Below are 444,094 nucleotides of genomic sequence, written 5' to 3' on the forward strand. Positions count from 1 at the left end.
CTTTTTCTTTTAAGTACTTTATGTAGTCTTCATCGTTAAGAATCTTTGTTGATAACTCCTTACCTTTACTTTCAATGATCTGTGGGATTTTATCCCGTACTAACTTGTTGTAGGTCGGCATGTAGTGACCTCCTATGGATTGTATTATCTATATTTTAACATTTATATGGAGTCCATAGAGCAAAGAAGGGCACACCAGTTACTTTCTTACCAATTCTCAATCCCTATTAGACACTTGAATGTAGTAATCCCATTGAAATGTCCGGTGACAAAATAAACTTAATTTATTTTACATAATTTGTAATATTTCTATTTGCTATTCGTGGTACATGATTTTCCCCAATTTGATAATGGTTCTAAAAAGGGGAGAATCCTTTGGTAAAAGAAGAAAATAAGCCTTTTTCGGAACTATTGGGGAAGCTACTTAGAAGAAGAAGAATTGAAATGAATATGACCCAGGCTGAGTTTGCCTGGATCACTAAAATGTTTGAAGAAGGCTACGGAAGGATCGAGAGAGGAGAAAGTATTCTAACCTCATTAACACTAAGCAAAATACATAATAATACAGGAATTAGTATTGACCGGATTTTTCAGGAAATAGATAATATAAGCAAAGACAAAAAGCCAAAAGAATGACTTGGTAGTTAATTGGGGGGATTACCATCAAGAAACAAGAATTGATTCTATTAAAAGGGAAACACACGTACAATTTTATGATTGTTGGGTTTTCCCGTGAGCATGATTATGGGGAGATATATTTTACAGATCATAATAGGAGGACTTCTGTTTATAGGGGTTCGGATGTGAAGGAAGTTATAAAGATAGCTAAGAGAGAAAGCCGCAGCTTACTTCGGGAGTAAGCTGCGGCTTTGTTATTTTCTATTTATAAGGTGCTTACTTTCATTCCAAGACGCTCTTTCAATTCCTCTACCGTTAAATACACTCCATCCACTTTCCTATGAAGCATCGCATGACAATTCGGACACACAGGAATCAAATCCTCTCTCGGATTCACCTGATAACCCTTCTGAATTTCATGTAGGGGTTTAATATGGTGTACGTGAATGAACTCTTTCCCCACTTCCCCATATGTATCTTCAAAGTTCATCTTACATACCTGGCATTCGGCACCATAATGATTGATGCATTGCTTACGAGCAAGTGGATTGCGTTCATATGAATTAACCATAATCGTTCTCTGCTCCCCTTCCCACATTTCCGGCACTTCATCAGGGTAGATTTCAGCAGACAAATCCTCATGAAAGAACGACATGATGTAGTCACGGAGCTCACCGGTTAGTTTCATGGATCCCTGGATATTCCCTTTCAACCCATGCTCTCTTAATTGATAAAGCGACAAACCATCCGTATCAACAACATCCACCAAGCGGACACGTGTCTTTTCCCCACCTATGGATTGAACATACTTTTCTTGGTCTACCCAAAGCGACCGATCATAGACAGTATCATCCATTTGAACCAATCCCTCTATTACTTCCACCTTATACCTGACCTTTTTGACACTACCTGAAACATATAAAAATAAGATATCACCATTTTCATAGTTGAAGGAACGTTTCCAGTCAAGGTATTCAAATTGGACGAATGCCCTTTCCAAGTCATATTCGTTTGGATTCGCCGGTACCAACCAGATACGGCGAGCATTCTTATGGTCCCTATCTTCTAACTCCTGCCGACGATTAGCAGCAATCTCTGGTGGAGCTATAAAAAGATATTCGTTTCCTTCGAAATGGTAGGGAATATTATAAACATATCCCCTCTCGATTGGATCATAGCATTTTGACTTCATTATATTGAGATGATCAGCAAGGTAGCCTGCAGCTTCTTGAATATTGGTAGCTTCATATAATAGTTGATTATTTTTGTTGATGGTGATGGGAGTGGGCATTGGTTGCCTCCTTGAAATGAACATATTTAATTACTGTGAATTAGGAAAACTGAACATGAAATTGCATATATATTTACGACTATAGTAATTAAAAGTTATAGAAATTGGAAACTTATTTCAATATGTTAATCCCTCTCTCAGACTGCGCATAAAGGATTCTTGAAACATATCCATACAATTCGTACGGACTTTTGATGCTAACTCTTCTTCTAAAACATCAAGAAAGTTTTCGTATCCAACATTTTCAAAACGTATTTTCAAATGTTGGTAATACGACTCATTTACTTCACCGAAATCGAAAATCCACATGTATTTCATTGCAGCTTCAAAATAAAAATTGTAATAGCCCAGCAAAAACCAAATATAATATTTTATTTTATATTCAAGAGCTAATTTTTCTAACTTTTTCGATTCAACTTTGGTTTCTCTAATATTTATTAAAAATTCTTCGAGGAAAGCCACACAAAGATTGATTTTACAATTATCTTCTACTCCTCCTTTAAAATCTTCATAATACTCATTTCTTTTAAGGCTATGGACAGACGAAATTAATTCTTTCCCTGCGTATTTTATATTACTCTCAATTGTCGTATGAATTTTATGTATGACTTCATCTTCATTGATGTCATCCTTAATATCATGAGCTCTGCGGAAATTTGTACGTATGTCATAGTAAGCAAAAACATCTAAAATGATTGGAGAAAATAACTCCTGATAAACCTCTTTAAGATACTTTTTATTTTCTCTCTGATTGGTATAGCGATTATTTAACCACTGGCCTAATAGAGCACCAGTAAGAGCAAGTGTTCCAGATAAATATGCTGCATTAAATTCCACACTAATTCTCCTAGCATTATTTTCATTTTCTTACTGCATCAGCGACGTCTTTTACATTACAACCTTCATAGAATTGACCTCGTCACATACTATGTAAAACAAATTCTACTAAACTTTTACAATTTTCACCAGAATAAAAAAGAAGCACCCATTTTTCAAAAGCGCTTCCTGGATCATATTTATTTACTTAATTTAATGAATTATTTCTTTTTCACGTTTCCTTGCGTTCATCTTAAACAAACTATCATGGTAAATTCTTTCTAAGCTAAGTCTTTCTTCATCATTATTTGTAATTTTACTCAACTCTTTAAAAACTTCTATTATACTCATTGTATGATTAATATGCTTTTCATCATATAATTCACAAGCTCTTTTTCTCGTTTTAGACGTGAATGCTTTTGTCTTTCTGTTAATTTCACGATATACCATCTCATATAAAGTATTTTCATCTACAGTTGGATTGTTCATTGTGTAATGGATCTGCTCCAATGTCTCTTCCTTTATTTGTTTAATCTTCGTTAAGTTATCTAGTTGAATTTCTGCATTATCGATGGAATTTCTATGATTGATCTTCACTAACTTTTCACTTGAAACAGCTCTAAAACTTTCTCCCTCATTATCGACAAATTTATAGTTTAAATCAATTGAAAAGGACTTTTTACCAACCTCATTATTAGAGATATAAGCCCCAAAATAAAGGTGACCTTTATCCGAAACGATTGTTGAAGTTACCTGCTCTAAATATATTTCTAAATTAGTATCGGACAAATTCGCCTTGATTACTTTAAAATAAAACCCCTGTTGCTTAGCATAGTTGTGTAAAGTAAGAAATGATAAATATATAGCAAGGTGATTGTCAAAGTTTTTATATCCAGTCGAGGTTAGTCCTCGTATTGAATATCTCTCTTCATCCATAATTAATCGATATTGGGCCTTTTTCTTCTTATTTTTATCTAGTAATTCACTCGTACAGTAGCTAAGCAAATCATAATGAGCCTCTTTAAAGCAATATTTTGCAAAGGATTTCATCTTAAAAAAATGTTCATAAAAGTCGTTAGTAAATGTGTATTCCCCTTCTGCAACAACATCCCCTAAATCCTTATCAAGAAACCTTAGGATCAGTTGATTTTTTTTATTAAATCCTTCAAGTCTTATACTATTCAGAGGTATCCCTGATAAATCCAGTTTATTATCATTGACATCACCAAACGCTTTAAATAAAGATTTGGATCCATATATTCTAAGCTTCTCATTTGGTCTCCCGTACTCTTTAAGAGGAAACTTCTTATATACCTTCTCATCAATATCTCGATGTTCTTTAATAAAGAGTTGTAAGTCCTTCATTTTCGCTTGTTCATCAGTGATGTTCAAGGTATCTAATTTTACTTCACTAATAAATTTAGACATAATGTCCCCCTATTTTTCAATGAATTTAATTATTGTATGAACCAGATAGTTCAACAAGTTTACAAGTGAATGAACTAAAGGATTAATGAATTCTTCATTGTTTATAATAAAGAGAAGCCCCAGTGCAATAGATAAGTAGAAGATTAGTAACTCAGCATAACTGGATGTCCTGTATGTAATAAAGAACCTAAATCGATTCTTAGTATATGGATGTAATAACGGAACTCCTGACCGTGAAAAGAAATCACCAAGAATATGAAATAAGTATCCTAAAGCAATACCAATAGTAAAGTAATTATTGTGAAGCGATAGTAACATTAATAAAACAAACCAAAGAATTAAAGAGTGCGTTATTCCTCTATGGCCAAATGTATTGTAAATAACATTTGAAATGCCGAAACTTCTCCTCCCTATAAAAGAATTTGGATGATCAATATCCGGTAATAAACTTCCTATAGCAACACCACCTAAGTAACCAATAGTAAATGGATAAGAAAGAAGCTTTGCAAATACCATACCAGCGGTTATGGAAGTCGCCAAATGAGTCTTATACATCATGATTACACCTACTCGCAGTAGATAAGTCCTAATTGTATAATCATTTGTATGATTCATATCTCCAATTAATACCAGAAATTATGACGTCAAGGGGCAGGTGTCTCCGCACGTTTAAAGAAGAACCATGGTCACCGAGATTCTCTATATACCAAAGAAATTGAATGATGAGTGATTTACGTCTATTGTTGATAGAAGTGTAGAAAATTAATCTCCGTTATCGTGTCGAGCAAGGTGTGACACTGACGTATTGGATGAAGGGAGGTTATTTGGGGAGATTGGAGTAAGATTACAAGAAAAAATCCGTTCCTCTACTTTAGGGCAGGGGACGGATCTTTAGTTTGTGGAATTAGAATACCTTATAAGAGTTATTACCTTGGGATCAAATCAAATAATAAAATGGGGTCAGTCCCACGGTACACTAATGCGTTATTGTGTCGGGGGACTGACCCCAAATTCAGGCTTAATACCTCGATTATCCGTCCTTATATTATTAGTTAAGAAAACAACTTTGAATTTTCCCCTAACCCTTTAGTATTAAGGTGAATGGTTAGATTACTAGATAGTCCTAATTTTAAAAATCAAGCTCATCTAATTCATCCAGTAAACTTGCAGCTGCTTCTATGTTAGATTGACTATATTTTTGTTTTTTATCATAAAAATATTTTCTTAATTGATCATGAGCAACTTTATCAACACTTAGTAAGTATGAAAACCACCCCTCTATGTGTTTCAGAAGTAAACCATACTCTTTCGTATTTTCTTGTAGTAAGCACATGCGATGGATTTTTGCTCTTAATTCTCTTTTTTTCACTCGACCAATTCCTATTTCCTCTTTTTCACTATATACTAAGCCAGTGATTTCCCTCCTCATTCCTGGCCTAAGCAATCTAACCTTATTACCGTTAAGGGTATAACCTTCATCTTTAATAATATATTCAATAAATGACTTTGCTTTTAAAAGTTTTTCAGGATTTTTACATGAGAGTACTATATCATCAGCATACCTACTATAGATGATATTTTTTGATCCAGCATAACCAGCTAATCGTCTATCTAGTTTAATATTTAACAAATTTGACAGACTTGGAGAAGTTACTCCTCCTTGAGGTAATCCACCTTTATAAGTACATATATCTTTTAATAATAGCGAAGCTTTTTTTCCATAGCCTATTCCTCTAAAAAAGTTATAAACTTTTTTACTAGTTATAGACGGGAAGAAATCTTTGATATCTAAACACAAAAAATATTTACTTCCTTTATGCTTATTTGCATTATCTCTTAAGTTAATCCCTTTCCGAAATGCTGTACAACTATTATGGACAGGTAACTGATCTAAAATTGTCCTTAATACCCAGGCTTGAATTGCCTTAAGATTTTGGGAGGGGCACGCTAAAATTCTTATATCCCCGTTCGCTTTTAATTTTTTAATTTCCTTGTAGTGGTATTCTGGAGCGAATGTAATTTTATTTAATGTATATTCACTGATATTTAGTCTAGTTGATAGCTCTGAGGAATCACAGAAATTAGGTAAATCGAGAATGTAAATCATTTTATTACTCATTGTATTTCACCCTTCTCTAGAACAAAGAAAAATATGGGCCTATTCTTACCACATAAGCAATGGTTCAATAAAATTTGACTAGTATATGGGCATATACTAGGCGGATTTTATTGAAATAACAAACAAGAGTTTAAGCACGAATAGCGAAACACTATTCACAATTAAGTCTAAGAATAGCTCAAGCCCATAATTTCCTCAATTTCAAATTTAACATATTTATCCTGAATTTGTCGAGTTTACCATGAATTATATTTGGAGGATATTCAGACTCTAGTCTTAAAATCCCCTTATTTGATAAAGAATAGTAGTCACTATCAAATTTCACTTCTTTATGGTGTAAAAGTGTAGCTAAAGATGCATCAAGAATGGCAATAATTTCTTCTTTATTCTTATTGTTTATTTGTTTTATTATTTCAATTAATATTCTTCTACTAATTTCACCGTGTGTATATAAAATAGCTAATAAAAACCTTTCAGCAAATATTGGATTGGTCAACGAATAATTTCTAACTGTGTTTTCTTTCTTAATGTTTAATAAGGATTTTGATAATTCTTTCATCACACTATCTGAGATTGGTTGTTCATAATCAGTAGTTATAACTTTTGAGTTAGTGTGTGTCTTTAAATATTTTATAGGACCCAAATTAATGAAACTTTTATGTTTCTCATATTTTTTATCTAAAATGATAATTAATTTAGAATTAAGTTTACTATGATTTACAAAGGCACCCAATTCGGTAAATGAGCCTGCACTTTCAATACACATCACAATAGCATCTACACTATCTGCTAAGATATTTTCAAGATCCAACAAATTATAATTAGGTATAAATAATAACTCCTCAAACATAAACTCTGGCATATAAATTCTAACTCTCTTATTTTTTTCACTTTTTTCTATACCTTTATAAAGTTTTGCTCTCATACTGCTGGGATCATTTAGTGCTTTCCCAATTAAAAACAAATTAAATTCCTCTTTTAATAAATCTACAATTTGACTTTCAATCTCTTTAAATACATCTACCCCCAATTTTACTTGGTACCTTTTTAATAGCGCGATTTTCTTTTCAGCTTTCATAAAATCGTCCCTTCTTATAACCCTGCGAAATATTGTTCCCTGTAAATAGTTCTTTCCTTTTTATTTATAAGATTTCTTTTAAAAGAAACATATTAAACTTAAATATTCAAACCGTCTCAATCCATATGCAACATTTAATCCACAACCTCCCGGATTTGTTGGATTATAAGAAAAATAAAGTATCAATCAATATTTCACTAAAGAGTAAATGATATAAATTACCAATACAATAGACTGTGCTTTTTATTTTTCAGCAAATAAATAATAAGTCACATTAATAATATGGAGATTCCAACTAATTATTAAGCAGTTAGCCATCCTCCTAGTACTATGTTCATAAGGAATATTTTAGTATATAATGAAATTATAACAATTTTTTTCGGAAGGTGTTTTAAAAAGTATGAGTCAATATATTCTCCCTCTATTTTTGTTAGCATTAGCATTTATAATAAAATTGTCTGTCAATAGAACTTGTGAGAAAACCCACATTATCTCTGCTTTATCTGAGCTACCTGTTGATATTATGTTTCTTAGTTCTGCATTAATAATTTCATATTCAAAGCTTAGCTCAAATAAAATAATTGAAGCTTTTAATAATAAAGATGAAAATTTAACACTTACACATCTTGACTTAGACAGAGGATTTTATCTATTTGTTTTATATATGATAATAACAATTGTTATTACATTAATTTGGAGAGTTACAGAGAAGCAGTTTCAAAACAACAATTGGAGTGTATTTAGGATTCTATTTGGAATTAATTATGTAATATCTATATTTTGTTTACTATATGCTATAAGTAAACTAAGTGGGGTGATTTAGGAATGGAAATTAATGAAATATTAACATTTACAATAGCTTTTGCTTCAATAAGCTTATTACTTGTAACAATTTTAACTACAAGGGTAAACAAGTCAAAATATAATAACTACGATATGGAAAAAGATATTGCTAGATTAAATGACATGAGACATTATTATGAAGAAAAGATACATGAATTAAATAAAAAACTTATGTATACAGAAGATAGATGGAAAGATGTTAATCATTTATTAGTTACAGAACAAAAAATCAATAATAATAATACAAATAGTGTTAATTCATTATCAAATTTTTTAAAAAAACATGGTTTGACCGAAAAAGATCTTATAATTGACAAAAAAAGTGTTTTTGTTTTGACCCCATTTATTAAATCAGAACTACCATTTTTCCAGCGAGTAAACAATACCTGTAATCAAGTTGGTCTAAATTGTTCCAGAGGTGATGAAGAATACATAAGTGGAGATATTTTACCTCATATTTTAAAAAAAATATGTAAAGCAAGATTAATAATCGTTAACATTGATGGAAGAAACCCAAATGTCTTTTATGAACTAGGCATAGCTCATGCACTTGACAAGCCAGTAATATTAACAACCAAATCAATTAATAATACACCGTTTGACTTACAATCGAAAAACATTATCCAATATAGCACCTTGGAAGATTTAGAAAATGCACTAAAATTAGCTTTAACTAGAACAGTCTTAGAAAATGAATGAGGCTATGAAACTTGCATCCTCATTTTTTAACCTGAATAAAGTAGAAACGCGTTAATCCCCGCGTATCTTATTATAGAAAGCAGCAACTTACGCCGGTAAGCTGCTGCTTTCTTTTACAATATTCTACCGAAGGGTTTACTTCTTAATCCATTATCTTCGAAGGTTTCCCTCCAACTATCCCATCACGACCAATCACAAGAATTCCCTAACATTCGAGACTCGGCACAGTAATGACCAATCTATCCTAATCCCAAGTGTACTATTGATCCCTCATCATCCCTTCTCGTTGTTAGGGGTTGAGCAGATCAGGCAGTTCTTATGCTGTCTGAGAAAGTATGGCGACGGTTATCCTTTTTAGAAATCCTGTGTAAATCTTTACAAAAGTAGGGTCGAAACCTCCCCCAGATAACCCTGTGAAAAGGAAGTAATTATATTAGCTAAGAAGAAAGCAGAATCTTACAATCACAGTAACATCCTAGTTCCTTCATTCCATAGGTAACCAATCACTTATCTGCTCTCCATCGGCTCCACATTCCCCAACCTAAGAACCGGAGAACCCTGTTCAGGACATGCCCACAACACAGCATTCCTAATCACCCGCTGTATATCCTTGTGATAATACGTCGGATACGTCTCATGTCCCGGCCTGAAGTAGAAGATCTTCCCTCTGCCGCGCCGGTATGTACAGCCGCTCCTGAACACTTCTCCTCCTGAGAACCAGCTGATGAAGATGAGTTCGTCAGGTTTCGGTATGCCAAAGCGTTCACCGTACATTTCTTCTTTCTCGAGTTCGATGACTTCAGGGATGCCGTTCACGATGGGATGACCTTCCTCCACGACCCACAGTCTTTCTTTATCATCGGCTTCCCTCCACTTGAGTTCTCCCGTCCTGGTCCCCATCAGTACCTTGAAGACTTTCGAATTATGGGCAGAATGCAGTGGAATGAATCCCATTCCATCGAGGATCCGTTCTTTCACTTTCTCTACAATGTGGTCGCTCACTTCATCATGAGCGATATGCCCCCACCAGATCAGTACATCGGTTTCGTTGAGGATTTCGTCTGTCAATCCGTGCTTCGCTTCATCAAGAGTGGCCGTCTTCACCCTGAACTCTTCCTGCAGGAAGCCGGCAAGTGCATGATGGATTCCCTCAGGGTAGATCTCCTGTACAGCCGGATTCGATTGTTCATGTCGATTTTCATTCCAGATTGTCACGTTGATCATTGTGATTCCTCCATTTTTTCAAGTTCTTTTACGTCTACTTCTTTTCGTAATGTATTGGATAAGAGAACGGAATCAATCACCCGCTGGACGACATAGCCGTCTCTGAATGTCGGCCTGTCCCGCTCTTTCTTATCGAGAATGGTGTCCACCCATTTCCATATTTCATTTTTATCCGATAAACGCCATGGGCGGAAACGTTCTTCGGAAGGCACGGCCTCATCATCCCACGGCACCGTGTTTTCCAATTTGAGATCCTGCCAAGGCCCCTTTAATGGTGCATAGCTGAGTCTTATCCCTAGTTCACTGGAAAGAAGCTGCATCGCTCCTTTCTCGCCTTTGAACGTCAAATCAATTGTCTGGTTCCGATTTCCCTGGATTGAAACCCAGCTGGTATAAAAGGATCCCTGGACTCCTGATGGAAACGAAGCATGGAAGAAGGCAGAATCCGCTGAGCGATCCTTATTTACGGACTCACTCAACCTTTCCATCCTGCCGTCCTCCAAACATGATAGGGAAGCCGAAACTCCTTCGATTTCTTCTCCAAGGATATAGTGGACGGCATCGATGAGATGGGAACCCAGGTCAGTGAGCACACCGCCCCTTCCTCCCGACGAATGCGTGCCACGCCACCCCGGTGGACCTGATAACCCGTAATCACCCGAATACTCGAACCTTCCTTCATATACGTTGCCTATCAATCCATCCTCTATCAGTTCCTTTAACCGGAGGACGGCAGGGTTCTCCCGATACGTGAAATTCACTCTATGGATGATGCCGTTTCGTTCTGCCGTTTCCCACATCGCTTTTGCCTCTCTCGTATCCATAGCTAACGGTTTTTCACACATAACATGGATACATTTTTCCGCAGCCAGCAAGGCAAGATCATGATGACTGGAGTTCGGGGTCACGATGCAGACGCCGTCGATGTCTTCTTCCAGCATTTCCTCGTAGGACCGGTAGCTGGATGGGATACCGTATTTAGCGGCAAGCCTTTCAGCATTTGTTCCATTTTGACTGCAGATCGCCTTCAGGATGACGGAGGGATGACGTTTCAAAATCGGGAGATACCACAAATCCGCAAATGAACCTGAACCGGCGACGGCAATCTTTACTTTTTGATTACTCATAAACGTCTCCTTTCTATTCGTCTATGTTTATGGACTGACCTTTTTCTGCTGATTCGATAATACGCTCCAGCACCTTTTGATTCTGATAGCCATCATGGAAGTCAGGGATTTCTTCGTGCCCCTGGCCGGTCACTATTGCGATGAAATCCTCGAGCTGCTGACGCCTGTAGCCAGGTGGAATCTCCAGGGTCTCTTTCGTTGTTTGAAGCTCATTACCATCAACCAAACTGAGCAGGACTTCATCCGGTTTTTCACAATTGACGTGTATCGTCCCGATATCCCCGTACAACGTCACTTCATGCTGGTTCCCGGAACCAATTGCGTTCCTTGTTGTAAGGAACGCCCCTACCACATCATGCTCCAGTACGGCATGGAAACTGGCATAATCGTCCACTTCCACTTGATGCATATGACCGGTTGCGGGATTCCTGCGTTCCGGGACAAAGGTTCTCATTAACGCAGATACTGATTTGAATTCCCCGACAAGGAACCTGGCGCTGTCGATCATGTGTGCACCGAGATCACCCAACGCCCCCGTCCCGGTAACCGCCTTATTGAATCTCCATAAATACGGGACATCAAAGATCGGTGAGCCGAACGATTGAAGATAGCGGACCTCCAGATGACGGAGGGTACCGATCTTATTTTCCTCCAGCAGCTTCTTGGCATATCTGAAGGCCGGTATATAACGGTATGAAAACCCGACCATGCACGGGATCGGTGTCTTCTCATAGAGTTCCGCCAGATATTCCGCTTCCTTGAAATTCAATGTGAACGGTTTTTCTGCCATGATGGGTTTCTGATGACGGATGCACAACTCCAATACTTTCGCATGCAAGTCATTCGGCACAATCGAAATCACCGCATCCACAGTCGGGTCCTGGATCAGCGATTCCATCTCGTTGAATCGCTTCTCTTCTCCAATCCCCTCTTCCTCTCCCACCTTTTGCAGTAGTTCATCGTTCACATCGCACAACGCGCTTAATTGGAGTTGATCCAGCTCGGAAATCATCCTTCTGTGGGCATCCGCCATTCCTCCGAGTCCGATAAGACCTACCTTGATCACTTTATTCACTGTCATATCTGTTCCCCCTTTGCTTCTACTTTCTATTGTAAAGACAACACCTCTCCAGAAGAATAGATAGAATGAAAGCGCTTAATTTATGACACTCATTCATGTATATAAAACACTTTCTCACAGAAAAAAGCAGCACGCCGGCTGCTTTTTTTCTGCGTTGTTAATTTAATTTATAAACTCTCGCTTCATAAGGCTTTAATTTCCCATTTTCCACGAGATGCTTTTCATCATTTTCATAATTACCAATCAGCAAAGATGAAGATTCAAAGTGAAGACCTTCAGGCAAGGTAAAGGCTGCATCTTCCCCCGTGAAGTTACACAGAATCACAAGCTTTTCTTCCCCGAGCGTCCGGGTGTAAGCGTAGAGTTGCTCATGGTCATCAAGGATGAGGTCATACGTGCCATAAACGATGATGTCATGTTCTTTACGCAGGCGGTTCAATTCCTTGTAGTAATAATAAATGGACATGGGATCTTTCAACGCGTTCTCTGCATTGATTTCCTTATAGTTCGGATTGACCTTCAGCCACGGCGTACCGGTTGTAAACCCGGCATGTTCACTGTCATCCCATTGCACTGGCGTCCTTGCATTATCCCGCCCTTTACGATAGATGGCTTCCATGATCGTGTTGTGATCTTCTCCACCCTCCGTCACTTTTTCACGGTACATATTGTGAATTTCTATATCGTTGTACTCTTCAAGGGAGTCGAATGCAACGTTCGTCATCCCAAGCTCTTCCCCTTGATAGATGTAAGGAGTTCCCTGCAGCATATGAAGGAACGTAGCAAGCATCTTGGCAGATTCAACGCGGTATTCCTGATCGTCCCCGAACCTCGAGACCATCCTAGGCTGATCATGATTATTGAGATAAAGACTGTTCCAGCCCCTGCCTTCAAGGTCTTTCTGCCACTTGGTCATCACCTGCTTCAGATCGGCCAGAGACCAGTCCTTCACGTCCCATTTACCCCCCAGGCCGGAATCCAGGTCCATGTGTTCGAATGTGAAGATCATGTTGAGCTCCGTACCCTCTTCATTGGCATATCGGGCGGCATCCTCAGGGGAGGCCCCTGGACATTCGCCGACTGTCATCATGTCATAGTTCGAGAGTACTTCCCTGTTCATTTCCTGCAGATACTCATGGACACGGGGGCCGTTCATGAAGTAATCCCCGCCCCAGTCGTATTTCTTTCCGCCTGGTGTACTCGGGAGGCCGTCCTCTTTGGAGATGAGGTTGATGACATCCATCCGGAATCCGTCTACCCCTTTATCCAGCCACCATTTCATCATGTCGTAGATTTCAGTTCTCAATACAGGGTTTTCCCAGTTGAGGTCCGGCTGTTTTTTACTGAAAAGGTGCAGGAAATATTCGTCCGTTGTCTCATCATACTGCCAGGCCGATCCACTAAAGAAAGACGTCCAGTTGTTTGGTTCATTTCCGTCCTTGCCGGGACGCCAGATGTAATAATCCCTGTAAGGGTTGTCTTGCGATTTCCGGGATTCCATGAACCATGCATGTTCATCCGAAGAATGATTGACCACAAGATCCATCATCAGCTTCATCCCTCTGCTATGGAGACCTTCCAATAATTCTTCCCAGTCTTCCATCGTCCCGAATTCGTCCATGATGGCTTTGTAATCGCTGATATCATATCCATTATCATCATTGGGAGATTCATAGACGGGGGACAGCCAGATGACACCGACTCCCAGTTCTTTTAAGTAATCCAGCTTGCTGATGATTCCTTGTAAATCACCGATCCCGTCTCCGTTACTGTCTTTGAAGCTTCTCGGATAAATTTGATAGACGACGCTTTCTTTCCACCATTTTTTCTCCATTTTTCTCTTCCTTTCTATGATGAGAGCTGACGGTCTATATCAGCTGCAGCTTTCTTTAGTCCTTCTTCTACACTTACTTCCCCACTGAAAATGTTCCTGAAAGTATTTGTCAGGATGGTGTTGATTTCTTCCCATTGCGGCACCGGCGGCCTTAAGAAGGCTTCATCGATGCTTTCAATATAACTTTTATAGTAAGGATACTCTTCTGCAAAATTCGATATTTCCACCCGTTTATTCGTTGGGAGTAAACCTGCTTTTAACAGTAGGCTTTGAGGCTCTTCGGTGGTCATCCATTTAACGAACGTCCATGATGCTTCCCGATGTTTCGTTCCTTTCGTGATGACCGCATTTTCTCCGCCGAGGATGGAACGCTCTTCTCCATTACTCGGAAACACGCCTGAAACCGTTTCTTGATTGACTAGAGCTAAGTCGTTTTCTGACCTTACACTGTAGAACCATGGCCCTTCATCAATCATGAAATAATCCCCTGAACTGACATTCTGCCAAGTCTCTGCATATCCACTGAGTACCTCGGGGGGAATGAATCCGTTTTGGTACAGCCCCACCAACTCTTTAAGGGCTGAAATGCTCTCTTTGCTATCCAGATAGCCGCTTGCCTTCGTATAATCCCCGTTCATCACCTTTCCGCCCAATCCGTAAAAATAGGGGAGGCTGTTCCAAGGAGAAACGTCACTGATTCCGATTTTCAGATTGTTTTCCTTTACGATTCCAATCAATTCATCCATCGTTTGAGGAAGATGATCCAGGCCGAGTCTTTCAACCGCTTCTTTATTGTAAATGGCTGCTTTTACATTCGTGTTCAGGGGTAATCCGTAATAATTCTTTCCGAATCGATTCGACTCAAGGGGATTTTGAAGGAATCTTGTCTTGACCAAATCAAAATCATCAAATTCACTTATTGGATAGAGTAAGTCCAGGTGGACAAACTTGGGAATCCATGTAATATCCATTCTGACGACATCGGGGGTCCGATTGACAGATGCCCGTGAAATAAGCGCTGACATCAGCTGCTTGCTGTGAGGCTGCCTGACGGATTTGACATCGATCCCCGGATATTTCTCTTCAAATAGTGGAATGATCTCATTCTCAAAGATTCTCGTTTCTTCGTCGCTGTAAGTGTGCCAGATCTCTATTTCTTCAACACTGTTTTCATCCGATAATTTCACTTTCTTTGAATGGTCGATGATATGTTGATTTCCGCAAGCGTTCAATACAAGCAATAGGATAAGTATGATGGTTTTCCGGAATCGAATCATGTGAGCATTCCCTTTCCCTATCTATTTATGATGCTCTGACCTGTAATCCCCCGGGGAGAAGCCGGTGACTTTCTTGAATAATTTACTGAAGTATTTCACATCATTAAAGCCTGATTCACCGGCTACTTCATATACCTTCAATGAAGTGTGGCCGAGAAGTTCTTTCGCCTTGTTGATTCTGAGCCCTATCACGTAATCGATGAAATTGATATCCATGAATCGCTTGAATAAAATGCTAAAGTAATTCCGGCTGATATGGATATGATCTGCGACGTGCTGAAGAGTCATTTCTTGTGTAAAATGGTGATGGATATATGATAGTGCCTTATCCAGCAGCTCATTATCCGTATTTGGGTGCTTACTTTTTGATTCCAGCAAGTGGTCACATTCATTCTTCGCTTCATGGAAAAGCCCTGTCAATTCCTCCAGTGTTTCTGAAGAAGCCAAGTTTGACATATGGTCTATAAATACGCTTACTTCAACCTTATTCCAATATAATGCCTTCAGGATATACCCTGCTTCCTTCTTGACTTTGTCAGGGTGCATGTTCTCTTCCTTCCAGCGTACAAACCTCGACTCGAGGAAGTTCTCAAGTGATTCTTCCCCATGAATTTGAGCTTTTACCTCTTCAAGACTCAGGGGCTCCCGAAGCATTTTCACTCCTCTTTCATAAGGAAAGATCTCAGTGTTACTTTGGAAGAAATATTGTTTGCCTGCCAGAGAGGCATGATGGTATCCCTCGACCAATTTTTCTGGATCTGAAACCATTGCATAGCTGAACACCAGTTTCAGGGACGTTTCCTTTTCAATCCTCTCCTTCAACTTGTTAACGGTATCCCGGGGTTCTTCCGTATTCCCCAAGAAGAAAATCAGTTCATTTTCGCCTATCGGAAAGCAGTACCCGTCTTCGGTCTCTCTATAGAAGCGGTCTTGAATTTCTTCGATGATCAAATTTTTATAAAGGAAACCAAATTCATCTTCGAATCGATCAAGCTCCTTTATACTCCCAAGTAGTAAAAGCTGGGGCATAGGAAGAGATTCAATCCTTTGTTCACAATCCTGGTACGGCATTTTTCGAAGGAGGACCCTCTTGATCGATTGTTCTGTCCTCCGCCTTTCATTGATTTTATTGGTCTGTTCCGCATGATCGAGCTTTTCTGCTACTTTTTCCTCCTCGAGTATCTTGTCTATACATTTATGGATGGTCCTTGAGAATTGATCGGGTTCAAGTGTCTGTTTCAATATATAATCGACCGCGCCGTGTGTAAGGCCTTCCCTGACATATTCGAACTCATTGTAGCTGCTGACCAGGACCACCTTTAGCTTCGGATACATTTGAAGCGCTTTCTTCATTAACGTAATGCCATCCATGACAGGCATCTTTATATCGGTTATGAGAATATCCACATGGCCGGTTCTCTCCATTGCCTCTAACGCTTGTTTTCCATTTGAAAAGTCACCGATCAAGTGAAGATTCTTATCCTCCCAGTCGATGGAGGATTTCAGGCCAAAGCGGATGATCGGTTCATCATCCACAATCATCACGTTATACACCTTGATCACCCCCGGTTTTCGTCATCAATACTAGCTTCACCACTGTCCCTTCCCCGCTGCTGATTTCAAGCTTCGAATCCGGACCGAAATAAAGTCTAATGGAATCGGCTACATGACTTAACCCGATTCCTACGTATGAGTTGTCTCCAACGGACGACCTTTGCACTCGTTGTAACATATCCTGTTCAACACCCACTCCGTCATCCCTGATTTCGATTTGAATTCCTCCGGGGATATTCTTACCCGTGATCCACACTGTCCCTTCCGTTCCTGTTGGTACGATCCCGTGAAAGATGGCATTCTCCACGATCGGCTGCAGAAGCATCCTCGGAATCTCCCAACCTTCAACGCCCTCTTCAAAGTCCGTCACCAAATGGAACTTCTGCTCATACCTGATTTGAAGGATGACCATGAATTGTTCAACCAATTCCACTTCTTCCTTTATGGATATAAAGTTCCCGGTCTTCCCCATATTCCCTTCTAGGAGTTTCGATAATGCAGTAAGGGCGGTGTTCGCTCTCTCCGTCTCTTTGAACTGGACGAGCCAGCGTATCGTACTCAATGTGTTAAAAAGGAAGTGAGGATTGATTCTGTGCTTGATGGCCCGAAGGACGGCTTCCTGCTTCTGATGCTGTTCTTCCTTCACTTGCTCGAGTAAATCTTCCACCCGATTGATCATATGGTTAAATTCTGAGCTCATCATTCCGATCTCATCCTTTGAATTCACACTCGTACGCACCTTTAAGTTCCCCTCACCTACAAGCTTCATTTGCTCCGTCAAGATCTTAACCGGATCGGTCACTTTCTTTGCGATGAAACTCCCGACAAGAATAGCCAATATTCCGAAAATGACGGATGCACCAATGATGATTTTCTGAATCGAAATGAGTTCGCCCGTGATTTCAGAAGTTGGTACCCTTCCGACAATCAACCAGCCGTTTCCGATTGGTTCCGTTACGCCATAATATGGGATATCATCCTCTTCGAATTCGAATTCCCGTTTATCAGAAAGGATATACTTTCGCATTTCCTTATTCTGAACAGGTGCATGCAGCAGAGTATTTAAATCATTATCGATCACCACTTCAGCCTGCTCATTCACTACAAAGAAGTGTCCGGTCTTCCCAAGCTTGATTTGATTGATTTTATCCAATACCGCTTTTCCGTCCAGGCTGACCTGAATATAGGCGATGTTCTCCATCGTATCAAAATCTTTCAATACCCTTGTGATGGGCAGGACAAGATCTGTGTTTTCCCCGGCCCCGCTGAACCGGTCATATTGAAGTCCTCCCCACACCAGCTCTCCATCTCTTCGAACCGCTTCCTTGGCCCAGTCCAATCCATCAATATTCACTTTTGAGAGTTTATAAGGGGAAAATGTCCCACTCCCCCAGCTCATCCCGTCTTCCTTCAATACGTAAATGATCCTCACGAATGAACTCGTATAAATATTTGAATTCAAATAAGATGTCATATACTCTTGATCTTCTTCTGTGGCTGAGGAGCGCTGGTCCAAGTCATCCTTCACGATTTCCTGTATTCTTTCATTACTGTAGATGAGATCTGACATATCACTCCCATTGGAGAAGATAAAGGACAGGGATTCTGCTGCCTGTCTCGCAATCTGCCTTGACGATTCCCTTACATTTTCTTTTACGACGTCCGAGGCAGATTGGTAGAAGAACACACTATTAAAGACCGTAGGGATTAAACAAACGACTAATATGGTGAGAATGACCTTGGCAGCCAGCCGTTTCTTTAGAAGCTGTATCATCTGTTAATCCCTCTTTCCGTTATTCTTGTTATCTATCATATCTCTCCTTCTTAACTGGAGCAATAGGTCCTATTTATAGTCGATCACGACCATGTCCCAATACTTGAGGGAAGGGACGGTGAACGTAATCGAGTCACCTTTTTGCTTGAAATCAATCTCCAGAGGGGAACCCTGATAGTCATCAGGTGTTGCCACCCAGATCTTATCTGCCTTCCCCCCAGCCTTCACTTCCACTTTGATATCCTTTTTTTCCTCAGGATCAGGCTGTAATCCTTGATTATCCCGCCATTCCAGCGAGGAAGCATCAGTGAAATTAATCAGATGAATAAGCTCTTTATCCTCTTTCTTTTTGGCAAATGACCAGATGGAACCGAGCTTCGGCTGATCGGAGATGGTAAGATCGCCTTCTATCTTCACTTCTTTTTCCGTTTCCTCACCACCATCACGGAGAAGATTCTGATAGGCTACCTGGAAGTCATAATATCTTGTCAATTCACTTTTCAGTTCATCACTCATGCTTAATTTCTTATGAGGGAAATATTCTTTCGAAAGCATATTTTCACCAAGCTCCAAGTGAGACCCTCCAGAAGCGAAGATGACCGCATTCGTCATCAAAACACCGGGTGTATTGAATTCTCCCATGGAGTCAGATAAATCATAGTTCATGTACGCAGCCAGGACTGTATTCAGCTTCCCTTTGCTGTATTTACTATTCTGATCAATGACTCCTTTAAGACTCGAATACGTAGTATGACCATCCCAAAGCTCCGAATAGAGGAAGCTCACCGGTGCCTGGGAAGCGATATACCCTTGTGCATACTGCGAAACGGCATTCATGACCAGGTCGACATCCAGTTCCTTTTTCGCTTCATTCAGGAAAGGTACATAAGTAGTCGAAAGGTCGACCGTCTTCCCTTCACCATTCCAAAGTACACCACGGTCACCAAGCTGATCGACGTGCCATCCGTCAAAATCCAGATGATTAAACACTTGTTTTTCTTCGTTTATGATGAAATCCTGCCATCCTTTATTGGAAGGATCCATCAGGTAAATATCACTCGCCCAATTATCAGGAAGGGGATGATGATCCTGCTCTTCCGCATCCGGATCCTTGAATAGGCCCCACTCTTTTTTCACTCCCTCATCCTCAGCATTTTCATAGCTGCCGAACAAGAGATTATAATTCATCGCCTTCATATTTTTTTCATGGGCAAGGGAAATGTAGCGTTCGATTGTATCCCTTGATACTTCCCTGTTGGCGATATCCGGCCAGGTATCCGCAAGTTCACCATCTTGCATCTTCAGGGGCTTCTCATGTTTGTACTGCCAGTCGTAAAATTGCAGCCCATTGATGTGGAATCGATTTAAATTGGCGATCACTTCTTCCTGCTTGTCAGCTTCCATGTCGTAAAAATCGGCAAGATACCCGTACCTCGGAAACTTGGCCCAATCGGAGGATACATCAACACCTATGTTCTGATGATCAATGACCTCATCTCCTTGTTTTACATACACCTCTACCATATAGCCTTTAAAATCAACCTTTTCTGGTTTCCATGACCACGATATGTCTTGCTCTTTCAGATCGATTTCTTCCTCTTTCACTGTTTCTGCCAAGTGTTTATACTGAACCAGTATTTTTCCTTCGTTTACTTTTTCGTTCAGTGATAACGAAAGCTTCACAGATTCCCCCGGCGCATAGGCGGCTTTATCCGTGCTCAGTTCATTCACCCATTTCCCCTGTTGAATCGTCTCCGCTTGAAAGACAGGTTCGGAATTTGAATTCACACAACCGAAAAGCATCGTTGCTGTAAGTGACATGCTTGCCAGCACGGCCAGGCTTTTCTTTTTCCCCATTACTCTCACCCTATTCCTCTATATGAGTTATCCTTTGACCGCTCCTTCTGAATGTCCGCTCTGTACAAACTTCTTCTGGAAGATAATATAAATGATGATCACCGGCAGAATCGCAATCAAGGAAGCCGCAAATATCCAAGACCAGTTACTCGCATATTTACCCTGGAACATCATTAGCGCTATCGGCAATGTTCTCATCGCTTCATCCTTGATGATCGTCAACGCAACGAAATATTCATCCCAAGTCCCCGAAAATGAGAAAATGGCCATTGTACCGAGGGCAGGCTTTGAAAGAGGCAGATAGATTCTTCTGAAAATGGTCCAGTTCCCTCCTCCATCCATCAAAATGGATTCTTCCAATTCCTTCGGTACGGTCTCAAAGAACCCTCTCAGGAAGAAAGTAGAACCGACCACACCACCGCCAATATACAATAACCACAAGCCCCAGTAAGTGTTAACAAGCCCAAGGTTCTTAATGACGGTAAATTGAGGAACGATGGCAAGCACAAGTGGAATCATCATCGTGAATAAAAAGATCCTGAATAACAGTTCCTTGCCTGGAAACGTAAACCGGACAAAGGCATAAGCCGTCAACGCTCCAAGGAAAACACTTCCCACCGTGGCGACACCCGCTACCAGCAAGCTATTTAAGAAATAACGAAAGAAATTATTCTTGTTCCATACAATTTCATAGTTTTCAAAATTGGGGACTGCCGTGAACACTTCCTGTGGCTTCGGAAGTGAGTATGCCCCGTTAATGAATGTCGTCATCACCATATAGATGAAAGGTGTGATAAAGACGACGACCCCCAAAATGAGAAACAAATAAACTACCAATTTACTAAAAAAGTTCCCATTCATACGTTTACCCTCCTCTTCTATCTACATGAATTTCTGATTGCTCAGTTTCTTCTGTTGCGTGAATGTAATCAGGAAGATCGTCAGACCCATCATCACACCCAATGCTGAAGAATACCCAAAGTTGAAGTTACTGAACGCCTGTTTATAGATCATGCTCTGGAGCACTTCCGTCTGCCCCATCGGTCCACCGTTCGTGATGAAATACACCTGTGGGAAAAAGTTAAAGGCGCCCATGATTAAATTGATGATGACAAATGCCGTAATCGGGCGCAGCATCGGAATGGTGACAAACCTGAAAGCCTTTATTCCGCTTGCACCGTCGATTGCTGCCGCTTCATAAAGATTCTTCGAAATCCCCTGGAGGGCTGCTAAATAGATGACCACTGTCCACCCCACTGTTTTCCAGATGTGGAACAGCCAGATGACGACCATCGCTGTCCACTGATTCTGCAGCCAACTGATCGGCTCATCCACGATTCCCAAGTTCACAAGCATAAAGTTAATCAACCCATCCTCGCCATCTGCAAACAGATAACGGAAAAGGAATGCAACGACGATCCATGACGTAATGATCGGAAGATAATACAACGTCCTGAACGTAATCTTGTACTTAACAAATTGAATATTGATCAACACAGCAAAAAACAGTCCTAAAAACCAGTTGATTGGGACCGTCACGACTGTATTGAGAAATGTATTCCTGACGGCGTACGCAAAAGCCGGGTCCGAAAAAGCCTTTTTATAATTCTCTAAACCGACAAAAGGACTTTCCGCACCGGGAATGATGTTATAGTCCTGAAAGCTCATGACAATCCCCTTTATGAGAGGATAGATGACAAATATACTTGCCCCGGCAAGCCCAATGAGAAGAAACGGCGAGACTTCCAGCCACTGCTTTGCCCCTTTTTTGAACCGCTCAGAAAATGGTTTTTTTGTAGAAAGAATAAGATCACTGTCATGATTATTTAGATTCGGTTCCACCTTGCTCCCTCCTTATGTCTTTATTAATGAAAGAAGATACTGCACCAGATCGGTGAGTACCTTCTCTTGTCAACACTACTGTTGAAGAATGGCATCCGCTTTCTTCGCAGCATCATCCAATGCTTCTTTCGGTTTCATCTCTCCGCGCATCACTTTCTCGAAGTTCAAGTTGATGACCGTTTCAATTTCAGACCACTCAGCAACCGGAGTACGAGGTAGCGCTGTTTCAAGCTGTTTGACATATTTCTCGACAATCGGATTCTCAATCACGCTTGGATCATTCGCAGCGTTCTTATTCGTAGGAATCAGTCCCGCTTCCGCCATCAGTTTCTGAGGCTCTTCCGTCAACATCCATTTCGCAAACGTCCATGCTTCCTCAGGATGCTCGGAACCTGCAAATGTGACTAGGTTCTCACCGCCGATAACAGAACGGCTTCCACCAGGACCTTCAGGAATAAGACCACTCACAGTCTCTTCTTCCGGTTTGAACTTACTTCCCTCTTCATTCCCCAGAATACTGTAGAACCAAGGGCCGTCATCCAGCATGAGATACTGATCTTCTTTCATACCATCCCAAGCACCCGGTTCTCCGCCCAGGATCGTAGGTGAAAGAAGCCCGTCCTTCTGCCAATTTGCCATTTCTTCAACCGCTGCAATGCTTTCTTTACTATTTAAATAGCCATCGAATTGTGTATAATCATCATTTGTCATCTTACCGCCAAGACTCCAGAAGTATGGAAGGAATCCCCAAGCGTTGCTGCCTCCGATGCCAATTCCACCTTTCGCTCCTGCATCCACCGCTTTCTTCGCGGCATCCTTCAGTTCATCCATCGTTTTCGGCGCTTCTGTGTACCCAGCTTTTTCAAGTAAGTCTTTATTATAGATGGCTATTTTTGTATTCGTATTTACCGGTACTCCATAGTACTTACCGTCATAGATATTCGTAGCCATAGGAGCTTCAAAGACACTGTTCTTCACTTCCTCGAACCCTTCCATACCGCTTACTTCCTGAAGGGCGCCCATCTTGGCAAACTCAGAAACCCACACAATATCCATACGCATCAAATCAGGTGCTTCCCCACCGGAAACCCCGGCAATCACCTGCTGTTTCAATCCTTCATAAGGCATCCTCGTAAGCTTCAACTCAATATCAGGATGTTCTTTTTCAAACAATGGTTTAATCTTCTCATTAAGAATGACTTCTTCCTGATCACTATACGTATGCCAATAATCCAGAACAACCTTATCACCACTGCTCTCAGATCCAGTCTCACTAGATCCCCCACTGCAGCCCCCAGCAAATAACAACGTGGATATCGCTGCACCTGTCATAAACTTCTTCCAAGCCTTCATATCCTTAACCCCTCCCTTTCTATACCTTCATTTTCCTTGAAAGCGCTTTACTATAAAACCGCTTACATTTTTGTGATGGTGTTATATATTTGATTGTTTAAGGAGGTCGGATTGTTGTGGAAATAAAAAAAGTGTCATATCTCTCTGTTTTAGAGAGATATGACACTTTTTGGGAAGCATGGGGGAAGCAGGAAGCATGGGGACGGTTCTGATGCTTCCTAGAACAGGAGAACCGTCCCCTTGCTCCCCTTTCGTTTTAAAATTTCTTTTTCTATATTCTTGATCTCAAAAATCTTCTTCCCATGCTTCTTTTGCGCTCAGTAACCTTTGTGATAAAAACTCATAAAAATTCTTTGCCGTATTGAAATCATCAAGCCCGCCTGTCCTATTCCACACTATTACCGGGCACTCATTATTTTCCATTTCACTCGTATTAAGACAATAAACATATTCTCCAGCATCTTCAATAACTACTAGTTCCTTTTCCATTCCTAACTCTCTATATCTCTTAGTACTCACAACCACAGGAGTTCTATTTGACTTAGCCACTCCTAAAATATCAACACCAAATAGCCCACCAGAACCATAAGTAGTTAAAAACCACTTGAAACTATTTGGTAATTCCACCCCTAGCTCATTTTCAATAGAATGAATTTGAATTACATCTACTCCGCCTGTAAAGTCATCTGGTTCCTTATGCTCATTAACAAAGTTTGTTAATTCCTCTTTATTCATTCCAGGTTCCTCCTTTACAATTCACTTTAATCTATCTGCTTAGCTCTCCATCTCCAATATTTACTTCTAAAATTGTCGTATTGCTTTCTTAAAATGGGGTCGTTTCTAAAACTACCACCATTCTCTACTAAACCATGCAAAATTTTATTATATTCATCGTGCATACTTGCAGGGATTTCAACCATAGATCCTGGCTCTCTTTGAATTAAATGGTGAAGTTCAATGACCGTTCCATCTTTCCAAATGGGCGCTCTTCCTTTTTTCATTAATTGGAAATTTGTCATACCAGTATCAGGATCGACTCGCTTGTAATCAATATCAACCCTTTGAAAAACCCTTCTGCTAATATCTTTTACCTCTCCATTAACCTTTGTTACTCCTGTATATTCCACAGCATTATAATTTTTACACTCTTTCCTAGAAACTTACCTTTGCCAAATACCACATCTTCATTTTTTTCATAATAATAACCAAAGTTTGTCCAAACCATTGTTTACCTTGACCATAACATAATATTAAGAGTGAACTTACTATCTTTCAGAAAGAATTCTATGAACGAATGGTAATCACCAGTTTACTATTACGTTTCTCACTACTCCATTCTGCCTGTGATTTGCACTCCAAGGATATTTACTAGCTAGATCGTGATGAGTACCTTCTTACATCATCTACTACTATGATTTTTTTCATTAGATTTGTTTTGTTTTGTTTTGAATGATAGACCTCTTAACGAGTTTTCAATCAATTTTATAAAAGGAGAGGAATAACCATGTCAAATGGATGTAATCAAAATCCTATAGGAACTTGTTCGGAAGCAGAAGGAATTGGCACAGTCGCCAGTGGGTCAGCCTCACATGCAGAAGGAATCAATACAAGAGCTGGGGGAAATGCTTCCCATACAGAAGGTTATATTACCGAAACAACAGCGAGTATAGCACATGCCGAAGGTGCCTCTACCACTGCCAATGGAGTGGCTTCCCATGCAGAGGGATACGCCACGACTGCCGGTGGAGCACATTCTCACGCTGAGGGAAACCATACAATCGCTAGTGCTCAGGACTCTCACAGCGAGGGGCGGTTCACATCAGCTATCAATCTAGCTGCCCATGCAGAAGGAAACTTGACTACAGCCTCGGGCATTGCGTCTCATGCCGAGGGAGAAAATACGGTTGCTAGCGGGCTCGTTTCTCATGCAGAAGGACAAGGGACGATGGCTCAAGGAGAATCTTCCCATGCAGAAGGCGACCAGACGGAAGCAAACGGAAGAGCTTCTCACGCTGAAGGAAACTTGACAGTGGCTAGCGGCATTTTTGCCCATGCGGAGGGACAGCGCACCCTCGCTTCTGGCGATCTTTCCCATGCTGAAGGAAATCAGACGCAGGCAATCGGCCAAAACTCTCATGCAGAAGGCGCTCTTACCATTGCGAGCGGTTTCACTTCGCACGCGGAGGGAGTGAACACAATTGCCTCCGGATTCTTCTCCCATACTGAGGGGCAATCGACGGATGCGAATTTTTTAGAGGGCGTTCATATCATGGGACAATTCGGCGCTGCAAACGAACTTCCTTATTCGTGGTACTTGGCAAATGGTACGGATGCTTCGAATCCAGGTTTGGCGGCAAAAATATTAAGCGACGGTAACGTCAAAATTGATGGCGCCGTCACCACCCCGGCAGCAGACTATGCGGAAATGTTTGAAACGATGGATGGAAATCCGATTGATTTCGGCTACTTCGTTACATTGGAAGAGGATAAAGTGCGTATAGCGAATGATCAAGATGATTATGTGCTGGGAATCACAAGCGCAAAGCCGGCTTTCTTGGCCAATAGCGGAGAGCTGCGATGGAAACATAAGTATGTGACTGCTGAATGGGGTGAAATTTTGTATGAAGATGTCTCACTTCCAGCATTATTTGACTCTGGCGGTAATGTCACCGTACCACAACGGAGAGAACGAAGACCGATATTGAACCCTAATTGGGACTCGACTAAGGAATATATTCCACGCTCCAAAAGACCGGAATGGGTGGCGGTTGGTCTAATGGGACAACTTCTAGTTCGTGATGATGGCACATGCCAACCGAATAGTTATTGCAAACCAAACAATGAAGGAATTGCAACAGCCTCAGACCAGGGTTATAGAGTCACGAAACGTATGGGTCAAAATCAAGTCATGATAGTCGTTCCTCAGCATTATAGAAATCCTAATAAACAGACTGTTGATCAACTAGTAAAACTTGCAAATTTAAAAGAACAGGGCTACCTTACTGAAAAGGAATTTCAGATAGAAAAGAACAAGCTATTAAACTCTTAATAATTTTATTTCTTCGAACCTAGAATGGTAGACTCATGTTCTTAACACTCCCCATGATCATTGAATTCATGAAGTATGTATTGATTGCCATTTCACTTACACAACTTGGTTTCGGTTTTTTGATTTTATTATTAGGGAACACCATGGTGAATTTCTACAGAGTCTCCATTTATGAAAACCCGGAAAATTCCATCCAGAAAATGAGTAACTTTTTTCAAAAGACCACCATATGGTTAGGCTATTTCATTTACACCAAACTCTCTAAATTCAATTGGATTCTGAAAAAAAGTCTATTACTCGGATGTTTAGTCATCCAGGGAATCGTACCGATCATACTGTAAGAAATCACACTGAGATTACTGGATTGGTTATTATTCTAATCCGATAAAGTTCGAAATAAATCCCCAAGATAACTATATTAAAAAAGAAGTACGAGAAATCGCCACTGCTTCAGGATTATAAATGAACAGAGTTTCCGTTTATATAATGTAAAGAGAGGAGAATTTTTATGGAGATGAAAAGTATCGGTATTTTAATATCCAGTCTCTCCGTCCTAACCTTTTGCATTGTAAAGGCCATTGAAGAAGCATCAAGATATATCTCCAATGGAACATTTGATTTCATGGGGTGGTACATCTATGGATTGATTGTCATCGTTTTCTTGACTGGAGTATTTTTATTAATCAAAAGGGATGAAAGTGAATCCTAGATTTCCTTATTTCGAAAAGGATATGGGTACGTATTTGATACTTCAACTTATGAAGTTTCAGGTACGTACCGCTCTTTTCCCTTTCACACTCTCAGTTAACTGACGAAGCAGCCGCTTCATCCGCCTTCACACAATCAATCGCAATAACAAGAGCAATCATCATCGTCTCCATCTCTTAATTCATTACTTTCACCCTGTAACTGTCGCCCCAAGTGAACCACTCCTTGCCCACTTCGCCTACAACCTTTCCATGCTGCAATATTTGAAAATCCATATCCCACCAATTACCCTGCACTTCAATGCCTGCCGCATCAATCGTATAGCGTGCTTTCAGAATGGAGAATTCCTTCTTGATCGTCAATACCTCTTGACCATTCACCTCAACAAAAAACTTCGGTAAAAAGCTGAACGTCTTCTTCGTAATAAGGGCCACTTCATCCCTGCTTGTATTCATAATGGAGAAAGTCTTCGGAACCTTCATAAAGCTTCCCTCTACATAATATCGATCCTTCTCCTCTTGATCCTTTACCGTGAATTTCCCGCTAAGGCTAAATACTTTTTGTTTTATATAAAGCTGCCTCATGATTTTGCCTCCCACTCTTGAGTCTTTATTTTATTTACGTTTGAGGTGGGATTTAGTTCCAAAGGGATGCCATCATTTTTTCACTCAACAATCTGCAGCGAATTCTTGAGGGATGCTGCCTCAGAATAGAAGCACGGGGACGGTTCTCCCGCTTCCAATTCATCAAAAAAAGAAGCAAAGGAACCTTCCCCGTGCTTTACTTCCTCCTATCCATCCACTCCTCAAGCGTCATCATCTCAAACTCTTCTTGATGATCCAATCGCAATGGAGCGATGAATTCAAGTGAATTTCCGTCGGGATCATCGAAATACAGACAAGCATGGGCCTGTGGATTGTTGGGAAGGACGATCGGCTGCCGTTCTGCTGAAAACCCGAACGCTTCCCGCACCTCGACTTCTCTTTCTTTTAACCATTCCTTCGCCTTTATGATATCCTCCACTTCGACATGAAAGGCAATATGCCGGATGGAAGCATGATACGGGATGTTCACCTCATCCGCCTCCCACAACCCAAGCCAGCTTCTCCCTTTCTCAATCCAGACAAAGGAAACCTTCCCGCTCTCATAAGCCAGCTCCAAACCAAGCTTCTGATAAAATTCGATGGACTGTCTCATATCACTTACAGGTAAATGAGCTTCATATAATCCTTTAATCATGGTGGTACCTCCTTTTTTTCTTCATTTTAGTATCCTGCCAAAAAGAATGGCTCCGAAATTCGTTTGAAATGTTTCTAAGACTTTTGGTTGAGACCATAGGGACAGGTCCCTTGGCTCCCCATTTTTAACAACCAAGGGACCAATCTTTTCAAAGGGAAAATCGGGAGGAACATGTGGGGCGGTTCTTCTGCCTTCCTTTAATCGAAAAAAGAAGCAAGGGAACCGTTCCCTTGCTTCCAGAGTATTAGCTTTCTAATTCCTTCTTCACTTTTTCCAGCGTCTTATTTTTGTATTTCGTTTTTGCTTTCGGTGCACGTGGATCGGTAGGATTTTGTAGGCCATAGTTTGTTTCGATGAATTTGAAATCGTTCATATCAACTATACCATCAAAGTTGATATCCGCATCACGGTGATCCGTTCCCCAGTATGTTTGCATATAGATGGCGTCCAATATATCAATGACCTGGTCACCGTTGACATCTCCTGCTATCATCTGAGGAAAGCCTTCGGTGTCAAATTCGCCTCGGATCTTATCCCCGATTTGCTTAAAGACCGTGAATGGATTGCTATATTTAAAGTGCCCCGGTACATGGATGGAGTAGGTGAATTCTTCGTCTGTAATCGGCAATTTAACATAAAGTCTTGGATATTCAGCAATCCCGTTATTCTCCATGACAATCGTTCCGTCGTACTGATTGTTGGAATCATCTGTTGCATACCCATCAATCCCTGCTTTGGTAAAATCATTCCCAAACGGAATTCCCTCTGCAAAAACAGGAACTTTCACCTGTGAAAAAGACGGGTCAACATAGGATTCCACAGCTACACTAGGGAGAGAGACTTCAGTGCCTTCCCCATTCGTATAGGTAGACGTTATATTTTGTAATTGTAGGACACCCTCATAGTATTTTTCATCTTTCACTTTCACTTTTACATTCACAGCAGGGGTGGTGCCGGTTAGACTCTCTGGATTGTTTATGTCCAAATGAATCGTTTGTTTTCTCGTTCCCGTTCCATTTGCAGTATCCTCATGATTCATCTGAACGCTTGCCTTTTTCTCCAATTCCGGATGGACGGTTACACTTTCTATCTCAAAATGGTCACTCAAATAATCAAAGGTAAAGGTTTGATCTTTGATTCCTGAGGTATTATTCATTTTGATCGTATAGGTGACAGTTTCTCCCATTGTCGGGTTAATTTTATCCGGTGTCGCATCCACATATGGTGTTCCTTTCTTGACGAAGTAGGTGGCATGTGCGTTTGGATAATTCACCGCACTCGATATTCCGACACCGAAGAATCGAACCGGAAGAATCGGAAGGGAATCATCAAGCGGCAGATTAGCTGCAAATGTTCCATCCGGATTAAGTGGAACGTCTCCATTTGGCGCATATTTAGCAGTAGTGATGTATTGGTTGTACTTTGGAACCTCTTTATTGTAGTATAGTACAACTTCGTTGGAAGCCTGGTTAACGTCGAACCCATACTTCTTCATGTGGTCGATGTTTTCTTCATGGATGCTCCCCTCTACCTGAACGGATTTCTGTCCTTCTTCATATTCATAGACACCATGTGGCAGGGAGGTGATAGAGAATTCAGGGGCAGAATTATCAACAAACACATATTGATCTTTGGTAAATGTGTTCCCCTGATCGTCTGTAGCAACGGCCCTTAGTGTATAATTTCCATGTTTAACGAACTGAGCCACCACATTCGAGAATTGAGATTGCAAGTATTCAGGATCCGTTGAAAACGGCTCTTTCTGATCACCAATGAATGGTAAGTAAAACCCCGTATTCAATACCAAATTACCGTTATTTGGTTTTACATTCAATCCACTGACGAACCCACCATGACCGACTATATCATCTGTTTCAGGATCTACGTACAAGAAATCCACTCGTTTGATATGACCTTTCACCTGATAATTCATCATAAGATAATTCTTCATAAAGGGATTGACATCTGAATACCCCACTGACGCCATCGTTTGGCCGGATACAATGTCAAACTTCTCAAATTTATTTTCTTCATATGTTACACCGAAAGGGATCTGGTACGTTTCAGAAGGATCTTCTATGTTTGTATAAGTTACATAACCTTCGTATGTCCCCTTTTCTGCTGTCTTTGGAATAGAGAGAAAAACAGACGTTTTTTTACTTTTGTTCCCTTTTACAGTGATGGTATCGGTGGTTGTCACGTTTACTCCATTTTTTTCTGCGTCTTTGGATTCACTCAATCCTGTTTGGAATTGTACCGTCACATCAAATGTTTTATCCTTTTTCCCATTGTTGGTAAGCTTTACAGAACGTTTATCCAAAATGTGATCCCCATTGTAAACCACTCGACCGAAACTAAGACCTCCTGTTTCTTCATCGATCGTCTCGGTTTCCCCGTTTTCAATCAGTTGAGTTTCATCTCTGACTGTGATTTCCATTGTTGAATGAATGGCTTCATACGGATCTACACGCCCTGCCCCCTGCTCAAATACGCTATAAGGCTTGCTTAATGGATCTGCTGTGTTCATCAGGATCGTTTTAATATCGGACGGACTCAAATCAGGATTGGATCCAATTAACAGTGCCGATATACCTGCTACTACCGGAGCCGACATGGAGGTACCGGAGAATCGTTGATACGCGTATTGATAATCGTCCCCATTATCCCCGTTCACTACATCTGATGGAACGGTGGACATCATTGAAACCCCAGGTGCTGTCACTTCCGGCTTTATATCGTAATTTGTACGGGATGGTCCCCGCGAACTGAATTCTGCCAGCGTATCACCTTGTGTTTTCTCTTCTTTCATTTCTCCAAATGTAAAGTCATTCTCACCAGACTCAAGCTTTTCTTTTAGAGCCAATCCTTCTTCATTATTTAGTGAAAAAGTGGGAATGTATTCCCGTCCTTCAGCAAAATACGCAGGGATATGCCCTTCTTCCGGATTATCATTGAATAGGAGCACGGCAGCTGCACCAAGTTCCTTTGCAGCCAGGATCTTATTCACTAGTGGAATGCTTTGCCCTCTGCTTATAAGGGCAATCTTGCCTTCCAGATCCTTGCCTGTGAAATCCGCTTCCGTTCCCATCCCTGCATAAACAATTGGAAGGGTCTTTTTCTCTAGTGTTTCAAGATCATCCCCGTATCCTATCGCCATGAGACGCAAGTCTACAGACAATGCATCCAATGATCCTGTTGACGTAGAGAGAGTCACTGGTACATCGTTCGCCCCTACCGTGAGCGCCAGTGCAGCGGCACTCGGAGTACCCAGCGTATACATGGCATTCCCTGAATTCCCGGCAGAAAGCACCATCGTTACCCCGCTTAATACGGCATGGTTCACAGCCATACTCACAGGGTTCATTGGATCATTCAGGGCACCGCTGAGTGACAGGTTCATCACATCCATGCCGTCCTCAATCCCTTGTTCTATCCCTGCCATGACATTTTCAAACGTACCAGATCCATATGGTCCTAAAACACGGTACGCATGCAATTCAGCATCGGGTGCAATCCCTTTTGTGGCGAATTTACTCTGATTCGTCCCTTGACCGGCAACCGTCCCTGACACATGCGTCCCATGACTTGTATAATAGACTCTGCCACCCGAAACTTCCGGCCTTCCTGAATCCTTCCAGTCCTCATAGGTGGTTTCCATTGGATCTTTATCATTATCGACAAAGTCATATCCACCTTTATAAGCGGCTTTCAAATCAGGATGGTTATAGTCGATACCGGTATCAAGCACGCCTACTTTTATGCCTTTCCCTGTGAAGCCTTCTTCATGGAGCTTGTCCACTTGTAAGTAGGAACGTTCATCTGACATGCCGATTCCACTGTGTTCCGCATCGATATCTTTCGATTGAACAAGTGGTTCTACTTGAACTTCAGCATCACTGTACACAGCTTTAACGGTATTGGATTGCAATAAATCTTTCGCTTGATTGGCTGGGAGTTTCATAGATACACCGTTAAAGGCTGTTTTATACGACCGCTTTACTATGTATCCAGCGTTTTTGCCCTTCCCTTTTCCATCCAATATCTTATCTAAGTCTTTATTAAACGCATCATGTTCCTTCTCGACTTGAGCTTTGGCTTGTGCTTCAGACAAGTCTTTTCCTTCTGCTTTGGCTTTTATGACTGCCACTTTGGACGGACTCTGGTTAAACTCAACGATAACAGAAATTTCTTCTGTACTATCCGGATCAATCTCCGGTGCCAGATGCAAACCTGTTTGATTGATTGATTGCAGCTTTACAAGAGCTTCCCTTTGTTCTGGAGACAATTCTTGAAGTGCCTGCTCAGTGGGTGAAGAACCTGATTGAGCCTCTAGTTCCACCGAGTCTTTGATTAAAACGTCCGGTGTCTTAGAAGCAGCCTGTGCTTCTGAAGGCAGACCAGAATACGATACTGGTAGACTTCCAGAAATGAGCCCTGCTCCTAACGCAATGATGGTCGCTTTTTGCAGCTTATTTTTCATTCCGTGTTTTCTCTCCCCTATCAAACTATATTTTTACTAACCATTCATCTTAAATTATTTCCGTTATTCTGTCATAAAGCAATTGGGTTATTGTAGGCACCTTGGATATAGGCACCATCGTTTATATGTGCAAAAAACGACACAAATCAACATAAACTCCATGCCTGATTAACCCAATAATTTTCATTCAAAAGACTTAATAGTATAGAGGATTGCTACTGCCAACGCACAAAAAAAAGAAGCAAGAGGACCGTCCCCTTGCTTCCTTCCATTTTTACTTCAAACTCCCCGAAAGCTCCGTAAAGATAACCCCCAGCGCATATGCACCGGCATCCGGATGACCGAGGCTTCTTTCCCCTACGGTACCGGCACGTCCCATCCGGGCAACGATTTCCTTCGTCTTCTCGGCTCCTTCTACAGCGGCCGCTGCTCCTTTTTCAAAAGCAGTCTTGAAGTCATCACCGTTTGCGGCGCATTCTGACCAGGAATCCGCACAAGGGACGAGTGCATCCACGAGTGTTTTGTCGCCGACCTCTGCCCCTCTGCCGAAGGATCTTTCGCCTGTATCCTGGATTCCCTTCACGGCAGCCTGCAGCATATTAGCGAATTCTTCCACGGTCAGCTCCATTCGATCTTCTGCCGCTTTCCCTGCAGCCCGGAATGCAGATCCCCATATCGGACCGGAAGCACCACCGCAGTATTCCATGATGACCATGGAACTTGCGTCTAAAAAGCTGCCGATTGTGAGATTATCCTGACTCAGGATATCTTTCCACTCCCGTTTCAATTGCTTGAAGCCTTTGGAAACGCTCATCCCGAAATCCCCATCCCCGGCATGTGAATCCAATTCACAGAAAGGTACTTCGTTCTTGATGATGATGTCGCTCATTTTATCCACGAGGTATATGATGTTCTCAAGTGAGGCTATATTATTCTTGATTACAGCGTTCTCTTCCGGTGTTTCCACCTCGAATGATACCGGCTTCGTTTCATCATCCTCCTCGAGGTCGATGTACTCGACACCCGGAACCGGTCCGTCCACTCTGAACGCAGGTGCAGTACTTTCACTGGATAGCAATGTTTTCAACTCTTCGTCGAGCTTCATTACGGTCAGGGAAACGCCTTCCATATCGATGCTTGTCATGTAATTGCCGACAAACGCACGGTTAATCGCAATCTTTTTATCCGATAAGACTCTGGTAACGGCATTGTTGAAAAGGTATAACTCTTGCAACGGCGTACCCCCAAAGCCGTTGACTAGGATCGCGATTTCGGAAGAATCCCCCTCTTCCATTTTCAGATCCTTCAGAAGGTCGTTCACCATACGCTGTGCCAAATCATCAGCGGACGCGATTTTTTCCCGTCTTGTCCCCGGCTCACCGTGAATCCCGACACCATATTCGATTTCATCGTCACCCAATTTGAACGTCGGAGATCCGCTGGCCGGGACGGTACATGATGTTAGTGCGAAGCCAATGCTGCGGACATTTTCAGCAGCCTTCTCCGCCACCGCTTTGACTTCCATCAAGTCCCTGCCCTCTTCCGCAGCCGCTCCGGCAATTTTATGTACCAACACAGTTCCCGCTACACCGCGTCGTCCCACTGTATAAAGGCTGTCTTCCACCGCTATATCATCATCGACTTTGACGTATTCCACCGGGATGCCATCTTCTGAAGCCAAGTGAGCGGCATTTTTAAAATTCATGATATCCCCGCTGTAATTCTTAATGACCAGCAGGGCTCCCTTTTTACCGGCTGTTGCTTTAATCGCCTGATATACCTGGATCTGCGAAGGCGATGCAAACACATCACCGCACACGGCAGCATCAAGCATCCCTTTCCCCACAAGCCCCGCATGTGCAGGCTCATGTCCGCTTCCTCCACCGCTGATCAAGGTTACCTTATTTTCATTCAAATCCTTTTTCTTCATCACCTTATACTTTTTCATAAACTCAAGCTCCGGATGAGCCATGGCCATCCCATTGCACATCTCCACGACCAAATCTTCAGGTTCATTCATGACTTTCTTCATTCATAACTCCTCCTTCAGTTTATCGTTGCTCAAATTATCTCACTGACCACCTTAAAACGAAAGTAAGAAGCATGGGACGGTTCAGATGCTTCTTCTTGATAAAAAAAAGAAGTACGAGCATCGTCCCCGCTTGATCAATTATGATAAGATTATATTATCAGAATTTTACAAATTATTTTAGTTGGATACAAAAAAATTTGAGTGATTTAGGAGAGATGATGATGATATTTTTATGTATGGGCTATTTCAACTCTGAAAAAATGGTGGTAAGGTGCTGATTGATGCAGGTCTGGAGTCAGAGATCAAAAACTTGCGCCGTGTGGATGGGAACGTCATGGTAACAGATGGTCCGTTTACAGAATCGAAAGAGCTGATCGGAAGCATATTCATTTTTGAAGCAGAGGACATGGATGAGGCGATTCGGCTTGCCTCTATTCATCCGACAACGCAATTAAATATAGGAGAAGAGTTTGGGTGGCGGATCGAGATCCGTCCTGTTCATTACTTTAAGAATGATAAGTGAGTTACCATAATAATAGATTCATCCTTTTCACACTACTTTAAGGAGTGGATTAAATGACAAATGGAGCGGGTTTAGTTCAGGACGTTCTTGAAACGTACAAGTGTGCCGTTTATGAAAGCGATGTTGAAAAATTCCTATCTATCTATGCGGCAGACGTACATATTTATGACTGCTGGGGAAACTGGGAGTGCAAGGGTATCTCTTTTTGGAAAGAAAGTGTGACAGAGTGGTTTAATGGTTTGAAGGAAGACAATTATGTGCTAAAAGTGGATGTTAATGATTTAACTATTGAGGAAAATACGAATGTTGCATTCGTGCATTGTGCCGTGACCTACTCTGCTTTCAGGGGGGATTCTGAAGAGAAACATCGTCAAATGACCAACCGTTTTACATTTGGCTTTAAAAAAGTAAATGGGTCTTGGCTTATCACACACGAACATTCATCATTGCCAATCGATATGCAAACTGGAAAGGGAACCTTTAACCTAAAATAATAAGAAGCATCGGGACGGTTCTGATGCTTCCTCTTTATGTAAAAATGAAGCAAGAGAACCACCCCCACGCTTCCAAAAAAAGGCCAGTCACCCGGATCGTTTCCGGTGGACTGGCCTTGATGACAAATGGTAATGAAATCTTCACTGCTCATACTTCCGGATCTTGAGTTGCGTTTCGTTCACTCATGAATCCCTTTCACCACTTTCGCCGGCACTCCTGCAGCCACGACATTTTCCGGAACGTCTTTCGTGACAACCGCTCCTGCAGCAATGACGGAATTGTCCCCGATTGTGACACCAGGCAGGATCGTGGCATTGGATCCGATCCAAACGTTCTTCCCTAACGTCACCGGTGACGCGAATGTGGTGTTCCTCGTCTCCAGAGGCAACCCGTGATTCAGTGTTGCAATCGTGACATTCATGCCGATCAGTGAACCGTCTCCAATATGAATGCCGCCCCTGTCCTGGAACGAACACCCTGTATTGAAGAACACATTTTTCCCGATATTAATGTTTTTCCCGAAGTCCGTATAAAATGGCGGGAAGCACATGAAAGAAGAATCCACTTCGGTGCCGGTCAGCTCGCTGAATATCTCGACGATTTCTTCCTTGGAATGATAAGAAGTATTCAATTCCATCGTGATCCGTTGGGCTTCGTAGCTGCATTGAGTCAGCAGGCCGTGCAGTTCTTTATCCTCACCCGAAATAGGGTTTCCTTCTCTGCAAAACTCGAGGAACTTCTCCATATCCATGATCTTGTCACCTGCCTTGTCTGTAATTAAATCGTGCTTGTATCAATGACAAATCGATACTTCACATCAGAACCCAATACTCGTTCGTACGCTTCATCAATATAATCAGCCGAAATCACTTCAATCTTAGGGACGATTCCATGCTCCCCACAGAAATCGAGCATTTCCTGTGTCTCGCGAATTCCTCCGATCATGGAACCGGCAAATGAACGGCGGTGACCAATCAATGAGAACACATTGACTTCTAATGGCTCTGCAGGTGCTCCCACATTGACCATTGCTCCATCAAGCGTCAAAAGCGATAGGTACGCACTGATATCAATCTTGGCACTTACCGTGTTAATGATCAGATCAAATGTGCCGGCAAGTTTCTCGAACGTATCTGTCTCGGTGGTGGCATAATAGGCTTCTGCCCCGAATTCCAAGCCATCCTCTTTTTTATTTAACGTACGGGAAAGGACGGTCACTTCGGCTCCCATGGCGTGTGCGATCTTGACTGCCATATGACCGAGTCCACCCATGCCGACCACTGCTACTTTCTTTCCTGGGCCTGCATTCCAATGGTTCAATGGAGAATACGTCGTAATCCCGGCACATAATAGAGGTGCCGCAGCGTCAAGCTCGATGTTATCAGGGATGCGGAGTACGAAATCTTCCGTTACCACGATATGGGTGGAATAACCGCCTTGAGTAGGCTCGCCATACTTGTCCACACCTGCGTATGTCGGTACGTTTCCTTTGAGGCAGTATTGCTCTTCCCCTTCACGGCAGTTCTTACATTCGCCGCAGGAATCAACCATACAGCCTACCCCTACCCGGTCGCCGGCTTTGTATTTCGTAACCTCGGAACCTACCTCCGTGACGATTCCCGCGATCTCGTGTCCGGGTACGAGTGGATACTTCACTTCTCCCCATTCACCATGTGCCGTATGAATATCTGAATGGCAGATCCCTGCATACTTGATTTCAATCAGAACATCATGCACATCAAGATCGCGCCGCTCGATTTCAGCCTCTCTGAAAGATTTGTCAGGACCGTCAACAGCTCGTGCTTTAGCAATTACCATGAATAAAAAACCTCCTGTAATAGTAGCTTTCAAGAGACAGGTCAACAAACCTGATGAACTCTTGTTCAATCAATGGTAATACCTATAGTTAACTCTAGGTCAAGAGATAACTCTCATCCAATCTGCGCACTTGGTTTGCTTTGACATCAGGTCATAACCGTGCTACGATTTTTCCACAAACATAGAGTTAACTCGACGTCTAGATTAATAGAAAGGGAGAGCGAATATGAAGACCTATTCAATTGGCGAAGTGGCAAAAGAGTTGAATCTTTCAATATATACCCTGAGATACTACGACAAGGAAGGCCTCATGCCTTTTGTCGAACGGACAGAGAATGGCACACGACGATTTAAAGAATCGGATATCTCCGCATTACACATCATCGAATGCCTTAAATCCACCGGGATGCCGATCAAGGAGATCAAACATTTCATAGACTGGTGCTCAGAAGGCGATGCCACCCTGCAAAATCGATATGATATGTTCTTAGAAAGAAAAGCAACCGTAGAAGCAAAGATCAAAGAACTTCAGCAAACCATGGAAGTCATCGACCATAAATGCAGTTACTACAAGACTGCATTGGAAGCTGGTACGGAAGAGGTTCATAAGGGCAATAAGATAGAGATTATCAATTCATAAAGCTGCACCCGCTGCCATAGAATCCTGGGGAAGGGTTCTATGGTTTTTTTATAAAGGGTCGGAAGCAGAATTCAGTCCCCACCAGTCTGGTCCTTATTTTATATATGGTTACGTAAACAATAAAAAGGTCAGGTCCTTGATAAACAAGAAACCCGACCTTTTTTGTTCTTATTCCTCTATCCCCACAGACCAGCCACCATCTGCCTTCATCACCAGCGCATAATACCCATCCGTCTTCAACATTTGCCGGGTAGAGCCTTCATACGCCCCGATCTCATTCACCATCAGCCCTTGGCCGTTCAGCATAACGATAAAGTTGGATGAACCGTTATGAGAGAAGTTGAATTTGTAATTGCCGCTCTTGATGTTGAAGAATACGACGTCATCGCCGGAGCCTTCCAAGGTGGTCGGTGCATCGGCTATCTCCACCGGCGGCGACTGGTAGATTGTATATTCCCAAGGACCGTCTGCTTTGATGTTCAAGTAGTACGTTCCGTCCACAGGGATCTGTGCAAATGTCTTCCCTTTATAGCTGCCGATTTCATTGACCAGGAGTTCAAGGTCGTTCCCGTTTTCGTCCTGCAGCTGCACAATAAAGTTCGCTCCCCCGGTATGACTTCCATCGAAGATTGCCCAGCCGGATGTTAGCTTAACCCCGTCGGACGCTGTATCCCCATTGCCGCTCACTTTGATCTTCGATTCCTCGAATTCCTTTTCTGCTTTCTCTTTCGCTTCAGCCTCTGCTTTTGCCACCATCTCCGACTCATACTTCCCCACTTCTTCCATCGAAGCAAACGGAATCACTTCCATGATGGACTCCCCATCTGTTGTCGCTACCAGGATTCCGTCAGTGGCCTGCAGGACATAGCCAACATTTCCATTCCCGATTGAGATGCTTTTCGGATGTTCGACGTTCAGATCTTTTTTCACTTTCTTAAAATCCTTATCACTCATCCCCGCAGTAACAGCTGCCTTTACCTCTTCAATCGTGGCCGGCTTTTTTTCTGTCTGCTTTTTCTCTTCTTTATGATCAACTTTCTCTTCTTTTGCCGCCTTCACTTTCCCTTCATCCGCTTTCACATCACTAGTGGCCGTTTCGCTTGTCGGACTGTTCAGCACTCCGACCATAAACAAAACAAAAAGCCCCGCGGCGACCCCAAATCGTTTCTTCGCCTTACCCGACTTTCTCACCAACGCCACCAACCCCAACACGATAAAAACCAGGAACCCCAAGAACCCCATTCCAGCTAACGCATCAAACATGTAAACCCTCTCCTTTTTTATTCATTTCAACAGTAGAAAAACGAATTAGTCATTTACATATTTAGGATATAACAAGACCCTTTTGAAAATTTGCTCAGGTGAAATAAAAAAAGAGGAATAGTCTTGGAGGGGAAATAAGGACTTGGTCAAATATCCAAATTATCGTAAATTGAAATCCTTGCGAAGCGAATGATTGTACTGAAGTCCTCTAACACAAAAAGACTTCCAATCCGCTATCCGAAAATCTAAAAATCCCTTGCAGTTGACGTAAGGAGACGTGTCAGCCACCCCTCACAAAAATAGTGCCAGCCCCCATTGTGTTCACAAAATAACGAACCGGGGGCTGGCACCAATATTTTATTGACATAAACCAACTATCTCGAGATACACATAGTGGTCTTTCCCATTACGTTATGCCGCCAACGCAACATTACTTTAATCCTTCCACAATATCCTCAAGACTTCTACCGGCATCCTTATTCTTCGCCTTATCCTTCACTTCTAGCATCGGGTTCACCATTAAGTAGTTTTTCTGGATATACGTCATGTCTTCCATATCGACTTCCCCGTCAAAGTTGAAGTCTGCCTGGCGTTCAGCAGAACCCCAGTGCGTTTCAAGGTAAAGAGCATCTCGGATATCGACGATTTGGTCGTGGTTGGCATCTCCTGCAATGGCCGGGAAGAATTTGATGGTCTGCTCTTCCCCATACCCACTCTCACGGCCGATCCGGAATTCTTTCACGACTTTCAGATGGCCCGGTGCTTCAAAGGTAAGGGTCATCTGTTCTTGAGTGGAAGGCAATTGGATCTTGAACTTTCCGTCCTCGATGACTTGTCCTTCATATTCATTTCCTTCCTTGTCGGTGGCTTTGATGGTTGCTCCCAGTGCCTTGTAGTCAATATCTGTTGTCAGAAGCTTTCCATAGGCATCCCGGAGGAAGACGGCTTCACCGTTCATATCGCCCGTCAATTCAGAGAAACTTGACCAGACTTTGACAGAAGGAGAAATCCCTTCAAGCGTGACCCTGGTGTCATCCGCTTTTGTCAACTTGATGGCACTTGACGTTAATGGGAGATGGTTACTATAAAACCCGTCTTTTTTAAATGTCACCTGTATGTTCAGTAAAGAGCTGTTTGTCGAAGCCTCAATCGCTTCACCTGTTGCAGACGTTAACGTGACGGTCATCCCTTGAGGTGTTTCTTCTGTTTCAACGGCAACCTTGTCTTTAAACTCCTCTGCGACTTGCACATTATCGATGTCGACCATCTTTTGATCGAAAGCATACGAATAGGAGATTTGCTTCCAAGCATCATGATGATGAGCGGAAACGGAGTAATTCATACTCTCTCCCGTCATTACCTCTTTCTCAGCTGGGACAGTCGCGAGGTATGGTGTCCCTTTCTTCACAAAAAAGTACTCTTGCTGCTGCGCATTAACGCCTGCCCGGTCTCTCCCTTTCACAATATAGGAAGTGACTTTCTTGTAGCTTGGAAGATGGCCGTTAATCTGGAAGTTCCCTTCATCATCCACCGCAACGGGCTGATCATAGTAACTGCCACTTGATCGATAAGACACACCATTATCTCCTTGATTCACCACAATGCCCGTTTCATTTGCAAGGTCGATTTGTTCATCATGGATAGACCCCTTGATGGCAAATGACGTCGCATCCGGCTCCAGTTCGATGATGCTTTTCTCAAGATCTGTCTTTACACTCGGCATTTCGTTATCCAAAACGAACGGTTTTTCGATGATTGTCTCTTTTCCGTCGTCAGCTGTAAACACAAATTTCGCTTTATAAGCACCCTGTTCTGCTTCTACTGTTTCATAGGCAATCGGGTGATCCGGATCATCCGTTAACGGATAATAACTCCCGTCAAAATATCCGTAAAAATAGGCCTGGGTATTTTCGTGGATGAATCGTCCATCCATACTGCCAAGGAACCCGATATCCTGATTCGTTTCAGCATCCATCAGGAAGATGTCTATACTCTTCATATGAGAGTTCAAGGAGAAATTCCCGTTCAATGCAGGCGTTCTAGCGTACCCATTTTCCCTGATGGTCGTGAGTACATCGGTCGTTTGAACATAGTCGACCCCTTCTTTTATTTTTCTTACGGCAAATGGAATCTGATACACTTCTTCTTTGTTCTTACTATTGGTAAACGTTACGTACCCTTCGTAAATGCCCGTTGCTGCCGTCTCAGGGATCAGAAGTTCCACAGAGATTCCCTCTTTTCCTTTGGCCTTTACTGAGACCGTTTCAGGAGTCACAAGCTTCACACCCTGCGCCTCCCCATCTACGGACCCTCTTGCATTTACATTGAAGGTTACATCAACGGCATATTCTTTCTCCGTGTCCGATGTATTCTGAATGGTGATGTCGCGGGAGTCCTCGATATCAGCTCCATTTACAAACTTGGTCCCGAAGCTTAAAGCACCCGTTAACTCTTTGATTTCCTTTTCGTTGTCGTTCTTTACTTGTGGCGTTGTATCTTCTACCTGGATAATCGTAGTCGCCTCTGCGGCTTCCAGGGCATCCACCTTACCGGCACCTAGATCAAATACACTGTAGTTGGCAGTGAGATCGTCGGCTGTATTCATCAGCATGCTCTTGATGTCGGCCGGGTCACTCTTCGGCTTCTCTTCTATGAGAAGGGCGGCAATTCCAGCCACATGAGGGGTGGCCATGGACGTACCCGAGAACTTGGCGTAGGATTGCGTGTAATCCTCCACGTGGTGATAGTGCTTCGGCACGGTGGATAAGATACCGGCTCCTGGTGCAACGACTTCCGGTTTGATATCATACGTCAATCTTGCCGGTCCGCTCGAGCTGAAGAAAGAAACGTAGTCATCCCTTGCCACTTCTCTTTCTTTCACCTCATTGAATGTAAAGGTGACTTCCTCTGTTTGCAGGGCCTGAACGATTTCATTGGCTTTTCTTCCTTCCAGGGTAAAGGCAGGAAGCATATGGGGATCTTCTGGATATGAGTCTGAGATGAATCCCGGAGAGTTCTTGGAGTATCCGAAGGCAACAGCCGCCCCTTTTTCCTTCGCCACCGTATAGGCTTCACTTAAACGACTGTATCCACCGGTTTTGATTAATACGATCTTACCCGCTACATCTTTCCCTTCATATTCCGCTTCCGTTCCTTGACCGACGTCCACGATTTCAAGCGTCTTTCCTTTCAAATCACGTGGATTGACTCCAAGCTCGGAAGTCGAATAGCGCACTTCGATTTCCCCTTGCAGCTGGTCTGATTGCAGAGACCCCATAAAGTTGGCATAGCTCATCTTTGTATCTGTCGAGCCCACGGTAATGCCAAGTGCTGACGTTGCCGGTGATCCCACAGAGTACAGCCCGGGTCCTTCATTCCCTGCAGCGAGGACCGATGTGACACCTGATAAAACTGCGTTGTTAATGGACTGCGATAAAGGGGATCTCGGATCATTCAGGATATTCCCAAGGGAAAGGTTGATCACATCCATCTTCTCTTTCACCGATTGATCGATGGCCTGCATGATGTCTTCTGTCGACCCGAAGCCGTATGGTCCCAGTACCCGGTACGCATATAAATCGACATCCGGTGCGACTCCTTTGACAGAAAGTGGAGTCTTGCCATCGCCTTGACCTGCGAGTATCCCTGCTACATGGGTACCATGTGAGGTGTAATACAAGGTTGGATTGTATAAAGGCATTCCTGATTCCTTCCACTCCTCATAGGTCGCTTCCATCGGATCATGATCTTCATCCACGAAATCATAGCCGCCTTTATATGCATCCTTTAGATCGGGGTGATTGTAATCGATTCCTGAATCCAGCACCGCCACCTTGACACCCTTGCCTGTCAATCCTTTTTCATGCAGCTTGTCCACATTCGTCATTTCATGGGGATGCTTCCCAAGATAGATACTGCTTTGCTCTGCTTCATTGACAACCGGCTCGATCAGCTCTACCTTCCCGTTCTCCCACACATTTTTGACATGTTTCGATTCTATCAGCTTGCTCACCTGAGAGGCAGGCAGCGATAAGGTCACCCCATTATAGGACTCCTTGAAAGAGCTTGTGATCTTCCCTTTGATCTTCAGCTTCTCAAGATCTTCTTTGAAACTCTTATGCTCTTTCTCTACTTTGGACTTTGCTTCTTCAATAGAAAGCGTATTCCCGTTCATCTTTTCGAGTAACACGTCGGTCACAGGAGCATGTCCTTTCAATTCGACGATGACGGAAATGTCTTCCTCACTCGAAAGATCAATGCTCGCAGGCAGCTGAATGCCCCCTTCTGCAGACGTACTCGCGATCTCTTTCACGACACGTCTTTGTTCCGGAGTCAACGCACTCAACACCTCATCCGAAGTGACCATGGACCCGGCCTCTGCCACATCCGTCCCTTGGGAAACAAAAGGAAGTCCACTCACAGCCAAAGATCCAACTAAGGCAGAAACCGTCAATCCCTTTAATAGATTCTTAGAATCGATCTTCTTCAAATAATATTCCTCCATTCCTATTTCAACTGTCTTTACAATAAAAATTTTAAAGGGAAACAATGGAAGAGAGTATGGGGGTTTTCAATTAGGGATTTAGTCGCAAACGAAAGCAATAAGTTCTTTCCAGCGACTTTACAGCGGATTAAATATAATCAGAATGGATCATTTTTCAGTCATCCTATTGGGGGATTTCTGACTATTCATTTCTATTTGCAGGCAGAGTCGGGAACGAACCCATTTACCCATTACTCTTTCAGGATCCGAAGCCCCTCATGGGTCAGTGCATCAAAACGAAATGAAGAGCGGCGACTGGGGGCCAGAACCCGAAAATCTATGAATCTATTTACCATCCGATCAATCTTAATATGTAGTTTTCTTTTCACCCATGTTAAGAAAAACGGGACTGACCGCCCACTATAAATAGGAGAAATCCACTGAATCTTTCCTATTTTATAAAATATTCAAATAATAAACAGCCTTTTATCCCAGGAATGACGACCCTCCTGTTCTATCCTCTGTTTACATTCATTTACAGCAAGTTAAAAATGGTCTCCTATACTATGAACTGTTCGATTCAATAGATTCATGAAGGGAGACATCCGCATGACAAATGATAGATCGATGGAAAATTGGATTCAAAAACTGAATGAAGAGACCTTACATAAAGGGGTCGACCGCCGCAGCTTCCTCCAAGGGGCGGGGAAAGTCGCCGGCATTTCTTTAGGAGTGGTGATTGCTCAATCGATGGGTGGTTTCTCTGTCTCTGCAGAAGAAGCCGGGTTAGAGGATTATCCGTTTTTACTTGGGGTAGCTTCTGGTGACCCTCTCCCGGATAGCGTCGTATTATGGACACGTTTAGCCACCGACCCCCTCAATGGCGGCGGCATGCCTGACCGGAACATTCCAGTGAAGTGGGAAATTGCGAAAGATGAACACTTCCGTCGTATTGTTCAGCGCGGTACGGAAGTGGCAAGTCCTGCCCTCGCACATTCCGTTCATGCAGAAGTTGGGAACCTGGAAGCAGGTACGGTGTACTATTTACTATTACCGGTTCAAAGTAGGGAAGGATTACAGTCCGATCGGGAAAACGAAAACCCTTCCTGCCCTGAATGCAGACGTCGCAAGCCTGACTTTCGCCTTTGCTTCCTGCCAGCAATATGAGCACGGCTATTACACGGCCTATAAGCACATGGCCAAAGAAGACCTTGATCTCGTTTTCCATCTTGGAGACTACATTTATGAATACGGTCCTGATGAGTATATAGCCAAATCAGGAAATGTCCGACACCATAAAGGTCCGGAAATCCGTTCGTTGGAGGATTACCGTAACCGCCATGCCCAGTACCGGACAGATGCGGACCTGCAGGCTGCCCATGCCGCTTTCCCTTGGGTTGTCACATGGGATGACCATGAAGTGGAAAACAACTATGCCGACATGATTCCTGAAAAGGGCCAGTCTGTGGAAGAGTTCGTGCAACGGCGTGTGGCTGCCTACCAAGCCTACTATGAACATATGCCATTAAGACGTTCTTCGATGCCCCATGGAGTGGACATGCAGCTCTACCGTCAGTTCTCATACGGGAACCTAGCTAATTTCATGGTGCTCGATTCCCGTCAGTATCGTTCTGATCAGGCGAATGGAGATAAAAGCTCTCCGCAGACGGCAGAATCCCTGGATCCTTCACGCACATTGCTGGGCGGCGAGCAGGAACAATGGGCCCTTGATCATCTTGGCAAATCGACTGCTTCCTGGAATGTACTTGCCCAACAAATCTTCTTTGCCAAACGAAATTATGGTCCAAGCCCTGATCAACCTCGTTACAGCATGGATGGCTGGGACGGCTACACACCTGCGAGGGAGCGCATCACGGAATTTGCCCGTAAGGAAAATATGGATAACTTGATCGTCCTGACAGGTGATGTACACGCGAACTGGGCTTCCAATATCCTGGCAGACTTTGATGATCCCTCTTCCAACATGCTTGGAGCCGAGTTCGTCGGCACGTCGATCACATCAGGTGGAGACGGGGCGGACAAGCGCGCTGACACAGACCGCATTCTTGCCCAGAACGAACATATTAAATTCTTCAACGATTATCGCGGGTATGTCCGCTGTCATGTCACGCCGAACGAGTGGAGAGCCGATTATCGTGTGGTTCCATTCGTCTCGAGTCCCGGGGCGGATATTTCTACCAGAGCGTCATTTGTTTATGAAAAAGATTCAGAAGGCCTGAAGGAAGTCTCGACGTCAACCGTTCCCCAAGGGAAACAGACGTCTTCTGAGGTGGAAGATGATCGTCATGAAGCGCACAACCGGGCCCATAAAAAGCAGGCCCAAAAAGGTAAACATATGCAAATGAACTAGCACCAAGGAGGCTGAGGCCATGAAAGATCGCAACCAGCAGCTGATCGGACACTTGGAAGAGCTCAGGAGCCGGGCCATTAAAACGGTACTCGCTTTTATTGGTTTCCTTATAGTGGGGATGGCTTTTATGAAACCGATCTACGGGTGGCTGATCAGGGATTTAGACATGAAGCTTGCGATTCTCGGACCGAGTGAGATTCTATGGGTGTACTTGATGATTGCCGCTGTCTTCTCACTGGCTGCAACCATTCCTGTCGCTGCCTACCAAATATGGCGGTTTGTCGCACCAGGCCTGAGCCCGACAGAACGAAAAGTCACCTTACGCTTCATTCCAGCACTGTTCTTTTTGTTTATTTCCGGCATTGGGTTCGGTTACTTTTTACTTTTTCCGATCGTCCTGAATTTTTTGACCACCCTGTCAGCCGGCCAATTTGAAACGATGTTCACGGCGGAAAAATACTTCCGATTTATGCTGCACCTTACTCTACCTTTTGGTTTGTTATTTGAAATGCCTTTAGTAATCGTCTTTCTGACGGTACTTGGCATTTTGGATCCAGCCAAATTGAAAAAATCAAGAAGGATCGCCTATTTTTTGCTGATTGTGATTTCCGTGTTGATTACGCCGCCGGATTTCCTTTCAGATGTACTCGTCATCCTGCCGCTCCTTCTTTTATATGAAATCAGTATTACATGTTCAACGATCGCTTATAAGAAACGTGCTTCTCAATCAGCGGAGTCACATGCAGGACAAGAGAAATTAGTTCTAAGGAGTGAAGAGACTTGAATAAACACGATATGAACAGAAGAGACTTTTTGAAAGCAAGCGGGATCAGCACAGCTGCCCTTGCCCTCGGCAGCACTGGATTGATGTCTTTCGGTGGAAATAAAGCATTTGCCGGCACATCCCAAAACAGGAAAACGACCGGCGGCTATGGTCCCCTTGTCAATGACCCTGGCGGCGTGATGGACCTGCCCCGCGGTTTCCAATACCGGATCATTTCTGAGGAAGGTAAATCATTATCGGATGGCAGACCCGTCCCTGCCAAGTTTGATGGAATGGCCGCCTATAGTGGTCCCCATAACTCCACCATCCTCGTGAGGAACCATGAATTGAGCGGAAATAGTCAATACCCCGTGATCGGGAAAAACCCGTACCGTCGTGAAGAATCAGGCGGGACAACTTCCTTGGTCGTCGGTCCTGACCGCCAAGTCATGAAGGAATATGTCTCTTCTTCCGGTACGATTCGTAACTGCGCAGGCGGAGCGACTCCGTGGGGCACATGGCTCACATGTGAAGAAACGCTGGAAGAAGGTCATGGCTATGTGTTCGAAGTGGATCCACACAATCCAGAAAACAATCTTTCGAAAACCCCGATCCGCGACATGGGTGCCTTTTCCCATGAAGCCACGGCCATTGACCCGGCAACAGGGATCGTCTATTTAACCGAGGATGCCGGTCCCAGTTATTTGTATCGCTACCTTCCGAACGACCGCAGTCAAAAGGTCGGTGCCCTGCAAAAAGGCGGCAAGCTTCAAGCGGCAGCCATCGAAGAAATGAGCAAAGATGAAACCAGCTCTTTCCATACAGGTCAGAAATTCGGGATTGTATGGAAGGATGTAGATCCAGAGAAACCGACCCTTGATGCAGGCAGACAAGGATGCATTGCCTTCAGCCGTCTCGAGGGGGCTTATTTTGAAGGCGGTGTGTTCTGGTTTGATGATACATCCGCCGGGGATAAAGATTTGGGCCGTGTGTACCGCTATATCCCGGCCACCAACACACTGGAGCTATTCTATGAATCTACTGCGCAAAATGATCTGGAAATGCCTGATAATATCTGCATCACTCCATGGGGAGACCTGTGGATCGCGGAAGACGGGGACGGTGTCGATCGTATCATCGGAATGACACCAGAAGGCGAAACATACGTGTTCGCAGAAAATAAAGTGAACAATTCAGAGCTTGCAGGACCAACATTCTCGACAGACGGCCGAACCTTCTTCATCAATATTCAATCACCCGGGATGACCTTTGCGATCTGGGGACCCTTCGCCAGAAAAAATGCATCCCGCAGAAGGCTCATGGGCCATGCTGCACCGCCGGCCGCCTACGCACCGAAAATTTCAGACACACTATCGGCCTTTGCCGAAGTCCAGGGAATGTCAGACCTAGAAGCAGCTGCATTCGCACGCCACGGCATGCCCATTCTATAAACATATCAGGAGGCGGAAATTATGCTAACCAATATCGGAATCCCAGGATTAATCCTTGTCCTAGTCATCGCGTTGATCATCTTCGGACCTTCCAAACTGCCAGAAATCGGACGTGCTTTCGGAAGCACATTAAAAGAATTCAAAAGTGCTACCAGCGATCTTATGAATGGAAACGATCAAGAGAAGACTACTTCTGCAGACGAAGGTCAACGACTGAAAGCCGTGGAAAAAGACAAACAACATACAGGCAGCTGATATTTATCATTAAAAAGCGTCCAGGGTTATTTACTCTGGACGTTTTTTGATAATGGAAATCCATTTCTTTACCTTTGACCGTTCTCCTCTTTTTCTCTCAAATAATCTTTATATACCTCTTTTACTTTATCAGCTCTCGGTAAATCATTTAATAGTCTTCTATGTATGTCATTCAACAGATAGATACCCCTGAACAAACAACCTGCAATGATACCGAAAGCAAGGATGCCGCCTACCCAGGGTCCCGATATAAATAAGACCAAACCTAGTATACTCGCTAAAAAAATGGATAGTATCAAGTACAAACCAGCAAATCCCCTATTCTTCTATCAATTTGTCCCTCATTAAAAGTAACCAGGAACAGATTCAGTTCTACAATTCTGACATGCCTGCCTTATTATGTCAAAAGTTTCACAGCCATTCGAATTTTTCTTATAAGCATGGGGATCGGTTTGATGATTCCTGTAAATGCAAAAAAGGACGGGAACCTCCCCCTTACTCCTAGAAAAAAATACCTATATCTAAATAGAACCCCAAGAATTATACTATTCTAGAATTATAAAGAGAAACCTAGGGGGAAAAGGAATGAAGCAGTTAGTTTCTGTATTTTTGGCTCTTGTTATCGGCTTTGGCGTCTTACCTGTCATGACTTATGCCATTGAGCCGAATGAACCAGAGTTCGATACGTTTTTAAAGGGTATTGGCTGGAATAAGCAAGATTATATCGATTATATAGAAAGTAAAGAATGGTATTTAGAAGATGTTGAGTCCATTGATGATCTTGGTACCCCTCTTTCTGAAGAATCTATCGGGCTTGTATTAGAAGAATTTGACCTAAGCCGTGAAGAGTTAAATGAACTTCTGGTTGAATTTGGTGATATAGAAGAAGGACAAGACGTATTAGAAGGAACGTGGATCATTTTTTCTGAAGATCTTCATGAATACATCGACTTCTATTTAAACGGTTGGGAAGGTACTCCGATTGATAATGAAAATCTTCAGAAGCTTCTGACTGATTATGGATTTGATTCAGAAGAAGCACTGGAGAAGTTATTAAATGAAAACGATGATTCGATCGAAAACTATGAATATATTGAAGATCTTGAGCTTGCCGTTGATTATTATGTTAACGGGGGCGACGATTCAGACGAACTATTTGATCTGTTCGCAGAGATTGGACTGACGGATGAGGAATTTGAGAAACTGTTCACTCATCTTGAAACACTTGATTTCGAAAATCCTGCTTTGATCGATCAGATGATTGAGTTAAGTGAAAGAATGATGGCATTTGAGAATTTTGAAACAGCGGAAGACCTGTCAGTTGAACAAACCGCAGAGCTTTTTGATATATTCAATGACATGCTTGATCTATTTGAATTGAAGACGGATTATTATCTTGTAAAAGACGGTGAAAAACAACCCGTATCAATGGGTTCCTTAATGACGATGGATACGACAAATGGGTATGATCTGTTGATTGAACTATACAACCATCAAGGCACGTTTCTTGCGGATGTCTTATTGACCGCGGACATGTTTGAATCCGGACTTATCCAGGAAACGGGGAAAGATATGATGCAGGCAGAGGAAATCGTGACAGAAAATCCAAAAGCAGTAGAGAGGCAGACAGCAAAACCTCTGACTAAAACCGTCAAAGGCGGAGAGCTTCCAACGACCGCATCCAACTATGCTGGAAAAGCATTCGCCGGGATTGCCTTTGTATTAGCCGGTGTCTTCTTATTCCGTCGCATCGGGGTTAAAGGAATCAACCAATGAGACATCACAACATGAGAAGAAGCAGGCGCTTGCTTCTTCTTTCCTTATCTGTCTTGTTGATCGTATTTGGTCTATGGTTTGGAGGTACGAATGCCTATGCCTATCTGAAAGGGTATTGGCTCTCTCAAACGGGTCAAGTAGACGCGGCAGACTATAAAGCAGAGCCGGATGTAACGGAACAACATAAAGAACAAGAACAAAAACCTCTTTACTCTGAACGTCCCGAAAAGGGTGAAAATATAGGTGAACTCATTATTCCAAAGTTGGAGGCAAAGCTGCCAATCTATCATGGAACAGATGAAAATGAACTGGAAAAAGGAGTGGGCCATTTCGCAGGAAGTGTCTTGCCTGGTGAAAAGGACAATTCCATTCTGTCAGGGCATCGGGATACAGTCTTTCGTAAGCTTGGTGAAGTTAGTGTAGGCGATCTGCTTATCGTACAAACAACTGCGGGGGAATTTACGTATAAAGTAAAGAAAGTACGTATTGTGGACAAGGACGATCCAACCGTCATCGTACCAAAACCCAACGCAACATTGACCGTTTCCACATGTTATCCTTTTCACTTTATCGGGGCGTCGCCTGAGCGTTATATCCTTGTGGCAGATCTAATTGCTACTAAGTAATGTGCAAGGGTATGTGCACGAGGAAGGTTCTACTGCTTCCATAGCATTCAAAAATGAAGAACGAGAACCGTCCCTATTTAACCCTATTGTCAAAATTCAATGTTTAGTCCTTAGATTTCTGTCTGATTTGCAGCTTGAATTTTATGAGGTGTTTGAATGAATTTTAAAGAATTTATGCAAGAAACATTCCCCAATTTAGAGCTGAGACCACCTTTGTTTTACAGTTGGAGTATTGGTATACGGTTTGAACTTGGGGTAGAGTGGAAAAGGGAATACGATTATCCCAACAACCCATATGTATTGGGATGTTATAAAAGAGCGAATACTTTATTTGAAGCACTGCACTCTCCTACGGATGATATATTTGTAGTGATAGATGTAAATGATTTTGATAAAGGTAAAACTATCAAACGTGAATTAAATAACTTTTCACCTTATGTTGAGAAATCGTTTTTGTATAGGTTGAAGCATCAAATGATTCCCTACATTTTCCCAGAAGATGACGAAGAAGGAACATATAGAACACATAGATTTACTCTAAAGTGTAAAACCACTGACTTTAAATTCCAACCTATGATAAAAGCAATATGCAATCAGGATCTAGGATTAAAACCAAGTATTTATCATCGGGTTTATTTTATAAATATTAACAAAAAAACCATCTTTCACGTTTACGATGACAGGGGTTGTGATTTATTGGCAACTTCACCTGAAACAATAAGGGATATGTATGAACTATTTAATGAGTGGATTTTGGATTATGATAGACCTGAAATTGACAAGGTTTTTAATTGAATTTGAAGGGGAAACACCATTTCTGGCGCTTCCCCTTCTAATTTCAACATTAAAGTTTAACAGGAAACATGGGGACGGTTCTTCCTTTTAGCGTTTCCATAAAATGAGGATCATTTTTCACTTCAGTCTTATTTAATAGAATCATAAAATTTTAAGTTAAGAATACACTAATGTCTTCATCGGTAATATCATTTCCCTCTCCATGTTCTAACAGTAGATCTTTAACTTCTTTATTAAACAGATGAAATAGAAATAGTTTCTTAAAAGCAAAGAAAAGGGCTCTTTTCTTACTGACAGGTAAAGTAGAGCTGATTGTCTTTCCATCTTCCCCTCTAACCTTAACTATAAATGTACCATCTTCTTCCTCTACTATTATTCTATTGGTTTTTACGATTGTGCCATTTAATGAAAATAGAGTAGGGAGAATCCCAATTAGATGAATGGCTTCATGAAAATTTCTTTCATTAAATTCCGGACCACCAATGTCAAATCCCTCATGTTTCATCATAAACGGACGGATTCTTTTATCAAAATAGAAGGCAGAGAGCCTATTCATTAAAAAGTACATTGCTACCTTCTCTTCAGTTTTGAACAGTTTAATAACTTTTACATAAGGGACTTCTTGTCTCTCGACTAACATTAAGCGAAATTCCCACTCTCCCCCTACTTTTCTTAAATAATGATAGTTTTCGTAAGGGGGATTTACTTCAACTAACTTGTCAAATTCTATTGTTACCTGCTTCCCTACCTTATTCATGATTTTTGCTGCAATGCAAATGTTCATTTTGTCACCTCACTGACTAATATTACGTAAATAGCCAAGGAGTGCTCCAAGCCAAAGCTGTTTAACCAATTTTAGTTTGCATAGACATCATCAGGGTTCAGAGCACCTTTAAAGAGTCCATGTCACCCATCGTCAGGTAGTTGATAAAGTCAGAGCCGGGGTCAGTTGTTACTTCTGGGCATTCATCGAGAACTAATGGTTTAAAAAAGCACTTAATGCCAATAATGACAATCAAGCGCTTTAAGTTCATGTATTTCTAGGCTTTCATGTTCGGGTTAAAGTTTGTAAGTTTCATTGGGACGTAAAACCTTATAAATCCCTTAATATTTTATCAGCCCTCAATCTATCAATAAAATCATCTAATGCTTCTTCCTCATCTGTATAGGTATCTTGTGAATTTGTAATCTTGCTCGCCCTTTCATCTGTTACATAAACAATCCATTTATCATTTTCATGCCTTAGCACAACTTCATTTTCTCTATTATCCCTTAGTTCATTCATATTATAATCTTGTAATTTCTCATCATGTATAATTCTTATTGCCTCTTTTATATTCATAGTTTGTCCTCCTATTTAATTTCCTTAAGCAATCCTAATCTTTCCAATTGTCCAACCGTAAGGCTAAATTCGTATTGAACGGCTCCTCCTTTTCCCCAGCCTTCTACAGCTGCCGCATTTCCTTTATATGATACAAGCCTACTATAGTCACCCTTATAATATTTTCTTACTGTAGCTTCAATCTCAGTTTTCAACTTTTTATCTGTACATTTATCAACATACTCTTTAATTTTAGTAAAATCCCCTTTGATTTCATATTGATGATAATTTGATAAGTCTTCTACATATGGTAATGAACGTTCTGTATATGAATACGATTCTCCATTAATTACAGGAGATGTATATCTACCATTAGGATTTCCATACCTATCAATTACTTCTCGCATCTCTGGAGTGAACTGTTCTTTTATTGCAATACCATCAACGTCTAATGTATAACCTCCTTCAGCAGCTTTACTCCAATTAATTGAGCCTTCAGGATTTAATACTGATGAATTCTTTGGTATTTGAATACCAGCTGGCCATTTACCTTCTTTTAAGAATTTATTTGCAACATCAATGTTTACACTCTTCAATAAATAATTATATAACTCAGCATTAGTGCATGTAGACTTTTTCCACAGGTTACCAGCTTCTGCCCTACCTTTAGCACCAACCCCATCACTAGAACTTTTCTCTCTTTCCTTAAATGTCCTCTCCACAGAAAACCGACTCCACCCAGGCTCTCCACCAACCAACATCCCATTATCAGCAACCATCATAGGCCGGTTATAAAGATCAATAATTCCTATTCGGATCTGATCCCATCTATGATTCAATGAAACTTTCGGAACGGTCTTAGGTGCAGGAGTTGATATGTTCGTGCCGCCTTTCACGTTGAGCCCTGGTTTAGCACCGCCGACAAGGAGTGCTGCCAGTCCGAAACTGTTCAACCAATGTTCCTTTGAGTAGGAATCATCTGGATTAACTGCTCCATTGAAAAGGTCCATTCCACCCATCGTCAGGTAGTTGATAAAGTCTGAGCCTGACTCGGTTGCTACTTCAGCGCGTTCCTTCAGACCACTCGCGAAGCCCTTGCCTACATCCAGTCCGCCAACCGTAATGTAGTTTCCAAAATCATAGATGGAGTCAAATTTGGTTTCATTTCTTTTCTCCATCCCGGCCCAGAGATCCTGTCCGATTTCTTTGAAACTGTTGAGGGATTCGGTGATGGGGTTTTCGTTGACTTCCTCTTCCGGGATCGGTTTAGGCTCTCTTGCCTGTTCTTGTGCTTCTTTGAATTTCAAGTAAGAGTCGGTCTGGGCAGTGATGTCGTCCGTTAGCTGATAGGCATCATTGGAATAATAGGCTGTCGCGTTGAAATAGAGCGGTGAGATGTGACTCCCTTGACTGGACGATTCCATTAACTGCCTCATTAGCCCTGCGAGTATTTGTTCGCTGACTTCTAAATGTTGATATTCCCTTTTTAATTCTTCATCAAATCGATTGACGGAGTCAAGTGTATCCTCTCGCTGCCTCCTCGCCTCTTCCATATGAGTATCGAATCGATCCCTTGAAAAGACATTCAGTGGATGGATGTCGCTTATGCGATTGAGGATTCTTTGGAGTTCCTGCTGCTGTGCAGCGATCATTTCACCCGAACGTCGCTCGCTTTGATGAAGATCTTCCTCCAGGAATGGAAGTTCCAGCGTTTCCCTGCCAAGGTTTCGCCCTTTTGCGTCACCTTGAATGCCATTGAAGAAAGCGATGTTACTTTCAGCAAGTTGAATCCAAATATCAACGACATTGATTTGAGCGCCGTAGAAGCCTTTAATGGCATCGGCACCCTTTCCCTGGAATTCATCGTCAAGTTCCACAATGGCTTGAAAAGAGCTTTTAAGTGTAAGAAGTTGGTCTCTTAATGTCTCGTATTCATGTCGACGTGATGACATTGCGTCGAGTAAAGTGGGGGCTTCATATACTTTCAATGGTCGCGTCTGCCTTTCTATCAGGATTTTGTTATGGATTCATCCTGTTGTTTTAAAGCTTCTACATTTGCTTTTGTATCTTCAATATTCTTTTCCACTGTGGCGATATATTCCTTCAATAACAGTTGAATGTTCTGTTCGCGCTGAATCCATGCATCCGTATAATTCAGCTTGTTCCGTCCCAACTCCTCCTGTGCAGGTGCTTTCAGCTGAAGCCGTTCCAGTGAGTTGAGCGCTTCATTCAGTTTCGCCATGACCTCACTGTGGTTGAGCTTTATTTGCTGCGTTGATCCGCCGCCAGATCCCGAGCTCACATTCATCTAAAATAACCTCCCTTTCAAGTCACTGAGTTTATGGGAGACCTGCTCATAAAAATCTTCACCTTTGGAAAGTAAATATTCTGCATCATTGGCCAAATTGCCATAGAAGCTAATAACCCCTTGCTGCGCTTCCAAGGAATGAATCTTTGATTCTATGGAACTGACGTATTCGTCATAGTTTTCATGTCCGATTTGCCTCATCGCCTGGAGGGCAGAATCCCGTTCCGCATGATACTCTTCCGACCTCGGACCCATCCAATTATTATGTAATTCCGGCTGCCCGATTTGCTTAATTTCATTTAGTAGTTGACTTTGTTCATTCAGAATGGCGCTTTTTGCTTCCCTCAACCGAGAAATCTTTTCTTGAATATCGCTCGATCGGGAATGGATCACACTCTGAATGTAGTTCAAGTCATTGTAGAGTCCCATATCGGCATCTCCCTTATAGATTGATCCGCTAAAACACCTGTTAAGTCCCAATAGCTACTGATATCGTACCACCCTTTTCTTCCTCATTCTATTTCGAAATGAGCCCATGACAAAAAAAGGAAAATATTCATCGTTCTTTTTTACCACTATTGACAACAAACAAAACCTCTCACCATACTAAATGTGACTTTATGACCAATCCCCTTGGCACACAGGCTCAAAAAGGGAACCACGGTACTTGTTCCCGTGGTCCCCTTTTTTGAAGCAAGAGAACCGTCATGCGTTCCCCTTGCTTCCTCAATCTATTTTCCTAAGGCAGTGAACGCCTCATCAACCAAACTTACCGCACACCACAGCTCCTCCTCCGTCACAACTAGCGGAGGATGCCACGTCAGACAATTCCCGCCTGAAACCTTAAACGACAAACCTCTTTCCAGGCAGTAGTATAAAACGCGCTCGGCTAAATCATCATGTCTTTCTTTTGTTCCCTTGTCTTTCACCAGTTCAATCGAAATCAAGAGTCCCGCGATCCGGATGTCTCCAATGCATTCATGGCGTTCTGCAAGCTTGTTCAGTTCGTCACGCATAAACGCAGAAAGTACCTGACAGCGTTCCCCAAGCTTATGATCATCGATATAGTCGATCGTAGCTAAGATGGCCGCGCTTCCGAGTGCCGGTTTTTCGTGTGTATAGTGTCCGAGGGAGATATCCCCGGCACAATCGTACTCCGTCTTGACAAGGACCGCAGCCTGGGGAATAATTCCTCCTCCCAGGCCTTTTCCCAATACAAGGATGTCCGGTTCGACGCCAAACTGCTGATGGACGTAGAACGTACCGCTCCGGTACAGGGCCGTTGGGATTTCATCAAAGATTAAGAGAATACCATTCTGATCACAGATCCTCCCCAGTCCTTCAAAATAGCTGCTCGGGGGGATATGCGTATCGGTGGCCCGGATTGGCTCCAGTAAGACCGCACCGATGTTCCCTTCGTTTTCGATCATGTATTCCAGATACCGAAGGCAAAAGGACGCGATCTCTTCAGGATCTTGACTGTTGATGAGATTCCGGTATCCATTATACGGAATCCCTTTCAGTACTCCCGGCATGAGGGGACCCATGTCTTTCTTGAACACATACTCGCCTCCGACGGAAATCGTATCAAGCCCTGCCCCGTGGAACGATTCCCACATGGAGATGACCTTGTGCCGTCCGGTTGCCTTACGGGCAATTTTAAGAGCGAGTCCAACAGCCGCACTGCCTGAAGGAGTAAACAGGACCCGATAATCCTTTGACATCGTTTTGTTCACGAGAGCCTGAGCCGCTCGGATCGTAATGTCCGCAGTAAATCGCCTCGGAATGAATGGCAGTTCCTCTACCTGCTTTTTGACAGCCTCCACGACATACGGGTTTTTGTAGCCGACCTGATGAAGGCTATTTCCGTGGAAGTCTAGATACTTCTTTCCATTCACATCCGTAATATAACAGCCTTCCGCATCCGACACCGCCTCGAGGCAGGGAGTCGACATCGATTGCTTTAGAAAAGACCGTTCATCCTCCTGAAGGAGCGTGGTACTTTGCTCGGATAACTGCTTATTCCACTGAGAACGCAAGGAACTCTTGTTTATATCTCCCTCACGCTTCAATTCGTTTAAGCTCATACGGCCTCTTTCCTTGTGCGATCTTTTCGTTGATTCTTTCAATCAGCTCCGGCAGCTCCTTCATCGTCCGGATCGTAAAGTCCGCGCCGTTCGTATAGAAAACCTGCTCCACTTTGGCTCGGATCTGGTCCTTCTCCGTCTCTGAAAGACTATCAAACTCCTCTTGAGTCAGTCCCATTTCTGAACTCCCTTCAATCACACCCACGGTCCAGACTCCTGCATTGACACCTTCTTTCATATCAGATACCGTGTCACCGACTTTGACGACCTTCCACGGTGCCGTCAATTGGAGAGCCTCCATGTTCCGGAAAATCATATAAGGGAACGGTCGGCCGAAGGAATTTGTGTCGTCCGCCGTGATATAGAAATCCGGTCGATACCCTTTCTTCTCTGCATGCGGCACGACGATTTCCATCATGGAACCAGTATAGCCCGTTGTGGAACCAATCTTCAGCCCCAAATTTCTGAGGTTTTCCACTGTGTCAATGACATGTGGAATCGGATCCGTATAGTCCTTGAGAGTCATTAAAAGAGTCGTTTCAAAGGTCGAATGAAGAGCTTCTACATCCTCTTCCCCAAAAGGTCGACCGTACACTTCCTCCCACAGACCGGAAATTCTCGGCATGCTCAGCATCTCCCTGATATGATCGATCTTCAGCATTCCCATCGGTGCACGTGCCTCTTCCATGGTCACTACGATGCCAACCTGTTTGAAGATATCCATAAACACTTTGACAGGGGCAAAACATCCATAGTCTACAGTCGTTCCTGCCCAGTCAAAAATGACAGCTTCTAGTCTATTCATTCCGTCTCATCTCCCATGTATACTGCGATAACGTCGCAAAGATTTTGAATATCGTCTTCATAGATTTCCCCGATGTTGCCGATACGGAAGGTATTTACTTCCGTCAGCTTCCCGGGATAGATCACATAGCCTCTTTCTTTTACGTACGTGTAGAAGTCCTCGAAATTAAATGCGTCCGTCGGGTATATAAACGATGTGATGATCGGCGACTGAAGCTCGTCTGCAATATAGGATTCAAAGCCGATCCCGTTTAGTTTTTCTCTTAAAACTCTATTATTCGTTTGGTACCGATCGAACCTCGCGGAAACACCGCCTTCCTCCAGCAGTTCATCGATCGCTTGTGAAAAGGCTGCAACGACGTGGGTCGGTGATGTGAATCTCCATTTGCCGTCCACGTCCATCCCTTTCCACTGATCGTATAAATCGAGTGACAGACTTTTGCTGTTTCCTGCGCAGGCCATCAGCTTATCCCGTCTCGCAATGATGAAACCGAAGCCGGGAACGCCTTGGATGCATTTATTCGCCGAGCTGATTATGTAGTCAATCTCAAGCTCCGGTACGTTGATTGGAATCCCCCCGAAGCTGCTCATGGCATCAATGATGAGGGTTTTCCCATATTGCTTGGATACATCAGATATCATCTCTAATGGATTCAGGATCCCGGTCGTCGTTTCACAATGGACCATTACGATATGGGTAATGTCACGATCTGACTCTAGTATTCTTCTAATCTCATCTTCCTTCGGGACTTCATCATACTCCACACTGTACTGGCTGAATGTCATGCCAATCGCCTCAGCCATTTTGACAATCCGCTCCCCGTAAGCACCATTGGTGATCAGGAGGGGCTTATCCTCTTTAGAAATGGCGCTCATCATGACGGACTCCACCGCAAATGTGCCGCTTCCCTGCATGAGGACAACCGTGTAGTCCTCGTTTGAACATCCGCCCAGTTCAAGCAGCTGCTGCCGTATTTTTTGAGTGATCGTCTTATAGTCTTGATCCCATGTGCAGCGGTCAACAAGCATTTTTTCTTTGACCGTGCCCGATGTCGTTAAAGGACCCGGTGTTAACAACTTATATGCGTTCATAGGTTCCCCCTCCTTATTTGGCAGATTTAAAGAATTCCTGATGTTCTTTCAATAGATCAACGGTCAACGGCTCAGAAAATGTTTTCGAATGTGCCGGTTTATTACTCTCAGATACGGTCTCACCTTCATAAAGCGCCACCGGGTAGGACTCAATCAACGCTTCCCGTCCGTCTTCAATAATGACCTTTGCCATTTCCTGCGCAAGCTCCGTGGTCGCTTCATCCTTTTTCACGACCGCTACCGATTCAGTTAACGAGAAGTTCCCTTCTGTCGGGTCGACAAAGTCGATCGGCTCTCCATTTTCCTTAGCGGCCACTGCCTGGTGACGGAGTCCGAATCCAACGGCGACCTCGCCTGCCTGCACCTTCTTGATGGGTCCGGAGCCTGAGCTTTCAAGATGCGGCCCGACATTCGAAATCAATTGTTTTAGAATCTCTTTCCCTTCCTCTTCACCATATTCACTCATGATTGATTGAACGAGGAGCCAGCCTGTAGAAGAATCCATAATGTTCGGGATCGATACGAGATCTTGATATTCCGGCTTCACTAAATCCTTGATGGACGTTGGCATCTCTAAGCCCTTTTGTTTCAGGATTTCCGTGTTCACGAAAATGGAACCAGTATTTGATAGAATCGGAGTATAATAGGCTGGATTCTGATCCAATGCCTTCGGTTCGAACGTTAAATCAGCAAACATGTCATACTTTTTCTGAGCACTTTCAATATAGTAGGAACTCATCGTAATCAAATCAGCATCCGTTTTATCTCCCTCTACTAAAAGCTTTCCGCCTAATTCAGATGTTCCGAGGGATTGAAGGACATATCTCCCTTCATAGCCTGCGCCCTTCAATGCGGTTTCCATCGCTTCCACCGCTTCATCATCCCCATTCGTTGCGATCACCACTTTTTCTTCTTCTCCTGATGCTGAACTGCCGCATGCTGCCAGCGTTGCAACACATAATACCACCATTAAATGTAGAAACCCTCTTTTCATTTTGCTTAGCATGTTCATTTCTCCCTTTGAGTAGATTTTTTATTTTCAAGGCTTGCGACCACTATCATGGGCCGCCACCTTTCAAAACGTTTGAAGTGATGCTCTTTTTTGCCAAAAGCCCAAAAGCAGCTTGACGATCAGATTGGTTCCGAAAATAAGCAGGGACAGAACGAAAATCTCGTTAAACTTGGCAAAGTGCTGAAGCTGCTGGATTTTACTCGAGACCAATGACGTTTCGGCCGTAATCAGAAAGATGATTCCGCTGATGGTGACCATCGAGTTGATGAAATAGTAGCCCGCCATCTCAAGAATGGTCGTGGCTGAGTTCGGAATGATGACCCGGCGCACGGTTTTGAACCAGCTGTCCCCGAGGAGCTCCCCCGTCGTTTCCCAGCCTGGATTCATCTTCGACAGAGAATGCTTCGCCATCAAATAAGGGGTCGTGAAAAAATGAATCAAATTACAGAAGATCAATATCGCAAAGGTGCCTTTAAAGCTTGTCCCATTGAATAGAAGCAGATAAGACAGTCCCAGCACCATCCCGGGAACCGTATTCGTCACCATCGCAATCCAGTCCATGACGGATTTCCCCTTCACAGCTGTCCTTCCATTGATCAGGGCCGCTCCATAGGCGACAATGGTTCCTAAGATCGCCGTCAGTACGGAAACGTAAAGAGAATTCTTATAGACTCCCGTCAAATCATTGGAGCTGAACGTATCGATGATATGCTCCAAGGTAAACGTATTATTGAACGGATACTGCTTCAGGAACGGAGCAATGAACATAATCGCAAACGTCGCGACCATTCCTGATAAAATAAGAAAGGACAGTGATCCGAGTACTGTGTCCCTCCACCGGTTTCGCATCAGTTCCGTGTCCGTCACCTTGTCATAATGAAAATTCAATTTCTCCAAATAGTGAAGGAGCAATATCCCCAGGACAGCCGGCAGCAGCATCAGTACGGCGATCACGGCCCCCTGATTGAAATCCGGTATCGCTCCGAGCATCACCTGATACAACAGGGTCGCGACCACCGTATACGTTCCGCCGATGGAGGCGGGAATCCCGAAGTCTGTAAAGCTGAGAATGAACGAAAGGACAAAGGCCCCTCCAAGCGTCCCCCACAGCGGGCGGATAATCGTGTTCATAAAGCTTCGAAGTGTACTGTCCCCCATCAGCTTTGAGACGATGATGAATTTCTTGTCAATGTACTGAAATGAATTATGAATGACGAGAAACGCCGGCGGTAAAGTGTAGATCACATAACCGATAAGCAGCCCGTTAAAGCCATACATATTAAAGAGCGGTGAGCCAAACAGCTTCGAAAACAGCCCCTGATTTCCGAAGGAGTACATAATGGCAAACCCGTATGTAATCGTAGGAAGCAGCATGGGCAGGAGTATACCTGTCTTCAATACACCCTTGAAGGTGGGATGTATTCTCGTTGCATTGATTGAGTAGGCCATTACAAATGCCAGGACCGTTGTGATCAATGCAGTTACAGCCGATACTTTAAAGCTGTTCCGGATCGCGGTTAATATGTCCTTATTTGATAAGGCATCGAGATACGTCGAGAACGTGAAACCCTGACCACTTTCCAGGGACTTCATCAGTAAGACCATGAGAGGCAGCACCAAAAAGATCAGAAACAGTCCTACTGCCGCGTAAAAGATGAACCTCATTTCCGGTTTCACTTTAATCATGGCTATCACCAAACAGGGCATAAATATTGTTTCGCTTAATTTGTAATTGCTTTAAAATGAACTCCCGGACGAACTCATCCTCTGGCTGTTGGATAATTTCCGTGGGCGTTCCAAACTGGGCGACCTTTCCTTCATTAATAATGAGAATTTTATCGGAAAGCGTCAGTGCTTCCTCGGGATCATGGGTGACGATGATCGTCGTGAGCCCCAATTCTTTCGCGATCGACTTGATCCGGTCCTTGATGGACTCCTTGATCACGCCATCCAGTGCACTAAGCGGTTCATCCAGTAACAGCACTTTCGGCCTGGTCACCAATGTCCGTGCAAGTGCGACTCGTTGTTTCTGACCGCCTGACAACTCTCCGATCCGTTTTTCCAGATGTGGCTTCAGCTCCAGGAAGTCAATGTATTCCTCCAATTCTGCCTCTGATATTTTCGTTTTCTGATTTTTAAGGCCGTACACGATATTTTGATACGCGTTCAAATTAGGAAATAACGCATAATCCTGAAAGACGATATTGAATCCGCGCTTTTTCATGGAAACATGTGAAACGTCCTGCCCGCTGAAGAGAATTCGTCCACCATCCATATTGGTCAGTCCGAGGATGATGTTGAGCAGCGTCGTTTTCCCACTCCCGCTCGGACCCAGAAGCGAAACGATTTCCCCTTGTTTAATGTCAATCGTGATATCCTCTAACACGACTTTTTTATCGAATTGTTTGCGAACTCCATGTAATGTAAGCAAACGCGTCACCTCCTTAATCACACCCTCAGTATAAAAACTCTCTGTAAACAGACGTCACTTTTTGTGTAAACGTTATGTAAAAATTGCACATATCTTACCTAACTTTTAATTAACTTTTGCATATATTAACAGAGATGTTTTCATATTTTTACAAGATCATCATTGAAAGATTCCACCAGTACCCTTAGACTACAAGTAACAATAATGAATGGGTGAGGTTATGTTTCCACTTGAAAGACGTCAAAGAATCATTGACTTATTAAAAGAGAAGAAGGTACTAAAGCACGCAGAACTTACGGAAGAGTTAGGCATATCCATTGATACACTTAGGAGAGACTTAAACATCCTTTCTGACAATAATGAGATCGAGAAGATTTATGGAGGGATCAAATTAGTCGAAGCTGACACAGGGGAATCCGCGATGGCTGATCGAATGGTCAGCCACCTGGAAGAAAAGGAAAGCATCGCGCGAATATGCAATGAACAGATTCAAGAGGGAGATTGCATTTACATCGACAGCGGCTCCACGACCTACCAATTGGCAAAAGCCATCAAGAACAGAAAAAATCTGACCGTCGTGACCAATTCTCTGCCTGTCATCACGGAACTCATCAACAGTGAAGTCGAACTTATCATCATCGGGGGCAAAATCAGAAGACACGAAAGCTCGGTGGTCGCCTATGATTATATTTTTAATTTCGATGAGTTGAACATTGTCAAAGCCTTTATTTGTGCGAGCGGAATCACCACTGGGCGAGGCATATCGGATTATAACCTTGAAGAAGCCGTCACAAGGAAAAAAATCATCGAGATCTCGAAAGAAGTCTATGTGGCAGCAGACCACACCAAATTCGGCAAGGAAGTCACCGTCCGGATCGCCCCACTTGAAAAGATCGATTATATTGTCACCGATCAGCATGTCAGCCCTCAGTGGATTGGGGAATTCAGCACTTGTGAGACGAAGTTACTCATTGCTGAGTAATTTAAAAACCGCGACTGGCCAGGCCGTCGCGGTTTTTCATTATGGAAGAAACGTCAGCCCTTAAAAGAAGCGCAATGATCACTTCACATGCTACAATGATGTTGATTACATTAAGGAGGGAATTACCATGTTCACAACAGTAAGTAGTTTCGTACAAGAATGGAAACAAGAAGCCGCCGTTACCCAAAAGGTCCTGGATGCACTGACGGATGAGTCATTGAAACATGAAGTTGCACCTGACTTGTACAGCATCGGAAGCGTCGCCTGGCATATCACGGGATCCGTTTATTACTTCCCGGCCCAGCTTGGTATCACCTTTGAAGTGCCGGATCTTCGAAAAGAAGCACCTGCATCTGCCTCAGAAATCAGTGAAACGTATAGAACGGTAAGTACTCGTCTTGCTGAAGCCGTTTCTGAACAGGTTTCAGATGAGAAAATGAACGAAGTGGTGAACCTGTTCGGGATGGATATGCCGGTGCAAGCCGTATTCCGTCTGCTTATTCAGCACCAGGCTCATCACCGTGGTCAATTGACGACTCTTATGAGACAGGCTGATTTGAATGTTCCCGGCGTGTATGGTCCGAGTAAGGAAGAATGGGAAGCCATGAATGCACAGAAGAGTTAATTTGAGTGAGGACAACCGGCGGTGGCCGGTTGTTTTTTTGTTTAATAGAAAGACATAGCATCTTCCAGCGCAATAACCGTATTCTCCTTGTTTTTAAGTAGCGATAAATGTGTGGAAATCGTCCTTCCATTTTATTGATTAATAAGTGCCGCCGGTGTTCTCTGATCCCGTAAGCCACCGGTTCATCTGTGACTTTAAAGTCGTTTGGAATATAGCGATCCACCTTTTAACAATATTATAAGAGTGTTTTGGTCATGATCAGATCCGTTTGCTCTTCATCCCCCATATAAAAAGAGTGCGCTCCCGTTTGAACAAACCCCATTTTCTTATAAAAGGCAATGGCGTTTTCATTCTTTTCCCAGACGCCAAGCCAGATTTTCTTTAGGTGATGTTCCCTGGCCATTTCAATCGCTTTATGCAGAAGATATTTGCCAAGACCATGTTTTTGAAAAGTATTCTTTATATAAATCCTCTCGATTTCGAGTGATTCATCCCCCATTTCTTCAGTCTGTGCATCATCGGTATTCACTTTTAAATAACCGGCGGCTTCATGATGAACGTACACAAAAAAGAAGTGTGAGGAATGAGTGGATAATTCCTTTTCCACTTGTTTTAAGTTAAAAGCCTTATCCAGATAGCTCTCCATATTTTCCGGTGTATTCTGATGCTTAAAGGTCTCATTAAATGTGTCATAACTAATTTCTTGAAGGGTGCGTGCATCTTCAAGGGTACATTTTTTTAACATGATCGTCATAAGCGGCTCCTCTCTTCAATACTTTCTCTTATTTCCTTTTTTAACATATTCCCAGTCCTTTTCGACATTTGCCCTTACTCTTTGAAGAAGATTTAAAATCATTTCCTCTTCACTATCGGAAAACCCCTCTAATGCCATGAGATCGGAATGATCATTTTCCCTTTTTATAAAGGGATAGACCGTCTCCCCTTTCTCTGTTGGAAAAAGCTTTTTAATTTTTTTGTTCTGATTGTCTTCTTTCTTTTCAATAAAACCATTGATTTCAAGTTTTTTTATGGCACGAGATGCTGTTGTCCGGTCCACTTTTATCATCTCAGCAACCTTTTCTTGAATGATCCCCGGGTTTTCACAAATACGCACAAGGTACAAATACTGCCCTTTTGTCAGGTCATATTCCTTAAATTCTATATTACTGATCGAATCCAGCGCCCTTGCAATCATTCCAATTTCACGAAGAATCCCTTTCATAATGAACTCCTTATTTTTAGTAAATAATATATTTTAAATCTATCCCAACTTTATTGCATTTGCAACAAAAAAATCAAAAACAGTGCTTCCTCATGAAGTTTCCCTGTGCTATAGTATCCTAGTATTCAAATAGAACGGAGTGATGAAATGAATACGACTGTGAAGGAAATTACGTTGATTATTATAGGGTCCCTTTTCTTTGCCCTCGGCGTGAACTTATTCGCGATCCCGAATGAGCTTGGGGAAGGCGGCGTGACAGGTATATCCATGACCCTCTATTATGTATTGGGATGGTCACCGGGTATCACGAACTTCGTCATGAACGGGGTCCTCTTAGCAATCGGTTATAAAGTATTAAATAAACGCGTGACCTGGTACACCATGCTTGCGATTTTCTTTTCCTCTCTCTTCATTCATTTGACTGAAGGCATGGGGAAGTCCGTCGATATCATGCTCGGCACGGTCTTCGCCGGTGTGTTCATCGGATTAGGTCTCGGGATTGTCCTGCGTTCAGGTGGGACGACGGGAGGATCCACCATCATTGCCCGCATGCTGAATCAGCATTTCGGCTGGGCCGTCAGTACAACGATGTTCGTGTTCGATATTGTGGTCGTTCTCGGTTCATCGTTTGTCATCGGGGTAGAGAATACGATGTACACGGGAATTTCCATCTATATCAGTACGAAGATCCTGGATTACTTGATTGATGGTTTCGATACCCGAAAGGCCGTCACGATCATTTCCGCTCATACCGACGCCATCGCTGAAAAAGTGAGCGCTGAAATGGACCGCGGGGTGACCGTCATTAATGCAAGAGGTCATTATTCGAAAGAATCCAAGGATATCTTGTATGTGGTCATCAATAAGCAGGAGCTCTTCCTCTTAAAGAAGATGATCCAGCACATTGATGAGAAAGCGTTTGTGGTGGTCCATGATGTGAGGGATGTGTTCGGGGAAGGATTTACGTTTCCGAAGACATAAGAAATAGAGAATGGCCCGTGGCGGTTGCCGCGGGCCCGTTTACTTGGTCCACCTTGCCCTGTGACTTGTCTCTTATACTCTAATTTTATTTAAAATAGCTCGTTTTCTATTAGATTTTGAGTAAATTTTAGGAAACTGCTCTAGTTTTCATATTAAAAGGACCGTCATATTGACCTATTTATGGGTCTCCAACTTCAATTCTCATCACCTCACCCATTATGTGAGGCTTTTTTTCGCTCTTTACGAGCCATTTCCGGCGAGATATGAGCAGGAATTCTGATATATGAGCCAACAATGCCATTATATGAGCCGTTTGTGAGAAATCTTTTTACATGAGAGCATCGAATTAGTTGGATTCATAATAGGATAACCATCCCCTTCAGTTTCCTTCTCGTTTCCCGTATCACTTTTTAAAGTCAGGACTCCTTGGTCAGCATTCTCACAAACTACGCTGAGAAAGGCAACACACCCATACGATTTTCATCTCCAGTCCTCTTCCTTATCAGATTCCTTTCCCAGTTGGCCACCTACCTATGCTTTGTACAAAACAATCTGTAAGCTTTCAACATCTTGATCATTAATCCGTAATTAAACGACAAATTTTCAGTTCGGTTAGAGGTTGGAGTGAAAGTAAAGCCAGTTTAATGTAAACCTCCTACTAATAATATTCTTCATAAATGTAAAGAATATATCTACTTAACCATTTCCAATGGAGGATAACCATGTCAACAGACAAAATCAAATTAACTTCGGCTGAAATTGCCACCCTTTGGTCTGCTTATATGAATGACACCATGGCTCACTGCATCTTAGAATATTTTTATGTTCATGCAAAGGATAAAGAAATACGTCCGCTTGTTGGATATGCAAGAACCATTACAAAAACACATATTGAGAAAATCACTCTTATTTTTAAGGATGAAGGGTTGCTCTTACCTAATGGATTTGCTATTGAAAAAGATGTTAATTTAAATGCACCTAGGTTATATACGGATGAATTTTTGTTAACTTTTTTAGACCTTATGTCAAAATCAGGGTTAATTGCCTATGGCGGATTTATTTCAATGGTTTCTCGAAAAGACATAAGAACTTATCTAATTGAACGATTACATGCGACAACAAAATTGTTTGACGCATGTACTGATGCCGCTCTTCTTAAAGGGCTATATGTTAAAGCACCTTATATTGCATATCCCACTAGAAACGATTTTGTCGACAATAAATCCTATTTATCTGGTTTTTCCTTTTTTAATAAGGAACGCCCTTTAAATGCTATTGAAATTTCATATTTATTTATGAACATTAAAACCAATGTACTTGGAACAAAGCTCGCAATAAGTTTTGCTCAAACCTCGCCTCGTGAGGATGTCCAAAAATGGATGTTGCGAGGAAGCGATATTGCAAAAAAGCATATTGAGATATTTTCAAAAAAATTATTGGATAATAATATACAATCTCCTATGTCTTCAGACGTATCCATTACAAACGAGACGACTCCACCTTTTTCAGATAAATTAACATTATTTCTTATGACTTTTTTAAGCGCATCTGGGGTGGGTAATTATTCAACTGCAGCAGCTGCAAGTCAGAGAAATGATTTAGTTCTTATCTATGAAAGACTTTCATTGGAAATAGGACAATATGCAAAAGACGGTGCAAATATAATGATTAAGAATAAATGGTTGGAAGAACCACCAGGTACAATAGATAAAGAAAAGTTGTCTAAATCCAAAGATCCTGAGTAGGGAATCGACTAAAATGTCCTCACCTTTTGATTCGAAGAGGCAGGACATTTTTTTTGGCATAAATCGAGGTCATTCAAATAATCTTTCAGAAATTAAACGCCCCTCTCAATCCCGGTCCGTCTCCGTCAACGGAATACGCTACATCCACATTCCCTACCCTCACCCATTTATCCATATAAACCTCCATGAGGCATTATTTTGTTTTACAAACCAAATAAATGTTAAGGTCTATCCCGTCATTCCACCCAAAGGAGAATACGAGTTGACCCCTCTTGGTGAAGGGTTGAGACCATTTGTCCAATACTTGCAGGAATGGGACATGAACTTCGGATCCATTACGACAAAAGAAGGACTGATAGTAGCAGAATGGAAGGTCTGCTTGCACCAATAGTGCAAAACGCCAAAGATCCTTTATTGGAAGGAAACCTTGGCGTTTTTTATCATTATATACGTACCTGGAATACATTGTATTTATTCATTTATATTCATATTCAACGAAGATATTTGGACATCTACTTGATAATCGATGTTTGCTTGACTGAAAGTATTGTCCCAGTCATCTTTGTGACTTTTCCAATAGTCCGGGTGTTGAATTCTAACGTAGTCGTGAAATTCTAACACATCCACTTTCAAGTCCTGTTGGATTTTCTCTAAACTATTTTTTATTTGTTCGTTGATTTTTTCTTCTATTTGTCTCTCTAGATCCTTAATATTTTCTTTCTTTGTGAGTTCATCCGTTTCTGCGAGCAGTTCAGTTATGTGCCCGCTTACTTTAGTATCAACTTGAAAGGAAATTTGTCCATTCTTTAGTAGAGGTTTGACTTTGCTATCGACGGTTTCAAGCTCATACGTAATTGTTTTGTTCCTGCCTTCTTCCTTTATCTTTACGATTCCTCCATCTGTTAAAGCCGTTAACCAATTAATTCCTACCAATTCTTCTTCATTTAGAAATCCTACTTGAGTGAGAGTGTCCCCATTAATCACAGCTGCCCCGGTGAGGATGATTTCATTATTTCTCTTCTCTATATTTTGCAGAAGAAAACTTGATTTCGCCTCCATCGTTGCGTTGATTTTCGAAAGAGTCATGGGTTCGATTAGCTTATTCGATTTTTCGATATGATCTGAGACCTCTTTTATATGCACCGAAGGAATTTCATCCGTTTCCGTATCCATAATGTCCCTGGACAGGCCACCCGTTACCATGATCAAACAACTCATTCTTGCCTCGGGATCACGAATGAAGAAATCCAATAATTCTCTGATATTTCTTTTTTGGGCTACTTTACTGCTTAATACAACCAGTCTTTGATGTTGCCCGTTCAAAGTGTTTTTTCGTTTTAATAAAACTTCCCGTGCGGCCTCAAGTAATGATTCACCTGTTTCATTCACATTAACAAAAGGCTTTGCATTACCTGAATACGTCTTAGGAGATTGGTTGCCGGACACATTCACAAGTTGAAAGGTCACATTCATTACATCCTCTTCTGAATACTCATAACTACTACTGTGCCCCTCATCTATCCCAACACCCAATAGAAGGTCCAATTTTTCAATAAGAAGATGAAAAGATATGTAACATTCTTCAATTGAATTTCCTCCTTAAGAAAGAGACTCCTAATAAAAGGATTGGCAGTACACCAAATAAAAGGATAGCAGCATTTCCAAGCAAATCTCCTAATGCGAATAATTGGTGGATATCATTCGGGACCATGGAGATGATCAATACGATGGGAAGAAAGAGTAGCAGAAACACCTTTATGTCCTTATTAAATAATTGTGAAAGACCAAGAGAGGCAACATAAAGCGTGATGGAGATCGTAGCGAATATTTGTAGTATCCATACGATCAAAAATAGCGAGTCAAAGCGTTCAAAAAAGATGCCTGGAAATTCAAACGAATTGATGAGAGAGATAGTCGGCCAGGCAAGATTCCCTACCCCATCTATTGATAATGCACCTATGACAATAACGACTGTAACCAGGTAAAAAATCATCGGTAGTAATACTCCAATAAAGACAATCTTTTTCCCCTTCTTGGGATCCGTTAAATAGGCCGATAAAATAATCATTAGCTCGATCCCAATATAGGATAGTGACGTTGTCTTAACGCCCTTTAACACGGGGAGGATTCCATTTCCCATAACAGGGCGCAGGTTATTGATTTCAAATAAACCTAAACTCATTGTGGCAATTAAAATGAAAATGATGACGGTAAGGGGGAAAATCACCTGGAACACACGTGCAATGGAATTAATTCCATCCGTATTTAAATAAAAGGCTAGCCAAAGAAATAATACAATTAAAACTGGAATGGGAGTCCCCTCCAGTAAATAGGTTTCGATTACTTCAGCCATAACCCTGACTTCAAAACTGGTGAGTGTAAGAAAATAAATAATCATTGTTACCCCAAGGATGACACTGAGTATTCTCCCGACAATTTCTCTACTATACTGAAAAAAAGTTTTGTCAGGATATCTGTTGTTAAGGATTAAAATGATCATCCCTACTATGATGGGAAAAATACTGCTGATGATAATGGTTATCCAGATATCGGGCGTCCCTACTTCAGCAGCAGCTGTCCTTGGAAGCGTTAATATACCGACTCCAAGAACATAGTTAATGATGAGGATGATCGCTTGAGTAGGACTAATGCGTTCCTGTTGATTCAAATTCATTCAGTACAAGTCCTTTCAATAAGTGAAGTCCATGACTACCCTTTTCTGATTTTGTCGCCAGGCTTCAGAATTTCGGGTCTCCTTTTCATTGATTGGATCGGCAGTCTGATTAAAAAGTCTTTCCAATCGCTGATTTGGTACGGTACTGCAGGACCGAGGAAAGGGACTCCAAAGCTTTTTAAACGGACAAGGTGAATACAGAAAAAAAGGAAAAAGACGATGACACCATAGAGTCCCAGAGTAGCAGCTAAAAACATGGCGATAAACCGTAAGATACGTAATGAAATACTTAACGTATATTGTGGGAGTGAAAACGATGAGATCGCCGTTATGGCCACAACAATGACTGTAACCGGACTAACGATACCTGCTTGCACCGCAGCCTCTCCAATCACAAGACCCCCGACGATCCCAATGGTTTGGCCGATGGGTTTGGGTAAACGCAACCCTGCCTCCCTTAATATTTCAATCGAAACTTCCATTAACATAACCTCAATGAGAACAGGAAATGGGACTCCTTCACGAGAGCCGATAATGGAAATGGCCAGATTTGTTGGAATTAACCCCTGATGGAATGAAACAAAGGAAATATATAAAGCGGGAGTGAAGACCGAGATGAAAGCAGCCGTATATCGTAACAACCGAATCAACGAGCCGGGAATCCATCGATCATAATAGTCTTCTGGTGATTGCAGATACATATTGATGGTCACTGGAGCAATCAAGACAAATGGGGTACCATCCAGCAAGATGCCTACTCTCCCCTCTGACAATGCAGCAATCACCCGATCAGGTCGTTCCGTGCTTTGAATTTGCGGGAAAAGTGAGAAAGTATTCTCTTCAATAAATTCCTCAATATATCCAGATTCCGGTACATTATCGATGTGAATCGATTCAATCTTTTCCTTCACGTTCTGTAGGATTGTTTCATTGGCAATGCCCTCTATATAGGCGATGGTCAGTTCCTTTTTAAATCGTTCTCCAACTTGGACGCTAATGAACCTGAGATCCTTATTCACACCGGCTTTTCTTAGAATGGCTTGATTATCATTAATATTTTCATTAAAACCCGTTCTGGGACCTCTCACTACCTGCTCGGTTACAGGTTCTTCAATACTCCGATCTTTTGATTCACTTGTTTTTAAAATGATTGCTTCAGTAGATTTCTCATGAAGCAATGCTGTTTCCCCTCTTAAAATATAGGAAGTGATTGTATGTATATCCGTTTCCTCATGACATTCACTCACAGGAAGCATTTCTTTAAGCGAATAAGGGATCCTCTCGTCATCTATCGTGTTGAACATAAGGGGGTCCAAAATATTATTATTAATAATGGCTGTATCCACTAACCCTCTCGTGAAGATGATCGAAGCTCTTGAATCATTCATGAAAAATTCCCGGGTTATGATATCATTATTTTCTCCCAGCACTTCATTGATCATCGATACATTTTCAGATAGATCGCTTGTCATCTTAAGGGTTGATTCCTTCTGTTTTGGTGAGCCGGGTTGTTTCATTGCACCAGTAAGTAAGGTCGTTAATTTCATGATGATAATGGGTACGATCAACGTTAATATGGCGTAGATGTATACGTTGAAATCGGGAAGGTATCCAATGACCTTATGAAGAAAATCCACTAAACAAACCTCCTAAATAAGCTTGCTCTCATCTAGTTTCTCTTTAAAGTAAGGATTTATTCCGAGGGTAGATGATATCAGTGTTTTCAACTGCTTCCACGTCTTAATGCGGTTAAATCAAAAAAAATCCCCCGAATTACTTCGGGGGATCATTATTAAAATGAAATTCCTATTAATTTCCGTAAATATTTCCGGTCGTTGACGTCAATACACCATTCTGAGCATTTAATTTATATTTCAGGCCGTTGCTGCTTGTCCAAGTCGGGAAGGAGAATGTATCACCTGTTTCTAACTTCACCATTTCAATGTCTTTCATTGATAATGGTGAGCGTGAGCCGCTTGTTGGTGCACCTGTTGTACGAGCGATGTATACAGCGGCATCCGTACTTCCCGGTTGAGATACAACACGTGCTGAGCCGTCTGCTTCCACTAATAAAGCAGTTTGTTCGTTAACGGCAATCCCTTTTGCCTGTGTCGTCCAACCGTCCATGATATTACGAGCCATAAACCCAACAAATCGCCCCATACGGTCGCGTTGCTCGAAATGCGTGTCCGTGATGGTGCTTGTTAAATAAGGGTTATCTAATAAGTTGCGTGTAAACGTCATGTAGCGATTGCTTGGGTTACTTAATGCTTCATCTGAATAAACCGAACCGTTTCTCGCATCATATACAAATTGTCCTTGAATCGCGAGTCCTGCACTCGTTCCACCTATTGGAACATCGTAGATTGAAATTAAATCATTTAATGTATCTGCAAGTGGTGTATCTATTATATAGTCCACATATAAAGACTGATCACCACCCGCAAAGAAAACGGCCTCTGCTTTAAATACTTTATCAAGTACAAACGAATCGTACGCAGCATTGCGATTATTTAATACAATGGTTTCCACTGAGTCTAAGGGAACACCGTTACTTTCGGCTAAGTCGTACACATATTGATTGTAGCCATCACCACCAGATGCTCGTAGAACAACGAAGTCCCCTCCGTTTGCCTTTTCCGCCATCCATAGCATTGCTTCATCCACATCTGTTGACCCACCCATTAAGTTAAGCCCATAAGTGGTAGATCGGGTAATGTTTGTCGTGTCTCCATAGCCGTAATACGTATAATCCTTACTTGCTGCTTCAGCAGGCCCGTGAGCAGCCAATAATCCCAATGACAAACCAATCGTTGCAGCCATTTTCAAATATTTCTTCATGTTTCTTGCACTCCCCACACTTCATTATTTGTAGGGACGTCTCAGATCTTCCCTACACTTAATCTAAGTGCAAGTTTTATGCCAATTTGAAAATTGTTAATTTTCAGTATTTTAATGTGTTAATCTGCTTTTTTAATGTCTTTTAGGTTATTCTTAAAAAAACCATTTAACCCCAATAACCCATTTAACTATAAATCCTATCAAGTAGAATGCATGACATCTTAACCCCGATTTCCTTAAAATAAAGAAGGAGGTAACCAAGATAATCGTAGCAGAAATGACTAAGTATAAAATCACCCTAGGCATAAACAGGTTAAACAAATAGAAAAATAGAGTTACCCTTGTTTTTTCATAGATGTATAGAAGCTTCCTATCAACCAAATCTAATTTAGAAAGCAGACTTATATACTATTACTGAACCAATCCTGTGATTCAAATACAATAACCATCACTTTCTTAGATTAGCCTTCATCAATGATGAAATCTGTTGCTCATCTGTATATGGAATTTGTTCAAGTTGATTGATCACCAGCTCTTGTCGCTGCAATGAATGATTCTGACTCAACTTCGCTTTTCCTTCTATCTTACTGATCTTTATTTTGAAACCTTGAACTCCCTTGCTCATACCGGCGAGATAGTCAGCACCTGCATCCTGTAATCTGTATGTACTGTCAGGAGCTTCATACTTCATGACCATATCATGGAATGATTCCATTAACTCCTTTTCGTCACTCAGAAGCTCGACTTTTCCATACACATGAACGGTCACGTAATTCCAGGTCGGCACTGCTTTATTCGTCTCATACCAGGATGGGGAGATATAACAATGGGGACCATGGAAAACCGCCAGGACGGTTTGATTTTCAATATCTTTCCACTGAGGATTCGGGCGTGCAAAGTGTCCGTATAAGTACTTCCTGTTTACTATTAACGGTATATGAGTGGCACATGGCAATCCATCGTGTTGAGAAAAAAGAGTCGCAAAACTATGTTCTTTCATGATTTCGTAGGCAACCGATTCATCTGTGATCTTAAAATCTTTTGGAATATACATAATGATCCTCCTTCCAGCTATACATTTGTTCGTTTCTCTACTGCTGCGATCGCTTCGATTTCCACCAATTGATCTGTGTATCCCAGTACAGTCACTCCTGATAACGTACTCGGGACGTCATGATCCCCAAACTCTTTTCTTATCGCGTTCCAAGCCGTCACTAAATCCGACTGATTCAGAGAAGCTACAAGGACCCGGGTATATACCACGTCCTTCAAGGAGGCACCACTCTCTTTCAGTACTTCCTTCATATTCTCCACACACAGTTTGGCTTGAAGTTCGTAATCATTGATATGAGGAACTTCCCCTTCTTTATTAAGAGGACAGGCTCCGGCCAAAAACAGAAGATCCATGTCCGAAGGTACTCTTGAAGCGTATGCATAATCAACATGGGCTAAATGTGCTGATCGAATCAATGATATTTTTCTGTTCATGTTGTTCCCTCCATTTATTTTGACGAATCCGAAGACTCACTCATGTTTAAGAGTTCAATACCCCTAAATATTCCTTCCATGGCCCCACATCTTCCATATAACGATTGGAAAACACCCTTACAATTTGAGTAATATGGGTCAAATCATGGACCACCCAAGTGGAGATTAGTTCACGGGCGCTGACCTTGCCAAAAGCAGGATGCATACCCGTTGCATCAAGGGAATACCGAGCCGCTAACTCTTTTAACTCATTCACATTTGTTGCTCTGAGGGAAGCAAATTCCACGATCTTCTCCTCAAGACTTTTTGATGCGTCTTCTTCCAAATGTGAAAAACGATCAAAAACAGGGAACACCGTACTTTCCCCCTCTTCGAAGATCATCTTCAATCTCGGAATCCAATTATGTTTCTCCCCTTCGATTAAATGCTCCACAACTCCAATGGCATTCCAGGTCCCTTCCCCTTCATCACACTCCAACCATCCTTTCGACAAACCGGAAAGGAAATATTCAAGGGTCTTTGGAGTTCTATCCAAGACCTCGATTCCTTCATTTAATTTAAAGTTCATACGCTTTCCTCCTTTAATGGATTTCTTTAGTGAAAAAGTGACGACTGGCTGTTTCACCCTCCCCTTCTTCGCGGTGCCCATCAGAAGGAGTAAATCCAATTGATCTCTTAAGTTAAGTTCGACGTAGAAGAATGAATCCCTTGTTATATTCGGTACATGCCCAACACACAAAAAAATAGGCTGCCCGCTAGTCACGGGCAGCCTAACTGAACGAATCACACAAAATGTACAACAGTTCCAACCACTAAATATCCGATACAAATATACGTTACGATCGTCTTCACTTTCGAGTCACCTTCCATGTTCATCATCGAATGGTGATGTCCGGATTTCATGAACAGTCGATTCAAATAGATGGACACCATCGCCACGACGGCAAATACGATGTTTAGCCAGAAGGTATAATCGATTTGAAAGGGTGATTCATTCATCACTTGTTTTGCGTTTTCCGGGATTAATCCGACAGCCGTAAACGCATAATGCATTCCTAATGCTGTGAGGATGATCGATAGGTAGAAGATACCTGCAATGTATAATGCCGTTTTTAAACCATAATACTTTTTGTGAACCGCAACAATCGGTGGTACGACCAAATCTGAATAGATGAAGGCCATGATTCCTGCAAAGGCCACTCCGCTCGAAGCGAGAATGGTTGCAATGGGGATATTCCCCATGGACCCGATGAATGTGAGCATGGCAACGATCGGACCGATCAGTGCATTTTCCAGTACCTTTAAAAATGAGTCCGGTTGATCGGCGAGGAAGAACATTTTCCACGTATTCTCTGAAATGAATGTGGCCATGATCCCCGCGATGGTAAATCCGATCGTAATCTCTTTCCACACCATTTGCCAATTCATCACAAATTCATGTCCGACCTGATACCAGCCCTCTTTGGACTTGATTTTCTCTTTCCAATTGAATCCTTCTTCGTCTTCCTTCTCGTCCTCCACATGATCCTTCGCTTCCTCCACCAGCTTCTTAGGATAAGTGATTTTCACAAGAATCCAGGTAATAAAGATCAGAACGATGCCCCCGATTATCTCTGCAACCACAAACTGCCACCCTAGAAAGATATAAATAAGTATGCCTAATTCAATCACCAGGTTGGTAGAAGCAAATAGGAAGGCCAGGGTCGGAATAAAATGGGCCCCTTTTTTGAAAAGATTCCGCCCTGCTGCCAGGGCTGCAAAGGAACAGGAGGAGCTGATCGCCCCGAATAGTGTGGATAACCCAACAGACTTCAAGCTTGGATTCCCCATATACTTCACCATTTTATCCTTCTGTACAAAGGCCTGAATCATGGAACTGATTAAGTATCCAAGTACGAATGCCCAACCTGATTTCCAGAAATACCCCAGTGAGGTCTTCGCAGATTCGCCAATCAATTCTAACAAATGACCATCTCCTTTTCTGTAATTGATATATGCTATAGTTCATTGTTACCCACTAATTATGCAGAAACATTGCATCTTGCATGAAAAAGGGGATCTGATTCCCATCACGGCTGTTGTACTATTACCACTAACTGTTTTATGTAACACTTCAAATTCATAGAAAAGTGCCTGGCCCGTTGCGTTCATACAAACGCAACGGGCCAGGCATCAAAATGGGGCCATGGGACCTGTCACCATGGCTCCCTCACTCCACCACCCGCGGACCAACCACATGCAGCACAATATCCGCTGTGAAATGAGCGATCATGGCGAATTCAAGTCCCACAAAGACGAAGAGTGCCCCGAACACAAGCCCTCCTATCCCATTGATGACGAGCATGCTGATGAATAACCCCAGAGTCATATCGAAATTCGACGCCGCCACACCATAATGCATGATGCCGAAGACCAGGGAAGCAACGATGATGGCCGTCCATTTCTTCGCTTTTGTCGCCGTTCCTTTAAACATCTTCACCTGCAGCCAAATGAGCAGGGTGACCAGGAACAGGCGGAAAATCGATTCTTCATTCACGGCCGCTCCAAATGACCCCAATGTCCCCAGCCACCAAGCGGGTTCATTAAGTGAAGAATTGTCCACTCCGAGTGGCTTCGATACGATCAGGCTGAAGATGCTGATGACCACACCTGCGAGTACCCCATAGAGGGCGGATTTCAGGACGGGTTTTCTAAAAGAATGAAGCGGTTGGGTTTTGTTGAAAAAAGATTCGATGATCGGTGCCTTGAGCTTCACCTTCTTAGCGAGCCATAAGGCGATGAACAGCAGGATTCCCGCTTCCAGCAGAACCTGAATGACATAGAACATGGTGAAGGATAGCTTGCTCAGTCCCATGACTTCATGAAGATTCTCCCGTGCCATGGCATAGGGGGCAATCGCCAAAGCGCCCAATATATTCAGGATGAGAAGCGTAAAATAGACCTTCCAGTTGATGATACTCGGTCTTTTCCCCTCATAAGCAGCAGCGACCAATCGATGATCTTCCGTTTCTTCGCTTTCAACATAGCAATCCACTTTTTCCTGAAGATCCCTAATGAACGGCTCTGGGTTGTCCATCGATATCAAAGCCCTCGTTACTATTTTTTTCTGGCCGAAATATCCTCTGGCGTAAATGGGTTCCTTGAAGATGATTTTATATTTCAGTTCATCCATCATGCCGAATACCCGTGTGAACACTCTTGGAAGCATGCTGACATGGTAGGCATTTTTCTCATGGATGATGCCACCGCTCTTGTTATACTGCGTCCTTGCCGGTTGGATGGTGTCTACATCCCTGATATGAAAGGTCAGTGACCTTCTTACCCCGATGTTCATGACAACTTTGTTCCCTTTCAGAATGATCGGCGAGTTCCTGACTAAGTTGTAGTCCCCCAGCATGTAGAGGATGCTGTAGACATGGAGCACAACGAGGATATTTGCCCTGAGGGGATCGATTTCCTTTAAGTAAATGTGAAAGACAATCCCTTCGATCACCTGCTCATGAAGGAGCGCAATGAACAGCCAGAAGTAATTCGATCCTTTGTGATAATAATAGCTCTGGACTCCTTTGTCATTACCTTTCTTCCATTTGAATAAAGCATAGAAAAGAATGATCCACTCTTTTTTCAGGATGGTCATGAACGGGTTGCTGTCCATGTCCCCCCTTCTGTATTTCACAAACAGGATGACGGCACCGACTTCCGCCAGGGTAATGAGTATGATGATTGAGATGATCAACTGAGTATCCATCTGTTTCCCCCTTTAGCTGAAACGCTTCATCTGGAACCAATAAATGAGATATTGAACGACGCCCATTCCGATTAATAGAATGATAGGAACATAAGGAATGTGGTGTAGATAAGCAGTCAGCGCAATGCCGGTTGGAATCGCGAAAGCAAAGAAGATATACACCTTCCTCGTCGCCTTGAACGTCAGCCACTGCATCCCCTCATCTTCTTCCCGCAGTTCCATTGGAATCACGCTCGGCTTGATCCGATTTTGCGGATGCCGTCTGTTATAAACTGGGATGATCGCCATCATGATGAGGATCGGAATCCCGAGCACCATCGAATCCACCACGAGCCAATCCGGGATATGGGCCGCATAATGATCTCCCAACATGATGATCCCAAGGCCAATGATGAGAACGGCATTGAACAGTGGTGACTGAAATATCTTCTTTAACATGAACCTCTCTCCTCTTCCAATCGAAATATCTCTTCCACCGGGACCTCAAATACGTGTGAGATCTTCAGAGCCAGCGTGATGGACGGTGCATAATCCCCTTTTTCGATCAATCCGACCGTCTGTCTGGTGACGCCAACTAGATCAGCCAGATCCTGCTGGGTAAAACGGAACCTGGCGCGCAGTTCACGAACAGAATTATTCAACATCTACCATATTTCTCCTTTAATGGATTAATTAACTTAAATGTAAGGTATCCATTGCATTATGTATAGGATGATTTACTTTATTTGTTAAATGGACAAGGGATTGTGGAGGAATTGTTAATAATTGTATTTTTAGTTGACAAGGGGATTTTTTTGAAGAAAGGAAATGATGAGAGGCGATAGCTACGCTCGTACTCCATCCATTAGATAGTCAATAAGCGAAAAAGAGAGGTGAGTCAATCTTTCATGACTCACCTCTCTTCTCTAACTCTCTCGCCATCCACTCATAGCTGACCACCCCATGAGCCACTTCGAACCCGGCAGCTCTATATAGATTTATAGCCTGGTGATTCTGCTTGCTGACGCAAAGGGTGATTTCAGCAATTTCATCGTGATTGAAAAGCTGTTGGATAGAAGCTTTGACTAGTTGGGTCCCAATCCCCTGTCTTCGATACAAAGGGGAAACCGCAATAAATTCAATATCTCCTTCTGCGTGCTCAGGTTTAGCCTCGATATAGGAATAGCCTTTTATTTGCTGACATTCATCCTTAATAATGAGAAGTTGATTGTGTTGATCGGAAAGGAAACCAAGAATGTCATCAGCACTGTAATATGCGCCCGGAAAGGCGGAATGATGAAGCTCAGAAAATGCCTCCTTGAAATGAGGAGAAAAGTGTTCAACTTCACAGGAATCTACTAAATGAAAATGATCCCGCTTTACTTTAAGAATGAGATGGTCACCCTTCTCTACGGCTTTTATATCAGATAGAAACCCCTTGGCTTGTTCATTTCTTTCATTAATAAAGTAATAGATTCTCTCTAATGGATTTTCAAATGAAGAAAGCAGCCTTATCATAAGTTCATTTGCTATATCCACCCAATCTTCTTCTTCGTTTACAAAAGGTCCCCAAGCTTCTGCGCTTTGATCTTCTAAGTCGATATCAAACCCCAGAGCACCAATAATATGCTCACCTCTGCAGGCAACCAGGAAGGATTTCGATACATCCAAATCGGAAAAATCCGTCTCTAATGAGTCAAGGATTTCACTTGCTTTCTCTCCACAGTATCCAATATGATGCTGTGATTGATTGTTCTTCTTTTCAATAAACCGCGAGAGCTTTTCAAGGCTGCCAGGCGGTTGAATGGTTATTTGCATGGTATTTCCTACCTTCCTAATAGAGAGCCAAAGGGACAGGTCACTTGGCTTCACCGGGCCAAGGTACCTGTCCCCGTGGACGGATTAACACCTCACATACTTCCGCTTAAACCCAATCTTCCCTTTCTCCACTTGCTTCAGAATATCATCGGCAGCCTTCAGGGTGCTGTTCTTTTTCCCTTCCCGTACCATTTCAACAGGTCCGATTTCTTTTGCCGTCTGAAGAGCCAGTTCATGAAGAGGTACATAAGAAACCCCGACTGTCGTGACAAAATTACTCATCGCCGATTTCGTTCGTTCAGGTGCAATGTGGATGGTTTCTTTGACTTGCTCCAGCATTCCCGCGAGCTTCGATTCCGAGAACTCTTCGTCCTTGCGATTCCCAAGCAGCCAGCAGTAGCAGCTCCACCCCGCGGACATTTTCAGCTCTTCCCCGCTTGCGATCCACTTGTCTGCCACGTCTTTAGCGATATCCGCTTCAGCCAAAGTGACCGCCACCACGTAGTCGGAAAGCATATAAAAATACGCCCCTTCGATCCAGCGGTCAAAGTCTGCCTCCGTCATCGCTTTCGGATCGGCAATGACACCGGCAAAATACATGGCGTCGTAATTCCCCGTTGCATATAACTCCTCGGCCAACGCCTGATCCTTCTTGATTTTCCTGGCGATCGGCTTCATCGCACCTGTCGCGACGCCAAAGACCGGCTCGTGGGCACCATTGGATATGTACATTTTCTTCGATCGTTCCTTGCCCAGTGCCTCCAGTTCTTGCATGACCGTTTGTGAATCCATCCTATCCACTTCCTTTATTTTATGGGTTGTCCATCTCAGCACAACTACACTTTAATCAAATCGTTCTATGATTTTTTTGTAAAAGACAGCCCTTTTTCTTTCAGGGCCTCATTCAGAATTCGCACTGCTTTCGGTCCTACCCCATGAATCTTCAGAATATCGGATTCCGACACGCTGGTAAATTGCTCAAGGCGATAAAACCCGGCGTTATGAAGCTCACGGTTCGCGGGTTTACTCATCTTGGGCAATTCGCTTTCTGGTGTTGGGTTATTGGTCATGCCCCTGTCCCCCTCTCTTTTCATCTGTCTTGCAAACAAAATTGAATGGTCCTGTTTAGTATAAGTATTCTCCCTACATAGTGCTGTTCCTTTATTTCATGACAGAAAAAAGAGCTGCCACAATGACAGCTCTTTTTAAGACTACATTCACTCTAGCGCAGGTGCAGGCTTACCTGCTTCGATCAACACTTGATCGCGGCCCAGCATGACGGAAAGGAGAATGGTCAATACGCCTGTTCCGATGAGGAGCCATTCAATGGCGATGATATCTGCCAAGGGTCCGAATATCAGCATTCCAATCGGCATCATCGAGGTGGAGATCATCCCCATGACCCCGAAGACTCTTCCCAAGTAATTCTCTTCGATTTTCTCCTGAAGCAAAACCATTGTCGGTGTATTGAAAATCGGCATGGCCACTCCGAATAATGCCATGAATACGAGATAGAACCAAAAGACCGGAACGATGCCAAGGGCAAAGGTGCAGAACCCCATAATCAGACTTGCGAAGGTCATCGTGGCAATCTTATTTTTAAATCCGCCCCACGAAGCAATGATGGCTCCACCTGCCATCATCCCGATGGAAAAGGCAATTTCGATGGCCGTCAGTCTCCAAATATCGTCCCCGAAGCTTCTGGCGACCTGCAGCGGAGTCAGAAAGGCCGCAGGTGCCATCAGAACAAAGAAGATGGAGAAGAACAGGAAGAACTTCTTCAGGAACCCATGGCTGTTGACATATTGCAAGCCTTGCTTGAAGTCACTGAAGTAGCTTGTTGTTTGTTTGCCCGCTGCCTTCTCATGCACCGAAATTTTTAAGAAGGCCAGCAGTGTGATGATGGCAATGGCTGCCGTAATGACATCGATGAAGAAGATGATTTCAATTGATGCCATCCCAAGTAATGCCGCACTGACCATGGGGGACACGAACATAATGACAGCCTGAATGCTTCCATTTGCCCCGTTCACCTTCGTCAGCTTATCCTTTGGGACAATCTGCGGCAAAATCGCACCGACAGCCGGTGTCTGAATCCCGGTTCCAAGGGCCCGGACTGCTGCCATGACAAACAGCAGCCAGATCGAATCGTATCCCATTAAGAAGAGAATCGCGAGAACCAACGTTGAAGTCGCAATCAGTCCGTCCGATAACACAATCAGCAGCTTCCGGTTATAGCGATCCGCCCAGACACCCGCAACCGGGGACAGGAGGAAGGTCGGGATAAATCCGCAAATGATGAACAACGTCATCATCAACCCGGACTCCGTCTCTAACGTGATATGCCACATGATCGCGTATTGTACAAGGGACGACCCGAATAACGAGATCGTCTGACTGCTTAGAAAGAGAATGATATTCCTTAACCAATCTTCCTTCAGATTTTGATTTACTTTATTCATTTCCCACCAACTCATTTCTATTATATTTACTATAAAAATAAGCCTTGCCTACTTGATATTTTTAAGACATAAAAAAGAGAGGAGACTCCTCCCCTCTTTAAAAATACCGACAAATACAGGTTTTCTTAAAAATAGACAGATCAATCCCATTGCTCTGAACATAGGCAGAGCCTTCAAACGTATTCAATTAACGAGTGAAAAGCGGGAAACGCAATCTGATTGATGCTGTCAACAGAAAAACCTCCATTTCTTTTATAAGTAAGATAATCATAGCAGAGGAACCCTGCTGGGGCAATCGTTTTTTGGGAAACTTCCTTGTCTTATTCTGTTGGATTTTGGTGTTTCAGTATTTCAAAACAGGTAAAAAATACTTAGTTTATCCATTAGACAAACTATTTATTGTTTGCTATAATTCAGAATAATAAAACAAAAGGTAAGGGGGGAATGACGGCAGTGTCCTTTTTTATGCTCGTTTTTGTAAACGCTTTATCACTCTTAACGTAATAATGTAAGCGTTGTCGCGAGCATCATGAACAAAATGGGATCTGCCTCAACACATGATGACAAAGCAAAAAAGTTCACTTTATATTTTTTCTATTACATTAGTAGCCACGCTCGGAGGTCTCCTGTTCGGGTATGATACGGCTGTCATATCAGGGGCTGAAAAATCGATTCAGGCTTATTTGATCGATGGCCTCGGCTTAAGCTCATTCATTCACGGTGCGACGATTTCCAGTGCCCTGATCGGGTGTATCATCGGGGGAGTGATCTCCGGCTATTTTTCATCACGATTCGGACGTAAGAAGTCGCTGATCATTGCTTCGATCCTCTTCTTATTATCTGCTTTAGGGTCCGCTTATCCGGAGTTCCTCTTCTTCTCTGCAGGGGAACCGACGATGGGATTGCTGATTGCCTTTAACTTTTACCGGATCATCGGCGGAATCGGTGTTGGTCTTGCTTCTGCCATCGTACCGATGTACATCGGGGAAATCGCACCGGCAGGGATTCGTGGACGCCTCGTTTCATTTAATCAGTTTGCGATCATATTCGGGATGCTTGTCGTTTATTTTGTCAACTGGGGAATTGCCAAAGGACAGCCCCTGGATTGGATCAATGATGTCGGCTGGAGATACATGTTTGCTTCAGAAGCTATTCCGGCCATATTGTTCTGCGTTTTCCTTTTCTTTGTACCGGAAACGCCTCGTTACCTCTCCCTGAAGAACAAAGATGAAAGCGCATTGGCGATTCTGACGAAGATCAATGGCTCCGCATCTGCAAAGGCAATCCTCCGGGAGATCAAACAATCGGTGAATGTGTCGACTGAAAAGCTCTCCACCTTCGCTTATGGGAAAACCGTCATCATCATCGGAATCCTGCTTTCTGTGTTCCAGCAGTTTGTCGGGATTAATGTGGCTCTGTATTATGCACCCCGGATCTTTGAAAGTATGGGGGCAGCAAAGGATGCTTCCATGATGCAGACGATCGTCATGGGCTTGGTCAATGTCATCTTTACAGTAGTTGCGATCATGACGGTCGATCGCTGGGGACGCAAACCATTGATGATCATCGGTTCAATCGGGATGGCGATCGGGATGTTCGGTGTCGCGGGGCTTGCGTTCTCGAATATCATCGGCATCAGCACGTTAATCTTTATCATTGTGTACACGGCTTCCTTCATGATGTCCTGGGGTCCGATCTGCTGGGTATTGATCTCAGAAATCTTCCCGAACCGCATCCGCGGGCAGGCAGTCGCCATTGCGGTGGCAGCACAGTGGGCAGCGAATTACCTCGTCTCCTCCACGTACCCGATGATGATGGAATACAGCGGCGGGATGACGTACGGAATATATGGTTTGATGAGTGTGCTTTCCGCCATCTTTGTGTGGAAGTTCGTACCTGAAACCAAAGGAAAATCACTTGAACAAATGGAAGACCTGTGGAAGGTGCCTTCTGCAACAAAATCTAAGGCAATATAGTTTCGTATTACGCGGCATCTGTTAAAAAACAGATGCTTCTTTTACAAGATGAACAGAATACTTTACATATGGGGTGGAAGCATGAAAATCGACATAAAACATCTTCAACGGGATTGGAAAGAGTATACCTTACGGAACGATCATGGAATGTCTGTAATTCTATTAAACTACGGGGGAATCATCACAAGGGTAATGGTGCCTGATCAGGACGGCACGGTTGAAAATGTGATGATCGGATATAAACAGGCTGAGGATTACGAGACGAATCCTCATTTCTTCGGAGCATTGATCGGCCCTGTTGCCGGCAGGATCCAGGGTGCCGCCTTTGAACTGGATGGGAATGTCTATATGCTTGAAGCAAATGATGGAGAAAATCATTTACACGGAGGCTCAAATGGATTTCATCAGGTCCTCTGGGACACGGAACCCTTACAGGATGAGGACCGGGTCGGGGTGGTTCTCTCCTATTCACGTAAGGACGGTGAGGGAGGATATCCCGGCACGATCGATGTGTCTGTCACATACCTTTTAACAAATGAAAATGAACTGATTCTCGAATATGAGGCAGTGACGGATCAGTCCACTCCCCTTACCTTAACAAATCATGCTTACTTTAATTTAAGCGGGAATGGAAAAGAGACGATCCATCATCATCATGTCACGATCGACAGCCACCAATTTCTTGAGCTCGATAAGGAGTTGATCCCGACTGGGACGGTGTTGGATGCTGCCGATACCCCATTTGATTTCCGAAAGGGGCGCAGACTGCAAGACGGTATAACGGCGCAAACGGAGCAGAACGACATTGCCGGTCATGGCTACGATCACTATTTCCTGTTTGATCACAGCAGGTCAGAAAGCGTCATGATGACAGAACAAACGAGCGGTCGTGTGCTGACCATCGAGACGGATCAACCCGGCATGGTCATGTATACGGCGAATAATCTCCAAAACGGACTGGAGCTTCATGGAGGAACGTCGAGAAAGCATTTGGGCGTCTGCTTTGAAACACAATGTCCGCCTGCCTCTCTCCATCATGATGGCCTGCCCCCTGTCATCCTGCAGCCGAATGAACGCTATCAGCAGCGCACTGTATTTACCTTTTCAACTGAGAAATAAAGGAACCTCCAGCCTTTAGCTGGAGGTTCTACTAATATGCTCCCCGAATATGGGTATGGACCTCTTTTTCGTAAAAACTTTTCAATGTCTGCAGTTCCTCAGGACTGAATTCCTTTGCATTCAGCGCCTTAAGATTATCCTCGACCTGCTTGACACTTCTGAAACCTGGAATGACACTCGATACCTCTTCCTGCTGAAGGATCCACTTGATCGCAGCTCTGGTACGGTTGCCTCTCCCTTTTTCGATCCAGTTCAGTTCATCACTCAGTTCGACCCCTTTTTTGAAGTCCAATCCACCAAAGGTTTCCCCGACGTTGAACGCTTCCCCGTTGCGGTTGAAGCTGCGGTGATCATCACTCTCGAATGTCGTGTCTTTTGTAAACTTACCTGTTAATAGCCCGCTTGCCAACGGTACACGGGCAAGAATCCCGACATCCTTTTCCATCGCCATCGGGAACAGCTTTTCCAGCGGTTTTTGTCTTAACAGATTGAAGATGACCTGCAGGGAGCTTGCCTTTGTATGCTCGAGACAGAAGATGCCTTCTTCTACTGTTTCGACACTCACACCGTAGTAGCGGATTTTCCCTTCTTCCTTCAGCTTTTCCAGTACCTCGAATACGCTGCCTTCCTTTAGGATTTCCAACGGTGGACAATGAATCTGGTACAGATCGATTGCTTCCCTGTCCAGCCTTCTTAAGCTGTTCTCGCAAAATGCCCGCACGCTATCCATTGAATAGGTCCGAGGGTCATGGATATCGGCGCTGCGGCAAAATTTCGTCGCGATCTGGATCGATGCTACCTTCCCTTTAGTCGATTTCGCAAGCAGTTCTTCACTATGTCCGTCCCCATACACATCTGCCGTATCAAAGAAGTTCACCCCTGCATCCATCGCCTTGTCCAATGCCTTCAGTGCTTCCTGGTCATCGAGCTTGCCCCAGGCGCCGCCGATGGCCCATGTCCCAAAACTTAATTCACTTATGTTCAGATCCGTGTTACCCAGCTGATTATATTTCAATGCTTCCCTCTCCTCTCTTTCATACGAGAAAGGCTGCCTATAGAAGCAGTGGAACTCTCTTCTGAAGCAGCCTTATCATCTGTCGGTATTATTTTCGATAGTTTACCAGTTTTTCATTTAACGATTTTGTTTGCCCGTATACGTCCTGATAGAGATGGAACAATTCCTTATATATCTCTACGTTGGCGTCATTCGGGATGAACTCTCTCTCTACTTTCAGAAACTCATCGGCACATTCCTTCAGGGAATCGAACCAGCCGCACCCATAGGCTGCTAGCATCGCTGCTCCCATTCCCGGCCCCTGCTCACTCGAGAGCTTCACGATTCTGGCGTTGAAGATGTCCGCCTGCATTTGCAGCCAGTCTTCATTCTTCGTCCCGCCTCCAGTGGAGACAATCGTCTCGATTTGCTTGCCGCTGCCGCGGAAGATCGCCAAGGATTCATTCAATGAAAAGGTGATGCCTTCCATGACTGCCCGTACAAAGTCCTTTCGTTCATGGGAGCTGTCCATGCCGATAAAGCTCGCCCGAATCGCAGCATCTGCATGAGGGGTCCGTTCCCCCGCCACATACGGTGTAAACAGTAAACCATTTGACCCGGGAGGCACGGTCCCTGCCTCCCTCACCAACTCTTCAAAGCTTTCATCCTTGGCAAACACATTCCTGAACCAGCTCAGGCTGTAACCTGCTGCAAGGGTGACACCCATCGTATAATAAGCTTCCGGGGCCCCGTGATTAAAGTAATGGACCTTCCCCTCGAAATCCTTGTCATTGCCGGATTCATAGGATAGCACTACACCAGAGGTCCCGATGCTGCATAGAGTCTTGCCTTCTTCTAATATTCCGGATCCGATTGCGCCGCACGCATTATCCGCTCCCCCGGCAAATACTTGGGTGGAAGTGGATAGACCAGTCGATTCTGCGATTTCAGGGCTTATGCTGCCCGTCTTCTCATAGGAATCGACCAATGGTGGACAAATCGCGGGGTCAATTCCCAGGAGGTCGCAGATTTCTTTGCTCCATGCTTTTTCCCCGATATCCAACAACAGCGTTCCTGCTGCATCGGAATAGTCCATATGCAGCTTCCCCGTCAACTTGTAGCGGAGATAATCCTTCGGAAGCACAAAGGTTTTCGCTTTCTCATAGATTTCCGGCTCATGCTCCTTCACCCAAAGGAGCTTTGGAAGCGTAAAGCCTTCCAATGCAGGATTTTTCGTAATCGAGAGCAAGCGTTCTTCTCCGATGACCTCGTATATCTGACTGCATTGTGCGGTCGTTCTTGTATCGTTCCAGAGGATGGCATTGCGAAGCACTTCGTTGTTCTCCTCAAGGAGTACAAGTCCATGCATTTGGCCTGAAAAGCTGATGCCCTCGATATCTTCCGTATCGCCCTGGAAGTTTTGCAGGAGATCAGACAATCCAGCAACGGTCTGATCCACCCACGCTTTCGGATCCTGTTCACTGAAACCCGTTCTTTCTTGGATTAGTTCGTAATCCTTTGAAACCTCCTGAACGACTTCCCCGGTTTGGTTCACCAGCAGGATTTTCACTGCACTTGTTCCCAGATCAACGCCGATTACGTATTTCATCACTACACCTCTTCTACGTTTAACCTTATTCTCCAGCGTATGCTTTCAGTAAATATTGATTGATGGTTGCCTTGATCTTCTCAAGACGGCCTGATTGGTGCTTCACTTCTGTTAAGCCCAGCGCATGCTCCTCAAGCTTGCGGAAGTCTGAATTTCCTTCCACGATTTCAAGACCGATGCCTTCTGTGTAGCTCTTATAACGATTTTCAACCACACCATCCAGAACGTTATCATCAATCAGCTTCTGAGCAACCTTAAGCCCGACTGCGAAACTGTCCATTCCGGCGATATGCGCATGGAATAAATCCTCCGGCTCGAAAGAACCTCTTCTCACTTTCGCGTCGAAGTTCAGACCGCCGCGGCCAAGTCCTCCATTTTTAAGGATTTCATACATTGCAAGAGTCGTAGAATACAAGTCTGTCGGAAATTCGTCTGTATCCCAGCCAAGTAACGGATCGCCCTGGTTGGCATCCACTGAACCGAGCATGTTGTTCACACGTGCATAGCGCAGTTCATGCTCGAATGTATGTCCTGCCAATGTCGCGTGATTCGCTTCGATATTGAACTTGAAGTGGTCCTGCAGTCCGTAATTCTGAAGGAACGCAAAGCCTGTCGCCACATCGAAATCATACTGATGAGTCGTTGGCTCTTTCGGTTTTGGCTCGATGAGGAATTGCGCATCAAAGCCGATTTCCTTCGCATAATCAACAGCCATATGAAGGAAGCGTCCCAGGTTATCCATCTCAAGCTTCATGTCTGTATTAAGAAGGGTTTCGTAGCCTTCACGTCCGCCCCAGAATACATAGTTTTCTGCACCTAATTCCTTCCCTACTTCCAATCCTTTCTTCACTTTCGCTGCAGAGTAAGCGAAGATGTCTGCGCTATTGGACGTAGCAGCACCATGGATAAAGCGGGGATGCGTGAAATTGTTCGCCGTGTTCCAAAGTAATTTCGTTTTGCTGTCTTTCATGTAGTCCTTTATCATACTTACGATTGTATCAAGATTTTGATTGGTTTCTCTTAAGCTGCTTCCTTCCGGGGCAATATCGACATCATGGAAACAGAAGAATGGTACATCAAGCTTTTCAAAGAATTCGAAAGCCGCTTCTACGCGTGCCTTTGCTAAATCCATTCCCGTATATTGATCCCATGAGCGGATCATTGTGCCGCTTCCGAATGGATCGGAGCCGTCCATCGTGAAGGTATGCCAGTAAGCTACACCAAAACGCAGGATTTCCTCCATTGTTTTGCCACCGATTTCTTCCTTTGGATTATAAAATTTAAACGCAAATGGGTTGGTTGATGTTGAACCTTCGTAGTTAATTTTGTCGATGTTCTTAAAGTAAGCCATTGATCGTTCCTCCTAAAATTTTATAATGAAGTGCTTCAACTTCCGGCTCACCGCCCATCCGGATGAGCGATAATGATTCGGATTTTCCTTACTGCCACTCGAAACGTGATCAGCTTTTATAACAGGTTCTCTATATGCGGACGAACCGATTGGCCGCCTGCACCAATTTATAAATGTAAATGCTTACAACGTCATTATAGCAACATAGCGTTAGTTTGTCTATTGAATAAACTAAGTTTTTATAAACTACTGCCAAACAAGCCCCGATACCGTATAATAGTTCATGATTGCGCATACAACTTACTCATCGATGGAGGTGGCTATGTCCATGAACACGTTAAACAGTGCGATCTACACCATCTTTGAATGGATCACGCGTTTCGCTTTCATAAATATTTTATGGGTACTCTTTACCTTGGCAGGGGGCATCCTGTTCGGCTTCTTTCCTTCTACGGTGGCCATGTTCGCGATTGTACGGAATTGGTTAAGGGGAAATACAGAGGAACCCGTATTCAGCGCCTTCTTGACCTATTTCAAAAGAGAATTCTGGAAGAGCAACCGCCTGGGAATCGTCATCATCGCGGCCTCACTCCTGATCGGCCTCGATATCTGGTATATCCAAATGGATCTCCGTGAGCTGTTCACCTGGACCCATATTCCGCTATTCGCCTTTATGCTGCTCTTTCTATTCTTCTCCTTTTATCTGTTACCGGCCTTTGTACATTTCGATATGAGCGTGAGGCAACTGATCAAACAAGCGTTTCTGATCATGCTGATCCATCCACTCCATACGCTGTTGATGTTACTTTGTCTCGGTTCCCTTTTCTTTATCATGTACAGGGTACCGGCTCTTGCGTTTATCTTCGGCGGCAGCGCTTATGCCTTTATCACGACATGGCTTAGCCTGCATGCATTCAAACGGATTCAGGGGAAACAGGCATAATAAAAAAATCACTTCTCTCTCGAAGTGATTTTTTTTATTGCTTATCCCTTTACCGCACTTGAAGAAATTCCTTCCACAACTTTATTGCTGAAGAAGAGGAATGCAAGCAGGATCGGCAGCACACTGATAATGAGCGTGGCACCTATGGCTCCCCAGTCGGTCATGTATTGCCCGATGAAATTCTGGATCCCGACGGTAAGGGTTTTGTATTCGTCGGAGCTGATAAATGTGTTCACAAAGACAAACTCATTCCAATTGTAAATCATATTGATAATGACTGTCGTCGACATGATCGGGATTGTCATCGGCAGGATGATTTTGAAAAACATCCGATGAACCGAACATCCGTCCATTATAGCCGCCTCTTCTATCTCACGGGGTAACGTATAATAGAATCCAAGCAGAATCATCATCGTAATCGGCAGATTATAGGCCGTATACGTAATGACGATCGACCATGGATTATCAATTAAATTCACATTTAAAAACATGCTGAATAGCGGTATGATGGCTGAATGAATCGGAATCATCAGCCCAACCATGAATAACCCCAATACCAGTTTACTTAGCTTCCACTGCATTCTGGTTATGACGAATGTCGCCATGCTTGCAAACAATACCGTCAAGATGATCGCTACACCTGTAATCCAGATACTGTTCCAGAAGTAAATCCCGATTCCTCCTTCCCATACCTTCGCATAATTCTCCCATCTGAATTCAGAAGGCAGGGAAAATGGAGATTTCGAGAAGATATCCTGGTTATCCTTTAATGAAAACAGGAACAGCCAGATGACTGGAAAGATCTGAAAGACCGCGACGATGGCTAAACAAAGATAGAGAATAAAGTAACCCGCACGCTTCATGGTCTAACCCCCTTCAATATTGAATTTCTTCTTTGGTCGCAGTGACTTTACGGACGATGACGGTCACGATTAATGTGATGATCAACAGCAGGAAGCCGATGGCGCTTCCGTATCCAAAGTCATTACTTGAAAAAGCCAGTTTATACATATAAGAAGCCATTACTTCACTGGCACCGTTCGGCCCGCCGCCGGTCATGACATAAATCAGATCAAAATACTTCAGTGATCCGACAACCGCAAGCACAATGGTCACCTTGACGACTCCCATTATTAAAGGCAGCTTGATTTTATAGGCTATTTGAAGAGGTGTCGCCCCATCGATTCTTGCCGCTTCCACCAGGGATTCCGGGATATTCTTCAAGGCAGCATAGTATATCAAGATGTAGAAACCCGCATATTGCCATAGAATCGGGATGAAGATGGCATACAATACAACGGATGGTTCAGCAAGCCACGCCGGCGGATCATCTACTCCGATCGCCATCAGTATGCTATTGAGCATCCCGTTCGACGGGTTAAACACCTTGATCCATAACTGGGCGATAGCAACGGATGACAACAACATCGGAATCAAATAGATCTTCCTTAAAAGGTCGGCCCCTTTGATTTTTGAAGCCAATATTAACGAGATTGCCAGATAAATAATCAGACTAAGTGTTGAAAATACAGCAAGTAAAAAAGAATGAAGTGCACTATCCCAGAACTTCTCATCAGAAATCGCATGGATATAATTATCAAGCCCTATGAACTCCATCTCCCCGATGCCATCCCAGTCCATCAAACCGTAGTACGCAGTCAGGATTAATGGGATGAAAATGAAGACACCGATCAAAAGGAGTGCAGGGAGAACGTAACAGGCGATAATCCACTTGTTAGACATTACTTTATTCATAACATTCAACCCCATATTTAAAAATAGAAAAGGACAATCCAGCCTACGGGTATGTCCTTTACTTTAATTGACCATCAGAAAATCTATTATTCTTCCGAAAGTGCCTTTTCATGTTCTTTTGCAAATTCCTCCGGTGTAACTTCTTTACCAAAGAGCGATTGGATCATATCCAGGTGAACCTGTGCGACATCTGCGCTCATTTGAACGTCTGCGAATAATGTAATGTTGCTGGCATTGTTTAGATCATCCAATACGTCGACATACATATCCGGAAGATCCAATGACTCAGCATCGACCTTCGTTGCAGGGATGACCCCGGCATCGGTCACCGACTTCTCTCCCCATTCCTGTACGAAGAAGGAGGCAAATTCTTTCGCTTCTTCCTTCACATCCGAGTCTTCCGCAACGAATAGTCCTACCCCTGGACCTCCGACGAAGCTGTTCATATCTCCATTCCCATCAACCGTCGGGAAGTTGAAGTATCCGACAGAATCCCTGAACTCTTGCGGAACATCTTCATTGGTTGTGTAGTTTGGCAGATCCCATGTCGCAATCAAGTACATGGCAGCCTGTTCGTTCATAAACATGCTCTTCGCTTCTTCATCTGAAAGACCATTGAATCCTTTGACAAAAGCGTCCATACCAACTAAATCCTGTACTTTTTCCGCGGCTGAAACAAGTGCAGGGTCTTCGAACGAACCCGTTCGGTTGATCGCATTCGTCAAGACGTCTCCCCCGCCTATCCGGTCCGCCAGGTACATATACCATAACGATCCAGTCCAGCGATCCTTGTTTCCAAGAGCGATTGGCGCCACATCATTTTTCTTCAACGTCTTTACGACATTTTCTAATTCTTCATATGTTTTCGGTGCTTCCAAGTTATATTTATCGAAAATCGCTTTATTGTAGAAAACCGTGGCAATGTTCAATTCAAGGGGCAGTCCGTAAGTGCTTCCATTCACTTCATACGCTTCTGCCGTACCTGAGACGAATTTGTCCTTTAAATCCCCTTCAAGCAAATCATCTAAAGGTGCAAACTTCTCCCCGCTTACATAAGGATCCAAGAATCCTGCAGCCCAAGTCATCCCCACATCCGGTAATTCATTCGAAGTTGATAGTACTTTAAGCTTATCCTTGTACTGCTCATTGCTCAGCACTTCAAGGTCCACTTTCACATCAGGATGATCACTTTCAAAATCCTTGATGATACCGCTTACAATCTCATTGTGCTGCTTCGAGCTTCCTTCGGGCCAAAGATGCATGAACTCGATTGTTTTCTCATCTCCGGACCCATTGGCCTTCTCATCAGATCCAGAACAGCCGGTGATCAGTAACAGAGAGGAAAAAAGAGTGAAGACTGTTGTAACCGCTTTCTTATTTCTCAAACTAAATACCCCCAATATTCGTTTTTTTGAAACCAGATATGTTACTGATTTTAGATTACCACCGAAAACAATGTTTGTCTAGTGGATAAACTAAGTTTATAATAGAATTAGAAAATGGTACACTAAAGGAAAAATTGAGAAAGAATGGAGCTTCCAAATGAAAATGTCACAAACCTACAATCAGCATGTTGTCAAAAAAGGCAACAAGTCATTAGTTTTACAAACCATTCAGGAATTCACCCCTATCTCAAGAGCAGACATTGCCAATCAAACAGGGTTGAACAAAGGAACGGTCTCCTCCCAGGTAAGTGAGCTCCTTAACGAAAACCTGATCCTCGAGTCCGGTCCCGGAGTCTCAAGCGGCGGAAGAAGACCCGTCATGCTGTTATTCAACCATTTAGCTGGATACTCCATCGGGGTGGATATTGGTGTGAACTATATTCTCGGAATCCTGACCGACCTGCAGGGCAACATCAGGAATGAAAAACTGATTAAATTTCAAGATCGAACGTATGAAGAAATAAAGGACGAACTGTTTACCATTGTCGATTCCCTGATTGAGTCAATGCCTGAAAGCCCCTATGGATTGGTAGGTATCGGAATCGGGGTCCCGGGAACCGTCAGCACAGACGGAGAGATTCTCCTCGCTCCAAATTTAAATTGGAAGAATATCAACTTTAGAAAGACAATGGAAGCCAAATATAACGTTCCCGTTCAAATCGAGAATGAAGCAAACGCGGGGGCATACGGCGAGAAGAAATTCGGTGCAGGTAAAGATTCCAGCAATATCATTTATGTCAGTGTCGGGATCGGGATCGGCGTCGGTCTTATTTTAAATGGTCAGCTGTATAAAGGAAATAATGGTTTTTCCGGAGAACTTGGCCACATGACCATTGAAGTCGACGGTCCGGAATGCCGATGCGGGAACCAGGGCTGCTGGGAATTATATGCGTCGGAAAAAGCACTCGTCCAATCTGCCACAGATCATGGCATCAAGCCCGAAAGCGGTCAGGCGCTTTCTCTTGAAAGCTTAAATGAACTTGCCGAAAACGGGGACGCACATGTCATTCGTGTATTCGAAGAAATCGGTGGATATCTGGGTATCGGGATCAATAACATCATCAATATCTTCAATCCTGAACAAGTCATCATCGGAAATCGCCTGGCATCGTGCTCTAAATGGCTGGAAGAACCATTAAAGAAGAAACAAGGTCAGACTCTGTTTACGCATCAGAAAGATTTGAGCATCGATTTTTCACAGTTATCCACTCATGCCACTGCATTGGGCGTGGCTGCTTATGCAAGTGAAAACTTCTTAACCATCGATATCCAGGAAGTGTAAATCTATTTTCTAGTAGGAGAGGTGCAGAACAATGACAACGATTCAAAACCCGATTTTACCAGGCTTCAATCCTGACCCGAGTATTTGCCGTGCAGGAGAGGATTATTACATTGCCGTTTCTACCTTCGAATGGTTCCCGGGAGTCGGGATTTACCATTCAAAGGACTTAAAAAATTGGCGACTCGTATCCCGTCCCCTGAACCGCCTCAGTCAATTGAATATGATGGGCAATCCCGATTCAGGCGGGATCTGGGCCCCTGCCCTCTCTTATCGTGATGGCAGGTTCTGGCTGATCTACACCGATGTGAAAGTCGTCGAAGGACAGTGGAAGGACAGCCATAATTACCTCGTTACTTGTGACACTATTGACGGTGAGTGGTCTGAACCGATCCATTTAAACAGCTCAGGCTTCGACCCGTCACTCTTTCATGATGAAGATGGCAGGAAGTATCTCGTCAATATGCTTTGGGATCACCGTGTCGGCCATCACAACTTCTACGGCATCGTCATGCAGGAATACAGTGTGAGCGAACGAAAGCTGATCGGCAAAAAGGAAATCATCTTCAAAGGAACGGATATCAAGCTGACGGAAGCCCCTCACCTGTACAAAATAAACGGTTATTACTACCTGCTCACAGCAGAAGGCGGAACGAAATACGATCATCAGGCCACCATCGCCCGCTCGAAGGATCTATGGGGACCATATGAAGTGCATCCTGACAATCCATTGATCACGTCGTTCCCGTATCCAAGAAACCCGCTGCAAAAAGCCGGGCACGCTTCCATCGTTCAGACTCATACGGATGAATGGTTCCTTGTTCATTTAACAGGACGCCCGCTGCCGCAGGAAAATAAACCTTTGCTTGACCCACGCGGCTTTTGTCCACTCGGCCGGGAAACCGCCATCCAGCGTCTTGAATGGAAAAATGATTGGCCATATGTCACAGGAGGCAATCAACCGTCCGTAGAAATACAGGGACCTGCTGTTGAAGAAGTTCAATGGGTGAGAGATGTTGAGGTGAAAGACGACTTTAACCATGATTCTCTTAATCTTCACTTCCAATCCCTGCGCATTCCATTAGGTGAAGATATCGTTTCATTAAAGGATAACCCTGGACACCTGCGTCTATATGGCAGAGAATCGTTATCCTCTAAATTCACACAGGCCCATATCGCAAGGCGCTGGCAGCATTTCCACTTCACTGCCGAAACCAAGGTCGCCTTTAACCCGGACACTTTCCAGCAGGCAGCCGGTCTAGTAAACTACTACAATACGCAAAACTGGTCTGCCCTGCAAATCACCTGGCACGAAGAACACGGCCGGATTCTCGATCTGACCGTCTGTGACAACTTCACATTCACTCTGCCGATGAAAGATGACCCGATCGTCATCCCGGAAAACGTCGAATATGTCTGCTTGCGTGTAAATGTAAGCACTGCCATCTATGAATATTCCTACTCCTTCGACGGAGAAAACTGGACAAAGGTCCCTGTTAAGCTCGATTCTTACAAACTATCAGACGATTACATCCAGGGAGGCGGCTTTTTCACAGGAGCTTTCGTAGGAATGCAATGCCAGGACACTTCCGGACAGAAGCTGCATGCTGACTTTGATTACTTTATTTATAAGGAAGGGAATTAATTAAACTCATAATCATTGTTGATCTCAATGCAGGTGAACTGTTCAAAAAGATTGGAACAAAAGGTCCGTCCCTCACCACGGTAAAGCTTTACCGCAATGAGGGACGGACCTCTTTTCTTTTTTATTATTGTACTCGCATTATGATATGGATTTCATTCTGCCTTTCAGTTTTAAATTGCCGAGCACGATTCCACATAGAATGATGACGACCCCTATCCATTGTGAAAAACTGACTACTTCAGCTAGTATTAGAGCGGACATGGTTACAGCCACTGGAAGTTCAGAAGCCGTTAAGATTGTGCCAAGCCCTGGTCCGACATGGGGCATGCCGATTGAAAATAAAAGAGGTGGTAAAGCTACGCCAAAGAAGCCGAGCAATAAACCATATTGTGCGACCCCCGTCAAAGTAGGTAAATCAACTAAAAACGTGGGTGGAAAAATTAAAAATACGACAATTAAACCACCTGTTGAAAGGAAAGCACTTTTCAAGACGGGTGGAGAATCTTTTCCGACAGAACTGCTGAGTGTGATAAAAGTGGTAAACGTCACAGCAGATAGTAATCCCCAAACAGTCCCTTGCAAGGATAGAACAACTTCGCTCTTTGCAACTGCACCAGCAGCTAAAATGGAGCCGATTATTAGTATGGCAATTGAGATGATTTTACCTTTAGTTGGCTTTTCTTTATATAAGATCCACTCGAATAACGTGCCGATCCAAACAAATTGAAATAGAAAAATGATTGCAAGCGAAGCATTCAGTGTCTGCAGCGCCTGATAATAGAACACACCTGTCAGTCCAAATGGAATTCCAGATAATAATAGTTTGAAAGCTTGATTGAAAGGTATCCTTTTCTTTTTTGTAAACAGAACCAGCACCCAGGTAAGCAAAGCTCCGAATAAATATTGGCCACCTGTCACTTCTGTTACTGAAAAACCTGCTGAATAAGCAAGTTTGACAAATGTAGATAAGATCCCATAACAGCATCCACCTAAAAAAACAATCAATGCATATTGCCACGTTTTCATTTTTTTCTCCCCCTTTTTTACACATAAAAAAACCACACAATTGTCAATTGACATTGTGTGGCGAAAATAGAGCTGCCTCTATAAAAATCCACTTCCTAAAAAGGTTTTATCATTATAATAAAATGTAAGAGATCAAAACTAACTGCTATTAGCGCTAACTTTCCTACTAAAAGATTATACCATTTCCGATTGCCACTGTCAGGAGTTCACCACTTTATTTTTTTCCAAATAATCTCTCAAGGAATCCAAATCCTTTGCGCAAGCCTTCCTAAAGACGCCTGCCATTAATTTACCGAACAATTTCGACAGGCCGGTCAGCCCTCTGATTTCCCCAAGTAACGTCACTTCTGTCTGATCACCTGATGAAGTCAGCAAATAGGTAAAGATAAATTCTCCTTTGCCTGTCGTCCCCTTCGTGCCGTCGCATCGCAGCACAATCTTATCAGGTTCTTTAAGCTCCACTACCTCAAAATATTCCGAAGCCTCTTTGCCGAACATCTTTCTCGTTTCCCTCCACTGACTACCTTCACGGATCGGCCCTTCATCCATCCGCTCTATTCCCACCAACCCTTGCATCCACTGTTTGGCAGAAGCAAGATCTAATAGACTCGCATAGGCTTCTTCTTTGGAGACCTGAAAGTTTCTTTTCACTTCGAATGGGATACTCAAATGGAATGACCTCCTAAGATCTATCGTACTATTGAATAAATTTGACAAGTTTGTCTTATTTCCTTCTTTTAATCGTTAAGGTACTATAAGTCTTGGCTACTTTAACTCCCTTCACCCCCGAAAGAATGATCCAAACACCCCAGCTACCCTCTATTCTTCGATCTATTTTTCAAAAACGCAATAAGAAGCAGGAGGATGGGAATGATCACGAAGAGTGGTAGATGTAAGACAAAGATCGCTATCTCTAGTCCTTCTTGGATATGCTCTTGAAAATTGCTCGCAATCGTCATCGACATAAATAAAACGACCAGGCCCAAAGGATAGGACAGCCGTGAAGGCGATTTGACCTTAAATAAGCTGGCTGAGCCTATGACCGCTGCATAAAACAACACGCTTATCTTAAAAAAAATCCCGATCACTAAGGCAAGCATAAAAAATACATCCAGCCGTTCTAAAAAATCGGCTACTTGGATGGTCTGAACTGTACTAAGAAGCGGAAATTGTGACCGTGCAGTCAGACCCACACCGAGCACACTAATATTAATGAGCATCGTAAGTATGAGGTTGATTCCACTTAACCCCGTTGCACATATCATCGTAAGCTTTACCTTCTTGGGATTATTCATGTACGGCAAAATCATCGTAAATACAATGGCTTCTGTAAACGGGAAATATAAGGTTTGAGTAAAAACCACTTTTAGGACAGGTGCAATCCCTTCTTCAAGTACCGGCTGTAGGTGGGTTAAGTCGATCAGACCAGAACTCACGATCAATATAAATCCAACGACCGAAAGCATAAACATAAGCATAAAAAGCAGTTCACCTGATCGCCCGATGACCTCTATTCCTTTATGGACCGTATAAATAATGACGAGCATTAACAGTGCATTGGCGATGAATAAAGGCGTTTCGGGATAGGCAAAGGTTAACAGCATTTCCCCAAAGTCTCGAAGAACCCTCGAAGCATCATACATAAAGAAAAAAAGATAGAGGAAGGCAACCAAGGTTCCCAGCACTTTACCGAGAATCTTTTGCATGTACTCGGTAGGCAACAGATCGGGATAATACCAATAGAGTTTATGATAGACTAATAAAAGAACGAAACTGACGACCATTCCAAGCAGAATGGCCAACCAGGCATCCTGTTTTGCATCTATGGCAAGAGGGACGAGTAAAGCACTCCCCAGTTCAAACAGAACCATTAAGACAAAGAGCTGACTGGCACTAATTTTAGCTTTCTCCACTCTACTGGTACCCCCTTTCCCTCACTATTGATCATCATTTAAACTTGAAAGAAACGATTTATTTCGTAATCCCGCACGGCGGATATAGGCTTCCACTTTAATATCCACCTTTAATTCCGGAAAGTACACCTCGTTCCACATCGGTTTAAGCTTCTTCCACTCACCGGGACTGGAACGTCGGATGGCTTCGCCAAATCCAAAGATATCGGCTTTATTTGTTTGAGCCTGTTCAATCGCATTTTTTATTTCTTCTTTAACCTCTTTCTCCAGCTCTTCTTCCATCTTTGAAATAACCTTTACATCTGTGATATCGACAGGTACATTCATTTCCCCTATGCTTCCTTCCGCGCGTGTATGAATAGAGATATGGGGCTTTCCATTCTTCACTTTCGCAGATACGGTTGTTTTTTGACGGACTGTTTGATAGGCGATGGCTTCCTTTTTTCCTTTCCAATCAATGTTAATGTCTGTTCCCTGGATTTCATCTCTGATCCATACGGTTCCTCTTGCCGCTTTCCCATGATACCAATCCACTAATTTCCCTTCTTTTATGATGCCGATTCCACTTGCTTCAAGGGCAGATTCAGGCTCACTTTCTTGAATGTTTTCTAACTGGCTCGCATGCTTGGGATTTCCCACAAGACGAAATCCTGAAACCACGGTTGCTTCATCAGGGGATTGCAGCCCTTTCATCACGTCTTGGATCGACGTCTTTATGGTCTCTCCCCATACCTTTTGAGAGAATTCCAACGTTTTCAGCACCTTATTCGCCGGAATTTTATCAACGGGTGTTAATGTTTTCACGAGGGCTTCTGCAGATGATTGATTGGCAATCACCATGGTTGTCGTGATTCTAAATTCATGATCTCGATCGACTGCATCGATTAATGTAGCTACACCTTCTTCTCTTGCAAGGTTCTCCCCAACCACCACCAGGTTGGTATGGGCATAATATAATCTTCTGGAAATTTTGCTTGAAGCACGCCTGCTTGCTTCTACTAAATTATTTCCAGTTGCCGAATAGATGGTGACAGGTGGGCTTTGAGTCCCGCCACCTCCCCCACGCATGCCTCCAGCCACGTTCCCGGGATTAATAATTTGAAGGGTGATGGCATATTTTCCGTCTTCCGTCTTATCTACTCCCAGGGCTGCCACGATAGCAAGATCGGTTAGCTCTTTTTTGCTCCAACATCCGGAAAGCAAGACAGTCATTGTCACCCATACTATAAGGAAGATCAACTTATGCTTCATCGTTGCCACCCTCTTTAAAATCCCGATTGACCATTGCACGGGATGCAGGAGGCTCGGGACGCTGATTCTTCCCTTCCCGTACTGTATTGGCACTAATTAAGCGGGGTCTTTGTCTTAGTGACCACCATGGTAACCTTACAAATGTATCTCCATTATTCACAGGTATAAAGGGAGCAAAAGGGGCCATATAGGGCACACCGAAGGAACGTAAGCTGCATAGATGGACGACCAACATCAAGAGGATCAAAATAATTCCGTAGAAGCCAAATGTTGCCGCACCAACCATAAACAAAAACCGGATTAAACGAGCTGAAATAGCCATATCAAAAGAAGGTGTCGCAAAACTGGCAATCGCTGTGATCGATACAATGATGACCATGGCTGGTGACACAATACTCGCTTGAACGGCTGCTTGTCCAATAACAAGTGCACCGACAATGGATACAGCAGAACCAATCGCTTTCGGCAGTCGAATTCCTGCTTCCCGTAAGATTTCAAATGTTATTTCCATCAGAAGAGCTTCCACGAATGCAGGAAAAGGAACAGCTTCCCTCTGTGCTGCAATGGCGACAATGAGCGTTGTCGGCACCATTTCCTGGTGAAAGGTGGTGACAGCGACAAAGGAAGCAGGTGCAATCAGCGAAATCATGAACATCAAAACGCGTAAAAGCCGAATCGATGTCGCAATATCGAAACGGGCGTAATAATCCTCAGCCGATTGGAAAAATTGTATAAACACAGCGGGTGCAATCAGTACAAAAGGTGTTCCATCGACAAAAATGGCAATTCGTCCTTCAATTAAATTCCCTGCCACAACATCCGGTCTTTCAGTGTTGAAAATAGTGGGAAAGGGAGACAGTGTTTGATCTTCAATCAGTTGCTCGATATAGCCTGATTCCAAAATACTATCAATGTCGATCTTGTTTATTCGCTGACGAACTTCTTCAATAACCTTTTCATTGGCAATGCCATGTATATACATAAGCGTCACATCGGTTTTGGTTACACGGCCAACCTTCAAAGACTCCATCCATAAATCAGGGGTCTTAATGATGCGCCTTACCATGGCTGTATTGATTTCAATCGACTCTGTAAACGCCCCTTTTGGACCACGGACCACCATTTGCGTGGTAGATTCCGAAATGGAGCGTTTCTCCCCGCCTCTCGTACACGCACTCAAAGCCTTTGAAATGCCATCTATCAGGATAAGGGTGTCACCTGCCATTAAAGAGGAGAACAGGTCTTCCCAGGTATTGAGCGATAACACGTTCCCAACCGTCATCATGTCCTCAGAAATCCGTTCTAACGCATCATGCTCATTCAATTGTTCTTTATTATCATCTTTCATCATGGTCTGCAATAAGAATTCTTGAATCGTTCGATTGTCTACTATTCCTTCGATATAGACAATTGCTGTTTTAATATCGGAATCTCTCCCCATTTTCAGATGACGAACGACGAGGTCTGAACTGTTTCCTGTTTTCTTTCTAATGATGTCAAGGTTGACTGACAACGAATCTTGTATATGTTCTGCCGAGTGATCAGCAGCTTGATTTTCAGCATTTGACTGGTGGTTCTTTTTTGGTTTTCGACCTTTAAAGAACGAAGGCATAGATTCAGGCACCCTTCTTTTATTTTTTATTACTTTAACCATATGAGGGGTTTTTATGTAATTATTAACAAACGCATGACTGAATGATACAAGTCCAAAGAGAAGAAACTAGTTGGAGGAGTGTGATCGGCATGAAAATCATGGGCATTGCTCTTTTAATGATGGGATGTTTAATGGCTTTTTCTCTAAGTCTCGATATTTTCCAAGGATTCGATGTTTCAGAAGCATTGTACAATGCCGTCAGTCCTTTTCAAGTAATGGAAATAACAGAAATTTTTGTCCTTTTTTTTCTTCTTTCGATTTTTCTGCTTGAAACTGCCTACGTGTTAATTAAGAAGAGAAACGAAGACAAGTAAGAATATGAAATAAAAAAAGAGATGAGCCAGTAATAGCTCATCTCTTCTTTCTTTTTATATATTCTCTTGCTTCAAACCTTCAATGATATTCTGCTTCTTGACCTTTCCGATTGAATAAAGCATGGCGGAGCTTACGATGATAAAAATCGCAGCGATGACAGATAGGATATCAATCCACGGCAGCTCGAATCCGTAATCGAAGGTCTCTCCAACAGATCTGTGGATCAGATACATGACACCGATACTGATCGGCAGTCCAAACAGCAAGGATTTGACGCCGTAAAAGATGCTTTCATAGTTGATCATTTTATTAAATCCTTTTGGCGTCATCCCAACGGATTTCAACATGGCGAATTCCCTTTTTCTCAAAGAAATGCTCGTTGAAATCGTATTGAAGATGTTCGCGATGGATATCAATGAAATCAGTGCGATGAACCCATACGTGAAGACTGACAGTAACAGGATGAGCTGTTCTTCCTGCTGTCTGTCTTGATAGACATTATATATATACAGATTCGATGGCACCACTTCTTCAAGGGCTTTCTGGGTTTCCATCGGGTCGGTACTGTTCATATATAACTGGCTCCGGACTTCCTTTTTCATCTCGTCATCCATCAAGGCATCCATCGTTTTCATCGGTACGATGACATCCAATCCGCCCATCATTGCGGTACGGATCCCCATCGGCACTTGGTCTGTCATGGCCCCGATCGTAAACGATCCCAATGGTTTCGATTTCTCTGTATCATAGTTCGTGAAGATCAAATCGAGTACGTCCCCCGGTTCGGTTACGATCGATTTGGCCTCGATGAACTTGGTCGTCGTCGGATCGTGATAGGAAATCTGATCAATGACGATGGCTGTTGGCTTCCCGGGATCATTGAACATCTCGAGTTCTGCGCCTGCTTTTTTGGCAAAGTCTCTAAAGCTCTGTTCATCCAATCCATGTAAGTTCACATAGTATTGATAACGTCCATTATCAAGGGGAATATTATCCCGTTCAATCATGTCCTTCAATTCCTGAGGAAATTTGTCTTTGTCAATAAGGGCAGTCGGATTCAGACTTTTTTGGACGCTGTATGCTGTGATATTCTCCAGTTGAACCAAGTCTTCCAATTGTTCTGTATCCCCGGTATTGGCCGATACGGAAATATCGAAATTCGTGCCTTCCTGGGACATGACTGCCGATTTCTTCAGGTTATCTGTAAAGAAAGACACCGATAAGAAGAGAACGATACTGATCACCAGGGAAAAAATCGTCGCATGGTAACGCCGTTTATTCCGTTTCAGATTTTTCAATCCGATTTCCGCCTCCAACCCGAACAGCTTCCGGACGAGCTTGGACGTTTTGACCGTCTTACCAGTCAATTTGACATCCTGCGTCTGGCGGATCGCATCGATTGCTGAAATCTTCGAGGCTTTTCGTGCAGGCATATACGTAGAAATGAAAATTGTCGCGCTTGAAATCAGACAGGAAACCAGGACCGTTGACGGCGTGACGACAACCTGAAGTCTCTCCGAAATGCCCAATGCTCCGTCAATATAGGTATTGATAAACCAAAAGGTAGCTCCGATCCCCAACGCCCCTGCCAATAAACCAAGGGGGATGCTGATGATTCCGATGACCATCCCTTCGAAAAAGACGGAATTTCTCTTCTGTTTCTTCGTCGCCCCCACACTAGAAAGCATCCCTAAGTGTCTGGATCGTTCAGATACGCTGATGGCAAATGCATTATAAATAAGCGATACCGAACCGATGATGATGACGGCCATGATGATCCCAAGTAAGGAAAACAGGGTGAAGCGGAGATTGTCATTGTCCGTCACACCGTAGTAGCGCAGTAATTCATCATTGAAAGCTACTTTCCCAATCCCATTCTCTTTTGCCAGTTTCCCGGCATGCTCAAAGACGGAGGAGTTCACTTTGTCCAACACCACAATCGCATCCACCATATCCGACTTATTCAAGGAACCCTTATCGATATAGCCGAGCACTGTATAACCTGGAGACCATGCCGGTTCCCATGATGGGGTTTCGATGATGCCCGTAACAGTGAAGGTCTCCATGGAGTTCACTTCAAGCCTTTCCTTAATACCTTCACCATCCCTTTGGAGCGAGTCATTCTGTCCCAATGGCTCGCTTTCCCCTTCCATCATCCGGCTCCCGATAGCCAGTTTGATCTGGTCCCCGATCTTGTACTGAACACCGGCATCATTCGCGATTTGCTCAGAAATGACCACTTCCTGTTCATCGGAAGGCAGGCGGCCTTTACTCAACTCGATCGGAAACTGCTTAAAGCCTTCTTCATTATATTCTTTTATAAATAAGTAGGGCTTATCTTCCACTTTGGCCCCATCGAGCTTTGCATACCCCAATTCATTGGATAGGAGCAAGCTTCCCGTATCCTCGTCATTCGCTATTGCTTCAATTTGATCGGGGCTGACGTTTTGATATTGAACATGCCACTCGCCATTGTCGGCGATCGATTGCCTTTTCATAATGTCCAGGAATGACACGCCGAGTGTCGCAACGGCCATGATCATCGACACCGAGATGATGACCCCGGTGATGGTTACAAGGGTTCTTCTTTTGTTTTCTTTCAGATGCCGTAACGTCAGTTTGTTGATGATATTCACGGACGGATCACCTCATCCTTAGCGATCTTTCCATCTGCGATCTCGATCACACGATCTGCCTGCAGTGCAATCCGCTCATCATGAGTGATGATGATCAATGTCTGGTTATAGGTTTTGTTGAACATTTTTAACAGTTCGATGATTTCCGTAGAGTTCTTGCTGTCAAGATTTCCTGTCGGCTCGTCAGCGAGAATGATGGCCGGATTACTGATCAGCGCTCTTCCGATGGATACACGCTGCTGCTGTCCGCCGGATAATTGGTTCGGCAGATGGTTCAGCCTTTCATGAAGGCCCAATGTAGACACTAGATTCGTCAACTGCTTTTGGTCCACTTTATGCTGATCCAATAACATGGGGAGGGTGATGTTCTCTTCCACCGTCAAAATAGGGATCAGGTTGTAGAACTGATAGATCAACCCGATCTGCCTTCTTCTGAAAACAGCCAGCTGGGTTTCATCCAATTGATAAATATCGGTTTGATCGATTAGCACTTTCCCGCTTGTCGGACGGTCGACGCCTCCAAGCAGGTGAAGCAAAGTAGATTTCCCCGATCCAGAAGGACCGATGATCGCCACGAATTCCCCTTTTCTTACAGAGAATGAGACATCATCAAGTGCCTTGACCGCCGTTTCCCCTTTGCCATATATCTTAGACAGATTTTCAATTTGTAAAATATTCATTTGGTACCTCCATAATGTTGATGTAGACCCCAGTTTATCTGTCCAATATGACTTTAAAGTGACTATGAAAGTGACAATTTATTCACTTTAGGGGTACGGGGAGCAAGAATAAACACCCACCTATTTATAAAATTTAATCGAAAACACGGTACCATTTCCTTTTTCACTTCGGACCTCAAGATCCCCCTGCTGACTGGTGATTATGCTGTAAGCCATCGCCAGACCGATTCCGACACTGTCGTCGCTTGCATTCTTGCCCTTGTAAAAACGCCTGAATATGTATGGAAGATCCTCTTTTGGAATCCCGTCTCCATTATCCGCAATGGTGATTTCAGTGTAGAGCGGATTCTCGGAAAATGAAATGGAGATCACTCCCCCTTCTCCCGTGTGCTCCACTGCATTTTTCAGAATATTGATGAGGGCCTCGGCCGTCCAGCGAAGATCACCGGTAAACGTGACCGACTCGTCCCCGCTCACGCTCAATGTCTGCTCTTTAATATCCATTGGAATCAAGACAGGCTGCACCGCACTCTGAATCAGATCCCGGACGACCACCTTGTCTTTCTTAAACGAAATGGTTCCTGCATCGATCTTGGATAATTTCAAAAGCGAAGAAACAAGCCACTCGATCCTCTCCAATTGCACCCGGATATGTTGAGTGAACTCGGCACGCTTGGATTCCTCCAATGTGCTGTCACTTAAGAGATCGGCCATCACCATCATCGAAGTCAAAGGTGTCTTCAACTGATGTGAGATGTCAGAAAGGGCGGTGGTCAAAGTGAGTTTGTCCTTCTCTAATAATGAACGATGCTCAGACAGCATCAAGGTCACCTTATAGATGTCATTCTTTAATATGCTGAGCTCCCCTTCTTGGTTATCCCGGACATCAAGGCTGTCATCCCCGCTGCTGATCTTCCTCAAGTAACCCGAAAGCTTTTCAATTTCCCGGTACCGCCACCTTGTAAAGATAAAGCTGCATCCTGCTAGCAAAACGGATGTGACCAGCACAAACAACGCAACCTGAATCGAAAACAGAAAACCTGCCAATATGAATGCCGCAAGACTGATGGATAAAAGACTGATGAAAAACCATTGAACTTCCCGATTCCGCCACATATCAATCGCCTGCCTTATATCCCATACCGCGGACGGTCTTGATGATCGTTGGCCGCTGTGGTTGGTCCTCCAGCTTTTCCCGCAGCCTCTTGATATAAACGGTCAACGTGTTGTCATTGACAAAATCACCGGCCACGTCCCAGATCCGATCAAGAAGCTGGGCCCTCGTCAGCACCTGTCCGACGTGATTGGCAAAGATGAGGAGAAGCCGGTATTCCAAAGCGGTCAACACTACCTCGTCACCATTCTTATACACTTTACCCTCTAACGTGTTAATCCGGATATCCTCAATATCGAGCCACACGTTTGCCTGTGCCGGTTGTTTATGATATCTCCGGAGCACCGACCTGATACGGGATAGCAGCTCACGGACCCGGAACGGCTTCGTGATATAATCATCCGCCCCCATATCCAGCCCCATCACAACGTTCACTTCGTCATCCAGCGCTGTCAAGAAGATCACCGGCTTATCGTCCCGTTTCTTCACCATCTCACACAAATCATAGCCGCTCCCATCTGGAAGCGATAAATCAAACAAACATAAATCGATTTCCTCTAACCTACCATGAATCATCGCTTTGGCAGACTCCGCATCATAACAAAGAATCGTCTCATATCCCTCCTGACGCAGCGAATACTCCAACCCGGCCGCAATCGTCCGATCATCCTCTACCAACAATACTTTCATATACATACACCCTAACCGTCATTCATTTTATCAACATATTTTATCATGGAAGCAGAATCAATGGACAGGTTCCGACCAGCCGTCCCTTCACCTAAGAAGACATATTCGGAATCTGTTTCATTCATGTTTTCCCCCTCGACTTACTCTTATCCTATAAGAAGCCTTCTACTTGATACATTTTCCATAAAAATCCGTCGATTGAACACTTCTCACTTTGAATCCGACTCATCGTCCACTATAATATAAGTATGAATTATCATAATAATCTAACTTTTCACCTCTAGCAAATGGTAATGGTTTATTCGACCCAGTGTCCCATATCTGAAAGGAGAATTGTAAATGGAAAACAACAATCGCCCAGACCAAAAGGATCACTCAGCAGCTGCAGGACAGTGCCCTGTCACACACCACAAGGATAGTGCCATCACGACGACGACGGCTCCAGGGGGTACGACGAATAAAGACTGGTGGCCGAACATGTTGAATTTGAACATCCTTCGCCAGCATGACACGAAATCAAACCCAATGGGGGAAGACTTCAATTATAAGGAAGAATTCTCAAAGCTTGATTACGATGCATTGAAGCAAGATCTTCACAATCTGATGACAGACAGCCAGGACTGGTGGCCTGCCGACTACGGTCACTATGGTCCATTCTTCATCCGGATGTCTTGGCACGCAGCAGGTACATACCGTGAAACGGACGGACGCGGAGGCGGTTCATCAGGTTCACAACGCTTTGCCCCACTTAATAGCTGGCCGGATAATGTCAACCTTGATAAAGCCCGCCGCCTTTTATGGCCGATCAAGCAAAAGTATGGGAATAAGATTTCATGGGCTGACCTGCTTGTATTAACAGGTAATGTTGCCCTAGAATCCATGGGCTTGAAGACATTCGGATTTGGTGCAGGACGCGAAGACATTTGGCATCCTGAGGAAGATGTGTATTGGGGGAATGAGAAGGAATGGCTTGCTGACAACCGTTATTCCGGCGACCGTGAGCTTGAAAATCCACTCGCTGCCGTACAGATGGGGCTGATCTACGTTAATCCTGAAGGACCGAACGGAGAACCCGATCCACTGGGAAGTGCCCGTGATATCCGCGATACATTCGGACGCATGGGGATGAACGACTATGAAACCGTTGCCCTTGTGGCAGGCGGTCACACCTTCGGGAAGGCCCATGGAGCCGGTGACGCCGACCTTGTAGGTGATGATCCGGAAGCGGCGGATCTTGAGACTCAAGGATTCGGCTGGCTGAGCTCACACGGAAGCGGAAAAGGCCGCGATACGATTTCAAGTGGTGTCGATGGTGCCTGGACGACGAATCCGACCAAATGGGATAACGGCTACTTCGACCTCCTATTCGGTTATGAATGGGAGAAAACGAAGAGTGCGGCAGGCGCTTCCCAATGGGCACCGGTCGGCATGACGGAAGAACATATGGCACCTGATGCCGAAGATCCATCGATCAAAGTGAAGACGATGATGACGACCGCTGATATGGCATTGCGTATGGATTCTGACTATGAAAAGATCTCCCGTCGTTTCCATGAGAATCCGGAAGAGTTTGCCGATGCCTTCTCCCGTGCCTGGTTCAAGCTCCTTCATCGCGACATGGGTCCGAAAGCAAGATACTGGGGTCCAGAGGTTCCGGATGAAGAGTTGATCTGGCAGGATCCGGTTCCTGCGGTGGATTATGATCTATCTGATAGTGAAGTGGCCTCGCTGAAGGGGAAAATCCTGGACACAGGCTTAACCGTGAGCGAGCTCGTGAAAACCGCTTGGGCATCCGCAAGCACGTACCGCGGTTCGGATATGCGCGGAGGTGCGAACGGTGCACGCATCCGTCTCGCTCCTCAGAAAGACTGGGAAGTGAACGAACCACAGCAGCTTGAGAAAGTCCTTGGAGTCTACGAAGACCTTCAAAGCAAGCTTGATAAAAAAGTCAGCCTCGCTGATTTGATTGTTTTAGGAGGAAACGCAGCCATCGAGAAAGCCGCTAGTGACGCCGGCTTCGAGGTAACCGTTCCATTCTCTCCTGGACGCGGCGATGCAACGGCCGAGCAGACCGACGCTGAAAACTTCGGCGTACTGGAGCCCGTGTCAGACGGATTCCGTAACTACCAGAAGCAGGAATACACTGTCAGCCCGGAAGAAATGCTCGTGGATAAATCACAATTGTTAGGACTGACTGCTCCTGAAATGACGGTCCTTCTTGGTGGTATGCGTGCTCTTGGCGCCAACCACGGCGGTACGGATCATGGCGTATTCACAGACCGCGTCGGTGCATTGACCAACGATTTCTTCGTGAACCTGCTTGATATGGGCATCGAGTGGAAACCGGCCGGCTTCAATCAATATGAAGGCCGCGACCGGAAGACGGGTGAAGTGGTTCGTAAGGCATCACGCTTTGACCTGGTGTTCGGTTCGAACTCAGTGCTTCGTGCTTTAGCGGAAGTGTATGCGCAGGATGACAATAAAGAGAAATTTGTCCGTGACTTTGTTGCCGCTTGGGTGAAAGTGATGGATGCGGATCGGTTTGATTTGAGATAAAGTGAACACGCCTTTTCCCTGTTGGGTTGAGGCGTGTTTTATTACTCTTTCTCTTGAAATCCGGATATATCTACTAGGTTATTCACTCTGTTTTCCCCACCATATTTCCATTTATGCTTACATCATTTACTGAAACACCACTGGGGGAAAACTCTTGTCTCGGTTTGTTCAGACTCTGCCCCTCTTAAAAAGAATGACAGCAACATTGCTATGATAGCCAGAAAGGACGCAATCCAGAATGCACTATTATACCCGTGAAGCGTGGCCATCTCACCAAAATGTTCGACAAAGATACCTTTTACTTCCTGCGGTTGAGGTGAATATCCTTTGCTGGTGACCGTCATGCCATTGGTAAGAAGAAAGCCCTTGGTCAGCCACTGAACTTTATTTTCACTCAGTTGGAAGTCTTCCATGATTGTCGGTAAAGCCGTTGCCAATAACGTTTCATTTAATATCCCCATAAAGGCTCCAAGCAACATCACCGTGAACATGGGACCGAATCGGACATTTTTTTTGATTTTTCCCGCCTATCTCTCCTTAGGTGTTCAGAAATGAATCAATATAGTGCGCTGTATCCCTTGCCCCGTTTTCTCTTTGTAGCTTCTTCCCTAACTCAAAGGCATTTTCAACGATTTCCATTTCAACATTTTGTTAATTCCTTCTGTCAAGTTATCGACAGTGAGTTTTTTTCTTGGAATGGACGAAGAGCCGACTCCCAGTTCTTCCGTTCGCTTCCCCCATGCAAACTGATCGTTCCCATGTGGTACGACGACACTTGGTACCCCGGCCCGGAAAGCAGCTGCGGTTGTTCCGGCTCCCCCATGGTGGATGACCCCGGCCATTTTCGGAAATAGCCAAGTATGGGGAATGGACTCAATGAAATACATATCCTCGTATTCCTCCATTCCTTCCATGGTGTTCCACCCCATACCGATAATCCCCCTCTGTCCTGCATTTCTCAGGGATTCCAGGACCAACTTGGTGGTTTCCGCTGCATTCTCGTCATAAATGCTTCCGAAGCCAACGTAAACGGGCGGCTTCCCGCTTTCGATAAAGGACACAAGATCCTGTGGCGGTTGCCAACTGGATAGGTCTTCATCCAGAAACCAGTAGCCCAAGCCCATTGTCTGTTCATTGGATTGGGGAAATACATGCTGGCTCATGGACATGACGGAAGTATGGTGTGCAGTCGCTTCCTTCGTATACGGGTTCACGAAGTTCTTTGGAAGCTCCCCGAATTGTTCTTTCCAATACTGGCCGATGGGCGACTTCACCATCATCCAGAAGCCTTTCTCGAACAGATTATGTGTAAGGAGGTTTACCGATTGCCCCCATCTCATATGATAAAAGATGAGCGCAGGATATTCTTTGGACGGAGCCATGGGGAATGGTGTCGCCAGTATCGTTGGTACACTGAAGTGCTCCCCTGCAAACTCACCGATCGCCGCTCCAGGGTGATAAATAATCGCTTCCGCCTCTTTACATGCTTCAAATAAATCCCTCTGCATAGCAATTTGTTTATCCTTGATATACGGTCTCATCTTACGAAAACTTGTAAAAAACTTAATCGGACTATCCGACTCGATCGAACTTTTCGCCATCTCCTTTGAGATCTTTGAGATGTCTCCTTCAATCGGATGAAAGTTCAAGCCATGACCTTCCACAAGCCCCTTATAATTCTCAAAAGCCGCAACCTTCACTTCATGCCCCAATTCTTTTAGCTCTTTACCAAGTGCGATATAAGGTTGTGTGTCTCCTCTTGTACCAGTCGTTAAGATTGAAATTTTCATCATAACCCCCCATTAGATTTAATTTAGTTAGACTAACTTACTATTAGACCGGCATGGGCACTATTTTTAGTGCCCTTTCGCTATAACGAGTTCTTATCATAAAAACCTTTGATCAACTTCTTCAAGGTCTCTTCAAACTGCTGTTCTTCTTCTGCTGTCAACGATTGACTGATGAAGGCCACATACTCTTCCAACGCCTGCTGATTCAACTGAATGAACTTCTGGCTGGCCTCCGTCAAGGTCACGTGATAAATTCTCTTATCTTCTGTTGATTGACTCTTCTTCGCATATCCCAACTGTACTAATTTATTGATCCCTGCCGTAGCTGACGCCTTCGTAATGTTCAATTGATCGGCTATTTCACTGATCGTTGGCCTTCCTAACTTTCCGATGGCTTCGATATACTGGATCTGATTCACACTTAGATTAGGTACACCCGCTGTCTCGATCGTCTCTTTCACTAATTTCTTAAAAGACGTATCCAGCGTAACAATAAATTCCCTAAGTATCTGTTCCAACTTGAAATCACCTCTGTTTGTTTCAATTTAATTAGTTTGACTAACTAATTTTATAAAATAATTCAAGAAAAGTCAATCATACTGCAGCACTTTTTTTACTTGTCACCTTCAAAAGCCTCCTTCATGTTGGATGGGGTGCTTATCAGTATCATCTGTCAAGATTTTTTGACAATGCCCCATATAGTGTGATTGCCACTCGTATATCTGATGGAATCTCACGCCGGACCCGCGTAACCCAATTTTTTACCCGCGTTTGGTAAAGATCGTCAAAATTGTGGACGAATTGGCGGAAATAAAATGGAGATTTTTTCAAAGGAGGTCCATCCTCCTTACCAATGGAGGTAGCAGCACCCCATTCCCCTTGTATTGACAAACATTCGATTCTCTATTATTATCATTATTGATAATAATAACAATAAAAGGATTGAATCAAATGACCAACATAAATACAGACTTAATCCTGCATCCCATCCGAATGCGCATCATACAACATCTTTCCAAGGGCGAGGCTACTGTGCACGAACTGAAAGAATGGATGTCAGATGTCCCCCAGGCTACTCTTTACCGTCATTTAAATCGATTGACGAATAATAAAATCATTTATATTGTAGATGAACGAAAAGTCCGGGGTGCCGTTGAAAAAACCTATGCGATGCAGGAAGACAGCCCCTATATGTCTGCTGAAGAATTGGAGCAGCTGACAGGCGAAGAACATTTAAAATTATTCATGACCTTCCTTTCTTCTGTGACAGGACAGGCTAGAAGCTATCTTCTGAACAATCCGGACCTCTCCGGGGATTCGTTCGGCTATAACCAGTTAGATCTGTACCTGACTAAAGAAGAGTTCAAGGAATTGACTGAAGGAATGAACGAGCTTCTGACTAAATTCAAATCGAACAGACCTACTAAAGATAACGATAAGATTTCTCTCATACAAATGCTCATACCAGACTTTAAGGAAGTGACAACCAATGATCAGAACTAAATTTTATAGAAAAGTATTCGAATTGAATGGCCATCCCATCATCGCAAAAGGATTACGGGTGTTTGCCAAATCAAAGGTAAGCAAACCTTTCATCTGCTCTTTTGCCAAATTGTATAACCTGAACATGGAGGAAGCAACTCGGGGACTCCGTGAATATGGCTCCCTTCATGACATTTTCACAAGGGAACTGAACCCCGGTGCGCGCCCCATCGCTGACTCTGCCGATGCATTCGTCAGTCCGTGCGACGGATATTTATCCATCGTCGACGACTTGTCCCCGGAGAGCACATTCATGGTCAAGGGGCAGAATTACACGGTGGAAGAACTTTTGGGATCATCAGAGAAAGCAGCACCATATGCCGGCGGTCGGGTTCTCATCTTTTACTTAAGTCCCACCGATTACCACCGGGTCCACGTTCCGATCGATGCGACAGTGGAGGAAGTCTACCCGCTTGGAAAAGATGCCGCTCCCGTGAACGAACTGGGACTCAAGCATGGGCTCCGTCCCCTCACCAGGAATTTCCGACTCGTCTCCCGGTTTGATGTGGCAGGATCCCCTATTGCACACGTCATGGTCGGGGCACTGAATGTGAATTCGATTGTACGGACGAATGAAGCTGACGTCGTCCATCGGGGAGATCCGTATGGGTACTTCTCATTTGGTTCTACGGTCGTGGTTTGTGTTCCGAAAGACCGTTTTTCTTTTAATGGAAAAATGGGCCCTGTTAAAATGGGGGAAGAAATTGGAAAGTGGCATTCATAATCGAAAAGGCGCCTGTTCCCTTGGTGGGGAATAGACGCCTTTTATGTTTACCATTTTTCCTTAGGAGCAATGGAGTAATTACGCCCCCACTCTCTCACGTTCACGTCCAACATCCGCTTTCTCATCCGTCCGCTTCTCCAACTTATAAACCAACACCCCGCCGATCAACAACCCAATCCCCAGAACCTTCTCCCAGGAAAGTGCAGACGGTTCAAAGCCGAACCATCCACCTGTGTTGACAATAAAGGCGATGGTAATCTGAGAAATAAGCGCGATCGAGATCGCATACGCCGGTCCGATCAAAGTGACTCCCCTCATCAGGAAGAACACGATCCCGACTCCGAATACCCCGCTGAACAGAAAGACAGGATTGACCCCGCTGAAGTCCAGCAGACTTTTATCTTCCATTGTATAAAAGACCGGCAGAGAACAGACGAGACCGAGGCCAAGGACGAGGCTCGTCGTGGCCCATGGGCCTGTTTTTTCACTGACTCTTGCATTGAATACATTTTGTAAACTGATTAGGATTCCTGCCATGATGGCGAGTCCGATTCCGATCATATGAGTCCCTCCTTATTCATAGATGTTTCCTTTCGCGAGGATGCTGAGTTTTTCAAGATCTTTGATGGTGATGGACCCGTTGACCCGTTCAATAAGGTCGTCCGTTGCCATCTTCTTCAGTACCCGGTTCAGGTGACGGTAGCTCGTGCCTATCCATTCGGCGAGCTCCATGAGATTGGACGTATGCATCTCCTGATGGAACATGGTCCCTTCGCCCGCTTCTGAAATGGATAGTAAGTAGCTTGCCAGGCGCACTTCAACGGGATACAGCATGTGCATGCTCGTGATATGTGATTCCGTGTAAAACTTGTGGGCAACTGTATCAAATAGAAAGCGCAGGATCGCTGGATGCTCCTTCTCAAGCCTTGAGAGATCCGTGAACGGAACCGATAGGAACACCCCGTCCGTGACGGCTTCCACCGAATTGAGTACCGCAGTACCCTTCGCATATTCCACATCCCCGATCAGGGCAAGTGGACGCTTGAACCGATTGATCAACAGCTTCCCTTCCGGTGTATGGGTGAAGATCTTGATTTTCCCCTCCATGAGGAAGTATAGTTCATCGAGCTCTTCCCCTGTCGAAAAAAGATTGTCCCCTTTTTCAAAGGAATACATCTTGATATATTGTCTGAAATCCGCCGGGAGTAACTCATCAAGCTCGAATTGTTTTATATAATGTTCTGGTTCAACACTCTGTATTTCTTTCATCGTATGACTCCTTCTTCTACAATTGGAAAAGGACGACCCCTGCAAGCATCATTGAGAGTCCAACAGCCTGCCTCGGCGTAACCGGGATCTTCTTCTCCCCGAACCGTCCCCGTGACTCGATAAGGAATGCCGTCCCGATCTGTGCCACGAGAAGGATCGCAATGGCCGATGCCGGGCCGATCATGTGAATCGCCGTCAGTTCCGAGAACACCACGATCACACCGAACGATCCCCCGATCAAATACAGGAAAGGCACCTGCCTGAAGCTCTTTCCTTTTCCATCTCTTACTTTCATATATATCGTCATCGCAATCGTAAAGGCAACAAGGTGAACCATCGAAGTCGTATGCCACCCGCCGATCGCGTCACTCATTCTTGCATTGAAAATCCCCTGCATAGTGATGCAAAGTCCACCAAGCAGCGCAAATAAAGCACCTTTCATCGTTCATCCTCCTATTCTTTGTTCTATTAAATAGGAGGACGGATTTTTGTGAAAGGACATATGTCCTAAGGGTTGCCGATTTGGTGTTTTGGTAAACCAGTAGAACCTATTGCCTCCCTTACTTCCTTCTTACCAAGTAAATATTCAGTAAATCAGTCCTGTTAACAACCGATTTTCAGATTATCATATTGCAGTCAACTACTCACCAAGTCAAACAATTGTGAGGAAAGTCCCTCTACGTCCCCAATTCCCTTATTCTGCTGAAGTTTCCCGACCAACTTTAATGTAGTCACGGAGAAGGCCATACATACATATACGGAAAATGGATTCAGGAGAAAACCTTCTATGTTATAGTCATACATATAGATATCACACCTTTTTATCAAAAGGAAAAAGGAGGCCTCGTCATGATTATCAAGTGGATACGCATACGATAATGAGTGGGGCTGCCTATCATGCTCCAAAACGCATTTATTCATCTACTGCTTCCTGACAGCGAATAGATAATAAATCATACGGAGGTAAAAACATGACTGAACGAATACTGAACATAAATAACGTGGAAATCTGTACAGAAAGTTTCGGAAACCCTAAAGACCCCGCTATGCTTCTGATCATGGGTTCGATGTCTTCATTAGATTGGTGGGATGAGGATTTCTGTCTGCGTCTCGCTGATCAAGGGGTGTTTGTCATTCGTTACGATCATCGGGATTTGGGGCAATCAACCATTTATCCTCCTGGAACTTCCCACTATACCGTAACCGACATGGCTGACGATGCAGCGGGTGTTCTCGGTGCTTATTCCATTAAGCAGGCTCATATCGTTGGAATGTCGTTAGGTGGAATGATCGGCCAGGTTCTTACCTTGAAATATCCTGAGCGCGTACTGACCCTTACACTCCTTGCATCAAGTGTATTCGGGACCGCGATGGAAGAACTGCCTCCAATGGATCAGCGCATACTCGATCACCATGCGAAGAGTGCTTCCATCGATTGGTCAAATCGTGAAGTGGCCATTCGATATCTGGCAGAAGGATGGAAGACGTTAGCCGGTTCCAAACCTTATGAACAGGAAAGAATGGTTAAACTGGCGGAAAGGGAGTATGACCGTGCCAAACAGCTGCCGAGCAGGTTTAATCATGCCCTCCTTCAAGGCGGGGAAGCTTATTACAATAGAATGAATGAGATCAGCATTCCGGTTCTCATTATTCACGGCACAGAAGATCCAGCACTGCCATACGAACACGGACTTGCCCTTGCAAAAGCCATACCACATGCTGAATTGATGCCTCTATATGGATCAGGACATGAGATTCATAGCGAAGATTGGGACCAGATAATAGATTCAATTATAAAGTTTCATTCGCGATAAAAGAATAGATGAAGAAGGCAGCCTTTTCGTTTGACGGGCTGCCTTTTTTCATAGGTTATTTGGTTGCCGGGAAAATTCCACTTAAGTAACCGTTCTCGTAGCTTTTTCACGTTCAACCTCTCGTATTGTTGCAACAAGAGATCCCTTGAGCGAAACATATTACGCCTATATTCCCACTCTTTTTTGTTCATGAGGAGAAATGGGTGCGTCACTCTTTACTCGGAGCACCTGGAGGATTATACTCCGGCGGAATCCGGAGCCACCCCCTCGATATCATCAAATTTTTTAACGGAGCAGCGAACTTCATTAAGTTGATTTGAATGGAAAAAAACATGAGTCCTACATCGGTTCGGACTGTCTTTGACATTGCCTGAGCGCAAAAGGTGATAGAAGCTGCTACTTTTGCCGATATGAGGTTGGTGATTTCATCGTCCTTCAGCTTAACCCCCTCTGGCACGGCACTTTGCTCTGATATCGGTTTTTCAGGGTTGACCAAAGGCAATGGAACCCCTTCTTTCAAAAGGAATGCCTCTATTTTTTTTGTATCTGACATGCTCCCTTCCAATGCGCTTTGTAGCACATGTTGCACATCATTATCCGTGGTGGTATTCATTCCTACTTGGTAAAGAGCGTGAGCTTCATGAAACGCAGTGAATGCCGTCCAGAGGTCCATCACTTCTCCCACATGCAGAGGGGGTTTAGGTGCTTCATCTACAAAATTTTTCATTATGGCTGAAATCGCTTCAAAAGCATTTGTCATCATACGACCTCCTAATTACTGGTAGATACTAGTATTCCACATTACCCGTTATACATTCAGAAAAACGTATTTGACAAATACCTTGGGGTCCCTTCCCTTTAAGCCCTCAAAAATTCACCTTTTCCTTAAGAGGCTGTCCCCCCCTACTCATGGCTTCTCCTGAAATTCATCACCATCAACACCATCGTGATCATGACAATGACATAAAATATACTGTCCCGAATCATTCCCGTAGACATTTGAAATCCAGCAAACAGCAGCAAAAACGACGCATTCCAGATTAATTTTATCCTGCTTACCTTTCCATCACGAATACCCTTACTGAATCTGGGGTAATAGATCCCCAACCCTAGCAGGATGAGGATTATCGATAGATTAATGAAAGCTGTAAAATGTCCAAACAGATGCATCCTGCTGATAGAAAAATAGAAAAGAATTGAATACAATACCAGTAGGAAAAGGTTGAATCTGATTATGTTTGTCATGTTTTCCCCTCCTAATATTCCGCTGTAACTACCCCTGTCTACTAACTCTATTTCGAATCAATAACACCCACCAGGCGATCACATATATATAACCGAACAGAAGATAGAAAGCCCATAACTCCCCTATTCTCAGGTGGCTCAGCCATTGCTCCAATTCATTCTGATTTTCCCCTCGATAAATTCCATTCACCATGCCGACAACCGGGATGGAAATGGTCACAAAGATAGTGAGCATCGCCCCCCATATATACCCTTGTTTTTTAATCGAAAGGAAGGCAGAGGCAATCGTTAATATCGTGAGGGAGTAATAGAGAATCCAAAACCATTGGGGCAGGGTTTCTGTAGAATACATGTAATTTCACCTCTTGTTTATGTATTTTTCGACAGGTAGTAACCTATTCCTGCATCACTTCACTAAACCGATTTTTTTGACAAAAGGATCTGAATCTGCCCCACCGCCAGTGCCGACAATTAAGAATCAGTCAAGCTGACGTAATAATATCCCACATCCTCGATCGCTGCCTGCATTCCTATAAATGACGTAATAGCATAATACACCGCACCCAAAGCCAAACAAACTATGATCATCCCACTTACCCGGGGGATATGTTTGGTTTTTTTATAAAAGACCAGTGAGGTTGTGCCGACAATGATAAGGTAGGAAATCGCTAGAATGAGCCCGAATGTGTGACTGCCAAGATCATTCACAGCCGTTCGAAAATGGTCGAGATGAGCTTGATTTTCCTCTTTCTCGTCAATCGTCACCAGGTGATCTTGATAACCGATTTTCCATATGAGCCCATCTTCCCCTTTTAAGACCGTGTACTGATAACCACCCGCTTTCCCTTCCCCCATCACAAATGGTGCCGCCGCATAAATATGGACGGGAAGCATGGTGAATAGCATCGTAAACAGGACAAGCAATCGTTTGTTCAACTCCATCTTCCTTTCTATCAGAACCTCAATCTTTTCCCTTGACAAAGAAACGCATATATATAATAATAAATATCGAATTAGAATTATTATAATCTATTAATGATTCTCAATCACACACAACTACTAGGAGGAATTTACACTATGTCATTAATCGGTTCACAAGTCGTACCATTTAAAGCAGAAGCATTCAAAGATGGTGAGTTCATCACTGTTACAGACGAAAGCCTGAAAGGTCAATGGAGCATTTTCTGCTTCTACCCTGCAGACTTCACATTTGTATGCCCGACAGAACTTGAAGACCTTCAAAATAACTATGAAACTCTTAAAGAGCTTGGCGTAGAAGTATATTCAGTTTCTACGGACACTCACTTTACACATAAAGGCTGGCACGACAGCTCTGAAAAAATCGGTAAAATCAAATATGCAATGATCGGTGATCCGTCACAACGCATCACTCGCGGTTTCGATGTATTAAATGAAGAAGATGGTCTTGCTGACCGTGGAACTTTCATCATCGATCCGGATGGTATCATCCAGGCAGTTGAAATCAATGCAGGCGGAATCGGCCGCGATGCAGATATTCTAGTAAGCAAAATCAAGGCGGCACAATATGTGCGCAACAACCCAGGTGAAGTTTGCCCGGCTAAATGGCAGGAAGGTTCCGAAACACTTAAGCCAAGCCTTGACTTAGTTGGTAAATTATAAGGAGTGCTGAGCATGCTTGAAGCAGATATTAAAGCACAATTAGAACAGTACCTGCAGATGATGGAAGGCGACATCGTCCTGAAAGTCAGTGCAGGGGACGATGTCATTTCGAAGGACATGCTTGCTCTTGTCCAGGAGCTCTCTTCCATGTCATCCCGCATCAGTGTTGAAAAAGCAGAACTGACAAGAACACCAAGCTTCAGCGTGAACCGTCCTGGTGAAGAGACCGGCATCATTTTTGCCGGGATCCCTCTTGGACACGAATTCACATCCCTGGTTCTTGCTCTCCTTCAAGTCAGTGGCAGAGCGCCGAAAGTGGATCAAAGCGTCATTGAACAGATCAAGAGTGTCAAAGGTGAACACCACTTCGAAACGTATGTCAGCCTAAGCTGTCACAACTGTCCTGACGTGGTGCAGGCACTGAACATCATGAGTGTCCTTAACCCGAACATCACACACACGATGATCGACGGAGCTGCCTTCAAGGAAGAAGTGGAACGCAAGAACGTCATGGCTGTTCCTGCTGTCTACCTGAATGTGGAATTCTTCAACGGTGGACGCACGACCCTGGAAGAAGTCCTTTCTAAAATCGTGGAAGGTCCCGGTGCAGATGAGCTATCGGATAAGGACCCTTATGACGTCCTTGTTGTCGGTGGCGGACCTGCAGGAGCAAGTGCGGCGATCTATGCTGCACGTAAAGGCATCCGTACAGGAATCGTCGCTGAACGCTTCGGAGGTCAGGTCCTTGATACAATGAGCATCGAGAACTTCATCAGTGTGAAGCACACGGAAGGACCGAAGCTTGTGGCTAGCCTTGAAGAGCATGTGAAGGACTACGGCATCGATGTCATGAACCTTCAGCGCGCAAGTCGTCTTGAGAAAAAAGACCTTGTCGAGCTTGAGCTTGAAAACGGTGCGGTCCTGAAGAGTAAGAGTCTGATCATCTCGACAGGTGCACGCTGGCGGAACATCGGCGTTCCTGGTGAGCAGGAGTTCAAGAACAAAGGAGTGGCGTACTGCCCTCACTGTGACGGACCACTGTTCGAAGGCAAAGATGTCGCTGTCATCGGTGGAGGAAACTCAGGAATCGAAGCAGCCATCGACCTTGCAGGAATCGTCAAACACGTCACGGTCCTTGAGTTCAATCCTGAACTTAAGGCAGATGACGTGCTGCAGAAACGTCTTTACAGCCTGCCGAATGTCACAGTGCTCACGAACGTGCAAACTCAGGAGATCACCGGTACGGATAAGGTGAATGGCATTACCTACACCGATCGGGATTCCCATGAAGAAAAACACGTCGAGTTGCAGGGAGTATTCGTCCAAATCGGTCTTGTTCCTAACACAGACTGGCTCGGCGACCTTGTAGAACGCACTAAATTCGGTGAAATTGTGGTGGACAAACATGGTGCCACCAACGTTCCTGGCGTATTTGCCGCAGGAGACTGTACAGACAGCCCATACAACCAAATCATCATCTCAATGGGGTCAGGAGCGAACGCCGCACTTGGCGCATTCGACTACCTTATCCGGAATTGATGTACTATAGAGGTCCGTCCCTCCAACTTGAGGGACGGACCTTCATATATTCAGGACAACTTCTTTCTAAACGAAAAACACCATTTCTCATATCCAAGCTTCTCTTCATAGAATCTGTGGGCATCCCGTCTTTCAAGTCCGGACTCCAGGGCCACATATTTCACCCCGATTTCATCAGCCAATCGATGGACATACTCCAACAATTGCTTTCCATATCCCTTGGAGCGATGGTTGGAAGACGTGATAAAATCATAGATGTACATATGATGTTTGTTGTAAAAATTGACCCGTTCCCCAATACCCGTGAGAGACACGATCTCATCGTCCTCATATAAAGCAAACAAGCGATATCCCTCTTTCCTCATTTCCTCAACCAATGCCAGATATGTCTTTTCCGACAAATCGGTACGTAACTCATTCATCACCGGATAGGCTTGAATCATCTCAGTCCGGTTTTGTAGTTCTTTAATGGTTGCCATCTCTCATCCCTCTTTACGTATAATTAGTAGAATCATAATGCCAGCTTGACCTTCTTCCTACACAATTACTTTTCACTAAATTTTAACATATGCTCCTCCAGAGGGACGGACTCTTATGACAGATTTTTCTCATTTGTACACCCTCAATAACCATTTCGAGGTCCGTCCCTCTTTCCTCAAGTGCGTAAATCACCGCCAAATGGAAAGTACCCACCGATTATTATATATCGCCTTTTGCGTCATGTTCATCGCGATTTGGCTGGACAGCATAGGGGTTCAATTGGGCTTATGACATTACAATCTATGAAGTCCTCCCCTTCTTATAAACCGTGGGATATTCCCTTGATTCCTAACCACATGCACATTTCTTTATTAAAGGAATACTTTATGGTTTCTTGATTTCCTTTGTAGCAGAGCCGATATTTGTGTGGAGTGAATATGTGGTTTATACAGGATGGAAATACATCTATTCATTTCCGATTTATACAGTTATGTATTTCGCCTCTCATTATTTATGTACAAGAAATCACTTTAGAATCATCCAAAAGGTCAGAAAGCGGTAAGGGATCAACTCTTTCTGACCTTTATGTAATGATCCCAAGGATTTTGGCTGATGTTTGGACACAATCCAATGATACCTTCCCCTAGTTTTTCTCCCAGTTTCCCTGGTAATCTTCTATATATCGTTCTAATCGAATGGGATCCGTATTGGTTATTTTCTTAAATTCATGCGTGACTCCCCCCGCCAACCCTAACTTGGTTGGAAAATGAATCCCGATGACCACATTTACGAAGTCCTCTTTTTCACCTTTTTTCACCATATAAGATTTAAATTCCTTCACTGAAGGATTCGAGTATTGGATCTTCTCCCCGAGTATCGTCGACATCAATTCGGCTACTTCATAGAAATCGATAGCCCGATCTCCTGTGATGACATGATTCTTATTCGTATGCTCTTGAGGGTGTTGAAAAGCATGTATGGCAATTTCAGCAAGGTCCCTTGTATCGACAAAGCTGGTTTTCCCTTTTCCTGCAGGAATGAATATCCTTCTATTTTCTTTGATTTCACCTGCCAAAAAGTCCTGGAGATTTTGCATGAAATATCCGGCTCTGATGAAAGTATAGGGGATACCCAGTTTTTTAATCATCTTTTCGTTTTTATGATGATGAATGAAAGGAAGATATTGTACATCCTTGACGGATAAGTAAACAATATGCTGGATGCCCCTATTCTTCATCGCTTCTAGAAAAGCTTGAAACTCCAGTTTGTCTCCTGGGGGATACATCAGAAATACTTGATCAACCTGATCCAAGGCCTCATTAAACGTCCCAGGATCGGACAAGTCCAACATTGTAAAGTCATAATCTTCTCCATAGATATTTTTCGCTTTTTCAACATTTCTTACGGCGCATTTCATGCAGACATTCCGTTCTTTTAATTTCTTGGCTACTTCTATCCCTACTTTTCCGTTAAACCCCGTCACAAGTATAGTCATTCCCTCTCACTCCTCGTCAAGCACTGCGATACCCCATGCCCTCTTCAGTCATATTGTAAATCATCTTTCTTATGTTGCTTAATCCCCCGGATTCCATGTAATTGTTTCATGAATGAACACCTATCTTTTCGTTCCATTCACCATCCACGAAATCCGCCCTTATTTCCGAACATAAATAATCCCTTTTCAGGCAAAATAATAACAACCATCAAAAGACGGCAGGTGAATTACGAATGAGTCCTTCTAAAAAGATCGTCGACAGAATCGAACAGAATATAAAGGGAATTCACTCCGCCTTGTATCAGACGGAAGATTTGAAGATAAGGGATCTCATTTTTCTAGAAAAACCATGCAAGCTACTCTACATCGATTCCCTGGTGGATAAAAAGTTGATCGAACGAAACATCATTGAACCTCTTCTTGAATGCAAACAGGAAACTGGCCCGGAATCCGTGATAAAGAATGCGGAGTATAGTAGAACGACCGATCTCGAAGTGACCGTGAATGGTCTTCTCGAGGGGAGCTGTGCCCTGTTAACAGAAGGGGTACATTCCGTCCTTTTGATGCCCGTTGGCGCCGTGGATTCAAAGTCCATTAATGAACCGGAAAATGAACATATCATCAAAGGATCCCATGATGGATTTCTGGAGAACATTGATAAAAACATCTTCCTAATCAGACGAAGAGTGAAAAACCCTTCATTACGAATTAAAAATTATACGTTGGGCTCTAAAACAAATACAAAAGCCTCGATTGTCTATATTGAAGAACTGGTGGATCATGGTCCATTAGACGTGTTAATAAAAAGGATAGAAGCGGTGAATGTCGGGGAGCTTCAATCTGCGGGGGAACTGGAAGAATTAATTGAAGACAACAGCTATTCAGTATTTCCACAAATATTATCAACCGAGAGACCCGACCGGGCGGCATCCTATTTATTAGAAGGGAAATCACTTGTCATCGTGGATGGAACTCCACATGTTCTGGTTTCTCCTATTACCTTTTTCAGCTTTTATCAGTCACCTGATGACTATAATAGCAGATGGATCATCGGGTCGTTTTTCCGGCTCATACGGATATTCAGCTTTTTGGTGGCCATCTGCTTACCCGCCATTTATATTGCAGTCGTTTCCTTTCATTCAGAAGTTCTGCCCATAGGGATTCAATATGCGATCAGAGTTCAAATTGAATACGTCCCGCTGCCACCATTTTTTGAAGCCATTGCGATGCAGCTGGTACTGGAACTGTTGAAGGAGGCTGCGATCCGCCTCCCCTCACCCATTGCACAAACAATCGGGATTGTCGGCGGTTTGGTCATCGGGACGGCAATAGTAGAAGCAGGTTTTGTTTCCAACACGATGATCGTCGTCGTTGCACTTACTGCCATCGCCTCTTTCGTAGCACCTGTCAACCAAATGGGGACAGGTGCCAGGATCATGGCTTTCCCGATTATGCTCGCGGCCACTTTTTTTGGCTTTTTAGGCATTGTCCTTGCTCTTTCCGTATTACTCATACACCTCTGCAGGTTGGAGTCTTTCGGAAAACCTTACTTGGAACCCTTAGCCCCATTACACTTCAAGGGAATGAAAGATTCACTTATCAAAATCAAAAAGAGAAATAACACATTAAAACAAACGTAATCCAGAAACGAAAGTGTGGAATCGTCAATGTCACAGACAGGATCCCTAACGAACTGGCAGATATTTTTTCTAATGACCCAAACTCAAGTCGGATTCGCCATATTAACACTGCCGAATACCTTGCAAAGTACAAGTAAAGGAGACGGCTGGATGTCGGTCCTTTTGGCAGGAGTGGCTCTCCAGCTGTTACTAGTTATTATCTGGCTATTATTGAGGCGTTTCCCCAATTTAAACTATGCCGAAATCACCATATTCTTACTGGGGAAATATGCAGGGAATTTTGTAAATATGATCATGTATCTTTACTTTATCGTCACTGCATCATTTGTATTACTTCGGTTTGCGTCCATCATAAAAGAACACCTGTTGACGATCACTCCTTATTGGGTAATTGGATTGCTGATGATGCTTACCTGTACGTATTTAGCCATCAGTGACATTCGAATTATCGCCAGATTCTTTGGGCTCATATCCATTCTTTTTCTTTTCTTATTCGGAATCTCTTTTTTTTCCTTTCTATTGCCTTTGGACTTACATCATATTCTCCCTTTAGGAAACACCGGTATAAAGGAAATTGCCATCGGCAGCAAAGATTGTCTGTTAGCCATCTTGGGATTTGAGGTGATCCTTTTTTTATATCCCCTCGCATCCAAGAAAGGGACCACATTCTTAAAAGTGATCACATGGGCCAATGTTTTTGTAACAGGTTTAACTACTTATTTTGTCATTCTTTGCATCCTGATTTTCAGTGAATCCGTCCTGAAACAAATTAAATATCCCGTTATCTACTTTTTGCGGCCCCTTCATTTTCAAATGGTAGACCGTATCGATTTACTATTTATATCGATATGGATTGTCCCGCTGGCAGCATCGATTGTCATCTATATATATCTGAGCAGTAAAAGTCTTTCTTTTTTCAAGGGTAAACCCTATAAACTGGTTTTGATGAATAGCACATTGATTTTCGTCCTATTTACGATCGCAAAGAAAGATCCCGACTCCCAAGAACTCTATTCCAACTATGTTGAATATTTGAGCTATGCCGTCGTATTCGCCATTCCATGCATATTGCTATTGTTTTCTTACCTAGTAAAGAAACGGGAAAAGGAGGTTTCCTATTGAGAAAGATTCCGGTTATTTTCATTGCTGTATTCCTTCTGGCAGGGTGCTGGGACCAAAACCAGCTAAACGACAACAGACTGGTTAACGGGATCAGTTTTGACAAAGCTGAAGAGTCCGATCAGATTCTGGGGACAGTCAGGGCGATTAATATACGCAGCGCTGGTGGCGGTAAGTTTGAAGTCATGGATGAATTTTATGAAACGGAGAACGAAACGGTCACCCAGCTTGCGGTGGATCTTCAAGACAAAGTATCCGGGAATATGGATGTAGGAAAAGCATTTGTCATTATTGTCGGGGAAGAATTGGCCCAAACCAAGGGCATCACTTCACTAGTAGAGCCGATCCTTCGATCCACCAGGGGATATATCTCCTCGCGTATCGTGATAAGTGAAGGAAAGGGCCATGAAATCTTGTCCTTGAAGCTTGAAGATAGTCCCATTGTTTTCGAGGTGGATAATCTGCTTACCGGTGGGACAAAAGGGACATCTATTCCTAAAGAAACCACGTTTACGGCTTGGAATGAAATATCAGACAAGACAAATGATATCTTTCTCCCCTATATAAAAAAAGATAACCAAGACAAGGTGATGCTGGCAGGGTCTGCTTTATTTAACGGTGATAAATTCACTGGTGATACACTGACAACAAGCCAGACCTCACTTCTGCTCATATTAAGGAATGAATTAGGAAACAGGGCCCTATTAAGTATAAAATCAGACGAGTTAAGTCAGCCTTTTACCATTGTCATTGATAATGCCAAGACAAAGATGGATGTTAAGAAAGAAAACGGGAAAGTCACCTGCACGGTTACAGCTAATCTTCAAGCAAGGATACAAAGCTATTATGAAGAAAAACCTTCTGAAGATTTCAAAAGCTTAAATACTTTGGCTTCAAAGGAACTCACGAAAAAAGCAAAGGAACTTACCGACCTTCTAATCAAAGCGAATAGTGACGCTTTAGGAATCGCCAAAGATCTCTCCACGAAATATCCTGATTCCTGGAATGCCGAAGCGTGGAAACAGGACTATCAACAAGTGACGATAAAGCCAAAGGTAAACGTTGAAATCCTCGGGTCTAACAATCTTAAGTAAATCTTGCATTCATTGATTAAACAGGATCGTTCATTTTTTAAAAAAGCCGGCCACTTCCCCAATGGCCGGCTTTCCTTATCAAGAACTCTCCATTAGATGATAGTTCAATTACTCACGCAATGCGCATTGCACCGTTAATCTGTTTGGAAAATCAACCTTGATTAGAAAGTTATCTTGGTTTAACTGGTAGTAGATCTATGAATAAGAACCGATCCTTCTTCGTGAGATAATCCGGCGTCACTCTTTCCTTCCCCATCTCATATCGGATCGGGAAAGCAAAGTTCGGCCCGTCAAATACAAACGTATGAAACTCTCCGTTCTCCCCGCAAATATCACGAGTCTCTTCCGGATAATCCCCTATAAACGCCTCATCATATACTCTCCCTGCAAAGGACCGATCCAATTGATCCATATCCACACAAGTGAGCACGGTTTGAAATCCAAGGTCAATGAATTCACGGCCAAGTTCCCCGACAGGCCGACCCCAAAGTGGAAAGACCGGAGTGATCCCCGTTCCCGAAAGCATCTTCTCCCTATATTCCCGCACATCCTTAAGATGAATATCCCCGAAGACCATGTGTGAAACCCCGTCCTCCAGCATATCTGAGACCGCTCTCTCCATCCGCTCCTGATACATCTCATTCGAACACTCCTCCGGGATCCAGACCTCACGAAGCGGAATCCCAAGTGAGTCCGACTGCCTCTTCAACAACTCATACCGGACGCCATGAATCGAAACCCGGTCGAACCCTTCCGTCAGCGTCACGAGCAATGAATCAATTTCGTATTCCGGATTTTGTTGAATTTTATATAATGCCAGGGTGGAATCCTTTCCACCGCTGAATGCTATGACTGTTTTCATTTTGACCTCCATGTTTACGATATTGTACTATTGACCCTTTTTAACACAAAGCAGTGAACTGACTTTACCGCGAGGAATAAGTTTTTCTCTATTATAATAGAAATTTCCCCTTAATGATCTTTGCAACTTCTTGCGCACTCAAGTTTGTATTGCTTATCTTTATATAGTTTGAATACTTTATTTCACCTTCTAATGAATTCAATCTGTATGTCTCCATCGACTTTTTCAAATCACCCTCAGACCATTCAATATCCCTTTTTGATGGCTTATGTTCAAGTCTATTGGGACTTTTATTTCGCTCAAGTCTTTCTTCTACATCTGCCTCAAGCTCGACAAAGTAAACCGTGCCTCCCCTGGACTCGAACAACCGGGAGACTTCATTAACATAATCCCAGTCCTCTTGCATATCAAATGCCCAGACATAAGTAAAAATCATTCCATACAAATTACTCTTTGATACTTCTTCAAATATTTCACGACGAAACAGACTGACTAATTTCTTTCCTTCTTTAGTGCCGTAATCAAAGAAATGACTGACCAAATCAATCGTCATATGATTATGAAAAAGTTTCAAATCCGTTATTTTAGCTAATTCTTGTCCAACTGTCATCTTGCCAACTGCTTGAGGTCCAAATAGAAGAACAAGTTTCATGAGCTCTCTCCTTTATAATCGATATAAAATTCGCCTGAAAATGATCGTCATGCTTTATAGCATTATGTCTCTCCGTTACGGAATCCCTGCGCTTATACTGATTGGGTATTTTCCCCCACGTTGTGTAGTTCTTTTGAAAAGCTTGCGTTATTTTGATCATTTTTTATCGATTTCTCGGTAAAAATGGCCGCTTAGATAAAAAAAACATCCCGGATAGACCAATATACAGGAATCCCCTCATCATTCCACTACATCATAAGCTTACACATCAATTTATCAGCGAAATACGGATTTTATCAGCGAAATTCTGATTTTATCAGCGAAATTCTGATTTTATCAGCGAAATTCTCATTTTATCGGCGAAATCTAAAATATATTAGCGAATCCCCTCAGTCAGGGACGGACCTCCATAGTGGAATTCTTCCAAACTTCTAAACATGCATCAAGAAATGATCTAAACGTATTGTCGTTCATCGTAACCTCCCAAACTATGTCACTACCAATTATTTCAAAAGAGATACGTGAACTCAATCCCATATAAAAAAAGAAGCTAAACTATTCGTAGAGCCCCTGCTGACATTAAAATACTTACTTATTTCCAGACCCTGTGCAGATTTTCCTTCTAAGGAAGTTCCAAATCAGAATAAATCTAGGTGGATAAAAAATAGGGACCATCCAATCAGGATGCCCCTATAAAGCAGCCCGATTTCAAGAGCCAGTTGCTGCTTTTCCATATCTACATCTTTGTCACTTCTATATAGCGGAGCTGGATTCCGTCTTTTTCAATCACTTTGAAGCGGTGCCCTTCTTCCTCAATGAAGCTGCCGACTTTGGCATCAAGGTTTTGCGTCATGTACCAGCCCCCGATGGTGTCGATGTCCAGTTCCCCGATGTCGATGTTTATGTTCAAAAGAGAGTTGACATCATTGATGAGGACCTTTGAATCAAGAATGTAATGTCCATCCTTAAGCTTTCGGATTTCAGCCACTTCATCCTCGTCAAATTCATCCCGAATTTCACCGACAATTTCTTCAAGGATATCCTCAACCGTCACGATGCCGGAAGTACCCCCGTATTCATCAATTAGAACCGCAATATGAACCCGCTCTTTCTGCATTTTCACAAGCAGGTCATGAATCGGAATCGTCTCAATGACTGTAATGATCGGATTGATAAAAGGTCGAAGAGTAAAGTTTTCATCCAGTTCGTTGACCATGGCCTCTGTCAGAAGCTCCTTCATATTGACGAATCCTTTGACGTTATCTTTATCACCGTTTACGACAGGATAACGCGTGAAATTCTCATTTCGAATGGTATCTATCACGTCCGCGAGGGTATCGTCTATGGAAAGGGAGACAATTTCTTTTCGTGGAACCATGATTTCTTTCGCAATCCGCTCATCGAATTCAAAGATGTTGTTCACATACTTTAGTTCGTTCTTATTGATTTCACCGCTTTTAAAACTTTCCGAAAGCAGGATCCGAAGCTCTTCCTCTGTATGAACTTCTTCATGCTCAGAAGCCGACTTCAACCCGAATATTCCCACAAGCACACGCGCAGATCCATTTAAGAACCAGATAAATGGATACATGATCCGGTAGAACCAAATGATCGGGCCCGAGAATAACAACGTAACGGCTTCTGCTTTCTGGATCGCAACCGTTTTTGGCGCAAGTTCCCCTACTACAACGTGAAGGAATGTTACAAGGGCAAAGGCAATACCAAAGGACAGGATATGCGTGATCGCTTCATTTAACTCGAAATAATCAAAAAGTGGATGCAAAATCTTTTCCACAGTCGGCTCGCCAAGCCACCCCAATCCAAGGGCAGTAATCGTAATTCCAAGCTGACAGGCAGATAAATACTCATCCAGATGAGTCACGACCTTCTTAGCGGCAATTGATCCTTTTCGATTCTCCGCAATGAGCTGATCAATCCTGGAACCCCGAACCTTTACAATCGCAAATTCCGTCGCTACAAAAAAAGCAGTTAAAGCAATCAATAAAACGATTAAAATTAAGTTTATAGACGTTGTCAATTAGCAGCCTTATCCTCGGATAAGGCTTACACCTCCATCATGATAAATTTCATCCACTAAGTGAATGGTTGGATTGATGAAAGCATGAAGTTGAACTACTTATCTCTAGAAGGGATTGCATAGAACCCATATTGAGAAGTAGAACGTTCAGCTTCCAGCAACCCGGATCGAACCATTGAACCAAATGTTACACAGCATCGCTTAGCTGACACGTGTCTTAGCTTCTCTGTCCCATTATTATCCCTCCAGCCGTTTTTATAAAATAATATATTAAGATTTTACTTAATTATAAGAATTTAATCAAATATATTACGATAAATACCCTTAAAATGAATGGCGAATTTCAACAATGTCTCCCTAATATAAACTCGACCAATACTTCCCTATTTCTCGACCCTGTGCGGAATATCGTTCATTCCCTTTCAAGGAGAAGTCCTCCCCGCAAGCCGAATTCGTCACCTGGAATTTATCATATACAATCTCTTTTCCATCGGAGCCGGTCACACCCCCGCCTCCACTATGGTAAATGCAATCTTTATCAAGCAGGGTCCGCTTTCCTTCTTCATCCACATAGAAATACTGATTCTGATTGATGCTATAACCCCTGTCCTGCGTAGACGTTTGATAAATTCCATACCGTTCAATATCCGTCCTCATCAACGTGGGCAGACTCTCAATCTTTATAGGAATGACGGTAAACTCTCCATCTTTTTCAAGGGCAGGTCGTTCCGGCATGCCATAGAAGATGACAACCGTACCCTCGTATCCTTCAGGAATCAGGTAACGGTTTTTGATTATTTCTCCTTGATTGTTACCGGATATCCAATTCACAGCTAACATCACAATCGCCACAACGCAGACCACGATAACTAATGTGAGATAAAATCGCTTGTTCTCCCGGTGAGGAGCCGTTGTCTTTTTCCTTTTCAACCATTCATCTACGAAGAAGAAGATTACCGCACAAATGACAGCAAACCACGCAAACCCGTCTATCACAAAATACGTAATAGCTCCAAAGAACGCATGGATGAATGCCGCAACAAACAACCTTCCCTTAACGAGCTTTCTTGTTAACCAATCTGAAAGTAAGGAAACAGGAGCCCCATACGCGAGGTTACCTGCAAAGGAATATGTAAATACAATTGGAAAGAGCCAGATGCCCCCGTCCATTATGCTAAAGATCATCAAAAAAGTAGAAAGAATCAAACTTGTATACAATGCCGGTTTTATTTTATTCATCCTGTGGGCCCTCCCAAAACTTACATTGTGATTAATTTCACAATGTAAGTTTATCATAAAAGGTTGCCTTTTGGGATATTTATACAAAGATAAGATTTTTCTACCTGTGGATCATAAGCGTCAAAAAGTTCAAGATTCATCAAAGCTTTTCACATGTTCACTAATCATACCAAACGCACCCTAACTTTCCTTTCTAAATACCAACTCGACCACCCATCTGATCAAGTACGAAAGAACGATATAGATAACAAAGGACACCCCAATCTTCCAGTGGTAAATCTTATAAATATGTAACCATTGAAATATGGGCTCAGCGATGAACGACGCGCCTGCCGAAAGAACGATATTCGCATAAAGAAATGCTTTTCCTTTGGGAAAGTATTTATACAAGAGCATATACGTGACTGGTATCAACGCATAGTCAAAGACGTATGCTTTAGGAAGGAGGGGGATCAGTTGACCTGGATAGCCCCATAAGCCAAGATCATATCCAAAACCGTCCAGGTTTGCGGCGACCAGGATCCAAGTCAATCCAAGAAACAAAAGCTTCGGCCGTTCCTCTCTTTTCGTTAATCGAAAAAAGATGGCCCAGGATAGGATAAAGAGGACTACTATAAACCACCAGCGTGGGGATAGGAAGCAATGGTCCAGCCAATACTGGATGTATTCTTTGTTAAGAGCTATATCTTTTTCTCTAATTTGATCATATCTCTCCAGCATACGCGTCTCCTGTGCACAGAATTTTTATAAAAAATCCCTCTTCAAGTTAAGAGGGCAATAAAAGCTTATGAAGGGTATTATCTACCAATTAAAGGACCTTCATTCATACATACTTCTAAATAAGATTCATGACTTTTCTCCCTTACAAGCATCTTGCTATTATGTTAAAATTAGCCAAAATAAGACAATTTTCTTCCCTTTTTTCAAGAAAGGAGTTAAAGATAATGTCAAGAAATCGTGAGCTGCTTACCATTTTGCAGACGCTCCAAACTTATTCCGATTGTGATATTACCCAGTCATTTGCTGATGGTGATTCTGAAGTATTGATGGTTTCTTACTCGAAGGAATATAACTCATTCGTCATCACTCAAAATGACTCCGAGATCAGCTATCATGATATCGACTCCGCTTTAGCCTTATTAGAACATATATTGCACACTTAGCTATTAATAAATGAACCATAGATTCAATTCAAAAAGACCCGTCGTCGTCGACAGGTCTTCTTGAATTTAAGGGAACCATCCGTTGGCTATTTATTGCTATTGGAATTGCTTGAACTGTTGGAGTTATTCGAGTTATTGGAGTTTCCGGACTGACTTCCGCCTTTCGCTCCAATTTCCTGATAAAATTTCTTGTCGTGATTTTCTGAAGTTGCTTCTCCACCTTTTTCACCGATCTCTTGGTAGAATTCTTTGTCATGGTTCTTAGCTGTTTGTTCGCCGCCTTTACGACCAGCTTCTTCGTAACTCATTTTGTTGCCATTGTTTTTACTGTTGTTATTGTTGTTACTGTTTGCCATAAATAAAATCCTCCTTAAGTGTAATGGGTGTTGTACGTTTGTACATTGGTTATTTACCTCATGAGATGAACGTTAAACAGACCGTGGGGGTTTTTAACATTTTTGTAATTTAATTTACACTTAAATTGAGGCAGGATGTTTCATGCATCCTTACTACTAGAAGAACTTGCTTCCTAACAGAGGTGTATGATGGAGGTATTAAAGAGGATTAGTATAGAAGGAGTCTTGCTACATGGATTACATCAAACGGGGAACACCAGCCTTCAAACATGCAAACCTGGCCCTTTTTGCAGGCGGATTCAGCACCTTCGCCGTCCTGTGGGGAACGCAGCCCCTGCTTCCGGACATCGCCAAGGAGTTTGCGATATCACCAGCCACCTCAAGTCTCAGCCAATCGTCAACAACGATTGCCTTAGCTATCAGCCTAATAATTGCTGGGTCTCTATCAGATGTGTATGGAAGAAAGTCTGTCATGACCTTCTCGTTACTTGCCTCTTCCCTCCTTGCCATTTGCACAGGATTTGCAACAAGCTTCCCTATGCTTATCATTGGCCGGATCCTGCTGGGGATTACACTCGCTGGGCTTCCTTCTGTCGCCATGGCATACTTGGGTGAGGAAATCGAAGCCAAGAGTCTCGGGATGGCCATGGGGTTATACATCAGCGGAAATTCCATCGGGGGAATGTCGGGTCGGATCATCAGCGGCGTCCTTACTGACCATTTCAACTGGCATGTCGCATTGATGGGAGTCGGGATCATCAGCTTGATTTCAACCGTCATCTTCCTTGTGCTTATCCCGCCATCTGCTCATTTCAAACCGCAGACATTTCAGTTTAAATCATTGGCCGGAACCCTTTTCAGCCAATTCAAAGTGCCTGGGCTTCCCCTTCTCTTCACCATCGGATTTCTATTGATGGGAGGATTCGTATCCCTCTACAACTATATCGGATTCGAGCTGATCGCCCCGCCATACTCACTCAGTCAGACCGTCGTCGGATTCATCTTCATCGTCTATATCGTCGGCACCTTCAGTTCGACCTGGATGGGAATGCTCGCCGATCAGTATGGAAAAAAAAGAATCCTGCCTCTGACGCTAATCATCATGTTATCCGGGGTATCAGCCACCCTGCATCCGAATCTGTGGGTGAAAATCATCGGGATTGCCGTCTTTACCTACGGATTCTTCGCCGGCCACTCCATCGCCAGCAGCTGGGTCGGACGATTGGCCATCCATGATAAAGCGCAGGCTTCGGCCCTCTACTTATCCGCCTATTACGCAGGATCGAGTGTCGGAGGAACCGTCAGCGGAAGCTTCTATCATCAATTTAACTGGCCAGGTGTCGTGTGGATGATCGTTGTCCTTTCCATGATCTCCATTGGGATTTCATTTTGGTTGGGGAGAAGGGCCCTAGCACGATCAACATAAAGAGGACTTGCCACCAAGTCCTCCCTCTAAGGCGTTACCCCTTCACTCCCGCTTTCGGATCCCAAGACCCCTGTAATTTTCGGATATAAAGAATTTGACCTGCATGGTATGTGGTATGGATGGTGAGGTGGGCAATGATTTCAGTCAAGTTAGTCAGATTCACCTCATCCGCCTCTTCAACCTCCTTCTTCCAGTCAGCCATCAACTGATCAATCCGCTCGTACGTTTCACTCCAACTGAGATCTTCCTTATTACTGAACGTGCTCTCACCTGTACTCTCTTCATTCTCAATACCTTTCAATCGATTTAAATGTCGTTGATTATAGTAGATGAGATGATGGACGATTTCAGAAATGGAATTGGTGGCTTCATTCGGCTTCCACGTTGCTTGTTCCTCGGTGAGATCCTTGATGGAATTGATCAACGATACAAACCAGGTATTTTGATCGTGGCAGGCATCCAGTTGAATGAGTAGGACTTGTTTGGCGTTCATTTTTTCCCCTCCTGTATTTTCATATCACTAATACTTTCAAGTTGGAGAGTGACGTTTCCTCTTTACATGTGATTATCTATTTAAAAAGATCCTCTTTTTATTAAAAAGGGATCTCCACAGTTTCAATTAACGTCATTCCAAAGTACTGATACTCGATCATCACCTGACGGACTCTTTCGTCATGAAATACATTTACTGCATAGATGGTATCTTCTTTCGTCGCAGTTCCAGCATCTAAACTTTCCAATTGTTCCGCATTCGTTGGACCTGCCTTGATGAATACATCCTCTATATTTTGTAAGCTCACTTCTATTGGAAGCTGATCACCAATATCATCGATCATGACGTATCCTTTCAGAAGATTACTTACCTGCATCTTCACCATTTCAGGAGCATCGTCGTTATTGACTGTGACACTCACCACTTTCACTTCACGGAAACCGTGATTGGTTACTTCAACCAGGACAGACGTTCCATCTTCGTTTTGACCAATCATGCCAATTTCTATTGGGGGATTCTCTATTACCCAGTAATAAATCCCTCCCACTACGACGGCCACCAAGAGCAGCACAGCTGTGATCAAACGTTTTTTCATCGATCTATCCCCTTTTTCGCCGACACTTTATTACCTTCCGAAAAAATCCGGCAACGGTACACCAAGATCGAATAATGCGCTCGTCACAAGGAGGACCAGCACCGGGATCACACAAAGAATCACGATCACCGTCCAGATTTTATGTGAAGAGGCCTCACGCTTTTTCTTCCGGTAAAGGTCTTGAACCTTCTTTTGCTTTTCTTTTTTAGGTTGAATTATGTTTTCCTCCTTTACATAGCGACTTTCTCAACATCATTGTCACCAAATAAGGGGGCACTTCCCGAGATTAAAACCCGCCCCCCATCAACCCAGTAGCAAATAAAACAATAAAAATGATAAACCCTACCGGAAGCACCACCAAAATCGCCGCAGAAACCTTCCTCCAAAACCCCGGCGAACTAAACCAGGAAGCTAAGGCAGCACAGCCATACCCTATCCCGATGATCCACACCCACAGATGCCCGATTTGTTTCCCAACAAGGGATTGTAAAATCAAGATGGTCACAATCAGGATAAAGATCGATACAAGACCAAAGTATTTTTTCATCTGAATCCCCTTTCGAATATCCTAATTATTTCAAATAATGGAATCTTTCTCAATCTTTTTTTGTGAATTGCAGTCCGGAGATGTTCCTGAATGCTCTACTGTCTAATCTATAATTACAAGCAATTTTCATAACCAATACAAAACAAAAGCCGGAAGACTCCCCTCTTCCGGCTTCACTCTCCATTATTTAATAATCGTCGACCCCTGCAACAGTTCCGGCTTCGCGCCAAGGATCAATAAAAATAATTTCGAATCACTGATTTGTCGGTGCTTTTTCATGATGTCTTTCAGCTGAACGATATTAGGGTTTTCTTTCAGCTTCTGCACTTCCTCCTGATAGAGGGACAGGATCGAGCCTCTTACAAACTTCGGCTCATAGTCCGGCAGCTCCTTGTCACGGAGTAGTGATCCCATGTATCCATATTTCAACTGTAATTGTCTCGTCAGGCTTACGACGTGGACGAGCTGCTCATTCAGCTCAGGATATTCCTGTTTGAGCGATTCCACATCTTTTTTCGCCTCGTGCAGTTCGTTCATTCCAGCCAGCATTGGGGTCATGATGCTTCCCCTCCCAAGTTCCAAGGTTTTTCGAGTCCAATGATGTCATTCAGGATTTTACTCTGCTTGCGGCGGACCCGTCTTCTTTCTGCCCGTTCTTTTCCTGATTCGAACAGAAATTTCTCTTCTTCTGTCTCCGGGACAATTTCCGGTACTTTGACAGGATTTTTATTTTCATCGAGTGCAACGAAGGTCAGGAAAGCTGTCGCCGCCATTCGTCTTTCTCCAGTGATCATGTCTTCGGCGATCACTTTACAGAAGATTTCCATGGATTTATTCCCGACGTATGAGACGAAGGATTCGACGCAAACGGAATCACTTTGATGAATCGGATACAGGAAGTCGATGGAATCCGTTGATGCCGTCACACATTCCTTCACCCGTGCATGACGTCTCGCTGATAACGTCGCATTGTTATCGAGCTTCTTCATCAAGACCCCGCCGAACAAGGTGTTGTAGTTGTTTAAATCATTGATCATCACCTGGTCCGTGCTGACGACCAGACTCTCTTTCGGATGCTTCGTTTTTGCCATGAAGAACAAGTCCCTTCTATTGTAAAATGGTTTCTCAAACGTTTGATACCCAAAGTGTAAGCCCAGCAGCAGGATAAGTGAAATGAATGTTTCTTATCATCATCATAGATACTGTCTATGCAATGGCTTACAACTGAATGGTATCAATCTCCACTTTTCCAAAATAGACAACAAAAAAAGAGCATTCCTTAGTCAGAAATGCTCCCCATCAACCGTTCCTGGGTAAAAGTCAGCCACTCTTTTGTGGCATACGATAAGTATTGATTTTTTCTCCAAATAATGGCGAGGTCCCATTCGATGACAGGCTTTACGACGCGGATAGCGACGAGATCCTCCTTTAGCTGCCTGTACACGCTGTGAGGCAGGATCGAAATCCCGAGTTCCGCTTCGATCATCTTCCCGATGAAGTCCCATTGAGAACTTTCAGACACCACTTTCGGGAGAAAACCTGCTTCTTTGCAAGCCCCGCGGATCCGGTCATTCAACGCAAAGTCCTTATTAAAGAGAATGAACTGTTCATCCTCAAGCTCTACCAATTTAACCTGCTTCCTGCCGGCCAATCGATGTGTCCTTGGCACCACGATCCGAAGTTCTTCTTTCATAAAAGAAAAATGGTGAAAATCCTCCTCTGCAGCAGGCAGGACACCCACCCCCACATCGAGCTGATCGGCGAGGATATCTTCTTCAATCCGCTTCGTCCCATTTTCGATCAACTGGAAAGTGATACCTGGGTAGAGGGCATGGAACTCCCCCAGCACCTTGATGAACAGACCCGCGTCCATGATCGGCGGCAGTCCGATGCGGATATGCCCCCGTTGAAGGCCGATCAGGTCATCGAGTTCATGCTGGACATTCTCGAATGCCTTATCGATTGTCTGAGCCTGCTTCAAAATCGCCCGTCCCGCATCCGTCAGCACGAGCTGCTTCCGGGAACGGTCAAACAGTTCCACCCCAAGCTCATCCTCTAAGTTCCTGATCATCTTACTGATCGTAGGCTGGGTCACAAACAAATGATCCGCTGCACGGGTGAAGCTCTTGAATCTCGTTACTTCTATAAAATATTTTAAGTGCCTGATGTCCACTTGTTCACCTTCTTATGTTGAATCATATGACATTATGGTACCATACCGGCTGCTTCATCACATTTCGTTCCATATAAAAAAGCTGAGAGGGGATGATTCATACTCTGAGCTTTTTTTGGGCGAGCTGCATCTGACTTGAGATCCCCCTTTTTACTAGTACCCCTTCAAAATCCGAATCAACATCATAAACCTCCCAATCCACTTGAGAGGGCAGATTGAAATTCAAATAAAGTGAAATTATGATCAAACTTCGTCCCATATGTTTCGTACTCTTGTTCAAGTTGCGTTCGTATTCGGCCGTAATATTGTATACGATTGTATCGTCTATGTATGATGTTCATGTGCCCTCACCTCTCCCCTTTAAACGACAACCCATTCTCTACAAGCGCCTTCCGAAGCTTCGGTATGGACGACGGGCCCATTCCATGCAAAGCCAGAATCTCTTTCTCGCTGCAGGCAGCCAACTCTTCCAAATTCTTGATTCCGTTATTCTCCAGCGCTCTTCTCGCCGGACCTGCAAGGTTGGAAAGGAATCCGGTTTCAGGTTTTTGTTCTTTTTCACAAACGGGACAGGTCGGGCAATCACTCTTTTTCACATAGGTGTGACCTTTGTCGCAAATCTTCACATTTCCACTCGAAGTCATGATATCACCTCTTTCTTATGAGGAATCAATGTAATGGCATTCAAAAGAATCGTGCCTCCGAGAAGCACGGCGGCAGCGAACGCCACGGCTCCCGATATGTCCATAATCGCGGACCAGTCCCCGATCGTGACCAGATGATAGTGATAAAAGATCTGGAAAGACAGGGATACGGCGCACGCCCCCATGCTCAACATGGTAAAAGCGACGTGATTTTTTCTGTTTCGGAAGAGGTTCACCAAAGGTAGTGTCCATGCCAAAAGTCCGAGTAACAGGCTGCCGATATTAAGCCAAACCATCATATCATTTCCCCCTCTTTTGCCTTGTTCCTGGTCCTCCACATCCAAGATGCCAAAATGAGAACCATACCAACACACGTCGTGATAAGGTTATACACAAGAAAATTTCCCGTTTTACTATAATTAATCGCAAGCGTCCCGCCAAATATCAACATGATGGAGAATGATAAACGGATGAGATACCCATTAGTCTTCATACAATCCCTCCTCACCCTTATTATTCCAAAATATGTTATCCTATTCAATCCTTCCCTCATGATAAAATAGAAAATATAACCAAAGGAGTCTGATAACGTGAAATACATCATGATTGGGACGGCTTGTTTGATGGTCATCGGAATCATCGCAGGCACATTCATTTTTGAAAAAACGCCAAACGTAAACCAACCTGAGATGCCAGAAATAAGTGATCCCGTTCCCCCTCCGCTTCTACCAGTGAACGAAGCTGCCCCAGTTGGATACTCACTTCAGCAGGATCAGCTGCAGATTACATACAACCAAGGAGATGAGTGGGTGAAAGTCCCTATAGAAAAAGAACTTCTTTTCGAAGGGGAATATAGTGGAAATGAGGACGAGCTGATCGAGGCGAGCTATGTTCTGAACCAAAATCGTGCTGCCTTTTTATATACTCATGACTACAGCTCCCCAGATAAAGGCGTCCGATTGATCTACTCCAATAATAAAGGGCAGACATGGGAAGATGCCAAGGTAACAGGCTCCTCTCCGCCCATACGTTTTAGGAAAGTCGACTTTATCAACGATTCTTTCGTCTATGCGATCCTTTCAGCCGACCGGACAATGTCACAGGAATTGACGACCGTCTACTTATCGAAAGACGGCGGGAAATCGTGGAATGAGATGCCACGCCCCGATATCACGCGACTCATATCTGATGGCGGATTTGTTGACGAAAATACCGGCTTCCTGTCATTTGGCATCCTTAATCCGGAACAGCCCGACCTCCAAGTCACACAAGACGGGGGACAATCATGGAACGAGGCTTCGATGGACATCCCTGATCAATATGAAAAAATCTTTGTCATAGCGGAAGTCCCGTTCAAAGAAGAAGATCACCTGGCCGTCTATGTCAATCAAGGTCCGAACGGCGATTATAAAGGCGGGAAGGTCAAAGGAAAATTCATCTCAATAGACCGGGGACGGACCTGGTCATTCCAAGAGGAGGTACAGCCGGATGAAATCGACTAAGAAAATAACCGGGCGTGTGCTATTCATCCTATCCATCACCTTATTCATCTTCCAGATGGGTTACCTGTTCCTGCACGCAACATATAAGGTGGAATACATCGACAATCGGTTGTTTTATCTCTTCAATATCCTGATCATCATTGGCATGGCTGCCTCCATCTTCATCCTCTTCACCTTGCCAAAAACATGGAAAGTCCTATCCTCCGTGGTGGTAGCGATCCTCATTCTTCTTCAAGGAGGATTGATCATCCACCATGGACAGCAAACGACACAGGTTGTAAGCTTTTCACCCGGCATGAAGAACCAATTCGTCCTAAAAGAAGATATAGGTACCAGGAAAGCCGTCTATTACAGAACATACTATCGGATCCTCGCCCGGCCAAAGGAAGTGCTACCTTATCAAACGAAAGGTGAATTCAAGGTGAAATGGCTGGAGAAAGATTTAGCGGTATTGACCTATCCAGCCGCTGACAATAGCATCCATCAGTACATCGGAACATACGGTGCGAGGGATTCCGGCATTTCGTATTCCTATGTCGGACCAACGATTCAGGGTCAGTGGAAAGGAGATGGTGCAAGGATCGACAGCACGACAGAGGGAATCTCCATCGACCACGATGGAAAAATCGAGAAGTACAATTGGGACAATGTCGTTCAATTCGGCACCATTGCCATCGTCCTCGTCCATGACGGGGAAGCGGAGTGGACGATCGGACTGATTGAGAATTTCCAAAGTCACTCCAATGATCCCAATCCTCCTGCGGGTGAGATTACACTGTATCAGGCCAGCCTGGAATCTGTTGAGCCGGTCAGACTTACGTTTGTTGAATAGAAAATAAGCCGGTCTCTATTTTGGTGAGCCCGGCTTTTTATGTACTATCATATCGGATATAAGTTGGGAAACTCCTCTTATTTTTCATGTTTATCCAAACGAGTCCCCTTCGAAGGAGACTCCCCCTCCCTTTAGCTTCGTTAATCATTCTAAAGAAAGAGACCCTCCGTTTGAGAAAGGGCCCATACCAAATCTTATTCCACTACCACTTTTTCAGACGGATCAGATTCCTTATCCTCAATATTCACAGTTGTAATATAATACGAATCTCCCTTTTTACCCTCTCCATCAAAAAAGCTCTTCCGTTCGTGTGCTGAAATGCTCTCGATATGTTCGAACTCTTTCGCGCCTGAGGACTTTTTATACACTCTGTAACCCATCACCGTATCATCATTGACCGAGTGCCAGGAAAGGGATCCGGTATCGTATTCGACTGCCGTCGGTGGTTCAGGAGCTTCAAGCTCATTGACTTTGGTTTCAGATATGAGCTCTGTATACACGACCAGCCGGTCCGGATAAAGGTGTTCGTCATGATTGAACGTACCTGTGCACGTAATGACATTCAGGTTCCGTTTGTCCGAGGGTCCGAAGATTTTCTCGATCGGAGCTTCGTCACTCGGATAGCTTTCCTTCGATTTCACCTCGAATGTTCGTTTCATCCCCTTTTTATCCGTGACGATGATCTTCTCCCCTACCTTGATGTTCTTTAGGTAGAAGAAGATCGCCGGGCCTTTCTTACTGTCGACATGTCCAGCAAGGACGGCATTTCCCTTTGCCCCCACCTTCACCCCGCGGTCGTACCATCCGACCACATCGGTTTCTTCAGGAACTTCCATTTCCCCATTTTCAAGTAATCCCACGGGAATGATGCTGGTATCGATGTCCATGCTCGGAATCTGGACACGGGAAGGCGTAATTCCTTCTTCTTGAACCTTTATCTGCTCTTCAAGCTCTGTTTTTTTCTTCTTTAAAGAGTCAAGAAGAACAAACTCTTCTTCCTTATGGGCGGTACCCACCCCGGTTTTCACTTTTTCTTTTTCCACTGTTTGTTTCTTATCGGATTGAGTTGTCTGATTTTCTTTCTCAGGTCCGTCCTTTGCGATTGCCTGAAAGCTGACAACACCAATCATAAGGACCGCGATCAGTATGATAAGTATTCGTTTCTTCATCATTTTCCCTCCACTTAAGAGAAGAGAGAAGAGCAGATTCCCGCTCTTCCCATGGCTCTATGAATTATTGTTGATCAGCAAATTTTTTCTTGATGATGATTCCACCAGCCATTAATGCTACTGCGACAAATGTGATCCATGCAGCCATTGGTATTTGTTGATCAGCTGCACCGCCCATACCGGTGTTTGGCATTTGTTCCGGCATGTCACTGGATGCGAACTTCTCAGGATTTTGCTTCACAATCGCGTCGCCCAGTGCTTTCCCTACACCGAACATGAACGCATATCCTTCACGGAAGCTATCCATGCTTCCTTTGTAATCTTCCGCTACATACGAGTCGAACGTTTTCACAACTTGATCTTCATGTGTTTTCAGAGAAGAGATGGCCGCGTCTTTCGGAAGATTTCCTTCCGTTGCTGTCGCAAGGAATGTACCGAATTCTTCAGTGAACATACCCAGGCTGTCTTTCGCTGCCTTCACTGCTTCTTCGTCACCTGCTAATGTCGCACTTACAAGGTCTGCCTGTGCATTGATGTGCTCACTCGTCCATAACTTCTTGAATTGTGCCGCTCCTTCTTCACCATAAATGGATCCGATGGCTTTCGTCCAGGCTTCTGTGTTCATGTCTTCAGCCCAAGTCGCCGTGTCATAATCAGGTGCTTCACTTACACCCTTCTGCATACTCATTGCCGCTAAAGCGAAATGCTCTGCTGCCAGATTATTTAATGTAGAGCGTAATTCCGCTGCCGGTGCGTCTGCTTTTGTGTTATTGAATTTATCCGGCATCTGCGTTACGATCGCTCCGGATAACGCTTTAGAGATATCAAACATTCTGTCGTACCCTTCTTTGAAGTTCGTTTGATACGCTTTATAATCTTCTTCTACATAGCTGTCAAATGTTTCGATGACATCCTGCTCATGTGCTGCCAGTACTTCTTTTGCTGCCTCTTCTGGAAGATTTCCTTCTGTTGCTGTTGCAAGGAATGCTGAGAATTCATTGACGAATTCTTTCACTTCGGCTTCTGCAGCTTTTCTCATTTCCGCATCATCGGATTGTGCCGCTTCTACGAAATCCGGAGAGTAGTCATTATGTCCGGCAAAGATCTCTTCGAATTTCTGAGCGCCTTCTTTACCGTAAATCGATTCAATTGCCGGTGTCATGTCCAGTGCATTTTGATTGAGTGCTTCATATGCCTGTTTCTCATCCGGTGCATCTTTATAATCCTTCACCATGGCATTGACCGCTAATACATAATGTTCAGATAGTAATTGGTCCAATGTGGAACGAAGGTCGGAAGCCGGCGTCACCGCTGTCGGCGTTTCTGCCGCGAAACTTACCGTCGGAGCTAATAGAGATAATCCTAACATCGGTGCTGCAATTTTCTTAAGTATCTTTGTTTTTTTCATTTTTTTAACTCTCCTTTTTTGTTTTGTTTTTTGTGTTCTGGTAAGATAACGAAGCGTATTTTGATATGGATCACTTTTTTCAAAAAAAGTTTTATTTTTTGAAATAATAAAAGGACAAAGGTGGTTGTAAGCACCTTTGTCCTTTTATTTCTACTGCAGTTATACCTTTTATTTCTGCTGGTTCCTTCGCTTTCCCTACTCAATCAACGCTAGTCAAGAATATCCTTGAAACCTTTTATGCTATCATTAAAAATATGTAACCATCATAATGATAAAACTGATCAACGTAAATAAAACCGCTCCATAAAACACTGAACCTACATTCGCTTTCAGCTCACTGTCCTTCTGAATCTTCCACCCTGCCTCACTTGCTTCCATAGTAGCCCCTTTCGATAGCGCACCACCGCTACTATTGAAAAAGAAAAGTCCCACTGTGAGTCCGAGACCGATGAAAAAGCTCCATTCCCCGTAAGAAAAAGAGAACAGAAGGCTCCCGATCCAAATGCCAATAGCAAGTGACGCAGCCGTTACTAATGACGTTCTTGTTATGAATTTCTTCATTTTAATTCCCCCTCGTATTATGAATATTTACGAGTTGAGTCGCTAAAAAGTTTCAATTTTCAGTTAATGTCGAATTGTAATACTTTCACTCCACCTGCAACCGAAGCTTATCTTCTGTTGATAAACTCCCTTAAAGCGCTTTTTCTATGTACCAGATCAGTAGTGGGCCTATCGCATAACCGGATATTCCGCTCATGATTCCCAAAATCATGAAAACTATTCCGTACCGTTTTTCTTCGTATTCTTTCTTTAAGACCAGGCCCATGCAAAATGCAATGAGCCCTAGAAGGATAGAGGGAGTAACGACGGCAAAAATCACCGATAACCAACCGACAAAGATCAGTATGTTAGTGCCTTTTTTATCCTTCATAGTATCTCCCCTATCTTAAATAGACTAATTTGTCGGAGCAGTCTTTAAAAATGCCTCTTTCACATAAATCGTATAAATCAAGACGATTATTGAAAAAACAAAATTCCCTATAAAGGGCTGTTGAGGTTCATTCGTTAATAATATGAAACTTATGAATCCAAATAGTACCGAATACGAGATCAATAACCAAAAACCCCATTTTTCCAACCTCATGTACCCATAAGCCATCAACAGTGAAAAGAATGCCACTACTACTCTCATGATACGTTCAGGTACAACCGATACTCCAAACCGTTCTGACATGCCAATGGTGTCAGCACCAGCCTGATAAAAAATAGAGGTGAACAATAATACGATGCTTCCAAAAATATAAAAATAGCCAATGATTGATATACCTAAAGCTCTCTTCACCATTTTACCTCCAGCGGTTTATTTATCATGTTAAAAAACCATAAATAGAACTGCACCTACTATATTTCCTTTTCCACCCAATACTCCTCATCCGAATTCCTCACCACCACATCAAAATTCTCATGCTTCGGGTGCATAAAGACTTCATATTGAATTCTTCGCTCGTCGTGGGTTTTTCGTAAATACTCCACATCCATCCCTCTTTCGGAAACATCGCGGATTCCCCTTCTCATGAGCTCCGTCTCACCATCCGTATAAAAGTATATCTTTAGGTCGTATAGATCGGGATTGCTGAATGCAACAGACATCCCTTCTATAATTGTCAGGTTATTTCGGGACGAGATGAGCTGACTTCGTTCATAGGGGACGTCCAGGGTGTAAAAGTCCATCTCTTCCCTTACCATCTTTACGTCCCGGTCGAGGGCGAATAGATGGTGGGCCGCAGGATGGCAAGCGGTCATTTTGGATTGATGGATTTCATTGTTGTATTCATATCGGATGGAGGTGTGTTTTCTGACGTCGGAATTGACGATATAGGAATCGGTGTTGATATAATTTACCCCTTTTCCTTCCAGTAGCGTAAAAAGCTTTTTGGCAAACGTAGTTTTACCGGAAGCACCATGTCCTGAAATGCCGATGACCATTCTGCCATCCACCTTGTTTAATCGATTGGCTATGTTATGTAAGATCTTGTCCATGAATTCTCTCCTTATTTATAAGCTATTCTCAATCATCCCCGCTGACATCAATTTCTGAATCATCCTCTTCCCCATTTTCATGCCGATCAAGATTCCGATCTGGATGCCCCAGTTCATACATCCGATGCCGCATCCTGAATTGCTTGATGACCATTGTCAGTAAGAATCCGGCCAGGGATAGATAGAGTAAGTAATCGAGATCGAAAAACAGAGAAACACATAATAATAGAATGGAAGGAAGGGCTATCAGCAACTGAATTCTTTTCATTGGGAAGATGCCAATCTTACAAATTCCTCGCTATCCTCTACACACAACCTCATCCCTTTTTCCCAAAAGGCTTCCTCCGTAATGTCTTCCCCCAGATGCTTTATGACGAGTTCTTCTGCCGACATACTTCCTGAATCCCGCAAGAGGTGCATGTACTGTTCCTCGAATCCTTTCCCCGTTTCTTTCGCCCTGGCGAAGAGATTCAGTGCAAGCAAGTACCCAAAAGTGTAAGGAAAGTTATAGAAAGGAGATTCTGTTTTATAGAAGTGGGGCGTCCATACCCATGAATGAACCGGAATCTCATCAAGGGAACCCGCACACCCCTTCTCCATGGCAGTCTCCATCAGTTCGTTCAAGCGTGCTGCGGGGACGAACCCCTTTTTTCGCTCTTCGTGAAAGTCCTTTTCAAAGATGAACCGTGCGTGTAGATTCATAAAATTCATGACGCTTCTTTTCAATTTTTCATCAAGGATAAACAGCTTCTCTTCGTCAGACTCCGCTTTTTCCATGGCCGCCTCCAGGATGATCATCTCTGCGAAGGTCGACGCCGTTTCGGCCAAGCTCATGGGATAGGCTTTGTTCATCCCGTTCACCGATTTCATCGCATGGTTATGAAAGGCATGACCCAGTTCATGCACAAGGGTCAACACCCCTTTGAAGGTGCCGGGAAAGGTGAGGAACACCCTGGACTCCCCTGTTAACGGAAACCCTGCACAAATGGGAACCGCAGACTTTCCAGGACGGTTTTCTGCTTCGACCCAACCTTCACGAAAAGCCTGTTCCGCGAACCGACCCATTTCCGGCCCGAACATACGAAATTGTTCCTCGATCAACGCTGCGGCTTCCCCGTATTCGATCCCTTGGTGATGGTGATTCATCGGGGACCAAAAGTGATAGGACTTCATTTTGGCATCACCATTCATACGGGCTTTCACGTTCAGATAATCGGTAAAGGGTTTTTTATATCTCTCCATGACTGAAAACATGCTATTCAGCGTTTCTTCCTTCATCCGGTTTTGGGCGAGAGGGACTTGGAGGACGTCTTCAATCCCCACGCTCCTATACATGTTCAACCTGAATCCTGCGAGATGATTCAGGATTTGCGCGAACTGTCCCTCATGTTCCGTCCACTTTTCCACCAGTGCCTCATGAGATTCTTTTCGAACCGAAGCATCGTGATGCGAACGCAGATTGATCGCCTGTCCAACCGAGAAATCCTGACCATTCACCCGGACCTTGATACTGCTCATGTACGATTGATAGAACTGCCCCCAGGCGTGGTACCCGTCTGCCATGAGGCCCGACACTTCCTTTACAGGCTCCCGGTCCGCTTCTTCACGCCATTCACCCAGGATGAATCGATACTCCTTTAAGTCCTCTGAATCAAGCAAACGCTTCCATATCGGTTCCTCCGCATGTGCTAATTTCCTTTTCAGATCACTGATAATAGAATCATATTTTGATTGATGAACCGTGGTTTCCCCTCTATAGAATTGTGCGCCCTGGTCTTTCGGATTTTCTGAAAGAAGACATATGGCGTAGGATCTTGCTTGTGATATGGACTGCTTTATTTCTCTAAGCTGATCAAGGAAGCCTGCTAGTTGATCCGAACCGCTAAGTGGAGTCGTCCACTTTTTCATGGTCTCCTCCAGTTTCATGATCTTGGCTTCCGTCTGTTTCATATGGTCATGCAATCCGGGTGATGTGCTTCCACCTTTGAAGATGCTGTCGAGATTCCATATTGGATTATATTTTGTTTGAGTCACCATTATCTCCCCCTATCAAGTTCCGAACGAAACGTATGTTCTTATTTTACCTTTTTTTGAACTATTTTCCAACTCTTACTTGTTTAGAATTCATAAGTTTTAATTTTGAACAAGTAATCAAAGATTGCGAAAGCGGATCATAAACCATATACCTGTTAGAATTTCTCCAGATTACACATACCCAGGATATAGTTGACTTAGTCAACTAATATACATTACACTTATTTTGTAGAAAGATTCACGATCCCAAGGAGGGCTATTCATGGAATCAATTAAAGTTATCGAGAAGATCCGTAAATTCAACAGATTATATGCAAATGTACTTGGTAAGATTGATCAGGAACTATATAACCAGCCTTTTTCGTTAACAGAAGCCCGAGTCATAACAGACATTCATGAAAGGAACGGCTGTACCTCCACAGAGATTAGAGAGAACCTTGGAATTGATAAGGGCTATATGAGCCGGATCATTCAACGGTTTGAAGACGAAAACCTCATTATGAAAAAGCAGTCCAGCCATGACAAACGCCAATATTCCCTTTACCTCACCGACAAGGGTACAGGCATTTATCATGATCTGGTTGAAAATGCTAATTTCGGAGTAGCTAAAATGATTGAAAACCTGACCGAACAAGAACTGTCCCAATTAGTTTCATCTATGGAAACAATCGAAACCATTTATTCGGATGAACCGCAAGCCCGGCCAGTGATTTCCATCCGACCATTTCAACCAGGTGAGCTGGGATACGTCGCATACTTACATGGAAGGTTGTACGACAGGAAATATCAGTTTGGTCCAATGTTCGAATATTATGTCATGAAAGGGTTGACTGAATTCATGATGAATTCAGATGGAGGAGAACTATGGGTCGCTGAAGTAAATAATGAAATCGTCGGTTCAATTGCCATAACGAAGTCAAGTGATACCGTTGCTCAGCTTAGGTGGTTCGTATTAGATGAGAACTATCAAGGAATGGGCATAGGAAAAAAGCTCATGGTGACTGCCCTTCATTTCTGTAAAGAAAACAGCTATGACCATGTATTCTTATGGACTGTGAGCACATTAACAACCGCTCGATACCTCTACCAGAAATATCAATTTAAATTAACGGAAGAAAAGCCAAATGATGAATGGACCGGGACTACATTAATGGAAGAACGATGGGATCTCGATCTTTCTGAATAGCAGGATCAACGGGAGTCTGACCCCAATTTTCGACAAAAGGATAAGTTGAAAATTAGGGGTCATTACTCAAAAAGAAGTTCCAGGGACGGTCACTGACATCCTATAGATTTAACATCACCGAATTTTCCCGGCAGGCTCTTAAATAATTCATAAACACATCCTTCACCATCTCGGTCTTTCCAACCTCGATCAATGTATTTCCCCTCACCGAAGAATATCCACATGCTTCTTCGTACAATAACGGAGACCCTGTCCCTACTCTGTAGACCTTCTCTTCCACCAGGCTTTCCCCATTCACTTTAACATCAGAAATTATTCCGTCATGGTGACTCCACGTAACTCCAGAGAACGCTAAAGCCCCAATCGGGATCCCATGCGGCCTGAATCCATTTCCGTATACCTGTTTGGAGGTAACCTCCCCATTAAAACTATCCTCTATCAATTTCGCAATTTGTTCACCTTTAAGCTCCATCAACACAGGAGAATGCATGCTTTTGCATCTGTTGTACACATCGCCCTTCGTCACATCGCCGGATTCCAAGCCTTGATCCACTGCGGCTCCACCATACATAATGCCAATTTCAGACTTCCAGTAGTCCCGAACGGCATCTGCCATTAATTGAATGATATCAGCATGAGTAAGATCTTCCCTCGTCGTAAACAATACCTCAGACAGAAATTCATTCGTTTCCTCACGCCCCTTTTCTAAAATGGCTTCCATGCTGGCATCGATTTCGGATTCGAGAGTGATTTCGACTAATTTCCCTTCGAAGGATTCAATCTTATGAAGACCATTCTCGATATGTAAATCCAACTGTAACTCACCCACAAATTGCCCGTGAGACCCCGCTTGAACAATCACGACGCCTGATTCAACAACGGGACTTTGAAGCACCGTATGAGAATGAGCCCCTACGATCACGTCGACCAGGCCACTGACTTCTTTCGCCATCTCCACATCTGCACCATAACCCAGATGGGATAGAAAGACGATGACATCTGCACCCTGAGCTTTTAAGTCCGCCACCGCTTTTTTAATGGCTGTAAGGGTTTCCAAATTCCTGAATCCGTGCTTGTTTTCATAAAGATCCTCGAATTGATCGGTCGCTCCAAATAATCCAACCTTCACACCGTTATCCACTGTCACGAGGAGCGTTTCTTTCATCCCGCCGATGGGAGTCCCGTCACCCTCTACAAGATTCGATAACAACCACGGGATACTGGACTCCCGGCTATGCTTTCGTATCAACGCCGGTGTCGATCGCAGCAGCTCATTATTCCCCACAGACATCGCATGATACCCGACATCCGCAAGCATCTCTAAATGCATATGGCCATCTGTCGCCAGGCACTCATTGATGCTCATATCCAAATGATCCCCGCCATCCACCAATAAATAACTTTCTCCTTGCGCCTTAAGCTCCCTGACACGTTTCTTTATGTACCCAGCCTGCCGTACGACCAAATCATAGTTTCCGTGAAGATCGTTGGTGTGAAGAATGGTGATGGTTTTGTTCATGTGTATTTCCCCCTTTTTATAAGTGCTTACTTAACTCGATGACCGTGTAGTGATCAGTACTGTGCTCTTTATGCCCCAATGTAGGACAATATCTTCTCTTTCAACCCACCATTACTAGTGAACAGAATAAACGTTTCTGAACTTGTTTGGATCACGACTCTATCCATGTGTCCATATGGATAACCTATTCTCATTGCTGTTTTCCCTTCACCGCCATATGTATCATCATCTCGCACTTTTTTAATATCAGATAAAGGAATAATGATGTTACTTAATTGCCACTGATATTTAAGTTATCGTCATTCTTTGAGACTTTTACTTCCATATCTTTCACTCCCATCTTTATTCACTAAATGAGTTGCTTCTAGCACTTGAGAAAAAAGCCGTTACGATTGTGTAGCGTCTTCCCAAAATAAACTACTCTCCCACAATCCTCATATCCTTAAGCGGATAAAACACAACATTCGTAGTCCCAACTATCTCCTCCATTGGAATCGCCCCAATATGCCTGCTATCCTTACTATCCCTTCTGTTATCCCCCATCACGAACAGATGGCCTTCCGGAACGGTCGATTGCCCGACAGCCGTATCCTCCAAGGTAAAAGGCCTGGTCAAATCACCCTGAATACCCTCTTTTTGCTCATCAAGGTACGGCTCCTCATACGCTTTTCCATTCACATACAACGTATCATTTTTATACTCGATCTTATCTCCAGGCAGTCCAATCACACGCTTAATATAATCCTGTTCCTCATTTGCGTGAAACACGACGATATCAAATCGCTCTGTATCCCCTAACTTGGACACAATCATCCGCTCCCGATCTTGCAGAGTCGTATTCATCGAAGATCCCTTCACCATAATAGGAGTGACTAAGAACGTACGGACAATAAAGACAACGACTAATGCGATCACCAAAGCTTTAACCCATTCTAAAACCACATTTTCCTGTTCAACCACGATCTCCATCCTCTTTTCTTTCCTTAAAATAAGAAATAGCATCTTTTACACTAATGCCAATTTTACTTTTTCTTACATACGTTTGAAACCGGTGAAAGTTTCAATTAAATGATGATAGGAGAACAGCTTCTTCTTTTTTACTTTAAACCACTTTCTCATTCCTTTATTAAACAAAAATATCAATAAAGCATAACTCGCTAAAAAAAAATATATTTCAACCATAATTAATCGATCATACCGTCTTCCCCCTCCCTGTATGTATTTGATTCTATAATTCTACGGAATCAATGATTTCCCGAGTGTCCTTATGCAACAACTTAACCTGCTGATCATTAAGATTTTTTTCGCTTTCAACATACCAAAGATATAACCCCTCCAATTGATATTCCTTTACTACAGAGGGGGATAACAAGGACAAATTTAAAATTGAAGCTTCTTGATCATCAACGGTCACGACTCTCTCATTACCATTTCTGATCAGGCCATACACCAAGCCCTGTCCATGTCCTTGAATTCCTTGCAGCTTTTCATAATCCCTGTCTGGATAAAACGGCCCCCAGGTAAACATCCCGCTTTTCCAGCCGAATATTCCCTTTCGAACCTTCGTAGCCCCAAGATTGGTCTTATCTTTAATGAAAAAGTACAGGGACTCATCCCCTATCTTATAAGCAAGAATCAACTGAAGGTCCTTATCCACCGCCTGAATGGCTTTGTGCGGTTCTGAATACGAGTCCTGGTCTTCTGCATAAGCCCAAGAAGCAGTAAGGGCTATAACAACTATAAATAAAAATACATATTTTAGAATTGTAGCGTTTTTCACGTTTTCTCCTCTTCTATACATGATGAACGATAACCCCAGGCCAAGTCCCCTTCCAATCCTTCTTCCTAATCCGCTCTTCATAAATGGAAACTCGCTCTTCCGTCTCTCTAAAAAAAGGAGTCGGCTTCACTTCCAGCTTGATCACATCATCCAATCCACAAGGAGCAGTTAGGACCAAATGACCTTCCCTGTCCAACTTCACTCCAAGAGCAGTGACTGTCTCAGGAAATTTTGAAATTGCGTCCTCAGAAGAAGTATAAGGGGGAAGATCGTTTACAACATGCATCCTTGCCTCATTCTTAACAGACCAGGGAATGTGAGGCATGATGGATCGTAATTCTGCTTCTAACCTTTTTTCGATTCCTTCATCACAATTTTCTTTATCAAAATAGATGACATCCACATCTTGAAGATTGGTTCTTTCTTTATATCCATGGAGAGTATCCCATATTATTGAACGTACAAATCCAGCGCATATCCACCAATCGGGTAGATCCAATGAACTTGCAGCCTTAATAATCTCCATCATGCCAGGGTCGTTCTCAATCAACTTGATGACATCTTCTTCATTTTTCAGCATTTGAAAATACTCCTCTACCAATCTATTTCTACTCTAAAGTTACCCCTTGAAATTGGTTATAACCTCTTCAGCAACCAGAACGTCAATCCGGTTTTCTTTTTGAGAGACTAACATCTTAATTTCATTAACGTCCGTTGAATCATCTTGAAAATAAAAACAAGAGGAGTGTAATCAGAAATGCTTGTGCACAAGTAATCGTTAAATCATTTCTCCAATACGTCTTCCCAAACGGACTTAGCAATCTGGCAATCAGAAAACTGCATAACCATATGCTCATAAATGTAATGATAAATCCCATGATTTCCTCCCGTATGTTGGTTCAGGTCCATCACGCTATCTCTCCAGAGTATTCGTCATGCCCAGCGAGTCGGATTAAAGTATTACTCCTGAAAAACCCCCTCTTAAAACTTCTTTTTCTTTCTGATTTCTGCATAAAAAAGAGGCCCTGATAGCTGCTCTGCCATTTTCTGTTCTTTCATAATTTTCAATTTTCACTTCGCGCATGATGGTATCCCCAGTAAATACTGGTCTTAAAAACTCAAAATTCATCTCCCGAGCCAATACGTTATGATCTCCACCTACTTTAGTTGGTAAAGTAGCCGTCAACAATCCTTGAACCACTAGTTTTCCTTGTTCATCCGGCGTTAAATGGTGAATGCCTTCATCACCTGAAATCTCGGTGAACAATTCAACATCTCTTCTATTAAAAGTCCGTCCAAAGCTGATGATATCTCCTACTTTCAAAGTCATTTTCATCCCCCTATTGCTTCCGAATCAGCATGATTTGCACTTACTGAACTAACCCTCAATATTTTTAGATAATAAAACAGTATCCCCAGTGAAATTTCCTGTACATTGCTTCAAAATATACTGTTTCTTTCGATCACCTTCATTCTTCACCACATTTTCACACCGGTATTCTTCAATGAATTCTTCATCCACGCTACGATAAACGTGGACATCCTCCCCATTATAGGTCAATTCTTCAACCACTTTCTGCCCCTCAATCCCATAATGGATCACATTGATTTTTGCTTTTTGTTTATCTTGCAACTTATCAATAAAGGTATCTAAAGCTTCTATATTACTGATGTTTCCGTGTTCATTGATTACTTCTTCTACGTTCGGTTGGGAGACTTGCTCATCATCTGAGAATCCATCCTTGATTATTTCTCTCGCCTCATCACCTTGAAATACAAAGAACGCAACGATTGCTATAGCGCTCAAAATGATACTTCCGAATAGCAACGAAGGAATGAATCCTTTTCTCTTAATCACGCTATGTCCCCCTTCACTTTTTAATATCGGTTGTGAGAAATTTAATTGTTATGTATTCATATTTCTACTCTCTGAATTGTTTAAAATCATCAATATAAAAAGCCACATAGCCGCAGTTCGAACAAACGGCTGCTTTCGGTTTTTCCGACACCTTATTGAATAAACCTTTACGTTTTTTACTTATCATTATCCCGTACATGACACCTTCAACATTGACGTTACATCCTTTTACCATTTCACTTTTACAATGAGTACATTCCATTTGACTCCCCCTAGCTCACTCCCAATTATTTCAAAATAGGTTGCTGATCACAATCATTAATTTTCACAAAAAAAAGAATGACCACCCCCAGGATGATCATTCCTTCTTCTCCATTATACGTTTCGAATAGCCTCTTCAATCCCATCATTTCCAGTAATCAAATCGAAGCCCTTATTAAATGTACGCTCTTCGTCCAGGCTCGCTACGATCGTGGCCGCTACATCTTCACGTGGAATCGTCTCTCTTGATAGATTCTCTCCTGCGGTCACCTTCCCTTTACCCGCTTCTTTCAACAAACCGCCAGGCCGGATGATGGTATAGGTTAATCCGCTCTGTTCCAGTGCACGGTCGGCAAAATGCTTTGCCACATAATACGGCTTTAAGGACTCGTTCCAGTTCTCACGATTGTGAGCCTGCAGGGCACTCACCATGATGAACCGGTCGATTCCTGCCTGTTTGGCCGCCTCCATCGTTTTGACCGCTCCGTCTAAATCGATGAGCAATGTTTTATCCGCTCCCGTTTTGCCACCGGATCCGGCTGTAAATACCACGGCATCTGCACCCTTCAGACCATGTGTAATCTCGTCCACCGTTCCCTCCAAATCCACCAGTGAAGATTGGACCCCATCCTGTTCAAAGGCCCGGGCCTGCTCTTCCTTTCTCACAATGGCCCTTGGCGTATGCTCGCTGCTTTCTTTTAAGAGCCCGATCACTTGCTTCCCGATTTGTCCGTTTGCTCCTACTACTGCTACGTTCATATCCTCATCTCCTTATCCGATAAATTTGATATGAATTCATCATCACATGTTTCGTGAATGATGACAAATCTTCTGTTTGGGCAGTAGTTTCATATAAATAGACTCCATTCAAAGGCATAATCCCTTTTTTCCATTGATACGTTATATAAATACATCATAATTGATTAGGAGAATGTCCGATGAAGAAAATCATTTTGTTTGCGGACCCAGGCATTGATGATTCCATTGCCATCATGTACGCCTTATTGAACCCCGACATCAAGGTACTCGCTATCGTGTCCAGCTATGGGAACACAACAAAAGAGCAGGCAACGGATAATATTGCCTACTTGCTCAAGCTCGCCGGACGAGAGGATGTCCCGATCATCGGCGGAACCAATAGTCCATCATCAGGGGAAATCCCAACTTACTACCCTGAGATTCACGGGCAGGAAGGGCTCGGACCCATCAGACCTCCTGAGAGCATATCTGGTGAACTGACCAATTTCTCAGAACTCTTCAAAATCATCAAGGAACAGGACGATATCACCATAGTTGACGTGGGGAGAAACACATCCCTTGCCACCCTTCACTTATTAGGTGAAAAGATCGTCGAGGAAATCAAGGAATTTTACATTATGGGCGGCGCCTTTTTGGTTCCTGGAAACGTTACCCCCTCTGCAGAAGCGAACTTCTATGGAGATCCCATTGCGTCACAGGTGGTGGTCAGGGATCTGAACAACCTTTTCGTCGTTCCCTTGAATGTCTCGAACAAAGCCATCATCACCATGGACCAAATCCGTTATATCCAGCAGATGTCAGATAACCCATTGATTGAAATCATGGATGAAGTCATGGAGTACTATATTGATGCTTATAAGAAGCTCGTTCCTGGAATAAACGGTGCACCCATGCATGATGTCGTGACCCTATCGCTGATGGCGAACCCGGAAATGGGCAAGTCCATCAGAAGAGAGATTAACATCTTGACCACGGGAACAGGAATGGGAACGTCCATCGCAGATTTCAGGCCCACTTCCAAGCCGGCTGAAAAAAACATCAACATCTACCTTGAATTGGACTATCCAATGTTTGTCGAAGATTTTATCAATGTCATGGGAAAGGCAGACGGGAGACCCTGAAAGATCAATGAGCTTTCTTTTCAAAGTAAACAAAGACATTCGTGATCCACTTCGCAATCAGACCGACAACTACGTATCCAATGAATAAGGTGAAATAATTCGTCCCCCTACTCATCTCAAACAAACCTATCGCAACAAGCAATGGCTTGAAAGCAAATGCAAAGATTGCACTGAGCAGCAACATGAACAGGTAGTAATTTTTATTGCGATTTAATGTAAATTGATACATGAGCATAAAGGCAACGGGGACCAGGGACACGTCCAAAGATACCGAGCTCGCCAATACCGGAAAAATTTTATATGGATAAAACCACTTCACCATGTTAGCTCCTATGGCATCTACGTATGTAAAAAAAACATGAACATTATATCCATAGAACCCTATAAGAAGGGCCTTTCGTTTATCCAGGACAAAAAATAACACAATGAGTGGAAGTATAAACAATGCAGCCAACATCCAAAATGGCCAGGTGGCAAAATCCGAATATTGCTGCCAGTAGCTGGTCCACATGTCAGTTTGATTCTCCTGGATCTCTTTTAAACGGTTAAGCATTGTCTGCTGGGATTCAGTCATGGTTCTCGCTCCTTTAAACGTATATACTATAGTATGAGCAGGAAAATGAGCTATTATGTTTTTACAGTATAAAAAGCGGGTCATCCTTAGGACGACCCGCTCCCGCTTTTCTTATTCGACCCGTAGCAGGATCCTATTCAACTAAACTGATCCCCATGTCTTCTCACCTTCAAATACCGTCCTGTTTTACTGATCCCATAAGCGGCTTCGCCTCTTTGTCTCACTTCTTCCGACAAAACAGACGACTGCAGCAATCCATTCCTATCTATAACCGTGGGATCTATCAGCCTCACCTTTCCTTTATGATGAATGTCATAATCGGCTTTGTTTTCTTCTATAGATACGTCTTGAGTCAGTTCATTTAGGAGCATCTCAATGTGGTCATCGGCCTTTTGAAGTTTCAGGAGTACTTCTTCATCTTCCCCAAGAAAATCATCCAGGCTGATCCATCCTTTTTCTAATGCAGCCTTTAATACGTTGGAAAATGAATGATTTCCATATATATTCAATGGATTCATGAAGAAGTCAATGACCTCTGTATAATACGTTTTCACAAACCACTCAGCTGCACCAATGGATTTTACACAGATCTTTCCTTCCACCACTGCAACTTCATCCAGGAAATCGTGAACCTCTTTCAAAGAAATAAACCCGTATCTGTACATATCCCTCAACGTGTAATCCACCCGATCTGCACAAAGCTCAGGAGCCGGTTGCTCAAGCAAGGACCATTTCGAATCATCAAGCAGGATATCCCTATAGTCATAATCGTACTTCTCCAAGATCTGTGGAATCTCAGAATCAAGGATGACCTGTTCGAAAATGTCTTCGTGGTAATCCTCAGAAAGATTATCGAGAACCCCATCGATGACGTGGGAAAAGGCCGTATGGGACACATCATGCAGTAATCCTGCAATCTGCTCTTCTATTGATCCTCCCAGTTTTTTGATCAAGAGCATCACACCCACTGAGTGCTCGTATCTGGCTACATTCCACTCCTCATTGACCAGGAAACTGGCTCCTCCCTGATGGATCCCCTTTAATCGTTGAACCGGATCACTTAGAATCAGTCCTTCCAATACCTTGTCTACTTTGTATTCTCCGTACAGATCGTCCTTTAACCACACAACCCATTCCCCCTTAGATATAAATAAAAGTGCCCCCCGATACTCAGGAGGCACTGCGCTACGATAACAATCGTCATTAACAAATGGACGCCAACATAGTTTCCCTATGTCACCTATATATTTTCGAAATCAGCATACACCAATATGCAGTGCATGGCAAGGAAAATCAACAACCTAATAACCCATTCTTCGGCCCGCCCCTCTCACTCATTGTACTCTGCAGCCAATGAACCCAACCACAAAAAATCATCGTAGTTCAACCCTCAAATGATCGAATACAATTCTTCCACACTCGTCACAACATAATCAGCATAAGGATTCTCTTCCATCTTATCCGTAAAAAAGCAGGAGCTGATCCCGGCATTCTTCCCCGCTTCCAAATCCAAATCCCGATCCCCGATCATGATCGCTTCAGAAAGATCGATATGATGGGTTCGAATCAAATGCTGGATGGCATCCGGACTCGGCTTTCGCTCAAACCCGTGCTGAGAGGTGATGAAGTCGGAAAAATAGCCCGTCAGCCCGTAATTCTCCAGCATCTTGATCGAAGACTCTCCTCTGTGAGTATACAAATAATTCTTTCTGCCCGTTTCATGAATATGCTTACAAAGCTCCACGATTCCTTCAAAGGGCTTGGACAAATCGAATTCCACTTCTTTTCTGCGGGAGTCGTAGGCTGTGACGAACTCTTTCCCAATCCCATACTTTTTTTCATAGTGTTTCAGAGCAGACGTGATCGATACCTTCATCTGTTTCGTAATTTCCTCTAACGGCTCTTCGAATCCATGACTATCAAGCGTTTCCTTGAAGCTCCCCGCCATCACGGGATATGTATCAAAAAGTGTGCCATCGAAGTCCCAAATGATATGTTTGTACATGATCATTCCCCCTTTTATAAAACTATCCTTATTTTACCACATACAAATCACTCTCCATTACAATGTAAAAAAGAGTTCATGCGAAAAGGAAAATTATGCTAAAATATTTTCAAGGATAACAAAAGGGGGGCTTGATGATCCGTTCACAGAAATCGATTTTCCTTATTAGTTCGGCCGCCCTGTTTTTCACAGGCATCACCCTTCTTTCATATAGAGTATTCGATTGGGGATTGCTTCCGCTACTGGGTCTATTCATCCTCTATCTCTCTGCTAAAAAGAACCGGTCCGTCATTTCCCTATTCCTCTTCTTCCTGCTCGGGTTACTGTTGTTTCAACTTGTAACCGGCTGGATCAACGAGTGGGATGTTTCAAAAGAAACGAAAATCCTGTTGAACAGAAGTTTTCTTCTATTTATTCTGTTGGCATTAGCACTTTCACACTTGATATCAAAAGAAAAGATCCGTTTCTTCACTGTGTTCCCGAATTCGAGAAGGCGTATCTCCATGCCCTCCCATACCATATCATTGCCCTCATTCTTACTGATTGGGCTGGCGGGATCAAGCACCATCTTCATCCCACTCATATGGTCACCCGAAGTCAGTGAGGTGAAAACATTATTCCTATTCGCTATAGGATTTACCATCCTTAACGCTACACTGGAAGAGCTTATCTGGAGAGGCGTCATGCTATCATCGTTGAAACGAAACGTATCCGTCCTTTATGCCGTCACGGTCACAAGCCTCGGGTTCGGTTTGTTACATTTATCCATCGGAATCCCGCTGCTACTCAGCCTCCTCTTTTCTTTCGGAGGACTATTCTATGCCATCGTGGTGTTAAAGACCGATAGCATCTACCCTTCGATCGTTTTTCATATGGTGATGAATGTGGGGATGGTGTTGAATGGGTGGATAAATTAGTGGAATTAATCCACACTGTACCTGGCTTGAAGGTTCAAAGAATAGAATTGGAGTAAAATATACAAGGTGTAAGTATGGAGATCCCATTCATGATTCTGGGGGCACTAGTCAGTTTACTAAATTTCTATCTGGTTATCGAAAGAGCCGTTCGGGACGGCATCAACAATTCCTCGAAGATAAGCATGGAACCAAAGAACCACAGGGGGACGAGGATTTATTCGATGAAAAGTAATAGATGAATATTAATCTACCTCCAATAAAAAAATATGGAACAAAAGGAGCGCATCCAATGAAATACCTTAAATCCTTCTTAGCCTTCGAATGGATCACGATCATCGGGGCTTCGACGGTCCTCTATGCACGTTGGGACTTCCCTCTATCTGTTTGTATCGGCTTAGTGGTACTCGGGGTAATCCTTACGTTTTACTTTACGAAAAAATATGAAAAAAAAGAGGAAAAGAAGACGCTGGACAATGTATGATCCATATCAATCATTTCAATAGGAGTCTTGTATGCAGAATAAATTATACCCTTTTATGCAAAATCATTTCGACGGTCTAGTGCTTCGGCCATCCCTATTTTATTCATCTAAATATGGTCTGCGCTTTGAAATATCCATTCCTGGCGTGAATCATTTGAACAAGAGGAACCTGAAGCAAATAAAGGATCGAACCACTCGTCTATTCGACCAGGTATTCAAGGATTCAGATGATATCCTTCTTATTACGGATGTTCATACCATGAAGGATGACCGTTTTCTTGAGAATAGACCCACAAAGGTGTATCAGAAATATGTCAGGCGTAAAGACACTAGGTACAAGCTTTTTTATGAGCTCTTCCATATTAAAGAAGAAGATGAAAACATGGTCACACATCGGTTCATCCTGCCTTGTCAAAAGCATGATATCCGATATCAACCACTCCTAATGGCGATTTCCTGCGAGGACTTCCCCCATCCGACTCAACTTTTAAAAGGTTCCCAACACGCGGGTATAGATATTTACTTCGTGAATGTCACACGAAAGATGATTTTTCATCTATATGATGACCGTGGTTGCGACATCATTGCGTCTGATAAAGAGGACCTGCGTTCCCTATACAGAGAATGTAATAATTGGATATTAGATTATGACCGGGTACAGATTGATGACATGATGAATAACCAATAAAAAAAAGCGCTTGGCCTGAAAAGGGAACTCATCAGACCCAGGCGCCTATTATTTTGGAGCAAAGGGATGATTCTCTTCCAAAGGATCTCCCTACAACTTCCCATCAACCTCAGACGTATCCACATCTTCTCCGAACCAGTCACTCAACTTCGCCTTGGCCTTCGCTTTCACCTCATCATCGATATACATGGCCACCTGCAATAACGCAAGACCCAAGGCACCTAAGTCGTCTGTAAAACCAACTCCTACGGCCATATCGGGAATGAAATCTGTCGGAAGGATGAAATACCCCAGTGCCCCGATGATGATCATCTTCGACTTCTTCGGAACATCCGGCTTTTGCAGGACAAAATAAAGGAGCAGAGCCGTATACACGACGGAATGTCCCGCCTTCAATCCGTATCTTTTCAACTTATCCCAAAACTTTTCCTCTGAATAATGCTTTTCGGTGTTATCCATTTTACTTCCACCTCCAACCATCTCTTGTTCTTTATATTGTAGAAGGTTTGGTGGAAATAGACAAATGTTTGGAAATGTGAGTTTTAAACCTTAGGCATCGAAGTACGTTATAATCCAAATACATAAACTTATATTAGGAAGTGATCCACATGCTAAATGCAATCATCTTATTCGTCCTTGCCGGGATCGCAGAAATCGGCGGGGGCTACCTCATCTGGCTATGGCTACGGGAAGGGAAGCCAATCTCTTGGGGACTTGCAGGCGGAATCGCCCTTGCCCTGTACGGAGTCATCGCTACCTTCCAGTCCTTCCCCTCATTCGGCCGGGTTTACGCCGCTTATGGCGGGGTGTTCATTGTGTTGTCCGTCCTATGGGGATGGGGCATCGATAAGAAGACTCCAGATGTGTATGACTGGCTTGGTGCCGGGATTTGTTTGGTTGGGGTTGGTGTGATGCTGCTTGGTCCAAGGCAGTAGACAAACACGTTTCCGGGAAGTAATAAAAATGCATGTAGAAGGTCCTTCCCTTCCGAGCCTCCTCTTCCTAATAATATATTTAAGAATATGAGGGGTTAACATGTTTCAACTTGAACAAAACTCCAGTACACTCGTCATAGTACTTCACGAAATTTACGGAATCAACCAGCATATACAAAGCTTTTGCAAATTCATCTCAGAACTGGGAAATGACGTCATCTGCCCGGATCTATTAGAAAAAGGATATTCTTTTGATTATTCTCAAGAAGAAATTGCTTTCCAACATTTCATAGAGCACATAGGCTTTGAACAGTCGTCAGAAAAAATAAAGGCCATTCTCTCAACCTATCGACGGGAATACAAACGAGTCGTGATCATAGGGTTCAGTGTGGGGGCAACGGTTGCCTGGTTATGCAGTGAATATGAAAAGGTTGATGGTGTCATCGGCTTCTACGGTTCACGCATTAGAAACTATTTGGAGGTCACACCGATGTGTCCAACCATGTTGTTTTTCCCAGAAGAAGAACCCTCCTTTCAGGTGGACGAAGTCATTGCGGCATTAGGACGAAAGCACATCGACATTCAGAAATATAGCGGTAAACATGGATTCAGTGACCCCTATTCGTCAAACTTTCATAAAGAATCCGCACAAAAGACAAAGGATAGAATCATAGATTTTTTGGATGTTTGGAAGGGTTAATTTGGTCTATTACTCTTTTTTTCTGACAAAAACATCATACAAGTTCTAAATGATCGACAGCCCATTTCTGGTTTTAGATCTATTATTCAGGTCACGGAAACAATCCCAACGCGCTCCCGTCACACGCGCGTTGTTGTTGTTCTTTACTATCTCTTCTTTCTCTAAAAATCTTTTTTTGTTTTCGCGTCTGTTCTGTACTGTATTCATGACTGATTTACATTCTTTCGGGCATGGGGAAAGATGGCCGCCATTTTAGGTGTATACCCCTGCCTCTAGTAATTGTTGAATTCGTACCTTATCACCATTTTGCGTTACCCCTTCCACTCCATCACCCATTCACCCTCAACTTTTATATAGAGATTTGAATCAAAACTGGATACCTTGTGATGAAAGTTTTATCCATTTGTTCTTTACACATGATTCATCTTTATTATCAGAAAATTAACTTTATTTACCCGCACCTCCATCATATAATAAATATATCGAAACTAAAGGAGGCTGTTTTCATGAGAAACATTGCTTTGGTAACCGTACAATCATATAAGGGTGGAACACCTTTTTAACGTTGACGGTCTTCCCCCTTATATGTGTTTTGTGAACTAACACATAAAGGGGTATATTATGTCATTTCCAGTAAAAAAATTTCTTTCGTATTACAAACCGTATCGTTCGATTTTTCTTATTGTGTTGTTCTGTGCGTTGATCACGTCTTCCCTGACTCTCGTTTTTCCGTTGCTTGTTCGTTATGTGACAAAGGATGTTCTGGCCGGGAGTCTTTCCACGGCTTTTACCGATGTCCTTTGGGTCGGCGTTTTGATGATTCTTCTTGTGATTGCCCAAAATATCGGCAATTATATTGTGGATTACAAGGGACATGAGATCGGGGCACGAATGGAGACCGATATGAGAGGTGAGTTATTCGCTCATCTCCAGAAGCTTTCTTTCAGCTTTTATGATAAAGAAAAGACGGGCCGGTTGATGAGCCGGGTGACGAATGATCTCTTAATGGTATCGGAGCTTTATCATCACGGACCGGAAGATTATGTGAAGTATTTAGTTCGTTTTATTGGAGCGTTTGGGATTCTGTTCTTTATCAATGCTCCTCTTACCCTTACCGTCTTCTGTTTCTTTCCGGTCCTCGGTTTCTTTTCGCTTTATTTCAATAAGAGGCTGAACCGGGCGTTGACGGATAACAAAGAACGGATTGGCGATATCAATGCCCAGGTGGAGGATTCCTTATCCGGTATCCGCGTGGCTCAGTCGTTTGCCAATGAATTTCTTGAAATCAGTAAATTCAACCGGGAGAACCAACGATTCATGGAGAGCAGGAAGGGAACCTATCGTGCAGAAGCTTACTTCTATAACGGGACGGAAGCATTCATTCAACTGATTACAATCACCATCGTCATCTTCGGATCCATTCAGATTGTGAATGCGTCCCTGGACCTGCCTGATTTGATCACCTTTCTGCTTTATATAGGCTTTATGATCGAACCGATCCAGAGGCTCACTCATATGAGTACGCAATTCCAGGAGGGGATCACAGGTTTTCAGCGGTTCATGGAAATCATGAACACCAAACCGGTCATCGAGAATGAGCCTGAAGCAAAGTCTCTCTCTAACGTGAAGGGACACATTTCATTGAAACACATATCATTTCATTACGACTCGTCCTTAGAACCGGTATTCAAAGATCTTTCTCTGGAGATCCTACCAGGTGAATACGCAGCCATCGTTGGACCATCCGGAGCCGGAAAGACGACCCTTAGCTCCCTCATCCCGCGCTTTTATGACGTCACGGCTGGCGGGATTTATGTAGATGGTGAAAATGTGAAAGGCATGGACTTGAAGTTCCTTAGAAGCAACATCGGGATCGTGCAGCAGGATGTGTACCTTTTTTCAGGAACCGTCATGGATAATATCCGCTACGGGCATCCGGAAGCGACAGACGAAGAAGTGATGATGGCTGCCCGGCAGGCGAACGCCCACGAATTCATTACCCGTTTGCCACAAGGGTATCATTCCGAGATCGGACAGCGTGGCGTGCGATTATCCGGAGGACAGAAACAGCGGGTCAGTATCGCCCGTGTCTTCTTGAAGAACCCGCCCATCCTCATTCTCGATGAAGCAACGAGTGCCCTGGATAACGAAAGCGAATGCATCGTCAAGGAATCCCTGGAGTCACTTGCAAAGGGAAGAACGACGCTCGTGATCGCCCATCGTTTATCGACCATCCGGAACGCTGAAAGAATTGTGGTTTTGTCAGATGGAAAGATTGTTGAGGAAGGGACCCACGAAGCATTACTAAAACAAGAAGGTCCATATTCCAGACTGTATTCGAAGCAGTTTGAGTTTCAAGTTTAAAGAAGGCTCTCCTACCGGAATAGTGGGAGAGCCTTTCAGATTCACTTATTTCACTTCCACCGAAAAGAGATCAGAAAAGGGTTACCCATTCAACCTCTCCCTCTTCATAAGCATCCCCATCGGAAGATACGTGACGAAAAACACCACAAGTGCCGTAATTTCCAGAGTGATATAATACATGACACCCGAACCGAAAAAGGAAAGGATCGTTTTAGATTCCGTCGGATTGGCTAAGTAGAAGAAATTCGTGTCGAGAAGAAGGTTAAGAAAGAAGATCGGCAGGGCAAGAAGATTGACCATCAGGAAGCCGGTCCATACAGCTTTTCTTGGCACCCGGTATCCCTCATACACGATGAAATATAGGACGGACCACGCAATGGCTCCATGGTGAAGGAAGTATTTAAGAAAGCGAAAGTGAGGAAATTGATATGCCATTTCAGGTGTTACCATGCTTAAGATGGGAGGAAGAAATCCAATAAAGAACAGCAGATAGAATGCCTTCTGATTCGGCTTCAGGAATAAATAAATCGCGATAAAGGTACTGACGGAACAGAGCTGCAGAGGCAGATCCCCAACCTCCCAAGTCCCTGTTGCGACGAGCCAGATATGCCACGATACTTCTGACAGGACCAACATCCAGAATAACGTCCCCTTCATGTATGACTGATACCTCTTCAGGAAGCGTCTAAAGTATACAAGCATAAACGATATAGCCACAAACATCAAAAGCACAGCAATATGTGGAACAGAAAACAACTCGAACGTACGCATCTCTGTCACCGAAAACATCATGCCACCCCTTTTCCTTTTGAAAGTGGTTATCATGAATAGTCTATTCGGCTTATAGGTTGATTAAGAATGGAGTTTACAAATAGAAAAAGCCCCCTTTAAAAGGGGGACCCCCATCCTACATCGTAAACGGCGGAATATAACGTCCATCCACATCCGTGAATCCATACTCCTTCGCCAAGTTACCGGCTTTCAACACGTGACCCGTCTTCTCCATCACCCCTGGATCCATTGCTAGCGCCGTGATGGCACGTCCAACATAATAAGGGGTCTCCGATTTCCTTAAGTCTTCAGATTCCTGCCAATGTTCCTCGTCCACTCCCATATGGTCGAGTACAAGCTCTGTCCTCATGAATCCCGGCGAAACGGCAAGGATCGCGATATTATCTGCTTTTAGTTCTTCTGAAAGTCCGTACGCCATACGCACCAGTGCATTTTTCGCCAGATCATAATAGAACTGCCCCGTGTATTTGCCATCATCCCAGAAAGTCGTGTGAATGATGAGAGATTCTTTATTCTCACGGAGCAACGGGATGGCAAAGTGATTTGTCGCCAGCTGAGCCCGCACCCCGGCCGTGAACATCGTATCCCAATTGGTAAGCGGCAGTTCCCAGAACGGTCCCGGATTCACTCCGATGTCATGGGCTCCCCACACATTATTGATCAGAATATCCAACTTGCCTTGTTCTTCACGGATTTGCTTGATGACCGCTTCTGTTTCTGAATCAATGGTATGATCACAACGAACAGCATTCCCCTTCCCACCAGCCTCTTCTATTTGAGAAACCGTGTCGTCAATCGTTCCAGGAAAGTTTTGCGTGGAATTCCCTTTTGTGCTGCGTCCCGTGACATATACCGTCGCTCCGGCTTTCCCCAATTCAACGGCAATCGCGCGTCCTGCTCCCCTGCTTCCTCCCGTAACAAGTGCAACCTTACCAGTCAGTGATTTCATATATCCCATTCCTTTCATCTATAAGATACGTTTATTATACGATCCTATTCTTGACACCAACTGTCATATTTAATTAAATATAACTAATCCATTCATGAAAAAGGTGAAAAAATGAGAGGCGACCGACTAGTATCCATTCTCTTATTATTACAAACACACGGCCAAATGACCGCAAAAGAACTGTCAGAGAGATTGGAAGTTTCCGAGCGGACGATTTACAGGGACATGGACGCATTGAGCGGAACAGGGATCCCCGTTGTGGCAGAGCGTGGCAAAAACGGGGGGTGGTCCTTACTCGAAGACTATAAGACGGATCTGACCGGCTTGAAGGAATCGGAAATCCGTGCTCTGTTCGTTTCACCTTCGCTTCATCTCCTCGAGGACCTCGGTCTGACACGCACGACCGAGGAAGCAAGGAACAAACTGATTGCCTCCCTCCCAGACACTTACCGTAAGAACGCGAAGGATGTTTGGAACCGGATCCATATCGACACAAGCTCCTGGCGAAAGCAGAAAAACAAGACTGCCTCCCTTGAAATCATCAAAGAGGCGATATTTCAGGAAATCAAATTATCCATCACTTACGAACGTGCCGATGGGGAAACGGATGACCGCGTGGTAGAACCACTCGGGCTCATAGCGAAGGGTGACCTCTGGTATCTCGTTGGAACTAAGCAAAACGGGGATATCCGAAATTACAGGGTCTCCCGCATCCAATCAGTCGACCTTATGGACGAAACGTTTGAGAGACCTAAAGGATTCGACCTTGCTCAGTACTGGTCATCCTCCACTCGATCCTTCATTCAGAAACTTCCCTCTTATGAAGTGAATGTCGAGGTCTCACCAAAGGTTTTATCTAGACTCACATTCACCGGACGATTTGCCCGGGTACTTGAAGTCGGAGAACGAAATGGGCCATCCTGGATACCCGTGACCCTTTCGTTTGATACAGAAGAAGAAGCAAAGGGATATCTTTTGGGGTTTGCCGACCAGGTTAAGGTAATAAAACCCCACGGCCTGAAAGAGAAGATCCTTGAGATGGCTGAGGCTGCCGTTTCATTTTATCAAGGAAAGGAATAATTCTCCGATACGTTATAGAAAAACGAATGCAGAATTCCCATGATAAACACCATTTCACTTGCCGACTTTGGTATTACTCCATTTCCATCATGTATTTAATGACCTTAGGACACGGAAGAAAAAGTATCCCTTTGAAAAAAGAAGGGTTGGGCCTATCTACTTCCACCCTTCCCTTCCTTTTTCATCTCTTTTCTACAATAGCGATTAACTCATCAAGGAACACGTCCAGATCTCCCACCAACACTCCCCCATGTCCTGTACACATCACGCACGGATCATATTCCTTCATGATTCTAAGTCCAGTCAGAAATTGTGGTAAATCCCCCTTTGAAACCCCGCCACCTTGAAGGAATTCAATCCAGGCTTGTCTTAGGTCATCTCCTTTTGAGACAAGCCCTCCATCCGACAAAGGATCCCCAAAGAAACAGAGGAAATCCCCCGTGAATAGTGTTCTGGTGGGCCGATGAAAGAAAATAACAGAACCCGGAGAATGATAGCCGACTCTGGTATATTCATAATTCCCTATCGTTCCCCTATCAAGGAGCTCACTACTGATGGAAGACGCAGCCGTGAAAGTCTCATCTGCATGAATGACTTTCTTTGCCTCAGTGAATAACGACACCCCTCCCACATGATCCTCATGACCATGGGTAACGAGCATCAGCTTTACATCGTTAGCCGTATTCCCGATTTTGTTTAAGGCGTGCTGAAGAAACACCGAGTGACCCTCTTTACACGAATCGACCACAGTCAATCCAGTATCCTCCTGAATAAAGTAAGCATTCGTATATGTATTCCATTCAGCATCCCAAATCGCCACCACATATATTTGATTGTTCACCTGTTCTAATAGATAATCCACTTACACTCCCCCTCCAGATTTCCACGTTAATCAATTCAACAAATAGGGAGAATTCTCCTTTTCATGGGAGGAATTAGTAGATAATACCTTGGATGAAAACCATAAGTAAGAAAGCCGCTACGCCAAAAAACAGATAACTTCGATACGATTTCCGATCTTTCTGAAGATCTTCTGCTCCCATGATTACCATGAGGACCGCCAACCCAGCCATGGTAAAAGGAAGCAATTCGTTATTATTTGAAATCAATCCATAGAGTGATAGTGCCAGAACGATGATGCTTATCGTTTTTCTTAATTTTTTCAGCACAGCTGATCCCTCTTTTCCTCTTATGAAAACAATGTCTTCGAGATAAGGGGTAAGATTGGTACATCCATTTCAATGCATAATCCCCAATTATTTTTATAAAATTGCTTAAACACCTAGAATCCATCCTTATTTTACCACATTAGATGAATTCATCCATAAATAAAACGCCCTGTCTCAGGACGTCTGTTTTCTCACCTATTCAATCTCTTTCACAACCTCTGCCATCTTCTCCGGTCTTCCATCTGGCAGATTCCGATAGATATCCCGCGCCATATCAATTCCTGTATTTCCATCATATAGCCCGGTCATGACCAGTACGGGTGATTCAATCGCCATCCAATCACACATGTTGCCTGACCCACAGCGGGTCAGGCAACATCGTTTCGATCAATCTATAATGATCCTACTTCGCATCCTTATCAGGCTGATGAATCCCGAATACATTGCCTTCCGTATCTATGTAGTAACCTTGCCAAGCCATACCAGGCAGGGCGTACTTAGGTAAGGCAACCTTGCCCCCATGTTCAAGGATGAGCTTCTCTGTTTCATCATAATTTTCCACGCCCATCGTACACGAATAGCCGTTCATCGGTTGATTCGGTTCTGGTGGAGGACTTTGACGCTGCATCAACGCACCATTGATCCCCATCTCATTTTCATCCCCTGTAACCGCACCAAAGTAAGGCATTCCGGCGAATTCACTCCAGTCTTCGAACTTCCAGCCGAATACTTCACCATAAAACGTCTTTGCTCTCTCCATTTCATCCACGTGCACTTCGAAATGTACCATTCTTCCCATTGTTCATACCTCCCTGGATTCTATCATTCACTATAATCATTTCGGTATCACAGGGAGAAACCCTTCTTTTTTTCAAAATATCCCATCAAACTCAAGATGGAATCTTCTCTTAATCTATTCATCCAATTATACCTTTCTTCTCCCAATACAGTATCCGCTCATCCGTGACGTCAAGCCAGTCCCGCAGAACCTCTTTGGTCTGTTCCCCTTTTTCCGGAGGCGGTTTGGCAGCCCCTCGATTCAAATCCCCGTACATGTCCACTTGCCCGTCCCTTGTAACAAATCCCTTTTCTTTATAAAAAGGGTATTCAACAAGTTCTCCCGCATCCAAAACCGGGGTAAGACAGCAGTCCACTTCCTGGCCAAACCCGGACCACTCCGATCGTGTTTTGTTCCTAAACAAATCGACCAGTTCACAGTATACGGGATTTTCCGTATCCGGCTTCGAGTAGTGTGCTGACAGCCAGTCCTCCCTGCCAAGAGCCTGACAAAAGTTCCGCCAAAATTTCGGCTCCAGGGCGGCGAGGCTGACAAATCCCTTATCCTTCGTTTCATACAGCCCGTATGAAATCACGGTACCGTTTAATACCTGAACACCGTGTGGGTATCCTGTTTCCTTTTCAATCAGGACATGATTGGTCATCAAGGAAGCCATGCTCTCCGCAAGGGAAACGCAGTGATAGCTTCCTTCTCCTGATATCCCCCTCGCCACAAGTCCGGCCAGGATCCTTTCGCTTGCGGTTAATCCGCCGATATAGTCGGCAAACGTATGGCTCGGATGAACCGGTCTTCCGCTCTTGTCCTTCAGCTGTGCAAGGGCCCCGCTCACACTCATATAATTCAAATCATGACTTCCGAGCTGAGACATCTTCCCACTGTTCCCATAGCCAGTGATGGAGCAGTAGACTATGGCAGGATTGATGCTCCTGACCTCTTTGTAACCAAGACCAAGCTTTTCCATTACACCGGACCGGAAGCTTTCAATGAGCACATCAGCCTTTTCGATCAGGTCAAGTGCAATCTTTCTCCCTTCTTCCTGTTTTAGATTCAAGACGATACTTTTTTTGCCACGGTTATGAGCGTTGAACACCAAGCCGTTTCCATTATGTCTTGCCGGATCTCCTTCCGGGGATTCTACCTTGATCACTTCCGCTCCAAGTTCCGCAAGCCGCAGGGTGGTAAAAGGTCCAGGTATATAGTTGGTAAAGTCGATTACTTGAATGCCCTTCAGCATGGTCGGATATCACACCTCCTTGTTTGAACCTGCTCATTCGTACCCGGAACAGGATTTCATTCTTAACCGAGCCGCTCGATGATGGTGGCATTCGCCATTCCATGGCCTTCGCACATGGTCTGTAATCCATAACGGCCTCCCGTTCTTTCAAGCTCATGCATCATGGTAAGCATCAAGCGTGCCCCACTTGCACCGAGCGGGTGACCGAGGGCGATCGCTCCGCCATTCGGGTTTAGTTTCTCAGGATCCGCTCCTGTTTCCTTGAGCCAGGCCAGTGGCACAGAGGCAAAGGCTTCGTTGACCTCAAACACATCAATATCTTCAATCGTCAACCCTGACTTTTTCAGTACTTTTTCAGTTGCCGGGATCGGTCCTGTCAGCATCAAAGTAGGGTCAGAACCGACAACCACTCGTGTATGGACCTTGAAGCGTGGTGTCAAGCCCAGTTCCTCTGCCTTTTCCCGGCTCATCAATAGAAGGACGGCTGCCCCGTCACTGATTTGGCTCGCGTTTCCTGCATGGATGACACCGTCTTCCTTGAAGACCGTCTTCAAGCCGGCCAGAACGTCTGGAGTCGTCCCTTCCCTTGGACCCGAGTCCTCGGTCACAGTGGTGGTTTCCCCATTTTCATCAGTGACTTGAAGTGGCATGATCTCCTTTTTGAAATGTCCTTCAGCCTGTGCCTTCAACGCCCGGCGATGGCTTTCGGCCGAGAATTCGTCGAGTTCCTTTCGGGTAAATCCATATTTCTCGGCAATCCGTTCGGCTGATAATCCTTGATGGATGATTTCGTAGCGTCCTTTTAGCTTCGGGCTAAACGGGACGGCTTCCCCATAGTTGGATCCCATCGGTACTCTGGACATATTCTCCACGCCGCCTGCAATCACGACATCCATGTCCCCTGCTAAAATCGCCTGTGCGGCAAAATGGACAGCCTGCTGGCTCGACCCGCACTGGCGGTCAATGGTGGTCCCGGGTACTTCTATCGGAAAGCCTGCAATCAAAGCTGACACACGGGCAATATCCCCTGCCTGTTCCCCTGATTGAGACACGCAGCCAAGAATCACATCTTCCACGAGTCCAGGATCAATCCCGGCACGTTTGACCACCTCTTCAAGGACCTGTGCCGCCAGATCATCGGGGCGGATATCCTTTAAAGCACCTTTCCTTCTTCCTACAGGTGTCCTCACACCTTCAACAATGACCACTTCACGCATGTTTCATCTTCCTTTCTGCTTTTGAATTCCCGTACTCTATAAACCTAAGTTCTTCGCAATAATCGTCTTCATGATTTCATTGGTTCCTGCGTATATGCTCGCAACCGGAATATCCCGGAATCTCCTCGCAATCTCGTATTCTTCCATATATCCATATCCCCCATGGAGCTGCATGCATTCGGTTGCTATTTTCTTGGCACTGTCGGTCAGCTTCCACTTGGCCATGGACACCTTCGTCACGATATCTTCCCCTGCGATATGCTCAGCAATCAGCTGATCAAGGAAGGCCCTGCCCATTTCGATTTCTGTCGCCATTTCCGCGATTTTGAACTGAGTATTCTGGAATTTGCTCACCGGCTTTCCGAAAGCATCACGGCTTTTAACATAATCGATGGTCTGGTTCAGCATCACTTCCGATGCCGTCTGTGCGGCAATGGCCACGAGTAAGCGTTCCTGCTGGAGCTTTTCCATCAAATAAACGAAGCCTTTCCCTTCTTCTCCAAGCAGGTTTTCTTTCGGTACGACACAGTCCTCGAAAATGAGTTCCGCCGTATCCTGAGAGTGGAGTCCTACTTTATTCAGCTTCCTTCCCCGTGATAAACCGGGAGCATCCCCCTCGATCACCAGCAGGCTGACCCCCTTATGCTTCGGGCTCGCTTTTGGATCCGTTTTACAGGCGACCACAATCAGATCCGAGTGAATCCCATTGGTGATGAAGGTTTTGGCACCATTGACGATATAGTGATCTTCTTCAAGTACAGCCGTTGTCTTGATATTCGCAAGATCCGACCCTGTTCCCGGCTCTGTCATCGCAATGGCCGTAATGGTTTCCCCCGTCGCGCATTTAGGGAGCCAGCGTTGTTTCTGCTCTTCCGTTCCATAAGCTGTGAGATAGGGAACCACAATATCATTATGAAGCCCGATGCCAACAAGACCGGACCCAACTCGCTCTATCTCTTCGTTGATGATGACGGAGAATCCCCAGTCCACTTCACTCCCACCATATTGTTCCTCGATATCCGGGCAGAGATAGCCCTGCTCACCCATCTTCGTCCAGAAGGAGCGGGGAATCATCCGCTCCTCCTCCCATTGATCGTAGTAAGGATACGCTTCCTTTTCTAAAAACTTCCGTAATGACCGTCTGAACATGTCGTGATCATCTGTTAAATATAGGTGTTCCATGTTACCCTCTCCTCTATGAAAATCACATTTTAGTTATTGTTTGACTCCGTTTAGAGACTGGCGCAGCTGAAATTTTAATATTTTCCCGGAAGCATTTCTCGGCAGGGCTTCTTCCACAAAGATTCTTCTTGGAATCTTGTAGCCTGCAAGCTTCTGACGACAGAAGCTTTTCAATTCCTGTTCATCAATGCTTGCACCCTGTTTCGGTACGATGACAGCACAGACGGCTTCTCCCCACGTTTCATCAGGAAGCCCGATGATTGCGGCCTCAAGCACGGAAGGATGCTCATAAAGGACTTCCTCGACTTCGATGGAATACACATTTTCCCCGCCTGAAATGATCATGTCCTTTTTCCGGTCTACTAGGGTGATGTAGCCTTCCTCATCAATGGTCGCGAGATCCCCCGTATACAGCCAGCCATCCTTCAGGGTTTTCCCCGTTTCCTCGGGCTTCCTATAATATTCCTTCATGATCGACTCACCCTTAAGGATGAACTCTCCGACCACACCTGGTGTAATGTCCTTCCCTTCCTCATTGACCACTCTCGCTTCGGTCAAGAATGCGGCTTTTCCACCTTTTCCGAGATGAGTTTTATGGCCCTCCGGATCTAACAGGATTCCCCCTGGTCCCGCTTCCGTCAACCCGCAAAGATTATAAAACTGGTCTGTCTTGAACAATTCGATGCTCTTCCGGACGACCTCAGGGGCCATCGGTGCTGCACCATATCCACAACGTTTAATCGAAGACAGGTCATAATCGGCGGCATTTGGCACCTGGAGCATAAAGGTATACATGGCAGGTACCCCAAAGAAGTGGGTGATCTTATGCTCCTGTATCGCTTCAAGGGTCTTCACCGGATGAAAATCCCTGTGAATGACATGGGTCGCTCCCAGTACGACCCCTGAGAGAAGGAACAGATTCAGCTGGGCGGAATGGAACAACGGCGCAATATGAAGGAAGTTCTCTTTCTCGTTGATGCCCATGCTGATCATCATCGTAAGCCCGACATTGAATACTCGCTTATGATCGAATAAGGCTCCTTTAGGTCTTCCCGTCGTACCGGATGTATATAAGATTTCCAGATCATCATCGTCTCTGACTTGAACTGACGGATCCTCTGTATTCGAAACGGGCACCCGGTCGAATGAATGATGCCCCACTGTTTTCGGAGTTCCCGTTGTAATCACATGCAGGACATGTGTACCTTCCCTGGCAGAAGTGACGGTCTCCTCGAATTCTTCGTCACAGAAGACGACAACCGATTCGGACTGTTCGAAAATATAGTGAACCTCCGATGACGTCAGACGGAAATTGACAGGCACGATCATCGCCCCGATCTTGGCACCTGCAAAGAAAGCAAGCACGAACTGATCAGAATTCTTCATCATCAGTGCCATCTTGTCACCTTTACGGATCCCGAGACCAAAAAGACCATGGGCCAGTTTATTCACTTCTTCGTTCAACTGCTTATACGTATAAGTTCTTCCTTCACATACAACCGCCAGCTTCTCCGGCTTCTTTCTCGCATTTTGTGCTAAATAAGAACCGATATCCATTATCCATTTCCCCCTATTGATCAAATATTTGAAAACGCATTCATTCTTATTTATGCAATAATTGTGCCAACTTTCAGAAAACGGAAATCATAGGGATCATACGATGGAATAGCAATCAAGGTGTCCAGAAATTGGACACCTTGATTTGGACAGTTTCTACGAACGGCTTAACCGTTCTATACGGACAGCTGGTACTTCTTCAGTTTTTCATACAATCCTGAACGACTGATCCCAAGTAGCCTGGCTGCCTGTGCTTTGTTTCCATTTGACTGATTCAGGGCTTTTTTAATAGCGCCAAGTTCCGCATCCTCTGCAAGACTGACGGTCGGCATCGGTGGTTCTGAAACCTTCGAGACCAGATAATCCGGAAGGTCTTCCACCTGTATATTTCCATGCTCAGCAAACGTCATGGCACGCTCAAGTACGTTTCGAAGTTCCCGTACATTTCCCGGCCAGTCGTATTGAAGTAGCGCTGTGTTCGCTTGGGCAGAAATGCCGGTGATGCTCGTGCCAAGCATGGAATTGAGATCAATCATGAGCTTATGGGTGAGATGTTCCACATCATGAGCACGTTCACGTAATGGTGGAATATTCAAGGAGATGACGTTCAGTCTGTAGTAGAGATCCTCCCGAAATTCCCCTTCCTTCACCATTTTCTCCAGATTCCGATTGGTTGCCGCAATGATCCGCACATCTACCTTGATGCGTTCATTTCCCCCGACCCGATAAAATTCACGCTCCTGCAGAACTCGTAACAACTTGGCCTGAAGCGCAATCGACATATCGCCGATTTCATCGAGAAACAGCGTTCCCCCATTGGCCAGGTCAAATTTCCCGACTTTTCCGCGCTGCTTCGCTCCAGTAAAAGCACCTTCCTCATACCCGAAAAACTCAGATTCAAGCAAATCCTCAGGGATCGCTGCACAGTTGACAATGACAAATTTGCCCTCGCTTCGGGCGCTGCTGTTATGGATGGCATGGGCGAACAATTCCTTTCCTGTCCCGCTGTCCCCTCTAAGCAGCACAGTCGACCTGCCCTTCGCTGCTTTGGCCGCACTTTTCTTTAATTTCTCCATATAAGGATATTCACTGAGTATGTGATCCCAGGTGAACCGCGCTGCTTCGGACTTTTGCAGCTGCTGGTGGTAGAAGCTTGCCTTGTTTTCAGCCTTTTGCAGCCTCTTAAACAACTCGCTTACCTCATTTAATTGACGGAACATCACCTTCCCGATGGCCCCGATGACCCTGCCATCCTTCTTGATCGGAATTCTGTGCACAATATATTTAATGCCTTGCCTTTCGTAAAAATCACTGATTTCAGCCGTTTCCGTCTTAAAGACATTCCGTAGCTTCAACTGGGGCAGCACACTGTCCACATCCCGATGCAACACCTCTGTCTTCTCGAGGTTGAAAAGCTCAAGTAATGGTGGACTCACCATTGTGATGGTATTCCGTTCATCCGTCATCAAGATGCCATCGTACGCATGCTCTAATGTCGTTTCAATGGTGAGCTTCAATTTTTTGACCGTTTGCAGCTCCTCAGCCATCTTTTCAATTTCAGAAATATCCTGGAAAAGAATGATTTTTCCTTGCTTATGGTTCACGGTTTCATAGGTCGAAATATGCAGGATGCATTGATACGTTTCATCATGGTGATGTCCATGGTTTTCTATTTTCATGCCTGGAAATACTTCCTGAAGATTGTGAGAATGAATGGAGTCGATGGTGCGTCCCGTGATCTTCAAAAACGCTTCATTAGCATAGATGATCTGTAACTGTTCATCTGTCATCAATACGCCAACACCCGAATGCATCAAGATGGTTTCCAGCTGATCCTTTAAGGTATTGGCTGATTTCAATAACGTCATCACCATTTCTGTTTTGGTCAGTAATCCCATCACTTTGCCTTCCTCATCAAGGACAATCCCCGTTCCCGCCTTGCTGGTTTTCACCAGCTCCTCGATTTCGTGATAAGGCGTATCTATCCGAATCGTTCGTGTATCCTTTTTTATGTAAGCTTTGATCGGTGTACCAAGCGGCATCTGGTCCAGGATCATTTGGTATAATCCGCTGCGTGTGAACACACCCTGAAGGTTCCGATCACTGTCTGTAACCGGCAGGAGGTTCCACTTCTTTTCCTTTATGATAAGAATGGCGTCTTTTAATGTAGTATCTTCCGTCATCACACAATCGACCGGCGTGACCATATCCCGGAACTGAATCATTACAATCCCCCTTTGTTAAAGTCTGAAAATTCAATCTGTTACTTTTATTATAAAGCTTTGGGTAATAAAGGTCACTTCTTCAATTTCTTATTGGGTACAATGAAAAAATAATGGGAAGCAAAACAAAAAAGATCAGAGGATTTGAAACCCTGATCTCGCAATCTATCTACTTTTAGTATCCCATTATTTCGGCTGCATGCGAATGGCACCGTCTAGACGGATGGTCTCCCCGTTCAGCATCGGGTTTGTCAGGATACTTCCCACCAATTGGGCATATTCATCAGGATGCCCCAGACGCTTAGGGAATGGAACCATTTTTCCAAGTGATTCAACTGCTTCCTCCGGTAACGATTCAAACATTGGCGTATGAAACAAACCTGGCGCGATCGTCATCACCCGGATACCGTACGAAGCAAGTTCCCTTGCGATCGGGAGGGTCATTCCGACGACTCCACCTTTCGAGGCACTGTAGGCTGCCTGTCCGATCTGTCCTTCAAATGCAGCAACCGATGCCGTATTGATGATGACACCCCTCTCACCCAATTCGCCCGGTTCATTCTTCACCATTTGTTCCGTTGCCAATCGGATCACATTGAATGTGCCGATTAAGTTAATCGATATCACCTTCGAAAACGTATCGAGAGAATGAATGCCTTTTCGTGATATCAGCTTGGATGCAATTGCGATGCCTGCACAGTTGACAACCGTATTAATACTTCCGAAAGACTCCACAGCTTTTTGAATAGCGTGGGAAACTTCCTCCTCACTACTTACATCGGTCCTGACAAACATACTTCTTTCTCCCAGTTCTTCCACGAGCGATTGGCCTTTTTTATCGGATAAATCCAATATGGCTGCTCTCCCGCCCTCCTTGATGATCTGCCTCACTGTCGCTTCCCCTAGCCCTGACGCTCCGCCTGTCACGATGGCGATTGATTCACTGATTTTCATTGAATGGCCTCCCTTTTTTATCTATTCAACTTTTAAATTGCAAGAATTGTGCCAAGCTTGATTTGGCCGTATTTATAACGGGAGGAGGTCCCAAACTGTCCAGAATAAGGACACATTGGACACTGAACATTCGTGACAATACATGACAACCTGGTACCATCCGTGCAAAAACCTGAATTGAAGTAAGATCAGAACCCTTCAAAATTAATTACAAATTCTATGATCCAAATCCCATTAGAATACGTTTTCTTCATGCCTCTCTATCAAGAATGAAAGCCGAGAAACCCATTTGTGTGAAAAATATGAAGTCCAATTGTCCATTGTGTTACAAATCAACATTTTTTCACATTTACCAACAATCATTCTCTTGAATAACCTATGATCCTTCCATACTATTTAACTATAAAGCGATTTCATTCGAAAGGACGTTGATTATGCTGCCCATCGACAGACAGCAACAAATTTTAACATGGCTGGAAGAGGAAGGGACACTTCGTGTATCGGAAATCAGCTCCCGCCTTGAAGTTTCGGAAATGACGGTGTATCGGGACTTGAAGCCACTCCTTGAAGAGAACAGGGTTCACAAAACCTCCAATGGCATTTCAACCATCAAGGATCAAACCATTCCCACAAATAACTGTATTTATTGCCTGAAGCCGGCTACTTCCAGAAGATCGGTTCAATTAGTGAAGAAAGATCACACGATCGAGCAGGCCTGCTGTCCTCACTGTGGATTACTCCGTTACGGGGACATTCAGGGAGAGGTCGTGCAGATCATGTGTCGTGATTTCTTAACGGATATGACGATAAGTGGGAAGACCGCCACTTTCCTGATCGATGCCGACTTAAACCTGAACTGCTGCCAGCCCCGGGTAATCGCATTCGAATCGAACAAACAGGCCCGTCAATTCCAAACGGGATTTGGAGGGCATCTTCACAGCTTTCAAGAGGCCATCGTGGTCATTTCAGAAGAAATGTCAGGCTCAGACTGCTGTCATGACTAAGAAAAGAGGAATCTACTATGCGTAAAAAATCGAACATGTCTCCTTATCAAACGATTTGGAGATGGCATTTCTATGCCGGGATCATCATTTCCCCGTTCTTGCTCATCCTGGCTGTGACGGGGTCCATTTATCTATTCAAGCCACAGATCGAACAAAATCTTTACAAAGAGTATTACGAAGTGAAAGCACAAGGGGAGAAACTTCCTGCTTCTGAACAAATCGAAGAAGTGAAGAAACTCCACCCGGATGCACAAATCACCAAGTATCGTCCGGGAGAAAGTCCCGAACGCTCCAGTGAAATCGGTATCAGCACCGACGATGGGTCGGCCACTGTCTTCCTGGATCCCTACACCGGAAAATCACTTGGCGAGTTAAAGCCTGAAGACCGGATCATGGATAAAATAGTGGAATTCCATGGGGAACTGATGGCCGGAACTATCGGAGACCGTATCGTTGAGCTTGTCGCCTCGTGGGCCATCGTTCTGATTGTCACAGGATTATTCCTATGGTTTCCACGTAAGAAGGACAAGCTGGCGGGAGTGCTCTTCCCCCGTTTCGGTAAAGGAAAAAGCATCCTGCGCCGGGATCTTCACGCTGTACCCGCTTTCTGGATTACAGCGGGAATGCTGTTCCTGATCATGACAGGCTTGCCTTGGTCGGGCTTCTGGGGAACGAACTTCCAAAATCTCATGACGAATGCAGGTGCCGGATACCCTCCATCGATTTGGACAGGAGAAGCACCACAGTCCGTTGTGAAAACAAAAGAAATCGCCGACGTCCCATGGGCAGCGGAAAACCTTGAAGTCCCTGTATCGGCACTCGAAGGCTACACTCCCGTATCGATCAATGATGTCGTGAGCATCGCCGACAGAGAAGGAATCGACCCGAGTTACACGGTGTACATTCCTGGAGATGAGAAAGGCGTCTTTACACTATCTGCCTTTCCAGCAAAAGCTCAGAATGAGGTCACCATGCACCTTGATCAATATTCAGGAGCTGTACTGGCTGATTATCGCTTCGATCATTACGGTATCGGCGGGAAAGTCGTCGCCATGGGCATTACCCTTCATACCGGCACACAATTCGGTTTCATCAACCAATTGATCAGTCTCTTCATTTGCCTAGGGATCATCCTGGTGGTTGTGAGCGGATTCTATCTATGGTTAAAGCGGAAACCGAAAAAAGAAATGGGCGCACCGAAAGCGCCAAGCATCTTGAAAATGAAGCTCTTTCTGCTTCTTATGATTGTCTTGGGTATCCTATTCCCTCTGGTGGGAGCTTCCTTGATCGTCATCTTGCTTCTTGACTGGCTGGTTATCAAACGGATCCCGGATTTAAATAAATTCCTCGGTGCGGAATAAGAAAGGACGATACTTCATGAAAAATCGTACGAAATACATTGGGCTCATCCTCATCTGCATGATGCTCGGAGCCTGTTCCCCGAAAGAGGATGCAGCCGGGCTTTACCGTCAGGAATCCCCGCTTCAGGCGGATATCACCATGCCTGAAGCGTTTTCGGGAAGTGAGCCGATCAAGATTGCCCTCACGCAAAACAGTCAATCCGTCGATGATGCTGATTTTGTCCATGTCGAAATATGGAAAGGTGACGGCTCCTTCCATGATCAGATGGAGGAAGCCGATAATGCCGGAGACGGGAATTATACATTCAGCAAAAAGCTGAAGGAAGATGGTCTCTATTACATCAAGGTCCATGCCGCAAACAACGGATCCACCATCATGCCGACCCTGCCTTTCGCTGTCGGTGAGCTATCCAAGGCTGATGTCGAAGCCCTGAATGCGCAGACTCCAGATGATAGTGGAAATCATGATTCTCACCATTGATGACAATAGACCGGAAGCAGATACTTGCTTACGGTCTTATCATTTGAAGAAAAGACTGACCTCCTCATCACTTCTCCCATATTTTTCCTGTAATAGACTACACCTTTGCTATAATGGATTCATAGACGCCCACAGAAAGGAGCCCACCCATCATGATCATTCGTGAAATCAAGGATTCATTTATCATGATCAGGCAGCACGACCACGCCTTTTTATCAGGCGAACTCATCAAGCACTTCAAGCCTTCCCTACTAAAATCAGATGCATTCTTTGACGATGCCTTATATGCAGCCTATCAGCACGACCGCAGCTGGATTGGTTTGGACGAGACACCAATCTGGAATGACAGGGAGAAAATCCCCTACACCTTTTCAGACTACCCCCTCCTGCCAAAGCTCGCATTCTATAAAATCGGGGTGGACGAGATTGAGAGAGTAAACACGTATGCGAGTCTTCTCTGCAGCCTGCACTTCTCTTCTTTCTTTTCCCAATCTAAAAATAAAGACTGCCTCGTTTTTTTAACAGGAGAAGCCAGAAGACAAATGAAACTTAAGGAGTCGTTCCCTGACCTTGATGAAGAATTACTGCAGCAGCATTTCCGGTTACTGCAATTCTCGGATAACCTGTCCTTATATCTGTGTCTAAATGAGCCCGGCGCGGATAAAGAGGATGAGCATCCGTGGTTTAAAAATGGATTTCAGAATACAGAAATGTTTCATCCCGAAAACCAGCCGCTCATGTCCCGGTGGGTGAATGAAAATGAAGTGACCCTTGATCCTTATCCTTTTGACATGTACTTCGACGTATCGTTGCAGTACAAAGTAGTCACAAGGGGATTGATTGAAGAGATGGGGATTGCTGAGGCTTATATAGAGTGTGATATGGAAGAAAAGAAGATTTTCTTTCATCAATAAATACATATGGACGGTTCTTTTGCTTTGGAAGCATCAGAACCGTCCACATGTTTGGTGTCATACTATTTTTCCGGAAGCAAAATGATCTTCCCCAGTTTTCCTGAATTTTTGAAGTAGGTTTGTGCTTCTCCCGCTTTTTCGAGAGGAAAGGTACGTTCAATGACCGGTTTGATCTTACCTGCAGAAATGGCATCAAGCATCCGTCTAAACTCGTCTCTCGTACCCAGGACCGATCCATATAACGTGATATGTTTTAAATAAATGGTCCTAAAATCGAGTTCCGTTTTCTGTCCCCCAGCCGAGCCTGATATACAAAACTTCCCGCCATTCTTTAAAACGCTTATGGATGTCTCAAACAACGCATCCCCGACTACATCCAATACAGAATCCACCGGACCTCCATTGACTTCTACTATTTCATCGGCAAGGGTTTGGGACTTGTAGGATAATACATGAGTAGCCCCCAATTCTTTCATTTTATCTTCCAATCCCATGTCACCTACAATCGCAATCACCTTAGATCCAAAAACTCTGGAGGCGATTTGAACATTCAATGATCCCACACCTCCATTTGCACCAGTAACGACGACCGTTTCTCCCGGCTTAGCCTTGATCTGCTCCACCATATGCCATGCAGTCAATCCGCTGACAGAAAAAACGGCACTTTCTTCATATGCAGGGAGAGGCATATCATAACAGAGTTCTGACGGCCAAACGACGTATTCGGCATACCCTCCATCATATTCGGAGCCAATGAATGACATATCCTCTGAAATGTGTTCGAAACCCTCCATGCCGCTTGAAGTGAAAGGAAACAGAACGACATTCTTTCCTATCAAAGTATCAGAAACATCTGGACCTACCCCTACGATTTCACCCGTTATATCCGATCCCGGAATTCTTGGGAAGTGAACGCCTTCCGGACGCCAGCCTGACTTCTCTTCTGTTCCATAAGCCCCTTCCCTCATCCAAATTTCAGTATTGTTAATGGCACATGCTTTGACCTTTACAAGGACCTCACCTTTTTCCGGAGTCGGGGTCGAAATATCAACCACTTCTAATTTGTCGATTCCCCCATATCCGGTAACTTGAACAGCTTTCATTATACTCTCCCTCTCCTCTATTCAATCTTTATGGTTAGTTTATACCCTTATTGAGCGACCATGCAGACTCATAAGTATTTATATAATATTCCCTGGGGCAAACTTGGCTGAAACCTCAAGAATTTCACGCAACAGAATCATTTTCAGAATTGATTGACAAATCTCCCGCAAAAGATCATATAATGGTAATACCAAGTATAAAATTGGTATTACCAATCAACAGGAGGGACATTCCAGTGAAAGAACGTTCATCAGACATTATCGCCGGCACACTCATTCAATCCATACTGGAAGGGCACATTAAAGTTCATGAACCACTGCAATCCGAAAGAGAATTGGCCACCCGCTTTCAAGTAGGAAGACCCACCATCCGGGAAGCACTGCAGAGGTTGGAACGGGACGGATGGATTGCGGGACGGAAAGGGATGCCTGCGGTTGTGAATGATTATTGGAAGCAGGGGAATTTAATGACGATCGTGAATATCCTCGAGCACCAGGAAGAAGTACCCGATGACTTCATCCATCATATGCTCGAGCTTAGAATCTCTTTGACCCCTACCTATTTCAGGGATGCCATCCATCATCACAGGCTCAAGGTCATTTCACTCTTTGTCCCTCTTGAAGAGGTACAGGATGATGCACGATCATATGCGGATTTCGACTGGCAGCTGCAGCAGAGTGTCGCCATGCTGTCGCCCAATCCCATCTATCTTCTCATCCTGAATAGCTTCAAAGACTTCTACAGTAGGATGGCCGAGAAATATTTCTGCGAACCGGACCATCGCAAAGCTTCACGTGACTATTACGAAAAACTGTTGGCCCTCATCTTAAAAGGGGACATCGAACAGGCAGTGCGCCTCATTAAACAAATGATGGAAACCAGCTTACGATTGTGGAAACAAAAAATGAATGGGGGCAATTGAGGATGAAAGAGAATCGATTGTATCGTGATTTCTTCTTACATTTTGATATTCTGGTCATGTTAGGTATCTTTCTTGTGGTGGTCGGCTTTTTAATGACCATGGAGCTTTCCTTATCCGCCTTCTTATTTTTTGCGATTGGGATCATCGCCTACATGTTCAGTGAATACCTCACCCACCGCTTTGTCTACCACATCAAGTCGCCGAAGAACGCTTTTCTTCTGAAATTGATTAAGCGTCTGCATTACGATCATCATAAAAAACCGAATGACCTGAAGCTTCTGTTTTTACCCATTTGGTACAGTGCTCCGAGCCTGTTCATCCTATGTCTGCTATTTTACTTCGTGAGCGGCTCGATCTCAGCATCCCTTGCCTTTGCCACCGGCATTCTGTTCATGTTCTTTGTCTACGAGTGGAAGCACTATGTCGCCCATCGCCCCCTCAAGCCGAAAACACGATTCGGAAAATGGCTCAAAAAGACACATATCCTGCACCATTACAAAAACGAAAACTACTGGTACGGGGTGTCCACGCCTTTCGTCGATGCTTTGTTCGGTACCTTGAAGGATGAAAAGGATGTAGAAACGAGTCAAACTGCGAAGGATTTGGAGAAGAGGGCGTGAAAAAAGTCCAATCGGGTGATCCGATTGGACTTTTCTATCTTACTCCCACTTAAACACATAACTAGCTAGCGCAAACCCGCCAACCAGCCAAGCACCCAATATCAGTGTCTCCGTACCCAATTCCAAAAAAGGGGTACCAAGATTCATCGTCTCCCGCAACGCCGAACTCAGATGAGCGATCGGCAGCACCTTCACGATCGGCTGGATAAGATCCGGCATATTGTTGATCGGGAAGAACACGCCACCAAGGAACAGCATCGGAAACGTCACGAATCCCGCAATCGGACCCGCACTTTCCGGGTTCTTCGCCATGCCTGCGATGATAAAGCCGAGTGCCATAAACGCAAGGGTTCCCAGTATGATAAAGAAAATCATGGCAAGCCACGAACCTGCTACGTTGATGTTAAAGATGAGATCGGCAATGAGGACGACGAGCAATGCCTGGGTCCCGTTCAGCATCAGGCGCGCCGTGATCTGGGCCGCGATGAACGTGGATGCTTTCAATCTCGTCCCCTGCATTCTCCGGAGGATCCCCCGTTCACGCCAGGCGGAAATTTGACCTGCGACCCCGTTCATGTTGTTGCTCATGATCATCATGGCGACAATACCCGGTACAAGGAAATCAACATATCGAAGGTTCAGCGCCTCGACTCCTACTTTCTCGACCGTCACTAACGGCTTATAGTCAACCATATCCTTGCTGTATTGATCGATGATTCCGTTCACCACCGTCAATCCAAGCTCTGACGTAGTCAGGTTTTTCTCGTTATAGTATACAGGAAGGGAGGAAGCCTCGTTCCCGTCCTTCAGGTTCTTTTCATATCCTTTCGGGATTTCGATCAGAAGCTGGATATCCCCATTTTCAACGGCTTCTTTTCCCGACTTCACGCTCTCATATTTCGTAGCCTCGATTCCCTCATTTTTATAAAATAAGTCCTTTAAGTCCTTCGATGCATCGGTGTCATCCCTGTCGGTCACCCCTACAGTTAAAGACAGTGAATTCCCTCCGCCTGCAAATGACCCGAGTGCCACCATCAGGATGACCGGGAAGAGTAACGTGAAGAAGAGGACCTGCTTGTTTCGTCCAAAGATCCGTAATTGTGCCAAAGTTAACTGCCAATAAGCTCTCATGATTCCCGCAACTTCCTTCCTGTCATATGAATGAAGACATCCTCTAATGTCGCCTGACGCGTCTCGAGATCCTGGATTTTCAAATGATGTTCCGTCGATATGGAAATGAGGGAGGTCAGTGCCAGCTGAAGCTCATCCGTGTAGAGCTGGACGAACGTGTCCTTGATGGCCACTTCCTCGACTCCATCCATTCTCATGAACCACTCCTGTTCAGGTGGATTGTTGAGATGGAATTCAATCGTACTCGTTGACTGCAGGGTTTTCACCAGATTCGTCGGTGTGTCAAGGGCGATCAATTCCCCTTGATCCATGATGCCGATCCGGTCACAAAGCACATGGGCTTCATCCATATAGTGCGTGGACAGAATCACCGTCTTCCCCCGCTCCTTCAACCGCAGCACAATGTCCCACAATGTCCGTCGCGCCTGGGGATCAAGTCCCGTCGTTGGTTCATCCAGAAACACAATCTCCGGATCATGAATCAGCGCCAGGGCAATCGCCAGCCGCTGCTTCTGCCCGCCCGACAGACCCTTGATCCGGTCCTTCCGCTTCTCGGTCAGGAGCATATCCTCGATCAATTGATTGATGTCCACATGACTCGGGTAAAAGCTCGCATACAAATGAAGGATCTCCTCCACCTTCAACAACTCAAACAAAGAAGTCGACTGAAGCTGAACCCCGATCACCTCTTTCACCTTGTTCACATCTTTCCGTACGTCATATCCCGCAAGTGCGGCCGTCCCTTCATCCGGCTTCCGAAGTCCCACAAGCATCTCGATCGTCGTCGTCTTCCCGGCCCCATTCGGACCAAGCAATCCGAAGATCTCCCCCTTTTCCACCTGGAACTTCACTCCCTTCACTGCCGTAAAGGAGCCATACCTTTTCACTAAATCTTTTACATCCACCATGACTTCGTTCGACATAACGAGCCTCCTTTTACAAAAATGTAACCGCCCAATAGTGAGCGGTCCTTCTGTGTTGTTTATACGCGATGTTGATCTGCACGCCAATTTTGTATAGCTTTTTTAATATCGTTAGGTGATAGTTTCTCTGTCACTGCTCTTTCCACTAGCCCTGGAAATTCTTCATCAGGTGAAAAGCGGAGCGCAATCATCTGCTTCAGGGATAACGAAGCATCCAGCGATTTTCCCGTTAAACGATAATAGCGGAAACTTTCTTCCGTGCGGATGATTCGATCCTGAAGCTGAAGAGCATAGGTTCTTAGCTTTACCCCTATGAGGATTAACGTCAACACAACAAACAGGACAACAAAGCTTAACAAAGTCTCTGTCCCGACATTTTTAACGAAAAACGTAATCGTAAGGATGAGTGTAATGAGGGATAAAAGGGCAATCCCAACATGATAGGCTGGATCGATCTTACTGTGATTTTCATAGTTTTGCTGTTTCATATGTACCTCCTGAGGTTTGTAGATTCATTATAACCTAGATCCGGAACAAAAAAGAGCATACCTAAGAATATTATTCCGGTATGTGATCTACAATTCCTTCTAAATCTAAACCTTATTCCACCAAGATCCATGACCTATTGGCAATCCCATTTTGCGCAAGTATTAATATCTATATTTTTCCATATGATAATGGTAAGATAGTAGCAGAAGCAACACCTACAGGACGTTCACCTGCTTTTACCTAACAAGGTTTATAAAAAAAGGAGGTTTTCGAAAATGGTTTGGTTATTTGTTCTGATTCCCCTTTCCTTCATGGCTGGGGTGGTTATCGTGGGCAGTATTAAAGAAACTTACTTTTCTCAAGGGTACCTTACTGGTGATTGCTATGATACGCACAAGAGTGAGGGTTATAATGCTTATTGCCAGGGGCAGTCCAATCATTTGAAGTTCTGGACTGGCGGGCGGTAATTTGATAAGGAAGAATTCGTGTTTGAAAGGCATTGCTGAGTGCAATGCCTTTTTCTTGTTGAAATAGGAAAGCACACGATTCATTTATCCACAATTGGGTAAACTATCCTTATCATCATAAAGGAGGTCATTGTATGCATAGGAAAACAACATGTATCTTCGCTGTTCTGTTCTCGTTCGTTCTTTTAGCCGGCTGTAATGACAAGGAAGAGGTTAAGAACCCTCCTGAAAATGCACCAGTTGAGGACACTGCCAATAATAATGAGGGAGCGAAAGATGAAGCTTTTACTTTTGCGAACTTTGATTTAGAGGTTGATTACAAGGAAAATAAAACAATCGACGTGGATTACGAGAACGAGAAAGACTCGACGGAAGCAAAATATCAGGATGATCTTAATGATCAAAATTTGACTTCTGATGAAGCGATGGCTAAGCTTACCCCGATCTTCAAAGATTTCTCGTTTGATCAGGATACCGATGAACAAGAGGTCATCAAACAAGTGAAAGAAGCATTTTCAGTTGAGGATGGCTATGAGAAGTTCGAGCTGGAGATTACATTCCCTGATGGGACGGAAAAAGAATACAGAGAAATGTAAGCACCTGCTTTCTTTCAAACAAAAGGACAATTCAATCGTTTTTATTCGATTGAATTGTCCCGTTTTTACTTCATCTTATTTATTTGTTCCGTGAGCTCTTTAAATTTCCGATCCAGTTCCTCATATTCCTTATCCCCTGGCATCATAAAACTGAGCCTTCCCAACACTTCCTGTCTCTCCGTCTCAAGCTTCAACCGCAGTTCTTCCTGGTCATCCCGTTCTGAAGCAGGCTCATTCAACTGTTTTTGAATCCTGCCGTCCGCGATCACGAGTCTCGTACTCGTCGTTTTCTCTAGAAAATAACGGTCATGGGACACGACAATCAAAGTCCCATTGTATTGGGAGAGGGTATCCTCAAGCTGTTCACGGGAAGCTAGATCAAGATGGTTTGTCGGCTCATCCAGGATCAGCACATCTTTTTCTTCTAGAATATACTTCATCAGCTTGCACTTTACGCGCTCTCCCATACTCATATTCCCGATCGGTTCCCGCCAGTGGGTCGTCTGGAATCCCAGGTGTTTCATGAGCGTCTGGACTTTCCCTCTCTCCTCGAAGGTTTCCTTGTGGAAAAGCTGTTCAGGCGTTTCGTCAAGGGGAAGGTCGAACACTTCCTGCGTCAGATAGCCGATCTCTGCAGATGGTGAAGTCCATACATCACCGTCAGCCGCCTCTTGCCTCATGATTACCTTTAATAATGTCGTCTTCCCGCTTCCATTCGGTCCGATGATGGACACCTTTTCCCCATGCTGGATCGTGAAATTGGCTTTTCTGAATAGTATTTGTCCATCAAATGCTTTCGTCAGATCTTTCACTTCCAAGAATCGCTTTCCTGTTTTTTTTGAGGCCTGCAGGGAGAATCGCACAGTATGTTCTTCCTGCACCGCATCCACCTTTGCTTTTTCAAGCTCTTTCTCAAGACGCTTCTGCTTCGATTTCACCTGGCTGTCCGTCCGTTTTGCTTTTACCCGGTAGTATTCTTTAAACCCTTCCTGTTTCGTGGACTGGGCGTGGGCTTTTTGTGACCAGGATGTGAGCTCTTTCATCTGACTTTCGATCCGTTCCACCATTTTCTGCTGCTTCTCAAATTCACGCTGCTGCGTGAGCCGTTTCTGTTTTCGCGCTTCCATGTAGCTCGAATAATGGCCCCGATGCTCAATCAGCTTCCCATGTTCGATCGCCCAGATTTTGTTCACCGCTTCATCTAAAAAATACCGGTCATGTGATACTAGAATGATCGTCCCTTTATACTCCATGATCTGATTCATCAGGAGTTCCATACTCCCGTGATCCAGGTGGTTCGTCGGTTCATCCAATAGAAGGAGGTCGGCATTCTGCGCAAACCCTTTTGCAAGTCGGGCCTTCAGCTTTTCTCCGCCGCTCAAGTGCAGAAACTCATGATTCGGCACCTGCCATTTTTCCAGCAGCCGGGCTTCAGAAGGTGTCGTTTCGTTAAAGGAATAGGACTCCGTTTCCTGTTCGACCATCCCGATGTTCAAGTCCTGATGCAACCACTGGATTGTACCTTCGGAAGGCACTAAATCCCCGTGGATCAACTGAAGCAGAGTAGACTTCCCGGCACCATTCTGCCCGATGATTCCGATGACATCCCCTTCCTGCACACTCGCATTGACCCCTTTAAAGATAGGCTGATCCATCATTTTATAGCTTATATTCACTAACTTCATCAATTCTCTCATACCATCTTCCCCTCTCATCAAAGGGAGAACAAAAAAATCCTCCCCATTTTTCTGGAAGGATTAGCCGTACCTGTCGCGCTCAAAGAAAGCCATTTGGAAATCAACGGCTCAGACGATGTATAAAAATGGGCAGACTAATCCTATTTTGGTTAATTTGAAATATGGAATTTCAAACCTCGCGAAAATAAGATCAGTACTTCATCGTCCACCCATCACTCCTGTCATTTTTAGTAAGTTCACTATATCATGAAATGATTTGGAAGTGCAAAAGGAAATTGAGAATATCTAAAAAAACCCAATACCAATAAAGGATTAGATTCACAATCAGTGGTATGATAAAGACTGAGGACTAGAATTACATTAACTGGTCGACCAGCTTTATGTGTTGGCTCGATGTTTAGTGGAAAGGAGCACTTTATTTGGAATCAATCTGGTTAGAATATGGATGGACATTACTGATCCTAATCGGCCTTGAGGGATTATTATCTGCAGATAATGCCCTTGTTCTCGCCGTCATTGCGAAACACCTTCCGGACGATGAGAAGAAAAGGGCCATTAAATACGGGATTTTCCTTGCCTTTGCCTTTCGTTTTGGTGCCTTGTTTGCGATTTCCTTTATTGCGAATGTCTGGCAGATCCAGGCGATCGGAGCAGCCTACCTTCTTTACCTGGGCTTAAAGCATGTCATTAAAGCACGTTTTGGAAAAGAGAATGAAAATATTCGTGAAGATACTGAAGAGGAAGCTGCAGGAAAAGGATTTTGGCCGACAGTCGGAAAGATTGCATTGGCAGACCTTGCCTTTGCCATTGATTCGATCCTCGCAGCCGTGGCCCTTGCCCTTGGACTCCCCGATTCACCCCTTGATGATTTTGGCGGGATGGACGGCGGACAATTTATCATCGTTGTCCTCGGAGGAATTGCCGGGCTGATTTTGATCAAATATGCTGCAACCTGGTTTGTGCAGCTGCTTGAAAAGCGCCCTGCTTTAGAGACAACCGCTTATGCCATTGTCGCCTGGGTCGGGGTGAAGTTGGCCGTCATCACACTGGCTCATGAAGATATTCATATCCTGGATCACGATTTCCCTCATAGCACCCTTTGGACCCTCACATTTTACGGAGTCCTTGTGGCTATCGCCTTGTTTGGGTGGTTCGCACCGGGAAACAAAGAATCTCAGCATAGTGAAAGTTAGATAAAAGAAATGCCCTGTGAATCTTCACAGGGCATTTCTTTTCAAGACTGACTCCCTACACTCCCGGGAACCAGCCAGGCGTATTCACAATTGCATTCCATAACGGATCGGGAACGACCAATTCTTCCTGTTTCCCTTTATCTATCTCCGTCACAATGTCATCTTCTCTTCCTTCTTCTATCTTCATCAACCAATCGGGATCAATGATCAGTTCACGACCAAGGGCCAATAGCGGAACGCCTGTACTTAACGCTTTATGTGCATCGTCGGCAGAGTAGATCGAACCTACGCCAATCAGCGGTGTACGGTCACCGATGGTTTCCAATAGATAGTCCATTCTTGTTTTCTCAACGTCCTTAACGCCTCTTCTTGGCTTCGAGAAGAACTCGAAAAGGGAAACGTGAAGATAATCAAGGTCCTTGTCTGCAAGGGCATCTACAAGGGTAAGGGTGTCACCCATTGTGAATCCATTGTCTTCAGGCTCCTCAGGTGAGAAACGGTATCCAACCAGGAACGATGCATCCCCATGCTCAGCGACCACACTCTTCACCTTATCCACGATGGCAAGCGGGAACGTCATCCGTTTTTCCAGGCTGCCGCCATAACGGTCTTCACGACGATTTGTCATCGGGGAAAAGAATTGATGGATAAGATAACCGTTCGCTCCGTGGATCTCCACGCCATCATATCCCGCTTCTATCGCTCGGCGGGTCGTCTCACCGAAAGCATCGATGATATTCTCAATCTCTGCTTCTGTTAATGCTCTCGCTTTCTTCTCACCGTTCTCACCCGTTACTTCACTTGCGCTCACAACATCCCCATCTGGAACCAGATCCGGTGGACATTGTACACCTCCGTGGAAAATCTGGAGGACTGCTTTAGCGCCCTGATCCTTTATTCCCTTTGCCAAACGTTCAAGGCTTGGGATCATTTCATCGGAGTCCCCGCCAAACTCACCCGGGAATCCCTTTCCATCAGGCGTTACATATGTGCAAGCCGTGATCACCATGCTGACATCCTTGGAACGTCTCGCATAGTAAGTAACCTCTGCATCCGTAACGTTACCCTGCTCATCCGAAGAGAAGTTCGTCATCGGCGCCATGATGATGCGGTTCTTTAATTCCACTCCGTTTTTGAAAGTATAGGGGGATAATAGCTCTTTATATTTACTGTTCATGATTTTGCCTCCTTGTGGTTGTTCAAGGGACATCTTAATAGATAAACAGGTTTATTGACCAGACATCTGCTTGGAGGATGTGCCGGTATTATGAAAAATGGGCATCCCTCAACGACTGAGGAATGCCCTATTACTTGCTTTGTAGTGTGGTTTCAATCAAATACTCAAAAAATTTCTTTACGGCTTCATGGGAGAAATCGATGTCACCTGCATTATCTATATCAACAATAATAGGAGTAAAGTCATCGCCATCACGAACAAAGCAGTACCCATCTCTTTCTTCGAAGATTCTCTCAATCCCATAGCCGAATTCAATATCTGTGATCACAAAACCATCGGTTTAATCTACGTCCAATTGTATCTGAGTAGTAGTGTCTATCATGAATATCATCATATCTTAGATACCTTACCTTCACCTTTCCCATTAAACTCTTCCTTTCTTCTAAAATTGTCGCTGTTAAGAAAGAGGATTCCTACAATTTTTATTTAAGAACCAGCTTCGCCACAACCTCCACATGTGCGGTCTGCGGGAACATATCCACCGGCTGCAAATATTCCACCCTGTACTGTTTCTTCAAGTAACCGATATCCTTCGCCAAAGTCGATGGGTTGCAGGAGACATAGACAAATGTCTTCGGTTTTACTTCTTTCAGCGTATCAAGAAGTTTGTTGTCGCAACCGGTTCTTGGGGGATCAACCACGACGACATCGGGACGCCAGCCTTCGTTCTTCCACTTAGGCATGAGGGTTTCGGCACCTCCGACGAAGTATTCAGCATGACTCACTCCGAATTTCTTTGCATTCTTCTTCGCGTCATCGATTCCTTCCTTGATGACATCCATTCCGCGGATTTCTTTGGCTCCTTTAGCAAGCCATAATCCGATGGTACCGACACCACAGTAGGCATCGACGACTTTTTCTTCACCTGTGAGGGCAGCTGCTTTCTTCGTTTCATTATACAGCTTGCTCGTCTGGATCGGGTTGAGCTGGAAGAACGCGCGTGCGGATAATTCGTATGTGAACTCTTCCAGGCGTTCTTCGATGCTTTCTTTTCCGGACAAATGGATTGTTTCATCCCCAAATACGAGTGCCGTTTTTTTCGGATTGATGTTTTGGGCGATGGAGACGACTTCCGGAAGTCGTTTCTGGATCTCGTTGATCAGCAATTCCTTGCGGGGGATTTTTTTCTCCGACGTTACGAGTACGACCTGAACTTCCCCTGTTTCAAACCCGACACGTGTGACGATCGTTTTCAGGATCGGCTTTTTATTTTTATCATCAAAGACAGGGATGTTGAAATCATTGATGATGCGTTTGATTTCCGTTGTTACTTTATTCGTAAGCGGGTGCTGCACGATACATTCGTCGATGTCAATCAGCTTGTTTGAGTTCATGCTGTATAGGCCAGCGATAGCCTTGCCGTTGTGTATCCCCACTTGGAATTGGCTTTTGTTCCGATAGTGCCATGGATTGTCCATTCCAATCGTCGGACGGATGTCCAGGTCTTCCAATCTAAGCTTTGTGTGACGCTCGAGGGATTGAAGCAGGATATCCCGTTTTGCATCCAGCTGTCCTTCATATGAGAGATGCTGAAGCTGACAACCTCCACACTGCTCGTAGACCGGGCAGGGAGCTTTGGTGCGCTGTGGTGACTTCTTCCGGATCTTTTTGATGCGGGCTTCGGTGAATTTCGGGTGGACCTTGGTCACTTCCACGACCACTTCTTCCCCTGTCAGCGCTCCTGGTACGAAGACGATCTTTCGTTTAAAGAATCCGACTCCTTCACCGTTAATGCCGATTTTTTTTATCGTCAGAGGAAACTGTTGTTTCAGCTCGATTTTCACTTCATTGTGCTGCTTTTTTTCGTATTGCTTTTTCATTGGTTCACGTCCGTTCTATTCGATACTTCTCCATAAATACAAGGATGCATAGCTTAAATAAGGATGCCAGGATGTGCTGAATTGGTCCAGCTCGTCCATGGTCGGTTTCTGATCCATTTGGAATAATTTCTTGATGGCATTTTGGATGCCGATATCCGCTTTCGGGAAGAGATTCGGCCGACCCAATCCGAATAACAGAAAGCTTTGAGCTGTCCATGGGCCGATGCCGCGGATTTTGGTAAGTTCCTTGATGACTTCTTCGTCCGGCTGCTCGGCTAGTTTGTCCAGGTCCAGTTCTCCGCTTGCTACCTTCTGTCCGATGCCAATTGCATATTCCGCTTTCCGCTGGCTGAATTGCAGCTCCCGCAGTTCTTCCACAGTAAGCCCGGCGACTGTTCCCGGTGATGGATAGAACCAGACCCCGTCTTTTTGCCAGCCATATTTCGTGACAAAACGATGGGTCAGGGTGAAGGCAAACTTCAGGTTCAGCTGCTGATGGATGATGCTTTTGATAATCGTCGCAAACGGGTCGAATTCAAGGATGATGGGCGTCCCGATATGCTCCTCGAAAATGGGCTTCAGATCGGTCTGCAGGAAGTGCTCGTGCATATCGCGAAGACCGGTGTGCCACTGGAAAATGTCTGAAATCCGGTTCAGTTTTTGCTCAATGTTATCTTCATTTTCAAAAGTCATGCTGAATTCAGGCTGATCAGTGGTGCCTGTCGCCTGAACCTTGATGACCTCCCCATTCCCATCCGGGAGATAATATGGAACCTTCACGCTTCGGTTTTCCTGTTCCACTGCATTCAACGGATCCAGCGCCAGCCTCTCCAGTACCCGGTCAAAATTATAAGGTCCTTCAACCTTAACATCCCTCATCACCATCATCCTCATCCTTCCGCACAAAACTTGTATGTGTATTATAGCATACCGTGGGTGTAACACTTCAACGTTGTCGTTCGTCTGATACAGTAGCTGAGGGACGGACCTCTAAAAGTATTGGAGCCAAAGTTCAGGGAGGGACCTCAAGGAATTTCTAAAAGGGATGATTTGGTTGGTGAGGAAATCTATAATGGCTGGTTTGTTCCTTTTATTCTGTGTTGGTGGCTGTGAAGAGCCTGAGGATCAGATGGAGACTGAAGTGGGAAAACAGGTGGGAGCTTATAAGCTTGTAGAGACAGATGTAGTGAATACTCATGGGAATATAGAGAATATGGAGCGTTTTGAAGAGTTTTATAAGAATGTCGGGGATGATGTGGAGGATCGCATTCGGATTGTTACTTATACGGAAGAAGGTGATCCAGTCTTACATGACCTCGATTATGACGGGAATGTACTTCATTCCGTTCGGGACTCACGTCGGGATACGTTTGGTAGTGGTGAGATTGTAGAAATGTCCTGCGAGAATATAGAGTATATACAAAAAAGGAAAATGGCGGACAATATATACAAGCTGGCCGATTGTGACCGGAAGGATGCAGATGAGAATGTGATTTGGTACTAATGAATTCAGGGACGGACCTCAATTCCTAGGACCAGGTCCTAGGAATGAAGGTCCGTCCCTCTATTTTCTCATCATTGGATGTTCATCAAGGCTTTTGAAGGTGTAGCCTCTTTTCTTTAGGTCTTTTATGGCTTTTTCCATGGCGTCTGCGTTGTCTTTGGAGACAGAGTGCAGAAGGATGATCGCGCCTGGATGGGCTTGGGCCATGATATTGTCGTACGAGTATTGCCAGCCTCTTTGCTGATCGGTTTTCCAATCGATGAAGGCGACTGACCAAAAGACGTGGGTGTAGCCTTCTTCTTTCGCGATTTGAAGTGTACGTTCAGAGAATACGCCTCTTGGGGGACGCAGGTATTTCATTTCTTTCTGACCGGTTAGTTCTTTCGTTTTCACTTTTACTTTCTCCAGCTCTTCCCTGATTTTCTGATCGGAGCTTGCCGTGAAGTCCGGGTGATGCCAGGAATGGTTCCCTACGATGTGCCCTTCTTTCACCATTCGCTTGACCAGGTCTTCAGCGCTTAGTAAGTAGTGACCTGTCACGAAGAAGGTGGCTGGCACTTTTTCCTGTTTCAACACATCAAGGATCTGCCCTGTGTAGCCATTTTCATACCCATTATCAAAGGTTAGATACAGAACTTTTTTATCCGGTGACCCCTTGTAAAAGGCGTCATATTTCTCAAGCAGCCGATCATGCTGTGCTCCTGCTTCTGCAGGGACTTCATTCTGACTTTTTTTAAATCCCCAGCCAATCGGGTTATTCGAAGCTGCATAGGCTTGTGCCGGGATGAGCAATACTAAGATTGACGCTATTATCAACACTTTTAGTGATTTCCGCAAAATTGAACCCTTCTTTCACATTCCGTTTCCTTTAGTTTTTGAGAACGGGAAGGATTCATGTGTACTAAAAGTATCCAATAGTTAAAACGGTTATCATACCCCAACCTTTATTTCGATTGCAAACTCGCTTCAAAAAGATCGATGATTTCCAGGAATCGTTCTGCTTCTCTAAATGTGTGATCAGCCAAAAGTGGATGGATATTACTTTTGATCCTGCATTCTTCAATTAGTTCTCTTGCGGTTTTCTTGAAATCACGTAATGACTTAACTGAAACCTTATTTTGATTCAGAAATTGATTCAACATCGGCTTTGTTTCTGATTGTGGACGCATGGAGTCTAAATCAATCGCTTGAAAAACCAGTTGATCGAAATCCTGGCTGAACTCTCTCGCCTGCTCGACTAATTTCCGTTCGGAAGGATCCAATAGATGTCCGATAAACTTTGCGTGATCGGCCATGATTTTCAGAAAGAATACATTTTCCTGGATTATGGAATCCTGTTCTGGTACAAGTTTCCCCTCATTCAATTCCTGCAGACGTTTGGCAAAGAATGCTGCCTCCCTGCTAATATGATCCACTAACAATGGATAATTATTAGAACGGATTTCACATCGCAATGTCAAACCTAGTATTTTCCGCTTATAGTTCCAAATCGCAGCTGCCGCTTGATAAACTTCGCTGTTAAATGCTTGAATTTGTCGCACATCCGTGTTGATGGAGTATTTATTCAGCTTCTCCTCGATTCTTTCGAAAACCGTAATGAACTGCTGTGCTTCTTCAATTAATTGCTTCTGATCATACGTGAATCCCAAGCTCAGAAATAGAGCATGCTCCTTCATAATTCTCGACCAGAATTGAATCTCATCTAAAGATCGTGCAACGATCGGATTTGTCATATATTCTTCCCCCTCTACTCTCACTCTTCCCCCCTCATACTTATGTAGATGTATTTAAGATAATACTTTAAATATGTTAAATTCACGTAGTTCGAATGGAAAAAGCAAAAAGATTCCTCCTATTGGTACAAAAGGAATCTTCGAGAGGGACTGACAGTAGAATGAAGTTTAGATGATTATATAAATTGCATGCATTACAATAAAGGTCCTACAAAAGATTGGGTTTGTATCCAGGCATATGTCTCAGGTCACCCTGATATTTCATCTTCCATCGAAGAGAAACACGTTTCGAGATAAGGTCCGTCCCTCACTCAAAAAAAGTCTGATACTTCGTAGCCATTTCGGTTAGTTTCCCGTTATGTTCATCGATAAATTCAGATACGGTTTTTTTATCCCAAATGGCCTTACCTGTTGGGAATGCTTCAAATTCATCCTGGAGGTTCTTGACCATTTTGTCCCTTGAAACGGATACCATGGATTCGTCTACCTGGAAATGATATTCCTGGGCATTCGGAACGAGAAGGGTCAGGTAGATGGCGTTGTAATAAAAGTTCTTCCGGTCGGCATGATTACCGTCATACCAAAACTCATCCACGTCACTTTCAGGAAGGCTCCCTTCTTTATTGCCATAGATCACCTTCACCAATTCCCCAGAAAGATCGATTTCCTGAATGGTTTCTCCACCAGGTAATTCCTGAAGGATCGCACTGACCTTGGAGTTATCCCCTACATAGGTTCCGCTGTTTTCTTTTAACATATCAACTTTTACATCTTCAATTGAAGTAATATTCGATTTTTCACTATTACTTGCACACCCAGTTAAGAACACCATCAAGGAAAGAAACAACATGCTCACTAATTTATTGAAAATCATCATAGCCCTCCAGCTCCTGTTTGTATGTAATACGAAAAACATGTGTTTATGGTTTCATATTTTAACATAAATACCCAATAGAAAAACCACCCCGTATCATAACGAGGTGGTCCCTATTCCTTTATTTAAAAACAGGCTCTTTAAACTGAGCTAATTTTTCCAATGACGATTTATCCACTTCTTCATGAAGGCTGTTTCCATGTGAATCCATCGTTACAACCGCTGTAAAGCCTTCCACATTCAGGTGCCACATCGCTTCAGGAATACCGAACTGCATCAGATCCACTCCGTCTACGCCTTTGATGCAATCTGCGTAGTACTGTGCCGCTCCACCGATGGCATTCAGATACACTCCGCCATGATCTTTCAAGGCAGCAAGGGTTTTAGGACCCATTCCGCCTTTCCCGATGACAGCACGGATACCGAACCGCTTCATGATGTCCCCTTGATAAGGCTCTTCACGAATCGATGTTGTCGGACCAGCCGCTTTCACGTGCCAGTTGCCCTCATCGTCCTTAAGCATGACCGGACCACAGTGATAGATGATTTGACCGTCAAGATCCACCGGTGCATCATTCTCACTCAGATGCTTGTGGATCGCGTCACGGCCGGTGTACATGCGCCCGTTGATTTGAACCACATCTCCCACTTTCAGCTCACGGATTTTTTCTTCCGTGATTGGAGCTCGGAGTACCACAACATTTGGCTGTTCTCCGGATGAAGCCGCTGCCGTTTCAAGCTCAGCCTGTGACCCTTGAGTAAGGTCGATCTTCTCGCCTTCCTGATAGAACCATTCGTCGATACCGCCTGATTCAACATCAAGCTTCACGCCTAAACGACGGAATGCCCAACAATTATAGGCAACGGATACGAAGAAGCTTGCAGGGATACGATTCATGACGCCGACTTTACAGCCAAGCAGTGTCGTTTCACCGCCGAATCCCATCGTGCCGATCCCAAGCTCATTCGCATGGTCCATTACGTACTCTTCTAACTTCCGAAGATCTTCATTCGCATTCACATCATCCACGGAGCGGAATAATTGTTCTTTGGCCAGGTCATAGCCTGAAGAACGGTCTCCCCCGATTCCAACGCCGATGAAACCGGCACTGCAGCCTTGTCCTTGTGCCTGATACACCGAATGCATCACGCATTTACGGATCCCATCCAGGTCACGTCCGGCACGGCCCAGTCCTTCAAGCTCACACGGAAGGCTGTACTGGATGTTTTTATTTTCACAACCTCCACCTTTTAAGATCAGGCGGGCATCGATATAATCCTTCTCCCACTGCTCGAACTTGATGACCGGTGTCCCTAAGCCAAGATTGTCTCCTGAGTTTGCACCAGTCAATGAATCAACTGAGTTTGGACGAAGCTTTCCGTCCTTCGTCGCCTGTACCATCGCAGCATAAATCGCTTCTTTGATTTCAAGCTGATTCACGCCGACCGGTGTTTTTATTTTAAAAGTCGGAAGTCCTGTATCCTGACAAATCGGTGATACATTGTCATCCGCCATCTTTACATTATTTGAAATCGTGTCCAGGCTCATCGCCGAACGCGTGCCGGCGTTCTCACGGGCTTTCGCCGAGCGGATCGCACGCCTGACATCCTTTGGCAGGTTCGTGGATGTTTCCACAATCAAATCGTACATACTTTGCTGTAATGTCTCTTTATTCATCGTTCTCCCCCTCTAAAGATCTCAAAAACAGTCTTAATTTTCATACATCATTATACTCCTATAAGAATGAGATTGAAAGGGATTTCACAATGGAATTTCCTTCTCGAAATAACATGAAACCTCGTCTTCTTCCTTATAGATGTACCCGTTGTTTTGGTAAAACCGGATAGCGTCCGACCACTGTTTGTTGGTTTCGAGGATGAGGTAACGAGCCCCAAGGGAGTGTGCTTTTTCTTCCAGGAATCTGAGCATGATACGGCCGAGACCACATTTCCTGTATGGGGATCGGACTGACATTCTCACAATCTGATACGTGTCGTCTGATTCTTTTCGAATCGCTCCTGTGCAGATGATGTTGTCACCCTCTTTTCCTACAAAAAAATGATGCTCCGTGCCGTCATACTCTACGGATATGTCATGAATATCGGGATTCAGGGTGTGATCGATGAATCCGAATCGTTCGAGGAAACCTGACAGGACGACGTTTTTTGCCTGCTCGCACTGGTGTTTTTCGATTGGTGTGATGATCATGGGGATGGATCGCTCCTTTAATAGATGTTTTTATTAAAGTTTGACGTTTTAGCGGGGAAATCCTGCTTGGTATTCTTGTCTACTACTCTGCATAGGATGAAGCGTGGAGTTTATGGGGCGGGAGATAAAAATTGTAGACCGTTATGAATTTTTATCGACCGTTATTTAAATTTATCGACCGCTATTTCTTTTTATCGACCGTTCTACAAAATCCAACAAATTTCGCAAACCATCACAATCACCATCGCTATTCACCATCACAACCAACCCCAAATCAAAGGTCCGTCCCTCAAAAAAAATAAGAGCCCCATCAAGGACTCTTACTCACTCTTCTTAAATTGCTCGCATTTTACTTCTATATCATCGATCATGGCGATCAGGCGATCGATATCGTCAATGTCAGCTTGTTCGGGATCGATTGAGTCCAGAACGTCGACGAACAGGTTCAGGCGTTGTTTTAAATAGCTCACTTGTGAGTCTTTATCGTTGATAGCTTTACCCAAGAGTTCTCTCTCCTTTCAATACGTTTACTATGGTAACCAATAACTTTCGGATTGACAAGGGCTGGGCGTTTCTCAATAATGAATAGGTGACTTATTAATAAAGGAGCTTTTATAATGAAAACTGATACTCTCTCCAAGAAAATGTCGATTGACCATGATCCTTGGGAGGCTTATTTAGATGTGGATGAGCATGGTGATATCACGCTTTCCAATATAGAATTCACCACCACAACGCTCTGTAACATGAGATGCGAGCACTGTGCCGTCGGTTATACGTTATCTCCGAAGGATCCAAGCGCCCTTCCCATTGAATTGATTCTACAGAAGCTCGACGAAATCAAAACACTTCGTTCCCTTAGTATTACCGGCGGAGAGCCGATGATGTCAAAGAAATCCGTTGAAAATTATGTCTTGCCCTTACTCAAGTATGCACATTCCAGAGGCGTACATACCCAAATCAACTCAAATCTGACCCTGGATCTTGACCGATACTTATTAATTGCCCCTTACTTGGATGTCCTGCACATCTCGCACAACTGGGGAACGATCGATGAGTTCATCGATGTCGGCTTTGCCAATATGGAACGAAAGCCTACGAGGGAACAGCGCCAGAAGCTATTTGACCGCATGATTGAAAACAGCCGTGCTCTCTCAAAACGCGGAGTCCTTGTCTCGGCAGAAACGATGTTAAATAAAAATACCCTGCCTTACCTGGAAAAAATCCACCGCCAGGTTGTCGATGAAATGATGTGTGGCCGTCACGAAATTCACCCGATGTACCCGTCGGATTTCGCCTCAAGCCTTGAAACTCTTTCATTAGAAGAAACAAGGGAAGCAATCAGAAATATTCTTTCCTTCCGTGATGAAAACGTATGGATGCTATTTGGAACACTTCCATTCTATCCATGCAGCTCTTCACAGGAAGACTTGGATTTTCTGAAGGAACTTTATGCCGCTAAAAATGTCAGCGTCCGCAATGACCCTGACGGCCGTTCCCGTCTGAACGTCAACATTTTCACCGGTGATGTCATCGTCACTGACTTCGGCGACACGCCACCACTTGGAAATATAGCAAAGGATACCCTTCCTGCCATATTTGAAAAGTGGAAACTACAACCTCTTGCTAAAGAGTTGAATTGCCATTGTCGGGTGGCTCGCTGCCTAGGACCGAACGTGCTCGTGAAATCAATGTATTATGGAGATGTGGACTTTTCGAAGCGTGAAGCGAAGATTTCCCGATGAAAATAGTGTGAAGGCTCAAATCTATTATGGATTTGGGCTTTTTTCATGGAAATTTGGGGTCTGATTTTCTATTATTAACTAACTTTCAGGCCTGCCTTTTTGTGCCAGTTTTCGGGTTTGTCGTGCCACTTTGGCTGTTTGATACGCCACTTCCGCCCAAACTTGTGCCACTTTCCAGGTTTGTTGAGCAAAATTGTGAACAGCATGCGGCCTCGTAGACCAAATACACATTCAAAACACGCCCAGCTCAAGGTCCGTCCCTCTCCAAACAAAAAAAGAAACACAACGGACATTCATCCGGTGTGCTTCTTATCCGATTGGGCCGCGGTCGTTTTTTTTGAGTGGTTGAGCTATTTTTTCCATGGCTGGATCCATTACATTGTATTTTTGTTTTTTTATCTCAGCATAGATCTTTGCTCTTCTCGCTCCGAACCATACTCTTAATGTGATGAACGCCACTAGCAGGCCTCCAAAAATAAGTAAATACTCCATGATATCCCTCCTTCAATTCTGAATATTCTAATTATTATAACATATCAAAGAAAATAATAAAAGAGTGAAATAAGTTTTACCCCATTTCACTCATCTTTAAACATTTATCTTGGTGTTTCGCTTGCCATGAAGCCGAAGTGGACGTGATCCTGAACTGGAATCCAGGCCCCGACTCCTTGGGATGTAACATTTTTCACGACGACGGAGCGTTTTGTTCCTTTCATCACAAGGAACACTTCACCGTAGGTTACTTTTCCTTTTTCGTTAATCGCTGGTGCGTAGGCATAGAGGTAGCCAAGACGTTTGGGTGAAATGTTGTACACCTGATCCTTCTTCGTCCCTGCTCCTACAATTGTTTGGAATGCAAGTGGCAGTTTGGATTTATCCATTGCTTTGATGAGCATCATTTTTTCTACATCATCTGCGTGTGGTACTTTAGCTGTCAATCCGCCCTTTACTACTTTTTGTGCTTCCTGGACGTAATGAATTTGGTAGTTTGATTTTCCGCCGCGGTTATCGAAGTAATTCGTGTTGACCTTTTGATACTCCCAGTTGGGGGATGTCTCGGTTGAAGCATAGTTTAAAGGCCATTCCCCTAAATAGATCGTTGCCCGTAATCCAATCGTTGGTGCTTTATTCATGGTGGATTCATTCAGCATACGGATCAGGTTCGGGTTTTCTATTTTCACATTCGATGTTTCGATCAATTCCTGGGACCACTCACTAGGTTGGAGATACGGTTGATCCTGGGTTGAGTTGGGATACGTATTTTCCTTTGCGATGTTCAATACTGAGTTTGGGATCTTTACGCTGGTATCTTCAGGTGGTTTCGGAGCTTTCTCCGTCGCTTCCTTGTTTTCTTTTTTTGGATTATTTTCAGCGTGGATACCCGTTGTTGCAACGAAAAATGCGAGTATGAACATAAGAACAGTGCGCATGATTTTCATGAAATTGACTCCTTTCAAACTTAACTTAAGGGTTTGCGGTTAGTTTTTCCTAGTTGGAAAAGCTTATCCCAAAAACTTTATTTGAAAGAATATTTACAAAATTCAAATATTATTTTATACTATTATTTATAAGAAAACAGTCAGGCTTCTACCTACAAAGCAAACTGGCCTGTTTTCAATCATTCCTACATTCCCTAAAAAAAGCAGCGGAGTTCATGATTGAACTCCGCTGCTTTTTTAATCATACTGACAGGAACATTCTTCAGGTGGACAGACACATTTGATGTGTACTTCATATGGTTTGGTGGAAACCTTCTTGCCATCAATGACGACAAAGGCTTGGATTGAAATACGATCATGCATTCCGTATTCAGGAATGATTTTGGCCAGATAGTTTCCTTTCTCGTCTGTGATAGCTGGGTTGGGTAGTATAGCACCCTTAAAGGGCTTTTCTTTCACTTCAAAGTGAACCTTGATATCTTCAAGCGGCCTGGAATCACACAGTACTCTTCCAGTGAGGCGGCCACCTCTGCAACCTATATACGGCGGAACATGAAACGTCAGTTTGACTTCACTGCATTCCTGGCAGCCCGCATAAACAAAGGCTTTTTCTTCAATTTCCTTATCCCCTATCACGGCACTTGCCGAATACATAACGTCTTTGAATGGAGTGTTCGGCGGCACTTTGACGTCACTGGTAAACCTTCCATGTTCATCTGTAGACACAACATCTGGTTCAAACCGTAAAACAGGACTGGACAATCTCACTTTCACATTATCCAATGGTTCCTTGTCACATCTAACTTTACCGCTCACCTTTCCACAGCAGTCTATTACTTTTAGATGATCCAGTTCAATAGTCGGATCTTTGCATTCACAATGAATTTTGACCGTTTTGATCATCGACTTGATCACCGTGTCACCTAAAGTGGTCGTCGCCTGAATGGATATGTCTTCAGATTTTCCCGAGATTGGAGTGATCTTTGTTTCATATTCACCTTGCTCATTGGTCAGGACAGGATTGGGTTTCACTTCCACAGCACCTGGTGATGATTCTATAATCACAATCTTGATCGCAGTATTTCGGATAGGGGTTCCGTCACATGTTAATTGTCCGGTCAATTCAGTTCCTTTACAAGGGATGACCTCACACGGCACTTCGAGAGTCAGTTTAGGCTTTTCACACCTCTCACAGCCTGCAATGACTTGGTCAGTGTCCTCCACTTTTTTCCCACCCACCACTGCTTCCGCTTTATAGAAAGCAGACTGAAACTTAGTTCCATTTTTCACCTTGACGACCGAAGAAAATTCTCCTTTTTCATTGGTCACTGGGACAGGTGGTTTAAACTTCAGCATTGGAGAGCCGGTTAGTGTTACCGGGATATTCGCCTGTGGTACGCCATCACAGGTAACTTTCCCAACCACAACGGCACGACAATCGATTTTTTTAAATTTATTTAGCTTTATGTCCGGTTTCTTACATTTGACGCAGCGAACCTTCACTTCCCTTGTTTCTGAGGCAACCCTTTTACCGCCGATTTTCGTTGTTGCTGTGATCGTAATGGTCTCATTCACATCTGGAAAAATGACAAGGGTTGCCGTAAATTTCCCGTCCCCCTGAGTAATCGCAGGATTTGGAGTGATAACGATACGCTTGGATTGTGATTCAATGATAAATGAAATGGCAGCACTCCCTATTGCCCTTCCATCGCAAATGAGTCGTCCAGAAAGTTTTGCCCCCTTGCACCCGACAGGCTCCTTGATCGGATCCAGCGTAAGTTCAGGGTTTTTACATCTAATACAGTCCACTCTTACTGATATCGAATCCCTGATGGTTTTCCCGATGACCACCGCCGTTGCAGTCACGATGACGTTTGGTATGATCGAAGTGCCCGGAGCCACGGTCACTCTCGTTGAAAACCGCCCGGTGCTGTCCGTGGCAGGATTCGGGTTATCAAAGACCAGTCCCGGGAATGATGACGACAGATTAACCGTGACACCTTGGAGGGGTTGATAATCACATAGCACTCTACCACTGATTATGCCTTCACAGCTGATCGTGCCAATTGCATCTAATTGTATAGTTGGATTCGTGCATCCTTCAAAAGGGAAAATCCCTGGACATCCTCTGGGAGGCAAATCGATATTACAATCAATGAACTTTACTAAGGATGGTTTTTTCTTTTTTCTCACTATACTCATTCCTTTACACAAAACTCTCCTGTTATCTTATTCAGGGTTGAGTAGGCTGTTCTCACGAATTTCATCATCTGACGAATGATTTCATGCAAAAGCCCCGGCAGATGACTGCCGGGGCTTTTTTTTAAAGTAAGTAAAAACCGATTCCCATAATGAAATAAGCTGCTAGGAGCGTCAGTCCCTCAAACCAGTTCGTCTCCCCGTCATTGGATATAACGATCGTGACAAGTACTGCTGATACCATGGCCACAAGCTCCGGTAACGTAAACACAAGCGGCATGCTCGTTTCAAAAAACAGTGAAATCAATACAAGGACCGGCGCTACAAACATCGCGATCTGCAAGGTAGACCCGACTGCAATCTCCACAGCGATATCCATCTTATTTTTATAAGCCATAATGATTGCCGACGCGTGTTCAGCAGCATTTCCGACGATGGCTACGATGATGACCCCGATGAAGAGCTCGCTCCAGCCGAATGTGTTCCCCACTTCTTCAAACGTATGAACGAGGCGTTCAGATACATAGGCAACGGCAGCAGTGGAAGCGGCAAGGATCAGCAACGCTTTCCCCTTACTCCACTCCGGCTCTTCATGAGCGTGCGCACCTTCTTCGCCTTCATGCTGATACACCCCTCGGTGAGTGACTAATTTAAAGAATAAGGCAAATAAATAAAGAGCAATCAAGATGACTGAAACACCGATGGATAAAGACATGGTCTTAGCTTCGTTCATATCCTGGGCGAATACTTCCGGGATCACGAAAGCAACGATAATGGCAAACATAAGCAGCCCCGAGTTGTGACGGGCATCAAACACGTTGAATTTCTGACGCTTGAATTTGATTCCCCCTACAAAAAAGGATAACCCGGCAACGAGAAGCAGATTTCCAAGCACGGAACCCGTTAAGGACGCCAGGACGACGCCGATCAAACCAGCTTTTAACGCAAAAATAGAAATAATGAGTTCGACCGCATTTCCAAAGGTAGCATTCAATAATCCGCCGATTCGGGGTCCTGACACAACGGCCAAGCTTTCCGTCGACCTTCCCATAAAGGCAGCGAGGGCAATGATCGTCACACAGTAAATCACGAACATGATGACACTCGGCCAATGAAGCAGTGAGCCGATGACTGAGATCGGAACACCTGCAAATACAAGCAGTGCGAATACTTTATTCATGTGTAAGATCCTTCTTTCTAAAAGAAAATTTGTTTAAATCAAGGGAGATTAGACACATTATAGATAGAACCCACTTAGGAGGTACAACACATGGCACAAAACTTAAAAGACAAAATCGTTGAGCTGTTTTCCAACCACAAAACCGGCACCCTTGCCACCATTCGTGATAACAAACCGTATTCACGCTTTATGATGTTCTACCATGAAGACCTTACTCTCTACACTGCAACCAATGAGCATGCTCACAAAGCGGAAGACATCGCACAGAACCCTCATGTTCATATTCTTCTCGGCCATGACCGCGATTCCGATCATGAGCACTATGTAGAAATCGAAGCAGAGGCAACTGTGGAAGAATCCAAAGAGCTGAAAGAAAAATTCTGGAACGAACAACTCAAATCCTGGATCGCAAGCCCAGATGACCCGGAATACATGCTCTTCAAACTCACACCCAAAACCATCCTCTACTACGAAAAAACAGGCAAAGAACCCCAGGAACTAAGCCTATAGAGGACACCTAATGAGGGACGGACCTTCATCTGGCTAGAGCCTTGATACAATAGGTCTTATACTCCTTGAAGGTCCGTCCCTCATCGCTTCTCATCGCTTTACTGCACTAACTCAAACGTTTCTTCGATTTTGATGCTGTCCTGTACGGATTGGACCATGGAGCAGTTTTTGCGGGTGAGCTTCATGGCTTTTTCGATTTTGTTTTCGTCGAGGTCCGTCCCTCTTATGGTGAAGTGAAGGGAGATGGCTTCGACTCTGTTTGCTTCGGCTTCGTTGCGGGTTACGTCGGCTTTGATATGTATGTCGTCAAATTCGATGCGCATTTTCTCCAGGACTTTTCGAAGCACTCCCCCGCTGCAGACTGCAACTGAAGATACCAATAATTGGAACGGACGAAATCCATACTCTTCGTTACCCGAAACCTCCAGCTTCCCAAACCCTAAATCTGTGAAAAATCCGCCTTCTTGCATGTTAAATTCCATTTTCACTTCATTCCTTCCTTATGTTAGTAGATGTTTTGATTTTACTCCATTCGTTTCGTATTGCCAAACAATGAAATTGGGGGTACCATCAAAGAAGCTATTATCAATGATTGGGAGTTTTTACAAATGAATCAAACACTAACCTTCCGTTTCTGGGTCCTTGTCGGAATCGTGGCAATTTCAGGATTCTCACAAGGGATGCTCCTGCCGCTGATCGCCATCATATTCGAGCAGGACGGCGTTTCTTCCTCCCTGAACGGATTAAACGCAACCGCCCTATATATCGGAATCTTACTCGCCTCTCCATTAATGGAAAGACCACTTCAGAAAATCGGTTACAAACCGATGATCATCATCGGAGGAATTGTGGTCGCAGCGTCACTCTTACTATTCCCGGTTTGGAAATCCTTCTGGTTCTGGTTCTTCCTGCGTCTTTGCATCGGAATCGGCGATCATATGCTGCACTTCGCCACCCAGACATGGATCACATCGTTTTCACCAAAAGAACATCGCGGACGTAATATATCCATCTACGGGGTCTCTTTTGGAGTCGGTTTTGCCGTGGGGCCGATGATGACACAGCTCATCACCATCCATCAAGCATTGCCGTTCATTATCTCTTCCTTATTAAGCCTGACCGTGTGGATGTTCGTCTTTAAATTACAAAACGAATTCCCCGATCAGCAAAATATCGGCAGTGCCTCGTTCCTTGGATCGTTCCAGCGCTTCGGAAAGGTTCTCAAATATGCATGGGTCGCCCTGTTGCCTCCATTGGGATATGGATTCCTGGAAGCTTCATTAAATGGAAACTTCCCTGTATTCGCCCTTCGAAACGGTCTTTCCATTGAAGCAGTCGCCATCCTCCTACCTGCTTTTGCCGTGGGAAGTATTATATCCCAGGTGCCTCTTGGGATTCTGAGTGACAAATATGGAAGACAAAATGTCCTTCTCATCGTCATGATGATCGGTTTTCTCTGCTTTTCGGCAGCAGGAATCGTCTCTGAATCCACCATGGGCTTATTTATCTGCTTTACGTTAGCCGGGATGGCTGTCGGATCGACTTTTTCACTCGGTATTAGTTATATGACGGATCTTCTGCCAAAAGAATTACTTCCTGCCGGAAACATCATGTGCGGGATCTTCTTCAGCTTCGGAAGCATGATCGGTCCATTCGTTGGCGGAATCACCATCGACTGGTTCAAAGGCTCAAGCTTCTTCTATTTAATCGCATGCATGATGCTGATGATTTTTGTGAGCCTACTCGTCTTTTCCATCCAAAATCGACGTGGAGAAATAACCCAGAATAACTAGCACAAAACTCTTTCCATTATCATATACATGTGATAGGATTAGATTATAATAATTATAAATTACTAACTTCATATACATTCAACTAAGAGCACGTGCAGTTTTGCTGTCACCTTTCATTGGTGGCAGCTTTCGTCGTTTTATAGGGGTAATGACGTTGATTATTATTCTCAATGAGAATCTCGTATTTTCATTTAACTAAGGAGGAATACGCTATGAGCTCACAATCCAAAGCCTTATCCATGAGGACACCGAATGAAAAAATAAACATATTTGAAAAAATAAAGCCTCATGCAGAATTGATTGCCGCACTAGTAAGCGGTGTGTTTATTTTACTGGGATGGTTGACGTCAAACGATGACTCAAGCTTGAGCATCATCTTCTATCTCCTTGCTTTTGCCATCGGCGGATTCGCGAAAGCCAAAGAAGGAATCGAAGAAACCATCGAAAACAAAGAACTGAATGTAGAGATGCTGATGATTTTTGCAGCCGTGGGGTCTGCCATCATCGGTTACTGGACAGAGGGAGCCATCCTGATTTTCATCTTCGCTGTCAGCGGCGCACTTGAAACGTATACGATGAACAAAAGTCAGAAGGAAATCTCCGCACTCATGCAGCTTCAGCCTGAAGAAGCATGGCTAGTGACAGGATCTGGTGAAAAGAAAGTCCACGTTTCAAGCCTTGAAATCGGCGATCATATTTTAATTAAACCAGGTGAACGCGTGCCAACAGACGGAGTGGTCGTTAAAGGAACAACGTCCATTGATGAAGCAGCCATTTCCGGAGAAGCAGTCCCTGTAACGAAAGGTCAAAGAGATGAAGTGTTCGCAGGAACGGTCAATATCAACGGTGCCATCACGGTTGAAATGACCAAACCAAGCAGCGAAACCCTTTTCCAAAAAATCATTGATCTCGTGCAATCCGCACAAAGTGAAAAGTCGCCTTCACAGCAGTTCATCGAACGCTTTGAAGGAACGTATGTAAAAGTCGTGCTTGCCGTTGTCTTCCTGATGATGTTCCTACCCCACTTCTTCCTCGGATGGAGCTGGACGGAAACATTCTACCGGGCAATGGTCCTGCTCGTTGTGGCTTCACCTTGTGCCCTGGTTGCAGCGATCATGCCGGCAAGTTTATCGGCGATTTCAAACGGTGCCCGTCATGGAATTCTTTTTAAAGGCGGAGCTCACTTGGAAAATTTGAGCAACATTAAAGCCATTGCCTTTGATAAAACAGGAACGTTGACGAAGGGGAAACCCGTCGTAACGGATCTAGTGGTTAGGGATCATGTGGATGAACGTGAAGTCATGACTACCGTTGCTTCGATTGAAAACCAGTCGAATCACCCTCTTGCCCAAGCGATTGTCCGCCACGCAACCCGCGAGTTAAACCTGGACCTTTCCCAGCCGGATTCTCTCGAAGACGTATCCGGTTGGGGAGTCAAAGCGCTTGTGGACGGAGCCGAATGGAAAATCGGGAAAGCAGATTTTGTGGATAAAGTGTTGGCAGAACAATTTATGGATGGTGCCTTTGGACGAATCGCTTCTGAAGGTAAAACGACGGTCTTTGTTGCCAAGGAAAATCAAATTGTGGCATTGATCGCATTGAAAGACGTGGTTCGTAAAGAAACCATTGAAGCGTTAGAATTATTGAAGCAAGAAGGCGTCCAAACCATCATGCTGACAGGGGACAACGAAAAGACAGCCCGTGCCATCGCAGAAGAAGCCAAGGTTGCCTCCTTCATTGCTGAGTGCCTGCCGGAAACAAAAGTAGACGAACTGAAAAAGCTGAAACGCCAATTCGGTACCGTCGGAATGGTCGGGGACGGAATCAACGACGCACCTGCACTTGCAACGGCCAACGTCGGAATCGCCATGGGTGAAGGCACCGACGTTGCCCTGGAAACAGCCGATGTCGTGTTAATGAAAAACGACCTTACCCGTATTGCTGAAGCTATTAAACTATCGAAAAAAATGAAGCGGATCGTGCAACAAAACGTGGTATTTTCAATTGCTGTGATCATGCTGCTGATCGCGTCGAACTTCCTGCAAATCCTGGATCTCCCTTATGGGGTCATCGGGCATGAAGGTAGTACGATTTTGGTTATATTAAATGGTCTGCGATTGTTGAAATAATGTTGATAAGCATCCAATCTTGAGGGATTGGATGCTTTTTTTTATGAATGGTATAGTGCGGCCAGCGATTCTCTGACACTTATCCACACCCCTATTTCATCCACAATATATCAACCATTTTCACCTACTCAAAATTATCCACAATCCACATTCCCCCTCTATTCCCCCCACTACTAAACAACCAGAATAGTTATCCACATTCCCTGCAACACACCTTCCCCTACCAAGGTCCGTCCCTCCAACTAATAATATTTTACTAAAATAATATTTTGTTGTTGCTTTATTGAAAGGGATATCATAAAATGTGTTTAGTTAGTGCAAACGGTTGCATCTTTTTCATGTTACATAGCACTCCAGTCATGAATAGGTACCCCTCAGCATTTCACTTTAATTTGAAATGTAAACGCACACATGTCATTCAATATAAAATATAGTTTCGAATAGATTGATATTAAAGGAGGAAACGGGTTTATGAAGAATTTATTGTCGTTTGATTTTTGGCAGAAGTTCGGGAAAGCGTTGCTTGTAGTAGTGGCCGTCATGCCAGCTGCAGGGATCATGATTTCCCTCGGTAAGTTGATTGCGATGATGGGTGGAGACATCACATTAGTGCAAACGATTGCAAGAGTGATGGAGGATATCGGTTGGGGTGTCATCACTAATCTTCACATCCTTTTCGCCGTAGCCATCGGTGGTTCGTGGGCGAAAGAACGTGCAGGAGGAGCCTTCGCTGCTCTGATCGCCTTCATCCTCATCAACCGTATTACAGGCGCGATTTTTGGAGTTAATGGAGATATGCTTGGGGATCCCGAAGCAACAGTCTCTTCCCTTTTCGGACAAACCTTAGTGGTTTCTGATTATTTCACATCGGTCCTTGGTGCACCTGCTTTAAATATGGGTGTATTCGTCGGGATCATCTCAGGTTTCTTAGGAGCCAATCTTTTCAACAAATATTATAACTACAGTAAATTACCCGATGCTCTTTCCTTCTTTAACGGAAAACGTTTTGTACCATTTGTGGTGATTGTGGGCTCTATCGTCATCGCTGTCATCATGGCGATCGTATGGACATTCATCCAGGGGTTACTGAATGATTTCGGTCAATGGATTGCAACATCGCGAAACACAGCACCAATCATTGCGCCATTCATTTTCGGTGCATTAGAACGTTTACTATTACCATTCGGTTTGCATCATATGTTAACGGTACCAATCAACTACACAGAACTTGGCGGAACATACAAAATCCTGACAGGATCAGGTGCCGGTTCAACGGTTGCAGGTCAAGATCCACTTTGGCTTGCATGGATCGCTGACTTAAACAACTTCCTGGCTGCAGGAGATACAGAAAGCTACAAGCAATTATTAAATGACGTCACACCTGCACGTTTCAAAGTAGGTCAAATGATCTTATCCACAGCTGCCCTGATCGGTATCGCCTATGCCATGTACCGCAATGTGGATAAAGACAAGAAGAAAAAATACAAATCTATGTTCCTATCAGCTGGTTTAGCCGTATTCTTAACAGGTGTTACAGAGCCAATCGAATTCATGTTCATGTTCGCAGCCCCACTTTTATATGTTGTGTACGCGATCATGACAGGACTTGCATTCGCGATTGTGGATATCGTTCACATCCGCGTTCACTCATTCGGATCCATCGAGCTTCTGACTCGTGTGCCGATGATCATCAAAGCTGGTCTGTGGGTGGACCTTGTGAACTTCGTTATTGCCTGTATCGTTTTCTTTGCTCTTAACTTTACGGTTGCCAACTTCCTGATCAAAAAGTTCAACTTCCCGACACCGGGGCGTAACGGGAACTACATTGAAGATGAAGCATCCACAGGCGGCGGTACCGTAAGTGCCGATTCCATCGCACCAAAAGTCGTGGCCATGCTTGGCGGTAAAGAAAACATCGTAGACGTGGATGCATGTATGACCCGTCTTCGTGTAACAGTAAAAGACACAAGCCTTGTCGGGACTGAACAGGAATGGAAGAAAAACGGAGCCTTGGGACTCATCCTGAAAGACAAAGGCGTACAAGCCATCTATGGTCCGAAAGCAGACGTCATCAAATCTGACATTCAAGATCTACTGGGAGCTTAATACATGAAACTACTCACGTTGAATTGTCACTCATGGCAGGAAGACAACCAACTCGAAAAAATCTCGATCCTGGCACATGACATCGCGGAGAAATCCTACGATGTCATCGCCCTCCAGGAAGTCAGTCAGCTGATCGAGAGTGAACAAGTCGAGGGCTTCGTTAAAAAAGGCAATTATGCCCTCGTCCTTCTTGGGGAACTGGAGAAACACGGTGTGACAGATTACACACTCGTTTGGGACTTCGCTCATATCGGATACGACGTGTACGAAGAAGGCGTGGCAATATTAACGAAACACCCGGTCGTTGAAAAACACCGCTTCTTCATCTCAAAAAGCCATGACCAATCCTACTGGAAAACCCGAAAGATTGTAGGGGCGACGATTTCATATGAAGGAAAGCCCTTCACCTTCTACTCCTGCCACCTCGGCTGGTGGACAGACGAAGAAGAACCGTTCAAGTTTCAAGTTGATTCCTTGATGGAGCAAGCCACCCCTGAATCCCCCTTCTTTTTAATGGGAGACTTCAATAATAATGCATGGGTTCGGGAAGAAGGATACGATTACCTTCTTTCAAAAGGACTCCTGGATACATTTGATGTAGCCGCCCAACGGGATAGCGGTGTCACCGTTGAAGGGAAGATTGCCGGATGGGATGAGAATAAGGTCGATTTAAGGATTGATCTTATACTGTCCAGTGAAAAAGTGGACGTTCGGTCGTCCCGGGTCATCTTTAATGATGTGAATAAACCTGTTGTTTCGGATCACTTCGGGGTTGAAGTGGTGTTGGGTGACGGGGAAAACAGCTGATCTTGGATTGGCTGTTTTTTTTGTGTGTTTTGAACGGGGGTTGAGTCGTTTTTGTCAGGAGGTGGGTGGGAATCGGATGTGTTTTGGGTTTTGGAATAGTTCTTGCTGGTGTGGTTTTGGGAGCTGTGAGATATATCGACAGTTATAGAAATTTATCGACCGTATTTTCAATATATCAACCTTATTTTCATTTTATCGACCGTTCTGCTGTTCTCGACAAAAACTGCACGCCCCCCCATCCGACCGAACATTTTGTCCAAAGCTTTCACTCATCCACCAGCTTCCCACAAACCCAAAACAAAAAAGTACAACGCCCTAAGACGCTGTACTCCACTTCCTACTTCAACTCCACATTATCAATCACTACATCATGTGAGCCGAGCACCTCTCCAGTGGCACCCAGTAAAAACTTCAAACTCGTCTCCTCCCTCAAAGGGGTCGTAAACGTATATTCAAAGCGATCCATATTTTCATTAAGTTCAGCAATTTCCGAGAGGTACCTCGTATATTGACTGTTTTCCAGCGTCACTGCCATCGACCGGGCTACTGAAGAGCTTGCATCGAAGGAAAGCGTGTATTCTTTCCCGGGCTCTAGCACCAGATTCCCCTGAAAGAGTTGAACGCTCCATGCTTCCTTCCCTTCATTCCCGATGGAGATATGTGCTTCATCATCAACACTCTGAACACTTGCTCCTGCATCAAAATGAATGTAGGACTCCCATGGATCTAAGCCATTGTCGAATGTCCCGTTTTTAATAGGAAACGGATCAACGGGTCCCACTTTTTTCAATAGTTTAATATTATCCAGCTTCACCTTATGAGTGCTGCCCCCAAGGTGGATGACCAGCTGCGCTTCCAAATCTGTCATATCCGGCATCGAGAAAGCCATGCCATGACGTTCCCAATCACCATTCAGAGAGGTCGTTTCCTTTGCATAGGAAATCTCTCCATCCTTGCTTCTTATCTCAATCTGAATATCACGGGCACTTTCAGCCACCCCGTCCAGTGTCAGTTCATATTCACTTCCAGCTTGAAGCTGAACACCTTTTTGCACTAATTGTACTTCGTCCGTTTCATTTAAAGGCTTGGACGAAAATACCCGCTCTTCAGGATCCACTTCCATGGAATCAGCATTCTCGGAATCTACCAGATTCCAATAAAGCAAACGGTCAGGGAATCCCTGGTCGAACGTTCCATTATAGACAAGGTTCCCGTCAGGAAGCGCAGGCTTGGAAGCATCCGGATCCACTTTCACAGGAGGGATTTCCTCGACCCGGACATTTCCGATCCAGACAGGCAGGGTGGACAAGCCTAAATTAAACTCCAGTCGGGCTGCAAGATCGGTTTCCTCCGTCATTTGGAACACCGTTTCATAGGATTGCACCTGATCTGTTAACTCAAACGACTCGCTTCTTGAATACGTGGCATATCCCCTCTCTGCACCTCCGCTGACTTTTACATTGATCGGACGCGGTTCAATGGACTTCGCATCAAAGGACACACGATAATAACGTCCTTTTCCAATAGAGGCATCTTGTATCAGCTGGACAGAATAAGGTTGATTACCGGGCTCCTGTATATCGACTTTTGCATAGTTCACGCTATCCACCTGGTCGATGGATACATTTGCTTTCCCGCCAAAATCAGGCACGGTCAAGAAATACCAATAATCCGTGTTCTCCACTCCTGCAATCCCTTCTACGTCTTCCCATTCCTGATCAAACCCATTATTGTAAATGAGGTTCCCGTCTTCAAGGGGTTGTTTCGCCTCATCTGGAAAAGGAGCCTGCTCGAAAACTGGTAACTCAGGAGTCTTATAAGGTCGTCCCGTCAGATCATACACCCGCACATAGTCAATGTTCATGGATTGAGGGAACATGGAATCCTCAGTTGGATCTCCATCAAAGTTCCCGCCGATCGCCAGGTTCAATAGCATATGGAATGGCTGATCAAATGGAGCTGGATATGTGAAATTAGCTGATGTGCCAATTCCTTTGCTATACCAATTGTTTTGGGTTTGGTGGAGTTTTCCATCTACATACCAGCGAATTTCCCCCGGTTCCCATTCAACCGAGTATACATGCTCGTCTGCAATGGTCGACCCATCTTCAAAGGCATAGTGTGCGCCGGTGTATTTGTTATTTGGCCAGCTTTCACCATAGTGAATCGTGCCGATCGCTTCATGGGGATTGCTTCCCTGTGCCTCCAAGATGTCAATCTCCCCTGATGCTGCCCATCCACCATATCGATCATCTTCAGGAAGCATCCAGAATGCCGGCCAATACCCTTTTCCAACCGGAAGCGACGCCTTCATTTCGAATTTCCCATACGTTTTTGAAAAAAGACCCTTCGTTTTCAGGCGAGCCGATGTATAAGAGTATCCCTCATATTCTTCTTCTTTAGCCGTGATCACGAGCTTTCCATCTTCTGTCTTCGCATTTTCAGGGCGGTCTGTGTAATATTGCTTTTCATTATTCCCCCACCCCGGGATAAATTGACCGTTCGCATCGGTATACCCGTTGCCGATATCAAACGTCCACTTTCCACGGTCAATCTCTGTTTGATTAAATTCATCATGCCACATCAGGGACCATGGAGTGGTGAAAGAAGTAGCGTCAGAAGTTTCTTTTCCATTGAACATGATGGGGCTATCCAAGGTTGCTTCTTGTACGGAGCCATCACCGGCTATAACAGATCCCTTTCCTGCCTTCAACACATGAAGCTCTTTCACTAACCCATTAGTGGGAAGAGTGAACTTTGAAAGCGCGTTCAATTTTATCCGTTCGGCAATACCCCCAAGCTCTACATTAGCCTGACCCTTTTTGCCGGTGGTTGTGACTGTATCAAACTCACCTTGCAGTGTAGCCTTTTTCTTTTTAGAAGGAGAGGAATATACCGTTACATCGTGAAAGCCTTCCGATGTAATTTCATTCTCTGTTAACAAAACCTGTCCCTCCAGCCGTGTATCATTGACATTGGATTCTCCAGAAACGGTGATCTTCGTGGCATGGGCAGGTGTTTGAACAGAGAGGCTATGTAACTGGGAATCTTTCAATTCGAAAGTTTCAGGCGCTTTCCCTTTCACAATGGTGGTGCCAAGAACCGTCACATTCTCAAACGTAATATTTCTCCCTGCACCAGGGGTGATGACTAAATCGCCTTCAATCGTTTTATTCTTTAAGGTCGAATCCTTGAGGTGATAGGGCTTATCCTTGTGTGCTGCTTTTCCTATGTTTCCTGGTGTAAGACTCATGATGAGACATGCAGCGGTAAAAGAGGTGACTGCTTTTTTAATCATTGGAACGCCTCCTGTTTTGATTTATGTCTCACGTGGGACATTTGTATATAACTATAAAAGCATCACCACTCTGTGACAACATTTTTTTACAATAACAATCCCCTTTTAAACAAAAAAATGCTTACTCCCTTGGGAATACAGCATTTTCTTATTATTCTTTTTGACGACAGGAATCTCGTTTGACGAGTGCAGCTTGAAATGGACTCATCTTTTCATAGGGGATCTCTTCGATTCTGTGAATCAACTGCTCCACCAGAGCCACCGCCATTTCAACTCTAGGTACATGCATCGTCGTTAATGCGGGAGACGTATATTCCGTAAGCAATAGATTATCAAAGCCAATGAGAGACACATCGCCAGGGACACTTCTGCCGGCATCTTTTAACCCCTTGAGGGCACCGAATGCAATATGATCATTCGAACAAACGATAGCTGAAGGAAGAGTTCCCTGCCCGATCCAATGATTGACGGCATCCCTTCCTGAATCCTCGATGAACTTGCCTTTAAATATGTAATCCGATTGAATGGGAATACCTGCTGTTTGCATCGCTATTTGATAGCCTCTCAAACGCGCAATTGCTGCAGGATTATCTTCATCACCCGTAATGATTCCGATCTCCTCATGTCCAAGCTCAATGAAATGATTGGTCGCCCCCATTGCACTAACCTCGTTTTGTAATACGGGCATCGGGATCTCAGGTGTCCACCTTGACACGTTGTTTTGATCAAAGACCCCCACCAAGAAGCCCGCTGCGGAAATTTCATCCACGATTGATTGGACGTTGCTCCAACTGATGATGATCCCCGCATCGATGCTCTTTTCACGGTAAAGTTTTAACACGGGGGAGGAATCATTCAGGTCCGTCATGGACACAAGCATATTATAGCCCCGCTCTGAGGAGGCATTGATCATGGCCCCTATCACAACACTGTAAAAAAGGTCATCCGAATATATACGATGCTTTGAAGGGTCTTGAATGATAAAAAGGCCGATCGTGTGCGTCTTTTTCTTCACCAGCCTTCTCGCTGACACATTGGGCTGATAGTGATTCTCCTCCATAATCTGCAGAATGCGATCACGTGTCTCTGCCCGTACCTGATCCGAATTGTTCAGTACACGCTGTACCGTCTTCCGCGATACCCCCGCAATCCTCGCAATATCAAATATATCCATAGGCTCCTCCTGAAATGGTTACTTCTTTCTATTATAACGAATGATATTGGGGTTGGATATATGACCATGATTGGACGTCCTTCTCCATCCTCAAAAAAAAACAGTTGAAACCTACCCACCCCCTCATCCGTATATACACTATAAACAGAAGCACTTGAAAGGGGAACACTATGGGAAATATATTACTATTTTCAGTCATTGTCGGATTGGTCATGGCCTTACTCGTCATACCGATGGCAATCATGAAAAAGCAGAATAAAAAAGAGGGGTATCCGTCATTTGCAGCACTGTTCGGAGCCACCCTCCTTATCACGACTATCATTGTATTCGTCTTCTATTACATTACAAATCTTGATCAGAACTTTACGAGCATGTGGATCTTGCTCATCGTAGCTGCAGGATTCGGCGCCACACTTGCAACCGGGACAGAAAGAATGGTGAAGGGTGCACTGTTCCTTGGAAGTCTCCTCGTCGGGGCTTACTTCCTGACTGCCTTTGTTTTCAACGCCGATGAGAAATTTGAATCAGCGAAAATGGACGTAAAAACGGAAATCGAAGCGTTTGATGAGAAGGAAACGCCGGCAAGCGTCCCTCCACAATTCGCCCGTAACAAAATGAAGAAAGCATTCGGTCAGGTTCCAAATACGAGTTACTATGAGCTTGGACGACTGCAGATTCAAAAGGTCAATGGCGAGTACGTCTACATTGCACCGGTTGAATTCTCCGGATTCTTCAAATGGTTCAAGGGGGATGAAACACCCGGTTACTTCACCCTAAGTGCCACCGATTCATCAGCAAACCCTAAATTCATCAAAGAAGAAATGGTCTACACACCATCTGCCTTCTTTAATAAAAAAATCGAGCGACATATCCGCTTGAACTATCCGAAGGAGATCTTCAATGGTGATGTTCAGCTTGAGATCGATGACGAAGGAAAGCCATTCTATATTCGAACGTACGGTGAGTTCATTTCTGCACGAAACGGATTTGAAGCGAAAGGAATCGTCATGGTCGATCCGATGTCCGGTGATACCAAGTCATACAAAATCGATGATGTACCGGATTTCATTGACGGAGCGATTTCACCGGAAACCGTCAGCCTCCAGAACAGCTATTTCGGTAACTACGTTCAAGGATTCTGGAACAGCCGCTTCGGTAAATCAGACGTCAAGCTTCCGTCAGATGAAGGGACCGAAGCCAATGTGAGCCCTATTTTTGACGAAGATGGTGACATGTACTACTTCACCGATTTCACCTCGCCAAAAGAAGGTGTCGATTCGATGCTCGGTTACTCCTTGACGAACTCAAGAACGGGAGAAGCAACGTTCTATACAGGAAACCTTGAAGAGTCCTACATGGATTCACAGGGAGCCCTGCAGATCATCCAGAAGAAATTCATCGAGAAAAAATGGGATGGCGAAATGCCGGTGCTTTATAACTTCTACGGAGAAGCAAGCTGGCTGACTCCGGTGCTCGATGCGAATGGTTTCTTACAAAACTACTTCATCGTCTCGGCAGCCAACCCGGAAATATCTGCCTATGCCAATACGCCAAACCAGGCTTTGAAGCAATACAAAACGGCACTCCAACGAGGAGGCGGCAGTGTGGACGGCAGCTCGAAAGCAGAGGAGAAACAGACAAATGGTACAGTCGCCCGTGTCTATAAAGAAAAGACAGGTGACTACACAGTCGTATCATTCTTACTCGACAACGGCAACAACTATATCGTTTCCTCGGAAAACAGCTTACTTGCGATCTACCTGAAGGAAAATGACAAGGTGAACGTGAAGTACATGGATACAGGGGAAGAATTCCTGCCAGTGAAAGAACTGACGATCGAAGGATTATAATAAAAAACGATGAGGGCACATGAGCTCTCATCGTTTTTTTATGATTCACCGGCATTCACATAATACACCAGATTATCCGTCCACTTCCCAAACTCATAAATGAATCCTTTCCGCGTGCACTCATACTGCATGCCGACACCTTCTGCAAGGCTGATCGATGGCGCGTTATCGAGATTGATATGGGCCTCGATCCTGTGATAATTCAATTTCACAAAAGCCAGCTGAAGGGCTGCCTTCACCGCTTCCTTCCCGTAGCCCCGGTTCCAGTAGCGATTATGTACCATATAACCGACCCTGCCCCAGTTAAAGTTGTACCGCATCAGAGTGGAGAAGTCGATGGTCCCAATATTCGCGCCACCTTCTTTCAGAAAGATCCCCAGAATATAGACCTGGTCCCGATCGATCATCTCATCATGCCTCAGAAGCATCTCCATGTACCAAAACTCCGTGCACTCACTCATGTCCTGATAGCCAACGTCATATTTATGCTGGGATGGGAGCCTGTTCAGATGTCCCCTTAACCAGCTTTGGTAATCCCTGTTTTCAAAGGGTCTGATGACCAGCCTTGGTGATTCGATGGTTAAGTCCTTATGCTTCATCCTTGCCCCTCCCTTTTCGTTTATTTCTATTTTTAATAGTATCAACCTGCCATTTAGAATGGTAGTCCTTTTTCAATAAAGCGGAAGGCGTCCCTCCTCTGAGAAACGCCTTCATCATTACTTGTCTTTGTACCATTCTTCCTCTAGTTCCTTCTCAATCTGCTCATCGGACAAGTATTCTTCATCCAGCTGCTGCACATGCTCGGTGATCCGGTTAAGCTTGGAATGCACGACCCAAAGGCTGATTACCACGACTGCCATGAATAAAACGAGGATGAGTTCAAATTCCATATAATCGATGCCTCCTTTACCTATGTTTATTAATCAAACATGGGAAAAAGAAGGCTTTAGGGAGAAAAAAGGCGAATAGGTCCGAAAGTCCCCTCTTCATCCGGAACTCACGAAATATCAGTGTTCATCCAACTTTTCAATCTTGTTGAAGTCCCCTCCAAAGTCACCTGTACGGGGTCTCTCCCCTGATGACGAATAGACAAACCCGGAGAAACTATCCAATATCCCCCGAAAGGTAAAGAAAAGGACCTTCATATCCTTCTCCTTCTTCTCTACCAGAATATCGCCTCCACCTTTGGACACACCTTGGTATTCCCCGGGGAGGTGAATGATAGAGTCATTGTAGGGTACATTCGGGGTAATTGCCCCTTCATTTATTTTATTCACCACACTCATTCGATCATCATGATTCCTCTTGAAATCCATCTCCAATATGACCTTTGTGAAAGGAAAAAAAATCATGAAGATCACGGTCAGTACTTGAATGAAGAACGGTATCCAGTTCTTGTTTTTAAAAACGTCTATAACGGCGAATATGAGAATGACCAGGAAAAAACCTCCTGCCACTAACAAAAGAAAAGGCATCAAAAACGGCGTCAGGATGTGTACGAGTTCCCACTGAAAAAACGCCAGTGCCACTATCATCACACTGCTGGCTAGAGACAATATGAGAATGACACTTCCCTTCTTCAATATGCTTTCGCCCAATAAACCAAATGTTTCGCATCCTTACTACAACACACACATGTATCCGACACCAGCTCCTGCTCAAACGGCATGCATCTAGAAGTGGCACCCGTTTCTTCCTTGATCTTATCTTCACAAGCCCGGTCCCCGCACCACATCGCTTTGACGAATCCGCCTTTTTCCCTAACCGTCGTTTTGAATTCCTCAAAGGTTTTGGCTACGGTTGTTTTTTCATCGCGATGGGCTCTCGCTTTTTCTAAAAGGTTGTGTTGAATGTCTTCCAGAAGTTCAGAGACTTTCACTTCCAGTTCTTCCATCGTGACCGTGATTTTCTCACCTGTATCACGTCTTGCTAATACCACCTGCCCGTTCTCGATATCCCGTGGACCAACCTCCAAGCGAAGTGGTATGCCCTTCATTTCATATTCATTAAATTTCCAGCCCGGCTTTTTATCACTCGCATCGATGTCAACACGGGCAACACCGGTAAGCTGGCTTTTCAGATTATACGCAAAATCAAGGACGCCCTCCTTATGCTGTGCAATCGGTACGATCATCAATTGAGTCGGAGCGATTCTTGGTGGAACGACCAGTCCACGGTCATCCCCGTGAACCATGATCATGGCACCGATGATGCGGGTCGTGAAACCCCAGGACGTTTGCTGCACATGCTGAAGCTTTCCATCGCGGTCCGTGAATTGAATCCCGAAAGCTTTCGCAAATCCGTCACCTAAATGATGGGACGTTCCAGATTGCAATGCCTTCCCGTCATGCATCAGGCTTTCGATCGTATACGTATATTTGGCACCGGCAAACTTTTCTTTTTCTGTTTTTTGACCCTTGATGACCGGTATCGCCAGCAGATCTTCACAAAGCTCCGCGTACACCTCCAGCATTTTCACCGTTTCATCATGAGCATCTTGATCGGTCTCGTGGCACGTATGCCCCTCCTGCCACAGAAATTCCAAAGTTCTCAGGAATGGACGGGTCGTCTTTTCCCAGCGGACCACATTGGCCCACTGATTGTAGAGCTTAGGCAGGTCACGGTAGGAATGGATGATGTTTTTGTAGTGCTCCCCGAACAATACCTCAGAAGTCGGACGCACGCACAGCCGTTCCGCCAGCTCCTCTTCCCCTCCATGAGTCACCCATGCCACTTCAGGCGCGAAGCCTTCGATATGATCCTTCTCTCTCTGAAGAAGGCTTTCCGGTATAAAGAGTGGCATATACACATTTTCATGCCCTGTTTCTTTTATTTTTGCATCGAGGGCATCCTTGATATTTTCCCAAAGTGCGTATCCGTAAGGTCTGATGATCATCGACCCGCGGACGCTCGAGTAATCGATCAGCTCCGCCTTTGTCACGACATCCGTATACCACTGGGCAAAGTCTTCATCCATGCCCGTTACATCTTTTACAAATTCTTTTGCCATTTGTGAGCACCTCATTTTTAATTGGATTGGTTTTATCAGCGAAATTTGGATATATCAGCGGAATTTTCGTTTTATCGGCGAAATCCCGGATTTATCAGCGAAATTTTAGTTTTATCATCGAAATCCTGGATTTATCAGCGAAATTTTAGTTTTATCATCGAAATCCTGGATTTATCAGCGAAATTTTCATTTTATCGGCGAAATCCTGGATTTATCAGCGAAATTTTCATTTTATCGGCGAATCGCCTTCACCCATAAAACAAAAAAAGCCCTGCTTCTCATCAGGGACCATTTCTGGCGGTACCACCCTGATTCAAAGCAAAGCTTTACACTCATTCCATGATAACGGTATCGGACCGCTGATATCTTCATTCGATACAGAACTTAGAGGCAGGTTCAAAGGTTCATCAATGGGAGCTTTTCACCAAACCGCTCCCTCTCTAAAAAGACAAGATCCCTTTACTGATCCTCGGCAATGTTTCAGTTATTTTAGATGATTATATATAGATATGCAGGGGCTGTCAATATTTGTTACAAAGAATAAATCCTCTCCATCTCCCGACTGAAGAAATCATTCCCATTCCTCTCATCAAAATCCCCGGCGATCTCTTCTGCAATTTCACTCATCACATCAATGGCAAATCCCGGACGATGACCGGCTTCAACAAGCTTACGGTGAAGAACAATCGCACTCATATAAAAGTAAAACATCCCGTAAGGATCCTTCCCACTATCCGCATACTCGATGTGACGCTCCAAAATTTTGATTCCCCTGACTGGTTCCGTTAAGGCAAGAAGCCTGATATGTTCGGAAGCTTCGACTAAAAAGTGTGGCTTATCATAAATGAAAAAGTATCCTTCTGACTGATAGCGTGAGGCTTCCTCCACCCGGCCATCTTCATAATAAGGCAAAAGGAGCTTACTATAGGTCAAGTGGGGGATTTCACCACAGGTCACTTCTTTTGATAATAAAAACATTTCAATGGGGCGGGCTTTTTCCTTTTCCCCGGTAAAATAAAAATACTCCAGCTGTGTCTGATATTCACAGGCTTCACAGTCTGAAAGCGAATCCCTTTCCGCTTCCATCCACATCTGATAATACTCTTCCGCTTCTTCTGCATTACCTGTTTTCAACGCACGTTTATGCTGATGCTGATAAAAGGGACGCAGACTGTAGCCATAACGTTCATACGCTTCTTGAAAGTCACTGAAAAAGGCATCTAACAGTTCCGTGTCAATGCCGGGCATCTTCACCAGATGCTCCGCCATCCATTTATAGATCCAGAAGAAGCTTTCCACCCAATCCTGCAGGCTCTCTTCATTATCTAAAAAGAAGCCGTTGCACCACTCGAAATGATCGAATAATTCCTCATACTCCCCAAGATAGTTGACGGTCCTCATGATCCCGAACCGGCAGCAAAACTCCTTATAGAGGTCCTTTTCTTTCTGAGCAATGGACAACAGATCCTCTAAACCGTTCCACTTCTCATAACTTGCTTCTTCCCGGCCCATCAACTCTTCCCACCGGTCCCAGTATTGACCAGCCGTCATCTTCATCCACTTACCCCCTTTGTGTCTTTTCTATTTATTATAACATTCAGAATTACGTCTTAACTGTTTTTCCCAATAATTCCTGTTAGAGCTAATATACAAAATCACTGTGATCCCAAGCATGATCATCGAACCCGCAATCACAACAAAACGGATCGACACCAACTCGGCTCCCACTCCAATAAGCACCGTCGAAAGGATGACCAATACCCCTTCCAGCAATCCATAAATACTGGCTACCCGTCCCATGATCTCGGCGGGAATATGTTCTTGATAAAAGGTTTCAAACCCTGTCGTCGCAAAGGCCAACGCGAAGGATAAAACAGCGAACCCGATCGCCGCTAATAAGAAACCTTCCGAGAAAGAATAAATCAGATATCCTCCGGAAACGAGCAGAGAACCAAATCCCATAAGATGCATGTGATGGAGTTTATGGGAAAGGGACGCGTTCAGGATCGACCCCAGTACAAATCCTCCCCCTGCAATGCTTACAAGATATCCATACGTACTGTTCGAAAGGTGCAATACCTCTTTAGAAAATGCGGCCTCAAGGGAATCGAGCGCTGCCGTCATTACAATCAGGATGCTGAACAAGACGTAAAGGACCATCACATAAGTAGCGCGCCGGCTGAATCTCCACACCAACCGCCAATCCTCTTTGATGACTTCCCATTTGGTATCACCTGTATCAACAGGGATCCCATCCTCTAGCTTCGGTAGAAAGAGGGTGATCACTCCTGATAAAAAGAGGGCCAGTGCATTCATATAAAGGGCAAACGTCGGTGTCCCCATCATGAACATCAGTCAGGCAATTCCCGGTCCAATGAGAAACGCACCCGATCCGATCAGCCCCCGGAGAGCATTGAAGCGCTGTCTGTTGCCCCGTGGGATGAAGGTCGTGATGTACGCCATGGACGCCGGATAAAACATGGCACTTCCCATATTGATGATCAACACAACCGCATACACCCACCAACTCGACGAAAGAAAAGGCAGTACCGCAATCAACACCCCTCTGAAAAAATCAAGCCCTGCCATCAGATTCCGCTTGTTGACCCGGTCAATCAAACTTCCCGCCCAGCCATTTGTCAAAAGGGCCGCCACAGGCTTCAATACATATAAAATCACCACTGCCAGAGGTGATCCCCACTCGTCTAAAACAATCAAATTTAGGGCGATTAAATAAATCCACCCTCCTACATTTGAAATCCCGATGCCTGCCAGCAGCAATAAAGGATACTTCCACTTCCTCATTGGTTATTCCTCCCCGCGATATGTTTTGTGAAACAAAAAAATCCCACCCCCAAGACGTTGATCTTGGGGGCGAGATTATTTATCGCGGTGCCACCCCAGTTCGTTAATATGTCGCCATACTAACCTTTTCGGGTACGGCCAAGCGGCTTATACCCTAGCCCTATAACGGGAGCTCCCGTCACACCATCCCCATTGCCCGGTTCCGATGCGCTGCTCAGAGTCTTGATTCAATACCGTCCCTCTTGCTCCTTTTCAGCTTCCGGAGCTCTCTGTAAAGATTTCAGATATCTACTCTTCTCTTCTTGGCATTTAATTGAAATTTTTATTATGATAGCATGATTGGGAGAGGAAGTAAATGGAATATTTACATCTTCAATCTTTCCTTTAACATTTCTTCGTACCCAGGTTTTTGTTTGATGATGGTGATGATGAGTTGGCGTAACTCGTCGAATTCCCTTCTGTCAGCCGTCGTCGCACACTCTGAATGATAGTATTCATATACATCTTCATTCACTCTTATCTTCATCATGTAACCCTCAAGAGATAGAATGGTGCAATCTTTACGGTAAGACAACTGTTTGTTCCCTTTCAGATTCAGGCCCTCTATCTTTGTGTAAACTTCACTCATTTCGTCTTTAGAGAAGGTTAGAGCTTTTTCCTCACCATCTTGATTTGTAATCGTTTCCGTAAACGTACTTATGGTCATCCCCCCATCAAAGCGGATTTCCACATCAAAGTTCGATTTATTCGTGAAGAAACCACTCAGCTTCTCGCTACCCAGGATTCCCCATTGCTCCCCCTTCAATACGGCAAACGCAAATACAACGATGAGAACAATGGCAAAACTGGTCAATGGCGCATACCACCTGCGCCGATATTCTTTTTCCGGCTTCCCCTCAGCTACTCTTTTCCTTACATGATCCTTCATTTGATTATTAAAATCGAATCCTAGTAATCCTTCATCCGTCATTTTTCTAACCTGTCGCTGAAGCTCTCTATCCATCGTGATGCACCCCTTTTGGATACATTTTTTGCAGTTTCTCTTTCCCTGTTTTCAAACGGGTTTTAGCCGTATTGATGTTGATCTCCAAGCACTCGGCAATTTCCGTGATTTTCAGTTCATCATAATAATACAGAAATAGAACCTCCCTGTATTTGATTGGCAAAGATAATAACCTGGAATGCAGCTCCCTGCCCGTTTCCCTATGTATCGTTTGAGATTCCGGCCATCGACTCCTGCTCTCCTGAATCCACTCACTCAACTTATTTGTAAAAAGCAGCTTCCTCGTTTCCCACTTCTTGAGATAATCCTTACTCTGATTGATGGCTATCCGGATGATCCACGTCTTCAACGAGGAGTCTCCCCGAAACGAATCGTACCGCTGATAAAACCGGACAAACACCTCTTGAGCGATATCTTCAGCAAGACTGTAATCCTTCACATAAGAATAAGCGATATATAGCACCTCTTTGCCGTATTCATTCATCACTTCTTCCAGAATTCCCTCCTTCGACAGAGTGAAATCGTGTACCTGTTCTTCATTCAAGGAGAGATCACCTCTTTTCTACTACTTTGACGACTATGGAGAGGAAAAAGTTTGGTTTTTTTAGTGGGATTGGATATTTGAAAGGAGTTGTGGCGGGAGGAAGGGGTGTACTTTGGATTTATCGACCTTTATTTCGATTTACCGACCGTTATATCATTTTATCAACCGTTATCTCGATTTATCGACCTTATTTTCACGATATCGACCGTTCTTCATATAGCGACAAATTTCGCACGCCCAATCGGGACCAGATCTCTACACTGAAAAAGTTATCTGCCACTTCTGTGATATATCTGCCGTTCTCACGATTTATGTGGAATTTTTTATATGCATTTTTTTCCAGGTTATCTGCCGAATTCCTGATGTATCTGCCATTTTACAAACTTCGTCAAGTTTCGCGCTGTACCGACCGCTGTACCCGAGCCCAACCGTACAGCCTCACCAGAAACGCCATCCAAAACAAAAAAAGAGCACTCCCCAATTCCCGAGCGCTCTCCCCCATTAGCTTCCCATCTTACGACGAGTATTGCTAGGCTTCTTCGTTTGTTGGCTTTGCATGCGTTGATTCGATGCTAAACCGCCTGTTGCTTGCTTGCCGCCTGCCTGGGCTTCTTTTTTCTTTGCCAGCTGCTGCTTCATTGCTTCCTGCAGGCTGATTTTTTTCTTTTCTGGCTGTATTTGCTGATCATTATTATTCGACATAATGGAATCTCCTTTTGAGACTACTAAATTTTTGAAACTACCTCTATTATAATACATCCTCCACCAGAAAACATCTCGAGTTCCAAATAAAAAAGCCAACCCGTAAAGGATTGGCTTTCATTTTCTAGTGGTATCCATTCTGCCCGTTAGCAGAACCGGATGTTTTCTGTTTCGGTTTGTGCTTGCCGTTTTGCTTTGTACCGCCGTCTTTTTTCGTTTTCTTTGTCATGCTGAATCACTCCTAATAATTAGTCGGCATCTAGAAAACTTGTGGTTTTTGAACCATTCTTATTTTGTGCAAAAAAAGAAAAGAGTCTCCCGGTAATTACCGGAAAACTCCCTAACACATTAGGCTGCTGATTGAGGAACGTCTTCGTCGACTTGAATGACGGATCCATCGTTTAAGCGCTTTCTCAATGTGTAAATAAATGCTAATATTGCGGCGATGGTTACGACTGTCGCTCCCATATACGCTGTGCTCATTGATAATCCGAAACCGATCGGAGCACTCAGGATATACGTGAATGTCACCATCGTCATGAAGATCGCTGGAATCGTTGCGACCCAGTGAGGTTTCTTTTGCAACGCCAGATACATGGCACCTACCCAAAGAGCGATCATCGCAGTCGATTGGTTCGCCCAGGAGAAGTATCTCCATAATAGGTTAAAGTCGATTCGTGTCAACACGACTGAGATCACGAACAATGGAATCGCAATCCAAAGCCTGCTCGACATTTTCACTTGTCCTACTTTGATATAGTCGGCAATGATCATTCGCGCACTTCGGAATGATGTATCACCAGACGTGATCGGAAGAATGATCACTCCAAGGATGGCAAGTGTTCCACCGATTGATCCAAGCATAAGGATCGATACTTCACTTACAACCGCCGCAGGTCCGCCTTCTTTCAAGATGGCATTCAATTCACCCGGCTGGAATAAGCTCATGGCAGCTGCTGCCCAGATCATCGCAATGATCGCTTCTAAAATCATCATTCCGTAGAAAATTTTGCGTCCGTTCTTTTCATTTTGAGTCGTTCTTGAAATGATTGGTGATTGTGTAGCATGGAACCCTGAAAGTGCCCCACAAGAAATCGTCAAGAATAATAATGGGAAAATCGCTACTGATTCAGGATGCATATTAGTCAAGCTGATCTCAGGAATATCCGCCCCTGTAATCACTAATCCCGCACCGATCCCAACTGCACTCACTACAAGGAGTGCTCCGAAAAGTGGATATACTTTACCGATGATTTTATCAATAGGTAATAAGGTTGCGACAATATAATAAATAAAGATTGCGGCGATAATGACACCTAATGAAATCCAGGCTGGGGTCAGATTCGCGATTAATGCTGCAGGTGCTGTAACGAAAACCGTTCCCACCAGCACGAGTAATAGAATCGAGAATGCGTTCACCACATGCTTCATCGTTTTACCAAGGAAGCGTCCTGCAAGCTCCGGTAAATGAGCTCCACCGTTACGGATTGAAATCATCCCCGTTAAGTAATCATGAACCGCTCCGGCAAAAATCGCACCAAGTACGATCCAAAGGAACGCGACAGGTCCATAAAGTGCTCCCATGATTGGACCGAAAATGGGTCCTACACCTGCAATGTTCAACAGCTGAATCATGGAGTTTTTACCCGTCTTCATTGGAACATAATCCACTCCATCCGCTTTCGCATAAGCAGGAGTCGAACGACTTTCATTGATTCCAAAGATCTTTTCAATTAATTTTCCATATGTGAAATAACCGATAATTAATACAACAATCGAGACCAGAAATGTGACCATGCTTATGATCCCCTTTCGTTCATTTATGAATACGCTTTCATTATAGCAATCATATTCACAGTTTCGTCACATTCTGTTCAAGATGTCGGAAATCGGGGTTAAGATGTTCTGAGCGGGGGTTCATGTGCAGAGAAAGAAGAGATGGTGCATGTTACAGATGAGCAGTTTGGTGCGCGGCTCCGAATGCTCGATTTGTACCAGGCACCCAAAACCAAAATTGTACCTGGTACAATAATCGGTTTATGTACCAGGTACATATCCAAATACCTACAACTCCAACCGCTCCCTCAATTCCTTAACATAATTCCTGCTCACCGGAATCGCCTCATCCGCTCCATGAACCTTCAACTGAAACACGCCGCTTCCCCATGGGATGAGCTCCTCTACGAAGGGCAGCTGAACGAGGTAGCTTTTATGGACGCGGAAAAATGGATATGTACTGAGCTTCGATTCCAATTCCTTGATCGGCAAGCGGCAAGTATACTTCTTCTTCTCCGTACATATAAAGGTTTCCCGCTCTTCACGGAATATATATAGAATGTCTTTAGGGCTGATGAATACAATTTTGTCTTCATCCTGAACCGCAAGTTTCCCCATCGACGGACTCTCGCTCTGCTCTTTCACTCCCACTTTCAAAAGATTCTTCAACCGCTCCATCGTTTGCCCAAGCTGATCTTCTTCAAATGGTTTCAATAAGTAGTCAACGGCTTCTACCCGGAACGCTTTAAGGGCATAATCCGGATAGGCAGTGGCAAAGACGATTTCCGGTTTGTGCTTCATTTTTTGCAGGGCTTCCGCTAAGTCTACTCCGCTCATGCCAGGCATTTCAATATCAAGAAATAAGACATCGGGTTCTTTTGTTAAGATGATTTCCAATCCCTTTTCAGCAGAACTTGCTTCCCCGACTACCTCCACCCATGAATATCCGCTTAAGAGATGCTTCATTTCCTCCCGGCTATAGGGCTCATCATCAATAATGGCAACTTTCATCCTTTCTCACTCCTTACCGTAAATTCAATGGTGGTCCCGTTTCCTATTGATGAAGTGATCGATAGACCTGATTCTTTCCCCATCATCATTTCCAATCGTGTGTTCACGTTATAGAGGCCGATTCCTGTTCCGGACTGTGATTCCACCGGCTCAAGCAAAAGCTTTTCCACTCTCTCTTCATCGATTCCGGCACCGTTATCCTCCACACGGACAGTCACCTCATCACCATTCGAATCAATCGAGATCTTTAACACAAATCCTTCTTCTACATTCTTCATCCCGTGCTTAATCGCATTTTCAACAAGAGGCTGAAGGGTAATCGAAGGGACCTTTGCCTGCAGGGCACCTTCGTCAATCTCATACACCACTTCCAGCCGGTCAAAGAATCGTGCTTCTTCAATGGCGAGATAAGCCTTTACATGCTGTCCTTCTTCTTTAAGGGTCGAGGTGGATTTCGTGCTTCCTGTCAGATTCTGACGCACAAATTGAGATAGTGAAATCAGCAGGGTCCTCGCCTTATCGGGATTGATCCTCGTCAACGACACGATGACATTGATGGTATTGAACAAGAAATGTGGATTGATCTGTGCCTGCAGTGCCTTTACTTCTGACTCTTTCGCAAGCTCTTTATGGGTATCGATTTCAGCCAGTTCCAGCTGGTGACTAAGCAGGGTCGCGATCCCCTTCGTTAATTCCATCAAGATCGGCGAGATTTCTTTTTCCGAATGAAAATAGAATTTAAGCGTTCCGACAATTTCATCCCCTTTTAAAAGAGGGGCCATGATCGCGGCTCCCAATGGGCATCCATTCCGGTCACATTGAATATCCTCTCTTCCCACCTTCATGAGCTCTCCCGTTTCGATGACCCGTTTCGTCGCTTCGGTTTGAATCGGGCGCCCTTGTTGATGGTGATCCGAGGCCAGACCGACATGAGCGAGGATGTGGGAAGTGTTCGTGATGGAAACTGCCAGAGCGTTCACATCTCTCATCAGGATTTCACATGTTGCCTGTGCAGAGGCGGCATTCAATCCTTTTCGCATATATTTCACCGTGCTATCAGCCAATCGCAGTGCTTTCTGGGATTGAGCCGCTCCCATTCGCTCTTCTTCATAAAAAACACTTTTAATGATCAACAGGAAAATTCCGGCTCCGACTCCGTTTGCAAGGATCATGGGCCATCCGATATCGGAAACGAGTAAATAAGCATCATCAAATGGCTTCGATAATAGAAGGATGAGAAGCATCTGCATCCCTTCTGCGACAAAACCAACCAAAAAAGCTTTTTGAGGGGAAACAAGCCTGTTCTTCTTTTCCCGCTTTCCGATCCATCCTGCCAGTAAACCAGCTAACACCGTCGAAATACCGCAGGAGAATGCCGTGAATCCTCCAAGAAAATACCGGTGGACCCCGGCGACCAATCCAGCTCCTAGTCCGATCCATGGACCACCCAGTAACCCGGCGACCACGACTCCGATCACCCTGGAGTTGGCAATCGCTTCATTCTGTTGAAGATGCCACTGCCATTTTGTATATTCTTCTTGAAATGGATTCACAATCAATCCCGTATATGTACCAACGATCCCAAAGAAACCAAACAGCAGGATAAGGAGCAGAGTCTGGGTTTTCTTTACATGGGTCCGCTTCTCGATTAAATGACGGAAGAAGCTGATCCTCGTCATCACAAAGGCAATGGTCACAATGATACCAAGCCTCTCCACCATTGCAGCTATCAACATAGGCTCCACCTCGCTTTCTGTTTCACATCAAAAAAGAAGACCCCCTTAAACACGAATGTTTAATAGAATCTTCCCCTACTTGAACCTGTACTATGTCCGGGGAGTGATTTCCCCTATTTTAACACGAATCTTTATCTTTAATCGTGACCAATGCATTGATTTCCCCGCCGATCATGATGATGATTCCCGTTAAGTAGAACCAGATCATGAGGACGATGATCCCTCCGATGCTGCCGTATGTGGCTGAATAATTCCCAAAGCTTCCGACGTAATAAGAAAAGGCCAAGGATGCGAGTACCCAGCCAAGCGTCGCAAAGATTGCCCCCGGGAACGCACTTAAGCATTTGATCCGTTTACTTGGAGCAAAGAAATACAACCCAACGAAAATAATAAACAGGATAATGGGACTGATCGCCCAGCGAATCCCGTTCCATACCGTTAAAAATTGCTCTGAAAATCCGAATTGAGAAAATAATAATAGACCGATCTGTTTCCCGAACACCGGAAGTAAAAGAGCTATGACAAATACGAGAATCATGGCTAGTGTCAATAGAATAGACATGAGACGGGTCGCAATGAATGATCTTGTTTCCTCTACATCATAGGCACGATTTAAACTTTTCACGATGGCATTCATCCCATTGGATGCCGACCATATCGTGGCGATGATACTGACAGACAGTAAACCGGAATTCCGGTTCGACATGATGTCCTGTAGCGTTTCCTCGATCATGGACATCGTTTCCCCTGGTGCAAAATCCCTGACCAGACCCAGTATGTCCCCCTGCTCGACAGGAAGGTATGGTAAGAGTGTTACGATAAAAATCAGCAGTGGAAAGAGCGATAAAAGAAAGTAATAGGCAATTTGTGCGGCCAGGCCCGTTACATCATTCGCACTAATGTTTGAGAAAAGACTTTTAGAAAATCCTTTCCATCCTCCTTTGACCGTCTCATCCGACATGTTCTCACCTCGTTTCGTTAATACCCCTTAAATGAAGATGCAATAGGTTGGCTCTCTTCATCCTGAGTTGTTAGTTCATTTGATGTTTCCCTATCTGAAAACGTATCTTTATAAGCTTCTGAAGAGTCTTCGAAGGTTTCCTTCGTTTCCTCGATTATTTCTTTCACCTGTGGAGTCATCCCTTTGATTTCATCTACCTTTTCACTGATGAATTGAATATCCCTGCTGACCTGATCAGCTGTCGTACGTAATTTCTCATACACTTCCTTCGATGACTCGACCAGTCTTTGAGGATTTTTTGAGTATGTTGAAATATAATTCCCACTGTTCTTTAAAGATGTACCCATTTCCTGACGGGTCGTTCTATCCAAGAGGGAAAGCAGCCCTCCTGCCACGGCACCTAACAAAACCCCTTTGAAAAATTTATTGCTTCCCATATGTATTACCCTCCTTCAAATGATTGTCTTTTTTTATTTTTTCTAATAATAGGCTGCAGCCGGACTCCACTAGATCATACACTTCTTGAAAATTCCCCGTGAAGTACGGATCGGGAACATCTTTCTCCCGGCTTTCTTCCACCAGGTCCAGGAGCTTGAACACCTTTCCGTGATGATCACTATCAAGAATCTTCTTCATGTTTTGTTCATTCGAAGCGTCCATTGCCACGATGTAATCATATTTCTTATCTTCACCTTTTAATTGTCGCGCGAGCAAGCCATCACTCTTTATATTATTTTCTCTAAGAATGGCTAAAGTTCCTTCATGAGGTTTCTTCCCGACATGCCAATCCCCTGTGCCTGCAGAGTCAACCTCAATCACGCCATCCAGATTCTCTTCTTTAACCTTTGCACTGAATATCGCCTCCGCCATAGGGGACCGGCAAATATTTCCCAAACATACAAACAACACAGATACCATGAACGCGCCTCTCCTAACGTTTTAACTTACCTACTCATTTCCCATTCCTTAATAGTGTAAAACATTCTCCGAAAAAAATCCTTCTCAAGTGGAAGTTATGTTGACAGGTTGGAGGAATCATGGAAAGATAAATATAATGAATGCACGTCAGAAAGGACGATACCAGATGGATTTATCACAAAATACCACGGAAAATATCGAGTTCATGGTCACTGCCATTAAAGAAAAATTAAAAATAGTCAATGCCGGTGCCGTAAAGCCAGAAGATTTCAATGAAGAAATGTATGAAGATCTTCACGACCTTTATGTAATGGTCGATCGCAAGGACAGATTCAGCCCGAGTGAAATGACTGCGATCATTGAAGAAATGGGTAACCTGCGTAAATAATCTTCAACCACAATATGTAAAAGGGGACATTCCCTCAAAGGTACAAAATACCTTGGGGAATGTCCCCTTTCATTTAGTTGTCCTATTTCGAAAGAAGCGCCAGTGATTCACGGTTGAATGCCGGAAGATCATCCGGTGTCCTGCTTGTCACAAGCTGGTTCCCGCATACGACGACTTCTTTATCCTCGTACGTCACACCTGCATATTCCATATCTACTTTAATGGACTTGAAGCCTGTCGCTTTTCGTCCTTCCAGTGCTTTTGCCGTAATTAATAATTGTGGACCGTGGCAAATCGCGAATACCGGTTTCTTCTCATCCATGAAATGCTTCGTGAATTTAACGAAACGGTCATCTGCACGCAGCTGATCCGGAGAGAATCCGCCTGGTAATAATAGGGCATCAAAGTCTGCAGGATTGACGTCATCAATGCTTTCATCGATTTTCACCTTTGCATCTCCCTGCTTCCCTGTGACTGATTTTCCTTTTTCTTTTTCAATCGTCACAACTTCATGTCCTGCTTCTTTAAACGCTTTTTCAGGATCTGTAAATTCTACGTCTTCAAACATGTCTGTAATTAACGTTGCTATTTTAGCCATAAAATGAAACACTCCTAGTTATCGTTTGTTTTTATATCACACATGTACTTTACCCTTTGTGCATACATTCAAACACGACTCCCTTATTTATCCATCGTGAATTGAGAAAAGATCGTGTTCCTCTGCACTTCATATACCTCTTTACCAACGATGTCATTGATGATTTGAATATTCCTGTCCACAGCCAATCCTAAGTTCGTTGCCCCTGCACCATGAGAATGCTCAAGGCTCGTCACCGTATAGAAATGATGCCCACGGCCTCTGTTCTCTTTGAATTCCAGCTTATAATTCCGGGAGACTTTATACTTCTCCTCATCTTCCCAGACAATTTTGTCCTCGAACTCCTCAAAAAACCATTCGGGAATATTCGGCTTATAACCCGTCGCCAATATCACTTTATCCGTCTGATATGAAAAATCACGCCCTTCCTGCCATTGACGGCAATTCAGGACGTACTGATCCTCCTCTTTCCGGATCTTACTCACTTCCGTTAAAGGCTGAATCGTAATGTCCGGTGAGCTATCACTGACCGAATGATTATAAAGGATGTTGTAAATATTATTGAGGGTATCCGGATCGATCCCATTTCTGAGCTGATCCAACGTTTCTAATGCCTCCACACGCTTCTCATACGTCAGCCCATGAAAATAATCCACATAGTCAGGGGCAAAGAATTCCTGTCCCAGCTTCGACGACTCGAGCTGCAAAATCCCTTCGGAACGGGTAAGCCATGTCAGCTGATAGGAATGATCCTTCTGTTCTTTTAAAAGGTCAAAGAACACCTCGGCAGCACTTTGCCCGGACCCGACAATCGTAATCGATGACCCTTCCATCGTCGTGTTTTTATGAAACAGATACTTACTCGTATGATGGACGTCCACATCCGGCAGACCATCCATTCCGTCTAAAATCAACGGCTTGCTTCCCGTACCCATCACCACATGCTTCGCATAATAAATCTCACGCTCGTCGGTCAAGCGGTTATCGATCACAACCTTATAGTAGTCGCCCTCATCCGTGACCCCGATCACCTCACTATGAAATTGACAGCAGCTAAGCTGACTCACCACCCAGCGGGCATAATCATTGTACTCCTGCCTCGGCATTTCAAACTTTTGAAAAAAGAAAAATTTATATAAACGATTATGCGTATGTAAGTAATTCAAATAACTGTACCGGCTTTGTGGATTCGCAAACGTCACCAAATCCGCAATAAATGGAACCTGCAGATCCGTCAGATTAATCAACATCCCCGGATGCCACTGAAACTCCGGAGTCTGATCGAAAAACTTCACCTTCAAATCCGTCTTCTCCTCCATCAACGCCGCCAAACTTAAATTGTACGGCCCAATACCGATACCGATACAATCATATACATCCTGTCTACTCAATTGGCTCTCCTCCACATCTGTAATCATCTTTTCTATTTTTACCCTAAAACGATGGGGGATTACCCTTTTTAGTGAAAATAATTGTGACGGATGTGTGCGGTGGGTGAATATTTTGACTGTTGAATTGCGCTTGATATTTAACAGTTGATTTTCAAACGGAATTTGACTGTTAAAATAAACCTGAGATTCAGCTGCTGAACTATTTTGCTTAAGACTTGCACCCTCAACGGTGTTTTTTATTATTCTCGATTGAATATTGGTTCGGGAAAAGGACAAATGTGTATTGATGCGATACTTCAAAGGGGATACAAACTTTTTATTATCGAGTTTCCGCTATATATTATCAACTTTCGGGTTATATTATCGACTTTCCAGATATATTATCGACTTTTGCACTTTTATTATCGACTAAGGAAAAAACGACACGAACCGACATACACCTACACCACACACCCAAACAAAAAAACCAATCCCCGCTACAAGGATCAGTTCTTCCTGAATATCATTACATACCATCCTCCTTCTTTCACGATCGGTTCGACGGACTCCACTTTGAAATTTGTTTTACCGGCCAATGTCTCCATCTCCTTCTGCGACGGAATCGGATACAGGTTCTGGAAGGTCATGAAAAAGCTGTTGAAGGCACTGGAAAACTGCTGCCCGTGCTTGGACTTTTGCATCGGGGTCAGAACAAAGAACAAGCCTTCTTTTTCAAGCCACTTCGATGCTTTTTCAAAAAATTGCAATCTCTCTGATGGGTCGATATAGTGAAAGAGATTGTTGGCCATGATCATGTCAAAGAGCTGACCGGGTTCATATTCATGGAGGTCCTTACAAAGGATTTCAATATTTTCATAGTCACTGAGCGATTCTTCAGCAGCCTTTGCGACGGCTTCATGAATCTCGATCCCTACCATTCTCTTATCAGGATAGCGATCTCCTATTCTCTTCACATATCCTCCTTCCCCACAGCCCAGATCCAATATCGAATTTACATTGTATTTTTTAATTGCCTTCTGCACCTTTGGAAAGGCAAAGCGCTCTAACAGGATCGACGTTTTTGCTACAGTCGAGCCATGGACATCCGAATTGAAATGCTGCTTCGTTTGATTGCGCAATAATTGAGGATACGACAACAAGGCCGGTATGTGCAGCTCCATCATTTCTTTCAGCAAAATACCGGATGAATGAGGGTCCCTCTTTGAAGTCGGCAGCTTCCAGCGGTTCCTCGTTGTGACTTTTTCATCCTCCACCCGCTTCATATGCTTGATGGTGATGCCAACCTCAACCCACTGTTCAAGAAGGTCCATTTCGATATTTTTAGCAAGCGCCACTTCCTGAATGGAGGCAGGCTTTGTAAAACTATCAAACAGATCCATTTCATACCCTACATAGGCATGCCAGCTGTACAGAAACGGCACATTCTTTTTCATCCAAGTTCTTGCACGCCATACTTTCACCATTTCTCCGATCATAGTAGTGCCTCCTTTCCTTTCCAGGGATAGTCCTGGACTACCGTAAATTTTGTGTTGGACTTCTCTTCCTCAGTCAACGAATCCTTTCTGATCGGTAGCACTCCCCCCTGGACCATCCGGTCATACAGGGTTTCCCTCCACATGCCGAGACCTGATATGTTCAGCATTTGCTTGTAATGGGAGATCGAATCCCTCTCCATTCGCTGCAGGCTCTTATTTCGCATCCAGCCAACAGGTCGATACGGATACGAATAAACGAGGGCTGATAAATGGCTGAGATGCATTTGATGGGCAACCCTTCTTTTTCTGACCTTTGGGTACCACTCCAGATTTGCCGGATCTAATTTACCCGCTGAATACATATCACACAGCAACTCTCCAAGAATGCTCCCATCCTGAATCGCCATATTCATTCCTTCTCCTGCCATGGGGTGAACCGTGTGGACGGCGTCGCCTATCAGGGCAAGATGGTCCTTCACATAGGTTTCAGCATGATATTTCAATGGGACCATCAGCTGGATCTTCTTCCAGTCCTCAATTTGGTTCACGTACCCATCGAGATCCGGGCACATTTCGATATAAAGCTTATGAAACTCTGAAATTGGTTTTTTCCTGAGCGTTTTATATTCCCCTGCCGGGATGAGGTAAACGGATCGTACTTCATCGTTTGGCAACGGGAATAGACCCAGGAATGATTGATATGTAGAAATGATACGTCCCTTCTCCATTTCCTTTGGTCGCGGAAAGGTAACCGTTAAGAAGTGATGGTTGTACTTTTTCTCCTTCACATCCACATCCATATGGTCACGGGTGACAGAGCTTCTTCCTTCCGCCCCGATAATGAAATCACTATGAATCTCTTGAACCTCTTTCGTCCCGCGATTCTCAATGATCACCGTATGACCGTCTATTTTCTTACAGATTGTATTCGATCGATAATGAAATGTTGGATACTCCTGCCCTTTTTCTCGGAGAATCCCCTTTAACGTTTCATGATGGATCATTAATGAATAAGGGTATCGACTGGGAAGAATAGAGTAGCTCATCGTGGAGTTCTCCGCTCTCGATTTAGCATTTTTCAATTCAATCAGTTCCAAATCGGAAATGATGTGGCCGTTTTTGAACACAGAGTCAATGACTCCCAATGAATCAAATATTTCCAAGCTTTTGGGCTGGAGGAGTTCTCCCTTGTACACTGAGCCTGGTCCAGGTAACCGTTCAACAACCGTTACGTCTATATTGCACTGCGCTAATTTTAAGCCGAGTGTCAGACCGCCGATTCCTCCACCGCTAATAAAGACGTTCGTCTTCATTTCTCTTCACCTCTTTCCATCTCTTTAACCTTTTTCCAGGATGTTGAAACTTGGCGATGTGCTCACATCCATTCGCCATGAGTAGACAGGTTCTTAAAAAAGAAAAGAGAAATAAGAAATTTGTAGAACGTACTATTTCCCGGAAAATATCAGCTTTTCATGATTCAAAAACCTCTGGCATTTACATATTTTGTCGGAATACTCCCTGAAGGCAATTCGACAATACACGAGAAAATAAAAAAAACTCCACGACAAGAGTTCCCTCTCATCATGGAGTTTCTTCTATTTTTCATTTACAATCGGCAGTAAGATCGTAACGGTCGTTCCTTCCGTTACATTGCTTTGAATCGATAGTGAGCCGTGATGTTCTTTGATGATTTTTTGGCAAATCATCAATCCGAGTCCGGTCCCTTTTTCTTTCGTGCTGTAGAACGGTTCTCCTAAATGCTTCATGCGCTCCGGCGGGATTCCATTTCCGTTGTCCTGGATGGAGATTTTCGCATAACCGTCTTCTTTTTCAAGTTGAACACTTAGGAGACCCCCACTCGGCATAGCTTCCAGGGCGTTTTTCATGACGTTTAAAATGACCTGTTTCATTTGATGGGAATCACAATAAATTTCCGCTTCTTCCACAGAGAACCTTACATCGACTCCTTGCTTCAGGCATTCCATCTTAATGAATTCGACAGAGCTTGTAAGCAGGGTCGTCAATGACGTCAGGGAAAATTGAACGGCTCTTGGCTTCGCCAAGGCCAGAAATTCATTGGTGATGATTTCGATTCGATCGAGCTCTCCCTGGATGACCCCTAGGTAAAAGTCATCCTTCGCATTTTCTTTCATCAGTTGTAAGAAGCCTTTGAGTGTCGTCAGCGGATTTCTGATTTCATGGGCCACTCCTGCTGCAAGTTGTCCGATCATCGCTAACTGTTCTGATTTCTTCAGTAAATCTTCATTTCGCTTCTTCTCGGATAAGTCTCTGATGATGGCTGAAATACCGATGAGGTTTCCATCGTCATTTAAGATTGGATTCATGTTAAAGGCAATTTCGATCGGCGTTCCGTCTTTTCGGTACCGCACCGTTTCATAATCCTTTATTCGCTTCCCGGCCTTAATGGTCATTAAATTCTGTTTGAATTGCCCTACCTGGTCTTCCTGGTGAATAAAGGTGATCTTATGTCCTGTTATTTCATCTTTATTCCAACCGAACATCGATTCAAACTGCTGGTTGACCTTTAATACGCTTCCCTCTGGATCTAAAAGGACAATCCCATCACCGGCATGCTCAAAGTACGCTTCCAGTAATTCTTTCGCTTCCTTTAATTCTTCTTCCATCTTCATTTTCTCTGTAATGTCCTGTCCAAATCCATAAATTCCGATGACCTTGTTTTTGACCCGGATCGGGATGTTGGTGACAGCTACATGGCTTTTGCCACCTTCTCCATTTTCGAAGGTGGTGACAAATCTTGACGCTTCACCTTTAAGGGCGACTTCAAAGTGATTGACGGCTGTGTGACGGCTGCCTTCCGCGATGAAATCACTGAAGTGACTGCCGATCATATAGGGAGAGATATGATTCCATTGCTTATTCACAGCAGGGTTCACTTCCTGGATAATCCCGTTTGTATCTACCATATAAATATTATCAGGGCTGTATTTCACAATTGACTTATACTTTTGTTCGCTTTCAATCAATTTTCTCTGAATATCTTTGATCAGGGAAATATCTGAAATGGAGCAGATGATTTCCACTACCATTCCATCTTGTACCACTGGAACGATGGAGGCGATATATTCTAAATCCTTGTATTCATCCTCATACGTCAACTCTTCCCCTGTTTCCCATATGCGCTTTAGTTTAGGTTGGATCTTCCCTAAGTGATGGGAATCAAATACTTCTTCAATGGTTTTACCAATCACCTTTGAAGGAGTCAGATTTAATTTTTTCAATAGTTCCCCTGCCGCCATCTCGATCACAAATTCATTGCCTTTCTTATTGATCTTATAGGTGATCGTCTTTTGGAGCCTGAGGGTGTTCTCAAGTTCCGCTTTCAATGAGACCAGTTCGTTTTCATAGTTTTTCTTCTCCGTGATGTCGTGAAGGATGATTCCGACACTGTCTACGGTCCCATCACTTTTGTAATTGGCCGGGGAGATTGTAATATTGCATGTAATCTTCCGTTCCTTATTCATCATAAAGGTTACTTCTTCCCCGGTTGTATTCACTCCCCTTATTCCATTCATCACTAAAGTGATAAAGGATGGATTCTGAAGGGGTGTTTGATTGCACAGGGACTCCCCCAGTACGGCATCCGAAATTTGAAACAGCTCCTGAAAGGATTGATTCATCTCCACTACTTTCCCTTTGTTATCAAGGATACATACACAAGTCGGGGTGTTATAAATAAGAGACTCATATATGGCCGAGCGGGAGTTATTCGAGTAATCAAGAGAAACGTGCTTCTCTCCACAGGCCTCTGGAACAATCATCACTAATTCTTTTGTTTCATCTATCTGTTTACGTTTAACTGTGTAGGTATAATGATTTAAACGGATGGAACAATTCTTTTCTACTAAAATTTTCTGAAGAAGATTATCTTCTTGCAGGGTCAATCCTTTCCATTCTTCATTCTCTTCTATAAAAGTTTGGCCTTTCACATCTATTATTGCAGCCGGGACTGGAATCGAATCAACACTCAATGCATGATAGGGTTGCATATCAGCCATAGTACCTTCCTTTTTCGTAACGTTATTTACCACCATTTTACCCTACCTCTTCAAACATATAAACGGTCAATATATTTCATATAAAAAACCCGGGCATGACCATCTGCCCAGGTTTCACCAATTTTTACACCATTAGAAGGTTTCCACCTTCGCAAGCTTTGCGAAATGAACCGCAATATCCGCCCCCACAAGAGCATTGTTCTTTACAAGTGCAATATTCGCTGTAAGGCTCTTTCCGTCTGTTAATTCCTTTACTTTCCCCAGGAGGAATGGCGTTGCTTCCTTTCCGGTAACCCCTTGTTCTTCCGCTTCGTTTAACGCTTTTTCTATGATTCTATTCATCTCGTTTTCATCCATGGCATCCCGGGAAGGAATCGGGTTAGCTACCACGACGCCCCCCTTTAATCCAAGATCCCATTTCGCTTTTAAAATGTCTGCCGTCTCTTCGGTTGTCTCAACTTTATAGTTCACTGAATAAGGGCTGCTTCGTGTGTAAAAGGCCGGTAAGGAATCCGTTCCGTACCCTAAAACAGGTACCCCTTTCGTTTCCAGATATTCCATCGTCAAGCCTATATCCAATATGGATTTAGCACCTGCACAGACAACGGCCACGTTCGTCACAGCAAGTTCTTCAAGATCCGCTGAAACATCCATGGTCACCTCTGCATTTCTGTGAACACCACCAATGCCCCCTGTCACGAAAACCGAAATATCAGCAAGCTCTGCACAGATCATGGTAGCAGCAACCGTAGTCGCTCCGTCCTTTTTAGAAGCAAGGATATATGGGATATCGCGGCGACTTGCCTTGATCACGTCTGTCGCCTGACCTAAATATTCAAGCTCTTCATGGGACAACCCAATCTTGATTTTCCCGTTCAGAATAGCAATCGTTGCTGGAACGGCCCCCTTTGAACGAATGATGTCCTCTACTTCACGGGCGGTTTTCACATTTTGTGGATAAGGCATTCCGTGAGAAATAATCGTTGATTCCAATGCCACAATCGCCATACCTGTCTTTCTTGCTTCTGATACTTCCTGCGAGTATTCCATATATGAGTTGATATTCACGTACATTTCCCCCTAATCAATAGTAATGACTAAACTCTTGTTGAAGCAAGCTCTTGTTCAACGTTGGTGCCACCGTAAATTTGGATTGCAGTGTAATCGACGAGCAGATCACCCCGATCCGGCAGGCTCCGTCTGTATCGGATCCTTTTAAATAACCGAATAATATTCCCGCGACAAGGGCATCTCCCGCACCGGTCACGTCAGCGACTTCAACCTTCGGAGGCAGAACGGCTCTCGCCTCTTTATAAATAGTGTAATAGATTAACCCCTGATCTCCCCGGGTAATCACGACCCTTTCCGCCCCCCTTTGAGTGATGGCTTTAGCAGCTTTAAAATAGTCACCCTCTGTCTCAATCGTCATTCCTAAATACGTTTCCGCTTCCCCTTTGTTGCATATGAACCAGGAAACGCCTTCCAGTGATGCTGGCAGCTTCAACACTTTCGGTTCAGAAACCGGGATGATCGTAAGGGGCACCCCCTCCGTTTGGCACCGTCGAATGATATACTTGAGCACATTCTCTGGAAAATTGGTGTCGAGCAGCACCATTTCCGATGAAGAAATCATTCCCCACCTCTTATCAACAAAACCGATGTCAACGCTTTCATAAATGTTCATATCAGCAAGGGCAAACAGCATTTCCCCACGTTCGTCCAATATGGCGGAGTAAGCCCCGGTGCTTTCATTTAGAAGTCGCTGGGATGCGGATACATCGGCATACGACTTCGTTTGAGATAAAAGCCAGCTTCCTTCCGTATCTTCTCCTACAGCTGTTACCAAATTGGCCTGTTTTCCTAACCGTCCTAAATTCTCGGCAATATTGCGAGCCACGCCACCACTGGATTGCTCTGTTCTAGCAGGGTTTGATGTTTCAGCAATCAATTTTCCGTCCAATTGAAGCTTCCGGTCGATATTCGCTCCCCCGATGCACGTGATCCCGTTTTTCTTCGGAAGAACATACGCACGCCCCATGATTTTCCCCTGCTTCACCAGATTCGAAATATACCCCGCAACGGCTGAGCGTGACATCCCGCTTCGCTCGGACAATTCCTGTTGAGTCATAAATGGATTTTCCTCAATATACGTCAACAAAAGCTTTTCTTTTTCGTTCACAAGCTCCCACCCCTATAAAGAAAAATAACTTTTGTTAATATTCTAAACTTTTGTTTAAATTTAGACAAGATGGAAAATAAAAGAAAAGCGTCCCGATATAACTCAGGACACTTAATTTCATTATTTACTTGCCTTTACCTCATACACATGTTGACTCGATTCAAGAATATGGTCGGGTTTAGGCTTGCCGGCACTCGCTTTATGACCTGCAATATGCTCAGGGCTCTTCTCCCAATTTTTCCAATCCGCTTCCGACTCCCATTGAATCATGACAATCACTTCTTCGTCGCCGCGGCGGACTTTTTTGACGAGGACCTTTAAGTCTATAAACCCTGGCTGCTTTTCAATCAATCCCTCACCAGAAAACCTTTCAACCACTTTAGATGATGTTCCCTCTTTCACTGCCAGGCTCTTTATTTGATAAAACATTTATAAACCTGCCTTCGCATCTTCAACCATTTGTTTCATCGATTGAAGGCCGCCTCCTGAAAGGTACCATGGGCCACCATTCAGATATACGATTTTTTCCTTTTTGTAGGCGTTCGTCTTTTGTACAAGTTCGTTTTCAATTGAATCTTTGACGCTTGCGTTAGGATCAAATGCAGCATCACGGTCGATCACAAACAGTACATCTGGATTTTGTTCCAATACATATTCAAACGTAACATTTTGTCCGTGAGTGGATTCTTCTATGTTTTCATCAGAAGGCTTGAATCCAAATACATCGTGAAGAATTCCGAAACGTGATCCCGGTCCGTATGCACTTACTTCTCCTTCATTCCCCATCAAGATCAATGCTTTGCTATCAAGGCCTCCAGTTTTCTCTTTAATGCCGTCGACCTCTGCTTGAACATCCTCTAATTCCTTCTTCATTTCATCTTCTTTATCAAAGATTTCTGCAATGGTTTCCATGTTATTCGTGAACGATTCCATGTAATTGGTATAATCCGTTTGAACATACACAGTCGGAGCGATTTTTGCGAATTCTTCATACATTTCCGATTGGCGTGCAGAGATAAAAATCACATCCGGCTTCATCGAGCTGATCGCTTCAAAATCCGCCTCTTTCAAACTTCCTACGTTCGTATAGTCTGAGCTGCTGTACTTTTCCAGGTAAGGAGGAATCGTTGCTTGCGGTACTCCCGCTACTTCCACTCCAAGTTCATCTAACGTATCAAGAACACCGAAATCAAACACGACTACCTTTTCAGGGTTTTGTTTCACTTTCGTTTCGCCAAGCTCATGCTTGACTGTAACTTCTTTCGATTCTTCATTTCCACTGGAATTCTTCGCTTCTGTCGTTGATTCTTCCTTTGAACCGCACGCTGCCAAAACTAGTAAGACTGTAAGTAATATTGTTATTAATGACCATTTTTTCATTTTCTTTTCTCCTCTTTTTTTATGAATTAAAATAAACACAAATCCGATTGTCATTCATCTGTTGCACAGGAATATCCATATCATAGATTTCCTTTAATGTTTGGGTTTGTATGATGATATCTGTTGAACCTTCTCGAATGACCTTTCCGTTTTTCATCGCTACGATTCTGTCTGAATACACAGAGGCAAAGTTAATGTCATGCAGGACGATGACGACCGTCTTTCCCAGGTCATCTACTAATCTGCGCAGAATTTTCATAATCTGGACCGAATGCTTCATGTCCAGGTTGTTCAGGGGTTCATCCAGGAGAATATAATCGGTATCCTGGGCGATGACCATGGCAATGAATGCCCGCTGCCTTTGCCCACCTGATAATTCTTCTAAGTAGTTCCCCTCTAAGTCCACCAGATTCATATAATCAAGCGCCTGGTTAACTGCCCTCTCATCATCTTCTGTCAATCGTCCTTTCGAATAAGGAAATCGTCCAAACGATACCAGTTCCCTCACCGTCAAACGGACGTTAAGAAAGTTGGATTGCTTTAAGATCGCGACTCTTTTGGCAAGATCGTCTGAATTCATTTTCCTGAGATCGGCCTGATCCAGTATGATTTCACCACTATCTGAATCTAGCAAACGGCTTACCATTGATAAAAGGGTAGACTTCCCGGCACCATTCGGTCCAATGAACGAAGTGATTTGACCAGATTGAATCGTGACAGTCACGTCTTCAACCACCAGCTTTTTCCCGTAAAACTTGGACAGCCCTCGAATGTGTATCATTTGGCTTTACTCTCCTTTAACAAAAGATATATAAAGTACATTCCTCCGATGAAGTTCACAATCACGCTTAGAGTCGTGGAAAACGTGAAGATCCGTTCTACCGCCCACTGTCCGCCGACGAGGGCAATGACACTCATCAAGCTCGCACCGGTAATGAATATGCTATGTTTGTAGGTCCGAAAGAATTGGTATGCTAAGTTCGCGACAATCAACCCGAAAAAGGTAATCGGCCCGACCAAGGCGGTAGAAACAGCAATGAGCACAGATGCAATCACCAGCATACGACGCACCATTTGATCGTACGGGACGCCAAGATTAATGGACATTTCCCTTCCCAATGACATGACATCCAGGTAATGGATCTTTCTCCAGCCAAACATCATCACGATGGTGACAACGAAAAGGGCAAGCCAAACCAGATCTGCATTAATGTTATTAAAACTCGCAAACATCTTATCCTGAACCATTAAAAATTCATTGGGATCAATCAACACTTGCAGGAATGTGGTGATGCTTCCAAAGAATGTACCAACGATGATTCCGATCAACAATAAAAAATAGATTGGTTGATTACTATGACGGAATAATAATTGATACAGGATAAGAGCAAATACAATCATGGCTGTAATCGATAATAAGAAGTTTATATTCTTGTTTATGACAAGTATGTGATCCGATCCCAGGAAAAAGATCATTACTGTTTGAAGAAGGAGATAAAGAGAATCAAGCCCCATAATACTCGGTGTTAAAATCCGATTATGTGTGATCGTTTGAAACACGACCGTTGAATAGGCGATCGCGACTCCCGTAATGACCATGGCAAGCACCTTCATCCCCCGCCGAGGCAGTGCATAATCATAGCTTCCATTTAGCTCGTAAAATAAATAAACACCACAGAATAATAGAGAAATCCCCAGTAAAATAAGCATTTTCCAACGATTACGCATATGCCTTCCTCCTTACCAGCAAGTATAAGAAGATGGCACTGCCGATGACCCCAACCATTAAACTGATCGAAATTTCATAAGGGTAGATGATGACCCGACCCAAAATATCACAGACAAGAAGGAAGATGGCTCCAAGTAAGGCCGTATGAGGTAATGTCTTCTGTAAGTGATCTCCTTTAAAGATGGAAACGATATTGGGTATGATCAACCCCAGGAATGGAATCATCCCGACGGTCAATACGACTGTCACCGTGATGAGCGCAACGAGAACGAGACCAATATTCACTATTTTGCGATAAGAAACACCAAGGTTCTTTGAGAAGTCCTCCCCCATCCCGGCGACAGTAAATCGATTCGCATAAAGATAAGCAATGATCATAATGGGAATGCTTATGTATAAAAGTTCATATCGACCTTTCATGATTAATGAGAAATCACCCTGCAGCCATGCCGCCATGTTTTGAATCACATTTGCCTTGTAGGCAAAAAATGTTGTCACCGAAGATAACACATTCCCAAGCATCAACCCGACGAGGGGGATAAAGACTGCATCCTTGAACTTGATCCGATCGAGTATTTGCATAAAAAGCAGCGTGCCGGCTAACGCAAATGCAAAGGCAACAATCATCTTCTCAAGTATCGAGGCATTCACAAAAACAATCATCGATACAAGGATCCCAAGCCTGGCAGCATCTATGGTTCCGACTGTCGTAGGGGATACGAACTTGTTTCGACTCAAGCTTTGCATGATCAAGCCTGCGATGCTCATTCCCGCACCAGCAAGTAAGATCGCAAGCAATCTCGGTAATCGACTGATGAGAAAAATCTGTGTCTCTTCGGATTGAAATTGAAGTAAATCCATCGGTGTAATATGGCTCACTCCTACAAATAAAGACAGGAGTGAAAGCAAGATGAGCGTAATAAAAAGGTAACGTTGTTTCATGACTATCCCCAAAACTTTCATTGATTTTTATTGAATATCATTGATATTGAAAATCATTATCAACTAATACAAACCTATATTACAATAAGGTTTCAAGAGGAGTCAACAACTAAATGAAAATCATTATCACTAATTCCATAATCATCCACAACTGAAAAACGGCTCGAAATACGCAGTACAGTTAGAATTACACACAAAAAAAGACTTGCCCTCCCTCTCGGAAAAACAAGTCTTCTGGATTATGAGATTTTCTTTTCTTTTACCTTGCCAGTGTCTTTCATGTAGTACTCATCCGACGTAAAGAATTCATGAGTAAGCCTCTTCACTTCTTTACTTAAAAGAAGGACCGCAATGATATTCGGAATTAAGATCGCTGCAAGGGCTAAGTCAAGGAATTGCCAAATGACTTTTGCTGCACCAACCGAACCAAGGACAATCGCGACCGTATAAACAATCTTGATCCCCTGTGCTGCTTTGTAGCCAAATAGGAATTCTGCCTGCTTTGCTCCATAAAAGACGATGACGATAATCGTTGATAGTACGAAGAAAATCAATGAAATCGTAACGAGGATTCCACCAAATTCCCCGAAATAACTGGAGAAAGCTTCTGTTGTTAGTGCTGAAGGGTCATCCAATGCATTTTCAGCAGTCCAAACCCCTGAAGATAACACGACGAACGCCGTTGCTGTACAAACGATGATCGTATCAATCACGATTCCAACGATTGCCCATAGCCCCTGCCTGACAGGGTGATCGGTTTGTGCAGCAGCATGGGCAATCGGTGCCGTTCCTAGTCCTGCCTCATTGGAATATAACCCACGTGCAAATCCCCAACGGATCGTCTCAGCCACTGCCACACCGGCGAACCCACCCATTGCAGACATTGGTTGAAATGCGTTCGACAGAATCAGACTGAAGAATTCCGGCACTGCATCAATATTCATAAATAGGATGACCAATGCGCTTCCTACATAGATCAGAGCCATGAACGGTACAAAGATTTCCGTCACTTTACCTATACGCTTTATGCCACCAAATACGATTAATACAACGATGAGGGCAACGACAATGCCCGTGATGAGTCCATCCACATTGAATGTTTCTTCTACCGTGGATGCCACAGCATTCCCCTGCACCATCACACTTGGAATCAGCTCGATCATAAGGGCAAAGGCGAACCATACACCGAGCCACCTCATGTTTAATCCTTTCGTCATGTAGTACATGGGACCGCCAACATACTCTCCCTTTTCGTTCTTCTCACGATAGCGGACCGCAAGCACACTCTCGGAAAACTTAAGGGCCATTCCAATCAAGGCAATCACCCACATCCAGAAAACAGCTCCCGGCCCACCAAACATGATCGCTGCCGGTACCCCGACAATATTCGCTGCCCCGATGGTGGATGATAGAGCCGACGTCAAGGCCTGCAACGGCGTCACCGTTCCTTCGCCCTTTGGCTTCTTAAAAACGCTCCCTATCGTTTGCTTAAATATGTAGAGAGGATAGCGAAATTGTATGAATTTCAATAAAAATGTCAGGTACAAACCCGTTGCACCCAAGACAATGATTAATGGAGGTCCCCATAACCATGCCGAAACTTTACCTATGATGTCAAAAAACGTATCCAATCGTGCTCCTCCTTTTTAGTAGAGGCAGTGGCTAAGGTTTGGAATTCTTGATTGGGGCAGGCCTAAATGATCGTACAAATGTATGTATAATGCCTTTGTCTCCTAAATGAGATCCCTGTTCCTGAAAAATTAGCCACAGCTTCTAAATGGTTTTTCAAACTTTTCCCTAAATTTGGTTGTGTGAAACATTTTGTTTGAAAATTGGAAAGTATGAGGATGATATATTTGGTGAAAGTCTATTAAAGTGAGTTTTGGCAGGGGGTTCCATTCGACAAAACCCGTTCATTTCCCCGGAAATACGGCAACTTCTGACCAATAAAAAATCTGCAGCCAACTTCTGACTGCAGATCCCTGTTCTTATTCTGAAACCCTGGGCAGAATCAATACTTCCACCCTGCGGTTTTGTCCCCGACCTTCTGTTGTAGAATTGTCGGCAATCGGTTCAAATTCTCCAAATCCTTTAGCGCTGAACCACTGGGGATCAAGCTTCGGATTGTCCAAAATGATTTTCATAAAATTGACGGCCCTCATGACGCTCAGCTCCCAGTTGGAGTCATATTCCGCATTACTGATAGGCACGTTGTCCGTGTGACCGCTAATGATAATGTTCCGAGGAGGATTCATTTCAAGCAGTGCCGATAGTTCACTTGCCACACTCAGGTCACTTCCCTGGACTGTGGCTGATCCCGAGGCGAATAGCACGTTGTCCCGGATTGTAAGAAGCAACCCTTCATCGGTAAGCTTCGTGACGAATTGAATCTCCAGATTATTCGTTTTGATATACTGATTTATTTTTTCCTGAATTTCCTTTAACTCTTCCTGATCCTTCAGAAATGCCTGCTTTTCAAGCTCTTCCTTACTTAATTCCTTCTCTTTTTCCTCATCACTCCCTGAAGATGCTGCCTGTTTGCTTTCCTTATCGCTCGACTGCTGAGGTGCTACGGGACTGGGATATTCCATCATTCCGGTCCCACCGGTGAATATTTCACTAAACACCTGGGAGAGTTCCCTGAATTTTTGAGCGTCCACTGAACTTGACGCATAAAGCACGATAAACAGGGCCAGTAACAGTGTTAGCAAATCCGCGTAAGGTATCAGCCAGGACTCGTCCATATGCTCGTCGTCATGTTTCTTCTTACGCCGCCTCATCCTCATCCCCCTTTAACAACAATAATCGTTCACTTGCCGGTAAATAGGATGACAGCTTCTGTTCGATCACCCGTGGAGATTCTCCCTCGATGATCGACAGTATCCCTTCTACCATCATCATTTTCATCTGAACTTCACGCTTTGACTTACGCTTCAACTTGTTGGCAAATGGGTGCCAAAGAACGTAACCCGTGAAGATACCGAGGAGCGTTGCAACGAATGCCGCAGAAATGGCGTAACCAAGTTCATCCGTATTATCCATGTGACTGAGGGCCGCAATAAGTCCAATCACTGCTCCAAGTACGCCGAGGGTCGGTGCATAGGTACCCGCTTGAGTAAAGATGAGCGCCCCGGCACTGTGTCTCTCTTCCATGGCATCAATTTCTTCATGCAGTACATCCCTTATGTAATCAGCGCTTTGTCCATCCACCGCTAATGAGAGTCCATCCCTCAAAAAAAGATCATCGACTTCCTGAGTTTTGGCCTCAAGTGCAAGCAGTCCTTCCTTTCGGGCAAGATCTGCCAATTGGGAGAAAAATTGAATCGTTTGTTTCGGGTCCTGCAGTTTTTGTTCTTTAAACAGTATGCCGAATAGCTTCGGTACTTTTTTAATTTCATGGGTTGGAAATGCAATGGTCACAGCTGCCACTGTCCCAAGTAAAATAATCAATATGGCTGCAGGGTTAAGCAAGGCAACAGGGCTTACTCCTTTGAAAACCATCCCCACTCCAACCGCTATCAATCCTAAAATGACTCCTATCAAAGACGTCTTATCCATCGATCGCTCCACCTTACTCTTCGTAGTCTACTACTAATATCGGATGGAACTTCTAATTATTGAGGGGCAAAAGAGTTCAAAATTTTCTCTTAAATTACCGTAAACCGTTATGAAAGCGCAACCTATTTTAGTCGATATATGTAATATATAGGTATTTTTATTAAAGGAGAGAACCGTCATGACCCCAAAGCAATTGAAAGAAGTCGATAGTAAAAGGAAAAACCTGCTGCTCCTGATCACATATTCCATAAGTCTGATCGCAGCCCTCACGTATTCCATCATTAATGAGTCAGGGATCATTACCGTAACCGTATTCGCTTCACAGATCATCATTCTGGCCTCATATTTCATTGTGTTGCAATTAATGTTGAAAAAGCCACATTCCTTTGTGTATTTCAGCATTCCTACTGTTTATGCCATCATCGGAATCTGGCTTTTTTTAGAAGGGGCCAATCCAAACGAATTAGTCATCTTATTATTTTTGGCTGTCATCAGTGCGATTCATTTTAATCCAGTGATCTTTGGGATCGGGTACGGGTCAGGACTCGCCTTATTCATCTTAAATGGTGCCCTTGCACCTGCAAACGACCCGATTTTCAAAGAATTATTCATTCCGGCTTTGCTTGTATATGTACTATTGGGGACGGTCCTTGGAGTGGTGATCCACTTGAACCGCAATCAATTCAAGCAGCTTCAGGAATTTATCAGAATGACAGAAAGCGAAGGCATGAAAAAAGAAGAACAACGAAACTTTCTACAAAAAGAATTAGCGAACATCTCTACAAGCATTCATCAAATCAACGAACAGATACAAACTCACCTGGTCTCACATGATGAAATGAGAACGGCTGTAAATGAAATATCAGCAGGAAGCGTCACACAAAGCGATCAGATTAACAACATCGCTGCTTTTTCCGAAACGACGATGAGTAAAATGGAGGAAGTTTCGAAGCTTTCAAACAATCTCACTGTCCATTCCACTCAAGCGAATTCCATTGCTGTGTCAGGCAGTGAGCGTGTCACTTACTTGCAGGAGAACATGATTGAGTTGAAGAATATTATTGAAGGCCTTCGTCAAACGTTCAGCGAACTAACAAGTAAAATTGAAGAAACAAATACGTTCATTGGAAGCATTCAAGATATTACGGATCAAACCAATTTGCTCGCTTTAAATGCATCCATCGAGGCTGCGAGAGCAGGAGAAGCCGGGCGGGGATTCAGTATTGTAGCAGATGAAATCCGGAAACTGGCAGAGATTACACGAAATACTGCCACGCGTATTAACGACAATCTTGCCTCCGTTAACTCAGTGAACTCTTCTGCTGTCGAAATCATGAATCTCAGCTCAGAAAAGCTGGATGAAAATGTCGGGGCAACCGGTGAGGTAACAGAGTATTTCACGACACTGCGTGAAAAGCTTGCTTCCCTGTCAAACGAGTTCAAGACCTTAACTTCTACGGCATCTGAAGTAAGTGGCCAAACAGAAGAAGCTGAGCTATCGACGAAAGAGCTTGCAGCTGTCATTCAACAGACCTCTGCAGGGCTAGAGGAAATCAGTGCTACCATTGAAACCCTTCATAGCGATAACCGTATGATTGCTCAATATGTTCAAGAAACCGCCACAAGTGCCGAAAGGATTCAACGCAGTGTCGACGTGTAAAATATGATAAACTAAAAGCATCATTAGAGTACTAAAGGATGTGGCACCTTGAAACGAAGAGTCATCATGATGATTCCCATCATGTTTATCGTAGCCGTGGTAGCAAATTGGATGCTCGGCAAAGGATACTCTGAAATCCCTTCCGAAGCCAAAACCATGATCATCATTGGAGCGGCACTCTTATCCGGTGTAATCTCATTTTTCTTATTTAAAGATGAGCCCGAGAAGAAATAAAGAAACACCACTTTCTTTGTCGAAAGTGGTGTTTTCATTATTTCAAGAGCTTATTTTCAATTTTATGTTCATAATTTTTGAATAGTGAACCATTCGTTTTGATTCTTTTCTTTGAAAGCATCGCGTTGTATTTGAGCATGTTTTCACTCAGGCTTTTTTTCAGTTCCTGCTTCTCCAGGTCATCATCACATACCCGTAACAAATCTTCAATGCGCATCATTTCTTTTTTCACATTCATTTCATCCGTTGTATACCCTGCATTCTTCATCATCCGATGGGCCATCTTCAACTCCTGGGGCACTCCTAAATCATCATCTAAATTAAGCGGTTTACCAAAACCCGGCAGTTCTTTAAACTCGCCATCCTCATAAGCCTTCTTAATCCGTTGCTCGGACATGATCATCGAAAAATCCAATCCTACCCCTCCTACTCCATACTCAGTGGACGCGGCTGGTCTTTGACGTATCGATTACTACCCACTTGTTACCATTAGTATATCCAAAGTACTCCAGGATTGTATGCATAAGATACGTCTATTTTCTGACAATTCCTCCTCACATATTTTCGTATGAGCTGGAAAAACTACCTGTATCACGGATGAAAAGGAGTGGCTGACATGGCACGTGGAAAATCGTTCGAATCTAAGAAAAAGGGACATCCAGGAAACTTCCCTCAAAATAGCGCACCAGAGGGAAAACACTCAGAAGACGCAGCCGGGGATGAAGAACTGATTGTGACCCAGGAAGCGTTTAAAAACCGGGTGGATGAGGACGAACATCGTCTGTAAATACGAAAAACGCCAGGAAATCCTGGCGTTTTCTGTTTGATTGGCTGAAAAATCAAAATGTGAAAGGTACGAAAACTTTGTTTTATTTTCAATTACATCACTTTTATTTTCAACTTTCCCATTATATTTTCAAATCCAGTACCTGAACCGCTTTTTACACACTCACACTTTCCTTCTTCGATAAGTCCATCGCCGGTCCAAAGAACTCGAAGTGTATGTTAGATTCAGGAACTCCCATTTCCTTCAGCGTTGAAATGACAGCTTTCATAAATGGCACCGGCCCGCACACATAGCATTCCGTTTCTCCATCCACATATTGTGTAAGGATTTCTTTGTTCACATACCCTTTAAAATGACCTTGAGATTCGTCACGGGGATTTTCGTACACATAGCACGCTTCTCCGTTCATTAATTCTTCCATTACACCGTCTACTTCATTTCTAAAAGCATGGACCCCTTCATGTTTGCTCGCATGAATAAAGGCAGTCGGGCGTTCCGGTTTCGTTCTCGCCACCGTTTCAAGCATACTCATCATAGGCGTGATTCCGACACCTCCGCTTATAAATGCAACAGGTGATTCGGCATCCGCTAAATAGAAATCGCCTGCCGGTGCACTGACTTCAATTTCACTTCCTACGGCTACTTTGTCATGTAAGAAATTAGACACTTTCCCTTGAGGGTCGAATTCCGCTTCTCTTTTAACAGAAATTCTGAAGACGTTCTCCATTGGCGCACTTGATAAACTATACTGACGAATATGGGTGAACTTTTCACCAGGGATGGATACCCGTACAGAAATATATTGACCCGGCATGTAGGTTGGAACATTGCCCCCTTCTTTTGGTTGAAGATAGAAAGAGGTTATACTATCGCTTTCCACTACTTTTTTCGCGACGATAAACGGTTTAAAGTCTCTGTATCCGGCATCTTTGTTCACCGTTTCCTTGTACATCTCTTCTTCTACATCAATAAATACCCCCGCGATGACACCGTATGCTTCTCCCCACGCTTCAATGATTTCATCTGTCGCCGCGTCTCCAAGAACTTGCTTGATGGCTTGAAGTAAATGCTCCCCAACGATCGGATAATGCTCAGGCTTAACGCCTAAACTTCTATGCTTGTGCGCGATTTGCTTTACAACCGGCAGGATCATCTCGAGCTTATCGATATTCTGTGCAGCTGCATACACCGTATTGGCTAATGCGGTTTGCTGTCTGCCCTTTTTCTGATTGGCATGATTGAAAATATTTAGTAATTCCGGATGATTAGTAAATAAATTTTTATAAAAAGTGGACGTAATTTCCGTTCCTTTGACTTCTAACACTGGCGCAGTCGATTTCACGATTTCAATGGTTTTTTGAGATAGCATATTGGTCACCTCTAAAGATATGTTTTAAATACATCTTTAGCGTACTCCCCTTTTTACCATAAAGCAATATACAAAATACATCTTTAACAAAACAGCCACATTTAGACACAAACATGCTTCCTTCTGTATAATAAATGTAACGGATCGGAAAGGTGAGATAAATGAGACTAACTTTATACACTGACTACTCACTGAGAGTCCTAATCTTCCTGGCATCAAAACCAAAAGAGGAACTCTCTAATATAAAAGAAATCGCTGATGCCTACAGCATCTCAAAGAACCATCTGATGAAAGTGACGTATGAACTGGGGAAAAACGGTCTGATTGAAACGATCCGCGGCAGAAACGGCGGTATCAAACTAGCACAATCCCCGGAAGATATAAATATCGGAAAACTTGTCCGGACCACAGAAGAAGACTTCCACCTTGTCGAATGCTTTGACGCCAAGAACAACAGCTGCGTCATCACTCCAGTCTGCGGACTTAAGCATGTACTCGGGAAAGCGTTAAACGCCTACCTCTCTGTCCTTGACGAATACACCCTGGCCGATTTGATCCAAAACCCGATGGACTATCGGTTCCTATTTCAAGAACAGAAGCAGGATGAAGCTTCCACCTAGTTATGAAAACTCCTTTCCATTTCAATGGGAGGAGTTTCTTGTTTGGGATGGAGTAGAGTCAGGCGCGTTTTATCCAGGTATAACTTATCCACAATTAACTCACACCCATTCAAAAAAGCCTGTTTTCCAACTGAAAACAGGCCCCTCTCCTACTTCTTACTCTCACTATATTTAAATGTCATGAACACGAATAGGAAAAAGCTGAGTAATAACGTGCTTCCTCCTACTATATAGAAGACCATCGTGAAGCTTCCCGGCAGGTTAAATGGATTTAAGTTGTACATCCACATCCCAAGGGTTAATCCGATTGAACCGATAATCGCAGTCCATACGTGGGCAAATGCCAGTTTCGAAGATTTCGGCACTTGATAGGAACGATAATAAGAAGAATACGCAAATAAGCTTAACCAGCCCACTACTAAAATATGAGCGTGAATGGGTTTAAATGCATAGGATCCCGCTCCTGCCATATGAGACCCGAGAAATGCTCCAATAAACCCATAGATGGCGGACATTCGTAATAAAAGGACATTCCACGGCACTGTTTCTTCCCCCTTTTTCATCTGAAGTATTGCTTCAATCATTATAGTATAGTTTCCCCGTGGTTCGCTATGTTTCTTGTTTGGATGCCACAGAACGTTCATTTTCAATGCACGAAACAAATACTTATCCCTTCTTTCGCATACGATAGAAAGATGGGTGTAAACACTTGCAAACGGTGCCCGCACTGATACAATAAGAATGTAATAGAACATTCTGAAAAAAGGAGATTACATATGTCTAATTACCAACAAAATCTTGAGAAATATGCTAGTCTGGCTGTTGAAGTCGGCGTCAATGTTCAAAAGGGACAGACACTTGTCATCAACACGTCCATCGATTCGGCAGAATTTGTCCGCTTAGTGGTAAAGAAAGCCTATGAAGTTGGGGCTAAGCATGTCTACGTTAACTGGAATGATGATGTAGTGAACCGTACGAAATATGATCTTGCTCCCGACGAAGCATTCCAGGAGTTCCCACAGTGGAAAGCAAGAGAAGTCGAAGAGCTTGCTGAAGGCGGAGCTGCATTCATGAGCATCGTATCTTCAAGCCCTGATTTGCTTAAAGGGGTAGATCCAGACCGCATCTCAAACTTCCAAAAGGTAGCTGGAAAAGCAATGTCCAAATACCGTCAATTCATTCAATCGGACAAAGTGAGCTGGTGCGTACTGGCTGCCCCTTCGAAAGACTGGGCTGCAAAAGTATTCCCGGAAGCTTCTGAAGAAGAACAGGTGGATTTACTTTGGGATGCAATCTTCAAAGCAGTCCGTGCCGACCAGGCTGATCCTGTCCAGGCATGGAAGGATCACGACGCAAACCTTCACGAAAAAGTGGAATACCTGAACGAAAAGAACTACAAAAAGCTTCACTACACGGCACCGGGGACGGACCTTACAATCGAGCTTCCTCAAGGTCACCTGTGGGTGGGAGCTGGAAGTGTGAACGAACAAGGAACCACTTTCATGGCGAACATGCCAACGGAAGAAGTATTCACGGTTCCATTAAAAACTGGTGTGAACGGAACTGTATCAAGCACGAAACCACTTAGCTACGGTGGTAACGTGATCGATAACTTTACGATTACATTCGAAAACGGCCGTATTGTGGATGTTAAGGCTGAGGAAGGCGAAGAAATCTTGAAGCGCCTTGTGGACACAGATGAAGGGTCTCATTACCTTGGGGAAATCGCCCTTGTCCCTCATCAATCCCCAATCTCTCAATCGAATGTGTTATTCTACAACACATTATTCGATGAGAACGCATCAAACCACCTTGCGATCGGAAATGCCTATGCATTCTGTATCGAAGGCGGAAAGAAAATGAGTGAAGAAGAGCTTGAGAAAAACGGTTTGAACAACAGTATCACACACGTTGATTTCATGATCGGTTCTGACAAAATGAATATCGATGGAGTGAAAGAAGACGGCTCGACTGAAGCAGTATTCCGCGATGGCGGTTGGGCGTTTTAAGATATGACTGTGGAGGATCCCGGAAGGTGGCTTGGCTGCCTTTTGGGATTTTTTTATGGGGGTGAGGTGGGGATTGGAAGAAAATCGCTTGACTGAGCGCTCAATCCGTTGGGTGTAACTGGAAAAAGACGCATATATTGAAATTTTGACGCAATAAATTTAAAAAATGACGCATAAAATTATATTTTGACGCAAAAAGCCTGAAAAAAGACGGAATTCTCTCCTTTCGATCGGTGTATCCTTCTCCCGTCATCCTATTAACCTTCCATTCACAATGTTATTAGCACATTTTCGAAACAAATCTTCCTCTTTCGTTTAAAAAGCTCACCCATACTGCTTCGTCAACGCAATGGCTGCAATCGTCGCACCCGCTGCCTGGGCATAGCTTCCGAATGCGGTGACCTGCAGTCCGATTTCCTTCATTTCGTTTAAAATATAAACTTCTCCTATCGCTTCAATTGCTGCTCCAAGGGATTGAAGTGAATTTCCGGCTGCAAGAAGATTTGAAAACTCCCGAGTACCCAAAGTGGCCCCATAGGCTTCCAGTCCTGCCCCTAAGGATTGGATGGTGTCTCCAAAAATATCAAGGTTCAATCCTTCCACTTCTCTTCCTGCGAATTGGAGTTCAGCTGCTGCAACGTTTGTTACGTTTCCTGAAGCCTGAATCCAATCACCGATCACTCTTAACGTTTCTCCAAATGAACCGTCCGAGACTTTTTCCGCTCCCACCCCCTGAAGTGCATTTCCTGCCGCTTCAAATCCGTTTCCGATGGAGACCAACCGAAACCCGAGAGGCTCTTGACCGGATCGTTCTTCTTGTATGACCATGGTTTCGCCAATTGCTGCAATCACCGTTCCGATCACCTGCGTCCAAGCACCAGTAATAAGGATAAGCCTATCGATCACCTCCACCCACCGTTCCTTTCCCATTCAATACTTTTAATGTATTCAGAAAGGAGAAAATGGTATCTTTAGTCGCTGCTTCATCATGAGTAAATATTTTGTAAATACCAGTTAAATCAGTCTTGTTTATTTTGTCCTATCGAGCTATGATATTCTAGTTCATCTAGCGTTTCATGAGGGGAGGAATATAGATGAGAATTCGAGATTGGGACCGTAATTTAAAGGTCCGGCTGTTTGGGGAAGCAGCGATTAACATTACGTTCTGGATGTTCTTTCCGTTTTTGACGATTTATTTTACAGAGTCATTCGGAAAGCAGACAGCAGGATTATTATTGGTCCTTTCACAGGTATTCGCCGTACTCGCGAATCTGATGGGAGGCTATTGCGCAGATCGCTTTGGGCGAAAGCGTATGATGGTCATTTCGGCCTTCGGACAAGGCTTTGCCTTTCTAATCTTTGGCCTTGCCAGTTCACCGTGGCTCGATTCAGCCATGATCGGTTTTATCTGTTTTAGTTTGGTAGGAGTATTTGGCTCGTTTTATTGGCCTGCAAGTCAGGCGATGGTGGCCGATGTAGTGGATGAAAAGGACCGCAGTCATGTGTTTGCAGTCTTTTATACGTCCATAAATATCGCAGTGGTCGTAGGACCGATCCTTGGAGGGATTTTCTATGTTCATTACCGTTTCGAGCTGTTAATTGCCGCTGCGCTTATCTGCATGTTCCTAGCTCTTCTTTTATATAAAATGACGAGGGAAACAGCACCTCTAGACACTAGTAAGCTACTGGTGACAGAAGGAAAAAAGAAAGCCTGGCATAATGTGATATCAGATCAGATAAAGGATTACAGTGTTATTTTTAAAGACAAAACGTTTTTATTATTCATATTAGCAGGGATTCTCGTAGGTCAAACGTTTATGCAACTGGACCTGCTGATTCCAGTATATATTAAAGATGTGATGGATCAAGCCACTCTGTTCAGCTTCGGGGACTGGTCATTGACCCTTGTGAGTGAGCAGGTATTCGGTTTGATACTATCTGAGAATGGATTCCTGGTTGCCCTTCTTACGGTGGTCATCACGAGATGGATCACGAAATTCCGTGAGCGCAATGTGTTCATCCTATCCTCAGTCATCTACGCCGTTTCAATTTTTATGTTTGGACAAACAAGCTCGGTTTGGATGTTTGTGATTGCCATGGCGGTGTTCACATTCGCAGAGCTCATGACAGCGGGCATCCAGCAAAGCTTCGTTTCAAAGCTTGCACCGGATCATATGCGGGGGCAGTACTTTGCCGCAGCCAGCCTGCGCTTCACAGTCGCGAGAACGATCGCACCTCTATCCATCACCCTCTCACTTTATGTAGGGTATGATTGGACGTTTATCATCCTTTCGATTCTTGCTCTTGTGAGTGCCGGACTCTTCTTCATCATGTTCGAACGTTTTGAAAAAGAAGAACTGGAATTGAAGAAAGCTGTTCAATAAAAAAAGGAATGATCCGCAATGGATCATTCCTTTACTTTTTTACAGTCCTAAATCAAAACCTTCATCATCAGACTGTAGCATTGTATTTAGACCTAGATCTGTCGAAAGACCAAGGTTGAACTCAGAGTCTGAAGAATCTTCATTCTCCCATTGAGTGTAGCTTGCATCTGCATTTACACCAAGGTTAGACATTAGAGAAGATTCATCTTCTTCATCAGAAGACAAGAATCCAAGAGTTGTATCTGTACCAGCATTTAATCCGGCACTCGTATACTCTTCTTCATCAGAATCCATTGATTCAGCCCATAGTCCCGCTTCCACTGCGTTCATGACAGTAACAGCAGTTTGTTCGTCTTCATCGTTCGACATAGCACCCAGCATCAGGTTATTCGCTGCGTTTGTTTCAAACTTAGAATAGTCGTCGCTGTTTTCAACAGTCGTCATGACAGAAGTATCGTTCATAGTTTCTACTTTAGCAGAATCACCATCTTCTTTATCTTCTGTTCCCAATACAAGACCATTTGCAGAATCAGTACCAAATGACGCTTTAGAAGAATCGTCTTCGCTTTCAGCACTTACCCAAACATTTGAATCGGTCATGGCATCAGCCATTACTTTGTTCTCTTCGTCAGATGCAGAAGCATTCAGACCGGAAGTAACGTTTCCGGAAGTAGTAGTGGCATAAGAATCATCTTCTTCATTGTACATCGTTTCGTTCATGATACCAGCGTCAGTCATAGCTCCAACTTCCGCTGATCCGTCTTCCCCTTCAACAGCCGCGTTTACGTCCTGTGACGCTCCCGCTTCTGTTTTGGAAGTGAAAGAATCATCTTCTTCACTGTACATTGTTTCATTCATGACTCCAGCGTTAGTTTCTGCATTCACTTCCGCTGATTCGTCTTCTCCCTCAACCACTGCATCTACATCCTGTGATGCTCCCGCTTCTGTTGTTGAAGTCGCTGCATCCTCTTCTACTGTTGTTTCGTTCATGACTCCAGCTTCAGGTTCCGCATTCACTTCTGCTGATTCTTCTTCCCCTTCAACCGCTGCGTTTACATCCTGTGACGCTCCCGCCTCTGTTGTTGAAGTCGCTGAATCCTCTTCTACTGTTGTTTCGTTCATGACTCCAGCATCAGTTTCTGCATTCACTTCTGCTGATTTTTCTTCTCCCTCAACCGCTGCGTTTACATCTGAAGTCGCTTCTGCACCATTATTCCTAGTAACAGAATCATTTTCTTCATCAACGACGGTTTCGTTTACGACATTTGCATCTGCATCAGCACTTGCATCCGTATTTAATTCTTCATCTGATCCGCCAATATTCAACCCATTTAATAGACCATCTTCAGAATCCAGGATGTTGGCGTCTTCTAGTAACCCATCATTGCTGTTAAGCAGTGAATCATTCCCTGCCGCTAAGCTTGTTTGACCTCCGATTGCTAGACTTGCTGCTAATCCACCTGTCATTACTAATGTTCTAAATACGCTTTTTCTCATTTTATTTTTCTCTCCTTTTAAAAGTTTTTTGGTTTATATACTTTTGAAAAGAAGAGATTGCCTGAGGTGGTTGTGACGGTGGTGCGTTTAACCATTGATCATAATAAAGATTCTTTTTCTCATATAAATTGGCTTTTTGGAAGTTGACGGCCATTGCCTGCTGATCCGACACATACCATAAAGATGTTGACCCGGTTACCTGCCCACTTACTCCACTTGTGCTTGAAGACTGACTTGTAGAATGAAAAGTTGTGGTCGTTAGTAGCGGTTCCATCTTTTTGACCGGCGTGAAAGGAAGTTCATTCTGTTTTTCTGACTCTTCCGCCTTGGCACGTTCTTTTTGCTCAACTTCAGCCGGTTTTGTAAGTATCGTTTCATTTAATTGTTTCGCTTTGCTCATTCTGATGGAGCTTTGATCTGCTTTCTCAGCAGATGTTTCGGCTGGAACCTCTTGTTGAACCGGTTCTTTCCGGACATCCACTTTCTCCACTTCGGCATCATCATTCTCTATCTTTGTGTCGACCGAGGGCTCATCCTTCACTTCTGTTTCAACAATCCCAGTGTCCACTTTTACCTGTGGATCCTCGGAAACCTCGACATCGACAATCCCTGTATTCACTTTCACTTCAGGGTCATCTGACAGGTCGACTTCCAATAGAGGCTTATCATCTGACAATGAATCTGAAACAGGTTTGGTTGTTTCTTCCACGGTGTCAGTGACCGTCTTTGTCGTTGAATCCACCGTACCGGTTACTGATTTCGTTGTTTTTTCAACAGTATTTGTAACAGCCTTGGTCGTATTGTTCACCGTTTCCGTTACAGGAGCCGCTGAGTCCCCTGCGATATCCGTAACCGGTTCCGTCGTGTGCTCCACGGTTTTCTTCACCGTGTTTCCGGCGGTCTTAGTTGTGGCATTCACAGTGCCAGTAACTGTCCCTGTTGTACGATCAACCGTATCTGTCGCCGAATCAACCGTCTCGGAAAGCATATTTCCCTTTGAGTGATTCTCATCCTCTGAAGTTGTTTCAGCGGATGGTTTGTCCTTCTCCTCGTCAGGAGCGGAAACGGCTTCATTCACGGTAGTCGTTGCTTTGTCAGTGACCGCGTTGACTTCATTCGTCACAGTGGAGAGAAGTCCCCCTTCTGCCGAAGCAAAAGTAGGAATACTGATGACTCCCAAAAAGAGCAAAGCCTGAATTAGGTGTTTTTGCACTGCGTCTTGTCACCTCCTTCCGATTCAATTGATCGGATGCTGATTTTAAAGGGATGCCGAAACTTATGTACCAGGTACAAACATCATGAATGGTGCCTGGTACAAAATCCAAAAATCGTACCCGGTACACCCTTCATGAATCATGCCCGACACGCGCCCTGCATCCAATTTTCATAAAGCTAACGAAGGTGGTTCACGATTGGATCACTTTTTTTCAAAAAGTTTTGCAGAAAATTTTCAGAAAAGGATGAATCCGAAAAATTTCCTTTACCCCCTTTTTTCATCAAAAATGAGATGTTACAATGTACAACCGTAAGCAATCTTAACGTAGCTCATTCGAAGAGCTAGTCGGAGATTCCAATCAATACTACGCAAAGAAAGGATGTATATTTCAATGCATATCGGAAGCAAAGGCTGGTACGTAGAAGAACTAAAAAAAGCGGGAGTACGCCGCTACGAAGAACGCAAAGTAGAATCCTACAAAAAACACGTTCTTGCAAACCTGTTAGAACGTACAAAATAAGAAGACACAAGAGAGGGACGGACCTCGATTCCTATGACCTGGTCATAGGAATGAAGGTCCGTCCCTCTTTTTTATTTCAGTAGTTTCGAAGAGTAGATCGGATTCAGGTTTTGTTGCAGGGAGTATTTTTTGGTACGGTTTAGTTTGTATGGTTTGTTTTTGAGCAGGTAGGCTTGGTATTTCTTGTTCCAGCTTTTTAGTGACCAGAAGATCAGGCCGGTGGTTGTGACAACCAATCCTCCAGTTGCTGGCCAGAAATAGGTTGAAATGACACCTGATTCATAGGCCAGTCCGATGGGTGAAAATATGAAATACGTTTGCACTACGGACGCCATGAGCACAATGGACAATGGGATGCTGTATTTCCACGGCATCATATCCACTTTCGGATTGTATCGATACTCGTATGGCTTCTTCAATGGCTTCCACCAGCCGATTGCTACCATCAACACAATCTCTGAAACAAACAGGATTCCATATATATGAATAAAGTTAATATTGATAGAGAATCCGAATAAATGGCCTGTTCCCCATACAAGCATATAATACGTGAACACGTGAAGAATGATCACTGTTTTGGCGGCTAAAGCAGGAATGCGTTTTGAGAACACCCCAACCAATAAAACGACGATAATCGGGATGTTAAAGAACCCTGTGAACTTTCGGATCAGATCCCATAAGCCGTCCGTCGCATGAATCAACATTGGTGACACACACATGGAAACGACCGCGAGTGCCGCTCCAAACCACTTACTGATCGAAATTAATTTCTGATCACTGACATCCGGGTTGAACTGAGGCTTATAGATATCAAGTGCAAATAACGTCGCTGCACTATTTAACAGGGAATTAAACGAGCTAAGCACCGCTCCCAGTAACACGGCTAAGAAGAAACCTGTCAGATACCAGGGCAGCACCGCGTTAATCAGTGCCGGATAAGCCAAATCCACACTTTTCAATGAATCTCCATAAAGATGAAAAGCAATGACTCCCGGCAGCATCATCATAAACGGAACGAGAAGCTTATAGAATCCTGAAATGATGACACCCTTCTGTCCCTCTGCCAGATTCTTCGCTCCTAACGTTCGTTGAATCACGTACTGGTTAGATGCCCAATAAAATAAATTCGCAAAAATCATTCCTGTGAAGATCGTGGAAAACGGAACAGAATCAGAAGAAGAACCTATTGAGTTCAGCTTTTCCGGGTTGTTCGTGGCAATCTCCTTTACTCCTGATAAGAAACTTCCTTCACCTAAAGCATAAAATCCTAAAATCGGAACAAGAATCCCGATGATCAAGAGGCCGACCCCGTTTAACGTATCGGAAATGGCAACGGCTTTCAGTCCGCCAAAGATGGCGTAAATGCTGCCGATGATCCCGATCACCCACACAATCACCCAGATCGATTGAGTATAGGAAATACCCATAAGCCCGGGTACATCAAATAATTTCAACACGGCAAGTGCCCCTGAATAGAGCATGGATGGAATCGTAACAAATACATACCCGAGCATAAAGAGAATGGTTGTATACTGTCGAACTCCCTTGTCATAACGTTGATTCAGAAACTCTGGTAATGTCGTGAAGCTTCTTCCTAAATACTTTGGAAGTAAATACAGGGCCATGATGATAATCGCGATGGCGGCGGTCACTTCCCACGCCATATTTGAAAGGTTTGCACGGAAGGCTTGTCCGTTTAAACCGACCAGCTGCTCAGCCGATAAGTTCGTTAATAGAAGAGACCCGGCGATGAACGTACCCGTCAGCCCTCTCCCCGCCAAAAAATATCCTGTCGAATCGTTCAATGATCCTTTAGTCTTAATGTATGAAATCCAAGCAACCAACCCCATAAAAAACACACAAGTCAATAGTGTAAACAGCAAACCACTTTCAAACATGCATCCTCTTCCCTTCATATTTATTACATGTGTTTGTGAAAGTTCCCCAAATGTTATACTGGTAAACTATTATTTTTGTAATTTTGTTAAAAATAGTAATTTAGATTCACCACGTTTTTCCATGCTTTTCTTTACAAAAAAACTATTGTGATAGTCTTCAGTCATATGATAGAGTAGAAAACATATTTCAAATCAACTTCATACGAATTCCTTATATATCTATGGTGATATGGACCATAAGTCTCTACCTGGCAGCCGTAAAGTGCCGGACTATAAGGAAAGTCTTTTCTATATGCTGTTTGTGTATGGAGACTTTCCCTATTTTTTAGAGAATGTCTTCATGCACTTTTTTATTTTTCTGAGAGGTCAGACATCATACGACGTAAACCTGAGGATTCGTTGAAGATTACATGTTGGGGGATTGGTATTGTGAGTTTAATATATGGCATCTTATCATTACTTGGAGTTCTATTCTTAGCGTGGCTGTTGAGCAGCAACCGCTCAGCCATTCAATGGCGCACGATCGTCATCGGGATCTGCCTGGAATTCCTGCTTGTCTTGTTTGTATTAAAAGTCCCATTCGGACAAACCATTTTGAAAAAAGCTGCCTTGGGTGTACAAAAAGTCATCGACTACAGCAATGAAGGAATCATGTTCGTGTTCGGAGGATTTTTTGAGAAGGGAACGAATATTTCATTTGTGTTCGCCATCAATGTTCTGGGTGCGATCATCTTTATTTCTGCACTTATTTCAGCACTTTATTACTTGCGAATCATCCCGTTCTTGGTAAAATATATCGGAATCGGGTTGGGTAAGATCCTTGGGACGACGAAGGTTGAATCGTTTAATGCGATCGGAAATTCTTTTCTTGGATTAGCTGAAGCCCCCCTTTTGATTAAACCTTATTTAATAAAACTGACGCGTTCTGAACTTTTTGCCGTTATGGTTGGGGGAACTGCTTCAGCAAGTGGAGCGATATTAATTGGATATTCATTGATGGGAATCGACATGAAATTCCTTCTACTATCCGTCTTCAGTGTGCCGATCGTCTCTCTTGTGATCGCCAAAATCATCGAACCTGAAACGGAAGAATCCAAAACGAATGGTGATATTTCATTAGGAAAAACCACTCATACGAACGTATTCGAAGCTATTTCCGAAGGTGCCCTTAGTGGTACACAGCTGGCCATCAATATTGGTGGACTGCTCATCGCGTTTATCGGGATCCTTGCTCTCGTCAACGGATTACTGGGTGCTGTCGACATGAGTCTTTCCACGGTCTTCGGCTACCTGTTCTATCCACTTGCACTACTCGTCGGTATTCCGATGGATGAAGCGTTCCGTGCTGCCTCCATCATCGGGACGAAGCTTTCTGTGAATGAATTCGTCGCATACAAAGAGCTATCAGGATTGATGAGCGAGCTTTCACCAAAGACCGTTGCGATTCTTTCCGTTGCCCTTTGTAACTTTGCGAACCTGTCTTCGATCGGACAATTGATTGTCGGATTGGGTTCTTTAGAGCCGACACAGCGTCCGATGGTTTCTAAGTTAAGCTTGAAAGCCATCATTGCCGGTACACTGGCAAGCTTCATAACGGCCATTATCATTAGTATATTTCTATAACTTTTTCTCGCGATTATGTTTCTTCCGACCGCCTTTAGTGAATAGTATAAGGTAGCAATCTTTTTGCACATTGATAACGGAAGGTGAATTCATTGAGAGAAAAAAAGTTTATGAAAGAAACGAAAACAAGTAAAACGACCCACGTTCTTCCACCCGACACCAACCATCATGGTACATTGTTTGGTGGAAAACTGATGGCCTATATAGACGACGTGGCCTCCATTGCCGCTACCCGTCACGCCCGTAAGCCCGTCGTAACGGCTTCAACAGATTCCGTCGACTTCCTGCAACCCATAAAAGTCGGGGATGCCGTCACGTTGGAAGCTATGGTTACCTACACGGGTCGCAGCTCCATGGAGGTTTGTGTGAAGGTCACTTCAGAGGTGCTTCTAACAGGAGAAACCAATGTGGCAGCCATCTCCTTCTTGACCTTTGTTGCTTTAGAAGGCAATAAACCAGCCGTCATTGCGGAAGTCGTACCGGAAACAGAAGAAGAAAAATGGCTGAACGAAACCGCCAAGAACCGTGCCGAGCACCGCAAAGCACGCAAAAAACATAGTCAGGAGCTTGCGGAGTTTTTCCGTAAAGCGTATTGATGAAGGGGAGATGCTTGTAGAGAGCATCTCTTTTTTTTGTGGAAGAGTCCGTTCGCCGTTATCTTGGAATCCGGTCTCCTGCCGAATATTAATCGTACGAAATTTCATAGCCTAAATTAATACGACGAATCAGCACTTCGCTGATATATGTGGAATTCCGCTGATAAAAGGTTCGATTTCGCTGATAAAACGTAAATTCCGCTGATATCTTGCGTCCGATGTCTAAAACGCTTCTCATTTCCCGTCCAAAATCCATCCCCTCCCCCTTTTCCGATCATATCAATTGTAGTTCCACACCAGATAATTGTAATTATCCATTTTAGTTGCCGAATCCCCCCAAATAATGGTGAATATCCAATTAACATTACCAAACCAATGTACACAACCACCTTCCACACCACATACTCACTCTGAAAACTCCAATCATCCCCACAACATTTTTTTCCCTCCTCCCCTTCAAAATAGGTCCGTCCCTCCGATAATACAGAGGTACGGACATGTGAATGTCTCAATATTTATTTTTGGAGGTAACGGTTTGAAGAAGTTAATCAGCGTGTTTCTTCTTGTCATGCTTGTTGTGGCGGGATGTTCCACACCTATGACGGAGGAAGCGAGTGTAGAAAAGCAGCAGAGTATTGGAATCCTTCTCTCTGACACAGGGCTTGGGGATGGATCGTTTAACGATTCGGCATTTAGAGGATTAGAACGGGCCAGGGATGAATTAGGTATTTTATTTGATTATAGAGAAGCACCGGACGGAAACTTTGAAGAAGCACTCCAGGAGCTGATCGATCAGAACCATGAGCTTGTGATCGGCCTTGGATTTTCGATTCAAGATGCTATTGAAAAGATTGCAAAAGAAAATCCTGATCAGAAATTTCTATTGATAGACGGATCCTCAGATGTGGATAACATCACATCGATTACGTTTAAAGAACATGAAGGCAGCTTCCTTCTCGGTATGGTGGCAGCTATGAAATCAAAAAGCAACACGATTGGATTCATTAGTGGAGCCGATGTTCCTGTTATTCAACGATTTGAAAAAGGGTTTGAACAAGGTGCTCAGTATATCAATCCTTCCATAAAGGTATTGAAAGACAACGCCGACAATTTTGGTGACGCTGAGCTTGGTGGGAAAATAGCTGAGAACCAAATGAAACAAGGCGCAGACTTTATTTATCCTGCCGCTGGTTTTACAGGAGTGGGAGCGATTCAGGCTGCGCAAAAAGCAGGCATTTTATCTGGAGGGGTCGACTCGGATCAATACTTCATTGCCGAAAAGTCGGTTGTCACGTCCATGGTCAAAAAAGTTGATAACGCGGTATTCAACATAACAAAAGAACTTATTTCAAATCAAAAAATAACTCAACAAGCCTATGAGCTGGGGCTCAAGGAAGATGGCGTGGGATTAGCCCCCATTCGTGTGACCAGCTTGTCTCCTGAAGAAACAAAACAACTAGAAGACGCTAAAAACAAAATCATCTCTGGGGACATTAACATTAAATTGCAATAAATCTCAACTAAGGAGTATTCTCATGGCATTAAAAAGACGTTTACTGATTTTGGGACTTATCCCCCTTATCCTTTCGACGATTATCATTGGGTACATCGTCTCTCAACTGATTTCTCTTCAAAATTCTGCAAATGAAGATGTACAAGTACTTCTTGAAACAGAGACATTGCGGGGAGATTTGAATGTGGCAAAGCAGGCACTATCCAATTACTCCGTCAATTCAACAGCAGAAAATAAACAAATCGTAGAGGGCATTCTGGAAGAAACATCTACGCAGATCTCAGATTTAAAAAAGCTTTTGACAATTAAAGATCAGCAAGAAACCCTTTCCTCCATCGAGGCGAAATTCACAGATTTGAAGACTGCATCAGATGCAGCTCTCACTGAAATGAACAAAGCGGAGATCAAACGACAGTCGATCCGCATCTCCGGCGTCCTGAACGATATGTATCTATTAACGAAACAAACAAATGATTGGTATCAAAGCCTTTTAAAAGAAAACAAGAGGCAAATTGAATTTATTGTATGGGTGTCGGTGATCGGGTTTATCTTAACCATCATCCTATCCATGGCAGCATCTACCTTATTGACACAGCGAATAGTTAAGCCTTTAAACATTATGGTGGATAACGCTGAAAAGATGGCCAATGGTGATTTAACGATTTCAGTTGAGTCGGTTAAAGAGAAAAACAGTAAATTTGAAGTGGACAAACTCCAAACCGCTTTTCACCATATGGTTCTGAACCTGCGGAGTACGGTTCAATCCGTCCATGATATCGGATCAAATGTAGAGAAGTTCACCCAGGATGTACGCTCACAAATGACGAGTTTGGCAGAAAGCAGCAACCAGGTGGCGATTTCGACTGAAGAACTGGCAAAAGGAAGTCAATCCATCTCTGAAGATATCCAGTCAACGGCTGCTTTAATGTCTCTGATGGGTGATGATTTTGCCCAGAATGTGAGACAAAGCGGAGAATCATCCGCTAGCAGTAAAGTGGCATTGGATTCGGTTGAGCATGGCCGGGCATCCTTAAATAAGCAGCAGGAATTTGCTGAAATGATCGCCGAATCTTCTTCATCCATCATGGATTCCATCGAACACTTTGCCCAATATACCGGTGAAATTGAACATGCTTCCCATGCGGTAAGGGAAATTGCCGATCAAACAAATCTCTTAGCACTAAACGCAGCAATCGAAGCAGCCAGAGCCGGGGACGCAGGAAAAGGATTCGCCGTCGTTGCCCAGGAAGTCCGAAAACTGGCAGAAGATTCATCCGTTGCAACCGAGCGAATCGGTAACATGGTCGGAAATATCAAAAATGGCATTCACTCTATTATGGAAGCTTCTCAAAAGGGGAAATCCCTTTCTACTCAGCAAGTGGACTCCATGAGTGTGACAGAGAATGCGTTTAAAGACATATCCGGAAACGTTTCAACCATTTATGAAAATTTAGTACAACTTGAAAATGGTATGCAAGCTTCGAATGAGCGTACCCATCAGGTGATTGCAGCCATTGAAAACATCTCGGCGATCACAGAGGAAACCGCTGCCGGAACGGAAGAAATTTATTCTTCTACCGAAGAGCAGCTGAGGTACTTCGAACAAATGAATGAACAAGTAGGAAAATTGAACGTAATGACAGCAGAAATGAAAAAAGAATTGGAGCGGTTTACGCTTTGATAATGGGAAAATGCCTCCTGGTGGGGCATTTTTTTGTTTGATAGATCGATTGAAATTGAAGGGGTTTCGGCCGTTCGCCGTTATATTGAAAGTATCGCCGTTAAAACGGGATTTTCGCCGTTATTTTGGATTCCGCTCACCTGTTGCTTATTCATAGTTTGAGAATTCATCCAGGTGAGGTAGTTTCATAGTCACCGTTTCAGCCGTTCGCTGATATATGTGGAATTTCGCTGATATATCGAATATTCCGCTGATAAAATGCAAATTTCGCAGATATCTTGTTTTCAATGCCTAAACTCTCCTTCTTTACCTACTAAATCCATCCCATCTTCTTTCAACCTATCAGAGTAATGGCGATTATACCCGGAAGATAATATAAATATTATCGAAATCAAAAGAAATACACTACCTACTACAAGAGTCCCCGTCCCCTCCATTTTCACCCAAGCACCATCCCATATAACCACTCCCATGTCCCGAACTCCCCCTTCACCACCTTCCGACTACTCCAAACATCCCTATCTATATTACAGAACGTTTAAATTTTTTTAACGAACAAAAAATCAAGGTCCGTTCCTACGTACCCATATAGGTATACAAAACCCCTCCATCACACACTTTCATTTTTTTAAAAACGCTTTCACTTCTGTCATACTTTGTAATAATTTGTCGGTGGTAAATATCTCCACCTACATAACCCTCAAAAATCTCCTATACTGTATAGAAGGTTATACTGTCTAGAATTCTTATAGTTGGAGGAATATTGATGTTATCAAACTCTGAAATTGGTATCGATTTAGGAACTGCAAATATACTTGTTTATAGTAAAAATAAAGGAATTATACTTAATGAACCTTCTGTTGTCGCGATCGACACAGAGAATAAAACGGTCTTGGCGGTTGGAACTGAAGCCAAGAGCATGATCGGGAAAACGCCAGGGAAAATCGTGGCTGTGCGCCCGCTTAAAGATGGTGTGATTGCCGACTTTGATGTGACAACTGAAATGTTAAAACAAGTGATGAAAAAAGCGAGTAAAAAACTTGGATTCTCTATCCGCAAGCCAACGGTTGTCGTTTGTACGCCTTCTGGTGCAACAAGTGTCGAGAGAAGAGCGATTCAGGATGCCGTAAGAGGAAGCGGTGCGAAATCCGTGACTCTTATTGAAGAACCTGTAGCTGCTGCCATCGGTGCTGATTTGCCTGTAGGTGAGCCTGTTGCCAACGTAATCGTTGATATCGGTGGTGGAACGACGGAAGTAGCGATCATCTCTTACGGTGGCGTTGTTTCCTGTAACACGATCCGTATCGGTGGAGATCAAATGGATGAAGATATCGTTCAGTACGTTCGCAAACGTTACAATCTGTTGATTGGTGAAAGAACCGCTGAATTAGTGAAAATCGAAGTGGGTCAAGCACTGATCGACCATGAAGAAAGAACGATGGATATTCGTGGACGTGACCTTGTGACGGGCCTTCCAAAAACGATCGAACTATCATCCAATGAAATTCAGGATGCGTTGAAAGAATCTCTTCTTCACATCCTGGAAACGATCCGTGCGACATTGGAAAATTGTCCTCCTGAACTAAGTGGGGACATTGTCGACCGCGGTGTGATTCTGACTGGAGGCGGAGCACTTCTGAACGGACTTCAAGATTGGTTGAGCCAGGAAATCGTCGTACCGGTTCACTTAGCTCCAAACCCGCTGGAATCAGTGGCCATCGGCACAGGACGTTCCCTATCCGTGATTCACAAGTTACAAAAAGTAAAATAAACACGAGGTATCCCCCATTTCATTGGGGGATATTTTATTATCAATCCGAAGCTCCCCTATTTACCCCACTAACATTTTTTTCAAACATTTATGATCCAAAATCTAATTCCATTCGTTAGCTTATTAAAATTGAGTTCCTAACCGTTGTTTAGTATCCTTATTTTATATGTCAAAGATAAGGAGCGTAATATGCCCAATGATCGACACGATTTAGAACTGTATCAGCAAGTTTTAGCCAAAGATTCAACAGCATTACGACAACTTTATCAACAATACGAAAAACTGATTTATTCTTTCTCTTATAAAATGACAGGTGATCGGGAAATTGCAGAGGAAGTGATTCAAGAGGTATTTATGAAACTCTGGAAAAAGCACTCTCCCTATGACCACAGTAAAGGAAAATTTTCATCATGGCTGTTAACGATGACGAGAAATACGTGCCTTGATGCGATCCGCAGGCGAAAGAAACATGAGTCTGTTGAATATATAGAGAAAGACTCCCTGCAGGTGACCCATGAGACTCCTGCCGATCAGTTGGAATGGAAAGAAAAAGGAGCAGCGATTCGGGAGTGTATCCAGTCGTTGAAAGATGAACAGCAAAACATTGTACAATTATTCTATTTCAAAGGGTTGACTCAACAATCCATTGCCGATTCCACTGACATTCCACTAGGGACTGTCAAAGGAAGAATTCGTTTGGCGCTAAAGCATTTACACACGTGTCTTAAAGGGAAAGGAGGTCAATTCGAATGACTACACACCAATGCGATTACTTACTGGATTACTACAACGGTCATTTATCTGAACTTGAGAGAGCCCAATTTGAAAAACATCTGGAAAGCTGCCCACAGTGTCAGGAAGAACTTCATGAACTGGAGCAGTTAGCAGAATATATGCCTTTCGCATCTGATGTTGTCGAGCCTCCTAAAGACCTGGAAGACCGTGTTTTGGCTAACATTCTGAGTGAAGAGAAGCCAAAGGCTAACGTCCAACCTTTCTCCACTAAGAAAAAGAGATCATGGTTCCTCCCTTCTGTCGCAGCTGCCCTGGCCCTTTCCTTAATCGGGAATGCGTATCTGTTTACACAGCTCGAGGACCAGAACGAAGTGGTTGAACAAGCAACCATCGATCAGGTAGTACAATATGTCGACCTCGCTGCCGTCAGTGGAAATGCAAAGGGTACAGCAAGTATCATCAAGCAGGGGGAACAAACAAGCATGGTGGTCCAGGCTTCTGAGCTTCAGGGGCTTTCTGACGAAGAAGTGTATCAGGTCTGGCTCATTAAAGACGATAAACCAGAGCGAGCCGGAACATTTGTCACGAGTAAGGATGGCAAAGGATCGGTTGTATTCAAGTTTAACGAAGAGTTCACGAAGAAAGATTGGGATACGGTGGCCATCACCCTCGAGCCCGATGCGAACAGCCAGTTACCTCAAGGGGAGATTGTTTTAGCTTCGGAAATATAAAAAAAGTTCAATAAATGTTTTTCGCCCGGCAGTCCAGTACTGCCGGGCTTTTTTATTTCTATTGATGATTATTTCGTTTTTTTGTCTATCGAAATGTTCGAGAAATTCGCACCAGGGAATTAAGTCCTATGTAACAGAGGATATACAAATGTTAAACAATATCTATTCGTTATTCATTTCTACTTTTTATATGGCTACATAGTAGAATACCCCCTATCCTTGTTATCTTTTACACCCTACTTTTCACCCCTATTAAAAAATAATAGAAAAAATTCGAAAAATGTGATCCATGTTTGAACTTCTGTCGTTAGCTTTATGAAAATATAAAAAAAAACAAAAGGAGCGATTCAATTATGAAAATGAAAAAAAGTTATTTAGCCGTCCCTTTAAGTATGACATTACTAGTACCGACTGTAGGTACAGTTTCAGCCCACAACGGCGAAGATCATTCACACGAGGTGAAAGTGGATACTCCAGCAGGAGAATTAAGAACAACATTGGACCATTTACTTACTGAGCATGCATACTTAGCGGTGGAAGCGATGAGACGCGGAGCTGAAGGAGCTGAAGATTTTGACGCAGCAGCCGGTGCCCTGAATGATAACGCAGCCGATTTAAAAGGAGCGATCGCTTCTGTATACGGTGAAGAAGCCGGTAATCAATTCAACACAATCTGGACGAATCACATCGGATTCTTCGTTGATTATGTAAAAGCTACAGGTGCTGATGATCAAGCGGCGAAAGACGAAGCACTTGCAAATCTTGCAGGCTACAAAGAAGAGTTCTCTAACTTCCTTGAAACGGCAACTGGTGAACGATTAAAATCTGATAGTTTGGCAGAAGGACTTCAAATGCATATCAACCAACTGATCGGTGCTTTTGATAGTTATGTAGCCGGTAACTATGAAAAGGCTTACGAATACGAGCGTGAGGCTATCGGACATATGGGAATGGTATCAAAAGGATTATCAAGCGCCATCACGGATCAATATCCTGACAAATTCGAAAATACCATGGCTGTTACTCCGGCAACGGATTTACGTTCAACTCTTAACCACTTATTAACAGAGCATGCTGCCCTTGCAACGATGGCCATGCAAAACGGGATTGACGGATCAGAAGATTTCGATGCTTCTGTTGGTGCCCTGAATGCAAATACCGACGACCTGTCTGCAGCAATCGCTTCTGTATACGGTGAAGAAGCAGGTAACCAGTTCAAAGACATGTGGTCCAAGCATATCGGGTTTTTCGTTGATTATGTGAAAGCAACAGGTACTGAAGATGAAGCAGCAAAAGAAGAAGCCCTTAAGAACCTTGATGGATATCGTGCAGAATTCTCCAAATTCCTTGAAACGGCAACGGACGGTCGTTTAAAATCTGACGCCTTAGCAGAAGGACTTCAAATGCACGTGGATCAACTGATTGGAGCATTCGACAGCTATGCTGCCGGTGATTATGAAAAATCCTGGGATCAAATCCGTATGGCATATGAGCATATGCTGAATCCTGCAAAAGGATTATCAGGAGCATTTGCTGATCAGTTCCCTGACAAATTCAAAGCCAATATGCCTTCTGAAATGCCAAACACCGGTATGGGTGGAACAGCCGGAAATGAATTCCCATTCGAATTCCTTCTTGCAGCTCTGCTGATCATCGCTGGTGGAACCACACTAGGAATGAAAAAATACGCTACACACAAAAAATAATAGGAAAAGATGAGAGGGACGGACCTATTAAGGTCCGTCCCCCAGTGTGAAGATGAAAGGAGTGGCTTCACATAATGTATACTATGAGGGTTGTACTACTTGTGCTTGTACTATTGCCCATTTCTGCTTGTTCTGCAGGATTAAGTTCAAGTTCTCAAGAAGACAAGGCGCACAACCGATAAACAAGACGAAAAGCCGTAAGATCAAACGGAAAGCACCACCACTTCCCCTTTCCCATAAATAAAAAACAGCACGGACTCTTTCCGCTGCTGTTTTTTTATGGATATTTTTACAAGATAGAGAAAACCTACTAGTAAGGAAGGTGAAGATGATGAACGAACAACAACTTGAAGATCTGTTCAGCTTTTATGGCTATGAGAATCTATACAAGCGATTCAAGACCCCTCTTTATGTGACTGGCATTATGGATGATGCAGATGCAGAATTAGTTGAAGATTTCTTTGAGAATTTCACATTCGATGGACCTGTTTTATTTGATGAGTTCAGGTTTTGGTTTCAATATTATGAAGTGTCCAAACAACCGCCATTCACGTTATAAAAAAAGCTGCTTTCTGTACAAAACAGAAAACAGCTCCCCTTAATAAGGCGCATCCTGATAGAAATAATTCGTCGAATTCCACGTATTGTCGTACTCTTTATGAAATATATGAGTCGCTGCCGGGGACACAGGTGGTATCAACCATGTCCAATCCCCGGTCACATCACGGTCGGCGCTCTTCTCGTTCTCTTCAAACAAGCGGAACTGCTGGGCAGCCGTATGATGATCCACGATGCTTACCCCATCTTCTTTAAAGGAATGGAGCACGGCGATATTCAACTCGATCAGCGCTTTATCTTTCCACAACGTTGCCGCCCTCGACATATCCAACCCCATGCAGCTCGCTACTTTCGGCAGAAGATTATAGCGGTTCTCATCCGCAAGATTCCGTGCGCCGATTTCCGTCTCCATATACCAGCCGTTAAACGGAGCTGCTTTATATGAGATGCCCCCGATTTTCAATTCCATATCAGAAATGATCGGAACTCCATACCACTTCAACCCCAAATCCTGGAACCAGTCAAACTCAGGGTGGCGTAGAGGAACCTCCAACTTAAGTCGGGATTCAATCTCTTTCCACTGTGGAGGTCCGTCCCCGATTTGCACGACGAAAGGCAGGACATCAAAGTCAGTCCCCTGCCCTTTCCAGCCAAGCTCCTCGCATTTCTTCGTAAAACCGATGGAATGCGGGTCTCCTGCATACTGCCCATCCTCCACATAGCCGGCATATCTGATCAATTGATGATTCCATAGTCTGATGTCAGGCTGCTGTGGCTGAGACGGTCTGAAGATGGTAATCGTCGGACGGATTCTACCATTATTGGAAGCATAGTCGAGGTGGCGCTTTAACGCACCGAAAACCTCGTCCTCCGTCGACGCTTCCCTTTCGTCAAACACGTTCAACGAATTCCAGAACAAGCGGCCGATGCAGCGATTGCTATTTCTCCACGCCATCTTGGCTCCGTGTACAAGCTCTTCTCTTGTATGAGTATAGGTTCCTTCTGTTCTTAGTTCATCTTCTATTTGTTGTAAGCGCAGCATCATGTCTTGCACGCTTTTATTTAATTCCTGATAACATTGCTCAATGAAGGCCCTCGCCTCATCCAAAATCTGTGTCAATATAATCGCTTCCCAACTTTCTTATTCAGCGCATACTGTACCTTCAAGTATACCATTTATCCTATACTCTTTTCCTTGGTACATTTGAACAACCATTGAATCTTAATGCGTCAGCGCTTTTTCATAGCAGCGATATTCCTGATGCCCCTCTGGTTTAGAGGTGAAATAGACCGATCCCCGGTAATCATAGCCCATTTTTTCATAAAGGTAATTTGCTCCCGTGTTCCTCGAATACGCATCTAACCGGATACTATCGAAGCCTTTTTCACGAGCGAACTCTTCACATTTCTCCATGAAGATTTTCCCCAATCCATTACCCTGCTGAAGGGGATCGAGAAACAAGGCATGAATCACCCACTCATTCTCAAGTTTCCAAGGAATCTCGGACCATTCCGGGGACTGCCATTCATTCAGGGTCGCGGATCCTGCTATTTTTTCATCTATCATAAGTACGTACAGATTTCCATTTGTCATTTCTTCCTCAAAATATTCACGGCTTGGGTAGACTTCATTCCATTGAAGTAATCCCTTTTCATCCAGATCCTTTTTACATCTCAAGTACACGTCCATAATTGTGTCGAGATGGTCAGGATTCGCTTGCTTTAGTTGAATGTTCATTTTTTTTTCCTCTTCTTATCATTGGATTTATGTACTCTTCTAGTGTTTCTTGATGATATGGCGGTTATACTGAACCCCGCAATCAACCTTTCACGAATCATGAGAGTGGTGATCCCTTCAGCTTTTCTGCCACTCTCTCTCCTGCTGAAATCCCGGATAAATAAGCACTTTCAAACCGAGTACGTCCTGCTTCATCATTTTCTCTTAAAAAGGCGTCTCCACAAACAATAACCCGCTGATTACTTCCAAGTTCCACATAAGGGGAGCGAACGACTTTTTCTGCCTCTGCATATTTCCAGCGTTTCAATTGAGCATCGACCAGTTGATTTCCCTCTCCGAGATGAAGTTCTGCAACCTTCTGAATTTCACCCAAAATGGTGTCGTCCTCAAGATCAAAGCGCTTCTTCGACCAGGCTCCCGTCATATACACACTCACCGTTACTGTTGAAGAAATTCCTTTCTTATGATGATCCACCACCCGTTCAACTCCCGGGGGTAATTGTTCGTCCTTATGTCCCGGTGCAGGTACGATGCTTACCTGATTAAAGGTGAACATTCCAACGAAACAAGGAGCGAACGTGATATGCTTTAGCTCCTTGCTTTCGATCTTAGGTAGCAAAGTAAGGGCTTGAGGTACTGGTGCCGTTACGATGATATGTTCGCAAAGGATCTTTTCACCATTATCCAGTTCCACTTCCAGAGGTCCGTCCCTCCCATCAAGGATGGAGGAGACTTTCGTATTAAGCTCAATTGGAAGTGCTTCGGCCAAGTTTTTGGCCAGGGCGTTCATTCCATTGACTGAGGTGTAGCGCGGGTAGGGGTCGCCAAACCACCTTTTGATCCAGCCTGACTGGAGCCAATTCTCAACGTCTGTTTGAAGTTCTGGAGAGCGAACAGTGAAGAACTGTGCGCCGTGATCCGCTTTTCCGTCTTGGATACGCCTTGTGGCGAGTCTCCCTCCGACACTTGTACTCTTTTCAATGACGATGATATCCGTTATTCCATTATCTTTTAACGTTTTGGCAGCCATGATCCCTGACAGGCCTCCACCGATGATGATCACTTCTTTTTTAAACATTCAATCTCATCCTCTCTTCTTTTTCATTATACAAAGGTCATTGGAAATTATGGAAGGGAGATGACTTCAACGTCATCTCCCTTCTACACTAACCCATTAATTCTTCTAACTCCTGATACATTTTGTCTCGATCCTGCTCTTTCTGTTCTTTTTCCTTATACAGTTCCTGAAGGATGTCCAAGTCTTCTTGTGAAAGAAGCATCTCTTCAATGGAAAAAATCTCTTCTTCAACCCGTTCCAGCTCAGCTTCCACCTCTTCCATCTTCCGCGACGGTTTTTCAGGTGCCGCTTTAGGGGGTGCTTCTTTTTTCACAACAACTGCAGGCACTTCCTGCGGAACAAGTTCAGGCAGCTTTTCCTTTGCCCAGCTATATGGACCATCAAAGAAATAAAGTTCGCCCTTATGAATCCAGTACGTTTTCTTAAATAACTTATTTAAAAAGTACCGATCATGAGATACAGCCAGGATCGTGCCTTTAAAGTCCTCCAAGGCATCCTCCAACACTTCTCTTGAATCAATATCCAGATGGTTCGTCGGCTCATCAAGGACAAGGAAGTTAATGTCCTGATACATCAATTGGGCAAGGCGGAGTCTCATCTTTTCCCCACCGCTCAGCTGCCCTACTCGTCGAAACACATTCGGTCCATAAAATAAAAATTTAGCTAGAATATGCCGTGCATCTCCCTCTGTCACGGGAACCTCTTCCCGAAACACATCAATCAAACGAACACTTGGATCCGCTACCGTAAAGTGCTGGGAAAGATAGCCTAATTTCACATTGCTTCCGATTTTCACAACACCTGCATCGGCGGTTTCTTCCCCGAGAAGCATTCTGATAATCGTTGATTTACCGGTTCCATTCTGTCCGACAATCGCAGTACGATCCTTGAAGTGGACGAGGAGATCGGCGCCACTGAACAAGCTTTTGTCTCCATAAGCCTTTGAAGCACCCTCCATGGAAAACACGATTTTCCCGCTTCGATCCGTTTCCTCAAATTCCAATCCCATCTTCTTACGGTCCAGAACCGGGCGCTTGATCTTCTCCATCCGTTCTAACGCCCTCTCCATGTTACGTGCCCGTTTATGCAAAGCTTCGTTAGGAGGATTAGCCTGATTTGCCCATTCCCTTAACCGTTTGATCGCTTCCTTCATTTTCTTGATTTTCTTCTGTTGCTCCTGATAGGCTTGAAATTCGATCATCAAACGTTCTTCCTTTTCCTTCACAAAACCGGAGTAATTCGTATGATAAATCGTCAATTCCCCGTCCTCTAAGTCATACACCTTCGTAATCACGTTATCGAGAAAATAGCGATCATGGGAAATACACACGACGGTGCCCTCATACTCTCTCAAAAAATCCTCCAGCCATTCCACGGCTCCGATATCCAGGTGGTTCGTTGGTTCATCAAGGAGCAGAAGATCAGGTTTTTGCAAAAGTATCAAGCCTAAACAAAGCTTCGTTTGTTCCCCACCACTGCAGTCATTGAAGTCCTTATCCACCAATTCACTGATGTCCAATCCATTGACGATCTTTGAAATATTGGATTCAATTTCATATCCCCCGGCAAGAGTGAATCGGTCCTGGTTTTTGCCGTATTCCTCTAATAATCGGTTGAGAGTATCGGCATCTTGCTCCGTCCCCATTTGAAATTCCAATTCTTTTAATCGCTCACCGGTCTTGATTAATTCGGAAAACGCAGAGCGTAATACGTCAAGTCCTTTCGTACCTTCCGGATAATCAGGGATTTGCGCAAGGTAGCCTACCCTGGCTCCCTTCTTTAAATGAACAAGACCTTTATCAGGGGATTCGACTCCTGATAATAATTTAAATATCGTCGTCTTCCCCGTCCCATTTCTGCCAACGAGACCGATTCTTGCTCTTTCTGGTATTTCAAAGGATAAGTCCTCAAATATTAAATGTCCTCCAAACATCTTACTTAATTCCTGTGCACTGCATAGTATCATTTTCCTCTTCCTTTCGTTCATCTATTTTAAGGTAAGAGGTTCCGTTATGATCACAAAAAAGCCATGGGAAGCAGAAGGCTCTCCCATGGCTGATCGAAGTGCGATGGCACTTCCCCCTTTTATAAAAGAAGGCATAAAAAAAGAGAGCGAAAACGCCCCCTTTTTCCGATTCTTTATAGAAAAGTGATTGGAATTGAGACCTCTTACCGTTCAGTATTCATATTTATTTGCTGAAAAAGGGCATACGTGTCCCCTTGAAGGCAAATACATGAAAAATTGCACGGCAAATGTAAATATAGTCTAAATACTTCCCACGCAATCCTACAGAACGATTCATCTCAATTCCACCTCCTTTTCCATTAAACGATAGTTAATATCACCATTATATAATTATTCTGAAAGCTTTTGCAATGTGTTTATTCCTTTTTATATAAAAATCTTGAAAGCACAAGACCGATCACTCCGATTGGAATCAGGATCATGGCACGGATCGTGAAATCCAGGAACACGAGATCTGCCAGGAAGAATTTCACCAGTGCCAGAGCTAAAAAACTGATCCCCACCCAGCGGTAAAAGGCATCCTTCCTGCTTTCACCGAAGATGAGATAAGCAATGGACAGGGCGGCAATTGCCACGGTGAAGGCGGTGGTTCGCTGGGTATAATCCCAGCCGATTACAATGAAATCCGTCAAACGTAACACGAAGAACATCACAATCACTGTCAACACCACTTTAATCGCCGTTGTCGACACGTTTAAGAAAGAGGACTCCTTTTTATTGTAATGGGAAAACAGATACACATACCCAAAAGCAATCACAAAAATCGACAGCTCAATCGTAAAGAAATCATCGGATGCACCGACCAGTACCCCGAGGAATGAACACATCATCAAAAGAATGGAAGCAACCAAACCAAGATAGCTTTCCCTTCTTCCAGCAAGCCATAAAAGGGCAGTAGCCTGAAGGCCGACTAAGACAAAGCGCCAATCGTATTCTAATAGTTCAAATAAGAAGAGGAGCACATGCAGGAAACCTAAGACCAGCAGGACATCCTTTGTTTGTTTCTTTTCCTTCGGTTCAATGAACGATACGCCGATATACACCGCTGCGAAAGTCACATAATAAAAGAGTGGGATCGCTGCGTAAATATCATTCAATAATCCGAGAAGGATGAAGGAGCCTGACACTAGAGCAGGAATCATTTCGGCACTCACCCGTTCATCGCGGCCCAGCACGATCAACAGTAAAACATAGGCGTGCTGAATGGCAAATGGAATCAGAACGGTCAGCGTCATCGCCCCTACCCCAAAGACCGCAAAGAAAAACAATGAGAAATATAGTAAGTAATAATGTATATTCCAGGCAATCCGGTATCGTTTCACCGTACTGAACGTCATTAACACAAAGAACAATACTAACTCATATCCGTAAAACAACCACTCATTCCGTTCGTCCCCTGCAAAAATGAACGGAAACAGATACGCTCCTGCCCCTATCAAGCAGAGGATCACTTCAGAACCATGCTTATGAGAAGTCAACAGTCCGACAGAAATAATGACGAGTAATAGTAGATTCGTGATGAGTCCGCCTATATATCCATATAAGATGTTTGCCGAGAATAACGTAATGATCGCAAGGACGATGCTCCCCGACAGCAGCGTGAGGGCTAATTTCCTCTGATCCCTGATATACCGCTCTCCTAAGTAATACATCACCATACTGATGACAGCCCCCGTTAACACCCTTAAACCGGGCGTAACCCAGCCATTTTGAGAAGCAGCCATAAAGCCCCAGATACTTCCTATCAATAGAACAAATAGAAACACTTTCGGAAGCCAGCGTTCCACTGAAAAGTCGAAGGGCTCTTTTTCAATGAATGGCTCATTTTCCTCATCAGGGAAATGCTCTTCAGGTTCTGCATACACTTCTGCTTTTTGGATGACAGGCGCTTCACTTTCGCTCTTCGCTTGTATCAACTGCCTTTTCACAAGGTATAGCTCTCTTTCCAGAGTGCTGATTTTCCGTTCCAGGCGTTCAAACTCTTCTTTCTCCATATTTCCACCCCCTACCTATTATTTATACAGGAATAGGCCAATATTTTCCTTTATTTTTTGGAAAGTAGAACAGTATTTTATGACAAGGCTCTTTTCGTAAACATTGTTGCTATTTAAACAGAGAAAGTACGGCGGTGCGCATCCTCGTTTCCCCCACTTATTATTCGTAGATTCTAAAAAAGGAAATTCATCTTTTGAATGAGTGGTAGTGTGAAAACATGGAACGTTCCTTTTCGCTCCAGGCACTTGCTTTCCGCGGGGAGGAAGTCGAGCCTCTATCTCCCGCAGGAGTCAAGTGCCTTCCGCTACAATCCACTCTGTGCTACTAAATTCTGACTGCTATTTATATGGATATAAAAACGAAAAAACACTCCTAGTGTAGATAAGTTGAGCTTTTATTCCCAAAACGGACCATCTACAAAGGAGTAAAAGAAAATTTATTGTTAACTCATAGATCGGTGGATCATCTAACTATCTATCAAATGAAACAAACAATGCTACCGTGGAAAAGGACCTCTCTTAAAGAGAGCAGTAGTCCGTTTACTATAGAGAGTTTTTGTCACTTTTAAGCTCTGTCACGAAATTTCCATATAGATGGTGAGGGGAACTGCGTAGACTCCTGCGGAAGTACGGTCGTGCCGAGACACCGGAAGCGAAGCTGAGGAGGCTCGGCCGAACGTCCGCGGAAAGCGAAGCAGTTCCCCTCACCATCTAAGCATACATTGATTGACAGAGCCAATGCAGTTCCTATGTAACTAAAAAACAATCTTTGCAAAAAGAGCTTTTGACAAAGAAAAAGCTCCACCTTATTGAAAGGTGAAGCTTTGTTTCTATGCCAATCGTTTGAAGTTTTGACCGAGTATTTCATTCATTGTATGGACCGTGATGAAGGCACGGTTATCAACCTGGGTGATGAAGCCTTTCAGCTTGGAGAAGTCCTTGCGACCAAGGATGGTCGTGATGACTTCCTTTTCGTCGGAAGTGAAGGCTCCCGTTGCCGTATGGATCGTCGCTCCTTTTCCCAGTTCATGAACGATATAAGACTTGATCTCATCGCTGTATCTGCTTATGATCACAATCTCTTTATTTGAATTGAATTGTTGCAATGCATAATCGATTACCAGTCCGTTCAGGATGACACCGAAGAATGCATACATTCCGACTTGCGGTCCGAATAATACGGCTGAGGACATGGCGATTGATAAATCTGCCAGCAATACGCCTCTGCCTACATCTATATTGAAATATTTATTAAAGATCAGGGCCACGATATCCGTTCCACCCGTTGATGCCTGTTGGTTGAATACTATGGCCATCCCGGTTGCGGCAATGCATTGCCCGATAATCAATTGAATCAAAATATCATCACTTAATGGAGCACTCATGGGAGCAAATCGCTCCAATAACCAAACGTAGAATGAAAGGGCGAAACTTGCGTAAATGGTTTTCGCACCGAAATTAAAGCCGAGAAAGATCACACCGACGATAAATAATACGATATTGATTATGATCATGAACAGTCCAAGGGAAAGACCCGGAAACAGATCGTTCATGATGATTGACAATCCACTTACTCCCCCTGTCGCTAAATTATTTGGCGATAAGAAAAAATGGACATTCACCGAAACAAGAAATGCACCAAGATTCATCATTAAGAAGGAAAATATTCTTTGTCGCATCACCGCAACCTCCTTTTTCTTTAAAATTTTTATTGGTTTTCCGTAAATACTTGAACAACGGGATTATAAAGCCCATCAAGACCCTTTGTAAAGGGAATCCGGTCAAATAAATAAGGTTTAATAATTGTGAAAATTGGAAGGGTTTCCAGATACGATGATGGTAGGGTTCGGGTTTTAGGGGGTAACAATTGGGGTAAGGTGGGAATTTTAGCTCTCACCGCAAAAAAAGCTCCCTTCACCAAAGAAGAGAGCTTTTCGTTCACCCAAATTGTTTCCTATTCCGGACAGGTCCTATATGAAATTGAGGAATGGCTATCCCGATCAAGATCAGCAGGATGCCTATGAGCTGCAATAGCACCACTTGTTCATGGAGAATCCACATGGCCGCGAGTATCGCAGCCGGAAGTTCCGCTGCCCCCATAATCGTCGAGAGACCCGAATCGAGGTGTGGAGTACCGATCGCGAAAAAGACGACGGGAAAGATACTTCCGAAGATGCCGACGAGTAGTCCAAAGTCAGCCATTTCAACAATTTGAACAGGTTCTTGAAGGAAAGAAGGGCGAAACGCGATGAGGACTACAAGTAAACCGCCAAGGGTGATCATCATGCTTTTTTGAATCGTGGGCACTTCTCTTGCCACCTTGCCGCTGAAGAAGATAAACAGGGCAAATGTAATGGCTGCAAAGAAACCAAAAAGAATTCCCATACCATTTTCAGACCATCTGAAACGTTCAGAAGAAATCACCCCTCCTGCAAGCAAGGTTCCCATCCATAGAAATACAACCGAAAGCAGCTTCTTATTGGAAGGGAATTTTTTTAAATAGATCGATTCAATCAAAACACCGATCCATGTGAATTGGAATAGCATGACAACTGCAATGGAAGCAGGAACCTCATGAAGGCTGAGACCATAAAAGACCCCCGTCAAGCTAAGAAGGATTCCGACCCCGAAGAGCGAGATCCAATGCGTCTTAGTCATCTTTATTTTTTTAGTAAAAAGAAAGGCCAGGAATAACATAGCCACTCCAAATAAATACTGTATACCCGTTACATCTGAAACAGAGTAGCCTTCAGCAAATCCAAGCTTCACGACAGAAGCATGTATCCCGTAAGAACTTGCTCCAATTAATACACAAAGAGATGCGTTTAACGGCTTCATCCCGCTCCCTCCTTTTCTATCTCTTCCCGCAAGTATAATCCCGGAAATTTATTTCGGCAATAGAAATATTCGCCTATCGTTAAACAAAAAAAAGAACGATTCCTAAAGCAGAATCGTCCTTCCCATCTTATCGGTTATCAACCTTCTCCGGATACAAATCATGGTTCATCAAGCGGTGGTCTGCCATCGTTTCGTATTTCGTACCTGGCTTTCCGTAGTTACAGTATGGATCAATGCTGATACCTCCGCGTGGAGTGAACTTACCCCATACTTCGATGTAGCGTGGATCCATTAATTCGATCAGGTCGTTCATGATGATGTTCATGCAGTCTTCGTGGAAATCACCATGATTTCTGAAGCTGAACAGGTAGAGTTTGAGTGATTTGCTTTCCACCATCTTTTCACCTGGTATATAGCTGATATAGATGGCAGCGAAGTCTGGCTGACCTGTTTTCGGGCATAGACTTGTGAATTCAGGACAGTTGAACTTCACAAAATAATCCCGGTTTGGGTGCTTATTGTCGAATGCTTCCAAAATGTGTGGAGCATATTCGAAAAGGTAATTCGTTCCTTGATTACCTAATAATGATAGATCTGTTAAATCTTCGTCTTTTCTTCCTGACATGTAAAAAATCCTCCCCTTCAGAGTGCCTCGAATGAAGGAGGACATAGCATTAGCCTAAGAATCGACATAACAGGCAGGTAAATTGCAAATAATGCACTATCCTGTTACGCTTAAAGGATAACATGTTTAAGAAAATCCCATGTTAGATTCATAGAACCATAGTTTTTTATAGAGGGTTAATGCTATGAACCTCTCTCAGGTACTTGAGCGACAAATTGTGTTACAGAGGTTATATTAAATAAGAATATAGGGAAAGTCAATCCAATTATAGATTGAAATTTGCAGCAGGAATTTCAATTCTATCTATTGAATATAGTAATTGGTATTTTTGCTGGGAGTGATCATAAATGAATCAGCTGGTCCAGGCTTTCACCAAGTCTATTCTCGCGGGAGACGTGCATTCATTAATGGAATTACATTCGTCTTCTATTCACTCAAAAATAGATAATTTTACTTTTTATGAGAAAATTATTAAACCATCTATGTATAGAATCGGTGATCTTTGGGAGAAAAATCAAATTACCGTTGCAGATGAGCATTTAGCTACTGCAACCCTTAAATATTTACTTGCAACAATATTTACCCATCAAGAAGCTTTGGAAAACCATCCTAAAGCTCTTTTATTTTGTATAGAGGGTGAACATCATAGTTTAGGACTTGAGCTTGCGAACGAAGTGTTCAAAGAAAAACAATGGAATACCCGTTACTTGGGAGCAAATGTCCCTGTTAAGGATGCCCTAACATTTATTGAAGCGTGGGAACCCCATGTCGTTGGGATTTCAATCGGGATGACAACAGAACTGACTCGATTGAAAGCGTGCATTGAAAAGATCAGAGAGCATAATCAAGAGATTGAAATTCTGGTTGGCGGTCGATTGATTTCAAACTATACCCTGGATTTTCTGGAAAAATCACAGGTAAAAAGCTTTAATGACTTGTTAGAGCTCAATGATTACCTGACAGATATGTCTGAACAGCCTGTTTCCCAGAAAGGCTAGCTCCTTCATCATATTTAGCCAAACTTAATAAGGTTCAACTGAATGTTATCCCACATGAACCTCCTCTATAAGTGAGGAATGGGGCAATGACGTCCATTAACCTTTCCCAAGGGAGTGATCATGTGGAAAATCTGCATTTATGCCCGATTCCTTATCTACTATTGGACAGGCAGTTTAATTTAATAGATGCGTCAAATTCAGGGTATGACTTCTTAAAGCCTGGAGAAAACTTCATGTCTATAATAGAAGAGGAAAGCTCGCCAAAGTTCGCACGGATTATTCATAAGAATTCCTCCGGTAAAATGGAATTGAATCTGAAGAGAAATGATTCATTCGAGCTGTTTGATATTTTCTATCAGTTTTCAGATATGCAGCAATATTTCCATGTTGCCGTCATTTCTAAAGACGTTCAATACAAGAAAGTATCAGATCAAATGAATGGCTTATTTGATCTCATGGGTAAGTCCACGTATCCACGAAAAGAACCGAATTTGACAGAAGTACTGGCTAAAGTGTCTTCTCTTTATTTGAAGCTTTCTAATACTTCTGATTGGAATCGACAAGAAATTATGGATAAAATAAAAGAGATAGAAAATCACCTTCAGCAAAATGTGAAGTGATAATAAATTTTATAGGAGAAGACAATATGACTTTATTAACGAACATACTTGATTACAACCAGCAGTTTGTGCAAGAACAATCGTACGAAGAGTACAGAACAACCAAGTTTCCAGACAAACGATTAGTTATTCTTACTTGTATGGATACCCGTTTAGTAGAGCTTCTGCCTAAATCCATGAACATGAAAAATGGTGACGTAAAAATCGTCAAGAATGCCGGTGCGGTCGTGAGCCATCCGTTTGGCAGCATTATGCGCAGCCTGCTCGTTGCGGTATATGAACTCCAGGCAGATGAAGTACTCGTAATCGGTCACCACGACTGCGGAATGAGCGCCATCAACAGTGATAATATCCTGGACAAAATGAAAGAACGCGGGGTGGCGGATGAAACACTCGACACCGTCAACTACTCCGGAATCGACCTCCACGACTGGCTGAAAGGCTTCAGCTCAGTACAGGAAAGCGTTGCCCACAGCGTCGACATGATCAAAAACCATCCATTGATGGATAAAAAGATTCCTGTCCACGGACTTGTCATCAGTCCGGAAACAGGGAAGCTTGATTTGGTTGTAGAGGGGTACTAACAAAAGCGGAGGCGGCTCGTTCAGAGGCGACAAGCATAACCTAAAAATCCCTGAAGGCGAACTCGCCTTCAGGGATTTTTGCGTATTTAGAGGGACGGACCTCCAGTTTTCTCATAAGCCTGTCCTTATAGCATTCCTGCCAATTGATTGTAGATTATAGGTCCGTCCCTCTAGAGAACCCCTTTAATTCCTTCAGGATCGGCATTTTTCCCATCTCGTCTTCGGTTACGTGTTCCCATTCGATGCCGTGTGGTTTTGGGTAGGGGGTGTGGGTTTCCGTGATGCCTTCTTCGGTGATGATCCAGTCGACTGCCAGGTCATAGGAATCTCTTGGGATGTCGTCTCTTACAAGCTGCTCACTGTTTATAGTCGTGATGACAGGCACCGGGTTGTTCCCGATTTCACGAAGGATGGCATATTCGCGATCGGCATACCCCTCTCCTTTTCCGAGCCTTCTCCCATCACGATGAATCGCAACGGAACCAACTACGATTAAGTCGATGGCAGGTATATCTGTGAGCGGTACAACTTTACCATATGTATTCATATGCTTGATACTCGCTGCCTTTCTCTCTTCCCCCCCGGGTACCCATTCAGGCTTGATCATGACAAACCCGTCCTTTAAGCGCGGTGTTGGAATGAGCAAGGTTTTCCCGTCCTTCAACACAGATGCGCGAAGTGGAAGCTGAGGTGCATCCGGATTCACCTTTACGACCTCAGCATCCTTGTAAATATCCATACTTTGAACATAAGAGGCCGCCTTTTCTGCCCCTTTGAAATTGGGAATCCGTCCTACTAACGGAAATGGAAACCGCCCTAATTTATTTTCTGTCAGACGATTCCATACCTTATGCCTGATTTCATCTTTCTCATTCATACTTATTTCTCCCCCTTTTTCAAGAAAAACTGGTAACAGGTACTAATTTCCCGATTCTTACGGGAAAATCAACTCAGAATTAAAACCATTCACCATCATTATACATAGTGCTGCTATTATTCTTATCATCCTAATGTCTATCAAACCATTTTAATCTGAGTCGCCAGCCTGCTTGATGTGGGCTGGTTTTTATGGTGGGGTGCAGGAATTTGGGAGGTTGTCTTTCCCTTTTTATGTTAAAAAAACCGAGCGATTTAATAATCAACTCGGTTTTTTCGTCTATGCTGTAGCTTCTTTTGATGAAACATTCCCAACACTTTCTTTGCTTGGTGTTTTTTTAATTTTTGGTACAGGAATGAAATAACTGCTAAATGGAACTTGCTGAATAAGTCGAATCAATCCTACACAAATTAATAATACGGCGACAAATATTATCGGCAGAAAAATCATATTCCATGTAGAAGCAGGCAAATATATTTTCATCAAGTGCAGAACAAAGGGATGAATCAGGTAAATCCCCATTGAATACTTTCCTAATAACGTCAGGGGCTTTTTCAAGACACTCCACTGAGAAAGTAAAGGATACATTCCAATAGTAGCAATGCTTAATAGTGGAATATTAATTAGATTACTTGGTCTTCTGTTAGTAAGATCTCCATTGATTGTATACTCTATAATTGCTCCTACTGTTATGAGAATTGATAAGGTTAACATCATCCAAGGAAAGTCAGTTACAAAATCTCTAATATCCTCCCAGAAGAAGGCCAATAGTCCACCGAATGAAAAATAGAAAATCCATAGCGGCATGAACGATTTACTTGCCATAAAGTTTCCGATAAACCCTTCTACTCCGGGATCAAAACCGATCATATTATAACTAATAAAAAATGAGATGACGGTTAAAATAATTAATCCCATTTTCGTTCTGAATACTTTTTGTAAGATAGGGAAAATAAAATAAAATTGAACGATAATAGCAATAAAATAGAGATGATAGAAGTGACCGCCTGTAAAGATCTTCACAAGTTCTGTCTTTATTGCTCCAATCTGTTGATTATCAAAATAATAGAGTAAGAAGCGATATGCTAAGCTCCATAATATCAATGGCATAATGATTTTTGATATCCTGGAAGTAACAAATTTATTAAAAGTATAGGTGTTTCTTTTTACTTGATAGAATAATAGAAATCCGGCAATCACAACAAATATAGGCGTTCCAAAACGTCCTACTTGATTTAAAAAGTATGAAAACCAATTAAACGTATTATCATTCATTGAGTAATAAGTAGCTGATACGTGAACTCCCAATACCGCTAAACAAGCAAATGCTCTTAAAAAATGTATTTCAAAAAGATATTTTTCCTTTTTTGTTGAAATGGATGACATGGTCTCTCCCCTTTCTTGCTGACAATATCATAGGTAATTGTAATAGAATCAGACATGAAAATCCCTAAACAAATTTAAAAAGGAACTTTGGTTCTATTTTCTTTTGGAATACTTTCATACCACAATACCTCTAAGGAATCCTTTGTAATCAGGATGAAATCTATTTAAATTAATATAGTTGTGCTTTATCATTTACTAAAATAAGAACAATGTCTTATAAGGTATACTAGCCATTTTTCAACAAATAGTGACAAATTTCAACATCAACTTACTTGAAGAAGAGGTAATAACTGGATTATAGACATTCCTAACTCCGAATAAAATAAGACCGCTTGAACAACCCAAGCGGTTAATAACTAAATCCATGACCCCCGGCACCGATGCCTCTGACACGTGACCCTCGTCTGCAATTTCATATATTGATACATAAAAAAAGCATGCCTCCCTTTTTGACTATGGTGGTTGATTTCATTTTTCAGCTTGTTCATGAACATCCGATCACACTGGCAGCTTGGACCGTATCGCTCATAGCAAAGGTCATGTGCCTTACATGCTGCGTCGACTGAATTGATGGGAGCACCGGGTCCGCTGCATCCTGGTCCGCACCACTTGTATTCCGGGAAAATACACAGATTTGGACCTGTCTTATTTCTTCTCATATTCATCCTCCTTTCTACTCACTCTGCACAATAGTACGTTTTGTTTCTCACATAAAGGGAAATACACTCCATGTAAGCAAAATAAATTACTATACTGTATGTATTTCAATCTGGTTAGGATTGTCCTAATGCCTATCTGACTGGAAAGAAAACAATAGGAGGAATGAATAATGGCAACTTTTCAATTAAATGATACGGTACCAAATTTCACGCTCCCGGCAGTTTCAGGTGAAACTTTCTCATTTGAGGACCATCAAAAAGAACATCAAAGCTGGCATCTCATCGTTTTCTTCAGAGGCTCATGGTGCCCGGTATGTCAGGAAGAACTTAGAGAGTTACAAGCAAATAAAGAGTACTTTGAAAAACATAATGTTCACTTGCTGACGATTTCCAGCGATAAACTCGAGAACTTGCAGGAGTTTGCGAACAAAGAAGATTTAACATTCCCAGTTTTAGCCGATGAAAATTTAGAGGCAATCAAAGCCTATGATGTGTTCTATCACGGTGAAGATGCCCCTTATGAGGATCACGGACAACATGGTGAACCGGCTTACTTCCTCGTCAATGAAAAAGGACAAACCATGTACCAGCAAAGACAAACGAGCCCATTCGGTCGTCCACATGCCAATGAACTGAGAAAAATCGTGAAGTATATCCAAAAAAACGTTAAATAATATTAGAAGAGGGACGGACCTTGTGTTACTCACCAAGGTCCGTCCCTCTTATTAATGCAAACTCTAAACTTTTCTGAGCTTCTGCAACCGTATGAGGCTGCTTTTCATGATAACCGTAAAGAAGCAGGACGACGTTGGTGTAGATGGCTTTGAACCGGGCATATTCCAACTCGACTTCCTCTACCTCTCCATATTCTTCAAAAAACAACTTCCGTCCCGCAGGATTGAGATAACTGTACACGAGGTTAAGATCAATGGCGCGATGACCAATATGAACGTCACCCCAATCCAGAATCCCTGATAAGATTCCATTCTCATTCACAACAATATTCTTAAAATGAAGGTCGCCATGAACCAGAGTGGTTTCTGATGGCAATGGCTCTTTTGGTACGTGCTGAAGGTAATCTTTTAACTTATCAACCTGGTGAAAAAGATTTAGTTCTTCGATTTCATGAATGTTTTTTTCCAAGGTCGATATTCGTTTTTTTACATCTAAACGATTCAATTCATCATGAGGTACTCCCCGTTTTACGGCCTCTGAAACATCCGTCAGATGAAGCTTCTTTAGAAACGACGCCATTTTAAGGGCTGACTTCCCTTCTCTAACCACCTCATGTGCCCGGGATGGAATCGTTCCTTCAACAAACCGGTAGCCTAGAAAAGGCCATTTGTATGGAGGAGATGAATCTCCAAAAAAGGTCGGAACCGGAATTCGGAGCCCGAGACTCTTTTCATCGAGCAGTGGCAAGAGCTTTCCTTCCGTTTCTAAAAGCTTCACGGCTATATCCCGTCTTGGAAACCGAAAGACCCAATCGTTGTTCACTTTCATTACCGTATTATCGAATCCATAGTCAATGATGTCTAATCTTGATGGATGAAGTTCCGGAAACTGATTTCCGATTAATAATCTTGCCTGGTCAATCGTGACCTCGACCTCCGCTTCCCAACTATTCGACACATTCACCCCGCCTTTCTCAAGTGTTATTCTTTGTAGAACCTAAACTCCATGTGATAAGTTTCAAGTAATCGGAAAATATATTCCAGCTTAAATTACGAGGAGGAATCATGATGTTACCCGAAATGCAGCAACAAATTCAATTAGTCGCCCGTCCTGAAGGAATGCCTGTAAAAGAGGATTTCCACTTCAAAGAGATTGAAGTTCCTAAACCATCCAAAGGGCAGGTATTAGTCAAAACTCTCTATCTTTCCGTGGATCCCTATATGCGAGGCAGAATGTCTGATGCCAAGTCGTATGTAGAACCATTCCAATTGAACGAAGCGTTGGCCGGCGGAGCGGTTGGTGAAATCGTCGAGTCAGAATCAGGACATTTCCAAAAAGGCGAATTCGTTGTAGGAATGCTGCCTTGGCAGGAGTATTCCCTTGCCGATGAGAAGCAGGTACGCTCCATCGATCCGAATGTCGCCCCTATCTCTACTCACCTTAGCATACTGGGAATGACTGGATTGACCGCTTACTTCGGACTCCTTGACATCGGTCAGCCGAAAGAAGGCGAAACCGTGGTTGTATCCGGTGCTGCAGGTGCAGTCGGCTCTGTTGTCGGACAAATTGCCAAAATCAAAGGAGCCCGTGTCGTCGGGATTGCAGGTTCGGATGAAAAAGTAAGCTACCTGACAGATACGCTTGGATTCGACGAAGGAATCAACTACAAAACAACGGACAACATCTATGCTTCGTTAAAAGAAGCGTGTCCAAACGGCATCGATGTGTATTTCGAAAACGTTGGTGGCGAAATTGGTGACGCTGCCCTTAGTTTACTAAATAAACATGCGCGCGTACCAGTTTGCGGAGCGATTTCTTCTTATAACAAAACAGATCGTGATCTGGGACCTCGCGTACAAACCAGATTAATCAAATCAAGCGCACTTATGAAAGGCTTTGTCGTCAATGACTACAATGACCGCTTCAAAGAAGGAGCAACAGAACTTGGCCAATGGCTTTCCCAAGGAAAACTCCAATACGAAGAAACCATCACAGAAGGCTTAGAAAACGTAACCGACGCCTTCCTCGGACTCTTCCAAGGCAAAAACATCGGCAAACAACTCGTCAAAATCGCAGAGCCAAGCAAGTAACCACTCTGAGGGACGGACCTCCATTTTTACTCAAATCCTATTAAATCAGCGTTTTGAATGAAGGATTGAGTGGATGAGGTCCGTCCCTCTAATCATTTTATTCCCAGAAGCGAACCCACAAACTTACTTAACCCCCTTTGTATTAAGGTCTCGGATTAATATATGAGTGGAACGAGGTCCGTCCCTCGCACATCCCCATGTTTATCCCTCCCCATTGAACGGGAAAAGAAGAAGATATGATAAGAAAGAGTTCTACAAGGAGGAGTAATCGTGAAGAAGTATCAGATGTATATTAATGGTGAGTTTGTGGATAGTACGTCGAAGGATACGTTGGACGTGATCAATCCTGCGAATGAGGAGACGATTTCATCCATTCAGATGGGGACGGAAGAGGATGTGAATCACGCGATTGATGCTGCCCATTCTGCTTTTCTTTCATGGGGGAAGGTTCCTTCCAAGGAACGTGCTTCCTATTTATATAAAATAGCCGATAAGCTGGAGGAACGGAAAGACCGATTTGTTCAGATGCTGACAGAAGAAAACGGGAAAACGTTGGATGCCTCTGAGGATGAGCTCGATTTTGCCATCGAGTATTTCCGCTACATGGCTGGTTGGGCGTTAAGATATGAAGGTGAAATCCTTGAAAGTGAGCGCTCGAATGAAAACATCCTTGTTTACAAAAAGCCGATTGGTGTCGTAGCAGGGATCGTTCCGTGGAACTTCCCTATGTTCATCCTCGCCAGGAAAGTTGCCCCGGCGATTGTGACAGGCTGTACGATCGTGATGAAACCAAGTCAATACACGCCAAATACCGCATGTGAGTTTGCTAAGATCATAGACGAGGTCGGGCTGCCAAAAGGAGTCTTCAACCTTGTAACGGGGAAAGGCTCCGATATCGGAAACCCGATGTCCAGTCACCCTAAAGTACGAATGGTATCCATGACGGGAAGCTACCCGGCTGGTTCAAAAGTGATGGAGGCAGCATCGAAGTCCATTACAAAAGTAAACCTGGAGCTGGGCGGTAAGGCTCCTGCCATCATCACCAAGCATGCAAATATTGATCTTGCCGTTGAAAAGATCAAAACATCCCGAATCACCAACTCCGGGCAGGCATGTACGAACGCCGAACGAGTATATGTCCACGAGGATGTAGCAGAGGAATTCATCAGCAAAATGACCGAAGCGATGAAAAACACGACAGTCGGAGATCCGACAAACCGGGATAACGACATCGGACCTCTTGTGAATAAAGATCGACTTGAAACCGTAACTGAAATGGTCAATACAGCCGTTGAAAACGGAGCAAAAATCCTTACCGGCGGGAAACCGCTCAATATGGATAAAGGGTTCTACTACGAGCCTACCATTCTCGTAGATGTAAAACAGGATATGGAGATTATCCAGGAAGAGATCTTTGGACCGGTCCTCCCAATTATGACCTACAAGGATTTTGATGAAGTCATCGAGCTTGCCAACGATACCGAATATGGTCTTTCTTCATCGATCTTCAGTGAAAATCTTCATGAGATCATGAGAGCCGCTAATGAACTTCGATACGGCGAAACCTTCGTCAATCGTGAAAACTTCGAAGCCATCAATGGTTTCCACGCCGGCCGCGGTCAATCCGGAATAGGTGGAGCAGATGGAAAACACGGACTTAACGAATACCTGGAAACTCATGTTGTTTACCTTGAGTACGATGAAAACTATAAAGGATAATACCTAAAGAAAAGCCTGCCCGCTTTCATCCTAAAAGCGGGCAGGCTTTTTCAGTGGAGAGTTTCGCCCAACAAAAAAAGTCCTGCTAAACAGTCAGGACTTTTCTAAACGAGCACATGATTAGATTAGGCCAGGATAAAGAAATTTGCTAAAGCGAGTAATAATAGAATAATAGCAACTCCGGAACTCATCCAAAGAATATCGTTAAAATCCATTTTCAAATCGGCTAATTTATCCTTGTTTAGCAACGTACTTCACTCCCTTGAAGATTTTCAATAAATCCGATGACTTTAAAAATTGAAACGTCCAATTTAGGATCTGTAGATGTTGAACAATGAGAGCACTCGATTTGATTGACATTCATCGGTGAACGGAATTCATTCTCACAATGTGTGCACTCCAGTATATGTAAATCCCTTTTCTTACCCTTGCGATCAAATTGAATGCGCTCTCTACCCTGGTTAATATAGCTCACATTATTCTCTCCCGTCGTGTGTTATTTAGTACATATTTACCCGATGGAAAGAACATAAAACATGATTTATCTGATTTCTTTAAGAAAATGGGCTTCAAAAGCATATTGGAGATTTTATAAAAGAAACCTCCAATCGAAAAAAGCAAACAGCCCTCGCTGTTTGCTACAATCGTTTCTCCATAAAATACTGACTCTGTCCCTTAGGAAAATCTTTAAGGACCCCAAATTCCTTATACCCTAATTTTTTATAAAAATGAGGGGCCTGAAAGCTGAATGTATCTAATATAACGAGATGGCATCCCTTCTCCCTGGCGTACTCTTCTATCAGGTGAATCAGTTTGGAGCCGTACCCCCCATGCCGATAGTCATCTGCCACCCACAGAAAATCAATATGGAGATGATGCCAGAACATTTCTCCGACCACTCCGCCAACAATTTCATCTTCATCGTTTCTCATAACAAAACTGATTTGCTCCAGGGGCGTCTTAGTCTGCTCATCTACTTGTGACATATTGTATTCGATTAATTTCTTACGTATGTAATCACTATCTTCCTGGACCCACTGCTTCTCTATATTCATTGGTTCTCCTCCCTTCCCACCTATTTTTTCCTATTAAAGTCCTTTCGTCAATTCCCTTTTTTTACAAAATAATGTTTAAGAGGGGTCTCTACCGTTTATATGAAAAGTAAGCATTCTATAAGGAGGAGTTACATGTCTTTCAAAAAAACACTGAGCGTATTGGAAAACTTGTACTTACAAAAACCTGATAAATTATTGACTGTATACTTGAATACGGACCGCAGCGACCACGATCAGCAGGGTGGTGAATGGAAGATTGCCCTCAAAAACGGATTCAACCGCCTGGAAGAATACCTGGAAAGTGCTCCTGAGGAAAAAGAAAGGCTTCAATCGATCCGTCCGAAAGTAGAAAACTATGTATATAGTTTAGAACGTGAACTGCCAAGAAGCTTTATTATCTTCGCTTCTGCCGATAGTGGCATTTGGGAGACCTTCGAGCTTCAAATACCGGTTGAAACCAATTTTTATTGGGAGGAGAACCCTCACCTGGATCAATTGAAATCCTTGCATAAAGAATATCCATACACGGGATTGGTGCTGCTTCAGCAAAATCAAATCAAAATCCTCACCTCCGCCTTTGGAGAGATTCAGTCCAGCGAATTTATGGAATTCGATTTGGAAACAGATGACTGGCGAAAGCATGAAGGCCCCCACCACTCAGACGCCAGCATGGGAAGCGGCGGCGGAAAAGCCAATCAGCAGGAAGAATTCGAAAACCGCCTTAAAGCCAATCAACAACGCTGGTGGAAAAGCCTCGGCAGCATCCTGGACAAAAAGGCCGCTGATGAGGCGTGGGAACGGATCGTCCTCGTTGGCGACAAAGAGGAGGCCGCTGTGCTGGAAGACAGCATGAATAAAGAGATTCATGAAACGATCGGCAAAAACCTGCTGAATGAAAATGAGCATAAGGTTGTTGAGAAGTTATTGGCTTGAATGTTTTATAAGCCACCGTCTTGGAGGAGACGGTGGCTTTTTATGTTGGTTATCTGCCAATCTACTTATATCGCAATACCCGCACACGACAACCACCGCTCACCCCACAAAAAACAATTCCCTAAAAACAAGCACACGCTCCTCACATAGTCATACACTGAGATAAGGAGGTGTGTGTCCGTGCTATCACGAATTAAATGGTTATCCTTTTCTATCGAATTGTTTTTGGCGGTTCCGATCTTTGGCAATATTGCAGGTGATGCGATTCCTTTTCTCCTGTGTTTAGTGGCCCTGTGGCATGCGAGCGTATTGTATATTTCAAGGTCAGAAGATCAACCGATCCTTGGAAGTGCCCTCGGTATCCTTGCTTCCTTCTTAAACTTTTTCCCGGTCATCCGATTGATTGCCCATGCAATCACTGCAATTGTACTTATTTTTGAAATCCAGAAGGCTCCCGGGATGGAGTAAGTTGCCAAAACAAAGGATGATTCTCAGCAAAGAGAATCATCCTTTTCAGTTTGACCGTTACATTTTTTCACACGCACTTCCTTCAAAACCTTCTGCATGGAACCCCCGGGACAAGCCACTCTCCCTTCTTGGATTATGATCACATATAAAAACAGCAAAGCCCTCTCCAGACTTTGCTGCTTCCTACAATTCAAATTCCCATTCTTCCCTTAATGCCAGGTATAAAAGGAGAAGGGTATCCTCAAGCTCCTCATACGTTTTATCCTGCACATCTAATCCCAGTTTAGGACAGAGGATAAAGGCAAGCTTCTTGGTTAATTGGTTTCGTTCTGAAAGGGGGAGCTGAACGAATCGGTTGCTGTACGTTTTGACCAGCTGCCATTCTTTCGCACCGAGCTGCTTTAATTCCCACGCTTCCACCGTTATATCCTCTTTCCTCAAGCCACGGCGGCGGATTTCCTTCTCTATGGCTTTTTCTTTTCGTTTTCCTTTGACGCGTCGCTCATGAACAACGATGGTTCCGGCAACGAGATCCCCCACCCTCTTATGCTTAGAATGAAGGAAGATCATGACCATACCAATGAAATAGGAGACGGGAAGCATGTCGATGATTCTTAATAGATTGCGAATGAAGCAGGATAGGAGAGTGACGCTGTGTCCGTTTTCCTGCATCACCCGGATCCCCAGCAATCGCTTTCCGATCGTCTTTCCACCCCAGAAGTATTCTAAAGCAAAGAAATATCCCCAGTTGAGAAAAAAGATGGCGATGATGGCGATCCCCCATAGTGTCGAGTTGATTTCCATCATACTAAATAGGCCATCATTCCCCGATGTCGCAAAAAACAGGAGCACAACGATCAGGATGTTTACGATTGTTAACAATAGCTGGTCGATCATAAGGGCTGCTGCCCGGCTGCCTAAGCCTGCAGGTTGGAATTGCAGGGAAACATATTCGGGGGTTTTAATATCGACTTGTTCTTCATGCAATACAATCCCCTCCTTATGGATGAATTTACCTTTAATGGTTTCTATTTTTTTCTAAACTTACTATAATAAGAGATAAGAAATCAAAAGAACAAGTAGGTGTCACAATGAACGTGAAGCAATTTGTCAAACAGCACCGGGAGGACTGGAAGCAGTTAGAAGATCTCCTTGGAACCCTTCGCAAGAGGAAGAACTCCACGGGTCCGGCCATTGATCAATTCAACCGTCTTTATCAAAAGGCTGCCCAGAATCTTTCCTACAGCCAGACTTACTTTCCCGGCGAAGAAGTAACCGGTTATTTGAACGGCCTCGTATCAAAGTCTCACAATCTATTATATAAAGACCAAATCTCAAGTGGAAAACAAATTAGACATTTTTTCTCCACGACGTTTATTGGATTACTGCTTGAACAGTGGAAGTTCGTTGTCACGGCGATGATATTATTTACAATCGGTGCACTCGGTGCCTTCATTTCTGTCGTAAATGATCCTCTTCACCTATATTCCATTCTACCAGCTGAGATGTCTCAAGGTGTGGATCCTTCTAATCTCGGGAAAAGTGACGGACAAGTGGATTCTTCCCTTATGTCGGCTGCCATCATGACCAATAACATCAAAGTCGCCTTCCTTGCCTTTGCCGGCGGTGTGACATTTGGCTTGTTGACGGTCTATATGCTTGTGTACAACGGTATCATAGTAGGGGCCCTGGCCGCTGTCTTCTGGCACCAGGGAATGAGCTATGAATTCTGGGCTTACATCGTCCCCCACGGCATGATCGAGCTTACAGCCATCTTTATTGCAGGCGGAGCGGGACTCTTGATGGGCTATAAGCTCTTTGTACCTGGACGTTTTACACGAGGCTATCAATTAAAGCAGCAAGCGAAACGATCCGTCCAGCTGCTCCTCGGGACGGTACCCCTGTTTGTGATCGCCGGGATCATCGAAGGCTTCATTACGCCTGCTGCCATACCGCTACTCGCAAAATATATGGTTGCCTTTATAACGGTTATCGGTCTGATTCTCTATATGACGATCGGAAAGCTTCGGCTAAAGGCGAGCTTACAGTAACCCCCGGTTCATCATATCGATATAGTAAGAAACAGCCGTTGCCGCCAGTTTCTCTTCACGGGCCTCCACCATCATGAGGCCCTGTTTTTCCCACTTGGCTTTCTCCTTTTTCTTCACGAGCATCTGTTTCTGAGCCAAGCTCTTCATCATCGCCTGCTGAGAATCGACAGGCTCTGTCTTGATCCGTTTGACCAACGTTTCATCTTCTATCCCAATCGTTAAAAAGAGATGTTGTTTCCTTAGGCGCTGTAAGTAAAACAGGGCGCTTTCTTCATGAAGAAAGGTGTGTACGTCACTAAATAATAAAAGCAGACTCCGCTTTTTCTGAACCGTTTGAACATAGTGTAGGACGCCGGCATAATTTGATTCGGCTGCGTCCACTTCCAAATGATAGATACGATGAAGAATCGTTTGCAGATGTGCCATCCCTTTTGCCGGAGGGATATATACCTTTACATCTTTACTGAAAGCAAGAACTGACACATAGTCCCCGTTTTGAAGGGCCGCTGCCGCCACGGTCAGGGCCGCCTCCAGGGATTTCTCCAACCGGTTTCCTTTTTTCAGTTCCGCTCCCATCATCCTTCCGCAATCAATGAGGATCGTAATGTACTTACCATGCTCAGGTTCATATTCATTGGTCATCACTTCCCTGAGCTTTGCGGTTTGACGCCAGTTGATCTTTCTCGGATCGTCCCCGAGTACATAATTTCTAATCTTGGAGAATTCCCCGGCACCGCTTTGCTGCTTACGGATTTTCACCCCTTCATATAGTAGGAACTGCTGAGCACTTTCCAATACTTTTTTTGTTTCGGTGAGATCCGGAATGACTTTCACCACATCATGGAGCTCCATTGTTTTTTGTTTTTCCCATAAACCGAGGGAGCTTCGATAACGAAGATACAGCCTGGTAAGTTCATAGTCTCCTCTTACGGGTGTTACAACATCATAAGTAAGGGTCCCTGCTGAATCCTGTTCAAGTTTCCCTTCTAAGGGAAAGGATGTTTGAAAACTCTGAGGGGTACCATCCAGGATCCGAAACTCCATGCCACGGGATGATCTGTTTATAATTTTCAGATCGAAGACATAATCCAGACCCCTTTCCATTTGATCCGGAATATGGCGCTTGACGTCTATTTCCTTTTTGGATGGTGACAGAGTCAGGTCAATGAGACTCACGACGATAAATAATCCGTTCAATACGAAAATGAGCGTCCATGACAGACCAATAAACGTTCCTGCAAGAAGGATGGCGGAAAATAATAGATTCGAGATCAACAACTTTCGCGTCGGCAATATCCCCTTATCTTGGAACAGGAATCGACCCAACAAGCTCTTGGATGACTTGATCAATGGCCACTCCCTCCAATTCTACGTGCGGGGATAGCTGGATGCGGTGTCTTAGGGCAGGTCTTGCCACAATCTTGATATCATCTGGTGTGACATAGTCACGCCCTGACAGATAAGCCCATGCCCGTCCCGCTTTTCCAATCGAAATCGCCGCCCTTGTACTTGCCCCGAAGCGGATCGATTCCGTTTCACGGGTTTTTCTCACAATCTGCATAATATAGTCGAGTACCGCGTCACTAAGTGTGACATCCCCGATTTCTCTTCTGATAGTAAGGAAGGTTTCCATGTCGAGAACGGCCCCGACACTTTCCGCATAATGATTCTCGATCACTTGTTTCAATACGTTTTTCTCTTCTTCAAAGGAAGGAAAATTGATGTCCAGCTTAAACAGGAAGCGGTCCTGCTGGGCCTCAGGCAAGGGATAGGTTCCCTCGAATTCAATCGGATTCTGGGTAGCTACCACGAAAAACACCTCTTCAAGAGGATACGTTGCCCCTTGGATCGTCACCTGCTTTTCCTCCATGGCTTCGAGCAGGGCCGCCTGGGTTTTCGCCGGAGTCCGGTTGATCTCATCGGCCAATAGTACATTGGTGAAAATCGGCCCTTTGATCGTTTGGAAGCTGCTATCCTTCATATTGTAAATCGTACTACCCGTGATATCACTCGGTAACAGATCCGGTGTGAATTGAATCCGGTTGAAACTTCCACCGAGTAACTGGGAAAGGGTCTTGACCATCTGTGTCTTCCCTGTTCCCGGGACTCCCTCTATCAATACATGCCCTCCTGCCAGAATGGAAGACAACAAGAGTTTAAGATTCGTACTTTGACCTACAATTCGCTCTTCATATTTCTCCATTAAGGATGTGATTTCTGGTTTCAACGATCCTCCACCTCTTTCCTGAATAGTTCTATTTTTTTCGACCATTGTACGAATTCCTGTTTACTGATGCGTTCTTTCTCTAATACAGCCCTTATTCCAGATAAAACCGAATCGATTTCTTTTTTAGAAACGGTAGTTAACCTCCGTTCTAAAGGTTCGTTCAATTCCGACCATTCCTTACTCGTCGGAATCCCCCAACGTTCCTGGAACAGAACTCTGACGTAATCGGCTTGAATCACTAAAGATTCTTTGTATTGGCGCCCTTTTAAGTACCAGGCTGAAAGCGCCTTAATTCGTTCATCACTGAATCGGACCGTCTCTTCCCTCGGTGTGAGAGTACCACCAAAACGTTTCCCCCGCATCCAGAGCCAAAGGATGGTGAGGATCAGCAATTGAAGGATTAAAAGCAACAGCCACTGGGGATAAAGACTGGTAAGGCTTGCCTCACTCTCTCCCCCGTGAAGGTATTCATCGACCAGGATCGTTTTCCGAGCAGCAAGACCGCTTTCTAATAGAGTGAGAACCAGCTGAAGATGATCACTATCAAGAATATTCCCGTTCATCATCCATCCCGGTGAAGTAGAGACAATCAATTGACCTTTACCTATAGGAGAGCTATAGGCAATCGTTCCCTCCCGATCATCCAATAGAACGGTATCTTCATCCGACGTTTCTAACCTTACGCCTGATAATAGATCTGTTTGATATGTATTCCCTTTTTGATCACGTATAAGAGGATTATCGAGCCCTTCCCCTAATAAGACCGTCTTCGTGTCAAACATCCCTTTTGGATTATCCTTTAAAAGAAGAATCGTATTCCCTGCTTTCATGAAATTCTCGTAAGCTTCCATTTCTTCTTGTTCAGGGATTGAGAACGGTTCTATCATAATCAGTAATCGATCCGATTCAGCCGCCGGCAGCCTATCAGGTGAAAAAGACCAGCGTTGTATAGAAGCACCTTCGTTTTCCAAATAGGTATAAAGGGCTTTTATTCCAGAAGGAGAGGGAGACTCGGAAACATAGGCCGGATACTCTTTAGGTTTTTCAGGAGAAAGAAATACACCGATGATGATAAATAAGCTTAGAAGTGTGGCGAGCCAGACCCACGCCTTTATATTTGTTTTCAATTCTCGATTCTACCTCCTTTCTCTTATGCGTAAGGCTGTGAATCCGTTTCATGTTCCAACCAGCTTAGAGCTTCCTGTTTATAGGGAAGATACTCTTCTTTCTCCACTTTCCGCTCACCATAGGCCACTTCATCAAACAGAAGGGCCAGCCTGTAGAATCGCTCTGCCCAATCCTGATTCACTTTACGCAGTTCATCATAATACTCCCAATTTGTTTTCCAGACCTTTGCTTCGAGATAGTCTCTTTCATGAAAGTATAAAAGGAGGGCCAGGAACATATGGCGGGTTGCTTTCGAATAATCTTCAAGACCCTCTTGTTTATAAGCTTCTTCTAAATGTCTAGCATAGGACCACTCCATCTCATTCATGGATTGAAGTGGTTTATTCGAACGGAATTTCCGTTTTCGGACTCCGTTTCGAATGGCGAAGAATGCAGCAACGAGGAGAATGGCCACTACAATGACAATCAACGTGATAAGGATGCCCGATGCTGCCCCGCCAGTCGGTTCAAGAGAAGGGAATAGTTTTTCAAGCTGTTCTGAAAGCCATTCCTTTGCCTTCCCCCACCATTTGGCAAGCAGTCCCTGAGACTCATCATGATAGGCCTTATATTCCTCCCCGTCCAAGATTTCTTCTAATTGATCCCTTGCTCTGTTTTCATTCAACACTTTCTTCACCTAGCTTTCAGATCAAAAGCCCGGAAGCATGAGACTTCCGGAGCCTGACTGGATACTTCAATTGTTCAAAGGAAATTATTGGATTCCGTTATAATCATCGATCATTTCATTTAAATCATCTGCGTCATGTCTCGTTCTAAGATCAAGGAACATAACCCCGAAACCAACGGCGAACAGCATCGACGTGAATAAAGACACAACGTTTACTATCATGCCGTACAAAACACTATTCCCTAATACCAACCCGAACGTTAATTCGAAGGCCGAGCTTATGATTCCAACGATCAAGCCGAATACAATGAATAATAACAGAAGGATCCATCCACGCTTCTTCGTCAGCCTCCAGCTCCTGCCGAGACCAGGAGCGTCATTTTCTATGGCTGCCGCTCCAAAATAAAAGCTCCAACGTGTTAAGAAGTAAGCTACAGCAACCGCGAATGCAAGCAACAGGACAACTCCGGCGACCACAATCCCGACGCCCGGCTCCAGAAGTGCAGCACCGAATACTCCGGCAAAACCAATTGTAAAAATCGGAACAAATACGATACCGAATACAATCACTCCAAATAGGAGACTGCTTCCGATAATCGGCCAAAAACGGGAGAATGCTTCCTTTATCACAAGCTTCACAGTAAATTCTTCATTTTTTCTCATATGATTAAGGGCAAATAAAATCGCCGCTTGAGCGATTGGAGCCAGGATTATACTGATAAGTCCAATAAGACCTGTACCAAGCTCCGCTGCCAGATTTACTTCTGGACCCCCTTCGTCCGTAAATTCACCTGAAAAGCTGTTGACAATCCCATCGAACCAGGTTTCCCCGGTACCGACAGTCCTAAAGAAGCTAACCCCTGCTGCCAGTTCAATGAGTGCCTGCAGTAAATAAACTGGCCCTAATAAAATAAGGAAAATAAGAAAAAAGTCTTTAAATCGGTTCTTGCTTAATCGAAATGTGTGGTCCAGTATTTCACCGAACCCTTTAGGCTTACTAAATTTTGCGTTCACGTAATATCCCCCTACAGGTTATTTTTCAATATTTGACAATATATCGCTTATTCTACCATTATTCCTCCTTCCGTTGATGAAAGATTTGTATTTTTTCACTCTTCTTACCAAAATACACCAATCCTTATTAGATATATATTTCACGTTGGGATTCTCATGCTTGTCATTTTGGGGTAGAAAATTCGTTTACTTTTATCTTTCTATACGAAAAAGTGACCCAAAAAGTTTTCTTTTTGGGTCACTTTTTATCTTTTTATTTAGCTAAATCATGTTTAAAAGCATAAATCACAGCCTGGGTCCGGTCCTGGACTCCGAGCTTGGAGAGGATATTGCTCACGTGTGTTTTCACTGTTTTCAGGGCGATGAATAATTCATCGGCAATTTCCTGGTTCGTTTTCCCTTGTGTCATCAGGAGAAGGATTTCCAGTTCGCGATTGGTGAGCTCTTCATGAGGATGAGAAACGGTCTTTTGTCTCATGCGCGTCATCATTTTCCCAGTGACTTCAGGTTCAAGAATCGATTGACCGTTGTACGTCTTACGTACCGCTTCGGCAATCTCACTCGCTTTCGACGTTTTCAGCATATAACTGACCGCACCTGCTTCCAGGGCTGGATAAACCTTATCATCATCCAGGAAACTGGTGACGATGATGATCTTTGCGTCCGGCCACTCTTTAATGATCTCCTTAGTAGCCTGGATGCCATCCATTTCTTTCATCACAAGATCCATGAGAATAATATCAGGCCTCAGCTCGAGGGCAAGCTGAACGCCTTCTTTCCCATCCGACGCTTCCCCGACGACATCAATATCCGCCTGAGCCGATAGATAAGAAGAAACCCCGATCCTAACCATTTCATGATCATCTACAAATACCACTTTAATCATTTTTTTCACCTTCATTCTCCACAACGGGAACCTTCACTTCCAAGCGTGTCCCCTTATTCGGTACACTGATGATTTTAAACGTACCACCGATTTCAATGGCCCGCTCCCTCATATTCTGAAGCCCATAGGAGCTTGTGACCTTCGATTCGTTCACATCAAAGCCCTGACCATCATCCACTACCCGTAAAATAATGATGGATTCTCTTTTGATCAATCGAATATCCAAAGAACTCGCCTTCGCATGTCGCAAGGTGTTTGATACCGACTCCTGCAGAATTCTGAAGAGATGATCTTCGATTCCTTTATCAAGACTCATGTCTTCTATTTTCCACTCGATATCAAGGGGTACCTTCTGAGCTAATTCGACCAGCAGCTCCTTCATTCCTTCTTGAAGATTCTTTCCTTTTAACGCAACGGGGCGAAGATGAAGGAGGAGAGCCCTCATTTCAAGCTGAGACTGATGAATCATCTGCTCCACCATACCAAGCTGCTTTTCTTCATGAGGCGTTCGTCCAGGTGATGGTGTTTCCGTGATGGCTGACATCAGCATGGATGCTGCAAATAGCTGCTGACTGACCGAGTCATGTAATTCCCTCGCCAAACGGTTCCGCTCCTGGGAAACGATTTCCTGGATTCTCTTTTCCTGCTCCTCTGCCTTTTCATTGGCAAGCTTTTGGGAATATCGCGCTTGATCCGTTAGATGCCTCCCTAACGCATCGACCTTTTTCCAAACCTGCTGCACTTCTGAGGTTGCCGTTTCAGGGAATGTGATCGTGCGGCCCTGTTCCACATTCATCAGGGCATCTTCAATCTCCCTTAACTGCCGTTTATCCTTCAACCCTGTCCGGATGCCGAACACGATTCCGATAAGGATACTTACAACGAGGATAAACCCTGCTCCCGGTATATCCATAATCTCTACTTCCCATAAAAGGGACCAATCCTCCAAGGGATACAAATAAAAATATGACAGCGATAAAAAGATCACCATCCCAAGGGAAAAAAGAATGCCTGCAACAATCTGCTTACTGACTGTGCTCATATTCTCTTCACCTCTAAATCCCCGATCCACATCGAGGTGACAATCTTCACACGCTGGACAGCCGTATCATACCCTGGAGTTTGATAATAAAGGGACTGGTTGATCGCTTTCGGCTCCACTTCTTCAAAAACCTCAATCGAACCGGCAAGTACCGAGTGATGAACACTCACTTCCACATCATACGGTATCAATATTTCAATATTTCCTAAAATATTTCGAATCGAAACGACGGACGTCCCTTTAGGAAGCACCGTATTTCCAATATCGATGACCGAGTCTCCGATCACACCCTGGATGTTGATATCATTCCATTCATATACGTCTTCCGGAGTCCGTTTCGGCCCGAACCATTCATTTTGAAGAGCGGACTTTTTCATGACGAGTGGTTCACTTGTGTGGGTGAACGTATCCTTAATCGTCGGATTGATGTATTTAGGATGTTTCTTCGAATCAGCAAAACGGACAATGATAAATAGAAGAATGGCAAACAATAAAAATTTAAATGCTACGGTATTAAAGATATTGACCGCTAAGCTGATGATCCCAAACCACAGCAGGATCTTTCCAAGATTACTCGGAAGCTTCTTTCTTCCAATATAGATACAGAAGGCCGCAATCGAGAGAAAGACGAGAACCCCCCCATCGTAGAATGATACTTCCAACAGTATTAAAAGGGTTCCTATTAAAATGATCCAGCTGATCCCATCCGAGCGTAAACGATTGAACAAGGGGGTTCCTCCTTTCTAGTTATGTATTTTTTATGAATGAAGATTATTCGACAAGAGGTTCATATATCGGGATTCCGGATCAAAAAGTTCTTAATGCGGATCATATTTTCTGATTCAGGTGGATAAAACCCATATCCGGATTATATATGATGATAAAACGGGGTGAACCCATTTGGGCTCCCCCTTTTTTTATCGTTACTATTCGTTTTCATAGATTAGAATACCATGTTTTATGAAGGAATGGCTTCCGTTTCCTCTTTTTTCACTTCTTTTTCTAATTTAGCGATCTTTGCGTCGATCGTATTTCGATAATAAGAGGAGTTCATACCGTGCTCTAAATGGTCTAAGTATGTTTCAATTTCATCGAATTTAGAGAACGCCTGGTTGTTATAACCGGAAGAAGATTCAAGCACAGAATTCACCTTGTTATGGGCACGGGCGATATTCTCTCTTCCCATCAGCTCCATCCGCTTGATGTACATATCCTTCAGCTTGTGCTTCATCTCTTCATATTTTCTTTCAAGCTCTTCAAGCTCTTTCGTTGCTTTCACCTTTGAATCCTGGATGCGCACGGCGCGCTCTTCATAGTATTTTTGTTCCTGCAGGGCAAATTCATACAGACCTTCTTCATTTGCCTTCGATGCAACCTCAGCCTGGTATTTTCGTTTGTCGGCTAAAGCAGAAGCCTGCTGATACTCTTTTTGGAATTCTTCTTTTAATAGATATTGTCTTTCAACAAGCTTACTTACTTTTTCTACTTCCTGCTCACACTGTCTTAAATAATGATTCAACACGGCTATTGGATTTTTCTTTTCCTTTTTATCTAATGCTTCGTGCAGGTCGGACATGACTGTATTTTTAATTCGTTGAAATAAGTTTGCCATAGTGTATTCTCTCCTTTAGTTTTTTAATTGTGACCATTCTCTTTCAAAATTAGTGAATGGATCCGATGATTTTTCTTCTATAATGACTTCTTCTTTTTTCCAGTTCTTGTAGATCACATACAGAACGTATAGAGCAACCAATCCGATGATCGCCGGGAAGTTGGATATCGAAGCACTGAATGCCGCAAGACCGATCAGTGCCCATAAGATCTTCTTCATTGTGGAATCTGTTTTCACAAATCCTTTAAAGCTGTAATACATGATCACTAGAGAGATGGCGAGCCCTACGATCGGTCCCAAATTGGCAAGCAGGACAATGGCTGCAATCCCTCCTGCTAAAAGCAATCCAAATTTCTTCATATGTTGTTGCCTCCTTTCTTCTTCATGTCTCTATCCTATCTATTTTCAGGGTTTCCCATAACGAGCCTGAGCTTTATTTTCGTATCAGACTTGAGGCTTAGGGGTGGTAGGACTTGTCGTTTTTTTTGATGTTTTGGCGGAGGGGTCGCGAAGTTTGTCCTTTTTTGTAGAACGGTCGATATAGTGAAAATAAGGTTGATAAAATGAAAGAACGGTTGATAAATTTGAATAAAGGTTGATAAACCTGAATGACAGTCGATAAACCACAACAACAGTCGTTCCACTACAAAAACAAAGTCCGTCCCCAAAACGGAACGGACCCTGACAGCATTATTCTGTTAATTCAAGAAATTCTTCCACATCCGCTATGCATAGCTTGATCCCTTTTTCCCAGAAGGCTTCTTTGGTGATGTCTTCACCGAGGTGCTTCACGGCCAGTTCTTCGACATTCATGACCGCGGTGTCACGGAGCAATGCCATGTATTTATCTTCATAGCTTTCATCCGACTCCAGGGCTTTGGCGTAAATGCTCAGTGAGAACAAGTATCCAAAGGTGTACGGGAAGTTATAGAACGGCACTCCTGTAATATAGAAATGGAGCTTCGATGCCCAGAAGCGCGGATGAACCTCTCCAATGGAGTCTGAGAATGCTTCCTTCTGAGCGTCTACCATCAGTTCGTTGAGTTTATCAGCAGATACAATCCCCTTCTTACGTTCTTCATAGAAACGTGTCTCGAATAAGAAACGGGCATGGATGTTCATGAAGAACGCGACACTCCTCTGCAGTTTATCTTCCACCAGGGCAATCTTTTCAGCCTTCGTCTCCGCTTCCTTTACGGCAGCATCCGCGACGATCATTTCAGCAAAAGTGGATGCGGTCTCTGCCACGTTCATGGCGTAGTTACGATTCAATGTGTGCATCGGTTTTAATGCATGGGAATGAAACGCATGCCCTAACTCGTGTGCAAGGGTGGAGACATTCGACATTGAGCCTGAATACGTCATGAAGATACGGGATTGATCACTTAACGGGAAGGATGTGCAGAATCCACCCGGACGTTTTCCCGATCGGTCCTCCGCTTCTATCCATTGGTTCTCAAACGCTTTTTCAGCAAACTGGGCCATCTCTTCTCCGAATCGGGAGAACTGCTTCAGAATGAATTTTGCCCCATCGTCATACGACATGGTACTCGTCGACTCTGCCACGGGTGCGTCAAGGTCATACCAATCGAGTCTGTCTTTCCCGATTAGTTTCGCTTTTCTTTCCAGGTACTGAACGAATGGCTGCTTGTGCTTTGAAATAGCTCCCCACATGGCATCCAGCGTTTCTTGCTTCATACGATTGTATTCGAGGGGCTCCTTCATCAATTCGTCCCACCCACGCTTCTTGTAGACATTCAAGCGAAAGCCGCCAAGGTGATTAAGTGTCCTTGCAAAGAGTTCCTCATTTTGTTCCCAGGCATTCTCCAATTTTTCAAAAACCTCTTTGCGCGTATTGGCGTCTGGACTGGAGAGCAGATTATTAGCCTGACCAACCGATAGTTTTTTTCCATCATGTTCAATCTCCATTGCCCCTACGATCGTGTCATACATCTGTCCCCAGCCGTGATAGCCATCGACAGCTAACGCCTGGATAAGTGACTCTTCTATGCTGGATAGCTTATCTTTCGCTTTTTGTCTCCACTCATTGAGGACGAAGGTAATTTCACTCAGTTGATCATGTTGAAGCAGTTCATTCCAGACCTCTTCTCTGCAATCTGAAAGCTGCTGCTGAAACTTTGTAAAAGTAGAAGAAAAGTCCGCACTCAGGCTTGTTACTTCCGCGCGGAGAGAATCTGCTTTTCGGTCATGCATATTTTGAGCTTCAAGACAGCTCACGAAGGCACCTGCCTGTCGCAAATACAGCATCACTTCTTTTGCTTCTTCAATCAGGTTCCACACCAGGTCAGCATCACTAGCCGATTGGGGCGGATGGAAAGCGAGTGCATTTTCTGCAAAGTCATTTTTCTTTTTTTCTAACGCATCGAGGTGCTTTCTGAATTCCGAAGATTCACTTCCTCCTTGGAAAAAAACATCTAAATCCCAAACATCCGAATATGTATGATTTGTACGGTCCATAATGTCCCCCTAATAGATTTTCTCATTGTCCCTATCCTATTTCTAATTCTCGATAAATCCCATAAATCCTTCCTGATCTTTCACTAAGGTTCTTTTGGTGACGTTTGGTGCTATTTTACAGAAGAAAGTAATAGTTGATTTCCGCTACAGGATGCTCGCTTTCCGCGGGGCTGGCGGTGAGCCTCCTCGGCTACGCCTCCGGGGTCTCACCTGTCCAGCTATTCCCGCAGGAGTCGATCATCCTTCCACTCCAATCAACTTTCTAAGCATGTATCCTTAATAGAAATCAATAAAAACAATAAGAATTTTGTTTTCTAGTTAATTGTTTTTGGACAACTTAGCACTGTCACGAAAATTCTTGCGAAGATGGTGAGGGGAACTGCGTAGACTCCTGCGGAAGTACGGACGTGCCGAGACCCCGAAAGCGAAGCTGAGGAGGCTCGGCCGAACGTCCGCGGAAAGCGAAGCAGTTCCCCTCACCATCCAGCACACACTAATTGACAGAGCCTTGCAGAGCTTATTTAAAAAGACAACAACATTTGAGAAAAGAGCGTTCACTAATCCTTTTTGCCTAACTCTCTTCATTTGGTTTTTAATTTGATAAGAGTGGAATAGTATATAACACCACTACTTACAGGGGGTACACTCAATGAAACTGATCTTGAATATGTTAGCCTTCGCTTTAGTGATTGTGATGAATACGTTGGCTGTTACTTTGCCTTTGAATAATCAATCAACGGGGGAAATCAGTGACAGGCTCGATATTATGATTACTCCTGCGGGTTATGTCTTTTCTATCTGGAGTCTGATTTATCTGCTGCTCGCAATTTGGATCATCCGCCAGTTCCCTAAAGACAGAAGAGATCTTCCCCTTTATCAGGAAACAAGCGGACTATTCATCCTGAGCTGCTTATTGAATTCAGCATGGATATTCGTTTGGCACTACAATTACTTTCTCGTTTCAGTATTTATCATGATTGGACTTCTTTTAACTCTTATTGCCCTTTATAGCCGGGTGAAGAGTACAGGTCCGTCCCTCCTGGATATAGCCCCTTTTTCGATATATTTAGGATGGATTTCGGTTGCCACGATTGTGAACATTACGTACTACTTGACGGACATCGGCTGGAACGGATTCGGCATTTCTGAATTGGTGTGGGCTTATCTCGGGCTGATTGTCGCTACGGTTCTTGCTTTCTGGTTCCGCATCAGGCAGCATGACATGCTCTATCCGCTTGTGTTTGTTTGGGCATTTGTCGGTATCGGAGTAAAGAACATGGCAGAACACTCAACCTATTCCTATACAGCCTACGCACTCGCCTTTATCATCCTCATCTTTGATCTGGTCTATAAGAGAACACGACAATCATAATGTGCACGAAGGTCCGTCCCCCGGGCCTTCTTTTTTTGTATAGGAAGCCTTCCGATGACTTACATTAAGTGATAGGGGGTGTGTAGTATGAACCATCAGAAGAAAAACGTCACTCGTTCCGGAACGGATATTGATGAGGTTAAACGACTCAATCAGCATTCAGGGCTGACGTATAATCAAGTGAAACAGTTACTGGGAGAACAATATAGCGGAAAGAAATAACTGCAAAAAAAGAAAGCGTCGACTTAATCGGCGCTTTCTTGATTCGTTTCATTTTGAGCTTTGATGATCTCTTTTTCACGTTGAACCGTAAGTTTCTCCTGAATCTTATTCTTTTCCTTACAGGGCTGAGTGAGACTGACAATCACATCTCCCTGCTCAATCTTAGGTGAAGCACCTTCAGTGAAGAATTCAATCCTTCCTGCCGCTTTAAGGGCAAACAACAATAATGTGTTTTCATCCCGCTCCTCCAGATAAGATTCAAAGGTGTACTTTTCAGTAATATTCGTTTTTCTGAATACATCTCCCCGTTCGACACGTTTATTCAGCTCTTCCCATGTCACGTGGTTTTGGAAGAGGATCCTTCCGCCAATCGTATGAACCATATCTTCAAGATCATCGTCCCGCTGGCTGCGCAAACTCAGTTGGAATAGGTTATTACGGCCGATCTCAGGAACAAATGTCGTACAGACAAGAGCGTTGTAAGAATCAAGCTCCGTAGCCGCAATCATATATTCATACGGCGTCATATCCAGATAGTATTCCGTTTGTTCGGATAAGATTTCACCACGGTAGAATGGGATCCCTGCTTTTCTGACTGAAAACAATCGCTGCCATGATGAATCCGAAATTAAGACCGGAATCTTCAGGTCTTGAAGGGTTTTGGCAAATTCAGTACTGAATTTACTTCCTCCCACAATCATAACTCCCGGTCTTTCATCAATGGCAAGGTCCAATTTTTTCGCCAGCCATTTAATGGAAAAGCCATGTGCACATACTGTAGAGAAAACGAGTGCAAAAGTCAGGGACGTCAGTATAGCCGCATCCTCAAAGCCTTTCTCTAATAGTACTGAAGCAAAATAACTTGAGACGGTCAGCGCGACAATTCCCCTTGGGGCAATCCATCCGACAAGCAATTTCTCCTTATTAGAGAGGTCCGTCCCTATCGTAGATAACCAAATCGATAATGGTCGGACAATGAATAACATAAGAAGCACAAACGCGACGATGTTCCAGTTAAAGATTCGTAATAGCGTATCTACGGTTAACGAAGCCGTCAGCATCACGAAAATGGTTGAAATGAGAAGTACCGAAATGTTTTCTTTGAAGTGACGCATATCATCAATGGATGAAATATGCATATTCGCAAGCGTCATCCCCATTGCCGTGACGGCTAACAGTCCTGTTTCATGTGTGATCTGATCTGAAACTGTGAAGCAGGCAAGAACCAGCGCAAAAACAACAGGTGATTTCAAGAACTCAGGTACATGTCCATTTTCAAAAATGAAGCCTGTGAATTTCCCCAGCGCCCATCCAAATACCACGGCAAATAAGGAAGCTGCAAAGAAGAGTAATAAAGCTAATCCCGTGACTTCATCGCTTATAAAGAAATTAATGATTTCAAAAGCAAAAACGGCAAGCAGGGCACCGAATGGATCAACGACTATCCCTTCCCATTTCAGGATCGCTGCAGGTCTTGGTTTCAACTTCGCCTGTCTGAGCAGCGGTAGAATGACGGTTGGACCGGTTACGATAAATAATCCACCAATGACAAAGGAAACAGCCCAGGATAACCCGGCCACATAATGAGCCCCTAGAGAACCTAATATCCAAGCAAGGATGGCTCCTATGGTGACTATTCTAAATAAAGGCTTACCTAATCCCTTCACCTCTCGAAAATTAAGATTTAAGCTTCCTTCAAAAAGGATGATGGCAACCGCCATGGATATAATGGGTTTGAACACTTCCCCGAAATCGTCCTTTGGATTAATGAGACCAAATATAGGTCCCACCAGCAATCCAACAATCGACATGACGACGATGGCAGGAAGCCTGAACCTCCAGGCAATCCACTGGGAAGCGATCCCGAGTACTCCGACTAACATGATGTTGAATAAAATAGAATCGATCATAGCTTTCTCCTTTGAAGGTTATGAAATGAGCCATCATAACAGTAGATATTATGTACGTGTTTCCAGGATAAAAGATTTGTCCCTCTTTGTGCAAAACAAAGAGGTTCAAAAGGGTACATCTGTTTTTTTATAGTTTACATTTTAATTGCCGATTTTAACCAGAGAGTCGTTTCCAATTCTCTGCAGATCGTAAAATAATGAAGCATGGTGATCAGAACGGCTCCCGCGTTCATGCCAAGAATGACTCCTTCCATTCCAAAACGGGATCCGAGCAAGTATATCAGTGTAAAAGAAAATACACTCGACCATATGGTATGAAGGAGAGCATCCTTCACCAATCCCAGTCCGATCAAAAAAGCTTGGAGTGGAAACACCAGGAAATGAAAAAGAAAATACGGCCAGAGCAGCTTCAAATAATAGGCCGATTCCACAGAATGAAAGAACGTTTCTGTAATATAGTCCCCAAGCAAATAGTATATGAATACTACAGGAATTCCATATCCTAATGTAATCCACATGACCTGCTTAAGGTGTGTCAGTATTCCATCAAAGTCCTTTGATGACACTTTTTCCGATACAGTCGGAATTAACACGATCAACATCGAAAAGGCAATAAATGATGGAAAAAAGCCGATGGTAAGGGCGATTCCAGCCAGCATCCCGAAATGCTCATTCGCTTCCAGCGCTCCCATACCTGAAAGAACTAACGCCCATTTGATCAAAAATGGCTGAACGGCATGGGTGAGAGCGTGGAATATCCGCAGCACGGTCGTTGGAAGCGATACAGATAATACTGACTTTCTCATTTCAATTGTTGATAATGTAGAATGGCTTTTCTTTCTATTACCCCTAATCTCGAGTACGTAAGCATGAATTAAATAAACAAAGACGACCACTTCACTGGCAATCAGCGTCCCAAGTGCTATGAAGATGGACGTATTGATACCAAAAGATAGAAAATTATAGATCGAAACCAGTAAAAATAGCTGAATTCCTTTACGCAGAAAATTTGCGACTGCAATTTTGCCCATCCGCTGGATCCCCATAAAATAGCCCCTGGTGATCGAAGTAAACGCCACAATGGGAATGACAATCAAAATGAGCCAGCGAATCCCTGGGTGGTATCCTTCAAATAAAGGAGTCCAGGCATATATGAGGACCATGAGAACTAAGAGAATGCACGTCGTGATGACCGCAAATCGAAAAGCATAGTGAAGCATGCCCCGATGATACTTTTCTTCCCGTTCGGCAAAGAACTTGGAAAGACTGATCGGCAGCTCCATACTTGATAAAATGACAATCAGAAACACAGTCGGCAGAATCGACATATATGAGCCAAGACCAGCCTCCCCAAGCTCCCGAGCCAAAATCATATTGATCACAAACTCCAAACACTCACCTAAAAAAGCCGTCACCACCAGCACCAATGTACCTCTTAAAAACAAACTCATATGTTTGTACCCTGCCTTTGTTTTAGATGGTCTATTCTATGATGGTTGTCCTGGGAATATGTGAAGGAGGACGTGATGGAAATGGAGTTAGTGCTTTATTATGGGTTTGTCATTCGCATTAGAATGTTGCTGAGGGGTATTTTTGAGTATGAGGGGGCGGTTGTTGCAGCACTTCCAACCAAACTTGTGCCACTTTCAAGCAAACTCGTGCCACTTTTCCACTTTGTTGTGCCACTTTCAGACAAACTTGTGCCAAATTGTGAACATACCGCTACATAATACCCACCGGCCTAGCTATTTTCAAAACAAAAAGCAGCCCTCCCGAGGACTGCTTTCAATCTTTTATCTAATAATGAATGTAGTTATAGAATGAGAAGGGAGCGTAGTAGTCATCGATCCCTCAGCACAGGATATTGAAATTTCTTCATTCCCGCTATTCGCATTCATAGCAACCAACACGATTTCCCCATCTGGATTTTCAAAGGACGTAGCCAATATGGAGTCATTGGAAACTTGACTTCCAATACGTCTTGCACCAGGTTTGATATATTTACTGAAATGGCCAATATAATAATAAGAACTGTTATAGTGAACCTCGTCCGTTTGAGTATCTACGATCACCGGCGCGTCACAATAATTCCTTACATGATTAGGCCCGCCTTCTTCATTCAATACCAAATTCCAATCGATCCAGGCTTCAAGATAATTGTTCAAGTCACCGATGATATTCCTGCCGTAACGCTCACCTGTATCCCATGAACCTACCTGTACCCCGCCTTCCATGCACCCTTCTGTAAAAATCAGATGCTTATCAGGAAAAGCATGATGTACTTTAGAGAGATTTTCAAACTCCTCCGACACGTACCAGTGCAAACCAGTTCCCCATACGTACTTAGCTGCTTCAGGATCAGATAATACGGCATGGGCACGCTCATATATCACATCACGATTATGGTCCCATATGATGACCTTCACATCATCATGCCCATTTTTCGCCAGGGACGGACCTAGATGATTTTTAATGAAGTCACGCTCTTCTTCTCCCGTATATAGGCAGGAATCCCACACCTGCTTTGCTTCCGGTTCATTTTGAATCGTGATGCCCCAGATTCGGATCCCCTCTTCTTCCATCGCCTCTATATACTTTGAATAATAATCAGCCCAAACAGATTCATACTCTGATAATAGTTTCCCGCCATTGTTCATTTCTCCTTTCGTCTTCATCCATGAAGGCGGGCTCCAGGGTGAAGCTACGATGGAAAGTTCTTCATCCGCCACATTCATCGCTTCTTGAATAAGAGGAATTACGAGCTTCTTCTCACGTTCGATGGAAAAGCTTTCTAACGACGTATCGCCATCCTCCACATACGTATAGTTCCCTAACGAAAAATCACAACTATTGATATGTGTTCTGCCTAAACGATAGCCCAAACCTTCTTCCGGATCGAAATACCGGTGAATGATTTCTTCCCGTTTTTCTGAGCTGATGAGGGAGAGGCTGTGAGCAGCTGCTTCGGTGAACGCGCCTCCAAACCCTATCATTTCTTGATATTTCCGCTCTGGATCAAGCTTGATATGAGTAGCAGATGGAGCTTGATCAGAAGAAAAGGAAACCGGTTCTTTTTCAGAGAACCGCTCTCCAGTATCTTTGGCTGTCAAAATTACCTTTACTTGCTTTGCATTCATTGTGCAACTTCCTCAGCATTTGTGTGAAGACCATGCTTCTCTTTATGATCCCGGATGATTTCCGCGTATCGGAAGGCGCTGTCTTTCCAAATTCGCTCTTGTGTATCAAAATCCACGTAAAGAATTCCGAATCGCTTATCATATCCGAAGCTCCACTCGAAGTTATCCATCAGTGACCATAGATAATATCCTTGAATGTTCATGCCTTCATCATTAAGGTCAGAAACGGCTTGAAGATGCAGATTCAAGTAGTCGACACGTTCCTTATCATGCACTCGTCCATTCTCCAACACATCGTCATAAGCCGCACCGTTTTCCGTTATATAGATTGGCAGATCAGTATAAACTTGTCTCAGGCGGCGGATGAGGTCTTTAAATTCATTCGGCGCGATATCCCAGCCCATCCCTGTTTTCTTATAATCAGAGTAAGCTCCTTTATGCATAAAGTCATGGGCTGCACTGAACTCGACGATTCCACGACTGTAATAATTGATGCCGAAGAAGTCACATTCAATTGAGATCAGCTTCATATCCCCTTCTTTAATAAAGTCATAGGAATGGACATATTTCGAGAATAAGTTCATCATGTCTTTCGGATATTCTCCCTTGAATACAGGATCAAGGAACCAGCGATTCGAATAACCATCCGCATTATTTGCAGCTAACGCATCGTTCACTGAATCCGTATTTGGATAAACCGGTGATAGATTCAACGTGATGCCGATGTCGGTTTGGGATTGGAATTCTTTCTTCAGCATTTCTACCGCTTTCCCGTGAGATAACAGCATGTGATGTACAGCTTTGACCGCTTCATCCATATTGGTATGACCCGGAGCATGCACCCCTTGATGGTAGCCAAGGAAGCCCGCACACCATGGTTCATTATGAGTGATCCAAGAATCGACTACCGAATCAAGCTCCGTGAAACATGCTCTGGCATATTCCAGGAACCATTGAACGGATTCACGATTGACCCATCCGCCCTCTTCATGCGCCCACATTGGCAGATCCCAATGATATAGCGTAACGGCCGGCTTGATTCCTTCTTCTTGAAGTCTTCTTGCAAGCTTTTTATAAAAGTCCATCCCTTCCTGATTGTACTTACCCTTTTCAGGAAAGATGCGTGGCCATGCAATGGAGAAACGGTACGTATCCACTCCAAGGCGTTTAATATGCTGGATGTCTTCTTCAAATCGGTGATAGTGATCACATGCGACATCACCGTTATGCTGCTTATACACTCTTCCCGGAATGTCACAGAACATATCCCAAATGGATGGAGTTCTTCCCCCTTCCTGGTGAGCTCCTTCAATTTGATACGATGATGTGGCAGTTCCAAAGGTAAATGTTTTCTCAAAATGCATATGTCATTCTCTCCTCTATTCTTTGATTGATCCTGCTGAAATGCTGTTGACGATATATTTAGATAAGAATAGGAACGCAATCATGATTGGTACGACTGAAATCGCAATCCCTAAATACATCGATCCTAAATTTTGTGCTACTTGAGATCCCTTCAAGAATCCCATCAATACTGGCAACGTATATTTTTCAGGCGAGAACAAGATCACGAGTGGCATGATGTAGTTATTCCATGATCCGATGAACGTGAAGATCGACATCGTTGCAACAGCCGGCATCATGATCGGAATCGCCACCGTATGGAAAATCTTGAACTCACTCGCACCATCGATTCGGGCCGCTTCTATTAGACTTGGATGCAAAGTCGTCTTGATGTATTGTCTGAGAAAGAACACGACAAATGGACTTGCGATCGCAGGTACGATCAATGGGATGAAGGAATCCAGTATCCCCAGGTTCTTACTTAGTTCATAAAAGCCGATAAGCCCCAATTGTCCCGGAACCATCATCATCACAAGCATGAAGACGAATAAGAAATTCTTCCCCCTGAATGTGTAAAAAGCAAATCCATAGGCAGTCAAAGCTGAAAAATATCCTGATAATACGGTCGTGAGGACAGAGATGATCAGACTATTCTTGAAACCCGACCAAATGTTTACGTATTCCATCATATTGGTATAGTTTTCAACTAAGGAACTGCCCGGGATCAAGGTGAATCCTGACAGGATCGCTTCATTCGATCTTGTTGCGTTCACAAGCATCATAAGAAATGGGATGAAGCAAATAATCGCCATCAACACAAGCAGGATATAGATAATGCTCTTCACAATGTTGTTTCTGGTCTTTAGTTTGGACTCATGTGGCAGAAGTTCGGGTTTTGGTTTTTCTATCTTCTGAGTGGACACATTTTTTTCAACCGCTGTTTTTCCCAACATGCATTACACCTTCCTTGCTTGTTTGCGTTCATTACCATACATCCCTTTGAAGACAATCGCAGAGAAAATCAAGGTAATGACAAACAATCCGTATGCTACAGCTGATGCATACCCGTAATTGTTAAACTTGAATGCTTGATTGTACAGGTACAGTACCATGGTATTCAGTGATCCATCCGGGGAACCGATTCCGTCTGTCAGAAGCATCGGCAGATCAAACAGCTGAAGGCCGCCGATCAGGGATGTGATCATGATATAAAGTAAGATTGGTTTTAATAAGGGAATGGTGATTTTTGTAAAGGTCTGCCATCGGTTTGCTCCATCGATCAAGGCAGCCTCGTAGTAGTCTTTCGAAATTCCGGAAACACCCGCCATGACCACAATGAACGAATGACCGAACCACATCCAGGTAAGGATCAGGGATACAGACAGCTGTGCAGTCGTCGGCTCGTTCAGCCAATTAATCGGTTCTGATATAAGACCTATATTTAATAGAATCATATTTAATGATCCGTGCTGCCAGTCCAGTAAGATACCAAATAGCAGAGCGACCGAACTAATCGTGATTAAATTAGGTAAATAAAAGATCGATCTGAAAAATGCCAAACCTTTTAACTTCATTCTCATATCAGAGAAGATTAATGCGAGTACAAGGGCCAGTCCTATTTGCAGGGCAAAATTGATCCCCCATATTTTCCATGTGTTAAAAAATGCTTCCACAAAATAACTGTCCGAGAGTAAACGGGCATAGTTTGCAAGACCGACAACTTCTGCTGTCCCGCTTCCTGAATAATTCGTAAAGCTATAGTAGAATGTAAGCGCAACAGGATAAATACTAAATATTAAAAAGATGATCCAAAACGGGGCAATAAAAACATAACCATATCGGTCTAATTTCTTCATTCCCCAGCCCCCCTTAGTTGTTAGTAGATTTGGCAAGTGGCATGGACCATGCCACTTGCCCTTGATTTTTTACATGTTAATTTTTTGGTACTTTTATGTCCGGATATGCGTTTTGTGCTTTTTTATAAAACTCTTTAATGGCTTCTTCTTTTGATTTCTTCCCGTCCACGTATTGCTGAACAGCGTTTCCATAGAACGTATCTAGCTGTTGATCATATTTCGTTACAATTCCAGGCTCGATTTCTTTCGCTTGTTCAAGGAAGAATTGATAGTTATTTTGACCGCCAAGGAATTCGTCACTGAAATCACCTTTGATTTCGTTTGTAACAGGTAGGTAGGACAGAACATCCCCAGTTTCTTTTGCCCAGTCTGTCAGGAATTCATCTTCCTGGGTCATCATCTTCACAAAGTCATACGCAAGTTCTTTGTTCTCTGATTTTTCGTAGACCCCTAACCATGTTCCACCCCAGAAGTACGGGCTTGGTCCATTCGTCACGGCCCAGTCCCCTGCTGTTTCTTTTACATTTGTCTTCAGGACGCTGTGAAGGCCCCACGTCGGAAGAACATATGAGAACACTTGTGTTTCTTTCTCTTTTCCATTTTCTTTCATTTTTATCGGCTTATCCATCGCTTCGAACCACGATGGAGACCACTCAGCAGCAAGAGCTGTATAGTTGTTTTCACGAAGTTTCTTTGCAGATTCCATATACTCGATCTTTTCATCTGTCAGTTGCAACTCATTTTTATCATTCACCCAAGGTTGTGGATTATTTCCTTGAGAGAACCAGCGGATCGCACCCTCATCCGGAAACATGCTGTAGCCTTTTTCCTTCATCTTCTCCGCTACTTTAAATACATTGTCCATTGAGTTCATCATGTTACCTACCTCAGTTGGATCATCTGTGCCAAGTACTTCTTTTGCAATGCTTCTTCTGTAGAAGATCCCCCCCGGAGTTGTTTGCCATGATAGGGCTCTTACGTTACCTTCTTTGTCTTTACCTAATTCAAATACGTAAGGAACATATTTATCTTTGATTTCATCTACATTGTAGGGGTCTTCCGATAAATTCTCCCAATATCCCGCATCCACCCACTGCTTAAGGAATGCAATTTCTCCCGTAAATACATCCGGTGCTCCCACGCCACTCTCTAAAACAGGTTTTAATTTCGTCGGGTAATCAGCGATTGGAACAATCGTCAATTCTACTTTTACGCCGTTTTTCTCTTCAAACTTCGTAATTGGTTTCTTCAGTTCATCCGTAAATGACCACACCTTCAAATCCACGTCTTTATCTTTCGAACTTCCCGATGATTTAGAATCTCCGGAGCAAGCTGACAATACCCCTGCCAGCAGTACAAGCGTCATAAATATTCCTAAAAACTTCTTCATCATTATCCCCCTTTGTTCTTTTCCCAATATAGTTGCGAAAGCGGTTTCGTTTCACTTCTTTTAAAAATTCCGAAACCGGTTTCGGAATTACTAAAAAATAAAAATTAATTATTTTTTTCTTTTTTTAGTGATGTGCATGATTCCCTGATGATTAGTTCTACTGGAATGATTTCCGTTGTTATGAGTTTCTTTTTTTGAATCATTTGTTTAATTAGTAACTGTCCTGCCCGAGCACCGATTCTATCCGTGTCTTGTCTGACTGTGGTTAGTTTCGGAGTGACATAGGCCGACATTTCAATGTCATCATACCCGATGATAGAGATATCTTCCGGTATTTTTAATCCCTTTTCTTTAATGGCTTCCATTGCTCCGATGGCCATATGGTCACCTGCTACAAAAACAGCAGTAGGTATCGTTTCCAGTTCTAGAAGGGACTCCATTGCTGCTCTACCTTCTTGAAAGGAAAACAATCCACCATTCACAAGGTATTCTTGATGAATCGGAAGGTTTAAATCATTCATGGCCTTAGAAAACCCTTTAATCCTTTGTGCTCCTGCATCGATCTTTGGATCTCCTGAAATATGAGCGATTCTTGTATGGCCCAATGAATGAAGATAGTTCACTGCAAGCCTCCCTCCCTCAATATTATCGGAATAGACGACGCTGCAGTTCTGATTGCTCATATCAATCACGACAATCGGCACATGATTATTAATCATGTCTTGAACCTGCGGGTCGTTAGGATCTGAACATATTACGACGATCCCATCCACAGCACGGTACATAAAATGCTCCAAATAACTAGTATCCCGATTTCGCAGATTGCGAGAGGCAAAGATTAAATCATAGCCTTCCCGTTCTACATGCTTTCGAAAACTTTCAATGAGGGCGCTAAAGAAAGGATGTTTCATCCCGACCTCGTTGTCCTCAGCGAACATTACACCGATCGTCCAGGATTTTTTTGTCGATAAAGACTGGGCGTGGGCATTTGGTAAATACCCCATTTCAGCTGCGGCCTCCAGGATTTTTTGTTTCGTTTTCTGACTCACATCTGTGTAATTGTTAAGAGCTTTAGAAACTGTCGTACTGGAAAAACCAGTCCGTTTTGCTAAGTCATAGATTGTAACCATTGTTATCTCCTCTTCATCGAAAGCGCTTTCGTTAATGTTATTATAGTCCAGACTTTTGATGGAATCAATACTATTTTTCAGAAAATTTATATAAGAGGCAACCTAAAGAAAAAAAGCAGCCCCGCAACAGGACTGCTTTCCTCAACTTACTCTTTTACTGCCTTTCGCTTCCGTCGACCAATCTTTCCTTTAATTTTCATCAGGATTTCATACACGATCGGCACAACGACAAGTGTTAATAGTGTCGAACTTGTCAGACCGCCAATCACTGTTACACCAAGTCCTTTAGAGATCAATCCACTTCCTTCAAGACCTAACGCCAATGGGAACAGTGCCCCGATTGTCGCAATGGCTGTCATAAGGATCGGGCGAAGTCGGGTGGCACCGGCTTCTAGTAACGCTTCCCTTGTTGATAGACCTTCGTTTTCTTTATGAATCACCCGGTCAATCAGGACGATTGCGTTGGTTACAACGATACCAATCAGCATGAGTGCACCAATCATGGAGGAGATACTGATTGTTTCTCCTGCGATTAATAGTCCAACCAATGCCCCGATGATCGTAAATGGCAGCGAGAACAAAATGGCAAACGGTGCAAGCCCTCCGCCGAATGTGATCACGAGGATCAAGTACACAATGGCAATGGCTGCGAGCATTGCTAATCCCAGTTGTGTGAAGGATTCCTGGATGTCTTCCGTTACTCCACCCATGTCTACATTGATACCTTCTGGCAAATCGAGTTCTTCGATTTCTTTTTGAATGGCTTGTGATGCTTTTGACACATCATCCGATTTTAATTCTCCGCTCACTTGAGCAAATACTTTTCCGTCGCGTCGTGAAACAGTATCGGATGTCTTACCTTCCTGCACTTCAACGACGTCTTTAATCGGAACTTCAATGCCCAGCGGTGATTGAATGGTTTTATCCGTCAAGTCGTTGATGCTTTCGTATTCCTCTTTTTCAACGTCTAAATAGACATTTACCTCTTCTCCATCTTTTTCAATGGTGGTGAGGACCGGACGCTGGCGTGTCTGACCAAGTTCCATTGCGATTTGACCCGCTGTCAGGCCAAGCTCACTCAGCTTTTCCTGGTCTGCGATGAACGAATACTCATCGTACGATTCAGAGATACTCGACCCTACTTTTTTGAAATCTTCTTTATCTTTCATCATAGCTTGAATTTCGTTTACAACAGGTTCGATTTCTTTCAGGGTTTCACCGTACACATATACGACAATTTCATTGCTGCCGGCACTGGCGGAGAAGTCTTGTGAAGCCCATTCCCCTTTATCTGTTGTTTCTTGAAGTTTTTTAATGACTTGTTCTTTTTCTTCAGAGAAATTCTCTGTTTCATCACTGTATTGAACATAGAATATTGCGTTGTTTGAGCTTCCCGGACTCATTGGGTTCTCTCCACCAACCGAGTACTGAATCGTTTCAGCCCCTTTACGCCCTTGGAAATACTCTTCTGCATCTTGAGCGATTTGATTTACTTCTTCTTCTGTTTGACCAGGTTCCGGTTTATACGTTGCCATGATCATCTTTTCTTCGTCTGATGGCAGGAAACTTACCCCGATGAGCGGAACCAGGAACAAGCTTCCGACCAGCATCGCGACAGCCAGGAGTGACGTGATGATTTTATGGTTCAGCGTCCAGTTCAATACGCCTTTGTACCAAATCGCTAAACGGCTTTGTTTTTCCACATGCTTCTTCCCGACACCTTTTTTAAACATCGAGTGAGCAAGCATCGGCACAATCGTTACTGCCACTAGAAGTGAAGCCAATAGGGCAAACACGATGGTCAATGCGAATGGCAGGAATAGTTCCCCGATCATTCCCTGAACCAATCCTAATGGAAGGAACACAGCGATTGTTACAATCGTGGAAGACGCGATCGGAACGAACATTTCCTTCGTTGCTTCCCGGATCAACTCTTTTCCTTTCAACAGCTCACCTTTAAGGGACATCCGTCGGTAAATGTTCTCCACTACTACGATGGAGTCATCAATGACACGTCCAATCGCTACGGTCATGGCTCCAAGAGTCATAATATTTAATGTGATATCCATCTGTTTTAAAAGTAAAATCGCGATTAACAACGATAATGGGATCGATACGACGGAGATTAGCGTCGATTTAATATCCCGTAAGAATAGCAGGATGATGATGACCGCAAATATAGCACCAAATAATGCTTTGTTCAGCATGGTACTGACTGATTCCTCAATCGGTTCGCCCTGGTCAAAGGTAGAGATGATTTCAACCCCATCCAAGCTTTTTTCAAAATCTTTCACTTCTTCTTTTACGGCGTTTACAACGTCTACCGTATTGGCGTCAGCTGTTTTCACCACTTGAAGTCCGATGGATTCCTTCCCATTGGTTCTGGAAATGGATTCAGCTTTCCCTTTCAGTTCAATATCAGCAATATCTGATAATTGTACGGTCGGGACTTTCATCCCCGCAGGTGCTTCCTGAGCCTGAGGCGTTTCTACAGGTTGACCTTGAGAAGATTGACCACCAGGCTGTTGTCCTTGCGGCGCTTCCATATTCCCGCCGGCTGAAGGCGTCACAGGAATCTTCATCTCTTTCAAATCTTCGATCGTTGTGATATTTCCATCAACCATCACAGATTTCTGACTGTCTTTAAACGTGTAAAGTCCTAATGGTGCTGTCACATCAGAACCTTTGATCATATTTTGGACCGTTTCTTCGGTTAAGCCGTATTGAACAAGCTTTTCTTGATCAAAAACGACTTGTGCTTCTTGAACTTGTTGACCTGAAACTTGAACAGATGCTACCCCGTCCACTCCTTCAAGTTGTGGTAAGATCGTTTCTTCTACAGTCGAAGTTAATTGAGCAAGAGATTGATCATCATTTGCTACACTAAGTGCGATGATCGGGAAAGCGTTAAAGCTTAGTCTTGATACTTCCGGCTCATTCACCCCTTCTGGAAAAGAGAGATCTGAAAGAGCATCTTCCACTTCAGTCTTTGCTTCGTCCATATCTTTCGAAAACTTGTATTCTATCTGAACGGCTGAAGCATTTTGATAAGACGTGGAGCTGACAACATTTACTCCATTTAAATTCTTCAAACGTTTTTCAATTGGTTCTGAAACCTTTTCCGCTACGTCTTCAGGTGTAGCTCCCGGATACACCGTCGTAACACTCACAATCGGTGTATTAATGTTTGGCAAGGTTTCGAGTTTCATATTAAATCCAGAATATAAGCCTGCAATAATGACGATGATGGTCATTAACCATACGGCAAACTTATTCTTGAGTACGAAATTAATAATACTATTCACTCTTTTAATCGTCCCTTCTCTCATTTTCTGACCGACTAGTCATAACACAATCTAATATAACTGACCGAACAGTCATAAGTCAATATACTTATAAAATAAAAGGTTTATTTTTTGTGACCAATCGGTCATAATGGAGTCAAGGAGTTTATCAAGGAGAGGAAAGCATGAAGGAAAAAGAGAAATTAATTATTGAAACATCGATTAAGCTGTTTGCCACGAAAGGGTTTAACGCTACCTCGGTTCAAGAAATCGTGAATGAGTGTGAAATATCTAAAGGTGCATTCTATTTGTATTTCAAGTCAAAGGAAGCCCTTCTGTTAGCTATCATGAACTACTATTTTAAAATGATCACAGCTAAAGTGAATGAGATTGAAAACGAGGATCTGCCTCCTTATGAAAAATTCCAAAAACAATTAGAATGTCAGTTTATTGAAATCTGCAAACATAAAGAGTTTATCATTATGCAGATCAGAGAGAATGCCATGCCGTTTAACGATGAAATCCATGATCTCCTCAGCGAGATGAAAATGGACACCCATCGTTATTATAAAAAAAGATTATATGGGATTTACGGAAAAAAAATCGAACCCTATTTCTGGGATATCACCATGATGATTCAAGGTTTTTTCCATTCTTATTTAGAATTGGTGATGCTTGATAAAATCGAATTGGATTTTTCCTATTTGTCCCGATTCATATTGAAACGTACAGATGATTTAGTGGAAGGCTTACTAAAAAGCGGGGATCAGCCTGTTCTTTCCTTTGAAAAATTGGATGATCTGGTGAAGGATTTCACTTCTTCAAACAGAATCAACGAATCCACCCTTGTTCATATGATTGAGGACTCCATAGAAATAGCGGATGATGAAAACAGCCAAATTTCATTGGAAGTCATCAAAGAAGAAATTCAAAAGGATGAGACGCGTATCGTCGTCATTAAAGGGATGATGATGAACCTTGAGGAAGACCCAACGCTTAAGCATCTGATGAATGCATTGAGGCATTATTATAAAATCTAATGACTAAAGACCCACACCTGATCAGATGTGGGTCTTTCATTTTAATTTACACTAAAACATTCTCCCTTAACTTTCCGATCCCTTCCTTACAAACCCCATACTCCAGCCAGGAGCAGCCTTCACATAAATGATCAAGGTCTTCAGTCTTTACCTTTCGGGCCGTAATGCTGATCAATGCTGATTTCATATAGATGTCTCCGTGTTTCAATCCTAAATGGTGAAGAACCTTGCTGTCTAACGATAGAACATGGTCATTGGAGTCCGCACTTTTTTCACATGCTGATCTCCCCTTATGAGGGCAGGCCTGGCAGGCGTCATCGAAGGACTGAACAACCTGGATGGGAAAGTCCAATTCCTCGTTTCGTATCTCTCCCACTATGTCTGCCATCACCTTAACGAATTCAGTACTGTACCCCATACCTTGAAACCCGTGAGTACAAAGTAGATGATGACCTCTTAGTATCCTCTTCATGGAATCCCCCTTTTTAAAGGTTTTGAATTTGATCCGATTCATGGATGGTTACTTTATCACTGCCAGAGCCATTGGCGGCACGGTACATTCCATAGGCCACCTGACGACCTGAAATGCTTCTGTATTTTTTCAACTTCCCTACCATCACCGGACGGATGGCTCTGGAGAAGATTTCTCCCGCTTTTTCCCCCAAGCGGAATTCATCTCTCTCTCCTAAAAGAAGGGATGGCCTGAAAATGTGCAGTACGGGATAATACAACGCTATTAAGTCTTCCTCCAACTCTCCTTTCACCTTACTATAAAAGAACGGTGAACCCGAGCTCGCCCCAATAGCTGATATGACCATATATTGTTTGGCTCCATGGTCTTTACCGAGCCTCCCCAGTTGAACGGGGTACTCATAATCTACCTTTCTAAACGCTTCCTTTGTCTGCGCTTTCTTAATAGTCGTTCCTAGACAACAGAAAACATCGTCGATTTCCTCGTGGGGAAGGAGCTTCATCTGATCGAATGGGATGATTCGTTCATCCAACTTTTCATGTTCCACTCCACTGCTCCTTCTCACGAACGAAATCACTTTTTTATACTCGGGACTCTTGATCAGTATTTCAATCAAATGGGAACCGACTAATCCAGTGGACCCTACTACCAACGCTACTTTCGACATTTTCATTCCTCTCTTCCAAGTAACTATGTCTTATACCTCTAGTATAGGGCTTTTTTATGTATTTGGACGATAGTAAATCAAAAAAGGTGCCAATCATGTGACTGACACTTCTTTGCAGTTATTTATTCTCATATCACCTATAACTCTTCATCTTCAAAAAATTGCTGTAATTTCTCATCTTGTTCGGGATCTGCATTTTCAGACGCATACGGATTGTCCTTGACACCTGCCGTATCCATATTTGTTTTAATTGCGAAAAACGGTCCTTTCGGTTCCTCTGCGATGACACGGTCGTTTAACTGTTTGAAATCCGGCATGTCTTTATTTCCTTTATTCACTTCATCTTCCCTCTTCAATCATTCCACCACCATTCTTATAAGCGATTAGAATAATATCCTCGTTCGTTTGCTGACGAAGTTCACTTTCCATATTCTGCACTTGATTCAACGTATCTTCTGATAGGTTTGCCACCGGAAACTCTTTATTCATCATCTTCCTTCACCTCTTAACTATTTTCGTTTGCTTGTCCGAGTTCTTTTTCTGCAATGAACCCGTTCCCTTCCTCAATTGCATGATGTTCCTCTACTGACTCTCCCGGAACATACACTTGACTGGGATTACGAAGCTGGTTATTCATTGTGAATTCCGGATTTAACGGCGTGTCCATCCGGAACTCTTCAGGTTTCTTATGATCTCTCATTTATTCCACCTCCATTATTTAGTATGGCTACTGATAAAAGAATCATCCAAACTTCATACAGCTCAAAAAAAAGCGTTAAGCAACTTAAGCTGCTTAACGCCACATTCATCTTCAAACCCACGTATAATCCCTTCCCCAGCTATCCCGGGCAAGATCTTTGATTTCATCGACAATTTCATTTTCCACAGCAAAGGCATCTCCCTGTTCATAAGGGTTGTAGTGGAAAGCGTATAGGCGGGAAACAAACTCGTGAAACGGAAGAGAGCATTCTCCTTCCAGTTCCCCGTTTTCCATGACGGAAGGTTCTATGCCCTGCCCCCAGTTCTGAGAGCCATCGTTATTCGGATTATAGAAGTAGATCCGGTATTCGCCATTGGGATCCTGGGTGATTCTCAGAATCGAAACGGCATGGAACCCAAGGAGCTTTCCATGAACATTTGTAATGAAGATCCCGACAGGATTCGGATAGATCAATCCGTAGTCATCATTGTATTCCGGATGATGAGTGGCATAGAACAAACGAACGAACCCGGCATAGTCTGAGATGAGGCCTGTTAGTGAATCAATGACCGTGCTGAATCCTTTTTGAACCCAATCTCCATAGAACTCCGGATTCACCCAGCGGTGTCCATCTTCCCCTCTGAGCGATACACGTCTCATCATCTCACTATATATACGATCAAGATGAGGAACGAGAACAAGTGACACAGGATCAAGCTCTTGATGAAGCTCAGGTGCCAGCCCTCCACTTAATTCTTTGGAATGGACCGGTGTTCCTTCAAACATTATATCGATATCTCCATCCCTTGCAGCCCGTGGAATCAGTTCGAGTAAGTATCCTGGAGCATGCTGTGCCCAAAGGCTGATTCCCCGCGCTGTTTGACAAGTCGGATTTAGGCCTTGGCCAATCCCGATCGGTTGACCGAGGACATTGATGACACCGGCCAGAAGGACAGAATTTGCTGTAATTCCGTCTCCAGCTTTACACGAATTAAGGAGTGTCTTCCGAACTTCCGGTCGAATATCGAGCTCAATCAGCCTTTTCAATCCCGGTGATACTGGAGATGACGATAATACACCCCGCTCAAGCATAAGAGCGAGTCCATAAACCGATTGCTTTGTGGCTGGATAGATCGCTACTTTTATGAGCTGGAATACAAGTTCCTTATGTTCATCCAAGTTTGCTTTTCCTTTGTCATTTAAGTGCAGGGCAGCCGGAACAAGGTCTTGAACTTTTCTGCTCAGGAACCTTAACAGGATGGCATGCTGAGGGGCGACCAATCCTGTTTCACGCATTGAACTCGCAAATGCCACTGCTTCTTTCTCGAGCTCTTCCTTGGACAGGTTCATCAACTTTTTTCGGTACTCACCTGGCTGAACAATGCTTTTACTGATTGGTGATGGACCTTCAATGGCCGAAACATACTTCTCCAACACAAGGCGTTCCGCTACGCTTAAATCTGAATGAAGCATTTTTTTGGCCGTTTCGATCATTGACACGGTCCTTTTTACCATGATCGGACGCTGTGCTGTCAAACGTTCGATTTCTTTAATCAGTGTAGTTGTAAGTGCTTGATAGGAAAGCTTATCAGATAGAAATCGAAATAATTCCGTTGCCCTTTCACTCTGCTCTCCCCCTTCAATCCGTGCTGCTTCTGTTGCTTCAGGGAAAAGCAGGTTCAGATTCAGAACCATTACTTCATTGAGGAAATCCTCTGCCATTTCAGTCGAAACATCGGGATGTTTATACTGTCCTTCTGCAATGGAGAGCATTCTTAACTCACTGAGAATTTCAATGATCGAAGGAAGCCCCTTCGCTTGAAGAGAACCGGCCACAAGTGGTGGTTGGAGCTTGGACGCCTTTTCCCAGGGGCCGTCCTGGAAGACCCCGGCTTTTTCAAAGCGACTTGCGCTCCGATATAGAATCTCCAATCCTTCATCCATATCCAACAATCTTTGCGCTTCCTGATAGACGTCAGTTTGATACATTGATTTCGCAAATGAAGCTGCGCTCTCCAGTTCATTAAGCGCTTGCAGAAATCGATCTTCCAGCTTAGACGTTAATTCAAATGCCATTTCAAAACTCCTTTATCGATCAAAATACCAGTGAATGGGAGAATTAAATATAGAAGTTAAACTGTTCGTATTCCTTTAATAGATCCCTCATGATTTCACTGTCTTCCCCGTAGAAGAAGATCGTTCCGTAATGATTACCGAAGCCGATTCGCTGAGCTACCTTCCCTTGAGCAGGACTGAACATATCATGTTTTTCAAAATAGGCATGGTTCTCCAATTCATCGGGTACCTCCAGTTTCTCCACATAATTAACATGAGGGTGGACCATTAAACAACCTGCATGGGCTTTTACCTTTTCACCTGTAGAAGGGAAAAACTCTCTAAGCTCTTCTTCTGTTGTATTGGGGTCACTGCAAAGGATTTGAGCTTGATATGCATTAAATCCATAAGCCCTCTCAATCAAATCAAAGATATGTCCGCCGGGGACTCTGGCTGCGACTTCACCAAAATGAAGAGTACCATCGGACGTAATGAAATATTCCGGATGAATAACACCGTATTCAATCTCAAACGCATCAATGAGCTGTTGAATCGCCTCTCGGATGATCGGACGCTTTTCCTCAAGGCTTGGAGATGCCGGTACGAAATTAGAGTAGCCTAATCGCACATACTCCGTTATATTTAAAAATTGGATCTTTCCATCATGAATAAACGCTTCACACGAAAATTCCTGTCCGTCTAAATGACTTTCCATCAGAAGCGGAAACTCCGAATCGGTGAGAGCATCGATATCTTCCGGATTCTCAATGGCACGGTGTCCGACAGACCCTGCTTTATCAAGAGGTTTTACGTGAATGGGGTCGTTCTTATCTCCTTCGACTTTCAGAAGGGCTTCATTCACACGTTTCAGGAACCTCCTTACATCTTCCTTATCCCGTGCTTCTTCAAATACGCCTACTTTGATTCCGGCAATTTGCGCTTTACGCTTCATCATCCCTTTATCTCTTAATAGAAGAGAACGATTGAAGACGCGGGGTTCGTTACGGAAACGGGAGTTTAATGCCCCGGACCACTCCACACACTCTTCATACAAAGGAACGGCCACTTCCGCACCCATTGCTTTCAGCTGTTTATAAAGATGATCTGAACCTTCATTTAATCGATCGAAGTCCCAACCGATAAAGGCAATATCATGTTTTTCTGCATATGCCTCAAAATCAGGGGGGCCAACAACGACGAAAGGCCTATTAAGCTTCGTACACGCTTCGATTGCCGGCAGACTCCAACCGATCAATGCCGTTAGATAGGGTTTGGTTTTTTCCTTTCGATCCACGTTCTGTTCTGCTTGCTGTAATTCAAGTTGATCTAGTCCCATATTTTCCTCTCCCCTTGTCACGTATTTATTCAGATTCCTCTTTAGCATAACAAAGCAGATTGGGAGAATGAAGTATTTTGCTGAATTTTCAATCTATTCGACAAATAAAGTGGTAAAGTGACATAATCAGCGGGGATGTTCTCCAATAAAAAACCCCAAATGCGTTCAGCATCAGGGGTCCTTTCTTCTATCATTCACCTAAATCAACATTATGATAAACCTGCTGAACATCTTCCAAATCTTCGATCGCATCAATCATTTTTTCGAATTGAGCTTGACCCTCTTCTGGAAGTTCGACATCATTCTGCGCAAGCATTGTCAGTTCCGCTACTGTAAACTCAGTGACACCTGCACCTTTAAACGCTTCTTGAACCGCATGGAATTGATCTGGTTCAGCGTAAACGATCACAGCATCATCTTCCTCGATAATATCACGTGCGTCTACATCCGCTTCCATCAGAATCTCCATTACTTCTTCTTCTGATTTCCCTTCAATACCGATTACGGCTGTTGCATCGAACATATACGCTACAGATCCACTCACACCCATATTACCGCCATTTTTGCCGAAAGCAGCACGCACTTCGGATGCAGTTCGGTTTACATTGTTCGTCAGGGCATCAACAATGACCATGGAACCATTCGGTCCGAAGCCTTCATAGCGTAGTTCGTCATAGTTCTCTTCTGAACCACCCTTTGCCTTTTCGATGGCACGGTCCACGATGTGTTTCGGCACGCTGTATGTTTTCGCACGCTCAAGTACAAATTTCAGCGTTTGGTTCAGTTCAGGATCCGGCTCACCTTGCTTGGCCGCAACATAGATCTCACGACCGAACTTCGCATAAATACGACTAGTATTCGCATCCTTAGACGCTTTCTTTTCTTTAATATTATTCCATTTACGACCCATATTGTTTCACTCTCTTTCGGATTTATCTATAGATACTTTCACTCTTAAAAGGTATTTTCGTTTCTATTATACATGAAAACAACCATTTTTGGCTAAGTAGATTCATTGCCACTCTTACCTAAAGAAAGCCGACTCAGACGAGTCAGCTTCCTTCCTGGTATGCACTTATCGCTTCATATTCTTCTTCCAACAAACGTGGAACGCGAATAAAGATAGGCATCAGCTTCGTATAAGCTTCCGTTGCTTTCGGATCTGGTTGATGGGAATGTACAGAGCCGACCATCTCACTCACTTCTTCCAGTGAGTCAATCATCCCTTTGCCATACATCCCAAGGACAACCGCTCCAAGACATGAGCTTTCGAAGCTTTCCGGCACTTCCACTTCCTGATCAAATACATCAGCGAGCATTTGACGCCAAATTTCCGAGCGGGCAAATCCACCCGTTGCCTGGACCCTTTTCGGTGTTCCGATTAATTCTTCCAGCGCCAGAAGAACGCTGTATAAATTCATGACAATTCCCTCTAACACTGCACGGATCATATGCTCTTTTTTGTGATGCATACCGAGTCCAAAGAATGAACCACGGGCTTTTGCGTTCCAAAGAGGGGCCCGTTCGCCTGCCATATATGGATGGAAGAGCAATCCTTCCGAGCCCGGTTCTACTTTAGATGCAATATCCGTAAGTACTTCGTAAGGATCTTTTCCTAACCGGCTCGCCACTTCAACCTCTGCAGAAGCCAGTTCGTCCCTCACCCAACGAAAGATCATGCCACCGTTATTGACAGGCCCGCCAATCACCCAATGATTATCCGTCAAGGCATAACAGAAAATGCGGCCTTTAGGATCCGTTACAGGACGGTCCGTTACAGCACGTATCGCACCACTCGTTCCGATCGTAACGGCTACGACACCCGGTTCAATGGCATTGACGCCAAGATTCGATAGGACTCCGTCACTAGCTCCGACGACAAACGGTGTGTCGGCTGATAAGCCCATCATGTCCGTGTACTCAGATTTCAATCCAACTAAGCTCTCAGTCGTTGAGACAGGAACCGAAAGTTGATCCTTGGTGACACCTGCCACCTTCAACGCTTCTTCATCCCAAGCCAGGTTTTCCAGATGGAACATACCTGTTGCAGATGCGATTGAATAATCCACAACATATTTTCCGAAAAAGCGATGGAACACAAATTCTTTTATGGAAATGAACTTGGCTGCCTTGGAAACTAATTCGGGTTCTTCATGCTGCAGCCATGCAAGCTTTACAAGCGGGGACATCGGGTGAATAGGAGTCCCTGTTCTACGATAAATCTCCAAACCATTCATTTCTTTTTTTATCTTATCCGCCCATTCGGCACTTCGGTTATCAGCCCAAGTAATGGAAGGAGTCAGAGGCTGGTCCTTCTCATCCACTAGGATTAAGCTGTGCATGGCAGAGCTGAACGACACAAACGAAATTTTCTCACTTGTTTTCGAAGTCACTTCCTTTATACAACTGATGACGGCACGGAAGATTTCTTCGGGATCTTGTTCGGCGGTTCCCGGTGCTGGTGTATGTAATGGATATTCGACCCCATGACGATCGATCGCTTCTCCCTTTTCATTAAAAAGTACTGCTTTTGTACTGGTTGTCCCGATATCGACACCAATCATGAATTTTGACATCTTAGTTCCTCCTAAATAAATAGAGAAAAGGAAGAAGCGACACGGCTCTTCCCTCTTCCACTATATTCTATCCTATTTTAACCAATGAATATCCCTATAATGAATACTACAGTAAACCCTACAAACCCGATGAGCGTTTCCATCATCGTCCATGATTTTAACGTATCTTTCACATCTAATCCAAAATAACGGTTCACTAGCCAGAATCCGCTGTCATTCACATGAGAGAAGACAGTTGCTCCTGCTGCAATGGAAATGACCATTAAACCAAGGACCGGACCTTCTAAACCAAGAGTGGAAATTAATGGACTCATTAGTCCCGCTGCCGTGACCATGGATACTGTCGCTGAACCTTGTGCCACACGAACGACCATGGCAATTAAGAAAGCAAGGGCAATCGGAGGCAAGCTTGATCCTGCCATCATTTCACCAAGTACTTCACCGACACCTGAGTCGATCAGAACTTGCTTGAACACTCCACCGGCACCTGTAACAAGGATGATGATCCCAGCCGGTTCAAGTGCTTTCGTCGCAATATCCTGAACGTCCTGACGGGAATATCCACGTCTCGTTCCTAATAATGTAAACGTCAATAGAGTCGCAATCGTTAACGCTACGAACGGATGACCCAAGAAAGTCAAGATTGAACGAATGGTATTTCCTTCATCTAATAGAACACCCGAAAGCGTATTCAATAAGATCAACACTAAAGGAATCGAGATAAGTGACGCAATCATTGCAAAGCTCGGAAGCTCTTTATCATACTCGATCTCTTCCACTTGCATATAATCCGGAACCACTGCATGAATTCGTTTCGAAATGAATTTTGCAAAAAGTGGACCAGCGATAATCATGGATGGAATACCGGCAAGAGTACCGAATAAGATAACCCAGCCAAGATCAGCACCGATTAAATCAGCTACAGCAATCGGTCCTGGAGTTGGCGGAATGAAGCTGTGTGTTACAGCAAGTCCCGCAAGTAAAGGAATCCCATAGTATAATAGGGACTTCCCAGTTTTCTTTGCCAATCCGTATACGATCGGTACAAGAATGATGAATCCTACATCGAAGAATACCGGAATGGCTACTAAGAAACCTGTAATACCCAACGACCACTGCGCTTTATCTTCACCAAATTTATTAATCAGGGTTTGAGCCAATCGTTCCGCTCCACCTGAAACTTCAAGCATACGACCGAACATTGCGCCTAAACCAACAACGACAGCGACAAACCCGAGGGTCCCGCCCATCCCGCTTTGTATCGAAGCGACAACTTCCTGGAGAGGCATCCCTGCGGCGATCCCTACAATTAAACTTACTAATAATAGGGCAACGAAAGCATGAAGCTTCGTTTTGATAACTAAAAATAATAGAAGAAAAATTCCGGCTAATGCAACTAAAATGAGCATTTGATCAGACATCTCTATCCCTACCTTTCTTTCATGACGACAGCTTGGCTGCCAGATTTTTTTATAACGATTGATCCTGACTACCCGGGAAAGTAAAACGTTTACAATTTCCTCTATGTAACTTCTACTCTCTGACCTGCTAAACAGAGATGGCTTAAAGAAGGTGCATTTCGTAGTTTAAGATAATCAGGAAAATTATTTTCTGTATATCTCTATTATAAAAAATATTTTTCTTTTTGCAACCGTTTACAGAAATTATTTTTATTTTTCTAGTATTCTTGTATAATAAAATTATGAAAACCCTTACAGGAGTGAAGTCTATGAGTCAACATCAGCATTGTCTAGCGAGTATACGTTCACACTATCCTCAATTTAGCGTGACCGAGAAGAAAATTGCCGACTATATACTTGAAAATCCAACAGAGATCATCCATTCGACGATTAATGGTTTGGCAGAAGATTTAGGAGTCGCGGACTCCACTGTCTTTCGTTTTTGTAAGCGAATCGGCTTTAAAGGTTATCAAGCGATGAAAATTGCACTTGCCTCAGAAATCGTGACGGGGCTTAAGGACATACACGAGCGGGTTGATGAAGGGGACTCTGCTCAAACCATTGCCACAAAAGTATTCCGATCCAATATTAAAACCATTGAGGATACATTGATGGTAGTCGATGAGAGAAAGCTTACGAAAGCCGTGGACATAATGTCGAATGCCCGATCAATCGAATTTTTCGGCAGTGGCGGATCAGGCGTCATCGCCCTTGACGCGTATCATAAGTTCATTCGAACAGGTCTACGTGTTCATGCCGCAAGCGACAGTCATATCCAGCTGATGACCGCTTCCCAAATGACGAGTGAAGATTGTGCCGTATTTATCTCCCATTCCGGTTCAACAAAAGATATTCTCCAGGTTCTTGATATTGTCAAGGAAACCGGGGCCAAGACGATCTGCATCACCAATTTTGCCAAATCGCCTTTGAGCCAAAGAGTCGATACATCGCTTTTCACCGTGTCCGAAGAAACCGACTACCGTTCCGAGGCCCTCTCTTCCCGTATTGCGCAATTAACTTTAATTGATGCTCTGTACGTAAACCTGATGATGAGAAGAGAAATTGAGGGTCAGGATGCACTCCGGAAAATGAGGAAGGCTATTTCGGTTAAAAGACTATAAAAAAGGTTGATCAGTTTGAAACTGATCAACCTTTTCTTATGCTATCGGAATTTAATCAAGATGACTCATTAACGATTCTTCGTACTCCGTTATAGCTTCATCCAACATTCGCAGCCCATCATCAATTTGTTCTTTCGTTACAGTAAGTGGCGGTATCATACGGATCACTTCACTATGATTGCCGCACAGGTAGAATAACACTCCTTTTTCAAGAGCCAGGTCAAGGATGTTCATTAAACCTTCCCGATTCGGATTCCCTGATTGAGGATGAACGATTTCAATTCCAATCATCAACCCCACAGCACGAATACTGCCGATTACGTTATGTTTTTCCTTCAGGAGTTCAAGCCTTGATACTGCATAAGCCCCCATTGTTTTCGTATTATCGAGAAGATTTTCTTCCTTCATGACTTCTAATGTAGCAAGTCCAACGGAACACGCAATCGGATTTCCTCCAAACGTCGTCCCATGGCTCCCAAGAGGCCATTGTTTCATGAGCTTATTCGATGCGACCGTCGCGCTCAAGGGAAGCCCCGAGGCAATCCCTTTTGCAATCGCCATGATATCCGGTGTTACATCGAAGGTTTGAGCCGCAAACCAATTCCCCGTACGTCCAAAGCCTGTTTGGACTTCATCGAAAATCAGTAAAATATCGTGACGATCACAAATCTCCCTTACCTTTTTAAGCCATGCTTTCGGAGGAACGATGTACCCGCCTTCACCAAGGACGGGTTCTAATATGATACACGCTACCTCTTCAGGTGTGACCTGATGATTAAAGAGAGTTTCGAAATCCTTTTCAAGCTTATCAACAACATATTGGACTGAGTCCACTCCCTCAGGACACTCTCTTTCGTTCGCATATGGAACCTGATATGTCAGGCCTGATGGCTGCATAAACTTTCGATACTTACTTTTAGAAGTCGTGACACTTAACGCACCGAGTGAACGGCCGTGAAAACAGCCGGTAAAGGAAACGACATAAGGTCGCTGCGTTACATATTTAGCAAGTTTGATTCCTCCCTCGATCGCTTCCGTCCCACTATTGGCAAAGAAGAAACTATCTAAGTCTCCCGGAAGAATCTCCGCAAGCTCATCAGCCAATCGAAGGATCGATTCATACATGATGACTCCTGAAGGACCGTGCATCAGCCCATCTGCTGCATCTTTAATCGCTTGTACAATCTTTGGATGACGATGTCCAACATTCGTTACGGCAATTCCAGAGGTGAAATCAAGATATTTCTTTCCGTCCAACCCGTAGTAATAGCACCCCTCTTCTTTTACTACGGGTAAGTTCGGGTGATCCTTTGCCATACTGGGTGCCAGACGATTAGGCATATTTTGAATAAGCTGTTCAAACGTTCGTTCCATTCTAGTAACCTCCATATATGTGACTGACAAATTTGTTTTTACATAACGTTCTTTTCTCAAAGATTGTTGCTTTCTAACATATGCTCTGCAAGGCTCTGTCAATTAGCGTGTCCTAGATGGTGAGGGGAACTACTCCGCTTGCAGCTAGCGTTCGGCCGAGCCTCCTCAGCTTCGCTTCCGGGGTCTCGACACGCCCGTACTTCCGCAGGAGTCTGCGCAGTTCCCCTCACCATCTTTAAGAGAATTTTTGTGAAAGAGCTTAAATGTGTGCAAAATCGATCTCCACTGACCTTAAATAAGGTTGTTTGCTAAAATTCTTGTTTTTATTGATTTCTTTTAAGGATACATGCTCAGAAAGTTGATTGGAGCGGAAGGATGCTCGACTCCTGCGGGAATAGCTGGACAGGTGAGACCCCACAGGCAAAGCCGAGGAGGCTCACCGCCAGCCCCGCGGAAAGCGAGCATCCTGTAGCGGAAATCAACTATTACTTTCTTCTCTAAAATAACAACAAAACTTAACGGTATGAGCCTTACATAAAGAAGAAATGAGCCAATAGAGCGACGATAGGTAAGGTAATAATCGTACGTTGGATAAAAATGATGAATAAATCTAAAAAGCTGATCGGAATCTTGGATTTGATTAATAGAATACCAATCTCAGACATGTAAATTAATTGAGTCAAAGACATGGCGGCAATGACGAATCTTGTTAACTCACTCTCAATTCCGCTCCCTACAACAGCAGGTAAAAACATGTCTGCGAAACCAACGATCATGGCAGGAGCCGCATCTGCCGCCTGTGGAATTTGTAATAACTCTAATAGTGGAACAATCGGATAAGCCAATATGTCAAACACTGGAGTATATTCCGCTACCACTAAAGCGATAGTTCCAAGGGCCATTACCAAAGGAATAAGACCGAACCAGATATCCAGGACGTTCTGGAGTCCTTTTTTCGTTACCTCTCCTACACTTTTCACTTCTGATGCTTTTTCCACTGCTTTTTCAAAGCCCCATTGAAAGCGGGAAACATTTTCAGGAACGGTTTCGGAGATTTGCATGCCAACCGGCTCATAGTAGGTGTCTTTCTTCCGTGAAAGAGGCGGAATACGCGGACAAATGACCGCAGCTGCTATCCCTGCAATCACCACTGTCCCATACAGTTGAACAAACATTGATTCCAATCCGATGAAGCTGACAATCACAAGACTGAAAGCGATCGAAGCAACGGAAAAGTTTGTTGCAATGACTGCTGCCTCCCGTTTTGTGTAGTAACCCTCTTCAAATTGTTTCGTTGTAATCAATACGCCGACGGTACCACTTCCCATCCAGGATGCAAGAGCATCGATAGATGATCGCCCCGGCAGTTGGAAAAGCGGCTTCATGATTTTCTGCAGCAAAGTGCCGAAGAAATCCATCAATCCAAAATCTAAAAGAAGTGGCATCAATAAGCCTGCAAATAAAAACCAAGTGGCTAAGACAGGAACTAACGAATACAATACGGTTCCACCCGTAAAGTCAGAAATAATCCACTCGGGACCACTCCCATTTACCGTCATCACGGCAAATATCGAACCGAGGACACGAACAGCAATCCAAAAGTATCCTACGTCGAATAGTCCTTTTAAGAATGATTGATTGACAATCCACTGAGGTTTAAACATTTTCGTATAAATAGCCACAAGAGCCGATACACCAAAAACCACAGTCATGAATAATGGCAGTACACCTTCCAGCACCCCTTGAAAATAAGAAGCAAATATCCCGACCCCGATTGTCATATTCCCTTCATACGTAACAGGCACAAGGAACAATAGTACCCCTAACAAGGACGGTATGATAAACTTCATTGCTTCTCTTGCCGTTCTGCCTGACCGGGTTTCTAATTGACTAACATTTTGTTTTCCAACTTCCATTGTCAAACACCCCTTTAAAATTTATCCATAACCCCTAACCATTCAAGAACCACTTTTATGCGTCGTAATAATATCCCCCTTCTACCTTTCAGTTCTTTTCACCTTATTACTTGCAAGTTTCATGCCAATAATTTATTTTATTTTGTATTTTTTAAGTTTTCTGACTATTGACGGTTGACTGATTCCCAGGTTTTGGGCCATTTCCGTAGTAGTCTTATGCTTCTCCCTCGCATTCTTTAATACCTGTTCTTCGACTGACTCAAGAATGTCTTTTAATGATTGACCATTGTACTCAAATCCTGAAATATCAGCACTATGCTTTATGTATGGACCAGGGAGGTTTTCCATTTCAATTAATGGCTTGGAAGATGTCACAATCAGCCTTTCAATTATATTCATTAGCTCTCTGACATTCCCTTTCCAATCTTGGATCAACAACTGGTGAACAACTCCTTCATCCAGCTCTCTTTGGCGCTGATATTTTTCACAAAAATGATTTACAAAGTAATCGATCAACGTAATAATGTCTGATGTTCTCTCTCTCAATGGAGGAATCGTAATGGGAACCACAATCAAACGGAAGAATAAGTCCCTCCTGAATTCTTTCTCCTCTACAGCCACCTCTAAATCCTTGTTCGTAGCTGCCAGAACCCGGAAGTCAACCTTCCTTTGCTTCGTACCGCCTACGCGATAAAATTGTTTCTCCTGAATGAACTTTAGAATTTTGACCTGGTTTGATAGAGATAGTTCCCCTATTTCATCTAAAAACAGGGTGCCGCCTTCAGCGAGTTCTGCTAATCCTACTTTCCCTTTACGGTCCGCCCCCGTGAAAGACCCGGGTTCATACCCAAAGAATTCTGCTTCAAATAACGAGTCTGGTATCGCTCCACAATTGACCTCAATGAACGGGCCGCCTTTTCGTTGACTTTTGTTATGTATGAATTTCGCGATATGGGACTTACCGACACCGGATTCTCCCAGCAGGAGGACGTTCACATCGACTTCTGCTACTTGCAGGGCAACCTGTAACACCTTTTTCATCTCATTACTCGAGGCAATGATCCCTTCCGAATAGTAATGACGGCTTCTAAGGATTTCAAGCTCGCTTTTCACCCTCTCCATCTCATCTTCCATTTCAGTTAAATACTTTTTCATATTCAATAATTCCGTTACATCATGGGAATAGCTAACGATTCTCACTAGTTCTCCGTTTTCATCGAATACCGGAATCCCTGTAACGAGCAGTTTCTTGCCCTCTTTACTCGTCTGGACCAACGTTATTTTTTTCTTTTCTTTTAGAACGATCGGAGTTAATATCGGAGAAAAAACCCCTTCTTTTTCCAGATCATATACAGATTTCCCCACCATATCTGCCGAATTCACGTTATATATATCCCCGGTGGCGTCACTCACTTTCAAGATAATCCCATCTGTATTGGTTACTAAAATATCATCTTGCAGCGAATGAAGGATCGCCTCATTTTCATTCCAACTTTTTTTCTTTACAGTCACAGACAGCACCCCTTTGCACGTATTGAAATTATTCAAAAATGAATAATTATCCTGATAATTTTTATATTAATTCATTTATACCAAAGTTTTTTGACTTTTTATACATTTTTGAATAAATTATTCAAAAATAAATACTTTTTACTCTACTCATTTGTAGGAGGCTGACTACTTCTATTCAAGATAGCAGTAGTTGATTTCCGCTGCAGGTGCTCGCTTTCCGCGGGGCGGGCGGTGAGCCTCCTCGGCTTCTGCGGGGTCTCACCTCTCCCGCTTCTCCCGCAGGAGTCGAGCACCTTCCGCTCCAATCAACTTCCTAAGCATGAGTTTTCATTATTGAATAAAACCAAAATATTTGAGGAAATCACTTCTCTATTTCTTTTTTGTTAATTACTAGTAATTCAATTTTCTTAAGGTTGTTTTCACCACTATTAAACTCAGTCATTAGAAACTCTTATAGATAGTGAGGGGAACTGCGCAGACTCCTGCGGAAGAACGGGCGTGCCTAGACCCCGTTCGGCTAAGCTGAGGAGGCTCGGCCGTACGTCCGCGGAAAGCGGAGCAGTTCCCCTCACCATCTAGCACACTCTGGTTGACAGGACTCATAGCAATTTTAATGACGTTAAACCACAAATATTGATGAATAGAAACTACAAAAAAAACCATTATACTTTGACAGAACTAATAATTATTTTACTATTCAAACCATTTCGATTATCATTTTGGTAAGACTGTTTAAGGTGGGATAGGGATGACAGATGGAGAGAAGTTGACGTTGGAACATGCTAAAGAACTGGACAGGCAGGATTCATTGGCCCATTTCCGGAATGAATTTTACATAAAAAAAAATCACTATTATATGGATGGGAACTCCTTAGGCTTATTATCAAAACGGGCAGAGAAGTCGTTACTTACGTCATTGGAAGATTGGAAGGAACATGGAATCGATGGCTGGATGGATGGCCAGGAGCCATGGTTCTATTATTCTGAGAAACTTGGCGAAATGACGGCTCCTTTAGTTGGGGCAGAAAAGGAAGAAGTGATTGTGACAGGTTCCATTACGACGAACCTTCATCAGTTACTCGCCACATTCTATCAACCTGATGGAAAACGCACCAAAATCTTAGCTGATGAATTGACTTTCCCTTCGGATATTTACGCGATCCAAAGTCAGCTGGAGTTAAAAGGCTACAACCCTGATGAACATCTGATGCAGGTAACAAGCAGAGACGGATACACATTAAGAGAAGAGGACATCATCAGGGAAATGACAGATGATATAGCTCTGATTCTGTTACCTTCTGTTCTCTATCGAAGCGGACAGCTCCTGGATATGAAGCGATTGACGAGTGAAGCCCATAAACGTGGCATTGTGATTGGATTCGATTTGGCACATTCGATTGGAGCTCTTCCTCATCAATTGCATGATGACGGAGTAGACTTTGCCGTGTGGTGCAATTACAAATATTTAAATAGCGGCCCGGGTGGTGTAGGCGGGTTATTTGTTCATAACAGGCATAAAGGGAAGAAACCTGGTCTTTCCGGATGGTTCAGCTCCCGTAAGGATAAACAGTTTGATATGGATCATACGCTGACCCATGCAAATTCTGCAGGCGCCTTCCAAATTGGGACCCCTCATATCTTAAGCAGTGCTCCTTTACTCGGATCCCTGGAGTTATTTGATGAAGCAGGCATTGAAAATCTAAGGAGAAAATCCCTTTCTCTTACACGATTTATGATGGATCTATTTCAACAAGAACTTTCTCAGTATGGGTTTACAATCTGTAACCCACTTGAAGATGAGCAGAGAGGCGGTCACATTAGTTTAAAGCATGAAGAGGCGGCAAGAATTTGTAAAGCATTGAAGGTGAACAAAGTAACACCTGACTTCCGTTCACCAAATGTGATCCGACTGGCTCCGGTAGCTCTCTATTCTTCGTATGAAGATGTGTGGGAGACCATCCAAATATTGAAAACCATCATGAAGAATGAAGAATATAAGAAGTTTGAAAATACGCGGAATGTTGTAGCGTAACTTCTTTTAGAAAGGATGAGATCGTTTGAAGATCATTGATATTTCCCGCCCATTGCATAATGATACTCCTGTTTGGCCGGGGGACACTCCCTTTTCTTTCTCATTGAATTGGACGAAGGAGGAATCGGGATCCGTGAATGTCGGTCAGCTTACCATGAGTTCTCATACTGGAACACACGTCGATGCCCCCTTCCACTTCGACCAAGATGGGAAGAGGATATTGGATCTGCCATTAGAGAGGTTTATGGGGCCGGCCATCGTTGTATCGGTGGAGAATGCTGCAGAAATAAATAGTGAACTAATGGATAAGGTCGACTTTTCAGGAGTTAAGAAGGTGCTTTTCAAGACGAATGCATGGAAGAATCCCGAGCGGTTTCCTGGACGCATTCCTCACATTGCGAAAGGGCTAGCACCTTTTTTGAAGGAAAAAGGAATTGATTTGATTGGAGTGGATCTTCCTTCAGTGGATCCATTGGATAGTAAGGAGCTTACTGCTCACCATTCATTACGACAACATGACATCGGAATATTGGAAGGGATTGTCCTTGACCACGTAGAGCCTGGACGGTATGAACTGGTGGCCCTGCCCCTCCCTCTTAAAGAAGGAGATGGATCTCCCGTCCGAGCCATTTTAATAGATCGAACTTGATAAGATTCCTTTACAGGTTTTCCCTTCATTTTGTATAATATAATAGAAAAGTTCATTGATTAAATACAGAGTCCTGGCTGCCACCAGAACTCTGACAGTATACATTGCCGTGAGCAATTTATCCTTAATAAGATAGAAGTAACCTTTCCCTTGCAGTTGTCATAGTGGGTGGGTTACTTCTTTTTTTGTTGCGTGACTGCGATTATTGCTACTGTTAATGTACCAAAGGCAATCATCAATTGTAGTACGTCTGCCGTTTCGATCATTCCTGCTCATCACCTCCCATCTTAAGGGAGCTGCCTCTTGCCCACCCAGCTATGTACACCGTACATTTATTTTAACATAAAAAACGAACGTATGTTCTATAATTATGAGCATATTTAGAAAATAGTTCCTTTTTACTGAATTGATTCTGCCTATAAATTATATTACATCGCATATATTGCCTCCTCCTATTCATAGACTAACGATATAGATGTTTAAATTGATGAAAATTGGACCATAGCTAAGTTTAAAAAGGAGGCGGCACAATGGGAATCACAATCACTTTGGGTTTAATCGTGATGCTTGGAATGATTTTAGGTATTCTAATTTATTTCTTAAGACAAGCTTTGGATTCAAATGATTCGAAAAAGATCGACTCTCATGACCATGATCATTTTTCTCAATGATGATTTGGTCCTTTAATGACCGCTAGCGAAATTTGTCATTTTTTGTAGAACGGTCGATATCTTGAAAATACGGTTGATAAATTGAAAGAACAGTTGATAAATCCTAATAAAGGTTGATATCTATCTATAAAGGTCGATAAATCCGTATAACAGTTGATATCTTTACGTTCATCGAAGCAAAAAGCCCGCACGTCCTGTCTTCCAGGACGCCCGGGCTCTTTTTATTCAGTGATTTCCTTTTCGCCAAGCTTCATTGGACTTGAGCAAAGGGGACAAACCTTGCATTCCGTATCCTCATGGGTTTCCGGTCTCTGCCAGGCAATGCACTTGGTATTTGTGCAAATCCAGGCCAAGATCTTACTCACCTTCCCACTCCTCGCCTTTTTAGTTGTCTTCGGCTGATCCGTGTGGGGAGTATTCGTAAATAAATCCGCAATAAATCGGGAGCATTTCCGCTGTTCACCTTGATAATAGGCAGGAGAAGAAATAAACAATTTTTCTTTTGCCCTCGTGATGGCTACATACGCGAGCCGTCTTTCTTCCTCTACTGCACTCAATGCCTTTTCTTTTTGATTCGGATCTTTGTATACCTTATCTTCAAGCTTATTGGCATTCAGCGCTGAGCTGTGGGGAAGGTTTCCTTCAATCGCACCGATCAAAAACACGACAGGGAACTCCAGGCCTTTAGAACGGTGAATCGTCATTAATGAAACGCTGTTTGTATTCTTTTTTTGACTTTGATTTGAATAGATTTCTTCATACTTTGCTTTCATTTCATCAATGAAGGTAATAAAACTCGAAATCGTATCAAAGCGTTTCGCCGATCCTTCAAGCTCGTCCAGCATTTCTTTAATAAGTTCCTTCTGTTCTGTTACCACATGTGATTCCTGGGCATCGATGTATTGATGATAGAACTCTTTCCTGATCCGTTTGATCGCAGCTTCAGGTGACTGGTCTCCGATCGATTTTAGAAATTTCATCCGTTCTTTTATATTCTTTATCTGAAACGGCTTCAATCCTGATAATGTCGTTAAATGGATGAGAGGATATTTCTTCCTCTCTTTACGATCTTCCTCGAGAATATGAGCCATCCCCCGGTCCCTTCTTATAAATAAAGTCGGCAGCAGGGATTCCATGGCTGAAAAGTTCCTTGGAACAATCGATAACCGCAAGTAATCGACCACCGGTTTCACCGTCCAGTTTTCATAGAAGAGGGAATCCTTTTGATTGTAAGGCGTGAACGGAATCTCTTTTAATAGCAGTTGCTCAAAGACTGCCCGCCCGCTGCTCATGGTGCGGTGAAGAATCGTCATATCCCCATATGTATAGCCTTCTCCCATTAACCGATGAATTTCTTCTGTGATCCACACGGCCTCTTCATCTGCAGTAGCCGGTCTTGAATAAAGCGGCTTTTGTCCTTCCACCTTAGTGGCGATAAGCTCTTTAACACGACGGTGTTCATTCTGTCCGATCACTTTATTACCCAACCCGATGATATAGGCATCAGATCGATAGTTCTCTTTCAATGTTACAACCTTTGCATCCGGGAACTCTTCATCAAAATCCAAAATAAATTCGTTTCTGGCGCCGTTAAAGGTGTAGATCGTTTGATCATCATCCCCTACTACGAACAAGTTTCGATGAGCCGCAATCAACTTCATAAGCTCATATTGTACAAGATTCGTATCCTGGAATTCATCGACCATCACGTACTGGAAACGATGCTGAAGAGAGGTCAAGAGGTTAGGATTCGAAAGTAATAATTGATATGCCTCTGTCAAAATATCATCGAAATCCATTTTATGATTCATCCGCTTCCACTCTTCATATTTTAAGAGAATGTCACGCACTTCTTTTTCTGATTTTGATTTCTGTGGAAGATCCCTGATATCTTTTTGGTTCAACTTATAATGAGAGAGTTTTGCGAGGAGCGTCTCTGCATCATAAGGATCATATATCTTCATTTCTCTCTGAATCTGCTTCAAGATAATTTGTTTATAGCGCTCGTTCCCGACCACTTCTTGTGTGTAATGACGGGACCTCAATAAGTAAAGGAACAGGGCATGAAACGTACTCGCATGAACCTGTCCGCCAGCTTCCGTCCCCGGCAGACTTGAAATCCGCTGCTTCATTTCTTCCGCCGCTTTCTTTGTAAAGGTCACGAGTAAAATATTCCTCGGTTGAATATTTTTCACAGTCATCAAGTAGCCTGCCCGGCAAACGAGGACCGTCGTCTTTCCAGTCCCTGCACCAGCCAGGGTTAAGCATGGTCCCTCCACATGACGAACAGCCTCTATCTGAGAAGCATTCAAATGAATGCCTGCTTCCTCCATCGTCCGAAAGAAAAAAGCATCCTCTTCATGGGAGGATATCAGCTGTTTCGTCGTGTCTCCCTTATGGAGTGGTGCTACCGGAATTTCCTTCTTTTCCGCTTCATATGGATAAATAGAATAGTTGGTTAATACTTTATTCAAAGCTCATTCTCCTAGCTTTTCTTTACGATTCATAACCTTCTCATCATAACAAGAGCCCTTCAAAAATAGCAATGACAATCTCAGGATGATAGGGATAGACTACTGGATATGTAAATACTGTTAAACGATTGTTTAATCCCTTGAACCCTAGTAGAATAAATGTTTTGAAGAACTAATCAAACGTTTGTTTAAATTGGATATGCTCCCCGGGGATTAACATATTGAAAGAAAAGGTAATAGAACATTAGGTGATAAATGATGAATCTAACAAAATGGGGCTTTACCCGCTTCAACAGTATAAAGGCAGAATTCGATCACTTCCCCCACTCCCTTGTCATCCTCAGGAAAATCAGAAACTATTACTTCGTAAATAAAGTTCACTGGTCCCACCTCGACCCCGTGGTGGAAACACATCACCTCGAAGAAATGGAACTGCTTGTGAACCGGGAATTGGATTTGGAGAAGTACTATCTTAATAGAAGATTGGATTAATGACAGTTTTTTCGCCCAATTCATGAATTTATTTTTAATGAGAGAGGAACTACGTGCTATTCCTATGTAGAATGCCTGCTTTTGAAGTTACCTTCAATCCTTTTGTTAAATGATTTTTGGTGTTTGGTCTATCTACTCCTTATTCTTATAAGTGACAAATAATGAAGAAGCACAGAGTGGATTGGAGCGGAAGGCGCTCGACTCCTGCGGGAAAAGCGGGAAAGTTGAGACCCCACAGGGCAAAGCCCGAGGAGGCTCAACTCACGCCCCGCGGAAAGCGAGCGCCTGCAGCGGAAAGGAACGGTCAAGGTTTTGTTGAATGTATTTTTTAGGACTAATAAAAATGATTTTCAAAAAACAAGTAAGATTGAGATAAAGTAAGATAACCGACTATTTCACCGTTAAAAACAGCCCAAATCGCATTATATTGATTATTCTGAACATTTGCATTAATTTTAGAATTTGTTAATATATAATTAATAAAAGATTTACAAACACAAACTTTAAAGGAAGGCGTGATTCCAATGAAGTAAGCTAGCAAAGCATGTCAGCATCACATCTCGCTTTTGAGATCGGCCCGTGAAAACTGATTTCAAGATGTGTGGATATGCGGGAATGCGCAATCTTATTTCAGGAGATGATTCCAATGAAGAGTTTAAGCGAAGCATGCTAACATCATGGTACGCAAGAAGATAGCCCGTGAAAACTATCTTCGTAACATGTGGGCGTGTGGGAAAATCAGCGGCAAGAGAAAATAAACTAAATAATACATGCAATACCATTAATTCAAAAGAATGTTAAGTATGTGTATTAGTAAGAAAGGATAGTAAAGTTAATTGAATAAGGTTTACTTAAGTTAAGGCGCTGTTTATGTGGTATAGGCATAAGCAGCGTCTTAAGTTTTGCTTAAAACTCTTCTTTTAACAGGGAACAAACAGCAGCATCACAAAAGATACCCTTTTCAAATGCCGCTTTTCTCAATACTCCTTCGAAGATAAACCCTGCTTTTTCAAGGCATTTCTTTGAAGCCATGTTCTCCGGATCATAAAAAGCTTCTATTCGATTAAGGGACATTTCTTCAAACCCGTACTTCAAGGTAGGTCTTAGCACTTCGGACATGACCCCTTGTCTCCAATAGGTTGGATGAACCTCAAATCCCACCTCGGCTTTAAAGTGCTCTTTTTCCCACTGATGAAAACCACAGCTGCCAATGATTTCGTCTGTTTCTTTTAAAGCAATCCCCCATCTGATCCCTTCATTTCCCTGAAATCTCCCGTTCCATCTGTTGATGATCTCAACGGCCTGTTTTTCCTCTTGAAACGACTCTAAATCATAATATCGAGTGACTTCATCTTTTGAAAAATAGTCAAATACTTGGGGAGCATCCCCTTCTTCCATCTGTCTTAAGCGGAATCTTTCTGTTTCAAGCACCGGAAAGGTTCTTGTCAGCATAATCATTCTCCTTTTCTTCTTGTTCTCTTTTACTATTCAACATTGTATTTTTTAATGCCTTCTTGAAAATTGAATTTCTCATAAAATCTTATACTCGTGATAAGAAGCGTTGGTTTGTATTCTTTCCTTATTCTGGTTACAATCGATTTAATAGGCTCTTTACGCAAAGATTGTTTTTTTAAAACAAGGTCTGCTTGGGCTCTGTCAATCAGTATAGACTGGATGGTGAGGGGAACTACTCCGCTTGCAGCTAGCGTTCGGCCGAGCCTCCTCACCATCTTTAAAAGTTTTTTTCGTGACAGAGCTAAAAGGTCTTAATTACAACCTACTTAGAAGATAGAATTCTTCAATAGGATATTACTTCTACTCACCTAAAAAGAGGTGGTTTGCTAAGTTATTCTTATGAAAAAACACGCTTAGAAAGTTGATTGGAGCGGAAGGATGCTCGACTCCTGCGGGAATAGCTGGACAGGTGAGACCCCGGAGGCGTGCCGAGGAGGCTCACCGCCAGCCCCGCGGAAAGCGAGCATCCTGCAGCGGAAATCAACTACTACTTTCTTCCTTTAGATAGCAACAAACTTAGCGAAAAGAGCCATATAATAAGCTGAAAAGGATTGGAGAGGCGAGGATGGATCATAAAGCTCATAAAGTCATTGTAAGTAAAGCCATATTTACGGGAAAAGCTTTATCCCCTTTTGATGGGTTCGTGGCTGTTCGGGATGACAGTATTATTGGAGTCGGTCCCCGCTCAGAGATGGTGAGCTTCATAGGACCGTCTACAGAAACATGGGATGTCGGAAACCGCCTGGTGACGGCAGGGTTTCATGACTTCCATCTTCATTTGTTTTTAGGGGCAATGTTCGAGGGATTCTGTAAGCTGACATTCGGCCATTCAGAAGAAGCGACGGCAAAAATGGTTGCTGAGTATGCAAAGAACCATCCAGATGAAGAATGGATCCTTGGATTCGGCTGGCATCACGTACGCTGGCCTGGTCAGGCTCTTCCCTCCCGTCACTCTCTGGATCAGTACATTCCCCACCGCCCCGTTGTGCTTCTGAATGAAGAAGCTCATAGCGCTTGGCTGAATACAGCTGCTCTTCAGAAATTAGGAATTCACCGTGATACACCCGAGCCTCCCTTTGGAAAGATTGAAAAAGACGAGCATGGGGAGCCGACCGGCTTTTTGTATGAGACGGCTGTTCAGTATGTAATTGAAGCTTTTAAGTTTGATGAAAAAGTGAAAACCAGGCTGATGAACGGGATGTTGGCAAAGACTTCATCCTACGGCATAACCTCTGTTTCTGATATGCTCCCTCTTCCCGGATATACTTTGGGGGATCCAGCTTTTTATAGGACCTTTGAGGAAAAAGGAACACTGACGACTAGAATTCACTTTTTGGATGTTTTGGACGGAAACCTTGAGCGTGGTATTCAATTCAGGGAAAAGTATCAATCCGATAAACTTCAATTTTCCGGCTTGAAGCAGTTCCTGGATGGTGTCCCCCTTACCTATACGGGCTTTTTGCTTCAGCCTTACTCTGACCGTCCTTCTGAAACCGGCGGGACGATTTATGATTCGCACGTTTACCAAAAATGGATTGAAGACGCAGACCGGGAAGGTTTCAGGATCCGCCTGCACGCATGTGGAGACGCTGCGGTCCGGTTGGGCCTCGATTTGTATGAGCATGCCCGGAGTGTAAACGGACCACGGGATTCCCGCCATACAATCGAGCATATTGAAGTTTGTGATCCAAGTGACTTCGAGCGGTTTGAGAAATTAGGAGTCATTGCATCCATTCAGCCTGAACACCTGACATCAGGGTCTATGGATACACATGCCTACTTAGACAGGCTTGGTCCGGAAAGGGCTCGATTCACCTGGCCGATTGGATCTTTGCAGAATCATAGTGCCAGTATCGCTTTCGGAACGGACTTTCCGATTGTGGATCTGAATCCCATGCTCGGTCTTTTCCGGGCGGTTACCAGAAAGCATGAGGACGGGACTCCTCAAGGCGGCTGGAATCATCATGAAAAAATTTCATTAGCAAATGCATTGATACATTATACGAAATCCCCTGCCTACGGAAACTTCAGAGAGCATGATCTAGGAACGATCGAAGTTGGAAAAAAAGCGGATTTAGTCGTCTTGAATCGGAATTTGTTTGATGTGGAAGCAGAGGAAATGCTGGAGACTGGTGTTTGGATGACAATGATGGATGGAAATGTCGTGTATGGATAAGGTTATAATTTTGGAGGGGTAGACATCACCCCCTCCAGTCAAAAAAACAGAGGTCCGTCCCTTAAAACCTGGGGACGGACCTCTATTTATTCATCTTATTTTTGTTCCGGTGCTTGAAGTCCCCCGCCTCGAATGGTTTTTTCTTGGAATGGGAGGTTGAGTTCTTTGCTCAGTTTCTCGAGGAAGCTCAGCTCGCGTTTGGATACGAGACAGATGACGGTTCCTTCCGCTCCCATGCGACCGGTTCTTCCTGAGCGGTGAATATATTGTTTTGTATCGCTTGGGAAGTCGTAATGGACAACGTGTGTGACGTCTGTGATATCAAGGCCACGTGCTGCAACGTCTGTTGTCAGAAGCATGGACACTTTTCCTGAGCGGAAGCGGTCCAGTGATTGCTTACGCTCCATCTTGTTTGATTCCCCTGCCAATACTTCCAGCTCGACTCCCTTATATTTCAGTTTTTCTTCTATTTCAGAGAGCTTCTCCAGTTGATTGAAAAACACAAGTGCTTTGATTCCTTTGAAATATGAAATGCTTCTTAGAGCTTCCATTTTGTCTCTCAGCTCACTGTATACATACACATGATCTACTTTCAGGTTATCGAGATTGGCTTCCATTTTGACGATTTCATGGTTTTGCAATAATGATTCCGCCACGTTCTCGGTTTCGTCTGATAACGTGGCCGAGAAGAATAGAACCTGACGTTCTTTTAAGGTGGCTTTGATGATATCCTTCACTTCACGGATATGTTCTGATGAGATCATTAAATCGAACTCATCGACGACGATGGTTTTCACTTCATGCATCTTCAGTTTTTTCATTTTCATCAGTTCGATCAGGCGACCCGTTGTTCCCACTACAATATGTGGCTTTTTCTTCAGCTTCTCGACTTGCTTTTTAATGTTTGCTCCTCCAATGAAGGCAGAACTCGTAACGTCTGTTCCCTTCGCCCATTTCTGGATTTCCTGGTGGATTTGCATGACAAGCTCTCTTGATGGAGCAAGAATCACAGCTTGAGCCTGTTTTCTTGATGGATCAATGGCTTGGATGATTGGAAGTAGATACGCAAGCGTCTTCCCTGTTCCAGTCGGCGATTCACAAACAACATCTTTCCCTTCCATAATGAGAGGTACTACACGCTCCTGGACAGGAGTTAATGAAGTGAATCCTGATTCTTCCCAGTTTTTTTGAATTGATGGGGTATTGATAATCGTTGAAATTGAGTTCATGCTATTTGTCCTTTCTTAATCGGCAGAGGCAGCTGGAATCTCTTCATCCACGATAGGCAAGCTGATTTCCACTGCGGTTCCTTTTTCTTTTTCACTTTGAAAGTGTATATGTCCTTTATGTCGTTCAATGATCTTTTGACAGACGGCCAGTCCCAGACCCGTTCCTTTTTCTTTCGTTGAATAGAATGGTTCCCCAAGGTGGTCGATTCTCTCCGGTTCCATGCCTACTCCGTTATCCGCAACGATAACATGGGCGTCATCGCCTCTGGTGACCAATGTAATTGAAACATTTCCATCCTTGTTTTCAGGTATGGATTCAACTGCATTTTTAATAATGTTAATGAACACCTGTTTGAGCTGATTTCCTTCACCAAATACGTACAAAGGCTTTTCCGCCAGATTTTTATATTGAATGGATACATTATCAAGATGAGCCTGTGCTTCCATCAGTACCAGTACTTGTTTCAGTATATCATCCAGTTTTTCGCGACGCAGGTCGAACTCCTGCTGTTTACCCAGTATCAGCATCTCCCCTGAGATCAAGTCTATCCGATCGACTTCAGAGAGCATGATATCCAAATGATCATGGTTGATTTGATTGCTGATTTGCATAAGCTGGATGAACCCTTTAAGGGATGTAAGGGGATTGCGGATTTCATGTGCAACAGCCGCAGCCAGCTGCCCAATGACAGAAAGCTTTTCGGATGCTATCACCATTTCTTCATTTTCCCGGAGAAGGGTGATATCCCTTGCAATGGCAAACATCCCCGTCACTTTTCGATTCACAATAATCGGTACAAGTGAACAACGCAGTATTTTCCGGTTGTTATTGGCTAAATGTATTGTCGTTTCAAAGGTTGACGCCCAGCCTTTAAAGGTTTGGTAAAAGTAATCCCTTACTCTTTTCATCTCAGCTTCATCCAAAAATTTACTGAATTTCACTTCTTTCAACTCTTCATGAGTTGATTCCAGCAACCCTTCAGCTTCAGAGTTCACAGATACCACATTGCCATCCAGGCTAAGCTCTAAGACTGCATCCGTATTTTGTTCGAAAAGAGAATGGTAATGCTGATTCCTTATTTGAAGCTGCCTCTCTTTTTTCTTCAACTTTTCATTCGAGATTATTAATTCACTGGTTCTCCGATACACCAATAAAAAAATGATCATACCTGTTACAAGTGTAAATAGCCAGCCTTTATAGCGCTGAAAATAAATATACATGCTGAGCTTTTCATGAGCGATGATCATGGAAAAATAGTCGGATAAAATAATCCACAGGATGCCTAATAATACGTAGGTGACGGAAATTTTCAAGGCAATGTCTTTTGCTTGTTTCATCGTTGAGGGTTCACCTAAATTCAAAATAGTCTTTCTCCTATGGTTTCTCAGTTCTTACCAATTTATCATAAATTCTTTGAAGACTTATTTTCCTTTCAAGAAGAAAGTCGTCAAAGGGTAAATTCCAATGCTTTGTATGATGAGAGAAAACAGTATGACTCCAAATGTCAAGGAGTGGAGCAGCTGAGGACCTTGTCCATCTATACTTAATAATAAGGCAACAGACATGGTTCCTTTAATACCGGACCAAGTTAATATGAATACTTCCTTCCATCCGTACTTTTTTCTCCAAGTTTTTCTCACTTTGACAACACCAATAATAATAACATAGCGAACCACCAAGGAGAGAATAAATAGGAAGAAGATCCACCCGATTAATGAGAAAGACAAATACTGTGTGGCCTGGATCCCTATTAATAGGAATAAAAAGGTTAGAATGGTCGGTTCCATGACGGTCCAGAAACCATCCAGATCCCTTCTAAAATGATGTTCCTTAATAGTTCTTCCGTATTCATACGAAAGCATGATCCCTGAGAATACAGTAGCCAGTACGCCTGAGACACCAAGCTCTTCCCCTATATAAAAGCTTCCATAAGCAAGAATGATGCTAAGCATGATCTGGTATCTGGAATCAGTTGTGAAGTGGATGGCTTTACTCGCCAGCCAACCGAGCGACACACCAATGGCAATCCCTCCTAAGGAAACCAATAGAAATTCCATAAGAAATGAAGGCACTGAAATGGACTCTTCGCCAAAGTAGACTCCTGCGACAACCGTAAAGAGCACGATGCTTGTGCCATCATTGATCATTGACTCCCCTTCTACAACATCTGCTATGTCCTGATGACTGGAAGATTCCTTTAAGATAGATACAACAGAAACAGGATCCGTAGGCGTCAGAATCGTTGCGATTAATAGCGCCTCTATAAATGAAATGGAAAGCCATGGATGCAAACCGTAATAAAAAAGCAGGCTCATCAGAAGGGTCGTAATGATAATTCCCACTGTACTAAGGATAGAAATGATTCCAACATGCTTTTTTAAGGCTTTTGTTGAAAATTGATAGGCAGAAATAAATAATAAGGATGGCAGAAACCATTCAAAGATAATATCTTTCGTTAAGTTGACGTCAGAAAAAGCAGGTACGTACGACAACCCTATTCCAAACAGAAGTAAAACTACAGGAACAGGTACATTCCTTTTCTTTTTATCAATGGTAAAAACACTATAGCCAATTATAAGCAAAAACAGAATTTGGATTGGATCGATGATTCACACCTCCATACTAGGGTTCATACCTTTTTTATTCCACTGAACATCCTTTCTTTAAACACACCCTACCTTCTTCCTATTTTTTCAAAATTGCGTTTATTTTTCATGTAAGAGGAAAAAAGAGAAGCAATGATTGTGAAAGCAGGTGATGCTACATGTTAAGCACGATGTATGGTAGCAAAACATTCAGTAAAAGTGGTACGATTACCCTCCCCCACAAATGGCGAGAACAGTTTGGACTAATCCCAGGAAGACTTGCAGAACTCATCTACCAAAACAACTGTATATATATTAAGCGAGCGGTCAAGGACTCTACTCATAACAAGCGCTACGTCTCAGAAAAAGGAACCGTCCATATCCCAAAAGAACTCCGGGAAGAAATGGGCATGACCCATCAATCACCCTACTACCTGATCGTAAATGAAACAGAAAATTGTTTTATGATTTTAAGAGAAAAATAACCATAAACCTGGATTTTCCCCACCAAACAAGGTCCGTCCCTCGCATGTTTCAAAGCGACGAGGGACGGACCTTTGGTTGTTCGATGGTGATGCTGCTTCCCGAAGGGGAGATGGATAATTTGCGGACGTTCATGCTCGGGAAGGACTGTTCCAGCTGCCGTGCGAGCCATTCACTTGCTTCCCGTTCCACAAAGCAGGCAATCGTCGGCCCGGCACCACTTAAGGCGACACCGAATGCCCCGAAACGGCCCGCTACCTCTTCTACTGCATCGTAGTGAGGAAGCAGCTTTCTCCGGTGGGGCTGATGATACCTGTCTCGCTTCATCATTTTCCCAACCGTTTCCCAATCCTCCGTTAGAAATGCCGCCACAAGTACGTTTGAAATTGCTCCGGCTTCCACGGATTCTTCAAAGGAAAGACTGTCAGGGAGTACATTTCTGGAATCCGATGTTTTCAGTTCAGCTTTTGGAATCACGCATACCACATCAATAGGAAGATCAGGAACCGATATAAGACTTACACCCTTATCATGCTGACAGCTGACTACAAACCCACCATATAATGAAGCTCCCACGTTATCGGGATGACCCTCAAACCGATTTGCAAGTGCCAGTTTCTTTTCTTGTGACAGATTCAACTCACATAGGGCATTGGCAAGCTCAATGCCCGCCACAACCGCTGCTGCGCTTGAGCCTAACCCTCTCGTTAACGGAATGTCACTGGATACGTAGAGGTGACAAGGAGAAGGTTCCTTACCGTAGTCATCCGCCACCTCTTTCACGACCCCAACTATAAAATGTGTCTCATCAGTCGGAAAGACCTCCAGGGCAGAAGAAAGGGGAATCACTTGCCAATCTTCTGCTTCGTGTACCTCAACGGTTAAAAATACATTTAACGCCAAGCCCAGAGAATCGAATCCAGCTCCTAAATTGGCTGTGCTTCCTGGGACAATGATTTTCCAGGAGCGGGGGGCACGTCTTTTCATACGCCAATGGTCCCTTTAATATAATCCTTCACCATTTCACGATCGTTTGGCAACTTCACTGGAGTGACCGGACTGCATTCCATGGCCGTAACCGGATCCTTTAAGCCATTACCTGTCAGCACCGCCACTACCTTCGAACCTTTTTCGATCAAGCCTTTATCTAATGATTTCTTTATTCCCGCAATCGATGCACATGAAGCGGGCTCGGCAAATATCCCTTCTTTACTTGCAAGCAGCTGATAAGCCTCAAGAATTTCTTCATCTGTTACTTCATCAATATGTCCGTTTGATTCCTTCAACGCGTCGATGGCTAATGTCCAGCTTGCCGGGTTCCCGATTCGGATTGCAGTGGCAATCGTTTCAGGCTGAGGAAACACCCTGTCATGGACCAGGGCTGCTGCTCCCGATGCTTCAAAGCCAAACATTCGTGGTAAAGTTGATGCTTTGAGATTGTGGTATTCTTTGAATCCTTTCCAGTATGCCGAAATATTCCCTGCATTACCGACAGGGATTGCAAGCACATCAGGAGCCTCACCTAACCCTTCGATGACTTCAAAAGCTGCTGTTTTCTGCCCTTCCAATCGATATGGATTCACTGAATTCACAAGAGTCACAGATTCGGTTTTACTCAACTCACGGACGATTTCGAGGGCTTCATCAAAATTCCCTTCGATGGAAATGATTTCGGCACCATACATGACAGCTTGAGCTAATTTCCCTTGAGCAATTTTCCCCTCTGGGATGACCACGATACATTTGATTCCTGCCCTCGCTGCATAGGCTGCTGCTGAAGCAGAAGTATTTCCCGTAGAGGCGCAAATGACCGTCGAACTTCCCGATTCTACTGCTTTGGCAACGGCGAGAACCATTCCGCGATCTTTAAAGGATCCGGTAGGATTTGCTCCCTCAACCTTTACATTCAACTCGATGCCCCATTCCCTGGACAGCGTTTTTAATTCAACCAAGGGAGTATTCCCTTCATTTAACGTTAAGAGAGGAGTGTCGTCATTTAATGGAAGATGCTCCCGATATTGCTCCAGTAACCCTTTCCATCTCATCCTTTGTCTCCTCCTTCTACACGGTATGAACTTTCAATCGAATGAACTCCTTCATAATCCTTCAGCTCCATCAAAATGTCTTCGTAATGATCAAGAGATGCTTTATGAGTCACAAGGACAATTTCAGCAAACTCATCACTGTCTAACGGATTCTGCAGGATCTTCTCGAAACTGACACCGTGATGCGAGAAGATGGAAGTGAGTTTTGCTAAGACACCTACTTCATCCTGAACGTGAAGGCGCAAAAAATATTTTGAATGAATTTCATTCCGTTCTTTTAACTTTTTAGGAAATTGCGGGTTCACCGCACTCTTACCCGTGACTCCCAATCTCATATTCTTCATAATTCCTACCATATCTGATACGACGGCTGTGGCAGTAGGAAGACTTCCTGCCCCCGGACCGTAAAACATCGTTTCACCGACCGCTTCCCCATATACGTACACAGCGTTATATTCATCATGAACGGATGCGAGTGGATGTTCATTTTGCAGCAGAGTAGGCTCCACGCTCACTTCAACACACTCTCCTTCACGGTGAGCATAACCGATGAGCTTCATTGTGTAGCCAAATTGCTCGGCATATTGGATATCATCACCCGTCACTTCCGTAATACCTTTCACCTTCACATCGGCTAAATCGACGTTCATGGAAAATCCTAACGTTGAAAGAATCGCCATCTTTCTCGCTGCATCCAATCCGCCTACATCTGCCGTCGGATCCGCTTCTGCATAGCCTAAGTCCTGGGCTTCCTTGAGAACATCATCGAAGGTCCGTCCCTCTTTCGTCATCTTCGTCAAGATAAAGTTCGTTGTTCCGTTGACGATTCCCATCATTTTCGTGATGCGATCGGAGGCGAGGCCATCTACTAAACTTCTTAAAATAGGGATTCCTCCTGCGACGCTTGCTTCGTAGAATAGGTCACAGCCGTTTTCTGATGCTGCCCTTAGTAACTCCGGTCCGTGAAGGGCCATGAGATCCTTGTTTGCCGTTACGACATGCTTCTTCTGGTGCAGTGCATGGAGGAGATGTTCCTTCGTCGCTTCGATTCCTCCCATTACCTCGACCACAATATCAATTTCAGGATCAAACAGGACTTCCTCAGGATTTAAGGTCAGTATGCTGTTTTCCATTTCCAGTCCTCTATCTTTCTCTAAATCCTGAACAAGGGCTTTCTTTACCTTCACAGGGCAGCCGATTTGATGGGACAGTTTATCCTGATGATTCTCTACAATCTTCACCACTCCGGCTCCCACCGTTCCGAGTCCTAAAAGTCCGATTGAAATTGATTCCATAAGCCGAAAACCTCCATTTGTATATTTCTCGTGTACATTTGTTCTTGTATAGTGGACATTATAGTAGAAAAAATTACCTATTACAATAGGTATTTACGTATTTTTAGAATGTAAGAGCTTTCATTACTCATAGATTGGAAGAATTATTTTATAAAACTCCACCACTTATAAACAGAGGACCGCTCCTAACTAACAATGTAGTTAAGAGCCGCCCTTCTTTTACACAATATGGTGCAGCTGTCTGGCCATTTTGGATAGATCCCTATACACAGGGATCTTGCTTGGATCGGCATTTCCTCCACTGATGACACAGCCGACTTTCTTTCCTTGTACCTTGACCTTTTGGCACATGGCTGCCGCTAAGGATGCTGCTCCAGCTCCTTCAACCAGCGTTTTTTCCCGTTGAAGCATGAACATGATGCTATAGGAGATTTCTTCATCCGTGACAGTGACCATATCGTCTACATACTCCCGGATGATCGGAAACGTGAGCTCTCCAGGCTTCTTGACGAGGATCCCGTCAGCAATCGTGTGTACATGCTCCAGGGATCCTTTGTTTCTTCCTGTAAAAAAGTTATAGGTAGCCGGTGCCCCCAGGGCCTGTACGCCGACGATTTTCACTCGGGGGTTAAAGGCTTTTACGGCCAGTGCCATCCCGGCCAACAGACCTCCTCCGCCAACAGGTACCAGGATCATGTCTAAATCACTGAGTTGCTGAAGCATTTCCAGTGCGACTGTCCCTTGCCCAGCCATCACTTTATGATCATCAAATGCATGAACATACGTCGAGCCATTTCTGATTTTCTCTTCAAGTGCTGCCCCGTAGGCTTCCTGATAGGTGTCTCCAGTCAGGACAATTTCAGCTCCGTAATGTTTCGTTGCCGCAATTTTTGTGGAAGGTGTTCGTTTCGGCATGAAGATTTTCGACGGAACTCCGCGCAGGGATGAAGCCAGTGCCACACCTTGGGCATGATTCCCTGCAGATGCGGCAATGATGCCTCTACCCGCTTCTTCTTCAGACAATGACATGATTTTATTCATTGCGCCTCTTACTTTGAAGGAACCTGTTCGCTGCAGGTTCTCCATTTTCAAATAGATCTCTCCACCAGTGAACGTATTCAGCGTCGATGATTGCTTTAACGGTGTTCGATGCACCTGATGACTGATTCTTTCCATTGCCTCTACAACTTCAGTGTTATCCATTAAATTCCCAAGCCACTCACCTCATAATTTTTTTCGTATTCTTCAATATCTTTTCCGTAATGCAAAGTTAAATCGATCTCATCCAGCCCTTTCAAAAGCATCGTTTTCCAGTAGGGATCAATTTCAAAGGAGACACGAAGTCCTTCCGAGTCACAAATCGTCTGATGCTCAAGGGACACTTCCATTTTATATAAATCTACATGACTCTCATTTCTTAACAGAGCATCCACTGTTTTTTCATCCAGCTGAATGGGCAGGATCCCATTCTTCAAACAGTTGTTATAAAAAATATCTGCAAAGCTTTTGGCGATGATTACTTTAAACCCATAGTCCTGGAGGGCCCACGGAGCGTGCTCTCTAGAAGATCCGCACCCAAAATTCTTTCCACCGAGGAGAACCTCGGCGTCTTGATATTGTGGTGTGTCTAATAAGAAATCGTCTCTTAGGGACTTCCCATCGTCTTCAAACCGCCAATGATAAAACAAGTATTGACCAAAGCCTTTACGCTCAATTCGCTTTAAAAACTGTTTTGGTATGATTTGATCCGTGTCCACATTGTCTCTTCTTAGAGGAAATACTTTTCCTTCAACATGATTGATTGCCACCTTTTCACCTCCTATGAAACCGGCATTTTTTCAAGTTTTCGTACATCTGTCAGTTTTCCGGTCACGGCAGCCGCAGCGGCCATGGATGGGCTGAGTAGATGGGTTCTTGATCCGTTTCCTTGCCGGCCTTCAAAGTTTCTGTTGGAAGTGGATGCACAGCGTTTGCCTGGGGGCACGATATCATCATTCATGGCCAGGCACATGCTGCAGCCTGCTTCCCTCCACTGGAATCCGGCTTCTTTAAAAATGGTATCCAGGCCTTGTTCTTCAGCCTCTTTCTTCACTTTAAACGAGCCCGGAACAACCAAAGCGGTTACGCCCTGCTTTACAGTATGACCTTTCACCACCTCAGCAGCTGCCCTCAAGTCACTCAAGCGCGAATTCGTACACGAGCCAATAAACACATAATCAACCTCTATGTCCTCAATTCTCATTCCCGCCTCGAGCCCCATATAATGGATCGCCCTTTCAACCCCTTCTCTTTCAGATGGATCTGCGTACTGTTCCGGATGAGGGACGGACCTTGAAATCGATGCGCCCATCCCTGGATTGGTTCCCCATGTTACATGAGGCTCAATTCCTTCACCTTTCACCTCGATTTTGTGATCGTAAGCGGCGTCCTCATCACTCGTCAATGATCTCCACTCTTCTTTACATTGTTCATATGATTTATGCTTCGGCAGATACTCCCGACCTTCTAAATAAGCGAAGGTCGTCTCATCGGGACTGATTAATCCCGCTTTGGCTCCTGCCTCAATGCTCATATTACAGACCGTCATTCTTTCTTCCATGGATAGATTGCGGATCACGTCACCGGTGAATTCGATGACATATCCGGTTCCAAATCCCACTCCATAGGTAGAAATGATATTCAGGATCACATCTTTTGCCGTAACACCGAATCCCAGCTCTCCCGATACTTCGACTTGAAGGGTTTTCGGCTTCGATTGCCAGAGGGTTTGAGTGGCTAAAACATGCTCCACTTCACTAGTACCTATCCCGAAAGCCAGAGCTCCGAAAGCTCCGTGGGTAGAGGTGTGACTGTCTCCACATACAATGGTTTTCCCCGGCTGTGTCAATCCGAGCTCTGGACCGATGACATGGACAATCCCTTGATCAGGATGATGGATATCGGCAAGAGTGACACCGAATTCCTCACAATTTTTCTTCAACGTATCCATTTGCAGTCGAGCGATTTCATCTCTGATGATGTGACGCTCTCTTGTCGGTACATTATGATCCATCGTCGCATAGGTTAAATCCGGTCTCCGCACCTCTCGATTCTTTAAGCGCAGCCCTTCAAATGCCTGGGGAGACGTAACTTCATGTACAAGGTGCAAATCTATATACAGTAAATCCGGCTTTCCCTTTTCTCTGTGCACGATATGTTTTTCCCATATCTTTTCGATGATATTTTTCCCTGCCATGAACTCCCTCCTGGTTTGGTAAGATTTTTATCCAGTTAAGACTGTATTGTTAAAATTGATTGAGTAGTGGTTGATTTCCACTGGCACTTTCCAATCAAATCTATCTTATAAATAAGCCGCCAGAATCGAAGACAGCGCATGATCCGCTTCTAAGCGTTCTACAACCAGCTGGCTCATGGCACCTGTCCCAACTACGGTTCCGCACCCCATCGTCCAAAGATCTCCTGTACGGTAGCCTGCGTTCAGGACTTCCTGAACGGCCATTTCGATCATTTCAGCCTCTTCTTTTAAGCCGAAGGAATGTCTGAGCATCATGGCAACCGATAGAATCATAGCCAGTGGATTGGCTTTTCCTTTTCCGGCGATATCGGGTGCAGAGCCGTGTACCGGTTCGTAAAGACCGAAGGAGTCTCCTCTTAAACTGGCGGAAGGCAGCATTCCCAGTGAGCCTGTGATCATGGAGGCTTCGTCACTCAGGATATCCCCGAACATATTCTCAGTCACCAGTACATCGAATTGCTTCGGCTGATACATCAGCTTCATGGCAGCGACATCGACCAGCATATGTTCCACTTCCACATCCGGGTAATCAGCCGCCACTTCATTCACGACTTCGCGCCACATTCGACTTGTTTCCAAAACATTTGCCTTGTCAACGGACGTTAATTTTTTCTTGCGTTTTAGAGCCAGTTTGAAGGCTTTATGAACGATCCGTTCGATTTCACTTTTTTCATATACAAGGGTATCAACTGCTACTTCGTCTCTCTTCCCTTGACGACCGGACGGCTGACCGAAGTACAATCCTCCAGTCAGTTCCCTGACAATCACCAAATCTACTTCTTCTACAATCTCCCGTTTAAGCGGGGATGCACCAAGTAAACTTTCAAATGCTTTCACCGGTCTCAGATTCGCGAATAGCCCGAACTCTTTGCGGATCGCCAGGAGACCTTTTTCAGGACGAAGCTCTTTCGGAAGATGCTCCCACCTTGGACCTCCTACAGCTCCTAATAATACAGCGTCACTATCTTTACAAAGCTTGATCGTTTCAGGAGGTAATGGTGTACCGAAGCGATCGACGGCAGCCCCGCCGATGTGACCTTTCTCGACTTCGAATTCATGACCGAACCAATCACCCACTGCCTTCAGTACTTCTAATGCCCCGTCCATGATCTCTTGACCGATACCGTCTCCTGGTAGTACAGCGATTTTTTTCTTCATTAGAATTACCTCCTGTTTTGGTTGGTTTTATGGGAGAGCCTTGATTAACAAGGCCCTCTGTCTTACAAGCTGGCTTCCACTGCTTCCTTCTCCATGGAATGTGACTTCCGTTGTGCTGATCGATTCACTGCATTAAGGTAAGCTCGAGCTGATGCTTCTAATACATCCTGGGCAGTTCCGCGTCCGCTTGTCTTTTCTCCGTTATATTCGAGTCGGACATAAACTTCTGCAAGGGCATCACGGCCCCCTCCTACTGAGTTGATCTTGTAATCTAATAATCTAGAAGGACTTGGCAGGATTTTTTCGATTGTATTGTAGATGGCTTCTACACTTCCTGAACCCGTTGAAGCGAGCCGGGTTACACTTCCGTCCTCGAATTTCAATTCGATCGTGGCCGTCGGGATATTGTCCATGCCATATTGGACCTGCATTCTTTCTAATGTAAAGCCGACAGCATCGGCCATTTCCGTTTGTTTATTCGTCAGGATGCTGAAGAGATCTTCATCGACGATTTCCTTCTTCTTATCCGCCAGATCCTTGAATGCATGAAATGCTTCATTAAGCTTCTCTTCTGAAAGTTCAAATCCTAATTCAACCACTTTATTTTTAAAGGCGTGACGTCCTGAGTGTTTTCCCAGTACCAGGCGGGTGGCATTCACTCCGATCAGTTCAGGGGTGATGATTTCGTAGGTTGTTTTTTCCTTCAGCATTCCGTCTTGGTGGATACCTGATTCATGAGCGAAAGCATTATCACCTACAACCGCTTTGTTAGCCGGTACTCTCATCCCCGTCAGCTTACTGACAAGAGAGCTTGTTTTCTTGATTTCATCGAGCTTCAGACGGGTAGTGGCTCCGTAAAAATCTTCACGGATTCTAAGTGCCACTGCGATCTCTTCCAGAGCTGCATTCCCGGCACGTTCGCCGATTCCATTGATCGTTCCTTCAATTTGATCGGCTCCGTTTTCAATGGCAGCCAGTGAATTGGCTGTCGCCATTCCCAGATCATCATGACAATGAGCCGATAGCTTTACTCCATCGATATTTGGAACATTTTCTCTTACGTATCGAAACAATTCACCGTATTTATGAGGGGTGATATATCCTACCGTGTCAGGAAGGTTAATGACTGAAGCCCCTGCTGCAATGACTTTCTCCATGATTTTCACTAAAAAATTGAGATCAGATCGGCACGCATCTTCTGCCGACCACTGAACCACCGGGAAAAATTTCTTCGCATACTGAACGGCCTGGACCGCTGTATCGATGACCTGATCCGGTGTCATCTTCAGCTTATGAGTCATGTGAATGGGAGAGGTGGCCAGGAACACATGCAACCTTGGTTCGGCCGTCCCTTTAAGCGATTCCCATACCGCATCAATGTCCCGCTGTTGAGCACGAGCCAGCCCTGTAACAGAGCTGTTCTTGATTGTGGAACCGATCCGCTGCACGGCATCGAAGTCTCCTTTTGAAGCTGCAGGAAACCCTGCTTCAATGACGTCCACCCCAAGCCTTTCCAGCTGTCTCGCCACTTCAATCTTTTCAATCGTATTAAGATTTACACCCGCTGACTGTTCACCGTCCCGTAGAGTTGTGTCAAAGATCTCAATGGTTCGCACTCGCAACCACTTCCTTTTCTTTAGTAGAAGGTTTCTGTACAAATGGCATCATTTTACGAAGCTCTCTTCCAACGACTTCAATCGGGTGCTGACTTTCACGCTGATTGATGGCGTTGAATTCCGGACGGTTCGCCTGGTTCTCCAGAATCCATCCCTTCGCAAATTTTCCTGTTTGGATATCCGTTAATACTTCCTTCATGCGGGCTTTCGTTTCTTCGTTCACCACCCGTGGTCCTGAAACGAAGTCTCCCCATTGAGCCGTGTCTGAGATCGAGAAGCGCATTCCTTCCAATCCTTGTTCATACATCAGGTCGACAATCAGTTTCAATTCGTGTAAACATTCGAAATAGGCGACTTCTTTCTGATAACCTGCCTCAACCAGCGTTTCGAATCCTGCTTTCACAAGGGATGTCACTCCTCCACACAGGACTGCTTGTTCCCCGAACAGATCGGTTTCCGTTTCTTCCTGGAAGGATGTTTCCAGGATTCCTGCGCGTCCTGCCCCTACACCTTTTGCATACGCTAGCGCCAGTTCACCGGCTTGACCTGTAGCATCTTGATAAACCCCAAAGAGTGCGGGCACTCCGGCTCCTTCTTCAAAGGTTCTTCTTACCAGATGTCCCGGTCCTTTCGGTGCTACCAGGAAAACATCTACATCTTCCGGAGGAACGACTTGATGGAAATGGATATTAAATCCGTGTGCAAATGCCAGTGCTTTCCCTGCAGACAATGCCGGTTTGATTTCTGCCTCATATACTTTCGGCTGATGCTCATCAGGCAGGAGAACCATGATGACGTCCGCCTGTTCACTTGCTTCACGGACTGAGTAGACATCGAATCCGTCTTTTTCAGCCTGGTCCCACGACTTCCCTTTTCGTAATCCCACTACAACATCAAATCCGCTTTCCTTCAGGTTTTGAGCATGTGCGTGACCCTGTGAACCATAACCGACAACCGCTACCTTCTTCCCTTTTAAAACCTCTTCATTCACGTCTCCGTTATAATATACCTTTACCATTTCCCTCATCCTCTCCATTTTTTGAATAATAAGTTTTTTCAAAGTGTGAATCCAACATCTTCTAATTCACGATCGAATATTGTTTTAAATCCGTCACCGACTTACCATTACCCCTTGCGAATGCCGTGATGCCTGTTCGGGCGATTTCTTTGATTCCGTACGGTCTTAACAAATCGATGATGGCTTCTATCTTGGAGGTTTCCCCGGTTACCTGGACGGTTACGCTGTCCCTTGCCACATCAATGATGGCGGCTCTGAATGGTTCTACGATCCCATTGATTTCGGATCGTGTCTGTCCTGTACTCAACACCTTGATGAGCGCCAGTTCCCTTGCAACGACTCCTTGATCAGTGATATCGGATACCTTGAGGACATCGATTTGTTTATGGAGCTGTTTTAACAGTTGCTCGATTTTGCGATCGTCTTCTACATTGACAACGAAGGTCATCCTCGAAATCCCCTCGGTTTCTGTGTATCCAACAGAAATGCTTTCAATGTTGAACTGACGTTTAGTAAACAATCCGGTCACCCGATTCAAGACACCGCTCCGGTTATGAACGAGAGCCGTTACAATCCTTTTCCTCATGGTTTCACTCCTAACATTTCATGTAATCCTTTTCCTGGAGCCACCATCGGGTAGACATTTTCCTTTGGATTCACCCAGCAATCGATGAGCACTGGTTCATCACTCGTTAAGGCTTCTTTTAAAACAGAGTCCACTTCTTCCTGGGTTTTCACCCGATATCCTTTAATTCCGTATGATTCAGCCAGCTTCACAAAATCAGGCTGGGTGGAGAAAACCGATTGGGAGTACCTTTCTTCAAAGAATGTCTCCTGCCACTGCCTTACCATTCCGAGAGTACCGTTATTTAGAAGCACCACCTTAACAGGAAGGTTCAACTCTTTTAGCAGAACCAGCTCTTGAAGAGTCATCTGGAATCCGCCATCGCCTACAAAGGCAACCACTGTACTGTCTGAATTCGCTAACTGAGCCCCTATCGCTGCAGGAAATCCGAATCCCATCGTGCCAAGTCCTCCGGAAGTTACCCAATTATTCGGCTTTTTAAAGGAGTAATACTGTGCCGCCCACATTTGATGCTGTCCCACGTCTGTTGTAACAACCGCTTCCCCGTTGGTCATTTCATACACCTGTTCGATGAGGCGTTGAGGTGACAGAACATCGTGGGCCTGGTTATACCAGAAAGGATATTCCCTTTTATATGACTTAAGATGATGATGCCAGGCATCGAAATCAGGTTTCTCTTCTTCATGTTGAAGAAGTTTTTCCAGTGCCTGTTTGGCATCGGCTACGATCGGGATCTGCGTTTTGACGTTCTTTCCGATCTCCGCCGGATCGATGTCGATATGGACCACCTTGGCCCTTGGTGCAAAGGTAGCGAGATTCCCGGTCAACCTGTCGTCAAATCGGGCACCGATATTGATGAGCAAGTCACATTCGTGGAGCGCCATATTGCTTGCATAACATCCATGCATCCCCGCCATTCCGAGAAATAACGGGTGATCTGCCGGAAATCCACCTAAACCTAAGAGGGTGTGAATCACCGGGATGTCATATTGTTCTGCGAAAACCTTCAGTTCCTCCGTTGCTTTTCCGTGAAGAACTCCTGCCCCGGCTAAGATGACCGGCTGCCTGGATACCTTTATGGCTTCCACCAGTTTCTTGATTTGAAGCGGATTGGGATAGAAGTTAGGCTGATACCCCGGTAAGTCCATTTCCACATCGTGTACCCGATAAGCTTGCTGTAAGGTCAAGTCTTTCGGAATGTCGACAAGTACCGGCCCTGGCCTGCCGGTTGATGCGATATGAAAGGCTTCCTTCACGATCCTCGGTAAATCTTTAATATCACGCACCTGATAATTATGCTTGGTGATCGGCATCGTAATCCCTACTACGTCCGCTTCCTGGAAAGCATCGGTTCCGATGACCCCTGAAGCCACCTGCCCGGTGAAAATAACAAGAGGCAGTGAGTCCATCATGGCATCGGCAATCCCTGTCACTAAATTCGTCGCTCCCGGTCCTGACGTGGCAATGACCACACCCGGTCTCCCCGATACACGGGCATACCCTTCTGCCGCATGGATGGCGCCTTGCTCATGACGAGCGAGAACGTGCTTGATCGGGGCTTTGTATAGAGCATCGTAAATCGGCAAGACCGCTCCTCCAGGGTACCCAAACAGAATCTCAACCTTTTCCTCCTTCAAAGCTTTCATGAGCATATCAGCACCGTTGACGTTTTCTGTTAGTGTCTGTGAAGCCGGTTCTGCCTCTACCTTCGCTCTCATTGCCTATCTCCTCCTTTTATTAAAAGCGCAGGCGGCTTGGTCAGGCCCGACAAGCATAAGGCAAGATCGCTGAAAAGGCGCTCTTTGCCTTTTTGGCGAGATTGACTTATGACCTCGAGGGACTAGCCGCCGGAGCTGGATATATTAAATGCGCAGGCGGCTTGGTCAGAGGCGACAAGCATAAAGCGAACATGCCGGAAAGGCGCTCTTTGCCTTTCTGGTATGTTTGATTTATGACCTCGAGCCTCTAGCCGCCGGAGCTGGATATATTCAAAGCACAGGCGATGAACCACCTGAGCCTTTGCTTTATTCATCCACTTTCCCAAACAAAAAAGACCTTTCCACCCACTACGACAGAGTTCATCTTTCGCAGGGGCGAAAAGGTCTTCATCCTTTCCACGGTACCACCCTAATTCAGAGACAACGGATATCATCTCCCTTTGCAGGCTGATCGGTTTCACCAGCCTTTGTTTTTGTAACGAGTATCATCTACTCGATCGTTCCTACTTTTAGAGGTTCAGAACGATACTCAGAGGGGATGTCGGTATTGGATGTATTACTGGTTTGCAGCACCACCAGCTCTCTGAAAATACGATTTCCAATCCTTTTACCTCTTCAACGCTTTTCTCTATTCCGTTTTCAAAATTCCACCTGTACTGGCTGACGTGACAAGTTTGGCATATCGTGCTAAATAACCTTTTCTGATCTTTGGAGGTGGCTGTACCCACTCCTTTTGCCTGAACTGAAGTTCTGATTCTGAAACCATGAGGGAGATCGTTCGATTCGTGAGATCAATGAAGATGGGATCTCCATTTTCAACCACACCGATCGGTCCTCCTTCAGCCGCTTCCGGTGAGACATGACCGATTGAAATGCCCCGGGATGCTCCTGAAAATCGTCCATCTGTCATGAGTGCGACTTTTTTTTCAAGTCCACGGCCTGCAATGGCTGCAGTCGGTGCCAGCATCTCCGGCATTCCCGGACCACCTTTTGGCCCTTCATATCGAATGACCACGACATGACCTTCTTTTACTTCTCCACTTTCGATTCCGGCAAGGGCATCATCCTGAGATTCGTATACAATCGCTTCCCCCATGAATGTTTTAATGGATGGGTCGACTGCACCGACTTTAATGACTCCCCCGTTTGGAGCGATATTTCCAAAGAGGACGGATAATCCTCCGACTGGACTGTGGGCATTTTCCCTGCGACGAATGACGTCGTCATTTTGAATATGAGCATCCTTCACATTTTCATATAGTGACTTTCCTGTAACCGTAATGCGATCTTTGTGTACAGCTTCCATTTCACATAGCTCTTTAATGATGGCGCTGACCCCGCCTGCATTGTGAACATCCTGCATGGAGTAATCAGATGCCGGGCTTATCTTAGATAAATACGGTACTCGTTCTGCCACTTTATTGATTCGGTTGATGTCATAATCGATTTCCGCTTCATTGGCAATCGCCAGTGTGTGGAGGACGGTATTGGTTGAACCTCCCATGGCCATGTCTAAAGCGAATGCATCATCGATGGTGTCTTTTGTTATGATGTCTCTTGGTTTAATATCCTTCTTTACCATTTCCACCAGATATTTGGCTGCATCCTTGATTAACTGATGCCGTTCTTCCGATGTAGCAACAATGGTGCCATTTCCCGGAGGAGCCATTCCAAGCATTTCCATCAGGGAATTCATGGAGTTCGCTGTGAACATTCCTGAGCATGATCCGCATGTGGGACATGCATTGGCTTCAATGTCGAGAAGCTGTTCTGCCGTCATCCTTCCTGACTGATGGGCGCCTACTCCTTCGAAAACGGATACGAGTGATAATGGCTTCCCGTCGCTGGAAACCCCCGCTTCCATCGGGCCTCCTGATACAAAGACGGAAGGGACGTTTGTTCGGACAGCTGACATGAGCATTCCCGGTGTGATCTTGTCACAGTTCGGAATGTAGAACACTCCGTCGAACCAGTGAGCGTTGATGACGGTTTCTGCTGAGTCGGCAATCAGTTCCCGGCTCGGCAATGAGTACCTCATCCCGATATGTCCCATGGCGATTCCATCATCCACACCGATTGTGTTGAATTCGAATGGAATTCCGCCGGCTTCCCGGATCGCTTCTTTCACTACCTGGGCAAATCCGTTTAAATGCATATGACCGGGAATGATGTCGATATAAGAATTGCACACCCCGATAAATGGTTTTTCCATGTCTTCGAGCTTGACTCCCGTAGCATATAGTAGGCTGCGGTGGGGAGCCCGGTCGATTCCTTTCTTGATCATGTCACTTCGCACGTCATCACCTCCAACTTAGCCAACTTGAGCATTCTGTTTGTAAACTTTTCTTCCATCCTGCGTGACAGTGTTTCTGAACTCCTGCAATAATTGGGTTGTATACTTTCCAGGTTTTCCTTCACCGATTACACGGCCATCAACCTTTACAACGGCAATTACTTCTGCGGCTGTCCCTGTTAAGAACACTTCATCCGCTGTATACACATCATGACGGGTGAAGACTTCTTCCTTCATCTCGAATCCTAATTTACCGGCGATCTCGATGATGGCATTACGGGTGATCCCTTCAAGGGCCCCTACATATCCGGGAGGCGTAAGGATCTTTCCTTTTTTGACAATGAAGATATTGTCTGCGGATCCCTCTGCTACATATCCTTGATCGTTCAACATCAATGCTTCACTTACACCTGCAAGGTTCGCTTCGATTTTTACTAGAATGTTATTTAAGTAGTTTAAGGATTTAACCTTTGGCGAAAGAACATCTGCACGATTTCGGCGGCTGGCCACCGTAACGATATCAATGCCCGTTTCGTATAAGCTTTTAGGGAATAGGGCTAATTGTTCTGCAATGACAATGATTTGTGGCTTCCTACAAGTAAATGGATCCAATCCGAGGTTTCCAACACCTCTAGAAATGACCACTCGTATGTAGGCATTCTCGAGTTGATTCTTTTTCAATGTATCTACGATAATGTCGCTCATCTCTTCTTTAGTGACTTCGATATGCAACATGATGGATTTTGCAGAATCATAAAGGCGATCAACATGCTCTTCCAGACGGAACACGTTCCCATCATACATTCGAATCCCTTCGAACACTCCATCTCCATATAGAAAACCATGGTCGTACACAGATACAACTGCGTCTTCCTTTTTTACAAATTGTCCGTCTAAGTAGATCCACTGTTCGTTCATGTTAATCATTCCTTTCCCGGTTGAAATTTATTTGATTATTCAGAAATTTATTGTTGCAACGAAAGTCCGTTGACTTGGAGCACATTCGAACAGCCTGCTTGATTCGGTATTCCTGCTGTTTACTGCTGGCTCAGATTTTTTTATTGAGGACAATATTACTCCCGTTTCCCGGTAAGGTCAACAGGCTTTTTGTAAATTATTTGACTATTTAGATTAATCTGATTATAAGTAAACGCTTACATCTTTGTCCTTATAGAGTTTGTCGGGAGAAAAAAATATTTTAGATTTTTTTAATTATTAGGGTGAATGACGCTTCAGATCCCATGAGGAGCCCTTTTAAATATTTTTCGACAAAATCCTATGGGAATGGGGGTTTGGGGAGTTTAGACCTGTGTGCATCTGACTGATTTATTCTCACTGTTTTTTTATAATTGAGAATTCAGTTTTCTATTAATATAGTAGGAATGAATTTTTATTACTCTGGTAAGACGTGATCAATAAGTAATGCATTCAATACAAAACCTTTCATCCCCATAATCCGTAATGCCTTTCAAACTAGAATTTAATTTCATTCTTTCTACAATGATGAATAAGCTTTCATAAAAAAATATATTCTCCCAAAAAGTAGTCGCCACTTTTTTAAACTCTATATAAATAAAAAAGAATCAACCCAAGGAACCGGACGGCCTTTGGATTGATTCTTCCTTTACACCCATGTAAACATATAATTCGGATCTTCGACATCCTTTGCTTTTTTGACGATCTTCAACGGTTTAAAAGTATCGATCATCACAGCGAGCTCGAGGGTTTCTTTTTTCCCGATACTGGCTTCTGTCGTTCCTGGATGAGGGCCGTGTGGAATCCCGCTCGGGTGGAGGGTAATCGATCCTTCTTTGATTCCCTTTCTGCTCATGAAGTTTCCTTCCACATAGTACAGCAGCTCATCACTGTTCACATTGCTGTGATTATAAGGAGCCGGAATTGATTCCGGATGGTAGTCGTATAGTCTTGGAACAAATGAGCAGACAACGAAGTTATGTCCTTCAAACGTTTGATGAACTGGAGGCGGCTGATGTACGCGTCCTGTAATAGGCTCAAAATCCTCGATGTTGAACACCCAAGGATAAAGATAACCATCCCAGCCGACGACGTCCAGTGGATGGTGATTTAACACATGGGAATGAAGCGCTCCCCGTGATTTAGTGATCACTTCGAATTCGCCCTCTTCATCCATGGTTGCAAGCTTCTCAGGTCCCCGCAGATCCCGCTCACAAAACGGACTGTGCTCCAGCAACTGTCCGTACTCATTTCGATAACGTCGAGGTGTGGTAATCTGACTGAAGGACTCGACGATCAGCATCTTCGTCTCTTCTTCAGGAACAACACGGTATATGGTCCCGATCGGAATCACCACATAATCCCCTTTTCCATAGGTGAGCGTTCCGAACATCGTCTCTACCTTTCCTTTACCAAAATGGATATAAAGCATTTCGTCCCCGTCACCATTCCGATAAAAGCTTTTCATCTCTTCTGTTACATAGGCGGTTCCAATCAATAAATCGGAATTACCAAGTAAATATTCACGGCTCTTTAAGGCACAGCCTTTTTTCTCGACTCTGTCTGTAAAGAAATGTCGATGACGAAGAGCACCCTCTTCCTCAAACTCCGGCATATAATTCCCTAAATACTCTGTTTTCGCCACAGCCGTCGGCAAGTGATGATGATACAGAATCGACTGTGTCCCTGAGAACCCCTTCGTCCCCATGACCTGCTCCCTGTAAAGCGTGCCATCATCCTTTTTAAACATGGTGTGACGTTTGTGAGGTATTTTCCCCAGTTGACGATAGTACATGGTTTTCCTCCTCTCTTTTCTCTGCAATCCTATTACGCAAAACACCTAAGCCCGCGATCTCTAATTCCACTACGTCCCCAGGCTTCAACCACGGATGCGTTTCAGTTCCCAGCTCTAAAATGCATCCTGTTCCAACAGTTCCAGATCCTATCACCTCGCCGGGATACAGGGTGACGTCTTTCGAGGCGCGCTCGATCATGTCTGCAAATGTATAATGAATGTCCTGATAATTCCCCTCGGATAAGAGTTTCCCATTCACTTTTGCCGTCATAGGAAGATCAAAGCGGTCTCCCCTGCGATAGGTTTCCAGTTCATCCTTCGTCACTAAATAAGGACCGAAAGAAGTGGCAAAGTCCTTTCCTTTCGCTGGACCAAGTCCTACTTTCATTTCGTGCTTCTGGATGTCTCTAGCACTCCAATCGTTCATGATGAAATAGCCGTAAATATGGTCTTCTGCGTTTTCTTTTGAAATGTTTGTTCCTTCTTTCCCGATCACGCAGGCGATTTCCAATTCATAATCGAGCCACTCACATCCAGCAGGTTTCGCGATGTGGTCGAGAGGACCTTTTACAGCTAAGTGATTGGTAAAATAAAAGACGGGGATGTCATACCATTCCGGCACCACATCGAGTCCCCTCCGTTTACGGGCCGTTTTCACGTGCTCTTCAAACGCATAGAAATCCCGGATGCTTACAGGCCTTGGAATCGGCGACTTCAGGGTGACATCACCTAATGAATGCACTCCCGTGTCTTTCTCCGAAATGGTGCCGAGCTCTTTCATCCGTTTTAGGCCTTCGTCTCCAAGATCGATGATGGATAACATATCTTTAGGGAGCAAACCTCCGCTCACAGCATGGATGTCCACGACAAGTTCACCCTGAACGATCCCCGCCCTTACTTCTCCTTCTTTTAAAAAACTAACCAGCTTCACGTGTCATCACCTTTTTCGAATCAATTCAAATGAATCGGATAATGGTTTGGTGTACATTTGACCGGCAAGCCTTCCCACCGGTTTAAGTTTCTCTGAATCTATCTTTCCATCGTAATAGAGTTCATCATTAATCCTTACACACTCAACTTTCCCGATGACCAGGCTCCCTGCACCTGGATGATCGCCAAAGTGAAGAACTTCATGAAGGACGCATTCCAATTGCACTTTGCTTTCAGATACTCCTGGAGGCTTTACCGTAATAGACTCCTTCTTCGCCAGCCCGACCTGCTCAAATTCATCAACGCCAGGTTCAAATTCAATGGCACAGTTATTCATTTTCTCCACAAATTCTTCACTTACGATATTGATGACGAATTCCTTCGTTTTCTCGATATTTCGGAGGGTATCCTTCTTGCTTCCATCCTTCCCTCTTCTCATGGGGGAGAAGCAGACGAGCATAGGCTCTGCACAAATCGCCGTAAAGAAGCTGTAAGGTGCCAGGTTCGCAATCCCATCTTCATCAAGGGATGAAACAAAGGCAATCGGCCGGGGCAAAATCGAGCCTATCATCAGTTTATAAGCAGACTGCCACTCAAGCGTCTGGGGTTTGATATCCATTTAGTTCACCCCTCCGTTTTGCAAAATGTCTTCCAGTGCTCCAACGAATCTCTTGTTATCGTCCTGTGTTCCGATCGTGACACGAACCGTTGTAGGGTATCCGAGAAGAGTTCCTGAACGGACGACGAGTCCCCTTTTCACAAGCTCATATGAGACCGTGTCACCATTCATACCTGTGTCCACCATGATAAAGTTCGATTGAGAAGGAAAATAAGCTATCCCCAGACGATCAAATTCACTTTCCAAATAAAGACGACCCTGCTCGTTCTTATGGGTACATTCCCTAATAAACGCTTGATCCTCCAGGGCAATGATCGCTGACTTCTGGGCAACGGTATTCACATTGAAGACATCTTTCACTTTACGGAGCTGTTCTGCAATCTCCTCATTCATGACCCCGAACCCGACTCTTAGTCCGGCCAGGCCATATATTTTCGAAAAGGTTCTAAGAACGATCAGGTTTTCGAATGCTGACAGGAGAGGCAGGGTTTCTAAGTAGTCATCAGTTGTAACGTATTCCATATAGGCTTCATCCACCACTATCAGGATATGCGAAGGGACGCTCTCGATAAATTGCAGGAGTTCTCTTTTTCCGACAATGGTTCCAGTCGGGTTATTGGGATTACACACAAAGATCAGCTTCGTTTTTGGAGTGATCTGGTCATGCATCCCCTGCAAGTCATGGGTACCGTTTACGAGTGCGACAATGACCGGAGAGCCTCCCTCTAGGAACACATTGGTTCTATACCTGGGAAACGTAACATCGGCCATGATAGCTTCGTCGCCACTGCTCAAATAGGCCCTCGTCAACAGCCGGATCACTTCATCCGAGCCATTCCCGAATACAATCTGTTCTTTCGGTACCCCTAAAAACGCTGAAACCTTATGACTAAGATCGACAGCAGCTCCGTCCGGATACAAAAACAGGTCGCTCCCATTTTCTTTAAACCACTGCTTCACTTTCGGGGAGCAGCCATATATATTTTCATTTTCTGACAGCTTTCTGATTGAGGAGAGACCATGCTCCTTCTGTAAGTCGCCAAGCGTCTTCCCCAGCACGTATGGAGCAATATGTGTGACTGCTTCTCTTGTTTTGAACTTTAATGTCATACATGAATCCTCGCCTTCCTCATGGATGAAGGGGGTCGACTCACGTGTTAGCTTATCTTCTGTTCAAATATGGTACCTGCAAACTGTACGATATTATAAGTAGAAGCAGCTAATCTCTTCATGAGTTAACCCCCTGACCGGTCCTTTGACCCCCGTTATATATGCTAATCTCTATCTATTTTTTATTTTATAGGTTTCCTCTGCGTTCTTGCTCACGCTCGATGGATTCGAATAGTGCTTTGAAGTTTCCTTCTCCGAACCCTCTTGCACCCTTACGTTGAATCACTTCAATGAAAAGAGTTGGACGATCTACGATTGGCTTTGTGAATATTTGAAGCAGGTAGCCTTCGTCATCACGGTCGACAAGAATATTCAACTCTTTGATTTTGGAGATCTCTTCATCGATTTCCCCTACACGCTCTGAAAGCATGTCGTAATAGGAATCAGGAGTATTTAGGAATTCCACACCATTCTCTTTCAGGATGCCGACTGTCTTCACGATATCCTCGGTCAGGATGGCAATATGCTGCACCCCTGGACCACCGTAGAACTCAAGATATTCCTGAATTTGTGATTTGCGTTTTCCTTCAGCAGGCTCATTGATCGGGAATTTAATGCGGCCGCCGTTATGCATCACCTTGGACATAAGGGCTGAGTATTCGGTTGTAATGTCTTCATTTGTAAAGTGACGCATTTCCTTGAAGCCCATGACTTTTTCATAGTACTCCACCCACTCTTCCATACGCTCCACATTTCCTACTACATGGTCCACAGCGATGATACCGGCATCTTCATGTTTAAGAGCGGAATCATATTTTTCAAAGCCCGGCATGAAGATCCCTTTATAGTCTTTACGCTCCACAAGGGTATGGATCGTATCCCCGTATGTACCAATGATGGCTTTTTTCAATTTTCCATTATCATCTTCTAGCGTCGATGGTGGCATGATTTCAATTGCACCGCGGGACACCGCTCCAGTGTAAGCCTTTTCAACATCATCCACCACAAGGGCGATATCTTTAATGCCGTCTCCGTGAAGCTTCACGAATTGGGCCACCCGGCTGCCTTCATGCAGGCTTCCCGTTATAACCAATCGGACTTTGTTTTGTTGCAGTACATAGGATACTGTGTCACGATTTCCTGTCTCCAACCCTGAATAGGCAACGGTCTTAAAACCGAATGCTGTACAGAAGAAGTGCGCAGCCTGCTTTGCATTACCCGTATAGTACTCTAAAAAATCAACATCTCTGACTGGGAAGACATCTTCTACTTTAACCTGCTTTTTGGCTACATTTTCTTGCATCCTAATCCCTCCATTAAACATAAGTATATTCTGAATATTATATTAAATAGTTTTAAAGAACTTCTCAAGAGCGGCTAGTAAAGCTTAAACGCTTCTCTGTATAAAAGCGTGTTCCTCACTTTACCTGGCCATCTCTTTTTTTCGGGGAGGCATGTGCACCGCTTCTCCCTTTAACCCTTCGACTGCTTCGAGTAAACTTTCATTCATACTCGGGTGGGGATAAAGTGGAAAGCGAAAGTCCTCATCTCTCGCTGCCATTTCAAGTCCCAGCACACCTGATGTGATCAGCTCGGCTGCTCCCATTCCCATCATATGAATACCAAGGATCAAATCCGTTTCACTGTCTGACACGACTTTCACGAATCCATCCTTTTCATCCATCAGCTGAGCGTACCCGTTTCCTCTGACAGGGTTCTCACTCACTGTAACCGGATAACCTTCCTCTCGTGCTTCCTCTTCTGTAAGGCCCGCACACGCAATCGGCGGGCTCATCTGCACCACCATCGGCACAAACTGCAGATCTACTTCCACCTGTAGCCCAGCCATCGCCTCGGCCGCCGCCTTCCCCTGTTTGATCGCTTTAACTGCGAGGGACGGACCTTCCGTGACATCCCCGATCGCCCATATATGAGGAATGGAGGTCCGTCCCTCCCGATCTGTTTGGATATAATCATCCTCGGTTAATTCAACACGGAGACGGTCGAGGCCGATGTCTGATAGGTTCGGCTTCACTTTTCCACTCATGACAAAGTGGGAGCCTTCGATGGAGACCATTTCACCGTTTGCTTTGTTCAGCCCTACTATAACCTTTCCTTCTGTGTCACTCACCGTTTTTATGGTAGAGCTCTTGATAACATTGATTTTCTGCTTTTTAAACTGCCTGAACAACTCTTTTGAAATCGAAGAGTCAAATGGAAGGTCTTCATTCAAGATTAGGGTGACAAAGCTTCCCAATGTGGAGAAAACAGACGCAATCTCCAGTGAAATATAATCGGCACCATACACAATCAGTTCTTCAGGGATTTCCTCCAGCTCAAAAATCTGTCTTTCCTTCAGCACTCGGTCAGAATTAAAATCGATACCATCCGGATAGTGTAGATCTCCACCTGTTGCCACTATCGCATCTTTGAAATTGAAGAGAGAAAATTCATGTCCGTTTTCAACCCCGATTCGGGATTCTGATAGAAAGGTAGCATATCCTCTAACGATTTCAACCTTATTTGCTTTGCACAGTGATTCTACCCCTGATCGGAGCTGGGTGATTTTTTTCTCTTTATAGTTTTGTAGAGTAGCAAGGTTTGCTTCCACTTCCCCAAACTCCATCCCCATTTCCTTCAGGTGCTTCGTCTTTTTATATTCCTGGGCAAAATGGGTGAATACCTTCGACGGGATGCAGCCTTTATTTAAACAGGTCCCGCCTACATCCTTCCGTTCGATCAACGTCACTTGTCTACCGAGGCCCGCGGCTCTGATAGCCGCGTGATAGCCCCCAGGACCTCCTCCGATGACGACAATGTCTTTATCTTCCGTAATCTCTCCCACTACCATTTACATCAACTCCAATAGCATGGATTGAGGTTCTTCAATCAGATCCCGTAATCGGTTCGTAAATTTCACGGCTGTCCCGCCATCTGCCACTCTATGATCAAAAGACATCGAAACATTCATCATGGAACGGACGACAATTTCATCCTTTTCGTTCACCATCGGACGCTTCTTCGTTTTATGGAAGGCGAGGAGGGCTACTTCCGGTTCGTTAATGATCGGAGTGGCTCCGATCGATCCGTTCAGAGGTCCTACGTTACTGACCGTGAAGGTTCCCCCTTTGATCTCTTTCATCGCTAGCTTGCCATCCAGTGCTTTGACGGTCAATTCCTTCATCTCACCGTGAATGTCTTTCATCGTTTTTTCTTCCACGTGCTTGATGACAGGAACGATCAGACCTTCCTCTGTGTCGACTGCAATTCCGATATTGTGTTGAGACTGAAGCTCGACACACTCTTCTTCTTCATTGAGACGGGCATTGAAAATCGGAAACTCTTTTAAACAGACAGAAATGGCTTTGATAAAATACGCGCCCATGGAAATGGACCCGCCGCCCGCTTTCATAGTATCTTTCCAGGATAGTAGATTCGTAACGTCGATTTCTTCAAAATGGGTACAGTGCGGGATGGTTCTCAGCGACTGTGACATTTTGGACGCGATCTGTTTTCGTCTGCCCCGGAAAGGAATCGTTTTAGCATCAGGTTCTGTCAGTGCCTCAGTGGCAAATGGTTCAGGGTTTTCCACCGATACTTGCGCTGACTTACTTTCTCCATTCATATAAAGGAAAATATCTTCATCAAGGATTCTACCGCCCACTCCGGAACCAGTCACTTCTTCTATGTTGATACCATTCTCTCTTGCGATTTTCCTTGTATAAGGTGACGCGAGGATCCTTCTCTTCTTCAATACATGGGTCGTTTCCGGCACAACTCGCCGGCTCACGGAGTGATTTCCTTGTTCTTTTTCCATCAACAAAACCGTGGATCCGACTGGAATCGTCTCCCCTTCACTAACCGTAAACTCCTTGATGACACCTGAAAATGGTGCCGGGATCTCTGCCGTCATTTTATCTGTCTGTACCTCTACCAGTGGTTGATCCGCTCGCACGACATCCCCCACTTTTACAAGAAAGTGATTGATATTGGCTTCGGTCATGCCTTCCCCAATATCATGAAGCTTAACTTCCATGAACTCCCTCCTTGTCTAATAGCGGGCTACCTTCTCCACTGCAGCCAGCACACGTTTACTGTCAGGCAAATAGAAATCTTCAAATCCGAAATACGGGACAGGTGTATCGAATCCTGTTACCCTTTCAGTCGGCGCTTTCTGATATAAAAAAGAATTGTCATTGATGATCGCCAGTACATCATTTCCAACCCCACCAGTGGCATGTGCTTCATGGACAACCACGGTTCTCCCCGTTTTCTGAACGGAGCTTGAAATGAGATCCTTATCTAGGGGATAGAGTGTTCTAAGGTCTAGTACCTCACAGGAAATACCTTTATCAGCGGCTTCCTTGGCTGCATCCTCAGCTACCTTAACCATCGCTCCCCATGCAATGATGGTGACATCCTCACCCTCTGTGACTACTTTACCTTTCCCGATTTCCACGGTGTACTTTTCTTCAGGAACTTCTTCCCTTGAAGAACGATAACATCGCATAGGCTCCAGGAATAGAACGGGATCAGGATCCTCGATGGCTGCAATCAGAAGTCCCTTCGCATCATATGGAGTTGCAGGGCAGACAACCTTGATTCCAGGCATATGTGTGAAAAGTGCTTCGGTACTATCGGAATGAATCTCTGGGGCACGTACACCAGCCCCATACGGAGCCCTGATGACCAAAGGACAAGTGAAATGGCCAAGGGTACGGGTGCGTATTCTGGATGCATGCGTCATGATCTGCTCGTATGCCGGGTAGATGAATCCTAAAAATTGGACCTCCGCTACCGGACGAAATCCGTTCAGCCCCATCCCGATGGCCGCTCCAATAAAGCCCGCTTCACTTAAGGGTGTATCAAGAACCCGGTCTTCACCGAATTCCTGTTGAAGACCGTCCGTCGCCCTGAATACCCCGCCGTTCGTCCCGATATCTTCACCCATCAACAGAACATCTTCGCTTTCCTGAAGCATCACTCTCATCGCATCCGTTATGGCTTGAACCATCGTCAGCGTTTTCATTTTCGTTAAGGTGCTCATTCTACTCACCTCTCAATTGCTCAAGGAGCTTTTCTTTTTGTTCCTGGATCGTCCAGGTCGGTGTCGCAAACACATAATCAAAGATCACACTTGGATCAGCTGCCGGATATGCTTCCAGTTCCTCGACTGCAAGGTCAACTTCCTTCGCACATTCCTTTTGAACTGAGGTCATCCACTCTTCGTCACCCCAGCCTCGATGCTTCATGAATTTCGTTAACCGGTCAACAGGGTCATTATCCTTACGTCGGGACTCACTTTCCTGTTGATCACGATACTTCGTCGGATCATCTGCGGTTGTATGGGCACCGTATCTCCAGGTAACAGACTCGATCAAGGTAGGTCCGTCCCCGTTTCGTGCTCTCTCCAACGCCTTCAACGTTTCAAAATACACAGCAAAAATATCATTGCCGTCAATGCGTACGCTTGGAATGTCATAGGCAAGAGCTTTCTGGGCAATGGTCTTTGTATTCATTTGCTTGTGCATGGGAACGGAGATGGCGTAATGATTGTTTTGATTAAAAAAGACAACCGGTGCCTCCCAGACGCTTGCCAGGTTCAATCCTTCATGAAAGTCGCCTTCAGAAGTGGCGCCATCACCAAAATAGACAATGGCTGCATTCCGGGTCCCTTTTCTTTTCTCGGCGAAAGCAGCCCCTACCGCATGTGGAAGCTGTGTCGCGATCGGAATGCCGGGAGTGAAGATATTCTTTCCTTCCGGAGGCACGCATCCTTCATTTCTCCCCTTCCAGAATAGGAAGATATGAAGCAGGGAATGGCCGAATGTCATGGTAGCCCCATGATCCCGATAGGACGGGAATAACCAGTCTTTGTCCTGGAGGGCAAGTGCGCTCCCCACCTGGGATGCCTCCTGGCCTTCAAATGGTGCATACGTTCCAATCCGCCCCTGACGCTGGAGGCTCACCGCTTTCTTATCAAATGTACGGATCCTGATTAAATGCCGATAAAAAGTACGGGTTAAATCTTCTGAGATGTCCTTTTCATACTCACCTTGAACCAGTTCCCCTTGTTGATCCATAACCTGGACCAATTGAAATTCCTCGATCATTTCATCACCTCATATTGGTGCTATTTTGTTATTCCGATTTACATTTTATGTCCTAACCGACCATTTCGGGCGTTTCGCATGGGAGAAGAAGCTGTTTCTTCTTGTGCGTGCGTGGATCCTGTCCTCGCAGAACCGGTTGGCTGCTTCGACTGTAGTCAAGTGCTGGTTCTCTGATTGCAGGTAAATATTCTGAAGGCTGTTATAGATGGCGCTTGTCTTTTGCAGGACACGTTCTTTATTTGGTTCGTATAATTCGTCAGCTACCTGGATCAATCCGCCTGCATTGACGATGTAATCAGGTGCGTATAAAATCCCTTTTTCGTGCAGCTTCATTCCATGTGAAAGATCTAATAACTGGTTGTTGGCAGAACCGACGACAGCCTTTACCTTCAACTGATCTACCGTGTGATCATTAATGATCCCACCGATCGCACAAGGAATGAAGACATCTGCATCAACCGAATAGATCTCATCTCCGGATACGACTTTAATCGCTGCTCCCATCCTGTTTGCCTTAGCTACTAACTGATCGATGGATTTCTGACTGATATCTGTTACATAGAGGTCTGCTCCCTCTTCAAGTAGTCGCTCGGCTACTTTAAAGCCTACTTTTCCTAACCCTTGAATGGCATAGCTTTTTCCATGAAGGTCTTTTGAGCCCCATACGTTTTGGTTGGTTGCCTGTAAGCCATAGATGACGCCCATGGCAGTCGGGATGGAAGAGTCTCCACTTCCACCGTATTCTTCATTGACACCTACAATGCAATTCGTTTCTTTTAGGGCATAAACAAAGTCATCAGGAGTCGTTCCCATGTCTGTCCCCGTATAGAATCTTCCGTTCAGGGATTCAACAAATTGGCCGAAAGCACGGAACAACTCAGGGTGTTTGTCTTTTTCAGGATCACCGATGATGACGGCTTTTCCTCCACCGAAGTCCACGTCGGCCGCTGCACATTTGTAGGTCATCCCTTTTGATAAGCGTAAAACATCCTCAAGTGCTTCATCTACTGAGGTGTAGGGTCTCATCCGACAGCCGCCCAGTGCAGGTCCAAGAGTGGTATTATGTATGGCGATGATGGCTTTCAGTCCTGTTTCTTCATCATTGCAGAATACAACCTGTTCATGATTTTGTATTTTTTCGAACATATCCATTTCTCCGCCCCCTGCAAGCTCTCTGTTTGTAACCGCTTCCATTTTGGTGAATACGTTACTCACTAAATCTCCTCCTTTTACACTGCTATTGATGAATTGGATCTAAACTTAGTTCTCTTTTATTCTTTCATTAATTTTCTCTTTAGGAAGTACGACTTGTTTGACCTCACCTTTCCCAATGAGTCTGTCATTCTCTTTATCTCTGACAGTCACTTCAGTCACGATGATGTTTCGTTCATATTTAATTACTCTCGCTTTAATTTCAAGAGAGGAACCGTTTTTCGCCGGAGCCATATGCTCGACGTTCACCTTGGCTCCCATTCCCTCTTCATGGTCTTCCAAATAGGGTAGAATGATCTTTCTTGATGCCCATTCCATGTGGTAAACCATTGAGACGGTTGAATATACAGGGTGTACCACGTCTCCTTCAAACTGGGCATACATGCTGGGGATTACTTCTGTTGTGACGACGGCCATATGTCCTTCTGCTAATCCAGACTTCATCGCTTTCCCCCTTTAAACCAACAAATTATATATTTTTATATAACGTTAATTCAACGATATAATAACATTTTGTTTTATAAATAGTCAATAAATTGTTAAAATTTAAAATATTATATTAATATAAGTTATGCAGAGGGACGGACCTATCGGCGAAGCCGAAGGTCCGTCCCTCACTCAAAAGCGGAGGCGGCTTGGGCAGGCCCGACAAGCATAAGGCGAGACCACCGGAAAGGCGCCCTTTGCCTTTTTGGTGGTCTTGACTTATGACCTCGAGGGGCTAGCCGCCGGAGCTAGACGACATCAAAAGCGGAGGCGGCTTGCTCAGAGGTGACAAGCATAAGATGAATGGGCCTAGAAGGCGTCCTTTGCCTTCTTGGACCATTTAGCTTATGACCTCGAGCCTCTAGCCGCGGGAGCTAGACGATTCCCTTTTCCAGATAGGCTATTAAAAGAATCTCATAAATAAAAAAGCAACGAACCAAGGTTCGTTGCTTTTTGTAGAAGGTTGTTTATTGTTTTTATTAGCTTATGAAAGAAGTGCCCGGTCGCTGGCGAGTTTGCTTCCACGGATTCGCTGAAATTCGTGGAGAAGTCCTTCGACTGTGAGGTGTTTTTTCTCTTCTTCATTAACCTCTAGTATAATCTGGCCTTTATCCATCATGATCAAGCGGTTCCCAAGGTCCAGCGCCTGCTGCATATTATGGGTGACCATCAACGTGGTAAGGTTATACTTTTCTACAATTTCTTTCGTCAGGTTCGTAATCAGATCAGCTCTGGCAGGATCCAAAGCTGCCGTATGTTCATCCAGCAATAAGATCGACGGTTCGGTGAAAGTGGCCATCAATAAGGAAAGCGCCTGTCTTTCCCCACCTGATAGTAACCCGACCTTCGCATTCAATCGATTCTCAAGCCCGAGGTGAAGTGTTTCCAGTACTTCCTTAAAAAACACTTTCCGTTTTTTGGTCACACCCATTTTAAAGGTGCGGGTACGATTTCTGGAATACGCCATGGCCAGATTTTCTTCGATGGTCATAGTAGGTGCAGTGCCTGCCATCGGATCCTGGAACACGCGACCGATAAGCTTGGATCTTTTATACTCGGACACCTTAGAAACATCATGATCGTCAATCAGAACATTTCCTACATCCGGCAGCAGTACACCTGAAACGATATTCATCAATGTCGATTTCCCGGCTCCATTGCTTCCGATCACAGTGACGAAATCACCGGGTTTTAAAGAGAGCTGGATGTCATCAAGAGCGATTTTTTCATCGGGTGTCCCTTCATTAAATACTTTGTGGATTCTATTTAATTGTAACACCGCTCTCACCCTTTCCATCTGTGATTGAAGATCTGTCTAATCGTTCTGCCATCCGCTGCGCCTTTCGTTTCCTATCCTTGTAACGGTCCATCACCTTAGGCATGACAAGGGCAAGAATCACGATTGTCGCTGTGATAAGCTTCATATCCCCTGTTTCCAGGAAATCGACGCGAAGAGCCATGGATACGACTAATCGATAGATTATCGCCCCACCAATGACCGCGAGCGTCGTACGGGCGATCGTCTTGGTTCCAAACAATGCTTCACCGATGATGACCGAAGCAAGTCCGATGATAATCATCCCGATTCCCATTCCTACATCAGCAAATCGGCTATACTGGGCAATCAATGCCCCGGACAATGCTACCATCCCATTCGATATTCCCAGACCCAGAATAATCATCAGGTTCGTATTAGCGGAGAAACTGCGAATCATTCGCTGATTATCTCCCGTTGCCCGTAATGCCAATCCGATTTCCGTCTTTAAGAATCCGTCTGTTAAAAACTTGATGACAAGCGTGATGATGACCATAATAAATAAAATGCTCCACGTTCCCGGTACAGGCTCCCCAAGTCCCACTGCCATCCACAATTTATTGAGTGCGGCATCGATCCCGAGAGGAGACCAAAATCCTTCCACCCCTGTAAAAGCAGTATCCTGACTTAGTAAGGGTACATTCGACCGTCCCATTATCCGGAGATTGATAGAATACAGGGCGATCATCATTAGAATCCCTGATAATAGGGCATTGATCTTTCCAAACGTATGAAGTAGTCCCGTTATACATCCTGCAACAAATCCGATGACAATCGCTGTAATGGTTGCGATGACTGGATTTACGCCACTGACGATCATGGTGGCAGCGACAGCGGCACCCGTAACGAAGCTGCCGTCGACTGTTAAATCAGGAAAATCCAATATCCGAAAGGACAAGTAGACTCCGAGGGCCATGATAGCGTAAATGATTCCAGATTCAAAGGATGCGAATATTGCTGTTGGCACGAATCATCAACCCTTCCTATTTTTCTTCTAAAAATTTCCCAAGCTCAGACCAGGCTTCCTGTACTTCCACTCCTTGTTCTTCAGCTGCTGCCTTATTGAACATCAACTCGAAATTTTGGGGAGCCTGTACAGGAATTTCAGAAGGTTTCTTCTCTCCTTTTAAAATCTTCACAGCCATCAATCCTGTTTCATAACCAAGATCCTCATAGTTAAATCCACTCGCTGCAATTGCACCTTTTTCCAATGAATCCAATTCTCCCACAAAAAGAGGAATATCCTTTTCATTCGCTACAGTGATGACTGATTCCAACGCTGAAACGACTGTATTATCTTTTGGAATGTAAATGGCATCGACTCTTCCCACCAGGGATTCAGTCGCCTGTTTAACATCAGCCGACGTTGAAACGGTAGCCTCTACAACCTCCACGCCTTTTTCTTCAGCAAGCTTATTCACTTCAGCTGCCTGCACGACAGCATTTTGTTCACCGGAATTATAAACAATCCCAATCTTCTTCGCTTTCATTTCATCCGTAATAAATTGAATGGTCTTTGAGATCGCTTCCGGATGAGTATCAGTCGTTCCAGTGATATTTTCACCAGGCTCTTCAAAAGACTTAACCAATTCAGCACCGACAGGGTCAGTAACAGAAGTAAAAACGATCGGAATCTCTTTCGTTGCATTCAATGCGTGTTGTGCACTTGGGGTTGAGTTTGCAAAGATAAGGTCGACACCATCTCCAACAAAGTTCTTGGCAGCACTTTGTGAATTACTTTGATCTCCTTGGGCGATCTGAACATCATATTTTACATTTTCGCCTTCTTTGAAACCGTTTTCAGACAATGCCTTCTTAAAACCTTCAAATGCTGCGTCCAAAGACGGATGTTCCACAATCTGGGTTACCCCGATCACATATTGCTTTTCACCATCTTCTCCACCTGAACTTGTATCACTACCACAGCCCGCTAAAAACAGCATTCCCAGCATCATAGAGATGACAACAAGTAATAAACTCTTCTTCTTCACAGAAATCCCCCTTTTTCTCTTCCTAATATATGATCAGTAGTCTGGTAGACTAGCAAATCCAAGTATGATAAAAATGATTACCAACGTAAATACAACGTTATATTATCACTCCTGTCACAAAATAGTCAATAATATTCCGAAAATTTAAAAATTAATACTAGTATAGACGGTATTGGTGATGATTTCTAGAGGGATTGCGGGAAAATATTTTTATTTTGGGTCTGGTGAACGTGATGAGGAGTACTGTTTTTAAGATATTAGATGGATATTGGGACTTGGCGATTGGTGTGGAATGCTGAAACAAATCGTTAAATGGTCACTTTAATAACGGTATCTATGAAAATCCAGCATAATTAATGGTATCGTACTATAGTTTCCCCCCTTTGAATCTCTCTTTTTTAATTTGTTGTGCCTGAATCTAGGAAACTTGTGCCACTTTAGCGTTTTGTTGTGCCACTTTCACCAAAACTTGTGCCAAATTGTGACCACCACCATAAAAAAGACACTTCCCCAATCAAGGAAAAGCGCCTCTTTACAATAATCTATTAAGATTCCACACCACTACCTGATAGCTTACTGAAAATTCCCTGGGCATCGTTCATCATTCTCTCAACCAATTCCTTCACCGTCGGGACATCCGATACTAGACCGGACACCTGGCCACCGTTGATAAACCCTTGATCCAGCTTCCCTTCAAGTGCTCCAACACGATGATAATCTTCTGAGGTCATTTGACTGAACTCCTCAAAAGCGACCCCCTCTTGTTCTTTTTGAATCAATTGTGCAGCATAAGGCGTTTTCATGACCCTTCTAACTTTTCCAATAGAACGACCGACGATGACGGTGCTATCATCTTTTGCTTCCACTAGAGTCGTTTTATAGTTTTCATGAAAAGGAGCTTCCTTTGTAGCGATGAACCGTGTACCCATTTGCACACCACTGGCACCAAGGGCAAGCATGGAAGCGAGTCCCCGCCCATCACCGATTCCTCCTGCTGCGACCACAGGAATGTCCACGGTATCGACGAGTTGTGGAATAAGGGCAAGCGTTGTCGTTTCAAGATTGGAGTTGATCCCTGCAGCCTCATATCCTTCCGCCACGATCACATCTGCACCGGCGTCTTCCGCTTTCTTTCCCTGCTTTTTCGAAGCGACGACACAGATCACCTTCACGTTATGTTCATGAAAATAGGGAATGAACGGGACAGGATTTCCTGCTGATAAGGAAACGACCGGTATTCCATGTGTCACCACTAAGCGGATCATCTCTTTCAAGTGAGGAGTGATGGAGATTGGGATGTTTAGAGCGAAAGGCTCTATGGTTCTCTTTTTCGTTTCCACGATGATCCCTTCCACTTCATCCACGCCCATGGTGCCGACTCCGATTGTACCGAGCGCACCGGCCTCCGAGATTGCGGCCGTCAAAGGAGCGTTGCTGATGTTCCCCATGCCTCCTTGAATGATTGGATATTTTATATGTAATAGGTTCGTTAGGTTATTCATTATAATCCCCCTTCGTTAAATTAATGTTATACTTTTTGGAATTGTACGACAAGTACCGAAAAGAATTTCCATCAATTTGAATTATTTATTGACATTTCATTCCAAAACACATATTCTAAAATCAACTACTTTGTAAAGCAAGGTAGTTGTGTTTTACATCAGTACCTTGTATAGCAATGTATTAAAAAAGGAGGCACTATATGTCTATCCGCAGTCAGCTATTAAAGGGTATATTAGATGGTTGCGTCCTATCTGTGATTGAAAAGGAGCCGGTCTACGGATATGAACTTTCTAAAAAATTGCAGTCTTCTGGTTTACAGGATGTGAGCGAAGGGACCATTTATCCAGTGTTGTTACGACTTCAGAAAAATAATCTGATCCGTGGGGAAATGCAGCCATCTGATTCCGGACCTAACCGAAAATACTATTATTTAACAGAAAAAGGACATTCAGCACTCTCGGATATATCAAGGGAATGGGAACAAATCGTATCACCCGTCACTTCACTATTAAAAAGGGGGAATCATGATGATTGAAGCAAAGCAGTTGATTGAATTGAACAATCAGAAACGAACAGGGTTGTCGGAAGAGAACGAAAAGTATTATTCGGATTTTCTGATATATATGCGGCTACAACTTTCATTATCTGAGCAGCAGACCGAGGAAATATTAATGGAAATCCTGGATCATATTATTGACGGGCAGCGTGAAGGGAAAACAGCCAGAATGATTTTAGGGGATGATCCTAAGGCTTACGCTGATGATATCATTGAACAGCTTCCTACAGAGAAGAAGAGGAATGTCGTTACATTCATTTCATCTTTAGCTCTTAATTTATTGGGATATTTCTTGTTGTTTCGAGGACTCTTATTATTGATTGGGCCGATGTTTAAAGATATAAGCAGTGAAGTATATCCAGTCACTTCCGGCATATTGGTACTTATCATCTTCATTTCCAGTTTGATTGGGGTAAAAATCATTTTCTCGATCATTAAACATTCTTTATTCAAGGAGAAACAAACCCCTGTGAAAGATTCCATCAAGGCAGGTACAATGGGTATGGTATCGATGGGCATCATTATTTGCGCTACTTACTTCCTGCCTGACCTTGGTCCATCATTCCTTTTTCCGTGGTATGCTTCTTTCATTACCGGGGCATCCTTATTTGGTATTTCTTATCTTCTGAAAAAATAGAGGTCCGTCCCTCAAAAAAACCACTCGCCCAACCGGCAAGTGGTTTTTATCAGTCTAATAGTAATGGATGGGTCATGACGTTGTAGCTCAGGTCTTTGTTTTTGAGTTCATTGCCGTCTTCGAATACACTTTCGAAGAATCGGGAGGCTGGTTCTGCAAGTTCTTTGTAATATTCTCCGAAGAGGGAGGCTGCGTGTGCCCCGAGCCATTTTTCAGGCAGGAGTTCTTCAGGCAGACCAGGATCAACAAATAGGAATTTACGGTATTCGTGGACGAGCTTCGTTCTTTCCACGAAGCATTCAGCATCGGTCATTTTCCCTTTCCCGATTTTACTCTTATCAATCATGTATTGTTGACTGTAATGGGATATGAATTCCTGATAGCGATCATTGATTTCATTCAGGTCCCAGCTTTTTTCGATCAAGCGCTGATTTTCATTGGGACCTTCGTATTCGGCAATGAAGAAATCGACGTACTCTTTGATATCGTATTTTCCAATCAGGGATTGCACTTGTTTCTCCAAATTGTTAGGAGAGATCCAAGTGCTAGTGGAAAGGGTTCCAAAGCCGCTCCAGACCAGTTCCTTCCTCAGTTCATCCCGGATGCTCCTTATTTCTTCAGGGATTGAGTACATAAGGATTCTCCATTTACCGTCCCATTGTTCAGGCTTCAGCTTGAAGATCCTGTTTGCCGCTTCTTCCATTCGGATCACGCCGCGTTCTGTGAGGGAGTAGTAGCTTTTGTTCCCTTGTTTCTCTGCCTGGACCCAGCCTTGCTTATTCATTCTTGAAATGGCTGCCCGGACTGCTTGATCGTTGTGACCGAATTCATTCAGAAGACGTATCAAACTGCCGATCCATATCTTATTGCCATAGTGACGTATATAATCCCCATATAGTGTAAAGATCATTGATCGTGTATTCATCGGTGCCTCTCCTTTAAGTATATTCCGTTTGTTTATGACGTTTAATTTACGTTTGCTTTATATATTATCATAAACTTTCTATGAAAATAAATGAATATTCACGATTTTTAAGTTTGTATGAATTTCAGGCGCAAAAAAAAATCAGGCTCACTTACAGAGCCTGACCCTCAATGATACACCCTCAACATCTCCAGCATCTTCACAAATTCATATGAATTGATAACCTGTTCCTTCGACCAATTCGACTCGATCCATGTTACAAGCTCTTCCTGGCTGTTAAACACTTCCCCGCTCGTATCGGCTTTCCTTATTAAATACCTTCCGTTATCCTCATCCGCGACTACGAGACAAGGAATCTCGCTATCTTTAGTCATGATTTCAAATTCCATCTCACTCACCTCACTTCTATCCTTTCTAAAAAGAATAAATCCTAATCACAAAAAGAGCCCTGCACATACAGGACTCAAGCTATTAAGTTTCAATATTCTCTACTAAAGTCGCAATCCCCTGTCCGACACCAATACACATGGTAGACAAGCCGTACCGTACCTTTCTCTTTTTCATTTCATACAGAAGGGTGGTAAGGATACGTGCTCCACTTGCTCCAAGTGGATGACCGAAGGCGATGGCTCCTCCATTTACATTGACGATCTCTTCATTCAACCCCAGTTCACGGATGCAGGCAATGGATTGTGCAGCGAATGCTTCATTGAGCTCCACTAAGCCGATTTGGTCAAGGGCAAGGCCCGACCGTTTCAGTACCTTCTGTGTGGCATAGATAGGTCCCAGTCCCATCACAGAAGGGTCAAGCCCTGAAGTGGCCGATGTCATGTAGCGGGCCAGCGGAGTAACGCCTAATTCTTCTGCCTTCTCCCTGCTCATTAATAACAGAGCAGAGGCACCATCATTGACTCCTGATGCATTCCCTGCCGTCACCGTTCCGCCTTGGAATAAAGGATTAAGCTTCTGCAGTTTGTCACTATTGGTATCGGGTCTTGGGTGTTCATCGAACTGGAAAATTGAAAGATTCCCTTTTCTGTCCCGTAACTCAACGGGCACGATTTCCGTTTTAAACCGTTCTTCATCCATGGCACGTTTCGCTTTCATTTGGCTCCAGTAAGCAAAGTGATCTTGTTCTTCCCTAGAAATACCGAACTGTTTCGCCACGTTTTCCGCGGTTTCCGGCATGGAATCGGTCCCGAATTTTTCTTTCAGACGGGAATTGACGAAGCGCCATCCTATCGTCGTATCGAACATTTCCATATTGCCTCTTGGGAAATCCTTTGAAGGCTTTGCCATGACGTAAGGAGCACGGGTCATACTTTCAGTCCCGCCTGCAATGAAGACATCCCCTTCATTAGCCAAAATGGCTCTAGCCGCATAGTTCACAGCGTCCAGTCCAGAACCGCATAAACGGTTGATAGTGGTGGCACCGACTTCAACAGGGAGACCTGCCAGGAGTGTCGACATCCGGGCTACATTCCGGTTGTCTTCCCCGGCACCGTTTGCATTTCCAAGGACCACCTCTTCAATCGTATCTACAGGGACGAGGGGATTTCGTTCGACGAGTGCTTTAATAACATGCGCACCTAAATCATCAGGACGCACCTCTTTTAAAGAGCCTTTGTATTTTCCAATCGGGGTCCGGACCGCATCGACAATGACAACCTCTCTCATGACTGATGCTCCTTTTCCTTTGTTTCCGAGTAATCATAAACACCTTTACCCGTTTTTCGGCCAAGACGTCCTGCCTTCACATATTTCTCTAAAAGAGGGGCAGGGCGATACTTTTCTCCAAGCTTTTCATGAAGGTACTTAAGATTATTCAATCGTGTATCCAGTCCGACTAAATCTCCAAGCTCAAACGGACCCATCGGATAATTGAGACCGAGCTTGATTGCTTTATCGATTTCTTTAGGAGAACCGAGTCCTTCCTGGAGCATGTAAAAGGCTTCATTCCCAACGAGGGCAGAGATTCTGCTTGTGACAAAACCAGGGAACTCATTGATGACCACCGTTTCTTTCCCCATCAGGCGGGCTACTTGCTGGATGACCTCCGCCGTTTCATCACTTGTTTCCAATCCCTTCACGATTTCAACGAGTGGCATTTTATGTACAGGGTTGAAAAAGTGCATGGCAATGACTTTGTCAGGCCGTTTGGTAAAGGAGCCGATTTCAGTCGGGCTCATGGTGGAAGTATTCGTTGCCAGGTAGCAATACTCTGGGGCATGCGCGTCCAGCACTTCAAATACGCCACGCTTGATGTCTGTCTTTTCCGGAACGGCTTCAATGACCACATCTGCATCCCGTACGGCAATCGAAAGATTCGTTGAATAACTCATAAGCTCTTTTGCTTCTACGTACTGCTGCTGAGTGAGCTTATTCCTTTCCATTCCTTTTTGAAAAATGAGCTGAATCTCATTCCTGGCATGATCCAACTGCTCTTGTTTAATATCAACCAGTGTGGTCCGGAAGCCTCCAACTGCACTTACATAAGCAATCCCTCTACCCATTACTCCGGAACCAACTACAACGATATGCTGTGTCATGTTTGCTTTCCCCTTTCTTGCAATAAGGGGTTGACCTTGATAGGACAACCCCTTGCTTATTTATTTCTTCTTACAAACCAAATGGGTTTAACGGACGGTTTCCGAAGTAAGAAATGATACTCTTTGTTTCTGTGTAAAGATCGAGCGTTTCAATGCAAAGCTCACGGCCGAATCCTGACTGCTTGTAGCCACCGAATGGAGTACCAGGGAATGCGGAGAACGGGCAGTTCACCATCACGATTCCGGCTTGGATCGCTTTCGATACTCTTGTCGCACGGCCATGGTTCTGAGTCCATACCGCTGAACCGAGACCATATTCGCTATCGTTGGCCATTTTGATCGCTTCTTTTTCATCTTTGAATTTCATTACCACCACAACTGGTCCAAAGATTTCTTCTTTTACAACCTTCATGTCGTGATTCACATCTGTAATTATGGTCGGCTCATACCAATAGCCTTTTTCGAATCCTTCTACTTTCGCAGGGCTTCCCCCTACTAAGACCGTTGCCCCCTCTTCTTTGGCAGATTGAACATATCCGTCAATCGTGTCCAACTGATCCTGATTGATGATCGCCCCGATATGAGTTCCTTTATCGTGAGGGTCAGCCAGTTTCAGCTTCTTCGTCTTCTCAACGAATTTTTCCATGAACTCATCATAAATGTCTTCGTGAACATATAACCTGGAGCGTGCCTCACAGGACTGACCTGTATTATAGAAGATCCCGAACAGGGAACCATCCACTGCTGCATCTACATCTGCATCTTCAAATACGATGTTTGGTGACTTTCCACCTAATTCAAGAGTGACTCTCTTTAGGGTTTGAGACGCCCTTTCCATGATGTTTTTACCGATAGGAGTGGAACCTGTGAAGGCTACTTTATCAACCTTCTCATGCTCAACCAAGTAGTTGCCGACAGAAGAACCTGCACCAGGAATGACGTTCACAACACCTTCAGGAACTCCTGCTTCAATACAGATTTCACCTAGTACGATGGCTGTCAGCGGAGTAAGAGTTGCAGGTTTTACGACAACCGAGCAGCCTACCGCAATCGCCGGCGCAATTTTCCACGCTGCCATCATCAATGGATAATTCCATGGGATGATTTGGGCACATACACCGACCGGCTCTTTCTCCGCAACATTCATGAATTGGCCTGGTACATTATTGACCGTGCCACGATGGCCCACAATCGCTCCTGCATAGAATTCAAAGTCTTCGATCGCTTGCATCACTTGACCTTGTGCGGCGGATAGTGATTTCCCGCTATCCATGATCTCAAGAGAGACAAGTTCATTAAAACGTGATCTCATAATGCCTGCAATTTTATTGAGCACACGGGAACGCTTATTGATCGGGAACTTCTTCCACTTACCGTAATCAAACGCGTTTCTCGCTGCTTCAACCGCTTTTTCAGCATCTTCCACAGATGCCAGTGAAACGGTGGCAATTGCCTCACCTGTCGCTGGATTGTACGTCGTAAAGGTTTCACCTGAACCACTTTCCATACGTTGACCGTTGATCACCAATGAATAATGTTCTCTTTTCATTTCAAGGACTTCAAAGCTTTGCTCTTTTACTGTAGACATAACTCCATCTCCTTTTTGATTGAATTATTTTCCATGAAAGGCTGGTCTTCTTTTTTCCATAAAAGCCATTACACCTTCTCGATGATCTTCTGTTTGGCCTGCGATCCGCTGGGCATAGGCTTCTTTTTCTAAGTATTCCTGGAATGATAGGTCCGCGCTTCCCTTTAATAAGCGCTTCATCAAGCCGATTGCTTTCGTCGGCATGGCGGCGATTCTTTCGGCAAATGCAGCCGTCTCTTCCTGCCACTCTTCAAGTGATATGATTTTCGTGACAAGACCCAGCTTTTCTGCATCGATCGCCTTTATCTTCTCTCCAAAAACCGCCAGTTCCAACGCTTTTGCATAGCCAACAATCTTTGATAAATAATAAAGATTCCCTGAATCCGGGACTAAACCGACATGCACAAATGCTTGCACGAAGCTCGCTTTCTCGGACACCAGTCTGAAGTCACAGGCAAGGGCCAGACTGAATCCCGCTCCTGCCGCCACTCCATTCACGGCTGCGATAACCGGCTTTTCACACTGCTCGATTTCTTTCACCATCGGTACGTAGTTATGGCGCAACACTTCACCATGATCCATTGATTCATCTACTTCACTCAAATCCTGCCCCGAGCAAAAAGCCCGGCCTTCACCCGTGATCACGATGGCCCTCACTTCTTCATTTCGAGAAGAGTCCTTCACTGCCTTTTGGATTTCCAGATTGAGTTGACGGATGAAAGCATTCAGTTTATCCGGGCGATTTAAGGTAATCCAGGCTACGTTATTTTTCACTTCATATTTAATGGTTTCGAACATGATGCAGCCCCCTTATTTTCCTTTGAAATCCGGTCTGCGTTTTTCCACAAAAGCTTTCATGCCTTCTTTCTGATCTTCAGAGGCAAAGAGAAGATAGAAGTTCTTACGCTCATATTGCATCCCTTCATAAATCGAAGAATCAACGGCTTTATGAACAGATTCCTTGATCAGACGCAGGGAAAGTGGTGGCTTGGCGGCTAATTTCTTCGCAAACTTCTCGGTTTCTTCTATTAATAACTCTTTCGCGATCGTTCGGTTGATGACTCCCCATTCAAGAGCCTGCGTGGCTGTAAACATGTCTCCCGACAACAACCATTCCATCGCTCTTGATTTCCCTATCAGCTTGGTGAGCCTCTGGGTTCCACCCGCTCCAGGCATGACCCCAAGATTCACTTCAGGGAATCCGAAGCTTGCATCCTCTGAAGCGAATAGAATGTCGCAGCAAAGAGCTAACTCAAACCCGCCTCCTAACGCAAACCCTTGGACCGATCCGATGATCGGTTTCTTGATCCAGGCAAGGCGGTCCCATTCCGTGAATTGGTTCAAGAGCTCTAAATCTATGGCACCGTCTTCCGCCATTTCATCAATGTCTGCCCCTGCAGCAAAGGCTCTTCCCCTACCAGATAAAACAATTGCTTTCACACTTTCGTTCCGGTCGAATGCCTCGAAAGCATTGACTAACTCCGATACCATAGGACGATTGATGGCGTTCAGAACTTTAGGTCTATTCAATTCAATAAAACCAAGTCCGTCCCTCTCGCTCACTACGATATATTCGTACTCTTTACTCATTCACTTCTTCACCGATCATAAGAGTGACTAACTCTGCGGCGAAGCCCATAAGGTCCTTCCCGGAGGCTTTGCCTTCATCGGATTTCATGGCAGCTTTCATCGCTTCATGATTGTCATAATACATTTCGCACATTAAGTAGTATTTGCCTTCTCCACCCATGGGTGAACCGACGATTTTTGTTACATCCATCTTTTTAAGGCCCGGAATTTTTGCCGTGATCGGAGCGTGGGTATTGAAGTAATGCTCATCAAATTTCTCTTTGTTTTCAGGATGCTTATACAATGCGATTAGTTTTACCATAGTGGAATCTCTCCTTTGATTTTCAATAGTTTATTTTGGTGCTATTTTTAAAAAGACAGTAGTAGTTGATTTCCGCTACAGGCGCTCGCTTTCCGCGGGGCGGGCGCCTTCCACTCCAATCAACTTTCTGAGAATCTGGTTTACTTTAACAAAACCTTACAAAACAACAATCTTTTAGAAAATAGCTTTGTAAGTAGATAGATTTAGATAAACGGTGCTAAAAGCTAAAACTTACTAAACTTCACATCATTGTCGATATTGGTTTCATGGCTTCGAACGGGTTGCGGCATTGCTTGCAGTATAGAATGCTTCTGCAGGCGGTGGGACCGAACAAATTCTCCATTGAAGTATAGGGAGAATCGCAATATGGACAATGAATCTCCCAATCTTCTTCCCCGCTGAATTGTTCAGGCGGGGGTGCGATGCCGAATTCCTTCAGTCTCTCCCGGCCATTTTCGGTTAACCTGTCTGATGTCCAGGGAGGAGAATAAACGAACTGAACCTGTACGGATTGAATTCCAAGCTGATCCCGACACGCCTTCTCCACATTCCCTTTGATAATGTCCAATGCAGGGCAGCCTACAAAGGTTGGCAGGAGTTCAATCATCAGGGCATCTTCCTGGTGGTGTATGCGATTGACCATTCCAAGATCTACAATGCTGATGGAATCAATTTCAGGGTCTTTCACTGTTTGAAGAACTTCTAAAACGGTTGCAGTCATATTCCTTCATCCTTTACCAGCTTGCTGCGGGATTTGTGTTATAAACTTCGCTTAATGTAGAAAGTGCCGTATCCAGTTCAGGAGTGTGTTCACCTAAGCGTCCATTCCCCTTTTTCATGCTTACCTTCGGAGGAAAGGATAGTTGAGTCGATTGGAAGACCGGTTGAAGGGCAAGCTCCCATCGTTTCGATAAATTCTCTTCTCCTTCGATCAGCTTCATAAGAGACATCTCTTTTCCATTTGGCCCAAGGGTGAGCACTCCCAGAAATTCATCCAATACTCGTTCAATCGCCTTATTCATTCGCTCACTTGCTTCACCGCCGGCATTCATTAATTGAATGAACCAGGTTTTCCAGTGCAGCAGGTGATAATACAATTCTGTGTTAATTTTGATCGCCATCTCGGCAAGTGGTTCATAGGAGGAGTTCTTTAATGAGTCAATTCGTACCTTTTTGCTGACGCTGTAAAAATAATGTCTTACAACAGCAAAGGCCCAGTCGTAGCGGGGTTCTTGCAAGTAGTGACCGGATCCATTCACTTCTTCCAGCAGGATGGCATTCCTTCGTTCTGACGCCTTCCTCCCATGTGCCAGGTGGTCCTGATCCCCTTCCCCTAACTCTTCCAGGAGGTGATAGAACATTGTGGCATGCCCCATCGTGTCTTGATTAATCGATGAAAACGCGACATCCTCTTCAATATGAGGAGCGAGTCCCAACCATTCAGACCCACGGTAAGCAAGGATGAAATCATCGTCGGCCAGTTGATAGAGAAGGCTCAGAAGCGCTTCTTTATAATCTGCGTTCGGGATGTCATTTGGTCTATTCACTTTCATTTCTTCTTCACCAACTCTCCCCATGACATGATTTCTTTCTCATCGAGCATTTCCTGTTCGTACTGTCTCCACTTCTTTTTAAGATAACCGTAGCCTTTGGCGTTTCGGTAATCTTTATTATCAAGACGACCGACACTCTCTCTTTCCTCGGGTGTCATCATCCGGACGTCCGACCGCTTCACAACCCATATATCCGAGACCGGCTCTCTTCTCATGAAATTCTCTTGAGCCATCACCATGGCAAGCTCATGGTTGGGTGCTAATAGACTGAATTGATGCTGCATCTGCGCCCCGTCCGTCCTCTTACTAAACACTTCAAATTCCTGATAAAAGTTCTGCCCCTTGTCAGACATCCAACTCATTCCTTTCTAGCTTACTTGGTCACTAGGGCTTAATGCTTCGCGAACCCACGCATTATTGTCGTAGGATAATTCTCTTAAACGAAGGCGATCCTTTGATTTCGGACCTTTGTTCCGAATGATTTCCTTGAAGCGGTTCCAGTCGGGCTGCTTATAGATCCATAAATCCTGTTCTTCATCGAAGTACATCGTCTCATCGGGAAGAGTCAGTCCTAACGACAGCATCCTTGGGACATATTTGGTGAAAAAGTCCTGTCTCAGCTGTTCATTTGTTTTCGTCCGGATGTTGTATTTAATGGTGATGTCCTGTTTAGAGGAACCTGTCGTTTTCGCATCACCCGGTCCAAAGAACATAAGAAGCGATTCCCACCAGCGGTCAACTGCATCCTGAACTAATGCCCTTTGATCGGGAGTTCCTTCTGCCAGGGCCATGATGATGGCTTCACCATGCTGTGCGTGGAACACTTCTTCCGCACAAATTCGTTTAAGCGCCCGGGCATATGGACCGTATGAGGCATGGAGCATATTCGTCTGTGTGATGATCGCTGCCCCGTCCACAAGCCAGCCGATCAATCCAGCGTCTCCCCAGGTAGGTGCCTCCATGTGAAAGACGTTATGAAACTTTAAATCTCCTGAAAACAAATCTCTCATAATGTGCTCACGTGTTTTCCCGTAAGGCTTCATTAAATCTTCCGCTACACGAAGCAAAAGCTGTCCATGGCCCATCTCGTCCTGAACCTTCGCCATGATTCCAAGCTTCCTTCTTAGTGTAGGTGCTTTCGGTACCCATTCCTTCTCTGGAAGTGCCCCCATGATTTCACTGATCCCATGCATGGATATCAGCTTGATCAGTGCATTCCTATACTCATCAGGCATCCAATCATCCGCTTCAATCTTTTCATCATTTTCAATCTTTTTCATAAAATGAGTCATACGCTCTTCTTCCGTCAGGTGTTGGTTTGATAATACGTCACTCACTGTAGTTCCTCCTTTATCACACAGTTGAAACGCTGTCGCTATATTGTGTGATAACTATTTTTCTCAAAAAAATTTATTGAAACATTGCTTCTCCTCTAAGATCCACAATCCGGATGGCTTTCCCTTCTGAACGGGGGATTTCTCTCGGTCCCCTGATTTTCACATCCATGGAAACATAGCAACGATCTTTCATGAGGCTTTTCACTTTTGCTTCCAATTGATTGATTCCTTCATGCTTTATGTCTTGAGACATTCCTTGGTAGCATTCATCCGTGACCTCAACCTGCAACTCCACCAAATCGAGTGCCCCTTTTTTCTTTAAGTGAACCTGATAATGTGGTGCAAGCTCACTTATCTGAAGCAGGAAATGTTCCATTTCTGATGGAAATACATTCACTCCCCTGATGATGAGCATGTCATCCACTCTTCCCTTGACACGTGACATCTTCACCGTCGTTCTTCCACACGAGCATCTCCCGTGCTTAATCGACGCAATATCACCGGTTCTATAACGGATGATCGGAAAGGCTTCCTTCGTTAAACTTGTAAACACAAGCTCACCGACTTCCCCCTCTGGTAAAGGCTCTAATGTCTCAGGGTTTATGACCTCCACCAGGAAATGATCCTCTGCAATATGAAGGCCATCCTGAGCTTCGTGGCATTCCATGGCAACTCCCGGGCCGATCACTTCACTTAAGCCATAAATGTCACACGCTTTAATATCGAGCTTTTTCTCCAACCTTTCTCTCATCGCATTCGACCAGGGCTCTGCCCCGAATATTCCATATTGTAAGGATAGTGAAGCTGGATCCTTCCCTTGTACTTCCATTGTTTCTGCTAAATTGAGTACATAGGACGGCGTGCCGCATATGACCGTCGGCTGAAAGTCTTCCAGCAAAGTGATTTGTCTGGACATGTTTCCACCTGATACCGGTACCGTGATCATTCCAAGCTTCTCACTTCCATAATGAAGACCCAAACCTCCTGTAAACAGTCCGTATCCGTATGCATTATGCAGGACATCTCCAGGTTTTCCACCTGACATGGCAATGGCCCGGGCCACAATTTCTCCCCACATGTTAATATCGCTCTGGGTATACCCTACAACCGTTGGCTTTCCACTTGTTCCGGAAGATGCGTGGACCCTTACCATTTCTTCACGCTTGACCGCGAACAGGCCAAAAGGGTAATGCTCCCGTAAATCATTCTTTTTTGTAAGCGGTAACATTTTTAGGTTTGACAAAGACGTTATATCCTGTGGCTTCAGACCTCTCCTGTCAAATTGCTCACGATAAAAAGGGACTCTTTCATACACATAAGCAGCAATATGTTGTAATCTCTCCAGTTGAAGGCGTTCCATTTGCGATCGACTGGCAGTTTCAATCTCATGCAAAATCAACGTATCGGCCTCCTGTCACTATATAAAAATATATTTATATAACGTTATTAATTCGTTTATGTAATTATGTGTTATATTTATCTACTCAAAAGATAACGTTTCTGCTGAATATTGTCAATATATTTTCAGAAAATTCCTTCAAAGAAAATTCGGTGACGGATAGGTGAGAAGCGAGCTAGTGGAAAGGTATCTTTATTGGAATCGGCATAAAGGGGTATGAGAATCCGTTTCGCCGTTAAATTTGGAATTTCGCTGATAAAATCAAAAATACGCCGTTATTTGTACCCTAGTGATATAAACCAACCAAAGCATGGGTAAAATTTACCTTTAGTTGCTTCCATTGAGGCACAGAAAAATGCAAACCACCCTTTATAAGTTCTATTTTCTAAAAAATATTGCATTTTCTAAGTAAATGTCCCTTTCTTCATGTCTTAAGGTGATTGATTTGTAGCTTCAAATCGTGATCACCAACCATTCTCCTTCCCTATACACCAAAGGCTCACCCCAAAAGAAGGACATCCCATCCCAATAGAGAAATCTTACCTATAACAAGGAGGCTATAAAATGACCACATACGAAGGAACAAGAATGATCCAGGCTTTAGAGTTGGAAATCATGGAAAAGAAAAAGCAGCTTGCACAGCTGCGCAAAGAACAAACGCCGCAAAAGGTTGAAAACTACCTCTTTTTAACAACTGACCAGAAAACCGTTACACTAGAGGAGCTTTTCAAAGACAAGGATGAACTTATTATAATTCATAATATGGGGAGGAATTGCCGATATTGTTCCATGTGGGGGGATGGCTTTAATGGAGTGTATCATCATTTGTTAAGTCGTTGTGAATTTGTTCTATCCTCTCCAGACGACCCGGCCGTTCAAGAAGACTTTGCGGCTTCAAAAGGGTGGTCCTTTCCGCTTGTATCATCGAAAGAGAACACTTTCTCAGAAGATCTCGGGTTTAAAAACGAGAATACCTCCATGCCGGGGGTATCCACTTTCAAGAAAAGTGAAGAAGGAATGATTTATCATTGCAGCTCCGCATACTTCGGTCCAGGAGATGAATATTGCGTCATTTATTCCTTACTGGATTTATTACAGGCTCCATCAGAAGATTTTGTCCCTCAGCTGAAGCATAACCATCGTTCATCCTTTCAGCTTACTAACAATATTGCCGTTGGAGTGAACCATTATCATGAGGCGATTCAATTTTACACGAAGATCATCGGAATGAAGGTTGAAGAGCGGGGAGCAAATGAAACAAAGTTCTCGATGAATGGTCGGAATTTCTTCATTGAAGATAGTGATCATAACACCGTGCATTTCGAATTTGCTGTGGATGATTTTGAAAGAAGTAAGCAAAAGCTTCTGGACAGCGGCTGTAAGGTAGACCATGTCTATCATGGAAAAAGTGAAATGATATCTGATCCGTTTGGATTAAAGTTTCATTTGTATGAAGTCCGTAAAACCAACTAATAAAAAGCTTGCTTTGAAATTCAAAGCAAGCTTTTCTTATTATTCAGTAGCCGGTTTAAGCGTTGTCTCCTCTTTGATCGCTTCTTCCTGCAACTCTTTATCTCGTTTGATTCTTCCATTTCCGACTGACAGGGCTACTCCCACGCCAATCGCGATAAAGATTAAACCAGTTAAGAATACAGTTGTGAAGGCATCAGACCATGCTGTTTCAATGGAAGCAATCACGATGCTGCCTACCTCTTTCGGAACATCAAGTAAACCTGGTGTTACAAGCAGGCCGAACAATGCATCTGTTTTCTCACTTAACCCTGCAAGGATTTGACTTGCAGCTGGATTATCCTGCTGTGCCGTCACTTCCTTCATATTCTCTTGAAGTGATTGATTCATAACGGCGTTCAATACTGTAATCCCAATCGTTCCACCGATCGAGCGGAAGAAGGTGGCCGATGAAGTGACAGCCCCCAATCGGGACTTAGGGAATTCATTTTGAACAGCAATCATAAGTGTTGGCATCACCAGTCCCATTCCAAATCCCATGACCACCATAAAAAAGTATGCTGTATATTCTTTAGAATCCGGACCCATCGTACTCATCAAGAAAAAGCCGACTACAGTAGTGAGCATACCTGCCGTAAGGACGGTGCGGTATTTCAGTTTCAGTAATAATCTTCCTCCGATGATACTTGCCATAATCATCGCGATCATCATTGGAGTCATGGTGGAACCTGCCTGGGTTGGTGTAACTCCGAGAATCCCCTGCATGAACATCGGTACAAACATAATCGCTCCGAACATTCCTAGACCCAGCAGGAAACCTAACGCATTCGTCGTCGCAAACACTCTATTCTTAAACAGGCTTAGATCCAGGATTGGTTCTTTTGCTTTGTTTTCGATGAAACCAAACAGAAGCAGTAACACGATGGAACCACCAAAAATCAGAAAGCTTGTTCCTGACGTCCACTCGAATTTGTCTCCTCCGAAATTCAAGCCTATCAATAAAAGCACTAACGCCGGAATCAGGGTAATGATCCCTAAATAATCTATGCTCACCTTATCTGTCGGGCGTCCAACGTTTTCATACTTCAAACCGATGAACAATAGAAGCGCAGATAATAAACCAAATGGTACGTTAATCAAGAAAATCCAGTGCCAGCTGATTGTATCAACGATAAAGCCCCCAATAAATGGACCGATAACGGAGCTTAAACCGAATAGCGCTCCAAACACCCCCTGCCACTTGGCGCGCTGCTCAGCCGTGAAGATATCTCCAATGATCGTTTGGGATAGAGGCATGATCATTCCTCCACCAATCCCTTGAAGACCGCGATATAACACAAGCTGTTCCATGGAAGTGGCCGTTGCACACAGTCCCGATCCAATGATAAAAATGATGACTCCGATTAAATACAATAATCTCCTGCCATATAAATCCGATAATTTCCCGACAATCGGAGTAACGGTAGTAGAAGTAATCAGATAAGCCGTGGTCACCCACGCAAAAATGGAAAAGCCGTTCAATTCAGCAATGATCGTTGGCATTGCTGTCCCTACTACGGTTTGTTCGAGGGCACTAAAGAACATCCCGATGATCAGGCCAGTCAGAACTAAGCGTTTATTAATCCCTGGTTGTATGGACATAATATGTTTCTCTCCTTATTCTTCTGTTGTTTGATTTTCCACGGCTGAAGCGAGCTTTTCATATATCATGACAAGTTGATTGACATCTTCTTCATCAAGAAAAGCCAGATAGCGTGAAAAAATTTCTCTTCTTTTGGCTTTTGCCTTCTCAAAAACCTCATGTCCCGCCGCTGTTAGATCCAGTTTCACGATGCGTCGGTCCTTTTCATCCCTTTCCCGGGTGACAAAGTCATTTTTGAGTAATCGGTCGATCATGACCGTAATCGCACTGGGCTTTACGTCCAGCCTATCTGCAAGTTCCGTCGATTTTGTACCTTCTGATGCAGATAAGAGATAAAGAATATAAAACTGAGGACCTGTTAAATTCATTTCTTTCAATGAAGAAGTCAGATCTTGTTGAATATGTCTGTTCGAGGTTTGAAATGCATTGAACAAACGATCTATATAAGAATGCTGGATATGCTTCGGGTCCATCTTGCGCCTCCACTTCTATTCAATCCATTAATATTTAACCTATTTAAATATTAATTAGGTTATGTAAAAAAGTCAACGATTTTTTCTCCCTGACATCTGTTGAATAAAAGTCAGAAAAAAATCCATATTAAAAACTTTTTCAAGTAAATGCTTACATGTGAATTTACATTTTTTCTTATGAACGAAGTCTGGGGACAGAATTTTAAATCATTCGCTTAAAAGGATGATCCGGTCAGGTGTCATTTTAGACATTCGGAGACAACTGATTTTGGATCGGCCTCTTTTTCGTATATGATAGACATTATAAAATAATAGACCTGAATGGATGATGAACGTGAAAAAGAGACAAACCGCAGAGTTTAGAGTGTATGGGCAACTGAAGGATGCCTTACTTGCCAGAAAGATTGCTCCCGGTACCCAGCTTGTGGAACAAATCATCTCTCTGAAGATGGATGTGAGCAGAACCCCCATCCGGCATGCGTTGAAACGACTGGAAGCCGAAGGACTGGTTCAGATCATTCCGAATCGAGGCGCATTTGTCGTCCATCCTACAAAAGAAGAGATTATATCTTTCTTTGAATTAAGGAAAGAACTAGAATTCCTTACGGTCAAATATGGCCTCCCAAAGGTGAAAAAAGCACATATGTCAAAGCTTTATGCATTTCTTGAAGATGAACAGGAAACCTATAAACAAAAGGATCTGTTAAAATATGTCGAGCTCAATAAACAGTTTCATTTATTCCTTGCAGATGTGAGCGGGAATAAATTCCTGATACGATATATGGATGAAATGCTTACTCAGTCTAACGTCTATCTGTTTTTATTTGATGTGTTTTATCATGTGGAACCGGGTGAGAACGTGCGTTTCCGCGAACATGAAGAAATGGTGAAGGCGATTGAAAACAAAGATCAGCAAACACTTTTGGAACTGATCGATCTTCATATGAAGCATAGTTTTGATGATTTGAGACTGGATGATAATGGGTATTCTTCACTTGAGTCTGTTTTAGTAGATTAATGTACGAAAAAAGCCGGTTCCCACCTTGTCTTTGCGTGGGAATCGGCTTTTACAATTAGAATAATTTCGTTGTCCAGTTTTCACAGTTCCATACTTCTGTCGCCACATCCTGATAGAATTCAGGTTCGTGACTGATTAAGAGAACGGTGCCTTTGTATTCTTTAAGGGCCCTTTTCAATTCTTCTTTTGCCTCAACGTCCAAGTGATTGGTCGGTTCGTCGAATACAAGGACGTTCGATTCTTTGTTCATCAATTTACACAGGCGGACCTTCGCTTTTTCTCCACCGCTGAGCACTTCTACCTTGCTTTCGATATGCTTTGTCGTCAGGCCGCATTTCGCCAGGGCAGCACGCACTTCCGCTTGATTGAAGGAAGGGAACTCATTCCACACCTCTTCAATACAAGTGTTATTATTCTTAGTCTTGATTTCCTGTTCAAAATAACCGATATGAAGATAGTCTCCAAGCTCCACTGAACCTGAAATGGGTTTGATTTCTCCCAAGATACTTCGTAGTAGAGTCGTCTTTCCGATACCATTGGCTCCAGATAGAGCAATCTTCTGACCGCGTTCCATCTTGAGGTTCAGTGGCTTCGACAATGGTTCATCATAACCAATTACAAGGTCTTTTGTTTCAAAGATGACCCTGCCAGCGGTTCTCGCTTGTTTGAAATGGAACTCTGGCTTGGGCTTTTCGGCAGCCAGTTCAATCATATCCATCTTATCCAGCTTCTTCTGACGGGACATCGCCATGTTACGAGTAGACACACGTGCTTTATTGCGGGCTACGAAATCCTTCAGTTCTGAAATTTCCTGCTGTTGTCTCTTAAAGGCAGACTCAAGCTGTTGCTTCTTCATTTCATGGACGCGTTTGAATTCATGGTAGTCTCCAGCATAACGATTCAGCTCTTGATTTTCCATATGATAAATAAGGTTAATGACACTATTTAAGAATGGAATATCATGTGAGATCAGGATAAACGCATTTTCATATTCCTGCAGGTAGCGTCTCAACCAATTGATATGTTGTTCATCAAGATAGTTGGTAGGCTCATCGAGTAATAGAATTTCCGGTTTTTCCAGTAAAAGCTTCGCCAGTAAGACTTTCGTTCTTTGTCCTCCACTTAAATCGTGAACATCCTTATCCAAGCCGATATCATCTAATCCCAGGCCTCGCCCGATTTCTTCCACCTTTGCGTCAATGATATAAAAATCATTATTCGTAAGGGCATCTTGAAGTGTCCCGGTTTCTTCCAGCAATCCTTCCAGCTCTTCTGGAGTGGCTTCTCCCATTTTGGCAAATAACTCATTCATTTCCGTTTCCATGTCAAACAGATATTGAAAGGCTGTTTTCAATACATCCCGGATCGTCATTCCCTGCTTCAGCTGAGCATGCTGATCTAAGTAACCGATACGGATTCGCTTCGCCCATTCCACTTTTCCTTCATCAGGCTCAAGCTTTCCTGTAATGATATTCATAAATGTAGACTTTCCTTCTCCATTGGCACCGATCAAGCCGATATGCTCACCCTTTAACAAACGGAAAGAAACGTCATTAAAAATCGCACGGTCACCGAAACCGTGAGTCAAATTTTGAACTGATAATAAACTCATATTGTAAACACCTTTTCTTTATATACTAAAATTCGCTCCCTTTATTATAAGGGTCATTACGCTTAGAAGATAGAGGGAAATAAGCTGGTGTTTTTTTCTTTCTTTACCCGATGGCCCCTGCTACATCATAGTCAGAAGGATCCAGTTCAGTAGGTTCACCAAGTGCAAGCTTCGCAAGCTCCGAACCAAGATACGGGCCGACCGTCAATCCAGATGCTCCAAGCCCATTCGCTACCAACACCCCAGGAAGTCCCGGCATCGCTCCGAAAACGGGGAGAAAACCGGGAGTGAATGGTCGAAACCCCACCCTTGTTTCAATCACTGTACTGTTATGGATGCCGGGTGCCACTTCCATCGCTTTGTGAAGAACTTCATGTAAACCACCTGCTGTTACCCGACGGTCGAACCCCATCTCATTTTCATGTGTGGCTCCTGCTACGACTCTTCCCTCAGGAAAAGCAAGAAGATATTGGTCATTTGGCGGCATGACGACAGGCCACCCACTCGTTTCTTCCCCCTTTACCTCTAAATGAAGAATTTGCGCTTTTTGCGAAGATACTAAAAAGTTTATTCCCATCGGTTCAAAAAGTGCCTTCGCCCAAACACCTGCAGTGACGATCACTTCATCTGCTTCCAGCTTTTCTTCATCCATTGTAACGCCTGTGATCCTGTTATGATCTTTCAGAAGCTTGGCATCCCCTTGTCGGAATATCGCCCCATTCTTTTTGGCTCCGTTTATAAGCGCCTGCCGCATTGCTCTTCCGTCAACTCGTGCAGCCCCACTTACATGAACAGCTTGATATTCCTCAGATAAAAGCGGGAAATGTTGACGTGTTTCCTCAGCTGTAAGAAGAGTGAGTTCACCGATTTCAGGTGCATCCTCCCTGCGTTTTTCCGCTCTCTCCACCATTTTCCGAAGTTTATTTTCATCGGTATGAAGGCTGATCGCCCCTACACGCTTATACCCTGTCTCAGTTTCTCCATCCGCTTCCAGCTGCTGAATGATTCCCGGATAATACTTCGCCCCACCTTTGGCCAGTCGATACCACACTTTATTCCGACGTTGGGAAAGCCAAGGACAGACAATTCCCGCTGCGGCATCGGTTGCTTGTCCAGGGTCTTGACGGTCAACTACTGTTACGTGCGCTCCGGCCTTAGCAAGATGGTAAGCCGTAGAAGCTCCAAGAATTCCAGCTCCGACAACAATATATGATTTCATTTAAAACACCTTTTCATTACGTTTTTTCTTTATTTTACTTGAGAAGAAAGGGGAACTCAATGAAGGTGCGGTTTTCAAGGAGTGTGATCTTGTTGTACCAGGTACATTTCAGAACATCTGTACCTGGTACTACTAACATCACGACACCCCCCAAATACCACCAACAATTCCAGACAATTCTCACTTCTTTTTTCGAAATAGATTGACAAGTTGTTTTGATTCATGATAAAAATTGTATAACCTAATATTGAATAAGCTTTGATGGAAACAAGTAGCGAACATTTCCCTGTTAAAGAGAGCCGGTGGTTGGTGTGAACCGGTACAAAGATGATTGGTGAATTTCGATTCCTGAGCTTCTTTTGACGAGATCAAAAGACGGTTAAGGCCGTTATGTGTGAAGAGTGATGAGAAATGTTTTCTCATAACTAGGGTGGTACCGCGATATCCAAATCGTCCCTACGATATGTAGGGGCGATTTTTTTGTTGTTTTGCACCGTCCCCCACACGTCAATAATGAACAGAAAACTGAGAGGAGAATAAGAATGAGTCAACGCGAACAATGGTCATCAAAGATCGGCTTTATATTAGCGGCAGCAGGGTCTGCGATTGGATTGGGGGCAATTTGGAAATTCCCTTATATCGCCGGTCAAAATGGAGGTGGAGCATTCTTCCTGATCTTCATTCTATTTACTTTATTACTCGGACTTCCACTACTGCTTGCTGAATTCTCAATCGGACGGACATCCGGAAGCAATGCCGTTGATTCGTATCGAAAAATCGCCCCTGGTACACGCTGGCACTGGGTCGGGATTCTTGGGATGATTACATCCTTTATCTTACTTTCCTTCTACAGTGTGATCGGGGGATGGATTGTCGTTTATTTATTTAAAGCCATTACGGGTCAATTGAATGATCTTTCCTCGGATCAATACGCAGAAGTATTTGGTGCAACGATCTCAAATCCTGTAACAAGTGTGTTTGTTCAATTCCTTTTCATCTTGATGACCATCATCGTGGTTGCTAAAGGGGTACAAAAAGGTATTGAACTGGCAAGTAAAATCATGATGCCGGCATTATTTATTTTATTTATTCTTTTGGTCATTCGTGCTGTAACCCTTGATAACGCCATGGATGGTATCACATTCTTGTTGCAACCTGATTTTTCAAAGGTAACATCACAAACGATATTAGAAGCGATGGGACAATCGTTCTTCACGCTAAGTGTGGGTGTATCGGTGATGGTGACATATAGCTCTTACCTGCCGAAAACACAGAGCCTGCCAAGATCAGCCATATCCATAGTGGCTATGAATATCTTCATCGTTCTGTTAGCAGGCTTGGCCATTTTCCCGGCAGTCTTTGCCTTTGATTTAGAACCTGGGGCGGGCCCGGTATTACTGTTTAATGTTTTACCGACCGTGTTCAGTCAACTTCCTTTTGGAATGTTCTTCTTCATTGCTTTCCTTGTCCTGTTCTTGTTCGCTGCATTAACTTCCGCGTTCTCCATGCTCGAAATCATTGTTTCGGTCATTTCAAAAGGAGAACCTGAAAAGCGTAAAAAATGGTCTTGGATCATCGGACTTGCCATCTTTGTTTTCGGTATTCCATCTGCATTATCATTTGGGATACTTGGGGATATCACGCTATTCGGTAAGACCATTTTTGACTTGGCTGATTTCGCTGTCAGCAATGTGCTGCTTCCGATTGGAGCACTGCTTATCGCATTGTTCGTACCTATGAAAATGAAGAAAACAGCACTGTACGAAGAATTGAAGCATGGAAGCGGATTGAAGAGGGGACTATTCGAAACCTGGTTCTTCCTGATCCGTTATTTGGCTCCGTTGCTAATCATTATTGTCATGCTTGATGTATTGGGCCTGTTCTAATAGATGATAAAAAAGGGTTGACCTGTCTAATAAGGTCGACCCTTTTTCATTAGACCCCATATCCCATAACGACTCCGCATGCGAGCCGTTTCCCCGCATCTCCTGAGGGCTGGGACCTGTAGTCATCCGGGCTTTGATGGATGATGACCCCTTTGCCTATGACGTCTTTCACTTTGAATTTATTCGTAAAAAAGGACATTTTAGCGTATCCGTCATTTGAGAACAATACAGGAAAATCACCCGCATGATTACCATGAGGCTGATTCGTCGGATTCCAATGTCCGCCGGCAGAAGAGAAAGGTTCCTTTGGATCTCCTATTTCACAGACTCCTTTTTCATGTAAGTGAAATCCATGGGGCCCGATCGGGTTTTGGTCACCTTTTCCTTCCTTATATAATGGTAATCCTGTTATCTCTGCATATACTTCCACCCCATTTTGCACTTCCCGAAAAAAAACATACCCCTGCAATCCTGGTGCTAATGGACCTCCCTGTATTTGAGCGAAGGCCATGTTAGGAGCGTTTCGATAATATGAATAACCAGGATGGCCATATTGATAATAATTCATCATTGGTTCACCTTCCTTCAAGACATTTTATGTTGAAAGTCTGGGTGACATGATGAAAAAAACAGAACTTCACTTTTTATCCAAACGTTTGTTTAACCTCTGATAACCTTGTCTACTCAATAGTTCATCCTCTCAGTCAAACGTTTGTTTAAATTTTCGATATTCAGATTGACACATCGATCTCTACTCCTGAGGTTCTCACTCATTCTTCCATTGAATACTACCCGTGGAATTTTAAAAATCCCCTCCCCTATGCTTAAAAAGGTGAAAATATGATTGGTTTTATTTTCCTATTACTATTATCCCTTTTCATTTTGTCCCAAAAATGTTATATTTTCAGAAACTTCAGATTTTTATTACGAAGTACCATTTTAGGAGGGATTGATATGCAAGGTGAAATTAGGTTAATTCCATATTTCATGGACGAAATGATTGTTGATGCAAATGAAATTCCTAAAGGCGTTGATTTAATCCAATCTCCTAGTATGTGGAAGAATGGGTACAAAGGAAAAGGAACGACAATCGCTGTCCTGGATACAGGCTGCGATATGAACCATCCTGATCTGGCAGGGAGAGTGAAGGGATTCCGCAATTTCACCGACGATGATAACGGTGATAAAGATAACGTTACTGATTATAGCGGACACGGCACCCATGTGGCTGGTACGATTGCTGCAAGTGAAAATGGTGACGGGGTTATCGGGGTTGCGCCACTGGCCGATTTATTGGTCATTAAAGTACTGGCAGGCAGCCGTGGGAGTGGCAAATACGATTGGATTGTAAACGGCATTCTGTATGCCATCGAACAAAAAGTGGACATCATCTCCATGTCATTGGGAGGTCCCACTGACCACAAGCCTCTGCACGAAGCGATTCAAAAAGCGGTGGATGCAAATATATCAGTTGTTTGTGCAGCAGGTAACGAAGGTGACTCCAACAGCAGCACCGATGAGTTTTCTTTTCCCGCTTGTTACAATGAAGTGATTTCTGTAGGAGCCATCGACCTTCAAAGAAAATCTTCTTACTTTACGAATTCCAATAATGAAGTCGACTTGGTGGCACCGGGTGAACAAATTTTATCTACCATTCCTGGTGAAAAATACGCTAAGCTCAGCGGTACCTCCATGTCGGCTCCACACGTGTCCGGAGCATTAGCCCTCATTAAAGAATTCGAGCAAGTATCTTTTGACCGTAAGCTTTCAGAAACCGAAGTGTATGCACAACTCATTAAACGAACCGTTCCACTCGGATTCCCAAAAACTTTGGAAGGAAATGGTCTGTTGTTTATCACAGCACCTGACCTATTGAAGGAGCACTTGAGAAACCAGCCGCTTGCACAGATTGGATGACGGAACTAGTTGATTTTTGGCTCATTTCCGCCTGAATGAAAAGAACCCCCCTGCTTAAATGCATTTATGCCGGGGGGTCTTTTCATTCAGGCGACCTTTCAGCTTTGCTGAAAGGCGAGTGAAACGTCCGTTTCACTCGAATGAGCCAAAAATCGTGCATTCACCCTTCTTATTACTATGCTACTGAAAAAGAACAGCCATCAATGACTGTTCTTTTTGAGCTACACTTTTTTTCTACTATTGTAATCTGCTCTCAACTTGCTGACATACTTCATCAGCACTTAGACCACTTGCTTCAATCACGGATCCTTGAGTAGCTACGTTTTGAATCCCCATTACATTGGAATCCATCCCTGTCACTACGCAGCAGTCACAGCCGTTTGCATCTGTTTCCTGTTTTAATTCAACGACGTCATGCCCCTTTTCACGTAAGGCTTGCACGACGTTTTGTAAAGATTGTTCAACACCAATTCTCATGCCTTTACACCTCCTGTTTCTACATATAGGTTTTTCTTTCGGGGAAAAAGATATTCGTCATTTATTTTTTATTTACTTGTTTGCCACTTTTTTTCTGGCTTTGGCCTTTTGAATTCCCCACCTGAATATCAGATCCGAATTCTACATCATTCTTAGCCTTTTGCTTTGCCAACTGTTCTGATGTTTGGTCCATACTCTTCTTTCCCTGTTTAGACATTCTCATCCCTCCTCTGACTTTTATAGAATTAGAATCCCCATTTCAAGGCAAAATATTTGAAGGGCATTCGATTACTTTCAGCATGTTTATTTTTCACTATGCCGGGTAAATACCCTATATATAACAATAAATAAAAGGGTGGTATTCAAATGGATGACGCAAAATTAAAAGAATTAATCGATGGATTAAATGAAGATTTAGCGAATGAATATGCTGCAGTTATACTTTACACAAACTACGCTGCTGTCGTGAGCGGCTTATACCGTCAAATCTTAAAGCCTTTCTTCGAAGAGGAAATCCCTGATGAACAGGGGCATGCTTTATATTTAGCCGAAAAAATTAAAACATTGGGCGGAGATCCAACGACTACTCCGGTTGCCGTGAAACAAACAGATAATGTGAAGGAAATGTTAGAGGAAGGCCGTAAAGCTGAAGCTGATACAATCGAACGTTATAAAATACGTAAAGAGCAGGCTGAGGAATTGGGTCTCGTCGAGCTTAGCATCAAGCTAGATGACATGATTGCAGATGAAACCCATCACCTTGAAGAATTCGATCGCTTACTAAAGGATCCTTCTTTTAACTAATATACGAAAGAAGACCGCTATATCAGCGGTCTTTTTTCATGTGATGATTTGATAATCCTTCCATTCTTCAAGCAGTAATGACTGATATTTCGGTGACAGATAACGATCGTCGATCAGTCTGAGGACTCCCGTATCCTCCTCAGAACGGATGAGCCTCCCCCCGGATTGAAATACTTTATTTAACCCCGGGTAGACATAGGCATGATTGAATCCATTTAACCCCCGTTCATTAAAATAGTCCTTAATGATTTCATGATCCCTGCTTGGCTGAGGAAGCCCTACTCCAACAACAATTACACCCTTTAATCGATCTCCTTTCAGATCGATACCCTCAGAAAAGATGCCTCCCAATACGGCAAATCCAATAACCGGACGATCTCTGTCGCTTTGATACTCCTTTAAAAATTTCTCTCTGTCTACTTCTTTCATATTAGGCTCCTGGATGATGAATTCTGCATCCATTGCATCCTTATTCATTTCCTCAAAGGCTTCCCCCATATAAGCGTAAGATGAAAAAAAGACCAGATAATTTCCTTTATACTCATTGAACGCTTCTGTAATGGAACGTGTAATCGAGGAAAGTGTTCTTTTTCTGTCCTTAAACCGGGTTGAAATCGGATGGATCCCAACCTGCCATTGTTCTTTTTCAAATGGCGAAGGAATCAGAAACCGATAATCCTCTTCACACCCACCCAGTTGCTGAAAATAGTACGTAAAGGGGTGAAGCGTAGCTGAGAAAAATACTGATGATCGAAACGACTTCGTTATTTGTTTGATAAGCTTTGAAGGATCAATGCAAAATAGTTTCACTTCTACATCTTTAGGCGTTTGATCGATCACAAAGCGATGTTCAGCGGAAAAGAGGTTTGTGATCCTCACAAAATTTAATGCATCAAAGTACAATTGAAGAAACTCCTCAGACCAATCTCCTTCCGCTTCTCCCAAATGTTTTTCTGCTATCTCAACAAAGCTTTCCACCTCATCAACTAATTCTGCATCCATCTCATTACGCACATCGTCCCCTTGTTCTTTTTTCAAACGGAGGAATTGCTTATTAACCGCGCCAATGCTTTGCTTCAAGGCCTCATATTCCGGATACTTTCTTTTGATTTCTAAAAAATCGGACTTCCTCAGGGTGGCTGAATGCATTTCCCTGCCCCTGCCAACAAGGTTATGTGCTTCATCAATGAGTAGAGTCGTATTCTTCTTTCCTTCATCGCTCATTCTTTTTAATGAAACTTTTGGGTCGAAAATGTAGTTATAATCACAGATGACACCGTCGACTAAATAGGAGAGGTCGATTGAAAATTCAAACGGGCATACCCGGTGCTTCCTGGCGTATGTTTCAACAATCGGGCGGGTGATGATGGTTTCGTGCGTTAAAATATCAATGAGCGCACCGTTAATTCGATCATAATAGCCATTCGCAAATTCACAATACTCTTTCTGACAAATCGTTTCTTCCTGAAAGCAGATTTTGTCTTTTGCCGTAATGGTAATCGTCCTGTGTGACAATCCTTCACGTTCTAAAAGAAGCAGCGCCTCCTCTGCGACAGTCCGGGTAATCGTCTTGGCAGTCACATAAAACCATTTCCCATCCATCGCTTTGATCGCAGGAAATAAGGTTGAAATGGTTTTCCCTGTTCCCGTCGGGGCATTCGCATACAAAGACCTGGATTCGGCGACCGTCTTATAAACGGCACCAGCAAGCTTTTTCTGCCCTTTTCGATAAGTTGGATAAGGAAATCCAAGGTCTGGAATACTCTTTATCCGGTTTTCCTGGTTGGTGAGTAAAAGGGTAGCAAATGGAGTATAGGCAAGCAGTGTCTCATCAACGATGTGTTGAAGCTCTTCCATCGTATAAGTACGGGTGAAAGACTTCGTTTTTTCAGATTCTACCTCTATATACGTGAGCTGCACGCCAATATTCTTCAGCTGCTTTTCTTTTGCCAATAAGTAAGCGTAGCATTCACCTTGAGCCCAGTGGACCCGGGCACCTTCTTCGATTTGTGCTACAGGTCTTGCCGTTGATTTAATTTCTTCTACGATTACTTCCCCGTATTCATAATGGATCCCATCACAGCGGCCTTCAAGTTGATACACAATATCCTCCACCAATCTTTCTCCTTTTAGGAAGACTTCTTTCTCATCACCTTCTTTGTATTCTTTCTGTAGTTTTTGATGAAGCTTTGTTCCGATGGTCATGGAAGAGCGGGCTTGAAACCTTACATCTATGCTTCCTTCTTTATAAACGAACTCTACTAATTCCCTTATCGAAATCTTGACCGTTTTCTTCATGTGACGTCTCACCCCTTTCTTTCCCACATAAATTATCATTCTATTTTTTTTCAGTGAACATATATATTAGACAAGCTTTTTCGAACGGAGGATTCGGGGAATGAAGGCACGATTCATTTTTTATTGTATAGGATTACTAGCATTGTCATTAGGTGTTTCTCTTATTATTAAAGGGGATTTGGGGGCGGCTCCATGGGATGCACTGGCCGTTGGTGAATCTACTCTGTTCAACCTTTCAATCGGGACATGCATCTTCATCAATGGATGTATCCTCATCTGTATAAACGCTCTTTTATTAAAGGAGGCCATCCAATGGTTAGCTGCTCTCTCCATCTTCGTCATCGGGATGATGGTTGATTATTGGATCACGATCGGTCTTGAAACGCTTCAACCGGTCGGATTTATTCAACAATTGTCTCTTGTGCTGACAGGTATATTGCTACTCGGCATCGGAATCTCCATTTATCTTCAAGCCAAGCTGCCTTCAAGCCCCATGGATACATTTATGGTGGCGATTCATAGACGGTTCGGCTTAAATTTACGAAATTCCCGTTTATTGAACGAGGCGATTGCCATTACGTTAGCCATGGTGTTTCATGGAGCGGTTGGTGTCGGAACGGTGATTGTCGCCTGTACGCTTGGATTTATTATTCATATCTTCTATCCTATCATGGAACGTATGTACGGGAAATGGAGTTGATTGAGTTTTTATTTTGTCTTGTTGTCCATAAAAAAACACTTAGTGATTCCTAAGCGTTTTGGTTGTTCATATATGTATTGGGGAGATTGGAATCAAATTTTACAACCTTATCTTTATTCAACGGAAGATCGATTGTGACGACTGTTCCTTTATTAACAATGCTTGAATAATGGATATGACCACCCATGGCTTCAATGATGCGCAAGGACACCGAAGTACCTAATCCAGTACCTTGGACCTTTGTTGTAAAAAACAATGTCCCAAGTCGTGCGATTTGATCTTTAGTCATCCCTTTGCCTGTGTCTTCTACCGTGACGATGGCTTGTGTATGGGTGATTTCTAAATTCACGCTTACATTTCCTTGAGAAGGAGTCGCTTCAATGGCATTCTTGATGATATTGACGAAGGCTTGCTTCAACTTATTTCGGTCTGTCAATAGAAATCCATCTTCTTTGAGGTTCGCTTCAAGGTAAACCCCCTCTTTAAGAGCATACGCATTAAGAAGCACGGTAACATCCGAGAGGACCTCTTTCACATTGATTTTCTCAATTTTTTCGAACTCTGGCTTGGCAAAATTCAAATAATCATTAATGATTTCCTCTGCCCTTCCTAACTCGCCCAATACGATTTTTAAATATTCCTCGTGAGTCCCCGTAACTTGCTTCTTCATTAATTGAAGAAATCCCTTGACGACTGTGAGAGGATTACGTACTTCATGAGCAATGGAAGCAGCAAGCTCTCCCAGTGTATTAAGTTTCTCAGATTTCAGAATCTCTTCACGGAGCAAACGCTTTTCGATCATCCACTCATTGAGTTGTGCAGCTACACCGACCCCCAACACCTGGATGCCCCCAAATATCAGGACGTAGACCCCCATTTCTTTATTACCTGAAACTGGAACTCCTGCAATGAATGCAAATGAAAGAAGAATCCCAAGCATCACTAACGCTGGCCAAAATCCAAGTAACACGGCAAATGTTACCCGTTTCTTTGGTGGAAATGTCCAGAACCGATTTGAAATCAGGAACGGAAGGGTTCCCGCAAGAAATGCACTTACAAATCCGAAAATGATGGCATCACCGCCGTTGATGATTCTTGCGGTTAAAATGAATATAAGAACAATGATCCCGGCTTTTCTCCCTCCATACAGCATTGAAAGAACCAATGGTATATAGCGGAAATCCCAATACAACCCGAAACTTTCATAAGCGAATATTAAACACATAAACGCGGCAATCCCATGTAATACACCTATGAAAACAGGTGATTTTCCGAGCCTATGGTTTTCAAGGAGTGAAGTTTGAATGAGAACAGGAGCCAATATAATCAATACATGTAATAATAATTTCTCGATAATCATCGAATTGTCTCCCATTATAAATAGTCATTACTTTACACATACGACAAAATTCTCGTAATTCCTCTTTCATCTCCCACAAAATTAAGAAAAAAGTAACGGAAAAGGGACGGACCTCGAACGTTGCTGTCGAAGTCCGTCCCTATGTGAAATTCTAAATCAGTTTACCTTTGTAGGTGAGTTCTTTTGGTTCTAGGTGGTTGTATTGTCCTTGGAGTATTTGTTGAATGTCTTGGATGGTCTGTTGGATTCCGACGGTTTGCCCTTTTATTTTGGTGAATTCTTCTGCCACGTAGAATGGCTGGCTCAAGTAGGCTTCCAGTCGTTCTCCTATATGAAATAGATCGAGATCCGCTTCAGGTATTTTATCTTTACCGATTGTATTCATGAGGACACGAATTTCTTTGTAGCGTCTTAGCAGCTTCTTGGCTTTCTTTTGAATAGTCGTGTGGCTTGAATCCAGGGCGTCGTCTTCAAGTAAAATCGATGTAGACTGCACTGGGTGGATGGCCGGGTACACCCCCCGGGTAGAGAGATCAATATCGAAGTAACATAAAGTATCGAGTGGACCGAACGGGTCCTCTTCATCCACTGCTTCACCGGTTGGATCAAATAAAACAGTAGTGATTTCCGGATAGCTCTCTCCTTCGAATCGCTCTCTCAATTCATATAATTCCCCTGACACAATATAGGAACGGTCAACATACAGGAGAATTCTGCCTTTATCCTCAATAAGGCTGACTTCTGCAAAGGCTTCATCAACCGAGTTGCATTTCACATCAACAAACCCTTCTAGATCACTCAAACCAGGATAGGTTTTATCCGGCGTCAATAAGATCGATTGATATCCTTTTTCTTTCAGCACTTTTGTCATTTCCGCTAAAACAACAAATTGACCAACCTGTGCTCTCGCCACGAACCCATTCGTTCCACCTTGGACAATCGGCGCAAACAAATCGAGTGGTTTGATTCCCGTTTCAATCATAGTTAATTTCCCTCCTTGAATAATTAATTCATCCAGCGTGCAGTTAGCCAGATTTGCTAATGTAACTATCGTTTTCACTTCGGCACGTCCTACAGAAATCTTGCCGGTACATAGATTGGATACCGTTGCAGGTCTTAACCCTACTGTTTTGGCAGCTGATGTTAAATTGGGTACACGTCGCCGCAGCAATGAAACATTCAACCTTAAATTCTCTTTCATGGTAAATATCCCCTCCTTACTTTATAAAGTAATACATTTTACTCCTAAAAGCAATTGTTTTTATCATCTAAACGTAATTTCTTTACCTTTAGAAGTAATTTAAAGATGAAAGGTGGATAAAAGCTTTTCCAAAAAATAGTCATTTCCCTCTATCGTTTAGAATTCCATAAAGATTAACCTCCATAATCCAACAAAAAAAATACAATTATATTTGTAATTATCATACTATTGACCTATATAAGTATTTGTCAATGTCTGTTAGGCTTAAATTAAGTCAAATGACGAAAGAAGAATTAATATGACAGTAAATGTATTTTTAGACGATTACCGCCACTGTCCTCAAGGGTACATTCTCGCGAAAGACATCGATGAATGTATTGACCTGCTTCTGAATTTTTCTATCGCTCATCTTTCATTGGATCATGACTTAGAAAGCAAGACCCGTAATGGATTAATGCTCGTACACTATATGGTAGAAAAGCAGCTATTTGCAGAACGCATCACGATTCATTCCGCCAACTCTGTTGCAGGCAAACAAATGTTCAAGTATTTAAAAGAGGCTCAGAGTGAACACAAGATGCCTAAATCAATCAAGATTATGTTACGTCCTTTACCTCTCAGATGAGTTATCATATAAAAAAGAACTGTTCCCCGAACAGTTCTTTTTTTGTCCATTCATTTCAATTGGGTTTTTCTTACTTTATAATGAAGGCGACAGTAATTTAAAAAAGAGGGTTAAATTATGGATTTTCTGAAAAAATTTCAATTTGTCGGAGGCAGAATAGCCAAAACCGGTATTGCCGTTTTTTTAACGGCTCTTGTGTGTGAGCTTTTAAATTGGCCAGCGACCTTTGCCGTCATTACAGCCATAGTCACCATCGAGCCCACAGCCGCAAATTCAATCAAGAAAGCATTCATTCGTTTTCCCGCTTCAGCGATAGGAGCACTATTTGCGGTAATCATTGCTTCCACGTTCGGGGATCACCCCATCACTTATGCGTTGGTCGCGCTGCTCACAATCATTACCTGCCACAAGCTTCATTTAGGGGCAGGCATCCTGGTCGCTACGTTAACTGGGATTGCCATGATCCCCACCATACACGATCACTATGTAGCTACCTTTTTCATTCGCCTGGGCACGACCACCATCGGGCTGATTGTGTCTACATTAGTGAACTTGTGGATCCTTCCACCAAAATACTCGAAAACGATTACGGCCAAGATTCATAATCTCTATTTCAAAACGGGCAATTTATTAGAAAAAAGAGGCTCTGAAGTTCTTCAGAATCACTCTCTTCACCGGGATACAAAATTGATCTTCAATGATATTTTGAGAGACATAGAATCTACGGACACCCTATGCGAATATCAAAAGGAAGAATGGAAGCTTCACCGCTCCAGTCGTGAGGAATTGCGTTATTTCCATTATGAGTACAAAAAACTTAACCTCTTAAGGCAGATCCTTTTTCATATTGGGAACCTAATTTACTTACCTGTTCAGTATTCATTCAGTGAGGAAGAGAAAGATCGTATCTTACATGCGACCCAATCATTGAAAGGCATCATGCATCATCCATCGTTTCACATACCTGAACAACATTTTACTCTAATGAAAGATTTACTCGAGGAATTCTGGGACGATCATGAAGGACTACATACAAAACCCTTTCAGTCCATGAAGCATCACTTTTCCTGTGAAACGGTCATGCTGTACGAATTACTATCCATTCACGACCTTTTAGAGGAGCTCAGTGAAATACATGTGTTAGAAGCCCAGCATCAAACCGTCCTGGAGAAAACGTTACACCCATAGACACTAGTAAAGGTATAGACAAATCGTGTCTATACCTTTACTAGTGAAATCTTATTTCAAAGCGTTATTCGCTAGCATTGCTATCACCATATCATCCATCGGCGGATTGTGAAGACCAGCCCTTACATCACGATAATAACGTTGCATCGGGTTCGAGCGGAAAAGACTTTTTGCTCCAACAATTCTCATGGCGATGTCTACAATGTGAAAGGCGCTGTTCGTCACGATATGTTTTACAGAAGCAAGCTCTGACCCCATGTGTATCCGTTTTTCAGGCTCACTCACCCACTTATCGGCTACTGAATAGAGAATTTGCCTGGCCTTGAATAGTTCCAATTCTATTTCACCAATTTTCCGTTGAACTTCAGGTACATCCTTGATGGGTCCCGGCAGACTGTTTGGTGAATAGTCCTTTGCAAATTGGATGGCATAGTTGCGTGCGGCGATCGCAACACCTATATAGCATGCAGGTATGTGCAGGAGCCATGCTTTAGGAAGATCATTCTTTCCTCTCGGATTTACACTATCACGTTCGACCAAGGCAGAAGACGGGAGATGAACATCCGTGAGAACGAGATCATCACTGCCCGTTCCTTTCATGGAAATCGTTTCCCACGTTTCTTCGATGCTTACTCCTTCCAGGTCATGATTCACCAAGAAGAATCCTTTCTCTTCCGTGTCTCCGATTGTTGCTGATACTAAAGAATAGTTCAGGATTCTCGCCATAGAAGTAAAGGATTTCCTGCCGCTTACTTTCCATCCCTCTTCCGTTTTCACTGCTTTGGTTTCGGGAAGTCCTCCACGAGTGGGGCTTCCCGTTGCCGGTTCCGATGCTGCCCTGTTAATTAGAGCATTGTTTGCTACAACCTCTTCACAAAGTTCTTTGAACACTCCTTCATCCCACGTCCGGGTTTCCGTCAATTCCATCAATCCCCCGAGATGCCAGCCAATGGACAAAGCCGTTGCCGCGTCCCCAGTAGCAAGCCTTTCTTGAATCATCACCAGCTCATATAGGCTGATTTCTTCCCCGCCGTACTCTTTAGGAAGAGATAATGTTCCATATCCCTTTTTCTTCAGGTCGTTGAAATTCTCATAAGGAAATTCATCTTCCCTGTCATACGCTTCCCCTCGTTCAGAAAACACATCAGCAAGCTCACCAGCTAAATCAACCAAATTCCTTTGGCGATCATTCTGTATATACGGTTCATATAAGTCCATTAAAACAGCTCCTCCTGATAAATATCACGTTTTACTTCTTCTATTCATCATAATCAATTCACATGTCTAACTCAAAGATATTGTTTACTAAACCGATAGGAATTAAATATTTTCTGTTATCCGTATAAATCTATTTTCATTAAACCAATCTAGGAGTAAGATATCTCGTCATCCTTTTAGGAGGGATTCACCGTGAGTCATAAAAAAAACAAACTTTATATACTCATTCTGATGCTCGTTTCTTGGGTATTCCTCTTACTAGCAGGAAAAGAGAGCTTAAAAAAGTATTTACCTGCCTCTATGTTTATGTCATTCCTCGTTTATTCAGAAAATGTTTTCGCAGTAAGAGTGAACTTGTGGACCATCACTACCAGGCTTTTCCCGAATGTGAATGGCATTATGCCTTTTGTGATTGGGGTTTTTTTGAGCGGTTCTGTTTGGATTCTTAAATTCACCTATAAAAACATTTATCTTTATGTATTGGTCAATTTCCTTGTCGATACGTTCTTTACATACCCTTTCTACTCCCTTTTCAAAAAACTCGGTGTGTGGAAGCTAATCCGCCTAAAGCAGTATCAGCTATCACTTCTGTTCTTTGTTAAATCATTACTAATGTATGCGTTTCAGAAGTTTATCGGTGACCGGCTTTATTCGAAAAATGAAAGACCTGCTTCTAAACAACAAGGTCTGTATTAACCGAAAAAACCTGCTGCCCAGTTAGGCAACAGGTTCTTTTTATGGGTTAAGATGCATTTTCCTTGTCTTCTACTTTATATTCCTGCTCCCAGAATTCTGCATTTTTGATGCCGAGCTTTGTAGAGTTAAAGACTGGATCAAGACCTTGCTTCTTCTGCTGTTCGTAATCCTTGAGTGCTTTTAAAGCAGGTTTGGCAAGGATAAGGATGGCGATTAAATTCAGCCATACCATGATTCCAAGACCGATATCACCTAACGCCCATGCTAAAGCGGCTTCTCTTACTGCTCCGTAGAATGTAGCAGCAAGCAGAACAAACTTTAAGATGGTCATCGCCACTTTTGAATTCTTCCCTCTCATCAGGTAGGCAACATTCGTTTCCGCCATGTAGTAGTAAGCCATAATAGTTGTAAAAGCAAAGAAGAATAATGCGATCGCGACAAATGATGCTCCGAATCCAGGGATGACTGATTCAATCGCTGCCTGTGTATAACCAGGTCCCGCTTCGATTCCTTCTAAATTGTTCGCAAGCATTGTTCCATCAGGAGCTTCTGTGTTGAAGGATCCAGTAAACAAGATCATGAATGCTGTAGCCGAACAAACCAGAAGAGTATCGATGTAAACGGAGAACGCTTGAACCAGCCCTTGTTTAGCAGGGTGGGACACTTCAGCTGCCGCTGCAGCATGTGGTCCTGTACCTTGACCTGCTTCGTTGGAGTAGATTCCACGTTTCACTCCCCAAGACACGGCCATCCCGATGATTCCACCGAATGCTGAATCAAAGCCGAATGCACTCTTGAAGATAAGAGCAAAAACTGCCGGGATTTCAGTGATATTCATTCCTACAATGATAAGAGATAGAAGAATATAGGCAATCGCCATAAATGGGACTACGTAAGAAGCTACTCCAGCGATACGTTTGACCCCACCAAAAATGATGACTCCGATTAACACGACAAGACCAATACCAGTTACTGTTGTACTAAGACCAAATGCATTTTCAAGCCCTAATGCAATGGAATTTGATTGAATTCCAGGCATTAAAATACTCATTGCAAGCAATGTAGCAAGTGAGAATAGCACGGCATACCATTTCCAGCCAATCCCTTTTTCAATATAATAGGCTGGTCCTCCACGGTATTCCCCATCCTGCTTCACTTTGTAAATTTGAGCAAGTGTGGATTCGATGAAGGCACTGCTTGCACCGATAAATGCAATCGTCCACATCCAGAATACCGCCCCTGGACCACCAAAAGCGATGGCCGTTGCAGTACCGGCGATGTTACCCGTCCCGACACGTCCTGATAACGACAGCGCCAACGCCTGGAAGGAAGACACACCAGCTTTGGAGCTACCACCCTTAAACATTTGAACCACCATATCTTTAATCAACCGGACTTGTAAAAACTTCGTTAAAATAGAAAATAATAACCCTACACCCAAACAGAAGTAAATCATGACCGGAGACCAAAGTATTCCTACCAACTTGCCAACTAGTTCTTCCACGGCATTTCCCCCTTTTCTTTGTAAAAATGTTCTAACTATTAAGAATTATATTTTATTTGACACAAATTAGACAATCTTTTTTTGTGACGAAAATTTCTTAAACGTGGGAAAACCCTTATATGACAAGACTCTATACTCATAAAAAAATATTTGGGCAATCTAAAAAAGGGGTGATAATATGTCGAGAAGAAAACTTCTTGTACCTGAATCCCGGGCTGCGATGGATCAATTAAAAGCGAAAGTTTCGGGTACACAAGATCCCAAAGAAGCGAAATATGAGATCGCCAAGGAACAAGGTATTCCTCTTCAACGAGGATATAATGGAAAGTTAACGTCTGAGCAAGCGGGAAAAGTTGGCGGAAGGATTGGCGGTAACATGGTGAAGGAACTTGTGAGAATGGCTCAGGAGAATTTAAACAAGAATTAGCGTAAAGTTTGAGGCTGACACACCAGAAATGTCAGCCTCCTTTTTAATAGATTTCCCCCAGTATTTCTTTCAACTTATCCAGGTCTTTGTATATTTCTTTTTCTAAAGAGCGATTGTAGAAAATCGATGCAGGATGAAAGGTCGGAAAAATGGAGTAGCTATCATCGCTCATGATCCATTCATTTGAATCAAGATCTTTTAACCGCCTGACTTTAGCATGAATCAGCCGTCCATGCATTTGTGATATCGTGTACTTATTCCCCAATAGTCTTTGTAACCCGATATTCCCCAAGGTTACAAGCTGTTTTGGCTTAATATGCTGCAGCTCATAATCCAGGATCGGGGCATGTGCCAGCTGTTCTTTACGATTCGGTGCCCTGTTATACTTCTTCTCCACGATCTCATGGTCCCCTACTTTCTTAGGGACAATTTTATAAGGTCTGCTTCTGACAGTTGAGGTAAAATATATGTCTTCCCTTGAAACCCCCAGATACTGAAAGAACTCATCCAGCACTTTTCCTGCCCGTCCACTAAACGGCATTCCATGATGAATCTCGGTTTCACCTGGAGCTTCCCCGACAATCATGATCGTCGGTTGCTCCGGGCCGCGCCCGTATACAAACCCCTCACAGGGATAAGGCTCCATCCTTTTCTTACAGATATCGACTAATTCTTCCGGTATCACGCTCATCATCCTTTGTTTCTTTATTATTTCCGTTATTCCCGGCCAGCACCCCAAATACACATTCCCATGTTTATTTCACCTTAATAAAAGGAATAGTATGGATATAAATGAACCTTTAAAGGAGATGGATTGTGTGTCACAAGCTGAACTGAAACAACAAATCTTAAAAGTGCTCGATGAAAGCAAAGTAGGGACACTGGCAACGGTAAAAAATAATAAACCCCATTCCCGTTATATGACGTTCTCACATGATGAGCTGACTCTATATACGCCAACAAACAAGGAAACCCATAAGACAGATGAAATTGAGGACAATCCTAATGTACATATCCTTCTTGGTTACGAAGGAGAGGGGTATGGAGATACCTTCGTCGAAATCGAAGGTCGCGCCACCATTGAAGAGTCTTCTCATTATAAGGAAAAACTATGGAATGACCATATGAAAAGATGGTTTGAAGGTCCAGAGGATCCTGAATACATCGTCTTGAAAATTCAACCCGTCAGCATCCGATTAATGAACGATGATGAGGATTCGCCGCAGTCACTTGAATTATAATCAAAAATCACCTTGACACGTTTTAATATTGATGTTATATTTAGTTATTGTAATCTTGTAACATACATTAAAACGATAGAGAAGATAATTCGTAATTCTATTCTGTTTTGATTTAACAACTTATTCACACTGGATCGGCTTCGGAGCCGTTAGGATGTAAGAGAGGTAGGGCTTACGTCGTTTAGGTATATCAAACGACTCAAGGAATTGCCCGCGGCTGTTTATTATCTGCAAACAACGTTCAAGATATAAATATATTACTTGTGATGTTGCAAGTTACAGAGTTGTCTTTATCCGATTAAGGCAACACCAAAGGGATCGCTAACGGGATGATTAGCCCCTTAAAGACAAAAACACCTCAAAAGTGCTGACTTTTGAGGTGTTTTTTTGTATTTTGAAAATTCATACATCCCATCAACCGCTCTCCCTCAACTGACTATGATACAACCCATGATAAAACCCTTTTTGCTTCAAAAGCTCATCATGAGATCCCCGTTCAATGATCTTTCCTTGATCAAGGACCAGTATTTGATCGGCCTGGCGGATGGTGTTAAGACGGTGGGCCACCACTACACTGGTTCTCCCCTTCATCAATCGTTTGAGGGCTTCCTGAATCTTCAGCTCTGTAATCGTATCGATGCTGCTCGTGGCTTCATCAAGAATAAGGATGGACGGATTTGAAAGGATCGCTCGTGCAATGGATAGTAGTTGTTTCTGTCCCTGGCTGATCCCACTGCCATCATGCCTTAATAACGTCTCGTAGCCCTCAGGCATTTTCTTTATGAAGGAATGGGCATTGGCCAATTTAGCCGCTTCCCTTACTTCTTCATCGTCCGCATCGAGCCTGCCGTAACGGATATTGTCTGCAATCGTTCCTTGAAACAGGAAGCTATCCTGCAGGACAAATCCCATTTGCTGACGAAGACTCTTCCGTTTAATGGTTTGTATATTCTGATCGTCAATCTCAATGGTTCCTTCATTCAGTTTATAGAAACGAGAGAGCAGATTGGTAATCGTAGTTTTACCTGCTCCTGTCGGTCCGACCAATGCAACGGTCTCACCCGGCGTAATGGTGAAGGATACATCCTGAAGAGTTTGATCCCCTTTTTCATAGGAAAAGGATACATGACGGAATTCCACTTTCCCTTCAACGGAATCGATTTCCACGGCATCCGCCTCATCCTTCGCTTCTTCCTCTTCATCTAAAATTTGAAAGACACGCTCAGCACCGGCAATGGCTGATAACAACGTGTTATATTGGTTCGCGAGCTCATTCAACGGACGGGTGAACTGACGGGCATACTCAGCAAATATCACAATGACTCCGATGGTTATCATGCCATTTAATGCAAAGATCCCTCCGACTCCGGCAATGACGGCAAAACTTAAATTGTTCAACACATTCATAAGCTTCGGGATAAACCCGGAATAGGTATCCGCCCAATAAGCAGCCGTTCGCAATCTCTGATTTTTTTCTCCAAAATCCTTTATGGCAGTATCCTCACGGGAAAAGGTTTTGATGATGCTATGCCCCGAAATCGTCTCTTCAATATAGCCGTTTAGCTCTCCGATATTTTGTTGATATTGTTTAAACAAACGTCCTGTCCGATTCGTAATCCACTTCATACCGAGAGCCATGAGTGGTACGATGGTCAATGTGATCAATGTAAGCAACGGACTGAGCCAGAGCATGATCGTGACGGTCCCTACTAACGTCAGGACACTGGATATGATTTGTATGAACGAGCTATTCAACGTGGCACTTACATTATCAATATCATTTGTGACCCTGCTCATTAACTCCCCATGCTTTCGTTTATCAAAGAAAGGGATCGATAGCTGATGCAATTGATGAAAAAGGTCCTTCCGCAAGCGATAGACCGTATCTTGAGCCACACCGATCATCCAATAATTTTGGAACCAAACGGATAGGGAATGGAAGATGTACACTGCAATTAAACCTAAAACAAGCCCAATCAATCCGGAAGTCTCTTTCGTTACAATGTATTCATCAATCGCTTTTCCCACTAGGAAAGGTCCCAGTAAAGAAGCTGCCGAACTGATGAACACCATTAGAATGACGAGATACAGGATCACTTTCATTTCGGAAAGGTAGTTCCATAGTCGACGCAGCGTCCCTCTTGCATCTTTCGCTTTATCGTTTTTCCCCAGTTTCTTTCCCACATGCCTAGACACGATGTATTTCCTCCTCTCCGAATTGAGATTGAAAAATCCGCTGATAGAGGGTGGAATCTTCTAATAGGGATGTATGTGTCCCTTCTCCGATTAACACTCCATCTTCAAGAAGCAGAATTGTATCAGATTCCATTGCGGTACTTATTTTTTGTGTAATGATCATCGTCGTACATTCGTATTGCTTCAGAGCTTGGAGCAATTTCGATTCTGTTTTTAAATCCAAAGCACTCGTGCTATCGTCCAGTAATAAAATCTTGGGTTTTCGAATGAGTGCTCTCGCAATCGACAGACGCTGTTTCTGTCCTCCTGAAAGATTGACACCTTTTTGACCTAGTACTGTATCATACCCATTGGATAGATTCATAATGGTTTCATGGATTTGGGCATCCTTTGCTGCCTGGATCATCTCTTCCCTGGTGGCATCTTCTTTTCCCCATTGTAGGTTTTCTGATACTGACCCGGAAAACAGGACCGCTTCCTGGGGCACGTACCCAATATTTTTCCTTACATGATTCAAAGGTATGGACCGTATGCATTGACCGTCCAGTTCAACAGATCCTTCCGTCGCATCATAAAGGCGGGGAATGAGCTGGAATAGTGATGTTTTGCCGGATCCGGTTGCTCCCAGGATCGAAACCGTTTCGCCTGCCTCCACTTTAAACGATACACCTTCCAGCACCTTCCCAAGGGTTGAAGGATATTGAAACGACACATCTCTGAATGCAATCTCTCCGTTCACCACTGTGTTTTCCTGCTGGGCTTCTTCTCCGTCTTTTAGATCTACCTCTGTCTGGAGAACTTCTTCTACCCTCCCGGCGGAAGCTCTTGCTCTTGAGAAGCTCGTAATGATAAATGAGAAAATTGAAAAAACGGAAGAGATTCTCGTAACATATGTGACGATCGCTACGACTTCTCCAACACTCGCCCCACCTGAGGCAACATCTATACTTCCGAACCACAAAACGGATAGGAGGGCCAGATTCATCACGAGCATCAGAAGTGGCATGATGATTTCCATAAAACGAAGAGCACGGACAGTCCGATCCTTCAAATCTTCATTTGCTCCATGAAATCGGCCTTCTTCATACTTGCTTCGAGTATAAGCCTTGATTAACCTCATCCCGGAGAGGTTTTCCTTCATGACCTCGTTTACTTTGTCCAGACGGGATTGAACTCTTTCAAAAAAGCTCCATCCCCGCTTCAGGACCCATAATAAGAACACCCATAATACTGGAATCACGATAAATAAAATAAGGGCCAGACGGACATTCACGATAAGTGCCATGATCGTTGATCCGACAACAAGCAGGGGGGCTCTCAGCATAATGCGCAAGCTCATGAAAATCGTATTCTGCAGCTGCCTTACGTCATTTGTCATCCTGGTGATCAAGGATGAGGTCGGGAGTTTGTGAAAGCTTGCAAAGGAAAACGACTGAACCTTTTTATATAAGCTTTCCCGCACATCATAGCCAAATCCCTGACTCGTATGAGCGGCGAAAAATGAATTCGTCACGCCTGAAATAAACGCAAGAAGAGACATCCCCACCATAATGAAGCCCCATTTCAACACCACGTTTAAGTCTCCATTCATAATTCCTTCATCAATAATCCGTGCCATAAACAGCGGATTTAATAGTTCTACAGCAAGCTCTACCAGCATTAAACTCCAGGCAACCGCCATGGCAATACGGTAAGGCTTTAAAAAACGTATGACTTTCAAATGAACACCCCTCTTACATAAAACTTCCATTATGTATATATATGTATCATCATAACGTTTTTTTATGCCGGGTGGTAGTTGGAAGTGTTCATGCAGAAGCTGTAGGTCATTCTTGTAAGAATTATTGAATATTCCTTAACAAAAAACCACACGATCTAATAGGACCGTGTGGTTTTTACTCTTATTGATCGAGAGGAGGTGTATCCGTTCCGCCATTATTTGGCCTGCTCTTTTCTTCTTCAATTTTCCGATCCAGTTTAGAAAGATATTTTTGCGCAAAGTCCTTCCCACCCAGGCCAAATGCCAAACCGAAGGCTAGTGCCAGTCCACCCAGAATCAGCATGAAGGCAATATTGACGATGGAATCAGCCACTTTTAATTGATCCAAGGCCATAAAGAAGCTTAAGGCAATGATTGCATATTTCGTGATGGTCGAAAGTACTTGGAAGTGATCACTCAGTACGTTGGATATGATGCTCTTCACTAAGTTACCTAAGTATAAGCCTGCCCCAAGAATGACGATGGCTGCCAATACATGTGGTAAATACGCAAGGATGCCTGTTGCCAGAGCAACCAGGAATTCCAATCTTACAATTTCCAATGCTTCTACTACAAAGAGGAAAACAATGATGATTTGAACAACTCTACCTACAAGTCCCGATAGATTCATATAAGTTGAGCCAGTGGGTTCATACGGATTCTTATTAGTATTCATCCGTCCAATCCCCATATTACGTAATAGAGAATTGAATCCTACCCGGTTCAGTAATCGTGCAACCATGGCTCCAACCCATTTGCCGACCCAGATTCCTGCAAGGATGAGCAGAATCGCAATCGCAATATTCGGAAGCATAATCAGGACTTGATTGAGCATGTTAATCGCCGGCTCTGAAATCCCCCGAATATCCAGCTGATCTAATGCAGAAATCGTAACCGGAATCATGATGAGCACGAATACAATCGTACCAATGACCGATGAAACCGTTGTTCCTTGAAAGAGCTTGCCAATGCCGAATCGTTCAGCGACTCTCTCTGTTCCAATCGCCTGTAAAAAGTTCGTGACGATATCCCGGACAATTTTTGCTACAAACCAGCCAACGAGGAGAATGATAGCTGCAGCAAACAATTTAGGAATAAACCCTAGGAAGTTTTGGAGCATTTCCGTGAATGGCCCTGAAACCCCTGTGATATTAAGAGCTGCTAACACTCCCGGTAAGAATATGAGAAGCACTAGATAGAATACAATTCTAGCACCGGTATAGACATAGCGATGTACATCGTTCTCATCTTTCGCTAATTTAGATCTTACCAGCGTGTTTTTAACTGCTGGTCTCGTACCCAGTTTCTCTATCAATACCTTCAGTATAGAAGCAACTATCCATGCAAATAATAGAATAAGTGCCGCCTTTAATACGTTCGGAATCGCTGCTGCCATCGTACTCAACATACCGACCAATGGTGAAGCAATAAAGTTCAAGTCCAGCATATTGAAGAAGGCAATAAACACGAACACAAGCAGAATAAAGTACACAATTTTACTAATGACTTTCTCCGATGTCCATTTCCGTTCTCCGTTCCTGCTGCCAAAATAAAGATTGTCATCGATCTTCACCCGTTTTAAAATTCCGTAAACGGCTTTTTCAACAGCCTTTGCAATGATCCAGCCGATTAATAACACCAATAAAGCCAATAACAGATCAGGAAGCTTCCCTAAGTACCCGTACCATTCTTGCGTTATATCATTGTTCATTCGATGTTCTCCCTTCTATTATGGAAATTGTATAATGCTAATACTTATCTACCCACAGATTTTTTTTCAAAACCTGACAAAAAAAGATAGTCTAAATGATTCATCGGGGAGTCTTAAGTAATAGAAAACCCTTAAGGCAAAGCACCTTAAGGGTTTTCATCATGGGAGATCAATTGCGTTTTCTTTTTTAAAATCATCTAATGAGTAAGCAGTCACTCTATTATGTGATACTGTATAAAGCTGATCATCAATATATAGGAGTCTTTGAATCTGGTCTTCCCACTGTTCGTAATATTCTTTGTTTTCTTCTTCTGTGAGCTGAGACTTTAAAACGATTCCTTTTTCAGGTGTGATTTCATACAGGAGTGCGCCTTGATAGTCAAAATCCAGTTCATGCCGGCTTCCCTCTTTTTCATGATAAACAGAAATGGGAAAGCCATATAGATTTCGTGAAGGTTCATGAAGCAGTGCTTTGTGATCGTCCAACAAATAAGAGTGAGTACCCTGCCCACCTATTATTTCAGTGTCCGTTTCCTTTGGATGCTGAAAATCTGTAATATCGAATAATGAAATCTTCATTCCTTGTCGAATGATTCTGGGTTCCTCATTGTTTGTTTTATTATCATTCACCACTTTTGTATCAAACCCAAACCCGATGAGGTGATGTTCGTCAATGGGGTGAAGATAGGTGCTGAAACCTGGAATCTTCAGCTCCCCCAGAACCTTTGGAGCTTTCGGATCTGCGGTATCGATGACAAAAAGGGGATCGACTTGTTTAAAGGTCACCATATATGCCTTATCCCCCATAAACCTGACAGAATAGATTTGTTCTCCCCTGGCTAAATCCGTTACTTCCCCAACATTCTTCATGTTCTCATCCAATATATAGAGAGCATTGGTTGAAGGGGAATCACTGTTCCACACCTCCCCTTTTGTCGTTCCAATCCGAAAGTAACCTTTATGTTCATCCATGGAAAATTGATTTAACGCCCTTCCTTCTACCTGACCTGAGGAAGCATATTCAACCTTTCCATTACTTACGGAAAATTTATAAATCTCCGTGTTTGAAGAGGTCCAACTTTTCATAGCATCTTCATTGTATTTTTCCACAGCCACATAAAGGTTGTTTTTAGACATATACACTTTATCACCGCTTCCAAGATAGGATTGAACGCTTAGAGAAGCCTTGGGATCTTCCATATCCATTCCCGTCAGTAAGGTATAGTTGGGGGAATGGGACTGTGGAAAATACTTAATATCTTCTATTGGAAGTGGTGTCGTTTCATTACCTGTTAAACTATCTTTCACCCGGGGTCTCAGATCAGGATTTCCCCCTTGTTCAAGCATCCAGTAGTTTGGATACAGATTTGAAATCAAATATACAGTGGAATCAACCTTCCTCGACGTTACATATTGACCTTCAAGCTCAACATGCCTGAGAAGAGATGGTTTTGCTTTGTCCGAAATATCATACAGAAGCGCAACGGTCGACCCGTCTACAGGCATAGTGGAAGCAATTGATTCTTGTTTATTCTCTTGAAAATTTGCATGCGACCAGCTATTCCCGATGACGAGCAGCTTATCCTTCTGTAAAAACAGATGTTGCGGCTGCATATTTTCTTTATAGCTGGTAGTGGATACCACTTTCATTTCTTTCACAGGATTTGCCTTTGTAATTAGCAGTCTACGGTCTGTTAATTGGTAAATATAGCTTCCATCAGTCTTCACTATATCCCCCTCGTCAACTCCTTGAACCTGATTATTCGTTTCAGAAAAATTGGATTCCGATTGAGGCGATTCTCCAGCTGCACTATCTTCTGATGATTTGGATTCCATATTCCCTTCTCTACCGAACAGAGAAAACTCCGTATCTTCCTTATTTTTCTTTAAAATTTGTTTAAAATAGTTCGTTAGTTCTTCCTTGGATTGAATACTGGGTAGTTTAGAGGTGACAGAAAAGGGTATTTCTGTATCTCCATCATAAGAAAAACCCCATTTGGTTTTCACTTTAGGAGAAATATGAAGTGTATACTTGTGTGGATCAGAAGGATATCCTTCTGGCGGTGCTTGAATCTGCAGGGTCTTTCGATTTTCATCCAACTTCATGGAGACATTGATCCTCTCTCCATTGGAGTCTTCTACATAAATGTTCTGGGGCGTCACCGTTTCCTTATTCAGGGCTGTTGAAAATTGCAGATTCCATGAGTTATTCTCCATCACGAGAAGGTCGCCCTCCATCTTCCCCTCGGCCTTCACAACAGGTCTTTGACTATACACAAACGTTCCAAGTGCCACCAGCAACACAATACCGGCAATAATGAGCAGATAAGATTTCTTACTCATACTTTGACCCTCCTCTATGTTCTATTTGTTGATTAGACGTTGGGAGGGAGAAAATGTTACATGTGCACGGAGTCTGCAGTTTGATCATTTCGTCCAACTTTGTTTCGTTTCTATGCTCTGCTGAAGCAATAAAAAAAGACCCCACAAAAGTAAGGTCCGTCCCTATCTCATTCGTCTTGCACTTACATTCAGCCGTGCGTTTCGGATGACTTGGTTGATGACTTCCGAGAAGATGAGTCCGATGGCGATGGAGCCTGAGATCATGAAGGCTTTTGCCGCAAGGTTGATGGCAGCATTGTAATCGTTCTGCACGAAGTTTCTCATGGCATCGTACGCCAGCCCTCCAGGTACAAGAGGGATAATTCCGGCTACAGAGAAGATGATGACCGGGGTTCTATACATTTTCGCAAATACCTGACTGATCACAGCAACGACAAAGGATGCAAGTAACGTCGCAAGCACCGCATCCGCGTCATTTAAACTCATTCCTATGTAGATGATCCAGCCTAACATTCCAACAATTCCGCATTTGAAAAGGGACTGCTTTGGAGCGTTGAAGATAATCCCGAATGCAGCAGCGGATATGAAGCTTGTCACTAATTGTTCGATGATGAGCATTCCCTTTTCACCTCAATCTTTATTCTTGATACTAATCAAATGCACCCTATGTCAGAGTAAAAACTACGGCAATTCCCGTCCCGATGGCAAACGCCGTTAAAAAGGCTTCTGCTCCCTTCGATAAACCAGACACCAAATGACCTGCCATCAAATCCCGAACCGCATTCGTAATGAGAAGACCAGGAACAAGGGGCATCACAGATCCAATGATTATCTTATCCAGTTCCTGTCCGACTCCAAGCTGGACGAATCCATACGACAGCATTCCGATAATAAAGGAAGCAAGAAACTCAGCAAAGAATTTGATCGGAACGAGGCGATGAAAATAAATCAGGCTCGTAAATCCGACTCCGCCCGTGATCAGTGCCGGAATGAAGTCCATCCACATTCCCTGGAACATGATGAGAAAGCAGCCACTGGCAATCGAAGCTGCCAATACCTGAATCACAAAGGAGTATGATAAATCTGATTGATCCAGTTTCTCCAGGGCATTGTAGGCTTCTTCAAGGGTAAGATGCCCCTTGCTTATTTGCCTTGAAATACTATTCACGAGTGTTACTTTTTCAAGATCAGTAGACCGCTCGTTGATTCGAATCAGCTTCGTTTTCGTCGGTTCAGACGTTTCAATCGAAAAGATGATCCCGGTAGGCGTCACATAACTGTGAGATTCTGATATCCCATAAGAAGCTGCGATACGCATCATCGTATCCTCGACGCGATACGTCTCTGCACCACTTTGCAGCATGATCTTACCCGCCAGCAAGCTGACCTCCATAATGTCATATCTTCTTATCATTTTTGCTTCCATACAATCTCTCCACACGTGCTATTTTTTGAATAGGTCTAGTTTATAGGAAAGAAGGGGGGTAAGCAATGAGGAACAGGATGATTTTACGTAGATTTAATCTGTGTAGAGGGTTTTAGTGTTGAAGTTTTGAGTAACTTGCCGTAAACTTTCCAGTCTTCAAATCTTTCCTGCTCATCCTCCTACTCCCTTTTCTCTCTTCCTTTTAAAAAGAAAATATAAAACAGTGACCAGCACAAACCCCGTCAGGACCAGCAGTTGGTATTCTTCCACCATCCCGAGGATTACTTCTCTATCACCCTCATAGAACTTGCCTATACTTAAGAATAAAAAGGTAGACGGAGCAATCCCCAGCATAGTAAGGAGAGAATACACTTTCAGATTCATTTTTGCCATGCCGGCCATGAAGGGAATGACGTTTCCTAAATGAAGGGGACTTGCAATCGCTACGCTCCAGATTCCGTAGCGGCTGAACTTTTCCTTAGCTTCTTTTAGCTTCTTCCGTTTTTCGGGGTTGAGCTTTGCCTCAAGCCTCTCACCTAATTTAAAGCTGATAAAATAAGGAATATAGCTCCCAGCTGTATAAAGAAAGCTTCCTAATAGAGAAATGACTCCTATCTCCATCCACGTTAATTCTAGAATAAATCCCATTGTTACGATAAAAAAAGTGCCCACAAAAGGGAAAGCACTTCCTTCAATAAATAAAGAAAGCAATACACCCCATATCCCCCACTCAGCGGAATAATTTGCCATGATTTCTTCCATCAAGGTCACTCCTATATGAACGAATACCTTAAGTATAAAAAAATCGCCATCATGCAAACAGAAGCCGTAGAAGTAAATGCTTCTAAGACCTGGGGTGTATTTTCTTCCCATGATAAAAAGACCAGCCTCTTTATAGGAGACGGGTCCTAATAATCTCAAGATTTGATTCAGCCCATTCTGACCTTTATGTGCATACTTTAATTCATTTAATGTTTTATTTTACATAGAAGAGAGATTTAGATAGATAAGAAGATTACTCTTTCAGATTTGATTATGGTGACTCATTAAGAGGATCGTGAAGTATGATGACGGGCATTGACTTAGGGGTAACCATGAAACCATAGACTCTTCCATCCTTGTCCTTATACGCTACAGAATAATCTCCAAACTGAGGTGAGAATTCGACGTTTTGGTATTCGAGGTCAAGATCCTGATACTTAAGGCTAACATACAGGTTGGCGGCGATTCTTGCGGTCAGGTGTTGTACACTGGAAATCCGGTTGGCTACTATTATGAGGATGATTGCTAAACCAAGTAACATGACTTTCTTTGTCCTGGACACTCTGATCATTCATCAAGCCCCCTTTTATTTCTTCATCACTACTATACTCGTATACTCTCTATTATATACCTATTCCCTGAACCATGACAAAAGATCTACTTTTTTTAGCAGCTCTTTTTATTGCTATTCTCTTTCAGGTGAATTGGACTACTGAATAGGCATTCCATTAGGGATGAGTGAAATATTCAAATCCATTTTCTACATTCATAAAAAATACCGCACCTACAACGAAATGTCCTAATTACTCTTTATAACAGCTTGATTGCCCGATTTCCCCGTCCCCCCCTTAACTGTAAATATTAGTCGTTTCACTAACTCAAATGGTTTCAATTTCACTATTAAAAAGGCTTTGTTAAAGTTTAATGTTGATATTTGATAAAAAAATGGAACTCCCAGATTTATGGAAGTTCTTTTTTTTTAA

Annotated in this window: 428 protein-coding genes, 4 pseudogenes, 1 riboswitch and 4 other annotated features (1 of these 437 only partly in view); of the genes and pseudogenes, 118 read left to right on the forward strand and 314 right to left on the reverse strand. The window is 43.7% G+C overall.

The genetic code is table 11. The annotated features are described in order from the left end of the window. Nucleotides 1-121, reverse strand: partial view of a nucleoside triphosphate pyrophosphohydrolase gene (locus RSX31_RS11870; RefSeq protein ID WP_299742080.1) — the 5' end (the start) only. Its footprint begins 203 nt before the window's first position; 121 of the gene's 324 nt are visible here — the first part of the coding sequence; it begins with the start codon at nucleotides 119-121; its stop codon lies beyond the left edge, outside the window. Between the two features lie 254 nt (nucleotides 122-375). On the opposite strand from RSX31_RS11870, the gene RSX31_RS11875 reads away from it, so the two are divergent. Further along, nucleotides 376-636: a helix-turn-helix transcriptional regulator gene (locus RSX31_RS11875; RefSeq protein ID WP_315634671.1), complete on the forward strand. Its 261-nt coding sequence runs from the start codon at nucleotides 376-378 to the stop codon at nucleotides 634-636. 247 nt (nucleotides 637-883) lie between these two features. Here the strand turns inward: RSX31_RS11875 and RSX31_RS11880 are convergent, their stop codons facing one another. The 6 genes from RSX31_RS11880 to RSX31_RS11905 form a co-directional block, all read right to left on the reverse strand. Continuing rightward, nucleotides 884-1,909, reverse strand: coding sequence for an HNH endonuclease (locus RSX31_RS11880; protein ID WP_315634672.1), 1,026 nt, complete (start codon nucleotides 1,907-1,909; stop codon nucleotides 884-886). Nucleotides 1,910-2,026: 117 nt separating this feature from the next. After that, the gene (locus RSX31_RS11885; protein WP_315634673.1) at nucleotides 2,027-2,746 is read right to left on the reverse strand and encodes a hypothetical protein; all 720 of its coding nucleotides are present in this window, start codon (nucleotides 2,744-2,746) and stop codon (nucleotides 2,027-2,029) included. A gap of 192 nt (nucleotides 2,747-2,938) precedes the next feature. After that, on the reverse strand, nucleotides 2,939-4,153 hold the full coding sequence (locus RSX31_RS11890) for a hypothetical protein (protein WP_315634674.1): 1,215 nt from the start codon (nucleotides 4,151-4,153) through the stop codon (nucleotides 2,939-2,941). 9 nt (nucleotides 4,154-4,162) lie between these two features. Then, the gene (locus RSX31_RS11895; RefSeq protein ID WP_315634675.1) at nucleotides 4,163-4,708 is read right to left on the reverse strand and encodes a metal-dependent hydrolase; all 546 of its coding nucleotides are present in this window, start codon (nucleotides 4,706-4,708) and stop codon (nucleotides 4,163-4,165) included. Nucleotides 4,709-5,282: 574 nt separating this feature from the next. Then, on the reverse strand, nucleotides 5,283-6,272 hold the full coding sequence (locus RSX31_RS11900; RefSeq protein ID WP_315634676.1) for a retron St85 family RNA-directed DNA polymerase: 990 nt from the start codon (nucleotides 6,270-6,272) through the stop codon (nucleotides 5,283-5,285). Between the two features lie 178 nt (nucleotides 6,273-6,450). After that, nucleotides 6,451-7,350 (reverse strand): retron St85 family effector protein, encoded by a 900-nt coding sequence (locus tag RSX31_RS11905; RefSeq protein WP_315634677.1) that lies wholly within the window; start codon nucleotides 7,348-7,350, stop codon nucleotides 6,451-6,453. 400 nt (nucleotides 7,351-7,750) lie between these two features. On the opposite strand from RSX31_RS11905, the gene RSX31_RS11910 reads away from it, so the two are divergent. Further along, on the forward strand, nucleotides 7,751-8,173 hold the full coding sequence (locus RSX31_RS11910) for a hypothetical protein (protein ID WP_315634678.1): 423 nt from the start codon (nucleotides 7,751-7,753) through the stop codon (nucleotides 8,171-8,173). A gap of 2 nt (nucleotides 8,174-8,175) precedes the next feature. Continuing rightward, a complete protein-coding gene (locus RSX31_RS11915; protein ID WP_315634679.1) occupies nucleotides 8,176-8,892 on the forward strand; it encodes a hypothetical protein in 717 nt (238 codons plus the stop codon). Between the two features lie 507 nt (nucleotides 8,893-9,399). Here RSX31_RS11915 and RSX31_RS11920 read toward each other — a convergent pair. The 13 genes from RSX31_RS11920 to RSX31_RS11980 form a co-directional block, all read right to left on the reverse strand. Beyond that, nucleotides 9,400-10,116: a ThuA domain-containing protein gene (locus RSX31_RS11920; protein ID WP_315634680.1), complete on the reverse strand. Its 717-nt coding sequence runs from the start codon at nucleotides 10,114-10,116 to the stop codon at nucleotides 9,400-9,402. Then, nucleotides 10,113-11,243 (reverse strand): Gfo/Idh/MocA family protein, encoded by a 1,131-nt coding sequence (locus tag RSX31_RS11925; RefSeq protein ID WP_315634681.1) that lies wholly within the window; start codon nucleotides 11,241-11,243, stop codon nucleotides 10,113-10,115. The genes RSX31_RS11920 and RSX31_RS11925 overlap by 4 nt, the downstream gene beginning before the upstream one ends. A 13-nt stretch (nucleotides 11,244-11,256) precedes the next feature. Further along, nucleotides 11,257-12,324, reverse strand: a complete 1,068-nt coding sequence (locus RSX31_RS11930; protein ID WP_315634682.1) for a Gfo/Idh/MocA family protein — start codon at nucleotides 12,322-12,324, stop codon at nucleotides 11,257-11,259. Nucleotides 12,325-12,481: 157 nt separating this feature from the next. Next, a complete protein-coding gene (locus tag RSX31_RS11935) occupies nucleotides 12,482-14,158 on the reverse strand; it encodes a glycoside hydrolase family 13 protein (protein WP_315634683.1) in 1,677 nt (558 codons plus the stop codon). Nucleotides 14,159-14,172: 14 nt separating this feature from the next. Further along, nucleotides 14,173-15,435, reverse strand: a complete 1,263-nt coding sequence (locus RSX31_RS11940) for an extracellular solute-binding protein (RefSeq protein WP_315634684.1) — start codon at nucleotides 15,433-15,435, stop codon at nucleotides 14,173-14,175. Between the two features lie 21 nt (nucleotides 15,436-15,456). Then, complete coding sequence (locus tag RSX31_RS11945; RefSeq protein ID WP_315634685.1) at nucleotides 15,457-16,989, reverse strand: response regulator transcription factor; 1,533 nt, start codon at nucleotides 16,987-16,989, stop codon at nucleotides 15,457-15,459. Further along, nucleotides 16,982-18,763: a cache domain-containing sensor histidine kinase gene (locus RSX31_RS11950; protein WP_315634686.1), complete on the reverse strand. Its 1,782-nt coding sequence runs from the start codon at nucleotides 18,761-18,763 to the stop codon at nucleotides 16,982-16,984. The genes RSX31_RS11945 and RSX31_RS11950 overlap by 8 nt, the downstream gene beginning before the upstream one ends. Nucleotides 18,764-18,832: 69 nt before the next feature. Continuing rightward, nucleotides 18,833-20,620 carry a glycoside hydrolase family 66 protein gene (locus tag RSX31_RS11955; RefSeq protein WP_315634687.1) on the reverse strand — a complete coding sequence of 596 codons (1,788 nt, stop codon included), beginning with the start codon at nucleotides 20,618-20,620 and terminating at the stop codon, nucleotides 18,833-18,835. A gap of 27 nt (nucleotides 20,621-20,647) precedes the next feature. Beyond that, the gene (locus tag RSX31_RS11960; RefSeq protein WP_034761677.1) at nucleotides 20,648-21,481 is read right to left on the reverse strand and encodes a carbohydrate ABC transporter permease; all 834 of its coding nucleotides are present in this window, start codon (nucleotides 21,479-21,481) and stop codon (nucleotides 20,648-20,650) included. A gap of 21 nt (nucleotides 21,482-21,502) precedes the next feature. Then, nucleotides 21,503-22,462, reverse strand: a complete 960-nt coding sequence (locus tag RSX31_RS11965) for a carbohydrate ABC transporter permease (protein WP_315634688.1) — start codon at nucleotides 22,460-22,462, stop codon at nucleotides 21,503-21,505. A 75-nt stretch (nucleotides 22,463-22,537) separates the two neighbouring features. Further along, nucleotides 22,538-23,815 (reverse strand): extracellular solute-binding protein, encoded by a 1,278-nt coding sequence (locus RSX31_RS11970; RefSeq protein WP_315634689.1) that lies wholly within the window; start codon nucleotides 23,813-23,815, stop codon nucleotides 22,538-22,540. Nucleotides 23,816-24,100: 285 nt separating this feature from the next. Beyond that, nucleotides 24,101-24,550 (reverse strand): SMI1/KNR4 family protein, encoded by a 450-nt coding sequence (locus tag RSX31_RS11975; RefSeq protein ID WP_315634690.1) that lies wholly within the window; start codon nucleotides 24,548-24,550, stop codon nucleotides 24,101-24,103. Nucleotides 24,551-24,576: 26 nt separating this feature from the next. Further along, nucleotides 24,577-24,942 (reverse strand): HNH/ENDO VII family nuclease, encoded by a 366-nt coding sequence (locus tag RSX31_RS11980; protein ID WP_315634691.1) that lies wholly within the window; start codon nucleotides 24,940-24,942, stop codon nucleotides 24,577-24,579. A 377-nt stretch (nucleotides 24,943-25,319) separates the two neighbouring features. On the opposite strand from RSX31_RS11980, the gene RSX31_RS11985 reads away from it, so the two are divergent. The 3 genes from RSX31_RS11985 to RSX31_RS11995 all read left to right on the forward strand — a co-directional run bounded on the left by RSX31_RS11985 (nucleotide 25,320) and on the right by RSX31_RS11995 (nucleotide 27,573). After that, on the forward strand, nucleotides 25,320-26,864 hold the full coding sequence (locus RSX31_RS11985) for a peptidase G2 autoproteolytic cleavage domain-containing protein (RefSeq protein ID WP_315634692.1): 1,545 nt from the start codon (nucleotides 25,320-25,322) through the stop codon (nucleotides 26,862-26,864). A 35-nt stretch (nucleotides 26,865-26,899) separates the two neighbouring features. Further along, nucleotides 26,900-27,205, forward strand: coding sequence for a hypothetical protein (locus tag RSX31_RS11990; protein ID WP_315634693.1), 306 nt, complete (start codon nucleotides 26,900-26,902; stop codon nucleotides 27,203-27,205). A 167-nt stretch (nucleotides 27,206-27,372) separates the two neighbouring features. Next, on the forward strand, nucleotides 27,373-27,573 hold the full coding sequence (locus RSX31_RS11995) for a hypothetical protein (RefSeq protein WP_315634694.1): 201 nt from the start codon (nucleotides 27,373-27,375) through the stop codon (nucleotides 27,571-27,573). A gap of 91 nt (nucleotides 27,574-27,664) precedes the next feature. On the opposite strand, the pseudogene RSX31_RS12000 reads toward RSX31_RS11995, so the two are convergent. The 4 genes and pseudogenes from RSX31_RS12000 to dhaK form a co-directional block, all read right to left on the reverse strand. Next, nucleotides 27,665-28,156: pseudogene (locus RSX31_RS12000) on the reverse strand (LURP-one-related/scramblase family protein). A gap of 196 nt (nucleotides 28,157-28,352) precedes the next feature. Next, entirely contained in the window at nucleotides 28,353-28,811 is a 459-nt protein-coding gene (locus tag RSX31_RS12005) for a VOC family protein (RefSeq protein ID WP_148994795.1), read from the reverse strand. Between the two features lie 244 nt (nucleotides 28,812-29,055). Then, nucleotides 29,056-33,291, reverse strand: coding sequence for a S8 family serine peptidase (locus tag RSX31_RS12010; protein WP_315634695.1), 4,236 nt, complete (start codon nucleotides 33,289-33,291; stop codon nucleotides 29,056-29,058). Nucleotides 33,292-33,565: 274 nt separating this feature from the next. Next, nucleotides 33,566-35,323: a dihydroxyacetone kinase subunit DhaK gene (dhaK, locus tag RSX31_RS12015; protein ID WP_315634696.1), complete on the reverse strand. Its 1,758-nt coding sequence runs from the start codon at nucleotides 35,321-35,323 to the stop codon at nucleotides 33,566-33,568. 271 nt (nucleotides 35,324-35,594) lie between these two features. Here dhaK and RSX31_RS12020 point away from each other — a divergent pair, with 271 nt between their 5' ends. Then, on the forward strand, nucleotides 35,595-35,846 hold the full coding sequence (locus RSX31_RS12020; RefSeq protein WP_315634697.1) for a YciI family protein: 252 nt from the start codon (nucleotides 35,595-35,597) through the stop codon (nucleotides 35,844-35,846). A 53-nt stretch (nucleotides 35,847-35,899) separates the two neighbouring features. Next, nucleotides 35,900-36,340, forward strand: a complete 441-nt coding sequence (locus RSX31_RS12025; RefSeq protein WP_315634698.1) for a YybH family protein — start codon at nucleotides 35,900-35,902, stop codon at nucleotides 36,338-36,340. Nucleotides 36,341-36,519: 179 nt separating this feature from the next. On the opposite strand, the gene RSX31_RS12030 is transcribed toward RSX31_RS12025, so the two are convergent. Beyond that, nucleotides 36,520-37,092, reverse strand: a complete 573-nt coding sequence (locus RSX31_RS12030) for a sugar O-acetyltransferase (RefSeq protein ID WP_315634699.1) — start codon at nucleotides 37,090-37,092, stop codon at nucleotides 36,520-36,522. A 26-nt stretch (nucleotides 37,093-37,118) separates the two neighbouring features. Beyond that, nucleotides 37,119-38,159, reverse strand: a complete 1,041-nt coding sequence (locus RSX31_RS12035) for an NAD(P)-dependent alcohol dehydrogenase (RefSeq protein ID WP_148967598.1) — start codon at nucleotides 38,157-38,159, stop codon at nucleotides 37,119-37,121. Nucleotides 38,160-38,385: 226 nt separating this feature from the next. Between RSX31_RS12035 and RSX31_RS12040 the strand changes: the two genes are divergently transcribed. Continuing rightward, nucleotides 38,386-38,799: a MerR family transcriptional regulator gene (locus tag RSX31_RS12040; RefSeq protein WP_315634700.1), complete on the forward strand. Its 414-nt coding sequence runs from the start codon at nucleotides 38,386-38,388 to the stop codon at nucleotides 38,797-38,799. 168 nt (nucleotides 38,800-38,967) lie between these two features. Here the strand turns inward: RSX31_RS12040 and RSX31_RS12045 are convergent, their stop codons facing one another. Together RSX31_RS12045 and RSX31_RS12050 are read right to left on the reverse strand one after the other, a co-directional pair. Then, a complete protein-coding gene (locus RSX31_RS12045) occupies nucleotides 38,968-40,062 on the reverse strand; it encodes a hypothetical protein (RefSeq protein ID WP_315634701.1) in 1,095 nt (364 codons plus the stop codon). Nucleotides 40,063-40,492: 430 nt separating this feature from the next. Beyond that, nucleotides 40,493-44,551 (reverse strand): S8 family serine peptidase, encoded by a 4,059-nt coding sequence (locus RSX31_RS12050; protein ID WP_315634702.1) that lies wholly within the window; start codon nucleotides 44,549-44,551, stop codon nucleotides 40,493-40,495. Between the two features lie 603 nt (nucleotides 44,552-45,154). On the opposite strand from RSX31_RS12050, the pseudogene RSX31_RS12055 reads away from it, so the two are divergent. From RSX31_RS12055 to RSX31_RS12070, 4 genes and pseudogenes are all read left to right on the forward strand, one after another. Continuing rightward, nucleotides 45,155-46,916, forward strand: a pseudogene (locus RSX31_RS12055) (alkaline phosphatase D family protein). Nucleotides 46,917-46,935: 19 nt separating this feature from the next. Then, nucleotides 46,936-47,700: a twin-arginine translocase subunit TatC gene (gene tatC, locus RSX31_RS12060; protein ID WP_315634703.1), complete on the forward strand. Its 765-nt coding sequence runs from the start codon at nucleotides 46,936-46,938 to the stop codon at nucleotides 47,698-47,700. Beyond that, nucleotides 47,697-49,130, forward strand: a complete 1,434-nt coding sequence (locus RSX31_RS12065; RefSeq protein ID WP_315634704.1) for an alkaline phosphatase PhoX — start codon at nucleotides 47,697-47,699, stop codon at nucleotides 49,128-49,130. Before tatC ends, RSX31_RS12065 begins: the two co-directional genes overlap by 4 nt. 21 nt (nucleotides 49,131-49,151) lie before the next feature. Next, the gene (locus RSX31_RS12070; protein WP_148994801.1) at nucleotides 49,152-49,385 is read left to right on the forward strand and encodes a twin-arginine translocase TatA/TatE family subunit; all 234 of its coding nucleotides are present in this window, start codon (nucleotides 49,152-49,154) and stop codon (nucleotides 49,383-49,385) included. A gap of 68 nt (nucleotides 49,386-49,453) precedes the next feature. Here the strand turns inward: RSX31_RS12070 and RSX31_RS12075 are convergent, their stop codons facing one another. Beyond that, on the reverse strand, nucleotides 49,454-49,690 hold the full coding sequence (locus RSX31_RS12075; protein ID WP_315634705.1) for a hypothetical protein: 237 nt from the start codon (nucleotides 49,688-49,690) through the stop codon (nucleotides 49,454-49,456). A 280-nt stretch (nucleotides 49,691-49,970) separates the two neighbouring features. On the opposite strand from RSX31_RS12075, the gene RSX31_RS12080 reads away from it, so the two are divergent. The 3 genes from RSX31_RS12080 to RSX31_RS12090 all read left to right on the forward strand — a co-directional run bounded on the left by RSX31_RS12080 (nucleotide 49,971) and on the right by RSX31_RS12090 (nucleotide 52,582). Further along, entirely contained in the window at nucleotides 49,971-51,161 is a 1,191-nt protein-coding gene (locus RSX31_RS12080) for a processed acidic surface protein (protein WP_315634706.1), read from the forward strand. Further along, complete coding sequence (locus RSX31_RS12085) at nucleotides 51,158-51,787, forward strand: class D sortase (protein ID WP_315634707.1); 630 nt, start codon at nucleotides 51,158-51,160, stop codon at nucleotides 51,785-51,787. Before RSX31_RS12080 ends, RSX31_RS12085 begins: the two co-directional genes overlap by 4 nt. Before the next feature lie 156 nt (nucleotides 51,788-51,943). After that, nucleotides 51,944-52,582 (forward strand): DUF3885 domain-containing protein, encoded by a 639-nt coding sequence (locus tag RSX31_RS12090; protein ID WP_315634708.1) that lies wholly within the window; start codon nucleotides 51,944-51,946, stop codon nucleotides 52,580-52,582. 151 nt (nucleotides 52,583-52,733) lie between these two features. Here RSX31_RS12090 and RSX31_RS12095 read toward each other — a convergent pair whose 3' ends face one another. From RSX31_RS12095 to RSX31_RS12145, 11 genes are all read right to left on the reverse strand, one after another. Continuing rightward, a complete protein-coding gene (locus RSX31_RS12095) occupies nucleotides 52,734-53,366 on the reverse strand; it encodes a hypothetical protein (protein ID WP_315634709.1) in 633 nt (210 codons plus the stop codon). 309 nt (nucleotides 53,367-53,675) lie between these two features. Beyond that, on the reverse strand, nucleotides 53,676-53,924 hold the full coding sequence (locus tag RSX31_RS12100; protein WP_315634710.1) for an Imm59 family immunity protein: 249 nt from the start codon (nucleotides 53,922-53,924) through the stop codon (nucleotides 53,676-53,678). Between the two features lie 11 nt (nucleotides 53,925-53,935). Next, nucleotides 53,936-55,891: a T7SS effector LXG polymorphic toxin gene (locus RSX31_RS12105; RefSeq protein WP_315634711.1), complete on the reverse strand. Its 1,956-nt coding sequence runs from the start codon at nucleotides 55,889-55,891 to the stop codon at nucleotides 53,936-53,938. Between the two features lie 20 nt (nucleotides 55,892-55,911). Beyond that, nucleotides 55,912-56,211, reverse strand: coding sequence for a DUF5344 family protein (locus tag RSX31_RS12110; RefSeq protein ID WP_315634712.1), 300 nt, complete (start codon nucleotides 56,209-56,211; stop codon nucleotides 55,912-55,914). After that, a complete protein-coding gene (locus RSX31_RS12115) occupies nucleotides 56,212-56,640 on the reverse strand; it encodes a YwqH-like family protein (RefSeq protein WP_315634713.1) in 429 nt (142 codons plus the stop codon). A gap of 302 nt (nucleotides 56,641-56,942) precedes the next feature. Beyond that, nucleotides 56,943-58,298, reverse strand: a complete 1,356-nt coding sequence (gene pbfA / locus RSX31_RS12120; protein ID WP_315634714.1) for a (R)-1-hydroxy-2-aminoethylphosphonate ammonia-lyase — start codon at nucleotides 58,296-58,298, stop codon at nucleotides 56,943-56,945. Beyond that, nucleotides 58,273-59,103 (reverse strand): phosphonoacetaldehyde hydrolase, encoded by an 831-nt coding sequence (gene phnX / locus RSX31_RS12125; RefSeq protein ID WP_315634715.1) that lies wholly within the window; start codon nucleotides 59,101-59,103, stop codon nucleotides 58,273-58,275. Before phnX ends, pbfA begins: the two co-directional genes overlap by 26 nt. After that, nucleotides 59,100-60,194, reverse strand: a complete 1,095-nt coding sequence (gene phnW / locus RSX31_RS12130) for a 2-aminoethylphosphonate--pyruvate transaminase (protein WP_315634716.1) — start codon at nucleotides 60,192-60,194, stop codon at nucleotides 59,100-59,102. The genes phnX and phnW overlap by 4 nt, the downstream gene beginning before the upstream one ends. Nucleotides 60,195-60,207: 13 nt before the next feature. Next, nucleotides 60,208-61,200 carry an extracellular solute-binding protein gene (locus tag RSX31_RS12135; protein WP_315634717.1) on the reverse strand — a complete coding sequence of 331 codons (993 nt, stop codon included), beginning with the start codon at nucleotides 61,198-61,200 and terminating at the stop codon, nucleotides 60,208-60,210. A gap of 69 nt (nucleotides 61,201-61,269) precedes the next feature. Next, the gene (locus RSX31_RS12140) at nucleotides 61,270-62,892 is read right to left on the reverse strand and encodes an ABC transporter permease subunit (protein WP_315634718.1); all 1,623 of its coding nucleotides are present in this window, start codon (nucleotides 62,890-62,892) and stop codon (nucleotides 61,270-61,272) included. After that, entirely contained in the window at nucleotides 62,885-63,637 is a 753-nt protein-coding gene (locus tag RSX31_RS12145) for an ABC transporter ATP-binding protein (RefSeq protein ID WP_148994819.1), read from the reverse strand. Before RSX31_RS12145 ends, RSX31_RS12140 begins: the two co-directional genes overlap by 8 nt. 220 nt (nucleotides 63,638-63,857) lie before the next feature. Here RSX31_RS12145 and RSX31_RS12150 point away from each other — a divergent pair, with 220 nt between their 5' ends. Together RSX31_RS12150 and RSX31_RS12155 are read left to right on the forward strand one after the other, a co-directional pair. Further along, complete coding sequence (locus RSX31_RS12150) at nucleotides 63,858-64,619, forward strand: DeoR/GlpR family DNA-binding transcription regulator (protein ID WP_315634719.1); 762 nt, start codon at nucleotides 63,858-63,860, stop codon at nucleotides 64,617-64,619. Nucleotides 64,620-64,746: 127 nt separating this feature from the next. Beyond that, a complete protein-coding gene (locus tag RSX31_RS12155; protein WP_148994822.1) occupies nucleotides 64,747-65,244 on the forward strand; it encodes a DinB family protein in 498 nt (165 codons plus the stop codon). Between the two features lie 235 nt (nucleotides 65,245-65,479). Here the strand turns inward: RSX31_RS12155 and RSX31_RS12160 are convergent, their stop codons facing one another. Next, complete coding sequence (locus RSX31_RS12160; protein WP_315634720.1) at nucleotides 65,480-65,998, reverse strand: GNAT family N-acetyltransferase; 519 nt, start codon at nucleotides 65,996-65,998, stop codon at nucleotides 65,480-65,482. A gap of 15 nt (nucleotides 65,999-66,013) precedes the next feature. Beyond that, the gene (locus tag RSX31_RS12165; protein WP_148994824.1) at nucleotides 66,014-66,466 is read right to left on the reverse strand and encodes a MarR family winged helix-turn-helix transcriptional regulator; all 453 of its coding nucleotides are present in this window, start codon (nucleotides 66,464-66,466) and stop codon (nucleotides 66,014-66,016) included. A 147-nt stretch (nucleotides 66,467-66,613) separates the two neighbouring features. On the opposite strand from RSX31_RS12165, the gene RSX31_RS12170 reads away from it, so the two are divergent. The 3 genes from RSX31_RS12170 (at nucleotide 66,614) to RSX31_RS12180 (ending at nucleotide 69,583) form a co-directional block, all read left to right on the forward strand. Continuing rightward, nucleotides 66,614-67,447 carry a YitT family protein gene (locus RSX31_RS12170; RefSeq protein WP_148994825.1) on the forward strand — a complete coding sequence of 278 codons (834 nt, stop codon included), beginning with the start codon at nucleotides 66,614-66,616 and terminating at the stop codon, nucleotides 67,445-67,447. 722 nt (nucleotides 67,448-68,169) lie between these two features. Beyond that, nucleotides 68,170-69,192, forward strand: coding sequence for a DUF3231 family protein (locus RSX31_RS12175; protein WP_315634721.1), 1,023 nt, complete (start codon nucleotides 68,170-68,172; stop codon nucleotides 69,190-69,192). Nucleotides 69,193-69,406: 214 nt separating this feature from the next. Beyond that, on the forward strand, nucleotides 69,407-69,583 hold the full coding sequence (locus tag RSX31_RS12180; RefSeq protein ID WP_315634944.1) for a winged helix-turn-helix transcriptional regulator: 177 nt from the start codon (nucleotides 69,407-69,409) through the stop codon (nucleotides 69,581-69,583). 80 nt (nucleotides 69,584-69,663) lie between these two features. Here the strand turns inward: RSX31_RS12180 and RSX31_RS12185 are convergent, their stop codons facing one another. From RSX31_RS12185 to RSX31_RS12255, 15 genes are all read right to left on the reverse strand, one after another. Continuing rightward, nucleotides 69,664-70,737 carry a Ger(x)C family spore germination protein gene (locus tag RSX31_RS12185; RefSeq protein ID WP_315634722.1) on the reverse strand — a complete coding sequence of 358 codons (1,074 nt, stop codon included), beginning with the start codon at nucleotides 70,735-70,737 and terminating at the stop codon, nucleotides 69,664-69,666. Nucleotides 70,738-70,774: 37 nt separating this feature from the next. Continuing rightward, nucleotides 70,775-71,866, reverse strand: coding sequence for a GerAB/ArcD/ProY family transporter (locus RSX31_RS12190; protein WP_315634723.1), 1,092 nt, complete (start codon nucleotides 71,864-71,866; stop codon nucleotides 70,775-70,777). Nucleotides 71,867-71,901: 35 nt separating this feature from the next. Then, nucleotides 71,902-73,413, reverse strand: a complete 1,512-nt coding sequence (locus tag RSX31_RS12195) for a spore germination protein (protein WP_397548095.1) — start codon at nucleotides 73,411-73,413, stop codon at nucleotides 71,902-71,904. Between the two features lie 262 nt (nucleotides 73,414-73,675). After that, on the reverse strand, nucleotides 73,676-74,707 hold the full coding sequence (locus tag RSX31_RS12200) for a cyanophycinase (protein ID WP_315634725.1): 1,032 nt from the start codon (nucleotides 74,705-74,707) through the stop codon (nucleotides 73,676-73,678). Between the two features lie 448 nt (nucleotides 74,708-75,155). After that, nucleotides 75,156-75,761, reverse strand: coding sequence for an FMN-binding negative transcriptional regulator (locus RSX31_RS12205; protein WP_315634726.1), 606 nt, complete (start codon nucleotides 75,759-75,761; stop codon nucleotides 75,156-75,158). A gap of 17 nt (nucleotides 75,762-75,778) precedes the next feature. Then, entirely contained in the window at nucleotides 75,779-76,195 is a 417-nt protein-coding gene (locus tag RSX31_RS12210; RefSeq protein ID WP_315634727.1) for a RidA family protein, read from the reverse strand. Between the two features lie 46 nt (nucleotides 76,196-76,241). Next, entirely contained in the window at nucleotides 76,242-76,763 is a 522-nt protein-coding gene (locus tag RSX31_RS12215; protein ID WP_315634728.1) for a DinB family protein, read from the reverse strand. A gap of 215 nt (nucleotides 76,764-76,978) precedes the next feature. Continuing rightward, nucleotides 76,979-78,160, reverse strand: coding sequence for a permease (locus tag RSX31_RS12220; protein WP_315634729.1), 1,182 nt, complete (start codon nucleotides 78,158-78,160; stop codon nucleotides 76,979-76,981). A 244-nt stretch (nucleotides 78,161-78,404) separates the two neighbouring features. After that, entirely contained in the window at nucleotides 78,405-79,943 is a 1,539-nt protein-coding gene (locus tag RSX31_RS12225) for a CPBP family intramembrane glutamic endopeptidase (RefSeq protein ID WP_315634730.1), read from the reverse strand. Nucleotides 79,944-79,955: 12 nt separating this feature from the next. Continuing rightward, complete coding sequence (locus RSX31_RS12230; protein ID WP_315634731.1) at nucleotides 79,956-80,381, reverse strand: hypothetical protein; 426 nt, start codon at nucleotides 80,379-80,381, stop codon at nucleotides 79,956-79,958. Then, on the reverse strand, nucleotides 80,375-80,587 hold the full coding sequence (locus tag RSX31_RS12235) for a helix-turn-helix transcriptional regulator (RefSeq protein ID WP_315634732.1): 213 nt from the start codon (nucleotides 80,585-80,587) through the stop codon (nucleotides 80,375-80,377). The genes RSX31_RS12230 and RSX31_RS12235 overlap by 7 nt, the downstream gene beginning before the upstream one ends. 241 nt (nucleotides 80,588-80,828) lie before the next feature. Further along, nucleotides 80,829-81,740 carry a GNAT family N-acetyltransferase gene (locus RSX31_RS12240; RefSeq protein ID WP_315634733.1) on the reverse strand — a complete coding sequence of 304 codons (912 nt, stop codon included), beginning with the start codon at nucleotides 81,738-81,740 and terminating at the stop codon, nucleotides 80,829-80,831. An 84-nt stretch (nucleotides 81,741-81,824) separates the two neighbouring features. Next, a complete protein-coding gene (locus RSX31_RS12245) occupies nucleotides 81,825-82,532 on the reverse strand; it encodes a DNA alkylation repair protein (RefSeq protein ID WP_315634734.1) in 708 nt (235 codons plus the stop codon). Between the two features lie 65 nt (nucleotides 82,533-82,597). After that, nucleotides 82,598-82,810 carry a helix-hairpin-helix domain-containing protein gene (locus RSX31_RS12250; protein WP_315634735.1) on the reverse strand — a complete coding sequence of 71 codons (213 nt, stop codon included), beginning with the start codon at nucleotides 82,808-82,810 and terminating at the stop codon, nucleotides 82,598-82,600. 147 nt (nucleotides 82,811-82,957) lie between these two features. Beyond that, nucleotides 82,958-84,202 (reverse strand): MFS transporter, encoded by a 1,245-nt coding sequence (locus RSX31_RS12255; RefSeq protein ID WP_315634736.1) that lies wholly within the window; start codon nucleotides 84,200-84,202, stop codon nucleotides 82,958-82,960. Between the two features lie 560 nt (nucleotides 84,203-84,762). Between RSX31_RS12255 and xylE the strand changes: the two genes are divergently transcribed. Continuing rightward, complete coding sequence (gene xylE, locus RSX31_RS12260; protein ID WP_315634945.1) at nucleotides 84,763-86,178, forward strand: D-xylose transporter XylE; 1,416 nt, start codon at nucleotides 84,763-84,765, stop codon at nucleotides 86,176-86,178. An 81-nt stretch (nucleotides 86,179-86,259) separates the two neighbouring features. Then, nucleotides 86,260-87,297, forward strand: a complete 1,038-nt coding sequence (locus RSX31_RS12265) for an aldose epimerase family protein (RefSeq protein WP_315634737.1) — start codon at nucleotides 86,260-86,262, stop codon at nucleotides 87,295-87,297. 31 nt (nucleotides 87,298-87,328) lie between these two features. Here RSX31_RS12265 and RSX31_RS12270 read toward each other — a convergent pair whose 3' ends face one another. The 3 genes from RSX31_RS12270 to xylA form a co-directional block, all read right to left on the reverse strand. Next, a complete protein-coding gene (locus tag RSX31_RS12270; RefSeq protein WP_315634738.1) occupies nucleotides 87,329-88,312 on the reverse strand; it encodes an aldo/keto reductase in 984 nt (327 codons plus the stop codon). Nucleotides 88,313-88,400: 88 nt separating this feature from the next. After that, complete coding sequence (gene xylB / locus RSX31_RS12275; protein WP_315634739.1) at nucleotides 88,401-89,900, reverse strand: xylulokinase; 1,500 nt, start codon at nucleotides 89,898-89,900, stop codon at nucleotides 88,401-88,403. 25 nt (nucleotides 89,901-89,925) lie between these two features. Then, on the reverse strand, nucleotides 89,926-91,251 hold the full coding sequence (gene xylA / locus RSX31_RS12280; protein WP_148994847.1) for a xylose isomerase: 1,326 nt from the start codon (nucleotides 91,249-91,251) through the stop codon (nucleotides 89,926-89,928). Nucleotides 91,252-91,579: 328 nt separating this feature from the next. On the opposite strand from xylA, the gene RSX31_RS12285 reads away from it, so the two are divergent. Further along, complete coding sequence (locus tag RSX31_RS12285; protein WP_315634740.1) at nucleotides 91,580-92,194, forward strand: YesL family protein; 615 nt, start codon at nucleotides 91,580-91,582, stop codon at nucleotides 92,192-92,194. Nucleotides 92,195-92,235: 41 nt separating this feature from the next. Here the strand turns inward: RSX31_RS12285 and RSX31_RS12290 are convergent, their stop codons facing one another. From RSX31_RS12290 to RSX31_RS12300, 3 genes are all read right to left on the reverse strand, one after another. Then, nucleotides 92,236-93,057 (reverse strand): carbohydrate ABC transporter permease, encoded by an 822-nt coding sequence (locus RSX31_RS12290; protein WP_148967542.1) that lies wholly within the window; start codon nucleotides 93,055-93,057, stop codon nucleotides 92,236-92,238. Between the two features lie 13 nt (nucleotides 93,058-93,070). Beyond that, entirely contained in the window at nucleotides 93,071-93,949 is an 879-nt protein-coding gene (locus RSX31_RS12295) for a carbohydrate ABC transporter permease (protein WP_148967541.1), read from the reverse strand. Nucleotides 93,950-94,035: 86 nt separating this feature from the next. Further along, a complete protein-coding gene (locus tag RSX31_RS12300; protein ID WP_315634741.1) occupies nucleotides 94,036-95,334 on the reverse strand; it encodes an extracellular solute-binding protein in 1,299 nt (432 codons plus the stop codon). A gap of 157 nt (nucleotides 95,335-95,491) precedes the next feature. On the opposite strand from RSX31_RS12300, the gene RSX31_RS12305 reads away from it, so the two are divergent. Further along, nucleotides 95,492-96,676 carry an ROK family transcriptional regulator gene (locus RSX31_RS12305; protein ID WP_315634742.1) on the forward strand — a complete coding sequence of 395 codons (1,185 nt, stop codon included), beginning with the start codon at nucleotides 95,492-95,494 and terminating at the stop codon, nucleotides 96,674-96,676. A 31-nt stretch (nucleotides 96,677-96,707) separates the two neighbouring features. Next, nucleotides 96,708-98,318 carry a glycoside hydrolase family 43 protein gene (locus RSX31_RS12310; RefSeq protein ID WP_315634743.1) on the forward strand — a complete coding sequence of 537 codons (1,611 nt, stop codon included), beginning with the start codon at nucleotides 96,708-96,710 and terminating at the stop codon, nucleotides 98,316-98,318. A gap of 138 nt (nucleotides 98,319-98,456) precedes the next feature. Here RSX31_RS12310 and RSX31_RS12315 read toward each other — a convergent pair whose 3' ends face one another. From RSX31_RS12315 to RSX31_RS12335, 5 genes are all read right to left on the reverse strand, one after another. Further along, on the reverse strand, nucleotides 98,457-99,344 hold the full coding sequence (locus RSX31_RS12315) for an EamA family transporter (RefSeq protein ID WP_148994852.1): 888 nt from the start codon (nucleotides 99,342-99,344) through the stop codon (nucleotides 98,457-98,459). A gap of 198 nt (nucleotides 99,345-99,542) precedes the next feature. Further along, nucleotides 99,543-100,013 carry an SRPBCC family protein gene (locus RSX31_RS12320; RefSeq protein WP_148994853.1) on the reverse strand — a complete coding sequence of 157 codons (471 nt, stop codon included), beginning with the start codon at nucleotides 100,011-100,013 and terminating at the stop codon, nucleotides 99,543-99,545. A 143-nt stretch (nucleotides 100,014-100,156) separates the two neighbouring features. After that, nucleotides 100,157-101,257 (reverse strand): GerAB/ArcD/ProY family transporter, encoded by a 1,101-nt coding sequence (locus tag RSX31_RS12325; RefSeq protein WP_315634744.1) that lies wholly within the window; start codon nucleotides 101,255-101,257, stop codon nucleotides 100,157-100,159. A gap of 24 nt (nucleotides 101,258-101,281) precedes the next feature. After that, nucleotides 101,282-102,508, reverse strand: coding sequence for a Ger(x)C family spore germination protein (locus tag RSX31_RS12330; protein ID WP_315634745.1), 1,227 nt, complete (start codon nucleotides 102,506-102,508; stop codon nucleotides 101,282-101,284). Next, nucleotides 102,498-104,120 (reverse strand): spore germination protein, encoded by a 1,623-nt coding sequence (locus RSX31_RS12335; RefSeq protein ID WP_315634746.1) that lies wholly within the window; start codon nucleotides 104,118-104,120, stop codon nucleotides 102,498-102,500. Before RSX31_RS12335 ends, RSX31_RS12330 begins: the two co-directional genes overlap by 11 nt. 131 nt (nucleotides 104,121-104,251) lie before the next feature. Here RSX31_RS12335 and RSX31_RS12340 point away from each other — a divergent pair, with 131 nt between their 5' ends. Further along, entirely contained in the window at nucleotides 104,252-104,476 is a 225-nt protein-coding gene (locus RSX31_RS12340) for a hypothetical protein (RefSeq protein WP_148967529.1), read from the forward strand. Between the two features lie 54 nt (nucleotides 104,477-104,530). On the opposite strand, the gene RSX31_RS12345 is transcribed toward RSX31_RS12340, so the two are convergent. The 4 genes from RSX31_RS12345 to RSX31_RS12360 form a co-directional block, all read right to left on the reverse strand. After that, a complete protein-coding gene (locus RSX31_RS12345) occupies nucleotides 104,531-107,113 on the reverse strand; it encodes an ABC transporter permease (RefSeq protein ID WP_315634747.1) in 2,583 nt (860 codons plus the stop codon). Further along, nucleotides 107,110-107,793 (reverse strand): ABC transporter ATP-binding protein, encoded by a 684-nt coding sequence (locus RSX31_RS12350; protein ID WP_315634748.1) that lies wholly within the window; start codon nucleotides 107,791-107,793, stop codon nucleotides 107,110-107,112. Before RSX31_RS12350 ends, RSX31_RS12345 begins: the two co-directional genes overlap by 4 nt. Before the next feature lie 120 nt (nucleotides 107,794-107,913). Continuing rightward, nucleotides 107,914-108,909: a sensor histidine kinase gene (locus RSX31_RS12355; RefSeq protein ID WP_315634749.1), complete on the reverse strand. Its 996-nt coding sequence runs from the start codon at nucleotides 108,907-108,909 to the stop codon at nucleotides 107,914-107,916. 1 nt (nucleotide 108,910) lies between these two features. After that, entirely contained in the window at nucleotides 108,911-109,597 is a 687-nt protein-coding gene (locus RSX31_RS12360) for a response regulator transcription factor (protein ID WP_315634750.1), read from the reverse strand. A 339-nt stretch (nucleotides 109,598-109,936) separates the two neighbouring features. Between RSX31_RS12360 and katG the strand changes: the two genes are divergently transcribed. Continuing rightward, nucleotides 109,937-112,153 carry a catalase/peroxidase HPI gene (katG, locus tag RSX31_RS12365; RefSeq protein ID WP_315634751.1) on the forward strand — a complete coding sequence of 739 codons (2,217 nt, stop codon included), beginning with the start codon at nucleotides 109,937-109,939 and terminating at the stop codon, nucleotides 112,151-112,153. 122 nt (nucleotides 112,154-112,275) lie between these two features. Here the strand turns inward: katG and RSX31_RS12370 are convergent, their stop codons facing one another. From RSX31_RS12370 to RSX31_RS12380, 3 genes are all read right to left on the reverse strand, one after another. After that, a complete protein-coding gene (locus tag RSX31_RS12370) occupies nucleotides 112,276-112,614 on the reverse strand; it encodes a hypothetical protein (protein WP_315634956.1) in 339 nt (112 codons plus the stop codon). Between the two features lie 147 nt (nucleotides 112,615-112,761). Continuing rightward, on the reverse strand, nucleotides 112,762-113,943 hold the full coding sequence (locus RSX31_RS12375; RefSeq protein ID WP_315634752.1) for a glycosyltransferase: 1,182 nt from the start codon (nucleotides 113,941-113,943) through the stop codon (nucleotides 112,762-112,764). An 80-nt stretch (nucleotides 113,944-114,023) separates the two neighbouring features. Further along, entirely contained in the window at nucleotides 114,024-114,461 is a 438-nt protein-coding gene (locus tag RSX31_RS12380) for a MarR family winged helix-turn-helix transcriptional regulator (RefSeq protein WP_315634753.1), read from the reverse strand. 433 nt (nucleotides 114,462-114,894) lie between these two features. On the opposite strand from RSX31_RS12380, the gene RSX31_RS12385 reads away from it, so the two are divergent. Then, nucleotides 114,895-115,446 (forward strand): helix-turn-helix domain-containing protein, encoded by a 552-nt coding sequence (locus tag RSX31_RS12385; RefSeq protein ID WP_315634754.1) that lies wholly within the window; start codon nucleotides 114,895-114,897, stop codon nucleotides 115,444-115,446. After that, entirely contained in the window at nucleotides 115,433-116,209 is a 777-nt protein-coding gene (locus RSX31_RS12390) for a phosphatidylserine decarboxylase (RefSeq protein WP_315634755.1), read from the forward strand. Before RSX31_RS12385 ends, RSX31_RS12390 begins: the two co-directional genes overlap by 14 nt. Nucleotides 116,210-116,287: 78 nt before the next feature. Here the strand turns inward: RSX31_RS12390 and RSX31_RS12395 are convergent, their stop codons facing one another. From RSX31_RS12395 to RSX31_RS12405, 3 genes are read right to left on the reverse strand one after another with little or no spacing between them, the layout of a single operon-like run. Beyond that, nucleotides 116,288-116,770 (reverse strand): DMT family transporter, encoded by a 483-nt coding sequence (locus RSX31_RS12395; RefSeq protein ID WP_315634756.1) that lies wholly within the window; start codon nucleotides 116,768-116,770, stop codon nucleotides 116,288-116,290. Between the two features lie 12 nt (nucleotides 116,771-116,782). Beyond that, complete coding sequence (locus RSX31_RS12400; RefSeq protein ID WP_315634757.1) at nucleotides 116,783-117,478, reverse strand: Crp/Fnr family transcriptional regulator; 696 nt, start codon at nucleotides 117,476-117,478, stop codon at nucleotides 116,783-116,785. 16 nt (nucleotides 117,479-117,494) lie between these two features. Then, a complete protein-coding gene (locus RSX31_RS12405) occupies nucleotides 117,495-117,920 on the reverse strand; it encodes a DMT family transporter (protein ID WP_315634758.1) in 426 nt (141 codons plus the stop codon). Nucleotides 117,921-118,449: 529 nt separating this feature from the next. Between RSX31_RS12405 and RSX31_RS12410 the strand changes: the two genes are divergently transcribed. Beyond that, the gene (locus tag RSX31_RS12410) at nucleotides 118,450-119,292 is read left to right on the forward strand and encodes an alpha/beta fold hydrolase (RefSeq protein WP_315634759.1); all 843 of its coding nucleotides are present in this window, start codon (nucleotides 118,450-118,452) and stop codon (nucleotides 119,290-119,292) included. Nucleotides 119,293-119,500: 208 nt separating this feature from the next. Here RSX31_RS12410 and RSX31_RS12415 read toward each other — a convergent pair whose 3' ends face one another. The 4 genes from RSX31_RS12415 to RSX31_RS12430 all read right to left on the reverse strand — a co-directional run bounded on the left by RSX31_RS12415 (nucleotide 119,501) and on the right by RSX31_RS12430 (nucleotide 121,473). Continuing rightward, nucleotides 119,501-120,052 (reverse strand): DUF3231 family protein, encoded by a 552-nt coding sequence (locus RSX31_RS12415; RefSeq protein ID WP_148968160.1) that lies wholly within the window; start codon nucleotides 120,050-120,052, stop codon nucleotides 119,501-119,503. A gap of 143 nt (nucleotides 120,053-120,195) precedes the next feature. Continuing rightward, complete coding sequence (locus RSX31_RS12420) at nucleotides 120,196-120,537, reverse strand: hypothetical protein (protein WP_148994868.1); 342 nt, start codon at nucleotides 120,535-120,537, stop codon at nucleotides 120,196-120,198. A gap of 28 nt (nucleotides 120,538-120,565) precedes the next feature. Further along, entirely contained in the window at nucleotides 120,566-120,889 is a 324-nt protein-coding gene (locus RSX31_RS12425; RefSeq protein ID WP_315634760.1) for a hypothetical protein, read from the reverse strand. Between the two features lie 119 nt (nucleotides 120,890-121,008). Beyond that, complete coding sequence (locus RSX31_RS12430; RefSeq protein ID WP_148994870.1) at nucleotides 121,009-121,473, reverse strand: geobacillin-26 family protein; 465 nt, start codon at nucleotides 121,471-121,473, stop codon at nucleotides 121,009-121,011. A gap of 141 nt (nucleotides 121,474-121,614) precedes the next feature. Here RSX31_RS12430 and ahpC point away from each other — a divergent pair, with 141 nt between their 5' ends. Both ahpC and ahpF read left to right on the forward strand, forming a co-directional pair. After that, nucleotides 121,615-122,178 carry an alkyl hydroperoxide reductase subunit C gene (ahpC, locus tag RSX31_RS12435; protein ID WP_113971351.1) on the forward strand — a complete coding sequence of 188 codons (564 nt, stop codon included), beginning with the start codon at nucleotides 121,615-121,617 and terminating at the stop codon, nucleotides 122,176-122,178. Nucleotides 122,179-122,190: 12 nt separating this feature from the next. Next, nucleotides 122,191-123,717, forward strand: coding sequence for an alkyl hydroperoxide reductase subunit F (gene ahpF, locus RSX31_RS12440; protein WP_315634761.1), 1,527 nt, complete (start codon nucleotides 122,191-122,193; stop codon nucleotides 123,715-123,717). Between the two features lie 50 nt (nucleotides 123,718-123,767). Here the strand turns inward: ahpF and RSX31_RS12445 are convergent, their stop codons facing one another. Together RSX31_RS12445 and RSX31_RS12450 are read right to left on the reverse strand one after the other, a co-directional pair. Further along, a complete protein-coding gene (locus tag RSX31_RS12445; protein WP_315634762.1) occupies nucleotides 123,768-124,196 on the reverse strand; it encodes a GNAT family N-acetyltransferase in 429 nt (142 codons plus the stop codon). A gap of 644 nt (nucleotides 124,197-124,840) precedes the next feature. Then, entirely contained in the window at nucleotides 124,841-125,692 is an 852-nt protein-coding gene (locus RSX31_RS12450; RefSeq protein ID WP_315634763.1) for an SDR family oxidoreductase, read from the reverse strand. Between the two features lie 233 nt (nucleotides 125,693-125,925). Between RSX31_RS12450 and RSX31_RS12455 the strand changes: the two genes are divergently transcribed. The 3 genes from RSX31_RS12455 to RSX31_RS12465 are packed head-to-tail and all read left to right on the forward strand — an operon-like array spanning nucleotide 125,926 to nucleotide 129,545. Further along, a complete protein-coding gene (locus RSX31_RS12455; RefSeq protein WP_315634764.1) occupies nucleotides 125,926-127,332 on the forward strand; it encodes a spore germination protein in 1,407 nt (468 codons plus the stop codon). Between the two features lie 27 nt (nucleotides 127,333-127,359). Further along, nucleotides 127,360-128,454: a GerAB/ArcD/ProY family transporter gene (locus RSX31_RS12460; protein WP_315634765.1), complete on the forward strand. Its 1,095-nt coding sequence runs from the start codon at nucleotides 127,360-127,362 to the stop codon at nucleotides 128,452-128,454. Then, nucleotides 128,451-129,545 carry a Ger(x)C family spore germination protein gene (locus RSX31_RS12465; protein ID WP_315634766.1) on the forward strand — a complete coding sequence of 365 codons (1,095 nt, stop codon included), beginning with the start codon at nucleotides 128,451-128,453 and terminating at the stop codon, nucleotides 129,543-129,545. Before RSX31_RS12460 ends, RSX31_RS12465 begins: the two co-directional genes overlap by 4 nt. 169 nt (nucleotides 129,546-129,714) lie before the next feature. Here RSX31_RS12465 and RSX31_RS12470 read toward each other — a convergent pair whose 3' ends face one another. From RSX31_RS12470 to RSX31_RS12490, 5 genes are all read right to left on the reverse strand, one after another. Next, the gene (locus RSX31_RS12470; RefSeq protein ID WP_187443583.1) at nucleotides 129,715-130,407 is read right to left on the reverse strand and encodes a Dph6-related ATP pyrophosphatase; all 693 of its coding nucleotides are present in this window, start codon (nucleotides 130,405-130,407) and stop codon (nucleotides 129,715-129,717) included. A gap of 91 nt (nucleotides 130,408-130,498) precedes the next feature. Then, the gene (locus tag RSX31_RS12475; protein WP_315634767.1) at nucleotides 130,499-131,059 is read right to left on the reverse strand and encodes a DEAD/DEAH box helicase family protein; all 561 of its coding nucleotides are present in this window, start codon (nucleotides 131,057-131,059) and stop codon (nucleotides 130,499-130,501) included. 736 nt (nucleotides 131,060-131,795) lie between these two features. Continuing rightward, entirely contained in the window at nucleotides 131,796-133,097 is a 1,302-nt protein-coding gene (locus RSX31_RS12480) for a hemolysin family protein (protein ID WP_148994878.1), read from the reverse strand. Between the two features lie 357 nt (nucleotides 133,098-133,454). Continuing rightward, nucleotides 133,455-134,336 (reverse strand): DUF6843 domain-containing protein, encoded by an 882-nt coding sequence (locus tag RSX31_RS12485; protein ID WP_315634768.1) that lies wholly within the window; start codon nucleotides 134,334-134,336, stop codon nucleotides 133,455-133,457. Nucleotides 134,337-134,516: 180 nt separating this feature from the next. After that, the gene (locus tag RSX31_RS12490) at nucleotides 134,517-135,056 is read right to left on the reverse strand and encodes a CBO0543 family protein (RefSeq protein ID WP_315634769.1); all 540 of its coding nucleotides are present in this window, start codon (nucleotides 135,054-135,056) and stop codon (nucleotides 134,517-134,519) included. Between the two features lie 224 nt (nucleotides 135,057-135,280). On the opposite strand from RSX31_RS12490, the gene RSX31_RS12495 reads away from it, so the two are divergent. Then, nucleotides 135,281-135,499 carry a hypothetical protein gene (locus tag RSX31_RS12495; RefSeq protein WP_315634770.1) on the forward strand — a complete coding sequence of 73 codons (219 nt, stop codon included), beginning with the start codon at nucleotides 135,281-135,283 and terminating at the stop codon, nucleotides 135,497-135,499. Between the two features lie 131 nt (nucleotides 135,500-135,630). On the opposite strand, the pseudogene RSX31_RS12500 reads toward RSX31_RS12495, so the two are convergent. Further along, a pseudogene (locus tag RSX31_RS12500) lies at nucleotides 135,631-135,855 on the reverse strand (KGG domain-containing protein); the annotation flags it as partial. 232 nt (nucleotides 135,856-136,087) lie between these two features. Here RSX31_RS12500 and RSX31_RS12505 point away from each other — a divergent pair. Next, a complete protein-coding gene (locus RSX31_RS12505) occupies nucleotides 136,088-137,281 on the forward strand; it encodes an MFS transporter (RefSeq protein ID WP_315634771.1) in 1,194 nt (397 codons plus the stop codon). Between the two features lie 34 nt (nucleotides 137,282-137,315). On the opposite strand, the gene RSX31_RS12510 is transcribed toward RSX31_RS12505, so the two are convergent. The 10 genes from RSX31_RS12510 to RSX31_RS12555 all read right to left on the reverse strand — a co-directional run bounded on the left by RSX31_RS12510 (nucleotide 137,316) and on the right by RSX31_RS12555 (nucleotide 142,226). Beyond that, entirely contained in the window at nucleotides 137,316-137,774 is a 459-nt protein-coding gene (locus RSX31_RS12510) for a DinB family protein (RefSeq protein WP_315634772.1), read from the reverse strand. Nucleotides 137,775-137,874: 100 nt separating this feature from the next. Continuing rightward, a complete protein-coding gene (locus RSX31_RS12515) occupies nucleotides 137,875-138,369 on the reverse strand; it encodes a hypothetical protein (RefSeq protein ID WP_315634773.1) in 495 nt (164 codons plus the stop codon). A gap of 286 nt (nucleotides 138,370-138,655) precedes the next feature. Then, nucleotides 138,656-138,916, reverse strand: a complete 261-nt coding sequence (locus RSX31_RS12520; protein ID WP_315634774.1) for a hypothetical protein — start codon at nucleotides 138,914-138,916, stop codon at nucleotides 138,656-138,658. 183 nt (nucleotides 138,917-139,099) lie between these two features. Continuing rightward, nucleotides 139,100-139,474, reverse strand: coding sequence for a hypothetical protein (locus RSX31_RS12525; protein ID WP_315634775.1), 375 nt, complete (start codon nucleotides 139,472-139,474; stop codon nucleotides 139,100-139,102). Further along, the gene (locus RSX31_RS12530) at nucleotides 139,471-140,007 is read right to left on the reverse strand and encodes an acyl-CoA thioesterase (protein WP_148967493.1); all 537 of its coding nucleotides are present in this window, start codon (nucleotides 140,005-140,007) and stop codon (nucleotides 139,471-139,473) included. Before RSX31_RS12530 ends, RSX31_RS12525 begins: the two co-directional genes overlap by 4 nt. Nucleotides 140,008-140,195: 188 nt before the next feature. Beyond that, nucleotides 140,196-141,089, reverse strand: coding sequence for a cidABC operon transcriptional activator CidR (cidR, locus tag RSX31_RS12535; RefSeq protein WP_315634776.1), 894 nt, complete (start codon nucleotides 141,087-141,089; stop codon nucleotides 140,196-140,198). Nucleotides 141,090-141,271: 182 nt separating this feature from the next. Continuing rightward, nucleotides 141,272-141,430, reverse strand: coding sequence for a hypothetical protein (locus RSX31_RS12540; RefSeq protein ID WP_315634777.1), 159 nt, complete (start codon nucleotides 141,428-141,430; stop codon nucleotides 141,272-141,274). A gap of 6 nt (nucleotides 141,431-141,436) precedes the next feature. Beyond that, the gene (locus tag RSX31_RS12545; protein WP_315634778.1) at nucleotides 141,437-141,733 is read right to left on the reverse strand and encodes an RNA polymerase alpha subunit C-terminal domain-containing protein; all 297 of its coding nucleotides are present in this window, start codon (nucleotides 141,731-141,733) and stop codon (nucleotides 141,437-141,439) included. Then, on the reverse strand, nucleotides 141,730-142,032 hold the full coding sequence (locus RSX31_RS12550) for a hypothetical protein (RefSeq protein ID WP_315634779.1): 303 nt from the start codon (nucleotides 142,030-142,032) through the stop codon (nucleotides 141,730-141,732). Before RSX31_RS12550 ends, RSX31_RS12545 begins: the two co-directional genes overlap by 4 nt. Next, on the reverse strand, nucleotides 142,029-142,226 hold the full coding sequence (locus RSX31_RS12555; RefSeq protein WP_315634780.1) for a hypothetical protein: 198 nt from the start codon (nucleotides 142,224-142,226) through the stop codon (nucleotides 142,029-142,031). Before RSX31_RS12555 ends, RSX31_RS12550 begins: the two co-directional genes overlap by 4 nt. Nucleotides 142,227-142,323: 97 nt before the next feature. Here RSX31_RS12555 and RSX31_RS12560 point away from each other — a divergent pair, with 97 nt between their 5' ends. Further along, the gene (locus RSX31_RS12560; RefSeq protein ID WP_315634781.1) at nucleotides 142,324-143,235 is read left to right on the forward strand and encodes a WD40/YVTN/BNR-like repeat-containing protein; all 912 of its coding nucleotides are present in this window, start codon (nucleotides 142,324-142,326) and stop codon (nucleotides 143,233-143,235) included. Then, entirely contained in the window at nucleotides 143,222-144,067 is an 846-nt protein-coding gene (locus tag RSX31_RS12565; protein WP_315634782.1) for a hypothetical protein, read from the forward strand. Before RSX31_RS12560 ends, RSX31_RS12565 begins: the two co-directional genes overlap by 14 nt. Before the next feature lie 194 nt (nucleotides 144,068-144,261). Here the strand turns inward: RSX31_RS12565 and RSX31_RS12570 are convergent, their stop codons facing one another. The 8 genes from RSX31_RS12570 to RSX31_RS12605 form a co-directional block, all read right to left on the reverse strand. Further along, nucleotides 144,262-145,236 carry a class F sortase gene (locus RSX31_RS12570; protein ID WP_315634783.1) on the reverse strand — a complete coding sequence of 325 codons (975 nt, stop codon included), beginning with the start codon at nucleotides 145,234-145,236 and terminating at the stop codon, nucleotides 144,262-144,264. Between the two features lie 64 nt (nucleotides 145,237-145,300). Continuing rightward, the gene (locus RSX31_RS12575; protein ID WP_148994891.1) at nucleotides 145,301-146,644 is read right to left on the reverse strand and encodes a copper amine oxidase; all 1,344 of its coding nucleotides are present in this window, start codon (nucleotides 146,642-146,644) and stop codon (nucleotides 145,301-145,303) included. A gap of 246 nt (nucleotides 146,645-146,890) precedes the next feature. Further along, nucleotides 146,891-147,205 carry a hypothetical protein gene (locus RSX31_RS12580; RefSeq protein ID WP_315634784.1) on the reverse strand — a complete coding sequence of 105 codons (315 nt, stop codon included), beginning with the start codon at nucleotides 147,203-147,205 and terminating at the stop codon, nucleotides 146,891-146,893. Between the two features lie 130 nt (nucleotides 147,206-147,335). Next, the gene (locus tag RSX31_RS12585; protein ID WP_315634785.1) at nucleotides 147,336-147,575 is read right to left on the reverse strand and encodes a hypothetical protein; all 240 of its coding nucleotides are present in this window, start codon (nucleotides 147,573-147,575) and stop codon (nucleotides 147,336-147,338) included. A 24-nt stretch (nucleotides 147,576-147,599) separates the two neighbouring features. After that, complete coding sequence (locus RSX31_RS12590) at nucleotides 147,600-147,986, reverse strand: hypothetical protein (protein ID WP_315634786.1); 387 nt, start codon at nucleotides 147,984-147,986, stop codon at nucleotides 147,600-147,602. Nucleotides 147,987-148,045: 59 nt separating this feature from the next. Beyond that, a complete protein-coding gene (locus tag RSX31_RS12595) occupies nucleotides 148,046-148,684 on the reverse strand; it encodes a uridine kinase family protein (protein WP_315634787.1) in 639 nt (212 codons plus the stop codon). A gap of 28 nt (nucleotides 148,685-148,712) precedes the next feature. Continuing rightward, nucleotides 148,713-148,952, reverse strand: a complete 240-nt coding sequence (locus RSX31_RS12600) for a hypothetical protein (protein ID WP_315634788.1) — start codon at nucleotides 148,950-148,952, stop codon at nucleotides 148,713-148,715. After that, nucleotides 148,949-150,721, reverse strand: coding sequence for a M3 family oligoendopeptidase (locus RSX31_RS12605; RefSeq protein WP_315634789.1), 1,773 nt, complete (start codon nucleotides 150,719-150,721; stop codon nucleotides 148,949-148,951). Before RSX31_RS12605 ends, RSX31_RS12600 begins: the two co-directional genes overlap by 4 nt. Before the next feature lie 259 nt (nucleotides 150,722-150,980). On the opposite strand from RSX31_RS12605, the gene RSX31_RS12610 reads away from it, so the two are divergent. Beyond that, nucleotides 150,981-151,904, forward strand: coding sequence for a bifunctional helix-turn-helix transcriptional regulator/GNAT family N-acetyltransferase (locus RSX31_RS12610; RefSeq protein WP_315634790.1), 924 nt, complete (start codon nucleotides 150,981-150,983; stop codon nucleotides 151,902-151,904). A gap of 100 nt (nucleotides 151,905-152,004) precedes the next feature. Here the strand turns inward: RSX31_RS12610 and RSX31_RS12615 are convergent, their stop codons facing one another. The 10 genes from RSX31_RS12615 to RSX31_RS12660 form a co-directional block, all read right to left on the reverse strand. Beyond that, on the reverse strand, nucleotides 152,005-153,423 hold the full coding sequence (locus tag RSX31_RS12615) for a bifunctional metallophosphatase/5'-nucleotidase (protein ID WP_315634791.1): 1,419 nt from the start codon (nucleotides 153,421-153,423) through the stop codon (nucleotides 152,005-152,007). A 68-nt stretch (nucleotides 153,424-153,491) separates the two neighbouring features. Then, nucleotides 153,492-153,659, reverse strand: a complete 168-nt coding sequence (locus RSX31_RS12620; RefSeq protein ID WP_449619200.1) for a SunI/YnzG family protein — start codon at nucleotides 153,657-153,659, stop codon at nucleotides 153,492-153,494. Nucleotides 153,660-153,840: 181 nt separating this feature from the next. After that, on the reverse strand, nucleotides 153,841-154,383 hold the full coding sequence (gene lepB / locus RSX31_RS12625; protein ID WP_315634946.1) for a signal peptidase I: 543 nt from the start codon (nucleotides 154,381-154,383) through the stop codon (nucleotides 153,841-153,843). 268 nt (nucleotides 154,384-154,651) lie between these two features. Beyond that, entirely contained in the window at nucleotides 154,652-155,203 is a 552-nt protein-coding gene (locus RSX31_RS12630; RefSeq protein WP_315634793.1) for an aspartyl-tRNA synthetase, read from the reverse strand. Between the two features lie 13 nt (nucleotides 155,204-155,216). After that, nucleotides 155,217-155,783, reverse strand: a complete 567-nt coding sequence (locus RSX31_RS12635) for a nucleotidyltransferase family protein (protein WP_148967476.1) — start codon at nucleotides 155,781-155,783, stop codon at nucleotides 155,217-155,219. 139 nt (nucleotides 155,784-155,922) lie between these two features. Then, nucleotides 155,923-156,081: a hypothetical protein gene (locus RSX31_RS12640; RefSeq protein WP_315634794.1), complete on the reverse strand. Its 159-nt coding sequence runs from the start codon at nucleotides 156,079-156,081 to the stop codon at nucleotides 155,923-155,925. 74 nt (nucleotides 156,082-156,155) lie between these two features. Then, nucleotides 156,156-156,533 carry a hotdog family protein gene (locus RSX31_RS12645; RefSeq protein WP_315634795.1) on the reverse strand — a complete coding sequence of 126 codons (378 nt, stop codon included), beginning with the start codon at nucleotides 156,531-156,533 and terminating at the stop codon, nucleotides 156,156-156,158. 48 nt (nucleotides 156,534-156,581) lie between these two features. Continuing rightward, nucleotides 156,582-157,061: a DUF4362 domain-containing protein gene (locus tag RSX31_RS12650; RefSeq protein ID WP_315634796.1), complete on the reverse strand. Its 480-nt coding sequence runs from the start codon at nucleotides 157,059-157,061 to the stop codon at nucleotides 156,582-156,584. Between the two features lie 64 nt (nucleotides 157,062-157,125). Continuing rightward, nucleotides 157,126-157,323 (reverse strand): nucleic acid-binding protein, encoded by a 198-nt coding sequence (locus RSX31_RS12655; RefSeq protein ID WP_315634797.1) that lies wholly within the window; start codon nucleotides 157,321-157,323, stop codon nucleotides 157,126-157,128. Nucleotides 157,324-157,436: 113 nt separating this feature from the next. Further along, complete coding sequence (locus tag RSX31_RS12660) at nucleotides 157,437-158,081, reverse strand: SDR family oxidoreductase (protein WP_315634798.1); 645 nt, start codon at nucleotides 158,079-158,081, stop codon at nucleotides 157,437-157,439. Between the two features lie 179 nt (nucleotides 158,082-158,260). On the opposite strand from RSX31_RS12660, the gene RSX31_RS12665 reads away from it, so the two are divergent. Continuing rightward, entirely contained in the window at nucleotides 158,261-159,202 is a 942-nt protein-coding gene (locus RSX31_RS12665) for a nucleoside hydrolase (RefSeq protein ID WP_148994903.1), read from the forward strand. Nucleotides 159,203-159,206: 4 nt separating this feature from the next. On the opposite strand, the gene RSX31_RS12670 is transcribed toward RSX31_RS12665, so the two are convergent. The 3 genes from RSX31_RS12670 to RSX31_RS12680 all read right to left on the reverse strand — a co-directional run bounded on the left by RSX31_RS12670 (nucleotide 159,207) and on the right by RSX31_RS12680 (nucleotide 161,781). After that, nucleotides 159,207-159,776, reverse strand: a complete 570-nt coding sequence (locus RSX31_RS12670) for a CBO0543 family protein (protein WP_315634799.1) — start codon at nucleotides 159,774-159,776, stop codon at nucleotides 159,207-159,209. Between the two features lie 137 nt (nucleotides 159,777-159,913). Further along, a complete protein-coding gene (locus RSX31_RS12675; RefSeq protein ID WP_315634800.1) occupies nucleotides 159,914-160,903 on the reverse strand; it encodes an HD domain-containing protein in 990 nt (329 codons plus the stop codon). A 263-nt stretch (nucleotides 160,904-161,166) separates the two neighbouring features. Next, complete coding sequence (locus RSX31_RS12680; protein ID WP_148994905.1) at nucleotides 161,167-161,781, reverse strand: HAD-IA family hydrolase; 615 nt, start codon at nucleotides 161,779-161,781, stop codon at nucleotides 161,167-161,169. 134 nt (nucleotides 161,782-161,915) lie between these two features. Here RSX31_RS12680 and RSX31_RS12685 point away from each other — a divergent pair, with 134 nt between their 5' ends. From RSX31_RS12685 to RSX31_RS12695, 3 genes are all read left to right on the forward strand, one after another. Further along, nucleotides 161,916-162,698: a CPBP family intramembrane glutamic endopeptidase gene (locus RSX31_RS12685; RefSeq protein ID WP_315634801.1), complete on the forward strand. Its 783-nt coding sequence runs from the start codon at nucleotides 161,916-161,918 to the stop codon at nucleotides 162,696-162,698. A 289-nt stretch (nucleotides 162,699-162,987) separates the two neighbouring features. Next, entirely contained in the window at nucleotides 162,988-163,179 is a 192-nt protein-coding gene (locus RSX31_RS12690) for a hypothetical protein (RefSeq protein ID WP_148994906.1), read from the forward strand. A 31-nt stretch (nucleotides 163,180-163,210) separates the two neighbouring features. Continuing rightward, nucleotides 163,211-163,867: a DUF3885 domain-containing protein gene (locus RSX31_RS12695; RefSeq protein WP_148994907.1), complete on the forward strand. Its 657-nt coding sequence runs from the start codon at nucleotides 163,211-163,213 to the stop codon at nucleotides 163,865-163,867. Between the two features lie 90 nt (nucleotides 163,868-163,957). Here RSX31_RS12695 and RSX31_RS12700 read toward each other — a convergent pair whose 3' ends face one another. Then, entirely contained in the window at nucleotides 163,958-164,326 is a 369-nt protein-coding gene (locus RSX31_RS12700) for a YkvA family protein (RefSeq protein WP_148994908.1), read from the reverse strand. 149 nt (nucleotides 164,327-164,475) lie between these two features. Between RSX31_RS12700 and RSX31_RS12705 the strand changes: the two genes are divergently transcribed. The 3 genes from RSX31_RS12705 (at nucleotide 164,476) to RSX31_RS12715 (ending at nucleotide 167,866) form a co-directional block, all read left to right on the forward strand. Then, on the forward strand, nucleotides 164,476-164,802 hold the full coding sequence (locus RSX31_RS12705; protein ID WP_315634802.1) for a YnfA family protein: 327 nt from the start codon (nucleotides 164,476-164,478) through the stop codon (nucleotides 164,800-164,802). Nucleotides 164,803-164,902: 100 nt separating this feature from the next. Further along, on the forward strand, nucleotides 164,903-165,502 hold the full coding sequence (locus RSX31_RS12710) for a dienelactone hydrolase family protein (RefSeq protein WP_315634803.1): 600 nt from the start codon (nucleotides 164,903-164,905) through the stop codon (nucleotides 165,500-165,502). Nucleotides 165,503-166,123: 621 nt separating this feature from the next. Next, nucleotides 166,124-167,866 carry an ABC transporter ATP-binding protein gene (locus tag RSX31_RS12715; RefSeq protein ID WP_315634804.1) on the forward strand — a complete coding sequence of 581 codons (1,743 nt, stop codon included), beginning with the start codon at nucleotides 166,124-166,126 and terminating at the stop codon, nucleotides 167,864-167,866. 81 nt (nucleotides 167,867-167,947) lie between these two features. On the opposite strand, the gene RSX31_RS12720 is transcribed toward RSX31_RS12715, so the two are convergent. Together RSX31_RS12720 and RSX31_RS12725 are read right to left on the reverse strand one after the other, a co-directional pair. Further along, nucleotides 167,948-168,655 (reverse strand): YwaF family protein, encoded by a 708-nt coding sequence (locus tag RSX31_RS12720; RefSeq protein WP_315634805.1) that lies wholly within the window; start codon nucleotides 168,653-168,655, stop codon nucleotides 167,948-167,950. 118 nt (nucleotides 168,656-168,773) lie between these two features. Next, nucleotides 168,774-169,607, reverse strand: coding sequence for an SDR family NAD(P)-dependent oxidoreductase (locus RSX31_RS12725; RefSeq protein WP_315634806.1), 834 nt, complete (start codon nucleotides 169,605-169,607; stop codon nucleotides 168,774-168,776). A 111-nt stretch (nucleotides 169,608-169,718) separates the two neighbouring features. Here RSX31_RS12725 and RSX31_RS12730 point away from each other — a divergent pair, with 111 nt between their 5' ends. Beyond that, nucleotides 169,719-170,687 carry a helix-turn-helix transcriptional regulator gene (locus tag RSX31_RS12730; protein ID WP_315634807.1) on the forward strand — a complete coding sequence of 323 codons (969 nt, stop codon included), beginning with the start codon at nucleotides 169,719-169,721 and terminating at the stop codon, nucleotides 170,685-170,687. A gap of 181 nt (nucleotides 170,688-170,868) precedes the next feature. Here RSX31_RS12730 and RSX31_RS12735 read toward each other — a convergent pair whose 3' ends face one another. From RSX31_RS12735 to RSX31_RS12780, 10 genes are all read right to left on the reverse strand, one after another. Beyond that, a complete protein-coding gene (locus RSX31_RS12735; RefSeq protein WP_315634808.1) occupies nucleotides 170,869-171,549 on the reverse strand; it encodes an MBL fold metallo-hydrolase in 681 nt (226 codons plus the stop codon). Nucleotides 171,550-171,622: 73 nt separating this feature from the next. After that, the gene (locus RSX31_RS12740) at nucleotides 171,623-171,856 is read right to left on the reverse strand and encodes a hypothetical protein (RefSeq protein ID WP_315634809.1); all 234 of its coding nucleotides are present in this window, start codon (nucleotides 171,854-171,856) and stop codon (nucleotides 171,623-171,625) included. 195 nt (nucleotides 171,857-172,051) lie between these two features. Then, complete coding sequence (locus tag RSX31_RS12745) at nucleotides 172,052-172,204, reverse strand: hypothetical protein (RefSeq protein ID WP_187443197.1); 153 nt, start codon at nucleotides 172,202-172,204, stop codon at nucleotides 172,052-172,054. Nucleotides 172,205-172,259: 55 nt separating this feature from the next. Continuing rightward, on the reverse strand, nucleotides 172,260-172,655 hold the full coding sequence (locus RSX31_RS12750; RefSeq protein ID WP_315634810.1) for a VOC family protein: 396 nt from the start codon (nucleotides 172,653-172,655) through the stop codon (nucleotides 172,260-172,262). Nucleotides 172,656-172,773: 118 nt separating this feature from the next. After that, a complete protein-coding gene (locus tag RSX31_RS12755; protein WP_315634811.1) occupies nucleotides 172,774-173,889 on the reverse strand; it encodes a CaiB/BaiF CoA transferase family protein in 1,116 nt (371 codons plus the stop codon). A 62-nt stretch (nucleotides 173,890-173,951) separates the two neighbouring features. Next, a complete protein-coding gene (locus RSX31_RS12760; RefSeq protein WP_315634812.1) occupies nucleotides 173,952-175,106 on the reverse strand; it encodes a thiolase family protein in 1,155 nt (384 codons plus the stop codon). A gap of 36 nt (nucleotides 175,107-175,142) precedes the next feature. After that, nucleotides 175,143-176,288, reverse strand: coding sequence for an acyl-CoA dehydrogenase family protein (locus RSX31_RS12765; protein WP_148994919.1), 1,146 nt, complete (start codon nucleotides 176,286-176,288; stop codon nucleotides 175,143-175,145). A gap of 33 nt (nucleotides 176,289-176,321) precedes the next feature. Continuing rightward, nucleotides 176,322-177,845: a class I adenylate-forming enzyme family protein gene (locus RSX31_RS12770; protein WP_315634813.1), complete on the reverse strand. Its 1,524-nt coding sequence runs from the start codon at nucleotides 177,843-177,845 to the stop codon at nucleotides 176,322-176,324. A 176-nt stretch (nucleotides 177,846-178,021) separates the two neighbouring features. Beyond that, complete coding sequence (locus RSX31_RS12775) at nucleotides 178,022-180,070, reverse strand: sigma 54-interacting transcriptional regulator (protein WP_315634814.1); 2,049 nt, start codon at nucleotides 180,068-180,070, stop codon at nucleotides 178,022-178,024. Nucleotides 180,071-180,253: 183 nt separating this feature from the next. Then, a complete protein-coding gene (locus tag RSX31_RS12780; RefSeq protein ID WP_148994922.1) occupies nucleotides 180,254-181,021 on the reverse strand; it encodes a 3-hydroxyacyl-CoA dehydrogenase in 768 nt (255 codons plus the stop codon). Nucleotides 181,022-181,455: 434 nt separating this feature from the next. Between RSX31_RS12780 and RSX31_RS12785 the strand changes: the two genes are divergently transcribed. The 4 genes from RSX31_RS12785 to RSX31_RS12800 all read left to right on the forward strand — a co-directional run bounded on the left by RSX31_RS12785 (nucleotide 181,456) and on the right by RSX31_RS12800 (nucleotide 184,781). Further along, entirely contained in the window at nucleotides 181,456-182,025 is a 570-nt protein-coding gene (locus RSX31_RS12785; protein ID WP_315634815.1) for a DeoR family transcriptional regulator, read from the forward strand. 17 nt (nucleotides 182,026-182,042) lie between these two features. Next, the gene (locus RSX31_RS12790; protein ID WP_148994924.1) at nucleotides 182,043-183,386 is read left to right on the forward strand and encodes a PepSY-associated TM helix domain-containing protein; all 1,344 of its coding nucleotides are present in this window, start codon (nucleotides 182,043-182,045) and stop codon (nucleotides 183,384-183,386) included. A gap of 16 nt (nucleotides 183,387-183,402) precedes the next feature. After that, nucleotides 183,403-183,867 carry a FixH family protein gene (locus tag RSX31_RS12795; protein WP_315634816.1) on the forward strand — a complete coding sequence of 155 codons (465 nt, stop codon included), beginning with the start codon at nucleotides 183,403-183,405 and terminating at the stop codon, nucleotides 183,865-183,867. A 152-nt stretch (nucleotides 183,868-184,019) separates the two neighbouring features. Then, a complete protein-coding gene (locus RSX31_RS12800) occupies nucleotides 184,020-184,781 on the forward strand; it encodes a DUF3891 family protein (RefSeq protein ID WP_315634817.1) in 762 nt (253 codons plus the stop codon). A 62-nt stretch (nucleotides 184,782-184,843) separates the two neighbouring features. Here the strand turns inward: RSX31_RS12800 and RSX31_RS12805 are convergent, their stop codons facing one another. Next, nucleotides 184,844-185,884: a zinc-binding dehydrogenase gene (locus RSX31_RS12805; protein WP_148994927.1), complete on the reverse strand. Its 1,041-nt coding sequence runs from the start codon at nucleotides 185,882-185,884 to the stop codon at nucleotides 184,844-184,846. Between the two features lie 230 nt (nucleotides 185,885-186,114). Between RSX31_RS12805 and RSX31_RS12810 the strand changes: the two genes are divergently transcribed. After that, on the forward strand, nucleotides 186,115-186,807 hold the full coding sequence (locus RSX31_RS12810) for a GntR family transcriptional regulator (protein ID WP_315634947.1): 693 nt from the start codon (nucleotides 186,115-186,117) through the stop codon (nucleotides 186,805-186,807). A 2-nt stretch (nucleotides 186,808-186,809) separates the two neighbouring features. Next, a complete protein-coding gene (locus RSX31_RS12815; RefSeq protein WP_315634818.1) occupies nucleotides 186,810-187,427 on the forward strand; it encodes a sterol desaturase family protein in 618 nt (205 codons plus the stop codon). Nucleotides 187,428-187,466: 39 nt separating this feature from the next. On the opposite strand, the gene RSX31_RS12820 is transcribed toward RSX31_RS12815, so the two are convergent. From RSX31_RS12820 to RSX31_RS12830, 3 genes are read right to left on the reverse strand one after another with little or no spacing between them, the layout of a single operon-like run. Then, nucleotides 187,467-188,558 (reverse strand): ABC transporter permease, encoded by a 1,092-nt coding sequence (locus RSX31_RS12820; protein WP_148994929.1) that lies wholly within the window; start codon nucleotides 188,556-188,558, stop codon nucleotides 187,467-187,469. After that, complete coding sequence (locus RSX31_RS12825) at nucleotides 188,555-189,481, reverse strand: ABC transporter ATP-binding protein (RefSeq protein WP_148967439.1); 927 nt, start codon at nucleotides 189,479-189,481, stop codon at nucleotides 188,555-188,557. Before RSX31_RS12825 ends, RSX31_RS12820 begins: the two co-directional genes overlap by 4 nt. A 59-nt stretch (nucleotides 189,482-189,540) precedes the next feature. Then, nucleotides 189,541-189,969: a DUF6526 family protein gene (locus tag RSX31_RS12830; RefSeq protein ID WP_148994930.1), complete on the reverse strand. Its 429-nt coding sequence runs from the start codon at nucleotides 189,967-189,969 to the stop codon at nucleotides 189,541-189,543. Between the two features lie 276 nt (nucleotides 189,970-190,245). Between RSX31_RS12830 and RSX31_RS12835 the strand changes: the two genes are divergently transcribed. Both RSX31_RS12835 and RSX31_RS12840 read left to right on the forward strand, forming a co-directional pair. Continuing rightward, on the forward strand, nucleotides 190,246-190,437 hold the full coding sequence (locus tag RSX31_RS12835; RefSeq protein ID WP_148967437.1) for a hypothetical protein: 192 nt from the start codon (nucleotides 190,246-190,248) through the stop codon (nucleotides 190,435-190,437). A gap of 134 nt (nucleotides 190,438-190,571) precedes the next feature. Beyond that, nucleotides 190,572-191,033: a YusW family protein gene (locus RSX31_RS12840; RefSeq protein WP_148994931.1), complete on the forward strand. Its 462-nt coding sequence runs from the start codon at nucleotides 190,572-190,574 to the stop codon at nucleotides 191,031-191,033. Nucleotides 191,034-191,098: 65 nt separating this feature from the next. On the opposite strand, the gene abc-f (RSX31_RS12845) is transcribed toward RSX31_RS12840, so the two are convergent. After that, on the reverse strand, nucleotides 191,099-192,730 hold the full coding sequence (gene abc-f, locus RSX31_RS12845) for a ribosomal protection-like ABC-F family protein (protein ID WP_148994932.1): 1,632 nt from the start codon (nucleotides 192,728-192,730) through the stop codon (nucleotides 191,099-191,101). Nucleotides 192,731-193,149: 419 nt separating this feature from the next. Here abc-f (RSX31_RS12845) and RSX31_RS12850 point away from each other — a divergent pair, with 419 nt between their 5' ends. Next, entirely contained in the window at nucleotides 193,150-193,923 is a 774-nt protein-coding gene (locus tag RSX31_RS12850; protein ID WP_148967434.1) for a TerC family protein, read from the forward strand. Nucleotides 193,924-193,978: 55 nt separating this feature from the next. Here the strand turns inward: RSX31_RS12850 and RSX31_RS12855 are convergent, their stop codons facing one another. The 4 genes from RSX31_RS12855 to RSX31_RS12870 form a co-directional block, all read right to left on the reverse strand. After that, entirely contained in the window at nucleotides 193,979-195,100 is a 1,122-nt protein-coding gene (locus RSX31_RS12855; protein WP_315634819.1) for an NADH-dependent flavin oxidoreductase, read from the reverse strand. Nucleotides 195,101-195,230: 130 nt separating this feature from the next. Beyond that, nucleotides 195,231-195,428 (reverse strand): hypothetical protein, encoded by a 198-nt coding sequence (locus RSX31_RS12860; protein WP_315634820.1) that lies wholly within the window; start codon nucleotides 195,426-195,428, stop codon nucleotides 195,231-195,233. Between the two features lie 154 nt (nucleotides 195,429-195,582). Continuing rightward, nucleotides 195,583-196,980, reverse strand: a complete 1,398-nt coding sequence (gene rlmD, locus RSX31_RS12865) for a 23S rRNA (uracil(1939)-C(5))-methyltransferase RlmD (RefSeq protein WP_315634821.1) — start codon at nucleotides 196,978-196,980, stop codon at nucleotides 195,583-195,585. A gap of 15 nt (nucleotides 196,981-196,995) precedes the next feature. Further along, nucleotides 196,996-197,859 carry a DNA-3-methyladenine glycosylase family protein gene (locus RSX31_RS12870; protein ID WP_397541183.1) on the reverse strand — a complete coding sequence of 288 codons (864 nt, stop codon included), beginning with the start codon at nucleotides 197,857-197,859 and terminating at the stop codon, nucleotides 196,996-196,998. Nucleotides 197,860-198,037: 178 nt separating this feature from the next. On the opposite strand from RSX31_RS12870, the gene RSX31_RS12875 reads away from it, so the two are divergent. After that, on the forward strand, nucleotides 198,038-198,484 hold the full coding sequence (locus RSX31_RS12875; RefSeq protein WP_315634822.1) for a DUF4362 domain-containing protein: 447 nt from the start codon (nucleotides 198,038-198,040) through the stop codon (nucleotides 198,482-198,484). A gap of 60 nt (nucleotides 198,485-198,544) precedes the next feature. Here RSX31_RS12875 and pdaA read toward each other — a convergent pair whose 3' ends face one another. The 6 genes from pdaA to RSX31_RS12905 form a co-directional block, all read right to left on the reverse strand. Further along, the gene (gene pdaA / locus RSX31_RS12880) at nucleotides 198,545-199,321 is read right to left on the reverse strand and encodes a delta-lactam-biosynthetic de-N-acetylase (protein ID WP_397548092.1); all 777 of its coding nucleotides are present in this window, start codon (nucleotides 199,319-199,321) and stop codon (nucleotides 198,545-198,547) included. Nucleotides 199,322-199,428: 107 nt separating this feature from the next. Then, nucleotides 199,429-200,217, reverse strand: coding sequence for a DUF2935 domain-containing protein (locus RSX31_RS12885; RefSeq protein WP_315634823.1), 789 nt, complete (start codon nucleotides 200,215-200,217; stop codon nucleotides 199,429-199,431). 307 nt (nucleotides 200,218-200,524) lie between these two features. Further along, entirely contained in the window at nucleotides 200,525-201,091 is a 567-nt protein-coding gene (locus tag RSX31_RS12890) for a DUF4825 domain-containing protein (RefSeq protein WP_315634824.1), read from the reverse strand. 121 nt (nucleotides 201,092-201,212) lie between these two features. After that, complete coding sequence (locus tag RSX31_RS12895; RefSeq protein WP_148994940.1) at nucleotides 201,213-202,769, reverse strand: fumarate hydratase; 1,557 nt, start codon at nucleotides 202,767-202,769, stop codon at nucleotides 201,213-201,215. A gap of 84 nt (nucleotides 202,770-202,853) precedes the next feature. Further along, entirely contained in the window at nucleotides 202,854-203,300 is a 447-nt protein-coding gene (locus tag RSX31_RS12900) for a GNAT family N-acetyltransferase (protein WP_148967425.1), read from the reverse strand. A gap of 320 nt (nucleotides 203,301-203,620) precedes the next feature. Next, nucleotides 203,621-203,803, reverse strand: coding sequence for an SE1561 family protein (locus RSX31_RS12905; protein WP_034761313.1), 183 nt, complete (start codon nucleotides 203,801-203,803; stop codon nucleotides 203,621-203,623). Nucleotides 203,804-203,917: 114 nt separating this feature from the next. Here RSX31_RS12905 and yfkAB point away from each other — a divergent pair, with 114 nt between their 5' ends. Further along, nucleotides 203,918-205,045 carry a radical SAM/CxCxxxxC motif protein YfkAB gene (gene yfkAB, locus RSX31_RS12910; RefSeq protein ID WP_315634825.1) on the forward strand — a complete coding sequence of 376 codons (1,128 nt, stop codon included), beginning with the start codon at nucleotides 203,918-203,920 and terminating at the stop codon, nucleotides 205,043-205,045. 309 nt (nucleotides 205,046-205,354) lie between these two features. Here yfkAB and RSX31_RS12915 read toward each other — a convergent pair whose 3' ends face one another. From RSX31_RS12915 to cax, 4 genes are all read right to left on the reverse strand, one after another. After that, the gene (locus tag RSX31_RS12915; protein ID WP_315634826.1) at nucleotides 205,355-205,537 is read right to left on the reverse strand and encodes a hypothetical protein; all 183 of its coding nucleotides are present in this window, start codon (nucleotides 205,535-205,537) and stop codon (nucleotides 205,355-205,357) included. Nucleotides 205,538-205,641: 104 nt separating this feature from the next. Beyond that, entirely contained in the window at nucleotides 205,642-206,484 is an 843-nt protein-coding gene (locus RSX31_RS12920; protein WP_148994944.1) for a YfkD famly protein, read from the reverse strand. Between the two features lie 237 nt (nucleotides 206,485-206,721). Next, entirely contained in the window at nucleotides 206,722-208,677 is a 1,956-nt protein-coding gene (locus tag RSX31_RS12925) for a hypothetical protein (protein WP_315634827.1), read from the reverse strand. 130 nt (nucleotides 208,678-208,807) lie between these two features. After that, the gene (gene cax, locus RSX31_RS12930) at nucleotides 208,808-209,863 is read right to left on the reverse strand and encodes a calcium/proton exchanger (RefSeq protein WP_315634828.1); all 1,056 of its coding nucleotides are present in this window, start codon (nucleotides 209,861-209,863) and stop codon (nucleotides 208,808-208,810) included. Nucleotides 209,864-209,953: 90 nt separating this feature from the next. Here cax and RSX31_RS12935 point away from each other — a divergent pair, with 90 nt between their 5' ends. Further along, entirely contained in the window at nucleotides 209,954-210,373 is a 420-nt protein-coding gene (locus RSX31_RS12935) for a pyridoxamine 5'-phosphate oxidase family protein (protein WP_315634829.1), read from the forward strand. A 98-nt stretch (nucleotides 210,374-210,471) separates the two neighbouring features. Here RSX31_RS12935 and RSX31_RS12940 read toward each other — a convergent pair whose 3' ends face one another. Beyond that, nucleotides 210,472-210,855: an OsmC family protein gene (locus tag RSX31_RS12940; RefSeq protein WP_299741672.1), complete on the reverse strand. Its 384-nt coding sequence runs from the start codon at nucleotides 210,853-210,855 to the stop codon at nucleotides 210,472-210,474. Between the two features lie 126 nt (nucleotides 210,856-210,981). Here RSX31_RS12940 and RSX31_RS12945 point away from each other — a divergent pair, with 126 nt between their 5' ends. The 4 genes from RSX31_RS12945 to RSX31_RS12960 all read left to right on the forward strand — a co-directional run bounded on the left by RSX31_RS12945 (nucleotide 210,982) and on the right by RSX31_RS12960 (nucleotide 217,208). Then, nucleotides 210,982-212,166 carry an MFS transporter gene (locus tag RSX31_RS12945; RefSeq protein WP_148994948.1) on the forward strand — a complete coding sequence of 395 codons (1,185 nt, stop codon included), beginning with the start codon at nucleotides 210,982-210,984 and terminating at the stop codon, nucleotides 212,164-212,166. A gap of 212 nt (nucleotides 212,167-212,378) precedes the next feature. Next, the gene (locus RSX31_RS12950; RefSeq protein ID WP_315634830.1) at nucleotides 212,379-214,295 is read left to right on the forward strand and encodes a heavy metal translocating P-type ATPase; all 1,917 of its coding nucleotides are present in this window, start codon (nucleotides 212,379-212,381) and stop codon (nucleotides 214,293-214,295) included. A gap of 471 nt (nucleotides 214,296-214,766) precedes the next feature. Continuing rightward, the gene (locus tag RSX31_RS12955) at nucleotides 214,767-216,401 is read left to right on the forward strand and encodes a PTS transporter subunit IIBC (protein WP_315634831.1); all 1,635 of its coding nucleotides are present in this window, start codon (nucleotides 214,767-214,769) and stop codon (nucleotides 216,399-216,401) included. 3 nt (nucleotides 216,402-216,404) lie between these two features. Continuing rightward, nucleotides 216,405-217,208 carry an endonuclease/exonuclease/phosphatase family protein gene (locus tag RSX31_RS12960; RefSeq protein WP_315634832.1) on the forward strand — a complete coding sequence of 268 codons (804 nt, stop codon included), beginning with the start codon at nucleotides 216,405-216,407 and terminating at the stop codon, nucleotides 217,206-217,208. A 337-nt stretch (nucleotides 217,209-217,545) separates the two neighbouring features. Here the strand turns inward: RSX31_RS12960 and RSX31_RS12965 are convergent, their stop codons facing one another. Further along, nucleotides 217,546-220,506: a carbohydrate binding domain-containing protein gene (locus RSX31_RS12965; protein WP_315634833.1), complete on the reverse strand. Its 2,961-nt coding sequence runs from the start codon at nucleotides 220,504-220,506 to the stop codon at nucleotides 217,546-217,548. A gap of 151 nt (nucleotides 220,507-220,657) precedes the next feature. Beyond that, on the reverse strand, nucleotides 220,658-221,680 hold the full coding sequence (locus RSX31_RS12970) for a LacI family DNA-binding transcriptional regulator (RefSeq protein ID WP_315634834.1): 1,023 nt from the start codon (nucleotides 221,678-221,680) through the stop codon (nucleotides 220,658-220,660). A gap of 170 nt (nucleotides 221,681-221,850) precedes the next feature. Here RSX31_RS12970 and RSX31_RS12975 point away from each other — a divergent pair, with 170 nt between their 5' ends. Next, nucleotides 221,851-223,530, forward strand: coding sequence for a hypothetical protein (locus RSX31_RS12975; RefSeq protein WP_315634835.1), 1,680 nt, complete (start codon nucleotides 221,851-221,853; stop codon nucleotides 223,528-223,530). Between the two features lie 38 nt (nucleotides 223,531-223,568). Here the strand turns inward: RSX31_RS12975 and RSX31_RS12980 are convergent, their stop codons facing one another. The 15 genes and pseudogenes from RSX31_RS12980 to RSX31_RS13050 all read right to left on the reverse strand — a co-directional run bounded on the left by RSX31_RS12980 (nucleotide 223,569) and on the right by RSX31_RS13050 (nucleotide 237,996). Continuing rightward, entirely contained in the window at nucleotides 223,569-224,129 is a 561-nt protein-coding gene (locus RSX31_RS12980) for a GNAT family N-acetyltransferase (protein WP_315634836.1), read from the reverse strand. Nucleotides 224,130-224,246: 117 nt separating this feature from the next. After that, nucleotides 224,247-224,420: a hypothetical protein gene (locus tag RSX31_RS12985; protein ID WP_187443194.1), complete on the reverse strand. Its 174-nt coding sequence runs from the start codon at nucleotides 224,418-224,420 to the stop codon at nucleotides 224,247-224,249. A gap of 117 nt (nucleotides 224,421-224,537) precedes the next feature. Beyond that, a complete protein-coding gene (locus RSX31_RS12990; protein WP_315634837.1) occupies nucleotides 224,538-225,113 on the reverse strand; it encodes a hypothetical protein in 576 nt (191 codons plus the stop codon). Then, a complete protein-coding gene (gene proS, locus RSX31_RS12995; RefSeq protein ID WP_148967409.1) occupies nucleotides 225,110-226,540 on the reverse strand; it encodes a proline--tRNA ligase in 1,431 nt (476 codons plus the stop codon). Before proS ends, RSX31_RS12990 begins: the two co-directional genes overlap by 4 nt. Before the next feature lie 280 nt (nucleotides 226,541-226,820). Beyond that, nucleotides 226,821-227,025, reverse strand: a binding site (T-box leader). Nucleotides 227,026-227,071: 46 nt separating this feature from the next. After that, nucleotides 227,072-228,097, reverse strand: a complete 1,026-nt coding sequence (locus RSX31_RS13000) for a hypothetical protein (protein ID WP_315634838.1) — start codon at nucleotides 228,095-228,097, stop codon at nucleotides 227,072-227,074. Between the two features lie 24 nt (nucleotides 228,098-228,121). Continuing rightward, nucleotides 228,122-229,345 (reverse strand): annotated as a pseudogene (locus RSX31_RS13005) (MFS transporter). Nucleotides 229,346-229,407: 62 nt separating this feature from the next. After that, nucleotides 229,408-229,658, reverse strand: a binding site (T-box leader). Nucleotides 229,659-229,709: 51 nt separating this feature from the next. Then, a complete protein-coding gene (locus tag RSX31_RS13010) occupies nucleotides 229,710-230,348 on the reverse strand; it encodes a hypothetical protein (protein WP_315634839.1) in 639 nt (212 codons plus the stop codon). Continuing rightward, entirely contained in the window at nucleotides 230,341-230,892 is a 552-nt protein-coding gene (locus tag RSX31_RS13015; protein WP_148994960.1) for a sigma-70 family RNA polymerase sigma factor, read from the reverse strand. Before RSX31_RS13015 ends, RSX31_RS13010 begins: the two co-directional genes overlap by 8 nt. Nucleotides 230,893-231,393: 501 nt before the next feature. Further along, on the reverse strand, nucleotides 231,394-231,594 hold the full coding sequence (locus RSX31_RS13020; protein WP_113968695.1) for a hypothetical protein: 201 nt from the start codon (nucleotides 231,592-231,594) through the stop codon (nucleotides 231,394-231,396). Between the two features lie 348 nt (nucleotides 231,595-231,942). Continuing rightward, the gene (locus tag RSX31_RS13025) at nucleotides 231,943-233,391 is read right to left on the reverse strand and encodes a carbon starvation CstA family protein (RefSeq protein WP_148967406.1); all 1,449 of its coding nucleotides are present in this window, start codon (nucleotides 233,389-233,391) and stop codon (nucleotides 231,943-231,945) included. A gap of 267 nt (nucleotides 233,392-233,658) precedes the next feature. Beyond that, nucleotides 233,659-234,381 carry a LytR/AlgR family response regulator transcription factor gene (locus RSX31_RS13030; protein WP_148994962.1) on the reverse strand — a complete coding sequence of 241 codons (723 nt, stop codon included), beginning with the start codon at nucleotides 234,379-234,381 and terminating at the stop codon, nucleotides 233,659-233,661. After that, nucleotides 234,378-236,117, reverse strand: coding sequence for a sensor histidine kinase (locus RSX31_RS13035; protein ID WP_315634840.1), 1,740 nt, complete (start codon nucleotides 236,115-236,117; stop codon nucleotides 234,378-234,380). Before RSX31_RS13035 ends, RSX31_RS13030 begins: the two co-directional genes overlap by 4 nt. A 118-nt stretch (nucleotides 236,118-236,235) precedes the next feature. Further along, nucleotides 236,236-237,078: a YihY/virulence factor BrkB family protein gene (locus RSX31_RS13040; protein WP_148967403.1), complete on the reverse strand. Its 843-nt coding sequence runs from the start codon at nucleotides 237,076-237,078 to the stop codon at nucleotides 236,236-236,238. Nucleotides 237,079-237,095: 17 nt separating this feature from the next. Continuing rightward, nucleotides 237,096-237,515 (reverse strand): hypothetical protein, encoded by a 420-nt coding sequence (locus RSX31_RS13045; RefSeq protein ID WP_148967402.1) that lies wholly within the window; start codon nucleotides 237,513-237,515, stop codon nucleotides 237,096-237,098. After that, on the reverse strand, nucleotides 237,502-237,996 hold the full coding sequence (locus tag RSX31_RS13050; RefSeq protein ID WP_315634841.1) for a low molecular weight protein-tyrosine-phosphatase: 495 nt from the start codon (nucleotides 237,994-237,996) through the stop codon (nucleotides 237,502-237,504). Before RSX31_RS13050 ends, RSX31_RS13045 begins: the two co-directional genes overlap by 14 nt. Nucleotides 237,997-238,162: 166 nt before the next feature. On the opposite strand from RSX31_RS13050, the gene RSX31_RS13055 reads away from it, so the two are divergent. Then, entirely contained in the window at nucleotides 238,163-238,384 is a 222-nt protein-coding gene (locus tag RSX31_RS13055; protein WP_044338940.1) for a DUF1128 domain-containing protein, read from the forward strand. Nucleotides 238,385-238,466: 82 nt separating this feature from the next. On the opposite strand, the gene RSX31_RS13060 is transcribed toward RSX31_RS13055, so the two are convergent. The 15 genes from RSX31_RS13060 to motA all read right to left on the reverse strand — a co-directional run bounded on the left by RSX31_RS13060 (nucleotide 238,467) and on the right by motA (nucleotide 255,673). Further along, a complete protein-coding gene (locus tag RSX31_RS13060; protein WP_148994965.1) occupies nucleotides 238,467-238,982 on the reverse strand; it encodes a type 1 glutamine amidotransferase domain-containing protein in 516 nt (171 codons plus the stop codon). 83 nt (nucleotides 238,983-239,065) lie between these two features. Further along, nucleotides 239,066-240,373 carry a lysine N(6)-hydroxylase/L-ornithine N(5)-oxygenase family protein gene (locus RSX31_RS13065; RefSeq protein ID WP_315634842.1) on the reverse strand — a complete coding sequence of 436 codons (1,308 nt, stop codon included), beginning with the start codon at nucleotides 240,371-240,373 and terminating at the stop codon, nucleotides 239,066-239,068. Between the two features lie 485 nt (nucleotides 240,374-240,858). Continuing rightward, nucleotides 240,859-241,848 carry a class I SAM-dependent methyltransferase gene (locus RSX31_RS13070; protein ID WP_148994967.1) on the reverse strand — a complete coding sequence of 330 codons (990 nt, stop codon included), beginning with the start codon at nucleotides 241,846-241,848 and terminating at the stop codon, nucleotides 240,859-240,861. Next, complete coding sequence (locus tag RSX31_RS13075) at nucleotides 241,845-243,161, reverse strand: FAD-dependent oxidoreductase (RefSeq protein WP_315634843.1); 1,317 nt, start codon at nucleotides 243,159-243,161, stop codon at nucleotides 241,845-241,847. The genes RSX31_RS13070 and RSX31_RS13075 overlap by 4 nt, the downstream gene beginning before the upstream one ends. A gap of 282 nt (nucleotides 243,162-243,443) precedes the next feature. Beyond that, the gene (locus RSX31_RS13080) at nucleotides 243,444-245,921 is read right to left on the reverse strand and encodes a PAS domain-containing protein (protein WP_315634844.1); all 2,478 of its coding nucleotides are present in this window, start codon (nucleotides 245,919-245,921) and stop codon (nucleotides 243,444-243,446) included. Between the two features lie 96 nt (nucleotides 245,922-246,017). Next, nucleotides 246,018-246,935: a pseudouridine-5'-phosphate glycosidase gene (locus tag RSX31_RS13085; RefSeq protein WP_315634950.1), complete on the reverse strand. Its 918-nt coding sequence runs from the start codon at nucleotides 246,933-246,935 to the stop codon at nucleotides 246,018-246,020. 34 nt (nucleotides 246,936-246,969) lie between these two features. After that, entirely contained in the window at nucleotides 246,970-248,064 is a 1,095-nt protein-coding gene (locus RSX31_RS13090) for a carbohydrate kinase (RefSeq protein WP_148994971.1), read from the reverse strand. A 120-nt stretch (nucleotides 248,065-248,184) separates the two neighbouring features. After that, a complete protein-coding gene (locus tag RSX31_RS13095) occupies nucleotides 248,185-248,493 on the reverse strand; it encodes an antibiotic biosynthesis monooxygenase family protein (protein WP_148994972.1) in 309 nt (102 codons plus the stop codon). Beyond that, entirely contained in the window at nucleotides 248,494-249,444 is a 951-nt protein-coding gene (locus RSX31_RS13100; RefSeq protein ID WP_315634845.1) for a siderophore ABC transporter substrate-binding protein, read from the reverse strand. 19 nt (nucleotides 249,445-249,463) lie between these two features. Then, nucleotides 249,464-250,225 (reverse strand): iron ABC transporter ATP-binding protein, encoded by a 762-nt coding sequence (locus RSX31_RS13105; protein WP_315634846.1) that lies wholly within the window; start codon nucleotides 250,223-250,225, stop codon nucleotides 249,464-249,466. Next, nucleotides 250,222-251,172, reverse strand: a complete 951-nt coding sequence (locus RSX31_RS13110; protein ID WP_315634847.1) for an iron chelate uptake ABC transporter family permease subunit — start codon at nucleotides 251,170-251,172, stop codon at nucleotides 250,222-250,224. Before RSX31_RS13110 ends, RSX31_RS13105 begins: the two co-directional genes overlap by 4 nt. Next, the gene (locus RSX31_RS13115) at nucleotides 251,165-252,115 is read right to left on the reverse strand and encodes an ABC transporter permease (RefSeq protein WP_148994975.1); all 951 of its coding nucleotides are present in this window, start codon (nucleotides 252,113-252,115) and stop codon (nucleotides 251,165-251,167) included. Before RSX31_RS13115 ends, RSX31_RS13110 begins: the two co-directional genes overlap by 8 nt. A 239-nt stretch (nucleotides 252,116-252,354) precedes the next feature. Further along, the gene (locus tag RSX31_RS13120) at nucleotides 252,355-253,746 is read right to left on the reverse strand and encodes an alanine/glycine:cation symporter family protein (RefSeq protein ID WP_315634848.1); all 1,392 of its coding nucleotides are present in this window, start codon (nucleotides 253,744-253,746) and stop codon (nucleotides 252,355-252,357) included. A 357-nt stretch (nucleotides 253,747-254,103) separates the two neighbouring features. Next, on the reverse strand, nucleotides 254,104-254,895 hold the full coding sequence (gene motB, locus RSX31_RS13125) for a flagellar motor protein MotB (RefSeq protein ID WP_315634849.1): 792 nt from the start codon (nucleotides 254,893-254,895) through the stop codon (nucleotides 254,104-254,106). Beyond that, nucleotides 254,882-255,673 (reverse strand): flagellar motor stator protein MotA, encoded by a 792-nt coding sequence (gene motA, locus RSX31_RS13130; protein ID WP_315634850.1) that lies wholly within the window; start codon nucleotides 255,671-255,673, stop codon nucleotides 254,882-254,884. Before motA ends, motB begins: the two co-directional genes overlap by 14 nt. 178 nt (nucleotides 255,674-255,851) lie before the next feature. On the opposite strand from motA, the gene RSX31_RS13135 reads away from it, so the two are divergent. Then, a complete protein-coding gene (locus tag RSX31_RS13135; protein WP_315634851.1) occupies nucleotides 255,852-257,333 on the forward strand; it encodes a methyl-accepting chemotaxis protein in 1,482 nt (493 codons plus the stop codon). A 48-nt stretch (nucleotides 257,334-257,381) separates the two neighbouring features. Next, nucleotides 257,382-257,567 carry a histidine kinase gene (locus RSX31_RS13140; protein ID WP_315634852.1) on the forward strand — a complete coding sequence of 62 codons (186 nt, stop codon included), beginning with the start codon at nucleotides 257,382-257,384 and terminating at the stop codon, nucleotides 257,565-257,567. A gap of 37 nt (nucleotides 257,568-257,604) precedes the next feature. Here RSX31_RS13140 and RSX31_RS13145 read toward each other — a convergent pair whose 3' ends face one another. After that, a complete protein-coding gene (locus RSX31_RS13145; RefSeq protein ID WP_148994980.1) occupies nucleotides 257,605-257,982 on the reverse strand; it encodes a DnaJ family domain-containing protein in 378 nt (125 codons plus the stop codon). Between the two features lie 201 nt (nucleotides 257,983-258,183). Here RSX31_RS13145 and RSX31_RS13150 point away from each other — a divergent pair, with 201 nt between their 5' ends. Beyond that, nucleotides 258,184-258,354 (forward strand): hypothetical protein, encoded by a 171-nt coding sequence (locus RSX31_RS13150; RefSeq protein WP_187443193.1) that lies wholly within the window; start codon nucleotides 258,184-258,186, stop codon nucleotides 258,352-258,354. 154 nt (nucleotides 258,355-258,508) lie between these two features. On the opposite strand, the gene hmpA is transcribed toward RSX31_RS13150, so the two are convergent. Continuing rightward, nucleotides 258,509-259,723 (reverse strand): NO-inducible flavohemoprotein, encoded by a 1,215-nt coding sequence (gene hmpA, locus RSX31_RS13155; RefSeq protein ID WP_315634853.1) that lies wholly within the window; start codon nucleotides 259,721-259,723, stop codon nucleotides 258,509-258,511. Nucleotides 259,724-259,884: 161 nt separating this feature from the next. Here hmpA and RSX31_RS13160 point away from each other — a divergent pair, with 161 nt between their 5' ends. Next, nucleotides 259,885-260,343 (forward strand): RrF2 family transcriptional regulator, encoded by a 459-nt coding sequence (locus RSX31_RS13160; RefSeq protein WP_148967382.1) that lies wholly within the window; start codon nucleotides 259,885-259,887, stop codon nucleotides 260,341-260,343. Between the two features lie 149 nt (nucleotides 260,344-260,492). On the opposite strand, the gene RSX31_RS13165 is transcribed toward RSX31_RS13160, so the two are convergent. Further along, nucleotides 260,493-260,885 carry a hypothetical protein gene (locus RSX31_RS13165; protein ID WP_397541184.1) on the reverse strand — a complete coding sequence of 131 codons (393 nt, stop codon included), beginning with the start codon at nucleotides 260,883-260,885 and terminating at the stop codon, nucleotides 260,493-260,495. 234 nt (nucleotides 260,886-261,119) lie between these two features. Here RSX31_RS13165 and RSX31_RS13170 point away from each other — a divergent pair, with 234 nt between their 5' ends. After that, entirely contained in the window at nucleotides 261,120-262,352 is a 1,233-nt protein-coding gene (locus RSX31_RS13170) for an aminopeptidase (protein WP_315634854.1), read from the forward strand. Between the two features lie 324 nt (nucleotides 262,353-262,676). Here RSX31_RS13170 and RSX31_RS13175 read toward each other — a convergent pair whose 3' ends face one another. Continuing rightward, a complete protein-coding gene (locus RSX31_RS13175) occupies nucleotides 262,677-263,258 on the reverse strand; it encodes a DUF6944 family repetitive protein (protein WP_315634855.1) in 582 nt (193 codons plus the stop codon). 188 nt (nucleotides 263,259-263,446) lie between these two features. Between RSX31_RS13175 and RSX31_RS13180 the strand changes: the two genes are divergently transcribed. Next, the gene (locus RSX31_RS13180; RefSeq protein WP_148994984.1) at nucleotides 263,447-264,736 is read left to right on the forward strand and encodes an MDR family MFS transporter; all 1,290 of its coding nucleotides are present in this window, start codon (nucleotides 263,447-263,449) and stop codon (nucleotides 264,734-264,736) included. A 39-nt stretch (nucleotides 264,737-264,775) separates the two neighbouring features. Here the strand turns inward: RSX31_RS13180 and RSX31_RS13185 are convergent, their stop codons facing one another. Further along, complete coding sequence (locus RSX31_RS13185) at nucleotides 264,776-266,233, reverse strand: putative sodium/potassium/calcium exchanger (protein WP_315634856.1); 1,458 nt, start codon at nucleotides 266,231-266,233, stop codon at nucleotides 264,776-264,778. A gap of 1 nt (nucleotide 266,234) precedes the next feature. Beyond that, nucleotides 266,235-267,446: a hypothetical protein gene (locus tag RSX31_RS13190; protein ID WP_315634857.1), complete on the reverse strand. Its 1,212-nt coding sequence runs from the start codon at nucleotides 267,444-267,446 to the stop codon at nucleotides 266,235-266,237. 394 nt (nucleotides 267,447-267,840) lie between these two features. Here RSX31_RS13190 and RSX31_RS13195 point away from each other — a divergent pair, with 394 nt between their 5' ends. Then, nucleotides 267,841-267,969, forward strand: coding sequence for a YflJ family protein (locus tag RSX31_RS13195; protein WP_079530789.1), 129 nt, complete (start codon nucleotides 267,841-267,843; stop codon nucleotides 267,967-267,969). A 71-nt stretch (nucleotides 267,970-268,040) separates the two neighbouring features. On the opposite strand, the gene RSX31_RS13200 is transcribed toward RSX31_RS13195, so the two are convergent. Continuing rightward, the gene (locus RSX31_RS13200) at nucleotides 268,041-269,867 is read right to left on the reverse strand and encodes a solute:sodium symporter family transporter (RefSeq protein WP_315634858.1); all 1,827 of its coding nucleotides are present in this window, start codon (nucleotides 269,865-269,867) and stop codon (nucleotides 268,041-268,043) included. 191 nt (nucleotides 269,868-270,058) lie between these two features. Then, nucleotides 270,059-270,160: riboswitch (purine riboswitch) on the forward strand. Nucleotides 270,161-270,296: 136 nt separating this feature from the next. Here RSX31_RS13200 and RSX31_RS13205 point away from each other — a divergent pair. Both RSX31_RS13205 and RSX31_RS13210 read left to right on the forward strand, forming a co-directional pair. After that, entirely contained in the window at nucleotides 270,297-271,490 is a 1,194-nt protein-coding gene (locus RSX31_RS13205) for a NupC/NupG family nucleoside CNT transporter (protein WP_315634859.1), read from the forward strand. Between the two features lie 92 nt (nucleotides 271,491-271,582). After that, nucleotides 271,583-272,086 (forward strand): acyl-CoA thioesterase, encoded by a 504-nt coding sequence (locus RSX31_RS13210; protein ID WP_113968670.1) that lies wholly within the window; start codon nucleotides 271,583-271,585, stop codon nucleotides 272,084-272,086. Nucleotides 272,087-272,174: 88 nt separating this feature from the next. Here RSX31_RS13210 and RSX31_RS13215 read toward each other — a convergent pair whose 3' ends face one another. Beyond that, a complete protein-coding gene (locus RSX31_RS13215; protein ID WP_315634860.1) occupies nucleotides 272,175-272,342 on the reverse strand; it encodes a hypothetical protein in 168 nt (55 codons plus the stop codon). Between the two features lie 279 nt (nucleotides 272,343-272,621). On the opposite strand from RSX31_RS13215, the gene RSX31_RS13220 reads away from it, so the two are divergent. Both RSX31_RS13220 and RSX31_RS13225 read left to right on the forward strand, forming a co-directional pair. Beyond that, entirely contained in the window at nucleotides 272,622-273,599 is a 978-nt protein-coding gene (locus RSX31_RS13220) for a BMP family ABC transporter substrate-binding protein (protein WP_315634861.1), read from the forward strand. Nucleotides 273,600-273,621: 22 nt separating this feature from the next. After that, nucleotides 273,622-275,280 (forward strand): methyl-accepting chemotaxis protein, encoded by a 1,659-nt coding sequence (locus RSX31_RS13225; protein WP_315634862.1) that lies wholly within the window; start codon nucleotides 273,622-273,624, stop codon nucleotides 275,278-275,280. Between the two features lie 284 nt (nucleotides 275,281-275,564). Here the strand turns inward: RSX31_RS13225 and RSX31_RS13230 are convergent, their stop codons facing one another. Further along, a complete protein-coding gene (locus RSX31_RS13230) occupies nucleotides 275,565-275,753 on the reverse strand; it encodes a hypothetical protein (RefSeq protein ID WP_315634863.1) in 189 nt (62 codons plus the stop codon). Nucleotides 275,754-276,046: 293 nt separating this feature from the next. Between RSX31_RS13230 and mreBH the strand changes: the two genes are divergently transcribed. The 5 genes from mreBH to RSX31_RS13255 all read left to right on the forward strand — a co-directional run bounded on the left by mreBH (nucleotide 276,047) and on the right by RSX31_RS13255 (nucleotide 280,782). Further along, entirely contained in the window at nucleotides 276,047-277,051 is a 1,005-nt protein-coding gene (gene mreBH, locus RSX31_RS13235) for a rod-share determining protein MreBH (protein ID WP_034761217.1), read from the forward strand. Nucleotides 277,052-277,240: 189 nt separating this feature from the next. After that, the gene (locus RSX31_RS13240; protein ID WP_315634864.1) at nucleotides 277,241-277,804 is read left to right on the forward strand and encodes an RNA polymerase sigma factor; all 564 of its coding nucleotides are present in this window, start codon (nucleotides 277,241-277,243) and stop codon (nucleotides 277,802-277,804) included. Beyond that, entirely contained in the window at nucleotides 277,801-278,517 is a 717-nt protein-coding gene (locus RSX31_RS13245) for an anti-sigma factor (protein ID WP_148995173.1), read from the forward strand. Before RSX31_RS13240 ends, RSX31_RS13245 begins: the two co-directional genes overlap by 4 nt. A gap of 353 nt (nucleotides 278,518-278,870) precedes the next feature. Further along, nucleotides 278,871-280,223 (forward strand): copper amine oxidase, encoded by a 1,353-nt coding sequence (locus RSX31_RS13250; RefSeq protein WP_148994993.1) that lies wholly within the window; start codon nucleotides 278,871-278,873, stop codon nucleotides 280,221-280,223. Between the two features lie 331 nt (nucleotides 280,224-280,554). Continuing rightward, entirely contained in the window at nucleotides 280,555-280,782 is a 228-nt protein-coding gene (locus tag RSX31_RS13255) for a hypothetical protein (RefSeq protein ID WP_148995174.1), read from the forward strand. Between the two features lie 39 nt (nucleotides 280,783-280,821). Here the strand turns inward: RSX31_RS13255 and RSX31_RS13260 are convergent, their stop codons facing one another. The 4 genes from RSX31_RS13260 to abc-f (RSX31_RS13275) form a co-directional block, all read right to left on the reverse strand. Next, nucleotides 280,822-281,901: a nitric oxide synthase oxygenase gene (locus RSX31_RS13260; RefSeq protein WP_148994994.1), complete on the reverse strand. Its 1,080-nt coding sequence runs from the start codon at nucleotides 281,899-281,901 to the stop codon at nucleotides 280,822-280,824. A 102-nt stretch (nucleotides 281,902-282,003) separates the two neighbouring features. Continuing rightward, nucleotides 282,004-282,519: a GNAT family N-acetyltransferase gene (locus tag RSX31_RS13265; RefSeq protein WP_148994995.1), complete on the reverse strand. Its 516-nt coding sequence runs from the start codon at nucleotides 282,517-282,519 to the stop codon at nucleotides 282,004-282,006. A gap of 97 nt (nucleotides 282,520-282,616) precedes the next feature. Further along, the gene (locus RSX31_RS13270) at nucleotides 282,617-283,597 is read right to left on the reverse strand and encodes an NAD(P)/FAD-dependent oxidoreductase (protein ID WP_148994996.1); all 981 of its coding nucleotides are present in this window, start codon (nucleotides 283,595-283,597) and stop codon (nucleotides 282,617-282,619) included. Nucleotides 283,598-283,685: 88 nt separating this feature from the next. Continuing rightward, nucleotides 283,686-285,563: a ribosomal protection-like ABC-F family protein gene (abc-f, locus tag RSX31_RS13275; protein WP_315634865.1), complete on the reverse strand. Its 1,878-nt coding sequence runs from the start codon at nucleotides 285,561-285,563 to the stop codon at nucleotides 283,686-283,688. Nucleotides 285,564-285,609: 46 nt separating this feature from the next. Between abc-f (RSX31_RS13275) and RSX31_RS13280 the strand changes: the two genes are divergently transcribed. After that, nucleotides 285,610-285,750, forward strand: coding sequence for a hypothetical protein (locus RSX31_RS13280; protein WP_187443192.1), 141 nt, complete (start codon nucleotides 285,610-285,612; stop codon nucleotides 285,748-285,750). Between the two features lie 36 nt (nucleotides 285,751-285,786). On the opposite strand, the gene RSX31_RS13285 is transcribed toward RSX31_RS13280, so the two are convergent. From RSX31_RS13285 to queF, 6 genes are all read right to left on the reverse strand, one after another. Beyond that, nucleotides 285,787-285,900 carry an RAxF-45 family protein gene (locus RSX31_RS13285; RefSeq protein ID WP_282137584.1) on the reverse strand — a complete coding sequence of 38 codons (114 nt, stop codon included), beginning with the start codon at nucleotides 285,898-285,900 and terminating at the stop codon, nucleotides 285,787-285,789. 79 nt (nucleotides 285,901-285,979) lie between these two features. Then, entirely contained in the window at nucleotides 285,980-287,617 is a 1,638-nt protein-coding gene (locus RSX31_RS13290; RefSeq protein ID WP_148994998.1) for a DUF2339 domain-containing protein, read from the reverse strand. Between the two features lie 830 nt (nucleotides 287,618-288,447). After that, nucleotides 288,448-289,296 carry a YitT family protein gene (locus tag RSX31_RS13295; RefSeq protein ID WP_148967364.1) on the reverse strand — a complete coding sequence of 283 codons (849 nt, stop codon included), beginning with the start codon at nucleotides 289,294-289,296 and terminating at the stop codon, nucleotides 288,448-288,450. Nucleotides 289,297-289,325: 29 nt separating this feature from the next. Then, nucleotides 289,326-289,559 (reverse strand): hypothetical protein, encoded by a 234-nt coding sequence (locus RSX31_RS13300; protein ID WP_315634866.1) that lies wholly within the window; start codon nucleotides 289,557-289,559, stop codon nucleotides 289,326-289,328. Then, the gene (locus RSX31_RS13305) at nucleotides 289,556-290,455 is read right to left on the reverse strand and encodes an EamA family transporter (RefSeq protein WP_148995000.1); all 900 of its coding nucleotides are present in this window, start codon (nucleotides 290,453-290,455) and stop codon (nucleotides 289,556-289,558) included. Before RSX31_RS13305 ends, RSX31_RS13300 begins: the two co-directional genes overlap by 4 nt. A 127-nt stretch (nucleotides 290,456-290,582) precedes the next feature. Continuing rightward, complete coding sequence (queF, locus tag RSX31_RS13310; protein ID WP_148995001.1) at nucleotides 290,583-291,080, reverse strand: preQ(1) synthase; 498 nt, start codon at nucleotides 291,078-291,080, stop codon at nucleotides 290,583-290,585. Between the two features lie 347 nt (nucleotides 291,081-291,427). On the opposite strand from queF, the gene RSX31_RS13315 reads away from it, so the two are divergent. From RSX31_RS13315 to RSX31_RS13325, 3 genes are all read left to right on the forward strand, one after another. Beyond that, nucleotides 291,428-292,078 carry a cobalamin B12-binding domain-containing protein gene (locus tag RSX31_RS13315; RefSeq protein WP_148995002.1) on the forward strand — a complete coding sequence of 217 codons (651 nt, stop codon included), beginning with the start codon at nucleotides 291,428-291,430 and terminating at the stop codon, nucleotides 292,076-292,078. An 86-nt stretch (nucleotides 292,079-292,164) separates the two neighbouring features. Continuing rightward, nucleotides 292,165-292,698, forward strand: coding sequence for a hypothetical protein (locus RSX31_RS13320; RefSeq protein WP_315634867.1), 534 nt, complete (start codon nucleotides 292,165-292,167; stop codon nucleotides 292,696-292,698). A 26-nt stretch (nucleotides 292,699-292,724) separates the two neighbouring features. After that, nucleotides 292,725-293,282, forward strand: coding sequence for a beta-class carbonic anhydrase (locus RSX31_RS13325; protein ID WP_148967360.1), 558 nt, complete (start codon nucleotides 292,725-292,727; stop codon nucleotides 293,280-293,282). 154 nt (nucleotides 293,283-293,436) lie between these two features. On the opposite strand, the gene RSX31_RS13330 is transcribed toward RSX31_RS13325, so the two are convergent. From RSX31_RS13330 to RSX31_RS13340, 3 genes are all read right to left on the reverse strand, one after another. Continuing rightward, nucleotides 293,437-294,159: a 5-formyltetrahydrofolate cyclo-ligase gene (locus tag RSX31_RS13330; protein ID WP_315634868.1), complete on the reverse strand. Its 723-nt coding sequence runs from the start codon at nucleotides 294,157-294,159 to the stop codon at nucleotides 293,437-293,439. Nucleotides 294,160-294,438: 279 nt separating this feature from the next. Continuing rightward, nucleotides 294,439-295,545, reverse strand: coding sequence for an acyltransferase (locus RSX31_RS13335; RefSeq protein ID WP_148995005.1), 1,107 nt, complete (start codon nucleotides 295,543-295,545; stop codon nucleotides 294,439-294,441). Nucleotides 295,546-295,901: 356 nt separating this feature from the next. Next, nucleotides 295,902-296,204: a phospholipase gene (locus tag RSX31_RS13340; RefSeq protein ID WP_262371835.1), complete on the reverse strand. Its 303-nt coding sequence runs from the start codon at nucleotides 296,202-296,204 to the stop codon at nucleotides 295,902-295,904. Nucleotides 296,205-296,374: 170 nt separating this feature from the next. On the opposite strand from RSX31_RS13340, the gene RSX31_RS13345 reads away from it, so the two are divergent. After that, entirely contained in the window at nucleotides 296,375-296,878 is a 504-nt protein-coding gene (locus tag RSX31_RS13345; RefSeq protein WP_148995007.1) for a peroxiredoxin family protein, read from the forward strand. A 25-nt stretch (nucleotides 296,879-296,903) separates the two neighbouring features. Here the strand turns inward: RSX31_RS13345 and RSX31_RS13350 are convergent, their stop codons facing one another. Beyond that, nucleotides 296,904-297,836 (reverse strand): phosphotransferase, encoded by a 933-nt coding sequence (locus RSX31_RS13350; RefSeq protein ID WP_148995008.1) that lies wholly within the window; start codon nucleotides 297,834-297,836, stop codon nucleotides 296,904-296,906. A 107-nt stretch (nucleotides 297,837-297,943) separates the two neighbouring features. Between RSX31_RS13350 and RSX31_RS13355 the strand changes: the two genes are divergently transcribed. Both RSX31_RS13355 and aldA read left to right on the forward strand, forming a co-directional pair. After that, entirely contained in the window at nucleotides 297,944-298,969 is a 1,026-nt protein-coding gene (locus tag RSX31_RS13355; RefSeq protein WP_397548093.1) for a zinc-binding dehydrogenase, read from the forward strand. A 270-nt stretch (nucleotides 298,970-299,239) separates the two neighbouring features. After that, entirely contained in the window at nucleotides 299,240-300,688 is a 1,449-nt protein-coding gene (aldA, locus tag RSX31_RS13360; RefSeq protein ID WP_315634870.1) for an aldehyde dehydrogenase, read from the forward strand. A gap of 125 nt (nucleotides 300,689-300,813) precedes the next feature. Here aldA and RSX31_RS13365 read toward each other — a convergent pair whose 3' ends face one another. From RSX31_RS13365 to RSX31_RS13375, 3 genes are all read right to left on the reverse strand, one after another. After that, entirely contained in the window at nucleotides 300,814-300,936 is a 123-nt protein-coding gene (locus RSX31_RS13365) for a hypothetical protein (RefSeq protein ID WP_262371836.1), read from the reverse strand. Continuing rightward, complete coding sequence (locus RSX31_RS13370; RefSeq protein ID WP_148995010.1) at nucleotides 300,930-301,163, reverse strand: hypothetical protein; 234 nt, start codon at nucleotides 301,161-301,163, stop codon at nucleotides 300,930-300,932. The genes RSX31_RS13365 and RSX31_RS13370 overlap by 7 nt, the downstream gene beginning before the upstream one ends. A gap of 163 nt (nucleotides 301,164-301,326) precedes the next feature. Then, nucleotides 301,327-301,743, reverse strand: a complete 417-nt coding sequence (locus tag RSX31_RS13375; RefSeq protein WP_148967353.1) for a GNAT family N-acetyltransferase — start codon at nucleotides 301,741-301,743, stop codon at nucleotides 301,327-301,329. 132 nt (nucleotides 301,744-301,875) lie between these two features. On the opposite strand from RSX31_RS13375, the gene RSX31_RS13380 reads away from it, so the two are divergent. Further along, the gene (locus tag RSX31_RS13380; RefSeq protein WP_148967352.1) at nucleotides 301,876-302,676 is read left to right on the forward strand and encodes a VLRF1 family aeRF1-type release factor; all 801 of its coding nucleotides are present in this window, start codon (nucleotides 301,876-301,878) and stop codon (nucleotides 302,674-302,676) included. Between the two features lie 180 nt (nucleotides 302,677-302,856). After that, the gene (locus tag RSX31_RS13385) at nucleotides 302,857-303,144 is read left to right on the forward strand and encodes a hypothetical protein (protein ID WP_044339178.1); all 288 of its coding nucleotides are present in this window, start codon (nucleotides 302,857-302,859) and stop codon (nucleotides 303,142-303,144) included. A 183-nt stretch (nucleotides 303,145-303,327) separates the two neighbouring features. Here the strand turns inward: RSX31_RS13385 and RSX31_RS13390 are convergent, their stop codons facing one another. Beyond that, nucleotides 303,328-304,131 (reverse strand): RDD family protein, encoded by an 804-nt coding sequence (locus tag RSX31_RS13390; RefSeq protein ID WP_315634871.1) that lies wholly within the window; start codon nucleotides 304,129-304,131, stop codon nucleotides 303,328-303,330. Between the two features lie 104 nt (nucleotides 304,132-304,235). Between RSX31_RS13390 and RSX31_RS13395 the strand changes: the two genes are divergently transcribed. After that, the gene (locus RSX31_RS13395; protein ID WP_315634872.1) at nucleotides 304,236-305,195 is read left to right on the forward strand and encodes a stage II sporulation protein M; all 960 of its coding nucleotides are present in this window, start codon (nucleotides 304,236-304,238) and stop codon (nucleotides 305,193-305,195) included. Here the strand turns inward: RSX31_RS13395 and RSX31_RS13400 are convergent. The 11 genes from RSX31_RS13400 to RSX31_RS13450 all read right to left on the reverse strand — a co-directional run bounded on the left by RSX31_RS13400 (nucleotide 305,187) and on the right by RSX31_RS13450 (nucleotide 316,249). Beyond that, a complete protein-coding gene (locus tag RSX31_RS13400) occupies nucleotides 305,187-306,545 on the reverse strand; it encodes a DUF58 domain-containing protein (RefSeq protein WP_315634873.1) in 1,359 nt (452 codons plus the stop codon). The genes RSX31_RS13395 and RSX31_RS13400 overlap by 9 nt on opposite strands. Continuing rightward, entirely contained in the window at nucleotides 306,496-307,422 is a 927-nt protein-coding gene (locus RSX31_RS13405) for an AAA family ATPase (protein ID WP_315634874.1), read from the reverse strand. Before RSX31_RS13405 ends, RSX31_RS13400 begins: the two co-directional genes overlap by 50 nt. Further along, nucleotides 307,419-308,549 carry a DUF4350 domain-containing protein gene (locus tag RSX31_RS13410; RefSeq protein ID WP_315634875.1) on the reverse strand — a complete coding sequence of 377 codons (1,131 nt, stop codon included), beginning with the start codon at nucleotides 308,547-308,549 and terminating at the stop codon, nucleotides 307,419-307,421. Before RSX31_RS13410 ends, RSX31_RS13405 begins: the two co-directional genes overlap by 4 nt. Before the next feature lie 23 nt (nucleotides 308,550-308,572). Beyond that, a complete protein-coding gene (locus tag RSX31_RS13415) occupies nucleotides 308,573-309,217 on the reverse strand; it encodes a DUF4129 domain-containing protein (protein ID WP_315634876.1) in 645 nt (214 codons plus the stop codon). 84 nt (nucleotides 309,218-309,301) lie between these two features. Next, nucleotides 309,302-310,231 carry a hypothetical protein gene (locus RSX31_RS13420; RefSeq protein WP_315634877.1) on the reverse strand — a complete coding sequence of 310 codons (930 nt, stop codon included), beginning with the start codon at nucleotides 310,229-310,231 and terminating at the stop codon, nucleotides 309,302-309,304. A 253-nt stretch (nucleotides 310,232-310,484) separates the two neighbouring features. After that, on the reverse strand, nucleotides 310,485-311,117 hold the full coding sequence (locus tag RSX31_RS13425) for a response regulator transcription factor (RefSeq protein ID WP_148967345.1): 633 nt from the start codon (nucleotides 311,115-311,117) through the stop codon (nucleotides 310,485-310,487). After that, a complete protein-coding gene (locus tag RSX31_RS13430; protein WP_148967344.1) occupies nucleotides 311,110-312,159 on the reverse strand; it encodes a sensor histidine kinase in 1,050 nt (349 codons plus the stop codon). The genes RSX31_RS13425 and RSX31_RS13430 overlap by 8 nt, the downstream gene beginning before the upstream one ends. Further along, entirely contained in the window at nucleotides 312,156-312,887 is a 732-nt protein-coding gene (gene liaF / locus RSX31_RS13435) for a cell wall-active antibiotics response protein LiaF (protein ID WP_315634878.1), read from the reverse strand. The genes RSX31_RS13430 and liaF overlap by 4 nt, the downstream gene beginning before the upstream one ends. A gap of 230 nt (nucleotides 312,888-313,117) precedes the next feature. Beyond that, nucleotides 313,118-313,771: a PspA/IM30 family protein gene (locus tag RSX31_RS13440; RefSeq protein WP_315634879.1), complete on the reverse strand. Its 654-nt coding sequence runs from the start codon at nucleotides 313,769-313,771 to the stop codon at nucleotides 313,118-313,120. A 15-nt stretch (nucleotides 313,772-313,786) separates the two neighbouring features. Further along, the gene (locus RSX31_RS13445) at nucleotides 313,787-314,131 is read right to left on the reverse strand and encodes a lmo0954 family membrane protein (RefSeq protein ID WP_148967341.1); all 345 of its coding nucleotides are present in this window, start codon (nucleotides 314,129-314,131) and stop codon (nucleotides 313,787-313,789) included. A 330-nt stretch (nucleotides 314,132-314,461) separates the two neighbouring features. Further along, nucleotides 314,462-316,249 (reverse strand): M3 family oligoendopeptidase, encoded by a 1,788-nt coding sequence (locus RSX31_RS13450; protein WP_315634880.1) that lies wholly within the window; start codon nucleotides 316,247-316,249, stop codon nucleotides 314,462-314,464. 649 nt (nucleotides 316,250-316,898) lie between these two features. On the opposite strand from RSX31_RS13450, the gene RSX31_RS13455 reads away from it, so the two are divergent. Continuing rightward, nucleotides 316,899-317,621: a TspO/MBR family protein gene (locus RSX31_RS13455; RefSeq protein WP_315634881.1), complete on the forward strand. Its 723-nt coding sequence runs from the start codon at nucleotides 316,899-316,901 to the stop codon at nucleotides 317,619-317,621. An 87-nt stretch (nucleotides 317,622-317,708) separates the two neighbouring features. Further along, nucleotides 317,709-317,843 (forward strand): hypothetical protein, encoded by a 135-nt coding sequence (locus tag RSX31_RS13460; protein ID WP_315634882.1) that lies wholly within the window; start codon nucleotides 317,709-317,711, stop codon nucleotides 317,841-317,843. A 23-nt stretch (nucleotides 317,844-317,866) separates the two neighbouring features. Here the strand turns inward: RSX31_RS13460 and RSX31_RS13465 are convergent, their stop codons facing one another. Next, nucleotides 317,867-319,753 carry a cation:proton antiporter gene (locus tag RSX31_RS13465; RefSeq protein WP_187443594.1) on the reverse strand — a complete coding sequence of 629 codons (1,887 nt, stop codon included), beginning with the start codon at nucleotides 319,751-319,753 and terminating at the stop codon, nucleotides 317,867-317,869. Between the two features lie 134 nt (nucleotides 319,754-319,887). Further along, nucleotides 319,888-321,204, reverse strand: coding sequence for an oligosaccharide flippase family protein (locus RSX31_RS13470; protein ID WP_315634883.1), 1,317 nt, complete (start codon nucleotides 321,202-321,204; stop codon nucleotides 319,888-319,890). A gap of 75 nt (nucleotides 321,205-321,279) precedes the next feature. On the opposite strand from RSX31_RS13470, the gene RSX31_RS13475 reads away from it, so the two are divergent. Beyond that, nucleotides 321,280-321,483 (forward strand): hypothetical protein, encoded by a 204-nt coding sequence (locus tag RSX31_RS13475; protein WP_315634884.1) that lies wholly within the window; start codon nucleotides 321,280-321,282, stop codon nucleotides 321,481-321,483. A 63-nt stretch (nucleotides 321,484-321,546) separates the two neighbouring features. Here the strand turns inward: RSX31_RS13475 and RSX31_RS13480 are convergent, their stop codons facing one another. From RSX31_RS13480 to RSX31_RS13510, 7 genes are all read right to left on the reverse strand, one after another. Continuing rightward, nucleotides 321,547-322,890, reverse strand: coding sequence for a glycoside hydrolase family 30 protein (locus RSX31_RS13480; protein ID WP_315634885.1), 1,344 nt, complete (start codon nucleotides 322,888-322,890; stop codon nucleotides 321,547-321,549). Beyond that, nucleotides 322,887-324,254 carry a GH1 family beta-glucosidase gene (locus RSX31_RS13485; RefSeq protein WP_148995019.1) on the reverse strand — a complete coding sequence of 456 codons (1,368 nt, stop codon included), beginning with the start codon at nucleotides 324,252-324,254 and terminating at the stop codon, nucleotides 322,887-322,889. The genes RSX31_RS13480 and RSX31_RS13485 overlap by 4 nt, the downstream gene beginning before the upstream one ends. A 15-nt stretch (nucleotides 324,255-324,269) precedes the next feature. Beyond that, a complete protein-coding gene (locus tag RSX31_RS13490; RefSeq protein WP_262371858.1) occupies nucleotides 324,270-325,046 on the reverse strand; it encodes a carbohydrate ABC transporter permease in 777 nt (258 codons plus the stop codon). 144 nt (nucleotides 325,047-325,190) lie between these two features. Beyond that, nucleotides 325,191-326,090 carry a carbohydrate ABC transporter permease gene (locus RSX31_RS13495; RefSeq protein ID WP_148995020.1) on the reverse strand — a complete coding sequence of 300 codons (900 nt, stop codon included), beginning with the start codon at nucleotides 326,088-326,090 and terminating at the stop codon, nucleotides 325,191-325,193. Between the two features lie 76 nt (nucleotides 326,091-326,166). Next, nucleotides 326,167-327,480 (reverse strand): ABC transporter substrate-binding protein, encoded by a 1,314-nt coding sequence (locus tag RSX31_RS13500; protein WP_315634886.1) that lies wholly within the window; start codon nucleotides 327,478-327,480, stop codon nucleotides 326,167-326,169. Between the two features lie 104 nt (nucleotides 327,481-327,584). After that, nucleotides 327,585-328,610 (reverse strand): LacI family DNA-binding transcriptional regulator, encoded by a 1,026-nt coding sequence (locus RSX31_RS13505; RefSeq protein ID WP_315634887.1) that lies wholly within the window; start codon nucleotides 328,608-328,610, stop codon nucleotides 327,585-327,587. Nucleotides 328,611-328,756: 146 nt separating this feature from the next. After that, nucleotides 328,757-331,915 carry an efflux RND transporter permease subunit gene (locus RSX31_RS13510; RefSeq protein WP_315634888.1) on the reverse strand — a complete coding sequence of 1,053 codons (3,159 nt, stop codon included), beginning with the start codon at nucleotides 331,913-331,915 and terminating at the stop codon, nucleotides 328,757-328,759. Between the two features lie 164 nt (nucleotides 331,916-332,079). Between RSX31_RS13510 and RSX31_RS13515 the strand changes: the two genes are divergently transcribed. Continuing rightward, a complete protein-coding gene (locus RSX31_RS13515) occupies nucleotides 332,080-332,934 on the forward strand; it encodes a TetR/AcrR family transcriptional regulator (protein WP_315634889.1) in 855 nt (284 codons plus the stop codon). A gap of 46 nt (nucleotides 332,935-332,980) precedes the next feature. Here RSX31_RS13515 and RSX31_RS13520 read toward each other — a convergent pair whose 3' ends face one another. The 10 genes from RSX31_RS13520 to RSX31_RS13565 form a co-directional block, all read right to left on the reverse strand. Beyond that, nucleotides 332,981-333,406, reverse strand: a complete 426-nt coding sequence (locus RSX31_RS13520) for a DUF1284 domain-containing protein (RefSeq protein WP_315634890.1) — start codon at nucleotides 333,404-333,406, stop codon at nucleotides 332,981-332,983. A gap of 13 nt (nucleotides 333,407-333,419) precedes the next feature. After that, nucleotides 333,420-334,073, reverse strand: coding sequence for an NAD-dependent epimerase/dehydratase family protein (locus RSX31_RS13525; protein ID WP_282137598.1), 654 nt, complete (start codon nucleotides 334,071-334,073; stop codon nucleotides 333,420-333,422). A 137-nt stretch (nucleotides 334,074-334,210) separates the two neighbouring features. After that, nucleotides 334,211-334,429 carry a hypothetical protein gene (locus tag RSX31_RS13530; RefSeq protein WP_315634891.1) on the reverse strand — a complete coding sequence of 73 codons (219 nt, stop codon included), beginning with the start codon at nucleotides 334,427-334,429 and terminating at the stop codon, nucleotides 334,211-334,213. After that, nucleotides 334,413-334,562 (reverse strand): hypothetical protein, encoded by a 150-nt coding sequence (locus RSX31_RS13535; protein ID WP_187443615.1) that lies wholly within the window; start codon nucleotides 334,560-334,562, stop codon nucleotides 334,413-334,415. Before RSX31_RS13535 ends, RSX31_RS13530 begins: the two co-directional genes overlap by 17 nt. Before the next feature lie 16 nt (nucleotides 334,563-334,578). Next, complete coding sequence (locus tag RSX31_RS13540) at nucleotides 334,579-334,773, reverse strand: hypothetical protein (RefSeq protein ID WP_148995027.1); 195 nt, start codon at nucleotides 334,771-334,773, stop codon at nucleotides 334,579-334,581. Nucleotides 334,774-334,884: 111 nt separating this feature from the next. Next, nucleotides 334,885-336,849 (reverse strand): hypothetical protein, encoded by a 1,965-nt coding sequence (locus RSX31_RS13545; RefSeq protein WP_315634892.1) that lies wholly within the window; start codon nucleotides 336,847-336,849, stop codon nucleotides 334,885-334,887. A 43-nt stretch (nucleotides 336,850-336,892) separates the two neighbouring features. Then, nucleotides 336,893-338,164 (reverse strand): ATP-grasp domain-containing protein, encoded by a 1,272-nt coding sequence (locus tag RSX31_RS13550; protein ID WP_315634893.1) that lies wholly within the window; start codon nucleotides 338,162-338,164, stop codon nucleotides 336,893-336,895. Nucleotides 338,165-338,354: 190 nt separating this feature from the next. Beyond that, a complete protein-coding gene (locus tag RSX31_RS13555) occupies nucleotides 338,355-339,074 on the reverse strand; it encodes a YebC/PmpR family DNA-binding transcriptional regulator (RefSeq protein WP_315634894.1) in 720 nt (239 codons plus the stop codon). A 142-nt stretch (nucleotides 339,075-339,216) separates the two neighbouring features. Beyond that, complete coding sequence (gene gntK, locus RSX31_RS13560) at nucleotides 339,217-340,728, reverse strand: gluconokinase (protein ID WP_315634952.1); 1,512 nt, start codon at nucleotides 340,726-340,728, stop codon at nucleotides 339,217-339,219. Between the two features lie 89 nt (nucleotides 340,729-340,817). After that, nucleotides 340,818-342,161 (reverse strand): GntP family permease, encoded by a 1,344-nt coding sequence (locus RSX31_RS13565; protein WP_148967323.1) that lies wholly within the window; start codon nucleotides 342,159-342,161, stop codon nucleotides 340,818-340,820. A 308-nt stretch (nucleotides 342,162-342,469) separates the two neighbouring features. Here RSX31_RS13565 and RSX31_RS13570 point away from each other — a divergent pair, with 308 nt between their 5' ends. Then, a complete protein-coding gene (locus RSX31_RS13570) occupies nucleotides 342,470-343,321 on the forward strand; it encodes a MurR/RpiR family transcriptional regulator (protein ID WP_315634895.1) in 852 nt (283 codons plus the stop codon). A 51-nt stretch (nucleotides 343,322-343,372) separates the two neighbouring features. On the opposite strand, the gene RSX31_RS13575 is transcribed toward RSX31_RS13570, so the two are convergent. From RSX31_RS13575 to RSX31_RS13585, 3 genes are all read right to left on the reverse strand, one after another. Continuing rightward, on the reverse strand, nucleotides 343,373-344,695 hold the full coding sequence (locus RSX31_RS13575; RefSeq protein ID WP_315634896.1) for an aspartate aminotransferase family protein: 1,323 nt from the start codon (nucleotides 344,693-344,695) through the stop codon (nucleotides 343,373-343,375). Between the two features lie 530 nt (nucleotides 344,696-345,225). Beyond that, on the reverse strand, nucleotides 345,226-346,611 hold the full coding sequence (locus RSX31_RS13580) for a YjiH family protein (RefSeq protein WP_282137603.1): 1,386 nt from the start codon (nucleotides 346,609-346,611) through the stop codon (nucleotides 345,226-345,228). 132 nt (nucleotides 346,612-346,743) lie between these two features. After that, on the reverse strand, nucleotides 346,744-348,123 hold the full coding sequence (locus RSX31_RS13585) for a sigma-54 interaction domain-containing protein (protein WP_315634897.1): 1,380 nt from the start codon (nucleotides 348,121-348,123) through the stop codon (nucleotides 346,744-346,746). A gap of 748 nt (nucleotides 348,124-348,871) precedes the next feature. Here RSX31_RS13585 and kynU point away from each other — a divergent pair. Together kynU and kynB are read left to right on the forward strand one after the other, a co-directional pair. Further along, a complete protein-coding gene (gene kynU / locus RSX31_RS13590) occupies nucleotides 348,872-350,155 on the forward strand; it encodes a kynureninase (RefSeq protein ID WP_315634898.1) in 1,284 nt (427 codons plus the stop codon). Nucleotides 350,156-350,180: 25 nt separating this feature from the next. After that, on the forward strand, nucleotides 350,181-350,804 hold the full coding sequence (gene kynB, locus RSX31_RS13595) for an arylformamidase (protein ID WP_315634899.1): 624 nt from the start codon (nucleotides 350,181-350,183) through the stop codon (nucleotides 350,802-350,804). Nucleotides 350,805-350,977: 173 nt separating this feature from the next. On the opposite strand, the gene RSX31_RS13600 is transcribed toward kynB, so the two are convergent. Next, nucleotides 350,978-351,070 carry a putative holin-like toxin gene (locus RSX31_RS13600; RefSeq protein ID WP_220154057.1) on the reverse strand — a complete coding sequence of 31 codons (93 nt, stop codon included), beginning with the start codon at nucleotides 351,068-351,070 and terminating at the stop codon, nucleotides 350,978-350,980. Between the two features lie 264 nt (nucleotides 351,071-351,334). On the opposite strand from RSX31_RS13600, the gene RSX31_RS13605 reads away from it, so the two are divergent. After that, nucleotides 351,335-351,475: a hypothetical protein gene (locus tag RSX31_RS13605; RefSeq protein WP_187443189.1), complete on the forward strand. Its 141-nt coding sequence runs from the start codon at nucleotides 351,335-351,337 to the stop codon at nucleotides 351,473-351,475. A gap of 221 nt (nucleotides 351,476-351,696) precedes the next feature. Here the strand turns inward: RSX31_RS13605 and RSX31_RS13610 are convergent, their stop codons facing one another. After that, nucleotides 351,697-353,949, reverse strand: coding sequence for a UvrD-helicase domain-containing protein (locus RSX31_RS13610; RefSeq protein ID WP_315634900.1), 2,253 nt, complete (start codon nucleotides 353,947-353,949; stop codon nucleotides 351,697-351,699). Nucleotides 353,950-354,207: 258 nt separating this feature from the next. Here RSX31_RS13610 and RSX31_RS13615 point away from each other — a divergent pair, with 258 nt between their 5' ends. Beyond that, nucleotides 354,208-354,441: a hypothetical protein gene (locus RSX31_RS13615; protein WP_148967314.1), complete on the forward strand. Its 234-nt coding sequence runs from the start codon at nucleotides 354,208-354,210 to the stop codon at nucleotides 354,439-354,441. A gap of 906 nt (nucleotides 354,442-355,347) precedes the next feature. On the opposite strand, the gene RSX31_RS13620 is transcribed toward RSX31_RS13615, so the two are convergent. Next, nucleotides 355,348-355,893 (reverse strand): GNAT family N-acetyltransferase, encoded by a 546-nt coding sequence (locus RSX31_RS13620; RefSeq protein WP_315634901.1) that lies wholly within the window; start codon nucleotides 355,891-355,893, stop codon nucleotides 355,348-355,350. Nucleotides 355,894-356,521: 628 nt separating this feature from the next. Here RSX31_RS13620 and RSX31_RS13625 point away from each other — a divergent pair. Further along, the gene (locus RSX31_RS13625; protein ID WP_315634902.1) at nucleotides 356,522-358,132 is read left to right on the forward strand and encodes an amidohydrolase; all 1,611 of its coding nucleotides are present in this window, start codon (nucleotides 356,522-356,524) and stop codon (nucleotides 358,130-358,132) included. Between the two features lie 95 nt (nucleotides 358,133-358,227). Here RSX31_RS13625 and RSX31_RS13630 read toward each other — a convergent pair whose 3' ends face one another. Genes RSX31_RS13630 through RSX31_RS13640 form a run of 3 tightly spaced genes read right to left on the reverse strand, consistent with a single transcriptional unit; the run spans nucleotide 358,228 to nucleotide 361,944 of the window. Continuing rightward, entirely contained in the window at nucleotides 358,228-359,361 is a 1,134-nt protein-coding gene (locus RSX31_RS13630) for a DEAD/DEAH box helicase (protein WP_315634903.1), read from the reverse strand. Between the two features lie 15 nt (nucleotides 359,362-359,376). Then, nucleotides 359,377-360,723, reverse strand: coding sequence for an ATP-binding protein (locus RSX31_RS13635; protein WP_315634904.1), 1,347 nt, complete (start codon nucleotides 360,721-360,723; stop codon nucleotides 359,377-359,379). Nucleotides 360,724-360,783: 60 nt separating this feature from the next. Beyond that, the gene (locus RSX31_RS13640) at nucleotides 360,784-361,944 is read right to left on the reverse strand and encodes a cation:proton antiporter (RefSeq protein ID WP_315634905.1); all 1,161 of its coding nucleotides are present in this window, start codon (nucleotides 361,942-361,944) and stop codon (nucleotides 360,784-360,786) included. Nucleotides 361,945-362,126: 182 nt separating this feature from the next. Between RSX31_RS13640 and RSX31_RS13645 the strand changes: the two genes are divergently transcribed. Further along, entirely contained in the window at nucleotides 362,127-362,432 is a 306-nt protein-coding gene (locus RSX31_RS13645; RefSeq protein WP_315634906.1) for an AbrB/MazE/SpoVT family DNA-binding domain-containing protein, read from the forward strand. A gap of 49 nt (nucleotides 362,433-362,481) precedes the next feature. On the opposite strand, the gene thrB is transcribed toward RSX31_RS13645, so the two are convergent. From thrB to RSX31_RS13785, 28 genes are all read right to left on the reverse strand, one after another. Beyond that, complete coding sequence (thrB, locus tag RSX31_RS13650; RefSeq protein ID WP_315634907.1) at nucleotides 362,482-363,417, reverse strand: homoserine kinase; 936 nt, start codon at nucleotides 363,415-363,417, stop codon at nucleotides 362,482-362,484. Continuing rightward, nucleotides 363,414-364,475, reverse strand: coding sequence for a threonine synthase (thrC, locus tag RSX31_RS13655; protein ID WP_148967307.1), 1,062 nt, complete (start codon nucleotides 364,473-364,475; stop codon nucleotides 363,414-363,416). The genes thrB and thrC overlap by 4 nt, the downstream gene beginning before the upstream one ends. Further along, a complete protein-coding gene (locus RSX31_RS13660) occupies nucleotides 364,472-365,770 on the reverse strand; it encodes a homoserine dehydrogenase (protein ID WP_315634908.1) in 1,299 nt (432 codons plus the stop codon). The genes thrC and RSX31_RS13660 overlap by 4 nt, the downstream gene beginning before the upstream one ends. A gap of 219 nt (nucleotides 365,771-365,989) precedes the next feature. Further along, nucleotides 365,990-366,973: a threonine ammonia-lyase gene (gene ilvA / locus RSX31_RS13665; protein WP_262371840.1), complete on the reverse strand. Its 984-nt coding sequence runs from the start codon at nucleotides 366,971-366,973 to the stop codon at nucleotides 365,990-365,992. Beyond that, nucleotides 366,973-367,578, reverse strand: coding sequence for a 3-isopropylmalate dehydratase small subunit (gene leuD, locus RSX31_RS13670; protein WP_148967305.1), 606 nt, complete (start codon nucleotides 367,576-367,578; stop codon nucleotides 366,973-366,975). The genes ilvA and leuD overlap by 1 nt, the downstream gene beginning before the upstream one ends. 11 nt (nucleotides 367,579-367,589) lie before the next feature. Next, the gene (leuC, locus tag RSX31_RS13675; protein ID WP_315634909.1) at nucleotides 367,590-369,005 is read right to left on the reverse strand and encodes a 3-isopropylmalate dehydratase large subunit; all 1,416 of its coding nucleotides are present in this window, start codon (nucleotides 369,003-369,005) and stop codon (nucleotides 367,590-367,592) included. Nucleotides 369,006-369,110: 105 nt separating this feature from the next. Continuing rightward, the gene (gene leuB, locus RSX31_RS13680; protein WP_315634910.1) at nucleotides 369,111-370,223 is read right to left on the reverse strand and encodes a 3-isopropylmalate dehydrogenase; all 1,113 of its coding nucleotides are present in this window, start codon (nucleotides 370,221-370,223) and stop codon (nucleotides 369,111-369,113) included. A 62-nt stretch (nucleotides 370,224-370,285) separates the two neighbouring features. Beyond that, nucleotides 370,286-371,839: a 2-isopropylmalate synthase gene (locus tag RSX31_RS13685; RefSeq protein ID WP_148995037.1), complete on the reverse strand. Its 1,554-nt coding sequence runs from the start codon at nucleotides 371,837-371,839 to the stop codon at nucleotides 370,286-370,288. Further along, a complete protein-coding gene (gene ilvC / locus RSX31_RS13690) occupies nucleotides 371,826-372,857 on the reverse strand; it encodes a ketol-acid reductoisomerase (protein WP_148967301.1) in 1,032 nt (343 codons plus the stop codon). Before ilvC ends, RSX31_RS13685 begins: the two co-directional genes overlap by 14 nt. A 61-nt stretch (nucleotides 372,858-372,918) precedes the next feature. Then, the gene (gene ilvN, locus RSX31_RS13695) at nucleotides 372,919-373,443 is read right to left on the reverse strand and encodes an acetolactate synthase small subunit (RefSeq protein WP_034761039.1); all 525 of its coding nucleotides are present in this window, start codon (nucleotides 373,441-373,443) and stop codon (nucleotides 372,919-372,921) included. Beyond that, nucleotides 373,440-375,161, reverse strand: a complete 1,722-nt coding sequence (gene ilvB, locus RSX31_RS13700) for an acetolactate synthase large subunit (RefSeq protein ID WP_315634911.1) — start codon at nucleotides 375,159-375,161, stop codon at nucleotides 373,440-373,442. The genes ilvN and ilvB overlap by 4 nt, the downstream gene beginning before the upstream one ends. A gap of 368 nt (nucleotides 375,162-375,529) precedes the next feature. Then, nucleotides 375,530-375,789: a binding site (T-box leader), on the reverse strand. Further along, entirely contained in the window at nucleotides 375,790-377,457 is a 1,668-nt protein-coding gene (ilvD, locus tag RSX31_RS13705) for a dihydroxy-acid dehydratase (RefSeq protein ID WP_148967299.1), read from the reverse strand. Nucleotides 377,458-377,472: 15 nt separating this feature from the next. Next, on the reverse strand, nucleotides 377,473-378,372 hold the full coding sequence (gene ilvE, locus RSX31_RS13710) for a branched-chain-amino-acid transaminase (RefSeq protein WP_148967298.1): 900 nt from the start codon (nucleotides 378,370-378,372) through the stop codon (nucleotides 377,473-377,475). A 706-nt stretch (nucleotides 378,373-379,078) separates the two neighbouring features. After that, the gene (locus RSX31_RS13715; RefSeq protein ID WP_148967297.1) at nucleotides 379,079-380,224 is read right to left on the reverse strand and encodes a homogentisate 1,2-dioxygenase; all 1,146 of its coding nucleotides are present in this window, start codon (nucleotides 380,222-380,224) and stop codon (nucleotides 379,079-379,081) included. Beyond that, entirely contained in the window at nucleotides 380,172-381,155 is a 984-nt protein-coding gene (locus RSX31_RS13720; RefSeq protein ID WP_315634912.1) for a fumarylacetoacetate hydrolase family protein, read from the reverse strand. The genes RSX31_RS13715 and RSX31_RS13720 overlap by 53 nt, the downstream gene beginning before the upstream one ends. A 6-nt stretch (nucleotides 381,156-381,161) precedes the next feature. Continuing rightward, nucleotides 381,162-381,773, reverse strand: coding sequence for a flavin reductase family protein (locus tag RSX31_RS13725; RefSeq protein ID WP_315634913.1), 612 nt, complete (start codon nucleotides 381,771-381,773; stop codon nucleotides 381,162-381,164). After that, nucleotides 381,774-382,883 carry a histidinol-phosphate transaminase gene (gene hisC, locus RSX31_RS13730; RefSeq protein WP_315634914.1) on the reverse strand — a complete coding sequence of 370 codons (1,110 nt, stop codon included), beginning with the start codon at nucleotides 382,881-382,883 and terminating at the stop codon, nucleotides 381,774-381,776. It abuts the gene before it with no gap. A 187-nt stretch (nucleotides 382,884-383,070) separates the two neighbouring features. Beyond that, entirely contained in the window at nucleotides 383,071-384,186 is a 1,116-nt protein-coding gene (hppD, locus tag RSX31_RS13735) for a 4-hydroxyphenylpyruvate dioxygenase (protein ID WP_315634915.1), read from the reverse strand. 120 nt (nucleotides 384,187-384,306) lie between these two features. Beyond that, entirely contained in the window at nucleotides 384,307-385,734 is a 1,428-nt protein-coding gene (gene lpdA / locus RSX31_RS13740; protein ID WP_315634916.1) for a dihydrolipoyl dehydrogenase, read from the reverse strand. Beyond that, entirely contained in the window at nucleotides 385,735-386,919 is a 1,185-nt protein-coding gene (locus tag RSX31_RS13745; protein ID WP_148995043.1) for a dihydrolipoamide acetyltransferase family protein, read from the reverse strand. 15 nt (nucleotides 386,920-386,934) lie between these two features. Next, on the reverse strand, nucleotides 386,935-387,930 hold the full coding sequence (locus RSX31_RS13750) for an alpha-ketoacid dehydrogenase subunit beta (protein ID WP_148995044.1): 996 nt from the start codon (nucleotides 387,928-387,930) through the stop codon (nucleotides 386,935-386,937). A 1-nt stretch (nucleotide 387,931) separates the two neighbouring features. Further along, complete coding sequence (gene pdhA, locus RSX31_RS13755; RefSeq protein ID WP_315634917.1) at nucleotides 387,932-388,996, reverse strand: pyruvate dehydrogenase (acetyl-transferring) E1 component subunit alpha; 1,065 nt, start codon at nucleotides 388,994-388,996, stop codon at nucleotides 387,932-387,934. A 45-nt stretch (nucleotides 388,997-389,041) separates the two neighbouring features. After that, complete coding sequence (locus RSX31_RS13760; protein ID WP_148968139.1) at nucleotides 389,042-390,148, reverse strand: Leu/Phe/Val dehydrogenase; 1,107 nt, start codon at nucleotides 390,146-390,148, stop codon at nucleotides 389,042-389,044. A gap of 108 nt (nucleotides 390,149-390,256) precedes the next feature. Continuing rightward, nucleotides 390,257-390,652 carry a thioesterase family protein gene (locus RSX31_RS13765; protein WP_148995046.1) on the reverse strand — a complete coding sequence of 132 codons (396 nt, stop codon included), beginning with the start codon at nucleotides 390,650-390,652 and terminating at the stop codon, nucleotides 390,257-390,259. A 526-nt stretch (nucleotides 390,653-391,178) separates the two neighbouring features. After that, nucleotides 391,179-391,973 carry an ABC transporter ATP-binding protein gene (locus RSX31_RS13770; protein WP_148967287.1) on the reverse strand — a complete coding sequence of 265 codons (795 nt, stop codon included), beginning with the start codon at nucleotides 391,971-391,973 and terminating at the stop codon, nucleotides 391,179-391,181. Continuing rightward, on the reverse strand, nucleotides 391,957-392,976 hold the full coding sequence (locus RSX31_RS13775) for an ABC transporter permease (protein WP_148967286.1): 1,020 nt from the start codon (nucleotides 392,974-392,976) through the stop codon (nucleotides 391,957-391,959). The genes RSX31_RS13770 and RSX31_RS13775 overlap by 17 nt, the downstream gene beginning before the upstream one ends. A gap of 16 nt (nucleotides 392,977-392,992) precedes the next feature. Then, on the reverse strand, nucleotides 392,993-393,964 hold the full coding sequence (locus tag RSX31_RS13780) for an ABC transporter substrate-binding protein (RefSeq protein WP_148995178.1): 972 nt from the start codon (nucleotides 393,962-393,964) through the stop codon (nucleotides 392,993-392,995). Nucleotides 393,965-394,545: 581 nt separating this feature from the next. After that, complete coding sequence (locus RSX31_RS13785) at nucleotides 394,546-395,502, reverse strand: NAD(P)H-dependent flavin oxidoreductase (protein ID WP_148995047.1); 957 nt, start codon at nucleotides 395,500-395,502, stop codon at nucleotides 394,546-394,548. A gap of 200 nt (nucleotides 395,503-395,702) precedes the next feature. On the opposite strand from RSX31_RS13785, the gene RSX31_RS13790 reads away from it, so the two are divergent. Continuing rightward, complete coding sequence (locus RSX31_RS13790) at nucleotides 395,703-396,038, forward strand: PadR family transcriptional regulator (RefSeq protein ID WP_148995048.1); 336 nt, start codon at nucleotides 395,703-395,705, stop codon at nucleotides 396,036-396,038. Next, nucleotides 396,031-396,696, forward strand: a complete 666-nt coding sequence (locus RSX31_RS13795) for a DUF1129 family protein (RefSeq protein WP_315634918.1) — start codon at nucleotides 396,031-396,033, stop codon at nucleotides 396,694-396,696. Before RSX31_RS13790 ends, RSX31_RS13795 begins: the two co-directional genes overlap by 8 nt. A 49-nt stretch (nucleotides 396,697-396,745) precedes the next feature. On the opposite strand, the gene paaX is transcribed toward RSX31_RS13795, so the two are convergent. From paaX to RSX31_RS13860, 13 genes are all read right to left on the reverse strand, one after another. After that, a complete protein-coding gene (gene paaX / locus RSX31_RS13800) occupies nucleotides 396,746-397,621 on the reverse strand; it encodes a phenylacetic acid degradation operon negative regulatory protein PaaX (protein ID WP_148995049.1) in 876 nt (291 codons plus the stop codon). A gap of 167 nt (nucleotides 397,622-397,788) precedes the next feature. Then, nucleotides 397,789-398,010, reverse strand: a complete 222-nt coding sequence (locus tag RSX31_RS13805; protein WP_148995050.1) for a hypothetical protein — start codon at nucleotides 398,008-398,010, stop codon at nucleotides 397,789-397,791. Nucleotides 398,011-398,092: 82 nt separating this feature from the next. Beyond that, nucleotides 398,093-399,298 carry a thiolase family protein gene (locus tag RSX31_RS13810; protein ID WP_148995051.1) on the reverse strand — a complete coding sequence of 402 codons (1,206 nt, stop codon included), beginning with the start codon at nucleotides 399,296-399,298 and terminating at the stop codon, nucleotides 398,093-398,095. After that, on the reverse strand, nucleotides 399,295-400,170 hold the full coding sequence (locus RSX31_RS13815) for a 3-hydroxyacyl-CoA dehydrogenase (protein ID WP_315634919.1): 876 nt from the start codon (nucleotides 400,168-400,170) through the stop codon (nucleotides 399,295-399,297). The genes RSX31_RS13810 and RSX31_RS13815 overlap by 4 nt, the downstream gene beginning before the upstream one ends. 70 nt (nucleotides 400,171-400,240) lie before the next feature. Further along, a complete protein-coding gene (locus RSX31_RS13820) occupies nucleotides 400,241-401,758 on the reverse strand; it encodes an aldehyde dehydrogenase family protein (RefSeq protein ID WP_315634920.1) in 1,518 nt (505 codons plus the stop codon). Nucleotides 401,759-401,782: 24 nt separating this feature from the next. Next, nucleotides 401,783-402,556, reverse strand: coding sequence for an enoyl-CoA hydratase-related protein (locus RSX31_RS13825; RefSeq protein WP_315634921.1), 774 nt, complete (start codon nucleotides 402,554-402,556; stop codon nucleotides 401,783-401,785). 12 nt (nucleotides 402,557-402,568) lie between these two features. After that, on the reverse strand, nucleotides 402,569-403,348 hold the full coding sequence (locus RSX31_RS13830; protein ID WP_315634922.1) for an enoyl-CoA hydratase/isomerase family protein: 780 nt from the start codon (nucleotides 403,346-403,348) through the stop codon (nucleotides 402,569-402,571). Then, a complete protein-coding gene (locus tag RSX31_RS13835) occupies nucleotides 403,341-403,649 on the reverse strand; it encodes an EthD family reductase (protein ID WP_113968569.1) in 309 nt (102 codons plus the stop codon). The genes RSX31_RS13830 and RSX31_RS13835 overlap by 8 nt, the downstream gene beginning before the upstream one ends. Before the next feature lie 241 nt (nucleotides 403,650-403,890). Beyond that, nucleotides 403,891-404,370 (reverse strand): 1,2-phenylacetyl-CoA epoxidase subunit PaaD, encoded by a 480-nt coding sequence (gene paaD / locus RSX31_RS13840; protein ID WP_148995056.1) that lies wholly within the window; start codon nucleotides 404,368-404,370, stop codon nucleotides 403,891-403,893. Nucleotides 404,371-404,383: 13 nt separating this feature from the next. Further along, entirely contained in the window at nucleotides 404,384-405,202 is an 819-nt protein-coding gene (gene paaC / locus RSX31_RS13845; protein WP_315634923.1) for a 1,2-phenylacetyl-CoA epoxidase subunit PaaC, read from the reverse strand. Further along, nucleotides 405,199-405,555 carry a 1,2-phenylacetyl-CoA epoxidase subunit PaaB gene (gene paaB, locus RSX31_RS13850; protein ID WP_113968566.1) on the reverse strand — a complete coding sequence of 119 codons (357 nt, stop codon included), beginning with the start codon at nucleotides 405,553-405,555 and terminating at the stop codon, nucleotides 405,199-405,201. Before paaB ends, paaC begins: the two co-directional genes overlap by 4 nt. Before the next feature lie 15 nt (nucleotides 405,556-405,570). Continuing rightward, a complete protein-coding gene (gene paaA / locus RSX31_RS13855) occupies nucleotides 405,571-406,494 on the reverse strand; it encodes a 1,2-phenylacetyl-CoA epoxidase subunit PaaA (protein WP_397548096.1) in 924 nt (307 codons plus the stop codon). Between the two features lie 118 nt (nucleotides 406,495-406,612). Beyond that, nucleotides 406,613-407,938, reverse strand: a complete 1,326-nt coding sequence (locus RSX31_RS13860) for a phenylacetate--CoA ligase family protein (protein ID WP_315634925.1) — start codon at nucleotides 407,936-407,938, stop codon at nucleotides 406,613-406,615. Nucleotides 407,939-408,502: 564 nt separating this feature from the next. Here RSX31_RS13860 and RSX31_RS13865 point away from each other — a divergent pair. Continuing rightward, complete coding sequence (locus tag RSX31_RS13865; RefSeq protein ID WP_148995060.1) at nucleotides 408,503-409,411, forward strand: DUF899 family protein; 909 nt, start codon at nucleotides 408,503-408,505, stop codon at nucleotides 409,409-409,411. Between the two features lie 39 nt (nucleotides 409,412-409,450). Here RSX31_RS13865 and RSX31_RS13870 read toward each other — a convergent pair whose 3' ends face one another. Further along, nucleotides 409,451-411,049, reverse strand: a complete 1,599-nt coding sequence (locus tag RSX31_RS13870; protein WP_148995061.1) for an MDR family MFS transporter — start codon at nucleotides 411,047-411,049, stop codon at nucleotides 409,451-409,453. Nucleotides 411,050-411,064: 15 nt separating this feature from the next. Next, the gene (locus RSX31_RS13875) at nucleotides 411,065-411,523 is read right to left on the reverse strand and encodes a MarR family winged helix-turn-helix transcriptional regulator (RefSeq protein WP_148995062.1); all 459 of its coding nucleotides are present in this window, start codon (nucleotides 411,521-411,523) and stop codon (nucleotides 411,065-411,067) included. Nucleotides 411,524-411,857: 334 nt separating this feature from the next. On the opposite strand from RSX31_RS13875, the gene RSX31_RS13880 reads away from it, so the two are divergent. Then, on the forward strand, nucleotides 411,858-412,541 hold the full coding sequence (locus RSX31_RS13880) for a GntR family transcriptional regulator (RefSeq protein ID WP_187443596.1): 684 nt from the start codon (nucleotides 411,858-411,860) through the stop codon (nucleotides 412,539-412,541). A 55-nt stretch (nucleotides 412,542-412,596) separates the two neighbouring features. Here the strand turns inward: RSX31_RS13880 and RSX31_RS13885 are convergent, their stop codons facing one another. Then, complete coding sequence (locus RSX31_RS13885; RefSeq protein WP_148995064.1) at nucleotides 412,597-414,153, reverse strand: ABC-F family ATP-binding cassette domain-containing protein; 1,557 nt, start codon at nucleotides 414,151-414,153, stop codon at nucleotides 412,597-412,599. A gap of 103 nt (nucleotides 414,154-414,256) precedes the next feature. Then, nucleotides 414,257-415,372 carry an NAD(P)/FAD-dependent oxidoreductase gene (locus RSX31_RS13890; RefSeq protein ID WP_148967266.1) on the reverse strand — a complete coding sequence of 372 codons (1,116 nt, stop codon included), beginning with the start codon at nucleotides 415,370-415,372 and terminating at the stop codon, nucleotides 414,257-414,259. A 249-nt stretch (nucleotides 415,373-415,621) separates the two neighbouring features. Next, nucleotides 415,622-415,833, forward strand: a binding site (T-box leader). Between the two features lie 81 nt (nucleotides 415,834-415,914). On the opposite strand from RSX31_RS13890, the gene RSX31_RS13895 reads away from it, so the two are divergent. Continuing rightward, the gene (locus tag RSX31_RS13895; RefSeq protein WP_148995065.1) at nucleotides 415,915-417,258 is read left to right on the forward strand and encodes a sodium-dependent transporter; all 1,344 of its coding nucleotides are present in this window, start codon (nucleotides 415,915-415,917) and stop codon (nucleotides 417,256-417,258) included. Between the two features lie 49 nt (nucleotides 417,259-417,307). Here the strand turns inward: RSX31_RS13895 and RSX31_RS13900 are convergent, their stop codons facing one another. Further along, nucleotides 417,308-417,829, reverse strand: coding sequence for a superoxide dismutase family protein (locus RSX31_RS13900; RefSeq protein ID WP_397541186.1), 522 nt, complete (start codon nucleotides 417,827-417,829; stop codon nucleotides 417,308-417,310). Between the two features lie 383 nt (nucleotides 417,830-418,212). On the opposite strand from RSX31_RS13900, the gene RSX31_RS13905 reads away from it, so the two are divergent. Beyond that, the gene (locus RSX31_RS13905; RefSeq protein ID WP_148995066.1) at nucleotides 418,213-419,175 is read left to right on the forward strand and encodes a S8 family peptidase; all 963 of its coding nucleotides are present in this window, start codon (nucleotides 418,213-418,215) and stop codon (nucleotides 419,173-419,175) included. Nucleotides 419,176-419,412: 237 nt separating this feature from the next. On the opposite strand, the gene RSX31_RS13910 is transcribed toward RSX31_RS13905, so the two are convergent. Beyond that, nucleotides 419,413-419,652, reverse strand: a complete 240-nt coding sequence (locus RSX31_RS13910) for a YkuS family protein (RefSeq protein WP_113968558.1) — start codon at nucleotides 419,650-419,652, stop codon at nucleotides 419,413-419,415. A gap of 61 nt (nucleotides 419,653-419,713) precedes the next feature. Then, nucleotides 419,714-419,869, reverse strand: a complete 156-nt coding sequence (locus RSX31_RS13915) for a hypothetical protein (RefSeq protein ID WP_187443187.1) — start codon at nucleotides 419,867-419,869, stop codon at nucleotides 419,714-419,716. A 149-nt stretch (nucleotides 419,870-420,018) separates the two neighbouring features. On the opposite strand from RSX31_RS13915, the gene RSX31_RS13920 reads away from it, so the two are divergent. Beyond that, nucleotides 420,019-420,456 (forward strand): ferritin-like domain-containing protein, encoded by a 438-nt coding sequence (locus RSX31_RS13920; RefSeq protein ID WP_315634926.1) that lies wholly within the window; start codon nucleotides 420,019-420,021, stop codon nucleotides 420,454-420,456. A gap of 36 nt (nucleotides 420,457-420,492) precedes the next feature. Here RSX31_RS13920 and RSX31_RS13925 read toward each other — a convergent pair whose 3' ends face one another. Beyond that, on the reverse strand, nucleotides 420,493-422,754 hold the full coding sequence (locus RSX31_RS13925; RefSeq protein ID WP_315634927.1) for an ATP-dependent DNA helicase: 2,262 nt from the start codon (nucleotides 422,752-422,754) through the stop codon (nucleotides 420,493-420,495). A gap of 100 nt (nucleotides 422,755-422,854) precedes the next feature. On the opposite strand from RSX31_RS13925, the gene RSX31_RS13930 reads away from it, so the two are divergent. After that, nucleotides 422,855-423,454: a YczE/YyaS/YitT family protein gene (locus tag RSX31_RS13930; protein ID WP_148967261.1), complete on the forward strand. Its 600-nt coding sequence runs from the start codon at nucleotides 422,855-422,857 to the stop codon at nucleotides 423,452-423,454. Nucleotides 423,455-423,503: 49 nt separating this feature from the next. Here RSX31_RS13930 and RSX31_RS13935 read toward each other — a convergent pair whose 3' ends face one another. After that, on the reverse strand, nucleotides 423,504-424,760 hold the full coding sequence (locus RSX31_RS13935; protein WP_397548097.1) for an ATP-binding protein: 1,257 nt from the start codon (nucleotides 424,758-424,760) through the stop codon (nucleotides 423,504-423,506). A gap of 205 nt (nucleotides 424,761-424,965) precedes the next feature. After that, nucleotides 424,966-426,015 carry an ATP synthase beta subunit C-terminal domain-containing protein gene (locus tag RSX31_RS13940; RefSeq protein WP_315634929.1) on the reverse strand — a complete coding sequence of 350 codons (1,050 nt, stop codon included), beginning with the start codon at nucleotides 426,013-426,015 and terminating at the stop codon, nucleotides 424,966-424,968. 298 nt (nucleotides 426,016-426,313) lie between these two features. Between RSX31_RS13940 and RSX31_RS13945 the strand changes: the two genes are divergently transcribed. Continuing rightward, the gene (locus RSX31_RS13945; protein WP_148995071.1) at nucleotides 426,314-426,640 is read left to right on the forward strand and encodes a cyclic-phosphate processing receiver domain-containing protein; all 327 of its coding nucleotides are present in this window, start codon (nucleotides 426,314-426,316) and stop codon (nucleotides 426,638-426,640) included. Nucleotides 426,641-426,757: 117 nt separating this feature from the next. Continuing rightward, a complete protein-coding gene (locus tag RSX31_RS13950; protein ID WP_148995072.1) occupies nucleotides 426,758-427,828 on the forward strand; it encodes an aromatic acid exporter family protein in 1,071 nt (356 codons plus the stop codon). Nucleotides 427,829-427,879: 51 nt separating this feature from the next. On the opposite strand, the gene RSX31_RS13955 is transcribed toward RSX31_RS13950, so the two are convergent. Then, complete coding sequence (locus RSX31_RS13955) at nucleotides 427,880-429,046, reverse strand: acyl-CoA dehydrogenase family protein (protein WP_148995073.1); 1,167 nt, start codon at nucleotides 429,044-429,046, stop codon at nucleotides 427,880-427,882. 192 nt (nucleotides 429,047-429,238) lie between these two features. On the opposite strand from RSX31_RS13955, the gene RSX31_RS13960 reads away from it, so the two are divergent. Continuing rightward, nucleotides 429,239-429,742, forward strand: a complete 504-nt coding sequence (locus RSX31_RS13960; RefSeq protein ID WP_315634930.1) for a hypothetical protein — start codon at nucleotides 429,239-429,241, stop codon at nucleotides 429,740-429,742. A 46-nt stretch (nucleotides 429,743-429,788) separates the two neighbouring features. Here the strand turns inward: RSX31_RS13960 and RSX31_RS13965 are convergent, their stop codons facing one another. Next, nucleotides 429,789-431,198, reverse strand: coding sequence for an alanine/glycine:cation symporter family protein (locus RSX31_RS13965; protein ID WP_315634953.1), 1,410 nt, complete (start codon nucleotides 431,196-431,198; stop codon nucleotides 429,789-429,791). Between the two features lie 226 nt (nucleotides 431,199-431,424). Between RSX31_RS13965 and RSX31_RS13970 the strand changes: the two genes are divergently transcribed. Further along, nucleotides 431,425-431,673: an alpha/beta-type small acid-soluble spore protein gene (locus RSX31_RS13970; RefSeq protein ID WP_148967255.1), complete on the forward strand. Its 249-nt coding sequence runs from the start codon at nucleotides 431,425-431,427 to the stop codon at nucleotides 431,671-431,673. A gap of 43 nt (nucleotides 431,674-431,716) precedes the next feature. Here the strand turns inward: RSX31_RS13970 and RSX31_RS13975 are convergent, their stop codons facing one another. After that, nucleotides 431,717-432,364, reverse strand: coding sequence for a uracil-DNA glycosylase (locus RSX31_RS13975; RefSeq protein ID WP_315634931.1), 648 nt, complete (start codon nucleotides 432,362-432,364; stop codon nucleotides 431,717-431,719). A gap of 127 nt (nucleotides 432,365-432,491) precedes the next feature. On the opposite strand from RSX31_RS13975, the gene RSX31_RS13980 reads away from it, so the two are divergent. After that, nucleotides 432,492-432,914 (forward strand): pyridoxamine 5'-phosphate oxidase family protein, encoded by a 423-nt coding sequence (locus RSX31_RS13980; protein ID WP_315634932.1) that lies wholly within the window; start codon nucleotides 432,492-432,494, stop codon nucleotides 432,912-432,914. 414 nt (nucleotides 432,915-433,328) lie between these two features. On the opposite strand, the gene RSX31_RS13985 is transcribed toward RSX31_RS13980, so the two are convergent. From RSX31_RS13985 to RSX31_RS14015, 7 genes are all read right to left on the reverse strand, one after another. Continuing rightward, nucleotides 433,329-435,110, reverse strand: coding sequence for an ABC transporter ATP-binding protein (locus tag RSX31_RS13985; RefSeq protein WP_315634933.1), 1,782 nt, complete (start codon nucleotides 435,108-435,110; stop codon nucleotides 433,329-433,331). Continuing rightward, a complete protein-coding gene (locus RSX31_RS13990; RefSeq protein WP_315634954.1) occupies nucleotides 435,103-436,791 on the reverse strand; it encodes an ABC transporter ATP-binding protein in 1,689 nt (562 codons plus the stop codon). The genes RSX31_RS13985 and RSX31_RS13990 overlap by 8 nt, the downstream gene beginning before the upstream one ends. A 220-nt stretch (nucleotides 436,792-437,011) precedes the next feature. After that, the gene (locus RSX31_RS13995) at nucleotides 437,012-438,580 is read right to left on the reverse strand and encodes a mechanosensitive ion channel (RefSeq protein ID WP_315634934.1); all 1,569 of its coding nucleotides are present in this window, start codon (nucleotides 438,578-438,580) and stop codon (nucleotides 437,012-437,014) included. A gap of 159 nt (nucleotides 438,581-438,739) precedes the next feature. Next, complete coding sequence (locus tag RSX31_RS14000) at nucleotides 438,740-440,923, reverse strand: beta-propeller domain-containing protein (protein WP_148995077.1); 2,184 nt, start codon at nucleotides 440,921-440,923, stop codon at nucleotides 438,740-438,742. Nucleotides 440,924-441,085: 162 nt separating this feature from the next. Then, complete coding sequence (locus tag RSX31_RS14005; protein ID WP_044339076.1) at nucleotides 441,086-441,541, reverse strand: threonine/serine exporter family protein; 456 nt, start codon at nucleotides 441,539-441,541, stop codon at nucleotides 441,086-441,088. Nucleotides 441,542-441,587: 46 nt separating this feature from the next. Next, the gene (locus RSX31_RS14010) at nucleotides 441,588-442,349 is read right to left on the reverse strand and encodes a threonine/serine exporter family protein (protein WP_148967249.1); all 762 of its coding nucleotides are present in this window, start codon (nucleotides 442,347-442,349) and stop codon (nucleotides 441,588-441,590) included. Nucleotides 442,350-442,520: 171 nt separating this feature from the next. After that, a complete protein-coding gene (locus tag RSX31_RS14015; RefSeq protein WP_315634935.1) occupies nucleotides 442,521-443,111 on the reverse strand; it encodes a DedA family protein in 591 nt (196 codons plus the stop codon). A gap of 15 nt (nucleotides 443,112-443,126) precedes the next feature. On the opposite strand from RSX31_RS14015, the gene RSX31_RS14020 reads away from it, so the two are divergent. Further along, a complete protein-coding gene (locus tag RSX31_RS14020; RefSeq protein ID WP_315634936.1) occupies nucleotides 443,127-443,261 on the forward strand; it encodes a hypothetical protein in 135 nt (44 codons plus the stop codon). Nucleotides 443,262-443,382: 121 nt separating this feature from the next. Here the strand turns inward: RSX31_RS14020 and RSX31_RS14025 are convergent, their stop codons facing one another. After that, nucleotides 443,383-443,682 (reverse strand): hypothetical protein, encoded by a 300-nt coding sequence (locus RSX31_RS14025; protein ID WP_148995079.1) that lies wholly within the window; start codon nucleotides 443,680-443,682, stop codon nucleotides 443,383-443,385. Between the last annotated feature and the right edge of the window lie 412 nt (nucleotides 443,683-444,094).

This window comes from Rossellomorea yichunensis (assembly GCF_032337515.1).
Classification (GTDB): Bacteria; Bacillota; Bacilli; order Bacillales; family Bacillaceae_B; genus Rossellomorea; species Rossellomorea yichunensis.

Excerpts from the sequence above, each read along its gene's own strand:
- RSX31_RS13290 (WP_148994998.1), bottom strand. The coding sequence starts at position 287,617 with ATGGAGAAAGAAGAGTTTGAACGCCTGGAACGGAAAATCAGCACTCTG.
- RSX31_RS11895 (WP_315634675.1), bottom strand. The coding sequence starts at position 4,708 with ATGTATAAGACTCATTTGGCGACTTCCATAACCGCTGGTATGGTATTT.
- RSX31_RS12030 (WP_315634699.1), bottom strand. The coding sequence starts at position 37,092 with ATGGATATGGAGAAGTTCCTCGAGTTTTGCAGAGAAGGAAACCCTATT.
- RSX31_RS12525 (WP_315634775.1), bottom strand. The coding sequence starts at position 139,474 with ATGACCCCAATGCTGGCTGGAATGAACGAACTGCACGAGGCGAAAAAA.
- RSX31_RS12685 (WP_315634801.1), top strand. The coding sequence starts at position 161,916 with ATGATCCGTTCACAGAAATCGATTTTCCTTATTAGTTCGGCCGCCCTG.
- RSX31_RS12580 (WP_315634784.1), bottom strand. The coding sequence starts at position 147,205 with ATGAAGAAATTCATAACAAGAACGTCATTAGTAACGGCTGCGTCACTT.
- RSX31_RS13030 (WP_148994962.1), bottom strand. The coding sequence starts at position 234,381 with ATGAAAGTTGCCATTATTGATGATGAGCCCTATAGCCGGGAGGAAATG.
- RSX31_RS12395 (WP_315634756.1), bottom strand. The coding sequence starts at position 116,770 with ATGATCGGAATCGGACTCGCCATCATGGCAGGAATCCTAATCAGTTTA.
- RSX31_RS11970 (WP_315634689.1), bottom strand. The coding sequence starts at position 23,815 with ATGAAGGCTTGGAAGAAGTTTATGACAGGTGCAGCGATATCCACGTTG.
- RSX31_RS12680 (WP_148994905.1), bottom strand. The coding sequence starts at position 161,781 with ATGTACAAACATATCATTTGGGACTTCGATGGCACACTTTTTGATACA.
- RSX31_RS12565 (WP_315634782.1), top strand. The coding sequence starts at position 143,222 with ATGAAATCGACTAAGAAAATAACCGGGCGTGTGCTATTCATCCTATCC.
- RSX31_RS13455 (WP_315634881.1), top strand. The coding sequence starts at position 316,899 with ATGAAACTGATCTTGAATATGTTAGCCTTCGCTTTAGTGATTGTGATG.
- RSX31_RS11960 (WP_034761677.1), bottom strand. The coding sequence starts at position 21,481 with ATGAATGGGAACTTTTTTAGTAAATTGGTAGTTTATTTGTTTCTCATT.
- RSX31_RS13110 (WP_315634847.1), bottom strand. The coding sequence starts at position 251,172 with ATGCGTAATCGTTGGAAAATGCTTATTTTACTGGGGATTTCTCTATTA.
- RSX31_RS12780 (WP_148994922.1), bottom strand. The coding sequence starts at position 181,021 with ATGAAAATCAGTGAATCAATCGCCATCGTGACAGGCGGAGCGTCAGGG.
- RSX31_RS12710 (WP_315634803.1), top strand. The coding sequence starts at position 164,903 with ATGTTTCAACTTGAACAAAACTCCAGTACACTCGTCATAGTACTTCAC.
- RSX31_RS12985 (WP_187443194.1), bottom strand. The coding sequence starts at position 224,420 with ATGGAATTTGAACTCATCCTCGTTTTATTCATGGCAGTCGTGGTAATC.
- RSX31_RS13625 (WP_315634902.1), top strand. The coding sequence starts at position 356,522 with ATGGATCATAAAGCTCATAAAGTCATTGTAAGTAAAGCCATATTTACG.
- ilvN (WP_034761039.1), bottom strand. The coding sequence starts at position 373,443 with ATGAGGAAAAGGATTGTAACGGCTCTCGTTCATAACCGGAGCGGTGTC.
- RSX31_RS13820 (WP_315634920.1), bottom strand. The coding sequence starts at position 401,758 with ATGTCTACAGTAAAAGAGCAAAGCTTTGAAGTCCTTGAAATGAAAAGA.
- RSX31_RS13050 (WP_315634841.1), bottom strand. The coding sequence starts at position 237,996 with ATGGTATCTGTGTTGTTTGTATGTTTGGGAAATATTTGCCGGTCCCCT.
- RSX31_RS13170 (WP_315634854.1), top strand. The coding sequence starts at position 261,120 with ATGTCTAATTACCAACAAAATCTTGAGAAATATGCTAGTCTGGCTGTT.
- RSX31_RS13715 (WP_148967297.1), bottom strand. The coding sequence starts at position 380,224 with ATGTACTATCGTCAACTGGGGAAAATACCTCACAAACGTCACACCATG.
- RSX31_RS13765 (WP_148995046.1), bottom strand. The coding sequence starts at position 390,652 with ATGAAGTCTGGATTAGCAGAAGGACATATGGCCGTCGTCACAACAGAA.
- RSX31_RS12975 (WP_315634835.1), top strand. The coding sequence starts at position 221,851 with ATGGGAAATATATTACTATTTTCAGTCATTGTCGGATTGGTCATGGCC.
- phnW (WP_315634716.1), bottom strand. The coding sequence starts at position 60,194 with ATGAACGCATATAAGTTGTTAACACCGGGTCCTTTAACGACATCGGGC.
- RSX31_RS13495 (WP_148995020.1), bottom strand. The coding sequence starts at position 326,090 with ATGAAGAAATTAGACCGATATGGTTATGTTTTTATTGCCCCGTTTTGG.
- thrC (WP_148967307.1), bottom strand. The coding sequence starts at position 364,475 with ATGAGATGGAAAGGGTTACTGGAGCAATATCGGGAGCATCTTCCATTA.
- RSX31_RS12175 (WP_315634721.1), top strand. The coding sequence starts at position 68,170 with ATGTCAACAGACAAAATCAAATTAACTTCGGCTGAAATTGCCACCCTT.
- RSX31_RS12405 (WP_315634758.1), bottom strand. The coding sequence starts at position 117,920 with ATGAAAGGTGCTTTATTTGCGCTGCTTGGTGGACTTTGCATCACTATG.
- RSX31_RS13780 (WP_148995178.1), bottom strand. The coding sequence starts at position 393,964 with ATGATGCTGGGAATGCTGTTTTTAGCGGGCTGTGGTAGTGATACAAGT.
- RSX31_RS13950 (WP_148995072.1), top strand. The coding sequence starts at position 426,758 with ATGGATTTTCTGAAAAAATTTCAATTTGTCGGAGGCAGAATAGCCAAA.
- RSX31_RS13830 (WP_315634922.1), bottom strand. The coding sequence starts at position 403,348 with ATGAGTAAAGAGTACGAATATATCGTAGTGAGCGAGAGGGACGGACTT.
- RSX31_RS12950 (WP_315634830.1), top strand. The coding sequence starts at position 212,379 with ATGAGCTCACAATCCAAAGCCTTATCCATGAGGACACCGAATGAAAAA.
- ilvC (WP_148967301.1), bottom strand. The coding sequence starts at position 372,857 with ATGGTAAAGGTATATTATAACGGAGACGTGAATGAAGAGGTTTTAAAA.
- RSX31_RS13320 (WP_315634867.1), top strand. The coding sequence starts at position 292,165 with ATGACGTCCATTAACCTTTCCCAAGGGAGTGATCATGTGGAAAATCTG.
- RSX31_RS12595 (WP_315634787.1), bottom strand. The coding sequence starts at position 148,684 with ATGGACAAGATCTTACATAACATAGCCAATCGATTAAACAAGGTGGAT.
- motB (WP_315634849.1), bottom strand. The coding sequence starts at position 254,895 with ATGAGGCGGCGTAAGAAGAAACATGACGACGAGCATATGGACGAGTCC.
- proS (WP_148967409.1), bottom strand. The coding sequence starts at position 226,540 with ATGGCAAAAGAATTTGTAAAAGATGTAACGGGCATGGATGAAGACTTT.
- RSX31_RS13025 (WP_148967406.1), bottom strand. The coding sequence starts at position 233,391 with ATGGTCACATTTCTGGTCTCGATTGTTGTATTAATTATCGGTTATTTC.
- RSX31_RS12520 (WP_315634774.1), bottom strand. The coding sequence starts at position 138,916 with ATGAAAAAATACTTTGGTCTTGTATCGATCTTTATCCTGATTGTGACC.
- RSX31_RS12855 (WP_315634819.1), bottom strand. The coding sequence starts at position 195,100 with ATGAACAGTAAATATAAAGAGCTATTATCCCCCTATACTTTCAAAAAC.
- RSX31_RS13875 (WP_148995062.1), bottom strand. The coding sequence starts at position 411,523 with ATGGACCCGAAGCATATCCAGCATTCTTATATAGATCGTTTGTTCAAT.
- RSX31_RS12635 (WP_148967476.1), bottom strand. The coding sequence starts at position 155,783 with ATGCTGAAAAATGAAGAAGATGTCATCAAGTTGATTGAGAACGACCCT.
- rlmD (WP_315634821.1), bottom strand. The coding sequence starts at position 196,980 with ATGAAAAAGCAATACGAAAAAAAGCAGCACAATGAAGTGAAAATCGAG.
- RSX31_RS13460 (WP_315634882.1), top strand. The coding sequence starts at position 317,709 with ATGAACCATCAGAAGAAAAACGTCACTCGTTCCGGAACGGATATTGAT.
- abc-f (WP_148994932.1), bottom strand. The coding sequence starts at position 192,730 with ATGAGAGAATTGATGAAGTTAGTGAATATAAGCTATAAAATGATGGAT.
- xylB (WP_315634739.1), bottom strand. The coding sequence starts at position 89,900 with ATGAAATACGTAATCGGCGTTGATCTGGGAACAAGTGCAGTGAAAATC.
- dhaK (WP_315634696.1), bottom strand. The coding sequence starts at position 35,323 with ATGAAGAAAGTCATGAATGAACCTGAAGATTTGGTCGTGGAGATGTGC.
- RSX31_RS13660 (WP_315634908.1), bottom strand. The coding sequence starts at position 365,770 with ATGGAATCAATTTCAATCGGACTTTTAGGACTCGGAACGGTGGGAGCC.
- RSX31_RS12585 (WP_315634785.1), bottom strand. The coding sequence starts at position 147,575 with ATGAAGGATAAAAAAGGCACTAACATACTGATCTTTGTCGGTTGGTTA.
- RSX31_RS13500 (WP_315634886.1), bottom strand. The coding sequence starts at position 327,480 with ATGAAGAAGTTTTTAGGAATATTTATGACGCTTGTACTGCTGGCAGGG.
- RSX31_RS11990 (WP_315634693.1), top strand. The coding sequence starts at position 26,900 with ATGTTCTTAACACTCCCCATGATCATTGAATTCATGAAGTATGTATTG.
- RSX31_RS13790 (WP_148995048.1), top strand. The coding sequence starts at position 395,703 with ATGTCTATCCGCAGTCAGCTATTAAAGGGTATATTAGATGGTTGCGTC.
- RSX31_RS12530 (WP_148967493.1), bottom strand. The coding sequence starts at position 140,007 with ATGGCAAAAACGAAGCATCCGAAAGAGAGTCTGGTCGTCAGCACGGAC.
- paaC (WP_315634923.1), bottom strand. The coding sequence starts at position 405,202 with ATGAAAGTGAATAGACCAAATGACATCCCGAACGCAGATTATAAAGAA.
- RSX31_RS12830 (WP_148994930.1), bottom strand. The coding sequence starts at position 189,969 with ATGAAACAGCAAAACTATGAAAATCACAGTAAGATCGATCCAGCCTAT.
- RSX31_RS12080 (WP_315634706.1), top strand. The coding sequence starts at position 49,971 with ATGAAGCAGTTAGTTTCTGTATTTTTGGCTCTTGTTATCGGCTTTGGC.
- mreBH (WP_034761217.1), top strand. The coding sequence starts at position 276,047 with ATGTTATCAAACTCTGAAATTGGTATCGATTTAGGAACTGCAAATATA.
- RSX31_RS13750 (WP_148995044.1), bottom strand. The coding sequence starts at position 387,930 with ATGAGCACCTTAACGAAAATGAAAACGCTGACGATGGTTCAAGCCATA.
- RSX31_RS13520 (WP_315634890.1), bottom strand. The coding sequence starts at position 333,406 with ATGAAGAGGATACTAAGAGGTCATCATCTACTTTGTACTCACGGGTTT.
- RSX31_RS12250 (WP_315634735.1), bottom strand. The coding sequence starts at position 82,810 with ATGACCAATAACCCAACACCAGAAAGCGAATTGCCCAAGATGAGTAAA.
- RSX31_RS11910 (WP_315634678.1), top strand. The coding sequence starts at position 7,751 with ATGAGTCAATATATTCTCCCTCTATTTTTGTTAGCATTAGCATTTATA.
- gntK (WP_315634952.1), bottom strand. The coding sequence starts at position 340,728 with ATGATTGGTGTCGATATCGGGACAACCAGTACAAAAGCAGTACTTTTT.
- cax (WP_315634828.1), bottom strand. The coding sequence starts at position 209,863 with ATGAATAAAGTATTCGCACTGCTTGTATTTGCAGGTGTTCCGATCTCA.
- RSX31_RS12165 (WP_148994824.1), bottom strand. The coding sequence starts at position 66,466 with ATGAAAGGGATTCTTCGTGAAATTGGAATGATTGCAAGGGCGCTGGAT.
- RSX31_RS11930 (WP_315634682.1), bottom strand. The coding sequence starts at position 12,324 with ATGACAGTGAATAAAGTGATCAAGGTAGGTCTTATCGGACTCGGAGGA.
- RSX31_RS13430 (WP_148967344.1), bottom strand. The coding sequence starts at position 312,159 with ATGAGCACAGTCAGTAAGCAGATTGTTGCAGGCATTCTTTTTTCCCTT.
- RSX31_RS12470 (WP_187443583.1), bottom strand. The coding sequence starts at position 130,407 with ATGAAAACAGTCATAGCATTCAGCGGTGGAAAGGATTCCACCCTGGCA.
- RSX31_RS12960 (WP_315634832.1), top strand. The coding sequence starts at position 216,405 with ATGAAACTACTCACGTTGAATTGTCACTCATGGCAGGAAGACAACCAA.
- RSX31_RS13135 (WP_315634851.1), top strand. The coding sequence starts at position 255,852 with ATGACCCCAAAGCAATTGAAAGAAGTCGATAGTAAAAGGAAAAACCTG.
- RSX31_RS11890 (WP_315634674.1), bottom strand. The coding sequence starts at position 4,153 with ATGTCTAAATTTATTAGTGAAGTAAAATTAGATACCTTGAACATCACT.
- RSX31_RS13920 (WP_315634926.1), top strand. The coding sequence starts at position 420,019 with ATGGATGACGCAAAATTAAAAGAATTAATCGATGGATTAAATGAAGAT.
- RSX31_RS12690 (WP_148994906.1), top strand. The coding sequence starts at position 162,988 with ATGAAATACCTTAAATCCTTCTTAGCCTTCGAATGGATCACGATCATC.
- paaX (WP_148995049.1), bottom strand. The coding sequence starts at position 397,621 with ATGAATACACGATCAATGATCTTTACACTATATGGGGATTATATACGT.
- RSX31_RS14005 (WP_044339076.1), bottom strand. The coding sequence starts at position 441,541 with ATGCTCATCATCGAACAATTAGTGACAAGCTTCATATCCGCTGCTGCA.
- RSX31_RS13450 (WP_315634880.1), bottom strand. The coding sequence starts at position 316,249 with ATGGACCGTACAAATCATACATATTCGGATGTTTGGGATTTAGATGTT.
- RSX31_RS13805 (WP_148995050.1), bottom strand. The coding sequence starts at position 398,010 with ATGGAATTTGAAATCATGACTAAAGATAGCGAGATTCCTTGTCTCGTA.
- RSX31_RS13255 (WP_148995174.1), top strand. The coding sequence starts at position 280,555 with ATGAACGAACAACAACTTGAAGATCTGTTCAGCTTTTATGGCTATGAG.
- RSX31_RS12230 (WP_315634731.1), bottom strand. The coding sequence starts at position 80,381 with ATGTTAAAGAAGATATTTCAGTCACCACTGTTCAATGCCGTTCTCATC.
- RSX31_RS13215 (WP_315634860.1), bottom strand. The coding sequence starts at position 272,342 with ATGGATTTTGGACGGGAAATGAGAAGCGTTTTAGACATCGGACGCAAG.
- RSX31_RS13505 (WP_315634887.1), bottom strand. The coding sequence starts at position 328,610 with ATGGTTACAATCTATGACTTAGCAAAACGGACTGGTTTTTCCAGTACG.
- RSX31_RS13395 (WP_315634872.1), top strand. The coding sequence starts at position 304,236 with ATGAACGTGAAGCAATTTGTCAAACAGCACCGGGAGGACTGGAAGCAG.
- RSX31_RS13200 (WP_315634858.1), bottom strand. The coding sequence starts at position 269,867 with ATGTTTGAAAGTGGTTTGCTGTTTACACTATTGACTTGTGTGTTTTTT.
- RSX31_RS13550 (WP_315634893.1), bottom strand. The coding sequence starts at position 338,164 with ATGGGACTAGATCAACTTGAATTACAGCAAGCAGAACAGAACGTGGAT.
- RSX31_RS12510 (WP_315634772.1), bottom strand. The coding sequence starts at position 137,774 with ATGAACGCCAAACAAGTCCTACTCATTCAACTGGATGCCTGCCACGAT.
- RSX31_RS13525 (WP_282137598.1), bottom strand. The coding sequence starts at position 334,073 with ATGTCGAAAGTAGCGTTGGTAGTAGGGTCCACTGGATTAGTCGGTTCC.
- RSX31_RS11925 (WP_315634681.1), bottom strand. The coding sequence starts at position 11,243 with ATGAGTAATCAAAAAGTAAAGATTGCCGTCGCCGGTTCAGGTTCATTT.
- RSX31_RS12110 (WP_315634712.1), bottom strand. The coding sequence starts at position 56,211 with ATGAATGTGAGCTCGGGATCTGGCGGCGGATCAACGCAGCAAATAAAG.
- RSX31_RS13070 (WP_148994967.1), bottom strand. The coding sequence starts at position 241,848 with ATGATCGGAGAAATGGTGAAAGTATGGCGTGCAAGAACTTGGATGAAA.
- RSX31_RS14025 (WP_148995079.1), bottom strand. The coding sequence starts at position 443,682 with ATGATCAGAGTGTCCAGGACAAAGAAAGTCATGTTACTTGGTTTAGCA.
- RSX31_RS13230 (WP_315634863.1), bottom strand. The coding sequence starts at position 275,753 with ATGGGAGTGGTTATATGGGATGGTGCTTGGGTGAAAATGGAGGGGACG.
- RSX31_RS12390 (WP_315634755.1), top strand. The coding sequence starts at position 115,433 with ATGATCAGAACTAAATTTTATAGAAAAGTATTCGAATTGAATGGCCAT.
- RSX31_RS12515 (WP_315634773.1), bottom strand. The coding sequence starts at position 138,369 with ATGAAAAAACGTTTGATCACAGCTGTGCTGCTCTTGGTGGCCGTCGTA.
- RSX31_RS12305 (WP_315634742.1), top strand. The coding sequence starts at position 95,492 with ATGAAAATGTCACAAACCTACAATCAGCATGTTGTCAAAAAAGGCAAC.
- RSX31_RS13265 (WP_148994995.1), bottom strand. The coding sequence starts at position 282,519 with ATGAACATTCAACTAAAGCAAGCGAATCCTGACCATCTCGACACAATT.
- RSX31_RS12485 (WP_315634768.1), bottom strand. The coding sequence starts at position 134,336 with ATGAATAAAATAAAACCGGCATTGTATACAAGTTTGATTCTTTCTACT.
- yfkAB (WP_315634825.1), top strand. The coding sequence starts at position 203,918 with ATGAAAACTGATACTCTCTCCAAGAAAATGTCGATTGACCATGATCCT.
- RSX31_RS13225 (WP_315634862.1), top strand. The coding sequence starts at position 273,622 with ATGGCATTAAAAAGACGTTTACTGATTTTGGGACTTATCCCCCTTATC.
- RSX31_RS12160 (WP_315634720.1), bottom strand. The coding sequence starts at position 65,998 with ATGACGATCATGTTAAAAAAATGTACCCTTGAAGATGCACGCACCCTT.
- RSX31_RS13865 (WP_148995060.1), top strand. The coding sequence starts at position 408,503 with ATGACCACATACGAAGGAACAAGAATGATCCAGGCTTTAGAGTTGGAA.
- motA (WP_315634850.1), bottom strand. The coding sequence starts at position 255,673 with ATGGATAAGACGTCTTTGATAGGAGTCATTTTAGGATTGATAGCGGTT.
- RSX31_RS13425 (WP_148967345.1), bottom strand. The coding sequence starts at position 311,117 with ATGATTAAAGTGGTATTTGTAGATGATCATGAAATGGTTAGGATCGGG.
- RSX31_RS13270 (WP_148994996.1), bottom strand. The coding sequence starts at position 283,597 with ATGTTTAAAAAAGAAGTGATCATCATCGGTGGAGGCCTGTCAGGGATC.
- ilvB (WP_315634911.1), bottom strand. The coding sequence starts at position 375,161 with ATGAGAGCGAAGGTAGAGGCAGAACCGGCTTCACAGACACTAACAGAA.
- RSX31_RS13180 (WP_148994984.1), top strand. The coding sequence starts at position 263,447 with ATGAGAATTCGAGATTGGGACCGTAATTTAAAGGTCCGGCTGTTTGGG.
- RSX31_RS12310 (WP_315634743.1), top strand. The coding sequence starts at position 96,708 with ATGACAACGATTCAAAACCCGATTTTACCAGGCTTCAATCCTGACCCG.
- RSX31_RS12420 (WP_148994868.1), bottom strand. The coding sequence starts at position 120,537 with ATGACAAACATAATCAGATTCAACCTTTTCCTACTGGTATTGTATTCA.
- RSX31_RS11950 (WP_315634686.1), bottom strand. The coding sequence starts at position 18,763 with ATGATACAGCTTCTAAAGAAACGGCTGGCTGCCAAGGTCATTCTCACC.
- RSX31_RS13570 (WP_315634895.1), top strand. The coding sequence starts at position 342,470 with ATGAGTCAACATCAGCATTGTCTAGCGAGTATACGTTCACACTATCCT.
- RSX31_RS13970 (WP_148967255.1), top strand. The coding sequence starts at position 431,425 with ATGTCGAGAAGAAAACTTCTTGTACCTGAATCCCGGGCTGCGATGGAT.
- RSX31_RS12070 (WP_148994801.1), top strand. The coding sequence starts at position 49,152 with ATGCTAACCAATATCGGAATCCCAGGATTAATCCTTGTCCTAGTCATC.
- RSX31_RS12775 (WP_315634814.1), bottom strand. The coding sequence starts at position 180,070 with ATGATTCAGTTCCGGGATATGGTCACGCCGGTCGATTGTGTGATGACG.
- RSX31_RS13965 (WP_315634953.1), bottom strand. The coding sequence starts at position 431,198 with ATGATTTACTTCTGTTTGGGTGTAGGGTTATTATTTTCTATTTTAACG.
- RSX31_RS12840 (WP_148994931.1), top strand. The coding sequence starts at position 190,572 with ATGCATAGGAAAACAACATGTATCTTCGCTGTTCTGTTCTCGTTCGTT.
- RSX31_RS12385 (WP_315634754.1), top strand. The coding sequence starts at position 114,895 with ATGACCAACATAAATACAGACTTAATCCTGCATCCCATCCGAATGCGC.
- RSX31_RS12795 (WP_315634816.1), top strand. The coding sequence starts at position 183,403 with ATGAAAAATCGTACGAAATACATTGGGCTCATCCTCATCTGCATGATG.
- RSX31_RS12730 (WP_315634807.1), top strand. The coding sequence starts at position 169,719 with ATGAGAGGCGACCGACTAGTATCCATTCTCTTATTATTACAAACACAC.
- RSX31_RS12890 (WP_315634824.1), bottom strand. The coding sequence starts at position 201,091 with ATGATTTTCAATAAATTAGTGAGCATGTTGTTTCTTTCCTTGATGGTG.
- RSX31_RS13870 (WP_148995061.1), bottom strand. The coding sequence starts at position 411,049 with ATGTCCATACAACCAGGGATTAATAAACGCTTAGTTCTGACTGGCCTG.
- RSX31_RS13355 (WP_397548093.1), top strand. The coding sequence starts at position 297,944 with ATGATGTTACCCGAAATGCAGCAACAAATTCAATTAGTCGCCCGTCCT.
- hppD (WP_315634915.1), bottom strand. The coding sequence starts at position 384,186 with ATGCAAGAAAATGTAGCCAAAAAGCAGGTTAAAGTAGAAGATGTCTTC.
- katG (WP_315634751.1), top strand. The coding sequence starts at position 109,937 with ATGGAAAACAACAATCGCCCAGACCAAAAGGATCACTCAGCAGCTGCA.
- leuC (WP_315634909.1), bottom strand. The coding sequence starts at position 369,005 with ATGGCAGGGAAAAATATCATCGAAAAGATATGGGAAAAACATATCGTG.
- RSX31_RS12090 (WP_315634708.1), top strand. The coding sequence starts at position 51,944 with ATGAATTTTAAAGAATTTATGCAAGAAACATTCCCCAATTTAGAGCTG.
- RSX31_RS12715 (WP_315634804.1), top strand. The coding sequence starts at position 166,124 with ATGTCATTTCCAGTAAAAAAATTTCTTTCGTATTACAAACCGTATCGT.
- RSX31_RS11940 (WP_315634684.1), bottom strand. The coding sequence starts at position 15,435 with ATGATTCGATTCCGGAAAACCATCATACTTATCCTATTGCTTGTATTG.
- RSX31_RS13940 (WP_315634929.1), bottom strand. The coding sequence starts at position 426,015 with ATGAAAGAGAATTTAAGGTTGAATGTTTCATTGCTGCGGCGACGTGTA.
- RSX31_RS13085 (WP_315634950.1), bottom strand. The coding sequence starts at position 246,935 with ATGGAATACTCGCAGGAAGTATCAGAAGCAAGAAAGACAGGTATGGCG.
- RSX31_RS13075 (WP_315634843.1), bottom strand. The coding sequence starts at position 243,161 with ATGAAGACGAACGTCTTTATTAGCGGTGGAGGAATCGGCGGTCTGACA.
- RSX31_RS12505 (WP_315634771.1), top strand. The coding sequence starts at position 136,088 with ATGGATTACATCAAACGGGGAACACCAGCCTTCAAACATGCAAACCTG.
- RSX31_RS12965 (WP_315634833.1), bottom strand. The coding sequence starts at position 220,506 with ATGATTAAAAAAGCAGTCACCTCTTTTACCGCTGCATGTCTCATCATG.
- hmpA (WP_315634853.1), bottom strand. The coding sequence starts at position 259,723 with ATGCTATCTCAAAAAACCATTGAAATCGTGAAATCGACTGCGCCAGTG.
- RSX31_RS13440 (WP_315634879.1), bottom strand. The coding sequence starts at position 313,771 with ATGGCAAACTTATTTCAACGAATTAAAAATACAGTCATGTCCGACCTG.
- RSX31_RS12360 (WP_315634750.1), bottom strand. The coding sequence starts at position 109,597 with ATGAAAGTATTGTTGGTAGAGGATGATCGGACGATTGCGGCCGGGTTG.
- RSX31_RS12825 (WP_148967439.1), bottom strand. The coding sequence starts at position 189,481 with ATGTCGAACGAAGTCATGGTGGATGTAAAAGATTTAGTGAAAAGGTAT.
- RSX31_RS11975 (WP_315634690.1), bottom strand. The coding sequence starts at position 24,550 with ATGAATAAAGAGGAATTAACAAACTTTGTTAATGAGCATAAGGAACCA.
- RSX31_RS13380 (WP_148967352.1), top strand. The coding sequence starts at position 301,876 with ATGTCTTTCAAAAAAACACTGAGCGTATTGGAAAACTTGTACTTACAA.
- ahpC (WP_113971351.1), top strand. The coding sequence starts at position 121,615 with ATGTCATTAATCGGTTCACAAGTCGTACCATTTAAAGCAGAAGCATTC.
- RSX31_RS12340 (WP_148967529.1), top strand. The coding sequence starts at position 104,252 with ATGAAAATCATGGGCATTGCTCTTTTAATGATGGGATGTTTAATGGCT.
- RSX31_RS12800 (WP_315634817.1), top strand. The coding sequence starts at position 184,020 with ATGATCATTCGTGAAATCAAGGATTCATTTATCATGATCAGGCAGCAC.
- RSX31_RS12265 (WP_315634737.1), top strand. The coding sequence starts at position 86,260 with ATGAAAATCGACATAAAACATCTTCAACGGGATTGGAAAGAGTATACC.
- RSX31_RS12665 (WP_148994903.1), top strand. The coding sequence starts at position 158,261 with ATGAAGAAAATCATTTTGTTTGCGGACCCAGGCATTGATGATTCCATT.
- RSX31_RS12700 (WP_148994908.1), bottom strand. The coding sequence starts at position 164,326 with ATGGATAACACCGAAAAGCATTATTCAGAGGAAAAGTTTTGGGATAAG.
- RSX31_RS12410 (WP_315634759.1), top strand. The coding sequence starts at position 118,450 with ATGACTGAACGAATACTGAACATAAATAACGTGGAAATCTGTACAGAA.
- RSX31_RS14010 (WP_148967249.1), bottom strand. The coding sequence starts at position 442,349 with ATGGAAGCAAAAATGATAAGAAGATATGACATTATGGAGGTCAGCTTG.
- RSX31_RS12040 (WP_315634700.1), top strand. The coding sequence starts at position 38,386 with ATGAAGACCTATTCAATTGGCGAAGTGGCAAAAGAGTTGAATCTTTCA.
- phnX (WP_315634715.1), bottom strand. The coding sequence starts at position 59,103 with ATGAATAGACTAGAAGCTGTCATTTTTGACTGGGCAGGAACGACTGTA.
- RSX31_RS12540 (WP_315634777.1), bottom strand. The coding sequence starts at position 141,430 with ATGAACATCATACATAGACGATACAATCGTATACAATATTACGGCCGA.
- RSX31_RS12935 (WP_315634829.1), top strand. The coding sequence starts at position 209,954 with ATGGCACAAAACTTAAAAGACAAAATCGTTGAGCTGTTTTCCAACCAC.
- ahpF (WP_315634761.1), top strand. The coding sequence starts at position 122,191 with ATGCTTGAAGCAGATATTAAAGCACAATTAGAACAGTACCTGCAGATG.
- RSX31_RS13115 (WP_148994975.1), bottom strand. The coding sequence starts at position 252,115 with ATGAAACAACGTTACCTTTTTATTACGCTCATCTTGCTTTCACTCCTG.
- RSX31_RS12170 (WP_148994825.1), top strand. The coding sequence starts at position 66,614 with ATGAATACGACTGTGAAGGAAATTACGTTGATTATTATAGGGTCCCTT.
- RSX31_RS13945 (WP_148995071.1), top strand. The coding sequence starts at position 426,314 with ATGACAGTAAATGTATTTTTAGACGATTACCGCCACTGTCCTCAAGGG.
- RSX31_RS13185 (WP_315634856.1), bottom strand. The coding sequence starts at position 266,233 with ATGAGAAAAAGCGTATTTAGAACATTAGTAATGACAGGTGGATTAGCA.
- RSX31_RS12285 (WP_315634740.1), top strand. The coding sequence starts at position 91,580 with ATGAACACGTTAAACAGTGCGATCTACACCATCTTTGAATGGATCACG.
- RSX31_RS14020 (WP_315634936.1), top strand. The coding sequence starts at position 443,127 with ATGAACGAATACCTTAAGTATAAAAAAATCGCCATCATGCAAACAGAA.
- RSX31_RS12895 (WP_148994940.1), bottom strand. The coding sequence starts at position 202,769 with ATGAATAAAGAGACATTACAGCAAAGTATGTACGATTTGATTGTGGAA.
- RSX31_RS12695 (WP_148994907.1), top strand. The coding sequence starts at position 163,211 with ATGCAGAATAAATTATACCCTTTTATGCAAAATCATTTCGACGGTCTA.
- RSX31_RS12870 (WP_397541183.1), bottom strand. The coding sequence starts at position 197,859 with ATGAGGGATGTTAAGGTTGAAGGACCTTATAATTTTGACCGGGTACTG.
- RSX31_RS12765 (WP_148994919.1), bottom strand. The coding sequence starts at position 176,288 with ATGGAACACCTATATTTAACAGATGATCACGACATGTTCAGACGGTCA.
- RSX31_RS13305 (WP_148995000.1), bottom strand. The coding sequence starts at position 290,455 with ATGAAGCCGTTAAACGCATCTCTTTGTGTATTAATTGGAGCAAGTTCT.
- RSX31_RS12920 (WP_148994944.1), bottom strand. The coding sequence starts at position 206,484 with ATGAAAATCATGCGCACTGTTCTTATGTTCATACTCGCATTTTTCGTT.
- RSX31_RS13885 (WP_148995064.1), bottom strand. The coding sequence starts at position 414,153 with ATGAGTTTATTATCAGTTCAAAATTTGACTCACGGTTTCGGTGACCGT.
- RSX31_RS12640 (WP_315634794.1), bottom strand. The coding sequence starts at position 156,081 with ATGGGATTTATCATTACATTTATGAGCATATGGTTATGCAGTTTTCTG.
- RSX31_RS12915 (WP_315634826.1), bottom strand. The coding sequence starts at position 205,537 with ATGGAGTATTTACTTATTTTTGGAGGCCTGCTAGTGGCGTTCATCACA.
- RSX31_RS12240 (WP_315634733.1), bottom strand. The coding sequence starts at position 81,740 with ATGCAAATAACCATTCAACCGCCTGGCAGCCTTGAAAAGCTCTCGCGG.
- RSX31_RS12400 (WP_315634757.1), bottom strand. The coding sequence starts at position 117,478 with ATGAAAGAAATACAGAGTGTTGAACCAGAACATTATATAAAACAATTC.
- RSX31_RS13010 (WP_315634839.1), bottom strand. The coding sequence starts at position 230,348 with ATGGATAGAGAGCTTCAGCGACAGGTTAGAAAAATGACGGATGAAGGA.
- ilvE (WP_148967298.1), bottom strand. The coding sequence starts at position 378,372 with ATGAACGAACAGTGGATCTACTTAGACGGACAATTTGTAAAAAAGGAA.
- RSX31_RS13905 (WP_148995066.1), top strand. The coding sequence starts at position 418,213 with ATGCAAGGTGAAATTAGGTTAATTCCATATTTCATGGACGAAATGATT.
- RSX31_RS12455 (WP_315634764.1), top strand. The coding sequence starts at position 125,926 with ATGAGTCCTTCTAAAAAGATCGTCGACAGAATCGAACAGAATATAAAG.
- RSX31_RS12195 (WP_397548095.1), bottom strand. The coding sequence starts at position 73,413 with ATGAAATTAACGACCTTACTTACTGGTGCAATGAAACAACCCGGCTCA.
- abc-f (WP_315634865.1), bottom strand. The coding sequence starts at position 285,563 with ATGATACTATGCAGTGCACAGGAATTAAGTAAGATGTTTGGAGGACAT.
- RSX31_RS13760 (WP_148968139.1), bottom strand. The coding sequence starts at position 390,148 with ATGGATATGTTCGAAAAAATACAAAATCATGAACAGGTTGTATTCTGC.
- RSX31_RS12245 (WP_315634734.1), bottom strand. The coding sequence starts at position 82,532 with ATGGATTCACAAACGGTCATGCAAGAACTGGAGGCACTGGGCAAGGAA.
- thrB (WP_315634907.1), bottom strand. The coding sequence starts at position 363,417 with ATGAAAAGACGTGCCCCCCGCTCCTGGAAAATCATTGTCCCAGGAAGC.
- RSX31_RS13630 (WP_315634903.1), bottom strand. The coding sequence starts at position 359,361 with ATGAACTCAATTTCAACGATTATCAATACCCCATCAATTCAAAAAAAC.
- RSX31_RS12790 (WP_148994924.1), top strand. The coding sequence starts at position 182,043 with ATGCGTAAAAAATCGAACATGTCTCCTTATCAAACGATTTGGAGATGG.
- RSX31_RS13975 (WP_315634931.1), bottom strand. The coding sequence starts at position 432,364 with ATGAGCGTGATACCGGAAGAATTAGTCGATATCTGTAAGAAAAGGATG.
- RSX31_RS12720 (WP_315634805.1), bottom strand. The coding sequence starts at position 168,655 with ATGTTTTCGGTGACAGAGATGCGTACGTTCGAGTTGTTTTCTGTTCCA.
- RSX31_RS13335 (WP_148995005.1), bottom strand. The coding sequence starts at position 295,545 with ATGTCATCCATTTCAACAAAAAAGGAAAAATATCTTTTTGAAATACAT.
- RSX31_RS12555 (WP_315634780.1), bottom strand. The coding sequence starts at position 142,226 with ATGAAGACTAATGGGTATCTCATCCGTTTATCATTCTCCATCATGTTG.
- RSX31_RS11915 (WP_315634679.1), top strand. The coding sequence starts at position 8,176 with ATGGAAATTAATGAAATATTAACATTTACAATAGCTTTTGCTTCAATA.
- RSX31_RS13280 (WP_187443192.1), top strand. The coding sequence starts at position 285,610 with ATGATCACAAAAAAGCCATGGGAAGCAGAAGGCTCTCCCATGGCTGAT.
- RSX31_RS13990 (WP_315634954.1), bottom strand. The coding sequence starts at position 436,791 with ATGGCGGTTGCCTGGAGTTTAATGCTGGTAGAGCTTGCTGTAGAACTA.
- RSX31_RS12315 (WP_148994852.1), bottom strand. The coding sequence starts at position 99,344 with ATGAAAACGTGGCAATATGCATTGATTGTTTTTTTAGGTGGATGCTGT.
- RSX31_RS13045 (WP_148967402.1), bottom strand. The coding sequence starts at position 237,515 with ATGGGAAGCAATAAATTTTTCAAAGGGGTTTTGTTAGGTGCCGTGGCA.
- RSX31_RS13535 (WP_187443615.1), bottom strand. The coding sequence starts at position 334,562 with ATGAATAAAGAGTTTCCGGTGGCAAACCTATCAGAAGATACGTTGAAT.
- RSX31_RS12035 (WP_148967598.1), bottom strand. The coding sequence starts at position 38,159 with ATGGTAATTGCTAAAGCACGAGCTGTTGACGGTCCTGACAAATCTTTC.
- xylA (WP_148994847.1), bottom strand. The coding sequence starts at position 91,251 with ATGGCTTACTTTAAGAACATCGACAAAATTAACTACGAAGGTTCAACA.
- RSX31_RS13555 (WP_315634894.1), bottom strand. The coding sequence starts at position 339,074 with ATGGGTCGTAAATGGAATAATATTAAAGAAAAGAAAGCGTCTAAGGAT.
- RSX31_RS13340 (WP_262371835.1), bottom strand. The coding sequence starts at position 296,204 with ATGAGAAGAAATAAGACAGGTCCAAATCTGTGTATTTTCCCGGAATAC.
- RSX31_RS13575 (WP_315634896.1), bottom strand. The coding sequence starts at position 344,695 with ATGGAACGAACGTTTGAACAGCTTATTCAAAATATGCCTAATCGTCTG.
- RSX31_RS12785 (WP_315634815.1), top strand. The coding sequence starts at position 181,456 with ATGCTGCCCATCGACAGACAGCAACAAATTTTAACATGGCTGGAAGAG.
- RSX31_RS12190 (WP_315634723.1), bottom strand. The coding sequence starts at position 71,866 with ATGAATTTGAATCAACAGGAACGCATTAGTCCTACTCAAGCGATCATC.
- RSX31_RS13835 (WP_113968569.1), bottom strand. The coding sequence starts at position 403,649 with ATGGTAAAACTAATCGCATTGTATAAGCATCCTGAAAACAAAGAGAAA.
- queF (WP_148995001.1), bottom strand. The coding sequence starts at position 291,080 with ATGTCAGGAAGAAAAGACGAAGATTTAACAGATCTATCATTATTAGGT.
- RSX31_RS13295 (WP_148967364.1), bottom strand. The coding sequence starts at position 289,296 with ATGCGACAAAGAATATTTTCCTTCTTAATGATGAATCTTGGTGCATTT.
- RSX31_RS13785 (WP_148995047.1), bottom strand. The coding sequence starts at position 395,502 with ATGAATAACCTAACGAACCTATTACATATAAAATATCCAATCATTCAA.
- RSX31_RS13645 (WP_315634906.1), top strand. The coding sequence starts at position 362,127 with ATGTTAAGCACGATGTATGGTAGCAAAACATTCAGTAAAAGTGGTACG.
- ilvA (WP_262371840.1), bottom strand. The coding sequence starts at position 366,973 with ATGGATAACACTGAAGTTGTAGAGGCAATGGAAAGAATCAGTCATCAG.
- RSX31_RS12945 (WP_148994948.1), top strand. The coding sequence starts at position 210,982 with ATGAATCAAACACTAACCTTCCGTTTCTGGGTCCTTGTCGGAATCGTG.
- RSX31_RS11880 (WP_315634672.1), bottom strand. The coding sequence starts at position 1,909 with ATGCCCACTCCCATCACCATCAACAAAAATAATCAACTATTATATGAA.
- RSX31_RS12330 (WP_315634745.1), bottom strand. The coding sequence starts at position 102,508 with ATGAAGCATAAGTTGATCTTCCTTATAGTATGGGTGACAATGACTGTC.
- RSX31_RS12705 (WP_315634802.1), top strand. The coding sequence starts at position 164,476 with ATGCTAAATGCAATCATCTTATTCGTCCTTGCCGGGATCGCAGAAATC.
- RSX31_RS13095 (WP_148994972.1), bottom strand. The coding sequence starts at position 248,493 with ATGTTTTATCAAATAAAGAGCCTGGCAGTGAAAGAGGGAACATCATCT.
- RSX31_RS12255 (WP_315634736.1), bottom strand. The coding sequence starts at position 84,202 with ATGAATAAAGTAAATCAAAATCTGAAGGAAGATTGGTTAAGGAATATC.
- RSX31_RS13470 (WP_315634883.1), bottom strand. The coding sequence starts at position 321,204 with ATGAGTTTGTTTTTAAGAGGTACATTGGTGCTGGTGGTGACGGCTTTT.
- RSX31_RS13795 (WP_315634918.1), top strand. The coding sequence starts at position 396,031 with ATGATTGAAGCAAAGCAGTTGATTGAATTGAACAATCAGAAACGAACA.
- RSX31_RS13060 (WP_148994965.1), bottom strand. The coding sequence starts at position 238,982 with ATGGCTAAAATAGCAACGTTAATTACAGACATGTTTGAAGACGTAGAA.
- RSX31_RS12425 (WP_315634760.1), bottom strand. The coding sequence starts at position 120,889 with ATGTATTCTACAGAAACCCTGCCCCAATGGTTTTGGATTCTCTATTAC.
- RSX31_RS12010 (WP_315634695.1), bottom strand. The coding sequence starts at position 33,291 with ATGAAAAATAAGCTGCAAAAAGCGACCATCATTGCGTTAGGAGCAGGG.
- RSX31_RS12335 (WP_315634746.1), bottom strand. The coding sequence starts at position 104,120 with ATGCCTTCGTTCTTTAAAGGTCGAAAACCAAAAAAGAACCACCAGTCA.
- RSX31_RS12115 (WP_315634713.1), bottom strand. The coding sequence starts at position 56,640 with ATGGGACTCTACAATGACTTGAACTACATTCAGAGTGTGATCCATTCC.
- RSX31_RS13285 (WP_282137584.1), bottom strand. The coding sequence starts at position 285,900 with ATGAATCGTTCTGTAGGATTGCGTGGGAAGTATTTAGACTATATTTAC.
- RSX31_RS12225 (WP_315634730.1), bottom strand. The coding sequence starts at position 79,943 with ATGGATACTCAGTTGATCATCTCAATCATCATACTCATTACCCTGGCG.
- RSX31_RS13490 (WP_262371858.1), bottom strand. The coding sequence starts at position 325,046 with ATGGCGATTATTTGCTTCATCCCATTTCTTATGATGCTTGTGAACGCA.
- RSX31_RS13250 (WP_148994993.1), top strand. The coding sequence starts at position 278,871 with ATGAAAATGAAAAAAAGTTATTTAGCCGTCCCTTTAAGTATGACATTA.
- RSX31_RS12655 (WP_315634797.1), bottom strand. The coding sequence starts at position 157,323 with ATGGAATGTACTCATTGTAAAAGTGAAATGGTAAAAGGATGTAACGTC.
- RSX31_RS13345 (WP_148995007.1), top strand. The coding sequence starts at position 296,375 with ATGGCAACTTTTCAATTAAATGATACGGTACCAAATTTCACGCTCCCG.
- RSX31_RS12570 (WP_315634783.1), bottom strand. The coding sequence starts at position 145,236 with ATGAAGAAACGAATACTTATCATACTGATCGCGGTCCTTATGATTGGT.
- RSX31_RS12460 (WP_315634765.1), top strand. The coding sequence starts at position 127,360 with ATGTCACAGACAGGATCCCTAACGAACTGGCAGATATTTTTTCTAATG.
- RSX31_RS12545 (WP_315634778.1), bottom strand. The coding sequence starts at position 141,733 with ATGACTTCGAGTGGAAATGTGAAGATTTGCGACAAAGGTCACACCTAT.
- RSX31_RS12210 (WP_315634727.1), bottom strand. The coding sequence starts at position 76,195 with ATGAACAGAAAAATATCATTGATTCGATCAGCACATTTAGCCCATGTT.
- kynU (WP_315634898.1), top strand. The coding sequence starts at position 348,872 with ATGACAGATGGAGAGAAGTTGACGTTGGAACATGCTAAAGAACTGGAC.
- RSX31_RS13565 (WP_148967323.1), bottom strand. The coding sequence starts at position 342,161 with ATGTCTGATCAAATGCTCATTTTAGTTGCATTAGCCGGAATTTTTCTT.
- RSX31_RS13930 (WP_148967261.1), top strand. The coding sequence starts at position 422,855 with ATGAAGGCACGATTCATTTTTTATTGTATAGGATTACTAGCATTGTCA.
- RSX31_RS12295 (WP_148967541.1), bottom strand. The coding sequence starts at position 93,949 with ATGAATAAAGTAATGTCTAACAAGTGGATTATCGCCTGTTACGTTCTC.
- RSX31_RS12150 (WP_315634719.1), top strand. The coding sequence starts at position 63,858 with ATGTTTCCACTTGAAAGACGTCAAAGAATCATTGACTTATTAAAAGAG.
- RSX31_RS13150 (WP_187443193.1), top strand. The coding sequence starts at position 258,184 with ATGGCACGTGGAAAATCGTTCGAATCTAAGAAAAAGGGACATCCAGGA.
- RSX31_RS12575 (WP_148994891.1), bottom strand. The coding sequence starts at position 146,644 with ATGAAAAAAACAAAGATACTTAAGAAAATTGCAGCACCGATGTTAGGA.
- RSX31_RS13725 (WP_315634913.1), bottom strand. The coding sequence starts at position 381,773 with ATGGATATCAAACCCCAGACGCTTGAGTGGCAGTCTGCTTATAAACTG.
- RSX31_RS13580 (WP_282137603.1), bottom strand. The coding sequence starts at position 346,611 with ATGGAAGTTGGAAAACAAAATGTTAGTCAATTAGAAACCCGGTCAGGC.
- RSX31_RS12980 (WP_315634836.1), bottom strand. The coding sequence starts at position 224,129 with ATGAAGCATAAGGACTTAACCATCGAATCACCAAGGCTGGTCATCAGA.
- RSX31_RS13080 (WP_315634844.1), bottom strand. The coding sequence starts at position 245,921 with ATGGTGGTAAATAACGTTACGAAAAAGGAAGGTACTATGGCTGATATG.
- paaD (WP_148995056.1), bottom strand. The coding sequence starts at position 404,370 with ATGACTGCAACCGTTTTAGAAGTTCTTCAAACAGTGAAAGACCCTGAA.
- RSX31_RS12600 (WP_315634788.1), bottom strand. The coding sequence starts at position 148,952 with ATGAAAAGAATTCAGTTGCTGATAGCCCTTCCTTCCATTCTATTATTA.
- RSX31_RS13375 (WP_148967353.1), bottom strand. The coding sequence starts at position 301,743 with ATGAATATAGAGAAGCAGTGGGTCCAGGAAGATAGTGATTACATACGT.
- RSX31_RS13465 (WP_187443594.1), bottom strand. The coding sequence starts at position 319,753 with ATGATCGATTCTATTTTATTCAACATCATGTTAGTCGGAGTACTCGGG.
- RSX31_RS13515 (WP_315634889.1), top strand. The coding sequence starts at position 332,080 with ATGAAGGAAAAAGAGAAATTAATTATTGAAACATCGATTAAGCTGTTT.
- RSX31_RS13895 (WP_148995065.1), top strand. The coding sequence starts at position 415,915 with ATGAGTCAACGCGAACAATGGTCATCAAAGATCGGCTTTATATTAGCG.
- RSX31_RS12490 (WP_315634769.1), bottom strand. The coding sequence starts at position 135,056 with ATGCTGGAGAGATATGATCAAATTAGAGAAAAAGATATAGCTCTTAAC.
- paaA (WP_397548096.1), bottom strand. The coding sequence starts at position 406,494 with ATGACTCATTTTATGAAAAAGATTGAAAATGATGAAAAGATTGAAGCG.
- RSX31_RS12140 (WP_315634718.1), bottom strand. The coding sequence starts at position 62,892 with ATGATTAAAGTGAAACCGGAAATGAGGTTCATCTTTTACGCGGCAGTA.
- RSX31_RS12940 (WP_299741672.1), bottom strand. The coding sequence starts at position 210,855 with ATGGAATTTAACATGCAAGAAGGCGGATTTTTCACAGATTTAGGGTTT.
- RSX31_RS12450 (WP_315634763.1), bottom strand. The coding sequence starts at position 125,692 with ATGACTATACTTGTGACGGGGTTTAACGGAAAAGTAGGGATAGAAGTA.
- RSX31_RS12725 (WP_315634806.1), bottom strand. The coding sequence starts at position 169,607 with ATGAAATCACTGACTGGTAAGGTTGCACTTGTTACGGGAGGAAGCAGG.
- RSX31_RS13745 (WP_148995043.1), bottom strand. The coding sequence starts at position 386,919 with ATGGAAGTTAAGCTTCATGATATTGGGGAAGGCATGACCGAAGCCAAT.
- RSX31_RS14015 (WP_315634935.1), bottom strand. The coding sequence starts at position 443,111 with ATGGAAGAAATCATGGCAAATTATTCCGCTGAGTGGGGGATATGGGGT.
- RSX31_RS12085 (WP_315634707.1), top strand. The coding sequence starts at position 51,158 with ATGAGACATCACAACATGAGAAGAAGCAGGCGCTTGCTTCTTCTTTCC.
- RSX31_RS12660 (WP_315634798.1), bottom strand. The coding sequence starts at position 158,081 with ATGAACGTAGCAGTAGTAGGAGCAAACGGACAAATCGGGAAGCAAGTG.
- RSX31_RS13480 (WP_315634885.1), bottom strand. The coding sequence starts at position 322,890 with ATGAATGCAAAGCAAGTAAAGGTAATTTTGACAGCCAAAGATACTGGA.
- RSX31_RS11920 (WP_315634680.1), bottom strand. The coding sequence starts at position 10,116 with ATGATCAACGTGACAATCTGGAATGAAAATCGACATGAACAATCGAAT.
- RSX31_RS12805 (WP_148994927.1), bottom strand. The coding sequence starts at position 185,884 with ATGAAAGCTGTTCAAGTTACCGGATATGGGGGAATCGACAAATTAGAA.
- RSX31_RS13240 (WP_315634864.1), top strand. The coding sequence starts at position 277,241 with ATGCCCAATGATCGACACGATTTAGAACTGTATCAGCAAGTTTTAGCC.
- RSX31_RS13040 (WP_148967403.1), bottom strand. The coding sequence starts at position 237,078 with ATGTCGGATGAGACGGTCAAAGGAGGATGGAAAGGATTTTCTAAAAGT.
- RSX31_RS12445 (WP_315634762.1), bottom strand. The coding sequence starts at position 124,196 with ATGGCAACCATTAAAGAACTACAAAACCGGACTGAGATGATTCAAGCC.
- RSX31_RS13105 (WP_315634846.1), bottom strand. The coding sequence starts at position 250,225 with ATGATACACATTCGAGGGCTGTCCAAGTTTTACGGGAAAAAGCTGGTG.
- RSX31_RS12495 (WP_315634770.1), top strand. The coding sequence starts at position 135,281 with ATGTCAAGAAATCGTGAGCTGCTTACCATTTTGCAGACGCTCCAAACT.
- paaB (WP_113968566.1), bottom strand. The coding sequence starts at position 405,555 with ATGTCTGACAAGGGGCAGAACTTTTATCAGGAATTTGAAGTGTTTAGT.
- RSX31_RS12475 (WP_315634767.1), bottom strand. The coding sequence starts at position 131,059 with ATGAAACTTGTTCTTCTATTTGGACCTCAAGCAGTTGGCAAGATGACA.
- RSX31_RS12900 (WP_148967425.1), bottom strand. The coding sequence starts at position 203,300 with ATGATCATCACACCAATCGAAAAACACCAGTGCGAGCAGGCAAAAAAC.
- RSX31_RS13955 (WP_148995073.1), bottom strand. The coding sequence starts at position 429,046 with ATGGACTTATATGAACCGTATATACAGAATGATCGCCAAAGGAATTTG.
- RSX31_RS12100 (WP_315634710.1), bottom strand. The coding sequence starts at position 53,924 with ATGAATATAAAAGAGGCAATAAGAATTATACATGATGAGAAATTACAA.
- RSX31_RS11905 (WP_315634677.1), bottom strand. The coding sequence starts at position 7,350 with ATGAAAGCTGAAAAGAAAATCGCGCTATTAAAAAGGTACCAAGTAAAA.
- pdhA (WP_315634917.1), bottom strand. The coding sequence starts at position 388,996 with ATGATCGAGGAATTTCAATTGGTCCAGGTTATGGATCAACAAGGGGAA.
- RSX31_RS11995 (WP_315634694.1), top strand. The coding sequence starts at position 27,373 with ATGGAGATGAAAAGTATCGGTATTTTAATATCCAGTCTCTCCGTCCTA.
- xylE (WP_315634945.1), top strand. The coding sequence starts at position 84,763 with ATGACAAAGCAAAAAAGTTCACTTTATATTTTTTCTATTACATTAGTA.
- RSX31_RS12200 (WP_315634725.1), bottom strand. The coding sequence starts at position 74,707 with ATGAAGAAATATTTGAAAATGGCTGCAACGATTGGTTTGTCATTGGGA.
- RSX31_RS13620 (WP_315634901.1), bottom strand. The coding sequence starts at position 355,893 with ATGCTGACAAGAACCTTTCCGGTGCTTGAAACAGAAAGATTCCGCTTA.
- RSX31_RS12970 (WP_315634834.1), bottom strand. The coding sequence starts at position 221,680 with ATGGATATATTTGATATTGCGAGGATTGCGGGGGTATCGCGGAAGACG.
- RSX31_RS12370 (WP_315634956.1), bottom strand. The coding sequence starts at position 112,614 with ATGGGGATATTAAATGAAACGTTATTGGCAACGGCTTTACCGACAATC.
- RSX31_RS12355 (WP_315634749.1), bottom strand. The coding sequence starts at position 108,909 with ATGTGGCGGAATCGGGAAGTTCAATGGTTTTTCATCAGTCTTTTATCC.
- RSX31_RS12025 (WP_315634698.1), top strand. The coding sequence starts at position 35,900 with ATGACAAATGGAGCGGGTTTAGTTCAGGACGTTCTTGAAACGTACAAG.
- lpdA (WP_315634916.1), bottom strand. The coding sequence starts at position 385,734 with ATGGTAGTGGGAGAGATTACGGAAGATAAAGACATTGTCGTCATCGGA.
- RSX31_RS12645 (WP_315634795.1), bottom strand. The coding sequence starts at position 156,533 with ATGACTTTGAAAGTAGGAGATATCATCAGCTTTGGACGGACTTTTAAT.
- RSX31_RS12550 (WP_315634779.1), bottom strand. The coding sequence starts at position 142,032 with ATGATGGTTTGGCTTAATATCGGCAGCCTGTTACTCGGACTTTTGGCA.
- RSX31_RS12605 (WP_315634789.1), bottom strand. The coding sequence starts at position 150,721 with ATGGTGACTCAAACAAAATATAATCCAATATGGAATCTCGACAGCATC.
- RSX31_RS12005 (WP_148994795.1), bottom strand. The coding sequence starts at position 28,811 with ATGATTAAAGGATTATATGAAGCTCATTTACCTGTAAGTGATATGAGA.
- RSX31_RS12375 (WP_315634752.1), bottom strand. The coding sequence starts at position 113,943 with ATGAAAATTTCAATCTTAACGACTGGTACAAGAGGAGACACACAACCT.
- RSX31_RS12815 (WP_315634818.1), top strand. The coding sequence starts at position 186,810 with ATGAAAGAGAATCGATTGTATCGTGATTTCTTCTTACATTTTGATATT.
- RSX31_RS13540 (WP_148995027.1), bottom strand. The coding sequence starts at position 334,773 with ATGAGAGATCATAAGAAACCTGAAGAGTTCCGGATGGACACGCCGTTA.
- RSX31_RS12290 (WP_148967542.1), bottom strand. The coding sequence starts at position 93,057 with ATGAAGCGTGCGGGTTACTTTATTCTCTATCTTTGTTTAGCCATCGTC.
- RSX31_RS12615 (WP_315634791.1), bottom strand. The coding sequence starts at position 153,423 with ATGAACAAAACCATCACCATTCTTCACACCAACGATCTTCACGGAAAC.
- RSX31_RS12670 (WP_315634799.1), bottom strand. The coding sequence starts at position 159,776 with ATGACTGAATCCCAGCAGACAATGCTTAACCGTTTAAAAGAGATCCAG.
- RSX31_RS12045 (WP_315634701.1), bottom strand. The coding sequence starts at position 40,062 with ATGTTTGATGCGTTAGCTGGAATGGGGTTCTTGGGGTTCCTGGTTTTT.
- RSX31_RS12215 (WP_315634728.1), bottom strand. The coding sequence starts at position 76,763 with ATGAACTTTAAATTAAATGAAGGAATCGAGGTCTTGGATAGAACTCCA.
- RSX31_RS13020 (WP_113968695.1), bottom strand. The coding sequence starts at position 231,594 with ATGTCGAATAATAATGATCAGCAAATACAGCCAGAAAAGAAAAAAATC.
- RSX31_RS11935 (WP_315634683.1), bottom strand. The coding sequence starts at position 14,158 with ATGGAGAAAAAATGGTGGAAAGAAAGCGTCGTCTATCAAATTTATCCG.
- RSX31_RS11985 (WP_315634692.1), top strand. The coding sequence starts at position 25,320 with ATGTCAAATGGATGTAATCAAAATCCTATAGGAACTTGTTCGGAAGCA.
- RSX31_RS12820 (WP_148994929.1), bottom strand. The coding sequence starts at position 188,558 with ATGAGAGCTTATTGGCAGTTAACTTTGGCACAATTACGGATCTTTGGA.
- tatC (WP_315634703.1), top strand. The coding sequence starts at position 46,936 with ATGAAAGATCGCAACCAGCAGCTGATCGGACACTTGGAAGAGCTCAGG.
- RSX31_RS13475 (WP_315634884.1), top strand. The coding sequence starts at position 321,280 with ATGGAAATGGAGTTAGTGCTTTATTATGGGTTTGTCATTCGCATTAGA.
- RSX31_RS12135 (WP_315634717.1), bottom strand. The coding sequence starts at position 61,200 with ATGCTAAGCAAAATGAAAAGAGGGTTTCTACATTTAATGGTGGTATTA.
- RSX31_RS13100 (WP_315634845.1), bottom strand. The coding sequence starts at position 249,444 with ATGAAAAAATGGTCATTAATAACAATATTACTTACAGTCTTACTAGTT.
- RSX31_RS13315 (WP_148995002.1), top strand. The coding sequence starts at position 291,428 with ATGAATCAGCTGGTCCAGGCTTTCACCAAGTCTATTCTCGCGGGAGAC.
- RSX31_RS12745 (WP_187443197.1), bottom strand. The coding sequence starts at position 172,204 with ATGTGTGATTGGATGGCGATTGAATCACCCGTACTGGTCATGACCGGG.
- RSX31_RS12610 (WP_315634790.1), top strand. The coding sequence starts at position 150,981 with ATGGAATCAATTAAAGTTATCGAGAAGATCCGTAAATTCAACAGATTA.
- RSX31_RS12955 (WP_315634831.1), top strand. The coding sequence starts at position 214,767 with ATGAAGAATTTATTGTCGTTTGATTTTTGGCAGAAGTTCGGGAAAGCG.
- leuB (WP_315634910.1), bottom strand. The coding sequence starts at position 370,223 with ATGAAGAAAAAAATCGCTGTACTACCAGGAGACGGTATCGGTCAAGAG.
- RSX31_RS13995 (WP_315634934.1), bottom strand. The coding sequence starts at position 438,580 with ATGAACAATGATATAACGCAAGAATGGTACGGGTACTTAGGGAAGCTT.
- RSX31_RS12755 (WP_315634811.1), bottom strand. The coding sequence starts at position 173,889 with ATGCTGAAGGGCATTCAAGTAATCGACTTTACCAACTATATACCTGGA.
- RSX31_RS12205 (WP_315634726.1), bottom strand. The coding sequence starts at position 75,761 with ATGTATATTCCAAAAGATTTTAAGATCACAGATGAATCGGTTGCCTAC.
- RSX31_RS14000 (WP_148995077.1), bottom strand. The coding sequence starts at position 440,923 with ATGAGTAAGAAATCTTATCTGCTCATTATTGCCGGTATTGTGTTGCTG.
- RSX31_RS13600 (WP_220154057.1), bottom strand. The coding sequence starts at position 351,070 with ATGATCGAAACGGCAGACGTACTACAATTGATGATTGCCTTTGGTACA.
- RSX31_RS13195 (WP_079530789.1), top strand. The coding sequence starts at position 267,841 with ATGCATATCGGAAGCAAAGGCTGGTACGTAGAAGAACTAAAAAAAGCG.
- RSX31_RS13815 (WP_315634919.1), bottom strand. The coding sequence starts at position 400,170 with ATGACACAGCATATCGTTGTAGTTGGTTCCGGAGTAATGGGTAGAGGG.
- RSX31_RS13325 (WP_148967360.1), top strand. The coding sequence starts at position 292,725 with ATGACTTTATTAACGAACATACTTGATTACAACCAGCAGTTTGTGCAA.
- RSX31_RS13615 (WP_148967314.1), top strand. The coding sequence starts at position 354,208 with ATGAATCTAACAAAATGGGGCTTTACCCGCTTCAACAGTATAAAGGCA.
- hisC (WP_315634914.1), bottom strand. The coding sequence starts at position 382,883 with ATGACATTAAAGTTCAAAACAAGAGAAGCAGTCACACATATTGCTCCA.
- RSX31_RS13445 (WP_148967341.1), bottom strand. The coding sequence starts at position 314,131 with ATGAAGAAATTTGGATTGCTTTTAGCAGGAGGGATTGCAGCCATTGTC.
- RSX31_RS13035 (WP_315634840.1), bottom strand. The coding sequence starts at position 236,117 with ATGTTGATAGCTGCAATGGTGGAGAGGCTTGGTATCATTGTGACCATT.
- RSX31_RS13915 (WP_187443187.1), bottom strand. The coding sequence starts at position 419,869 with ATGTCTAAACAGGGAAAGAAGAGTATGGACCAAACATCAGAACAGTTG.
- RSX31_RS12750 (WP_315634810.1), bottom strand. The coding sequence starts at position 172,655 with ATGGGAAGAATGGTACATTTCGAAGTGCACGTGGATGAAATGGAGAGA.
- RSX31_RS13330 (WP_315634868.1), bottom strand. The coding sequence starts at position 294,159 with ATGAATGAGAAAGATGAAATCAGGCATAAGGTATGGAATCGTCTGACA.
- RSX31_RS13890 (WP_148967266.1), bottom strand. The coding sequence starts at position 415,372 with ATGAAATCATATATTGTTGTCGGAGCTGGAATTCTTGGAGCTTCTACG.
- RSX31_RS12885 (WP_315634823.1), bottom strand. The coding sequence starts at position 200,217 with ATGACAAATCCGATCGTTGCACGATCTTTAGATGAGATTCAATTCTGG.
- RSX31_RS12350 (WP_315634748.1), bottom strand. The coding sequence starts at position 107,793 with ATGAATATTTTACAAATTGAAAATCTGTCTAAGATATATGGCAAAGGG.
- pbfA (WP_315634714.1), bottom strand. The coding sequence starts at position 58,298 with ATGAGCTTAAACGAATTGAAGCGTGAGGGAGATATAAACAAGAGTTCC.
- RSX31_RS12095 (WP_315634709.1), bottom strand. The coding sequence starts at position 53,366 with ATGAACATTTGCATTGCAGCAAAAATCATGAATAAGGTAGGGAAGCAG.
- RSX31_RS11955 (WP_315634687.1), bottom strand. The coding sequence starts at position 20,620 with ATGGGGAAAAAGAAAAGCCTGGCCGTGCTGGCAAGCATGTCACTTACA.
- RSX31_RS13545 (WP_315634892.1), bottom strand. The coding sequence starts at position 336,849 with ATGGCATTTGAATTAACGTCTAAGCTGGAAGATCGATTTCTGCAAGCG.
- RSX31_RS13160 (WP_148967382.1), top strand. The coding sequence starts at position 259,885 with ATGAGACTAACTTTATACACTGACTACTCACTGAGAGTCCTAATCTTC.
- RSX31_RS13810 (WP_148995051.1), bottom strand. The coding sequence starts at position 399,298 with ATGAGAGAGGTTGTCATTGTCGATGCGGTCCGGACCCCGATTGGAAAA.
- RSX31_RS12835 (WP_148967437.1), top strand. The coding sequence starts at position 190,246 with ATGGTTTGGTTATTTGTTCTGATTCCCCTTTCCTTCATGGCTGGGGTG.
- RSX31_RS13055 (WP_044338940.1), top strand. The coding sequence starts at position 238,163 with ATGGATTTATCACAAAATACCACGGAAAATATCGAGTTCATGGTCACT.
- RSX31_RS11900 (WP_315634676.1), bottom strand. The coding sequence starts at position 6,272 with ATGAGTAATAAAATGATTTACATTCTCGATTTACCTAATTTCTGTGAT.
- RSX31_RS13925 (WP_315634927.1), bottom strand. The coding sequence starts at position 422,754 with ATGAAGAAAACGGTCAAGATTTCGATAAGGGAATTAGTAGAGTTCGTT.
- RSX31_RS12760 (WP_315634812.1), bottom strand. The coding sequence starts at position 175,106 with ATGCGTGAAGTGGTCATTGTTGAAGGTGTGAGGACACCTGTAGGAAGA.
- RSX31_RS13000 (WP_315634838.1), bottom strand. The coding sequence starts at position 228,097 with ATGAAGATGACGGCTGGTCAATACTGGGACCGGTGGGAAGAGTTGATG.
- RSX31_RS13605 (WP_187443189.1), top strand. The coding sequence starts at position 351,335 with ATGGGAATCACAATCACTTTGGGTTTAATCGTGATGCTTGGAATGATT.
- RSX31_RS12415 (WP_148968160.1), bottom strand. The coding sequence starts at position 120,052 with ATGACAAATGCTTTTGAAGCGATTTCAGCCATAATGAAAAATTTTGTA.
- RSX31_RS12770 (WP_315634813.1), bottom strand. The coding sequence starts at position 177,845 with ATGGATATCGGTTCTTATTTAGCACAAAATGCGAGAAAGAAGCCGGAG.
- RSX31_RS13900 (WP_397541186.1), bottom strand. The coding sequence starts at position 417,829 with ATGATGAATTATTATCAATATGGCCATCCTGGTTATTCATATTATCGA.
- RSX31_RS12235 (WP_315634732.1), bottom strand. The coding sequence starts at position 80,587 with ATGTTGAATAATTCTGTTCGTGAACTGCGCGCCAGGTTCCGTTTTACC.
- RSX31_RS13825 (WP_315634921.1), bottom strand. The coding sequence starts at position 402,556 with ATGTTCGAAACCATTAAATATGAAGTGAAAAATAACGTAGCCTGGATT.
- RSX31_RS13245 (WP_148995173.1), top strand. The coding sequence starts at position 277,801 with ATGACTACACACCAATGCGATTACTTACTGGATTACTACAACGGTCAT.
- RSX31_RS12155 (WP_148994822.1), top strand. The coding sequence starts at position 64,747 with ATGTTCACAACAGTAAGTAGTTTCGTACAAGAATGGAAACAAGAAGCC.
- RSX31_RS13910 (WP_113968558.1), bottom strand. The coding sequence starts at position 419,652 with ATGAGAATTGGTGTTGAACAATCTTTACAAAACGTCGTGCAAGCCTTA.
- RSX31_RS13485 (WP_148995019.1), bottom strand. The coding sequence starts at position 324,254 with ATGCATTTTGAGAAAACATTTACCTTTGGAACTGCCACATCATCGTAT.